The following is a 335850-nucleotide window of genomic DNA, read 5'->3' as shown; positions in this document are numbered from 1 at the left end:
GTCTCCGTACGCCTCTTCGACACGGAGGCCGAGCAGCAGCAGGCGATGTGGAAGGGCACGCGCCGCCTCATCCTGCGCAACATCCCCGTGAATCCGGCCAAGTTCGCCTCGGACAAGCTGACCAACGCCCAGAAGATCGCCCTGTCCGCCAATCCGCACGGCTCCATCCAGGCGCTCTTCGCGGACTGCGCGATGGCGGCGGCGGACAAGCTCATCGGTGACTTCGGCGGCCCCGCCTGGGACGAGGAGTCGTACCGCAAGCTGTACGAGAAGGTGCGCGCCGAGATCGTCGACACGACGGTCCGCACGGTCGGCCAGGTCCAGCAGGTCCTCGCCGCCTGGCAGGCCTGTGAGCGTCGCCTGAAGTCGACGAAGAGCCCGACGCTCCTGGCCAACCTCACGGACGTCCGCGCGCAGTTGGACGCCCTCGTCGGCCCCGGCTTCGTCACGGCCACCGGCATCCGCCGCCTCGCGGACCTGATGCGCTACATGACGGCCGCCGACCGGCGCCTCCAGCAGATGCCGACGAACGTCCAGCGGGACACCTCGCGCATGGAGAAGGTCCACGAGATGCAGGACGAGTACGCCTGGCTCCTGGAACAGCTCCCGCAGGGCCGCCCCGTCCCCCGGGAGGTCCTGGACATCCGCTGGATGCTGGAGGAGCTCCGGGTCAGCTATTTCGCGCACGCGCTCGGCACGGCGTACCCCGTCTCGGACAAGCGGATCGTGAAGGCGATCGACGCGGCCGCGCCGTGATCACCCGGCCACCCTGGGTGAGTTCGACCGCCGGGCCTGCGCTGCTGTAGAGTCCTGTCTCGCAGCGCAACGCAGCAATCGGCGCAGCAAAGCAAGGTCCTGTGGAGCAGTTTGGAGTGCTCGCCACCCTGTCAAGGTGGAGGCCGCGGGTTCAAATCCCGTCAGGACCGCAGTAAATGAAGGGCCGCATCCGCAAGGGTGCGGCCCTTCTTCGTGTGGCAACGAGCGGGGCCGCATCCGCGCAGGTGCGGCCCTTCTTGCGTGGCCGCTCGCGTGCCCCCGACCGCGGCCCGTTGTGGCGGCGGCATCTTGACTGCGTCACATTCCACCGGTACCCCGGACACCAGGGAGCCGCGGGAGGCTCCCCAGGAGGTGACGCATGTCCGCTTCTCCGGCGTCCGCGCGGCACGAGACGCGCGCCTTGCTGCGCGCGCACCTCGCGGCGGCCACCAGGTACCGCCATGTGACCCGGCACTGCCCGATCTGCCACCGGCTGCTGAGGCTCGCCCTGGAGCCCTCTCAGCGGGCCCCCGACGAGCACGAGGCCCCCGAGGCGGTTTTCGTGCGCGAGAGCCCCGCAGCCGCCCGTACCGAGCCGACGGAGTCCGCCGGGCCGCCCGGGGACGAAAGTCCCCCCAACGCATGACCAAAGCCGACGCGCGGGCAGCCTCCCCGGTGGGAGGCTGAGACTCGAAGGCCATCGAATGCCGCCGCGGCCCCTCTAGCGCAGGGGTGTCGTGCGCAACAAGATTCACGACGTGTGACGGGTGTCACCGAACAAGTTTCAGGAACCCCGGAACTTACACCCTCCCTACAACCAGCCAATTTAATATGTGCAATTGCACCACCTCCAGGACGCTCCCCCGGCACCCTTCTCAGGGACCCCCAGAGACCAACAAGGGCGCTCAGATCCCCGCCCACCAGCGCGTCCTCGGCGCACAAAAAAGATCGCGCTGGACCCGGCGGAGTCCAGCGCGATCGAACGACGCACCCAAGTGAGCAAGGCGTGGGTCCCGTTGGGGCAGGACCCTCGTCGCGTGTAGCCATATGTCGGACGTACGGCCAGGTTGGGGGACCCGGCAGCAGTGGTGCTCTTCGCCCGAGTTGTGCGGGTTACTGCTGGTTAAGCGGTACTTCAGGCCTCGCTGCGCTGCTGCGGAATACCCGCGAGCAGTGCGCGGACCTCAGCCTCGCGGTAACGGCGGTGTCCGCCGAGCGTGCGAATCGACGTGAGCTTGCCAGCCTTCGCCCAGCGCGTGACCGTCTTCGGGTCGACGCGGAACATCGTGGCGACCTCAGCCGGGGTCAGCAGCGGCTCGGCATCAGGGGTGCGAGCGGTCATGAGCGGCCTCCTCGGGAGAACCGAACCTTCTCGGTTCATTCCTCTAAATTCTGCACCTTGACCCGCGTTGCCCGAAATGGCGGACGCGAGTCGAGTCGGTTATAGGACGAACGGCTTGTCCTCGGCACTACAACTACACCATCCGTCCAGCCGCGTCGGCCAAACCGATGGAATTGCCCTCCCAGGTGTTCATCACCGACGGAAGCCGATGGACCATGCCATAGCGGACAGTCACGGCACAGTGACGATCAGTCACAGAGCGATCAGGAGTCAACAGACCCCCCATAGAGTGCAATGCCGAGCATTCCGCCCATACTTGGGCGGAAGGAGCCCTCCCCGGACTCCTTGTCCTATTTTGGCACGAGGAGGGGTGATGGGCGCAAGGGTGCAGTTAGTGCGGTCCGTCACGCTTGAGGCAAAGGCCCGGATCGGGACCTACGTCCTGACACCCGGGCGACCAGAGACCTCAGTTCGCGAACTGAAGGTCCCGAACCGCCCGCCATCGCTCCACGAGCCTTGCATACGCCTCGCCGGCCACCTCGCCGTCGCCGATGCGCAGCGCCTCGATCCCCTCGGCGACGTCCGCCGCCGAGTGGTCCTCGTCGAGCTCGTCGGCGGAGACCGCGTGCACGAGCCCGCCGTAGTCGAGCTCGACCAGGGAGCGGGGGTGGAACTCCTCCAGCCACCGGCCGACGTCCACGAGCCCCTCGATGATCGGCCCCTCGTCCAACGCGTCCCGCAGCGCCCGCAGCCCGCGCGCGACCCGGCGCCGGGCCTGCACCATCGGGGTGCGGTAGCGGAGCGCGGGCGACGCACCCCTCTCATGGCTGCGCTCCTCGTCGGCGACGAGCACGAACCAGTGCAGCGGCACCTGCCACGTCGACGTACGGATCCAGGGGCGCGCGTCGGGGTTCCGCGCCAGCCACCGCTCGTAGTCCGCGGTGGTCTGGCGGCGCAGCACCGGGGGGAGCACCGCGTCCAGGACGGGCGCGGGCAGCTGGCCCGCCAGCTCCTCCATCGCCTGCCAGCCGCGCAGCCGGGTCCGCCACGGGCAGACGCACAGCACCCCGTCGACCTCGACCACGAAGGCGTCGCCGCTCTCGTGCACCGGCACGGGCACCGGGGGCGTGGGCACCAGGTCGGCCAGTGAACGGCGGAGTTCGTCCTGGCAGGAGGGCAGGTCGGGGCGGCGGGCATAGCGCGCCCAGTGGTCGCGCTCCGGCTCGGGGAAGGCGGCCAACGGCTCGTAGACACGCAGGTAGGACGCGTACGGGACCGTCACCGAAGACACCTTGGGCACGGCTCCTCTCTCCCCCGCGGACGCGCCGGAAAACGTGATCCTCGGCACCGGGAGGTCAAGGCCGGTGGACAGCCTCTAGTCTCATGCCCATCGGGCCCCCGCCACCCGTACGGGAGCCCGCCCAACCGCCGCACTTGACCGGGAGTCACCACAGTGACCGAAGCAGACAACGGCGTCCTGCACACCCTGTTCCACTCGGACCAGGGAGGCCACGAGCAAGTAGTGCTCTGCCAGGACCGCGCCAGCGGCCTCAAGGCCGTCATCGCCATCCACAGCACCGCCCTGGGCCCCGCCCTCGGCGGCACCCGCTTCTACCCGTACGCGACCGAGGAAGAGGCCGTCGCCGACGTCCTGAACCTGTCGCGCGGGATGTCGTACAAGAACGCCATGGCCGGGCTCGACCACGGCGGCGGCAAAGCCGTGATCATCGGCGACCCTGACCGGATCAAGAGCGAGGAGCTGCTCCTCGCCTTCGGCCGCTGCGTCGCCTCGCTCGGCGGCCGCTACGTGACGGCCTGCGACGTCGGTACGTACGTCGCCGACATGGACGTCGTCGCACGCGAGTGCCGCTGGACCACCGGACGCTCCCCCGAGAACGGCGGCGCGGGGGACTCCTCGGTGCTCACCGCCTTCGGTGTCTTCCAGGGCATGCGGGCCAGCGCCGAGCACCTGTGGGGCGATGCCTCGCTGCGCGGGCGCAAGGTCGGCGTCGCGGGCGTCGGCAAGGTGGGCCACCACCTGGTCGAGCACCTCCTGGAGGACGGCGCCGAGGTCGTGATCACGGACGTGCGCGAGGAGTCGGTCAACCGGATCGTCCACAAGCACCCGTCGGTGACGGCGGTGGCCGACACCGAGGCGCTCATCCGCACCGAGGGCCTGGACATCTACGCGCCCTGTGCGCTCGGCGGCGCGCTGAACGACGACTCCGTGCCGGTCCTCACCGCGAAGGTGGTGTGCGGCGCCGCGAACAACCAGCTCGCACACCCGGGGGTGGAGAAGGACCTCGCCGACCGGTCGATCCTCTATGCGCCGGACTACGTGGTGAACGCGGGCGGGGTGATCCAGGTCGCCGACGAGCTCCACGGCTTCGACTTCGACCGGTGCAAGGCGAAGGCGACGAAGATCTTCGACACCACGCTCGCAATATTCGCTCGCGCAAAGGAAGACGGCATCCCGCCGGCCGCGGCGGCCGACAGGATCGCCGAACAGCGCATGTCCGACGCGCGCTGAAACAAACCGGAATCTGACGTTCCGGCGTTGTGTGACGCTTTGACAGGGCCCCGTCGACGTACACGAGAGACAAGACTCACCCCCGTCGGCGGGTCGCCCGCCAAGAAGAGGTTAAAATCGCAGTTGACCAGCGAGGACGGGGCTCCTCGAGGGTTGTGCGCCGAGGCGCGTCCTGCGGGCGACGTACCGTATGGCCGCAGGAGCAGGTACCGTGGAAGCCCTACGGACCGGTCTCTCCGAGGAGAGCCCGTTCCCGATCATGAACGCGTGTCAAGACTCTGGGGCCACCGAGCCCCATATCCGAGGGGGTCGAGCCATGGGGCGCGGCCGGGCAAAGGCCAAGCAGACGAAGGTCGCCCGCCAGCTGAAGTACAGCAGCGGCGGGACTGACCTGTCGCGTCTGGCCAATGAGCTGGGCGCTTCGACTTCGCAACAGCCGCCGAATGGCGAGCCGTTCGAGGACGACGACGAGGAAGAAGACGACCCGTACGCCCAGTACGCGGATCTGTATAACGACGACGAGGACGAGGACTCCGACGAGTCCGGTCCGTCGTCTCAGCGCCGCGGCGCTTGACCTCGTTGTATATGCAGCATTTGTTGCCTACGCAGTATTCGCAGTTCTCATAGCAACTGCACTTCACCCGGTCCGGGGTGGTCACCACACCGGACCGGGTTTTGTGCTGCCCTGAGGACGGCTGCACCGGCCTACTTGGCGTAGTCGCCGATCATGGCGGCGCCCGTCGTGTGCTCGCCGCGGTCCGTGATCTCGCCCGCGACCCAGGCGTCGAGGCCGCGGTCCGCGAGGGTGGTGAGCGCCGCGTCCGCCGACTCCTCGGGGACGATCGCGATCATTCCGACGCCCATGTTCAGCGTCTTCTCCAGCTCCAGGCGCTCGACCTGGCCGACCTGGCCGACCACGTCGAAGACCGGGCCCGGCGTCCACGTCTCGCGGTCGACGATCGCGTGCAGGCCGTCCGGGATCACCCGGGCGAGGTTGGCCGCGAGGCCGCCCCCGGTGACGTGGCTGAAGGCGTGGACGTCCGTGGTGCGGGTGAGCGCCAGGCAGTCCAGGGAGTAGATCTTGGTGGGCTCCAGGAGCTCCTCGCCGAGCGTGCGGCCGAACTCCTCGACCCGGCGGTCCAGGGCCCAGCCCGCGCGGTCGAAGACCACGTGCCGGACGAGCGAGTACCCGTTCGAGTGAAGACCCGAGGACGCCATGGCGATGACCGCGTCCCCCTTACGGATGCGATCCGAGCCGAGCAGGCGGTCGGCCTCGACCGCTCCCGTGCCCGCGCCCGCGACGTCGAAGTCGTCCGGGCCGAGCAGACCCGGGTGCTCCGCGGTCTCGCCGCCGACGAGCGAGCAGCCCGCGAGGACACAGCCCTCGGCGATGCCCTTCACGATGGCGGCGACGCGCTCGGGGTGGACCTTGCCGACGCAGATGTAGTCGGTCATGAAGAGCGGCTCGGCGCCGCACACGACGATGTCGTCCATGACCATCGCGACGAGGTCGTGGCCGATGGTGTCGTAGACGCCCATCTGGCGGGCGATGTCGACCTTCGTGCCGACGCCGTCGGTCGCGGAGGCCAGCAGCGGGCGCTCGAAGCGCTTGAGCGCCGAGGCGTCGAAGAGTCCGGCGAAGCCGCCGAGACCGCCGAGGCCCGCGACCTCAGGACGCTGGGTCTTCTTGACCCACTCCTTCATGAGCTCGACGGCGCGGTCGCCCGCTTCGATGTCTACGCCGGCGGCCGCGTAGCTGGCACCAGTGGTCTCAGGCATGGTGATTGAGAGCTTTCGTGTCGTTACTACGGTGGCTTACGGGCGACGGATCGCGTCGGCCGCTGCCGTGGCGGCAGGGCCTGCCGCCAGCTCCGTCTCCAGAAGCTGCTTGCCGAGCAGCTCGGGGTCGGGCAGGTCCATCGGGTACACGCCGTCGAAGCAGGCGCGGCAGAGGTCCGGCTTGTCGATGGTCGTGGCCTCGATCATGCCGTCGATGGAGATGTACGAGAGCGAGTCGGCGCCCATCGAGGTGGCGATCTCGTCGATCGTCATGCCGTTGGCGATGAGCTCCGCGCGGGTCGCGAAGTCGATGCCGAAGAAGCAGGGCCACTTCACGGGCGGCGAGGAGATCCGGATGTGGATCTCGGCCGCTCCGGCCTCGCGGAGCATCTTGACCAGGGCGCGCTGGGTGTTGCCGCGGACGATCGAGTCGTCGACGACGACCAGACGCTTGCCCTTGATGACTTCCTTGAGCGGGTTCAGCTTGAGACGGATGCCGAGCTGGCGGATCGTCTGCGAGGGCTGGATGAAGGTCCGGCCGACGTAGGCGTTCTTGACCAGACCGGCGCCGAAGGGGATGCCGGAGGCTTCCGCGTAACCGATCGCGGCGGGCGTTCCTGACTCCGGCGTCGCTATGACGAGATCGGCGTCGACCGGAGCTTCCTTGGCGAGTTTCCTGCCCATCTCGACACGCGAGAGGTAGACGTTCCGCCCGGCGATGTCCGTGTCGGGGCGCGCCAGATAGACGTACTCGAAGACACAGCCCTTGGGCTTCGCTTCCGCGAATCGTGACGTTCGCAGTCCGTTCTCGTCGACCGCGATGAACTCGCCGGGCTCGACCTCGCGGACGAAGCTGGCACCGCAGATGTCGAGCGCCGCGGACTCCGAGGCGACGACCCAGCCACGCTCCAGGCGGCCGAGGACCAGCGGGCGGATGCCCTGCGGGTCGCGGGCCGCGTACAGCGTGTGCTCGTTCATGAAGACGAGGGAGAAGGCGCCCTGCACGTCCGGGAGGACCTTGGTGGCCGCTTCCTCGATCGTCAGCGGCTTGCCGTCGTCGTCCACCTGGCCCGCGAGGAGAGCCGTCACCAGGTCGGTGTCGTTGGTCGCCGCGACCTGGGTCGCGCGGCCGTTCTCCTTGGGCAGGGCGGCGACCAGCTCGGCGAGCTGGGCCGTGTTGACGAGGTTGCCGTTGTGCCCGAGCGCGATGGAGCCGTGCGCGGTGGCACGGAACGTCGGCTGGGCGTTCTCCCATACGGAGGCCCCGGTGGTCGAGTAGCGGGCGTGACCGACCGCGATATGACCCTGGAGCGAGCTGAGAGAGGTTTCGTCGAAGACCTGGGAAACGAGGCCCATGTCCTTGAAGACGAGGATCTGGGAGCCGTTGCTGACCGCGATTCCCGCGGATTCCTGGCCCCGATGCTGGAGGGCATAGAGCCCGAAGTACGTGAGCTTTGCGACCTCTTCGCCCGGAGCCCAGACACCGAAGACGCCACAAGCGTCCTGGGGGCCTTTCTCGCCGGGGAGCAGATCGTGATTGAGTCGACCGTCACCACGTGGCACGGCATCGAGTGTAGGCGAGATCGACCACTGGTCCGAATTGGGGATACGGGCCCCGCACGGAGCGTAGTCGTGGCCCCGGTGCGCACGTGGAGTACGAAGCCCTTGTGAACAGGTGCGCGGGAGCGTTGACAGGGGTGGGCGGGGGCCGTGAAGCTCCTGGCCCATGCCCCTGCAGCCCCTAGGCGACCGGTCGGTCGCCCTTGTGGAGCGCCGCCACGTCGACCTGGTCCGTGTCGCGAGCGCCATCTGTCGCAGCGCTGCCTGAACTCACTCTCCGTCGACTCATTTCTTCCGACTCCGGGTAGCGCCGCCTGCCGTGCCGCGCCCCGTTCAGGAGCGCAGCCATGCCCACACCCCCGTACGAAAAGTCTGCCTTGTCCCGACGTGCCTTCGGAGGTGCCGTGGGAGCCGGTGCCGCCGCCGCGGTGGGCGTCCCCGCCGCCGAGGCCGGGGAGCGGCCGTTCCGCGCGGCCCCGCGCCGGAGCGGACGACGGCCGAACATCCTCTTCATCCTCGGCGACGACCTCGGCTGGGCCGACCTCTCGTCCTACGGATCGCCGCACATCAAGACCCCGCACCTGGACCGCCTGGCCCGCCAGGGCGTGCGCTTCACCGACGCCTACTCCGGGTCCGCGACCTGCTCGCCGACCCGCTTCAGCCTGTACACGGGGCGCTACCCCGGGCGTACGAAGGGCGGGCTCGCGGAGCCGATAGCGGACAAGTCCGTGGGCCTTGCCCCGACGCATCCCACGCTGGCGTCGCTGCTGAAGGGCGCCGGATACGCGACCGCGCTCATCGGCAAGTGGCACTGCGGCTACCTGCCGGAGTACTCACCCACGAAGTCGGGCTGGGACGAGTTCTTCGGGAACTTCGGCGGGGCGCTGGAGTACTACTCGAAGCTGGGGCTCGCCGGGGAGTACGACCTCTTCGAGGGCGGGGTCCGGGAGGGCGACGCCGAGTACAAGGACCTGCGCTATTACACGCGGATCCTGACCGAGCGGGCGAGCGAGTACGTGGGGCGGGACCACGGGGAAAAGCCGTGGCTGCTCAACCTGAACTTCACCACCCCGCACTGGCCGTGGATAGCGGACGGCGACGAGGAGCAGAGCGCCGAGATCGTACGGAGGATCAAGGCGGGCGAGAAGGGTGCGCTCCAGCACCGGGACGGCGGCTCCGTCGAGAAGTACAAGGAGCTGGTCGAGGACCTGGACCGGTCCGTCGGGGAGGTGCTTCGCGCGCTGAAGAAGTCCGGCCAGGAACGGGACACCCTCGTGTTCTTCGCGTCCGACAACGGCGGCGAGCGCTTCTCGTACAACTGGCCGCTGTCCGGCAACAAGGGCTCGCTGCAGGAGGGCGGCATCCGCGTGCCGACCATCGTGCGGTGGCCCGCCCGGCTCGACGGCGGGCAGGTCAGCGACGAGCCCGTCTACACGCCGGACTGGACGGCGACCCTCCTGGAGGTCGCCGGGGCCCGCCCGGACCCGGCGCACCCCCTGGACGGCACGAGCCTGGCCCCCTACCTGCTGCGGGGCGAGAGGATCGCCGAGCGCGAGCTGTTCTGGCGGGTGCGCGGGGAGCGTGCGCTGCGGCGCGGGGACTGGAAGTACTACCGGGGCAAGGACGGCAAGGACCACCTGTACGACCTCGCGGAGGACCGGCGCGAACAGGCGGACCGGGCCGCCTCGGAACCGCGTCTCCTCGCGGAGCTGCGGCGGGCGTGGGAGCGGACGGACGAGGAGCTGCTGCCCTATCCCAAGCCCTAGCCCCAGCCTTTTTAGCCCTTGTCCTTGTCCTTGCCCTTCGCGGCGTTCGCGGCATTCGCGTTGATCACGGTGCCGTCGTCCGCGGTGAGCTTCAGCGTGTCCTGCCGCACCTCGTAACGCGCCTTGCCGCCGAAGAGCTTGAGCAGCTTGCGCTCGGTGGTCATCGCGTCGCCCGGGCACATCTTCCGGGTGGTCGCGGGCGCGCCGAAGGTGATCCGGCCGTCCTTCGCCTCGGCCTTGGCGGTGACGTCGTTGCAGCCGAGGTTGCCGCGGACCTTGCCGTCGTCGCCGAAGGTGAGATGGACCTTGCCCGACACCGCCTTGGGCAGGGTCGCGGCCGTCCTGCCGTCGCCGATGCCGTTCACCGTCCACTTGGTGCCGGTGAGCGGGGCGTCGGGCTCGGCGGGCTGCGAGGTGAAGTCCACGCGGTCTCCCTTGGCCGTGGTGAGGGTCATGCGGTCGCCGTCCACCTTCGCGGTGAACTTGCCCGCGCCGAGGGCGCGCGTGAAGTCCTCCTCGAACTTCATGCGGCCGCTGCCCTCGCAGGCCATCCTCGTCGTCTGCGTCTTGCCGAAGTCCACGGTGTCGCCCTTGATCGACACGGTCGTACCTGCCTGGTTGCAGCCGTAGCTGCCGCCGGCCCGCCCGTCCTTGCCGATCTTGAGGTAGGCGCCCTCCGGGGCGGCGTGCTTCTTGCCGCCCACGGTGAGGCTCTCGACGTTCCACCGGACACCGGTGAGAGCCTGCTCGCTCGCCACGGAACGCCCGCCGGAGCCGCCGTCGGAGTTGCCTTCGGAACCGGCTCCCGACTCGGTGCCGCATGCCGTGAGCAGCAGCCCCGCGGAGGCCAGCGCGGTCAGGGTGAGGGTCAGTCGCTGCGTGTGCATGGCAATGTGACGGGACAAGTGGGGGTCCCGGTTCCATCACGCCATGATCGGCAGCAGCTCCGAGAGGTCCGCCCGCTCGCCGCTGGCGCTGACCTGCGCCGCGTCGACTGCCGCCGCCCACCGCGTCCGGCCGGTCGCGAGGCGGATCCAGGTGAGCGGGTCGGTCTCGACGACGTTGGGCGGGGTGCCGCGGGTGTGCCGGGGGCCTTCGACGCACTGCACGACGGCGTACGGCGGGATCCGCACCTCCGTCGACGCGCCCGGTGCCTTCACGGCGAGGGCGTCCGCGAGCAGCCGGGCACAGGCGGCCAGGGCCTGGCGGTCGTACGGGACGTCCAGGCCCGGCACCGCGTCGTTCAAGTCGTCGGTGTGGACGGTCAGTTCGACGGTGCGGGTGACCAGGAAGTCGCCGAGGGTCATGGCGCCGAAGCGCGACGGCACGAGGCGTTCGTCGGGCGCGGCGGCCAAGGACTCCTCGATGCCGGTGAGCGTGCGCGTGAACAGCTCGTCGAGGTCCGCGCCCGCCACCTCCGCGAGGGCGCGGGTGTCCTCGTCGACCTGCGCGGCCGCCGTGACCGTGGCGAACGGCCACTCCATGAGCGGCACTTCGTGCTTCTCCGGTTCCGGCAGGCCGAGGTAGCGGTGGACGGTGCCGAGGACCATCGCGAGGTGCGCCGACAGTTCGCGCACGGTCCAGCCGCCGAGCCGGGTCGGGCGGGTGAGCTGCTCGGGCGTGAGGGTGCGCACCGCCTCGCGTACGTTGCCGAACTGGGCGAGGACGGCGGTGCGGGTCTTGGCGGAGTCGTACGAGCGCGTGCGCTTCTTGGCCGGTGGCATGGTGCCGAGCCTAAGCGTTTGCGGGGTACCCCTGAAGTCCCTTTTCCACCAGGTCGAAGGCGCGCTCGGCGAGGGCCGCGCAGTCGTCGGCCATCTCCTCCACGGTGTCGCCCGCGACGAGCCTGCGGTGGTTCTCCAGGATCACCGCGCCCCGCGCGGCGACGAGTTGGTGGGCGGCGACCCCGGCGAGCAGCCGGTCCCCCGTCTCCTCGGCGAGCACCTCGGCGAGGAGCTCGACGCTGCGCATCTGGAAGGTCAGCATCCGGCGGGCGAGGGCGGGGGTGTCGCTGATGAGCTGCCGCATCTGGAGCAGCCGGTGGTCGCCGGAGAGGCCGATCGAGGGGTCGCGCTCGGCGACCTTGACGAGGAACTGGCGGCGGAGCGCGTCGACCGCGCTCTCGCCGGGCTCGCGCTCGCGCACCGCGTCGGCGGCATCGGAGACGTGGTCCTCCATCGGGCCGAGGAGGACGTCCTCCTTGGTGCCGAAGTAGTTGAAGACGGTCATCTTCGAGACGTCGGCGGCGGCCGCGATCTCCGCGACGGAGACCTTGTCGTAGCCACGCTCCAGGAACAGGTCGAGCGCGCTGCGCCAGATCCGCATCGCGGTCTGCCGCTTCTTGCGCTCGCGCAGCCCCAGTGGTTGCTCAGCCACGTCTGCTTCAGCCCCAGCCATGACCGCACTGTACCAGGATGAAATTTTAACCGCGAGTATTTTTACTCCCGACCAAAATATTGACTCAGTACATTTTCTTGGGTCATGGTGGCGCCATGCCCAAGACCCTCACGACCACCGGCACCCCAGGAACCCCAGAAACCCCCGGCGCCTCCACCCCCACCGGCACCCGCCCCCGGCAAGGCATCGCCTTCGCCCTCTGCCTCGCCACGATCGTCCTGGCCGTCCTGGACATGCAGATCGTGTCGGCCGCCACCGTGCCGATCGTCCGCGACCTCGACCCGGCCCACGGCGTCGACAAGATCCCCTGGCTGGTCAGTGCCTATGCGCTGGCGGGCGCCGCGATGCTGCCGCTCTACGGCAAGCTCTGCGACGTACTCGGCGCCAAGCGCGTCTTCGTCGCCGCCGTCACCGTCTTCCTGATCGGCTCCGCGCTCTGCGGCCTCGCCCAGTCCATGGGGCAGCTCATCGCGGCCCGCGCGGTGCAGGGCATCGGGGGCGGCGGCCTGATGAGCATCACGATGGTGGTGCTCGCCCAGCTCAAGGGGCCGGGTGGGAAGTCCTCCAGGGCCGGTGGCTTCGGGGGCATCGTCGCGGGCGGCGGCATGGCGCTCGGCCCCTGGATCGGCGGTCTGCTCGCCGACCACGCGAGCTGGCGCTGGATCTTCTACGTCAACCTGCCGATCGGCGTCGCGGTCCTCGTCGCCGCCGCCTTCGTGCTGAAACTCCCGCGGGAGCCCGCGGCGCGGCGCGCCATCGACTACCCGGGCGCCGCCCTCGCCGCCGCCTTCTCCGTGGCGCTGCTCCTGGTCACCGACTGGGGCGGCAAGGAGTACGCCTGGACCTCACCGGTCGTCCTGAGCCTGCTCGCGACGGTCGCCGCCGCCCTCGCGCTCTTCGTGTGGCGCCAGTCCACGGCCGCCGAACCGGTGCTCCCGCTCTCCCTGTTCAGGGTGCCCGAGCTGCGCCGGAGCTTCGCGATCCAGGGGCTGACGGGCGCCGCCATGATGTGCGTGATCTATTACGTGCTCGTCTATCTGCAGGTCGCCCGAGGCCTCTCCAGTTCGTCGGCCGGGCTCTACCTGCTCCCCATGGCGGCCGGGATGACCGCGGTGGGGCTGCTCTCGGGCCGCCTCGCCGCACGCGGCTGGTCCGCGCGGACCTTCACCATCGGCGGGACGGTCACCACGGCCGCCGCCTTCGGGCTCCTCGCGACGGTCGGCCCCGACACCTCGCTCTGGCTGATCCGGGCCGGACTCCTGCTCGCCGGGGCCGGGTTCGGTCAGCTCGTCGGGCAGCTGATCCAGCTCGCGCAGGACGCGGCGCCGCGCCACCAGCTGGGCGTCGCGACCACGGCGGTCCGCTTCTTCCAGACCCTCGGCAACGCGGTGGGCACGGCCCTGTTCGGTGCGATCCTGCTCCGCCTGTACGCGGCGGACGGCCCCGGCGGCGACGTGAGCGCCATCCCCGGTCTCACCGGAAGTGCACACGCCGCCGCCGTGCGGGCCTACGTCGACGCCACAGACGTGGTGTTCCTGTGCGGAGCGGGGATCATGCTGCTCGGGACGGTGCTTGCGCTGCGGCTTCCCCGGCCGCCGCGCCGACCGTGAACTTCTCGCCGTTCGCGGGCACCCCGACGCCGTGCCAGCTGAACGGGACGCCCCTGGCCGTGTCCAGGTCGGGCCCGTCCATCAGCTGGAAGTGCACGTGCGGTTCGGTGGAGTTGCCGGAGTTGCCGCAGTTGCCGAGGTGCTGACCGGCGAGGACCTTGTCCCCCGCCCGCACGGCGAGCGAGCCCTGCTGGACGTGCGCGTATGCGGCGTACGTCCCCTCGCCGAGGTCGAGGATGACGTGGTTGCCGACGATCCGGCGGGCACCGCCCAGCGACCTGACGAAGCCCTCGACGACGAACAGATAGAGGACTCCGGCCAGGGAGCCGCGGCTGAGGTGGTCCCGCTGGCCGTCCTCCGCGTGCACGACGGTCGCGTCCGCGACGGCCAGCAGCGGGGCCCCGAAGGCGGGGAAGGCCCGGTTGCCCCGCGCCACGGGCCAGAGCCAGGCGAAGGCGGGGCGCGCGGGCCCCGCCGCCGGTTCGGCCACGATGTCGATGGCGTACGCCTGCCCGTAGCCGCGCGTGCCGTGGCTCGGCACCTTGTCGGCGGGGCTGTTCAGGGCAGACCAGCGGCCGGTGACCGGCGGGGCGACCTCGACGGCGGCAGGCGGCTCCGAGACCTTGGCCTCGCGGCGCGCGTCGGCACTCAGCGCATAGCTGATGACGAACACCCCGACGGCGGCGACGAAGCCCAGCCAGCGGGGATAGGGCGGGTCCACGGTGAAGATGATCACCAGATGGGCGGCGACGAACAGCAGCAGCAGGCGCTGCAGCAGAACGGCGGTCTTGCGCTGACGTACGGACACGACTTCCCCCTCGTACGAAAAACGGTCAGGTCACGGGACGCGCGGCCGTGAGCACCACGAGCAGCGGCACCACCCGTCCGGCAGGGACTTCGTAGCGTCCGCGCTCCGCGCTGTGCAGCCAGCCCGCGCCGGTCAGTTGGCGCAGGTGGTGGTAGATCTGGCCGGTCGTGCCGACGTCGTCGAGCGCGGCCAGCTCCGCGGCCGTGCGCAGGCCGCCGAGGATCTCCCGCAGCAGCCGCAGCCGCACGGGATTGCCGAGCGCGGCGAACGACTCGGCCGTCTCCGACCAGTCGCCCTCGAAGACCGCCTCGGTCAGCAGGCCGTACTGCCACTCGTACCGATGTCCCGTCGGCACCCGCACCGCCCCGGTGAACAGGACGGCGCCGTCCGCGCCGTCCGCCACCGGATGCCGTGCCTTCAGCGCGTCGAGGGCCCAGAAGTCGCCCTCTCCCACGGCGGGCGCGGGCGGCCCCGCGCTCTCCAGCTCCGCCATGCGCCGTTCGAGCTCGGCGACGCGCTCCTCCAGATCCATGATGGTGAGATTACGTAATTACGTAAACACGTGCAAGCCTGCTGCCGCACTGGCACCCGGGAACGCCGAAGCCCCCGCCCGGACCAGGTCCGAACGGGGGCTTCGACGGCGAATCGTCAGGCGAAGAGGCCCGGGATCGTCTCCTCGTGCGCCGTGCGCAGCTCGCTCAGCGGCAGCTGGAACTCGCCCTGCACGTCGATCACCGCATCCGCATCGGACTCGGTGCCGTCGACGACACCGATGCGGCGGACGGGCAGACCCCGCGCCCCGCACATGTCGGTGAAGCGCAGCTCCTCGCTCCGCGGCACCGAGACGACCGCGCGCCCCGCCGACTCGGAGAAGAGGAAGGTGAACGCGTCGAGGCCCTCCGGGACGACGAGGCGCGCGCCCTTGCCGCCGCGCAGGCACGACTCGGTGACGGCCTGCACGAGACCGCCGTCCGACAGGTCGTGCGCGGCGTCGATCATGCCGTCGCGCGAGGCCGAGATGAGGATCTCGGCGAGCAGCTTCTCGCGCGCCAGGTCGACCTTGGGCGGCAGCCCGCCGAGGTGGCCGTGGACCACCTGCGACCAGGCCGAACCGCCGAACTCCTCGTGCGTATCGCCGAGCAGGTAGAGGAGCTGGCCCTCTTCCTTGAAGGCGATCGGCGTGCGCCGGGCGACGTCGTCGATCACACCGAGGACGGCGACGACCGGCGTCGGGTGGATCGCCGCCTCACCGGTCTGGTTGTAGAGCGAGACGTTGCCGCCGGTGACCGGGGTGCCCAGCTCCAGGCAGCCGTCCGCGAGGCCGCGGATGGCCTCGGCGAACTGCCACATGACGTCCGGGTCCTCGGGCGAGCCGAAGTTCAGGCAGTCCGAGATGGCGAGCGGCTTGGCGCCGGACGCGGCGACGTTGCGGTACGACTCGGCGAGGGCGAGCTGTGCGCCCGTGTACGGGTCGAGCTTCGCGAACCGGCCGTTGCCGTCGGTGGCGATGGCGACGCCGAGGCCCGTCTCCTCGTTGATCCGGATCATTCCGGAGTCCTCGGGCTGCGCGAGCACGGTGTTGCCCTGCACGAAGCGGTCGTACTGGTCGGTGACCCAGGACTTCGCGGCCTGGTTCGGGGCGGCGACCAGCTTGAGGACCTGCTCGCGCAGTTCGGCCGAGTCGGCCGGGCGGGCGAGCTTGTTCGCGTCGTCGGCCTGGAGGGCGTCCTGCCAGGACGGGCGGGCGTACGGACGCTCGTAGACCGGGCCGTCGTGCGCGACCGTGCGCGGGTCGACGTCGACGATCTTCTCGCCGTGCCAGAAGATCTCCAGGCGGTCGCCGTCGGTGACCTCGCCGACGACGGTGGCGATGACGTCCCACTTCTCGCAGATCGCGAGGAAGCGGTCGACCTTGCCGGGCTCGACCACGGCGCACATGCGCTCCTGCGACTCACTCATGAGGATCTCCTCAGGGGTGAGCGTGGAGTCGCGCAGCGGCACGTCGTCCAGCTCGACGCGCATGCCGCCCGAGCCGTTGGACGCCAGCTCGCTGGTGGCGCAGGAGAGCCCGGCGGCGCCGAGGTCCTGGATGCCGACGACGAGCTTCTCGGCGAAGGCCTCCAGGGTGCACTCGATGAGGAGCTTCTCCTGGAAGGGGTCGCCGACCTGCACGGCGGGACGCTTCGACGGCTTGGTGTCGTCGAAGGTCTCGGAGGCCAGGATCGAGGCGCCGCCGATGCCGTCGCCGCCCGTGCGGGCGCCGTACAGGATGACCTTGTTGCCGGGGCCCGACGCCTTCGCGAGGTGGATGTCCTCGTGCCGCATCACGCCGATCGCACCGGCGTTGACCAGCGGGTTGCCCTGGTAGCAGGCGTCGAAGACGAGCTCGCCGCCGATGTTGGGCAGGCCCAGGCAGTTGCCGTAGCCCCCGATGCCCGCGACGACTCCGGGGAGCACGCGCTTGGTGTCGGGGTGGTTGGCGTCGCCCATCCGCAGCGGGTCCACGACCGCGACCGGGCGGGCGCCCATCGCGATGATGTCGCGGACGATGCCGCCGACGCCGGTGGCCGCGCCCTGGTAGGGCTCGACGTAGGAGGGGTGGTTGTGCGACTCGACCTTGAAGGTGACCGCGTAGCCCTGGCCGACGTCGACCACACCGGCGTTCTCGCCGATGCCGACGAGCATCGCGTCGTTCTCGGGGACCTTCTCGCCGAACTGCTTCAGGTGGATCTTGCTGCTCTTGTACGAGCAGTGCTCGGACCACATGACGGAGTACATGGCGAGCTCGGCGCCGGTCGGGCGGCGGCCGAGGATCTCGCGGACGCGCTCGTACTCGTCTTCCTTCAGGCCCAGTTCGGCCCAGGGCAGCTTGACGTCGGGGGTCTCTGCCGCGTGCTTGACGGTGTCCAGAGTCATGCGTTGACCAGCTTCTTCAGGATCGAGGTGAAGAATCCGAGACCGTCCGTACGGCCGGTGCCGATGAGCGGCTCCACGGCGTGCTCGGGGTGCGGCATGAGGCCGACGACGTTGCCCGCCTCGTTGGTGATGCCGGCGATGTCACGGAGCGAGCCGTTGGGGTTGCCGTCGAGGTAGCGGAAGGCGACGCGGCCCTCGGCCTCCAGCATGTCCAGCGTCCGCTCGTCGGCGGTGTACTGCCCGTCGATGTTCTTGAGCGGGATCAGGATCTCCTGGCCTGCCGTGTAGTCGGCGGTCCAGGCGGTCGACGCGTTCTCCACCCGCAGCTTCTGCTCGCGGCAGATGAAGTGCAGGTGGTTGTTGCGCAGCATCGCGCCGGGCAGGAGGTGCGTCTCGGTGAGCACCTGGAAGCCGTTGCAGATGCCGAGCACCGGCATTCCGGCCTTCGCCTGCTCGATGACGGACTCCATCACCGGGGAGAAACGCGAGATGGCACCGGCCCGCAGATAGTCGCCGTAGGAGAAGCCGCCGGGCAGCACCACGGCGTCGACCTGCTTGAGGTCCTTGTCCTTGTGCCACAGCGGCACGGCTTCGGCGCCCGCCACACGGACGGCGCGCTGGGTGTCGCGGTCGTCGAGGGTTCCCGGGAAAGTGACGACTCCAATTCGAGCAGTCACTTCGCGGCCTCCTCGGCCTTCTGCGTCTTCTGGTCTTCTTCGACCTTTACGACGAAGTCTTCGATCACGGTGTTGGCGAGGAAGGTTTCCGCCAACTCGTGGATACGGGCGAGGGCCGCGTCGTCGACCGGCCCGTCGACCTCGAGTTCGAAGCGCTTTCCCTGACGGACGTCGGAGATGCCCTGGAAACCGAGGCGCGGCAGTGCACGCTGCACCGCCTGGCCCTGGGGGTCGAGGATCTCCGGCTTGAGCATGACGTCGACTACGACGCGTGCCACTGGCACTCCCGGTGTGTGGTGCTGGCGGTGTGCTGCTTGCTAGGTGCTGAGCAGGTTCCTTCAGACTACCGGCACAAAAATTCTACTCGCGTAGATTCGTAGCAACCTACGAGATGACGGTCACGTTCCGGTGCCCAAACAGGTTTCGAACCGAGAACCTTCACGATGAATCCATGAAAGATCACGCATCGTCATTGGAACCTGACACGCGGAGGTATTAGGACAGGCTTCACAATGCAATGCTGGGCACTGTACAAAGGAATTGGCAATAGTCGATACTTTGCCGAAAACATCCGTGCAGTCGGCATCACCGCATGTCAACGCGGTAGAGCCGCGCGAAGGGACCGATATTCGTGGCGCAACGTGTCGTGGTCACTCTCTTTGACGACATCGACGGCGGGGAAGCGGCGGAAACGGTCGCGTTCGGTCTTGACGGCAAGTCGTACGAGATCGACCTCAATCAAACCAATGCCGAGAAACTGCGCGGGGCACTTGCCCCGTACCTGGAGGCGGCCCGCAAGCGGTCCCGGTCCGGGCTCGCGTTCCGGCACACCGCGATCTCCCCCGACCCGTCGGCGGTCCGCGCCTGGGCACGCTCGCACCAGATGAACGTCCCGCCGCGCGGCCGCATCCCCAAGAAGGTCTACGAGGCCTTCGAGGCGGCCAACTGAAACAGCAGGTCCACGCCCCTCGGGACAACCGACTTGCGCTGCACCCCCGCTGGTCAGCTAGAGTCTGGAGCACGCCGAGGGGCGAGGCCGAAAGGCCGGGCCTCACGGAGTCTTGCGGGTGTAGTTCAGTAGTAGAACATCCCCCTTCCAGGGGGAAGGCGCAGTGTGCAATTCCTGTCACCCGCTCTGCATCGCTCACGGACCGGTCCGCCGGTTGCGGTAAGCTGATGCACGCGCCGATCAGTGAGAGCTGGTCGGAGGCAATGCGAACGTAGCTCAGTTGGTAGAGCGCAACCTTGCCAAGGTTGAGGTCGCGAGTTCGAACCTCGTCGTTCGCTCCATGTGAGAAGGCCCCGGTCGATTTCGACCGGGGCCTTCTTCGTGTTCCTCAGCCGTGCCGAGCCACATCTGACATTTGTCATGCGGGCCGGTGACAGCGCGCACTGCCGACGCCTCCCGGGCCGGGAGACGCTCGATCCATGACTGACCAAGTGATCGACGTGACCGACCTGCGGCGCGTGTACGGGGGCGGTTTCGAGGCGGTACGCGGAATCTCCTTCGCCGTGGGACGCGGCGAACTGTTCGCGCTCCTCGGCACCAACGGCGCCGGCAAGACGTCCACCCTCGAACTCCTGGAAGGACTCGCCGCACCGGCCGCGGGGCGGGTGCGCGTGCTCGGGCACGACCCGTACGCCGAACGCGGCAAGGTACGGCCCCGTATCGGCGTCATGCTGCAGGAGGGCGGATTCCCCGCGGAGTTGACCGTCGAGGAGACCGCCCGGATGTGGGCGGGCTGCACCAGCGGTGCCATGCCCCTCGGCGAGGCCCTGGAGGCCGTCGGGCTCGGCAAGCGGGCCGCTGTCCGCGTGAAGCAGCTGTCGGGCGGCGAGAAGCGCAGGCTCGACCTCGCCATGGCGCTCCTCGGCCGCCCCGAGGTGCTCTTCCTCGACGAACCCACCACCGGCCTCGACGCCGAAGGCCGCCGCGAGACCTGGAAGTTGGTGCGGAACCTGCGTGACAACGGCACGACCGTGCTGCTCACCACCCACTACCTGGAAGAGGCCGAGGCGCTCGCCGACCGCCTCGCGATCCTCCACGAGGGCCGGATCGCCGCCGAGGGACGCGTCAGCGACGTGGTGGCGAGCCAGCCCTCGCACATCTCCTTCGAACTGCCCGACGGCTACTTCGTCGGCGACCTGCCGCCGCTCGGCGAACTGGGTGTGAGCGGCCACGAGACCGTGGGCAAGCAGGTCAGGCTGCGGACGAACGAACTGCAACGCGCCGCGACCGGACTGCTGTTGTGGGCCAGGGACGCACGGGTCGAGCTCACCGGACTCGACGTACGGGCGGCCTCCCTGGAAGAAGCGTTCCTGCGGATCGCGCGGGCCGCGGAGAGCGGCACGGACGAGGCGGCCACGCGGAACGCGGGCAGGAAGAGCAAGGAGATGGCGGTATGAGCACGATGGGCACCATGGCCATGACGACCCCCGCGGGGCGCATGCGGGCGCTCGCGCGCGCCGAGATGACGCTCCTCGGGCGGAGCAAGGGGACGCTGTTCGCGGCGCTGTTCGTGCCGCTGGTGATCCCGTTCAGCATGCGGCAGGCCGCCGACGGCATGGATCTGAAGGGCACCGGGCTCGACGTCGGCACGGTCGTGCTGCCGAGCGCCCTCGGCTTCTCCCTGCTCTTCGCCGTGTACTCCGCACTGACCGCCGTCTACGCGGCCCGGCGCGAGGAGCTCGTGCTCAAGCGGCTGCGCACCGGCGAGCTGCGCGACCCCGAGATCCTGGCGGGCGCCGCGCTGCCCTCGCTCCTCATCGGGATCGTGCAGTCCCTCGTCCTCGCCGTGGGCTGCGCGGTGCTCCTCGACGCGGGGGCGCCGAGCGCGCCGCACCTCGTCGTCCTCGGCATCGCCGCGGGCCTCGTGATGTTCGCCGCGCTGGCGGCCGTCACCGGAAGCTTCAGCAGGTCCACCGAGTCCGCGCAGGTCATGAGCATGCCGCTGATCTTCGTGTCGATGATCGGCTCCGGGCTCTTCATCCCGCTGGAGGTCATGCCCGACAAGCTCGCCTCGGTCTGCCAGCTGCTCCCCCTCTCGCCCGTCATCGAGCTGATCCGCGGCGGCTGGGCAGGCAACCTCTCGGCCGGCGACGCGCTCGGCGCCATCGCCACTGCGGTGGCCTGGACCGTGCTGTCGGTGTTTGCTGTACGGCGGTGGTTCCGCTGGGAGCCCCGGCATTGAGGGAATTGAGGGAGGCGACGGACGTGGTCGGCCGGATTCGGGCCTGGCAGCAGAGCTGGCACGGGCGCAGCAAGATCGAGAAGGTCGAGTTCCAGTCCACCGTGACGTGGCACCTGCTGCCGTGGATCTTCTTCCTCAGCTGGCTCTCGGTACCGCTCGGCCTGAGCCTGCGCCACGACCTCGCCCCGCAGCTCTTCGGCTGGACGCTGATCGTGGTGGCCGCCGCGCAGTGCCTGCAGGTCAACCGCTCACTGCGCCGGTCGGTCGACCACTATCTGCGGCGGGCCCCCCTGCCGAGCCGCGACCTGGTGGTGGCGGGTGTCCTCATGAGCGCCACGATGGGGCTCACCGTGGGCCTCCAGGCGGTGGACGGCGCGCCCTCGGGGATGCTGGGCCTCACCGCCCTGTTCGTGCCGATGCCGTTCGCCCAGTCGCTCGCCTTCTCCGCCACCATCCGGGGCTATGCGGTCCGCATGGCGCTGGTCGTCGCCGCGTCCGTCATCGCCTTCGCCCTCGCCGGGGCACGCGGCGGTGAGCTCGCCGCCATCGGCTTCGTCATCGCCTTCGCGGGCTTCCTCGCGCTGATCTCCACGCGCTGCGGGGCCTGGACGCTCTCCGTGATGCTGGAGGCCGACCGGGCCCGCGAGGTCGAGGCGCGGCTCGCGGTCGCCGAGGAGCGGCTGCGGTTCGGGCGTGACCTGCACGACGTGATGGGGCGCAACCTCGCCGTCATCGCGCTCAAGAGCGAGCTCGCGGTGCAGCTCTCGCGCCGGGGCCGCCCGGAGGCCGTGGACCAGATGGTCGAGGTGCAGCGGATCGCGCAGGAGTCGCAGCGGGAGGTCCGTGAGGTCGTACGGGGATACCGCGAGGTCGACCTCAAGGTGGAACTCGCCGGTGCACAGGGCGTGTTGGAGGCGGCCGGGATCGACTGCCGGGTCATCGGGTCCGGGGTGGCGCTGCCCGCCTCGGTGCAGTCGGCCCTCGGGTGGGTCGTGCGGGAGGCGGCGACGAATGTGCTGCGGCACGGGGACGCGGGGCGGTGCGACATCGCTCTCGCGGTGAGTGAGGGGCGGGCGACGTTGACCGTGGAGAACGACGGGGTGCCCGAGGTGGCGCCCGCGGGGCGTGGCTCCGGGCTCGCGGGGCTGCGGGAGCGGCTGGCCGAGGTGGGCGGGACGCTGGACTCCGTCTCCGGCGACGGGGTCTTCCGGCTCGCGGTGCAGGTGCCGCTGCCGCCTTCGCCGGGCCCGGCTCCGTCGGGGCGGCAGCAGGAGCGGGCGGGGCAGGGGCACGGTCCGGAGCAGGGGAACGGTCCGGAGCGGGAGCAGGAGCGGGAGGCGGCGGCGTGAGTCTTCGTGTGTTGCTGGCCGACGACGAGCACCTCATCCGGGGTGCGCTGGCCGCGCTGCTCGCCCTGGAGGACGACCTCGTCGTCGTCGCCGAGGCCGCGTCAGGGCCCGAGGCGCTCGCCATGGCACGGGCCCACCGCCCGGATGTCGCCGTCCTCGACCTGGAGATGCCGGGCGCCGACGGTGTGAGTGTGGCCACATCCCTGCGCGACGAACTCCCGGACTGCCGGACCATGATCGTGACGAGTCATGGCAGACCCGGACATCTGAAACGGGCCCTCGCGGTGGGGGTGCGGGGCTTCGTGCCGAAGACCGTGAGCGCCCAGCAGCTCGCCGAGATCATCCGCACCGTGCACTCCGGAAACCGTTACGTGGACCCGGAGTTGGCCGCCGACGCGATCTCCGCGGGGGACTCGCCGCTGACCGCGCGCGAGGCCGAGGTGCTCGAACTCGCCGCCGACGGGGCGCCCGTCGCGGAGATCGCCGAGCGCGCCGCGCTCTCCCAGGGAACCGTCCGCAACTACCTCTCCTCGGCGGCCACCAAAATCGGCGCCGAGAACCGTCATGCCGCAGTGCGTCTCGCACGCGAGCGAGGTTGGGTATAGTTGGCATCGCGCTTCGGCGCAGCGCGGACGTAGCTCAGTTGGTAGAGCGCAACCTTGCCAAGGTTGAGGTCGCCAGTTCGAACCTGGTCGTCCGCTCCATATGAAAGGCCCCGGTCCTGTGGACCGGGGCCTTCTTCATGTGCCGCACTACCAAGCAGTGCCGGTCAGCCGCTCGTACGCCTCGATGTACTTGGCGCGGGTGGCGTCCACCACGTCCTGCGGCAGCGCGGGCGGCGGCTGCTCGCTCCTGCGGTCCCAGCCTGAGGCCTCCGACGTCAGCCAGTTCCGCACGAACTGCTTGTCGTACGACGGCTGGGCGTGGCCCGGCTCCCACTGGTCCGCGGGCCAGAAGCGCGAGGAGTCCGGGGTCAGCACCTCGTCGGCGAGGATCAGGTCCGCCCCGTCGAAGCCGAACTCGAACTTCGTGTCGGCGAGGATCAGGCCGCGCTCGCGTGCGACGTCGAGGGCCCGGCCGTAGACGGCGAGGGTCGTCTGACGCAGCTGGGCGGCGGTCTCCGCGCCGACCTGGCGGGCGACCTCCTCGTACGACACGTTCTCGTCGTGCTCGCCGACCGCGGCCTTCGCAGCGGGCGTGAAGATCGGCGCGGGCAGCTCCGAGCCGTCGACCAGGCCCTCGGGCAGGGCGAGGCCGCAGACGGTGCGCGAGTCGTTGTACTCCAGGAGGCCCGAGCCCGTCAGATAGCCGCGGGCCACGCACTCGACCGGGACCATCTCCAGGGACTTGCAGACGAGCGTGCGGCCCTCCCAGTCGGCGGGCGCGCCCTGCGGCACCTCCGCGGAGATGACGTGGTTCGGCACGATGTCCGCGAGCTGGTCGAACCACCACAGGGAGAGCTGGGTGAGGACGCGGCCCTTGTCGGGGATCTCCGAGGGCAGCACCCAGTCATAGGCGGAGAGCCGGTCGCTGGCGACCATGACGAGCTCGCCCGCCTCGTTCTGGTACAGCTCGCGCACCTTGCCGGTGTGGAGGTGGACCAGGCCCGGCACCTCAAGGGGCTCGGGCTTTTCTACGAATCCGGACACGGTTCCCTCCCGTGGTTCTGGCCAAGTGAGGTCGATTCTCCCGTATGGGAAGTGTGGTTTTGGCCAGGGGTTGAGTGGGGCTGCGCGGCGGGGCGGGTGCGAAGCGGTCAGTCACGCTTGCAGATGCGGTCCAGGAGATTGGCCGTGGCGCGTTGGATGCGGGTGTCCACGTGGCCGGGGCGGTCGAGCGCCGGGGACCAGGCGAAGGTGCCGGACGCGAAGACCAGGGCGCCGGACGGGGCGCGGTAGAGCGACGACTCCTGGTGGCGGACCACGCCCTCGGTGTCCTCGTACGGGGAGTGGGCGAGCAGGATGCGGCCCTGGTGCTCGGGGAGCGCGGTCCGTGGGAAGTAGCGGTCGGCCTCGCCCGCGACCAGCCCTTCGATCTCGTCGCCGTCGTGCGCCCCGGTGGCCTCCCACAGCCAGTGGTCGGCGTTGCGGACGACGAGGGGCCGGGGCTCGGGGACCCGGCCCGCGTACTGGATGCCGAGGAGCTGCTGCTCGGCCGCCTTGCCGCCGTCCCGCTCGCGCCACAGGGCCGGTTTGCCGGGGCCCCGGCGCTTGCGGCAGGTCAGGAGGCGGTCCTCGACGCCGGATGCGGAGGGGCTCAACTCCACCTGCCAGTACATGGTGTTGGCGGAGAGGAAGACCAGCGATGTGCCGTTGTCGCGGGCGTGCTCCGTGGTGCGGCGCATGCTCGGCGACCAGTACTCGTCGTGCCCGGGGAAGACCAGGCCTCGGTACCGGGTGGGGTCGATGCGGCCTGCGTGCAGGTCGCGGGCGTCCGCGTACGCCAAGTCGTAGCCGTAGCGCTCGGCCCAGCGGATGAAGTCGTAGGCGTGGCCCACGTGCAGGGGGAGGCCCGCGCCCGCGTACGGCCGGTCGAAGGAGACCGTCACGGCGGCCTCGCTCTCACCGAGCAGGCTGCCCTCTTCGTCCCACGCGTGGTAGAGGCTGGCGCCCGTGCGGCCGTCCTCGGGGTAGAGGTTGTACGCCTGCCAGGTGACGTCCGGCAGGAGCAGCAGGAGGTCGGCGGGGTGGTCGTCACGGACCGTGAAGGGGACGTGCGAGCGGTACCCGTCGGCGGTGGTCAGGACCGCCACGTACGCCCCGACGCTCCAGTAGCTCGGGATCTGCAGGCGCCAGGAGAGCCACCAGTGGTGACAGGAGACCGTGCGGTCCGCGGTCAGCGGGGCGGGCTGGACGATGCCGGACAGCCGGGGGCTCGTGGTGATCTTGCTGGCGCCGTCCCCGCCGTAGTGCCCGATGCGGTAGATGTCGACGCTGAACTGCTGGGGCGGGTCGACGGTGACGTGGAAGTCGATCGCCTCGCCCGGGGCGGCCGCGCCGGTGGAGGTGAAACCCTTGATCTGGCAGTGCACGTCGTCGGCGGTGAGCGGGCCGCCGGTGCGCGGCGCGGGGATGTCCGCGGCGCCGGGGGCGGGGGCGTGGTCGATGTACCAGGGCACGACGCGGCCGGTGTCGTCGAAGTAGTGCTCGGCCCCGCGCAGCCAGGGCAGCGGGCCCTGGCCGAAAGGGTCCGACACGGCGTGCGCCAGCGCGCCCGATTCCCAGCGGCGGATCGGCTCTGACCTCATCTGTGCCCCTCCCTCGCTCCCCCGAGCCTGCGGCGCCTGTGGTGCATACGGTCCGGCGGCCGCTCCCAGCACATCACATTACGCACGCACCCCGTCACCGTTCGTCGCGAATTGGCATGAACGGAGCGTGATGCTCCGGGTGGGCTGGCGGGCGGGGTGGCGCCGGGGTGGCGGGCGGGTAGCGCTCACACGGTGCCGACCTGCGCCTTCGGACCCGCCCCTGGGGGCGCGGCGGCGTGCGGCGGGGCGCGTCGGGGTGGAGTGGGGGGTGGGGTGGAGGGGGTGGGCCGGGGTGGGCGGGGGTTGGGGGGTGGGGAGGTGCGTGGGGTGGAGCGTGGGGTGGGCTGCTGTGGCGGACCGGGCGTGGGGCGGGGAGGGGCGTGGGGTGCGGTGGGAGGCGGACCGGGCGTGGGGTGCGGTGCTGTGCGGTGCTGTGGAGGGGGCCCGAGCGTGGGGCGTAGGGCGGGGTGCGGCGGAGGGCGGGGTGGGGCGGGAGGCGGACCGGGCGTGGGGGCGGGGCGGGGTGCGGCGGGAGGCGGACCGGTGTCTGAGTCCGACGCTGCGTGGGACGGGTCAGTGCCTGTGTCCGACGCTGCGTGGGACGGGTCAGCGCCTGCGTCGGACCGGCGCCTGAGTTCGACCGGGCGGCCCGGGCCGGAGCGTGTGGTCAGACCCGGTGGGCGGGACCAGTGTCCGAGGCCGGACCGGGCAGACCGGACCACCACCCGAAGCCACACCCGGCAGACCAGACCACCACCCGAAGCCACACCCGGCGCACGGGACAGCGGCCGAGGTCAGACCAGGCGGACCGGTTTTTCCGCGCGGATGCCCAGGCGGGTGAGCCAGTCCCGCAGGGGGGACGGGTCGCCGTCCTCCACGAGGCTCATGACGCGCGGCGTGAGGTCCACCGCCCGCTCGCCGCCGACCAGCAAGGCGGGACCGTCGAGCCAGTCGAGGCCAGGGGCCGCACCCGCGGTGTCCACGGCCGCGCAGCACACCATCGCCGTGACGTGGTCGGCGAGCAGCTCGCGGCCGGTGCGGGGCGGCTGCATCGGGAAGAGCGGCAGTGCGCCGTCGTCCCAGAGTGCTTCGTCCGGGCCCTGTCCCGTGGGGGCGGCGGGGCGCGGGGGCGCCGCGGCCTCCTCGCGGGCGAGCTCGGCGGTGAGGCCCGCGGCGAGCATGCCGCCGCGGCTCTCCGTGTCGGCCTCGTCGGCTCCCTCGTCGATCTCGGGGAAGAGGGTTGCGGCGCGCTCGGGGACGTCCAGGGCGTCTACGGGATCGAGCGGGGCGTCCGCGTCATCCGGGGCGTCCGCGCCGTCCGGGTCGTCACCCTCCGTGATGCCCGGGGTGACCGTCGTGAGGTGGTCCAGGACGCGGTCGAGGGTCGGCCCGTCGGGGTCGGAGGCGGTCGGGTCGGCGGAGAGGCCGACGCCCAGGGAGTCCAGGACGCGGTGCAGCCGGGCGGCGTCCATGCGCCACTTCCGGTCGACGACCTCGTCGGGATACTCCTGCCAGGCCACCGGCGCCCAGTCCGGTCCCGCCTCCGCGGGGCCGCCGTGGAAGAGGCGGGCGGCGAGCAGCGAAGCCGCCTCGTCCACCGAACCGGGCTCCTCCAGAAGGTCACAGGCGGGGCGCTCGCCGAGGCGCGAGGCGAAGCCTTCCGCCAGGCGGTCCCTGCGGGAGAGCTCCGTGAGCGCGGAGACCACGCCCGCGTCGAGCCGGGAGGGCCAGCGGCCCATGCGCCAGGCGGGCAGGGCTACGCGGGTGAGGAGCCGGTCCCAGCCCGCGTACGCAAGGCCGACCTGCTCCTGGGCGACGATCCGCACGCCGTAGTCCACGGTCTGGGCGCGCTCCGCGGCCGCCGCGGCGACGCCGCGCTCCATCTCGGCGGCATGGACCCGGCAGTGGCGCAGCAGGAGCCGGGCGACCCGGCCGATGCCGCCGAGCACCACGCGGGCCAGCGGGCCGCGACCTGGGGCCGAGGCGACCGCGACCGCGGCGTCGAGGCCGCGCACGAAGCGCCGGGCGGCGGCTATGTCGGGGTGCGCCGAGGGGCCCGTACCCGCCACGACGGGCGCGAGGACCGCGCGCAGCTCGCCGACGCGCATCCACCACAGGAACGGGGAGCCGATGACGAGGACAGGAGCGACGGAGGCCTCGCCTCCACCGGCTCCGGAAGCTCCAGTGGCACCGCGGGCCGCGGCTCCGGCTCCGGACGCCTGCGCCCGGTCCTGCCGCGCGGGCGGCCCGTGCGCGGGGTGGGTGCGGTCCTCCAGCCAACTGTCGCAGTCCGGGGTGAGCGCTATCGCCGAGGGCGCGGGCACGTCCAGGCGGTCGGCGAGGTCGCGCACCAGGCGGTACAGGTCGGGGGCCGACTCCTCGGCGATCGGGACGGTGGGGCTCAGGGCGGGCCTGGCCCGCGCGACGACCAGGCCGACCGCGGCGGCGCCGAGCAGGACGAGCACGGCGACGACGGTCACGGCCCAGCTCGCGGCGTACCAACTCGCGCCGCTCGCATGGCCCGTGGCCCCGGCCGCGAACAGCACGACGGCGACGGCCGCGGGCAGCAGGGCGACGGCCAGCGCTCTGCTGCGCAGCCGCAGCACCGCGAGGGCCCGGGAACGCGCAGCCTGCGCGCCCACCTCCACACCCGTACCTGGCACGACCGATGTCACCCCCTGCTGGCTACTGTTCGGCCGTCGGCCTGGACCGGCGGCACACATCAACGGTGCTGCTGTTGCTCACTCCCCCACTGTGGCACCCGCCGCCGACATCGCAATGCCGGTGGTCTGTTTGGCTCTGGGCGCCTTGAACGCTTTCGCCGCACCCTAGTTGGGGCGCCGGTCGTCGTCAGCCGGATGGGCGACCGGTCACTCGATGGAATGGCTTTGGCTAAAGCTGGATGCCAAAAAAGCCCCGGATCCAGTGTCAGATCCGGGGCCCTATGTGATCGGGTGTGGCCGAAAGTCACGCGGAAGCCGCGTGGGTCACGCCTCCGCGGCGGCCTTCGCCGCGATGTCCGTGCGGTGTTGGGACCCGTCGAGGCGGATCCGGGACAGCGCGGCGTACGCACGCTCGCGTGCCTCGGTGAGGCCCGCGCCGGTCGCCGTCACGGAGAGCACGCGGCCGCCCGCGCTGACGACGGCGTCACCGTCGCGCCTCGTTCCGGCGTGCAGGACGTACGCATCCGGGGCATCCTGCGCCGAGACCTCGTCCAGTCCTTCGATGGGGTCTCCCGTACGCGGCGTGCCCGGGTAGTTGTGCGAGGCGACGACCACGGTCACCGCGGCGTCGTCGCTCCAGCGCAGCGGGGGCAGGTCGGCGAGGTTGCCGGTCGCCGCGGCCATCAGGAGCCCGGCGAGCGGGGTCTCCAGGCGGGCGAGGACGACCTGGGTCTCGGGGTCGCCGAAGCGGGCGTTGAACTCGATGACGCGCACGCCGCGGCTCGTGATCGCCAGGCCCGCGTAGAGCAGCCCCGCGAACGGGGTGCCGCGGCGCCGCAGCTCGTCCACGGTCGGCTGGAGCACGCTCTCCATGACCTCGTCGACCAGCTTCGGGTCGGCCCATGGGAGGGGCGAGTACGCGCCCATGCCGCCGGTGTTCGGGCCCTCGTCGCCGTCGAGCGCGCGCTTGAAGTCCTGGGCGGGCTGGAGCGGGACGACCGTCTCGCCGTCGGTGATCGCGAAGAGGGAGACCTCGGGGCCGTCCAGGAACTCCTCGATGACGACGCGGTCGCAGGCGAGGGCGTGCGCGCGGGCCACGTCGACGTCATCCGTGACGACGACGCCCTTGCCCGCGGCGAGCCCGTCGTCCTTGACGACGTACGGCGCCCCGAAGGCGTCGAGCGCCTCGTCGATCTCCGCGGGGGTGGTGCAGACGTACGACCGGGCCGTCGGCACGCTCGCGCCCGCCATCACGTCCTTGGCGAACGCCTTGGAGCCCTCCAGCTGCGCGGCCTCCTCGGAGGGGCCGAAGCAGGGGATGCCCGCCGCGCGCACGGCGTCGGCGACGCCCGCGACGAGGGGGGCCTCCGGGCCCACGATGACGAGCCCCGCGCCCAGCTGCCGGGCGAGGCCTGCCACGGCGGCGCCGTCGAGGGCGTCGACCGGGTGCAGCTCGGCCACTTCTGCGATGCCGGCGTTGCCGGGGGCGCAGTGCAGCTCGGAGACGTCGGGGTCGAGGGACAGAGAGCGGCACAGGGCGTGTTCGCGGGCACCACTGCCGATGACGAGGACCTTCACGGTGGTCAGCCTAGCCCGCGGGGCGGGGTGCGTTTGTACGGGCCGCCTAGTCCGGCCCCGAACCCCGTCGTACGTTCCTCCAGCCCAGGCCCCCGGAGGGCGGGTGCACCCCTCTCCTCCCGCCTCCCCCGTTCCCGGCGGCGAGCCGGTCCCGAACCTGCCCCGTTTCCGGCTGCGGGCCGGTCCCGAACCTGCCCCGCCGCTCCGCGGCGGCCACCTCCCACCCACCCACCCGTGCGCCCTGCGCCGTCCGGCGGGAGTAGGAGCGGAGAGGGGTGGCTGCCCGGCGCCGAGGGACGGGTGGGGCGAGGCGCCCTCACCGTCCGGCGGGTGGGCGGGGTGGGTGGGGGAGCTTCGGGCGGCCTGTGGGAGTCGGGGTGGGTGGGAAGTCGTTCGTCGGTGGGCTGGCCCAGGCGTAAGACGAGGTCAGGGGGAGCTCCAGGGGGCCCACCCTGGCCTGGGTCTTGTGGGTGTTATTCGTTCGGGTATTCGTCCACCACCGTCGCGCCCAGTTCGCGGACGATCAGGTCGTGGCCGGAGAGGGCTGATTCCACCAGGTCCGGGTCGTCGTCCTCGGGGGTGTCGTCCTCGGGGGACACGTGTTCCGGGGCCGGGGGGGCGGGAGTGGGGGCCGGGGTGGGCTCCGGGGGCGGTGGGGGTGGTGAGTACGCGGCCGCGGGGGGCGGTGACGGCTGCTGCGGGGGTGCGGCGGGGCGGTGGGCCGCCGGGGAGCCGCCGCCGAAGTTTCCGGCGGCGGGCGGGGGCGCGGAGCCGCCGGACGGGTCGACGATCGCCTCGACCTTCCACTGCACGCCGAACTGCTCGGACATCGCCTGCCGCAGCACGTCCTCGCTGCCGCTGCTCGCGAAGTTGTCCCGCGCGCCCGCGTTGACGAAGCCGATCTGCAGGGTCGTCCCGTCGAATCCGGCCACCTGCGCGTTCTGGCTGAGCAGGATCCAGGTGAAGCGGCGGCGGTTCTTCACCGCCTCCAGGATGTTCGGCCACAGGGTGCGCGGGTCGGGTCCGCCCGCAGGTGCCGCCGCCATCGGCGCGGGCGCCGGGGAGGCCGCCGGGGCCGGAGCCTGCGGGGCGGAGGCGGGCGGTGCGGCGGGGGCGCCGCCGCCCGTGGACGCCGCCGTCGGCCAGCCGCCCGGGCGGGGCGCCGACGACGGCTGGGCGGGAGCCACCGGTGCCGCCGGGCCGCTGCCCGGCGCGGAGGCGGTCGGCCAGCCACCGGGACGCCGCTCCTCCTCAGGGGCGGCGGCCGCGGGGGCCTGCGGCTGCGCGGCGGGGGGCGGGGTGGCAGGAGCCGACGGTGGTGTCGGGGCCGGGGCCGGGGCACTCGGCTCCGGAGCAGGGGCAGGAGCAGAGGGCTGGGCGGCCTGGGGTGCGCCCGGGCCCGCCCCCCGTACCGCCGCACGCGCCGCCGCAGGGCCGCCGCCAGGAGGCACGGGCGGCCCCTGCGGGACCTGGGGGGACTGCGCGGGCCCGCCCCCGGGCATGGGCACCCCGGGCTGCTGCACGCCCGCGTGGGCCTCGGGCCCGGGAACGTACCCCATCGCGGGGCCGGGGCCCTGGCCGCCGGGCACGAAGTTCCCTCCGCGCTCCAGGCGTTCGAGGCGGGCCATGACCGAGCGCGCGTCGTCGTACGCCGCGGGGAGCAGCACGCGTGCGCAGATCAGCTCGAGCTGGAGCCGCGGGGACGTGGCGCCGCGCATCTCCGTCAGGCCCTCGTTCACGAGGTCCGCCGCGCGGCTGAGCTCGGCGCCGCCGAAGACACCGGCCTGCGCCTGCATCCGCTCGACGACGTCCGCCGGGGCGTCGATGAGCCCCTTCTCGGCGGCGTCCGGCACGGCGGCGAGGATCACGAGGTCCCGCAGCCGCTCCAGGAGGTCCGCGACGAAGCGGCGCGGGTCGTTGCCGCCCTCGATGACGCGGTCCACGACCTCGAACGCCGCCGCCCCGTCCCCGGAGGCGAAGGCCTCGATGACGGAGTCGAGCAGCGAGCCGTCCGTGTACCCGAGGAGGGAGGTCGCCATGGCATACGTCACACCGTCCTCGCGCGCACCGGCGAGGAGCTGGTCCATGACGGACATGGAGTCACGCACGGAACCGGCACCGGCCCGCACGACCAGCGGGAACACACCGTCCTCGACGGCCATGTCCTCGCGGCCGCAGACCTCGGCGAGATAGTCCCGGAGGGTGCCCGGGGGCACCAGCCGGAACGGGTAGTGGTGCGTGCGCGACCGGATCGTGCCGATGACCTTCTCGGGCTCGGTCGTCGCGAAGATGAACTTGAGGTGCTCCGGGGGCTCCTCGACCACCTTCAGGAGGGCGTTGAAGCCCGCCGAGGTGACCATGTGGGCCTCATCGATGATGTAGATCTTGTACCGACTCGACGCGGGGCCGAAGAAGGCCTTCTCGCGCAGGTCGCGGGCGTCGTCGACACCACCGTGCGACGCGGCGTCGATCTCGATGACGTCGATCGAGCCCGGCCCGTTCCTCGCCAGGTCGAGGCAGGACTGGCACTCGCCGCAGGGCGTGGGAGTGGGACCCTGCTCACAGTTGAGACAGCGGGCCAGGATGCGCGCGCTGGTCGTCTTGCCGCAGCCGCGCGGGCCACTGAACAGGTAGGCATGGTTGACCCGGTTGTTCCGCAGCGCCTGCTGCAGCGGGTCGGTCACATGCTCCTGCCCGATGACCTCGGCGAACGACTCCGGGCGATAGCGGCGGTACAAGGCGAGAGACGACACGTGTACGAGGTTATAGGCGACCACTGACAACCTGGACCGCCCCAACGCAAAGCGCCCCCCACGCACCCGCCAGAGCCAACCTACCCTTGCTGCCTTCCGGCCCTGGGGGAGTTCAGTCAGATAGCGCCACGTGAGGGGCTGGCCCCCACACTAGCGGATCCCCGGGGCCGGAAGCGACGCCGGGAGGAACCGTTCCGACCTCGGGAGCCCGCCGAGCGGATCGTGTTCGCGAGCACTCCCCAACGTCTTGTATTGTTTGCCGCGGAGGATTCGCCTAGTGGCCTAGGGCGCACGCTTGGAAAGCGTGTTGGGGGCAACCCCTCACGAGTTCGAATCTCGTATCCTCCGCACCCGCCCAACTGGGCAAACGAAGGCCCCGACCGGTTCGCCGGTCGGGGCCTTCGTCGTTCTCCGTCTCGGTTTCCGTCTCAGTCGGATTTTTCTTCCGTGCTGGAGCTGGGGGCAGGCGAGGCCCAGAGCGCGTCTCCCACCTGTTGGGCGACCTTGCGGAGCATGGCCCCCGTCACGTGCATGTACCGGGCGCGCATCCGTGCCGCTCCCCCGGGCTCCCAACCCATGATCGAGTCGATCACGACGTCCGGGACGCCGAGGATCAAGAGCACGGTCGCCGCGGTGTGGCGGGCGTCATGGAGACGTCCGTCCCGCACGCCAGCATCCCGAAGCAGTCGCTTCCAGACGTGGAAGTCAGTGTTCGGGCTCAGGGGCCCGCCAGTCGGTGAGGCGAACACGTACCCCTTGCGCTCCCAGTCGGCGCCCGTCTCGATCCGTTCCCGCTCCTGGGCCTCTTGGTGCTGGCGGAGAATCTTGATCAGCGGATCGGGCAGACCGATCGTGCGCCGTCCCGCACGGGACTTCGTCGACTTGTACTCGCGCCGCGTCTGCTCCCGCTTGGGGCAGTAGCCCGCCTTCCTCCCACACGGATCGTTACCGCAGCCGTGCGCGTACTTGGGACGCAGCCGGTTCTTGCGGATGCGGACGTACCCCGTGTCGAGGTCGGTGTCCTCCCAGTGCAGCCCAAGCGCCTCCCCTTGCCGAAGACCGAGTGCCAAGGCCACGACCCAACGCGCGCTGTTGCGGAGCTTGGCCGCCTCCAGGAGGAGACTCTGTGCCTCCTCGATCGTGTACGGCTCGATGTCCTCCTCTTCGAGGCGAGGAGCCTTGGCGATCTCAGCCGCATTGGTGACGATGTGCCCGCGCCGTACGGCCTCACCGAGGGCGACGCGGATCGTCCGGTGGACATGGTGGGCCGTACCGGCCGAGCTCCCGGCGCTCTGCATCTTCCGGTAGAAGCGTTCGAGGTGCTCGGGCTCCAGGCGGTCGAGCTTGTGAGCGCCCAGGCCCGGAACGAGGTGGACGCGTACGTCGACCTCGTACCCGTCGTACGTGTTCTCGGAGACGTACGGCTTGGCGATGTTCTCGACCCAGTGTTCAAGCCAGCTCTGGAGAGTCCAGCCCTTGCCCGGCTTACGCAGCTTCCGGTCATCGCGCGCCCGCTCCATCTCGCGGACGGCCTTGGTCACTTCGGCCTTCGTCTTCCGCTCGATGTGGCGGCGGTCGGGCTTGCCGTCATCGCGGACGCCGACCGTCACCCGACCGTGCCACTTGCCGTCCTTGCCGAGGTAAATGGATGAGGCCCCGTTGGGCTGACGCGTGCGCTTCGTCTCTGCCATGTCGTCCCCCTCAGGCGGCTTCGGCGGCACGGTGCCGCAGCTTGGCCACGTAGGCGGGCAGTGCGTCGATCGGAACCCTCCGCAGCCGTCCGACGGTCACCGATTCGATCTCTCCGGCCAAGACGAGCCGGAAGGCAGTCGTACGCCCGATGCGCAGTCGCCGAGCAGCCTCCTCGACGGTCAGCAGGACCAAGGCGGAATCGATCGTCTCCAGGACGGTGCCGGTGGACCTGGACTCAGTCACGGGTCGGTTCTCCTTCCGTACCCAGAGCGGGTGCGATGGTTTCGGCAAGCCAGGCTTCGGCGTCGGTCAGGCCTGTTCCGGCGTAGACCCAGTGGGCGAGGACGAGGGTCGTGGGCACCACATACGGATTTTCGTATGTCACTGCGGCTCGGGCTGCCGTCCAGTCGGCCCGCGCGCTACGGAGAGCTCCGAGCGTGGTCGAGTAGCGGCGGGACTTCGTCGAGAAGTGGCCGCGGAAGCCGAGCATGTGGGCCCAGGCGCGAAGGCGGAGCTCCGCCAAGTCCTTGCGGGCGCCGAGAGCCCAGGCGGTACGGATGAGCTGCTTGGCGTGCTCGCTGATGTCGAGCTGGGCCAGTTCGGCGAGGAACCTCAGCGGGCGGTCGAGAGCGCCCGTCGCGGTCTCCGCGCCCTTGGTGGCGTACTTCGCGATGTACGCGGCGACGGCCCTGTCGGTCAGCTCTTGGCCACCATCGAAGTCGGCACTGCGGATGGTGCGCACGTCGAGTTGGCGGCCGAAGGAGAAGGAGTGTGGGCGACCGTCGATGACGGGACCGTCCACGCGCACGCTGGCAGCGGCGGTCTCGATAGCGTCGGTGAGCAGGTCAGCCGTGGCCCACGCCGGAGGCGGGGTGTCTCCGCCCTCGGGACCGTCGATCCGGATCACGGCGTGGAAGTGGACGGCCCCACGCTTTTGGTACTCCGCGACCTTGGCGAAGGACACCCGCGCGTGCTCGCGGAACGCGCGCTGAGAGAGGCCAGCTCGCTTGGCGACCTCCCGGCGCAGGGAGATCGAGAAGCGCCGCCACAGGGCCCCGGCATGGGCGTTCCAGAGCACGGCCGCCTCGTAGTCGTATGTCGACGGGTTGAGCGGAGTGCCGAGTACGTCGTCGTCCTGGTCGTGGAGGAGCCCGCACCGGCAGCGACGGACCGAGCCGCCAGCAGCGGACGGGCGGTTGTGGACCGGGCCGAAGCTCGGCGCGGTGAAGGTGGCGAAGACGCGGGGGTGTGCGGCGACGCGTTCCGGGGTGCCCTTGCCGCCCCGGAGGCCCGAGGTGATCAGGTGGAAGGTGTCGCGCCGGTACACCTCGGCGCAGGCCGGGCAGCGGGTCGTACGGCGGTTGTTGCAGCGGGTGAGGAGCTGCCCGGCCGGGAGGGACGACGAGTCGAGGTGGTGGAGGACGTTGCCGATCTCGCCGGTTCGGGTGTTCACGTCGTACTCGGTGCGGTGGCCGTCGAGGCGGATCGGGTTCGCGCAGCCGCCGAGGCCGGAGAGCTGGCGGAGGAGGGCGGGCATGGTGCCGAGCGAGGCCAGCTCACCGAGTTCGCGAAGTGGAGGCGGCGGCTGGGTGGCGCGCGTGAAGATGGTGGTTCTCCTTCTGGCTTCGGGCAGGAGGGGTTGGGCCCCCGGGGTGGCGGATGCTTGGCGGTATCGAGGCCGCCCCGGGGGCCTGTGAGGTATCCGGCGGATCAGCGCCGACGCTGGTCTCGGAGCATCGAGCGCAGGACCACGGCAGCGACGGCCACAGAGATCGCCGCGACGGCGACGGCAGCCAGGAGCGCGGTCAGGACGACTCCCCCGACGAGCACGGCCACGACGGCGCCGGTGCTGATGGAGATCTGGGGAGCGGGGCGGCGGGCGGGCGCCGGTTCGGTCGGGGTGTGGACGTAGGCCGACGGCGGAGACGGGTTCTCGGGGTACTTGGGCAGGAACACGACGGACCTCTCCTCATCTACTCGTCTAGTCATGTGAGCCGTTGACGATGTCGACGCCGGACCGTGTGCCGGAGTCGATGGCGGGTGCCATGAAGGTGCGCGAGAGCAGGAAGCCGAACAGGGCGATCACGACGACGACCCAGGTACGGACGCCGAGGAACTTGACCGCTCCCCAAGCGAAGAAGCCGAGGACGAGGACGAGCGGCAGGCTGACGGTCACGGGGTCGGGTCCTTTCAGCGCACAGGGCAGTGGTGGGTGCGGGCGGCCAGTTCGGCGGCGGCGCGACTGTCGTAGTCGGTGGAGAAGCCGCAGCCGGGTGCGGTGCAGGCGGCGGTGTGCTGATTGCGGCCCCGGTCGCTGTGCGAGGTGCCGACCTGGACGGGACCGATGCGGACGATGGAGCGGAACCGGCGCTTGGCGGTCATGTGGTTCTCCTCTCAGAGGTGGGTGTCCTAGAGGTGGGTGGCGATGGCTTCGGCCATGGGCACGGGGACGCCAAGCCGGGTGCGAAGGGTCGGGATGTCGATGGGTGAGCCGGTACGGGTGTGGTGCTCGGCGGCCACCTTGCGGGCGTGGTCGACCAGTGCGGGCGGGACGGATACCGCTGCCGGGGCGGGCTCGACGGCGGGGAGGGCGGGCGGCTCGGACGACGGTTCGGCGGCGGCCTCTTGGACGGCGACGTCCTCGGAAGACGAGGGCTCTTGCGGCTCGTGCGGGGCCGAGTGAGCGAGCAGGGTTCCGCCGAGGAAGGCGACCGCGGGCCAGCCCGCGACGAGGATGCGGAGCCAGGCAGGCACAGCATCCATGTCGAGGAGTCCGGCGGTGGCGACGTTCGCGCCGAGCGATGCCGTGAGCGCGATGACGAACCAGCACCAGCCCGCAGTCTTCGCTTCGCCGGTACGCAGCCGACGCCAGGCGGCGACGAGCAGGAGGTCGACCGATACGGGGTAGGCCCAGGCTTTCCAGCCGTCCTGTCCGGCCGCCGAGGCGATGTCGTGGAGGTGGGCGAAGGACAGCGCGGCCGCGATGACCGCTTGGACGAGCACGGCGTCGACACGGGCCAGTTGGGCGCGCATGCGGTGACTCCTTCCGGTTCCGGGTTCGGGCATGGGAGGGGTAGGGACGTGGCGCGAGGCGGTCACGCCGACCGAGCAGCAGGGGCGTGGGACGTGGGCGTCCTAGTCGGCCAGCGGACGCGGCCGGACGACGGGAGCAGGCGTGCCGGATACAGGCCGTGCGGGGACGGTCGGCCGGAAGCGCTTCAGCGCGGGCAGGTCGGGGACCAGATCTGCCGACCGGTGGCAGGTCTCGGCGGCATCGCCGAGGGAGAGATACGGCGTACGGATGCGGGACCAGCCCCCGGAGGAGTCACCGGCGACAGCGAGGCCAGGTGACTCGGGAGCGATGGCGCAGGCTGCGGAGACCGCTTCGGGGGCGATGTCGCCGAGGGCCATCTTCGCGGAGGCTTCGTCGTTGACGCGGTGGCAGACGCGGCCGGTCAACTGGGCCCGCAGCATGGTCGCCCCCTTGCCCAGCTCGGCACCGAAGCGCTGGCCACAGACCTCCAGGTAGATCCCGGCGGCCCGGCCGAGCTGTGCGAGCCGGATGAGCTGGGTGACCATCTCATCCCGTCGTTCCTCGTCCCTCTTGGTCGCGACGAGGAAGAGCTCGGCGACCTCGTCGACGAACAGCACCACAGGGACGGGGCGTTCGCGATCAGGTAGCCCCCAGACGTCAGAGGTGATCTCTTCGGCCGGTGTGCCCGATGCGACCCCCTGCCGGGCTTTGATCAGGTCGTACCGGTCATCCATTTCCTTGATGAGGACGGGCAGGAGTTCGGCGGCCTGTTCGGGGTCGGTGGCGAGGGCCGAGAGCCTCGGTGCGAACGGCGCCAGCTCCACGCCGCGCTTGCAGTCGATACCGACCACGGCGACGGCTTGCGGGGCGAGCCCGGTGATGAGGTGCCGCAGGTACATGGACTTGCCAGACAGGGTTGCGCCGAGGGTGAGTTGGTGCGGGACGGCGCGGTAGTCGCGTACGAAGGGAGTGGCATCCTCGCGTAGGGCCACCGGCACCTTGAGGAGTCCCGCCCCGGCCGCCTTGCGCGGCATCCGCACCCGCCGCAGCACGTCGAAGCCGATGAGCCGCAGCTCGACCACGCCGGGCTTGACCGCCCTGACGTACACGGCGTGCACTCCCCATGCGTGACGGAGTCGTTCGGTCGAGGCTGCGATGTCCTGTGTTTCCTGTCCCGGAGCGAGCCTCAGGCGTAACCGCAGCCCGGTCGACGTCGGCCGAATGCCCCTCATGCGCGGCGGCACGGGACGGACCTCCCGACCAGTGGCCTTGAGCGCCAGCAGCCGGAATCGGGTGGGAGCCGTGGTCAGGCCACAGGCCTCCATGACCGAGCCGTACGAGCCGAGAAGTCGGGCCGTGGATATGGGAAACCCGAACGTGGACCAGTGCAGGCGAGGGTGCCGGGCCCGGATGTAGGCGACACCGGCACCGAGTGCGGCGACGGGACCACCCACCTCCAGGAGCGTCGCGAGCGCGCTCATCAGGCCGCGGCCTGCGCCGGGTTCGGGAAGGCGGCCGGAGTGACGGCGGCGGCGCGGTACGCGATGCCATGCCGCTGCTGACCGTTGAAGACGCTTTCCCAGGGGCGGGCCAGCAACCCAGGCAGCGAGATCGGGGCGCCGAGCACCAGTTCCTCGGCGACACCGCTCTCGGGAATGGTGACCTTCATCAGGGAGGACTCGCCGTCTTCGATGTACACGACGCCGATCGTCATCAGGGCTTCGCCGGTCTTGGCGTCCTTGGCTAGCTCGCCGGTCTGCCGGTCGCGGACCTTGGGTTCAGGGGCTTCGGTGAGCAGGATCGTCGCGGCCGAGGTCTCAACACGGATGGTGCGCAAGACGGACTTCCCATCTACTCGTCTATACAAGATGCGTCACGCCAACCCGTTCTCCGGGAGCGTGGCCATCACCTTGCCACACAACTTGCCAACTCGTCTATACGAGTAGGCCTGTTGGAGCATACGAGTCCGAGGGTGAGTCGGCCTCGCGCACCAGCCGTCAGGTGGCGGGGAGTTGGTACGACAGGACGTACGCGTCCGCCGCCATGACGGTGTCGCAGACCTCGACGGCCCGTCCCTCCGTGTCGTACGCGGTGCGGATCAGGCTGATGACCGGCACACCGGAGGCCAGCCGCAGCGTGCGCACTTCGGCGGGCGAGGGCATCCGGGCGCGGATCTCTTCCTCGAAGTGGTCGAGGTGGTGGCCGAGTTCTTCGAGGCGGGCGTAGATGCCGCCAGGTCCGGGGTTGGGCTCGGCGATCTGCGTACCCCGCGCGATGTCGAGCGGAAGGTAGGAGGTGGCGAACTCGACCGGGCGGCCGTCGAGGAGGTACCGGCGCCGACGGGCGAGCACGCGCCGCACCGAGCCGAGCCGGGTGGAGATGTCCTGACCGGCCTTCTCCTCCTTCACCTCCAGACTGTCCACCTGCGGGTGGCTACCGGCGGCGTCGGCCTCGACGATGAAGGCAGACTTGCCCTGCTCGCGGTGGCGGCGGGCGAACCGGTCGGAGGCGAGCCGTCGCACGGGAGGCCGCGGGCGTACGAACACACCCTTGCCGTGCTCGGCGTGGACCAGGCCCTCGCCCTGCAACACGGAGAAGGAGTTCCGGACGGTCATCCGGGATACGCCGTAGTGCTCGACGAGTTCGGCCTCCGAGGGCAGCTTCTCGCTCTCCTTGAATCGCCCACGGTCGATGGCCTCGCGCAGCTGGTCGGCGATCTGCCGAAAGACCGCACGATCACTCGTGGGATCGATATCGCCGAGCAGGCTCGGGAGTGACGTCACGTGTACTCCTTTAGGTATCTAGACGAGTGGGCGAGTGTTGTTGCTACGGTGGAGAGCCTAGCCATCCGAAAGGCCTCCGAGAGGGTCGAGGACCGTGAGCACTGACCGTCCGCACTCCGTGAGCGTTGCCGGAGTCATCGTCGACGACCAGGGCCGGGCCCTTCTGATCAAGCGCCGCGACAACGGCAAGTGGGAACCCCCGGGCGGCATCCTCGAACGCGAGGAAACCATCCCCGAGGCCCTGCAACGCGAGGTCCTCGAAGAGACCGGAATCAAGATCGTGCTTCCGGCGACCCTCACCGGCATCTACAAGAACATGACGGGCTTGATCGTCTCCATGGTCTTCCGCTGCGAGGCCGCCGACGGTACGCCCACCACCGGCGACGAGACCCGAGCTCTGCGCTGGGCGACCCGCGAAGAAGTCACCGAACTCGCCGACGAGGCCTACGCGATCCGCGTCCTGGACGCACTCGACGCCACTTCCCCGCCAGCGATCCGCGCCCATGACGGCGTGAAACTCGTCTAGCTCGAACCCGCTGCACATGGCGGCCTACCAGCACGAAGGAACTTGTATGCACGAGTATACGAGCACCGCCCGAGTCTGGGGCCTCACTTGCCCAGGTTTCCCTGAAGAGGTCAGCAGAGCCCGCCGCTGGACCCGTGACATCCTGCGCGGATCGCCGCTGGCGGAGGACGCGGAACTGATCGTGAGCGAGCTGAGCGCGAACGCGATCCTGCACACGGCGAGTGGCCGGCCAGCAGGCAGCTTCCATCTGGCGCTGGCGGTCTCCGCCCAGGTCATCGCGCTGTCGATCACTGATGGCGGGGACGCGGAGACAGCCCCGAAGGCCAAGCACCCCGACGAGGAGGCGACTCACGGGCGGGGTCTGGGCATGGTCAGCGCGCTGGCCCACCGGGTGGTGGTGCGGAACAGCAACGGCGGCCACACGGTGACGGCCGAGCTCTTCACGGACTCACGACCTCCAGGTGGACACCCATGCTGAACCCCGACGTAGGCGCCGCCGAACTCCACTGCGGCTTCTGGTGCGAGTGCCGGGCGGAAGACCTCACGACTCCGGACCACCCGACGGTGACCACAGCCTTCGGCGCCTACTCGGCAGCCCAGGCGGACGGCTGGCTCCCCACAGCGCTCCACGTCATCACGAAGGAACTCACCCCGAACGCCCCCACGGACACATGGGACTGGCTCTACGAAAGCCGCATCGACACCAGACGAGCACTCCTCAACGCCGAACCCCGCACGCTCACGGTGACCTACGCAGGCATCCGCGTGACGTGGACGATCCGCCCAGTGCTCTTCTTACCTCTCGCAGACGACCAGAAGCCTGAACTCATGCCAGGCGGGGCCCACTTAGCCTCGAAACCCCACCGGCCCGACTGAGTTACAACTTTCTCTACTGGTTCAAGGCGGCTCGCTCCGCTCCCCGCGCGCGGCCCGGCTCCCCGGGCCGCCGCTCCTGTCTCCGCCCCGCTCCGGCCCGGTCCACCAGGCCGCGCGACATGAGCTAGCAGCCAACTGACCTCAGAGAAGGGGTACATCGTGGCTGGGGCGGTCGGCTACACGGCTTTAGGCAGCCACTTTGGGGCGAGCCTCTAAGATCATGGCCCCAACGTCGTGCTTTACGGGCAGGTCCACAGACTGCCCGACTCGCGATGAGCTTACGGGGCCATGATCACTCGCCCCAAAGCAGCTCCAGCCCAAAGCCGCTCCACCGACCTGGAGCGCTACCCGAGCCTCAGAATGGAGTTTCGTCGATTCCCTTAAGCTCGGTCAGAAAGTTGTCAAGCGCGACATCGGTATTAAGCACCCGCCTACGCACCGCCTCATACAGTTCACCTAGGGAATAACTGCGCCGGTCCCAATCACCGTCCATGTCCCGCTCAGAGCTGATCGTTTCGAATGGCTGCCCTTGCGAGTCAAATAGGGTTAGATGAAATGGATGCAGGCCGTCATTATCTTCACTGGAAATTGATGCAGAATACCCAGGAAGGGAAACGGTGTACGTGGATTTATTCCAGGGGTCATCCGTCTGCCAATCCAGCTTCCGACTCCTTGTCAAGCGCAACAGCATCTTGACGATCTGATCAACCTTCTCGACAGGATCGATGCTAGTCACCGCTACCCCCTCCCATCTGGATTCCATAGCTGGCAGCCAATGCCCCCAACTCCCCTGTCACCTTACCTATGGCAGAAAGCGCCTGCTTGGTAGCTGCAACAATATCGACACTTTGCGAATCGATCAGTTTGGCTTTGGCGGATCTAGCGGCTGTGACAGACGCCTGGAGGGCCGAGAGGACCTCTACTTCATCTGCCGTCGACGAGGAAAGAAATCCTCGTGCTTGTCCGGCCTGCCATCTCCAAGTCGACAGCCAAGAGAGTGCGAGATCAGTCGACTTGTCACGCACAGCCCTCTCTAGCTCTTCTTCAACTCTCTGCATTTGAGGTATGAGAACGAGTAGCGATGCACGACTAATGTTGTCAGTTGCCTCTCGCGCGGCATCCCGAGCCGCCTCAGCGGCCGTCTTCGCCTGACGCGACTGCCAAATTGTCACTCCGAATCCAACCACTGCAAAGGGAATGCTCGTAACAGTTGCTGCAACATCAATCGACGAGAAAAGAGACATCCGGCCCCCGGGCAGCTGAACGGCTGTGATCACGCATCAACGGGCCATGGCCGCTCGCCAAGTTGAGGTGACTGGAACGAGTCTACTGACCTGTGACGTAACCGCTGCGCCGTTCCCTGATCTTCCCGATGCACTGGGATATGGCCGAGGAGGGCTCCAGTACGCGGCGCCCCTCGCAGACTCCATCGGGCTGGTCTGCTGGCGGAGGCACGCTTCCGTCTCAGTCTCCGTCTCATTCACCGCCGTTCACCGCCGTTCAGGGCAGGACGAAGGTCGGTAGCCGCTCTCACGACCGGGCGCCCATGAACGCAGGTGAACGGACCCGTTCAGAGCCCTCGGAACCACCACCACAGTTGGAAAGCGTGTTGGGGGCAACCCCTCACGAGTTCGAATCTCGTATCCTCCGCACCCGCCCGCAAGGGCAGACGAAGGCCCCCACCGGTTCGCCGGTGGGGGCCTTCGCCGTTCTCCGACTCAGTTTCCGTCTCAGTCGGAATTTTCTTCCGTGATGGAGCCGGGGGCAGGCGGGGCCCAGAGCGCGTCTCCCACTTGTTGGGCGACCTTGCGGAGCAAGGTCGCCGTCACGTGCATGTACCGGGCGCGCATCCGTGCCGCTGCGGCGGCCCGGTGCGTTTGCCGAGCTGGGCTACGGCCTCTTCCTGCTGCTCGCCTTCGCGAGTTCGCGGGAGATGGCGTGTTCGTCCTGTCCGCGCACGGCGTGCTCCAGACTGTGGTCGTCGCGCTGCGAGAACCGCTCGCCCTTGGCGAAGTCGTCCTCGCTCAGCACCTGGCCGCACCACTCCCCTCGCCCCGCCACATGGTCGTCGAACGGCACGGCCGCGCCCTCGCCGAGGACAATCCACTGGTCGGCGTCCCAGCGCAGGGCGAGGACGTAGGTGTGACCGGTCTCCAGCCGGGGCGCCTCCGGGGCGGTGCCCTTGACCCGTTTGCCGTTGCGGTACACCGACCAGCCCGGGGCGGTCATGTCGAACTCGGTGCCCAGCTCATGCCGAGGGGTGGCAGCGGACCACAGCACCTTCTCCTTCCGGAACGTCACCGCCCGGTCGACGGTGTACCGCACCGCCGGCTTGGCTGCGTCCTGCCTGTTGCCCTCCCGCTCGGAGGCCGGCACCGCCACCACCACGTGGTCCGCGCCCGCTTTCCAGTCCGCCGCGGTCTGGGAGGGGTAGGGGTCGTCGGCCGCGCCGCAGCCCACCACAGTGCGCATCCCCTCCTGGCCGATCAGCACACCCGCGGTGATACCGACCGCGGCCAACACGGCCACAGCGGGTCTGCCAGACAACAGGGGACGGACCGTGAACCTCAACTCAACTCCCGTTCTCGAACAGCATCGGGCCATTCAGTGGCTACACATGCATTGATCACATTCCTCGCCGGTTGGTTCCGAGCGAGCTGCCACGGGGGGGGCGAACTGCGTAGACGAGGCAGCGCGGGGAAGCAGGAGGCGGGCGCCTGACGGCAACGATCGGGCCCGACAAGGGCCTTGGCGAACAGCCCGTGTGCGGATCGCAGCAGGGCGGAGCGGCCCCGCATCTGTGTAGCGCTGCAGCTTCGCCCCGAGTTCCTCACTCGCCCGCAAGGGCAGACGAAGGCCCCCACCGGTTCGCCGGTGGGGGCCTTCGTCGTTCTCCGACTCAGCTCGGCTCGGCTCAGCTCGGCTCGGCTCGGCGCGGCTCGGCGCGGCTCAGTTCAGCTCACGCTCCGGGCGGCGCTCGCCCAACGCGTCCTCCAGGGTCGGGGCCGGGCGGAAGCGTGCGGTGAGGCCCAGGATGCGCAGCATTCGCAGGATGAAGGGGTGGGGGCAGACCAGGAGCAGGTCGCCGCTATGTTCCTCCAGGCGGCTGCGGGCGCGGCTGAGCAGGGCCAGGCCGGAGCAGTCGAAGAAGGTGACCGGCGTGAGGTCGATGACGATCAGCGTCTCGTGCGGCGTGGTCGCCGCATCCAGGACCGGCAGGATCGTCAGCGCCGCCGCGATGTCGATCTCACCGTGGAACTCGATGACCGTGTGGCCGTCGGCCCGGTAGATGCGCAGATGCCCGGCAGGGGGCGGAACGCCGTGGTTCATGGCGGCATCCTCACTGCGAACGGCCCACCTCCCGGGGGCCGGATGGTCGGGTGGGACGGGGAGCCACCGGGGTCCGGGGTGACGACATGGAGAGCGCGGAGAGAGCAGAGGGAGCGGAGGGTGCAGAGGGAGCGGAGGGTGCAGAGGTGCGGAGGGTGCAGAGGTGCGGAGGGTGCAGAGGTGCGGAGGGTGCAGAGGGTGCAGAGGGTGCGGAGAGCGGAGGGTGCAGAGGGGGTTGGGGAGAAGGGGAACCTGGTTCTCCGGGGGTGAGGCCGGAGAAAAAGGTTCTTACCGAGTGAGATGCCCCGATCGGGGTGATGTCCAACATAGCGCCTTGACAGAGTCTGGGAACCAAGTCGGCGCGCACAACGCCGAGTTGAGGTTGCCGGAGCCCGGGGAGGACGCAATGGCCCAGACGGTGCGGATCGAGGCACTGCCCCACGCCCGGAACTACGACGCCCGGCGGGCGGTGCCGGTGGAGTCGCTGTTCTCGCTGACGTTGGAGACGCGGCGCATCGCGGGCAGCTACCAGGCCGTGGGCGATGCGGCCTGCGCGGTCCTGGCGACGGCCGGTGTCCCTGCCTGGCTGGTCAAACGCATGGGGGACGCGACCCGCGTGGCCGCGCACTACGTCATCGGGCACAGCACCGCGGCGAGTTATCGGCTCCAGGTGACGGTCGACAGCAGCAGCATCGGCATCGCGGTCACCGACTACGACGACCGGGCAGGGGCGGCCGGGGCGCCCGCCTGGCTGCAGGTGGGGCGTGACAACACCCTTCAGGCGCCCGGACTGCCGCCCGGCACCGACGCGCTCAACGGCGACCCGGGCGCGGGCGCCACGGACGGGCTGCGCCTGCACCGCACCCCGGACGGCCACGTCCGGCTGGGCTGCCGGACCTCCTGGTACGGCCCGTCCGGGTACGGCACATCCGAGAACGGCACGTCCGGCAGGTGAGCCGCGGCTTTGCGTCCCGCGCCTCGTTCGGCGAGGTGGCAACCACCCCTGCGGGGTGATCCCGTCCCGTGCCGGGTCGGCCGACCCTGGGCGGATTCGGCGGGAGGACACCCATGACGGCGACCGAGCGCGGCGGTGCGGGGCGGATCGGGCGGCTGGCCTCGGCGGTTCAGGGCGTGCCCGGGGTCCGCGCGGTCACGACGTACCGGCGTGAGTGGCTGACGAAGGACATCGTCGCGGGGATCGTGCTCACCACGCTCCTCGTGCCGCAGGGCATGGCGTACGCCGAACTCGCCGGGCTGCCCGCCATCACCGGGCTCTACACGTCCATCCTGTGTCTGCTCGGCTATGCGGTGTGCGGGCCCTCGCGGATCCTGGTGCTCGGGCCCGACTCCTCGCTCGGTCCGATGATCGCGGCGACGGTGCTGCCGCTCGTCGCCGCCGACGGCGATCCCGACCGTGCCGTCGCCCTGGCGTCGATGCTGTCGCTCATGGTCGCGGCCATCATGATCCTCGCGTCGATGGCGCGCCTCGGTTACGTCGCCGAGCTGATCTCCAAGCCCACGATGATCGGCTACATGAACGGCCTGGCCGTCACCATCCTGATCGGCCAGCTGCCGAAGCTCCTCGGGTTCAAGGTGGATGCCGACGGGCTGATCGACGAGTGCGCGGCCGTGGCCGAGGGGCTCGCGGACGGGAAGGCGGTCGCCTCGGCCGTCGCGATCGGGTGCGGCGGGATCGTACTGATCCTGGCGCTGCAGCGGTGGCTGCCGCGGGTGCCCGCCGTGCTCGTCATGGTGGTCCTGGCGATCGGCACGGTGGTCGTGTTCGATCTGGGGGAGCATGGAGTCGCCCTCGTCGGTGTGCTGCCTGAGGGCTTTCCGCCGTTGACGCTGCCGCACGTCACGTCCGACGACTTCGGTCCGCTGCTCGCCGGTGCCCTGGGCATCGCCGTCGTCTCCCTCGCCGACACGATCTCCAACGCGTCGGCGTTCGCGTCCCGTACGGGTCAGGAAGTGCGCGGCAACCAGGAGATGGCGGGCGTGGGCGCGGCGAACCTGGCCGCCGGGCTCTTCCAGGGCTTTCCGGTCAGTACGAGCGGGTCGCGTACGGCGGTGGCGGAGCGGGCCGGGGCGCGTACCCAGCTGACCGGTGTGGTCGGGGCGGCGCTGATCGTGCTGATGCTCGTCCTGGTGCCGGGGCTGTTCCGGCATCTGCCCCAGCCCGCGCTGGCGGCCGTCGTCATCACCGCGTCGCTCTCGCTGGCCGACGTCCCGGGCACGGTGCGGCTGTGGCGGCAGCGCAGGATCGAGTTCCTGCTGTGCGTCGCGGCGTTCCTCGGGGTCGCGCTGATCGGTGTGCTGCAGGGGATCGCGGTGGCCGTGGGGCTGTCCGTGCTGAACGTCTTCCGTCGGGTCTGGTGGCCGTACGGGACGGTGCTCGGCCGGGTCGAGGGCCTCCCGGGCTATCACGACGTCCGCTCCTACCCCGATGCCGAGCAGATTCCCGGTCTTGTCATCTACCGCTTCGACGCCCCGTTGATCTTCGCCAACGCCAAGACCTTCCGCGACGAGGTGACGCGGCTCTCGCGGTCGGATCCGGCGCCGGTCTGGATCGTGATCGCGGCCGAGCCGATGACCGACGTGGACACCACCGCGGCCGACGTACTGGAGGCGCTCGACGAGTCCCTCAACGCCCGCGGAGTGCATCTCGTCTTCGCGGAGCTGAAGGACCCGGTACGACGCAAGATCGAGCGGTACGAGCTGACGCGCACCATCGACGCGCGGCATCTGTTCCCCACTCTGGAGGCCGCCGTCGCCGCGTTCCGAGACCGGTGACGACCGGTGACGGCGCCGCTCCTCCATGGGCAGTTACATGGGCAGTGCCTGGTGCTTGGCACGGGTGTACTCCGCCTCCGTGAGCGCCCCGCTCCGGTGCAGCTCCGCGAGCCGCTCCAGCTCCCCCGCACTGGCGACCGCCGACGACCCCGCGGGGTGGTTGCCGAAGGCCGACATCCGGGTGGCCTGGTTGCGCCGCCCCATCCCGGAGCCCTGGGAGATGACGTAGAGGAGCACGCCGAGCAGGGGCAGGACGAGCACGAGCAGCAGCCACAGGGCCTTGCGCACGCCGTTGAGGTCTTCGTTGCGGAAGATGTCCACGACGATGTGGATCACGATGGCGAACCACATCACCCACAAGAAGAAGAAAAGCATGGTGAGGAAGACGTCAAACACCGGGTAGTCGTCCACGGCAACCCTTCCGTCGGTCCGATGGGGACCACCTTCGGCGGCGCCGCCCGGGGCCGTATCACCCATGCAGGGCGAACCGGCCGGGTGTCGCCCGTAGTGGGCGACGTGCCGGGGCCCGCGCGGCGCCAGAGTGGTCAGGAGAGGGCTTGGCGTCACAGCTGCGAGGGGGCACCGTCATGCTGACCGCCGTGCGCGCCCGGCCGCTGGCGGCCCGTGTCGTCCGGCAGCTCGCGGCCGTGAACATCCTGGATCTCGCCACCCGGCTCGCGGCGCAGACCTTCCTCGCCGCGCTGCCGATGCTCATCGCGGTCGCGTCCTTCTGCCCGCCCGGCTGGCGGCACGAACTCCGCAGGTCGATGGGGTCCTTGTTCGGTTCGGGCGGCGCCCAGGCTGCAATGCTCGACGAGGTGTACGCGGGCGAGCCGCAGGCCATGCACAGCTGGGGAGCGGTGAGCGTGCTCGTCGCGCTGCTGTCCGCCACCGCCCTGTCCAGGGCCCTGCAGCGGCTCTGCGAACGCTGCTGGCACCTGCCGCCGTCGGGCGTGCGGATCCTGCTCTGGCGCTGGGGTCTCTGGCTCTTCGTCTGGCTGACCGCCCTGTTCTTCCAGGGCCTGATGCACGACGGGTTCGGCGCGGGTCCGGTCCTGGGCATTCCGCTGCAGGCCGTCGGTGCGGTGCTGATGTGGTGGTGGACGCAGCATCTGCTGCTCGCCGGGCGCGTGCCGTGGCGCCCGCTGCTGCCGGGCGCCCTGCTGGCCGGGGCGGGTGTGGTCGGGTTCTCTCAAGTCGCCACGTTGTGGCTGCCCATGGCGCTGCAGCGCAGTGTGGAGCGGTACGGGCCGCTCGGCTCGGTCTTCACGCTCCTGTCGTGGCTGATCCTCTTCTTCACGATCGTCGCGCTGGGCATCGCCCTCGGCCAGGTTTTCGCCCAGGAGGAGCCGGTGCGGCGCGTGCTGCGGATCCCGGCGGTGCCGTCGGACGGTGTCACGCCGACGGCGCCGACGACGCCGCCAACGTCGACGACACAGTGACCCGGCCGCGGACCACCGCGTCGGCCAAGGCACGGTGGTCGCGCTCGTTCTGGTCCGCGTAGCGCTCGGCGAACTCCGCGAGGGCACGGTCGAACCGGTCGGAGGCGCCCAGGTACGCCGCTATGGCGATGCGGTCCCCGGAGCGGGCGTGGGCGCGTGCCAGGGTCGCCCCGGCCAGCCGCCCGAACATCCGCATGACCTTCGGCGTCATGCCCTCGGCCTTGGGGATGGCCTTCCAGTCGCGCAACTGCCGGATGTAGAAGTCCCGTTCCCGCCCGTCGAGGCCGGACACCCGCTCCCAGCCGAGGAACATGTCGCTGGTGGCCTGCATCAGGCGCTGCCCGGACACGACGCGTTCCCCCTGGTTCGCATAGGCGCTGGCCTCGCAGTACGGCGCGAGCGACGACTCCTCGGCCTCCTTGGCCTGGAGGAACAGCGGGTCGCCGGTGTCCCGCCCGAGGAGCAGGAGCACCCAGCAGCGGGTGCCGACACTGCCGACGCCGACCACCTTGCGGGCCATGTCGACCACCCGGTACTGCGCGAGGAGCGCGCGCCGGTCGGCGGAGAGCGTCAGGCTGTAGCGGGTGACCAGCTCCCTCAACTGCTGCTCAAGCTCGGACCGTTCGACCTCCGGGAGGAGATCGGAGAGCGGCATCACGAGCGGTGCGTCGGGCGCGATCCGCAGGTCGTCCCCGACCCGGTGGACGAGCTTGTCCAGGGACTGGAGGTGGTCGCGGCCCTTGGCCTTGGCGAGGGTGCGCGACAGCCGGCGCTGGGCGCGGGGGCGCAGCTCCCCGGCGAGCCTGCGGTACAGGTCGTCGGCGTCGATCCGGGCGTACCAGACATCGAGGTGGCGCATGCGGGCGAAGCCGCGCATCGCCTCCCGGTAGGAGCGCACCGTGTCGCGGACCACGCGGGCCCGCTCCGGTGTGCTGAAGCCGTTGGCGCGGCCCGCGATGACGAGGCTGGCCGACAGCCGCTTGACGTCCCACTCCCAGGGTCCTGGCAGCGTCTCGTCGAAGTCGTTGACGTCGAACATGAGGTGGCGCTCCGGCGAGGCCAGCAGCCGGAAGTTCAGCATGTGCGCGTCTCCGCACAGCTGGGTGACGATGCCGCTCGACGCCGTCGTCGCCAGGTCCATCGCCATCAGGGCGGCGGCTCCCCGGTAGAAGCGGAACGGCGATTCGAGCATCCGCCCGTACCTGATCGGCACCAACTCCTGGAGCCTGCGCGCCGACTGACGCTCAATCACCTCGACCGGGTCGGGCCGGTCCGGTGCCGGGGCGAATTCGGCGTGGGCGGAGCGCGGCACCGTGGTCCGTGCGGTCCTGCCGCGCGCGGCGCACTCCTGCGGGGTGGGCTGTACGTGCCGGCCCTCGGTCATGGCCCGCCCCTCTCTGACACGGCCGATACTGGGGACGGCACCGATCCTCGGTCCAGTGCTCCGCCCCGGCGTCACCCCGCAGGTGTGAGGTGGTGCCCGTCCGCGCCCTGCACCGTGGCGCCATGAATCCGACGCTGGCGCAGCGCCGTTGGCTGGCGCGTGCGTCCTTGGCATCGATCCTCGTCGCGGGGCTGGCCCTGGGTGTGTTCGCCGGTGCGCGGACCATCGGGCTCCTTGCCGTCGGCCTCGTCGGCCTGGTGCTCGTGGCGGCCGGACTGTGGTGGAGCCTGGCCAAGGAGGGCACCCTGCGGGTGCTTGCCGTGGTGCTGACGCTCGGGGCGCCCGTGTGGGTTCTCGTCGCGTACACCCGCGCCCATCTGACCTGGGTCGCCGTCCTGGCGGTCGCCCTGTGGCTGGTGGCGGTCGCCACGGGCCGTGCGGCGCTCGTACGGGGCGAGGGTCCCGCCCCGATGCCCGAGCATCCGGCGCCGCCCGTGCGCCGCCCCGTACTGATCATGAATCCGCGGTCGGGCGGCGGGAAGGTCCGCCGGTTCGAACTGCGGGAGCGTGCGCAGGGTCTCGGCGCCGAGGTGCTGCTCCTGGAGTGGCGCGACGGGAGCGACGTGGCCGACATGGCCCGCAAGGCCGCGGCCGAGGGCGCCGACCTGCTCGGGGTCGCGGGCGGCGACGGGACGCAGGCGCAGGTCGCCGAGGTCGCCGCCGCGCTCGGCCTGCCCTTCCTGGTGATCCCGGCAGGCACCCGCAACCACTTCGCCCTCGACCTGGGTCTTGACCGGGACGATCCGTCGAAGGCGCTCGACGCGCTGCGCGACGGCGTGGAGCTGCACGTCGACCTCGGCAGCGCGGGCGGTCTCCCCTTCGTCAACAACGTCTCGTTCGGCGCCTATGCCGAGGTCGTGGCGAGCCCCGCGTACCGGGACGACAAGACGCGTACGGCGCTGCGGCTGCTGCCCGACATGCTGGCGGGCCACGAAGGGCCACGGCTCTCGGCGCGCGCCGGTCACACGGAGTTCGTCGAGCCGCAGGCCCTGCTCGTCAGCAACAACCCTTACGGGACAGGGGACATCGCGGGTCTCGGCCGCAGGTCCCGGATGGACGGCGGGGAGCTGGGCTGTGTCGGGGTCAGGGTGACGAGCGCCGCCCAGGCCGCCGGGCTGCTGCGCGGACGGCGTGCCGCCGGTCTCGTACGGGCGACGGCTGCGCACGTGGTGGTCGACGCCGACCAGGAACGGATCCAGGTCGGCGTCGACGGCGAGGCCGTGTCGCTGCGGGTCCCCGTGCACTGCGAGGTGCGGCCGCTGGCGCTGCGGGTGCTCGTGCCGCGCCACCGGCCGGGCGTGCGCCGGGAGCGCCCGATGCTCGACTGGCGGCACGTCGGCAGGCTGGCGCTGGGGCGCGGTCAGCGCCGTTGAGCGTCGTTGAAGCACAGCGGAAGCGCCGTCGAGCACCGCGGCGCCTCACCGGGACGGCTCGTCCACGCCCAGGAGCTTGTCGGACACGGGACGCGCGTACCGGACCAGGGACCAGATCACCAGCACGTCCAGCGCGATCATGACGACGCACCACACCGGGTAGAACGGCACGAAGAAGAAGCACTCCAGGGCGCTCAGCGCCGCGACCACGACACCCACGGCCCGCGACCACAGGTGCCCGCTGAGCAGGGTGAGCGCGGCGGCCAGGACGATCATGCCCATGATCAGGTGGAGCCAGCCCCAGGCCGTGACGTCGAGTGCGTAGGGGTAGTCGTCCAGCTCCACGAAGAACGCGTCGTCGATGATCGCCGCGAACCCCGCGATGGCGTGATAGCTGCCGACGATCGTCAGTACGCACACGGAGAACACCACGGTGGTGACCGCGAGCCGCCCTGCGGCGGGCTCCTCGGGCCGGGCCTGTTCAGCCATGACCGCTCCCTCCCCTTCCGGTGGGGTTGGAGCGTCGCCCCGCCCGCCCCCGAGCGGTTCACCCACGGCAGGCGAGATGCGGGGCCGGTCGCGAACACAGTCACCTGGCCGGGGTGAGGCCGCCCGTGGCAGGCCCGGAAGAATGGCCGCACGGGCAGGAACCGCAGGAGGTGATGCCATGGGCACCGCTCAGCCGGGCGCGGGCTCCGGGCGATCCGAACCGCTCCCCGAGGGCGGCAGGTTCGAGATCCGGGTGCGCGGCACACTCGGCGAAGGCCTCCGGTCGGCCTTCACCGAACTCACGGTCACGCTGCGTCCCGCAGAGACCGTCATGTACGGGGGCGGTATCGACCAGAGTGCGCTGTACGGCATTCTCGACCGCATCCAGGCGTTGGGGCTCGAACTCCTGGAGGTACGCGGTCTGCCCCCGCCCACTAGGGCCGAAAAGCCTTCTGGATAGGCGGTCCGGACCCTTCCCGAAGCCGCGGAGAACGGTCACGTTGGGTATGTGCTGCCTGCCTGCAGGAAGGTGCGGACATGCCCGCGGTGACAGCGTTCCCCCATCCCGTGGTCCACGACGGCCGGGCGCCGACGGTACGGCCGTCGGCCCTGGGCCGCAGGGCCCGGCTGCGCAGGGCCCTGTGTGCGTCCCGGCACGCTTCGGGCGGCACGGACGCCGTCGAGACCGCCTGCCTCGTGTGGCTGGCCGGGGTGCTCGTCGAGATCGCCGCGACGGCCGGAGACGCACGCACCGCGATGGTGCTGGTGGACGAGGCGTCGGCGACCCTGGCGGCACTGCCCGGAGCAGCACCCCCCGCCTCGCCCCCCGCCTCGCCCTCCACCTCGCCCCCCGCCTCGCTCCGCACCGCGCCCTTGGCCCAGCCGCTCACCGTGCCGCTCACGCGACGTGAACTCGTCGTGCTGCGGGCGCTGCAGGAGAACGTGCCGTTGCGCGGGATCGCCGACAACCTGCACGTCTCCCTCAACACCGTCCGGAGCCAGACCCGCTCCGTGTACCGCAAACTCGGCGTGGGTTCCCGCGCCCAGGCGCTGCACCGGGCACGCGAACTGGGCCTCCTCTGATGCCTGTCAGAGCAGCTGGAGTTCCCGCGCCCGCCGGACCGCCGCCGATCGGCGGGACACGGAGAGCTTGCGGTAGACGCTCTTCAGGTGGGTCTTCACCGTGTTGACCGAGAGATAGAGGTCCTCCGCGATCTCCTCGGTGGTCATCATCTGCGACAGCCGCCCCAGCACGTCCTCCTCCCGCGCGGTGAGCCGTTCGACCGGGGCGTCGGCCGTGCCGTGGCCGCCGTCGGCGGGGGCGGTGTGGTGCGTCCTGGCACGGGGCGTGTCGAGCGTGGCCGCGCAGGCCCGCACCAGGGGCTGGCGCAGCGTCGGCGGCAGCCACGGGCCGACGGTGCCCACGAGTGACTCGGGCGCCGCGGGCAACCCCTGCTCGGCGATGTTGACCAGCCGTCCGACCAGCGTCGCGACCCCCGTGGTGAAGGGGTCGGGCAGCGCGTGGAGCGCGGCCCGCACGTGCCCCAACTCGCAGCGTGCCACTGCCGGTTCGCCGCGTGCGAGGCCGACCCATGCGCGTACGACAAGGAGCGTGGCGTTGGAGCTGTCCCGCGCGGTCCAGGTGGGCAGGGGCGGCCGGGTCGCGAGCGTGGCGAACTCACCGGCCGCCCGGAAGCGTCCGCGGAGCGCTTCGAGCAGGGCGAGCTCCACCAGGCAGCCCCGGCGCAGGGCGCCGTTCTCGGTGGCCCCCGCGGCCTTGAGGCCGCTCGTGAGGAGGGGCTCGGCCCCCTTCAGGTCACCCGCGCGCAACTCCGCGCGGCCCAGCACGAACAGCGTCAGCGCCTTGATCTCCGGCCGCTCGGCCAGCGGGTGCACGGGCAGCCGTGCGCACAGCGCCTTGGCCTCGGCGGCCGCGGCCCGCGCGGCGCCGAGGTCCCTGGAGTGCTCCGCCGCCATCCGGATCACCGCATGGGTGAGCCGGCACCTGAGCGCCCGGTCGCCCCCGCCGTCCGGCAGCCGGTCGATGAGCCGGGCCGCCTCCTCCAGCGTGCCCGCGACCGCTTCGGCGTCCGCGTGCTGCACGGCGGCGGCGACGAGCACGGGTTCGGGCTCGTCCGTCCGCACCTCCGCGGGGGCCCACGGGCCCAGAATGTCCGGCAGCCGCGTCGCCGTGAGGCCCAGGAGCTGTCCGATCCCGAGCTGTTCGACCACCAGACGGCTGGCGTAGTACCAGTCGTCCGCCGCGAGGGCGTGGCCCACCGCCGCCGCGAGGCACCCGTGTTCGGCCAGCCAGGCGGCGGCCCGCCGGTGCACACCGGCGACGCTGCCCGGCAGCTCGTGCTGGAGCCTCAGCTGGAGCACGTCGGCGAACATCCGGTGGCAGCGGAACCACCCCTGCCCCAGGGGCTGCAGGAAGGAGTTCTGCCGTACGAGCGTGGCGAAGTACCGCCCCGCCGCGGCCCCGGCGACCTCGTTGGCCAGCTCCGCGTTCACGTGCTCCAGGACGCTGGTCGTCAGCAGCAGATGGCGCATCTCCGGGGACTGCGCGTCGAGCACCTCCTCGACCAGGTACGTCACGATCGCCTCGTCGTCGCCCGCGAACCGGGCGATGAACTGGTCGGGATGGAGCTGTCCCTGCATCGACATCGCGGCAAGGCGGATGCCCGCCGCCCAGCCCGCGGTGCGCCGCCGCAGCGCCCGGACCACGTGGCGGGCGACGTCCAGGCCGTGCTGGGAGAGCAGGGACGCGGTCTCCGCGTCGGTGAACGCCAGGTCGGCGGTGCGCAGTTCGGTGAGTTCGCGGGAGAGCCGGTAGCGGTGCAGGTGCAGCGGCGGGTCCCGGCGCGAGAACACGACCACGCGCAGCATGGACGAGGTGTGTCTCAGGAGGCTGACGACGCCCTCGGCCACCGGTGAGCCCGGCTCCGGCTGGAAGTCGTCGAGCACCAGCACGACCGGTGTCCCGCGCAGTGCGAGTTGCGCGGCCAGGCGTGCGACGAGCAGTTCATTGACGGGCACGTCGTCGAACTCGGGAAGCTCCACTCCGGCGTCGTACAGCGCGGCGAGGATCCGCGGCCAGAACACGTCCGGCCGCTCCTCGCGCCCCTCGCACCGCACACAGGCCACGGGACCGGGTGCGCGGCCGGTGTGCAGCCACTCCGTGGCGAGTGCGGACTTACCCGCACCCACCGGCCCCACGACAACGGTGAGCGGCCCGAGCACACCGCGCGAGAGCCTCTCGGCGAGCCGGGGGCGTGGCACGAGCCACCCGGGCAGGTCGGGCAGGGCCGTGCGGGGCTCGGGCACGGCCGTGCGAGGTTCCGGCACGGTTGCTTCGGGTGCGAAGACGCTTTCGTCAAGCAGTTCCCCCAGGCGTTCGTCCATCGACGGCACCTCCCCCTCGGGTCGGGTGGTGCTGGGAAGACGAGTCTGGGACCGGCAGGTGGAACGGCACCCTCAGGGGGTGCCATCTCACCCGGGTGAAATTCCGTGCGCCCGGCGCGTGCCCGTTCTCCTGCAGGAGAACGGGCACGGCGCCGGACACCGGGCTCACTTGGCCTGGAGCGCCTCGATGAGTTCCTCCTCACGGTCCTTGGTGAGAGAGGTACGCAGGACGACGGGGTTGAAGGGGCGTAGCGCCTCTCGTACCCGGTCCGGCGTGGAGCGGCGGACGAGCGCGAAGACCGCGGCCTTGCCGGGCTCCAGCGTGTTCGCGACCTCCTTCACGAAGGCGTCGTTCACCCCGATGTCGGAGAGCTTTCCGGCGACCGCGCCCGTGGCGGCGCCGACCGCGGCACCGAACACCGGCATCAGGAAGAGCAGGCCGAACAGCGTCCCCCACAGGGCCCCGCCCGCCGCACCGGCCCCGGTGAGGCTGTAGCTCTGGCGCACATGGACCTTGCCGTCCATGGTCCGCCAGGCGAGTGCGGCGTCCTCCAGGTCGAGCAGTTCCTGGCGCGACAGCTCCTTGCTGAGCCGCAGGACCGCTTCGGCCTTGTCCTTGTCCGTGAAGCCGAGCACGACTAGATCGGCCATCATTTCCTCCTGATCCTGGTCTTGTTCTTGTTCCTGTTCTCCGGTTCTTTCGCGGACGTCTCCGCTTCTTCCGCGGACGTCTCCGGTGCGTGCGCCGTGTGGTCCCGGGAGGAGACGGGATCGCCCCGCTGGTCCGCCGCGGCGACGAGCTCCGCCGCGATGGGCAGGAGCGCCTCCTCGGTGAGGAACCCCTCGGCCACGGGGACGCCACCGGCATTGCGGATGGCGGCCCTCAGGTACTTCGCCCACACGTGCTCGAAGAGGATGAACGCCGCGGCGGTGCCCGGCTCCAGTTCCTGGGCCGTCTCCCTGATCTCGGCACGGGTGAGACCGAAGGCGTTGCCTTCGGACACGGACGGAGCGAGCTCTTCCGCCCCCCGCATGCTCTCGCGGGGGATGCCGAGCAGCGCGGCGACGGTGTCGCCCATGTCCTCGGCCTGGTAGTCGAGGGCGATCAGCCGTCCGTCGATCTCCTTCTGCACGAAGAGCATGTCGAGCACGCGGATCTGCCCGTTCGACTCCAGGATGATCAACTCTTCGATGACCCGGCCCTCGAACTTGGCGGAGGGACCGAACTCGACCGTCAGCAGTTGTATGGGCCCGATGGTGCCCATCGAGACTCCCTTCCTCGAAAATCGACGGTTCGCTCTCATCAGGCCGCGCCGGGCCCCGCCCCACGTCACCCATCACAGGTGAAGGTCGCGCCGCGCCCCTGCCCGACAGTGGGCGCCGGAGGTGCGACGCCATGGCCCACGAAGAAGCTGCGGACGACCGCACGACCACCACCGCCCCCGGTGCCGATGAGGAACTGGCGCGGCTGCGCGCGGAGGTCGCGGACCTACGGGCCCGCGCCGGGACCCGCCGGAGCAGAACGGCCCGGCTCCTGGTGGTCCGGCGCGTGACCGCCGCCGTACTGATCGCGCTGGCGGCCGTCCTCACGGTGACCTCGGTCATCGGAGTGTGGGGCGCGCGCACGACGCTCAGCACCGACCGGTGGGTCGACACGGTGGAGGACCTGCCGAGCCACCCCGCGGTGAACAAGGCCGTGTCCGCCTACCTCACGGAGCAGGTCTTCGACCAGCTCGACGTGGAGCAGCGGCTCACGGAGACCCTGCCCGAACGGGCGTCGTTCCTCGCCGCGCCGGTGACCGGGGCGGTGCACGACTACGTGCGCACCTCGATCTCGAAACTGCTCGCCACCGACGAGTTCCAGAAACTGTGGAACGCCACCAACCGCTCCGCGCACGGGCGGATCGTCTCGATCCTGGAGGACCGCAACAAGAACGTGCGGGCCGAGGGCGACACGGTCACGCTCAATCTGCTCCCCATGGTCAACAACGTCCTCAACACCCTGGAGGACCGGCTCCCCACGCTCTTCGGCAAGCAGATCGACCTGCCGCGCATCACCTCCGGCGAGATACCGCCCGACCTGCACGCCCGCATCGAGAAGGCGCTGAACGTGTCGCTGCCGGACGACTTCGGTCAGGTGCGGCTCTACGACCGCCACGAGCTGGGCCAGGTGCAGGACGCCGTGCTGCTGTTCAAGCGGGCGGTGTGGGGTCTGGTCATCGCCGTACCCGTCCTGCTCGCCCTCGCGCTCTGGGTCTCCCCGAACCGGCGGCGCACCGTCCTCCAGTTCGGTCTGTGGCTGGTGGTGGCGGTCACCGTCCTGACCAGCGTGTTGCGGGCGGTGCGGGACCAGCTCCTGAACCAGGTGCAGCCGGGCGCCTACCGGGAGGGGGTGCGCGACGTGCTGTGGACCGTGTTCGAGCAGCTGCGCGAGCGTGGCGCCCAGCTCCTGTGGATCGGTGTCGCCATCGCGCTGATCGCCTATCTCGTCGGGCCGGGCAGGCTGCCCGTGTGGCTGCGCCGCACCGTCGCCAAGGGAGGCAGGGCCTTCGGCGGGTTCGTCGCGCGGACCGCGCACCGCGGCACGGGTGCGGGGGCGCGGCAGTGGATCCGCACCCACGCCGATGTGCTGCGGGTCGGCGGGCTCGTCGTGGCGGCCCTGGTCGCCCTGCTGCTCGCCTCGTGGACGGCGCTGCTCGTGGTGGCGCTGCTGCTGTTCGCGTACGAGGCGGGGATCACCCTGCTCGCCCGTGGCGAGGCCCGGCCGAGCGAGGCCGAAACCGGCAAGGATGCCTCACCCACCGCAGGTGAGGCCGGGGACGGGCCCGCCACGGAGACTGACGCTGCCCAGGTCACCTCGCCGCAGGGAGGGAACCCATGAGCACACGCACGAGCACCGGGCAGATCGGTCCGCAGGGCGACGAGGAAGGCCGGTCGCGGCTCTGGGGCCCCTACCTGAGCGAGCGCCAGTGGGGCACGGTCCGCGAGGACTACAGCGACAACGGTGACGCGTGGTCGTACTTCCCGCACGACCACGCCCGGTCCCGGGCCTACCGCTGGGGCGAGGACGGTCTCGGCGGCATCTGCGACGAGAAGCAGCGCCTCTGCTTCGCCCTCGCGCTGTGGAACGGCCGCGATCCCATCCTCAAGGAGCGCGCCTTCGGCCTCACCAACGGCGAGGGCAACCACGGCGAGGACGTCAAGGAGTACTACTTCTACCTCGACAGCACCCCGAGCCACTCCTACATGCGCTACCTGTACAAGTACCCGCAGGCCGAGTACCCCTACAACGACCTCGTGGGCACCAACCAGCAGCGCGGGCGCGGCGACTTCGAGTACGAACTCATGGACACCGGCCTCTTCGCCGACGACCGCTACTTCGACGTGAGCGTCGAGTACGCCAAGGCCGCCCACGACGACATCCTCGTCCGCGTCACCGTCGACAACCGCGGGCCCGACGAGGCCACCGTGCACGTGCTGCCGACCCTGTGGTTCCGCAACACCTGGTCGTGGTCCGAGAGCGCCGTGGGAGACGAGGGCGCAGGGGGCACCGACAAGCCCCGGATCAGTGTGGGCGGCAGCCCCCGCGGCACGGTGGCCGTCACCGCCGCGCACCACGAACTCGGCAGCTACGACCTGCGTTTCGGCGCCTCGGTGCCGCTCCTCTTCACCGAGAACGAGACCAACAACGAGCGGCTCTTCGGCTCGCCCAGCGCGTCCCCGTACGCCAAGGACGGCATCGGCCGCCATGTCGTGGACGGGGAGATCGAAGCCGTCAACCCGGCGCAGGAAGGCACCAAGGCGGCCGCCCACTGGACGCTCACCCTGCCCGCGGGCGGCTCGACGACCCTGCGGATGCGGCTCGCCCCCACCGGCTCGCAGCTCTCGCTCGACCGCGACTTCGACTCCGTCTTCGCCACGCGGATCGCCGAAGCGGACGCCTTCTACGACGGTCTCGCGCCGGAGAGCGCGGGCGACGACGAACGGCGCGTGATGCGGCAGGCGTTCGCCGGGATGCTGTGGAGCAAGCAGTACTACTACTTCGACCTGGAGACCTGGCTGGCCGAGCACGGCCTGGCCCCGTGGAGCCTGCCGCGGGGCGACACCCGCAACCGCGAGTGGTTCCACATGGTCAGCGACGACATCATCTCCATGCCGGACAAGTGGGAGTACCCCTGGTTCGCCGCCTGGGACCTGGCCTTCCACGCCATCGCCCTGTCGATGGTGGACGTCCGGTTCGCCAAGGAGCAGCTGGAGCTGCTCACCCGGGACGCCTATCTGCACCCCAACGGGCAACTGCCCGCGTACGAATGGAACTTCAGCGACGTCAACCCGCCGGTGCACGCCTGGGCCGCGTACTTCGTCTACACGATGGAGCAGGGCACCACGGGCCACGGCGACCGGGAGTTCCTGGAGCGCACCTTCCAGAAGCTCCTGACGAACTTCACCTGGTGGGTGAACCGCAAGGACCCGACCGAGCGCAACGTCTTCCAGGGCGGCTTCCTCGGCCTCGACAACATCGGCGTCTTCGACCGCAGCGCGCCCCTGCCGACCGGCGGCCAGCTCGAACAGGCCGACGGGACCGCATGGATGGCCCTGTACTGCCAGGCCATGCTGCAGATCGCCCTGGAACTCGTCGAGCACAACCCCGCGTACGAGGACCTGGTGCTGAAGTTCGTCGAGCACTATCTGTGGATCTCCGCCGCCATGGACCGCGTCGGCGACCTCGACGACGGGATGTGGGACGAGGAGGACGGCTTCTTCTACGACGTCCTGCGGCTGCCGGACGGCCAGGCGGTCCGGCTCAAGGTGCGCTCCATGGTCGGACTCCTTCCGCTGTGCGCGTCGACCGTCTTCCGGCCCTCCCAGCTCGCGAAGGTGTCCGGCCTTCGCGAGCGGCTGCACCGCTTCGCGACCCGCCACCCCTCGCTCTCCGCCACCCTCGCCACCGCCGCGGCAGGCTCGGCCGGCGGGCCGCGGCTGCTGTCGGTGATGGACGAGAAGAAGCTCCTCAGGGTGCTCGAACGCCTGCTGTCCGAGGACGAGTTCCTCGGCCCCCACGGCATCCGCGCGCTCTCCCGCCACCACGCCGAGCACCCCTACACCTTCTGGGTCGACGGCCAGCAGCACCAGGTCGGTTACGTGCCCGCCGAGTCCGACTCCGGGATGTTCGGCGGCAACTCCAACTGGCGCGGCCCCGTGTGGTTCCCGGTGAACGCCCTCGTCATCCGGGCCCTGCTCAACCTGTACGGCTTCTACGGCGAGGACCTCACCGTGGAGTGCCCCTCCGGCTCCGGGGTGCGGATGACCCTCTACGAAGTGGCCGAGGAAATCTCCCGCAGGCTCGGCTCGACGTTCCTGCGCGGCCCCGACGGGCGCAGGCCCGTCTACGGCGGCCAGGAGAAGTTCCAGAGCGACCCGCACTGGCGCGACCTGATCTCGTTCTACGAGTACTTCCACGGGGACAACGGCGCCGGGATCGGCGCCGCCCACCAGACCGGCTGGACCGGCCTCGTGGCCCCCCTGATGATGATCTTCGGGACCCTCCGGCCCCAGGACTTCCTGGCCGACCCCGGGGAGGAGACCTCATGACCGGGCTGCCCGCACAACCCGTCGTGCACGAAGTGAACACCCGCGTGTGGCTGCGCGAGCTCCAGCAGCGCACCGGCCCGCACACCGGCCTCGCCGACGTGCCCAAGGACGCCTGGGACCGGATCACCCCGCACGGCGTCGACGCCGTCTGGCTCATGGGGGTCTGGGAGCGGAGTCCGCAGGGCCGCTCCATCGCCCTGCGCGACGCGTCGCTGCGGGACGCCTTCGCCCGGGCGGTGCCGGACATCGCCGACGACGAGATCGCGGGGTCGCCCTACTGCATCCGCCGCTACGAGGCCGACGCGGCGCTCGGCGGCGCCGAGGGGCTCGCCGTGGCCCGCGCCGAGCTCGACCGCCGTGGCGTCGGGCTGCTCCTCGACTACGTGCCGAACCACGTCGCGCCCGACAGCCCCTGGGTGGCGGAGCACCCCGAGTACTTCGTGCGGGGCACGGCGGAGGACCTCCGGCGCGACCCCGCCGCGTTCCTCGGCACCGGGTCGGAGGTGTACGCGCGCGGCCGTGATCCCTTCTTCCCGCCGTGGCCGGACGTCGTACAGCTCGACGCCTTCGCGCCCGCGCTGCGTGCCGCCACCGCACAGGTCCTCAGCGACATCGGCGGTGTCTGCGACGGAGTGCGCTGCGACATGGCGATGCTGCTGATGAACGACGTCTTCGCCCGCACCTGGGGGCAGTACGCCGGGCCGCCGCCCCAGCAGGAGTTCTGGCCCACCGTGCTCGGCGAGGTCAGGCGCCGGCACCCCGGCATGGTCTTCGTCGCCGAGGCGTACTGGGACCTCGAATGGGCGCTGCAGCAGCAGGGGTTCGACTTCTGCTACGACAAGCGGCTCTACGACCGCATCGTGCACGAGGACGCGGAGTCCGTCCGGCAGCACCTGCAGGCGCCGGTGGACTACCAGCGCCGTCTCGTACGGTTCCTGGAGAACCACGACGAGCCGAGGGCCGCACGGACGCTGCCCGCGGACAAGGAGCGCGCGGCGGCCGTCACCATCGCGACGCTGCCCGGGGCGACGCTGTGGCACGAGGGCCAGTTCACCGGGCGCCGCACCCAGCTGCCCGTCTTCCTGGACCGGCGCCCCGACGAGGAGCCCGACACCGCGCTGCGCTCCTTCCACGAGCGGCTGCTCGCCGCCGTCCACAAGAGCGGGATGCGCGGCGGCAGTTGGCGTCCGCTCGACAGCGAGGGATGGCCCGACAACCCCAGCCACCGCTCGCTGCTCGCCTGGAGCTGGACCGGCGCCCACGGGCGGTTCGCCGTGGCCGTGAACCACTCCGGGCAGCCCGCGCAGGCCAGGATCCGGCTGCCCTGGCCCGAGCTTGGCGGCCGCGCCGTCCAGCTGACCGACCTCCTGGACGGCTCGCGCCACGAACGCTCCGGCGACGAGCTGCACGACCCCGGTCTCTACGTCGCCCTCGGGCCCTGGGGCACCCACGTGTTCGCCGTCACCGCCGACAGCGGCACCTGACCGGCGGCACCCATGGCCGACCACACCGCCCCGCCGGGGCCCACCACCACCGGACCGCGCCACGTCCTGCTCCCGCTGGCGCTCGCCCAGTTCATCTGCAGCTTCGCGGGCTCCAACATGAACGTGATGATCAACGACATCAGCGACGACCTGGACACCACCGTGCAGGGCGTCCAGACCGCCATCACGATCTTCCTCCTGGTGATGGCGGCGCTGATGATCCCGGGCGGCAAGCTCACCGAACGCTACGGCCGCAAGCGCTGCTTCCGGATGGGCCTTGCCGTGTACGGCGTCGGCGCGCTGCTCAGCGCATTCGCCCCCGGCCTCGGCGTGCTCATCATCGGCAACTCCATCCTGGAGGGCGTCGGTACGGCCCTGCTGATCCCGCCCGTGTACATCCTCGCCACGCTGCTCTTCACCGAGCTGACCTCGCGGGCCAAGGCCTTCGGCGCCATCATGGCGATGGGCGGCATCGGGGCGGCCGCGGGACCGCTGATCGGCGGCCTCATCACCACCGCGATCAGCTGGCGTGCGGCGTTCGTGTTCCAGGCCCTGATCGTCGGGTTCATCCTCGTGCTGAGCCGTCGCGTGCCCGACCCGCTGCCCGCTGATCCGACCGCGCCCTTCGACATCCGCGGCTCGGTGCTGAGCGCCGTCGGCCTCATCGTCCTGGTCACCGGCATCCTCGCCGTCGACGACAACGGCTGGCTGGCCGCCGGGCTCCTCGCAGCCGGGGCGCTGATCCTCCTGTGGTTCTTCCGCTCGGCGCGCGCCATGGAGGCGGCGGGCAAGGAACCGCTCCTGTCGGCGGACCTCTTCCGCAACCGCACCTCCAACCTGGGCCTGATCACCCAGCACGTGCAGTGGCTCGTCCTGATGGGGACGTCGTTCGTGGTCGCCGCGTATCTCCAGGTCGTCCGCGGCTACAACGCCATCGAGACCGGCGTGATCTTCACGGCGGCCACGGTGGGCCTGCTCGCCTCGTCCCTGGCCGCCGAACGCTTCGCCAAGCGCAGGGCCCAGCGGACGCTCATCATGGCCGGGTTCGTCCTCACCCTGGGCGGCGTCGTCGTGCTGCTCGCCATGAGCGGCGGCACCGCCAGCGCCTGGGCCTCAGCCCCCGGGCTGTTCCTCATCGGAGTGGGCCTCGGCGTGATGCTGACCCCGTCGGTCAACATCGTCCAGTCGAGCTTCGCCGAGGACGAGCAGGGCGAGATCTCCGGCCTGTCCCGCAGCGTCTCGAACCTGGGCTCCTCGGTGGGCACCGCCATCGCGGGCACCATCCTCGTGGCCGACCCGACCCACGCCTACGCCGCCGCGATGATCACCCTCGCCGCGCTGGGCCTGGTCGGGCTCGGCGCCGCGACGCTGCTGCCCGGCGGCACCGCCCCGAACGTAGCCACGACGCGGGCCGCCGGGGCGGGTTAGGGCCTCTGGCCCTAGGGCTCTTCTTCCGGCGGCTGGGTGCGAGTGCGAGCAGTGCTCCTGCGGTACGACGAGGCACCCGGACGGCTGGTGCGGTACGCGGAGACGCCCGGGTTGCGGGGCGTCCAGTCGTAGACCACCGTGCTCCGCACCACGAGGTCCTGGACGGACGCGCACCGGCGGCTCAGCGGAATCCACAGCAGGCCCGCCGGGAGGACGAGGCAGAGCGCGGCCCGCAGCACCGCGGGCACCACCCCGAGCAGCCGCCCCGAACGGGCGCTCCGCACCCGCAGGCCCATCACCTGGTCCCCCGCCGTGCGCCCGGTCGTGACCCAGCTGCCCGCCGCGTAGCCGAGGGCGATCGCGGTGCCGCAGGTGGCCGTGACCCAGGAGGGCGGGTCGAGGACTTCGAACGGTGGGCCGGTCACCACCAGGACGGCGGCGGACGCCCCCAGATGCAGGAGGACGCCGAGCAGTGTCACCACCAGCGCGTCGATTCCGGCGGCGAGGAGGCGCGAGACGAGTCCGGCCGCACGGCCCTGGGCCTGCCACGGCTCCCCCGGACCCGCCATCCCCCCGCCGCCGTTCACACCGGCCGTACGTACGGTGGCCGGGGCGCTCCGGCCCGCTCGTCGCCCGCGCGGCGAAGGAGCCGGTCGGCGAGCTGGCCGACCAGCCGGTCGGCCCGGATGCCGCGCTCCCGCACGGCCTCGACGGTCTCGCGCGTCATGCCGCTGCCCGCCTCCCTGGCGATGTGCTGCACATCGATCTCCGCCAGGACGTCGACGACCAGGGTGACGAGGTCGATCCGGGCGATCACGGCGTCGATGTCGAGGCGCCGCGCGATGGCGTCGACGTCGACCCGGTCCACGACCCGGTCCACGTCGACGCGCCGCACGACCCGGTTCACGTCGACGCGGGACACGATCCGGTCCACGTTGACGCGCTCCACGACCCGGTCCACGTCGACCCGCTCGACGACCCGGTCCACATCGACCCGGGACACCACGTCGTCGAGTTCGATGCGCCGCACGACGGCGGCGAGCACTTCCCGTACGACCGCGTCGAGACCGACGCCCGCGGCCCTGAGCACCATGCGCGGCACGATCAGCAGCGTGCCCACGATGTCGGGGCCTCTGTATGCGTTCACCACGACATCGCACCGGATCGCGGGGCCGCCGCCCTCCTCCCTGGCGGGTGATTTCACGCCGCCGCGGGTCCTTCGTGGCTCACATGGGTGCCCCGTACGCCTTGTGCGCCTCGCGATGGCCGTACGTGGCGAGGGACCAGATCACCAGGACGTCGAGCAGGATGATGAGGGCCGACCACACGGGGTGGTACGGCGTGAAGAAGAAGTGCTCCATCGCGCTCAGCCCCGCGATCACGATGCCGACGACACGGGCCCATGTGCGGCCGGAGAAGAGGCTCAGCGCCGCGGCGAGCACCACGACGCCGGTGAGCATCTCGACCCAGCCCCTGGTGTTGACGTCGAAGTCGTAGGAGTAATTGTTCTGCGTCTCGTAGTAGTTGTCGCTCAGGATCGCGGAGAGCCCCGCGATGACGTGGTACGAGCCGACGAGGCCCAGCACGCACGCGGCGAACACCACCCCGCCGAGGGTGACCACGTTGACGCGGTGCTCCGGTGCGGGCGGGGGTGCAGCGGGACCGGCCTGGCCCCGGGGGTACTGCTCAGCCATGTCGAACCTCCTCCTCGACGCATGACGGTGCGGAATCACGGTGCGGAATCACGATGCGGCTGCGCGTGCGGCCGTCGGCGGGCGGCGAGCTTGCCCAGCTCCCACAGGCCGAGGAGCGCGAGGGCGGGCAACAGGGCCCAGCCGAACTGGCCGACGCTCAGCGGTGTGGTGTCAAGGAGACGGTTGAAGACCTCCATCTGGGTCACGGCGACGGCGAGCGCGAACTCCCCGAGGAGCGTCCAGTTCAGCTGCTTGCTGTCGAAGGAGTCGGCGGTGAAGACCGTGCCCGTCTGGTTGCGGCATTCGAGGGCGGCGACCAGGAGACAGAGCGCGAACGTCGTGAAGGCGATGGAGTTGCCCACGGCCAGGCTGTCGTACCGCGACTCGCCGAGCTTGATCATGCTGAGCAGTCCGACGGTGAGGGCCGTCCCGACGAGCCCGACCGTGAGCATCAGGCCCGGGGTCATCACGGGTTCGCCGCGAGGGCGCGGGCGGCGGTTCATCAGGCCCGCGCTGACCCGGTCGAAGCCGAGGGCGAAGCCGAACGCCGCGTTGACGAAGAAGTGGATCCACAGCACCTGGGCGGGCGTGAAGGGCTCGCCGTCGGCGATGTCGAACAGCGTCGCGCCGAGGAACGTCAGCACGAAGGCGACGAGCAGCAAGAGCACGAACCGGATGTACTTGGTGAGGTTGTCGTAGATCTTGCGGCCCTGTTCGACCGCGTGGACGATCGTGGCGAAGTTGTCGTCGGCCAGGATCATGCGTCCGGCGTTCCTCGTGACCTCGGTGCCCGACCCCATGGCGATGCCGATGTCGGCGGCCTTGATGGCCGGGGCGTCGTTGACCCCGTCGCCGGTCATGGCGACGACGTCGCCCTTCTTCTTGAGGGTCTCGGCCAGCAGCACCTTGTGCTCGGGGGCCACGCGTCCGACGACGCCGATGTCGTCGATACGGGCCAGCCGCTCGCGCTCCGGCAGGGCCGCGAACTCGGCGCCGAGGATGGCCTCGCCCGGGATGCCGATCTGCTCGGCGACCGCGGCGCCCGTGATGACGTCGTCGCCGGTGACCATGCGGACCCGGATGTGGGCCGCCTGGGCCGCGGCCACGGCCTCACGGGACTCGGTGCGCGGCGGGTCGACCATGCCGACGAGGCTGGTCACCGTCAACTCCGTCATCAGGGACAGGAGATCGCCGTTGGGGGTGAACGCCGACGGGTCGAGGTCGCGGACCGCGGCGGCCATCACCCGGCGGCCCGCCCGCTCCATCCGCTCCAGCTCGTCCTGCGCCCGCTCGCTCAGGACCTTGTCGAAGGGGACGGCCGCGCCGTCCGCAAGGGCGGTCGTCGCGCGGGCCAGCACGGCCGGTGCCGCTCCCTTCACGAAGCAGCGCACCACCGTGCGCCCCTGCGCGTCCCGCGCCTCGTGGAAGGTCGCCATCAGCTTGTACGCGGGGTCGAACGGCAGCGTGGCGAGCCGGGGGAGACGGGCGCGCGTGGCGTCGACGTCGAGACCCGCCTTGTGCCCAAGGACGAGCAGGGCGCCCTCGGTGGGGTCGCCCACCACCTTGCCCTCCACCAGCGAGGCGTCGCTCGCGACGAGATACGGCAGGATCGCGCCCTCGATGCCGGCGGTCGTCCCCGCGGCGTGCTGGATCCCGCCTTCCAGGCCGTAGCCGGTGCCCGAGACGGTGTAGTGGTCGTAGGGATCGACGACCTCCACCACGGTCATCTGATTGAGCGTCAGCGTGCCGGTCTTGTCGGAGTTGATCGCCGAGGTGAAGCCCAGGGTCTCGACCGAGGGCAGATCCTTGACGATCGCGTGCCTGCGGGCGAGTTCGAGGCCGCCGAGGGAGAGGATCGTCTGCGTCACCGTGGGCAGCGCCTCGGGGACGGCGGCGATCGCCAGGGACACCGCGCTGATGAAGAGGGCGTCCCACGCATCGCCCCGCTCCCGGCCCAGGACGAACATCATGAACATCGTCAGGCCCGCGGCGCCCACGATCCACAGCGTCAGCCGGTTCAACTCACGGGTGAGGGGCGACTCTTCGCGGGGCGTGCTCGACAGCATCCCCGCGATCCGGCCCAGTTCGGTGCCGGACCCGACGGCGGTGACCACGAGGACGGCGCTGCCGTGCGTCACCGGGGTGTTCATGAACGCCATGTTGGTCAGGTCGGCGGGCGTCGGCTCGATGTCCGGCGACAGCCGCACCGGCGCGGCGTCCTTGGCGGCGGGCACGCTCTCCCCGGTCAGGGCGGACTCGTCGATCTGCAGGGCGTTCGCCCGGACGAGCCGTCCGTCGGCGGGGACCTCGTCCCCCGCGGTGAGGAGGACGACGTCCCCGACGACGATCTCCTCCGCCGGGATTCTGGCCTCGGTGCCGTCGCGCCGCACCCGCGCGGTGGCCTTCGTCATCGCCTTGAGGGCGTTCATGGCGCTCTCGGCCTTGCCCTCCTGACGTATGCCGATCACCGCGTTCAGCACGGTCAGGGCCGCGAGCACCACCGCGGTCCCCCACTCCTGGACGGCCAGGGACACCACCGCGGCGCCGACGAGAATGATCTGCATGTACGAGGTGTACTGCCCGAGGAAGCGGCGCCAGCCGGACGGCGGCTTCTCCTCCGGCAGCGCGTTGGGGCCGTCCTCGGCGAGCCGCGCGGCCACCTGCCGGGTGTCCAGGCCCGCCGCCGGGTCGACGCCGAGCTGCGCGGCGACCACGTCGGCGGAGTCCGCGTGCCAGGTGGTGGTCCTGGCAGCGGGCGGGCGGTGGCCGGGTGCGGGTGCAGGTGCCGTCATCGCTGCCGCCTCCCGTGGTTCCTGCCGCGCCGGTCGCCCTTGCCCCGCTTCTCGTGGTTGCCGCGGTTGCCGTGCTTCGGCCCCGCGGTGACCGACGCCGCGTACGGGTCGGGCGCCGCGCCCTCCGGGGCCTCGCTCTCCAACAGGACCTTCTCCCGCGCCAGTTCGCGTCGGCTCTTGTCGCCGATCTCCGGATAGCGCGGGTCGATGCCGATCAGGGTGTCGGCGAGGACCGCCGCCGCGCAGATGCGGCCGAACCACTTGCGGTCGGCCGGGATCACGTACCAAGGCGCCCAGGGGGTGCTCGTGGCGGCGAGCATCTCGGAGAACGCGGCCTGGTAGGCGTCCCAGAAGGTGCGCTCACGGGCGTCGGCCGCGGAGAACTTCCAGTTCCGCTCAGGGACGTCGATCCGCCGCAGGAAGCGGGTGCGCTGTTCTTCCTTGGACAGGTTGAGGAACAGCTTGACGACCCTGAAGCCGTTGTCGGTCAGATACCGCTCCCAGTCGTTGATCTCCCGGAAGCGCCGCCGCCAGACCGCCTTCTCCCCCTCGTCCGCCCCCGGTATCCGCTGCCGGGTGAGGAGCTCGGGGTGCACCCGCACCACCAGGACCTCCTCGTAGTGCGACCGGTTGAAGATGCCGATCTCCCCGCGCCGCGGCAGCCTGCACGCATAGCGCCAGAGGTAGTCGTGGCCGAGCTCCTCTGCCGAGGGCACCCGGAAGTTGTTCACGTGCACGCCCTGCGGGTTCACGCCGCTCATGACGTGCCGGATGGTGCCGTCCTTGCCCCCGGCGTCCAGCGCCTGGAGACAGACCAGCACCCCGTGCGTGCCCTGGGCGGCCAGGCGCCGCTGGTAGTCGGCGAGCAACTCGACGCCGACGCTCAGCAGTTCCTGGCCGGCCGCCTTGTTCTTGATCCCCGCCTTGTGAGCGGGGTCGAAGTCCTTGGCCAGGTTCACCTTCGCTCCGGGCTTGACCCGGAGCGGGGCGATGAACTCCGCGATCCGTCGGGCCTGCTTGTCCGACGTACGTTCCCGTCCGGCCTGCATGGCCCCTCCTGACGGATGGCAGGTCTCCTGCACTTACCGCGACTCCTGGATGTCGGCTAGACGTCCTCGCGGCGCACCACGCACAGCCCCCAGATGACGAAGCCGTTCACGGCGATCAGGGTCAGGGACCAGAAGGGGTAGTAAGGGATCGACAGGAAGTTGGCGATCATCAACAGCCCGGCGATGATGATGCCGAGGACCCGGGCCCACGCCATCGCCTGGAACAGACCGGCGCTGACGCCGATCGCGACGACACCGAGGATCAGGTGGATCCAGCCCCAGGTCGTCAGGTCGAACTGGAAGACGTAGTCGGGTGTCGAGAGGAACACCTTGTCCTCGAGGACGGCCATCAGGCCGCGGATGAATCCGAGGATGCCGGCGATCATCAGCATGACCGCCGCAAAGACGGTCAGCCCGGCGGCGGCCGCCTGCGCAGTGCTGCTCGAGCGGTGGTGCACAGGGGTCGAGGTGGCCATGACAGGACCTCCAAGCTCAGGGAGAGTGCCGGTTGCACCGTTGTGCTTCGAGTTTTCCCCCTGGCCGGAGCGCTGGTGGTCACCCTCCGGGGGTGATAGCGGAGTTACGCATCCCGCCCGCCACAGCAGAAAAGGGCCCCGGCCGCAGCTGCGGCCGGGGCCCTCGTGGTTCAACGCCTCACCTGCCCCCCTGCTGCCACAGGGTGATGGCCAGGGCGGTGCAGGAGGTGATCGCTGCCAGGGACGGCAGGGGCCAGCGGCTGCGCTCCAGGGCGTCCAGGCGGTCCTCGTGCTCCGAGAGGGTCTTGTCGGTCTGGTCGGCGCGCTGGAGCAGGAGGGCGAGATCGCCCCGGGTGGTGGCGAAACCGACGTCCACGGAACGGCGCAGCCGCTCCAGCTCCAGGGGGACGCTCCCCGTGTCAGCTCCCGCCATCGTCCGCCCCCTTCCTCCGCAGCCACGGGGGCAGCAGCGCCTCGACGGCCGGGACGGCCATCACGCGGCTCAGTGCCGTGGCGAAGGCCACGAGACCCGCGAGCACCGGGATGTCGGCGATCCCCGGGGCGGCCGCGAGCAACGGGACGGCGGCGATGAGGGTGAACAGGGCTTGTACGGCGGTGCGCAGGCCTCTGCGCGTGGCATCGGTCATGGTCGTCCTCCCAGGACTCGGGACCGGGGCTGGGACTGGGGCTGGGGGCTCGCGGTCAGGACCGCGGCACGCGCAGCCGGTCCCAGCTGGCCCGCCCCGGTATCCCGTCCGCGTCGCCGCCCCGGTAGCCGAGCTTGTGCTGCCAGGCGGCGTACGAGGCACGGTCGGCCTCGCTCCACACCGGCCCGGGCCCGACGGCGTACCGTCCGCAGCCCTCCTTGACCAGGCGGCGTCCGACCGCCGTGAACAGTTCGGCACGCCGCCCGATCGCGAAGAACGCGGCACCGGGGAACGCCTCGTACGCGGTGTCGTCGTCGCCCGGCGCGTCGGAGCCGAGGCGTTTGGCCACGCGGCCGCGCATCACCGGCATCGAGAAGGTCGGGTCGATCTTGCGGCGGGTCCACTCCTTGTGGCCGATGACGCTCGCCCCCGACCAGCCGTGCGCCCGGCACAGGGCGGCCGACAGACGCTCCACCGTGGCGAGCTGGGCGGCGGGGAAGGGGTCGCTGCCGTTGCCGAGGTTCTCGATCTCGAAGCCGTAGAAACGGGCGTTGCCGTCCACGGCGTCGGGACCAGGACGGGACGGCAGCACCTTCGACGCGCGGACCGCGTCGAGCACCGCCGCCGAGCCGTTGCCCGCGTGGTTGGTGCGGCCGTATCCGACGAGGTGGAGCGTGCCGTCCTTGGTGATCAGGCCGATGCAGAGCGGGCCCGGCAGATCGGGGGTGCCGCGGCGGCACAGCGCAAGGCTGTCGCGACCTGCGGTGTGGTGCAGCATGACGCCGTGCACCGGGCCCCAGGGGCCCTTGTGATTGCGGTTGTACGTCCTCCAGTTGCCGTGTTCTCTCATGCGGACGCCCTCGCCGCGCAGCGCGCGGACGAGGGCGTCGGGGGACAGAGGTGTGGCCATGGGGGCCTCCTCGGTGCGTCGGTTCTCAGATCATTGGTGTGATGGTGAGGAAGCGGTTGGCGAACGCCGTCGACGCGGCGGTCGTGCGGAAGGCGCCGGTCACCGTGTGGGCGGCGCCCGGGGTGAGCCCGGTGAGCGGGAACTGACTGCTCGCCGAGGTGGAGTTGGTGCCGCCCACGACGGCCGCACGGGTGTCGGCGGCGGCGCTGACCACCCTGGTGCCCTGCTTCACGGAGGCCGAGAAGTACGCCGTGCCCGCCGCGCTGTTGTTGACCCGCGCGCCGACCATCAGGAGCGCGATGCCGGACGGCGGGGCGATGAACGTGACGGCGAGGGGCTCGGTGGCGCCGGTCAGCGTCTCGACGTACGAGGTCGAGGCCGTCGTACCGCTCAGGGTGCTGAAGAAGGCGACCGGCCCCGGGTCCGTCGGGGCCCACTGCTTGGCGGCGGTGAAGTAGTAGTGGCGGCCCGGGTTGTTGAGCCAGGCGACCATCCCCGGAATCGGGTCGGTCACCTTCGCGTCGCGGGCCGCCGCGTCGGCGAACCGCAGCACGGTGCGGCCGTCGACGGCCTCGGCGAGGGACTGCAGGTGGACGGGGATGTCGGCGTTGTCGGCGGGCTGCGGGTAGGGCAGGCTGCCGAGGGGGGTGAGAGCGACCATGGGTTCGGATCCTCCTGGGGCGAGCGTGGTTGTCGGGTCAGCCGGCGAGGGGCGGCGGCAGCATTTCGCTCAGGTCCGTCCCCTCGTCGTCCGCGGCGACCAGGGGGTCGTCGATCTGGACGGGGCCGGGCGGGGGTTCGTACCCTTCGCCGAGCGTCTCTTCCTCGTTCACGATCACGTTCACGTTCACGCCGTGTCTCCCGTCGTCTCCAGGAGCGTCCGGTAGGTCATCGCCTTCGCGGTGAGGGCGCCGAGCGTCGCGTACTGCGCGGTGAGGCGCTGGTACGTCCGCTGCTTGCCGTAGGCGGGATCGACCGGGCCGTCGGGCACGAGGCCTGCGTCGGCGGGGGCGCCGTTGTAGGCGGTGCCGCGCAGGGTCAGGGTCTGCTGGGGCGCGGAGCCCGCGGCATGCGTGGTGCGCATGCCCACCACCCAGGCGAGCGTGTCGAGTTCGGCACCCGCGGTGTCGACCACCCGGACCACGTCGCCGAGCTGGATGCGCGGGTCGTGCAGGACCTCGACCTCGCCGAGGAGCGGCACGGGAAAGCGACCGGCGGTGAGCATGGCGTCCGCGAGGGAGTAGGCGGCCGCGGACGTCTGCACCCAGTCGGCGGAGGGTGCCGTGTACTGCTGGGTGCCGTAGTACTTCTGGCTGGTGGGGTTCCACCGGGCGTAGGAGCGCTGCTTGGGGTCGGCCGAGCGCTTGATCGGGACGATGCGCACGGAGGGCTTGCCGTCCTTGGTCACCGTCCACACGCTGGTCGTGCCGCGGTTGGAGAACCGTACGAAGTACGTCGGCCCTTCCCGCCAGCAGCTCACCGACACCCGGCCCTTGACCGCCGTCCCACCGGTCTTCGCGCTGCCGAAGCGCACCCGGTGGCCCTCCTTGACGTCGACGTCGTCGGAGACGACGAGCGGGCCGATGTCGTTCTCCTCCTCGGCCATCGCGTACTTCACGACGACCGCGGACTTCGGTTTGATCTCCCGCACCACCGTGTCGTCCACGGGTTCACCGGCCACGGCCTTGATGCCGTTCCAGTCCTGGTACGGCTGCTCGCAGTGGTTGCGGCAGGCGTCGATCTCCTCGGTGACGGTGAGCGAGGCGATGTCCCTGCGTGTGGTGACGGTCAGGTCGGGGACCGCGGGCACCTTGGCGAACCGCGAGGGGCCGCGCCAGCGGAAGACGCCCTGCTCATTGAATTCGGCCGTGGACATGCTGGCCCGGGCGATCTCGGTGATCGCGTCCCACTGGGAGCCGGACACCTTGGGGATGTCGTAGAGCGGCAGTTCCGGGGTGTCGAGGACGGCCCCCTTGGTCCACTGGCCGCGCTGCTCCCACTCCTCCTGCGGATAGGAGACGGTGTCCTGCCAGATCCGGTCGGTGACCTGGAGGCATTCGACGGCCATGTCGGTAGTCAGCTCGACCCGGTTCAGCTCCGAGATCGGCTGCCACGCGGCCTCGCCCACGAAGGTGTACTTCTCGCCCCCGTGGTACGAGCCGTCGGGCGCGGTGAGGCGTGGGTGCACGGTCGGCGAGACGACCGTCCCGGTCGACGTCGTGTCGACCATGAGGCTCAGGTGCCAGGCCCCGCGCAGCGTGGCCAGCTTGGGGAAGGTCTGCGTGGTCTGCAGTCCGGCGACCTTCTCGGTGCCCGACGCCATGGTCACGACGCCCGTGGCGATGTCGAAGGACGCCTTGATGGTCCCTGTCCTGGTGCCGCTCTGGTCGAACACCGCCGACAACTCGATCGTGTTGCCGCGCGCGAGGGCCGTGTTGACCCAGCACTCCAGCTGGAAGACCTTGCCGGGCAGGACGAACCGCGAGCGCGGCATCCACGACGCCTTCAGTCCGGCCGCCTTCGGCATCAGCGCGATGTCGAAGGGCGCGCCTTCCCGGATCCAGTCGTACTCCGCCGGGGCAGGCACGTCCTCGGGCTGGCCGTAGGTCGAGTTGAAGCCGCCGTGCAGCGAGGCGTAGAGCACCGTGAACGGCTTCTCGTCCGCCGTGTCGGCCTCGTCGACGAGCGGGGCGCGCGGCGGCGGGCAGCTGTGGATGCCGCCCTGGCGCAGGAGTTCGTCCACGCACCAGGTCGCGGTGGCGACCGGGCGACCGTGGTAGAAGCCGTGGTACGGCCGGGGCAGTGAGGCGGGGCCGCGCAGCCGCTCCGCCCCGTCCAGCGCCTCCACGGTCACGGTGTCGCTGCCGGAGGCGGCGGTGCGCGAGCGCACGGTGCCGCGGAAGGCGGGCACGGTACGGCCCGCCGCCCCCGCCGTGTGCACGACGGACTGACCGGGTCGCACGAGGTCGCCCGTGAAACGGTCGGCCCAGGCCGAGTAGAGGCGCGGCGCTGGGATGCCGTCCTTCCCGCCGAGCAGCAGCTCCAGTTGCGCGGACGAGCTGCCCGAGAAGGCCCGCATCGCCTCCGGCAGGTCCGTCGCGTACGCCCGCTCGATCTTCCACGACTGGACCTGCGGCCCGACCTCCTTGCCGCCGAGGCGGGTGGAGTGGGACGGCACGCGCTCGGGTGTGGCCAGGGCCCGGTCGAGGGCCTCGTCAGAGCGCTGCATCTCGGACCTCCACGAGGTCGAGGTTGACGTTCCGGTACGGCAGCCGGGCCGCGGGGACGTCTCCGTACGCGGTGACGACCATGGCCGGGCAGCCGTCGCCCAGGGCGTGCGCGACCGGCTCCTCGTCGAGGGTGAGGCAGCCGCCCGCGAGCCCGAACAGGCCGACGGCGCCGGGCCGTCCGACGGGCGTGGCGAAGGCGGCGCCCGCGGGGGCGGTGGCGGTGACGGAACGGCCGACGGCGTGGCTGCTGCTGAGGTACGTCCCGTCCGCCGCCTTCCAGTCCAGCTGGGCGGTGGCGACGGCCGGGTCCCAGCCGACGGGCAGCAGCCATGACACCCGCATGCCCGGCTCCACCGGCCACCCGGACCAGACCCCGTGGATCCACCCGACGGCGGCGGCCGCGTCCCGGCAGTCGACGGTGGTGATGCCGTCGGCGCCGCGGGCGAGCGCGATGTCACCGTTCATGGTGAACCAGTGGTCCCAGCCGCCGGGGATGTCCGACTGCCCGGCCGCCTGATAGGGGTCGAGCAGGTTGACGGTGGCGGGGTCGAGGACGACGAGGGGGCCGCGTCCGGTGCCGACGCGGCGGGCCAGCTGGGCGAGGTGCTGGGCGTCCGCGGGCTCCAGCCACTCGAAGGAGAGCTTGAAGCGGCGGATGGTGCGGGTGGGGGCGAAGGTCGTGACACGTCCTTCGAGCGCCTTGAACTCGGTGACGTTGAGCTCGGCGGTGCGGTCCCAGCTCTTCGCCGCCTGACGGATTTCACGGAGCCGGCCGGGGGCTCCGATCCACAGGTTCCTGGCCATGAACTCCTCCTGTTCTGTTGTGGCTTGCTGTGCCGTTGCGACTTGCCGGGGCTATCGGCGGGCGAGGGCGCGGCGGCCCGCGAAGACGGCGCGGGCGATGGTCTGCGAGTCGACGTCGACGTGGACGGGCCGGTCGGCGAGGCGCTCCATGGCCTCGGCGAGGCGGCGCAGGGCGACGGCGTTGCCGCCACCGGCGCTGATCATCCGCTCCAGCCTGGAGAGCGGGATGACGGCCTCGCTCTCGCCCGCCTCGCCGACGAGCGCGAGCGTGCCGCCGTTGCGGGCCTGGACGATGCCGCCCTGGGCAAGGTGCGGGACGGGCACGTGGAGCCGCGGGAACCCGAAGGACTTGCCGCCCCACTTGGGCACCCAGCTGGGGATGGAGATCTTGATCCCGGCGAGGACGTTGAACACGCCGTTCAGGGCGGTGGCGAGCCCCTTGATCGGCGTCAGGATCAGATTGCCCAACCCCTTGACCAGCGGCTTGACGAAGTCGACGGCGGCGCGGGTGCCGGTCTTGATGCCCTTCCAGGCGGCGTTCATACCGCGCTTGAGGGCGGCGGTGACCTTGTCCATCTTCACGAACTGGGTGATCAGCGGGGCGGCGAGCGTCATGATCAGCCCGAACGGGCTGCCCGCCATGGCGAGGTTGAGCCCCTTCTGCGCGGCGCTCGCCCCCTTGAGCCCCTTGCCCAGCTTGCCCATGGACTTGCCGCCCTTGTCGGCGTTCTTGCCCGCCTTGCCGACGGACTTGTCCACGGCGTCGGCCTGGCGCTTCACGTCACGCAGGGCGGTCTTGGCCTTGTTCGCGGCTCCGCGGAGCTTGTCGAGCGAACTCTTGAACTTGTCGGATTCCTTCTTCGCCTTCCCCAGGGACCCGTCGGCGCTACGGAGCCCGGAGTGCAGCTTCTTGACCGCGCTGCTGCTGCTGTTGGCGGACGTACGAAGCTTGCCGACGGCGGTCGCGGCGGACCCGGTGGACTTGCCGAGCTTGCCGACCGCGGTGGCGGCGGAACTCGTCGGCCTGCCCAGCTTGTTGACGGACCCCGCGGCGGATCCGGTGGACTTGCCCAGCTTGCCCACCTGGGTGGCCGCCTGACTGGCGGCGCCGCGCATGCGGCCGAGTTGGGTGGCCGCGGTTGCTATGGACTTGTTCAGTGCCATGTCTGTCTACCTGCTCCTCTGAATGTCTTCTCCTCGCTCGCCACGTCAGAAGCGGGCATTGAGCCGGTCGATCTCTGCCCTCAGCATCTGCACGTTGGCATTGGCCTGTTGCGACTCCCGCCTCAGTGAGCTGAGCTGACTGTCCCGAAGTCCATGGAGCTGGCTCCTCTGCTGACTGGCGGTCGCCCGGAGGTCGGAGAGGTCGGCTTTGCGGCGGAGCTTCAGATTGAGGTCGCGGGAGAGTTCGGTTATCCGCTGATCCACGCGGGTCATGTCCGACCGAATTCTGGTGATATCGGTCCTTGCCGTGGTGAGTTCGGACCGGAGCGACTCGGGGTCTCGGCGCGCGTTCCTGTCGCGGTTCTTCTCCCACTCCGCCTTCACGTCGAGCTCGGCACTCCACAGCTTCACACCGGTGCCGAGACCGGTGAACTCGGCCGAGACCCCGGTTGCCGCAGCGGTGGCACCGGCAACATCCGCCTTGGCGCCGCCGTATTCCAGCTTCGTCGAGAACGACTGGACCGACTCCTCCAGACCTGTAACTCTATCTACTAGAGACTTGCCCTCACTGTCACTCATGGCTTTACATCTCCTTGGAAAGGTTCAGTCATGTCTGCGAATACTGGTACTCAATTTTCCGGCCGCGGAATGTTCGAGTTCGATGTCCCCAAGCATCTGGCCGGGGGGAAATTCGTTGTCGAGGCACGATGCAGAATGCTCGGCCCCGGCTTTGAGATACACGGCGAGACCCATGAGGACGGCGTCACCAAGCACCAGCACATAGGCTTTGTGCACTGGGGTGCCACTATTCACCTGATGATTCCAGAACAGTACGGAAGACTGGTCGTCAAGGGCGCATCGAGTGACCGCAAAACCGGCCGCTGGAGCCTGGAATGCAAGAGCTTCTCGGAGCTCCCCGAATTCTCACCGGAGAACTCAGCCAGCGCATCGCGCATGTTTCTCGTCCGCGGTGGGGCAAGGTCCGCAGACGTGGAATTCGCGGGCCCAGGCTCCGTACGGCACTTCGATCTCGAAGGCGGCAAGGAACAGGAGCTCGTCAGTAACACCGGCAGCTTCCGCGGAACCGTCACGGTCCCCGGAGAGGGCGTGGTCGCGATCTCTCCGCCCTTCGGCGAATGGGGTCCGATGCAGAAGTGGAAACTCACCCTTCGCGGACGCTGACCCCACCGGCTCCCCGTCAGGAGAAGCCGTCAGGAGAAGCCGTCAGGAGAAGAAGGAGACCAGTTGCTCCGCCGACGGCATGGCGGGCTCGGCGTCAGGTGCCCGTTCCTCGGCGCGGTCCTCCGGAGGACGTGGCGTGCCGGGCCGTGGCAGTGGCTTCGGCGGGTCCAGGGGATCCGCATCCTCGTCCTGGTTGACCGTCGCGAACATCCAGTTCGCGTCGGCCAGTTGGTCCACCACGTGCGCCAGGAGATAGTCACCCACCGACCACTCCGCCGCCTCCCCCTCCGCCTCCCGCGCCACCGCCCCGTCCCGCGGCAGATGCCGGATCAGGACCGCGAGGCGGCGGGAGGACAGACGGCCGCGGTGCCAGTCCAGGAGGTCGAGGCCGTAGAAGCGGAGCAGGTCGGCCTCCAGAGCCTCGGCGTGTTCGTCGACGAACACGCCGAGGCTCAGCCTTCCCCCAGGCCGAGCCCGGTCTCCTTGCCGTACGCCTCCAGGATCGCCGCGATGTCCTGCATCGTGACCTCATGCCGCTCGAAGCGGGCGTACTGCGCCTCCCCGAGGAGGAGTTCGAGCAGGCCGTCCACATCGTTGTCGTCGAGGTCACGCAGTGCGCGCGCGGTGGCGCGGGTCAGTTCGGTCGGCAGCTCGAAGCTGTCCGAGTCGAGCTCGAAGGTCCAGGCCCGGCCGAGCGCTTCGAGGCGCTGGGCGCGGGCGGCATTGACGTTGAAGCCGGACACGGGTCTCTCCTTCGGCAAGGCGACGCCCGGCCATGCTGGGGGCACGGGCCGGGCGTCGCTGGGATCCTATGCGGTCGCGCGCAAGCGCAACCGGCGATTTTGCGCAATCAACCAACAGGGCAGGAGCGGGCCGGGGCGGGCCCGCTCCACCTACTAGTAGGACGTGGACAGTTCCTTCATGCGGAAGCTGGCCAGCGGCGCGGTGTCGTTCTTGGCGAGCGCCGTGAACGTCACGCCCAGCTTCACCGCACCGGTCCGGGTCAGACCGATCTCCTCGGTCTCGGTGACCTGCCCGCGCGGCACGACGAACCGGTAGATCGACGCACCGTCGGTGAACTCGATGCCCAGCGCCCGCTCGTCCGCCACCGGGGAGTTGGCGAGGTCGTACGTGAACTCCTTGAACTCGGGATCGGCCTGCGCGTCGAGCCCCGCCGGCGGGGTGGTCGTGGTGGTGGCCGGCTTGACCGCGCCACCGCCCATGAAGAAGGCCAGGGTCGCCTTGTTCAGCTGCATCAGCTGGAACTTCACCGTGAGGTCACGGTCGGAGTAGATGAACCGCGCCGGGCTCACCGACTGCCAGGTGTCGACCGGGTCGATCTTGTCCTTCTTGTTGAACTTGATGCCGTCCGTCGTGGTGTAACCGAGGTCGGTCCACTTCGCCGGGTCCCACGCGGTGGCGATGGTGGCCGGGGCCTCGGTCTCGACGGGCGCGATCAGCACGCGTCCGGTACCGGCGACGCGGATTTCCTTGCCGTTGTTGCCTGCCATGGGTACTCCTCAGATCTCAGTTGGTACGACGAAGGCCCCGCCGGATCGGCAGGGCCTGTGGTTCTGGTGCGTGGTGCGTGGTGCGTGCGGGGAGACGCGGGTGCTCACTCGGGGCGGATCGAGATCCGCACCGTCGACAGGTACCGGTTGCCCGCCGGGCGGTTGTAGTCGGGCAGCCAGCGCGGCCCGTCCGCCTCGGTGACGTCGGTGACGACGGCCCCGCCGTACGAGGTGCCGGCCAGTTCGAGCACACAGGCACGGGCGGCGAGGGAGATGCCGTGCGCGGTGGACTTGTCCGGGCCGTAGACCTCGAGGTCGAGCAGCGGCTGGTCGAGATGCCGGTCGTCGATCCACGCCCCGCCGACGCGGGAGACGAGGACGGCCTTCTGGGTGCCGTCGAACCCGGCGGGCGGCTTGTTGTCGACGACCGAACCGGCCAGCTCGGCCCGGTTCTTGAGGAAGTCGACGACGACGCGTTCCGCGTCGGGAAAGGTCAGGATGGACACATGGACACTCCCTGTCAGTCAGAAGGGACATGAGTGAGGGCAACACGAAGCGGCAGGTCCGCCGCCCCGGTGCGGGGCGCAGCTCTGCCGCTGCTTCAAGTGTGATCCAGGGTCCCGGATCCCGCAACTGATGCCGGAACAGCCCCTGTTGAGCCACTCCGGAACACGCGAAGGGCCCCGCACCACCCGGTGCGGGGCCCTCGTCCTCGTACGGCTATGTCTGCGGCCGCGCCGCCCCCACCCCTCGTACGAAGCGCTCGGCGGCGAACACGTCCTCCAGGCGGTACATCGAGCGCCGCCCCTGCCGCCCCGCGGCCTTCAGGTGGCCGAGCTGCACCCACTTGCGGATGGTCGCGGGCGAGACGTCGGCCTCGGTGGCGGCGAGGTCTCCCGAGATCAGCGGTGCGTTCATGCCGTCTCCTCCGCCTCGTCGAGCACGTGTCGGCAGGGCGGGTTCACACACATCGCGACGCCTCGCTCGGGAAAGGCCCGCAGCGAGACCGAGCCGCAGGCCGGGCACCGCCCCGGAAGCCGCACCAGCTGCTCGGGGTCCCCCAGGGCGCGTGCGCAGCGGTGGGCCATCCGGCGGGTCTCCTCCTCGACGTGGGCCGCCAGGTCGGGCATCTCCCGGAGCGCGTCGAGGAGTTCGGCGAGTCGGCCGAGGCGGACCGCCACCGGGGCGGCGGAGATGCGGCGCAGGCCGAGCCGGTCCCGCACGGCCTCCTCCAGTTCGACCACGCCGTCACCGATGTCGCGGAGGGCGTCGGAGACGTAGAGGCGTACGGGCGCGAGGGTGGACGCGGCCGGACCGCCGCCCCGTACCTCGCGGAACGTCCGTCCCGTGCCGGGCGCCAGCTCCGCCAGGAGCAAGGGGTACCGGCGGCGCAGCGAATCGATCCAGAGGGCCGCGCGCCCGACCGAGCCGCTCACCATGATGTCCCCACCGCTCATCACGAACTCCCCTTGGCCGACTTATTGGCCGACTTGCGCGGTTTGACCTCGCGGCCGTTGCGCCACAGGCGTCCCCCGCTGACCCCGTCGAACCAGGTGCGCGAGGGATCGACGATGGCTTCGCACTCGCGCCGGATCGGACACTGATTGCAGGCGCGCAATACCGGCGCCGCCTCGGCGGGGGTGCGAGTGAAGACGTACTGCTGGGGGAGATCCACGCAGGCAGCGTCCCGACGCCAGTCGGGAGCCTCGTCCGGGCTGGGCCCGGAGACTTGTGCGCCAGTAAAAGCGCTGTTCAGAGCAGGTGCGAGCAGATCTGGCCGATTGGGCATGCGCAACCCCTCCGCAGGTATGCGAACATTAGTTCGAACACGTCGATGCGTGATCAGAGTTCCACGCTGCGTGCGCATGCGCAACTAAAAACAGAGAGGCGTGAGGCAGGAAGGGACGTAAGGGGTGGCTGGAAATAACCGCTGCGACAACACCACGAAGGCGCCACGACGGCCCGCCGGGCGCACTCCGGCGCCCGCCTGCGCGGGATCTTCACAACAACGTGCGAGCGCGCACATATTTCGGTGCGCGCACGATCGGTACCCTCGCTCTGCGACGAGGGGAGAACGACGACATGGTGTCCAGCCCGCGGGCCAGTGCCCGCAGCGAACAGGGGTACCGACCCGGGAGCGACCACGAGCAGGGCCGGGAGAGTGGCCGAAACCGAGCGGACGAACTGGAGGAGTTCGCCGAGTGGATCGAGGGCGTGATGCGCGAGCGCGGCTACGACATCGACAGTCCGCGCGGCGGCGGCAAGTCGAAACTGGCGGACGACGCAGGTGTGCACCGGGCCGCCGTCAGCCGCCTCATCCAGCGGCAGAGCATGCCCGACCTGGAGACGATGCGACGCCTCGCGGCGGTGCTCGGAGTTCCGCTGCGGGACATGCTGATCCGCTCCGGCCGACTGTCCGAGAATGACCTGCCGATCGCGGCGGGGCGAGGCGGGGAGACCGATGCCCCCCGACTGCTGAGCCCCGAGGAAGCGGCCCGGAGAATGGGGGTGCCCCCAGAACTGCAGGCGGTCTTCGTGAGGGTCACGAAGGCGTTCCTGCCGCAGGTCGAGTAGCCGAACAGCAGGGGGCCGAACTTGCGCAGCCCGGGGGCACAGAGGGAGTGCGAACATGCCGACTGACGAAGCGGAGGGGCCGTCCGGGGGCGCACGGCGTCGCGGTGCGGGGCGCCATGACGTCGAGAGCGGAACGAGGGCGTCGGAGGAGCTCGCCTACCTCGTCGGCGCGCTGCTGATCGAACTCGGCTCGAAGATCCAGGAGGCCGGGATCGACGGCGTCCGGATACTCACCGAGGAGGAGGCGCAGCAGAGCCAGCTGCGCTGGTTCCGCGAGGGCTGGGCGGAACACGCCCGCGCGGCGGAACACGCCCGCCCGTCCGACGCCGACGCCGAGGCTCCGGCGGGCCACGTGGACGTGGAACCCCCATCGGCAGCTGCCGCATCCGCGAGGCTGCTCCGGTTCCCCTCGGACACGCCACGAGGCACGCACCCGCTCCCGATCGTGGGCAGGGACGAGGCCCGCGGCACACGGGACTTGATGGCGCACCGGCCGCGCAGGCGGCGGGAGCAGGACGACCCGAAGCACACCGGCCCCGACGAGTAGGCGGGCTCTCCTCCGCCGCACCGCCACCACCTGTCACGTATCCTCCGCATTCGCCCGTCCGGGCGAAGAATTCCGGGCGAAGAATCAGGAAGAGGATGGACGCCGGTGTCACTGGTCCCACGGGTCTCACTGGCCGCACTGGTGTCGCGCCTGGCCGGGTGGTGCCGGAACGCCGTGCTCCATGAGTGGCGGAACGTTGTCGCAGGCCCGTGCCGCAGGCTCTGGGAGCGCGGCCCCCTCGGCGTCTCGCTGGCCGTCCTCGCCAGCGTCGCCGTGATCGGCCTGCACGAGTTCCAGCAGACGACCGCCGGTGCCGGTGTGGTGCGTGTGCTCAGTGAGGTGCGGGCCGACCAGCCCGTCTGGCTGTCCCTGCTGCGCACGCCCGTCTCGCTCTTCGTGCCCGCGGTGGACCTGCCCGCGTGGGGCGGCCTGCCCCGCCTGTTCCTGGCGTTCGCACTCGCCGAGCTGCTCTTCGGGCGCGTACGCACGCTGGTGGTCGCGTACGCCGTCACGCTCGCCGGAACCCTCGGGGCGCGCGTGATGATCGCCCTCGGCCCCGACCGGCTCGGTCTCCCCGCGGAGGCCGCGCACACGGTGGACACGGGGGCCTCGGCGGCGATCGTCGGCCTCTTCGCCTTCACGGCCGTGACCCTGCGGTCGCCGCTGCTCTTCCTCGCCGCGGTCGTCCCGACGGTGGCCGGTTCGATCGCCGAGCCGAACCTCGCGGGCCGCGAGCACCTGGTCGCCGTCGCCGTGGCGATGATCCTCGCGATCGTCCTGCCCGGCCGGAAGGAAGGCCAGGCAGAATCGAAGGAAGCCGATCAGGCTGACCAAATCCACCAGATCCAGCAGATCCAGCAGATCCAGCAGATCCAGCAGATCCATCAGGAGGCCAGGCATGGCGGTTCTCGACGCGGGCGACCCACTGGCCGTCGCGGTGACCGGAGCGATCAGGACCGGTGACGTCCCGGCACTGCGCGAGTTGCTGGACGCGCACCCCGGGCTCGCCGTCACGGGCATCGAGCGGACCGGCGAGGCGGCGGGGACGCGCAGCCTGCTCCACATCGCAACGGACTGGCCGGGCCACTTCCCCGCCGGACCCGAGGTCATCGCGGTCCTGGTCACGGCCGGTGCCGACCCGGACGCCCGGTTCGTCGGCGCGCACCGGGAGACGCCCCTGCACTGGGCCGCGAGCAACGACGACGTCGCGGCGCTGGACGCGCTGATCGCGGCCGGTGCGGACATCGAGGCGACCGGGGCGGTCATCGGGGGCGGCACACCGCTGGCCGACGCGCGCGGCTTCGGGCAGTGGCGGGCGGCCCGGCGGCTCCTGGCACACGGGGCGCGGACGACCTTGCAGGACGCGGCGACGCTGGGCCTCGTCGACCGGGTCGCGTCCCTCGTCGAAGGCGGGGCGGAGGGGGCGGACCCGCCCGGCGCCGACGACATCACCAGCGCCTTCTGGGGCGCGTGCCACGGCGGACAGCAGGCGACCGCTCGCCTTCTCCTGGAGCGGGGCGCCGACCTCGACTGGATCGGATACGACGACCTGACGCCGCTGGACGTCGCCGTAGCGGCCGGAGCCGCCGAGGTCGCGGAATGGCTGCGCGCACAAGGCGCAAGGACGCACAGGGAGTTGGCGTAACGACCGCGCCGCGGTCCGCTCGCTGCTCGGCCGAGGGGTTACTCGGCGGGGGCCGCGTAACAGTGCAGGGCGACCCGCTGCCCCGGCCCCCACTCCTGCTCGACGATGCCGAGCAGCTGCCATCCCATGCGTTCGTAGAGCGCGGCCGCCGAGGCGTCGGTGGACACCACGTCAAGGACCGGATGCAGTCCGCGCGCCCGCGCCTCCCGCACGGCCCGCCCCATCAACAGGGCACCGATCCCGTGGCCGCGGGCGTCCGGCGCGACGAAGAGGCGGCTCACCACCGCGGCCGCGTCGGCTCCTTCGCCCCCCGCCCGCTCGCCCCAGAGCCCGGGCGCCTCGTCCCCCGCCCCTGGCCGGGACAGCCCCACGTGGCCGACGACCCGCCCGTCGAGCTCGGCCACCCAGGCCCCGAAGGCGTCGGCTCCTTCCAGCCAGCCGCCGGGCTCCCGCGGCCAGTTGACCGGATACCCGTCGGCTTTGTGGACGGCGGCGAGCACACCGACGCAGGCCTCCAGGTCACGCTGGCCGGAACGTTCCCGCAGCCGCAGGACGGGGTGGCCGTCTGCCGCGTCGGCGGCCCGGTCTCGTCTCATCGAATCATCGAATCACAGTGGCCGACCGAGCACGCCCCGCACGCCCAAGTAGACACTCCGACAACAGCGTTACCGTCCATACCTACCCACCCCACCCATCAGGCGAGCGCGACGAGCTCCCGATAGCCGGAGCTCCACAAATCCTCCTCTCCGTCAGGGAGGAGCAACACCCGATCCGGCCGCAGGGCGTCGATGGCGCCCTCGTCGTGCGTGACCATCACGATGGCTCCTGGATACGTCCCCACAGCACCCAGGACCTCACCCCTGGACGCCGGATCGAGGTTGTTGGTGGGCTCGTCGAGGAGCAGGACGTTCGCGCCGGAGTGGACGAGCCCGGCGAGCGCGAGCCGCGTCTTCTCGCCGCCCGAGAGGACCGAGGCGGGCTTGTCCGCGTCGTCGCCGCCGAACAGAAAGGCCCCCAGAACGCGCCGCACCTCGCCATCCGTCAGATGCGGGGCGGCGCCCGCGAGGTTCTCCCGGACGGTCAGCGCACCGTCCAGGGTGTCGTGCTCCTGAGCGAAGTACCCGAGCCGCAGCCCGCTCCCGGCAACCACCCGCCCCGTGTCCGGGAGTTCACGCCCGGCAAGCAGCCGCAGCAGCGTCGTCTTCCCGGCCCCGTTGAGACCGAGGACGACGAGCCGACTCCCCCGGTCGACGGCCAGATCGACACCGTCGAGCACGCGATGGGACCCGTACGCCTTGGCCAGCCGCACCGCGCCCAGCGGCATGCGGCCGCACGGCGCGGGCTCCGGCAGCCGGATCCGCGCGACCTTCTCGCTCCGCCGCACCGGCTCGGTCCCGGCGAGCATGCGTGCGGCGCGCCGGTCCATGTTCTTCGCGGCGGTGGCGGTGGCGACGTGGGAGCGCATCTTGTCGGCCTGGGCGCGCAGCGAGGCGGCCTTGCGCTCTGCGTTGGCACGCTCACGGGTACGCCGCCGCTCGTCGGCCGCGCGCTGGGCGCGGTAGGCCTGCCAGCCGGTGTTGTGGACGTCGATGGCGGTACGCAGCGCATCGACGTGCAGGACGCGGTTGACCGTATCGGCGAGGAGCCCGGTGTCGTGGCTGATGAGCACGACGCCGCCCGGATATCCGGCCAGGTAGGTGCGCAGCCACGCCACCGAGTCGGCGTCCAGGTGGTTGGTCGGCTCGTCGAGGAGCACGGTGTCGTGTCGCGCGAACAGGATCCGCGCGAGCTCGACGCGGCGCCGCTGGCCGCCCGACAGCTCGCCGACGGGCCGGTCCAGCACTCGCTCGGGCAGCCCGAGCCCAGCGGCGACCCGGGCGGCCTCCGCCTCCGCGGCGTACCCGCCGCACGCCTGGAAGCGGTCCTCCGCGCGGGCGTAGGCGGCCATGGCCCGCTCCTGCGCTGCCGGTCCCCCGGCTTCGGCCATGGCGGCCTCGGCGGTACGCAGCGCCGCGACGGCCTCGTCCAGGCCCCGCGCGGACAGGATGCGGTCGGTGACGGTGACGGCGGGGTCGGCGGCGCCGGGATCCTGGGCGAGATACCCGACGGAGCCCGTCCGGCTGACGTCGCCGTCGGCCGGGGCCTCCCGCCCCGCGAGGATCTTCATGAGACTGGTCTTGCCCGCGCCGTTGCGCCCGACCAGGCCGACGCGGTCGCCGGGGGCGATGTGGAAGGAGACGTGGGACAGCAGAAGGCGGGCGCCGACGCGCACGTCGACACCTCGAAGGGTGATCATTGGGTAACGCTCCGCAATAGCGAATGGACACACGGGTGACGTGAAGGCGTGTGTCCCAGCTAGGAAATGCGAGGCGTAGACATACCTCCGAGACTAACGCCGCACTCGCTCCCCCCGCACGCGATTTCCACCCCGACCGCAGACGTCCGCCTACTTCCCCTCCCCTGAGGCGGCGGCCTTCGCCGCGGCCTTCAGCTCCTGCTTGTGGGCGCGGACCTTGTGCAGGGAGTCCGGGCCGGTGATGTCCGCGACCGAGCGGTACGCCTTGGGGGCGCCGTAATCCCCCGCCGCCTCCCGCCAGCCCTTCGGCCTGACGTCCATCTGCTTGCCGAGCAGCGCCAGAAAGATCCGGGCCTTCTGCTCACCGAAGCCGGGCAGCGCGTGCAGCCGCCCGAAAAGCTCCTGCCCTGATGCGGCATCCCGCCACAGCGCGGTCGGGTCGCCCTCATAGTGGTCGACCAGGTACTGACAGAGCTGCTGGATCCGCTTGGCCATCGAGCCCGGGTAGCGGTGCACCGCGGGCTTGGCGGAGAGGAGCGCGGCGAACTCCTCGGGGTCGTACGCGGCGATCTCGTGGGCGTCCAGGTCGTCCGCCCCCAGGCGGGTGGCGATCGTGTACGGCCCCGCGAACGCCCACTCCATGGGGACCTGCTGGTCCAGAAGCATGCCGACCAGCGCGGCGAGCGGACTCCGCCCGAGCAGCGCGTCCGCGTCCGGCTCCTGAGCAAGATGAAGCTCCATACCCCGATAATCCCCCGCAGCCCACACCCCCGCAGCCCGAGCCCCGCAGGTGCCCTGCGCCGTCCGGCGGAGGTAGGAACCTCAAGCCCGCCGCTCCGCGGCGGATGTTCCCCACCCACCCACCCGTTTGCCCTGCGACGTCCAGCGGGGGTAGGGGCTGGGACTGTCCCGGCGTCGCCAGGGTGGGGGGTGGGCGGGAGGCCCCGTATGCGGCCAAGGGTGGGTGGGCGGGAGACCCTCCGCAGCAGCGGAGGTAGGGGCCGGGGCTTTCCCGGCGTCGCCAGGGTGGGTGGGAAACCCCGCAAGCGACCAAGGGGGTGGGGGGACTCTCCGCAGCAGCGGGGCAGGGGGCGAAGCCGCCCCGGCGTCGCCAGGGCAGGGGTGGGTGGGAGAGCCCGCGAGTGGCTGAGGGGACTGGGTGGGCGGGTGGGAGGCCCTTTGCAGCCGTCAGTAAGGCCAACGGCCCCGGGGCCCCTACCGGGCCGGGGCGTGAGTGGGCGGGTGGGGGGTGCTCAGGGGGCGAGGGGGCTGGGCGGGCGGGAGGCCTTTGCGGTCGTCGGCAAGTTCAGCGGTCGAGGAGGCCGTCCGCCTCCGCCGGGCCGCAGCCGCGTACGAGACGGGAGGGGACGTGGGGGTATGTGCGCACGGAGCACCGAGCCGACCGGGGCGGTCAGAAGGTCTTCAGGCGGGGCGTAGGGATGGCGAGTACGTACATGCCCCCGCGGCCCCGCACCCACAGACGGGCCACAGGCGCAGACGCGCCCACCGGGCGCACCAGCCCCCTAGCCCATGAGGGCGGCATCCGGGCCCGGTGCGATCGAGGAAGCGTCCGCCAGGGGACATGCCCTCCATGAGCGCCCCGCCCCCTCCACCACGCCGCCACCCCGCGTGGCCAAGGGCGCTGCTCACCCTCCTCCTGGTCCTCCTGGCCGCCCTCGCCCCGGCCCCCACCACCCCACCACCCCCCACCGCCCTCTCCACGGAGACCAGCAGCGAGACCCAGCACGACGTCACAGACACGGCCCTGCGCCTCCCCACCCGCCACGCCACCCGGCTGCCCACCGCACGGCCCCACGCCCCGGCACCGCCCCACCGCACCACGAACCCCACACCGGCCCCGCCCCACCTCCACCCCCACGTCCCCACCCCCCGCTCGGTGGTCCTGCGCTGCTGACAGGAGGGCAGAAGCAAACGCCCTCCACCCCACCAGCACGAGCAGAAGGACACCTCATGCCCATGGACCCCTACGCGGCCCTGCAAGCACTGCTCCGCGCAGAAGCAGTACGCGCGACGCCTCCCGAGGAACCCCGCCCGGCACCTCAGGCGCCTCTTGAGCACGACGACCACGCTCCCGAGCACCACCGTCGTCAACAGCCCAACGACGCCTGACCCAGCCGAAGGCGACGGCCGGCGCAGGACGAACCGCTCAAGGCGCCCCCGCCAGACTCAGCGCCTGCGCCGAGCCGTCCCGAACACGGACCGCGAGATCTCCCGCCCGATCTGCGTCCCCATGGACCGCAACAGGGACTTGAACATCCCGCTCCCTACGACTTGCTCCACCACAGACCCAGACCCAGACCCAGACCCAGACCCACCCCCGGCCGACTTGCCCCGAGCCGCACTCTCCGCCTCGGCCGCCGCCTCCGCCGCCTGCGCCCCCGCCACCCTCTCCGCCTCCCGCGCAGTCAACTTCTCGTACGCCGACTCCCGATCAACCGCCTCCGCGTACCGCGAATAAAGCACCGACGACCGCACGGCCTGCTCCAGCGCCCCCGCCTCCACCGGCCCCATCAGCGACTCCGGCGCCCGCAGCCGCGTCGCCGCGACCGGCGTGGGCGCGCCCTTCTCGCTGAGCACGGTGACCACGGCCTCACCCGTACCGATCCCGGTGAGGATCTCCTCCAGGTCGTACGCCGAATCGGGAAACGTCCGCACCGTCGCCTTCAGCGCCTTCTGGTCGTCGGGAGTGAACGCCCGCAGCGCGTGCTGGACGCGATTGCCGAGCTGCCCGAGCACGTCCGCGGGCACGTCCTTCGGCGTCTGCGTCACGAAGAAGACGCCGACGCCCTTCGAGCGGATCAGCCGCACGGTCTGCGTGATCGCCGCGAGGAACGCCTTGGAGGCCCCGTTGAAGAGCAGATGCGCCTCGTCGAAGAAGAAGACGAGCTTCGGCTTCTCGATGTCGCCCACTTCCGGCAGGTCGTTGTAGAGGTCGGCCAGCAACCACATCAGGAAGGTCGAGAAGAGCTGCGGCTTGTCCTGGACGGCGGGCAGTTCCAGGACCGACACAAGACCCCGCCCGTCCGGCGCCAGCCGCAGGAACTCGCTCGTGTCGAACTCGGGCTCTCCGAAGAAGTCGCCCATCCCCTGCGCCTCGAAGGCGGTGAGCGCCCGCAGGATGACCCCGGCCGTCACGGTCGAGAGCCCGCCGATGCCCTTGAGCTCCGGCTTGCCCTCGTCCGAGGTGAGGAAGGTGACGACCGCGCGGAGGTCCTTCAGGTCGACCAGTTCCAGCCCCTTCTGGTCGGCGTAGTGGAAGATCAGGCCGAGCGACTGCTCCTGGGTCTGGTTGAGCTGCAGCACTTTGGAGAGCAGCACGGGCCCGAAGCTGGTGATCGTCGCCCGGACCGGAATCCCCGTGCCGATGCCCCCGAGCGCGTAGAACTCGCTCGGAAACCCGGTGGCCTGCCACTCCTGCCCCACGTCCGCGGCCCGCTCGGCGACCTTGTCACCCGCCTCGCCGGGTACGGAGATCCCCGAGACGTCGCCCTTGATGTCCGCGAGGAAGACCGGGACGCCCTGCGCGGCGAGCTGCTCGGCGATGAGCTGCAGGGTCTTGGTCTTGCCCGTACCGGTGGCCCCGGCGACCAGCCCGTGCCGGTTGAGCATGGGCAGCGGGATGCGGATCTGCGCGTCGGCGAGGCACTCCCCGCCCCACAGCAGCGCACCGAGTTCGAGGGCGGGCCCGTCGAAGGCGTACCCGGCAGCGATCTCCACGGCTTCCCGAGGCAAACCAGCACCCACACCACCGTCCACCCCCGCGGAACCCTCGCCTCCGCCCGTCACCTCCACGCTCGGCGCAGACTCGTTCGGGCGGTTCACGCGGCCCGGCATGGACGGAATCGACTGGCTCTCGCTCACTTCGGCCCCTGTTCCCGGCTGACGTGTTCCCGGTTTGACCCGATTTAAGGCGTCATTTCCCAGGGTCGCACTCCGTCGCCATGGCTGCGCCCGGAGAGCCTTGCCCGGTAGGCTTTCCGTGTGATCTTCAAGCGCATCGGAAACGGCCGGCCGTACCCCGACCACGGCCGGGAAAGCACCCGGCAGTGGGCGGACGTCGCGCCGCGCCCGGTCCGCCTCGATCAGCTCGTGACGACCAAGGGCCAGCTCGACCTGGAGACCCTGCTCGCCGAGGACTCGACGTTCTACGGCGACCTCTTCGCGCACGTCGTGAAGTGGCAGGGCGACCTCTACCTCGAGGACGGCCTGCACCGCGCGGTCCGCGCCGCGCTCCAGCAGCGCCAGGTGCTGCACGCGCGCGTGCTCGAACTGGGCTGATCCAGGACCGCCGGGCCCACACGACCCACTCGACCCGCACACCCCACCCCACCCCACCCACCCGCACGGGCGACCCACACCGCACCGGCCATTCAGGCGACCCCACGTCCCGCATTGGCCCTTTCGGGTTGGACTGGGCCCCGGGTAATGATCATTTAGTAGGCATCGCCGTCCGGCCGCACTACGCTGCGCCCATGAGCATGCTCACTCCCCCCGGCATGGGCGGCAAGTACCGCATCACGGGGGACAAATATCCACGGATGCGCCGCCCGAGCGGTCGCCGCAGGATCGTGCTCGCGGTCATCGCGTCCGCCGCGGCCATCGGCCTGATCGGCTGGGGCACCCTGCAGCTCATCGACGTGTTCACGGGCGGCAGCAAGGCATCGGCCGCGGGCCACGCGTCCCAGGACTGCGACCGCAAACCGGCCGCCGCCTCCTCGGAGCCGGCGCGGAAGCCGAAATCGCTGCCCAAGCCGGGCCAGATCACCGTCAACGTCTTCAACGCCACGCCCCGCGGCGGCCTCGCCAAGAGCACCGCCGACGAGCTCAAGAAGCGCGGGTTCGCCATCGGCAAGGTCGGCAACGCGACGAAGACGTACGACAAGAAGGTCAAGGGCACCGGGCTGCTGCTCGGCGCCCCGTCGGCCGCGGACACCGCGATCCCGGTGCTCGGCACGCAGCTCGCCGGGGCCGAGCACCGGTCCGACGCCCGCAAGGGCGGCGAGGTCGACCTGGTCATCGGCAACCAGTTCAAGAATCTGGCCAAAAAAGAGGACGCCGACAAGGCCCTGGCCGCACTGGCCAAGCCCAAGCCGACGCCCACTCCGTCGGGCAAAGAGAACTGCTGACTACTCCGCGGTCCCGTACATCCGGTCACCCGCATCACCGAGCCCGGGCACGATGTACCCCTGCTCGTTGAGCCGCTCGTCGACCGAGGCCGTCACGACCGTCACCGGCGTGCCCGCCAGCTCGCGCTCCATGATCTCGACGCCCTCAGGGGCGGCGAGCAGCACCACGGCGGTCACGTCGTCGGCGCCGCGCTTGATGAGTTCCCGGATCGCCGCGACGAGCGTGCCGCCCGTGGCGAGCATCGGGTCCAGGACGTACACCTGACGCCCGGAGAGGTCCTCCGGCATGCGTGTCGCGTACGTGGAGGCCTCCAGGGTCTCCTCGTTGCGGATCATGCCGAGGAAGCCCACCTCGGCGGTCGGAAGCAGCCGCACCATGCCGTCGAGCATGCCGAGACCGGCGCGCAGGATCGGCACCACCAGCGGACGCGGGTACGACAGCTTCACGCCGGTCGTCCCCGTCACCGGGGTCTCGATGTCGACCTGCTCGGTGCGCACGTCCCGGGTGGCCTCGTACGCGAGCAGGGTGACCAGCTCGTCGGCGAGGCGCCGGAAGGTCGGGGAGTCGGTGCGCTTGTCGCGCAGCGTGGTGAGTTTGTGCGCCACCAGCGGGTGGTCGACGACGTGGATCCGCATGACATCAACAGTAACCGGGCCCGGGCCCCGCGCCTCTCGCTGGCATCAACACCGCCATCCGAGGGAAGGTGGTGACGTACGAACTGAGGTGGTGTGGCTATGACGGGGCACAGTCCGGAAGACGAGACCGACACCGAGCGCCGCAGGCGGCGCGCCCAGTTCCTGCGTGAACGCACCGAGGCCATCGAGCTCCGCGACCGCGTGAAGCCGCGCCGCGCCCGGGCGGCACGCATGCGGCAGCAGATGCGTATGCGCACGTTCCGCTGGTAGCCACCCGCGCCGCGACGAGCCCGGTGGCGGACCTGCCGAAGGCCACCACGAAGGCCGCCACGAGGACCACCTCGAAGGCCCCGGAAAAACGCGACGCGGAACACAGCGGCCGGAAGACCTCTCCTGACGGCGCCGTTTCTGCCACGATTCCGAATGGGCGGGGCTAGGTACCGCATCCCCGCTCCCCGACCTCGCCGGGGGGACCCCAAAACCGCCAACCGGCACTGCCTATGACCAGTGGGAGAGTCACGGTGTACTTCGCCGCACTGCTCGCGCGCACCGAAGACGGGTGGGAAGCGAGCGACACGGAGCTCGACGATGTGGAGACCCTGTCGGATCTGGCCGACCTGGCCCGTGAAGCCACGGCCGATTACGACGACGACACGGTGCTCGTCTTCATCGAACAGGAAGACGCGTGGTTCGGCGTCGTCCGCGTGGACGGTGAGGAGGACCCTCGTATCTATGTGTCCGACGCGGCCGCGGCCGCCCGCAGCTCGTACGGGGAGATCCTGCTCACCGACGAGATGCTCGGCCGGGACCCGGACGACGAAGGGGCGGACGACCTGGACGCCCTCGACCTCGATGGCACGGAGGACGGTGAACCCGAGGCCTCCGAAGCCGAGGCGGACCCGGACGCCGAAGCCGAAGCCGGTGCGTCGGGGGTGCCTTCCGGGCCGCTCGGCGACTCGGAGATCCTCGCCGACCTGGGCGTACCCGAGAAGGATCTGCTCGGCCTGGAGAGCGGCGACGCGCTCAGCGAGATCGCCGACATCCTCGGAGCGGCGGAGGTGCTCGAGACCGTCCGCTAGGTTCCCGGTGTGAACGACCGCACCGACATCAGCACCGATCCCGAAGCCGATCCCGATCCCGTACGCGACCGCTGGCGGGCGCCCATGCGGCTCGCTCTGGCCGAGGCCGAGCTCGCCGTCAGGGGCGGTGACGTACCCGTCGGCGCCGTCGTGCTGTCCCCGGACGGCACGACGGTGCTCGCGGTCGGGCACAACGAACGCGAGGCGGCCGCCGACCCCACCGCGCACGCGGAGGTGCTCGCGCTGCGCAGGGCCGCCGCCGAGCTGGGCGAGTGGCGGCTGACGGGCTGCACGCTCGTCGTGACGCTGGAGCCGTGCACCATGTGCGCCGGTGCGCTCGTGCAGTCCCGCGTGGACCGGGTCGTCTATGGAGCGCGCGACGAGAAGGCGGGCGCGGCGGGCTCGCTCTGGGACGTCGTCCGCGACAGAAGGCTCAACCACCGCCCCGAAGTCGTCCACGGTGTCCTCGCGGACGAGTGCGCCGCGCAGCTGACGGACTTCTTCCGCAACCGCTGACCCGAGCCGATTCAAGAAGCTGCCCAAACGGATTTCAGTCCACGGCCCACCTTGGGCTAGAGTTCCTCTCGGTAGCGTGTCCGAGCGGCCGAAGGAGCTCGCCTCGAAAGCGAGTGAAGGGTAACCCCCTTCCGTGGGTTCAAATCCCACCGCTACCGCTCTTGATACGAAGGGCCCGTCCTCAGGGACGGGCCCTTCGTCGTGCACTGGATAGAAGAAGCACGCATACAGAGAACCCCGGCGCCTGCACGGCACCGGGGTTCTCTCCCGTCAGGACGGGGGAAGCGGCATCGGGGGGACAATCCGCTCCCCCCGACGAGGACAGGCCCTCAAGTCAGCGCCGCCGTCAGGGGGGAAGCAGACGGCGCGGACCCCGCAGTAGGGCCGGTCCCTCGCCCCGCGGATTCCTGCCAGATCCGCTGGGGCTCATCACCAATCCTGCGCCCCGCACCCGTCTTTGAGCGCGGGCAAAGGGCCTCTGCTGCCGGGTCGTTGGTCCCTAAAAGCCCCGTGAGTACGGTCCGGGTTAGACTCGCCGCCGTCACAGGGGTCACACGGGGCACGGCAAGGGGAGGCCAGAGATCGTGGCAGTGCAGTGGAAGAAGCTCGGCCTTTTCGCGGTGGTCGTCTTCGTGCTCTACGTGATCATCACCGACCCGGCCAAGGCCGCGGACTACGTGCAGATAGGCTTCGAAGGCGTCTCGAGCGCCGCTCAGAGCATCGGCGACTTCATGACGTGGGTCGCCAACGGAGGCAAGGACTGAGCGGTCGCCCCGGCCGCCGAAGCCGCCAAGACCTCTCCAAGGAGTGCCCGTGATCCGCCATCTGGTCCTCTTCAAGCTCAACGACGGCGTGCAGCGCGACGAGCCGCGCGTGGTCGAGGGCGTCAAGGCCTTCCGCGCCCTCGGCGGGCAGATCCCGGAGCTCACGTTCTGGGAGTGCGACTGGAACATCACCGACCGCCCCATCGCGTACGACTTCGCCATCAACTCGGCGGTCGACGACGTGGATGCGCTGAAGCGGTACCTGGAGCACCCGGCCCACCAGGCGGGCGTCGCGCTGTGGCGCGAGTTCGCCACGTGGGTGATCGCCGACTACGAGTTCTGAGCCACCCGCCCCACCTGCTCCCCGAAGGGCCCCGCACCGCGAAGGTGCGGGGCCCTTCGCTCTCGTACGCCTCAACTTGCCTTCAACACGTAGTTATCAGGTGCTTGCACACAGTGCACATGTCTTGTGATGCTATGACCGCTTTTGACGGATGAGTTGACCGAGGTCGACCGCACGTCGACCGAGCTTGACTGTGCCTGACAGTGCCTGTCTGAGAAGGGGTGGCGTTGACCGTGCCGGCCAGTACTGCGCCCGAGGCTCCTCCCGCGGAGGCCCCCTCCGCGAAGGCTCCGCCCGCCACGACCCCGACCATGACCCCGCCACCCAAGACCGTGGGCACGGGAAGCACCCGCGGCGCCGACACCCGCGCCCTCACCCAGGTGCTCTTCGGCCAGCTCAAGGACCTTGAGCCGGGCAGCCGCGAGCACGGCCGGGTGCGCGGTGCGCTCATCGAGGCCAACCTGCCTCTCGTGCGGTACGCCGCCGCGCGCTTCCGCAGCCGCAACGAACCGATGGAGGACGTCGTCCAGGTCGGCACGATCGGCCTGATCAACGCCATCGACCGGTTCGACCCCGAGCGCGGCGTGCAGTTCCCGACCTTCGCGATGCCGACCGTCGTCGGGGAGATCAAGCGGTACTTCCGCGACAACGTCCGCACGGTCCACGTACCGCGGCGCCTGCACGAGCTGTGGGTGCAGGTGACCGGAGCGACCGAGGACCTCACCACCGCCTTCGGGCGCTCGCCGACCACCTCGGAGATCGCCGAGCGGCTGCGCATCACCGAGGACGAGGTGCTCGCCTGCATCGAGGCAGGGCGCTCGTACCACGCGACCTCGCTGGAAGCGGCCCAGGAGGGCGACGGACTGCCCGGCCTGCTCGACCGGCTCGGCTACGAGGACCCCGCACTCGACGGCGTCGAGCACCGCGACCTCGTACGCCACCTCCTGGTCCAACTGCCCGAGCGCGAGCAGCGGATCCTCCTCCTGCGCTACTACAGCAATCTGACGCAGTCACAGATCAGTGCCGAACTGGGCGTCTCCCAGATGCACGTGTCGCGATTGCTCGCCCGGAGCTTCGCACGCCTTCGGTCCGCAAATCGGATCGAGGCGTAACCGTATCGAGTGGAGTGCCGTCGGCGCTGTTCCCGACGGCACTCTTTGCTGAAAAGCCCCAGACCCCCTCTTTCCTGCACGGATGTCACCCTTGTTTGTCGACAAGTAACTACAGCGTGTTGCCGACATGTGACATTCTGCTGGAACCGCGTTTGCCGTAGCCCCACCTCCGGTATTCAGGTGGAGGCTGCGTTCCTCCGACGGGAGCGCTCGCCGCGACCGTCCGCGACCTCAAGGGGGTGGCATGTCCGCAGACCAGGGCAGCTCGAAGGTGCTCACGCTCACGCTCGTCAAGAGCCCGAGCGAATCCGCGCCCGACGCGCTTCAAAGCTCAACAGCCTCGGAAGCCATCGACACCAGGACCCTGTCCCGCTCCCTCTTCCTGCGGCTCGCCGCGCTCGACCAGGACAGCCCGGAGCGCATGTATGTGCGCGACACACTCATCGAACTCAACCTCCCGCTCGTGCGGTACGCGGCGGCACGCTTCCGCAGTCGCAACGAACCGATGGAGGACATCGTCCAGGTCGGCACGATCGGCCTGATCAAGGCCATCGACCGTTTCGACTGCGAACGCGGCGTGGAATTCCCGACGTTCGCGATGCCGACCGTCGTCGGGGAGATCAAGCGCTTCTTCCGGGACACCAGTTGGTCGGTGCGCGTGCCGCGCCGACTGCAGGAGCTGCGGCTCGCGCTCACGAAGACCAGCGACGAGCTCGCCCAGCGGCTCGACCGCTCACCGACCGTGCCCGAGCTCGCCGCCGCGCTCGGCGTCTCGGAGGAGGACGTCGTCGACGGCCTCGCGGTGGGGAACGCGTACACGGCCTCCTCACTCGACTCCCCGACCCCCGAGGACGACGGCGGCGAGGGCTCCCTCGCCGACCGCCTCGGGTACGAGGACACGGCGCTGGAGGGCGTGGAGTACCGCGAGTCCCTCAAGCCGCTGCTCGCCAAGCTGCCGCCGCGCGAGCGCCGCATCATCATGCTGCGCTTCTTCGCCAACATGACGCAGTCGCAGATCGGCGAGGAGGTCGGCATCTCCCAGATGCACGTCTCCCGGCTGCTGACCCGGACGCTCGCGCAGCTCCGCGAGGGGCTCATCTCGGACTGACGGCGCGGGCAGGCGACGCCGACGCACAGCCGCACGGTCGCGTGGCCGGTGTTGCTGACGGGGTTCCTAATTGACGACCCGTCAGCGACACTGGCGCGATGCGACGTGGCGTACGGAACGTGCTCGGTGCGAGTGCCGCCGCGCTCTGCCTCGGCGGGCTGCTGTCCGCCTGCGGCAACAGCGGCGGCGGCGGTTACGTGGCGACAGGCGCGGCCGGAGCCGCGCCCGAGCGGGCCCCCGGGAAGACCGTGGGGCCGAGCGGCGACGTGAAGCTGGTGCCGCTCGACAAGGGCGGCGACGGCGCGAGTCCCTCCGGCAAGGGCGACAGCGCTTCCGGGGCACCCTCGGGCGACTCGTCCTCCTCGGCCGCGTCGCGCGGCGCGGGCGGCTCGGAGGGGAAGTCGCCCGCCGCGGACGGGAGTTCCGGGTCCTCGGCGCCGTCCGGCGACGGCTCCTCTTCGGGCGACGGTCCGGACTCCGGGCGTACGGACGGCGGCTCAGGCAGCCCCTCGGCCCCCGGAACGGGCAGCCCGGGCACTCAGGACCCGAAGCCGGACCCGAAGCCGCCGAGCGGCCCCGCCGCACTCTCCGTCGGCGACCCCGAGCGGAAGCCCGCGGACAAACGCTGGTGCGAGAAAGTGACCGTCGCCTTCCGCAACACCGGCGGCTCACCGGTGCGTTCGGGCACGGTCACCTTCGGGACGCACATCATCGGCGCACTCGGCGTCGACTGGGCCACGATCGAGTCGACCGTGAAGCTCCCCGCGCCGCTCGCCCCCGGCCAGAAGAAGGAGAAAACCTGGCCGGTATGCGTCGACGCGTGGCGGGTTCCGCTCGGCATGCACGTGGAGACGCGGGACGTCGCGGTGAAGTGGCGGTAGCGGAGGGACTGCCGCCGGGGGCCGGTTTCGTCTGCGGCTGCGTCGTGGTCGCTCGCGCAGTTCCCCGCGCCCCTGACCAGAGCCCCGCTCGGCCCCACCAAAAGTCCAGGCCCACCCCGGACCACCTAGGGGCGCGGGGAACTGCGCGACCAGCCCCCACAGACCCGCAGACGAAGCCGCCCTCCGCGCAGCGAAACCGCTAGGCCAGCGCCAGCCAGGCCACGCCCGCCACGACGGCGATCGCGAGGATCACGCCGATGATCAGGCCCACGCGCGGGCCGGAAGAGGAAGCCGCCGCCTGCTGCTGGCGGCCCTGCGGCGCCTCGTCGACGAAGGCGCGGAACATCTGCGTGTTACCGGCGGGGTCGGGGTTGCCCTGATTGCCCTGGGGGTTGTGTGCCATGGAGCAGGACCCTAGCGAATCCACCGCCATCGGCCCAACCCCCTCTGGCCAGGGACTTTACAAGCGGGGTCCCAGAGCTTTGCCGACTCTTTAGTCCGCCCGCCCCGTTTTAGTTTGCCTGCGGCAACCAACTGCTTCTATCGTTGCCCTAAGCAACAAAAAATTGGAGGTGCCGTGGCCGCGCAGCGTCAGTACGAGGAGCTGGCCCGACAGCTCAGCGCCATCGGTGCCGTGAAGCGTGGTCTCGGACGGGGCCTGCCGCACGACTGCCCCGCCGGATCCGCCGCCGTACTCATTCTGCTCGACCGTCACGGTGCGATGCGGATGAGCAGGCTCGCGGAGCTGCTCGCCGTCGACACGTCGGTGACCAGCCGCCACGTCGCCCATGTCGCGGAGAAGGAGTGGATCGTCCGCGATCCCGACCCCGCCGACAAGCGCTCCCGGATCCTGCGGCTCACGCCCGAGGGCAAGGCCAAGGTGGACGAGCTCTCCGAGCTCTCCATCCGGACGCTCACCCACTACCTGCACGACTGGAGCGACGACGAGGTCGTCCAGCTCAGCACGTTGCTGGCGCGCCTGCGCGACAGCTTCGGGGACTGCCGGGCGGCTCCCGCCCGGCTGGCCCACGACGTGCAGACCACGTCCGGGACCACCCGTACACCCGCGTAAGAAAAGGAAGTCCATGGCAACAACCACACCAGCCGGTGTGCGGGGCAGCCACGCCAAGCACGGAGCTCACCACGGTCACAACGGTGAGAACGCTCCGATGACGCACCGGCAGATCATGGAAGCACTGTCCGGGCTGCTGCTCGGCATGTTCGTGGCGATCCTGTCGTCGACGATCGTCTCCAACGCCCTGCCCGAAATCATCGGCGACCTCGGCGGCGGCCAGTCCGCCTACACCTGGGTCGTCACCGCGTCGCTGCTCGCGATGACCGCGACGACGCCGCTGTGGGGCAAGCTCTCGGACCTCTTCAGCAAGAAGGCCCTGGTCCAGATAGCCCTGGTCATCTACGTCGGCGGCTCGGTCGTCGCCGGTCTCTCGCAGAGCGCAGGGATGCTGATCGCCTGCCGCGTTGTGCAGGGCATCGGCGTGGGCGGTCTCTCCGCCCTGGCGCAGATCGTCATGGCCGCGATGATCTCCCCGCGCGAGCGCGGGCGTTACTCCGGCTACCTCGGCGCGACCTTCGCCGTCGCCACCGTCGGCGGTCCGCTGCTCGGCGGTGTCATCACCGACACCTCGTGGCTCGGCTGGCGCTGGTGCTTCTACGTCGGCGTGCCCTTCGCGATCATCGCGCTCATCGTCCTGCAGAAGACCCTGAAGCTCCCCGTCGTCAAGCGTGACGTCAAGGTCGACTGGGCCGGTGCCTTCTTCATCAGCGCCGCCGTCTGCCTGCTGCTCGTCTGGGTCACCTTCGCCGGTGACAAGTACGACTGGATGTCGTGGCAGACCGGCGCCATGGTCGGCGGTTCGGTGCTGCTCGCGCTGATCTTCGTGTTCGTCGAGTCCAGGGCGGCCGAGCCGATCATCCCGCTGCGGCTCTTCCGCAACCCCACCATCACGCTCGCCTCGCTCGCCTCGCTCTTCGTGGGTGTCGCGATGTTCGCGGGCACGGTCTTCTTCAGCCAGTACTTCCAGCTGGCGCGGGGCGAGTCCCCGACGATGTCCGGCGTCATGACCATCCCGATGATCGGTGGTCTGTTCGTCTCCTCCACCGTGTCCGGTCAGGTCATCACCAAGACGGGCAAGTGGAAGGCCTGGCTGGTCGCGGGCGGTCTGCTGGTCACCGCGGGTCTCGGTCTGCTCGGCACCATCCGGTACGACACCGAGTACTGGCACATCGCGATCTTCATGGCCCTGATGGGTCTCGGCATCGGCATGATGATGCAGAACCTCGTGCTCTGCACGCAGAACCAGGTCGCTCCCGAGGACCTCGGCTCCGCCAGCTCCACCGTCACCTTCTTCCGCTCCCTCGGCGGTGCGATGGGTGTCTCGGCGCTCGGCGCGATCATGGCCACGCGGATCACCGACTACGTCAAGGACGGCATCACCGACCTCGGCCCCAAGGCCGCGGCGCAGTTCGGCCACGGCGGCACCGGTGGCGGCGGCATCCCGGACCTCGACAAGATCCCGGAGCCGTTCCGCACGGTCATGGAGAGCGCGTACGGACACGGCATCGCCGATGTCTTCCTCATCGCCGCTCCGATGGCGCTGATCGCCTTCCTGCTGACGCTGTTCATCAAGGAGGTCCCGCTGCGGACGTCGGGCGCCCTGGCCCAGGCCGCCGCGCAGACCGCGGACAGCCCGGCTCCGGCCGACACCGCGGTCGCGACCGACACCACGACCACCACGGCCGCCACCGCCGAGCAGCCCGTGCTCGCCTCCGTCGCCACGGGGGCCGAGACCGGCCCGGAGGGCACCCAGCGGCTCGCCGCCGTGGCGTCCGCCGCGCAGCCCGGCGCCGGTGAGCTGCCGCCGGTCACGGGTGGCATTCCGGTACGCGGCTTCGTCCGCGGCGCCGAGAGCGCGCCCGTCCCGCAGGCCGCCGTCACGCTGATCTCCCTCGGGGGACGGCAGCTCGGCCGCTCGGTCGCCCAGGGCGACGGCTCCTACGCCGTCGACGCCCCGGGTGCGGGTTCGTACGTGCTCATCGCGTCGGCCGACGGGTTCCAGCCGCAGGCCTCCACGGTCGTCGTGGGCGAGGACGCCCTCGCGTACGACATCCTGCTCAGCGGCACCAGCGGGCTCAGCGGTCTGGTGCGGGACGCGGACAGCAAGCTGCCCGTCGGCGGCGCGATGGTCATCGTGACCGACGTGCGCGGTGACGTCCTCGCCACCGGACTCTCCGGTGACCAGGGCGAGTTCACCTTCGCCGAGCTGGTCCCCGGCACCGTCACCATCGCGGTGAACGCCGCCGGACACCGGCCGCTCGCGCTCCCCGTCGAGGTCGGCGGCACCGGGGTCACCCGGGTCGAGGTCGAGCTCAACTCCGGCGCGCAGGTGCTCGGCACCGTGCGAGCGGGCGGCAAGGCCCTGAACGACGCCCGCGTCACCCTGGTGGACGCCGCGGGCAACGTCGTCGCCACCGCGACCACCGGGACGGACGGGGCGTACGCCTTCACCGACCTGGACAGCGGCGACTACACGGTCATCGCGACCGGCTACCCGCCGGTGGCCACGGGCCTGACGGTGGCCGGCAGCGGCATCGACGGCCACGACATCGAGCTCGCCCACCCGGGCGAGTGACCGGCCCCGGTCCGAGGCCGCGCCCCGAGCGGAGGCGCGGCCCCGGGCCGGTTGCGGAAAGGGCCCCCGGGCCGGCGGTGGCATTCATGGCAGGGGACGGCCAGTCACCGCCGGGCCGGGGGTCGTCTGCTTTGTTAAGCGTGAACTGAGCTTGGACTTTGGGGCTTTCCGCAGCGGAAGGCCCGGCAAGGAGTAAACGGGATGGCACTGAACGCTCGGATCCGGACGCGTGACGGATGGGCCGTGCCCCACGCCGTCGTCACGGTGACGGACATGACCGGGACGCAGGTACTGCGGGCCGACGCGGACGACGAAGGCGTCGTACGGGACGGGACCGCCCTCGCGGCCGGGCCCTACACCGTCATCGTCACCGCCGTCGGATACGCGCCCGTCGCGTCCACCGCGCTCGTCACGGCGAGCGGGCGGGCGGAGGTCGGCAACGTGGTCCTCGCCCGGCAGGGCGGCACCGAGCTGCCCCCGCCCGGCCCGTGGACCATCGACCCGGCCCACTCGACCGTGGGCGCGGTCGCCCAGCACCTCGGGATCACCAGCGTGCACGGGCGGTTCACCGAGTTCGGCGGCCGGATCGAGATCGCCGGGGCCACCGAGGACATCGAGAAGTCGCGGGTCGAGGCGGTCATCAGGTCGGCCTCGATCGACACGGGCAACGGCATGCGGGACGGGCACCTGAAGTCGGCGGACTTCCTGGACGTCGAGCAGTACCCGGAGATCACGTACCGGTCCAGCGGGCTGACGCCCGCGGGGACGGACCGGTGGACGGTCCACGGCGAGCTCGGCATGCACGGGGTCGTACGGCCGGTGGACCTGGACCTGAGCTACCTGGGGACCGGGGCGGACCCGTGGGGCGGCACGCGGGCGGCCTTCCGGGCCACGGCGGAGCTGCGGCGCGAGGACTTCGCGATGAACTACAACCAGGTGGTGCAGGCGGGCATCTCAGCGATCGGCACGACGCTGAAGGTGACGCTGGACATCCAGGCCGTGCAGGGAGAGGTCCTGCCGCAGGTTTAGGGGTTCTTGGCCAGGAGGGATTCGATGCCCGCGATCATCAGGTCCAGAGCGATCGTGAAGTCGCGGGCCCACATCTCCTCGACCGTGTCCCCGTCCCGCGCGGCCATCAGCTCGTCCGCACTCTCAAGCAGCCCGTGCGTGGCGAGCTCCTCGCGGACCGTGCCGACCGCCTCGCGGTAGTACGCCTCCTGGGTCATCCCCGCCTCCGCGCACCGCGCGCGATAGTGGCCCTCGATGGTCCCGAAGCCGTAGACGAACTGGAAGACCGCCGAGATCGCGCCGTTCTGCGTGTACGCGGGCAGCCCCGTGTTCCGTACCGCGTTCTGGATGGCGAGCGCGAAGGCCAGCCAGTTGGGGCCGATGTTGAGGAAGCGGCCGACCAGCGGTGACACCCAGGGGTGGCGGATCAGCGCCGCGCGGTACTCGTCGGCCAGGGCGCGGAGCTGGTCGCGCCACTCCTCGGGCGACGTCTCCGCGTCGGGGAGCCGCATCTCGCCGCAGACCGCGTCGAGGGCGAGCTCCAGGAGGTCGTCCTTGGTGTCCACGTACCAATAGACGGACATCGCCGTGACGTTCAGTTCACCGGCGAGCCTGCGCATGGAGAACTTGTCGAGGCCCTCCGCGTCCAGGAGCTGGACCGTGGCGCGTGTGATGCGGTCCCGGTCGAGGCCGCTCGGCTGGTCGACCTTGCGGCCGCCGCCGCGGGGCGCCTTGGCCTGCAGCCAGACACTCGTCCGCGCCGCGTTCTTCGTGCGGCCGGCTGCCTTCGCCATGGCGCACCTTCCTCGTCGGTCCTCGGGCCTGGAGAGGTTCTCGTCTCCGGGTGGTGGGGGAGGTGGATCATCGACCGATGATTAACAGGAGCCGGATGATCCGCCTCCCCCTGATGCTATGCCGCTGTCTTACCCACGGAGTCTGCCCGTTCCGCCCTGCGCAGCAACGCCGCCGCCAGGACACCTCCGACGAACACCGCCGCCGCGCCCACGAGCTGGCTCGTCTCCAGGCCGGAGGAGAACGCGTCGGCGATCCGTTCGCGTTCGCCCGTCGACTTCGCCGCGGCCATGGCGGCCGGGAACGACGCGGCGGAGACCGCGACGAGGGAGGCGAAGCGGGAGTTGAGCACCGCGCCGAGCACGGCGACGCCGAGGCCGTTGCCGAACTCCGCGAGCGTGCCGTTGATGCCCGCGCCCACGCCCGCCTTCTCCGGCGGGATGGCGCTCATGATGGCGTTGGCCATGGCGGGCATGGCGAGCGCGATGCCCGCGCCCATCACGATCAGGCCGAACAGCAGGCCGTTGTAGTTGTCGCCGCCCAGCAGCGCTATGGCCGCGAGGCCCGCCGCCAGCAGGCTCATGCCGGACGCGATCGTGACGGGCGTGCCCATCTTGGCGTGCAGCTTCGCGCCGACGCCCGCCAGGTTCAGGGCCACGATGGTCACCGCGAGCGGCGCCGTGCGCAGCCCCGCCTCCAACGGCTCGTACCCGAGCACGAACTGCAGGTGCTGGGTGAGGAGGAAGAGCGAGCCGCTCAGGCCGAAGGCGACCAGGATGGCGCCCGCCACGGCGCCGACGAAGCGCTGGTTGCGGAAGAAGTGCATGTCCAGCATGGGGTACGGAATGCGCAGCTCCCAGAACGCGAACGCACCGAGGACCAGCACGCCGATCGCCGCGGAGACCAGGACCTGGCCCGACGTCCAGCCGTGCTCGGGGCCGGAGATGATCGCGTAGACCACCGAGGCCATGCCGATCGTCGAGAGCAGCGCGCCGAGCAGGTCGGGGCGGTCGCCCTGCGGGTTCTTGGACTCCGGTACCAGCTTCAGGACCGCGACGAGGCCGAGCAGCGCCACGGGGATGTTGATCAGGAAGATCGAGCCCCACCAGAAGTGGTCGAGCATGAATCCGCCGAGCAGCGGACCTGCCGCGAACCCGAGGGAGTTGATGGTCGCCCAGAGGCCGATCGCCTTGACGCGCTCCGCGTCGTCGAAGATCTGCACGACCACCGCGAGCGTGGTGGTCATGAGGAGCGCGCCGCCGATGCCCATGCCCGCGCGGGCTGCGATGAGCTGTGTGGAGCTCTGTGCGAGGCCCGCGGCCAGCGAGCCGATGCCGAAGAGGGCGAGGCCCGCCGCGAGCATCTTCTTGCGGCCGTAGCGGTCGGCGGCGCTGCCCGCGGTGAGCAGCAGGCCGGACTGGACCAGCGAGTACGCGTTGATCATCCACTGGATGTCGGACGTGGACGCGTCCAGTTCCCGGGTGAGGGAGGGGATCGCGACGCTCAGGACGGTGTTGTCGAGCAGCACGGTGAGCTGGGCCAGGCAGATGACGCCGAGGATCAGCCAGCGCTGCGGGTGCCTCTGTGAGGCGGTGGGGGTCTCGGCAGTCGTTGCCGTCATTCAGCCCTCCCTTTCCGGGTTTCTGTTCTACGGTGTACGAGGCAAGCGTGCGACGTACACCGTAGAGCAGTTCCCGTACGCTGTACAAGGGATTTTGGCGGAACTACTTCTTCGGCTGTGTCAGGTCGTAGAACGTGGCGCTGCCCACCGTCACCTTCTTGTACGTGGACTGGACCCACGACGTGATCGAGGACGAGGTGCCGTTGCTGCCGCCGCCTCCGCCGCCCATGCCGCCCGCGATGAAGTAGTGGACCTTGCCGTCCGCCACGTACTTCTTGAACTGCGCGAGCGTCGGTGACGGGTCGCTGCCGTTGAAGCCGCCGATCGCCATCACCGGTTCGCCGGTGGCCAGTTGGTAGCTGGCGGCGTTCTGGGAGCCGATGGCCGCCGCGGCCCATGTGTAGTCGGCGGCGTCCGTCTCCAGGAGCTTCTTGGCCTTGGCGGAGACCTGGGCACCGTTCAGGAGGCCGCCCATGCCGCCCCCCTTGCCGCCGCGCATGCCGCCGCCCTGGGGGGCGGTGCCCTTCCCCTGCTGCCCGGGGGTGGTGCCGGGGCCGTTGCCCTGTCCCGTGCCACCAGGGACATTGCCCGGACCATTGCCCGGACCGTTGCCCGGAGGCTGTGCGGTGCCGCCGCCCGGCTGCCGCATCCCGCCACCGTCACCGCCCGGACCACCGGGGCCGCCCGGGCCGCCACCGCCCCGCGGCCCGCCCATGCCGCCCATGCCGCCCGCCGAAGCCGGACCCGCCGTCACGATCGAGCCCGTGTGCGCGCTGTCCACCGTCGACAAGGTGTACGCCACCGGGCCCGCCAGGGACGCCGCGAGGCCCAGGCCGACCGTGGCCAGCGCCAGACGGCGGCCGAGGCGGCCCACGGCCAGCAGGCCCACCGCCCCGACGAGGCCCCCGACGAGCACCGCCCAGCGCAGCCACGGCAGGTAGTCCGAGACCCTGCCCAGCAGCACGTACGCCCAGACCGCCGAGCCCGCGACCGTCACCCCGAGCGTCGCGCCCGCCCACCGCGAGGCGCGCTCCTCCCACAGGACCGTGGCGCCCATGCCGACGAGCGCGGCGATGTAGGGGGCCAGGGCCACCGTGTAGTACTGGTGGAAGATCCCCGCCATGAAGCTGAAGACCGCCGCGGTCGTCAGGAGCGAGGCGCCCCACGCCACGAACGCCGCCCGCGCGGTGTCCGTGCGGCGCGACTTGCGGGTGAGGACGAGGCCCGCCACGAGGAGGATCAGCGCGGCGGGCAGCAGCCAGGAGATCTGGCTGCCGATCTCGGAGTTGAACATCCGGCCGAGGCCGGTCTCGCCCCACTGACCGCCGCCGCCACCGCCACCACCGCCGCGGGGGCCGCCGCCGCCCACGCTGCCGGTCTCCTCGCCGTTGATGCGGCCGAGGCCGTTGTAGCCGAAGGTCAGCTCCAGGAAGGAGTTGTGCTGCGAGCCGCCGATGTAGGGGCGCGAGGACGCGGGCCACAGCTCGACGATCGCCACCCACCAGCCGCCCGCGACGAGCATCGCGCCCGCCGACGCCGCGAGCTGGCCGAAGCGCCTGCGCAGCCGCACCGGCGCGCACACCGCGTAGAGGACGGCGAGCGGCGGCAGGATCAGGAACGCCTGCAGCGTCTTGGTGAGGAAGGCGAGACCGACCGCGACGCCCGCCCACACCAGCCACTTGGTGCGGCCGTGCTCCAGGGCACGCAGGACGCAGTACACCGTGACCGTCATCAGGAGCGCGAGCAGCGCGTCCGGGTTGTTGAAGCGGAACATCAGCGCGGCGACGGGCGTCAGCGCGAGGACAGCGCCCGCGATCAGACCCGCGGCCGCGCTGAAGCGCCGCCGCACCGCCGCGTACAGCACGCCGACCGTGGCAACCCCCATCAGGACCTGGGGAACGAGCACCGCCCAGGAGTTGAGGCCGAAGAGGCGCACGGAGAGAGCCATCGGCCAGAGCGACGCCGGGGGCTTGTCGACGGTGATCGCGTTGCCCGCGTCGAGCGAGCCGAAGAAGAGGGCCTGCCAGCTCCGGCTGCCCGCCTGGACGGCCGCGGAGTAGAAGGAATTGGCGTAGCCGGACGCGCTGAGGTTCCAGAGGTAGAGGACCGCGGTGGCCAGCAGCAGGCCGAGGAGCGCGGGGCGCGCCCAGCGGGGGTCGTCGGGGCGGCCGCGCCACAGGCGGGCGGCCAGGGCGCCGGGACGCCGGTGCGCGGCCCCGTCCGGAGCCGCCCGAAGCGGCGCCGGTGTGGGGGAGGTGGTCGTCATCGTGCGTTCCTCGGGTCGGAGTTCTGGAAGTCGAGCGCGTGCGTGATGTCGTACGCGGGGACAGCGGCTGTGTCGGTACGGCGGTCCGGGAACACCCACGCCCGCAGCAGCAGGAACCGCAGCACCGTCGCCGCGAGGTTCGCCGCGATCAGGACCGCGAGCTCCGTGGAGTGCGCGGGGGCGCCCGATGCCGCGCCGAGCGCCGCGAGGGAGCCGCTGGTCAGGGCGAGGCCGATGCCGAAGACGACGAGGCCCTGCGCCTGGTGGCGGACCGCCCGGTCCCTGCCGCGCACCCCGAAGGTGAGCCTCCGGTTCGCCGCCGTGTTGGCCACCGCCGACACCAGGAGGGCGAGCGCGTTGGCCGCCTGCGACCCCGTGAACGTACGGAAGCCGCTGTAGAGGAGGAGGTAGAAGAGGGTCGAGAGGGCGCCGACCACGCAGAAGCCGACGAGCTGGCGGGCGAGGCCGCCGGGGACGCCGGTGAGCTGCCGGTCGCGCGGGTCGTCGCCGAAGGGGCGGACCAGCCGGTCCAGCGGCAGCGCGCCGACGGCGAGCGCGCGGCCCACCCGCCACACGCCCTTGAGGTCGTCCGTGGCCGTCCGCACCAGGTGGACCGTGGAGTCGGGATCGTCGACCCAGTCGACCGGCACCTCGTGGATGCGCAGCCCGGCGCGCTCGGCGAGGACGAGCATCTCGGTGTCGAAGAACCATCCCGTGTCCTCGACCAGCGGCAGCAGCACCCGCGCCACGTCGCCGCGGATCGCCTTGAACCCGCACTGGGCGTCGGAGAAGCGGGCGTGCAGGGAGCCGCGCAGGATGAGGTTGTACGCGCGGCTGATGAACTCCCGCTTGGGCCCGCGCACCACCCGCGAGCTGCGCGCGAGGCGCGAGCCGATCGCCAGGTCCGAGTGGCCGGAGATCAGCGGGGCGACCAGCGGGAGCAGCGCGTTCAGGTCGGTGGAGAGGTCGACGTCCATATAGGCGAGGACGGGTGCGTCGGAGGCGGACCAGACGGCGCGCAGCGCCCGGCCGCGGCCCTTCTGGTCGAGCCGGACGTGCCGGACCTCCCGCACGGAGCCGGTGAGTTCGGCGGCGACCTGTGGGGTGCGGTCCGTGGACGCGTTGTCCGCGACGGTGATGCGGAAGGGGTAGGGGAAGGTGCGGGTGAGGTGGTCGTGCAGGCGCAGGACGCACGGCCCGAGGTCCTTCTCCTCGTTGAAGACCGGGATCACGACGTCCAGGACGGGCACGTCGCGCCAGGTGGCGGGGAGGTGGTCCCGTGACGGCAGGACGTCCGAGGAAGAGTCGGTTCGCATGCGGCCGACACTCGCCAAGTGGTCTGTCAGGGCTGTGTGGTGAGCCTGTGGTGCGGCTGTGAGGTGGCGGACGGCGTGCTTCCGGCCGCCGGAGAAGCCGCCGGGGAGGCCGCCGGAGAAGCCGCCGGGAGCGCGACGACGAACACCGTGCGCCCCGGCACGCTCTCGACGGTGACCGTGCCGCCGTGCGCGGTCACGATGGCGCGGACGAGCGCGAGACCCAGGCCGGTGGAACCGGCCTGGCGCGACCGGGAGGCGTCCCCGCGGGCGAACCGTTCGAAGACGGCGGGCAGGAGACCGGCCGGAATGCCGGGGCCGTCGTCCTGGACCTCCAGGCGGACGCCGGGGCCGTCCCCGCGCACCCGGGCCGTGACCGTCGTGCCGGGTGGGGTGTGGGTGCGGGCGTTGGCGAGGAGGTTGACGACGACCTGGTGCAGGCGCGCGGTGTCGGCGCTGACCAGGGCGGGCTCGTCGGGGAGTTCGAGGCGCCAGTGGTGGTCGGGCCCGGCGGCCCGCGCGTCGCTGACGGCGTCGACGACGAGCGGTGCGAGATCAGTGCTCCGGTACGAGAGCGGCTGCTCCGCGTCGAGCCGCGCGAGCAGCAGCAGATCCTCGACGAGGCCGGTCATCCGCTCGGCCTCGGACTCGATCCTGCCGAGCGCGTGCCGGGTGTCGGGCCCGGTCGACTCACGTCCGCGGCGCGTCAGTTCGGCGTATCCGCGGATGGATGCGAGCGGCGTCCGCAGCTCGTGGCTGGCGTCCGCGACGAACTGGCGCACCCGTGTCTCGCTGCGCTGGCGCGCGTCCAGAGCGGAGTGGACGTGGTCGAGCATGCGGTTGAGCGCGGCGCCCACCTGCCCGACCTCCGTGCGCGGGTCGGCGTCGGGGGCGCGCTCGTGCAGGGCCACCTCGCCGCTGTGCAGGGGGAGCTCGGCGACCCGGGTGGCGGTGCTCGCGATCCTGCGCAGCGGGCGCAGCGCGACGCCGACCATGGCGGCCCCGGCGAGCGAGGCGGCGACGAGGCCCGCCGCGGTGACGCAGACCTCGACGACGATCAGCGTGTTGAGGGTGTTCTGCACCTTGGCGGTCGGCAGTCCGACGAGGAAGTCGCCCTTGTGCCCGCTCGTGTACTGCACGCGGTACTCGCCGAGCCCCGGGACGTCGACGTTGTGCGCCTGCCCGTCCCTCGGCACGTCGGCGAGCGCGGCCAGCTGCGCCGCGGCCAGCTCCGTCGCGTCCGGCACCGTGCCGCCGCCGTCGTCCTCCGTGCTGACGAGGGCGCGCCCGAGCGTGCCGTCCCGGCCCACCTCGGCGCCGACGGCCCCGATCTCCTGCGGGCCGTGCGTGACGAAGTCCAGCGGGTCGTCCCGCGTCCCGGGGCCGGGCCCCGGCGCGACGGCGGGCCCCGAAGCCCGCTGGGCGACCCCGCCGAGCGCCCCGTCCAACTGCTCGTACAGATGGGACTTGAGGGCGATGGTCGTCACCACGCCGATGACCGCACACACGACGGCGATCAGCGCGACGGCGGAGAGGACGAGCCGCGTGCGGAGGGTGAGTCTCACGAGGGGACGGGCACCGCGGACTTGATCAGGTATCCCGCCCCGCGCCGCGTGTGGATCATCGGCTCCCGGCCCGCGTCGAGCTTCCTGCGGAGGTACGAGATGTAGAGCTCGACGACGTTGGCCTGGCCGCCGAAGTCGTAGTTCCACACCCGGTCCAGGATCTGCGCCTTGCTGAGCACGCGCCGCGGATTGCGCATGAGGTAGCGCAGCAGCTCGAACTCGGTGGCGGTCAGGTGGATGGAGTCCCCGCCCCGCGTCACCTCGTGGCTGTCCTCGTCGAGGGTCAGGTCGCCCACGACCAGCGTCGACTCACTGCGCTTGTCGGCGGCGCCGGCCCGCCGGATGAGCCCGCGCAGCCGCGCCACCACCTCTTCCAGACTGAACGGCTTGGTGACGTAGTCGTCGCCGCCCGCGGTGAGCCCGGCTATGCGGTCCTCGACCGCGTCCTTCGCGGTCAGGAACAGCACGGGCACGTCCGGCATCTCCCTGCGCAGCCTGCCGAGCACGGAGAGCCCGTCCATGTCGGGCAGCATCATGTCGAGCACCACGGCGTCCGGCCGGAACGCGCGCGCGGCCCGCACCGCGCCCGCGCCGTCCCCCGCGCTGCGGATCTGCCAGCCCTCGTAGCGCAGGGCCATGGACAACAGCTCGGTGAGCGACACCTCGTCGTCCACGACGAGCACACGGACGGGGCTCCCGTCCGGCCTGAGCAGTTCGGTACGCGTCTGGGGCGTGGTCGTGGTCATGCACCACACCCTGCGCGGCGCCCCTGAGAGCACTCTTGCGCGAACCTGTGAATTCCCTGAGAAACCGCGGCCGGGACCGTCCTCCTACCGCACGCCGAACACCCCGGAGGCGTTCCCGTACAGCACCCCGCGCAGCCACGCGTCCCCGAGCCCCAGCCGCTCCAGGGACTCCAGCTGGTGGAGGTAGGTGTACGGGATGTTCGGGAAGTCGCTCCCCAGCAGCACCCGGTCCCCCAGGTCGGCGAGCCGCCCCAGTTCCGCCGCCGGGAACGGCATGAGCCGCTCGCTGAAGTCGGTGAAGGTCATGGTGGTGTCCAGGCGCACCTCGCCGTACCGCTCCGCGAGCGCGAAGAACTCGGCGTACTCGGGCATCCCCATGTGCGCCACCACGAGCCGCAGCCGCGGATGCCGCGCGAGGAGCCGCTCGATCGGCTCGGGCCCGGTGTGCTTGCCGGGCTCGGGCCCGGACCCGCAGTGCATCACGACGGGCACCCCGGCCTCGGCGAGAAGCCCCCAGACCGCTTCGAGCAACGGATCGTTGGGGTCGTATCCGCCCACCTGGACATGGGACTTGAAGACCCGCGCCCCCGCCTCGACGGCCTCCCGCACGTACCTGTCCACACCCGGCTCCGGGAAGAACGTCGCGGTGTGCAGACACCCGGGCGTGCGCCGCGCGAAGTCGGCGGACCACCCGTTCAGCCACTCCGCCATGCCCGCCTTGTGCGGATAGAGCATCGAGGTGAAGGCCCGCACCCCGAACTCCCCGAGCAGCGCGACCCGCCGCTCCTCCTCGTGCCGGTAGGTGATGGGCCACTCCACCGCGCCCGACGCCCCGTAGTTGTCGAAGTACGCCCACACCTTCCGCAGCACGCGGTCCGGCATGAAGTGCGTGTGTACGTCGATGAGCCCGGGAAGCCCGAGCCGCTCCCAGAAGCCCCGCACCGCAGCGGCCTCACCGATCCCACCGGTCCCGCTACTCCCGCTGCTCCCGCTACTCCCGCACAAACCCGTGGCTCCTCTCGACCTTGGCGACGTGCAAGACGTACTTCTCGTACCAGTCCTCGCGTCCGCGCCGCTGGGCCGCGCGGTGCTCCAGGTTGCTCCGCCAGACCTTGATGGACTCCTCGTCCCGGAAGTACGAGACGGTGATGCCGATGCCGCCCGGGGTGCGGGCCGACTCGGTGCCGAGGAACCCCGGCACGTCCGCGACCAGCTCGTCCATGCGGTCGGAGGTCTCCCCGTAGCCGTTGTCGTCCTCGGTGCGCACGGAGGTGAAGATGACGGAGTAATAAGGCGGTTCGAAGGGCCCGACAGGACCCGTGGCTAGATCACTCATGTCGCCACACTCGGGCTCCCACCGCACCGGCGTCCACCCCTCCGGGCGATCTCTTGCCCAACGGTCGAGCGGACTTGACCATTCGGTCAGAAAAGCCCGTCCTGCTCGGCACCGCCGCCCGCGGGCTCCACGGCAAGCACCGGCACGCTCACGCCCGCCCCCGCATCGGCCGCCACCAGCGCCCACCCCACGAGCACGCGCGTATCGACCACCAGGACGCCCCCGTCCGCGACCGCCAGCTGCAGATCGGGCCCCGCCGCGGCGACCAGCCGCCCCGCGACCGCCCCGCCGTCGACCAGCTCCCGCACCACCCCGTCCGCCACCGGGCCGCCGAGCGCGCCGAGCCCGAACGCCCCCGCATGGTCGACGGCCTCGAACGGCACCCGCTCCAGCGCCTCGGCCCACCCGTCGAGCGCCACGGCCCGCCCGTGAAGCCCCGCCAGCTCCCGCTCCCGCTCCGCCCACACCGGCAGCGCCCCGCGGACCCCGCGCTTGCGTGCGTACGGCACCCGGTCCGGCACCCCGAGCGCGGCCCGCAGCAGCTCCTCCGTACGCCGCGCCGCCATCAAAGGACCGCGCCCCAGCCAGCAGAACGCCACCGCCCCCTGCTCAAGGAGCCGCACGGCACCCCGCTGCTCCGCCGTGATCCCGACCTTGACCAGTCCGGCCCCGAACCACGCGAGATACACCCGGTACGTACGCGGATCGTCGGGCACCCCGTCCGCCGCCACCGAGAACGCCCGGTCGAGGCGCGCGCACTCCGGACAGCGCGCCTGCGTCGCCCGGCCCGGCACGACGGCCCGCAGCGGACACGGATTGCCCCGCGCACCCACGCACCGCCGCTCTCCGACGGCCCGGAACCCGATGTCCTGCCCGTACGCGAGGACGCTGCGCCGCCCGCCCTCCCACCGCAGCTCGGGCGTCCCGTCCGGCCACCCGAGCCCCGCGCAACGCCATTCCATTGAGCGGCTCCTCGTGCCGGGTGAGGGGGGGTGGTGCAGAAGAAAAAGCCAGAGGCCCTGTGGATTTCTCCACAGGGCCTCTGGTCTGCTGTGCACTCGGCAGGATTCGAACCTGCAACCTTCTGATCCGTAGTCAGATGCTCTATCCGTTAAGCTACGAGTGCTTGATTTTTCTTTTGTTCTCGTCTCCGCTTCCCGGCCCTTCGGCCCGTTCGCGGCGACAGGAAGAACATTACATGACTGCCGCCGCCATGTGAAATCCGTTGGTCGGACCCCTTGTGAGCTGCGAAAACACCGCCCAGGGGACCCATGACGCACCGAAGCCCCGGTCCACAAGGACCGGGGCTTCGGATCAAGCTGCGGAGGCGGAGGGATTTGAACCCTCGATGGGATTTAAGTCCCAAACCGCATTAGCAGTGCGGCGCCATAGACCGGACTAGGCGACGCCTCCAGCTTGCACACCTGCGCGAGCGCGGGGTGCGTGCAGATGATGACACAGCCAGGCGGTGTGTCACCAATCGCGGCACCAACGGTACTAGTCGCGCGGCCCGCAGGGCAAAGCGTTACTGCGCACCGCAACATCCCGGGGCGAACGGCGTTAGAGCGGTAGAGCCACCCGTCCCGCCGTACCCATGGAGCCCACATGCTGCGTCGTCTCGCCCTCACCGCCGTCGCCTCCGTCGCCGCGCTGTCCGCCGTGCCCGCCACCGCCCAGGCCACGGCGCTCACCGCGCCCCCCACCGACCGCCTCACCGTGACGGTCACCGGCTCGGGAGGCGCGGGCGACGGGACGTACGAACTGAACTGCCACCCGACCGGCGGGTCGCACCCGGACGCGGCGGCGGCGTGCAAGCGGCTCACCGAGGTCACCGTCTGGGGAACCGATCCTTTTGCGCCCGTGCCCAAGGACTCGATGTGCACGATGCAGTACGGCGGACCCGCCACCGCGCACGTCACGGGCGTCTGGCAGGGGCGCCCCGTGGACGCCACGTACGACCGCAGCAACGGCTGCGAGATCTCGCGGTGGGACGGTCTCGTGCCGGTGCTGCCCGCGACCTCCGCGTGACCAGGCAGTACTGAAAACTCACATCTTCTGCGTGCGACCTCCCTCTCATCCGGCGTCGCGCCCGCAACCACTCCCCGTAGACTCCCTCCCGTGACACGCCACGGGCCGGCGGGCAAGATGGCCCGAGCGAGTCGGCAAGCAGCGGTAACCAGGGAGGAAGCGTCGTCGTGAGCAGCAGGCCATCCCGAGGCGCTGCTCGCCTCGCAGCCATACTCGACGCGCTCCCTGATGCGCTGGTCCTCGTCAACGCCAACGGCACGGTCGTGAACGCCAACGCGATCGCGCTGGAAGCGTTCGAGACGCCCGGCACCGCGCTCGTGGGGCGCGGTCTGCTCGACCTGCTGCCGGAGTTCGACTCCCGGCTCATCCCCGGGTCCATGCGGCGCCCGGACACCATCGACGAGCGCGGGCGCACCAAGCCCACCCGGATGACCGCCCGGCGCACGGACGGCTTCGAGTTCCCCGTCGAGGTCACGAGCTCCCCGCTGGAGGACGGCAGGGACGCCTACGACCACCACGGATACACGGGCGACGAGCTGCTGATGCTCGTTGTACGCGACCTTTCGGGCACCGTGGACACCGAGGCCGAGCTGGCGCGTTCGCAGCGGCAGACCGAGATGATCCTGCGGGCCGCGGCCGAGGGCGTCGTCGGCACGGACACCGACGGACGCGTCGTCCTGGTCAACCCGGCCGCCGCCCAGATACTGGGCTTCAGGGCGAGCGACCTCGGCGGGCAGGAACTGCACCCGCTGGTCCTGCACTCGCGCGCCGACGGCGAGCCGTTCCCGTACGAGGAGTCCCCGCTCGCCGACACCCTGCGCTCCGGGCGCAAGCATCGGGTGCGCGGGCAGGTCCTGTGGTCCAAGAGCGGCGCCAGGGTGCCGGTCGACCTGACGACGTCGCCGGTGCGCGACGGTGACCAACTGGTCGGCGCGGTGATGACCTTCACCGACCGCAGGCCCTACGACGAGCTGGCCGAGAAGCACGAGGCCGTCCTGGAGCGGCACGCCGAGGAGATCCGCGCCGCCGCCGAGGAGCGCGCCGCCGAGATCAAGGCGGCCGAGGAGCAGCGGGCCGAGGAGCTCGCCGCCGAACAGGAGCGGTACGCGGCGCTGGCCGAGCGCGAGAAGGACCGCTTCGAAGAGCTCGCCGAACGCGAGAAGTCCCGGTACGAGACGCTGGCCGCGCGGCACGAGCAGCTGCTCGCCGTCCTCGGCTCGTCGCTGCGCGGGCCCCTGGACGAGCTGCGCCGCGAGCTGGCCGCGCTCGCCTCGGACGACGCCGGACAGCTGTGGCCCGAAGCCAACCAGGTCCTGCACCACCTGTCGGCCGGGTACGCCCGGATGACCACGCTCGTCGACAACGTCCTCGGCTACCAGCGGCTCGACGCGGGCGACGAACAGCTCTCCCGTACGCCGGTCATGCTCGACGCGGTCGTCGCCGCGGGCGTGGAGGGCGCGGTCGAGCTGATCGGGCCCGGCCGCGCCCAGTTCGCGGTGCACGCGCCGCCGATAGCGCTCGTGGTCGACGCGGAGCGGCTCGCCACCGCGGTCGCCCACCTCGTCGCGGACGTGGCGGGCATCGACGCGACCGGCAACGCGCGCGCGGGTGTCGAACCGGTGGTCGCCGGTGGCTATGTGGACTCGACCATCGTCGTCGCCGCGGCCCAGCGCGGCGAGGTCGTCCGCATCGAGGTGCGGGGGCCTTACGCCGGGGGGGACCCGGTGCACGAGCCGATCGTGCGGGGCATCGTGCGGGCACACGGAGGCGTGCTGCAGACGCATGAGGTGCCGGGCATGGGCGGCAGTGCGTATGTGCTTGAGGTGCCGATCGGGGCGGTGTCTCCGGAGGCCGGTCTTTCAGAGGCCGGTCTTTCAGAGGCTGGGCCTTCAGAGGCTGGGCCTTCAGAGGCTGCTCCTTCGGTTTCCGCCGTTCCTGCTCTCGGTGGGTCGGTCGTGGTGCCCGAGCAGGCGTCGGGTCCGGCGGGCGGCGGGCGTCGGCGGGCCCGGCGTTCCTCGGTGGACTCCTTCTTGGACAGTGCTGTTGCGGGAGCGGCGGACTCTTCGGGCGGTGCGTCGTCCGCGTCCGGTGGCGCGGAGACGGGCGAGGCCGGTGCTGGTGCCGGTTCCGGTGCTGGTGCCGGTGAGGGCGCTCCGCCGAGCGGTACGGGGCGGCGCAGGGGACGGCGTGCGGCGGAGGCCTCTCCGGAGAGCCTGGGCGGTGCCGTGGCCACGGATCTGGTCGGCCCGCGGGCGGGCGGTCCCGGTGTGACGGCGCAGGCTCCGGCTCCGGAGACGCCGGGTGGCGCTGCCAGTGGCGGGACGGGGCGGCGGCGCGGTCGGCCGAGTGCCGCCGAGGGTGCCGTGATGACGGCGGCGGAACACGCGGCCGGATCCGCCGCGTTGGGCGAGACGGTGCCGCCGCAGGGCGTGCCCGTCCCCGGCGGGGCGACGGAACGGCGTGCCCGGCGCGCCGGTGAGCAGCACGCGTTGCCTGCGCTGGCTTCGGGCCCGTCGGAGCCGTCCGGTGCCGCACCCGGCGCCGAGCTCGCCGCGGTGGAGGCCGGACACGGTGACGCCGCGCGGCCCGCGGGACGGCGTGCGCGGCGCGCGCTGGCCGCCGCCAAGGAGCGGGCCGAGGCGGAGGAGGCGAACAACGGACGCGTGTTCGCGCTGCCGCCCGCCGCGGCCGACCGCACCCCTGCGGAGGACGCCGCGGCCGCCCAGGGCCACGGCGCGACCGGCCGCGGGGACGACGACCACACCCCGCCGCAGCCGCACCCGACGCAGGCTCCGACGGGGCGCCGTTCCCGTCAGGCGGTTCCTGGGGCCGGGGAGCGGGCGGATCAGGCCGGGCAGGGCGAGCAGGTGGCTCCCCCGGCCGCCGAGTCCGGTCCGCTGCCCGCGCCGCAGCCGTGGCCCGAGGGCACCACGCCGCCCGGCGGCGTGCCCGCCCAGGGCACCCAGCACTCCGCCGGTACTCCGGCTCAGGGCGTCCCGACGCCGGGCAGAGGCGCCGCGCTCCCGCCCGAGCGCGGTGCGCAGGCACGGGCGGCCCAGCCGCTGCCCGCCGAGGCCGCGCCCGGCGACCCCAACTCGACGCAGGGGCGCGCGATCAGCGTGCGTACGCTCGGGCAGGGCGTGCCGTTCGGCCAGCAGATCGCCGAGCAGCAGGCCGCGCAGGGCGGCGGCGCCGCACCGGGCCAGGGTCAGGGCCAGGGCCAGGGTCGACAGCAGCAGCAACAACCGCCGCGGAACGCACGCATTCCGCAGTCCCCGCTGCCCCCACAAGCACCGCAGAACCCGCAGTCCCCGCAAACCCCGCAGACCCCGTCGGCTTCCCAGCCCGGGGAGACCGGTGCGCAGCAGCAGGCGTCACCGGCCGCCGCGGCGGGCCCGATGCCCGCACCGGAGGGCACCACCACCGGACAGCAGCAGTCGCAGCCCCAGTCCCAGTCCCAGACACTCGGTGGCTCCGGGCGTCGGCGCAGGCTGGCCACGCCGCCCGACCCCGCGGCCGACGAGCGTCCCGAGACCTCGGCGCGCCCGCACCCGCAGCCCCAGCCGCACACCCCGGCGCACCCCCAGTCCCGCATCGCGTCGGTCACCGAGGGCGCGGGCCGGTCGTACGCGATCGGCGCGCCGGACGAGGACGCCGACGAGGGCCCGGAGCCGCTCGACGGACCCGGCGGCGCCGTGGAGGTCGCGAACCGGCCGCAGCCCCAGCCGATGGACGACGAACTGCCGCCCGAGCCGCTGGACAACCCGCGCCGTCTCCTGGTGTGGCCCGCGCCGGACGTCACCACGCAGCAGGCGCTGAGCGACCGCGGCTACCGCCCGGTGATCGTGCATTCGCGCGAGGAGGTCGACGCACAGATCGCGGCGTTCCCCGCGGCGCTGTTCGTGGACCCGCTGACCGGGCCGATCACGCGCACGGCGCTGCAGTCGCTGCGCCAGGCGGCCGTGGCGGCCGAGGTGCCCGTCCTCGTGACGGCCGGGCTCGGCCAGGCGACGCGCGAGGCGGCGTACGGCGCCGATCCCGCCGTACTCCTGAAGGCCCTTGCGCCGCGCGACAGCGAGCAGCACCCCTCGCGCGTCCTGCTCATCGAGGAGCACGAGGAGATCGCGCTCGCCCTGACGGCCACGCTGGAGCGGCGCGGCATGCAGGTCGCACGGGCCGAGAGCGATGCGGACGCGGTGACTCTCGCGGCGCAGATGCGGCCGAACCTCGTGGTGATGGACCTGCTGCAGGTACGCCGCCGCAGGGCCGGGATCGTCGACTGGCTGCGCGCGAACGGCCAGTTGAACCGCACGCCGCTGGTCGTCTACACCGCGGCCGTCGACGAGACGGAGCTGCCGAAGCTCGCCGCGGGCGAGAGCGTCCTGTTCCTGGCGGAGCGCTCCACCAGCGAAGAGGTGCAGGGCCGGATCGTGGACCTGCTGGCGAAGATCGGCACGAACTAGCGGGTTCGGGCGGGTTCGGCGCGGCCAAGGTGGTCTCGGCCGGCTATGTCACGGCCGTGGTGTCCGTGCCGCTGTTCTGGCTGGGCGGCGGCGCGCTCTGGGCGCTGGGGGTGGACGGGCGTGTGCGCGGTCGCCGCCCTGTGGCTCGCGCTCGGCTGGGCGACAACGGCGGCACCGCGCCGTCCCGCAACCCCTATTCGTTGAAGACCCGGCTCTTCGCGATCTCTTTCCCGATGGAAAGCGTGTAGAGCTTCATCTGGTAGTCACCGACGTTGTTCACGTCGTTGGCGAATTTCCCGCAGTTGGCGTCGCCACCGTCAGTTGCGGAGTTGACGACGTACCAGTCACCCCCGATGGGCTTGTAGAACAACTTTCCCTTGACGCCGGACCCGTCGGCCCGGGTGTCGCAGACGTTGAAGGTATCGCCGTCATCGTGGAACCACATGACCCCCAGCCGGGCCGGGTCCTTGATCTCGATGTCCTCAAGGGCAAAAGCCGGGGAGGCGGAGAACAGGACCGCGGTGGTGACGGCCGCGGCAACTACACCGATTCGCTTGCCAAGTGATCTTTGCATAGCACGGGATCGTAGACAGGGAACGGCCACGACGATCATCACGAACCGATTCACATCCAACGACTTTTGAATCACGGCCCCATTTCACGCAGGGACATGAAGGGCTTTCTGGCCATGCGCAGTGATTGACGGCCAGATTTGCCCTTCGCCCGACCGCGCCCCATTTGGGACCCGCGTGACGCTCCGCCCTCAGACCTGCGTGACGTCCAACGCCCCCTCCGCGAAGCGCCCCCGCAACACCTTCTTGTCGAACTTCCCCACGCTCGTCTTCGGCACCTCTGCCACCACGGTCCACCGCTCCGGAAGCTGCCACCTGGCAATGCCGCTGGTGGCGAGGTGCTCGCGGAGAACGGGGAAGTCCGCCTCGACGCCCTCCCTGAGCACCACGGCGGCCAACGGCCGCTCGCCCCACTTCTCGTCCGGGACGGCCACGACGGCGGCCTCGGCCACGTCGGGGTGGGACATGAGGGCGTTCTCCAGCTCGACCGAGGAAATCCACTCACCGCCCGACTTGATGACGTCCTTCGCCCGGTCGGTCAGGGTGAGGAATCCATCCGGACTGATGACGCCGACATCGCCGGTCTTCAACCAGCCGTCCTCGCTGAACTTGTCCGAGGGCCGGGACGGTTCACCGTCCGGGCCGCCGAAATACGACCCCGCAATCCACGGACCGCGCACCTCGAGCTCACCGGCCGATTCACCGTCCCAGGAAAGCTCTTCCCCGCTCGGGCCGATGAGACGCCCCTCGACTCCGGCCGGGAAACGGCCCTGCGTGACCCGGTAGGCGAATTCCTCTTCGGAACCGGGCGCCGCCGAGGCGGGCGGCCTCGCCACCGTGCCCAGGGGCGAGGTCTCGGTCATTCCCCAAGCGTGGAACACCCGCATTCCGAGAGCGTCGAATGCCTTCATGAGGGCGGGTGGACAGGCCGAGCCGCCAATCGTCACCTGCGTCAGGGAACTGACGTCACGCGGCTTGGCGGTCAGTTCGGCCAGCAGGCCCTGCCAGATCGTCGGAACGGCCGCAGCATGCGTGGGCCGCCTGCTCTCGATCATCTCGGCGATCGGAGCGGGCTGGAGGAAGCGGTCCGGCATCAGCATGTTCACACCGGTCATGAACGCCGCGTGCGGCAGCCCCCAGGAGTTGCAGTGGAACTGCGGGACGATGACCAGCGAGAGGTCCGCGTCCGTCAGGCCCATGGACTCGGTCATGTTGACCTGCATGGAGTGCAGATAGATGGACCGGTGGGAGTACGCCACTCCCTTGGGCTCCCCGGTGGTGCCGGAGGTGTAGCAGAGGGAGGCCGCCCGCCGCTCGTCCAGGTCGGGCCAGGCGTAGGCGGTGGGGTGCCCCGCGATCAGTTCCTCGTACTCGTGCACCCGCACCCCGGAGGCCGCGGCCAGCGCCGTACGGGCCTCCTCCGTCATCGCCCCGGAAACGACCACGTGCTCGAGCCGGGGCAGCTTCGGGAGGAGCGGCACCAACAGCCCGACCAGCGAGCCGTTCACCAGGATCACCTTGTCGCCCGCGTGGTGCGCGATGTAGGCGAGCTGGTCGGCCGGAAGCCGGAGGTTCAGGGTGTGCAGGACCGCGCCCATGGACGGCACCGCGAAGTACGCCTCGACGTGCTCGGCGTTGTTCCACATCAGGGTTCCCGCGACTTCGCCCTCCGCGACGCCCAGCTCCCCGAGCGCGTGCGCGAGCTGAGCGGCACGCTCGCCGATCTCGCGGAAGCTACGACTCTGCGGGGCACCGTCGCCGGTCCAGGTCGTGACCTGTGACGTCCCGTGCACGGTCATGCCGTGCCGAAGGATCCGGGTGACGGTCAGCGGTACGTCCTGCATCGTGCTCAGCACGGCGTCCTCCTGGGGCGACATCGCCTACGCGGCAGTAAGGGCTGCGCTGATTCTGCGCGCATACCGCGCGGTATGTCACTAGTCCAGGGGATGATCGATCATCGGCCGCGTCCGTTCAGCGGACCGGCGTGAGCTCCGGGTCCTCGCGGAGCTTGCCCAGCGCACGCGACACCGCACTCTTGACGGTGCCCACGGACACCCCGAGCACCTCGGCGGTCTGGACCTCGCTCAGGTCCTCGTAATACCTGAGGACGACCATGGCCCGCTGCCGCGCAGGCAGCTTCATGATCGCGCGCCACATCGCGTCGCGGAGCACCTGCTGCTCGGCCGGATCCCCCGCCGGCGTCACCTCCGGCTCCGGCAACTCGTCGCACGCGAACTCGTCGACCTTCCGCTTCCGCCACTGCGACGTACGCGTGTTCAGCAGGGCCCGACGCACATAGCCGTCGAGCGCGCGGTGGTCCTCGATCCGGTCCCACGCCACATACGTCTTGGTGAGCGCGGTCTGCAGCAGGTCCTCGGCATCGCTCGGATTCGCGGTCAGCGAGCGGGCGGTGCGCAGCAGTACGGGCTGGCGGGCCCGTACGTAGGACGCGAACGACGGGTACGCGGAGGGCCCGGTGGCCCTCGTCGGACCCGCGCCCCGCGTCGCGGCCTTCGATGCGCTGGTGCACACGGTCACCATGGATGCGGTCATGGCTCCACGCTAGAAGCGCCCCCTACTTCCGCGGATCGGCCGCAGGTCCCGAAGCCGTGTCCGCCTCAGGTTGTACGAGTGGGGGTGGCCCCACCTCCTACAGGTGGAGGAGACGCAGTACCCCCCTGAGGGTTCACCCCCGAGAGCCACCCCGGCGCACCGCCCGCCCGAACGGCGCCCGGTCTAGCGGATGCGCGCCACGGGGGCGTGCATCAGATTGCGGTCGATCATCAGCGTGCGCCCGCCGTGGCGCTCCTTCACGTTCCCCGCGTACTGGTGGATACGCCGGGCCGGACGCCACGCCGCAGGGCTCAGGGCGGGCTCGCGGTACAGGTGGGGGTCGGTGTGCCAGCGCGCGAACCACATCACCGACGGCAGATCCCGTACGCCTGCCCGCCGTGCCGCCTCCATGTGCCGCACCCCCGAGTCGGCGCTGCTGTAGAAACCCGGAACGTAGCCGAGCCTGCGCACCTCGCGGTCCCAGGACCTGATGAAGGACAGCGTGGTGTGCGCGCACCGCTTCTTCCGGTAGGTGTACGCCTCCATGTCCAGGTAGAGCGGGCTGTGCCGCCGGACGCCGATCGTCTTGGCCGCGCGGACCGCGTCGCGCCCCTCCTTCGTCCCCTGCCGCCAGGGGTGCCGTCCCATGCGGACGTGCTTCTTGTTCTTGGCGGTGACGCACGGCGACTGCGACCCGACGTACACCGGGAGGACCCGCCAGCCCATCCGCTTCACCGCGCGCATCCAGCCGTGGTTCAGATGCGGCTGCCGCTTGCAGGCCCGGCCGCGGCCCGCGTAGTAGACGCCGACGGCGCGGTAGTCGGACCGGCGCCAGCGCCGCATGGTGTCGGTGGACTGGGTCGCGCAGGTGTCGAAGGCCCAGCCGCGGAAGGTCGACGTCCCGGCGGGCGCCCCGCCGGCGGGGCGGTCGGACGCGACACCCGGTGGCGACGCGGTCAGGTCCATGGTCAAGGCCGTCATCACGAGGACGAATCCAATGATCAACTTCCGGATACGCATACGGCGAGTGAAAGCCCACCGCCCCGCTCCGCGGCCGGGACACGCGCCGCGTTCAGCCGTCCGACCCCAGAATCAGCCCCGATGTGGGGACGCCCGTGCCCGCGGTCACCAGGGTGCGCGCGGCGCCCGGTATCTGGTTCACGGAGGTGCCGCGCACCTGACGGACCGCTTCCGCTATGCCGTTCATGCCGTGCAGGTAGGCCTCTCCCAGCTGCCCGCCGTGCGTGTTCAGGGGCAACTTCTCCGCGGCCACGAAGTCCGCGGCCTCCCCCGGCGCGCAGAACCCGAACTCCTCCAATTGCATCAACACGAACGGTGTGAAGTGGTCGTACAGGATCCCCACATCGATGTCCGAGGGGGCCAGCCCCGAGGTGCGCCACAACTGCTTCGCCACCACCCCCATTTCGGGCAGCCCCCGCAGGTCGTCGCGGTAGAAGCTGGTCATCTGCTCCTGCGCCCGGCCCGCCCCCTGGGCCGCCGCCGTGATCACTGCGGGCGGCTGCCGGAGGTCGCGGGCCCGCTCCGCGCTGGTGACGACGATCGCCTGGCCGCCGTCCGTCTCCTGACAGCAGTCCAGGAGCCGCAGGGGCTCGACGATCCAGCGGGACGCGGCATGGTCCTCCAGCGTGATCGGCTTCCCGTGGAAGTAGGCCGCGGGGTTGGTGGCCGCGTACTTCCGGTCCATGACGGCGACGTGCCCGAAGGCCTCCGGCGCCAGACCGTACGCATGGAGATAGCGCTGGGCGGCCATCGCCACCCAGGAGGCGGGTGTCAGCAGGCCGAAGGGGAGGGCCCAGCCGAGCGCGGCGCCCTCGGCGGACGGCTCCCGCTGCTGCACCCCGGAGCCGAATCTGCGCCCGGAGCGCTCGTTGAACGCGCGGTAGCAGACGACCACTTCGGCCACCCCGGTCGCCACCGCGAGGGCCGCCTGCTGGACGGTGGCGCAGGCCGCACCGCCGCCGTAGTGGATGCGGGAGAAGAAGGACAGCTCCCCGATACCGGCCGCCTGGGCGACCGTGATCTCCGGGCTCGTGTCCATGGTGAACGTGACCAGGCCGTCGACGTCGGCAGGGGTGAGCCCGGCGTCATCGAGCGCGGCGCCCACCGCCTCCACGGCCAGCTTGAGCTCGCTGCGCCCCGAGTCCTTGGAGAACTCCGTCGCTCCTATGCCGACGATCGCGGCCCTGCCCCCGAGGCTGTCGCGCGAACGGACACTCATGCGGCGCCTCCCTCGGGCACGGTCACCGTGACCGTGCCGTTGACGTGCTTGCCGATGCCGTTGGCACCGACGACCTTCACCACGGCCGTCGCACCCCCGGGCGCGGCCTCGACCTGCTCGACGGTGCCGGTCAACACCATCGTGTCCCCGGGGTAGTTCGGCGCACCGAGCCGTATCGCCACCTTGCGCAGCACGGCGGTGGGGCCGAAGTGGTCCGTGATGTACCGCCCGACCAGGCCGTTCGTCGTCAGGATGTTCATGAAGATGTCGGGGGAGCCCTTGGCCTGCGCGAGCTCCGCGTCGTGGTGCACGTCCTGGTAGTCGCGGGAGGCGAGGGCCCCGGCGACGATCAGCGTGCGGGTGATCGGGATCTCCAGCGGAGCCAGTTCCTCACCCGGCATCGTCCTCATACCGACTCTCCCTTTCACTCCGGCTCCCCCTGCGCGATCAACTCGCCCAACTCCTCCAGGACTTCGCTGCCACATCCCAGATACGCGTCCAGCTGCCGCCCCCACAGGAAGTGCCGGTGCACGGGATGGTCGAGGTCGGCCCCCATGCCGCCGTGCAGATGCTGGCCCGCGTGGACGACGCGCTTGCCCGCCTCCGACGCCCACCATGCGGCGGTGAGCGCGTGTGTGTCGTACGGCAGGCCGGTGTCACGGCGCCAGGCCGCTTCGTAGGCCGTGACGCGGATCGCCTCCGTATCCATATGGGAGTCGGCGGCCCGGAGTTGCACGCCCTGCTTCGCGGACAGGGGGCGGCCGAACTGCTCCCGCTCGTTCGTATGGGCCACCGCGCGGGCCAGCGATCCCGCGCACACCCCGGCCTGCAGCCCGGCGAAGGCCGTCCGCGCCCCGGCCCGCACGTCGTCGTACGCCCCGGGACCGCCCAGCCGCTCCCCCGGCGTGCGGTCGAGGACGAGCCTGCCCGCAGCCCAGGGCGCGGTCAGCTCGACCGGCTCCACGCGCGCGTCGGCGACCCGCACCAGCCACAGGGTGCGGTCGGCCGCCGCCACCAGGACGACCGTCGCGTCCCGCAGCCACGGCACCCACCCCACCGTGCCGCTCAGCGACCCGTCCGCGGACGCCGTCACTCCGCCCCGGGCAGGGAACGCCCCCGTCGCCACCGCGCTCCCCTGCCGGAGCGCGGGCAACAGCCGGTCCCGCTGGTCCGCCGTGCCGTGCGCGCCGACCGCCAGCACCCCGTACACACAGCTCGCCGCGAACGGCACCTGCGCCGTCACCCGCCCCTGCTCCTCCAGGAGGAGCACGAGACCGAGCAGCCCGACGTCGTCCACCGCACCCGGCAGCCCCGCCGCACACAGCGCCTTCCACAGCTCGGCGTCCGAACCGGTGCCCGCCGCCGCAAGCCGCTCCGGTGTGGCCAGGTCGCCGAAGATCTCCCCGGCGAGATCGCGCGCGGCCGCCTGCTCCTCCGTGGGTGTGAAGTCCATGTCAGCCCGCACCCCCCGCCACGCCTCGGAACACCGGTAGCTCCACCTCGGCGTCCACCCGCTGGAATTCGAGCCGGACCGGCATCCCTATCCGCACCTTGTCGTACGGCACCCCAATGATGTTGCTGACGATCCGCACGCCCTCCACCAGCTCGACGAGCCCCACGGCGTAGGGAGGGTCGAAGGCGGGGAAGGGCGGGTGGTGCATCACCACGTACGAATAGACCGTGCCCTCACCGCTCGCCTCGACCGTGTCCCACTCGGGCGAACCGCAGGCGTTGCAGCCCGGCAGCCAGGGGAAGCGGAGCGTGCCGCAGCCGCCGCAGCGCTGGATCAGGAGGCGGTGCCCGGAGACGCCCTCCCAGAACCCGGCGTTGTCGCGGTTGACCACCGGGCGGGGGCGCTTGCCCTTCGGTTTCCGCTTCGCCGGGGCGTACTTGAGGATGCGGAAGCGATGCGTCCCCGCGAGTGCGCCGCCCGCGCGGACGTCCATCCGGGTCGTGACGAAGTGGCCCGTACCCAGCTTGGTCGTCTTGCGCTCGGACACCGACTCGATCACCGCGTCGAAGGTGATCTCGTCGCCGGGCCGCAGCGCCCGCACGTACTCCTGCTCGCAGTCCGTGGCGACCACCGAGGTGTACCCCGCGCCGTCGAGCAGGGCGAACAACTCGTCGTGCGCCGAGGAGCGGCCGTCGTGACCGGAGAGGCCGCCCATCGTCCAGGCCTGCAGCATCGTCGGCGGCGCCACCGGATCCGCCCCCGCGTAGGCAGGATTGGTGTCGCCCATCGCCTCGCACCAGTGCCTGATCATGGGCGTGTTGACCGGATCCTTGCCGTGTCCCGCCGCCGCCGCGACCCTGCCCTCGAACGCCTGCAACTCCTCGTAGGCGATGTCCTTCACGGTCCCGTCGTACGCGATGTCCTGCACCTGCACCGTCTTGTCGTACGCGTTGCCCTTCACCGTCGTCCCCTCCGCATGCCGAGCCGCATCGTCGCGACGATCTCGCGCTGCACCTCGCTCACCCCGCCCCCGAACGTATTGATCTGCGCGGCCCTGTTCATCCGCTCCAGTTCGCCGTCCCCGAAACCGCCCGGCGACCCGGCCCGCACGAGCCCGCCTTCCCCCGCGATCTCCTGACACATTCGGTACGCCTCGACGGCCGATTCGGTTCCCATGAACTTCACGCCGCTCGCGTCTCCCGGCGCCAGTCGGCCCGCGCCCACATCCCCCACCAAACGCCAGTTGAGCAGGCGCGTTGCCGCCAGCCGCGCATGCACCTCGGCCAGTCTCGACCGCACCCACGGGGCGTCAATCCGGCGCTCACCCGTCACCGGATCGGGTGTGCGCGCGGAGTCGAGCACCGCCGCGTAGAAGTCCTCGGCCTGCATGCCGATGGCGGCGAGCGCCACGCGCTCGTGGTTGAGCTGGTTGGTGATGAGGCCCCAGCCTCCGTTCTCCTCGCCGACGAGGTTCGCGGCGGGCACGCGGATTCCGTCGTAGTACGTCGCCGTCGTCGTCAGCCCGCCCACCGTGTCGATGGGAGTCCAGGAGAAACCGGGCGCGTCGGTCGGGACGAGCACGATGGAGATGCCCTGGTGCTTGGGGGCGTCGGGGTCGGTGCGGCAGGCCAGCCAGATCCAGTCGGCGTTCTGCGCGTTCGAGGTGAAGATCTTCTGGCCGTCGATCAGCCAGTCGTCGCCGTCGCGCACGGCCCTGGTCCGCAGTGCTGCCAGGTCGGTACCGGCGGACGGTTCGCTGTAGCCGATCGCGAAGACGAGGTCGCCGCCGAGGATGCGGGGCAGGAAGGCTGCCTTCTGCTCTTCCGTCCCGTACTTCATGAGGGTCGGCCCGACGGTGTTCAGGGTGACCATCGAGACGGGCGCGCCCGCGCGGTAGGCCTCGTCGAAGAAGACGAACTGCTCGTCGGCGCCGCGCCCTTGGCCGCCGTACTCGACGGGCCAGCCGAGGCCCAGCATGCCGTCGGCGCCGATGCGGCGCAGCAGACGGCGCTGTCCCGGCACGTCCGCGCCGTCGGGCGGCCCGTCGGGCATCACGTCCCGGAAGTAGGTGCGCAGGTCGGCGCGGAGACGGCGTTGGCGTTCGGTGGGGGCGAGGTGCACGGGGGCGGCCTCTCCGGCTCGTACCGACAAGGGTTTCTGACTGTCCGTCAGATAGCGTGCCGGTGTCAAGAGATCGCCCGGAGCGGGCCCCGGCGAAGACCTATGGAGGCCCGGCCCAACATTCCGCCCCCGAACACACCTGTGCGGCGGCGCCGAAGCGCCGCCGCACAAGACGTCACACCCCACAACTCGCTCCCCTGGAAGCCGTCCCGATCGGCTCCCGGGGCTACCGGCTCACCAGAGCTGGGCGAAGTTGACCGCGACGTTCTCGTTCGACTGGTCGATCGCCGTGAACGCGGAGCCGTTCACCTGGGCGGTGTTGCTCTGGTTGGAGGCGCCGTTGCCGACGGCCTGCTGCTGCGTCGTGGACGAGTTCCCCGAGTTGTCGTGCCCGACGCCACTTCCGTTCACGGTCGCCACACCGGCGTTCGATCCGTTGTTCGCGAAGGCACCGTTGTCGGCCAGCGCGACGCCCGAGAAGAGCGCGGCAGCCAGCGGCACGGCAGCGGCGGCGGCGATGATGCGGGCGGTACGGATGCTTGCCATGTCTATTCCTCCAGAGCAGGAGGTACGCACCGGCCGAAACCGGGTGTACCAGAAGTACGGCTGTTCCCAAGGCAGTTGGCCGACCGCCTTGGAGTGCTGCACGACGTCGCGACTCCAGAGTTGCCCACCGAATCCCCGGCGAACCACCCCGGAAGCCCCGATTCCCTCGCAAGCGTGATGACAAGTCGATAAACCCGTCTCACGCCCCTTGGACCCCGCCCCGACCCTTCCCACCTGCTGTCGAGCCAGAGCACGAGCCAGGCGCCGCATGAGGCGAAGCGTTTTGGCAGCCCCGCCCGAAGACGTCGTACGCGGGGGCGCCGCCCCTCCGGAACGATCCATTCCGGCAGCGTTCCGACTCGCCCCCTCTTCCCTTCTTCGAACATGTGTACGAACATGAAGGCATGGCCACCACCGACCGCCATGCCACGACCCTCGCGCTCGCCCACGCCTTATCGGCCGCCGAGCGCGGGCTCGCGGTGATCCCGCTCTCGCGCTCCAAGCTCCCGGCCCTGCGCTCCCCCCACCACGCGGACCCCCACCCCGCCGCCCTCTGCCACGGCGAGTGCGGCCGCCTCGGGCACGGGGTGTACGACGCGTCGGCAGACCCGCTGCGCATCCGTGAACTCTTCGCCGCGGCCCCCTGGGCCACCGGGTACGGCATCGCCTGCGGGCTGCCGCCCCACCACCTGATCGGCATCGACCTGGACACCAAGTCCGGTACGGACGCCTCGGCGGCCCTGCGCGAACTGGCGCTGCGCCACCTCTTCACGATCCCCGCCACCGTCGTCGTGATCACGCCCAGCGGCGGCCGTCACGTCTGGCTGGCGGGCCCGCCCGACGCCGTGGTCCCCAACTCGGCGGGCCGACTCGCACCCGGCATCGACATCAGAGGCGCGGGTGGCTACCTGGTGGGCCCCGGTTCCCGCACCGAACACGGCGTCTACAGCACCGTGCCGGGCACGGCCCACCTGCCGCCCGCCCCCTGCCCGCCATCTCTGCTGCGCCTGCTCACACCCCCGCGGCGAACCCCCCACTACGAACACCCCCACGCACCCCACGCACCCCACCCCGCCGACCCACCGACCGCGGACCGCCCCGGCTCCGAGCCCTCGCACCAACGGGGCCACGGCCTGGTGCAGTTCGTGCTCGCGGCGCACGAGGGCCAGCGCAACACCCGCCTCTTCTGGGCCGCTTGCCGCGCCTACGAGAACGGCATGGGCGAAGCGCTGTCCCCCCGGCTCACGGACGCAGCCATCCGCGTCGGCCTCACGGAACACGAAGCCCGCTCGACGATCGCCTCAGCGGCACGCCTCACGGGTCACGCGTGATCCGGCCTCGACCTGCGCGGCCTCAGCACTTCTTCGCGGTCTTGACCTGCACCCACGGACGGCACTTGCCCTTGGCCACGGGGCCCTGCATCGGGACGTGCTTGTAGATGCGGTGGTTCTTGCACACCTGCACCTGAGAGAGATCGAGGCACGCATTGGGGTCGAACGTCATGGCCTGCGCCTCGTTGTGGTTACCCGGAAGGGCAACAAAGAGGGTGGCACTGAACAGCGCCGTCAGGACGGCCACGCAAGCCTTACGCATTTTCATTCTCCCGTTTCGTAATAACGAGCGCCAGATTTCCGACGCCGGGAGATCATGCGTTTCCCACAACGGCATGTCAAGAAGACTTAAACACCCCAACGAGCAAACGAAGAACCACCATGAACCAGGCAAACCACCCACTCAATACCGCGCTATAGCCCACATTTCAGACACACACATGTTTGCGCGACGGCTAATTCGAGCAGCCAGTTCCGAGGATATTCACCTTCACACACCCCGCCACGAACCTCGCACTCAGCGGGGGGCGGCTCGTTGCGGCTCGTCACTAAACAATGATCAACAACTCTCAACCAAGCCCAATACTAAGGCGGTTGAAATCAAATCCGAGAAGCGGCCCGACGGCGATGGCGGCGGTGGCGGTGGCAGGCGCCAGGTCGCGGACGCCGGTCGGCGTGACGGTGAGGGTGATCGGCTCACCGGTCGAGGCACAGCGCGAGCGCGGAAGCGGTCGAGCACCTGATCCACGGGCCAGTCCAGCAGCGCTGCGACGAGCTGTCCACTTTCAGGGTTTAGGGCTTCCTGGTTCCAGTGTTCCTCTTTTCGTGTGCTGAGGAGGTACGTAGCCTTTTATGTCGACCGTCTGAGTCTCTCTGCATGGGCTGGGGATACGTGGACACTGCAGGTCTGTTGCTGCTCGGCGCGGCAGGTGGAGCGGTACGTGGCATCGTGCACGCATACGACTGCATGTCCGAATGGCTCCTACGACGGCAGGAGTTCCGGCTCGCCGAGCAGCCTGAGGCCGAGGGAACGCCGCCCACATTCACTGCCTTCTACGACGTGGCGGGCGAGAGCATCGCAGCCGTCGTGCACATCACGATGGGAGCCGGGGTGGCGACGCTCATGGCGGCCTGGGGGCAGGTCAGTGGAGGCTTCGCGACATTCGCGGTCGGGGCGTCAGCGCCCTTGATCCTCGTCCAGCTGAAGCACACCCGGCTGGCGGAGGCCGTCATAGGCAACCCCAATGCACCGCAGGTCAGCCAGGCGCAGGACGCGGAGCCACCGGCGGCCGGGCCACCGAACGGACAGGCCGTCCCCCGGCGGCCCACCGCGGGCCCGAGGGGCACCGAATGACCGGGCCCACGCTCGGGCCCACGCTGCTCCGTCGTGCCGTCGCAGCCACGATCGGAATCGACCGGCGCACCAGCCGTACTCCCGCCACTCCGCCCGTTGCGCGGCGCCTCACGTTGACGCGCCGGGTCGCAGCCGCAGTCATCGGCGTCCGTGCATACCGCCTGCCGCCCACGGCAGCGAAGGCTCAGGCACTCGCACAGGACACGGAAGCGGGGAGTGCAGGCGGCTCACAGTCCGAGCGACTCCCGTTGGTGACTTTCGCCCCGGTGGCTCTCGGCGTGCCCGAAAGCCACCGGAGCGGGGATCGGCGGCCGGACCGGAAACGCGTCCGGGGCATGGACGGGATGCCGCGCCGTGGACTCGTCCTGATCGCGGCGGCCGCCGCAGGGGTCATTGCTTCTGGGGCATACCTCTACTTCGACGGCACACACGCGAATGGCGAGGGCCCAGCGAATCGGGTACCCCAGGCGACCTCGACGAGCACGCCGACGGGCGTGATACCGAGCAAATACCTCGGTACCTGGGAGAGCACGATTCAGAACGCTTCCGGCCCACACACCCGGAAGATGGTGATCCGGCAGGGCTACGTGGACGAGAGGGTCATGACCCTGACGTCGGTGGGGACGACGGAGGGCGGGGACAAATACCGCTGCGTTTTCAGCGCAAACCTCCGCTCCGTCACACCTGGCACCGTCCGGCTCGGCAGTTCGACGCTGATCGAATCGAAACCGCGCGCGATGTGCGTACCCGGCGAACCCTCGACGCTGACCTTGTCGGGCAAGGACAGGCTGCGGCGCACCAACAACGAAGAAATCGGCAAGACGACGACGTACGACCGCTCCGAGTAACGACGAACAGCCGCGCCCCCGCGTCACCGCGCGGCGGATTCCCTTGCCAACGGCCGAGGCAGGGAAGTTCCCGACCTGATCTCAATACGTACGTCATCGCTATCCTTTATGACATACGTCGAGTTCTCCCGGCTCCATCCAGTAGGCAGCAAGTAGTACCGGTGGTCGCGCTCGATCAGTAGTCGAAGGTTGGTGTATCGATAGCGGAAGTGTGTTCCTTTCCCCAGGTCTGTGACCCGAGGTCCCGGTGGGGCGAAGTTCAACTGCTCAGTGCTCAGCAGAATCACACTGACTCGGCGAACCAATTGCTGTGTGTCCTGGTGGGCATCCTTGCGGCCCAGGTCCGCAGCCACCAAGGCCGCTATCCAGATCAGGCAGAGACCGGCAATCATGAGGGACGCGGCGAACCTCCACACAGGTTCGCGCGGTTGGCCCGCAGGAATCGCCGAGCGGATGCGCCCCAGCAGTACCCCGGCCGCCACGAGCAGTGGAGCGACCCACGCGAAGGACTGAATCCAAGACCACAGCGCCATGAGCAGTGCTCCGGCGGCAACGAATGCATGGTGAGCTTTCGCTGTCATGTGCCCCAATTCCACTGCCTTGCGCAGGTGTCGCTCGGGAACCCGTAGACAACGCAACAGGCGCGGAATGGTCGGCAGTAGTAGCGCCACGGTCAGGATTTCGAAGACAGGCATGGTGGCGAGGCGGAGGCTGCGGATGACCAGTTCGTCGGGGCTGAACCCCATGGCGAAGTTGTCCAAATGGAAGTAACCGAAATACGCGTTGGTGTAGATGTAACCCGTGTACAGCATCAGCACGCCGATGAACGCCACGGTTCCCACAGCAGAGTTGAAGAGTTCCAGGTTGGGGCCACTGTCTCCCGCTGAAGGAGGCTCTGACGGATACCTGACGCGGGCAGGACGTACGCGGACATCGGCCGTCGTGTAGCGGCCGGCGCGGCGGTGCCGCAGCAGTCGGTTCGGCTCACGCGACGAGGCAGGAACACCGCCGAGCCGCCGGTTACGAAGGGCGCCCACTCTGCTAGCTATCGGGGCTGTTGCGTTGCTGGCTGTCCGGCGGCGGCGAACACTCGGCGCCGGGCGGTGGCGTCGGCGAGCACGGCTTGGGCGGCGGAGTCGACGGCGGCTCTCCGACGAGACCAGGGTCGGTGGTGTCGACGGGGCCGGGGTCCCACGGCTCCGGCTCCAGAGGCGGGATGCCGGGATCGCCGTTCTCGCCGTTGCCGTACTGGTCGGCAGTCGGCCCGAGAGGCGTACGGTCACCGTCGTTTTCCTGACCAGCGGCGGGGATGCCGTCCTGGCCGCCTGAAGAGCTTCCCGCTGCACCTCTGCCGACACCCGGCCTGCCTGGTTCGTACTGCCCGCCAGGAGTGCCATCTCGACTGGCCTGACCAGGAGTTCCTACTCCGGGCGCATCGGTCCCCTGCACCGAGGTGGCGCCTGTTGAGGCTCCGCCGGGCGGCTCACCCGAGAAGCCACACGCAGTGACTCCCCAACCTGTAATCGTCGCTAAGGCGAGTGCAGCGCCGCCCGTCACGATCCGAGATCCCTGCATCTGTGCCCCTGGCGCCCGCTGGCTCATCATGATGTGCAACCAGAGGCTCCCACCGCAGGCAGGTTGCGCGGATCTGTTGAGCCCGAACTACGAAGGTTGATGCACGAGAGCGCTACGTTCCACTGCTTACTGGAGCCCATGGGCGCTCAGGCTCCATCCCGGTCCACACCTGGCCCACACCTGGCCCACACCCACTGGCCCAAGCCACGACAGCCCCGGCCCAAGCCGAGACACCCGCCCACGAAAAAGGGTGCCCCTCAACGAGAGACACCCTTCTGACCAGCACACACGCTGATCCGCAAGCGGTGGGTGTGGGATTTGAACCCACGGTGGCTTGCACCACGACGGTTTTCAAGACCGTTCCCTTAGGCCGCTCGGGCAACCCACCCCGCGCCCTCCGCCGGAAACGGAACCGGACGGCGCGGGGACAAGACTAGCGGGTCAGCTGTCGCCCTTGCGCTGGCCCAGCGTCACGTCGGCCGTGTGCTCCTTGCCGTCGCGCTCGTACGTGATCTTGACCTTGTCGCCCGGCTTGTGGGTCCAGATCTGGCCGATCAGGGTCGGGCCGCTGTCGATCACCATGTCGTCCAGCTTCGTGATGACGTCGCCGGGCTTGAGGCCCGCCTTGGCCGCCGGGCCGTTCGGGGTGACCGGCTGCGAACCGCCCACGCCGTCCTTGGAGATCGTCGCGCCGTTCGTGCCCTCCTGCTGCAGGGAGACCGAGGCGCCGATGACGGGATAGACGGGCTGGCCGGTCCTGATCAGCTGCTGGGCGACCTGCTTGGCCTGGTTGACCGGGATCGCGAAGCCGAGGCCGATGGAGCCGGACTGGCCGCCGCCACCGAGGCCGCCGCCGCTCTCGGCGGGCTTGATCGCGGAGTTGATGCCGATGACCGCGCCACGGGAGTCGAGCAGCGGGCCGCCGGAGTTGCCGGGGTTGATGGAGGCGTCGGTCTGCAGGGCGCTCATGTACGAGCTCTTGCCGCTCTGCCCGCCGTCGCTGGACGTCACCGGGCGGTTCTTGGCGCTGACGATGCCGGTGGTGACGGTGTTCGACAGGCCGAAGGGGGCGCCGATCGCGATGGTCGAGTCGCCGACGGCCACGCGGTCGGAGTTGCCGAGCTTGAGCGGCTGCAGGCCGTCCGGGGCGTTCTTGAGCTTGATGACCGCCACGTCGTACCCCTCCGCGCGGCCGACGACCTCCGCGGCGTACTTCTTGCCGTTCGAGAACGTCACCTGGAGCTTGCCGCCCTCGGCGGCGGACGCCACGACGTGGTTGTTGGTGAGGATGTGGCCCTGTGTGTCGTAGACGAAGCCGGTGCCCGTGCCGCCCTCGCCGCCGCCGCTCTGCGCCTCGATGGTCACGACGCTGGGCAGTGCCTTGTTCGCGATGTCGGCGACCGAGCCGGGCGCGCGCTTCAGGTCGGCGGGCGTGTCGGGCGCGGAGACCGTGGTCGAGCTGGTGTCGCTGTCGTTGCGCTCGGCCGCCCAGTACCCGACGCCGCCGCCGATGCCGCCCGCGAGCAGGGCGGCCGCGAGCACCGCGGCGACCAGGCCGCCGCGCCGACCGCCGGGCTTCGGCTCCTGCGGGTGGTACGTGGCGCCCCAGCCCGAACCGGAACCGCCGTCCGTGGCGTACGACGGCATGGCGGGCGGCTGCGGGGGCGGCCAGTTCCCGGCGCCGGAACCCTGCGGAACGGAACCCTGGGGGACGGCGCCGTGCGGAACCGTGGCCTGCGGCGCGCCATAGGGAGCACCGTGCGGCGCACCCTCAGGAGTCCCCTGAGGCGCACCTACAGGCGCATGGCCCGGTGCCTGCTCGGGTGCCGGGGAGGGGGCGTGCGCGGGAGCGGAAGGCGCCGCCTCATGCCTCTGCGGCCCGGCAGGCCCGGCAGGCGCGGCGGGCGCGGCGGAGTCGGCAGAGTCGGCGGGAACAGCGGGAGCGTCCACCGGCGCAGGGGGCGCGGACGGGGCCTGTGGTACCTCGTTGCCCTCGTTCTCGGTGCTCACAGCTCTTCTCCTCGGTCCATGCTGTCGTTACGTGCGTTCTCGGTCACGGCCTGGCTGTGCAAACTGCGCTTCCGTCATCTGTGTCTGCAGTCAGCTTTTCCCATGGGCTGTCAGGGCACCATAAGCCGACGCTGTGTGTCCGGCGCCCCGGGAGGGCGTCTCCCGGCGAGCCTGCGGGTACCCGGTGATGGCACCATGACGCGGTGACCCTCGCACGACAGCACCAGATCCAGGTCGTCGCCCACCGCGGAGCCTCCGAGGATGCTCCCGAGCACACGCTGGCCGCCTACAAGAAGGCGGTCGAGGACGGTGCCGATGCCCTCGAATGCGATGTACGGCTCACCGCCGACGGCCACCTCGTGTGCGTCCACGACCGGCGCGTCAACCGTACGTCGAACGGCCGCGGAGCCGTCTCCGCCCTCGAACTGGCCGACCTCGCCGCCCTGGACTTCGGCTCCTGGAAGAAGCACCACGGCGAGGCCGAGGAAGGACCGGACTGGGAGTCCGCCACGGGTGAGTACACGGGAGAGGACACATCGGTCCTGACCCTGGAGCGACTTCTCGAGCTCGTGGCCGAAAGTAATGCATCGGGCCGCCGCGTGCGGCTCGCCATCGAGACCAAACACCCCACGCGCTGGGCGGGTCAGGTGGAGGAGCGCCTGCTCCTGCTGCTCAAGCGCTTCGGCCTGGACGCGCCCCCGGCCGAGGGCCCCTCGCCGGTACGCGTCATGAGCTTCTCGGCACGTTCACTGCACCGCGTCCGGGCCGCCTCGCCGACGCTGCCGACCGTTTACCTGATGCAATTCGTCTCGCCGCGCCACCGCGACGGCCGCCTCCCCGAAGGCGTACGCATCGCTGGTCCGGCCATGCGGATCCTGCGCAACCACCCCTCGTACGTGGCAAAGCTGAAGCGCGCGGGACACCAGGTGCACGTCTGGACCGTGAACGAGCCGGAGGACGTCGAACTCTGCGCCGAGCTGGGTGTCGACGCGATCATCACCAACCGCCCCAAGCAAGTTCTGTCCCAGCTGAACCAACTGGGACTCCACTAACTCCGGTCACAGGGTGTGCACCGGCGCGTTCGTTCCGTATTCGATCGTTACGAGTGCGTCACCGGACGGGGATTGGCCGGTTTCCGGTCCAGTCCATTGGGGCATCCACACCGTGGCGTGGGGCGAAGGAGGTCTCGGGGGTGGCGTTGGTGGTGGCACGGGAGGTGCCCACGTCGTCGAGCATGGCCGTACCCCATGGCCCTGCGGGCGTGGGGGAAGCAAGGCACCACATGCGCAATCAACTGCGCATGAGCGGGGTGTCCGATTCGGTCGTCGACGATGCCGTACTGATCCTGTCGGAATTGCTCAGCAACGCCTGCCGGCACGGCAGGCCACTGGGCCGAGGAATGGTCGGGGACGGCGACGTGCGCGTGGCGTGGCACGTCGACAAGTCGGGCCGGCTGACGGTCGAAGTGACGGACGGCGGCGGCCCGACCCGCCCGGTGCCCGCCACTCCGTCGGTGACGGCGCACGGCGGCCGCGGGCTCAACATCATCACGGCGCTCTCCGACGCCTGGGGCGTCCGCGACGACGTGCACGGCGAAGTCACCGTGTGGGCCATCGTGCAAGCGGGGCACCACCATGAGGATTTCGCTACGCGCGTCGCCGCGCCGTCGGCGACCGCGATATCCGAGCTCGCCCTCGTGGACCCGTTCGACGACCTGGACTGAATCCACGAACGGCTAGGCTCGCGCCCGTACGGAAGAGTGCAACAGAGCCGCAGCCGGGAGACAGCCAAGATGGCCAAGAAGCGCCCCCAGTCCAAGGGCAAGCAGCAGCCGCAGGTCAAGGACGGAGCCCGCGCCGGCGGCGCTGATGAGAACTATCCGGTCGTCGGCGCCCGCGAACCCTGCCCCTGCGGTTCGGGCCGCCGCTACAAGGCGTGTCACGGCCGGGCCGCCGCGCACGCGGTGACCGAGCTGGTGCAGCGCCCGTTCGAAGGCCTGCCCGGCGAATGCGACTGGATCGCGCTGCGCGAGCTGGTGCCCGCCGCCACGGTCGAGCTGCCCCTCAAGGACGGGCTGCCCGACGGCATTCCGTCGGTCTCCCTCGCCACCGTGCTGCCGATGGCCTGGCCCGCGCTGCGCCGCGACGACGGCTCGGTCCTGCTCGGTCTGCAGAACGACACCTCGTCCGGCGACATCAGCCGCGACCTGGCCGACACCCTGCAGCGCGCCCTGGAGGCCGAGCCGGGTACGCCGATCAAGGGCCGCCGCGCCCCGGCCGAGGGGCCGCGGCTGCAGGACCTGCTCGACCCCGAGGGCCGTTTCGAGCCGGTCGTGCACCCCGGCTTCGAGTTCTGGGTGCCGGACGCGGAGAACGCCACGCCGGAGGTGTCCGCCTCCCTCGAACGGGCGAACGACGCTGCCATCCCGACCGTGAAGCTGACCGGTGTGGACGCCGCGTACTGGTGCGAGACGCCGGAGAAGAACCACCTGCGCTGGGTCATGCCGCACCCCGAGGAGCAGCTCCTGGACGCGCTGGCCCGGCTGCACGCGGCCGGCACGTCGAGCCTCGGCGAGGGCACCCGTCTTGTCGGCTCCTTCCGTGCGCACGGTCTGACCGTGCCGGTGTGGGACCTGCCGAGCGGTGTCACGGCCGCGGACGTCGAGAAGCCCGCGGCGGAGTTCGCCGAGCGGCTCGCGGCGGCGCTCGCCTCGCAGGCCCCGCTGACCGCGGACGAGCGCCGGGCGCGCGGTGGCCTCACCAACCGCCAGGTCACGCTCAGCTGACCGCGTGACGGCACGGCGCACTCCGTCCGGCGGCACCTCACCGTCCACCTGCGTGCCGTGCCGTACCGACTGACGCACCAGTCAGTCGGTACGGCAGCGAACGGAATGCGTGACTCCAGTCACAACTCCCCGTAGCGGTAAGTAAATCCCTGTCCGGATAACTGGGATCGAATTTGCCAAGAGCCGATCTCTTGTTACCGTTCAGGTAGCCCGGTTGCTGGTGCATCCCCCGTCGCCAGCAACCGGGCCCTTTCATGCCCCGGGACCGGTTCGGGTCTCAACTGTCCTGCGGGGGCGCCGAGTTGCTGCCCGAGCGCAGCAGCAGACCGGCCGTCTCGCCCGCCGCGTACTCCGCCACTGCCGAGTACGCCGCCGCATCCCCCGCCGAGCGCTCGCGCGGGGTCTCGCACGCTGCGGGTTCGTCCTCCGCCGCCACCTCGCAGTGCATCTGCACGGTGCGCCCACCGGGGCCCATCAGGGTCAGAACGGCGGTCAGCTCCTCGCCGGTGGCATTGCGGTAATAGGTACGCGCCCAGGTGTCACGGCCCAGTCTGAGCACACAGGTCTGGGCCTCGATGCCGTCGGGCGAGGAGAGTTCGGGGCCGCACCGCGCGGCGGTGGCCGCGCCGGAATCCGCGACGGAATCCCCGACGGAAGAGGACTCGGCGCCGGACTCCGCCCCTGCGCGCGACTCCGAAGGGGCGTTCGAAAGGGCGGCTGAGGGGGAGGGGAGGGGCGACTTCGCGTCACCGTCGCCCACCGGCCCCGCGGACGCCCCGGCGAGCGGCAGGAGAACCGTGACGGCCGCGACGCCCAGAAGCATGATCAGGCGGGGTTGCATGAGCCGAACATAACGACAGTGGGCGCGCAGCCTGCTCGCCGCGCGCCCAATTCCCCTACAACTCGGGCGCGCTCACACCCGTACGAGTGAGGGCGTCGACGACGGCGTCCACGACCGCCTCGACGTCCGGCACCCAGGGAGCGGCCGAGCCGGGCAGCGGCGCGCGCTCCCAGCGGACCTGGCCCTGCCCGGTCCCGGACGGCGGCAGCGCGAGATAGCCGCCCTCGCCGTGGAAGCGCAGGGAGCCGGGCACATAGTCCTTCGCGTACAGGAGCTCGCCCAACTGGGCCATGGAGTAGGGCGCGACGAGGATGTGCACTCTGGCTTCGGTGGCGACCACCGGGCCGAGCCTGATGCCCGCCTCGTCGAGCGCGGCGAGGGCGCGCACGCCCGCTTCCGCGGGGAGACTGACGGCGCACGGGGCGCGGTCTCCGGTGGCGAGCACGATGGGTGCGCCGGGTCGGTTGTTCCACCACCAGCGGACCATCCGCTCGTCGGTGGTGGCGGCGAGGAGACCGGGGTCGAGGGGATGCGCGCCCGGTACCGCGCAGTCGGGGTCGGGGCAGGCGCACCGGCTGCCGTCGCGTCGGTCGAGACCGACTCCGGGCAGTACGGGCCACCGCCATGCGGTCGCGAAGGTCAGAGCAGCGCCGAGCTGGCCGGCGCTCCGGCCGGGCTTCCTTCCGATTCGCCAGGACAGGAGCCTGCGTCGCCTTCCGAGGATCTCGCGCATGAGCGCTCGTTCCTTTCCGTTGCACGCCGGCGTTAGCCGGGGAGACTGCGGGCCACATCACACCATGTGTGGATCACTTCGCTGTACGTACGAGCTGGCACATCTGCACCCAGCCTGCGGCATGGGGAACCACTCTGAACCGAGCGTTGACGTGGCGTGGGGTGGCGGCGCCTGGCGTTTGCCGTCCCGCGATATTGCTTGCCGCCTCCGCCACGGGAGGATGGGGCACGGTCGTCGTGAGTTAGGACGCCCGGGTCCTTCGACAGGTTCCGGATCGATCCCAACTGCCCCTGGCCATCACTGAGTACGTACCCAGCGCGACCACTGCAACGCTCTACCGAACAACGTCAGTCGATCCTAATATGCCCTAACCCTGCGCTGTTTTCAGCCATCTTTCCAAGATCCTTTAGAGTTTCCGGAATTCCCCCGAACACCATGAATCCCGGCAGGACAATGCTGGACATCCCCTCACCAGTGCGTGTACATCTGGAGACATAGCTAGCGGCGCATAATGACATGGGGGTTTGCAATGCTTTTGAGCATTACGCACCGGCCGGAAAGCCGTCAGCCATGAACGCCCCGCACCTCCCGAAAGTGGCCGGAATCGATTCCACTGTTCCGCCACCGGCACACACTGTCGCGCCCAGCGCGCAGACCGCACCCGCCTCGGAACACGCGGCGGGCGCCTTCGTTCCCAGCGCGCCCGGCGCCGTGATCCAGGACCGGCTCGCGGGCTGGGTCTCCGACCTCACGACGCTGCAGGAACTCACCGAGCGGCTCGCCCGCACGGCCACCCTGGACGAGGCCGTGCGCGAGTTCCTGCGCGCCGGCGCGTCCCTGGTGGGCGCCCGGCGCGGGCTCGCGGTCATCGAGCCCGCCGACGGCCTGGGCCCCGAGACCACCTTCGGCCTCGGCCTCGGCCGCGCCGAACTCGGGCACATCGAGACGGTGCCGCGCGGCGCCACCTCGTACGGCAGGATCCTGGACGCCGCCGAGGGCAGGCCCGGCACCGTGCCGGGCGAGATCGCGCAGCCCGACCTCCTCGCCGACGAGGGCCTCGACCCCCGCCACCGCGAAGTCGCCGCCGTCCTCGGCTACGCCGCGAGCTACGCCCTGCCCCTCGCCACCGAAGCGGCGGGCCGGATCGGCGCTGCCGTCTGGCTCTACGACGAGCCCGCCGAACCGGACGAGCGCCGACGCCACCTCGTCGGGCTCTACGCCCGCCAGGCCACCGAGCACGTGGCGCAGCTGCTCGTCCTGGAGCGCGCCCGCACGACCGAGGCCACCCTCCGCGAGGAGCTCATGCCCTCCCGGCTGCCCCGCGTCGCCGGAGTGCAGCTCGCCGCCCGGCACCGCACCGGACCGCGCGGCGGCGGCGACTGGCACGACGCGCTGCCGCTGCCGGACGCGGCGCTCGGCCTCGCGGTCGGCTCCGTCACCGGGTCGGGCCCCAGCGCCGTGGCCGCGATGGGCCGCCTGCGCGCCTCCCTGCGGGCGTACGCGGTGATGGAGGGCGAGGACCCCGTCGCCGTCCTCTCCGACCTGGAGCTGCTGCTGCGGCTGACCGAGCCCGCGCGGTCGGCGACGGCACTCTTCGCGTACTGCGAGCCCGCCCTGCGCAAGATCGTCCTCGCCGGTGCCGGGCACAGCCCGCCGCTGATCGTCGGGGAGCGGCGCACGGAGTTCGTGGAGACCTCCCTGTCCGCGCCGCTCGGCATGCTCGCCTGCTGGGAGGCGCCGAGCGTGGAGATCAGCCCGGAGCCCGGAGAAACGGTGCTTCTCTACACCGACGGGCTTCTGCACCGCACCGGCGACCCGATGGACCGGGCCTTCGCGCGGCTGCACTCGGCGGCGGCGAGCGTCCCCAAGGCCATCAGGGACGACCCCGGCGCGATCGCCGATCACGTGCTGCACACCGTCCTGCCGGACGGGCTCGACGCCGTGGACAGCGACGAGGACGTGGTGCTGCTGGCGGCCCGCTTCGAGTGAGCGTGGGGCACGCGCGCGTGGAGGGCTTCCGTGTGAGGCTCCGGGCACGCTGTGTAAGTGGCCTTCCGGCCCTGGGACCCCTTCCGTACGCCCGTACGATGGAGGACGGCCCAGTGTCGTACATAGGAGGCAGATCGTGTCGGAGGCGCTCAACCCGGAGACCCCGGAAGAGACCGAAGAAGAGCCGATCAAGCAGCGCAAGAACGGCCTGTACCCGGGCGTTTCCGATGAGCTTGCCGAGAGCATGAAGTCCGGCTGGGCCGACACCGAGCTGCACGACCTGCAGCCGATCGCGCAGGCCGAGCACACCGCGGCCCGCCGTGCCGCGCTCTCCGCGCGCTTCCCGGGCGAGCGTCTGGTGATCCCTGCCGGGAACCTGAAGACCCGCTCGAACGACACCGAGTACGCCTTCCGCGCCTCCGTCGAGTACGCCTACCTGTCCGGCAACCAGACCGAGGACGGCGTCCTGGTCCTGGAGCCGACCGCCACGGGTCACGACGCGACGATCTACCTGCTGCCCCGCTCCAACCGCGAGAACGGCGAGTTCTGGCTGGACGGCCAGGGCGAGCTCTGGGTCGGCCGCCGCCACTCCCTCACCGAGGCCGAGAAGCACTACGGCATCCCCGCTTCCGACGTGCGCGAGCTCGCCGACAAGCTGCGCGAGGCCACCGGCCCGGTCCGCGTCGTGCGCGGCTACGACGCCGGTATCGAGGCGGCCCTGACCGACAAGGTCACCGCCGAGCGCGACGAGGAGCTGCGCGTCTTCCTCTCCGAGGCCCGCCTGGTCAAGGACGAGTTCGAGATCGGCGAGCTGCAGAAGGCCTGCGACTCGACCGCCCGCGGCTTCGAGGACGTCGTGAAGGTCCTCGACAAGGCCGAGGCCACCAGCGAGCGCTACATCGAGGGCACGTTCTTCCTGCGCGCCCGCGTCGAGGGCAACGACATCGGCTACGGCTCGATCTGCGCCGCGGGCCCGCACGCCACCACCCTGCACTGGGTGCGCAACGACGGCGCCGTCCGCTCCGGCGAGCTGCTCCTGCTCGACGCCGGTGTGGAGACGCACTCGTACTACACCGCGGACATCACGCGGACGCTGCCGATCAACGGCCGCTTCAACGAGCTCCAGAAGAAGATCTACGACGCCGTGTACGAGGCCCAGGAGGCCGGTATCGCGGCGGTGCAGCCGGGCGGCAAGTTCCGCGACTTCCACGACGCCTCGCAGCGTGTGCTCGCCGAGAAGCTGGTCGAGTGGGGCCTCGTCGAGGGCCCCGTCGAGCGCGTCCTGGAGCTGGGCCTGCAGCGCCGCTGGACGCTGCACGGCACCGGCCACATGCTCGGCATGGACGTCCACGACTGCGCCGCCGCGCGCACCGAGGCGTACGTGGACGGCACGCTGGAGCCCGGCATGTGCCTGACGGTCGAGCCCGGCCTGTACTTCCAGGCGGACGACCTGACCGTGCCCGAGGAGTACCGCGGCATCGGCGTCCGGATCGAGGACGACATCCTCGTGACGGCGGACGGCAACAAGAACCTGTCGGCCGCGCTGCCGCGTACGTCCGATGACGTCGAGGCGTGGATGGCGCAGCTCAAGGGCTGAGCCGGAGCCGCATTCGACTCGTAGTACGGCGAAGGGCCGGTTCCCCCTGGCGGGGGACCGGCCCTTCGGCGTTCGATCGCCTCACCGCGCCGCCCGGCGGGGGAATCCCAGCGCCACCAGGGCCGTCAGGGCGATGCCCGCCGTGGCGACGAGGAGTGCGGCGCGCGTGCCGTCGGCCGTGGCCGCCGCCGAGGCGTCCTCGCCGAGGCCCGCGATGCCGACCAGGACCGCGAGCCCCACCGCGCCGCCGATCTGCTGGGCCGTGGATGCCATGCCCGATGCGATGCCCTGCTCGTGGCCCGCGATGCCCGCGGACGCGGCGCCGAACATCAGGGTGTAGCCCGCCCCCTGGCCGAGCCCGAGGATCAGGAAGCCGGGGACCAGTGCGGCGTACGAGCCTTCGGCGGACATCGCCGAGGCCACCAGGGCCGTGCCCGCCGCGCCCAGGGCCAGGGCGCCCGTCATGGCGGTGCGGGTGCCGAGGCGCGTGGTGATCCGGCCCGCGAGGAGCGAGCCCGCGGTGATCGCCACCATCGGGACGAGGTAGGCGAGGCCGGTGCGCAGGGCGCTGTAGCCGAGCACGTGTTGGAAGTAGAGCGTGAGGAAATAGGCGAGGCTGCCGATCGTCGCCATGAAGAGGAACGTCACTGCCATGCCGGTGCGCAGGCCACGGCCGCGCAGCAGCCGCAGCGGCATCAGGGGGTCGCGGGTGCGCGCCTCGACGAGGAGGAACGCGGCGAGCAGGGTCGCGCCCGCCACCGCCGGGAGGACGACGGTCGCCGACAGCCAGCCCGAATCGGGTCCCTGGACGAGGGCGAAGACGAGGCCGGTGACGCCGAGCGTCGAGGTCAGCGCGCCCGGCAGGTCGATGCGGCGGCCCGCGCGGGCGGCGGTGTCCGGGGCGATGAGGCGGACCGCGGCGACCACCGCGATCAGGGCCAGCGGCACGTTGACGTACAGGACCGAGCGCCAGCCGAGGAGCTCGGTGAGGACGCCGCCGAGCAGGGCGCCCACGATGAGGCCGCTGCCGCCCGCCGCGCCCCACACCGAGAAGGCGCGGTTGCGCTCGCGGCCCTCGGCGAAGAGCGTCCCGACGAGGGTGAGGGTCGCGGGGAAGAGGAACGCGCCGCCGATGCCCTGCACCGCGCGGGCCCCGATCAGCAGACCCGGACCGGTGGCTAGGGCGCCTGCGAGCGACGAGACCCCGTACAGGCTCAGGCCGAGCACGAACATCCGGCGCGGCCCGAACAGGTCGCAGGCGCGGCCGCCGAGGAGCAGGAAGCCGCCGAAGGCGACGGCGTACGCGCTGATGACCCACTGCAGGTGCTGCGCGGAGAAGCCGAGGCCGCTGCCTATCTGGGGCAGCGCCACATACACGATGTTGTAGTCGACGGAGATGATCAGTTGGGCGAAGGCGAGGAGGGCGAGGGTCGCGGCGCTCGCCGTGCGGCGAGCGGGGGCCGGGACGGCGGCCGGGCGCGGGCCGACCGCCGTCTCCATGGAGGTGGCCATCAGTGGGCCACCCGCTCGTCCTCGCCCGCGACCTTGGCGGTGCTCAGGGCGATGCGGTTCCAGGTGTTGATGGTGAAGATCAGGGCGAGGACGCGGGCCAGTTCGGCCTCGTCGAAGTGCCGAGTGGCCTCTACGTAGACGTCGTCCGGGATGCCGCCCTGCGACACGAGGGTGACCGACTCGGTCAGGGCGAGGGCAGCCTGCTCCTTCTCCGTGAAGAAGTTACGGGCCTCGCGCCACACGCCGATCATGTGCAGCCGCGCCTCGTCCTCGCCCGCCTTGCGGGCGTCGGAGGTGTGCATGTGGAGGCAGTACGCGCAGCCGTTGAGGAGCGAGGCGCGGATCTGGATGAGCTCCACCAGGGCCGGGTCGAGGCCGTCGCGGGCGGCGGCGTCGAAGCCGATGAGGGCCTTGAAGGCCTTGGGGGCGGCCTTGGCGAAGTTGAGGCGGGGGGCGGTGGTGGAGGCGGCGGTGGAGGCAGTGGAGGCGGCGGTGGCGGTCTGCGTGGCGTTCGTGTTGTTCGTCATGACTATGAATCTAGGCCCCTGAAAGACCTCGGGTAGGGTGCATTTTCATGCCGGAATCATGGGTCAATTTGGCAGAGCGCATCGGCAGTGACCTGCATGTGGACCTGTCAGGTCCCGGCAGCCGCCGCGCCGTTCTCATCCGTGCGCTGCGGGACGCCGTGCGCGAGGGCAGGCTCGCCCCTGGCACCCGTCTGCCGCCCTACCGCTCGCTCGCCGCCGACCTCGGCCTGGCGCGGAACACGGTCGCCGACGCCTATGCCGAACTGGTCGCCGAGGGCTGGCTGACGGCCCGGCAGGGCTCGGGGACGCGGGTGGCGGAGCGGGTGCGGCCGCCGAAGCGCCCGCGCAAGCCGAAACCCGCCCCCGCCCGCCCAGAGGCGCCCGCGTACAACCTGCGCCAGGGCACACCGGACGCCTCCTCCTTCCCCCGCGCCGCCTGGCTCGCGGCCGCGCGGCGGGGTCTGAACGCCGCGCCCAACGAGGCGTTCGGGCCCGGCGATCCGCGCGGCCGCGTGGAGCTGCGCCGGGCGCTCGCCGACTATCTGACGCGGGCCCGCGGGGTGCGCGCCGACCCCGAACGCATCGTGGTCTGCTCCGGGTTCGCGCACGCGCTGCGGCTGCTGTTCGCGGGAGCGCGCGGCGCGGGCGGCGGGGTGCTGCGCGGGCCGTTCGCCGTGGAGTCGTACGGGCTCGGGTTCCACCGCGAGATCCTGGCGGACTCGGGCGTACGGACCGTTCCTCTGGGCCTCGACGAACAGGGCACGCGCGTGGCGGAGTTGGCCGATGCGCCACGCGCGCGTGGTGTCCTGCTCACGCCCGCCCACCAGTTCCCGACCGGCGGTCCCCTGCACGCCACCCGGCGCGCGGCGGTCGTCGACTGGGCGCGCGGCAGCGGCGGCCTCGTCCTTGAGGACGACTACGACGGGGAGTTCCGTTACGACCGCGAGCCGGTCGGCGCCGTGCAGGGCCTGGACCCCGAACGGGTCGTCTATCTCGGCTCGGTCAGCAAGAGCCTGTCCCCCGCGGTGCGCATCGGCTGGATGGTCCTGCCCGAGCAGCTCGTCGACGGCGTCCTCGCGGCCAAGGGGGAGCGGGAGGCGTGGGCGAGCGTCCTCGACCAGCTCACGCTCGCCGACTTCATCGCCTCCGGACAGTACGACCGGCACATCCGCCGGATGCGGCAGCGCTACCGGCACCGCCGCGACCGCCTCGTCACCGCCCTCGCCGAGCGGGCCCCGCACATCACGGCCACCGGCATCGCGGCGGGCCTGCACGCGGTGCTGCGGCTGCCGCCGGGGACGGAGGCGTCCGTGGTCAAGGCGGCGGCCTGGCAGGGGATCGCGCTGGACGGCCTCGCGGCGTTCCGTCATCCGCGGGCGACGATGCCCGCGGGGGACGGGCTCGTCGTCGGTTACTCGACTCCTACGGAGCACGCGTACGGGGCGGCGCTGGAGGCGCTGCTGCGGGCGCTGCCGCCGTCCTCCTGAGAAATAAGCGCGGTCCAGTGATCGTTGAGGGCGATTGCCGTACCGGACGACACAGGGGGAAACGGGTCATGAGCAGCACGAACAGCACCGCGGGGACACGCGGCGACGACCGGATCAACGACGACGGGGTCGACAACGCCAGCCCCTTCAACCGCCGCGTCATCGAGGAGTTCCGCGCGAACGGGGGCCAGGTGGGCGGGCCCTTCGAGGGCGCGAGCCTCCTCCTTCTGACCACGCGCGGCGCGAAGAGCGGACTGCCGCGGACGACTCCGGCGGTCTATCTGCCGGACCCCCCGGCGGCGGCCCCGGACCCCGCGCGCGGCCGCCTGATCGTCTTCGCCTCCAACGGCGGCTCCGAGAAGGCCCCCGGCTGGTACCACAACCTCGTCAAGGACCCTTCGGTCGTCGTCGAGGTGGGCGGCGAGCGGTACGAGGCCCTGGCCACGCCCGTCGACGCGGGCGAGCACGACGAGCTGTGGCGCCGCCAGATCGAACGCGACCCGAACTTCGCGGAGTTCCGGGAGCGCGCCCCGCGCACGATTCCGGTGATCGCGCTGACCCGTGCGGGTCATACCTCCGGATGAGTCGTCGTGCCGCTCTGAAGACGAGCCCTCATGCCGTCAGCAGCGGCATCATCAGCGGCGCGTCCTCGCGCCACTTGAGGATCTTGTCGAAGCTGATCACCGCTCCGCCGCCCCTGCCCGGCTTGTTGCCGAGGTGGACGTGGTCGGCGAGTTCTTCGATCAGGCACAGGCCCCGGCCGTGTTCGTCCGTCTCCGTGGCGGCGGGCCGGGGCGCCGGACAGCCGTGCGACGTCCCGGGGAAGCCGGGCCCGGAGTCGGTCACCTCGATGCGGCACTTCTCGCCGTCCAGGTAGGCAGTGACCCGGTATCCGCCCGGCGTGCCCCCGGGCGCGCCCGCACCGCCGTGCTCGACGGCGTTGGCACACGCTTCGCTGAGGGCGACCGACAGGTCGTAGGAGACGTCCGGGTCCACGCCCGCGGTCTCCATCGCGCCGATCAGCAGACGGCGGGCGAGCGGGACGCTCGCGGCTTCGCGCCGCAAATGGAGAGACCACCAGATGCTCATGCTCCAGCCTCCTGGCTGCGGCTCGACATACCGATACCTATTGCCGCCCGCGCACCCGAATAAGCGCCCGATGGACGTGATGCCGCCCATACGGCGGATGCGCACCCGCCGCCACTCGGTGTAGGAGGGCGCGGCGAGGACGGCCGTGCGTGCCCCGTCCATGCCCGCCCATGCCCGCCCATGCCCCACCTATCACCTGGAACAGGACCTTCCGGACCTGCCGTGTGCCCGGGGTGGGCCCAGTGCGATGATGGCCCGGCCATGACTGCCCCCCATCAGCGCCAGCCGCGCGACGGAGCCGACCTCCGGCTGCTGAGGGCCGCGACGTTCGCCGCGGTCTGTGTCGTGCTGTCCGCCGGGGGCCATGTGCTCGCTTCCTGCGTCACCGTCCCGCTGTGGACGCTGGGCGCGGGCTTCGTCGCCGTCCTCGCGGTCGCGCTGCCGCTCGCCGGGCGGGCCCGCTCGCTGCCCGGCATCGCCGCGCTGCTGGCGGCCGGACAGCTAGGCCTGCACGCCCTGTTCGGCCTGGGCCAGCACGGCACGGCGTCGGCGACGACCGCCGTGAGCGGTGACGCGTCGCTGGTGGAGCGGGCCGCGCGCCTGGTCTGCGGGGCGGGCGCCGCGACGATCACGCCCACGCAGGCCCACCGGATCCTCACCACCGCCGGGCTCGGTCCCGGCGGAGCGGCCGGTTCCGGAACGGGTCGGTCCGCGGGACACCAGCACGGCAGCTCCGCCGCCTCGGCCGCGGACACCGCGCTGGACTCGATGACGACCGGCACGACGGGCAACGGCGGCATGGGGTCGATGGCCCACATGGGGCTCGTGCCCTCCCTGCCGATGCTCATCGCGCACGTCCTCGCGGCCCTCGCCGCGGGCTGGTTGCTCCGCCGCGGCGACATCGCGCTGCTCCGCCTCGTCCGGCTCGCCGACGGGGCGCACGGGGTCGCCGAAGGGGCTCTCGTACGTTCCCTGCGCTCGGCGCTCACGCTCGTACACGCCCTGCGGGCAGGTCTGCCGGGCGCGCCCGAGACGGCCGGACCGCGGGCTCCCCGCACCGCGCTGCTCGTACCGCCGAAGCCGCGCACGGTCGCGCTCGAAGACGCGGTGATCAGGCGCGGCCCTCCGGCCCGCGCCCACGACGTCGAACTCGCCGCCTGACGCGACACACTCCACACCGCAGTACGGAGAAGCACTCCACACCGCTGTACGGAGGGGTCGCTCGGCGCGCACGCGCGCGTGCCCGCACGGCCGCGCTCCCCCCTCGTATCCCGTACTTCGCATCCCGTACCCGGCACGGCGTCCCGCACCCCGGGCCGGTCACCACTGACGAAAGTGGAGTGTTCCTGTCATGAAGATGTCCCGTATCGCCGCCGTCGGCACCGTCGCCGCCTCCGCCGTTCTCGTGCTCTCGGCGCCCGCGTTCGCGCACGTCAGCGTCTCGCCGGAGGGCCAGGCCGCCAAGGGCGGTTACGCGACGGTCAACTTCAAGGTGCCCAACGAGCAGGACGACGCGTCGACCAACAAGGTCGAGGTCGCCTTCCCGAGCGACCACCCGCTCGCCTCCGTCATGACGCAGCCCGTCCCCGGCTGGACCGCGAAGGTCACCAAGACCAAGCTCGACAAGCCGCTGGAGATCCACGGCGAGAAGATCGACGAGGCCGTCTCCAAGGTCACCTGGACCGCCGACGGCAAGGGCATCCAGCCCGGCACCTTCCAGAAGTTCCCGGTCTCCATGGGCCAGCTGCCCGAGGACGCCGACGCGATCGTCTTCAAGGCGATCCAGACGTACGACAACAAGGACGTCGTCCGCTGGATCGAGCCGCAGCAGAAGGGCCAGGAGGAGCCGGAGCACCCGGCGCCCACCCTCGAACTGACCGCCGCGGAGGACGAGCACGGCGCCACGTCCGACACCGCGAAGGCCGACGACAAGGCCGATGAGTCCGGCAAGACCGAGAGCGCCTCGTCGGACTCCTCCGACAGCAGCGACACCACCGCGCGCGTCCTCGGCATCGTCGGCATCGTCGTCGGCGCCGCGGGCGTCGCGTTCGGCGTGCTCGCCGGCCGCCGCCGCGCCACGAGCTGAGCTGTCGGCTGAGCCCCCTCGGGGTGCACCGGCGCGGCACACGGCCGCCCCGGTGCACCCCGGCCCCCTCACATCTGGGACATTTTCGTATGCGCACGAAGAGCACCAACAAGAAGCTCGCCGCCGCCGCTCTGCTGGCCGTGGCCGCCCTCACCCTGACCGCCTGCGGCGGCAGCGACGACAAGAAGTCGGTCGCCGACGTCTCCGTGGAGTCCGACTCGGGCAAGGCCGCCACGGTCCTCGACAAGCCGTACAAGAAGCCGAACCTGGTCCTCAAGGACACCCACGGCAAGAAGTACGACCTGCGCGAGGAGACCAAGGGACAGCCCACGCTGATCTACTTCGGCTACACGCACTGCCCCGACGTCTGCCCGCTGACGATGAACAACATCGCGGTCGCCAAGAAGGCCCTGCCCAAGGCCGACCAGGACAAGCTCAAGGTCGTGTTCGTCACCACCGACCCCGAGCGCGACACCCCTGCCGAGCTCGGCAAGTGGCTCAAGGGCGTGGACGCCGACTTCGTCGGTCTGACCGGCGACTTCGCCACCATCCAGGCGGGCGCCCGCCAGCTCGCCATCAGCATCGAGCCGTCCAAGAAGGACAAGAACGGCAAGATCGTTTCGATGCACGGCACGCAGGTCCTCGCCTTCTCGCCGAAGAGCGACGCGGGATACGTCCTCTACGGAGAGGACGCCACCGCCGGCGACTACACCAAGGACCTCCCCAAGCTCCTCAAGGGACAGAACCCGTGAACCACCGCACCACCCAGCACCGCGCACTCGCAGGCGGGGCCATAGCGCTGGCCGCCGTCCTCACCCTCGCGGGCTGCAACGACGACTCGGACTCCGGCTCCGGGAACACCGCGAAGAAGCCCGAGATCAAGGTCAGCGGGGCCTACGTCCCCGAGCCCACCATGGACGACATGGCGGCGGGCTTCCTCACGCTGACGAACGACGGCGGCGCCGACAAGCTCACCTCCGCCACCAGCGACGCCGCGGGCTCCATCACGCTGCACAGCACCAAGGGCGGCGCGATGAAGGAGGAGAAGACCTTCGACGTACCGGCGAACGGCAAGCTCGCCTTCGTCAGCGGCGGCAACCACCTGATGCTGGAGAAGCTCAAGCACAAGCCGAAGAAGGGCGAGAAGGTCGCCCTGACGCTGCACTTCCAGAAGTCGGACCCGATCACGGTCGAGGTGCCGGTCAAGGAAGCGACGTACAGCCCGAAGCAGCACGGCGACGCCACCGCCTCGCACGACTCGAACGCCTCACACACGTCGCACAAGTCGCACTGAGGGACGGACCGTTGATGCAGACCATCGCTCCCCGCTCCAGGATCCCCGGCTTCGGGAGAGTTCCCCGGACCGGCACCGCTCCCCGCCTCTGGCGGCTCCTTCTGGTGCTCCTCGCCGCGACCGGCGTCTTCTTCGGCGGCGCCGCGCCCGCGTCCGCGCACGCCGCGCTGACCGGCAGCGACCCGAAGCAGGGAGCGGTGGTCGACCGGGCCCCCGACCAGGTGAAGCTCACCTTCTCGGAGAAGGTCGCCATGTCGGACGGCTCGGTGCGGGTGCTCGACCCGTCCGGCAAGCGCGTCGACACCAAGAAGACCACCGACCTGGGCTCCAACACGTACGGCGTGCGGCTCCGTCCCGGCCTGCCCGACGGCACCTTCACCGTCGCCTACCAAGTGGTGTCCGCCGACAGCCACCCGGTCGCGGGTGCCTTCACGTTCTCCATCGGCGCGCCCTCCGACACCAAGGTCGCGCTGCCCGACCAGGAGGCGGGCGGCGGCCTGGTCGGCGCGCTCTACGACATCGCGCGCTACTTCTCGTACGCCGGGTTCATCCTGCTCGTCGGCGGCGCCGCGTTCGTCCTGGGCTGCTGGCCGCGGGGCGCGGGGGCGCGGCCCGTGCAGCGGCTCGTGACGGCGGGCTGGGTCACGCTCACCGCCTCCACCCTTCTCCTGCTGCTCCTGCGGGCCCCCTACACGGACTCCGGAAAGCTCGCGGACGCCTTCGACATGGGCAAGCTCGGCGACGTCCTCAACACCAAGACGGGCGCCTCCCTGGTCTCCCGGCTGCTGCTGCTCGCCGCCGCCGCACTGTTCATCGCGGTGCTCTTCGGCGCGTACGTGAAGCGTGAGGGGCCCGGTCAGGCCGCCGAGAAGAAGGACCTCACCTTCGGGCTCGCCATCGGCGGCACCGTCGTGGCCCTCGGCATCGCGGCGACGTGGGCGATGGCCGAGCACGCCTCGACCGGCATCCAGTCCGGCATCGCGATGCCCGTCGACGTGCTGCACCTGCTGGCCGTCGCCACCTGGCTGGGCGGGCTCGCGGCGCTGCTCGTCGCGCTGTTCCGCACGACCGCGGTGGACGCCTCGGCCGTGCAGCGGTTCTCGACCGTGGCGTTCACCAGCGTCTGCGTGCTGGCCGCCACCGGCACCTACCAGGCGTGGCGGCAGGTCGGCTCGTGGTCGGCGCTGACCGGCACCTCGTACGGGCAGCTGCTCCTCGTCAAGATCGGCCTGGTCGCCGTCCTGGTGGGCGTCGCCTCCGTCTCGCGGCGGTGGACCGGGCGGATCGCCACCGAGGCGAGCGGTCCCGCCCCGGAGTCCGAGGCCGCAGTGGTCGTCGAGCAGCGCGCGAAGCAGACGTCGAAGAAACCCCAGAAGAAGCCGGTCACGGTGCCTGCCGCCGCCCAGGGCGCGGACGACACCGAGCGCTCCGCCCAACTGGCGCGCCAGCAGGCCGCCATGGACACCGCGCGCGACAAGCGCATCCGCGACGCCGATCCGCACCGCTCGGGCCTGCGCCGCTCGGTGCTCGCCGAGGCGGGCATCGCCGTCGTCCTGCTGGGCGTGACGACGTTCCTGACCACCACCGAGCCGGGCCGCACCGAGGAGGAGGCCGCCAAGGCCACATCCGCGGCGGCCGCGCAGCGCTCGGGCCCGCTCCAGCTCAAGGTGCCCTTCGACACGGGCGGCACCGACGGCAAGGGCACCGTGCAGCTGGACCTCGACCCCGGCCGCAGCGGCAGCAACACCCTGCACATGTATGTGAAGCGCCCCAACGGCAGCGCTTTCGACGTTCCCGAGGTGAAGGTCTCCTTCACCAACGAGTCCAAGGACGTCGGCCCGCTGCCCGTCGCCCCGGACCACATCGCCACCGGACACTGGAGCGCGAACGGCGTGCAGATCCCGATGGCAGGCAATTGGAAGATCGCGGTGACGGTGCGGACCTCCGACATCGACCAGATCACCGTGAAGAAGAACGCGCAGATCGGCTGAACGGAACAACCACCATGGCGGACAACGGGATTTCCAGGCGGCGGCTGATCGGTACCGCGGGCGCGACGGGCCTCGCACTCGGCGCGGCGGGCGGCGCCGTCGGATACGCGGCGGCGCCCTCGGACGCCGCCGCGGGCTCCGCAGGATCGTCGACGGCGGAGCTGGCCTCCCTGGGCGCCGATCGGGTGATGTTTCACGGGAAACATCAGCCCGGCATCACCACGCCGCTCCAGTCCCGTGGCCATCTGATCGCCTTCGACCTGGCGGCGGGCGCGGGCCGCAAGGAGACGGCGGCCCTGCTGCGCCGCTGGTCGGCGACGGCCGAGCGGCTGATGGCGGGCGAGCAGGCCGACGGCAGGGACACGGCCGTCGCCCGGGACGCGGGGCCGTCCTCGCTCTCCGTCACCTTCGGGTTCGGCGCTTCCTTCTTCTCCCGCACGGGCCTGGAGAAGCAGCGCCCGTCCGCTCTGGACCCGCTGCCCGACTTCTCGTCGGACCACCTCGACAAGGCGCGCAGCAACGGCGATCTGTGGGTGCAGATCGGCGCGAACGACCCGCTCGTCGCCTTCCATGCGCTGCGCGCGATCCAGCAGGAGGCGTCGGGGACCGCGCGGGTGCGCTGGCAGATGAACGGTTTCAACCGCTCGCCGGGCGCCACCGCGCGGCCGATGACGACCCGCAACCTGATGGGCCAGATCGACGGCACGAACAACCCGAAGCCGTCGGAGAAGGACTTCGACGAGCGGCTCTTCGTGCCCTCCGAAGGTGACCCGTCGTGGATGGCGGGCGGCTCCTACGTAGTCGTGCGCCGCATCCGGATGCTCCTCGACAACTGGGAGGAGCTCGGCACGAAGGCGCAGGAGGCGGTGATCGGGCGGCACAAGTCGGACGGCTCGCCGCTGACCGGCGGCACGGAGACGACCGAGCCGAAGCTCGACAAGACCGGCCCGGACGGCAAGGTCGTCATCGCCGCCAACGCGCACGCCCGCATCACCCGTCCCGACCAGAACGGCGGCGCCGCGATGCTGCGCCGCCCGTTCTCGTACCACGACGGCTTCGACGACAAGGGCGAGCCCGACGCGGGGCTGCTCTTCGTCTGCTGGCAGGCGGACCCGATGCGCGGCTTCGTGCCGGTGCAGCGCAAGCTCGACCGGGGGGACGCCCTGTCGGAGTTCATCCGGCACGAGGCGAGCGGCCTCTTCGCGGTGCCGGGCGGGGCGGGGAAGGGCGAGTACGTGGGGCAGCGGCTGCTGGAGGGGTAGGGGGCCCGCTGCTGGAGGGGTAGGGCGCCCGCTGTGGGCGGGCGCCGCTCCGTGAGACGCGTGAGCCGCGCCACGTCGGGCCCATTAGGGTGACGGTATGTCGGCGACGCGCTATACGTACCTGGGCCCCGAGGGCACTTTCACCGAGGCGGCTCTCCGTACGCTGCCCGAGGCGGCGGCCCGGGAGCTCGTCCCGATGGTCTCCGTACCGGCCACGCTGGACGCGGTCCGCAGCGGCGAGGCGGCGGCCGCGCTGGTGCCGATCGAGAACTCGGTCGAGGGCGGCGTCACCACCACCGTCGACGAGCTCGCCAAGGGCGACCCGTTGATGATCTACCGCGAGGTCGTCCTGCCGATCGCCTTCGCACTCCTCGTGCGGCCCGGCACGCAGCTCAAGGACATCAAGACGGTGACGGGCCACCCGGTGGCCCAGCCTCAGGTCCGCAACTGGCTGTCCACTCATCTGCCGGACGCCCTGTGGGAGTCGGCCGCCTCGAACGCGGACGGCGCCCGGCTGGTCCAGGAGGGCCGCTTCGACGCGGCCTTCGCGGGTGAGTTCGCGGCGGCCACGTACGGCCTGGAAGCGCTGGTCAGCGAGATCCACGACGCGGCGAACGCCGAGACCCGCTTCGTCCTGGTCGGCCGCCCGGCCCGCCCGGCCGCGCCGACGGGCGCCGACAAGACCTCCGTCGTCATCTGGCTGGGCGACGACCACCCCGGTGCGCTGCTCGAACTGCTCCAGGAATTCGCCGTGCGCGGCGTCAACCTCATGCGGATCGAATCGCGGCCCACGGGCCAGGGCATCGGCAATTACTGCTTCTCGGTGGACACCGAGGGGCACATCACGGACCGCCGCGTCGGTGAGGCCCTGATGGGGCTGAAGCGGATCTGCCCGCAGGTGCGGTTCCTCGGGTCGTATCCGCGGGCGGGGGTGGCCACGGAGGACGTCCGGCCGCTGCGGCCCGGCACGACGGACCGCGAGTTCATGGCGGCGTCGGACTGGCTCACGCGCTGCCAGGACGGCCGTTTCTAGCCAGGCCCTACGGTCCTACCTGCAGATTTACGTTATCCACAGAAGTTATCCACAGGTGTGCGTCTCGACCTGGGGACAAGTCGACAACGAAGCACGACATGGTCGACAAATCGGCCCACAGCGCCCAACTCCATCCACAGCCCTGCACGTCACCCCTCGTCCACTCTTTTCCATTGATCAACTCTTTGGGGCGAGGTATTTCCACTCGAAAGTGGGTGTGCGGGTGGTTTGGGAAGGGAATCCCTGGGTGCACGAAGGGCTATCGGAATGGGATGTTCCGGCATCCACAGATCTTTCGCACACCCTGTGGATAACCGTCCGGAGCCCCTGGTTCCTGTGGACAACCGCGGTGGACAAGCGGCCCAAGTCCCGCTCCGCACAAGGGGTTCGAGTCAAGGCCGCGGGTGCGCTCTGCCCCATTTCGGGGAATGGCGCCCTTTTTATTGACCGAAGACCGAGACGTGTGCGGCAAGGCTTTTCCGGCCGTATCGGCGCCATGCCGATCTTGATTCGGAGCACTGGACTCCGGAAATTCATATCCCGGCAAAACGGGCATACGGTACACAATGGAATATCGAGTCGTGGGCCGGAAGCGGGCGACGGTAGCCTTGAGGGGTGATTGACCTTCGCCTGCTCCGTGAGGACCCCGACCGTGTTCGCGCCTCCCAGCGCGCCCGTGGAGAGGACGTCGCGCTTGTCGACGCCCTGCTCTCCGCCGACGAGCGGCGCAGGTCCTCCGGCCTCCGCTTCGACGAGCTCCGCTCCGAGCAGAAGGCGCTCGGCAAGCTGATCCCCAAGGCCGCGGCCGAGGAGAAGCAGGAGCTCCTGAAGAAGGCGGGCGAGCTCTCCGCCGCCGTCAAGGCCGCGGACGCCGCCCAGGGCGAGGCCGACGACGAGACCAAGCGCCTCCTGCAGCAGCTGGGCAACCTCGTCCACCCGGACGTCCCGGTCGGCGGCGAGGAGGACTTCGTCGTCCTCGACACCATCGGCACCCCGCGCGACTTCGCCGCCGAGGGCTTCGAGCCCAAGGACCACCTGGAGCTCGGCGAGTCGCTCGGCGCCATCGACGTCGAGCGCGGCGCGAAGGTCTCCGGCTCGCGCTTCTACTACCTGACGGGTGTCGGCGCCCTGCTGGAGCTGGCCCTCGTCAACGCGGCGATCGCGCAGGCGACGGAGGCCGGGTTCATCCCGATGCTGACGCCGTCGCTGGTCCGCCCCCGCGCCATGGAGGGCACGGGCTTCCTCGGCCAGGCCGCGGAGAACGTGTACCACCTGGAGAAGGACGACTACTACCTGGTCGGCACCTCCGAGGTCGCGCTCGCGGCGTACCACATGGACGAGATCATCGAGGCCGACAAGCTCCCCCTGCGGTACGCGGGCTTCTCGCCCTGCTACCGCCGCGAGGCGGGTACGTACGGCAAGGACACCCGCGGCATCTTCCGCGTCCACCAGTTCGACAAGGTCGAGATGTTCTCGTACGTCGACCCGGCGGACGCGGAGAACGAGCACCAGCGTCTCCTGGAGTGGGAGAAGCAGTGGCTGACCGGCCTCGGTCTGCCCTTCCAGGTGATCGACGTGGCGACGGGCGACCTCGGCTCCTCGGCCTCCCGCAAGTTCGACTGCGAGGCGTGGATCCCCACCCAGGGCAAGTACCGCGAGCTGACCTCGGCCTCGAACTGCGACGGCTTCCAGGCCCGCCGCCTCTCGGTGCGCATGCGCGACGGCAAGAAGGTGCAGCCGCTCTCTACGCTGAACGGCACGCTGTGCGCCGTCCCGCGGACGATCGTGGCCATCCTGGAGAATCACCAGCAGGCCGACGGCTCCGTGGTGGTGCCCGAGGTCCTGCGTCCGTACCTCGGGGGTCGAGAGATTTTGGAGCCCATCGCCAAGTGAGCCACCCAGCTCCGGTCACGCCCTCCTTCCCGTACAAGCTGGTCGCGACCGACCTCGACGGGACGCTGCTGCGCCCCGACGACACGGTGTCCGAACGGACGCGCCACGCGCTCACCGCGGCCACCGCGGCGGGCGCGGCGCACATCGTCGTCACCGGCCGCGCGGTGCCCTGGACCCGGCACATCCTCGACGACCTCGGCTACGAGGGCATAGCGGTGTGCGGCCAGGGCGCGCAGGTGTACCACGCGGGGGAGCACCGCCTGCTCACCTCGGTGACGCTCGACCGCCAGCTGGCCGGTCTGGCGCTCGCCAAGATCGAGGCGGAGATCGGGCCGCTGGCGCTCGCGGCGAGCCGCGACGGCATCGACGGCGAGGTCCTGGTCGGCCCGGGGTACGCGGTCCAGGAAGGACCGCTGCCCGCGACGCCCTTCACGGACATCGCCGACCTGTGGGCGGCGCCGCTGAACAAGCTGTACATCCAGCACCCCGGCCTGGGCGACGACGCGCTCACCGACGTGGCGCGCAAGGTCGCGGGCGATCTGGTCGGCGTGACCATGGCGGGCGAGGGCATAGTCGAACTCCTGCCGCTCGGCCTCTCCAAGGCCACGGGCCTCTCGCTCGCGGCGCGCCGCCTCGGCGCGAAGGCCGTGGACACGATCGCCTTCGGCGACATGCCGAACGACATCCCGATGTTCGCCTGGGCCGCGCACGGCGTGGCCATGGCCAACGCCCATGAGGAGCTCAAGGCGGTCGCGGACGAGGTGACGACGTCGAACGAGGCGGACGGCATCGCGGTCGTGCTGGAGCGGTTGCTGGGCTGAGGCCTCCTCTGGGGGGGGCGGCCCGCGCAGGGATGCGGATTCTGCGCGCTCGAAGCGGCCGCCCCGGGCAGCTCCCCCGTGTGCGGGACTCCACGGAGCGAGTGACTGCTCCGGAGCCTTCCGCGGGCTGCCCTGATGGGAGCTCGACGGACCCGTACTGACGGTCGCGTCGGCTCCTCTCCCAGAAGGTGAGCGCCAGACGTTCCTGACGCGGTGACACCAACTACTGTGCCTGCGGCCCGACTTCACCGCCACCGAATAAAGGCCCGGGGGGCCTACCTCCGCCGCCACTTCCGGCGCCGCGCCCTGCTGAAGAACCACCCTGCCGGGGGCTCCTCGGACCGCCATGGCTGCGGCTCGGGCGCCCCGCTCCGCCGCCATCGCGCGCTCAGCATGCGCGCTCGCGCGGACGGCTCCGCCGTCTGCGCGGACCTCACGAAGTCCTCGTCCAGGACGGCGTCGTCCCAGTCCTCCACCGATGCCATCGCGGCACCTCCTCGCACCGGTGCGCCCGGTGACAACAGCGCACCCTCCCACCAGTGTGCTGGTGGGAGGGTGAAGGCGCGGTCAAGAGAGGTCGGTCACTCCTCGCCCGCCAGGGTCAGTGAGCGGAGCTTCTGGCCCGCGTACCACGTGGCTGCCGCCGTGACCGCGATCAGGAGGACCGTCGCGACCGGCAGGCCGACGTCCGAGGTGATCAGGTCGCCCTTGCCGACCTTCTGTGCCACGGCGAGGGACCACTGCTGCACGCTGAGGGTGCGCGCTCCGGAGACCAGCGATCCGAAGAGTGCCTCCCACACCAGTGCGTAGACGAGCCCGAAGACCACGGCGTGCCGGGTGATCGTGCCGAGGAGCAGGAAGATCGCGGCGTACGTGATGGAGGCGACGAGTGCCGCGATGGTGTAGGCGATGGCGATCTGCTGGCCGTTGCCGTTGAGGATCATGCCCGCGATGAAGGTGGGGATCGCGGAGAACGCCATGGTCACGGCGATGGCGACGATCAGCTTGGTGAAGATGATCGTGGGGCGCCTGACCGGCTTGGACAGCAGATAGACCACCGAGCCGTCGTCGATCTCCGGGCCGATGGCGCCCGTGCCCGCGATGACGCCGATGATCGGCACCATCGTGGCGAGCGCGAAGCCGCCGAGGACGTCGACGGCCACTTGGTCGTCGGCGCCGCTGAAGCCGCGCACCGCCGCGGAGATGGCGATCAGCAGGACGGGCAGGGCGAAGAGGATGAGTGCCCGGCGGCGGCCGAGCAGGGCCCGGTAGGTGAGCCGGGCGACAGTGGGGTTGTACACGATGGCTCCCTTCAGGCCGCGACGAGGTAGGAGAAGACCGACTCTAGGGACTCGTCGGAGGGCGAGACCGTGAGGAGCCGGATGCCGTGCTCCCGGGCGACCCGGGGCAGCAGCGCGGTGAACCGTGCGAAGTCGACCGCCTGGATGCGCAACGCGCCCTCCTTGAGGTCGACTTCGATGCCGGCCGTCGAGGGGTCGGCGATCAGCGCGGCGGCCAGGGCGCGGTCGTCGCTGGAGCGGATCAGATAGCGGTGGGGCCGGTCCGTCATCAGCCTGCGGATCCTGCGGAAGTCACCGCTCGCCGCGTGCCGCCCGGCGACGATCACCTCGATGTGCGAGGCCAGTTGCTCGACCTCTTCGAGGATGTGCGAGGAGAAGAGGACCGTGCGGCCCTGGTCCCCCATGGTGCGCAGGAGCTCCATCAGCTGCATGCGCTGGCGCGGGTCCATGCCGTTGAACGGCTCGTCGAGCAGCAGCACGGCCGGGTCGTGGACCAGGGCGGAGGCCATCTTCACGCGCTGGCGCATGCCCTTGGAGTACGTGGAGATCTTGCGGTCCTGCGCGTACTCCATCTCGACCGTGGCCAGCGCCTTCTTGGCGGCCCGCTCGTCGAGTCCGTGCAACTCCGCGTTGGCCACGACGAATTCGCGGCCAGTGAGGAAGTCGTACATGGCCTCGCGCTCGGGGACGATGCCGATGTTCTTGTAGATCTGTTCGTTCCGCCAGATCGGCTGGTCGTCGAGGGTGACGCTGCCCGTGGAGGGGGCGAGGAAGCCGCCCATCATGTTGATGAGGGTCGACTTGCCCGCGCCGTTCGGACCGAGGAGGCCCGTGACGCCCGGGCCGATGTTCATGGTGATGTCGTTGACCGCCACCACGTTCCCGAACCAGCGGGAGGTGTGGTCGATGTTGATCGTGCTCACAGCCCGACCTTTCGGTAGCGGCGCATCAGCGCGCCGTAGCAGCCCGCGATGAGGCCGAGGACGACGAGTACGTACACGACGCCCACGCCGGACGAGGGGCCTTCCCCTCCGGGGAAGGCGGAGGTCGCGCCGAGGAAGGCGGTCTGTACGCCGTCGATGAGCGTGATCGGCGAGAAGAGCCCGAGCCAGGTGATGGCGTCGGTGCTGCCCTGGTCGTAGGCGATGGCCTGGACGGTGGACACCGCTCCGTAGGTGATGGTCAGGACGGCGATGACGGCCGCGATGCCGAATCCGCGGCGGGGTGTGATCGCCGAGATGACCAGGGCGATGCCGGAGAAGAGCAGGGAGAGCAGCGCCACGGAGACGAGTCCCTGGGCGAATCCCGCGCTCTGGTCGGCGAAGTCGAGCTTGGCGAGCAGCGCCCCTACGTAGAGCACGAGGAGCGGGGCGGCCGTGAGGACGAAGAGCGCCGAGGTCATCGCGGTGAACTTCGCCAGGACGTAGTCACCGCGCTCGATGGGGCGGGAGAAGTAGAGCGGGACGGTCTTGAACCGCAGGTCGCGGGAGACGGTCTGCGGGGCCTGGGCGGCCAGGAAGAGGCTGATGACGGCCTGCATCACGATCGCGTAGCGCGTGTAGTCCAGGGGGAGGTCGTCGGCCTTGGTGGCCACGGCGACCGCCACCATGATCGCCGCGGGCAGGCACATCACCGCGAAGAGGATCATCGGCAGGACCTTGGACTTGGCGGAGCGTCCGAGGCCGTACGCGCCGCGCAGGCTCTGGGAGAAGAGCGAGCGGCGGGCATAGGCACGGCCGAGTCGCTGCCCGTCGTAGTTCCGGTACCCGATGTTGTGGATGCGGGTGGACTCAGGGGTGCGGGTGGCGTCAGGGGTGCGGGGGGAATCAGTGCTCATCGCGTCGGCCTCCTGTCTGCTGTGCGGCGGCCGCGGTGGCTGCCCAGGCGGCCGCGCGTTCGGAGACGGGCTCCTGGTGCGGCTCGTCCTTGAAGACCTCCGCGATGTGGTGCCTGCGCTGTTCCATCCGGACCAGGCCGAGGCCGAGGTCGGCGACGAGGTCGCGCACGAGGTCGTACGTCTCCTCGCCCTCGGCGGTGAGCAGGATCGTGTGGCCCGCGCCGGGGAGTTCGCCCCCGGTCTCCGTGTCGATGCCGCGCTCCTGAAGCGCGTCGCGCAGCGTGCGGGTGCCGTCGGGGTGGTCGTCGGTGTCCGTGACCTCGACGGCCAGGGTCGTGGTGGTCTGGGTGAAGTCGGTGGTGGAGCTGGACCGCAGGAGCTTGCCGCCGTCGATGACGACGACGTGGTCGCAGGTGCGCTCCAGCTCGCCGAGGAGGTGTGAGGTGACCAGGACGGAGATGCCGAAGTCGGTGTGGACGCGGCGGATCAGGCCGAGCATCTCGTCGCGTCCGACCGGGTCCAGGCCGTTCGTCGGCTCGTCCAGGAAGACCAGCTGGGGGTCGTGGACGAGCGCCTGGGCGAGCTTCACGCGCTGCTTCATGCCGGTCGAATAGCCGCCCATGGGGCGGTAACGCTCTTCGTAGAGCCCGACGTGGCGCAGGGTGTCCGCGGTGCGCTCGCGGGCCGCGGTGGGCGGGAGGCCGGACATGCGCGCCATGTGGACGACGAACTCGGTGGCCGAGACGTCGGGGGGCAGGCAGTCGTGCTCCGGCATGTACCCCACGCGCTCGCGGATCTCGCCGCCGCGGGTGGCGACGTCGAGTCCGAGCACGGCGGCCCGGCCCTCCGTGGCGGGGGACAGACCCAGCAGGATCTTGATCAGTGTGGACTTGCCGGCTCCATTGGCTCCGACGAGTCCGGTCACACCGGGCCCGATGTCCATGGAGAGCCGGTCAAGCGCGGTCACCCTCGGGAACCGCTTGCTCAGGCTTTCGGTCGCGATCACAGTCACGGTTCGACCGTAGTGGCGCACACCACACCGGGGCGTCAGACCAGGGGCTTGCCCTGCCCTCACTCTGGAGTATTACGGGCCCGTAGGGGTCGTCCGGAAGTCGCCCCTTGGGGGTTCTTCCGGACCTTGCCCGCAGGGTTGGGCAGAACTATTGACGTAGCCGCTGGGCATTGTCACATTCATCAGTGTCAAGTTACGACCGCGTACGGCGATGGACCGGACACGGGAAGACCGGACTCGGGACGGACGGTGGCATGACCTCAGCAGTGGCAGGCGAACTCTCCGCGGAACTGCGGGGGTTCAGAGAGGTACAGACCCTTGCGTACGCATGCGCGGAAGCAGTCGCGGCACAGCTCAAGCCGGGTGTGACGGAGCGCGAGGCGGCGCGGATGCAGCGCGAGTGGCTGCGCGAGCGGGGCGTGCGGGACTGGTTCCACCTGCCCTTCGCCTGGTTCGGGGACCGCACGGCGTTCGTGAACTTCCGGATACCGCTGCAGTTCTTCCCCACCAACCGCAGGCTGGAGCCGGGGATGCCGTTCATCCTCGACATGGCCCCGGTCTACAAGGGGTTCACGGCGGACATCGGCTATTCCGGCTGTCTCGGCCTCAACCCCGTGCACGACAAGCTCCTCGCCGATCTGGAGGCGCACCGCGAGCTGCTCCTGCGCGAGGTCCGCGAGCGCCGCCCGCTCCGCGAGATCTATGAGGACGTCGACCGCCTCATGGTCCGCCAGGGCTACGCGAACCGTCATAGGGCGTATCCGTTCGGCGTCATCGCGCACAAGATCGACCGGGTCAAGGAGCGCCGCCTGACCCCGCACCTCTTCGGGTTCGGCACACAGTCGCTGAAGGGCCTGGCGAGCGACGCCGTGCACGGCCACCGGGACGGCTGGTCACCGCTGTGGTCCCCGTACAAGTTCTCCGACCACCCGCCCCGGAAGGGGCTCTGGGCGGTCGAGCCGCACCTCGGATTCAGGGGTACGGGCGCGAAGTTCGAGGAGATCCTGGTCGTCACCGACTCCAAGGATCCCGAACAGAGCGCGTTCTGGCTGGACGACGATCTGCCGCATGTGCGGCGCTGGGCTGAGGAGAGGGCCGCCGCATGACGACCGGAGACACGACCGGAGACATCGCCGAGGGCACCGGCAAGGACACCGGCAGGGGCCTGCGGGACGCGCGCGAGCGCTGGGTGCGCACGGGCGGGGTGGAGCTGTGCGTCGCCGAGCTCGGCGACCCGGACCGGCCCACGGTCCTGCTGGTCCACGGCTACCCGGACTCCAAGGAGGTGTGGTCCGAGGTCGCCGAGCGCCTCGCCGACCACTTCCACGTCGTGTTGTACGACGTCCGGGGCCACGGCAGGTCCACCGCCCCGCAGCCGCTGCGCGGCGGCTTCACCCTGGAGAAGCTGACCGACGACTTCGTGGCGGTCATCGACACGGTCAGCCCGGACAAGCCGGTGCACGTGGTCGGGCACGACTGGGGCTCGGTGCAGTCCTGGGAGTTCGTCACGGTCAAGCGGACGGAGGGGCGCATCGCGTCCTTCACCTCGATGTCGGGGCCCTCGCTCGACCACTTCGGTCACTGGATCAAGCAGCGCATGTCCCGGCCGACCCCCCGCAAGGTCGGCCAACTGCTCGGCCAGGGCGCCAAGTCCTGGTACGTGTACATGCTGCACACCCCGGTCCTCCCCGAGCTCGCCTGGCGCGGGCCGCTCGGCAAGCAGTGGCCGAAGATCCTGCAGCGCGTGGAGAAGGTCCCCGCGGGCGACTATCCGACGGCGTCGCTGCCCCAGGACGCCGCGCACGGCGCCTGGCTCTACCGGGACAACGTCCGCGCGAGGCTGCGCAAGCCGCGCCCCGATGCGTACGCCCACGCGCCCGTGCAGCTCATCACGCCCTCCGGGGACATCTTCCTGTCCGAGCGGCTCTACGACGAGCTGGAGCTGTGGGCCCCGCAGCTGGTCCGCCGCACCCTGCCTGCCAAGCACTGGGTGCCGCGCACCAGGCCCGACCAGCTGTCGGCGTGGATCGGCGAGTTCATCACGGCGAACGAGGACGGTCTGCCCACCAAGGACAGCGCAGCCACCGGGAAGCACGCCGACCGGTTCGGCGGCCAGCTCGTCCTGGTCACCGGGGCGGGCAGCGGCATCGGGCGGGCCACCGCCTTCGCGTTCGCCGAGTCGGGCGCGCGCGTAGTGGCCGTCGACCGGGACGCGGAGAGCGCGGCCCGCACGGCGGAGATGTCCCGCCTGATAGGCGCCCCGGACGCCTGGGGCGAGGCCGTCGACGTCTCCGACGAGCAGGCGATGGAGAAGCTCGCCGCCCGCGTCGCCGCGGAGTACGGCGTGGTGGACGTCCTGGTGAACAACGCGGGCATCGGCCTCGCGGGCTCCTTCCTCGACACCACAGGCGAGGACTGGAAGAAGGTCCTCGACGTCAATCTGTGGGGTGTGATCCACGGCTGCAGGCTCTTCGGCAAGCAGATGGCCGAGCGCGGCCAGGGCGGTCACATCGTGAACACCGCGTCGGCGGCGGCGTACCAGCCTTCGAAGACCCTGCCCGCCTACAGCACCTCGAAGGCGGCGGTCCTGATGCTCAGCGAGTGCCTGCGCGCGGAGCTCGCGGACCAGGGCATCGGCGTCTCCGCGATCTGCCCGGGCTTCGTGAACACGAACATCACGACGACGTCCCGCTTCGTCGGCGTCGGGGCGGACGAGGAGAAGCGCCGCCAGAAGAAGTCCGCCCGGCTGTACGGCCTGCGGAACTACCCGCCGGAGAAGGTCGCCGACGCGATCCTGCACGCCGTCGTGAAGAACCAGGCGGTGGTCCCGGTCACCCCCGAGGCCCGCGGTGCCCGCTTCATGTCGCGCTTCAGCCCCAAGGCGCTGCGTGCGATAGCCCGATTGGAGCCGCCGTTGTGAGCAAGGAGAAGGATCCCGACACACGCGCCGAGGAGCACTACACGATCGTTCCGCGCCGGGTCTCGTTCGACTGGGACGGGACACCGCTGCACTGGATACCGGACGAGCCGACCGCCACCCACGTCATCAACGTCCTGCATCTGCTCCTCCCTGCGGGGGAGCGGTGGTTCGTGAAGGTCTTCAAGGAAGGCCTGCCGCTGATCACCGACCCGGTGCTGCGCGGGGACGTCAAGGGGTTCATGGGCCAGGAGGCCACGCACAGCGTGCAGCACGCGCACGTGCTGGACCACCTGGCCGCCCAGCGCCTCGACACCGCCGCCTTCACCCGGTACGTCGACTTCCTCTTCGAGCGGCTCCTCGGCGAGAGGCCGCCGCTGGGAGCGCCGGTGCCGACTCAGGAGTGGCTGCGTTTCCGGCTGTCGATCATCGCCGCCATCGAGCAGTTCACGGCGGTCCTGGGCAACTGGGTCCTGCACGCCGAGGGCCTCGACCGCGCGGGGTCCGACGAGGTGATGCTCGACCTGCTGCGCTGGCACGGCGCGGAGGAGGTCGAGCACCGCGCGGTCGCCTTCGACATGTTCCAGCACTGCGGCGGCCGGGGTCTGCCCCGGTATGCCCGCCGCATCGCGGGCATGACGGTCACGGCGCCGGTGATGCTGTACCTGTGGATGTGGGGCACCGCCTATCTGATCCGCAACGACCCCCAACTCGCGGGCCGCTTGCGGTACTCACTTGCCGAGCACAACAAGGCGGTCAAGAAGGGTCTGTTGCCGACCTGGCGCGAGCTCGGCACGGCGATACCCCGCTACCTGCGACGGTCGTACCATCCCTCACAGGAAGGCTCGTTGCGCAAGGCCGTCGAGTATCTGGCGCAGTCGCCCGCGGCGCGGGTGGCGGCGGGCGCGATCGGCCGGACGGCGACCGGCTAGGGGGCTGGGGCCCGGGCCGGTCCGCGGCGCAAGGCTTCGGCACGAGTCATCACGGAGGACGGGCAGCGTGGAGTACCGCATCGAGGACCTGGCGCACCACAGCGGTGCGACGGTCCGCACGATCCGCGCCTATCAGGACCGCGGGCTGCTGCCCCGCCCGGAGCGGCGCGGTCGGGCCAATGTGTACGGGGACGCGCACCTGGCGCGGCTGCGGCAGATCGCGGATCTGCTCGACCGTGGGTACACCCTGGCCTCCATCAAGGAGCTCCTGGAGGCCTGGGACGCCGGGCGCGGCCTGGGCGGGGTGCTCGGCCTTGCCGCCGAGGTCGACGGGCCGTGGACGGACGAGAAGGCGGACCGGATCACCCGCGCGGAGCTCGACGCGGCGTTCGGCGGCAATCCGGACGAGGCGGCGGTGGCCGACGCGGTCGCGCTCGGTGTGCTCGAACCGGTGCCGGGGCGTGCGGACGAATTTCTGGTGCCGAGCCCTCAAGAATTGTCGGTGGCAGTGGAGTTGTACGCCGCTGGGGTTCCGCTGTCGGCAATTTCGGGGCATTTGCGCGAGTTGAGGGGGCAGGTCGAGCACATAGCGTCCCGTTTCCTGGAGTTCACCACCGAGCACGTCTTCGCGCGCTATCTCGATCACCACCCGCCGACGGAGGCGGACGCGGCCGAGGCGGCGTCTCTCGTACGCAAGCTGCGACCGCTCGCCCAGCAGTCGGTCGACGCGGAACTGGCCCGCGCTATGCGCTTGTTCGCCACCCAGCACCTCCGTCAGCACCTGGAGTCGGGTGGGCACGCGCCTCTCGCGGAAGAGCCACAGAAGGTGGCACTGCCCGCCTCCACAATGCAGGCCGTACAGGCTCTGGTTGGCGATGCGAACGCGGCTGCGTTCATCGCGGCGGCCGCCGAACGGGAAGTACAGACAAGGACATTGGACGCACTTGCGGCAATTCCCCCCATAGATAGCTAAGTTGGCCAAATACCGCCTACCGCTTGAGAGTTGTCCACAGAATCGCGAACTAGCCTGTGGATAACTCGACTTGGCTGTGGATCAAACCTTTGAGCTGCTATTTCTCGATGAAATGCCGGTGGACGAAAATCGAGTGCGCGGAGAACGGAAGACCGAGACGCTGAAGACATGAAAGAAGGACCCGCCTCAGCGGACGAACAACGCACCGTGAAGGTGTCCAAATACCTGTCGAGGCATCTGCGCCACAGCCCGGACCGGATCGGACTCACCCTCGACGCGAACGGCTGGGTGGAGATCGACGCGCTCCTCGCCGCTGCCGCCGCTCACCGCTTCCCCGTCACACGGGCCGAGCTCGACCACGTGGTGGCCGTCAACGACAAGCAGCGCTTCGCCGTCGAGGACGGCCGGATCCGCGCCAGCCAGGGCCACTCCGTCGACGTCGACCTCGAGCTGCCCCCTGCGGCCCCGCCCGCGTACCTCTACCACGGCACCATCGCCGCCCGGCTGGCCGCGATCCGCGCCGAAGGCCTGCGCCCCATGAACCGGCACGCGGTGCATCTCTCGCCCGACCGCGGGACCGCGACACGCGTCGGTGCCCGCCGGGGACGGCCCGTCGTCCTGTCCGTCGACGCGGGCGCGATGCACCGCGAGGGACACGTCTTCCAGGTCAGCGCCAACGGCGTCTGGCTCACGGCCGCAGTCCCGCCCGGCTTCCTGCGGTTTCCCGGCCCGCGCTGATACCGGGGCCGCACTGATCCCGGGCCCGCGCTGATCCGGGCCCGTACTGGTCCTCCTCGTCCGGCGCCTCAGCCGAGCTGGGCCGTGGCCTCCGTGGCGATCTTCTCGAAGACCGCCTGGTCCGCGGCGAAGTCGGAGCCGGGGATCGGCCAGTGGACGGCGAGCTCGGTGAAGCCGAGCTCCTGGTGGCGTCCCGCGAAGTCCACGAAGGCGTCCAGCGACTCCAGCGGGCCGTTGCGGTCAGGGGTGAAACCCGTCAGAAGGATCTTGTCCAGTTCGGCCACGTCACGACCGGCCTCCGCGCACGCCTTGCCGAGCTTGTCGACCTGCCCCCGGATCGCCTCGCGGGACTGCTCGGGAGTGCCCGCCGCGAAGAGCTTCGGGTCCCCCGTGGTCACCCACGCCTGCCCGTGCCGGGCCGCGAGCCGCAGACCGCGCGGGCCGGTGGCCGCGACGGCGAAGGGCAGCCTCGGCCGCTGCGCACAGCCCGGGATGTTGCGCGCCTCACGCGCCGAGTAGAAGGTCCCCTCGTACGTCACCGAGTCCTCGGTCAGCAGCCGGTCGAGCAGCGGCACGAACTCCCCGAACCGGTCGGCGCGCTCGCGCGGGGTCCAGGGCTCCTCGTCGCCCTTCAGCAGCGTCGTGGCGTCGAAACCGTTGCCACCGGCACCGATGCCGAGCGTGATCCGGCCACCGGAGATGTCGTCCAGCGAGATGAGCTCCTTGGCGAGCGTCACCGGGTGCCGGAAGTTGGGCGACGTGACGAGCGTCCCGAGACGCAGCCGCTCGGTGGCCGTCGCGGCGGCCGTCAGCGTGGGCACCGCGCCGAACCACGGGCCGTCGCGGAACGTGCGCCAGGCCAGGTGGTCGTACGTGTACGCCGTGTGGAAACCGAGCTCCTCGGCACGCAGCCACTGATCGCGGCCGCCCTCGTTCCAGCGGCGTACGGGAAGAATCACGGTGCTCAGGCGCAGACTCATGTCTCAGAGCTTACGGCGGGTGGCTCGACACGCGAGAGCCGCGAGGTGCGCCCGCCCACTCAAATGTGCGCCCCAGCGCACGGCCGTGCAGGCATGTGCGGGACAATCGACAGCGTGACCTCAGCTACCCCAGGGCCCCAGACCCCGGCCTCCACCGCCCCCGCAGCCAGCAGCCAGGCCGCACCGCGGCCGCGGCCCCGGCTGATCGCGACGGACCTGGACGGCACGTTGCTGCGCGACGACAAGTCGGTCTCGGACCGCACCGTCGCCGCCCTCGCGGCCGCCGAGGCAGCGGGGATCGAGGTCTTCTTCGTGACCGGCCGCCCGGCCCGCTGGATGGACGTCGTCAGCGCCCACGTCCACGGTCACGGCCTCGCCATCTGCGGCAACGGCGCCGCGGTCGTCGACCTGCACGGCGGCCCCGGCACCCACAGCTTCGTCAAGATCCGCGAGCTGGCGCGGGAGCGCGCGCTAGACGTCGTCCGCAGGCTGCGCGCCGCCGCGCCCGGCACGTCCTTCGCGATCGAGCGGACCGGGGGACTGCACCACGAGGAGACGTACCCGCCGCTCCACATGGAGCCGGGCGAGAGCGTCGCGCCCGCCGAGAAGCTCCTCGCCGAGGCCCTCGCGGACTCCACGGGCGCCGAGCAGCCCGTCCTGAAGGTGCTCGCCTTCCACCCCGGTCTCGCGCCCGACGAGTTCCTGGTGCTCGCCCGCGCGGCCATCGGCGACCGCGCCACCGTCACCCGGTCGAGCCCCAGCGCCCTCCTGGAGATCAGCGGACCCGGCGTCTCCAAGGCGAGCACCCTGGAGCTGTGCTGCGCCGAGCGCGGCATCACCCCTGCGGAAGTCGTCGCCTTCGGAGACATGCCGAACGACATCGAGATGCTCGCCTGGGCGGGTACGTCGTACGCGATGGGCAACGCCCACCCGGACGTCATCGCCGCGGCCTCCGGACGCACGGTCGCCAACAACGAGGACGGCGTCGCGGTCGTGATCGAGCAGATACTGATCTAGAGCAGGCGCTCGACGACGGAGAGGTCACGCTTCACAGGCGATGCAGGGGTCACGCTTCACGGGCAGTGCAGAGCACGCGCTTCACAACGTGACGCCCCGCTCCGCCAGCCACTTCCGCGGGTCGACCCCCGACCCCAGGTAGGGCGTGAGCCGCGTCTCGAAGTGCAGGTGCGGGCCGGTCGAGTTGCCGGTCGTACCGGCCTGCCCGACCCACTGCCCCGCCCGCACCCGGTCCCCTTGGTCGACGGTGACGGCCGCAAGGTGCGCGTACTGCGTGAAGTACCCGCCCTTGTGCCGCACCACGACCTCGATGCCGAAGCCCCCGCCGCACGACACGCTCTCCACCCGCCCGGCGCCGACCGACCGCACGGGCGTCCCGATGCCGACCGCGAAGTCCTGCCCGGTGTGCCGGTGGGACCAGCGCTCACCCGCGCTGTCGAAGCCCGCCGAGAGCTCGTAGGACTCCACGGGCGTCACCCACGCGCGCGTGACGGGCGTCCTCTGCTGGTTCAGCCGCACGGCACCGCGGCACTGCCCCGCGGCGACCGACCGGTCGGCCTCGCCCTGGAGGGTCCACCGCGCCGTCTCCAGCTTCCGCTCGATGCCGCGCTTGAGCTCCCCCAGGCGTGCGTTGTGCCGGTCCAGGGAGCCTTTGGCGCGGTCCGCCCTGCGCTTGGCGACGGCCAGGCCCACTGCCGCCCGCCGGGTCTTGGTGACGGCGCTGTTGACGGCCAGGTCCGCCTGCAGCATGGCCTGCTTGCCGCGCATCAGGGCGTCCGGGCTGTCGGCCAGGAGCAGTTGCGCGGTGTAGGGCAGGCCGCCGCCGGTGCGGTACTGGTCGCGGGCCAGCCTGCCCAGGTCGCCGTGGAGCACCGCCATGTGGTGCCGCTCCTTCTTCAGGAGCCGGTCCAGTTTCCGGACCTTCACCTTCTGGACGCGGGCCGCCTGTCGCCCCTCTACGTAGCGTGCGGTCGCGGCGGACGCCTCTTCGTAGAGCCGTGCCACGTCGGCGCTCGCGCTCGGTCCCTCGGAGGACGCGGCGTGCGGCGCGGGCCAGAGCAGCGCGCACAGCAGCACCGGCACGCAGACGAACGGGTGCGGACGACGGCGGCTCAGAGACATGACACGGATCGTTGCCCGCCCCGGCGGTGCGGGTCCCGTCGGACTCGTGCACTCGGGGGGCGCGGTGCCCCGTACGGCCCAGACGCATACCGCCGAACAGGGCCTCCCCGCCGTGCCCGCCGCACACGCTCAGTACGGCGCCTCCCACACCACCTTCGTACCGCCGCCCTCCTCGCCGATGCCCGGCCCGTACCAGCTGTCGCCGCCCAGCGACTCGGCGCGCCGCTTGAGGTTCTTCAGGCCGCTGCGACGGCCGCCCTCCGCGATGCCCACGCCGTCGTCGGCGACGGTCAGGCGCACGCCGTGCTGCCCGTCGGGAAGGACCACGGTCGAGTCGACCACGACGTCGATGCGGGCGGCCTGCGCATGCCGGAAGGCGTTGGACAGCGCCTCCCGCAGCGCCGCGATGAGGTTCTTGCCCGTCAGTTCACCGACCACCGCGTCGACGGGACCCACGAAGTGGTGCGAGGGCTTGAAGCCCAGCGGGACGGCAGCCATGTTGATCTCGCGCAGGACGCGGGTGCGCAGCCCCGACGGCGCCTCGGCGGGCCCCTGCTGCAGCGCGAAGATCGCCGTGCGGATCTCCTGGATCGTCACGTCCAGCTCGTCGACGGCCCTGCCGACACCGACCTGCACCTCCGGCACGACCGACCTGCGCTGCGCGCTCTCCAGCATCATCCCGGTCGCGAACAGCCGCTGGATGACGAGGTCGTGCAGGTCCCTGGCGATCCGGTCGCGGTCCTCGTACACCGCGAGCCGCTCCCGGTCCCGCTGGGCCTCGGCCATCATCAGCGCGAGTGCGGCCTGCGAGGCGAACTGGGTGGCGAGGGTCCGCTCGGCCTCGCTGAAAGGACGTGCCCCACGCGCGCGGGGCGTCACCAGCGTGCCGAGGACCCGGCCGTCGCTCTGCAGCGGCAGCATCATGACGGGGCCGTAGGCGCGGGCGATCTCGGTCATGATGCGCGGGTCGGACGCCGCGTCGTCGATGAAGACCGCCTCTCCTTCGAGGAGGTCCGCGACGATGCGGCTCTCCGGAGGGACGATCACGCCCAGTGCCCCGTTGGGCTCGTCCGAGGAGACCGCGACGATCTCCATGCCGCCCTCGTCGTCGGGCAGCAGCACGATGCCCGCGGCCGAGTCCGAGAGGTGCCTGGCCTGCTCGGCGACGACCGAGAGCGCCTCCTCGGCGTCGCTGCCGGACAGCAGCGCGGTGGTGACCGCCACGGAGCCGTCGATCCACCGTTCACGCTGCTTGGCGGCCTCGTACAGGCGTGCGTTGCCGATGGCGATGCCCGCCTCCGTGGCGAGCACCCGGACCATGTGCACGTCGTAGTCGTTGAACTCCGCCCCGTCGCGCTTCTCGGTCAGATAGAGGTTTCCGAAGATCTCTCCCTGGACGCGGATGGGGACGCCGAGGAACGAGCGCATCGGCGGGTGGTGGGCCGGGAAGCCGCAGGAGCGCGGGTCGGCGGAGAGATCAGCGAGGCGCAGCGTCCGCGGCTGGTGGATGAGGGCGCCGAGCAGGCCCTTGTGGCCGTCCGGCAGGCGCCCGATCCGTTCCGCGGTCGCTCCGTCGATGCCGTGGTAGACGAAGTCGGAGAGGCCCTCGCCGTCCTCGTCGACGACGCCGATCGCCGCGTAGTGGGCGTCCGCGAGCTCGGCGGCGGTCTCGCAGATGCGGTCCAGGGTGATGTGCAGTTCGAGCCCGGTGCCGACCGACCGCATGGCTTCGAGCAGTTGCGGCACCCGTGACGTCAGCTCGGGCGAAAGACCTTGGAGGCTGCGGGTCGCCCGCGCCGCCGCCTCCACCGTGTCCGGTGAGCCGTCGGGGGGCGGGGAATCGGCGGAGGCCGAGGGTGCTGACATGCCTTTGAGCCTAGTAAGTCCTATTTACAGGGGAAAGTCGAAACCGCATACGCCTGGCCACCGTCGTCACCCGGCCACCAGCAGATCCGCCGCCCGCTCCACGTCCAGCATCCGCCGCAGCGGCCCCTCCTCCGCCGTCAGCTCCGCATACGTGCCGCGCTGCACCACCCGGCCCGCGTCCAGGACGAGCACCTCGTCCACGGCGTCGAGCCCGGCGAGCCGGTGCGTGATGAGCAGCGTCGTGCGCCCCTCGGTCGCGGCCAGCAGGTCTGCGGTCAGGGCGTCGGCGGTCGGCAGGTCGAGGTGTTCGGCGGGCTCGTCCAGTACGAGGACGGGGAAGTCGGCGAGCAGCGCGCGGGCCAGCGCGAGACGCTGCCGCTGTCCTCCGGAGAGCCGCGCCCCGTGCTCGCCGACGAGCGTGTCGAGACCGTCGGGCAGCGCGTAGGCCCAGCCGTCGAGCCGCGCCCGCTCCAGGGCGTCGCGCAGCTCCGCGTCCGTGGCGTCCTTCTTGGCGAGCAGCAGGTTCTCGCGCACCGAGCTGTCGAAGATGTGGGCGTCCTGGGCGCACAGCCCGACCATGCCGCGCACGGTGTCGCCGTCCAGCGCGGCCGCGTCGGTGCCGCCGAGCGTGTACGTCCCTTCCTGGGTGCCGAGGAACCGCAGCAGCACCTGCGCCAGCGTCGTCTTGCCGGATCCGGAGGGGCCGACCACGGCGATCCGCCGTCCCTGTTCCAGCGTGAGGCCGACGCCCGCGAGCGCGTCCCGGTCCTGCCCCTCGTGGCGTGCGCGCAGCCCCTCGACACGGAGCGGGAAGGGCGTCTGCGGCGCCTGAGCGGGCTCGGCGGGCTCGGGTACCGGCACGGGGGCGTCGAGGACCTCGTAGACGCGCTCAGCGCTCTTCCTGACCCGCTGGCGGTACTGCACGGCGAGCGGCAGCCCCAGCACCGCTTCGAAGGCGGCGAGCGGGGTGAGGACGACCGCGGCGAGGGCGACGCCGCCGAGCCGCCCGTCGTGGACTGCCTGCACGCCGACGAGCGCGGCCGCGGCCACGGTGAGCCCGGTGAAGAGGGCGCCGAGCCCGTCGCCGAGCGCGGTCGCGGTGGCGCCGCGGGAAGCGATGCGGGTCAGCTCGGCATCGGCCTCGCCCGCCTTGGCCGTACGCCGCTTCAGCGCGCCGGCGACAGTCAACTCGGCGGTTCCCGTGAGCAGATCGGCCACGCGCGTGGCGAGCACCCCGCGCGCGGGAGCCAGCTTCCGCTCCGCGCGACGGGCCACGGCGCCGCTCACCAGCGGCACGCCGACGCCCGCTGCGAGCAGTCCGGCGGCGAGCACGGCACCCGCCTCGGGCAGCAGCCAGGCGGTGAACCCGACGGCTCCGGCGCCGACGACGGCCGCCGCGGAGGCGGGGAGCAGCCAGCGCAGCCAGTAGTCCTGAAGGGCATCGACGTCGGCGACCAGCCGGGAGAGGAGGTCGCCGCGCCGGGCCCCGCGCAGGCCCGCCGGAGCGAGCCGCTCCAGGCGCCGGTAGACGGCGACCCGGGTGTCGGCGAGCATCCGCAGCACGGCGTCGTGCGAGACGAGGCGCTCGGCGTACCGGAAGACGGCGCGGCCGATGCCGAAGGCGCGGGTCGCCGTCACGGCGATCATCAGGTACATCACCGGGGGCTGCTCCGAGGCCCGCGAGATCAGCCACCCGGAGGTGGCCATGAGGCCGACGGCGCTGGCGAGCGCGAGGCTGCCCAGGAGCAGTGCGAGCGCCAGCTGACCGCGCCGTGCCTGCGCGGCGTCCCGGACCCTGGCCAGGACCCCGCCCCTCGACCGGGAGGCCGCCGGGTCCAGGGCCGGACCACTCACCGAACCGCTCAGCGGGCCACTCTCAGGACCACCGGCCACATCGTCTCCGCCGAGCACAACCGGATCCGTCCCCGGGCGCCGGGAGGTCTCAGCGGTGGCGGTGGCGGTGGCGTCCAGCCGTACGACGCGGTCGGCGACAGCCAGCAGCGCGGGCCGGTGCACGACCAGCAGCACGGTCCGCCCGACGGCCAGCCGCCGGACCGCCTCGACCACGCCCGCCTCGGTGCCGCCGTCCAGCGCCGCCGTCGGCTCGTCGAGCAGCACCACAGGCCGGTCCGCGAGGAACGCCCGGGCCAGCGCGAGCCGTTGCCGCTGCCCGGCGGACAGCCCGGCGCCGTCCTCCCCGAGGAGGGTCTCCGCCCCGGCGGGCAGCGCGTCCACGAACTCCAGGGCGCCCGCGTCCCGGAGGGCGTCCCGCACCTGCGCACCGTCTGCGTTGGGCCGCGCGAGCCGCACGTTCTCCGCGATGGTCCCGGCGAACAGGTGCGGCCGCTGCGGCACCCACGCGACCCGCTCGCGCCACCGCTCCGGCGAGACCTCCGCCAGGTCGACGCCCCCGACGCACACCCGCCCCTCGGCGGGCCGCACAAAGCCGAGCACCACGTTCAGAAGCGTCGACTTGCCCACCCCGCTGGGCCCGACGAGCGCCACGGTCTCCCCGGGTGCCACCTCGAAGGACGCCCCGGAGACGGCGTCGGACGACCGCCCCGGATACCGGACCGTCACGCCCTCCACGCTCAGGACACCCGAAGGCGCCGCCCCGGTCCCGGCGGCCGGCACCGGGGTCTCCAGGACCTCGAAGATCTCCTCGGCGGCCGAGAGCCCCTCCGCCGCCGCGTGGTACTGCGCACCGACCTGGCGCAGCGGCAGGTAGGCCTCGGGGGCGAGGACCAGGACGACGAGGCCGTCGTACAGCTCCATCTCGCCGTGCACGAGCCGCATGCCGATGGTCACCGCGACCAGCGCGACCGAGATCGTCGCGAGCAGTTCCAGGGCGAACGACGACAGGAAGGCGATGCGCAGCGTCCGCATCGTGGCCTGCCGGTACTCACCGGTGATCTTGCGGATCGACTCGGCCTGCGCCTTGGCGCGGCCGAACACCTTCAGGGTCGGGAGCCCCGCCACCACGTCCAGGAAGTGGCCCGACAGCCGCGAGAGGAGCCGCCATTGGCGGTCCATCCGGTTCTGCGTGGCCCAGCCGATCAGAATCATGAAGACCGGGATGAGCGGCAGCGTCACGACGATGATCGCCGCCGACACCCAGTCCTCGGTGACGATGCGGGCGAGCACCGCCACCGGCACCACCACCGCGAGCCCCAACTGCGGCAGATAGCGCGAGAAGTAGTCGTCGAGCGCGTCCACGCCGCGCGTCGCGAGCGAGACGAGCGAACCGGTCCGCTGACCGGTCAGCCACCCCGGCCCGAGCTCCCCCGCCCGTTCCAGGAGCCGCCCCCGCAGCTCCGACTTGACCGCCGCGCTCGCCCGGTGAGCGGCGAGCTCGGTCAGCCAGGAGACCAGCCCCCGCCCCGCCGCCACCACGGCGAGCAGCACCAGCGGTGTGCCCAAGTCACCTACGGAGCGGCCTTCCTGGAAGGCGCCCACCACGATCTCGGCGATGAGCATCGCCTGCCCGACGACCAGGCCCGCCCCGGCCACCCCAAGGACCACCACCGCAACGAGGAAGAAGCGAGTGGCGCGGGCGTACCGAAGCAGGCGCGGGTCGATCGGTTTCACGTGAAACACACCCTTCAACAGGCTTGGTGAACGGCCTCAGTGCGCGGCGTCAGCGATGTGCTGCGTGCCGATCCGCTTGCGGAACACCCAGTACGTCCACGACTGGTAGAGCAGCACGACCGGCGTCGCGACGCCCGCACACCAGGTCATGATCTTCAGCGTGTACGGACTGGACGAGGCGTTGGTGACCGTGAGGCTCCACTCCTCATTCAGCGACGAGGGCATGACGTTCGGGAAGAGCGTCAGGAAGAGCATCGCGACGGCCGCCGCGATCGTGATCCCCGACAGCGCGAACGACCAGCCCTCGCGCCCGATCTTGATCGCCGCGATGGCACCCACCAGGGCGACCACTGCCACGATCATCGCGACCAGGCTCTTGCCGTCGCCCTTGTCGGCCTGGGTCCAGATCATGAAGCCGAGCGCGAGGACGGCGGTGATCAGACCAAGGCCCAGCGCCGTCTTCCGCGCCCGCACCCGGATGTCGCCCACCGTCTTGAGCGAGGCGAACACCGCGCCGTGGAAGGTGAACAGCGTCAGGGTGACGAGCCCGCCGAGGATCGCGTACGGGTTGAGCAGGTCCCAGAAGTTGCCCACGTACTCCTTGTGGGCATCGATCTTCACGCCCCGCACGATGTTGCCGAACGCCACGCCCCACAGGACCGCCGGGATCAGCGAGGTCCAGAAGATCGCGTGTTCCCAGTTGGTCTGCCAGCGCTCCTCCGGCCGCTTGGCGCGGTACTCGAAGGCGACACCGCGCACGATCAGGCAGATCAGGATGATCAGCAGCGGCAGGTAGAAGCCGGAGAAGAGCGTCGCGTACCAGTCGGGGAAGGCGGCGAAGGTCGCGCCGCCCGCGGTGAGCAGCCACACTTCGTTGCCGTCCCAGACGGGACCGATGGTGTTGATGAGGACCCGCTTCTCGACCCGGTCACGGGCGAGCAGCTTGGTCAGAATGCCGATCCCGAAGTCGAAGCCCTCCAGGAAGAAGTAGCCGATCCACAGGACGGCGATCAGTACGAACCAGACGTCGTGAAGTTCCATGTCCTCGTCACTCCTTCCTTCAGTAAGAGAAGGCCATGGGCCGGTCGGAATCGGAGTCGGAGTCCGCGTCGGAGTCCTTGCCCGAGCCGGGGCCGCCGATCTTGGTGGGCGGGTTCAGGTCCGCCTCCGTCAGCTCGGGCGGGCCCTTCCTGACGTACTTGAGCAGCAGCTTCACCTCGATCACGGCGAGGATCGCGTAGATCAGCGTGAACCCGATCAGCGAGGTGAGCACCTCACCCTGCGAGACACCGGGCGAGACCGCGTCCCGGGTGCGCAGGACTCCGTAGACCACCCAGGGCTGCCGCCCCGTCTCGGTGAAGATCCAGCCCCAGGCGGTGCCGATGAGGGGGAAGATCAACGTCCACTGCGAGAGCTTCCACCACCAGTTGCCGAGCTTCGGCGCGAGCTCCTTGTTCTTGGTGAGCATCAGCTTGGGGATGTCGTCCGCACCGGTGCGGTGCTCGGGCGCGAGCCAGAACTTCTTCCGCGTCAGCCACAGGCCCGCGGTGCACAGCGCCATCGAGACCCCGCCGAAGCCGATCATCCAGCGGTACGACCAGTAGGCGGTGGGGATGTTGGGCCGGTAGTCACCGGGCCCGTACTTCTCCTGCGCCTGCTTGTTGAGGTCGTTGATGCCGGGGATCTCGGCGTTGAAGTTGTTCTTGGCGAGGAAGGACAGGACGCCGGGCACCTCTATGGCGACGTCGTTGTGGCCCTTGGCCACGTCTCCGTACGCGAAGAGCGAGAACGGCGCGGGCTTCTCGGTCTCCCACAGCGCCTCGGCGGCCGACATCTTCATCGGCTGCTGCTCGTACATCACCTTGCCGAGGGTGTCGGCGCTGACGACGGTGAGCAGGGTGCCGACGAAGGCGGTGACCAGGCCGAGTCGCATCGACATCCGCATGGTGCGGATGTGCTGCTTCTTGCGCAGGTGGAAGATGGCGATGCCGGTCATGAAGGCGCCGCCGACCAGGATGGCCGCCGAGATGACGTGGAAGAAGTTGACGAGTGTCGTCTCCTGGAAGAGCACCTTCGCGAAGTCGGTGAGCTCCGCGCGCTTGGTGCCGTCCCGCTCCACGATCTTGTAGCCGACCGGGTGCTGCATGAAGGCGTTGGCGGCGATGATGAAGTACGCCGACAGGACGGTGCCGATGGAAACGATCCAGATCGTCGCGCAGTGCAGCTTCTTCGGCAGCTTGTCCCAGCCGAAGATCCACAGGCCGATGAAGGTCGACTCGAAGAAGAAGGCGATCAGCGCCTCGAAGGCGAGCGGCGCCCCGAATACGTCACCGACGAAGCGGGAGTAGTCGGACCAGTTCATGCCGAACTGGAACTCCTGCACGATGCCGGTGACGACACCCATGGCGATATTGATCAGGAACAGCTTTCCCCAGAACTTCGTCGCTCTGAGGTAGTGCTCCTTGCCCGTCCGCACCCATGCCGTCTCGAGGATCGCCGTCAGGGCGGCGAGCGAGATCGTCAGGGGGACGAACAGAAAGTGGTAGACGGTCGTGATGCCGAACTGCCATCGCGCCAGGGTCTCCGGCGCTAGAGCCAGGTCCACTGCGTCAACTCCTTACTCGCCGTGGTCACAGCGGCAGTTTGCCCCTTTTATCCCACTGATCTCCGGAGGAACCGGGACACGCTTGTGAACGCGTTCACATTCACAAGCATTATGTCGTACTGACTGCCGGAACCCGAAGGGGGGGTCCCTTACCGACAGGAACGCGAAAGAAGGCCCCGGGGGGTCACCCGAGGCCTTCCTGGGACTTCAACGACGCCACCGCCCAAGGGGCGGGCTAGAGCTCCTTGCGGAAGGCCTCAGCCGCCTGCAGGAAGATGTCGTTGGCCTCGGTCTCGCCGATCGTGGCCCGCATCCCCTCACCCGCGAACGGCCGCACGACCACGCCGGCCTTCTCGCACGCCGCAGCGAAGTCGGTCGTACGGTCCCCCAGCCGCAGCCACACGAAGTTCGCCTGCGTCTCGGGCACCGTCCAGCCCTGCCCCCGCAGCGCCTCGACCACCCGCGTGCGCTCGCCGACCAGCGAACCGACCCGGCCCATCAGCTCGTCCTCGGCGCGCAGCGACGCCACCGCCGCGTCCTGCGCGAGCTGGCTCACACCGAAGGGCACCGCCGTCTTGCGCAGCGCGGCGGCCACCGGCTCATGGGCGACCGCGAAGCCGACGCGCAGGCCCGCGAGTCCGTACGCCTTCGAGAACGTACGCAGCACACAGACGTTCGGACGGTCGCGGTAGATCTCGATGCCGTCCGGCACCTCGGGGTCCCGGATGAACTCGCGGTACGCCTCGTCCAGGACGACCAGGACGTCGCTCGGCACCCGGTCGAGGAACCGCTCGAGCTCGGCCCTGCGGACCACGGTGCCCGTGGGGTTGTTGGGGTTGCAGACAAAGATGAGCCGGGTGCGGTCGGTGATGGCGTCAGCCATCGCGTCGAGGTCGTGCACCTCGCCGTCCGTCAGCGGCACCCGCACCGACGTGGCGCCGCTCACCTGCGTGATGATCGGGTACGCCTCGAAGGAGCGCCACGCGTAGATCACCTCGTCGCCCGGACCCGAGGTGGCCTGCAGCAGCTGCTGGGCGACCCCGACGGAACCGGTACCGGTGGCGATGTGCGAGACGGGCACCCCGAAGCGGTCGGCCAGCTCGCTCATCAGGGCCGTGCAGGCCATGTCGGGGTAGCGGTTGAAGGACCCGGCAGCGGCGAGCGCGCTCTCCATGACGCCGGGGAGCGGCGGATAGGGGTTCTCGTTGGAGGACAGCTTGTAGGCCGCCGGGCCGTCCGCCGCCGCGGGCTTCCCCGGCTTGTAGGTGGGGACCCCCTCAAGCTCGGCGCGCAGCCTCGGGTTCTTCTCGCTCACCGCAGTCCTCCTCGTGGCCAGTCACACTCTTGTCAGTCACACCAGTTCGAATACTGCTTACCTTATGAGGATTCGGCGCCGCTGCGAATGGGCTGCCGACATCGGCGTCCGGACTTCCGACATCGGCGTCCGAACTTCCCGCCTCCGCTCCCGCCGAAGGCGCGCGCAGAAGGGGGAGCGCCCCGTGCTCCCCCATGCGCCGGTGGCTCGCTCCGTGGCGCGCGTCCCTCGTGAAGGTGAGTTGAGACCTCTTCGAGACCTGGCACCTTTGGCAGGCCCGCGCGCGACGATCAGGGGCAGCTACCCATCGAACCGTTCAACTCCCTTGCATTCCAAGGCGATTGCCCCTCTTCTGCCATGCAGAAACGTGCCTGTCAACGAGTGAATATGCGCCCCTGCTACCCACCCTCATGAGCCCTACTATCGGCTCGCCATGACAGCAGCAGGGAAGCACCAGGTGAGCCGAGCGGAGACCGCACGCCGGGGTAACCGGCAGAGTCGAGCGGGCATCAGAGACGTCGCCGCCGCAGCCGGTGTCTCCATCACGACTGTCTCCGACGCCCTAAACGGCAAGGGTCGGCTGCCCGACGCCACCCGACGCCACGTCCGCGAAGTCGCAGAGCGGCTGGGCTATCGCCCGTCCGCAGCGGCCCGCACCCTCCGTACCGGCAAGTCCGGCCTCATCGGCCTGACCGTGACGACGTACGGGGATGAACCTTTCACCTTCACCGAGTTCGCCTACTTCGCCGAGATGGCCAGAGCCGCCACCTCGGCCGCCCTCGCCAGGGGATACGCCCTGGTCATCCTCCCCGCCACCTCCCGTCGCAGCCCCGTCGACGTGTGGTCCAACGTCGCACTCGACGGCACCGTGGTCGTCGATCCCTCGGACCACGACCCCGTGGTCAGCGAGCTGGTCCGACAGGGCCTGCCGGTGGTCTCCGACGGCCGCCCGGCAGGTTCCCTGCCGGTCACCGCCTGGGTCGACAACGACCACGAGGCCGCGGTCCTGGAGATCCTCGACCACCTGGCCGCCGCCGGCGCACGCCGGATCGGCCTACTCACCGGCACCACCACGGACACGTACACCCATCTGTCCACGACGGCCTATCTGCGCTGGTGCGAACGCGTCGGGCAGGACCCGGTCTACGAGTCCTATCCCGCGCACGACCCCTGCGCGGGCGCCGTCGCCGCCGACCGCCTGCTCGCCAGGCCCGACCGCCCCGACGCCGTCTACGGCCTCTTCGACCCCAACGGCACCGATCTGCTCGCCGCCGCCCGGCGGTACGGCCTGCGCGTCCCCGACGACCTGCTGCTGGTCTGCTGCAGCGAGTCGACGGTGTACGCCACCACGGAACCGCCCATCACCACGCTCTCGCTCAAGCCGCGGCGCATCGGCACAGCCGTCGTCCAGCTCCTCATCGACGCCATCGAGGGCCTCGATTCGGGGCGTCCCGTCGAGCAGGTGATACCGACCGAACTGATCGTGCGCACCTCGTCCGAGCGACGTCCGCCGCGCACGACGGTCAGCCCGCCCCGCTCGCCCGGCTCCGGCTGATCGCTCCCGTCCACACTCCCGGCCCGGGCAGAGGTCGGCATACTCCCCGCCACCAGCGGGGAAACCTCTGCCCAATTCGGGAGAAAAGCGCGGTGAACCGGGGTCCGGCACCGATTCACCACCCCTGGTGCACCACACAGCGGGAGCCGCATTCCTATGATGGGCGGACGACACCGCGGGCCGCTGCGACCAAGCAGTCCGATCTCGGTGCAGATGCGGCGCAATGGTGGTGGAGGGGTCGATGACTCAGGGGGCCGGTCAGGGACCCGATGTGCGGACGGCGACGCTTCGCGACTTCCGCGTACCCGCGTACGTCCATGAGACGACCGTTCCCGCTCCGGTGAGCCCAGGGACTCAGGGCGTGGCGCCGGACGAGGGGTACACCCCCACCCAGCGCGATCTGCCCGTCATCAACCGTGGCGACACCGTCCAGGTGCAGGTCATGCCGGAGCCCCCGCAGCCGCGGGTGAGCGAGGAGCACGGCCCCCTGTTCGTCGTCGGGGATGTGCACGGCTATCTGGACGAGCTCGTCGCGGCCCTCCAGGAGCAGGGCCTCATCGACGCCGAGGGCAACTGGTCCGCGGGCAATGCGCGCCTGTGGTTCCTCGGTGACTTCACCGACCGCGGGCCCGACGGCATCGGCGTCATCGACCTCGTGATGCGGCTGTCCGCGGAGGCCGCCGCCGCCGGCGGCTACTGCAAGGCCCTCATGGGCAACCACGAGCTGCTCCTGCTCGGCGCCAAGCGCTTCGGGGACACCCCGGTGAACTCCGGCGCGGGCACCGCCACCTTCCAGGCCGCCTGGCTCCTGAACGGCGGGCAGAAGACCGACATGGAGCGTCTGGAGGACCACCACCTGCAGTGGATGGCCCGCCTCGACGCGATGGAGGAGGCCGACGGCCACCTGCTCGTGCACTCCGACACAACCGCCTATCTGGATTACGGTGACTCGATCGAGGCGGTGAACGACACCATCCGCGAGACACTTACGCGCAACGACGCCGACGAATGCTGGGACCTCTTCCGCAAGTTCACCAAGCGCTTCGCGTTCCGCGACGAGTCCGGCCCCTCGGCCGTCCGCGAACTTCTCGACATGTACGGCGGCACACGCATCGTCCACGGTCACAGCCCCATCCCCTACCTCCTGGGGGACGTCGGCTCCGAGGACGAGTCGGACGGCGGCGGCCCGGTCATCGAGGGCCCGCACGTCTACGCCGACGGTCTGGCCATCGCCATGGACGGCGGAGTGACCATGGCCGGAAAGCTACTGGTCTGCCAACTCCCCCTGGGTATCTGAGCGTTCTCTGGGCAGGTGCCCCCCTACACGATCACGCTGGCCAGGGGGGCAATTTCCGGAAACCCCCTGTCACCGCGTGCCGTCACGGCTCTACCATCGGCTTATCCGTAGCAGGCTCCCCTCCGTTTCTGCCCAACGGCTCGTAGCCATGCGAGCCTCAGCCCTACGGAGCATCGGGGGATGCACATGAACAGCGCTCCACACCTGCTCAATGAGGACCGCCCCGAGTACGAGCGGATCCTCGATGAGGCGCTGCGCACCGCACCAGACCGTCCCGAACTCGCCGCAGTGGGCCAGCGGCTCAACACCGAACAACTGCGCACCATGGCCCTGAACGCGACAGCACTGATCACGGCCGCTGCCGCGACCGAGTACGCGCACTACGTGAAGGTTCGCGAGGAGTTGCGCGAACCTCGACCGACGTCCACTTCGATCCGCGAAGGGAGCGGACAGAGCGCCGCGGAGTCGGGTTCCGGCGGCGTCAGCCTCGCCACCACGATGGGCGAGGTAGCCGAGCCGGCAGCAGCGGGAGCCGGGGCGATCGCGGTCGTCGCGGTCCTCGCACCCGTCCTCGCGGGGACGGCCGCCGCGATCTTCCTGCTCGTCGGCTACATCCTGAAGATGCTCAACCCCGAGCCCGCCTTCGCGGACACCCTGCTCACCGCGGGATGGCTGTTCGGCGCGCTCACCGCCGGGGGCATCCTGGTCGCCGCGGGCGGTCTGCTCCTGACCGCCCTGCGCAACGGCTCCACCTCGCTCCAGGCAGATCTGCACGGCGAGCGGTACGAGGCGGTGTCCCGCGCCAGGGAAGCCTGGGGCCAGGCGCTCCTCGACCGGGGCATCGTGCCGTTCCTGCGCGAGGCCCTGACGGAGCCGGGCGGTGCATCCGCCGCCCGCACGCCGTCAGTGCACCCGAGCGGTTCGGCAGCCAACGGCCGCATGCCGCAACTCGGCTATCACCGGCCGGGATTCAGCAGCCCGGACGGCGGCCGGACGGGGCCGCGGCCGAGCTACTCGAGCCCCGACTTCTCCAGCCCCGACTTCGGCGGGCCCGACCACAAGCCGGAGTAGCGGATCGGCCGAACCGCAACGCTTCGGGGCTGCGACACCGCTTCGTGGCCCCGCCACCGACCGGGGGCGGGACCACGGAGCCTGAGTCACTGGGCCTCAGTCGGCGATCGGCAGATAGACCCGGTTGCCCGCGGCCGCGAACTCCTTGGACTTCTGCTCCATCCCCGCCTCGATGTCCTCGGAACCGAGGTCACCGCCGTGCTGGCGCCGGATGTCCTGCGAGATCTTCATCGAGCAGAACTTCGGCCCGCACATCGAGCAGAAGTGTGCCGTCTTCGCGGGCTCGGCCGGCAGGGTCTCGTCGTGGAACTCCCGTGCCGTGACCGGGTCGAGGGCCAGATTGAACTGGTCCTCCCAGCGGAACTCGAAGCGTGCGTCCGAGAGCGCATCGTCCCAGTCCTGTGCGCCCGGGTGCCCCTTGGCGAGGTCCGCCGCGTGCGCCGCGATCTTGTACGTGATGACACCCGTCTTCACGTCGTCGCGGTTGGGCAGGCCCAGGTGCTCCTTGGGCGTGACGTAGCAGAGCATGGCCGTGCCCCACCAGCCGATCATCGCGGCGCCGATGCCGGAGGTGATGTGGTCGTAGGCGGGCGCGATGTCCGTGGTGAGCGGGCCGAGCGTGTAGAACGGCGCCTCTTCGCAGATCTCCTGCTGGAGGTCGATGTTCTCCTTGATCTTGTGCATCGGGACGTGACCGGGGCCCTCGATCATCGTCTGTACGTTGTGACGCTTGGCGATCGTGTTGAGTTCCCCGAGCGTCCGCAACTCGGCGAACTGCGCCTCGTCGTTGGCGTCCGCGATCGATCCGGGCCGCAGACCGTCGCCGAGCGAGTACGTCACGTCGTACGCCGCGAGGATCTCGCAGAGGTCCTCGAAGTGCTCGTAGAGGAAGCTCTCCTTGTGGTGCGCGAGACACCAGGCGGCCATGATCGAGCCGCCGCGCGAGACGATGCCGGTCTTGCGGCGCGCGGTGAGCGGCACGTACGGGAGGCGCACTCCCGCGTGGACCGTCATGTAGTCCACGCCCTGCTCGGCCTGCTCGATGACCGTGTCCTTGTAGATCTCCCAGGTCAGCTCCTCGGCCTTGCCGTCGACCTTCTCCAGGGCCTGGTAGAGGGGGACGGTGCCGATCGGCACGGGGGAGTTGCGCAGGACCCACTCGCGGGTGGTGTGGATGTTGCGGCCCGTGGAGAGGTCCATGACCGTGTCGGCGCCCCACTGGGTCGCCCAGGTCATCTTGTCCACCTCCTCCTCGATGGAGGAGGTGACCGCGGAGTTGCCGATGTTGGCGTTCACCTTCACCAGGAACTTCTTGCCGATGATCATCGGCTCGATCTCCGGGTGGTTGACGTTGGCGGGAATCACCGCGCGGCCCGCGGCGACCTCTTCCCGCACGATCTCGGGGTCCATGCCCTCGCGGATCCCGATGAACTCCATCTCGGGCGTGATCTCGCCGCGCCTGGCGTACGCGAGCTGCGTCACCGCCTGGCCTTCGCGGCCACGCCGCGGCTGGCGGGGGCGGCCGGGGAAGACCGCGTCGAGGTTCTTGAGCCCGCCGCGGGGCGAGGTGTGCTTGATGCCGTCGTCCTCGGGACGCGGCGGTCGGCCCACATACTCCTCGGTGTCGCCGCGGGCGATGATCCAGTTCTCCCGCAGCGGCGCCAGGCCGCGGCGGACGTCGGTCTCCGCCGACGGGTCGGTGTACGGGCCCGAAGTGTCGTACAGGGTGACGGCCTTGCCATTGGTGAGGTGCACCTGGCGGACCGGCACACGCAGGTCGGGGCGCGAACCCTCGACATACGCCTTGTGCCAGCCGATGGACTTCCCGGCCTCGTCGCTCTGGTTCTGCGTCGAGGCAGGCGTGCGTGCGTCCGATGTGGTCATGAGACCTACTCCCTACGCCGGCATTACCCGGTAACAGGTTCGGCGGTCGACGCAGCGGCTTCCGTACGGTTCGTGCACATCTCGTGCCGATTCGTACGAAGGTCAGCGCCCTCTCAGCCCGGTGCTCCGAGCTCCCGCGATTGCAAAGGTGGCTCCACGCTAGCGTCATGTCGGGCGCGCTGAACAGAGGGCCCCTCCCGTTCTTGCGATGATCGGGCAGTGACCACCACAGAGCCGCCGCCCCCGCCGCCCTCGCAGCCGCCTGTTTCCGCGACGCCTCCGGAGGGGCACGGACACGGGCATTCCCACAGCCACGGCCCGGCCGCGCCGGTCTCGAAGCATCTGCGCAAGGTCATCGCCGCGGTACTGATTCCCTTCGCCACCGCGGTCGTCGTGGGCCTGATGGTGCTGTGGCCGGGTGGCACGCCGAGCCACGAACGCACCGGCGTCGGATTCGACCGGCAGACACAGTCGGCGAAGGTCACGAAGGTGCGGGAACTGCCCTGCAAGGACCTCAGCCCCTCGCAGACCCCGCCGAACGGTGACACCTCCACGGCCGAGGGCCAGTCCGCACAGTCCGCGGCGACGGGCACCTGCAAGAAGGCGACGGTCGAGGTGGCCAGCGGCGACGACAAGGGCCGCACCTTTACGGAGATCATCCAGCCGGACTCGCCGCGCCAACTGAAGCAGGGCCAGCAGGTGGTGGTCGCCTACGAGCCCAAGGCCCCCGAAGGCCTGCAGTACTCCGTCATCGATGTGAACCGCAAGATGCCGATGGCGCTGCTCGCCGGCATCTTCGCGCTCGCCGTCGTGGTCGTGGGCCGACTGCGCGGCGTGATGGCCCTGGTCGCACTCGCCATCAGCTTCATGGTGCTCACGTTCTTCATCCTCCCGGCGATCCTCCAGGGGTCGAATCCCCTGGTCGTGGCGGTGATCGGGGCGAGCGCCATCATGCTGATCGCGCTCTATCTCTGCCACGGCCTGACAGCCCGGACATCGGTCGCGGTACTCGGCACGCTCATCTCCCTCCTGCTCATCGGCCTGCTCGGCTCGCTCTTCATCGGCTGGGCCGCGCTGACCGGCAACACGGACGACAACACCGGCCTCATTCATGGCCTGTACCCGTCCATCGACATGAGCGGCCTGCTGCTCGCGGGCGTCATCATCGGCTCGCTCGGTGTCCTCGACGACGTGACGGTCACCCAGACCTCCGCCGTCTGGGAACTGCATCAGGCCAATCCGACGATGGGCTGGCGTGGCCTGTACCGCGCGGGCATCCGCATCGGCCGCGACCACATCGCCTCGGTCGTCAACACCCTCGTCCTCGCCTACGCGGGTGCCGCGCTGCCCCTGCTGCTGCTCTTCTCCATCGCGCAGTCCAGCGTGGGCACGGTGGCCAACAGCGAGTTGGTCGCCGAGGAGATCGTGCGCACCCTGATCGGCTCGATCGGCCTGGTCGCCTCCGTACCGGTGACGACGGCGCTGGCCGCCCTGGTCGTCTCGGCGGACCGCACCACCGGCTCCGGCTCCGCCACGGGGGCAGTCGTGGGCAGCCGCGACGGAGGCGGTGTGACCGGCGGCGGGGCGATCCGGGCGCCCCGCGGGGGGAAGGGGCGGCGCCGCAAGCGCTAGATCCCCAAATGCATCAAAATGCCATCAGCCTGCGCCTGTTGGCGTCATCGGCTCAACCCGCGTTCTGCTCTTCTCCGAGGATCCGGTCGAGCGCCTCGTCGAGATGGGTCTCGAAGTCGGCGAGCGCCCGCTCCTGCCCCAGCGGCACCAGCTTGTCCGTACGGTCGAGGAAGGCGAGCAGCGGAGGGATGCCCACCCTGAACCGCGCCTGATCGGCGCCGACCTGAAGCCTGATCAGGGCCTCGTCCAGCATCGCGGAGTCGGTGGGTTCGACGCGCACATCCCCGTCCCCGCACGGCCTGCCCACCCCGTCGACCAGCAGCTCCCGCCCGAAGGTCCAGGTCACCGGGGCGTCCCCCGGCAGATGGAACGTCAGCCGCACGGCATAGGGGTCCGCGAGCTCGTAGCGCAGCTCCACCGGGATGCGAAACGACAGCTCCTCGGAAACAAGGAAGCTCATCATGACCTCTGCCTGCACCGTCTCGCCCATCGCGCCCTACCCCGTCACTTGGCCCTCAAGTGGCCAGGAACCAGCTCCCTGACACATCTGGCATCTTGCTTAACGTGAGCACCAGATCACAAGGAGTGAGTTTTCAGATGCTGATAGAGAAGGCGAGTGTCCCTAGTAGCTTTCCGATCTCCCGCTGCAACTTTTCGGCCGCCGGCAGCAGTCGATCGGCTTGCGAGGAGGGTACGGAAATGGCCATGGTCGCCGCGGTGTCCCCGGCCATGATCGGGACAGCCGCGCAGAGCGTCCCGAGCGCGTACTCCTGGCGCTCCACGACGGGCCGCATGCGCTCTATCGCGTCGAGCCGCCGGATGAACGTGCGGTCGTCCCGGACCGAGTAGCGCGTGATCGACTGAACCGGGTAGCGGTCGAGGTGGTCCTGTCTTGCCTTGTCGTCGAGCTGGCCCAGCAGGCACTGGCCGATCGCGTGGGCATGTCCCGTCTCCCGGAAGTCCGCCCATTCCTCGACGGCGGGGTTGCCCGGGGTGTCCGCGACGGCCATGACTTCGATCTCCCCCTCCCGGTAGACGGCGAAGTACACGGGGACGCCGATGGTGTCGCGCCAGTGCGCCAGGGTCTCGTCGATCCTTGCGCGTCGGTTCTGCTGCGCTCCGCTGCTGCTCAGCCGCTCGGCTGCCTCGCCGAGCACGAACACGCCCTTGTCCCGGCGCAGATAGCCCTCGTGGGTCAGGGTGCGGAGCAGGTGGTACGCGGTGGGGAGCGCGATTCCCGCCTCCCGCGCCAACTGCTTTGCGGGCGCCCCGCTCTGGTGCGACGCGGCGGCTTCCAGCAGGCGCATCGCCCGCTGGACGGAACCGATGAGGGTCGGCCCGCCGACGGGGTCCGTGCCGGTGGCGGAGTCTGTGCCCGTGACAGAGTCCGTGCCGGTGGCGGTGGTGGGGTCCGTGCCGGCCGGTGATGTGGTGGCGTCGACCGGCGAGCTGGTGGTGTCGACCGGTGAGGTGCTGGTGTCGACCGCGGCCAAGGTTCACTCCCGAAGCGCGTGGAGGGCCCGCCCGTGCCCGGGTAGTGAGGGAAGAGCGGTACGCGTATGCCCGTCCGCGGGGATCGGCCCCCACGTCGGATTCCGGACTCTAATCCTCGGCCACCGTCCTACGGCGCCCCACCGGGAAACTTCCCCCGCCCGAGGGAACCCCCGGGAAGAATCACCAGTCGGTACGCGACGAGGACGAGCCGGATATGAACTTCCGTACGACATAGATGAGTCCGCCGACCAAGGCTACGAATAGGAGTGCCTTGAAGAGCAGGCCGACCACGAATCCGACCACGGTCGCTATCAAGCTGCCGAACACGACGAGTGCGACGACCGGCACGGCCACCCACTTCACCCACCACGGCATTCCCGCAAAGATCTCCTTGGTTGCCATCGTCCTTACCTCTCTCCGCTCTGCTTCTGAATCTCCGCAGGTTCCTGGCTTCTTGCATTCGATGCTAGGGCGCCGAAGGGCTCCGCGGGGGCCTCGGAGCCCTTGTCCTCCCCTGATCCGACCCTTAGGGAACCCCGAGGTCGGAGCCCTGAAGAGGTCAACCTGCGGAGGGAGATCAGGACTCCGGAGGAGAGAACACTACGAGCACCCGCAGGTCCTCGCTGATGTGGTGGAACTTGTGGGCGACACCGGCCGGCACATAGACCACGCTGCCCCGCGCCACCTGCGTCGTCTCCATGCCCACGGTGATCGCCGCGCGCCCGCTGACGACCATGTACACCTCGTCCTGCCCGTGCGGCTGCTGCGGGTCGGTGTCCCCGGCATTGAGCGCGTACAGCCCGACCGACATGTTCTTCTCGCGCAGGAACTGCAGATACGCGCCGTCGTTAGCGGCACGCTCCGCCTCCAGCTCGTCCAGCCGGAAAGCCTTCATCGCCGTCGTACACCCCTCGCTGATGACCGTGCTGCCACTGCGCGCCCTGCTGGTCGCGGGCCCAGGTGGGCCGACCGTTCCCGGCCCGTGTCTGCCACGATCAGACACATGAAGAATTTCGTAGTCAAGACGATCGCGAACGCCGCGGCCCTGGCCGTCGCCGTATGGCTGCTCGACAAGATCACCCTGACCGGCGACAGCACGGGCAAGAAGGTCGGCACGCTCATCGTCGTCGCCCTGCTCTTCGGGCTGGTGAACTTCCTGGTCAAGCCCGTGGTGAAGGTCCTCACCTTCCCCCTGTTCATCCTGACCCTCGGCCTGATCACCCTGGTGGTCAACGCCCTGATGCTGCTGCTCACCTCGTGGCTGGCCGACAAGTTCGACGTGAGCTTCCACGTCGAGGGGTTCTGGACCGCCGTTCTGGGTGGCCTGATCATCTCGGTCGTGTCGTGGGCCATGAACGTCGTCCTGCCCGACGACAACGACTGACCGAGCGGTCCGGGGCGTACCCGAGAATGGTGGAGGCGGCGAGCGAAGGCCTGCTCGGCGCTGTACGTGAAGCAGTGGAAAGGCGGGCGGCATGACGGAATCGGGACCCATAGGAAACAGCGGCGCCAACGGCGACGGCTCGGCCCGGCGCGGTGGCCCGCAGGAATCCCACGGCAGCGGTGCGGGTCTCGGCGACGGTACGCGGGCGGTCCGGGTCGGACTGCCCGAGCCGGTGAAACACGAGCCGACGCTGCCCGGTCCTGTCTTCGCCGCACACTTCCACCTGCCGGGCGACCCCACGGGCGGCTACGCCTACGGGCGCGACGACAACCCCACCTGGACGCATCTGGAGCGCGCCATCGGCGAGCTCGAGGCGCCGGACTCGGGTGCGGACGTCGAGACCCTGGTCTTCGCCTCCGGCATGGCCGCGATCTCGGCGGTCCTGTTCTCACAGCTGCGCGCCGGTGACGCGGTGGTCCTGCCGGACGACGGCTATCAGGTCCTGCCGCTGGTCCGCGAGCAGCTCACGGCGTACGGCATCGAGGTGCGCACCGCCCCGACGGGCGACGACGCCCAGCTCGACGTCCTGGACGGCGCCAAGCTGCTGTGGATCGAGACGCCGTCCAACCCCGGGCTCGACGTGTGCGACGTGCGGCGGCTCGCCGATGCGGCACACGCGCGTGGCGTGCTGGTGGCGGTCGACAACACCCTGGCGACACCGCTCGGCCAGCGCCCTCTCGAACTCGGCGCGGACTTCGCGGTGGCCAGCGGCACCAAGATGCTCACCGGCCACGGAGACATCCTCCTGGGGTACGTCGCCTGCCGTGACGCGGAGCTGACGGCGTCGGTGCGGCGCTGGCGCAAGATCGTCGGGGCGATCCCCGGGCCGATGGAGGCCTGGCTCGCGCATCGCTCGCTGGCCACGCTGCAGCTGCGTGCCGACCGGCAGAACGCGAATGCGCTGGCCCTCGCCGAGGCCCTGCGCGGCCGCGCCGAGGTGGCAGGACTGCGCTATCCCGGGCTGCCCGACGATCCCTCGTACAAGGTCGCCTCGCGGCAGATGCGCCGCTTCGGGTGCGTGCTCTCGTTCACGCTGCCGACGCGCGCACGTGCCGAGCGTTTCCTCGGAGCGCTGCGTCTGGTCGACGACGCGACCAGCTTCGGCAGCGTGCGGTCGACGGCCGAGCGCCGCGGGCGCTGGGGTGGCGACGCCGTTCCGGAGGGCTTCATCCGCTTCTCCGCGGGCGCCGAGGACCCCGACGACCTCGTGGCGGACGTGCTGCGTGCGCTGGACGAGGCGTCCGCTTCCGACGACTGACCGGCCCCGGGCGCTCGCTCCGGCGCCCCGGCTACGTACAACGAACGGTCCGAGCCTCCCCCCTCGTGGCTCGGACCGTTCCGGTTCCGCGCGCGAAGAACCGCGCGAACAAGGCTAGTTGACTCTGTGTCAGTGTCCAATCACAGTAGCGACAGAAAGCTATCGACATATTTATAGTTGGGCGCGCCCTGAGAACACGAAGGGGAGGCACGTCGCCATGGATCTGGCCCTGCTGCGCACCTTCGTGACGGTGCACCGGGCTGGCTCCTTCACCCGCGCGGCAGCTCTGCTCGGGCTCTCCCAGCCTGCCGTCACGTCCCAGATCCGCACGCTGGAGCGGCAGTTGGGAAGGCCCCTCTTCCTACGTCAGGCCCGCGGGGTGACCCCCACGACCATCGGCGACGAGCTCGCGCACAAGGCCGCACCCCATCTGGACGCCCTGGTGGAGATCGTCGAGACCGGTCTCGACGAGGACTCGTCGGTACGCACTCTCCACCTCGCGGGACCGCCGGAGTTCACCGCGGAGCGCGCACTGCCCGCACTCACCGCTCTGACCGACCAGGACGGCCACAGCCACGCCTTGCGTGCCTCGTTCGGCACCGCCGAGGAGACGCTGGAAGGGCTCGCCGCAGGCCACCACGACCTCGCCATCACCACGGTCAGGCCACGCGGCCCGCTGCTCACCGCGACACCGCTCTGCGACGAGGAGCACGTCCTGGTCGCGGGGGAGCGCTGGGCGGCCCGTGTGGGGGCCGACGGGCTGCATCACCGGGCAACGCTGCCGTTCGAGAATCTTCCGGTGGTCGAGGTCCACGAGTCGCTGCCGTTCGTCTCCCGCTACTGGGCCGCCGTCTTCGACGCCCGCCCCACGGCGTCGGGCGCCGTCATCGTGCCGGATCTGCGCGCCGTCCTCGCCTGCGCGACCGCGGGCGCGGGGCTCGCCGTCCTGCCCCGCTACCTGTGTGCCCCGGCCCTGGAGCGCGGCGACATCGTGGCTCTGCTCGACCCTGTGGTGCCCCCCTTGCGTACGTACTTCTTGGCAGTACGCACCGGAACACTCTCCATGCCGCACATTGCGCGGGCGCACGAGTGGCTTCTGCGCGCTGCGGTCGACTGGGCTTGATGGGGGGCCCGACTGGTTCACGATGTTTCACGTGGAACAGTCCGGGCCACATTTCCCCCATGACCGTCCGACCCGTGGTCAAGCGCACCGCACGCGCCGTCCTGCTGGACGGAGACGACCTGATCCTGATCAAGCGCAGCAAGCCGGGCGTCGATCCGTACTGGGTCACTCCGGGAGGCGGCGTGGAGCCGGAGGACGACTCCGTCGTCGACGCGCTCCATCGCGAGGTTCTCGAGGAACTGGGCGCCAAGATCACCGATGTCGTGCCCTGCTTCGTCGACACCGTCGAGCACATCGGCGAGGACGGCGGCGCGACCGGTGTGAAGGTGCAGCATTTCTTCGTCTGCCGCCTGGAGTCCATGGACACCGGCCTGCGGCACGGCCCCGAGATCGAGGAGCCGTGCGGCGAGTACGAGATCGTGCACGTGCCCTTCACGAGGGTCGGCATCGCCTCGGTCCATCTCGTACCGCTGTCCTTGCGGCACTATCTGGACGGCAACATCGAGGGCGTACGCGCGATGCACGCCCCTGACCTGGGCTGACGCCTCCGCCCCGAGCTGGGCGACCTCCACCGACCCGGAACAGGGCCTGCCTACTCCGACGCCACCAGTTCCTCGACGGCGTCGTGGCGGATCCGGCCCTCCGGGATACCGATGTCCCTCAAGGCGTCCACGCCGTTGCGGATCATGCCGGGCGGTCCCGAGAGGTACGCGTCGTACTCGTTCCACGGGCCGTACTCGCGCACGGCGTCCGGCAGCTGGGCCCGCTGGTCGACGACCGGCCGGACGGCGAGCCAGGGGTGGGACTGCTGCAGGCGCAGCATCGTGTCGATGTCGTACAGGTCGTGATCGGTGCGCGCTCCGTAGAAGACCTCCACGGGGCGTCGTCTGCCGTGTTCCGCGACGTCCTCGACGAGGGCCTTGATGGGCGCGATGCCCGTGCCGCCGCCCAGACAGAGCAGTCCGCTGTCGGTGGTGTGGTCGACGGTCATCGAACCGGTGGGCGGGCCGAGCCGCAGGATGTCACCGGGACGGGCGTGGTGCACCAGGGCGTTGGAGACCCACCCGGCGGGCACCGCCTTGACGTGGAAGGACAGCAGCCCGTCCGGGCGCGGGGCCGACGCGAAGGAGTAGTGCCGCCAGACGCGGGGCCACCAGGGGGTCTCCAGGCTGGTGTACTGCCCTGCGAGGAAGGGGTACGGCTGATCGGGCCGGACCGTGACGACAGCGATGTCAGAGGTCCTGAGGTCGTGCGAGACGACCTCGGCGAACCACCAGGCGGGGGCGCGCAGCTCGTCCTCGGCAGCCGCGTCGATCATGACCTGGGAGATCGTCGTGTACGTCCGGACCCAGGCGGCCTCGGTCTCCTGGTCCCAGATCGCGCTCGCGTACCGGCTCAGGGAGCCGATCAGGCACTCGCCGACGGCCGGATAGTGCTCGGGCTGGGTGCCGTACTTCCGGTGTCCGCGCCCGAGGTTCTTCAGGTACGAGACGAGGACGTCGGTGTGGTCGATGTGCTCGGCGGCGGTCAGCAGCGCCTTGAGGATCCGGTCGCGCTGGGTGTCCATCGCCACGGGGAACAAGGCGCGGAGGTCGGGGTGGCGGGTGAAGAGCAGCGCGTAGAAGTACGAGGTGACCTTGTCGGCGACGGGCGCTATTTCGGCCATCGTGCGCTGCACCAGCACGGCATCGGGGGAGGCCTTCTGTGCCGCCTTCGGCTGCTGGGCGGATATCGGGGGCGCTGTGGACTGCGCCTGAGGAGACACGGGCTGCGCCTGAGGAGGAACAGTCCGCTGCTCGGGCGGAACGGCCGGGGCGGCGGATATTCGCCTGTCCTGCGGTTCGGCGGCGGGCGGCGCGAAGGCGCCGGGAAGGGCCTCCGTGGCGGGCGGCGCGGAAGCGTCGGGCTGGTGCTGCTCCCCGTTCTCCGGCCCCTGTGGCGTCTTTCGCGGGGTGAACCAGCCGCCTCCGTCGCCGGAAGTGCTGTCATCCGCCGACGTGGTGGTCGGAGCGTCCATGCTGTGCCTCGCCTCGAACATCTCTCGGTCGGTCTGCGCACTCCCTGCCGGAAGCTGCTTGCTGTCCCCGCCCTGTGCCGTCCCCGCCCTGTCTCTGTCCCCGCGCTTTCCGCCTCGATGGCTGATATGGCCACATTGAACCTCGACCCCGGACCCTACGGACAAGTAGGTCGAGAATGTGACATTGGCCGCAGCTGCCTCATCGCAGCATCCCATTCCCCGCCGCCGCGTCGGCGGCATAACAAGAAGTACGGGTTCTTGATCTCTATGCCCCGTTAGGCTTCTTTTACCTGCGCGCCGCGCCCCCGGAGTGCGAAGAGACCCACCCGGCACGGACCTTGATCGACCATACCGGCAGCCGCCGGACGCACAAGGCCCTCTCCCCTTCGCCTTGAATTCAAGGGGCCTGCCTGCCAATTGCCTCAATTACCGGTCGTGCCGGACCAATTCGTACGCCTTACGCAGATCACGCCCGACATAGGAGTGCGTGGCCAGGCTCACCAGCCGTTGATCCGCATTGATCGCCACGGAAACGGGCACCGCGCCGAACAAGTCCAGGTCGGAAAGCGAGTCACCGTACGCGACGCAATCGTCCCTGCCCAGCCCGAACTCTTCACAGAGCCGGTCCGCGATCTTCACCTTGGCCGCCGCGTTGAGGATGCCCGTCGGATCGACGGGCTCGGTGAACGGCACGGCAGGGAAGACCGACCCGTGCGCGGCATGGGCGCCCCACCCGACGAGCCGCTCCACGAAGAACGACGGTGAGAGGGACACGACCGCGCAGTAGTCACCGCCCTCCCGGATCTCGGCCCAGGTCTCCTGGATGCCGTCGAGCCAGGGGGCGCCCTCGAAGGCCGCCGTCACTTGTGCCTCCGTGAGCTCCGCCCACAGGGCGTGCACTCGCGCCGCGTACTCGGGTGAGCCGAGGTGCCCTGCCACGAAGTCCCGCTCGAGTTCGGTGATCTCCGCGTCCAGACCGAGCTGCCGCGAGATCTCCACCGGAGCCGCCGTGCCGTGCAGCAGCGTCCCGTCCAGATCGAAGAGGTGTAGGCGTGCCATGTCCGCCGAGGCTAGTACCCACGGCTGCTTCTGCCGTCGGAAGCCCCCGTCTTCTCCCTCGGTGCCGTGTTTCACGTGAAACGAGCAGCTGAACCGTGGCCAAAAGCTACGTGCTTCTGCCCACAAACGGGTGGACGCCGAGGATGTACGTCAGACAGCCTGACCCGCGTGTCGACACCTTCCCTCTCCGCACCGCCCATCCGCCGACTGACCCCCCGCGATCTGCGGGCCTGCGCCGATCTGTCCGAGGACCGGGGCTGGCCGCGTGAAGAACACAAGTGGGGCCTGCTGCTGTCGGCCGGAACGGGCTACGGCATCGACGCCCCTGACGGCAACGGCCTCATGGGCGCCTACGTAGTGACCCAGTACGGCCCTTATGAGCGCCCCGGTCTCGCGGCGATCGGCATGGTCCTCGTAGCCGAGCGGTACGCCCGCCAGGGCCTCGGCCGCCGACTGATGCAGTACGCCATCGAGGAATCGGGCACCACCCCTCTGACCCTCCACGCGACCCCGAACGGCCGCCCCCTCTACGAGCAGCTCGGCTTCGAGGTGATCGGCCGGGCCGAGATGGTCAGGGGGCGCTTCGCTCCGGTGGGAGCACTGCCCGATGTCGCCACCCGGCCCGCCACCGCGGAGGACCTGACCGCCATCATCCGGCTCGACACCGAGGTCTTCGGCCACGACCGCATGCATGTGATCACCCGGCTCCCCGCCTTCACGGACCAGCTGCGGGTCGCGGTGGCCGACGGCAGGATCGTCGGCTACGCGGGCGCCTGGCCCAACATGGAGACACATGTCGTGGGCCCGCTCGTCGCACGGGACACCAAGACCGCGAAGGCCCTGATCGCCTCCCTCGGCGCCGGTACGGACCGACCGCTGCGCACCGACATCGACGTGCGGCATGAAGAGCTTCTGGCGTGGGTGAAGGAGAGCGGCCTGGAGTCCGTCGCATTCAACGCCGTGATGGCGTATGGAACGCCGGAGCTTCCCGGCGACTGGTCCCGCCGTTTCGCCCCGCTGACGGTCGCGGCGGGCTGATCCGGCAGTCGCCGCCGCCGGAAACTGCCGCGTCGACCACCGTCGGAAGCTGCCGCTTCGCAGAAAGGCCCGCCCCCGGAATCTCCGGGAGCGGGCCTTCTCGTATGCCTCTGACCTGCTACGCGAGGGCTTCGACGGCCGCCGTCGCGAAGCCGTGGTCCTGCTCGGGCGCACCGCCGCCGACACCGACCGCACCGATCAGACGGCCGTCACGGTGGACCGGAACCCCGCCCGCGATGAAGAGCAGGGGGCGGTCGAGCGCGGTGGGCAGGGTGTGGAAGAGGCCGCCGGGCTGGACCGCGTCGACGAGGTCGGCGGTCGGGGCGTTCAGCTGAAGGGCGGTGTACGCCTTGCGGGTGCTGGTCTCACCGGAGATCAGGACGGCCCGGTCGTCACGCCGGAAGGCGAGGAGGTGGCCGCCCGCGTCGAGGACGGTGACGCTGACCGTGACACCGGCTTCCTCGGCGGCGCGGCGGGCCGCGGTGACGAGGGCCTCGGCGTCGCCGATGGTCAGCGGGGCGACAGCGGTGGGGGTGGTGGTGCTCATGAGGGGTTTCTCCTTGCGGGGTGGTGCTTGGGGGTACGGAGGGGGATGGAGGGTCAGTAGTGGACAGGCGTCCGCTGCTCGACCGGTGCCGCGCTCGCCACGATCGGGCTGAGTGCTCCGGAGCGACGCTCCAGGGCGGCCGAGACGATGGCCAGGACGAGGGCGGAAGCGGCGAGCACCGCGCCGACCCAGTTGGGGGCGGTGTAGCCGAACCCGGCGGAGATGACGAGCCCTCCGAGCCAGGCCGACAGCGCGTTGCCCAGGTTGAAGGCGCCGATGTTGACCGCGGAGGCCAGCGTCGGGGCGCCCGAGGCGTAGTCCAGGACGCGCTTCTGCAGGGGCGGCACGGTCGCGAAGCCCAGCGCTCCGATCAGCAGCACGGTCACGGCGGCCGCGACCTTGTTGTGCGCGGTGAAGGTGAACAGGCCGAGCACCAAGGCGAGGGAGCCGAGCGTCACGTACAGCATCGGCATCAGCGCGCGGTCCGCGAGCCGTCCCGCGACGAGGTTGCCGCCGACCATGCCGAGTCCGAAGAGGACGAGCAGCCAGGTCACGGAGGAGTCCGCGTAGCCGGCGACGTCCGTCATCATCGGCGTGATGTAGGTGATGGCCGCGAAGACGCCGCCGAAGCCGAGGACCGTCATCGCCATGGCGAGCAGCACCTGTACGTTCCGGAAGGCCCCGATCTCGTCCCGCAGCCGTACGCCTTCGGGCTTGGGCAGGTCCGGCACGAGCTTGGCGATGCCGAACAGGCCGACCACACCGAGGGCGGCGACGATCACGAAGGTGATCCGCCAGCCGATGGCCTGGCCCACCAGCGTGCCGAGCGGAACGCCGACCACGTTGGCGACCGTGAGGCCGGAGAACATCATGGCGATGGCCCCGGCCTTCTTCTCGGGAGCGACCAGCTCGGCCGCGACGACCGAGCCGATGCCGAAGAAGGCGCCGTGCGCGAGAGAGGCGACGACACGGCCGGCCAGCATCACGCCGAAGACCGGGGCCACGGCGGAGAGCAGGTTGCCGACGACGAAGAGGCCCATCAGCAGCATCAGCATGCGCTTGCGCGGGATGCGGGTGCCGAGGGCGGTCATCAGCGGGGCGCCGAGCACGACGCCGAGGGCGTAGCCGGTCACGAGGAAGCCGGCCGTCGGGATGGAGACACCGAAGTCACCCGCGACCTCGGGAAGCAGCCCCATGATCACGAACTCGGTGGTTCCGATTCCGAAAGCCCCGATCGCGAGGGCCAGAAGCGCGAGAGGCATGGATCTACCTTCCAAACGGTTGCAGGTGCGCTTAACGTGCGTCCACAATAGTTGCAGACGCGGGCTATATGCAAGCGCTGGATATTGCACCGGGTGGACTACTCTGGGTGCAGCCGCTCCGGAACGGAGGAACAAGAGCCATGACAGCGACAGACCCCGCACTCACCGCGCTCGCCCAAGGCTGGTGCGCCCTCTCTTTGCTCCACGGGAAGATCGAGGCCCACGTAGAGCGCGCTCTCCAGGCCAAGCACGGCCTGAGCGTGCGGGAGTACGGGCTCCTGGACGTGCTCAACCGCCAGCACGACGGCGAAGGTGGCCACCTGCAGATGAAGCAGGTCGCCGACGCCGTGGTCCTGAGCCAGAGCGCGACCACACGCCTGGTGACCCGGCTGGAGGAGCGCGGGCTGCTGGCCCGCTATCTGTGCCCCACCGACCGCCGCGGCATCTACACCGACGTCAGCGAGACCGGCGCCGCGCTCCTCGCCGAGGCGCGTCCCACGAACGACGCCGCCCTGCGCGAGGCGCTCGACGAGGCCGCGCAGAACCCGGAGCTCGCGCCATTGGTCAATGCCGTCGAGACGCTGTGCGTGGCCGCGTAACCGCGCAGACCCATGGGCCGAGGCCTCCGCATAGGCTGCGGTCCATGGGAGATCTTGAAATACGCCCTGCTGTCGCCGCGGATCTGCCCGCCATCGTGGGCATGCTCGCCGATGACCCCTTGGGCGCGGCACGCGAGTCGCCGGACGACCTCACTCCGTACGTCACGGCGTTCGAGCGGCTGGCCGGTGACCCGAACCAGCATCTGGTCGTCGCCGTGCGCGAGGGACGCGTCGTCGGCACGCTCCAGCTCACGATCGTTCCGGGGCTCTCCCGGAAGGGCGCCACTCGCTCGATCATCGAGGGCGTACGCGTGCACGCCGACGAGCGCGGCAGCGGGCTCGGTACGCGGTTCATCGAATGGGCCGTTGCGGAATCCCGGCGCCAGAACTGCCAGTTGGTGCAGCTGACGTCCGATGCCACCCGTATCGACGCCCATCGCTTCTACGAGCGGCTCGGGTTCTCGGCGTCGCACCTGGGCTTCAAGTTGCAGCTCTGAAGCCACTCTTGGTTGCGGCGGCAGCGGCATCTGCACCGGCAGATGCGCCCGTTTCACGTGAAACAGGGCCTGTTTCACGTGAAACAGGCCCCGTCACCATGCATCGCGAGGAACCCCGAAAGACCAGGGGAACCAGAGAGGCAGAAGGCTAGAAGCCCCGCCACCCCTGCGCGTCCACCCCGCCCGGAATCGGCGCCCCCTCGTCGTACGGCTTGCGGGCGAAGACGAACGACCCCACATCGAGGTGGCTCACCGATCCGTCAGGCCGCCGTACCGCCTTCAACAGCTCCCCCGCGTAATACCCGTTGAGCCCCGTCCATGTGCCGTCACCGTTGGGCCGGAACTGAGCCGAGCGCCCCGCCCCGGACAACGGCCCCAGCTCCACCCCGCCATCGGCCGTCAGACGCAGCACGAGCACCTGAGTCCCCCAGTACCAGGGGCCCGCCAGCTCCAGCACCTTCTGGTCGACTTCGGGGAGCGGCCGCCACGGCTCCGGGATCCGGGGCTCGGCATCGGCCACGATCTTCACCAGATCCACGGCCAGCGCCGCCACCGGCGGCCCTGACGTGCAGTTGGCGAGCGCGACCGCGGCCAGACCGTCCGCCTCGCTCACCCACAGGGCGGCCAGGAAGCCCGGCAGCGAACCGCCGTGCCCCGCCAGGCTGCCCCTCTCCCACCGCAGCAGGTCCACTCCCAGGCCGTACGCCCTGTCCCATTCCCCGGTCGGCAGCGGCGCCGACGGCGTCCGCATCTCCCGTACGGAATCCGCACCGAGGACCCGGTCGTCGCCCTTGACCAGGAAGTGTCCAAAGCGCACCAGGTCCGCCGTCGTGGACCACAGCTGACCGGCCGGCGCCATCAGGCCCAGGTCCTCGACGGGCTCCGGCATCATCACGTCCGCCCACGGGTGCACGGCCCAGCCTCCGGCATGCGGAGCCTGGGGCTGCGCACTCGTACGGTTCAGCCCCAGCGGTTCGAGCACCTCGCGGTGCAGCACGTCCTCCCACGGAGCGCCCCGCAGCGCCTCCACCAGCGAACCCAGCAACGTATAGCCGGGGTTGGAGTAGTGGTGGCGCCTGCCGACAGGGTGCTTGAAGGGTTCCTCACCAAGGATGTCCGCGAGCTCCGGGCGAGTCGTTCCCGGAGTGCGCTCCCACCACTCTCCCGGCGTCTCGGCCGCCAGCCCACCGGTGTGCGCGAGGAGTTCGGCGATCGTCGCCTCCCCCGCGCCGGTTCCCGGCAGGTGCTTCTCCAGCGGGTCGCCGAGGTCAAGGACGCCCTCGTCACGCAGCCGCATCACCAGTACGGCGGTGAAGGTCTTGGTGATCGAGCCGATGCGGTACTGGACGTCCTCGTCCGGCTCGTGCCCGTCCACCATGCTGCGGCCACCGGCCCAAACCAGCTCACCGTCCCGGGCCACCGCAGCCACCAGTGAGGGGGACCGGCCCTCCGTCTGGGCGGTGGCGATTCGGTGCAGCAGGGCTCGGCGGGTGGAAGGGAGCAGCTCTTCACGGGGTGTTGTCATGGGACCAGTTCACCTGGGAGTCGCCCGTGCGTCGAGCGAATTCGACGGGCCTCGCCGACATGCCTCTCCGGGTCAGCACTCCCAAGGCTGTGAGCCCGCGCGCCGCCGGGTGGTGATGTTGATCCTGTTGAGCATGTTGGCCACGCCGATGGCGAGGACGATCGCCGCCAGCTCCCGCTCGGTGAAATGGTGCGCGGCCTCGCCCCAGATCGCGGCAGGCACCGGGTCGGGCCGGTCGGCGAGCCGGGTGGCGGCCTCCGCGAGGGCGAAGGCGGAGCGCTCCGCGGCCGTGAAGCAGGACGAGTGCCGCCAGCCTGCCACCGCCGAGCGCTGCTCCTCGGTGGCGCCCGCCGCGGCGGCACTGCGCGCGTTCCCGTCCACGCAGACGCTGCTTCCGTTGATCTGGCTCACGCGCAGCTGCACCAGCTCGATCGTCGCCTGGGACAGTCCCTGCTTCCTGGTGACCTGGGACAGGTTCAGCAAGGCCGTCATGGCCTCAGGGATGATCAAGGCGGGGTTCTGCATACGAGCCTGCATGAGTTTTCTCCTCAAGCGTCTGCCCGGCGCCGCTGTTGGCCGCAGTGGCGTCGTTGTGGTCCGTCATTGCACCGACGAATCGCGACGCGGAGATGTGAGCGTCCCCGGCGACCAGAGGCCGGCGGCCGTCCCGTCGCGCAGGTGCTGCTCGTAGGTGACGACCTTGCCGTGGACGACCTCCAGGCAGGCGTTGAGGTCGTCGATCTTCGCGCGTACGTCGCGCTCGTGCTCCTGGAGAAGCGCCAGGCGGTCCCGCTCGTTACCGGGCCCGGAGCGTACGAGCGCCGCGAACTTCTTGATCGTGGCGATCGGCATGCCCGAGACCCGAAGCCGCCCGCACAGCAGGAGCCAGTCCACGTCAGCCTGTTCGTAGCTGCGCCGCCCTCCGCCGGTCCGCGGGATCTCGCGCAGGAAGAGCCCTTCCCGCTCGAAGAACCGCAGCGCGTGCACGCTCAGGCCGGTTGCCTCGGCGACCTTCCCGATGGACAGGCCACTCGTGTTCCCCTCGGGCGCGGCGCCCGGATACTCGCTCATGACGCGACCGTACGTTGCTGGTCGAGCTGTCTCTTGACCTAGCGCACGCTCTAGGTTTTAGCGTCGCAGCCATGATCACCGAACAGCGGAAGCTCGGCACGGGCTTCGGCGCCCACAGCACGGCCGACGACGTTCTCGCAGGCATGCAACTGGCGGGCACCACGGCCCTTGTGACCGGTGGATACTCCGGCCTCGGGCTCGCGACGACCCGCGCCCTCGTCCGCGCGGGCGCGCACGTCGTCGTCCCCGCCCGCCGCCCCGAGACCGCCGAGCACGCCCTGCGCGGCCTGCCCAGGACCGAGGTGCACGCCCTCGACCTCGCGGACCTGGACAGCGTCCGCGTCTTCTCCGAACGCTTCCTCGACACCGGCCGCACGCTCGGCATCCTCATCAACGGCGCGGGCATGATGGCCTGCCCGGAGACACGCGTCGGCCCCGGCTGGGAGGCTCATTTCGCCGTCAACCACCTCGGGCACTTCGCACTGACCCACCGTCTGCGCCCGGCCTTCGCACCGGACGGGGCCCGCGTCGTGGCCGTCGCCTCCTCCGGACACTTCCTCTCCGGCATCCGCTGGACCGACCTCCACTTCCGCACCGGCTACGACCGGTGGCTGGCCTACGCCCAGTCCAAGACCGCCAACGCCCTCTTCTCGCTGCACCTGAACCACCTCGGCGCCGACCATGGCTTGCGCGCCTACGCCGTGCACCCCGGCAGCATCCTCACTCCGCTGCAGCGCCACATCCCGCGCGAGGAGTGGCTCGCGCAGGGCTGGGTGACTCCGGACGGGACGCCCGCCGTCGGCTTCAAGACCCCGGAGCAAGGCGCGGCAACGGCGGTGTGGGCGGCGACCTCGCCCCTGCTGGACGGCCGGGGAGGGGCGTACTGCCAGGACTGCGACATCGCCGGACCGGCCACCACCGACGACATGCTGATCGGCGGCGTCAAGCCCTGGGCCGTCGATCCCGACGCGGCGGCCCGGCTCTGGGACGTCTCCTGCGAGCTCACCGGGCTCAGCGCGTTCTGAGGTTCTGGCTCCGAGCAACATCCGAACGCTGCCGGAAGATGGACGCGTGCAGCTTCCCTACACCTACCGCGTGACCAAGTACGACCCGGCCGACCGCGACGCCCACGGTCACTACACCGGCGCCGAGGACAGCGTCAGCGACCACGGCGCGCAGGAGGCGGCCTACCTCCACGCGGTCCAGGCGTTCGCCGAGGAGGCCGGGATCGACCGGCTGTCCGTGCGCGAGCCGTCAGTCCCGTCCCTCGCGCACTTCGGCACCGGGCACCCTCCGGCCGACGCGGGGCACGGCTCGGGCAGCGTGGGGCTCGGCGCGCTCTTCCCGGCCGGTCCCGACGGCATCCACGACGGTTTCCACGACGGGGCGGAAGTACCGCTGGCCGTCGGGCTCGAGCTGACGCGTCTCATGCTGCGCGAGTCGGGTGCCTGGTGCCGACTGGAGTGGGAGGACGCGTTCGCCGTGCACGTGGGCTGGGACCAGTACCTCTATGTCGGCAGCGGTCGGCCCGTCGAAGGGGCCTTGGCCCGGACCCGCGCTCTGGGGCTGTTCCCGGAGCGCCTGGAAGCCTCTCCGTACGACGTGAAGACCGACGACGAGGGCATGGTCCGGCCGGGCGACGACGAGTTCTGGGACTGCGTGAGCTGGGCGGTCGCCACCGGCCGTGCCGGGCTCCTGGAAGAGACGTACATCGATGGCGTGACGCGCTGGCACCGACTCGCCCACCGAGCCGTCGAAGAGGTCCGCTCCCGGATCGCTCCTCGCGCCCGTCTCGCCGTGTGGCCCGGCCTGTCGTCCGACACCGCAGCGGTCCTCGACGGCCTCCCCGCGGACGGCTTGGTCGAAGGGGTCTGGCAGGACGGGGACGGCCTGATCCACAGCGCTGTCGTCGACGAGACCGAGTTCGAGCAGTTGGCCGACCGGATGTCCGGGGCCGACGCGGCGGCGCTCCTGTCCATGGACGCCGATGAGCGCGTCCCGTTGTTCACCGCCGTCGTGCCGGACAGCGACGGAGTGATCCGCGCCCGCTGGCGGACCGACCCCGCCCCCGGTGACCGCACGTACGCCTTCCTCAAGACGCTCCGCCGAGGTGACATCACCAGCGGCACGGTGGTCCACGTCGCCGACTTCGGTGTCACCTTCGTGGACATCGGCGGCAACGTCGGCATGGCCGACAGCTCCGATATGGCCGACAGCTCAGGCTTCAAGGCGATCATCAACATCCCCGAGCTGTCCTGGCGCCACCTCGACCACCCGTCCGAAGCCGTCTCCGTCGGCCAGCAGATCCGCGCCGAGATCCTCGACATCGACTTCGCGCGTGAACGCGTGTCCCTGTCCCTCAAGGCCCTCCACGAAGACCCGATGCCTCAGCTCCAGGCAATGATCGGTCGGACAGTAGTAGGCCCCGTCACCAAGATCGTGCCGTTCGGTGTCTTCGTACGCATCGAGGAGCGGGCGGACGGCTTCGAGGGGCTGGTGCACAACTCCGAACTGGAGGACGCGCCTTCGGACGGCCCTCAGCCCGGCATCGAGGTCGGCGCCATCCTCCGGGTCAAGATCCTCGACGTGGACCCGGCCCGGCGACTCATCACCCTCTCGCACCGCCGGGCCGCCCCGGAGGCGTGACCCCGGACGGGGTACGAACCCTCAGCTTGCGCCCTGCCTGCGTCATCGCCTGCAGTGCCTCGCGTGCGGTTACCTACTCCGGTGCCTGGAAGCCGCCGATCTCCTGCTCGAGCAGCTCGGCCAGCCGAAGCGGGGTGCGGTCCTCGAACATCGGGCCGATGAGCTGCACTCCCACGGGCAGACCTTCGGGGGACCGGCCCGTGGGGATGGCGGTGGCGGGCAGGCCGGGCATGGTGGCCAGACCGGCCCAGACGAGCTGGTCGAAGTACGGGTACTCGACGCCGTCGATGTCGATCCGGCGCTCTCTCGGATCGGGGTTGTGGTCGTGCGGGAACGCGGGAGTGGGCGTGATGGGGCACAGCACGGCGTCGAACTCCGCGAAGAGCTGCCGCCAGCCATGGCGGTGGACCTCACGACGGTTGTTCGCCTCCATCCAGTCACGGTGGCTGCACACCATGCCGCGCAGCAGCGCCGCATCGAGGCTCTGGTCGTCCGCGCTCAGTCCGGCGGCGTGCGCCCGCACCTGCTCGTACTCCTCGACGGGGAAACGTGCGACGGAACTCGAGAACAGCAACTGCCGGTAGAGCATGGCGGCTTCGGTCAGATCGGGCAGCAGCGGAGTGCGCCGTTCGACGTGGGCGCCGCCGTCGGCAAGCGCGTCGGCCACACGCCGCACGCCCGCCCGCACCGCGGAGCCGGTCGGAATGATCGGATGCTCGTCGAGGACCAGGACCCGGAAGTCGCCGAGCCGCTCGTGGCGCGCGGGCGGCAGCGTCAAGTCGTACGCCATACCGTGCGTCAGCGGATCCGGTCCGGCCATGACGTCGAGCAGGAGCGTGAGGTCGCGGGCGCTGCGCGCCATCGGCCCGACGACGGCGAGGTCGGGTTCGGTCGGCAACGCCGGTCCGGGCGGCGGGACCATACCGCGGGTCGCCGCCAGCCCGAGCGTCGGCTTGTGCGCGTAGACGCCGCAGAAGTGTGCGGGGGTGCGCAACGAACCGGCGATGTCGGAGCCGATGGACAGCGCGCCGAATCCGGACGCCAGGGCCGCCGCCGATCCGCCGGAGGATCCACCCGATGTGCGGCTGTGATCCCACGGGTTGTTGGTGGTGCCGTAGATCTCGTTGAAGCTCTGTATGTCCTGCAGCCCCAAGGGCACATTGGTCTTGCCGAGCACCACCGCACCTGCGGCCTTGAGCCGCGACACCTGCACCGCGTCCTCGGTCGGCATGAAGTCCCGATGTGCCGGCATGCCCCAATTCGTGGGCATACCGGCGATGTTGTAGGACTCCTTGACCGTCACCGGAATGCCGAGCAGCGGCCCGTCCTCACCGTCGGCGCGCGCCTGGTCGGCGCGGCGCGCGGCGTCCCGTGCACCGTCGAAGTCCGGCACACAGATGGCGTTGATCGGCTTGTCGTCCCGCTCGATACGGGCGATCGCCTCATCGGTCAGTTCTGCCGAGGTCACTTCACCGGCACGCAAGGCAGCCGTCATTTTCTCGGCCGTCAGAAAAATCTGCTCCATGAATCGGGGACCGTAACGGCACCTCGAGGAGGGCAGGAAATGCCGATTCGCACAAGCCGTTGATCAGGTCTGCGCCATGTCCACGAAGCGCGAGTAGTGGCCCTGGAAGGCAACGGTGATCGTCGCCGTGGGGCCGTTACGGTGCTTGCCCACGATGATGTCCGCCTCGCCCGCGCGCGGTGACTCCTTCTCGTACGCATCCTCGCGGTGCAGCAGGATCACCATGTCCGCGTCCTGCTCGATCGAGCCGGACTCACGCAGGTCGGAGACCATGGGCTTCTTGTCCGTGCGCTGCTCGGGGCCACGGTTCAGCTGCGAGAGCGCGATGACCGGCAGCTCCAGCTCCTTGGCCAGCAGCTTCAGGTTTCGCGACATGTCCGAGACCTCCTGCTGGCGGCTCTCGGACCGCTTGGATCCGCCGGACTGCATCAGCTGCAGGTAGTCGATGACGACGAGCTTCAGGTCGTTCCGCTGCTTGAGGCGGCGGCACTTGGCGCGGATCTCCATCATCGACAGGTTCGGGGAGTCGTCGATGTAGAGCGGGGCCGCGGAGACGTCCGGCATGCGCCGGGCGAGGCGCGTCCAGTCCTCGTCGGTCATCGTGCCGGAGCGCATGTGGTGCAGGGCCACGCGCGCCTCGGCGGACAGCAGACGCATGGCGATCTCGTTGCGCCCCATTTCGAGCGAGAAGATCACGCTCGGCATGTTGTGCTTGATCGAACAGGCCCGCGCGAAGTCGAGGGCCAGCGTCGACTTACCCATGGCGGGACGGGCCGCGATGATGATCATCTGGCCCGGGTGCAGGCCGTTGGTGAGCTGGTCGAGGTCGGTGAAGCCGGTCGGCACACCGGTCATCTCCCCCGACCGCGAGCCGATCGCCTCGATCTCGTCGAGAGCGCCCTCCATGATGTCGCCGAGCGGGAGGTAGTCCTCGGTGGTGCGCTGCTCGGTGACCGCGTAGATCTCGGCCTGGGCGCTGTTGACGATCTCGTCGACGTCGCCGTCGGCCGCGTATCCCATCTGCGTGATCTTCGTGCCGGCCTCCACGAGGCGGCGCAGCACCGCTCGCTCGTGGACGATCTCCGCGTAGTACTCCGCGTTCGCCGCGGTCGGGACCGTTTGGACCAGTGTGTGCAGATACGATGCGCCGCCGACCTTGGTGATCTCACCGCGCTTGGTGAGCTCGGCCGCCACGGTGATCGGGTCGGCCGGCTCGCCCTTCGCGTAGAGGTCGAGGATCGAGGCGTAGATCGTCTCGTGCGCCGGCCGGTAGAAGTCGTGGCCCTTGAGGACCTCGACGACATCGGCGATGGCGTCCTTGGAGAGCAACATGCCGCCGAGCACCGACTGCTCCGCGTCGAGATCCTGCGGGGGGACGCGCTCGAACGACGAACCCCCGCCGTCCCAACCGCCCTCGCGGCCGCGGTCGTGCTGTTCGTCACGGCCCCTGCCACCCTCGCGGCGCTGGCGGGAGACGGGCAGACGGTCACTGGGACCGCTGTCGGCCCAGGGGTCGTCCAAAGGCTCGGAGATACTCACCGGGCCACCTCCTCCCGTCCGCCGTGCGGACCTCGCCGTGCCCCTCTTTCCTACGGCACGACACTGACAAATAAGGGGGCCCAACTCCGGTTCTGACGCGTCGGTTTTTCGGTCTTTCCGAGGTCGTACGAAGAGGCGGGCGCCGGACCACGGTAGGCCTGTGGGCACCGTCAGCCAATCTGGTTATCCACAGGCGGTGTGGATGACGGGCCCGATGCTGTGGAGAACTCCGCCAAACCTGTGCACGGCCCGGTGGACAGCCCTGTGAACAAGCCCTCAGCGAGTTTGTGAAACACGCCCTGACCTGCGACTTTCCCATCCACCGGCTGTGCAGAAGAAAAACTTTCCCAGTCGGACCAAGATCCCCGCAAACGACGCGTGACGGCGCGCCCGACAGGAGATCGAGTAAGGGTCGTAATACCATTGCATCTCTTACCTGTGGAAGATTAGATTGGTGTCCATGACACAGGCTCCCGCGCCGCCCAAGGTCGCCCGGCGAAGGCACGACCGAGAGATCATCGCCCTCGCCGTTCCCGCGTTCGGCGCCCTGGTCGCCGAGCCCCTCTTCGTGCTGGCCGACAGCGCCATCGTCGGGCACCTCGGCACCGCCCAGCTGGCCGGTCTCGGCGTCGCCTCGGCGCTCCTCACCACCGCGGTGAGCATCTTCGTCTTCCTCGCCTACGCCACCACAGCCGCCGTCGCCCGGCGCGTGGGCGCCGGTGACCTCCAGGCCGCCATCCGGCAGGGCATGGACGGCATCTGGCTCGCACTGCTCCTCGGTGCCGCCGTCATTGCCGTCGTCCTGCCCACCGCACCCGCCCTCGTGGACCTCTTCGGCGCCTCCGACACCGCGGCTCCGTACGCCGTCACGTATCTGCGGATCTCCTCACTCGGCATCCCCGCCATGCTCGTCGTGCTCGCCTCCACCGGCGTGCTCCGCGGCCTGCAGGACACCAAGACTCCGCTGTACGTGGCGATCGGCGGCTTCGTCGCCAACGGTGTCCTCAACATCGGCCTGGTCTACGGCGCCGACCTCGGCATCGCCGGCTCCGCCTGGGGCACCGTCATCGCCCAGTGCGCCATGGCCGCCGTGTACCTCTTCGTCGTCGTACGCGGCGCCAAGCGGCATGGCGCCTCACTGCGCCCCGATGCCGCCGGGATCCGGGCCTGCGCACAAGCCGGTGCGCCGCTCCTGGTCCGCACGCTCTCGCTGCGCGCCATCCTGATGATCGCGACCGCCGTCGCCGCCCGCCTCGGCGACTCCGACGTGGCCGCCCACCAGATCGTTCTGTCCCTGTGGAGTTTGCTGGCCTTCGCGCTCGACGCCATCGCCATTGCCGGGCAGGCGATCATCGGACGCTACCTGGGCGCCAACGATCCGGAGGGCGCCCGCGCCGTCTGCCGCCGGATGGTTCAGTGGGGCGTCGTCTCGGGGGTCGTGCTCGGTCTGCTGGTCGTTCTCGCGCGGCCGGTGTTCATCCCGCTCTTCACCAGCGACGGCAGCGTCCAGGACGCGGCACTGCCCGCCCTCGTCGTGATCGCCCTCGCTCAGCCCATCTGCGGCATCGTCTTCGTGCTGGACGGCGTCCTGATGGGTGCGGGCGACGGACGGTACCTCGCCTGGGCGATGATCGTCACGTTGGCCGCCTTCACCCCCGTCGCCCTGCTCGTACCGACCCTCGGCGGTGGCCTGACCGCCCTGTGGGGAGCGATGACGCTGATGATGGCGGTGCGGATGCTGACCCTGTGGCTGCGCTCCCGCTCCGGCCACTGGATCGTCACGGGCGCCACGCGCTGACCGCTACGCAGCACCACTCGGTGAGCGTTTGACAGCACCACGCGCTGAGTATTTCGCGCTGTTTCACGTGAAACAGCGCGCCCTCCGCGCCGGACGTTCCACGAAGCACGTTGGGCCGCACCCCAAGGGGTACGGCCCAACGGTTGCTTCAGCTCTGCCAAGCGCAATGCTTAGGCAGAGACGACCTCGACGTTGACCTTCGCGGCAACCTCGGGGTGCAGACGCACGGACGTCGCGTGGGCGCCCAGCGTCTTGATCGGCGCGCCCAGCTCGACACGGCGCTTGTCGACCTTCGGACCACCGGCAGCCTCGATCGCCGAAGCGATGTCGGCCGGGGTGACAGAACCGAAGAGACGACCGGCGTCGCCGGAGCGAACGGCCAGACGGACCTTGACGCCCTCGAGCTGGGCCTTGATCTCGTTGGCCTGCTCGATGGTCGCGATCTCGTGGATCTTGCGCGCACGACGGATCTGCGCGACGTCCTTCTCGCCACCCTTGGTCCAGCGGATCGCAAAGTTCCGCGGGATCAGGTAGTTACGGGCGTAGCCGTCCTTGACGTCTACGACCTCGCCGGCGGCGCCGAGGCCGGAGACCTCGTGGGTGAGGATGATCTTCATTAGTCGGTCACCCTTCCCTTATCGCGCGGTGGACGTGTAGGGCAGCAGCGCCATCTCACGGCTGTTCTTAACGGCCGTGGCGACGTCACGCTGGTGCTGCGTGCAGTTGCCGGTCACGCGGCGGGCACGGATCTTGCCGCGGTCGGAAATGAACTTCCGCAGCATGTTCGTGTCCTTGTAGTCCACGTACGTGACCTTGTCCTTGCAGAAAGCGCAGACCTTCTTCTTAGGCTTGCGCACAGGCGGCTTCGCCATGGTGTTTCTCCTGTGTGATCAAGAAGTGTGGGTACGGCCCACCCCTCGGCCCGGGGGCCAAAGCCCTGAGGCTTAGAAGGGGGGCTCGTCCGAGTAGCCGCCACCGGAGCCGCCGGAGCTTCCGCCCCAGCCGCCACCGCCGCCGCCCTGCTGCTGGTTGCCACCAGCCGGAGCGCCGGTCGCCCAGGGGTCGTCGGCGGGAGCACCGCCACCGCCACCCTGCTGCTGACCGTTGCCGGAGCCACCGCTCCAGCCACCGCCCTGCTGGCCGCCGCCACTGCCGCCGCCGTAACCGCCCTGGCCGCCTCGACCGGTGGTCTTGGTGACCTTGGCCGTGGCGTTCTTCAGGCTGGCGCCGACTTCCTCGACGTCCAGCTCGTAGACCGTGCGCTTGATGCCCTCACGGTCCTCATAGGACCGCTGCTTCAGCCGGCCCTGCACGACGACGCGCATGCCTCGCTGGAGCGACTCCGCGACGTTCTCCGCCGCCTGACGCCAGACCGAGCAGGTGAGGAAGAGGCTTTCGCCGTCCTTCCACTCGTTCGTCTGGCGGTCGAAGGTGCGGGGGGTGGACGCGACACGGAACTTCGCGACCGCCGCACCGGAGGGGGTGAAGCGCAGCTCGGGGTCGTCGACAAGATTGCCGACGACCGTGATGACGGTCTCGCCTGCCATGGGGGAACCTCTCGGCGGGTTTGCTGCTGGCTGCTTGTTGCTGCTACTCGATTCCCGGGTGCTGCTGAGCTAAGAAGCTCAGTGCATCTCGGGACGGAGGACCTTGGTCCGGAGGACCGACTCGTTCAGGTTCATCTGTCGGTCGAGCTCCTTGACGACCGCAGGCTCGGCCTGCAGGTCGATGACCGAGTAGATGCCCTCGGGCTTCTTCTTGATCTCGTAGGACAGACGACGACGGCCCCAGGTGTCGACCTTCTCGACCTTTCCGTTGCCCTCACGGACGACAGAAAGGAAGTTCTCGATCAGCGGGGAGACAGCGCGCTCCTCGAGATCGGGGTCGAGGATGACCATCACTTCGTAGTGACGCATGTGGAACCCACCTCCTTTGGACTCAGCGGCCACGGTCGTTCCGTGGCAGGAGGGTCGTGATGCGTACGCAACGGTATCGGCAGCCACTGACAATCGACTCCCGCGAGCGGGGGCTCATGATGTGGCCTGGGCAGACACCGGTGCAGACGGTACACAGTACCCGCACCGAGGCTTCCGGTTGAAATCCGGCGGCGGGCGGGCAGAATCTGTACACATCGGGTGTCTATGGCGCTACGATGCGCCGCCTTCCGCAGGAGGTGCCTCTCATGGCACAGGTAATGCGACCGAACACCGCCACTTCTCTCTTCGCCACGGACGGCAAGCCTCATCCGCTCCAGGACACGCTGCTGGGCGTGACGCTGGTGCTCGGGGCGATCGCCTTCGTGACCGCGATGTTCCACAACCTCCATCTGATCAGCTCGTGGGCAGGCCTGATCGGGATCGCCACGGGTGCGTACGGCCAGTTCATCTCGGTGACGACGCGTGAGCGCTTCGGCCTGATCCTGGGTCTCGGAGCCTCGGCGGTCGGCTTCTTCCTGGGCATGGCACACGGCGGACTCTTCGGCGGAGTCGTCGGCTGACGGCCTCGCGGGACCCCGGTCGCACGAGCGGCCGGGGCCCTTAGTCCCGTACGCCCAGACGGGTCGCTCGCAGGGCGCAGTAGGCTTCGGCGCGAGAGCCGGAGCCCCTGTACCCATGGGGACACACCAGCCCGAGGAGCGCCCCGAATGAGTCTGACCCTGAGGACCATCAGTCGCGAGCAGCATCTGGCATATATCCAGACACTGCCGTCGGCGAGTCATTGCCAGGTCCCGGCATGGGCTGACGTGAAGAGCGAATGGCGCTCGGAGAACCTGGGCTGGTTCGACGACAGGACCGGTGAGCTGGTCGGTGCGGGCCTGGTGCTCTACCGGCAGCTGCCCAAGCTCAAGCGTTATCTCGCGTACCTGCCCGAGGGGCCTGTCATCAACTGGTACGCCCCGAACCTCGACGAGTGGCTGCAGCCGATGCTGGCGCATCTGAAGCAGCAGGGCGCCTTCTCCGTGAAGATGGGTCCGCCGGTCGTGATCCGTCGCTGGGACGCTCCGGCGATCAAGGCCGGCATCCAGAACCCCGACGTGAAGCGGCTGCGGGACACCGAGGCGACGTACATCGAGCCGCGGGCCTTCGAGGTCTCCGACCGGCTGCGCCGGATGGGCTGGCAGCAGGGCGAGGACGGCGGCGCCGGCTTCGGCGACGTGCAGCCCCGCTTCGTCTTCCAGGTGCCGCTGGCCAACCGCTCCCTGGACGAGGTCCAGAAGGGCTTCAACCAGCTGTGGCGGCGCAACATCAAGAAGGCCGAGAAGGCCGGCGTCGAGGTCGTCCAGGGCGGCTACCACGACCTGCCCGAGTGGCAGCGTCTCTACGAGATCACCGCGGTGCGCGACAAGTTCCGCCCGCGGCCGCTCGGCTACTTCCAGCAGATGTGGCAGGCCCTCAACTCCGAGGACCCCAACCGCATGCGGCTGTACTTCGCGCGGCACAACGGCGTGAACCTGTCGGCCGCGACGATGCTCGTCGTCGGCGGGCACGTCTGGTACTCCTACGGCGCATCGGACAACATCGGGCGCGAGGTCAGGCCCTCGAACGCGATGCAGTGGCGGATGCTCCGCGATGCATACGCCATGGGTGCCACGGTCTATGACCTGCGCGGCATCTCCGACTCGCTGGACGAGACGGACCACCTCTTCGGCCTGATCCAGTTCAAGGTCGGCACCGGCGGCGAAGCCGCCGAGTACATCGGCGAGTGGGACTTCCCGCTCAACAAGCTGCTGCACAAGGCGCTGGACATCTACATGTCGCGCCGCTGATCCCGCACAATTTCCTTCCATAACTCTGATACACCGCAGACACGAGAAAGGTTCCGGGATCCAGCCATGGCGCTCACGCTCTATGTCGACACCGCGCGCTGGCGGGCACACCAGAAGCACATGCTGGAGCAGTTCCCGGGCATCGTCCCGGTCTGCAAGGGCAACGGCTACGGCTTCGGGCATGAGCGCCTCGCCGAGGAAGCCACGCGCTTCGGCTCCGACGTGCTCGCCGTGGGCACCACCTACGAAGCCGCTCGCATCAAGGACTGGTTCAGCGGCGACCTGCTGGTCCTGACCCCGTTCCGGCGGGGCGAGGAGCCGGTGCCGCTGCCCGACCGCGTCATCCGCTCCGTGTCGTCGCTCGACGGCGTGCACGGCCTCGTGGGGGCCCGCGTCGTCATCGAGGTCATGTCCTCGATGAAGCGCCACGGCGTCAGCGAGCAGGAGCTTCCGCAGTTGCACGCCGCCATCGAGGACGTACGCCTCGAAGGCTTTGCGATCCACCTGCCGCTGGACCGCACCGATGGCTCGGACGCCGTCGAGGAGGTCATCGGCTGGATGGACCGCCTGCGCGCGGCCCGCCTGCCGCTGCACACCATGTTCGTCAGCCACCTCAAGGCCGGTGAACTGGCGCGTCTTCAGCAGCAGTTCCCGCAGACCCGCTTCCGTGCCCGTATCGGCACGAACCTCTGGCTGGGCGATCACGAGGCCACCGAGTACCGCGGCGCCGTCCTCGACGTCACCGCCGTCGCCAAGGGCGACCGCTTCGGCTACCGCCAGCAGAAGGCCGCTTCCGACGGCTGGCTGGTCGTGGTGGCCGGTGGCACCTCGCACGGTGTCGGCCTGGAGGCCCCGAAGGCGCTGCACGGCATGATGCCGCGGGCCAAGGGTGTGGCACGCGCGGGCCTCGCGACCGTCAACCGCAACCTCTCGCCCTTCGTCTGGGCGGGCAAGCAGCGCTGGTTCGCGGAGCCGCCGCACATGCAGGTCTCGATCCTCTTCGTGCCTTCGGACGCCCAGGAGCCGAAGGTCGGCGAGGAGTTGGTGGCCCACCTGCGGCACACCACCACGCAGTTCGACCGGATCCTCGACCGCTGAGGCGGATCGATCCAGCACGCGGAAGGGCCGGTACGAATCGTCGTACCGGCCCTTCCGCGTGTGCGAACGCTCCTCAGCCCGGCAGATCGGCCGCCGAACCCCACTTCACGGCGGGCGCCTCCGAGGTGTGCAGCGCGGTCCGCCTCGAACGGCCCGCGTTCCCCAGCACGAAGACGTCCCGCGCGCCGTCCAGGACGCCTCCTGACGGGTCGTCGTCCCCTGCGATCCGCACCACGTCCCGCTCCGGCATCAGGATGTCGCGCACGATCACGGCACACAGGTACAGCGTGCCCAACAGATGCACGACGATGGTGAGTTGGTATCCCTCGGTCGGCAGCCCCTTGTGGGCGTCTCCGCTCGTCGTGTACGCCAGGTAGAGCCAGATCCCGAGGAAGTACGCGACCTCGCACGCCTGCCAGATCAGGAAGTCGCGCCAGCGCGGCCGGGCGAGCGCGGCGAGGGGGATCAGCCACAGGACGTACTGCGGCGAGTAGACCTTGTTGGTGAGGACGAAGGCGGCGACCACCAGGAAGGCCAGCTGTGCGAAGCGCGGGCGGCGCGGGGCGGTGAGTCCGAGGGCACCGACTCCCAGACAGGCGAGGAGCATCAGCACGGCCGCCAGGGTGTTGACCGTGTCGGTGGTCAACGGGGAGTCCATCCGCTGGGAGAGGATCAGCCAGAAGGAGCCGAAGTCGACGCCGCGCTCCTGGCTGAACGTGTAGAACTTCGACCAGCCGTCGCTCGCGAGCAGTATCACCGGCAGGTTCACGACCAGCCAGGCGCCCACCGTGCCGAGCAGCGCGGTCCCGAACTCCCGCCATCTGCCCGCGCGCCAGCACAGGATCAGCAGCGGCCCGAGGATCAGTACGGGATACAGCTTGGCGGCCGTGGCGAGCCCGAGGAGCACACCGAAAGCGACGACACGTGCGCGTGACCACATCAGCATCGCGGCGGCCGTGAGGGCCACGGCGAGCAGGTCCCAGTTGATGGTGGCCGTCAGCGCGAAGGCCGGTGCGAGGGCGACGAGCAGCGCGTCCCAGGGGCGGCGCCGGTGGGTGCGTGCCACGCAGACGGCGACGACCGCGGTACAGGCCATCAGTATCCCGGCGTTGACCATCCAGTAGATCTTTTCCTGGTGCTGGATGGATCCGCTGCCGGGCGTCACCCAGGACGCCATCTCCATGAACACCCCGGTGAGGACGGGGTACTCGAGGTACTCCATGTCACCGGGGAGCCGGTCGAAGTACGGCACCAGGCCGTCGGCGAAACCGCGTCCCTGATAGAGGTGCGGGATGTCGGAGTAGCACGCATGCGTGTACTGCGAGCTGGCTCCGAAGAACCACGCGCCGTTGTAGCACGGCATCTTCTGGATCATCCCGAGCGCGAACATCCCGAGCGCGACGAGCGCGATGATGCGCACGGGAGTCCACCAGGAGGCAGCGAACAGCACTCTTCGGCCTACCGGGCCGCCGACCAGCTCACTACCGGCCCGGGCGACCTCGTCCTCCCTCGTGGGCCGTACCGGCTCCTGTTCCTGCTCCTGCGGGCTCACAGGCTCGTACGCGCTCGTGCGCGGCGTCTCTGCGCTGGGGTCTGCACTGGGCATGCCCGACATCCTGCCGTACGCGACTGGGAACGCGGAGAGGGCCGCCGCACCCATCGGTGCGACGGCCCTCGTTTCACGTGAAACATCCGTGGGGGAGCGGCTGCGGCGGCCTGCCGGAGCTCTCCGGCAGGATCGGCTCAGCCTGTCGGCCCGCCGAAGATGCCCCCTCCGTTGCCATTGCCATTGTTGCCTCCGCCGCCGGCCGGGTCTTCGGTAGCGGGTGGAGACTCCCCACCGGGGCCGCCGTCGACGCCGCCGTCGGCACCGCCGTTCTCCTGACCGCCGTTGTGGTTGCAATCCCAGTCGAACGGATCACAGCTCTCGCCGGGATCGGGACTCTCCGTCGGCGGCTTCGTGGTCTTGGTCTCCGTGGGCGTCGGCGACGTGGTCTTCTCCGGCTCCTCGGTCTTCGTCGGTGTCGGCGGCGGGGGCGGGGTCTCTCCGACGACCTTGCCGATCGGCCCGGGCACCGGGAAGTTCACGACGGACTTGCCCTTGAGCGCCTGCTCCATGTAGTCCTGCCAGATCTGCGCGGGGAACGAGGCGCCGTGGATCTTCTCCTCGCCACCCGTGCCGAACATCTCCAGGAACTCGCGCTTCTTGTTGGTCTCGTCGTCGTCGAGCCGGTACATGCTGACCGCCGTCGACAGCTGCGGGGTGTAGCCGACGAACCAGGCGGACTTGTTGCCGTCCGTCGTACCGGTCTTACCGGCCACCTGACGGCCGTTGAGCTGGGCGGAGGTACCCGTGCCCTTGTCCACGACGGTCCGCAGCACGTCGGTCACGTTGTCGGCGACCTCCGCGCTGTAGGCCTGCTTGGGCTGGTTCTCGTGGCGGAAGACCGTGTCGCCCTCGTGCTCGACCTCCTTCACCGAGTACGGCTCGTTCTGCTTGCCGCTCGCCGCGAAGGTGGAGTACGCCCCGGCCATCCGGATCGCGCTCGGCGACGAGGTGCCGAGTGAGAAGGACGGGTAGGTGGCGCCCGCCATGGAGCCGTCGTCCTTGAGACCGGCATCCATCGCGGACTGCTTCACCTTCTCCAGTCCGACGTCCATGCCGAGCTGCACGTAGGCCGAGTTGACCGACTCCCTCATCGCCTCACGGAGGTCGATCTGGAAGCTGGGACGGTTGTACGACTGGTTACCGTCGTTCTTCTGGTTCCACTGCTTGCCATCGCGGTCCGTCCAGACGTCACCGTTGTACTTCTGGATCTTCAGCTCGTTCTTGCCGCTGTAGAGGCTCTTCGGATTGACGATGGTGCGCTCGGCCTCGGTCTGCTCCTCCGGTCCTCCCGGATCGCGCACGCCGTACTTGAACGCGGCGGCCAGCACGAACGGCTTGTACGTCGAACCGACCTGGGCACCGGTCTGGTCGGCGTTGTTCGTGAAGTGCTTGGTCGCGTCCTCGCCGCCGTAGATGGCCTTGATCGCGCCGTCCTTCGGATCCACCGAGGCCCCGCCGAACTGAACGTGCGTGTCCTTCTCAGGCCGGACCTTCGGCTTGATCTTCTCCTTGCGGACCTTGTTCACCGACTTCTCGAGTTCCTTGACCTTCGTCTTGTCGAAGGTCGTGTGGATCTCGTAGCCGCCCTGCTGGAGCTGCTCGGCGGTGATGTTGGTGTTCCTGATGACGTACGCCTTGGCCAGGTCCACGAGGTAACCCGTCTGGCCTGCCAGGTCAATGTTCGACCGCGGGTTCTGCAGCTTCGGGAACTCCTGGTACTCGGCCCGCTGCTCGGCGGTCAGGCGGCCGTCCTTGACCTCTTCGTCCAGGATCCACTTCCAGCGCTTCTTGGCGCGGGCGGTGTTGTCCTGCTTGTTGGCCCCGGGGTCGATCTCCGGGTAACCGGCGGGGTCGTAGTACGTGGCGCCCTTCAGCACGGTCGCGAGGAACGCGCACTGGCTCGGGTCCAGCTCGCTGGCTTCCTTGTTGAAGTACGCCCGGGCGGCCGCCTGGATGCCGTAGGCCCCGCGTCCGTAATAAGCGGTGTTGAGGTAACCGGCCATGATGTCCTCCTTGGACACCGTCCGGCCGACCTTTATGGAGATGAAGAGCTCTTTGAACTTCCTGGTGAACGTCTGCGACTGATCGCCGAGTCGCGCGTTCTTCACGTACTGCTGGGTGATCGTGGAGCCACCCTGGGTCTGCCCGCCCTTGGCCATGTTGACCACGGCCCGGGTGATGCCCATCGGGTCGACGCCCTTGTCCTTCTCGAACGTCTTGTTCTCCGCCGACATGACGGCGAAGCGCATCTCCTTGGGGATGTCGTCGTAGTCGATGATCTGGCGGTTGCGCTCACCACCGGTCGCGACCATCTGCTTGCCGTCGGCCCAGTAGTAGACGTTGTTCTGGGCCTTGGCCGCCTTGTCGACCTCCGGCACCTCCACCAGGGCGTACGCGATGCCCGCGACCGCCATCAGGCCGCCGAGGAAGCCGAGGAACATGCCGGTGACCAGGCGCCACGACGGGACCCAGCGGCGCACGCCGTCCTTGCCCACGCGCGGGTAGTCGATGAACCGCTTCTTACGAGGCGGCTCGGCGCCGCGGCCCCTGCCACGGCCTGCCCCGCCCGGTCCACCGGGCCCACCGCCACCACGGCGGCCACCGCCACCACCGCCCGCTCGGCCGCCGCCGTCGGGCGCCCTGCGGCGTCCGCCACCGGCGCCGACCGAGCCGCTGCGCTGTGCGGCGCGTCGGGCCTCGGCCCTGCCGCCATAGGGGCGGTCCCCGTCGTCCGGGGTCCCGGAATCGGGTCCCGGCCCCCCGTAGGAGGAAGAAGGTGATCCTGTGTCGCCCCGCGGTGCCGCGCGACGACCCGACGGCGCCCCTGGGGTGCCGCGCCGGGCCGCGGCGCGTCCGCCGCCCTGCGGCTGCGGCGGTTTGCGACGGTGCTCGCTCATCGAACGATTACTCCTCGGGCAGGCGCAGTTGTCCACGCCTGGAAACGGCGGCTGGTTTCCGGTCCCCCCGAAGTGCGGATGCGCCCGTTCCTGAACGCGCCCGCACTACACCGGGGACGACGACGCTCCCTGACGTCACTTGGTTCCCGGCGGCATACATGGCGCACAGACTACGCACCGTCAAAACCCTCCTAGAGCCGAAGTTCACCCCAAATCAGGCAAGTTACTTCCTACGAATCGGTGATGTGACGCCGTTCACCGTGCCCCCTCTTGTATCAACCGGATCGCCGTTCTATCGTCTCGATGTATCGAGTCGATACATCAGCTCGGCATAAAGGCCGTACTGAGGGACCGTGGCAGACGGGAGGCGAAGATGAGCAGGCGCTCCGGCATCCTGGAATTCGCCGTGCTCGGTCTGCTTCGCGAATCCCCGATGCACGGCTATGAGCTGCGCAAACGACTCAATACGTCGCTGGGAGTGTTCCGCGCCTTCAGCTACGGGACGCTCTACCCCTGCCTCAAGACGCTGGTCGCCAACGGCTGGTTGATCGAGGAGTCGGGCAGCTCCCCCGAAGACGCCCTGGCAGCTCCACTCACAGGGCGTCGCGCCAAGATCGTCTATCGGTTGACGGCGGAAGGTAAGGAGCACTTCGAGGATCTGCTCTCGCAGACCGGCCCCGATGCGTACGAGGACGAGCACTTCGCCGCCCGCTTCGCCTTCTTCGGGCAGACCTCGCGAGACGTTCGGATGCGGGTGCTCGAGGGCCGCCGCAGCCGACTCGAAGAGCGCCTGGAGAAGATGCGCGCTTCCCTGGCCCGTACCCGGGAGCGCCTGGACGACTACACGCTTGAGCTGCAGCGGCACGGCATGGAGTCCGTGGAGCGCGAAGTGCGCTGGCTGAACGAGCTCATCGAGAGCGAGCGAGCAGGGCGGGACCAGCAACGGTCCGCCCCCGGCAGCTCCGCTCAGCAGAACAGCACATCTGGGGAGTCGGCGGACCTGCCCCGGCGGCGGGAGAACGACCCGCCGCCGGATCCGTCCGATGACCCCGCCAAGTGAGACCCAGCGTTCCGCCGGGTTTCATCCGGAATACCGAGATCACACAGGGAGCAACCGGAATGGGTTCGGTTCGCGTAGCCATCGTCGGCGTGGGCAACTGCGCCGCCTCGCTGGTCCAGGGCGTCGAGTACTACAAGGACGCAGACCCGGACACCAAGGTCCCGGGCCTGATGCACGTCCAGTTCGGCGACTACCACGTCGGTGACGTCGAGTTCGTCGCCGCGTTCGACGTCGACGCGAAGAAGGTCGGCCTCGACCTCTCGGACGCCATCGGCGCCAGCGAGAACAACACCATCAAGATCTGCGACGTGCCGAACTCGGGCGTGACCGTCCAGCGCGGCCACACCCACGACGGCCTGGGCAAGTACTACCGCCAGACCATCGAGGAGTCCTCCGAGGCCCCGGTCGACATCGTCCAGATCCTCAAGGACCGCAAGGTCGACGTCCTCGTCTGCTACCTGCCCGTCGGTTCCGAGGCCGCCGCGAAGTTCTACGCGCAGTGCGCCATCGACGCCAAGGTCGCCTTCGTCAACGCCCTCCCGGTCTTCATCGCCGGCACCAAGGAGTGGGCCGACAAGTTCACCGAGGCCGGTGTCCCGATCGTCGGCGACGACATCAAGTCGCAGGTCGGCGCCACCATCACGCACCGCGTGATGGCGAAGCTGTTCGAGGACCGCGGTGTCCGTCTTGAGCGCACCATGCAGCTCAACGTCGGCGGCAACATGGACTTCAAGAACATGCTCGAGCGCGACCGCCTCGAGTCGAAGAAGATCTCGAAGACGCAGGCCGTCACCTCGCAGATCCCGGACCGCGAGCTGGGCGAGAAGAACGTCCACATCGGCCCGTCGGACTACGTGGCGTGGCTCGACGACCGCAAGTGGGCGTACGTCCGCCTCGAGGGCCGTGCCTTCGGTGACGTCCCGCTGAACCTGGAGTACAAGCTCGAGGTCTGGGACTCCCCGAACTCGGCCGGTGTCATCATCGACGCCCTGCGCGCCGCGAAGATCGCCAAGGACCGCGGCATCGGCGGCCCGATCCTCTCCGCGTCGAGCTACTTCATGAAGTCCCCGCCGGTCCAGTACTTCGACGACGAGGCCTTCGCCAACGTCGAGAAGTTCATCAAGGGTGAGGTCGAGCGCTAAACAGCTCTCTCCTTGTTGCTTGTCGAGGGTCCCCGGGCATTCCGCCCGGGGACCCTCCTCGTATGTGAGGCTGTGATCCATGGCTGTCGTCGGTGACCTGCGGATACTGCTGCGGCTGCGGGACTTTCGACGGCTGCTCGGCGTACGGCTGATCTCCCAGGGGGCGGACGGCGTCTACCAGGTCGCGCTCGCGACGTACGTCGTCTTCTCCCCGGAGAAGCAGGCCTCGCCCGGGGCGATCGCTTCCGCCATGGCCGTGCTGCTCCTCCCTTACTCCCTGATCGGCCCCTTCGCCGGCGTTCTCCTGGACCGCTGGCAGCGCCGCCAGGTCTTCCTCTACGGCAACCTCCTGCGGGCCGCCCTGGCGTCCCTGACCGCCGTACTGATGCTGAGCAGCGTCCCCGACTGGCTCTTCTACGCCTCCGCCCTCTGTGTCACGGCCGTCAACCGTTTCGTCCTGGCGGGACTCTCGGCCGCGCTGCCCCGGGTGGTCGACGCCGACCGTCTGGTCGTCGCGAACTCCCTCTCGCCGACCGCGGGCACGTTGGCCGCGACGCTGGGCGGCGGCCTCGCCTTCGTGATCCGCATCGTGGCGTCGGACTCGGACGCGGCCGTGGTCCTGTGCGGCGCCGCCCTGTACCTCTGCGCGGCGCTCGCCTCGCTCCGCATGGCACGCGAACTGCTCGGCCCCGATCCGGACCTGGTGCAGCCACGGCTCGCGACCGCGCTGGCCGGAACGGCTCGCGGGCTGAAGGCGGGGGTGCGACACCTTGCGGAGCGCCCCGCGGCCGCCCGCGCGCTGGCCGCGATGACGGTGCTCCGGTTCTGCTACGGCGCACTGACCGTCATGGTCCTGATGCTGTGCCGGTACGCCTGGACGTCGACGGAGTCCGCCGGGCTGGCGCTGCTCGGGCTTGCCGTGGGGATCTCCGGCGCGGGGTTCTTCGTGGCGGCTCTGGTGACGCCTGCGGCGGTGGGGCGTCTTGGCCCGGGCGGCTGGATCGTCACCTGCGCGGCAACGGCAGCGCTCCTCGAACCCGCACTCGGCCTCCCCTTCGAACCCGCCCCTCTCCTCGTCGCCGCCTTCGTCCTCGGCCTGACCACCCAGGGCGCAAAAATCGCCACGGACACGGTGGTGCAGTCCTCGGTGGACGACGGCTTCCGCGGGCGGATCTTCTCGGTCTACGACGTGCTGTTCAACGTCGCTTTCGTGGGCGCGGCCGCGGTGGCGGCCCTGATGCTGCCCCCGGACGGGCGGTCGGTTCCGCTGGTCCTCGTGGTGGCTCTTCTCTACGCAGCAATTGCTGGGGCTATGGCCCGCTTTGACGCGCAATAAGTGTCACATCAGTGACACAGAGCCCCTCTGAACTTCAGAGATACCAGCGGACCCGGATAACTTACGGGCGTCGTATTCGCGCCATCGCGCTCTCGTTCGAGGGGGACCCCCAAAGTGACCACTCCGCCGCCCCAGGGCCAGACTCCGTACCCGCCCCAGGGCCAGAACCCCTACGGCCAGCCCCAGGGCCAGAACCCCTATGGGCAGCCCCAGGGCGGCGCTCCTTACGGCCAGCAGCCCCCGGCCCCTCCCTACCAGGGTCAGCCCGGCATGCCGCAGCAGCCGTACCCCGCTTTCGGCCAGGGCGGCCCTGTTCCCCCGCCGGCCCCCCGCCGCGGTGGTGGTGGCAAGAAGCTGTTCCTGCGCATCGGCGGCTTCATCCTGGTCGCGATTCTCATAGCCGTCGGCAAGTTTGCCCTCGGCAAGAGCGACGCCGAGTCCACCAGCGTCGGCAGCTGCATGCACAACAAGGGCACGCAGTTCTCGCCGGACCTGGAAGAGGTCGACTGCTCCTCGAGCGATTCCGAGTTCGAGGTCGTGGAGAAGTTCGACGACACCAGCGACAGCAACAAGTGCAAGGCCGTCAAGACCTCCGAGATCGCCTACTACCAGTCGGGCAAGGGCCACAACGTGGTGCTCTGCCTGAAGAAGACCAAGTAGGCGCAGCAGGAACGACCGAAGGGCGTTGTTTCACGGTTTCACGTGAAACAACGCCCTTCGGCGCATCTCGGGAGGGTGGTTGTTTCACGTGAAACAACCACCCTCCCGCCTCAGTTCTGCGCGGCCCACCACTCCTTGAGCGCCGCGGCAGCCGCGTCCCGCTCCATCGGCCCATTCTCGAGGCGCAGTTCCAGAAGGAACTTGTAGGCCTGGCCGATCACCGGGCCCGGTCCCACGTCCAGGACCTTCATGATGTCGTTGCCGTCCAGGTCGGGGCGGATCGAGTCCAGCTCCTCCTGTTCCTGGAGGCGGGCGATGCGCTCCTCCAGGCCGTCGTACGCACGCGACAGGGCGTTCGCCTTGCGCTTGTTGCGCGTGGTGCAGTCGGAGCGGGTCAGCTTGTGCAGACGCGCCAGGAGGGGGCCTGCGTCGCGTACGTAGCGACGTACGGCCGAGTCCGTCCACTCTCCCGTGCCGTAGCCGTGGAAGCGCAGGTGCAGCTCGACGAGGCGCGAAACGTCCTTCACGAGCTCGTTGGAGTACTTGAGCGCCGTCATGCGCTTCTTGACCATCTTGGCGCCGACCACCTCGTGGTGGTGGAAGGAGACGCGGCCGTCGCTCTCGAAGCGCCGCGTCTTCGGCTTGCCGATGTCGTGCAGCAGTGCCGCGAGCCGCAGCGTCAGGTCCGGGCCGCCCGTCTCCAGCGCCATCGCCTGCTCAAGGACGATCAGCGAGTGGTCGTACACGTCCTTGTGGCGGTGGTGCTCGTCACGCTCCAGACGCAGCGCGGGCAGCTCGGGGAGAACCCGATCGGCGAGGCCCGTCTCGACGAGGAGAGCGAGACCCTTGCGCGGATGTGCGGAAAGGAGCAGTTTGTTCAATTCGTCCCGTACGCGCTCCGCGGAGACGATGTCGATGCGCTCGGCCATCGCCTTCATCGCGGCGACGACGTCGGGGGCCACCTCGAAGTCCAGCTGCGCGGCGAACCGTGCGGCCCGCAGCATCCGCAGCGGGTCGTCGGAGAAGGAGTCCTCCGGGGTGCCAGGGGTGCGCAGGACACGCTCCGCGAGGTCGTCGAGCCCGCCGTGCGGGTCCACGAACTCCTTCTCCGGGAGCGCCACGGCCATCGCGTTCACGGTGAAGTCGCGACGCACGAGGTCTTCCTCGATCGAGTCGCCGTAGGACACCTCGGGCTTGCGCGAGGTCCTGTCGTACGCCTCAGAGCGGTAGGTGGTCACCTCGATCTGGTAGCCGTCCTTCTGGCTGCCGACCGTGCCGAAGGCGATCCCGACCTCCCACACCGCGTCGGCCCACGGCCGGACGATCTTCAGTACGTCCTCGGGGCGGGCGTCGGTCGTGAAGTCCAGGTCATTGCCGAGCCGGCCCAGCAGGGCGTCCCTGACCGAGCCGCCGACCAGGGCGAGAGAGAACCCGGCCTCCTGAAAACGGCGGGCGAGGTCGTCCGCGACAGGGGACACACGCAGCAGTTCACTGACCGCGCGGCTCTGCACCTGGCTCAGGGCGCTGGGATTGTCTTCATTGGCGTTCGGCACAACAGAAAAGGGTACGTGCCCCGGCCGCCCGCGGCCGACCCGATTCCCGCCCCGCCCCGCCCCGCAGGGGGGCGTGCAGCCGCTCCTGCCGCGTCTTCCGATCACGTGGAGCAGTCCGCGGCACTTCGCCACAGCGCGCATCGTTACCATGCGTGGACGCACAACCGACGACCACTGACGACGAGGGACGGGCGAACGCGTGGCCGAGGCGGCAGACTTTCCGGGGACGAGCCCCTCACCTGCCAGCCGGTGGCTGCGGCGCACCGCAGCACTGCTGGTGGGTACCCCATTGCTGGCCGGACTGCTGCAGGCACCGGCGGGCACTGTGGCGCACGCCACAGTGCCCAGCACGAAGGCGGAGGCCGCGCAGTCACGCGTGAAGGCCGACGCCACCGGATCCCGCACCGTCGACGTCTCCCTGGACTCGCTCACCCCCACCGCTCCCGGTGAGGGTGACACGCTCACCGTCTCGGGCACGGTCACCAACAACGGCAAGCAGACGGTGACCGGGGCGCAGGTCGGGCTCCGCGTCGGCTCGCCCCTCAACAGCCGCAGCGAGATCGACAACGCCGCCAAGCGCACGGGCTTCCAGCCGGGAGCCGACGGCACGGAGGTCGGCGGGAAGTACGTCGAGAAGATCGCCCGGCTCGCACCGGGCGTACGGCAGGACTTCAGCATCTCCGTGCCGGTCAAGGCGCTGTCCCTCGGCGTCGGGGGCGTCTACCAGCTGGGGGTCTCCCTCACCGGTCAGAGCGCCGCCCAGCCCTATCCCCAGGTGCTGGGCATCGAGCGGACCTTCCTGCCCTGGCAGCCCGACGCCACCGACACCAAGACGAAGACCACGTACCTGTGGCCGCTCACCACCGCCACGCACCTCACGGCGAAGACCGGGTCCGACGACCAGCAGACGCCCGTCTTCAAGAACGACGACCTCGCCGACGAGCTGGCCCCTGGCGGACGTCTGGAACAGCTCCTGTCCCTCGGCAGCCGGCTGAACGTCACGTGGGTCATCGATCCGGACCTGCTCGCCTCGGTCGAGGCGATGACGAAGAGCTACCGGATCGACAACCCGGACGGAAAGACCACCCGGGCGGGCAGGCAGCAGACGGTCGCCAATCAGTGGCTCAACGACCTCCAGGCCGCCGTCAAGGACAAGAAGATCGTCGCGCTCCCCTTCGCCGACCCCGACCTGGCCTCCCTCGCGCACACCGGCAAAGCGGTCGGTGGCTCCCTCGGCCACCTCAAGGAAGCCACCGACGCGGGCTACAAGGCGGTCACGACGATCCTCCAGGTGAAGCCGAGCACCGACTTCGCCTGGCCCGCCGAGGGAGCGATCGACCCGTCGATCGTCGACGTCGCCACCTCCGCCGGCGCCCACACGGTGATCACCCGCAGTGACAGCCTGCGCGAGACCAACGGCCTGCAGTACTCACCGACCGCGGCCCGGCCCATCGGTGGCGGCACCACCGCCGTGGTGACCGACGCACGGCTCTCCACGGCCTTCCAGGGGGACATGAGCGAGGCGGAGAACTCCACGCTCGCCGTCCAGGAGTTCCTCGCCCAGAGCCTGATGATCAACCTGCAGGACCCCGACAAGGGGCGGAGCATCGTCGTCGCTCCGCAGCGCATGCCCACGGCGAGCCAGGCGCAGACCATGGAGAAGGCGCTGAGCTCCCTCGCGGACGGAAAGTGGTCGCAGCCGCAGGACCTGGCCGCCGCGGCGAAGGCCAAGCCGGACCCGCAGGCCACCACCCGGGTGCCTTCGGCCGCCGCCTACCCCGCCGCACTGCGCAAGCAGGAGCTGCCGCGGAAGGCCTTCGAGAACATCCAGGCCACGCAGAACTCGCTCAACCGCTTCCAGGTGATCCTCACCGAGAAGGACCGCGTGGTCACCCCCTTCGGGAGGGCCATAGACCGTGAAATGGCGACGTCCTGGCGCGGTCACTCGGCGGAGGGGCAGGCCTATCGGGACAGCGTCTGGGCGTACCTGAAGGACCTCACCAGGCAGGTTTCCCTGATCCAGAGGTCCGACGCGAAGCTCTCCGGGCGCAGCGCGACCATCCCGGTCTCGGTCCAGAACAACCTGGTCCAGGGCGTCGACCATCTGGTCCTGCGCCTGTCCTCCAGGAACCCCACCCGACTGAAGATCGGCGACGGGCAGTTCGAAGAGAAGCCGATCAAGATCGCGGGCGGCCACTCCCAGTCCGTGAAGTTCACCACCACGGCCAACGCCAACGGTCCGGTCCCGGTGTACGCCCAGCTGTACACGGAGGACGGAGAGCCCTACGGCAATGCCGTGCGCTTCGAGGTCAACGTCACCGAGGTCACCCTCACGGTGATGCTGGTCATCGCCGGTGGACTCCTGCTGCTCGTCCTCGCCGGGTTCCGGATGTACACGCAGCGCAAGCGCGCGGCCCGAAAGCGCGCCCAGGAGGGACCGGACGAGGGGCCGGATCAGGGCGCGGACGAAGGCCCGGACAACGGCCCCGAGGGCGAATCCGGCGGTGAGCCCGGGACGGACGACCCCGAGCACCCGAGTGACCCGACACCGGACACCGCTCCGGAAAGCACCGACCCATCGGACACGGGTGAGAGAGTGGACCGTTGAGCGATGTCGTGGCCGGTGGGCCCGGGGACGATGAGGTGGGGTAACCATGAACGCGCCGTACGACGGTGACCGTGGCCAGGGCTCGGGCGGCTCCGCCTCGCCCGGGGGCCCGCCGCCCGGCTCCCCCGAGCACGGGCAGGTACCCCCACAGCCCGCGCCGGACATGTATCTCCAGGACGCCTACGACCAGGACCCCTACCGGGCACAGGACCTCTCCGCCCAGGACCCGGTGACCGAGGCGCTCTACGACCGCGCGGCGCACCCTCCGCCGCCGCCCGGCACCTACCAGCAGCAGCCGCCGCTCTACGCCCAGCCGCCCTCCTCGCAGCACGCCCCCGACCCGCGCATGTGGGCGCAGACCCCGGCTCCCGAGCCGGAGGGCCCGACCCGCCACCTCCCGTACGGCGACGACGCCCGCACGACCCAGTTCGTGGGCGTCGACGACCTGGTCACCCAGGCCGGTGAGGAGCACCACGAGCCCGACGCGTTCGCCCACCTCTTCCGGGACCAGCAGCCGGGCGGCTACCGCGGCCAGCAGGCAGGCCACCAGCAAGCCGCCTACCCGCAGGACGGCTACCAGCAAGAGGGATACCAGCAGGGCGGCCATCAGCAGGCCGGGTACCAGCAGGCGGGCCCCCAGCAGGCCGGATACCAACAGGCGGGCCCCCAACAGGCCGGATACCAGCAGGGTGGCTACCCGCAGGGTGCGTACCAGCAGGGCGGCTATCCCGAGAACGACGGCTACGCCCAGGGGAACGGCAATGGCTACCCCCAGGGCCACGGCTACCCCCAGAGCAACGACTACCAGCAGCCCGTCAACGGCGGATACCCGCCGGTCGAGCAGCCGGTCGTCCCGGGTCCCGCGGCCGCCCCGGTCGCCGCCCCCGCGCCCCCGGCCGCACCGGCGCCTGCCGCCAAGTCCGGCGGCCGCGCGTCCAGCCTGCTGAAGTCGAGCGCGCTCATGGCGGCAGGGACGATCGTCTCCCGCCTCACCGGCTTCCTGCGCACCCTGGTCATGGCCGCCGCGATCGGCGTCGGCACGCTCAACGACTCGTACCAGGTCGCCAACGTCCTGCCGACGATGATCTACGTCCTCGTCGGTGGCGGCGCCCTGAACGCGGTCTTCATCCCGCAGCTCGTCCGGGCCATGAAGAACGACGAAGACGAGGGCGAGGGCTACGCCAACCGGCTCCTGACCCTCGTGATGGTCCTGCTCGCGGCCGTCACCGTCATCTGTGTGGTCGCGGCACCCATGCTCATCCGCATGATGTCGCCGACGATCGCCGACAACCCCGCGAAGATGGACGTCGCGGTCACCTTCGCCCGGTACTGCATCCCCACGATGTTCTTCATGGGCCTGCACGTCGTGCTCGGCCAGGTCCTCAACGCCCGCGGCCGCTTCGGCGCGATGATGTGGACCCCGGTCCTCAACAACGTCGTGGTCATCGCGACGTTCGGCGCCTTCATCTGGGCCTTCGGCAGCTTCACCGACTCCGGCGTCAACGCGGGCAGCATCACGCCCGACGGCGTGCGGCTCCTCGGCCTCGGCACCCTGCTCGGCCTGACCGTGCAGGCGCTCTCGATGCTGCCGTACCTGCGCGAGGCGGGCTTCAAGCTGCGGCTCCGGTTCGACTGGCGTGGGCAGGGCCTCGGCAAGGCCGCGGGCCTCGCCAAGTGGACGTTCTTCTTCGTCCTCGCCAACCAGCTCGGCATGATCGTCGTGACCCAGCTGGCCACCAGCGCCGGCGCGACGGCCGAGGACCACGGCCACCCGGGCACCGGCATCACCGCGTACAACTACGCACTGCTGCTGTGGCAGATGCCGCAGGCCATCATCACGGTCTCCGTGATGACCGCGGTCCTGCCCCGCATCTCCCGCTCCGCGAACGACGACGACCCCGCTGCCGTCCGGGACGACATCTCGTACGGCCTGCGTACCTCCGCCGTGGCGATCGTGCCGTGTGCCTTCGCCTTCCTCGCCCTCGGCGTCCCCATGGCCACGCTGCTGTACGCGGGCTCGGGCGCAGGTGCGCAGAACATCGGCTACACCCTGATGGCGTTCGGCCTCGGCCTGATTCCGTACTCGGTCCAGTACGTCGTCCTGCGCGGCTTCTACGCGTACGAGGACACCCGCACGCCGTTCTACAACACCGTGATCGTTGCGGCCGTCAACGCGGCGGCCTCGGCCCTGTGCTTCTTCGTCCTGCCCGCCCGGTGGGCCGTCGTCGGCATGGCCGCCTCCTACGGCCTCGCCTACTCGGTGGGCGTCGGTATCGCCTGGCGGCGGCTGCGCGTGCGGCTGGGCGGCGATCTGGACGGCGCCCAGGTGGCACGCACCTACACCAGGCTCTTCGGCGCCTCGGTCCCGGCGGCCATCGTCGGTGGCGGCATCGGCTTCGCCATTCTGCAGGCGATGGGCACCGGCGCACTCAGCTCCTTCGTGGCGCTCGTGGCCGGCGGCGTCGCACTTCTCGGTGTCTTCTTCGTGGCCGCCCGAAAGATGCGGATTGCGGAGCTCAATTCCATGGTCGGCATGGTCCGTGGCCGTCTCGGCCGGTGAGATGAGCGGACCCGCACAACCATCGTCGGCCACCGTGTGTCGTGCATAGCGCCGGGTTGTGGGCACAATTGGCTTTGGCGTCTGACGGAGCGCAATGGATGGGGAGGCAGGAACGACGGTGGCAGAACGGAGCACGGCTGCCGTCGACGTGGCAGACAACAGTGGCGACGAGCCGCTGACCGCCAAGGCGGAGCAGGCCACGGCCGACGGGGTGGCCCAGACCCGGGAGCGGGACACGGCAGCAGACGAAGAGGCGGCGGAGACCGACAAGCCCATGAGCCGCGGGGCCTCCTCACCCCCAGAACTGCACAGTGGCCACAAGCTCGCCAGACGCTATCGACTCGAAGAGTGCGTCACCCGTCTGGACGGTTTCAGTAGCTGGCGTGCGGTCGACGAGAAGCTGCGCCGTGCCGTCGGCGTGCATCTCCTGCCCGCCGACCATCCGCGGGCCCGCTCGGTCCTCGCTGCGGCCCGTTCCTCGGCGCTGCTGGGCGACCCGCGCTTCGTGCAGGTCCTGGACGCCGTCGAGGAGAACGACCTCGTCTACGTCGTCCACGAGTGGCTTCCGGACGCCACGGAGCTCACCGCGCTCCTCGCCGCGAGCCCGCTCGAGGCCCACGACGCCTACCAACTGGTCAGCCAGGTCTCCCAGGCCATGGCAGCGGCCCACCGTGAGGGCCTCGCGCACCTGCGCCTGACGCCGGGCGCCGTGCTGCGTACGTCCACGGGCCAGTACCGCATCCGCGGCCTCGCCGTGAACGCCGCACTGCGCGGCATCAGCTCCGAGACCCCGCAGCGCACGGACACGGAGGCGATCGGCGCTCTCCTGTACGCCTCGCTGACCCAGCGCTGGCCGTACGAGGACGATGCGTACGGCCTCTCAGGGCTCCCCAAGGACATCGGCCTCATCGCACCCGACCAGGTGCGTGCGGGCGTCCACCGCGGCCTGTCGGAGCTCGCCATGCGCGCGCTCGTCAACGACGGCGCGACCGCTTCCCGCCAGGACCCTCCGTGCACGACGCCGGAGGAGCTGGTGAAGGCGATCGGTGAGATGCCCCGCATCCGCCCGCCGGAGCCGGTGTTCACCGCACCGCCCGAGTACCAGCGCACGACGTACCAGCAGGGCACGTACGGCCGCCCTGCGGCCCATCCCGGAGCCACCCAGCCCGTGCCGACCCCGCTGCCTCCGCTGCAGAGCCGCACCGGCAGGGTCCTCAAGTGGGGTGTCTCCGCACTGCTCATCGCCGCGCTGGGGCTCGGCAGCTGGCAGCTGGCGGATGCCCTGATGGACCGGGAGAACTCCGGGGACTCCGGTACGTCGCACACGAACGACGGTGGCGACAAGGGACAGCCGAAGCCCGCGAAGCCGATCCAGATCGAGAACGGCCAGGAGTTCGTCGTCGACGGCTATGCCCAGGACTCGTCGAAGGTCGGCAACACCTACGACAAGAACCCTTCCTCGCTCTGGCGCACGAAGACGTTCAAGGCCGGGCCGGCGCTCGCCCCGTTCAAGCCGGGTGTCGGTATCGTCTACGACCTCGGCTCGGCGCAGGACGTCTCCGAGGCGTCGATCGCCGTTCGGTACAGCGGCGAGCGGACCACAATCTCGCTGTATGCCACGGACTCACTGACGCCTTCGGCGGGCATCGAGTCCATGAAGAAGATCGGCACCGGCACCACGTCGGGCACCACCGTGAAGATCAAGGCCAAGAAGCCCGTGAAGTCGCAGTACGTGCTTCTCTGGATGACCGAAGTGCCTAACTCGCCTGTCGACGGGTACTACGGAGCTGGTTTCAAGCAAGCGATCACGGACGTGAAGCTCAAGGGCTGAGGAATCGGCCCGCCACGGCTCACTGGGGGAGGGGGTTCGACGGTGGACAGCACCGCGCACGGTGACATGAGCGATCAGGACCTCCTCGCCGCCCATGTCGCCGGTGACACGGACGCCTTCGGCGAGCTGGTGCGGCGCCATCGCGACCGGCTCTGGGCCGTGGCGCTGCGCACCCTCGGGGACCGCGAGGAGGCGGCCGACGCGGTGCAGGACGCCCTCGTCTCCGCCTATCGCGCGGCACACACCTTCCGCGGGCAGTCCGCCGTGACGACGTGGCTGCACCGGATCACCGTGAACGCCTGCCTCGACCGGGCGCGCAAGGCGGCCTCCCGCAAGACCTCCCCCATCGACGACACGGAGCGCCTCGAGCAGCTCCTGGAGCCGGAGGAGTCGGCCGCCGCTCCCGTCGAGCGGGGCGACCTCCACCGGGAGCTGGTGGAGGCTCTGGGCACCCTCCCGCACGATCAGCGCGCCGCTCTCGTCCTCGTCGACATGCAGGGCTATCCGGTGGCCGAGGCCGCCCGCGTCCTGGACGTACCCACCGGCACGGTGAAGAGCCGCTGCGCCCGCGGCAGAGCCAGACTGCTGCCGCTCCTCACCCATCTACGTACGGAGCCGCCTCCGGGCGACGGGGACCGCGGCGACGCGGGAAGCAGGAAACCCCGCTCAGGAAGGAACCGGACGCAGGGGACATCCGTCCCACCGGCAGCAAGGCCACGGGATACAGGACCAAGTGATTCAGCTGCCGTGAAGGGCGGAGGTGGGCGAGCGTGACAGACACGACCGACTCGGCCGGGCACCCGGACGTCGCTGAAATCTCGGATCTGACCGAGGGCCTGCTCTCCCCGTCGCGCACGGGTGACGTGCGACGGCACCTGGACGGCTGTGAGCTCTGCGCCGACGTCTACGCCTCCCTTGAGGAGATCCGCGGCATGCTCGGCACACTGCCCGGCCCCCCGCGCATGCCGGACGACGTCGCCGGACGCATCGACGCGGCGCTGGCGGCCGAAGCGCTGCTGAATTCCACCACGCTCGAAGGCCTTCATGCGGAGGACGAGGCATCCGAGCCCGTGTCCGTCGCCTCGTCTTCACCCGCTTCTTCGTCCGTCTCGGCTTCTCCCCCTTCCTCCTCCTCGCCCGCGGCGGCGCGTGTTTCACGTGAAACAACGTCCGCCCCTGCCTCCTCCGGGGCTGCCGACCGGCCTGCGGGCCATGCCCGTGCGGCCACCGGCCCGGGCCGCGGAAGCCGTCTGCGGGGCACGCGCCGACGCACCGCGGTGCTCGGCGCCGTCTTCACCGCAGCCGCGATCGGTCTCGGCTCCCTGTTGATCCAGACCATGGGCGGCGATTCCGGAGGGACGACGGAAACGGCCTCGGGGCGGAGCCCCGCGAGCTCGTTCTCTGGAGAGAAGATCGAGGGCCGCGTCGCCGATCTCCTCGAGAAGAACGCCCCCAACAAGACCGGCGGGAAGACGGACGCCTCGACGCCGTCCTTCGACACCCGCTCCAGCCCGGAGTCCCCCAAGAAGAACTCTCCGAAGACCGCGATCCAGGTAGAGGTACCGGACTGCATTCAGCGCGGTATCGGTGACAGGACTCCGCTCGCGGCCGAAGAGGGTTCGTACGAGGGCAAGCGCGCCTACCTCGTCGTGGTGCCCCACGACTCCGACACCACCAAGGTGTCCGCGTACGTCGTCGACGCCGCCTGTGTGGGCAAGTCCTCACCGCCCGCAGGCAAGGTCCTCATGACGCACGCCTACCCGCAGAGCTGACGCCTCGGTCTCTGCCCGAGACTCTTTCCGGGGCTCTTTCCTCGGGCTTTTTCCCGTGCCGGTCCACGGACACTCAACGCTGCGGCCAGCGGTCTTGTGGCGCATGGCACTCCTCACCCCGAAACGCTTCCGTGTGCTCGGACACTGAGGGGAATGCATGCCCCGTAGGATCCGTTGGGTGGGGTGAGAGCCATGAGACAGGCACCCACCAGCAGTACGCAGCAGTCCCCAGAGACGAGGAATCAAGCCGTGACCGACGTCCGTAACGTGATCATCATCGGCTCCGGGCCCGCCGGCTACACGGCGGCGCTCTACACCGCGCGCGCGTCGCTGAAGCCGCTGGTGTTCGAGGGCGCCGTCACCGCTGGCGGTGCGCTGATGAACACCACCGAGGTGGAGAACTTCCCGGGCTTCCAGGACGGTGTCATGGGCCCCGACCTCATGGACAACATGCGCGCCCAGGCCGAGCGCTTCGGCGCCGAGCTCGTGCCGGACGACATCGTCACCGTCGACCTCAGCGGTGAGATCAAGACCGTGACGGACACCGCGGGCACCGTGCACCGCGCCAAGGCCGTCATCGTCACGACCGGCTCCCAGCACCGCAAGCTCGGCCTGCCGAACGAGGACGCCCTCTCCGGACGCGGTGTCTCCTGGTGCGCCACCTGCGACGGCTTCTTCTTCAAGGACCAGGACATCGCCGTGATCGGCGGCGGCGACACCGCGATGGAGGAGGCCACCTTCCTCTCGCGCTTCGCCAAGTCCGTGACCATCGTGCACCGTCGCGACAGCCTGCGCGCCTCCAAGGCGATGCAGGAGCGCGCCTTCGCCGACCCGAAGATCAAGTTCATCTGGGACAGCGAGATCGCCGAGATCAAGGGCGAGCAGAAGCTCTCCGGTCTGGCGCTGCGCAACCTCAAGACGGGCGAGACGTCCGAGCTGCCGGTGACGGGTCTGTTCATCGCGATCGGCCACGACCCGCGCACGGAGCTCTTCAAGGGGCAGCTGGAGCTCGACGACGAGGGCTACCTGAAGGTCGACGCGCCCTCGACCCGGACGAACCTGACTGGTGTCTTCGGCGCCGGCGACGTCGTCGACCACACGTACCGCCAGGCGATCACGGCGGCCGGTACCGGCTGCTCCGCCGCTCTCGACGCCGAGCGCTTCCTCGCTGCCCTCACGGACAGCGAGACGGCGGCCGTCACCGTCTGACACCTCTTCCCCACCGCACCACCGAGTTAAAGGAGCCCTCCCGTGGCCGACCTTCAGAACGTGACCGACGACTCCTTCGAGGAGGTCGTCCTCAAGAGCGACAAGCCCGTACTGGTGGACTTCTGGGCTGCCTGGTGCGGCCCGTGCCGCCAGATCGCTCCCTCCCTCGAGGCGATCGCGAAGGAGCACGGCGACAAGATCCAGGTCGTCAAGCTCAACATCGACGAGAACCCCGGCACCGCCGCGAAGTACGGCGTCATGTCGATCCCGACCCTGAACGTCTACCAGGGTGGCGAGGTCGCCAAGACCATCGTCGGCGCCAAGCCGAAGGCTGCCATCGAGAAGGACCTGGCGGACTTCATCGCCGAGTAATCAGTGGCGATGTTTCACGTGAAACACGAATGGACCAGTCCCCGCGGGGGCTGGTCCATTCGCCGTTCAGGAGTCTGCTTCTCGACTCACAACGGCCGGAGCGCCGGTTCCTTCTGCACCGCTCCCAGCAGGCGGTCGAGCGCCAGCTCAACATCTTCCTTCCAGGAGAGCGTCGTACGCAGTTCCAGCCTCAGCCGCGGATAGGCAGGGTGCGGGCGGACCGTCTTGAAGCCCACCGCAAGGAGATGCTCCGCGGGCAGCACACACGCGGGCTTCGCCCACTTCGCGTCTCCGAAGGCCTCGATCGCCTTGAAGTTTCTGCGCAGCAGATCCTTCGCGACCGTCTGGACGATCACCCGGCCGAGCCCCTGCCCCTGGTAGCCCGGCATGATCCAGGCCGTCATCAGCTGGACCGCATCCGGTGACACGGGGCTCGTGGGAAAGGCCGTGGAGCGCGGAACATACGCCGGAGGGGCGTAGAGCACGAAGCCCACCGGAACGTCGTCCACGTAGACGACACGGCCGCAGGACCCCCACTCCAGCAGGACGGCGGAGATCCACGCCTCCTTCTCCAGCTCAGGAGTTCCGGCCTTTACCGCGGCCTGGCCGCTGACCGGGTCCAGCTCCCAGAAGACACATGCCCGGCAAGGCGTGGGGAGGTCCGGGAGATTGTCCAGTGTGAGCGGTACGAGCCGACGCCCCATGAAGGCGGTTCCTCACTTCCGTCGGCCGCCGCGCTGCGGGCGGCTGTCAGCGCGCTGCGTTCCCTGAGCAGGCTGCCGACGAAGCCGCCGACCGCTCCCAGCCCGAGGCCCGCGGTCATCAGTCCGGTGCGGCTCATCGTTCGCATGGCCCCCGCCTCCCCAATGAGGTGCCGTCAGGTGGATGCGCCATACCTGAACGCATCGTATCCACGATGAGATTGCATCGATACCGTAGGAAAGCAAAGAGCGGGCCGTGTTCCGGTACAGACCGGACACGACCCGCTCTCGCGGTGCTGACCTGTGCGAATCAGGCCTTGCCGTCCTCGGAGGCGTCGTCCGAGGTGTCTTCGGCCAGCCCGTTCTTCAGGACCGGTCCCTCTCCCGGAGCCAGCGTGCTGAGGATGCGCTCCAGGTCTTCCAGAGAGGCGAAGTCAACGACGATCTTCCCCTTCTTCTGGCCCAGATCCACCCTGACCCGCGTCTCGAACCGGTCCGAGAGCCGGGTCGCCAGCGTGCTCAGAGCGGGCGAGAGCCGGGCGCCGGCACGCGGCCCCTTGGCCTTCGGGGCACTCTGGGGCCGCGAACCCATGAGGGTCACGATCTCTTCGACAGCACGCACCGAGAGGCCCTCGGCCACGATCCGGTGCGCAAGCCGGTCCTGCTCCTCCGAGTCATCGACGGAGAGCAGCGCCCGGGCGTGACCGGCGGAGAGAACTCCGGCGGCGACCCTGCGCTGCACTGCAGGCGAGAGCTTCAGCAGTCGCAGCGTGTTGGAGACCTGCGGGCGGGACCGGCCGATGCGGTCCGCCAGCTGGTCGTGCGTGCAGTTGAAGTCCTTGAGCAACTGGTCGTAGGCCGCGGCCTCTTCCAGGGGATTCAGCTGAGCACGATGCAGGTTCTCGAGAAGCGCGTCCAGGAGGAGCTTCTCGTCGTCCGTGGCCCGCACGATGGCGGGAATACGCTCAAGCCCCGCCTCGCGGCAGGCCCGCCAACGCCGCTCGCCCATGATGAGCTCGTAGCGTGCGGGACCCAGCTGCCGCACGACGACCGGCTGGAGAAGGCCGACCTCCTTGATGGAGGTCACCAGCTCGGCGAGGGCGTCCTCGTCGAACACCACACGTGGCTGCTGCGGGTTCGGCGTGATGACGTCGAGCGGCAGCTCGGCGAAGTACGCGCCGGCCACGGTCTGGCTCTCCGGAGCCTCCACGGCCTGCTGGGGCGGCTCCACCGTTTCATGTGAAACAGGGCTCTGCGGGAGCGCCGTCACCTTCGCGGCGGCCACGCCTCGCTCGGCGGTCAGCACCGGCACTGCTGAGGGAGAGGTCGAGCCTCCTCCCACGCTCTGCGAGGGCTGCTTCTCCGTCGGGGCTGCAGGGATCAAGGCACCGAGGCCTCGACCCAGTCCTCTGCGTCGCTCGCTCACTGCATCCCCTCCGTCATGCTGTGCTGGTCGTTCTGAGCGCCCATGTGGGCGTGCTGGACGTCGTAGTGCACTCCGACCCCTCGCAGCGCGATCTCACGTGCCGCTTCGAAGTAGGAGAGGGCGCCGCTCGATCCCGGGTCGTAGGTGAGGACCGTCTGTCCGTAGCTCGGGGCTTCGGAGATGCGGACCGACCGCGGAATGCTCGTGCGCAGGACCTCGTCGCCGAAGTGGTTGCGCACCTCGTCCGCGACCTGCGAGGCGAGCCTGGTCCTGCCGTCGTACATGGTGAGAAGGATCGTCGACACATGCAGGTTCGGGTTGAGGTGGCCCCGCACCAGATCGACGTTGCGCAGGAGCTGTCCGAGTCCTTCCAGTGCGTAGTACTCGCACTGGATGGGGATCAGCACCTCCGCACCGGCCACCAACGCATTGACCGTCAGGAGGCCCAGCGACGGCGGACAGTCGATGAGGATGTAGTCCAGCGGCTGCTCGTACGCCTGGATCGCTCGCTGCAGTCGGCTCTCCCGTGCCACGAGTGACACGAGCTCGATCTCCGCACCGGCGAGATCGATGGTGGCCGGGGCGCAGAAGAGACCTTCGACGTCGACGACCGGCTGGACCACGTCGGAGAGCGGCTTACTCTCGACCAGCACGTCGTAGATGGACGGGACTTCGGCGTGGTGGTCGATACCGAGAGCGGTGGAGGCGTTGCCCTGTGGGTCGAGGTCGATCACCAGGACGCGGGCGCCGTGCAGCGCGAGTGAAGCGGCGAGATTGACGGTCGTCGTCGTCTTGCCCACTCCACCCTTCTGGTTGGCGACCACCATGACGCGGGTCTGCTCGGGGCGAGGCAGACCCTCGCCTGCGCGGCCGAGCGCTTCCACCGCCAGTTGGGCAGCACGACCGATGGGTGTGTCGTCCATCGGGGTCGGTGTTTCACGTGAAACATCCTCCCCCGCCGACTCGGTACGGGGACCGGGGACCGGATCGGTCATCGGTCCCGCGATGTTGGCGTCGGACCGCAAGGATTCACTCTCCTCGACATCAGGCTCGCAATGAACAGAGCCTCCCATGCTTTGAGGGTCGTGAACCAGCGAGGCCCGGGCTTCTGTGGACGAATCCACCTCTGTGGACAACTCCGTGCCCTTATCGAGGGAACCGAGTGGTCGGCGGTCGCGGGGTTCCGCAGCGCGGCCGCGACTGATGATGCCATGCAGCAGTGAGCGACGTTTCACGTGAAACACGATGCACGGCAGCCGGGGTGCCGCTGGTGCGACACCCCGGTATGGGTACGTTTGACTGCTTTTGTGGAGTACGGCTCGTCGTCAGGACGGATGAGTGAGGGCGGATCAGCGTCGGCGGATCGCGCGGCTCAGCGGCGGCGACGTGCGCGAGCGGCCTTGGCCCGCTTCGCCGCGAAGCGCACACCGCCAGGGCTCTCCCCGACCTCGACACGCACGACCGTGGACAGCGGGTCCACCACACCCTCACCGACGTGCAGCACGGACGTGTCCACCGCACCGAGCTTGCTCAGGGAGGCGCCTGCCGCCTTCACCTCTTCCTCGGCGGTGTCTCCCTTGAGGAGCAGCATCTCTCCGTACGGGCGGAGCAGCGGGACGCCCCAGGCCGCCAGGCGGTCCAGTGGTGCGACGGCGCGAGCAGTCACCACATGAACGGGCGGCAGCTTGCCGAGGACTTCCTCGGCACGACCCCGCACGACCGTCACATGGTCGAGGCCGAGCAGCTCCACGACCTCGGTGAGGAAGTTCGTGCGCCGCAGCAGCGGCTCCAGGAGCGTGATCTTCAGGTCCGGGCGGACCAGCGCCAGCGGGATACCCGGCAGCCCGGCACCGGAGCCGACATCGCACACCGTGACGTTCTCGGGCACGACCTCGGACAGCACGGCGCAGTTCAGCAGATGCCGCTCCCACAGCCGCGGCACTTCGCGAGGGCCGATCAGGCCTCGCTGGACTCCCGCGTCGGCCAGCAGTTCCGCGTACCGGACCGCGTCCGAGAAGCGATCACCGAATACCGTTCGGGCCTCTTCCGGCGCCGGGGGGAGCTCCGCTGCCTCCGTCACGGGGACCGTCCTTCCGTACCGCACTGGGGTGGCTGTCTATCAGGCTGACAAAGATCGGCCCCGCCTGCGAACAGACGGGGCCGGTTGACGCTGTGCCGATCAGGCAGGGAGCACGACGACGAAGCGCTGCGGCTCCTCGCCCTCGGACTCGCTGCGCAGACCGGCGGCCTTGACCGCGTCGTGCACGACCTTGCGCTCGAACGGCGTCATCGGCTTGAGCTTGGCCGGTTCACCGGAGCTCTTCACCTCGGCCGCGGCCTTGGCGCCCAGCTCCGAGAGCTCCTCGCGCTTCTTGGCGCGGTAGCCCGCGATGTCCAGCATCAAGCGGCTGCGGTCACCGGTCTCGCGGTGCACGGCCAGGCGCGTGAGCTCCTGGAGCGCCTCCAGGACCTCGCCGTCGCGGCCGACCAGCTTCTGCAGATCGCTGCCGCCGCTGTCGCTGATGATCGAGACAGCGGCACGGTCGGCCTCGACGTCCATGTCGATGTCGCCGTCGAGGTCGGCGATGTCGAGCAGACCCTCGAGGTAGTCCGCTGCGATCTCCCCCTCCTGCTCGAGGCGGGTCAGGGTGTCGCCGGCCTCAGCTGCGGCGGAGGTGGTGGTGCCTTCCGTCACTGGATGGGCTCCTTCTACTTCTTGGAGGACGGGTGCTTGGGCCGCTGCTGGCCCTTGCGCTGTCCCGACTTCGCTCGGCTGCGCTGACCGGAGCTGGGCTGGTTGCCCTGCTTGTTGCCGCCGGCCTGCTTGGTCTTGGGGGAGTCGTCCTCGGGCTCGGCCGCGGTCTTCTCCAGCGAGGGCTTCGCGTCGGAGGGCCCGTCCGCCGTGGTGTCGTCGGCGTCGCCCTGGGCGGCACCAGTCGCTCCCTGCGCGGTGCCGGACTGACGCTTGGCCTTGCTCTGGCGCTTGGGCTGCTGGCGCTTGGGGCCGCCTGCCGGGGTGCCGTCCTCGGTCTCGGTGAGGACGGTGGTGTCGCTCTCGGTCACGGTGCCGTCGGTCTGGGCCGCGAGGCCCGCCTTGGTCAGGCCGTTGATGAACTTCCGCTCGAACTCGTTGCGGTCCCGGCCCTTGGCGACGATCGCCTTGATGACGTTCGTGTTGCCGCGCCCGCTCACCTTCTTGTGGTGCGTGATCTGCTTCTGCAGGCGCTCCAGGAACGCGGCCTGGGCCTTGGAGCCCGGAGTCGGGTTCCTGCGGATCACGAACATCTGCTGGCCCATGGTCCACACGTTGGTGGTCAGCCAGTAGACGAGGACACCGACGGGGAAGTTGATACCGAAGACGGCGAACATGACCGGGAAGACGTACATCAGCATCTTCTGCTGCTGCATGAAGGGCGTCTTGACCGTGGTATCCACGTTCTTCGTCATCAGCTGGCGCTGCGTGAAGAACTGCGAGGCCGACATCAGGACGATCATGACCGCGGTGACGACCCGGACGTCCGTCAGGGTGGCGCCGAGGGAAGCGACCTTGTCGGCACCGTCGGTGAACTTCGCGGCCAGCGGGGCACCGACGATGTGCGCCTTACGCGCGCTCTCCAGGAGCTGATCGTCGATGACACCGATCGTCTTGCCCGTCGCGATGCCGTTCAGCACGTGGTACAGAGCAAAGAAGAACGGCGACTGCGCCAGGATGGGAAGGCACGAGGAGAGCGGGTTGGTACCCGACTCCTTGTACAGCTTCATCATCTCTTCGGACTGGCGCTGCTTGTCGCTCTTGTAGCGCTCCTGGATCTTCTTCATCTCGGGCTGCAGCGTCTGCATCGCCCGAGTCGCCTTGATCTGCTTCACGAAGAGCGGGATCAGACAGATCCGGATGAGGATCACCAGGGACACGATGGACAGGCCCCAGGCCCAGCCCGTGTCGGGACCGAAGATCTTCCCGTACACCGAGTGGAACTGGACGATGACCCACGAAACTGGTGTCGTGATAAAGCTGAAGAGACTGGCAATCGTGTCCACTAATCAGGCTCCTTGAGCATGGGACGGGGTCTCGGTCTCGGCGGCCGTGCCCGGGGGAAGATCCCCGGTCGGCTCGCCTGCGGCGGAGGGCCCGCCCTTGCGTTCGCGCCAGGAAGCGCGCAGCATCTCGTGCCACCGCGGACGCTTGCGCGGCGGAACATGGTCGACACCACCGAGCGACCACGGATTGCACCGCAGGATGCGCCAGGCCGTGAGCGCCGTTCCCTTGATCGCACCGTGCCGGTCGATGGCCAGGTAGCCGTATCGGGAACACGACGGGTAGTACTTGCACACTGGGCCCAGGAGTGGACTGATCGTCCACTGGTAGAGCTTGATCAGAGCCAGCAGCGGGTACTTCATCGCGCGCCCCCTCCCAGCAACCGCTGCAAGGCGGCGTCCAGGTCTCGGGCCAGCTGTGCATGGTCGGCGTCGCCCGCTCCGGGCAGCGCTCGTACTACTACCAGGCTACCGGGGGGCACCAGGGCCAGCCGGTCGCGCATGAGGTGACGGAGTCTGCGCTTCACGGCGTTGCGTATGACTGCTCCACCCACGGCCTTGCTGACGACGAAACCCGCACGTGTCGGGGGAGAGCTCTCCCCAGGCACGTGCGGGTCCGTTGCACCGCTACGTAGATGGACGACGAGAAGCGGGCGCCCGGCCCGGCGTCCTCGGCGTACCGCGGTCGCGAAGTCTTCGCGCCGCCTCAGCCGATGCTCGGTAGGCAGCACGACGTCATGACCTGACTGAGATCAGGCGGACAGGCTGGCGCGACCCTTGCCACGACGGTTCGCGAGAATCGCGCGGCCGGCACGGGTGCGCATCCGCAGGCGGAAGCCATGGGTCTTGGCGCGACGACGGTTGTTCGGCTGGAAGGTGCGCTTGCTCACTCGGGGGCTCCAGAAATGATTCGTTGGTGGCGGGACATCGCCTGGCTGTCACCGTGCGCCCACGAGAAGCTCGCGAATACGCACCGAGTGCACCGCTTCACAATCACAGATCGTGATCTTTGCCCATCGGAGGCAGGCGGCAGCAGCCATCGACAACTCGACCTGGTCACGGTACGCGGGGCTACGCCATCCGGTCAAACCGGCCGTCATGGAGAGACACTGTGCACAGCCTGTGGACAACAACTTGAACCGCACCCGTCGCCCTGACTACCGTGACTGGACTCCGATTCGTTCCCTTCCTTCACCCCATACCGAATTCCGTCCCATGAACCACACGTTCGTGGGACCCCGTGAGAGAGCGTGCCCTGTGGCTGACGTACCTGCCGATCTTGCCGCAGTGTGGCCACGAGTTCTGGAACATCTGCTGGGTGAGGGCCGCGGGCAGGGTGTCGAGGCGAAGGACGAGCGGTGGCTCCGGAGCTGCCAGCCCCTGGCGCTCGTCGCGGACACCGCGCTGCTGGCCGTTCCGAACGAGTTCGCCAAGGGCGTACTGGAAGGCCGTCTCGCGCCGGTGGTCAGCGAGTCCCTGAGCCGCGAGTGCGGCCGCCCGATCCGCATCGCCATCACGGTCGACGACTCCGTGGGCGAACCCGCGGGCCCGCCTGCGCCTCCGATGCAGCAGCAGCCCGCTCCGCAGCAGCCGCCCCACCAGCACCGCTACGACGAGCCCGAGCTGCCGCCCGGCTCCGGTCAGGGGCGCGACGCGTACGACAGCTATGGGCGCCGCTCCTCGGACGACCACCAGGACGGCTCCCGGCCCGGCCAGATGCCGACCGCACGCCCCGCCTACCCGGACTACCAGCGCCCGGCCCCCGGCGCCTGGCCGCAGCCCCAGGACGACTACGGCTGGCAGCAGCAGCGGCTCGGCTTCCCCGACCGCGACCCGTACGCGAACCCGGTCCAGCAGCCGCAGCACGACTACCGCTCGCAGCCGCCGCAGGAGCGCTCGCCGTACGAGCAGCAGCGCTCCGAGCCGCAGGACCGGCGCGAGCGTCATGACATGTCCGATCAGCACGGTGGTCCCAGGGGCGTCGGACACGGCGGCCACGGAGTGCACAGGGGCGGACCGGTGGGCCCCACCTCGTCGAGCGGCGCTCCCGGCCCGCTGGCCGCGCAGCCGGCGCCCGCTACGGGCCCGGGTGAGCCCACCGCGCGCCTCAACCCGAAGTACCTCTTCGACACCTTCGTCATCGGCGCGTCGAACCGTTTCGCCCACGCGGCCGCGGTCGCTGTCGCCGAGGCGCCCGCGAAGGCGTACAACCCGCTCTTCATCTACGGAGAGTCGGGTCTCGGCAAGACGCACCTGCTGCACGCGATCGGGCACTACGCCCGAAGCCTCTACCCCGGCACGCGCGTGCGGTACGTGAGCTCGGAGGAATTCACCAACGAGTTCATCAACTCCATCCGCGACGGCAAGGGCGACAGCTTCCGCAAGCGGTACCGCGAGATGGACATCCTGCTCGTCGACGACATCCAGTTCCTCGCGGACAAGGAGTCGACGCAGGAGGAGTTCTTCCACACCTTCAACACGCTCCACAACGCGAACAAGCAGATCGTGCTCTCCAGTGACCGGCCGCCCAAGCAGCTGGTCACGCTGGAGGACCGGCTGCGCAACCGCTTCGAGTGGGGACTGATCACCGACGTCCAGCCGCCCGAGCTGGAGACGCGTATCGCCATCCTTCGTAAGAAGGCGGTGCAGGAGCAGCTCAACGCTCCCCCGGAGGTGCTCGAGTTCATCGCGTCGCGCATCTCGCGGAACATCCGTGAGCTGGAGGGCGCGCTGATCCGGGTCACCGCCTTCGCCTCGCTCAATCGACAGCCTGTGGACCTGGGACTCACCGAGATCGTCCTCAAGGACCTGATCCCGGGCGGTGAGGACGCGTCTCCGGAGATCACCGCGCCGGCCATCATGGCGGCCACCGCCGACTACTTCGGCCTCACGGTGGACGATCTGTGCGGATCCTCGCGCAGCCGGGTGCTGGTGACGGCCCGGCAGATCGCCATGTACCTGTGCAGGGAGCTGACCGACCTCTCCCTGCCGAAGATCGGCGCGCAGTTCGGCGGCCGCGACCACACGACCGTCATGCATGCGGACCGCAAGATCCGCGCGCTGATGGCGGAGCGTCGCTCCATCTACAACCAGGTAACCGAGCTCACCAACCGCATCAAGAACGGCTGACAGCCTCCGCAGAACGTCGTTGAAGGCGCCCCAGGACTCCTCCTGGGGCGCTTTTTTCGTGTCGGCACGCGTGCGTGCGGTTCGCCGCTGTTCGATTTCCCCTGCTCAGGCGCCTGTTCTCCACAGATTGGGCGACTTTTTCCCTTCCACACCCTGGGGACTGGGAAGTTGTCCAGACACTGTCCACAGGGGAGGCTGCTGAGAGATCATCAGGCCAGGTCAGGTGACTGTGGATTCGTGGACGAAGACTGTCCACAGGCTGTGGAGAAAAATCTCGTCCACAGGCTGTGCATGAAGTTGTCCACCGGCGGCCCACAGGCTGCGGCTCGTTGTCCCCAGCTTTCTCCAGCTTCTCCACACGGCTGTCCACTGTTCGGCAACGCAACGCGCCCTCTCACTGGGTCGAGTGAAAGGCGTCACACCAAGGTGGTCGGTTGGCCTGTGGGGAAGCTGGGTAAAGCTGGGGACAGCGCTGGGGAGAAGTCGCCCCTGCCTGTGCATCGGGTGTGCAGAACTTTCGCCCGTCCACAGAAACACCCGGTTGTCCACCGGCTCCACCCACAGGGTCAGTGGATAAAAAACCGGGCCTGACCTGCGCTTTCGCGGTTATCCACGGTTTCCACAGCCCCTACTACTACTCCCAACTAGAGAGACCAGGGAAATGGTTTCGAAGTTGGGGCTGTGCACAACTCTCGCTCCGGAGCTCCGACACCGCTCGGCACGACTTGACCCCGACAGGCACCGACTGTCAGTGCGGTGCGTCAGACTGGTCCCCGGTGTCCTTCCCACGGCATGGCTGAGAGACACCGAGTCAGACGACGAGGGCCACAGGCCCAGCGGGCGAAAGCAGCCAGCAACAGCAGGAGGCGGCTTAGGTGAAGATCCGGGTTGAACGCGACGTACTCGCGGAGGCGGTGGCCTGGGCTGCGCGCAGCCTCCCGGCCCGGCCCCCGGCGCCTGTCCTCGCGGGCCTGCTGCTGAAGGCCGAGGAAGGCGCACTGAGCCTGTCGAGCTTCGACTACGAGGTCTCGGCACGCGTCTCGGTGGACGCGGAGATCGACGAAGAAGGCACGGTCCTCGTATCGGGCCGACTGCTCGCGGACATCTGCCGCGCCCTCCCCAACCGCCCGGTGGAGATCTCCACAGACGGTGTACGGGCGACGGTGGTCTGCGGCTCCTCGCGATTCACACTCCACACGCTTCCTGTGGAGGAGTACCCGGCGCTGCCGCAGATGCCGACCGCCACGGGCACCGTTCCCGGTGAGGTCTTCGCCTCCGCCGCCGCCCAGGTGGCCATCGCCGCGGGCCGCGACGACACGCTGCCCGTGCTCACCGGTGTGCGCATCGAGATCGAGGGCGACACGGTCACGCTGGCCTCCACCGACCGCTACCGCTTCGCGGTCCGCGAGTTCCTGTGGAAGCCGGAGAACCCCGAGGCGTCCGCGGTGGCCCTGGTGCCCGCCAAGACGCTCCTGGACACCGCCAAGGCGCTCACGAGCGGCGACACGGTCACCCTGGCGCTCTCCGGCTCCGGTGCGGGCGAGGGCCTGATCGGTTTCGAGGGTGCCGGTCGACGTACGACGACGCGTCTGCTCGAGGGCGACCTGCCGAAGTACAAGACGCTCTTCCCCACGGAGTTCAACTCGATCGCGGTCATCGAGACCGCCCCGTTCGTCGAGGCCGTGAAGCGCGTGGCCCTGGTGGCCGAGCGGAACACTCCGGTCCGGCTCAGCTTCGAGCAGGGCGTGCTGATCCTGGAGGCGGGCTCCAGCGACGACGCACAGGCTGTGGAGAGGGTCGACGCCCAGCTCGACGGCGACGACGTCTCGATCGCCTTCAACCCGACGTTCCTGCTCGACGGCCTCAGCGCGATCGATTCGCCGGTCGCCCAGTTGTCGTTCACGACGTCGACGAAGCCCGCTCTGCTGAGCGGCAGGCCGGCCCTGGACGCCGAGGCGGACGAGGCCTACAAGTACCTGATCATGCCCGTACGTCTGAGCGGCTGAGCCCACAGGTGTGTGCGTGCGTCCGGGCGTAGGCTCGGACGCAGGTACGAAAGTGCCGTAACGCCACCTCGCTAGTGAAGGAACCTCTGATGGAGCTCGGTCTCGTCGGCCTCGGCAAGATGGGCGGCAACATGCGCGAGCGCATCCGCCGCGCAGGTCACACCGTCATCGGATACGACCGCAACCCGGACCTCGCGGACGTCCCCAGCCTCGAAGCGCTCGTGGGCAAGCTCAAGGGCCCGCGCGTGGTGTGGGTGATGGTCCCGGCGGGGGCCGCGACCCAGGCCACCATCGACGAGCTGGGCGAGCTGCTGCAGCCCGGCGACATCGTCGTGGACGGCGGCAACTCCCGCTGGACGGACGACGAGAAGCACGCCGAGGAGCTGAAGGCCAAGGGCATCGGCTTCGTCGACTGCGGCGTCTCCGGCGGCGTCTGGGGCCTGCAGAACGGCTATGCGCTGATGTACGGCGGCGACAAGGACGACGTCGCCAAGGTGCAGCCCATCTTCGACGCGCTGAAGCCCGAGGGCGACTTCGGCTCGGTCCACGCGGGCAAGGTCGGCGCCGGCCACTTCGCGAAGATGGTCCACAACGGCATCGAGTACGCGATGATGCAGGCCTACGCCGAGGGCTGGGAGCTCCTGGAGAAGGTCGACTCGGTCACGGACGTCCGTGAGGTCTTCCGCTCCTGGCAGGAGGGCACGGTCATCCGTTCCTGGCTGCTCGACCTCGCGGTCAACGCCCTGGACGACGACGAGCACCTGGAGAAGCTGCGCGGCTTCGCGCAGGACTCCGGAGAGGGCCGGTGGACGGTCGAGGCCGCCATCGACAACGCCGTGCCGCTGCCCGCGATCACGGCCTCGCTCTTCGCGCGGTTCGCCTCGCGCCAGGACGACTCCCCGCAGATGAAGATGATCGCCGCGCTGCGCAACCAGTTCGGTGGCCACGCCGTGGAGTCCAAGAGCGCGAACTGATCCACAGCCTGTGTGCAACCCCAGCCGTTGTGCACAGGCCTCGCAGCAAGAGAAGTAGGCCGGGGGAGGTCGGCGCACACCATGCACGTCACGCATCTGTCGCTGGCCGACTTCCGCTCGTACGCCCGGGTCGAGGTGCCTCTCGACCCGGGCGTCACCGCGTTCGTGGGCCCGAACGGACAGGGCAAGACCAACCTCGTCGAAGCCGTCGGCTACCTCGCCACGCTCGGCAGCCACCGGGTCTCGTCGGACGCCCCACTGGTGCGCATGGGCGCCGAGCGCGCCGTCATCAGGGCCCAGGTGCGCCAGGGCGAGCGCCAGCAGCTGGTCGAGCTCGAGCTCAATCCCGGCAAGGCCAACCGCGCCCGCATCAACAGGTCCTCCCAGGTCAGGCCCCGTGACGTACTGGGGATCGTCCGTACGGTCCTGTTCGCGCCCGAGGACCTCGCGCTGATCAAGGGCGACCCCGGTGAGCGGCGCCGCTTCCTCGACGAGCTGATCACGGCGCGCTCCCCGCGCATGGCCGGCGTCCGCTCCGACTACGACCGGGTCCTGAAGCAGCGCAACACCCTCCTGAAGTCGGCCGCCCTCGCCCGGCGCCACGGCGGTCGCTCCATGGACCTGTCCACGCTCGACGTCTGGGACCAGCACCTCGCGCGCGTGGGGGCCGAGCTGCTCGCCCAGCGGCTCGACCTGATCTCGGCGCTGCAGCCGCTGGCCGACAAGGCGTACGAACAGCTGGCACCCGGCGGCGGACCGATCACGCTGGAGTACAAGCCGTCGGCGCCCGGCGACGGGCACACGCGCGAGGACCTCTACGAACAGCTGACCACCGCCCTCGAAGAGGCCCGCAAGCAGGAGATCGAGCGGGGCGTCACCCTGGTCGGCCCGCACCGTGACGACCTGGTGCTCAAGCTGGGCCAGCTCCCCGCGAAGGGTTACGCGAGCCACGGCGAGTCCTGGTCGTACGCCCTGGCGCTGCGCCTCGCCTCGTACGACCTGCTCAGGGCCGAGGGCAACGAGCCGGTGCTCGTCCTCGACGACGTCTTCGCGGAGCTGGACGCCCGCCGCAGGGAGCGGCTCGCGGAGCTGGTGGCCCCCGGCGAGCAGGTGCTCGTCACCGCCGCGGTGGACGACGACGTGCCGGGCGTGCTCACCGGCACGCGGTACAAGGTGGCGGACGGCGCGGTGGACCGCGTATGAGCCCCGGAGAGCCTGCCGAGGGCGCCTCCGCGGACGGATCCGCGGGCACCCCGAACACGCCCGCTCCCAAGACCCCCGAGCCCTCCGGCGTCGACCTCGCCAGGGTCGCCCTGCGGGCCGCGAAGGAACAGGCACGCGCGCGTGGCGATGCCGCCCAGCAGAAGAAGCAGGCCCGGCGCGGAGGTCTGCGGTCCGGCGCGCGCGCCGACGGACGCGACCCGCTGACGCTCGGCTCCGCGATCAACCGCCTGATCACCGAGCGCGGCTGGGAGACGCCCGCCGCGGTGGGCGGTGTGATGGGGCGCTGGCCGCAGATCGTCGGCGACGATCTGGCCAACCACTGCGTCCCCCAGCGGTACGACGAGGACGAGCGCGTCCTGACCGTGCAGTGCGACTCCACGGCCTGGGCCACCCAGCTGCGCCTCATGGCCCCACAGCTGGTCGCACGCCTCAACGAGGACCTGGGCCACGGCACCGTACGTCTCCTCAAAGTCCTCGGCCCCGGTGGTCCCGCGCGCCGCTTCGGACCCTTGCGCGCACCGGGCAGCACGGGCCCCGGGGACACCTACGGCTGAGGCGGTCCGCGGCGGTAGCTCGTGGTTGACACCTCGAAGCGCTGAGTGCCGCTGTGAGCCTCTTAGAGCCCCGGGCCGCATATGGGGAGTCGGTCGAGGCCGGTTCAGGACGGCACATGCGGACTCAGGTACCGGCAAACCCCCATCACTGTCGGCGCTACCGGTAGACTGGAAGCTAATCCCGCCCCACTTGTGGGACGCACCGAGCAACGCTGACTATCGCTGAACGACGCAGCCGCTCCGGCCACCGCCGGGTGCTTGGCTTGTGCTGTGCCAGAAAGGGCGCTTCGTGGCCGATTCCGGCAACCCCAACGAGAACCTTCCGTCCAACGAGGCCCTGGCAGGAACCGCCGAGGCCTCAGCCACGGCGTACGACGCCAGCGCAATCACCGTCCTCGAGGGTCTGGACGCGGTCCGCAAGCGACCTGGCATGTACATCGGCTCGACCGGTGAGCGTGGCCTGCACCACTTGGTGCAGGAGGTCGTCGACAACTCCGTCGACGAGGCCCTGGCCGGGTACGCGGACACGATCGACGTCACGGTCCTCGCCGACGGCGGCGTGCGCGTGATCGACAACGGCCGAGGCATCCCGGTCGGCATGCACCCCGTGGAGAAGAAGCCGGCCGTCGAGGTCGTGCTCACCGTGCTGCACGCGGGCGGCAAGTTCGGCGGCGGCGGCTACGCGGTCTCCGGTGGTCTGCACGGCGTCGGTGTCTCCGTGGTGAACGCGCTCTCCACCAAGCTCTCGGTCGAGATCAGGACCGACGGCTACCGCTGGACGCAGGACTACAAGAGCGGCGCCCCGACCGCGCCCCTGGAGCGGCACGAAGCCACCCAGGAGACCGGCACCTCGGTGACCTTCTGGGCCGACGCCGAAATCTTCGAGACCACGGTCTACTCCTTCGAGACGCTGGCACGGCGCTTCCAGGAGATGGCGTTCCTCAACAAGGGTTTGACGATCAAACTCACTGATGAGCGCGAGTCGGCGAAGGCGACGGCGGGTGCGGACTCGGCCGAGGCGACCGACGACGCGGCCCCCGAGGCCCGCACGGTGACGTACCACTACGAAGGCGGCATCGTCGACTTCGTGAAGTACCTCAACTCCCGCAAGGGCGAGGTCATTCACCCGACCGTCATCGACGTCGAGGCCGAGGACAAGGAGCGCATGCTCTCGGCCGAGATCGCGATGCAGTGGAACTCGCAGTACACCGAGGGTGTGTACTCCTTCGCGAACACCATCCACACGCACGAGGGCGGTACGCACGAAGAGGGCTTCAGGGCCGCGCTGACGGGCCTGGTCAACCGCTACGCGCGCGACAAGAAGCTGCTCCGCGAGAAGGACGACAACCTCACGGGTGAGGACATCCGCGAGGGTCTGACCGCGATCATCTCGGTGAAGCTGGGCGAGCCCCAGTTCGAGGGCCAGACCAAGACCAAGCTGGGCAACACGGAGGCGAAGACCTTCGTCCAGAAGGTCGTGCACGAGCACCTCACGGACTGGTTCGACCGGAACCCCAACGAGGCCGCGGACATCATCCGCAAGGGCATCCAGGCCGCCACGGCCCGTGTCGCCGCCCGCAAGGCGCGCGACCTGACCCGCCGCAAGGGCCTCCTGGAGACGGCGTCCCTGCCGGGCAAGCTCTCCGACTGCCAGTCGAGCGACCCGACGAAGTGCGAGATCTTCATCGTCGAGGGTGACTCCGCCGGTGGTTCGGCGAAGTCCGGCCGTGACCCGATGTACCAGGCGATCCTGCCCATCCGAGGCAAGATCCTGAACGTCGAGAAGGCGCGCGTCGACAAGATCCTGCACAACCAGGAAGTCCAGGCGCTGATCTCGGCCTTCGGCACGGGTGTGCACGAGGACTTCGACATCGAGAAGCTCCGCTATCACAAGATCATCCTGATGGCGGACGCCGACGTCGACGGTCAGCACATCAACACGCTGCTCCTGACGTTCCTGTTCCGCTTCATGCGGCCGCTGGTCGAGGCCGGGCACGTCTACCTGTCGCGCCCGCCGCTGTACAAGATCAAGTGGACGCGGGACGACTTCCAGTACGCGTACTCGGACCGCGAGCGCGACGCCCTGGTGGAGCTCGGCCGTCAGGCCGGAAAGCGCATCAAGGACGACTCGGTCCAGCGCTTCAAGGGTCTCGGCGAGATGAACGCCGAGGAGCTGCGCGTCACGACGATGGACCAGGAACACCGCGTGCTCGGCCAGGTCACCCTGGACGACGCGGCGCAGGCCGATGACCTCTTCTCGGTGCTGATGGGAGAGGACGTCGAGGCACGGCGCTCGTTCATTCAGCGCAATGCCAAGGACGTTCGCTTCCTCGACATCTGAGTCGGCCCGTACAAGCCGCACCTCGAAAGGACTTTGACCAGCAATGGCCGACGAGAACACCCCTGTGACGCCCGAAGAGGAACCCGTCGCTCCCGGCGTGGGCATGCGTGTCGAGCCCGTCGGGCTCGAGACGGAGATGCAGCGCTCCTACCTCGACTACGCGATGTCCGTCATCGTGTCCCGCGCGCTGCCCGACGTACGCGACGGCCTGAAGCCCGTGCACCGCCGCGTCCTGTATGCGATGTACGACGGCGGCTACCGCCCCGAGAAGGGCTTCTACAAGTGCGCCCGCGTCGTCGGCGACGTCATGGGCACGTACCACCCGCACGGTGACTCCTCCATCTACGACGCCCTGGTGCGACTCGCCCAGCCGTGGTCGATGCGGATGCCGCTGGTGGACTCCAACGGCAACTTCGGCTCCCCGGGCAACGACCCGGCCGCCGCCATGCGGTACACCGAGTGCAAGATGGCGCCGCTGGCCATGGAGATGGTCCGTGACATCGACGAGGACACCGTCGACTTCACGGACAACTACGACGGCCGCAACCAGGAGCCGACGGTCCTGCCGGCGCGCTTCCCGAACCTGCTGATCAACGGCTCGGCGGGCATCGCGGTCGGCATGGCCACCAACATCCCGCCGCACAACCTCCGCGAGGTCGCGGCGGGCGCGCAGTGGGCTCTCGAGCACCCCGAGGCCTCGCACGAGGAGCTCCTCGACGCCCTTATCGAGCGTATTAAGGGCCCCGATTTCCCGACCGGTGCCCTAGTAGTGGGCCGAAAGGGCATCGAGGAGGCGTACCGCACGGGCCGTGGCTCCATCACGATGCGCGCGGTCGTGGCGGTCGAGGAGATCCAGAACCGCCAGTGCCTGGTCGTCACCGAGCTCCCGTACCAGACCAACCCGGACAACCTCGCGCAGAAGATCGCCGACCTGGTCAAGGACGGCAGGGTCGGCGGCATCGCCGACGTCCGCGACGAGTCGTCCTCGCGCACCGGTCAGCGCCTCGTCATCGTCCTGAAGCGTGACGCGGTCGCCAAGGTCGTGCTGAACAACCTCTACAAGCACACCGATCTGCAGTCGAACTTCAGCGCCAACATGCTGGCCCTGGTCGACGGCGTGCCGCGCACCCTCTCGCTGGACGCGTTCATCCGGCACTGGGTGACGCACCAGGTCGAGGTCATCGTCCGGCGGACGAAGTTCCGGCTGCGCAAGGCCGAGGAGCGGGCGCACATCCTGCGTGGCCTCCTCAAGGCCCTGGACGCCATCGACGAGGTCATCGCACTCATCCGCGGCAGCCAGACCGTCGACATCGCGCGCGAGGGCCTGATGGGCCTCCTCTCGATCGACGAGATCCAGGCCAACGCCATCCTCGAGATGCAGCTGCGCCGCCTCGCGGCCCTGGAGCGCCAGAAGATCGTCGCGGAGCACGACGAACTCCAGACGAAGATCAACGAGTACAACGCGATCCTGGCCTCGCCCGAGAAGCAGCGCCAGATCATCAGCGACGAGCTCGCGGCGATCGTCGACAAGTTCGGCGAGGACCGCCGCTCCGCCCTGGTGCCCTTCGACGGCGACATGTCCATGGAGGACCTGATCGCCGAAGAGGACATCGTCGTCACCATCACGCGCGGTGGCTACATCAAGCGCACCAAGACCGAGGACTACCGCTCGCAGAAGCGCGGCGGCAAGGGCGTGCGTGGCACGAAGCTGAAGCAGGACGACATCGTCGACCACTTCTTCGTGTCGACGACGCACCACTGGCTGCTGTTCTTCACGAACAAGGGCCGCGTCTACCGCGCGAAGGCATACGAGCTGCCCGACGCCGGTCGCGAGGCCCGCGGCCAGCACGTCGCGAACCTGCTCGCCTTCCAGCCGGACGAGCAGATCGCCGAGATCCTCGCGATCCGTGACTACGAAGCGGTGCCCTACCTGGTGCTCGCCACCAAGGGCGGCCTCGTCAAGAAGACGCCCCTGAAGGACTACGACTCGCCCCGCTCGGGCGGTGTCATCGCCATCAACCTCCGTGAGACGGAGGCCGGTTCGGACGACGAGCTGATCGGCGCCGAGCTGGTCTCCTCCGAGGACGACCTGCTGCTCATCAGCAAGAAGGCCCAGTCGATCAGGTTCACCGCAACGGACGACGCGCTGCGCCCGATGGGCCGCGCCACTTCGGGCGTCAAGGGAATGAGTTTCCGCGACGGCGACGAACTGCTCTCGATGAATGTCGTTCGTCCAGGTACGTTCGTGTTCACCGCTACCGACGGTGGGTACGCAAAGCGAACCAACGTCGACGAGTACCGCGTTCAGGGTCGCGGTGGCCTGGGCATCAAGGCCGCCAAGATCGTGGAGGACCGCGGCGAGCTCGTCGGCGCCCTGGTGGTCGAGGAGACCGACGAGATCCTCGCCATCACGCTGTCCGGCGGTGTGATTCGTACGCGAGTCAACGAGGTCAGGGAGACGGGCCGTGACACCATGGGCGTCCAACTGATCAACCTGGGCAAGCGCGATGCCGTGGTCGGTATCGCACGTAACGCCGAGGCCGGGCGCGAGGCCGAGGAAGTCGACGGAGACATCATCGTCGACGAATCGGACGACGCGGAGCCGACCACCGGTACGGACGAGGGCGCAGACTCCTCGGCCGAGTAGCGCGAGGAGTGAGTCATCGTGAGCGGAGCCACGGGCGCCGGGGCTAAGCGGACCGGCACTACCGGCACGGACGGTGCTCGTGGCTCCGCCACTGATGAACACGACTCAGATGAGTCTCATGGATCCCAGGGGGGGACTGTGACGGACACCCGAGGGCCAGGGACTTCTGGTCAGGCTTCGGGCCAGTACGACACCTCGTACGCGGCGGGCAAGGGCAAGCAGGGAAGCGGGGCGCTGCCCGGGGAGCGGCAGCCTCAGCAGCAGTCTTCCCAGCCGTACCACCCGCCGCAGGCGTATCAGCAGGGCAGCCAGACGGGCTCGGTGCGCCGCCCGCGGACGGGGGCGCGCACGACCCCGCGCACCCGCAAGGCGCGCCTGCGCGTGGCCAAGGCCGACCCGTGGTCGGTGATGAAGGTCAGCTTCCTGCTCTCCATCGCGCTCGGCATCTGCACCATCGTCGCCGCGGCCGTCCTGTGGATGGTCATGGACGCGATGGGCGTCTTCTCCACGGTCGGCGGCACGATCTCCGAGGCGACGGGCTCGAACGAGTCCAACGGCTTCGACCTGCAGTCCTTCCTGTCGCTGCCGCGCGTTCTGATGTTCACGACGATCATCGCGGTCATCGACGTCGTCCTGGCGACCGCTCTGGCGACACTGGGCGCGTTCATCTACAACCTCTCCGCGGGCTTCGTGGGCGGCATCGAGCTGACCCTGGCCGAGGACGAATAGTCCCTGCTCCCCCGCGCGCGGGTATCGATTTTGGGACTGGCCCCCAGGTGCGCTAATCTTCAGAGGTCAGCGCGCGGGACACCGCAGCGCGGCGGGGCTATAGCTCAGTTGGTTAGAGCGCATCCCTGATAAGGATGAGGCCACAGGTTCAAATCCTGTTAGCCCCACAAGTACGGAACCCCCAACCGGTCACGGTTGGGGGTTTTGGCGTTTCTGGGGTGGTCCTCTGGGGTGGTCCTCTGGGCGCAGGGGGGGGCTATGGGCCTGTCTGTGGGACCGCATGTCTGAGCCGTGAGCCGTGAGCCGTGAGCCGTGAGCCGTGAGCCGTGAGCCGTGAGCCTTGCGGCGCGTGAGCCGTGACCGCTGCTCGTGCAAGAAGACCCCCGGCCTGTGGTGGCCGGGGGTCTTCTGAGATTCAGGAGGGCGTAGGCCCTGGGGATGAGCCCTGGGCTACGGCTCTGGGGCGAGGCCTGGCTCCTGCGCGGTGGCGTCAGTCTCGGCTTCGGTGTCCGTCGTGGGCAGGTGCCGGCAGCTGGGGGACGAGCCATGGGCCTCGGCACGGATGCGTTGCTTCATCGTCGGGGGCAAGGACCGTTCGTACGCCGCCGACCAGAGCGCCATCATCGGCGTGGGTGCGCACACCGTGGCGTTTCGTGCGTTCGTGGTCTCCTGTACCGCCGTGGCGGCCGTGGCCGTCGTGGTGAGCCCCATCGCGGCGAAGAGCGCGAGGAACGCGGTGACGATCGTGGTCCAGAGCTTCATGGCCTTGCTGCCGGTCATTGCCCCTCAATTCGGGTTGGGCGATTTGCGTACTTTCCTCATGATGTGTATGCGGAGCCGAGAGTGGGGGACCGACGCTCGCGTCGTGTCGATGTTCAGATGAACACCACCCGGATGGCCCCAAGGGCGCCAAGAAGGGGGCAAAGCGGCGAAAGTCACAGTGGATGGGTTCTGGGCCGGAGCTTCTGCATCCGTTTCTACTGCTGTATGCAGGGCGGGAGTTGAGGCCCAACCAGGTCACCGATCGATATCGCTCGGTGTGTATAGTCGGGCGCCAGAAGTCCCCTACGTCAAGGAAAGACGAGGTCGCGCGGTGAAGAAGCTTCTCCTGGTCGCACTGGCCGCCATCGGCGGGCTCCTCGTGTACCGCCAGATCCAGGCGGATCGCGCCGAGCAGGATCTGTGGACGGAGGCGACTGACTCCGTGCCCACGGGTTCGTGAGTACCGACACAGTCACTTCACAAGCCCCGGTCGCTTTTGCGGCCGGGGCTTTGTGCTGCCCGCGCCGCCCGGAAACCCTCGTGGTTCGCGCTCGTGAATGAATCGCTTGCGTATGCGAATACGGGGGCGTAGAGGCGGCGGCGGGACGAAGGTGTGGATGGCGCGGTTGCGCCGGTGACCTGCCTGTGGTGGTGTCCGCGCGGTGCCGGGCGGGCAGGACGGTCGGGACGGGTGGGACGGCTGGGTTCGCGGCGAGGGGTGACGCGTGATGGGGCGGCGGCTGAACGGGTGCCGGGGGACGGCGGGGCGGGGCCGCGGCCGAGCCGCTCCGGTGGCGTTGGTGGCCGCCGCGCTGTGCACGGTGGCAGTGCTTCCCGGGCAGGCAGGAGCCGCGGGGACGCCCGGCCCGTACGCGTTCGCCGAGGGGGCCGAGACGGTCGAGGGCGCGACGAGCAATGTCGAAGGACACCGTCTGACCCCCGGCAGGACGTACAAAAGCTCTCTCCCGCGCGTGGGACAGCGTTTCTACCGTCTGGAGCTCAAGGCCGAGGACAGCGCGTACGTCTCGGTGACGGCCATCCCCAAGGCCGACACCGCGGTCTCCTACGCCGACGGGATCGAGGTGTCGGTACAGGACTCCGACGGCAACAACTGCAGTCCCTTGGAGGCGGAAGAGGCGCGGTTCGGCTCCTCGCAGAGCCCGCGTCCCATCACGGCCACGGCGGCGCGCAGGGCCGGTCCCAACGAGAAGAGCTGTACCGGCGCCGGTACCTACTACGTACTCGTGGAGCGGACCAGGTCCTCTGCGACTGGCCGGTCGGCGGCCGCGCAGGAGGACTGGGACCTGGAACTCCACGTGGCGTCAGAACCCGCGCTGCGGGCGGAGGGTGAGACGACACCGCCGCGGGCGTGGGACTCCGCGACCCCTGTGCCGCCCTCGGGGGAGCGCAGGCCGCGCGAGGGCGGCACGAGCTTCAACGACGCGCGAGCGCTGGAGAAAGGGGTCTGGGGGGCCGGTATAGAGCCCGGGGAGACCCTCTTCTACCGCGTGCCGGTCGATTGGGGACAGCAGCTCTCTGTCGCTGCGGAGCTCGGCAGTTCGAGCGGGGGTGTGGGCAGCGGCGGCAGCGTTGGCGGCAGTGGCGTCGGCGTCGGCGCCGGTGGAGCAGGGGGCGGGACGGCGCGGACGCCGAGGACCGCTCGGGACACGGGGTACGTCTCGTCCGCGTTGGTCATGTCGGTGCACAACCCGGTGCGCGCCCAGGTCGAGGACTCCGACACCGCATACGACGGCAAGCAGAAGTCGACGGCCATGGACCCGCTGCCGCCGGTCGCGTACGAGAACCGCTTCGGCCTCACCGACGAGGTGGCCGCGATGAGGTTCGCCGGTTGGTACTACGTGTCGGTCCACCTCAGCCCCGATGTCGCGGAGAAGTTCGGCGAGGCCCCACTGGAACTGACGCTGCGAGTGGACGTCGACGGGTCGCCCCGACCGGGGCCCGCGTATGCGGGGTCGCCCCGGCCTGCGGACGACTTCGGCGTATCGGACCGGGATGCGGAGGCCGCGCAGAGGGGCGATACGGCGGAGGCGGGGAGCGGTGCCGGTGGGCAGGGTGACGGGCGTGCCGACGGGCGTGACGACGGGCTGATGGCGGTGGTCGCTGCCGGGGGAATCGGGACCGGAGTGGTGCTGCTCGCGATTCTCGGGGTGTGGACGCTGATTGCGCGGCGCAGGGCGGGGGCGGCGTTGGCTGCGGCGGCGGTGTCGGCGCCCGGGGGCGGGGCTGAGGGCGGGGCTGGCGGCGGAGCTGAGGGTGCGAGGGAGGCTGCGCGGTTCGGACCGCCGCCGGGGTGGTGAGTGGGGTGTGGTGGGCGGTGGGCGGTGGGCGGTGAGTGGGGCTGTGGGCCGGGGGCGTCGGAGCGGCCGGGGCCGGGGCAGCGTGGGGCTCGGCCGTCGGACGTCAGAGCTGTGTGAGCGCCCAGACGCCTATCGCGATGCAGGCCAGCGCCACGAGCAGCATCGGGACCGCCACCTTTGCGGGGGGTCCAGGACGCCGCGGCGGGGTGGGCAGGGGCGTGGCGTGGGCCTGGGGAATGGGGTGGTTCAGGGGTGGAACCTGGGCGGCTTGAGCGGTGTACGGATAAGTAGAAGCAGGAGCGGCGGCGGGGGTGACGGCGTGGGTGACGGCATGGGTGCGGCGTACTGAGGACGTCACGGCTTGTGCGGGGTCGCGGTGTGTGTACGGGGTGGGTGCATGGGGCGCGGGCGTAGGCGCAGGTGTGGGCGTGGGCGCGACTTGGTGGGAGGAGGGCACATACGTGGGGTCGGGCCCGGGTGCCCGCAGGGGCATCGGAGTGGGGGGAGTGGACGGTTGGGGAGGCTGCAGGGGAGGAGGCTGCGGGGGCGGGGTGTGCAGGGACTGCGGGGCGTGAGCGGGTTGTGGAGTGTGAGGGGGCTGCGGAGTGTGAGAGGGCTGCGAGGTCTGCGGCGGCGCGGGCTGTAGGGGCGGGGGCAGGTGGAAGCCGCCTGTGTGTGCCGGGACGGGCGGCAGCGGCGCCGGTGTTGATGTTGGTGCCGGACCTGGGTTCGGTGTGGGGGCGGTTCCCGGGGGCGTCGTCGGCGGTGGCGGCGGCATTGAGGGCGTGCCGGATGCCTCGGTCCCAGGAGCGGGGCGTGCGTGACGCGCGTGGCGGGGTGCGGAGCGCGGGCGCGATGTGGGGGCCAGGGAGCGTCCCGGGCTTGCGGGACCGGCGCGACCGGCGGTGTTGGTGAGACCAGTGGCGCCGTCGGGGCCGTCGGGGCCGTCGGGGCCAACGAGGTCGTCGGGGCCTTGAGGGCCGAACCCGGTGGGCAGCGGGGCGAGTTGATCGAAGATTTCGATGAGCTCGTCGTCCGGGACCGGCTCGGGCAGCATCTCCGCGGCCGAGGCCAGCGCCTTGCGCGCACCCGTGGCGGTACGGAAGCGCGTCTGTGGATCCGGCTGGAGAAGGGTGGCGATGACCTGCCAGAGGGGCTCGGGAACGCCCTGCGGGGCCCGTGGCGTGCCGTGGTCGGCGAAGTATTCGATCAGGGCCTTGGCGTCCGGCTTGGCGCCTTCCAGGAGGTACAGGGCGACCAGGCCGACGGCGAAGAGGTCGGCGGTGAAGTCCGGTTCGGCGCCCAGCATTTGTTCGGGGGCGAAGTAGCCGGGCGTGCCGACCACGTAGTCGGTCTCGGTCAGCCGGGGCTCGCCCTTCCGCATCGAGATGCCGAAGTCGGAGAGGCGCAGATGCGGGCGCCCGGCGCCGGTGGCTTCCAGCAGGATGTTGGCCGGTTTGATGTCACGGTGGACGACGCCTTCGGCGTGGACGGCCGCCAGACCGGAGAGGAGCTGGTCGAGGAGGGTGCAGACGAACGGGGGCGGCAGCGGGCCGTAGTCCCCGATCACGTGCGCCAGCGAGCCGCCGCCGACGAGGTCCATGGTGAACAGGACCTTGTCGTCGTCGGCGGCCCAGCTGGCGGGCGCGAGTACATGGGGGTGGTCGATCCGTAGCGCTTGTTCCCGGACGAATCTCAACAGTGCGTGTGCGTCGCTCTGTTGGAGGACCTTGGCGGCCACGTACCGATGCCGCCTGTGGTCCCAGGACCGCCAGACCGCCCCGACTCCCCCGTGTCCGATCGGGTCGACCAGTTCGTACCGGCCGGCGAACACCTCACCCATGGTCGCGCTCCGCTCCCCCTCCGGGCCGCGCGGCCCGGTCGACGGCTCAGCTCTGGTGCGCCTCGTAGTGGGCGACCGCGTCCGCGGTGCGCCCGGCGCCGTACACCCGGAGGAACTCTGCCAGTTCCGGGTGGGTCGGGGCGAGGGAGTCAGCGGCATCGATGATGTCACCGGCTGCCGCGACGGAGCGCAGCAGGGACTGGATCTCGCGCACCACGCGCTTGACCGTGGGCGCGCCAGAACTGGTTGCCGTCTGGGCGGTGTTGGTGAGGACGGAGCCGCCCTGGGACTTCTTGATCTCGTCCATGCGGTCGGTGGCCTCGGCGGCGCTGACGCTGCCGTCGGCGACCTGGCCCGCCAGTTCCTGGAGGAGCTGGACGCGCTGGACGACCGCGGGGTTGCCGATCTTGGCACGCTGACCGCTCATCAGCTGGGACAGCATCGGCGCGGACAGGCCGAGGACTCCGGCGAGGCGTGCCTGGTTCAGGCCCAGATCATCGATGAGGCGACGGAAGAGCGCCCCCAGCGGCTCCCCGTACCAATTCCGCTGGAGCTCTCGTGCTCTCGCGGTGGTGTCTTGCTGTGCGGCGTCCATTGCGTCTCCCCATCGCTTCCCCTAAGACCGCGGTTCGCTGCCGCGAACCACGTCGAGCATCTTACGGAGAGTGGTCGTGGACCGGGACCCCCAATCCTTTTGCGGGATCCGGGGGGTGACCCGGTACTCTGGTCTGCGATGCACGTCGGGACGTGATTGTTCCGGTTCGGCGTATGCGTCACGGGGCCTTAGCTCAGTTGGTAGAGCGCTGTCTTTGCATGGCAGATGTCAGGGGTTCGACTCCCCTAGGCTCCACAGGGTAAATGCCCTCCGACCTGCGGAAACGCAGGGATTCGGAGGGCATTTTTCTTGCTTGGGTTCTTGCTCGGGGGAGGCCCGTCCTTGGCGTACGCGGGCCGATGGTGCCGGGGGCCGGGGTTCTGCGCGATGGGTCAGTCGAGCCAGCAGGACTTCCGCATGAGGTCGCGGCCGCGCAGTTCGTTCGACTCCCGCCAGGTCTGGATGTGGCGGGGGACGATGCGGAACCAGCGGTACGGAGCGGTCTGCTTGCGGGGGTCGAAGCCGGTGCGTGCGGTGAATCGGTCGCCCTGCTCCTGTGGTGGTTCGTCGATGCCGAAGACCTGGACCTCGCCTTCGATCATGGTCACGTCCCGGGTGCTCCCCAGGGCCAGCCGGGCGGTGCCGGTGGCGGTCAGGTTTCTGCCGGTCGGGCTTTCGGCCGAGGTCGCCACCCACAGGGCTTCGCCGTCCCAGTCGAAGGAGAGCGGCACCAGGTACGGGGTGCCCTCGGCCGAGGCGCTGGCCACCCACACGTCGACGTCGTGGGCGAGCCGGTGCTCGGTGTCGTGGCGGCGCTGGGCGCGGGGGCGTGGGGCGGCGCTCATCGGTCCTGCAGGAGGCCGAGGACGTTGCCGTCGGGGTCGGTGACGGTGGCCACCAGGCGGCCGCCGCCGACGTCGTGCGCGGCTTCCGTCAGGGTGGCGCCCGCGGTGGTCAGCTCGGCCAGCTTTGCCTCGATGTCCGGCACGTGCCAGTAGGCCAGGGACGAGGTCAGGCCCTGCGGTCCGCCGGACGGCAGCAGTCCGATGTGCTGGCCCGCGACCTCGAATCCGACGTAGTAGGGCTCGTCGATCTGCGGGGGGACACCGAGCAGGGCGGTGTGCACGGCCTTGGCCCGCGCCAGGTCGGAGACGGGGTGCAGCACGGTCTTCAGTCCCGTCGTGGCAGGGCTCGGGGTGGCAGCGCTCAGGGTGGCAGTAGCCGGGGCGGGGGAAGTGGGCGTGGGGGTGCTGGGCATGGTTGCTCCTGTGGGCGGGGATGTCCGTCCGGGCGCTTGTTCTGCCGTCCCGGTCGCTGTTGGTCACAGCCTCGCCCGCAGGGGGCGGCGTGCGCCTCCGTGCTGACCACGGAACCCACCACGGAACCGGCACGGAGCCGCCACGGATAATGGCTCCGTGTCCACTCCAGCTGTCTCGGCCCGGGAATCCGAGGTGCTCGCGCTGCTCGGTGAGCACCTGAGCAACGCGGAGATCGCCGCGCGCCTGTTCATCTCCGTACGGACGGTCGAGTCCCACATCTCCTCGCTGCTGCGCAAGCTGGAGGCACCGGACCGGCGGGCGCTCTCCCGGCTGGCGCTTTCTCAGCGCGCGGCCGAAGTCTCCGGCGCCGCGCCGGTGCTCGCCGCTCCGGCCGCCCTTCCGGCACCGCTGACGGCGTTCGTCGGCCGGGTGCGGGAGCGAGGGGAGCTGGCCGAGCTCGTGAAGGCGCACCGGCAGGTCACCGCGGCCGGGCCGGGCGGGGTGGGCAAGACGCGGCTCGCTCTGGCGGTGGCGGCGGAGATCGCCGACGACTTCGCCGACGGGGTGTGGTTCGTCGACCTGTCCCCGGTCACCGATCCGGCACGGGTCGGGGCGGCCGTGGCGGCGGCGCTGGGGGTGGGTGAGCAGCCTGGTCGCGGTGTCGACGAAGCGGTGGTCGCGTCCCTCGCCGACCGGCAGGCGCTGCTGGTGCTGGACAACTGCGAGCAGATACGCGACGGGGTGGCGCCGTTCCTGGAGCGACTCCTGGTGGCCTGCCCGCGGTTGAAGGTGCTGGCGACGAGCCGGGCGCGGCTGATGGTGCCCTTCGAGCGGGTCCACCAGGTTCCGCCGCTGTCCTGGGCCGACGGGGGCGAGTCCGATGCCGTGACTCTGTTCATGGAGCGGGCGTCGGCGGCGGGCGCGGCGCCGGACCCCTCGCTGCGTGACCGGATCGCGGCCGTCTGTGAACGGCTCGACGGCATGGCCCTGGCGATCGAGCTGGCGGCGGCACGCTGGCCGACGCTCGGTCTCGACGGCCTCACAGCGGGCCTCTCCGACCAACTGCGTGTCCTGGCGGGCGGTTTCCGTGCCGAGGACCGGCACCGGTCGGTGCGGGCGGCGCTGGACTGGAGTCACGATCTTCTGGAGCCGCAGGACCGCGTGCTGCTGCGTCGGATCTCCGTGTTCGCCCTGCCCTTCACCGTCGAGGACGCCGTCGCCGTGGCCGCCTTCGCCCCGCTGGAACCGGCCGCGGTGGCCGACGGACTGGGCAGACTCGCCGAACAGTCCCTGCTCACCGCGGCGCCGTCAGCGGCGCGGCATGCGGCACATTCCGGTACCGGGATCCGGTACCGGGCGCTGGAGACCATCCGCCAGTACGGCACGGAACGGCTCGCCGATGCCATCGAGCTGTCGGACGTCCGGTCCCGCCATGTGGCGTGGTGCCTGAGCGGTGCGATCGAGCTGGCTGAACTCGGTGCCGACAGCGACGGCGGTGCCGATGGCGACGGCGACGGTGTGAACGCGCGTGCCCGGTTCGACGCGCTGGCGGATGACCTCCGCGCCGCTCTTGCCTGGGCCGCCGCCCAGCCCGAGCAGCAGGAACCTGCCCACCGCCTCGCCCTGTCGCTGGCCGGACTGGCCTTCACCCGCAACCTGCTCGGCGAGGCACAGCAGCGCTTCGAGCAGGCCGCGGCGCTCGCCGACACCCCTGCCGGGGCGGGAGCCCTCGCCGCCGCCACGGCCCTGCGGGAGGCCGCCGCGGTGGCCGGTTGCCGCAGGATCGGCGAGGACATGTTCCGCCTGCACCGCGCCGCCGCGCAGGCCGCCCGTCGGGCCGGTGACACGGCCGGTGCCGGGCGCGATCTGGCGGCGGCAGCCACCAACGCGTACCGCTTCTCCGCCACGTTCACTCGGCTCCCCGGCACGGACGAGGTGGCCGCCCTGCTTGCGGAGGCGCGAGAGCTGATCGGCGACAGCGACAGCGACAGCGACCTCGTCAGCGAGGCCGCCATGGCGCTGGCCGAGGCGGCGGTGACCGCGGACGCCTACGGCGCGGTACAGGGAGATGCCGACAACACCGCGCAGGAAACCGTCGGATACGCCGAGCGGGCCGTCGAGTTGGCCCGGCGCACGGGCGATCCGGTGGCCGAGTCCGCCGCCCTCGACGCGCTCTCCGGTGCCAGGAGCTGGGCCGGTGACTCCTTCGGCGCCGCGGCCGCGGCACGGCGCCGCATCGACATCCTGACCGCGGCACCGAGGGCCCACGCCCACGTCCACGCCCACAAGCCCGCCAGCACGCACGAACGAATCGACGCCCTCGCCATGGCCGCCGGGAACGCGCTCGGCACAGGAGACCTGCCGCAGGCCCTCCGGTGGAGCAGGCAGCTCGCCGACCACCCGCTGCTGGCCGAAGCGGGGCACCATGCCACGTCCTGGCTCCTGATCAGCGAGGCGTTCGCCGGTAACGCCGACGCCGTGCTCACGGGCAGCGTGCGGTTCCTCGACGCGTGGGAGCAGAGCGGGCGGCAGCGGTCGTTCGTGCTCGGCCCGGCCGCCGCATCGGTCGCGATGGTCCACGGTTTGCGCGGCGACCAGGACGCCCGGGCGAGCTGGCTCGCGATCGCCGACCGTGCGGGCCCCGTCCTGGAGCACCGCCATGGCTACGGAGCCGTCTTCGACGCGATGGTCCTGCTCCACGACGGGGATCCCGAGGCGGCGCTGGAGCGGGTCTCGCCCGAACCGGACGAGGTGTGGAAGTGGGTTTGCTGGGTCTGGCTGCACTGGTACGTGGCGCTGAGGGCGGAAGCGTCCGTGCTGGTCGGGCATCCGGACGCGCGGGAACGCATCGACGCCGCTCGGCGCATCGTCACCGGCAACCCGGTCGCCACCGCCCAGCTGGACCGGGCCGAGGCACGGCTGGACGCCGAAGCACGGCTGGACGGTGACCACGTCACACGGGATGCCCGGCAGTGATGTCACCGAGGTCGTGCAGGGTCAGCGGGGATTCACCCCCGACCGAACCCGAACCCGAACCCGAACCCGAACCCGAACCCGAACCCGAACTCGATCCCGAACCCGGGGCGTGGGCCGCGACCGGGTCGAGGAGGAACGCGACATGGTCGCCCCCGTCGCACCGGTCGTGGATGCGCCCGACGAACCAGGCGAGGGAGTCGGACAGCACGAGGGCCCCCTCCGGCCCCTCTTCCACGGCCAGCCCGGAGAACTTGTCGGTCCTGGCGCTGCAGAGAGACCCGAAACGCGCCGCGAGGTCGTGCCGGTGCCGAGGCAGCTGGTGCACCGCGAGCGTGGTCGCCGCGAGGGCGAGCCGGTAGGTGTGATTGGCCTTGGAGAGCCACACGGCGAACCGGACGGGCCGAATCGAGCACTGGCTCGCGTAGCCGACCAGGCAGCCCGCGCGCTGCCCGTCCGCCACGACGGTGACGACGTAGGCGGACGAGTCCGCGAGCCCGGTGAAAGCCGCGATGCCCTCGCCCACGTCGTCCACGGCATCCCCATTGGTTCGTTGTTTCACGTGAAACACCGTGGGGCGGGAGCCCGATCGGCCCCCGCCCCACGGCGTCGTTCCACTATCTGCGCGGCGTCGTCAGCCCCGCTTGTCCCGGTCGGCCGCTTCGGCCTCGGCCTCCGCCTGCTTGGCCTGCACCTCGGGGTCGAGGGCGGCCTGGCCGCTGCCGTCGACGGAGGTCAGCGGCGTGCTGGCCGGGACCTCCGTGGCCGCCGGCGGCTCGACCAGCCAGTCGGGGTTGGCCTGCTTGTCCCACCACTTCCACGCGGCCACCGCGCCACCCGCGACGATGCCGATGACCGCGAGGCGCTTGGCCAGGCGGCCCGCCCGGGCCCTGCGCTGGTGCTTGCGGGCCAGGCGCTGGATCTCCTTCGCCGAGACCTGACCGCGCAGCGCGGCGAGCGCCGCTGTCCCGCGGGACGTGGCCTCCTCGCGGACGGGCTGCGCGGCGGCGACCGCGTGCTCGATGCGGGGCCTGGAGTAGTCGGCGGCCTGGCGGGCAGCCTTGCGGGTGCGGACCGCGGCTTCGTGCGCGGCGTGGTCGACCTTCGGCGGCACGTGCGTGCGGGCCTGCTCGACACGGGGGGCTACGTGGGCGCTGTACTGGACACGGGCCTGATCGGCGGCCTGCTGGGCAGCCAGCGACACCTTGGGTGCGAGCCGTACGCGCGCTTCGTGGGCGTAGTGAGTGGCCCGGTCCTTGGCCGTGTCGGCGTAAGGTGCCACCGCGTCCGCGGCGTGACGCACGCTGTCCTTGGCCGAGCCGGTCGCGGCGCGCACGCTGTCGATGCGGGTCACGGGATCCTCCTCCTCGGTGGCGTATAGGTATGTCACCTTTCCACCCTTTCAGGGATCATGCCTTTCGGATCGCTCCGATGACATGCGAGGGCGGGCATCCGGGTCATGGAAGCTGACCCCGGCATCCTGAGTTCCATTTTCTGAGCGTTTCAGTCTCTGAACCAGGCAAAATCTCTGCAGCGGAGAGCTCTTGGCCGACAATGCCACGGATCCCTTCGGCGCGCGCCCACTCGGTGGCTACTCGTCCCAATCCGGTCCGTGCGAGGATCGGGGTGTCACAGAAGACAACGGAAGGCAGATCGTGGCTGAGCAGCTTTACGCCACCCTGAAGACCAATCAGGGCGACATTGAGGTCCGGCTTCTGCCGAATCACGCGCCCAAGACGGTCAAGAACTTTGTTGAGCTCGCTCAGGGCGAGCGCGAGTGGGTCCACCCCGCGACCGGCAAGAAGACCACGGACCGTCTGTACGACGGCACCGTCTTCCACCGGGTGATCAGCGGCTTCATGATCCAGGGCGGCGACCCGCTGGGCAACGGCACCGGTGGCCCGGGCTACGAGTTCGAGGACGAGTTCCACCCGGACCTCGCCTTCGACAAGCCCTACCTGCTGGCGATGGCCAACGCCGGTCCGGGCACCAACGGCTCGCAGTTCTTCGTGACTGTCTCGCCGACGGCGTGGCTGACCCGCAAGCACACGATCTTCGGCGAGGTCTCCAACGACGCCGGCAAGAAGGTCGTGGACGCCATCGGGGCGACGCAGACCAACCCGCGCACCGACCGTCCGGTCAACGACGTGGTCATCGAGTCCGTGGTCATCGAGACCCGCGACGCCTGACCTGCGCGTACCCACGCGTATCGCGAGGGAACCAAACCGCCCCGCCCATCCGTAAGGAAGGGCGGGGCGGCGCGTTGCCACGTGTGCCGTCACAGTGCCTTCGTACGGAGATTGAGGGGACCCCATGGACCAGGCGCCAGGCAGCCCGCAGGAGCCGCAGGGGGCGTCGGATGTGCCCGGCTGCTATCGGCATCCGGACTGTGAGACCGGCATCACCTGCACGCGCTGCGAGCGCCCCATCTGCCCCGAGTGCATGATCAGTGCCTCGGTCGGCTTCCAGTGCCCCGAGTGTGTCCGTGACGGCTCGGGCACCGGTCACGCGCCGACGGCCAACCAGCCGCGCACGGTCGCGGGCGGCACGATCGCCGCCGACCCCCGCCTGGTCACCAAGGTCCTGATCGGGATGAACCTCGCGCTGTTCCTCGTGCAGCTGACGGTCGGGGACAGCTTCACCGACCGGTTCGACCTGCTGGGCCGGGCCTATGTCCCGGAGTTCGGCTCGGTCGAGGGCGTCGCCGAGGGCCAGTGGTATCGCCTGGTGACGGCGATGTTCCTGCACAGCAGCTATATGCACATCGCGTTCAACATGCTCAGCCTGTGGTGGATCGGCGGCCCGCTCGAAGCCGCGCTCGGCCGCGCCCGCTACCTCGTGCTCTATGCGGCCTCGGGTCTTGCGGGCAGCGCGCTGACGTATCTGCTCGAAGAGCCGTTCAAGCCCTCCGTCGGGGCGTCCGGCGCCATCTTCGGCCTGTTCGGTGCGACCGCGATCCTGATGAAGCGGCTGAACTACGACATGCGGCCGGTCATCGCGCTGCTGGCGATCAACATGGTGATCACCTTCTGGTGGCCCAACATCGCCTGGCAGGCGCACGTCGGCGGGCTCGTCGGCGGTGTCATCGTCGGTTACGCGATGGTGCACGCGCCCCGCGAGCGGCGGAGCCTCATCCAGTACGGCAGCTGTGCACTGGTGCTCGTCGCGGCTGTGGTCATGGTCCTCGTGAGGACCGCCGAGCTCACCTGACGTACCGACGTTGTCCACAGCGTGTGCCGGATCTTGTGCATGCTGTGGGGAACAACCGTGCCCCCTGTCCCTGACCTGGGTTTCCCCAGCAAGGACAAGGGGCGGGCGGCGAACAGAGTTCCGGTCGGCCAGTCACACCGGCGTCAACCGGCCGAAGGTTATCCACAGATCTTCAGACCTTTTCCCCATGTGGATAGCGCTGTGGATAACTCAGGGCAAGGCTTGCGCTCGGCCGGAGGCCTACTTCCACTGGGTGGAGACGCCGAACCCCGCGGCGATGAAGCCGAAGCCCACCACGATGTTCCAGTTGCCCAGCGGGTCGATCGGCAGCTTTCCGTCCGTGACGTAGAAGACGACGATCCAGGCGAGGCCGATGAGGAACATCGCCAGCATCACCGGAGCCACCCAGCTGCGGTTGGTCAGCTTGATGGCCGTCGCCTTCTTGGAGGGCGGCGGCGTGTAGTCGTCTGCCTTCTTGCGGATACGTGACTTCGGCACGAGGGTCTCTCCTGTCGATGCGCTGCGTGGCCGCGCAGGTAACTGTTGGCTGGCGCCGGGCGGGGCGTTACGGGGAGCTGAACCCTCCCCCGGGCGTCCGTTAGCGTAGTGCTTCCGCGGCGCCTAAGGAGATAAGGGTACGTTGAGCAATTCTGCCGACTCCCACAAAGGTCCCGTTCGGCGCCCCCGCTGGCGTCCGGTTCGGGTGCTTACGGGTGCTGTTTTCGCCCTTGCCGGGCTGATCTTCTTCACCAGTTTCAACACGGCCAAGGGCACCAACATTCGCACCGATGCCTCCCTGCTGAAACTCTCCGACCTCATTCAGGAGCGCAGCCACAAGAACGGCGAGCTCGACGAGTCCAACGGCACCCTGCGCGACGACGTCGAGTCGCTCGCCCAGCGCGACAGCGGCGGCACCAAGGCGGACGACGCCCGGCTCAAGGCGCTGGAGGAGAACGCAGGCACCAAGAAGCTCGGCGGCAAGGCGGTCTCGGTCACCCTCGCCGACGCCCCGCCCAACGCCACCGCCAAGCTCCCCGGCTACCCCGAGCCCCAGCCCAACGACCTGGTCATCCACCAGCAGGACCTGCAGGCCGTGGTCAACGCCCTCTGGAAGGGCGGCGCCGAGGGGATCAAGGTCATGGACCAGCGACTGATCTCCACGAGCGCCGTGCGCTGCGTCGGCAACACCCTGATCCTTCAGGGCCGCGTCTACTCACCGCCGTACAAGGTGACCGCGGTCGGCGACCCCGACAAGCTCAAGAACGCCCTCGCGGCCTCCCCCGAGATCCAGAACTACATGCTGTACGTCAACGCGTACGGGCTCGGATGGAAAGTGGATGACGACGGGGCGGTGACTCTTCCCGGCTACTCGGGCACAGTGGATCTCCACTACGCGAAGCCCGTGGAGTAGCAGCCAGGGAGGGATCGTCCTGTGTCCGTGCGCGCGCTCGTCAGGACGTTCAGCGAACTGTGCATCACCGTCGGTACCTTGATCGTGCTCTTTGTCGTGTACGTCCTGTTCTGGACCGGTGTGAAGGCCGACAACGCCATGGACAGCCAGATCGACGAGCTGCAGGACCGGTGGGCGCAGGGGGCGGTCGCCGCGGGGACGGACGACAAGGGGACGGACGACAAGCCGACCGAGGCCTCGCCGGACGACTCGCTGGATGAACCCGCCCCCTACAAGGACGGCAAGGCCTTCGCGGTCATGTACATCCCGCGGTTCGGTTTCACGTGGAACAAGCCCGTGCTCCAGGGCACCGGCACCGACGTCCTCAAGAAGGGCCTCGGCCACTACGCCTCCACCGCCCGGCTCGGTCAGAAGGGCAACTTCTCCGTGGCGGGCCATCGCCGCACCTACGGCGACCCCTTCAAGGACTTCCCGAAGCTGCGCCCCGGCGACCCCGTCGTCCTGACCGACGGCGCGACCTGGTTCACGTACCGCATCGACAAGAAGCCCTACAAGACGCTCCCCGGCGACATCGACGTCATTGATCCCGTGCCGCGCAAATCCGGCTATGACGGCCCGGGGCGTTACCTCACCCTTACGACCTGTGAACCAGAGTGGGGCCACAGTCACCGGCTGATCGCCTGGGCACATCTGGACGCGACCCAGCCTGTGGAGGCAGGGAAACCGGAGGCACTGCGCCGTTAGTCTGGTGCGGTACGGCGAGGGGAGCCTGGCCGTACGCGACGGAAGGGACGGCATGTACGGCTGGATCTGGCGGCATCTGCCGGGAAACGCATGGGTGAGGGCGCTGATTTCCCTGGTGCTCGTCTTCGCGGTGGTCTATGTGCTGTTCCAGTACATCTTCCCGTGGGCGGAGCCGCTGCTGCCCTTCAACGACGTCACCGTGGACGGCCAGTGAGCGCCCCGGGCGGCCGCGGCCGCAGTCGCATTCTCGTCGTCGACAACTACGACAGCTTCGTCTTCAACCTCGTCCAGTACCTGTACCAGCTGGGTGCCGAGTGCGAGGTCCTGCGCAACGACGAGGTCGAGCTGCGGCACGCGCAGGACGGCTTCGACGGCGTGCTGCTCTCCCCGGGCCCCGGCACCCCGGAACAGGCGGGCGTGTGCGTCGAGATGGTGCGGCACTGCGCCGCCACCGGCGTGCCCGTCTTCGGCGTCTGCCTCGGCATGCAGTCCATGGCCGTGGCGTACGGCGGTGTGGTGGACCGCGCCCCCGAGCTTCTGCACGGCAAGACCTCGCTCGTCCGCCACGAGGGCAAGGGCGTCTTCGCGGGCCTGCCGTCCCCGTTCACCGCGACCCGCTACCACTCGCTGGCCGCCGAGCCCACCACCGTCCCGGCCGACCTGGAGGTCACCGCGCGCACGGAGGACGGCATCATCATGGGCCTGCGCCACCGTGAACTCGCGGTCGAGGGTGTCCAGTTCCATCCGGAGTCGGTGCTGACCGAGCACGGCCACCTCATGCTGGCCAACTGGCTGGTGGAGTGCGGCGACACCGGAGCCGTCGCCCGATCGAGCGGGCTGGCCCCGGTGGTGGGCAGGGCCACGGCGTGACGGACCTGCGCCCCGAGCGCGACTCCTCCGGAGCCCCGTACGACGCGAATGACGCGCACGGGGACGCCGGTGCGTTCGAGGCGGCGGTCGATCACCTGGCGGACCCCCTGACGGATCCGCTGCCGGGGCAGCACCCCTCGCCGTGGTTCCGCAGCGGCGCCGCGGAGCCGGAGCGGCAGGCGCCGACGGAGCAGCCACCGGCGGAGCCGCAGGAACAGGAGTGGTACGACCCCGAGGGGTACGCCCGCGACTGGTACGGGCAGGAGCAGCCGCAGCCCACGCACGGGCAGGAGCAGCCGCAGGCCCCCGAGCCCACGTACGAGCAGCTGTACGGCGCGTACGCCCCCGAACAGCCCGCTCCCGCGCAGCCCGTTGCCGAACATCCCACCCCCGCCTACGAGCCCGCGTCGGACGACGAGACGATGGGGCTGCTGACCGACGACACGCGGCGAATAGCCGAGCCGGAGCCCGATCGCCCCACCGAGGGCCGGGCCGCCCGCCGCAAGGCCGCCAAGAAGGGCGGCACGCCCTCCACGGAGTCCCGGCCGGGCGCCGCCCCCCTTTCGCGCGTGGAGGCCCGCCGCGCCGAGCGTGCCCGCAGACCGTCGCCGGGCGCGGTGATCAGCCGAGGGCTCGGCGAAGTCTTCATCACGGTCGGCGTACTGATGCTCCTCTTCGTCACGTACCAGCTCTGGTGGACGAACATCCGTGCCCACCAGCAGGCTGACGGTGCCGCCCGCGACCTCCAGGAGAGCTGGGCCAAGGGCAAGGGCAAGCCCGGCAGCTTCGAGCCGGGGCAGGGCTTCGCGATGCTGCACATTCCGCGCCTCGACGTCGTCGTGCCGGTCGCCGAGGGCATCGACAAGCAGCAGGTACTCGACCGCGGCATGGTCGGCCACTACAACGAGGGCGCCACCAAGACCGCGATGCCGGAGGCCAAGCAGGGCAACTTCGCGGTCGCGGGCCACCGCAATACGCATGGCGAACCGTTCCGGTACATCAACCGCCTGGAGCCGGGCGACCCGATCGTCGTAGAGACGCAGGACAAGTACTTCGTCTACAAGATGGCGAGCATCCTGCCGCAGACCTCGCCCGGCAACACGGGCGTGATCGGTCCCGTTCCGCCGGGTTCGGGCTTCACCAAACCCGGGCGGTACATCACACTGACCACCTGTACCCCGGAATTCACGAGTAAGTATCGAATGATCGTCTGGGGCAAGATGGTCGAGGAGCGACCGCGCGACAAGGGAAAACCGAGCGCGCTCGTGAACTAGAACGGTGAGAACGGGGCGGAACCAGTGGCAGCCACGACCGATGACGAGCAGCAGGCGGAGGCGCCCGCGCCGTCCCCCGCACCACGGCGCCGGGCCCGCGGCCCCATCGCCACGGCGGTCAGCGTCTTCGGTGAACTCCTCATCACCGCGGGCCTCGTGCTCGGCCTCTTCGTCGTCTACTCCCTGTGGTGGACGAACGTCATAGCGGACCGCGAGGCGCACAAGCAGGGCGACCGGGTGCGCGACCGCTGGGCGGGCGGCCCCGGCTCCATCGACACCAAGGACGGCATCGGCTTCCTGCACGTACCCGCGATGGGCAACGGCGAGGTGCTGGTCAAGGAGGGCACCAGCAGCAAGGTGCTCAACGACGGCGTCGCCGGTTACTACAAGGACCCGATCAAGTCGGCCCTTCCCGGGGACAAGGAAGGCAACTTCACGCTGGCCGCGCACCGCGACGGACACGGCGCGAAGTTCCACAAGATCGACAAGATCGGCAAGGGCGACGCGATCGTCTACGAGTCCCGGGACAAGTGGTACGTCTACAAGGTGTACGCGACGCTGCCCGAGACCTCGAAGTACAACGTGAAGGTCCTGAACCCCGTCCCCAAGGAATCGGGCGCGAAGAAGCCGGGCCGCTACATCACGCTGACGACCTGCACGCCCGTCTACACCTCCCGCTACCGGTACGTCGTGTGGGGCGAGCTGGAGCGCGTCGAGAAGGTCGACAACAAGCGGACGCCTCCGGCGGAGCTGAAGTAGTCCCACGGCGAACGGAGAAGCCCCGGTACCGCTGAGCGGTACCGGGGCTTCTCCATGTGGGTCACGCGGGGGTCAGTCCCACCAGTGGTTGCCGCCGCCCCCGTGGCCGTTGTTGCCGTCGGACAGGCCGCCGATGCCGCCGATGCCGCCGTCGTCACCGCCGCCACCGATGCCGTTGTCTCCGCCGCCGCCGCCCGCGGTGGTCAGGTTGACCGCCGAGCCGGGCTCGGCCTTCTCACCGGCGTTGGGCGTGGACAGGACCACGAGGGCGTCGTCGTCCTGCGGGCCCGTGATGGTGCCGACCGTCAGACCCGCGTCCTCGATGGCCTTGCGCGCGTCCTTCAGCTTCTGGCCGGTGAGGGGCGGAACCGTTGACTCCTCGGCCTTCTTGGCGACCTGGACGTTGACCGTGGAGCCGGGGTCGGCGGGCGTACCGGCCGCGGGCGTGGTCTTGATGACCTTGCCCTCCTCGACGTCCTCACTGGCCACGTCCTGGCGGACGGGAGTGAAGCCGTTGTCCGTGATCTGCTTCGCCGCGGCTTCGTAGTCGAGGCCGGTGACGTCCGGGACGGACTCCTGCTTCTTCTCCTTGGCAACGGTGAGCGTGATCTTCGCGCTCTTCTCCGCCTTGGTGTCGCCCTCGGGGTCCTGACGGATGACCTTGCCGGAGGTCCGGTCGGACTCCTCGGTGGCCTTCTCGATGTTCGTGAAGCCCTTGTCCTGGAGCTGCTTCTCGGCCTCGTCGTAGCTGAGGCCCTGCACGTCCGGGACGGTGATCTTGGGCGAGCCCGTCGAGACGGTCACCGTGATGGTGTCGCCCTTCTTGACGTCGGCGTCGACACCGGGGTCCTGGTCGCAGACCTCACCCTTCGGGAACTTGGCGCACCGCTTGCGCTCGCCGACCTCAAACTTCAGGCCGACGTTCGTGGCGGACCTCTTGGCCTCGTCCTCGGTCTCGCCGATGAGCTTCGGGGCCTTGATCGACCCGTCGCCCCCGCCGTCGCCGCCGAAGACGGACTTCCCGATGAGGATCGCGCCCACCAGGACCAGGATGCCCGCGAGGACGAGCAGCCACGTCGAGACGTTGCTCTTCTTCTGGCGGCGGCCGCGGCCCTCGTCGTAGCCGTAGCCCCCGTCGTCCGGGTTGACCGGCGGCAGCATGGACGTCTGGCCCCCGCCGTTCTGCTGGCGGAGCATCGCGGTCTGCTGGTCGTCCGGGCCGCCGTAGCCGACCGCGCCCATGGCGGCGGTGGCCGCGACGGGCTGGCCGTCGAGGCAGGCCTCGATGTCGGCACGCATCTCGTCGGCCGACTGGTAGCGGTAGTCCGGGTCCTTGGTGAGGGCCTTCAGGACGATGGCGTCCATCTCCGGCGTGATCTCGCCGTCGAAGACGCTCGGGGCCTGCGGCTCCTCACGTACGTGCTGATAGGCCACGGCGACCGGGGAGTCGCCCACGAAGGGCGGCCGGACCGTGAGCAGCTCGTAGAGGAGACAACCGGTGGAGTAGAGGTCCGAGCGGGCGTCGACCTGCTCGCCCTTGGCCTGCTCCGGCGAGAGGTACTGCGCCGTGCCGATCACCGCGGCGGTCTGCGTCATCGTCATGCCGGAGTCGCCCATGGCGCGGGCGATGCCGAAGTCCATGACCTTGACCTGGCCGTTCCGCGTCAGCATGACGTTCGCGGGCTTGATGTCGCGGTGCACGATGCCGTTGCGGTGCGAGTACTCCAGGGCCTGGAGGATGCCGATCGTCATCTCCATGGCCCGCTCCGGCAGCAGCTTGCGGCCGGAGTGCAGCAGCTCGCGCAGCGTGGAACCGTCGACGTACTCCATCACGATGTACGGGATGGAGACCCCGTCGACGTAGTCCTCGCCGGTGTCGTAGACCGCGACGATCGCCGGGTGGTTGAGCGAGGCGGCAGACTGGGCCTCACGGCGGAACCGGGCCTGGAACGACGGGTCGCGAGCGAGGTCCACACGCAGCGTCTTCACCGCCACGGTGCGGCCGAGCCGGGTGTCGTGCGCGAGGTAGACCTCCGCCATCCCACCGCGGCCGAGCACCTGGCCCAGCTCGTACCGGCCGCCGAGGCGACGCGGCTCTTCCATAGCTATTCCAGCCCTCTCCGTCGGTCCCGACCGCACCGTTGTGTGGTCCGGCGGTGTGCTGTCCGGGCATACGGTACCCGGCTCCACTTACGTGACCCGGCCGCGACCGTCACCCGATACCGGACCGGTACCGCAACGTGCACCGATGTGGAGGGCTCGTGACGGGGGTCACTTCTTGCTGTCGATGACTGCCTTCATCACGTCCTTGGCGATGGGCGCGGCGAGGCCGCCGCCGGAGATGTCCTGGCGGCTGGCGTCGCTGTCCTCGACCACCACGGCGACGGCGACCGGCGAGCCGGAGTCCGTCTTCGCGTACGAGATGAACCAGGCGTACGGGTTCTTGCTGTTCGCGACGCCGTGCTGGGCCGTACCCGTCTTGCCTCCGACAGTGACGCCGGGGATCTGGGCCATGGTTCCCGTGCCCGACTTGACGACCGTCTCCATCATTTCCTGGAGCTTCTGGGCGTTCTCCTTCGAGAGCGGCTCGCTCATCTCCTTGGGCGAGTGCTTCTCGACGACGTCGAGGTTGCGCGCCTGCAGCTCGCTGACCATGTACGGCTCCATGAGCGTGCCGTCGTTGGCGACCGCGGAGGCGACCATGGCCATCTGCAGGGGCGTCGTGGCGGTCTCGAACTGGCCGATGGAGGAGAGCGCGGTCTGCGGCCTGTCCATGTCCTCGGGGAAGTTCGAGGCGTTCGAGCGGACCGGGACGAACTGCTCCGAGTTGAAGCCGAACTTCTTGGCCGTCTCCAGCATCTTGTCCTTGCCGAGATCGGAGCCGATCTTGCCGAAGACCGTGTTGCAGGAGACCCGCAGCGCCTCACGGAGCGAGGCGTTCTTGCAGGGCAGGTTGCCCTCGTTCGGCAGCGGCTGCGTGGTGTTCGGCATCGTCCACGGAAGGGGCGAGTCCGTCTTCTCGTCGATGCTGTCGTACAGACCGTGCTCCAGGGCCGCCGCCGCCGTGACCACCTTGAAGGTGGAGCCGGGCGGGTAGGTCTCGCGCAGCGCGCGGTTGACCAGCGGCTTGTCCTTGCTCTTGTCGAGGTCGAGGAACTTCTGCGCCTCGGCGTTGGTGTTGCCCGCGAAGTCCCCCGGGTCGTACGAAGGAGTGGAGGCGAGCGCCAGGATCGCGCCCGTCGACGGGTCGATCGCGGCCACCGCGCCCTTGCCGCGGCCCTTCAGGCCGTCGTACGCGGCCTTCTGGGCGGCGCCGTTGAGGGTCGTGACGACATTGCCGCCCTCCTTCTTCTCGCCGGTCAGCATGTCGAGCGTGCGGCGGAAGAAGAGCCGGTCGTCGTTGCCGGTGAGGATGCCGTCGTCGATGTTCTCCAGCTGGTTGGCGCCTATGCGCTGCGAGGAGTAACCGGTGACGGGGGCCCACATGGGCCCGTCCTTCCAGGTGCGCTTGTACTTCAGGTCGCTGCCCGGGGTGGCCTTGGAGCCGGTGATGGGCTTGCCGTCGACGATGATGTCGCCGCGCGGCTGGGAGTAGCGCTCGATGGTGACGCGGCGGTTCTTCTCGTGCTTGGCCAGGGAGTCGGCCTGTACGTACTGGAGCCAGTTGTCCCGGGCGAGCAGGGCGAGGACGAGCAGCCCGCAGAAGATCGCGATCCGGCGCAGGGGCTTGTTCACGGTCGGACCACCTGGGTCATTTCGGCGTCGGGGTTCGGGGCGGGGGACGGAGCCGGACGGCGCGCGGTGTCGCTGATCCGGATCAGGATGCCGATGAGGGCCCAGTTGGCGATGACGGAGGAACCGCCGGACGCCAGGAAGGGCATCGTCATACCCGTCAGCGGGATCAGACCCATGACGCCGCCGGAGACGACGAACACCTGGATGGCGAAGGCTCCGGAGAGGCCGATCGCGAGGAGCTTGCCGAACGGGTCGCGGGCGGCGAGCGCCGTGCGGACGCCGCGCTCCACGATCAGGCCGTAGATGAGCAGGATCGCCATCACACCGGCCAGACCCATTTCCTCACCGAAGGTGGCGAGGACGAAGTCGGAGTTGGCGGCGAAGCCGATCAGGTCGGAGTTGCCCTGGCCGAGGCCGGTACCGAGCACGCCGCCGGAGCCGAACGCCATCAGGGACTGGGCGATCTGGTCACTGTTGTTCTGGATGACCGTGTCGGAGAACGGGTTCAGCCAGGCGTCCACACGCTGCTGCACATGGGGCTCGAACGTGGCCACGCCGACCGCGCCGACCGCCGACATCAGCAGACCGAACACGATCCAGCTGGTGCGCTCCGTGGCGACGTACAGCATCACGACGAACATGCCGAAGAACAGCAGCGACGTACCGAGGTCGGTCTCGAAGACCAGGATCAGGATGGACATCGCCCAGACCACCACGATCGGGCCGAGGTCGCGTCCGCGCGGGAGGTAGAGACCCATGAAGCGGCGGCTGGCCAGGGCGAGCGCGTCGCGCTTCACCATCAGGTACCCGGCGAAGAAGATCGCGATGACGATCTTCGCGAACTCGCCGGGCTGGATGGAGAAACTGCCGATGTGGATCCAGATCTTCGCGCCGAACACGTTCATGCCGAGGCCCGGCACGAGCGGCAGGAGCAGCAGTACCAGGGCGCCGACCATGGAGATGTACGTGTAGCGCTGCAGGACGCGGTGGTCCTTGAGCAGCAGCAGCACGCCCACGAAGAGCGCGACGCCGATCGCCGAGTACTGCAGCTGGCTCGGCGCGGCCTGGACGAAGTTGTCCCGCTGCTGGAGCTTCTCCGACTGGTCGAGCCGCCAGATGATCACCAGGCCGAGGCCGTTGAGCAGGGTCGCGAGCGGCAGGAGCAGCGGGTCGGCGTACGCGGCGAACTTGCGCACCACGATATGCCCGACGCCGGCCAGCAGGCCGAGCCCGAGGCCGTATCCGAGCATGCCCGTGGGCACCTTGCCGTCGAGCGCGAGGCCCACGTTCATGTAGGCGAACAGCGGGATGACGACGGCGAACGCGAGCAGCGCGAGCTCGGTGTTGCGCCTGCTCGGCGCCCCGATCGCGCCGATCGTCGACGTGTGTGTAGTACTACTGCTCATGGCGTGCAGAGGCCCCCAACGGCTGCTTACTGCTTACCGCACAGCGGGACCAGCTTCTGCTCATCCTCGGAGAGGCTGGGGCCGGGTGTGGGAGTCGGTGCGGTCTTGGACTTGTTCTTGTCGGTCGAGTTGTTCTTGTCGTTCTTGTTGGTCTTGTCGGTCCTGGCGTCCGTGCCGGGCGAGGTCGGGTCCGCGGTCGGCGCGGTGCGCAGGCCGGTCGTGCCGCCCGCTTCGCCCTCGCCGGTCTTGGCGTTGTTCTCGCGCTCGACCTCGCGGCGCTCCGCGTCCTTCTTGCAGGCGGTGGCCTGCAGGCCCAGCTCGTCGATCTTGCTCTTGGCCTCGTCGAGGCTGTCCTCGACGATGTTGGCCTCGACCTGCTTGCGCTGGTACGGCGGCAGGTACTTGAGTTCGACCTCGGGGTGGTCCTTCTCGACCTTCGACAGGCTGACCCACGCGAGGTCCTGGTCGATGCCGCGGTAGAGCGCGACGTGCTTGTCCTTCGTGCCCACGTAGTACTGGGTCTGTGTCCAGCGGTAGCCGCCGTAGAGGCCGCCGCCGATGACGGCGAGAGCGAGCACTCCGTAGAGCGATCTCTTGAGCCACTTGCGGCCGCCGCCGGGCTTCACGAAGTCCTCGTCGCCGTACGTCTCGAAGCTGCCCTCGGGGACGTAACCGACGGTGTCTCCGCTGCCGGGCGGGCCGAAGCCGCCCCCTCCCTGAGGAGCCTGCGGCGGCACCGGACGACCGAGGCCAGACGCACGGCCCGCGGGGGTCTGCATCGCGCCGTCGTCCTGCGACTGGAGCTGGTTCTCGGCGACCGCGCCGACGACCACGGGGGTGTCGGACAGCTGGCCCGCGAGGGTGTCGCCGCTGTCGATGTCCAGGACGTCGGCGACGATCACGGTGATGTTGTCGGGGCCACCGCCGCGCAGCGCGAGCTGAATGAGCTCCTGCACGGTCTCCTGGGGGCCCTGGTAGGACGCGAGGGCGTCCTCCATGGTCTGGTGCGAGACGACTCCGGAGAGGCCGTCCGAGCAGATCAAGTACCGATCGCCGGCGCGCACTTCGCGGATCGACAGATCGGGCTCCACGTGGTCACCGCTGCCCAGCGCGCGCATGAGGAGGGACCTCTGCGGGTGGGTGGTGGCCTCTTCCTCGGTGATGCGGCCCTCGTCGACGAGGCGCTGCACCCAGGTGTGGTCCTGAGTGATCTGCGTCAGGACGCCGTCCCGCAGGAGGTACGCGCGGGAGTCGCCCACATGCACGAGCCCGAGGCGCTGTCCCGTCCACAGGAGCGCGGTCAGGGTGGTCCCCATGCCCTCGAGCTGGGGGTCCTCCTCAACCATCATGCGCAGCTGGTCGTTGGCCCGCTGCACGGCGGTGCCCAGCGACGTCAGGATGTCCGAACCGGGGACGTCGTCGTCGAGCGTGACGAGCGTCGAGATGACCTCGGAGCTCGCCACCTCGCCCGCGGCCTGGCCCCCCATGCCGTCGGCAATGGCGAGGAGACGTGGGCCGGCGTAACCGGAGTCCTCGTTCCCCTCCCGGATCATGCCTTTGTGCGATCCGGCGGCGAAGCGCAAAGACAGACTCATGCGCACCTCGCCCGTCGGCTCCGGGTACATCCGCACGGTGCCCACCCTCCGGTCGGGAGCGCGCCGGCGTCCAGTGCCTGGACCGCCGTTTCGGCTCGCTCGCTCCGCTCGCGCTCTGTCATGACGTAGTACTACTTCCGCAGCTCGATGACGGTCTTGCCGATGCGGATCGGCGCGCCCAGCGGAACGGGCGTCGGGGTGGTGAGTCGGGTCCGGTCGAGATACGTGCCGTTGGTGGACCCGAGATCCTCGACGATCCACTGGCCGTCACGGTCCGGGTAGATCCTGGCATGCCTGCTGGAGGCGTAGTCGTCGTCCAGCACGATCGTGGAGTCGTGCGCACGGCCCAGCGTGATGGTCTGCCCCTGCAGCGCGACCGTCGTCCCGGCGAGGATGCCCTCGGAGACGACCAGCTTGCTGGGGGCGCCGCGCCGCTGGCGGCCACCGCCGCCCTGCTGCTGGCGCTGCTGTGGAGGTGCGGCCTGCTGTTGGCGGGCGGCCTGCTGGGGCCGCTCACGCCGGGAACCGCGCTGTGTGACGCGCGTTCCGAACAGGTCGCTGCGGATGACCTGGACGGCCACGATCACGAACAGCCACAGAACGGCCAGAAAACCTAGCCGCATGACCGTCAGGGTCAGCTCTGACATTGCCCCCGCTTCACCCTTCGGCTTGCCGATAAACGATGGTGGTTTGGCCCACGACGATCCGCGAGCCGTCGCGGAGCGTAGCGCGGGTGGTGTGCTGCCCGTCTACCACGATGCCGTTGGTAGACCCGAGATCCTGGATCGTCGAGGGCGTTCCGGTCCGGATCTCACAGTGCCGACGGGATACGCCGGGGTCGTCGATCCGCACATCGGCGTCGGTGCTGCGACCCAGCACCAGCGTCGGGCGGGAGATCTGATGGCGATTGCCGTTGATCTCGATCCAGCGCCGCACCTGGGCGCCCGGAAGTGGTCCGGCACCGGGGCCCGCGGGCCTGTTCGGAGCCGGGGACTGCCCGCTGGGGCGACCCGCGCCGGGCGGCGGCGCGGCGGGCATGGGAGGTGCGCCTCCGGGCGAACCGGAGGGCGGCTGCGGATAGCCGGCGGCGCCGGCCCCTCCGCCGCCACCTGCGCCGCGGCCGGAGGCCGCCGGGCCGCTGGGGCCCGCAGGGGCGCGCTCGGGCGCCTGGGAGCTGCTGGAGGCGAGGGTGCGGCTGCGCACGCGGTACAGGCCGGTGTCGAGATCCTCGGCCTTCTCCAGGTGGACCTTGATGGGGCCCATGAAGCTGTACCGCTGCTGCTTCGCGTAGTCACGCACCATGCCGGAGAGCTCGTCGCCCAGCTGGCCCGAGTACGGGCTCAGTCTCTCGAAGTCGGGGGCGCTGAGCTCCACGATGAAGTCGTTCGGGACGACGGTCCGCTCGCGGTTCCAGATCGTCGCGTTGTTGTCGCACTCCCGCTGGAGTGCGCCGGCGATCTCGACGGGCTGGACCTCGGACTTGAACACCTTGGCGAAGGTGCCGTTGACCAGACCTTCAAGTCGCTGCTCGAACTTCTTCAGGACTCCCATGGGGCACCTCCTCCGTCGTAGTCATCCTGGTACTGCTTACTGATCGTATCCACGCGCCGGGAAATCGGCTGGTTCCCCCTGTCCGCCCAGTCGACGAGTGTCGCCTCTCACAAGACATGCCCGCACCAGCGTCCAGGGATCCTCCCAGGACCCCTGACGGAGCCCTGATCCATGGCCCCGGAGCCCCTTACGGGCAGCCGCTCGGGACGTCCGCTCGAGCCTCCTTTTACAAGGGATCGTAGAGGGGGCCCAAAGCCAGTGTCCCGCACCTGGCTGTGGACCTCGGTGAGCTCGGCCGAGGAGGGGTGAATACGGGACCGCGGTGCCGGACGGGTCCGGTTCGGTCTGTGGGGCGGCTGGGGCCCACCCCGGGCCGGGGCAAGGCTTCTGGGCCAGGTGCCCACCGAATACGGATGTGAATCCACCTGCTGCAGCGTGCTAATCTTCTGGATGTCGGCAGGCGCTCGCACCACACAGTGAGAGACCCAAAGACAGCACCCATGCGCGGGTGGCGGAATAGGCAGACGCGCTGGATTCAGGTTCCAGTGCCCGAAAGGGCGTGGGGGTTCAACTCCCCCCTCGCGCACAACGAGGAAGCGGTCCTCCTCCGGACGAAAGTCTGGAAGGGGGCCGCTTCTTTTTGCGTGCACGCGTGCGTGTGCGGTTGTGGAGTCTGAGGTGGTGATGTATGTCACCGAAGTTATCCACAGGCTCTGACGGTGGTCGGCGAGCGGCGGTACCTTCGAGGCCGGATTCGTGGTTGGCCGATGGCCGACGGGGGGCGATGAGCATGGTGGAGCAGGGCGGGAAGATTCCCGGGCAGCGGAGTGAGCGGCTTCCGCGGGTGCCGGGGTTCGCCGGGTGGCCCGCGCAGGGGTCGCCCAAGGCGGAGGGCAAGGCGCTGCGGCAGCGGGTGCCCCGGGCCGCGCACGCGGAGTTCGAAGTGGATGGCGGGCGGCCCGATTCCGTGGCCGCCGTGGAGGCGTCCAACCGCAGCCGGATCCCCGAGCTCGCGCCGATCCGGGTCGGCAGGATGGCTGCCTCACCTTTCGCGTTCCTGCGGGGCTCCGCGGGACTCATGGCGTACGATCTCGCGCGCACCCCGCTCTCCGGCATCGGTGCGCAGATATGCGGTGACGCACATGCGGGGAACTTCGGGTTGTACGGGGACGCGCGTGGCGGTCTCGTCATCGATCTGAACGACTTCGACGAGACGGTGCACGGCCCCTGGGAGTGGGACCTCAAGCGCCTGGCCGCGTCCCTGGTGCTCGCGGGGCGCGAGGCGGGGGCGAGCGAGGACGCCTGCGAGGAGGCGGCCCTGGACGCCGTCGGGGCCTATCGCCGCACGATGCGGCTGCTGGCGAAGCTTCCGGCGCTTGACGCGTGGAACGCCATCGCGGACGAGCAGTTGGTCTCGCACACGGACGCGCGAGACCTCCTCGGCACCCTGGAGCGGGTCGCGGAGAAGGCGCGGAAGAACACGAGTGCCCGTTTCGCGGCGAAGTCGACGGAGCGAGCCGTGAGCGCGGACGGTGCCGATGGGCGCCGCTTCGTCGACGCTCCGCCCGTGCTGCGGCGCGTGCCGGACGCGGAGGCAGCCTCGGTGGCGGCGGCCCTCGGGGAGTACGTGGGCACGCTGACCGAGGACCGGCTGCCGCTGCTCGCGCGGTATGCGATCCAGGACGTGGCGTTCCGCGTCGTCGGCACGGGCAGCGTCGGCCTGCGGTCGTACGTGGTGCTGCTGCTCGACCACCGGGGCGAGCCGCTGGTGCTCCAGGTCAAGGAGGCGCGGCCCTCCGTGCTGCTGCCGCATCTGCCGGTGGCGGGCTTCAAGGCGCCGGAGACCGTGCACGAAGGGCACAGGGTGGTGCTCGGCCAGAAGCGGATGCAGGTCGTCAGCGACTTCCTGCTCGGGTGGACGACGGTCGAAGGACTGCCTTTCCAGGTGCGGCAGTTCAGGAACCGAAAGGGCAGCGTGGACCCGGCCGAGCTGGCCGCGGACCAGCTGGACGACTACGGCCGCATGACCGGCGCCCTGCTGGCCCGCGCGCACGCGCACAGTGCGGACCCGCGCCTCATAGCGGGGTACTGCGGGAAGAACGACGAGCTGGACGAGGCGATGGCGCGGTTCGCGTCGGCGTACGCGGACCGTACGGAAGCCGATCACGCGCTGCTGGTGCGGGCGGTCAAGGAAGGGCGGGTGGCGGCGGAGTCGGGGGTGTGACGGTGGAGGGATCGGGCACGGCGCGGGTGGGTTTCCTGGCTGGGGCCTTCTGTGGCCTAGGCTGGACGAGTGACGACCCCGGAAGCCGAGCCGACGCAGCCCGAGACTCCTGAGACTCCCCGCGAGGGAGGGCAGCAGTCGGGTTCCGAAGGGCGGCTCAAGGAGCAGCTGAAGGCGCGGCTCAGGGAGAGGTCCGAAGCGCGGTCGGGCGAGGGCGACGAGGGTCGGTCCGCCGAGGAGCCGCCCAAGGAACGCCCGGAGGAGCGGCTCGAGAGGGCCGTGCGCGCTGCCGAGCAGGCGTTGATCGAGTACGAGATCGCGCTGGAGACCTTCCGCGTGGAGGTGGAGAACTTCTCCCGCCTGCACCACCAGAAGCTCGGCCCGATGTACGCCCGCCTCGACGAGCTGGACGCGCAGATCGCCGAGGCCACCGCCGCCCGCACCGGGGACCCGGAGGACCGGCGCAAGGCCGAGGAGGCCCGGGCGCAGGTGATGCCGATGCCCGGCGTCGAGGAGCTGTTCCACGGCTGGATGGACAGTGAAGGGCTCTACCCCGAGGCCGCCGCGATGCTGACCGATCAGTCGGTGCGGCCGCCGCAGCGGGTGCGCCCCGGCGAAGAGGCCCGCAAGCTCTACCGCGAGCTGGCCCGCAAGGCGCATCCGGATCTGGCACAGGAGGAGGGCGAGCGGCAGCGGCGCGAGGAGTTCATCACGCGGGTCAACGCCGCGTACGCCCGCGGTGACGAGGCGATGCTGCGGGAGCTGTCGGAGGAGTGGGCCGCGGGCCCCGTCCCCGAGGAGCAGCGGCTCACCCGCAGCGAGGAGCTGTACGCCAGGCTCGAATGGCTCGCCCAGCGCAAGGAGCTCCTCACGGTCCTCGCCAAGGAGCTGGAGGAGAGCGCGATCGGCGGCATGCTGCGTCTCGCGCCCGACGACCCGGACACGCTGCTCGACGAGATCGCCGAGCAGTTGCTCGCGCAGGTCGGCGAGCGTGAGGCGGAGCTGGCGCGACTGCGCGACTGACGGCGCGGCCCTTCGGGTAGCGTCGGGGGCATGGTTTTCGGATCTCAGGTGCCCACGGTCGGCATCGACGACCTCACGAGCGGTGACTTTCTGCTGGACGTCCGGGAGGACGACGAGTGGCAGGCGGGGCATGCGGCGGACGCGCTGCACATCCCGATGAGTGAATTCGTTTCCCGGTACGGCGAGTTGACGGAGGCCGCGCCGCAGGACGGCAAGATCAATGTGATCTGCCGGTCCGGTGGACGCTCCGCCCAGGTCGCCATGTACCTCGGGCAGCAGGGCATCGAGGCGTTCAACGTCGCCGGTGGCATGGAGGCGTGGGCAGCCGCCGGGCGGCCCGTCGTCGACGACAAGGGCCAGCCGGGCGCCGTGATCTGACCGCAGTCCCCGTCGCCGCTCCGGTGGCGGTCTCAGCCGAGTGCGTGGGCGGCCAGCAGGTCGCCCAGAGCTTCCTCGTGCGCCGCCGCGGGGCCGAGGGAGAGCTCCAGCTGCTTGGCCCAGGCGTGATAGCGGTGCAGGGGGTAGTCGGTGTCGGCGCCGAAGCCGCCGTGCAGGTGCTGGGCGGTCTGCACGACCCTTCGTACGCCTTCCGATGCCCAGATCTTGGCGACGGCCACGTCTCCCGCCGCGGGCAGGGCGCCGTCCGCCCCGGTGCTCACGCGCCAGGCGGCCTGCCAGAGGGTGACCTCCATCGAACGCAGGTCGATGTAGCGATCGGCCGCCTGCACGGCCACGGCCTGGAACGTGGCCACGGGGTGGCCGAACTGCTCCCGCTTGCTGACGTATTCACTCGTCATGCGCAGGACGCCCTCGCCGAGCCCGAGCGCGAGCGCGCAGGTTCCGGTGGCGAGCAGGTCGCGCAGCCGCTCCCAGGCGCCGTCGGCGTCGATGACGTCGGTCGCGGCGATGCGCACGCCCTCCAGGCGGAGCTCGCCGAGGCGCTCGCCACTGGTGGAGATCTGCTCGGCGACGGCCAGACCTTCGTGGTCGCGGGGGACGAGCGCGAGGACGGTGTGGCCGTCGGGCGTGTGGGCGGGCACGGCCACGAGGTCCGCGTTCTGCACCCAGGGCACGCCTGTCTGGAGCCCGTCCAGGATCCAGTTGTCGCCGTCGCGCTGTGCGGTGACGGCCAGGTCGGCCGGGTCGTGGCCGGTGCGGCCGTTGGCGGCGACCGTCAGGACCAGGTCGCCGCGCGCGGCCGCGGGAAGGACCTTCCGCTTCAACTCGTCCCCGCCATGGGCCTGGACCGCGAGCGCGGCGGCGCCGGCCTCCAGGAGTGGGACCCGAGCGAGCACCCTCGCGGACTCGCGCAGCACCAGGCACAGGGCGATTGCGTCCAGACCCACGCCGCCGTGCTCCGGGGCGATGAGCACGCCCAGGAGGTCGGCGTCGGCGAGCCGGGACCACAGGGCGCGGTCGAAGTCCTCGGCGACGGCCCCGGGCGTGAGGGCGGGGCTCGGCACCCCGTCCGGCTTCACGGCCGCGAAGACTGCCTGCGCCGCCTCGACCACGGCCTGCTGTTCCTCGGTGAAGGTGAAGTCCACTGCCTGTCCTCCCACGCACCGGCCGACCGACGTATCCGTCGTCTTCTCCGCCTCTTCGTATCTGACGGAGCGTCAAGATAGAACAGGTTCTACGGGAAGGGAACAGGCAGGTGGGGTGTCAGCGGTCGAAGTCCAGCTCCACGGTGTCCGTGGCCGGACGGGACTGGCAGGCCAGCACATAACCGGCCTCCGTCTCCTCCGGCTCCAACGCGAAGTTCCGGTCCATCCGCACCTCGCCCGAGACGCAGAAGGCCCGGCAGGTGCCACATACCCCGCCCTTGCAGGCGTACGGAGCGTCGGCGCGGTTGCGCAGCACCGTTTCGAGGAGGGTCTCCCCGCTCCGCACGGGCCAGGTGCCCGAGCGGCCGTCCAGGGTCGCCGTCATCGTGCTGTGCGCGGGCGTGGATGCCGAGGGGACGGCGGGGACGGTGACGCCTCCGTCGTCCACGTGGAAGATCTCCTCGTGGACGCGGCGGCGGGGGACACCGAGGCCGCGCAGCGTCCGCTCCGCACCCTGCACCAGGCCGAACGGGCCGCAGAGGAACCAGCCCTCGATCTCCGACACCGGCAGCAGCGCGGGCAGGAGCTGGGAGAGCCGCTCCTCGTCGAGCCGCCCGGAGCCGAGACCCGCCTGCTGCTCCTCCCGGGAGAGCACGGTGACCAGCTGGAACCGGTCGGGCCAGCGGTCCTTCAGATCGGCGACCTCCTCCAGGAACATCGTCGACGCGGCGGAACGGTCGCTTCGGATGAGGCAGAAGTCCGCCTTCGGCTCGCGCTCCAGGAGCGTCGTGACGATGGAGAGCACCGGAGTGATGCCACTGCCGCCGACGATCGCCGCATAACGCCCCGGCGCCGGGTCCAGCGTGAACCGTCCGGCGGGCGTCATCACCTCCAGCTCGTCGCCCACGGCGACTTCCTTGAAGGCGTACGTGGAGAAGGCGCCGTCCTCGACGAGGCGCACCCCGACGCGCAGGGCCCGGGGCTCCTCCGGGGCGTCCAGGGGCGGGGCCGCGGAGCAGATCGAGTACGTACGCCGGATTTCCGTGCCGTCCGCGAAGCGGCGGATGGCGAGGTGCTGGCCCGGCGTGAAGCGGTACTCCTCGCGCAGCGGCGGGGGCACGTCGAACGTCAGCGTCACGGAGTCGTCGGTGAGCCGGTCGACCGCCGCTACCCGGAGCGGGTGGAAGCAGGCCATCACAACTCCTTGAAGTGGTCGAAGGGTTCACGGCAGGAGGCGCAGCGGCGCAGCGCCTTGCAGGCCGTGGAGGAGAAGCGGCTGAGCAGTTCGGTGTCGGTCGAGCCGCAGTGCGGGCAGCGGATCGACAGGCTCAGCGGAACCGGCCCGTCCGCCGAGTGGGAACGCGGGGGAGCTATGCCGAACTCGGCCAGCTTGCGGCGGCCTTCGGCACTGATGTCGTCGGTCGACCAGGCGGGGGAGAGGACCGTGCGCACCGCGACGTCGGCCACGCCGTGCTCGTGCAGGACCTGCTCGATGTCGGCGGACATGGCCTCTATCGCCGGGCAGCCCGTGTACGTCGGGGTCAGCTCGACGTCGACCTTGCCCGGGGCGAGGACCCGCACGCCGCGCACCACACCGAGCTCGGCCAATGTCAGCACGGGCAGCTCGGGGTCGGGCACCGAGCCCGCGAGGGCCAGGAGCTCCGCCTCCAGCGCGGTGGGCGAGGTCGTCACCATGACGCCCCCGGGTGGCTGCGGTGCAGGTGCTGCATCTCGGCGAGCATCCGGCCGAACGACTCGGTGTGCAGGCCTTCGCGCCCGGCGCCCGCCGTCCACGCGCCGGTCTGCGGGCCCTCCGGCACGGTCAGGGTCGCCCGCTCGATGACTGCCGTCACCGACGTGGTCCAACTCTGCCGCAGCGCCTGCCAGTCGGCGTCCAGCCCCGGCACCGGCTTGAACATCTCGCCGGTGAACCGCCACAGCGCGTCGATGCCGGTCTGCATCCGCGCGTGGCTCTCGTCCGTACCGTCGCCGAGCCGCAGGGTCCACTGCTCGGCGTGGTCCTGGTGGTAGGCCACCTCCTTGACGGCCTTTGCGGCCAAGGGGGCGAACTCGCCGTCTCCGGATGCCAACTCGCCGTACAACAGCGTCTGGTAGGTGGAGAAGTAGAGCTGGCGGGCGATGGTGTGGGCGAAGTCGCCGTTCGGCTGCTCGACCAGCTGGAGGTTGCGGAAGGAGCGCTCCTCGCGGAGGTACGCCAGCTCGTCCTCGTCGCCCGCCATGGAGAGCAGGAGGCGGGCCTGGCCGAGCAGGTCGAGGGCGATGTTCGCCAGGGCGACCTCCTCTTCGAGGACCGGGGCGTGTCCCGCCCACTCCCCCAGCCGGTGGGAGAGCACCAGCGCGTCGTCGCCGAGGGCTAGGGCGGGGAAGGCGGCCGGGGCGTCGGGCGAGGCCGGGGCCGGGGTGGTCACGGGTGCCTGGGCGGTCACAGGTGCTTCACCCCTTCCGGGATCTCGTAGAACGTCGGGTGGCGGTAGGGCTTGTCACCGGACGGTTCGAAGAAGGAGTCCTTCTCGTCCGGGGAGGAGGCGGTGATCTCGGTGGACGGCACGACCCAGATGGAGACGCCTTCGCTCCTGCGCGTGTACAGATCGCGGGCGTTGCGCAGGGCCATCTCCGCGTCCGGCGCGTGCAGGCTGCCCGCGTGGGTGTGGGAGAGCCCACGGCGGGAGCGGACGAACACCTCCCACAGCGGCCAGTCGGTCGAGCTGCTCATGCTGTCGCCTCTCCGTGCTGTGCGGGGTCGCCCTGCGTGCTGTGTGTGCCGTCCCCGGCGGGTGCGGCCGGGTGCTGCGTGGCCGTGTGCCGGGCGGCCGTCCGCTTCTGCTGCTTCCCCGCATACGCGGCCGCGGCCTCGCGGACCCAGGCGCCGTCCTCGTGGGCGCGGCGGCGCTGGGTGATGCGCTGGTCGTTGCAGGGGCCGTTGCCCTTGAGGACGTCCCAGAACTCGGTCCAGTCGATCGCGCCGAAGTCGTGGTGTCCCCGGGACTCGTTCCACACCAGGTCCGGGTCGGGGAGCGTCAGGCCGAGGGACTCCGCCTGCGGGACGCAGATGTCCACGAAGCGCTGGCGCAACTCGTCGTTCGAATGGCGCTTGATCTTCCACGTCATCGACTGCTCGGAGTGCGAGGACTCGTCGTCGGGCGGGCCGAACATCATCAGGGAGGGCCACCACCAGCGGTCCACCGCGTCCTGCGCCATGTCGTGCTGGGCCTGGGTGCCGCGGCTCAGGGCGAGCAACGACTCGTACCCCTGGCGCTGGTGGAAGGACTCCTCCTTGCAGACGCGGACCATCGCCCGCGCATACGGACCGTACGAACAGCGGCACAGGGGGACCTGGTTGGTGATCGCCGCGCCGTCCACGAGCCAGCCGATCGCACCTACGTCCGCCCAGGTCAGCGTGGGGTAGTTGAAGATCGACGAGTACTTCTGGCGGCCCGAGTGCAGCTTGTCGAGCAGCTCGTCGCGGCTGGTGCCGAGGGTTTCCGCGGCGCTGTACAGATACAGGCCGTGGCCCGCCTCGTCCTGCACCTTGGCCATGAGGATCGCCTTGCGCCGCAGGGAGGGGGCGCGAGTGATCCAATTGGCCTCCGGCTGCATGCCGATGATCTCGGAGTGCGCGTGCTGGGCGATCTGGCGGACCAGGGACGCGCGATAGGCGTCCGGCATCCAGTCGCGTGGCTCGATGCGCTCGTCGGCTGCGACCGCCGCGTCGAAGACGGCCAGGTGCTCCGCTGAGGACGCGGCCTCGTCCGGCTCCGTCCCCGCCGCCCGGTGTGCGGCTGCTGTCGCCATCTCGGTCCCCCTCGACCTTGAGCGAACCGCCCGACCGATCGTTCGGTTCGTTGAATTCAATGGTGCGGCCCTCGGCCATAAGGTGTCAACCCTGTGGATAACTTCACGGACGCTGTGCGCGGTGGGCGGGCCTGAGTACCGTTCCGGCGGCAGGGTTCGGTGCGGGAACGGGGAACGGGGCGGAATGGACGGGAACGACAAGGGCTCCGGTGGTGGGCCCGGCGGTCCTGGCGAGGTCGGCGGGCCGCCCGGGGCCGATGATCCTGCCGGGTCTGACGAGGCTGTCGGGCCTGACGATCCCGCCGGGTCCGACGAGCCCGGACCCGGGGATCCTGCATCCGGGGAGCCCGGACCTGAGGCGCTCGTACCCGAGGAGCCCGGACCCGAGGATCCCGGACCTGACGAGCCCGTACGCGAGGAGCCCGGACCCGAGGAGCGCGGCCCGGTGGCCGAGCGGGAAGCGCGGGTCGGGATCGCCGGGCTCAGGCTCGGCTACCAGATCGCCGCCGCGTGCGCCCTCGCAGTCGTCGCCGTGGCCGCCTGCGTCCACATCGGAATGTTGTTCCTCCATGTCGCGCCCTCGAACACGCTGACCAAGCAGCACGGGGACGTGGTCGACGAATGGATCTACCCCGAGTTCGAGCAGAACTGGAAGCTCTTCGCGCCCAACCCGCTCCAGCAGAACGTCGCGGTGCAGGCCCGTGCGGAGCTCCGGACCGCTGAAGGGGGTGTGCGGACCACGGAGTGGTACGGCCTCTCCGCCGCCGACGCCGCCTCCATCGACGGAAACCTGCTGCCCAGCCACACACAGCAGAACGAACTCCGCCGCGCCTGGGACTTCTACGTGGGCTCGCACGACTCGCAGAATCGTCCCGTCGGTCTGCGGGGCCAGCTCTCTGAGCACTACGTCCGCCGCATCGCGTACATGCGGCTCGACCGGGCAGAGCCGGGGCACAAGGGCGACGAGATCGCGCGCGTGCAGCTGCGCTCGAAGACCACGAACGTGCGGCCGCCGAAGTGGAGCGACGAGAAGGTCTCCCCCAAGCCGATCTACCGGGTGCTCCCCTGGTGGTCGGTGGGGTCCGAGGACCTGCCGCTCGCCGACGGGAAGGGCCGTACGGACACCGAAGGCCGAGCGGGCACCGAAGCCCGTGCGGACGCCGAAGGCCGTGTGGCCGCCGACGCGGAGAGGGCGGCCCGGTGAGTCGTATCGAACGCCCGCTGGTGCGAGGCATCAACAACGTCACGGGGTTCGCCCTCGGCCCGTACCAGACCGCGGTGGTCCGTATCGGGTTCGCCGCCACCTGGCTGTTCTTCCTGCTGCGCGAACTCCCCCACCGCCACGAGATGTACGGGCCCGACGGCCCCTGGAACTGGGACATGGCGCAGCAGCTCATCGCGAGCAACGGCGCCTTCACCGCTCTGATGTGGTCGGACGGGCACGTCTGGTTCGAGATCGTCTATGCGGTGGGGATCATCAGCAGCGTCCTGCTGCTGCTCGGGTGGCACACGCGCGCGATGTCCGTGCTCTTCATGATCGGTGTGCTGTCGCTCCAGAACCGCAGCATCTTCATGGGAGACGGCGGCGACAACGTCCTCCACTTGATGTCGACGTATCTGGTCTTCACGCGCTGCGGCCAGGTCTGGTCGCTGGACGCGCGCCGCGCGGCACGCGTACGCGGGCGTGCGCGCGTGGAGGACGGTGCGGCCGTGGGGGACGGGGCGGTCGGGCCCGCTCTGTGGTGGGTGTTCGGGCTGGGGCTGTCCGTCGTGACGTTCATGGGGGAGCTCAGCGGCGGGTGGCTGCTGCTCTTCTGGGGGCTGTGGCTGGTGCACGGCTTCTGGTGGGCCGTGGGGCGGCGGGCTCCGGAGAGTGAGCTGCGCAAGCTCCTCGACGTCGTGGCGAACCTCGCCCACAATGCGGGCCTGCTGGTGATCATGGTCGAGGCCTGTCTGATCTACGCGACCGCCGGTTGGTACAAGATCCAGGGGAGTCGCTGGCAGGACGGCACGGCCGTCTACTACCCGCTGAACCTCGACTACTTCTCCCCGTGGCCCGCCCTCTCCGAACTGCTCTCGTCCCACGGCATCATGGTGCTCCTGGTGACGTACGGAACGGTCGCCGTGCAGGTGGCCTTCCCCTTCACCCTCTTCAACCGCCGGGTCAAGAACGTCCTGCTCGTGGCCATGATCATCGAGCACTCCGTGATCGCGGTCGTCCTGGGTCTGCCGTTCTTCTCGCTCGCGATGATCGCGGCCGACGCGGTGTTCCTGCCGACGTCCTTCCTGCGGCGGCTCGGCGGGTGGGCGGCACGCGCGCGTGGCGGGGCGGTATCCCGTCTTCCGCTTCCCCGGCGCGGTGATGTGCCGGAACAGCGCGCCGTGAACGGGACGCTGGGAGCGCGGCGGGAGGAGAAGCGGGGCGAGAAGCGGGGCGAGGAACCCACCGAACCCGCGCGCGTAGGCTTCACGCCATGAACAGGGCGGACGGGGCGACGGGGATGGACGGGGTGGGCGGGGCGGACGCCGAAGGCGCCGTGCGCGTCTGGCGCGGGCTCGCCGATACGTCCGTGCTGCTCGACGGCTTCCATGCGATCAAGCACGCGCTGCGCTTCGGCGCGGAGGTGCCGGTCGTGCTCACCAGCGACCGGTCCGCCGTCCTGGCCCTCGCGGACGAGCTTGCGCCGGACGTGCGGGACGCCCTCGGCGGGCTCCTGACGGAGGTGCCGGACGAGCGGCTGCGCGCCCTCGTGCCGCGGCTGCACCCCACGGCCGTCGCCGCCCTTGCGGTACGTCCCTCTCGTGCGGCCAACCTCGAAGCACTGCGGAGGGCGTCGAGGTCCGCGCCGGTCGTCGTGCTCGACGACCCCCGCAACCTCGGCAACGCAGGGGCGGTGATCCGGCTCGCCGCGGGGTTCGGGGCGACCGGGGTCGTCACGACCGGCACGCTCGACCCCTGGCACCCCACGGTCGTGCGCGGCGGCGCGGGCCTGCACTTCGCGACCGCCGTGGAACGCATGGACGTGGCGGATCTCCCGCCGGGCCCGGTGTTCGCACTCGACGCGGAGGGCGAGGACATCAGGGGGCTGAAGCTCCCGGACGATGCCGTGCTCGCCTTCGGCTCCGAGCGCAGCGGTCTGTCGGCCGCGCTGCGGGACCGCGCGGACCACCTGGTGTCCCTGCCGATGCGCCCGCAGGTCTCCAGCTACAACCTGGCGACGAGCGTCGGCATGACGCTCTTCCACTGGTCGGCGGGCAGGCCCCCGGAGCCGGAGGCCTGAACCCGCCGCGGACGTCGAAGGTCAGGCGTCCTTGCGGATCTCCACCACGCGGAAGCGGTTGGCCACGAACGCGCCGTCGCACAGTGCGGCGTTCGCCGCGGGGTTGCCGCCCGAGCCGTGGAAGTCCGAGAACGCCGCCGTCTGGTTCACATAGACGCCGCCCGTGAGGTTCAGGGACAGCTGGGCGCACTCTTCGAGGCAGGTCTCCTCGACGGCGGCGGAGATCTCCTCCGACGTCGTGTACGCCCCGACGGTCATTGCTCCCTTGTCGCGCACCGTGCGGCGCAGCAGCTCCACCGCGTCCGCCGCCGAGTCGACGGCGACCGCGAAGGAGACCGGGCCGAAGCACTCGCTCAGATAGGCGGCCTCGGCGTCCGGCTTGGCGCCGTCCAGCTTGATGATCACCGGGGTGCGGACGACGGCGTCCGGGAAGTCCGGGTTGGCGATCTCCCGCGAGGCGAGGGCGACTTCGCCGAGGCCCGCGGCCGCTTCGAGGCGTGCCTTCACATCGGGGTTGACCAGTGCGCCGAGGACGCCGTTCGCCCGGGCGTCGTCGCCGAGCAGGCCGCTCACCGAGGCCGCGAGGTCCGAGACCACGTCGTCGTACGACTTCGCGCCTGCGTCGGTCTCGATGCCGTCGCGCGGGATCAGCAGGTTCTGCGGGGTGGTGCACATCTGGCCGCTGTACAGCGACAGGGAGAAGGCGAGGTTGGCCAGCATTCCCTTGTAGTTGTCCGTCGACTCGACGACGACGGTGTTGACCCCGGCCTTTTCCGTGTAGACCTGCGCCTGGCGGGCGTTGGTCTCCAGCCAGTCGCCGAAGGCCGTCGATCCGGTGTAGTCGATCAGCTTGATCTCGGGGCGGACGGCGAGCGTCTTGGCGATGCCCTCGCCGGGCCGCTCGACGGCCAGGCAGACGAGGTTCGCGTCGAAGCCCGCTTCGGCGAGGACCTCGCGGGCGATCCGCACCGTGAGCGCGAGGGGCAGGACCGCGCGCGGGTGGGGCTTGACCAGGACGGGGTTGCCGGTGGCGAGCGAGGCGAACAGGCCCGGATAGCCGTTCCACGTCGGGAAGGTGTTGCAGCCGATCATGAGCGAGATGCCGCGCGCGACGGGCGTGAACCGCTTGGTCAGCGCGATCGGGTCGCGCTTGCCCTGGGGCTTGGTCCACTCGGCCGCGTCGGGAGTGCGGGTCTGCTCCACATACGCATAGGCGACCGCTTCCAGGCCGCGGTCCTGGGCGTGCGGGCCGCCCGCCTGGAAGGCCATCATGAAGGCCTGGCCGCTGGTGTGCATGACCGCGTGCGCGAACTCGTGCGTGCGGGCGCTGATGCGCGACAGGATCTCCAGACAGACCGCCGCGCGCACCTCCGCGCCCGCGTCGCGCCAGGCGCGCATTCCGGCGCGCATGGCGGGCAGCAGGGTGTCGATGTCCGGGTGGGGATACGTGATCCCCAACTCCGGTCCGTACGGAGAGACTTCGCCGCCGACCCAGTCGTCCGTGCCGGGCTGGTCGAGGTTGAAGCGGGTGCCCTGGAGGGCGTCGAAGGCGGCCTTTCCTTCGGGCAGGCTCAGGCTGCCGCCCTCCCCGTACGCCTTGGGGTGCTCGGGGTGGGGGGACCAGTACGCACGCGTGCGGATGGTCTCCAGCGCCTGGTCGAGGGTGGGCCGGTGCTTGGCGATCAGCTGGTTCGCGGTGGGTTCGGCGGCCATGACGGGACCAACTCCTCCTCGGGCAGCTCTTCATCGAGCTGGCGAGCTGGGCAGGGACGGTGGGCAGGAACGCTCTGACAGGGCTAGAGTAACCGAACGATCGGTCGGGACAAGAGGGTCCGTCAAACCTGTGGACAACTTCTTGACGGCCACCCCCGAACCCTGCGGCCGACGGGCCGTGCGGGAGGATCGCGAACATGACAGCACTCGAGCTCAGCAGCGCCGTTGCCGTGGTCGGTACCGGAACCATGGGGCAGGGCATCGCCCAGGTCGCCCTGGTCGCGGGCCACCCCGTGCGGCTGTACGACGCGGCACCCGGCCGCGCGAAGGCAGCGGCCGACGCGATCGGTGCGCGCCTGGACCGGCTCGTCGAGAAGGGCAGGCTCACCGCCGAGGACCGCGCCGCGGCCGGTGCCCGGCTCGCCCCCGCCGAAAGCCTCGCGGAGCTCGCCGACTGCGGTCTCGTCGTCGAGGCCATCCTTGAGCAACTGGACGTCAAACAGCGGCTGTTCCAGGACCTCGAAGAGGTCGTCGCCGAGGACTGTCTGCTGGCCACCAACACCTCGTCCCTCTCCGTGACCGCCATCGCGGGCGCCCTGCGCGGTCCGGGACGCTTCGTCGGCCTGCACTTCTTCAACCCGGCGCCCCTGCTCCCCCTCGTCGAGGTCGTCAGCGGCTTCGCGACGGACGGGGCAGCGGCCACGCGCGCGTACGAGACGGCCAAGGCCTGGGGGAAGACCCCGGTGCGCTGTGCGGACACCCCCGGATTCATCGTCAACCGCATCGCACGGCCCTTCTACGCCGAGGCGCTGCGCCTGTACGAGGAGCGGGTCGCCGACCCCGCCACGATCGACGCCGTCCTGCGCGAGTGCGGCGGGTTCAAGATGGGGCCCTTCGAGCTCACCGACCTCATCGGCCAGGACGTCAACGAAGCCGTCACGCGCTCCGTGTGGGAGTCCTTCTTCCAGGACCCCAAGTTCACGCCGTCGCTGGCGCAGCGCCGCCTCGTCGAGTCGCGCCGCCTCGGGCGGAAGTCGGGGCAGGGCTGGTACGCGTACGGGGACGATGCCCCGCGCGCGGAGCCGCACACCGCGCCGCCCGCGAAGGCTCCGGAGTCCGTCGCCGTGCACGGCGACCTCTTCCCGGCGGATGCGCTGACCGGCCTCATGAGGGAGGCGGGCATCCGGGTCATTCGCGGCAAGGGCGTGCCCAGCTACCCGGGCTTCATCGAGCTCTCTGGCGGCGCCCAGCTCGCCCTGGCCGACGGCATGGCCGCCGACGCCGCGTCGGAGCCCACCATCCACTTCGACCTCGCGCTGGACTACCGCGCCGCGACCAGGGTCGCCCTCGCCCCTTCGAGCAGGGTGGACGAGCAGTCCCTGAAGGAGGCGATCGGCCTCTTCCAGGCGCTCGGCAAGAAGGTCAGCGTCATCGGGCACACCCCCGGGATGATCGTGGCCCGTACGGTGTGGATGCTCGTCGACTTCGCCCTGGACGCCGTCGGGCGCGAGGTCGCGGAGGCCGAAGACATCGACACCGCCTTGCGGCTCGGCGTCAACTACCCCGTCGGGCCCGTCGAATGGGGCCGCCGTCTCACCACGTACCGGGTGGCAGAGGCGCTCGACGCCCTGCACGACGAGTACCCCACCGGGCGATACGCGCCCTCCCAGGCACTGCGGCGCCAAGCCGTGCGAGAGGAGTACTCATGACCACCGCCCGGCGCGACACGTACACCCCGGAGACGCTCCTGAGCGTGGCCGTGCGGGTCTTCAACGAGCGCGGCTACGACGGCACGTCCATGGAGCACCTCTCCAAGGCGGCCGGCATCTCCAAGTCCTCGATCTACCACCACGTGGCGGGCAAGGAGGAGCTGCTGCGCCGCGCCGTGAGCCGGGCCCTGGACGGTCTCTTCGGGATCCTCGCCGAGGAGCACGCGCGCGTGGGCAGTGCGGTGGAGCGTCTCGAGTACGTGACGCGCCGCACCGTCGAGGTGCTGGTCGCCGAGCTGCCCTATGTGACGCTGCTGCTGCGGGTGCGCGGCAACACGGACACCGAGCGCTGGGCGATGGAGCGGCGCAGGGACTTCGACCAGCAAGTGGCGGCGCTGCTCAAGGAGGCCGTCGCGGACGGTGACCTGCGCTCCGACATCGAACTGCGGCTGGCGACCCGGCTGCTCTTCGGAATGATCAACTCCATCGTGGAGTGGTACCGGCCGGAGAGCCGGGGTGCTGCCAACGGCGAGCAGGTCGCCGACGCGGTCGTGCAGCTGGCCTTCGCGGGGCTGCGCACCGAGCGCTGAGTCCGGCCCCGGCCGCGCGCCGGGCGGCGCGGACCCGCCGGGCCGCAGGGATCCGCCGGGCCGCAGGGACCCGTCGGGTCAGTTCTCCGGCTCCATGTCGTCCTCCTCGAAGACCAGCAACGTACGCGTGCTGAGTACTTCGGGGATGGACTGCAGCCGGGTCAGCACCAGTTCGCGCAGCGCCCGGTTGTCCGGCGTGTGCACCAGGAGCAGTACGTCGAAGTCGCCGCTGACCAGCGCGATGTGGGACGCACCGGGAAGTGCGCGCAGATGCTCGCGCACCGTGCGCCAGGTGTTCTGGACGATCTTGAGCGTGATGTACGCGGATGCGCCCTGCCCGGCGCGTTCGTGGTTGATGCGCGCCCCGAAGCCCCGGATGACGCCGTCGTCGATGAGGCGGTTGATGCGTGCGTACGCGTTGGCCCGTGATACATGGACCCGTTCGGCCACGGAGCGTATCGACGCGCGACCGTCCGTGTGCAGGATCTGCAGGATGTCGCGGTCGATGGCGTCCAGCGGCCGGGGATCCGCGGTCCGGGGGTCCGGGACGCGCGGCTCCGGGATGCGGGACTCGGGGGCGCGCGGCTCCGGGCGGTCGCCGTCCGGCCCCTCGGCCATTCGTTCAGATGCCATGTCCCCCCGCCTCCCTACCATGGACGTACTGCATCTATCCCAGGCTGTGCAGAACCGTTTGTCCACAGCCTGGAGGTGCCTGTAGCCAAAATGTGCCGACGACCGAACAATCGGTAGGTGAGGCGCATCACGTCAGCGCGCCTCTTTTGCCGCTCCCACGAGGAGACCGCTTCCCACAGGAGGTGCCGTCATGACGGTCATGGAGCAGCGGGGCGCCTACCGGCCCAGCCCGCCCCCCGCTTGGCAGCCCAGGACCGACCCCGCGCCGCTGCTGCCGGACGCGGAGCCCTATCGCGTCCTCGGCACCGATGCCGCCGAGAAGGTCGACCCCGAGCTGCTGCGCCGGCTCTATGCAGAGCTGGTGCGCGGCCGCCGGTACAACACGCAGGCGACGGCACTGACGAAGCAGGGCAGGCTCGCGGTCTATCCGTCGAGCACCGGCCAGGAGGCGTGCGAGATCGCCGCCGCGCTCGCCCTCGAGGAGCGCGACTGGCTCTTCCCCAGTTACCGGGACACCCTCGCGGTCGTCGCCCGCGGCCTCGACCCCGCGAGCGCGCTGACGCTGCTGCGCGGCGACTGGCACACCGGGTACGACCCGCGCGAGCACCGCATAGCGCCCCTGAGCACCCCCCTTGCGACCCAGCTTCCGCACGCCGTGGGCCTCGCGCACGCGGCCCGGCTCAAGGGCGACGACGTCGTCGCGCTCGCCATGGTCGGCGACGGCGGCACCAGCGAGGGCGACTTCCACGAGGCGCTGAACTTCGCCGCGGTGTGGCAGGCCCCTGTGGTCTTCCTCGTGCAGAACAACGGCTTCGCGATCTCCGTGCCGCTCGCCAAGCAGACCGCGGCCCCCTCCCTCGCCCACAAGGCCGTGGGATACGGCATGCCGGGCCGCCTGGTGGACGGCAACGACGCGGCGGCGATGCACGAGGTGCTGGGCGAAGCGGTCGCCCGCGCGCGTGAGGGCGGCGGCCCGACCCTCGTCGAAGCCGTGACGTACCGCATGGAAGCCCACACGAACGCCGACGACGCCACGCGCTACCGGCAGGACACCGACGTCGACGCCTGGCGCGACCACGACCCGATCCTGCTCCTGGAGCAGGAGCTGACGGAGCGCGGACTCCTGGACGACGACATGAAGCGACGGGCGGGCGAGGACGCCGAGGCCATGGCCGCCGATCTGCGCGAGCACATGAACCAGGAGCCCGTGCTCGACCCCATGGACCTCTTCACGCACGTGTACGCCAAGCAGACCTCCCAACTCAGGGAGCAGGCGGCACAGTTGCGGGCCGAGCTCGAAGTGGCCTCGGAAGAGGCGGAGGAGGAAGCGCGATGACCACGGTCGCGGCGAAGCCGGTCACCAAACCGGCCACCATGGCGCAGGCGCTCGGGCGCGCGCTGCGGGACTCGATGGCCGAGGACCCGTCCGTCCACGTCCTCGGAGAGGACGTCGGAGCGCTCGGCGGTGTCTTCCGGGTCACCGACGGGCTCGCCAAGGAGTTCGGCGAGGACCGTTGCACCGACACGCCGCTGGCCGAGGCCGGGATCCTCGGCGCGGCGGTCGGCATGGCGATGTACGGGTTGCGGCCCGTTGTGGAGATGCAGTTCGACGCCTTCGCCTATCCCGCCTTCGAGCAGCTGATCTCGCACGTGGCGCGGATGCGGAACCGCACGCGCGGCGCGCTGCCGCTCCCCATCACCGTGCGCGTGCCCTACGGCGGCGGCATCGGCGGCGTCGAGCACCACAGCGACTCCTCCGAGGCGTACTACATCGCGACACCGGGCCTCCACGTCGTCACCCCGGCCACGGTCTCCGATGCCTACGGCCTGCTGAGGGCCTCCATCGCCTCCGACGACCCCGTCATCTTCCTGGAGCCGAAGCGGCTGTACTGGTCGAAGGCCGAGTGGAACCCGGACGCCCCGGCGACCGTTGAACCGATAGGCCGCGCGGCGGTGCGGCGTGCCGGGCGCAGCGCCACGCTCATCACGTACGGGCCGTCCGTGCCCGTCTGCCTGGAGGCGGCCGAGGCCGCCCGCGCCGAGGGCTGGGACCTCGAAGTGGTCGATCTGCGCTCCCTGGTGCCGTTCGACGACGAGACGGTCGCCGCGTCCGTGCGGCGGACCGGGCGGGCCGTCGTCGTCCATGAGTCGGGCGGCTTCGGCGGCCCCGGCGGCGAGATCGCCGCGCGGGTCACCGAGCGGTGCTTCCACCATCTGGAGGCGCCGGTGCTGCGGGTCGCGGGCTTCGACATCCCGTATCCGCCGCCGATGCTGGAGAAGCACCACCTCCCGGGCGTCGACCGGATCCTGGACGCGGTCGCGCGGCTGCAGTGGGAGGCGGACAGCTGATGGCTCAGGTCCTTGAATTCAAGCTGCCCGACCTCGGGGAAGGGCTGACGGAGGCGGAAGTCGTCCGCTGGCTCGTCGAGGTCGGCGACGTCGTGGCGGTGGACCAGCCGGTCGTCGAGGTCGAGACGGCCAAGGCGATGGTCGAGGTGCCGTGTCCCTACGGAGGCGTGGTCACGGCCCGCTTCGGTGAGGAAGGCACGGAACTGCCGGTGGGAGCGCCGCTGTTGACGGTCGCGGTGGGAGCGGAGCCCGGCGGGGCGGTTCCGGGCGGGGCGCCCGAGGAACCTGCCGAGCGGGCGCTGCAGACGGCCGCGGAGCACGCTGCCGCCGAGCAGGTCGCCGCGGAGTCCTCAGGGAACGTGCTGGTCGGGTACGGGACGGCTGCGGCGCCTGCGCGGCGGCGTCGGGTTCGGTCCGTGCGGGTCTCCGCCCCGGCGGCTCCCGCGCCCGCTCCCGTCCCGCCCGCTCCGGCTGCGCCCGCCGCGCCCGCTTCCGATGGGCCGGTTCCGGTGATCTCGCCCCTCGTGCGCAAGCTGGCGCGGGAGAACGACGTGGATCTGCGCAGCCTGGTGGGGTCCGGGCCGGACGGGCTGATCCTGCGGGCGGACGTCGAGTCCGCTGTCGAGGCGGGCCGGGCGGTGGCGCAGGCCGGGGCCTCCGACGAGGAACGCACGCGGGCGCGCAAGGCGGCCGTTCGGGAGGACGACGAGCTGATCCGCGCGGGGCGTCACGAAGCACGGCAGAGCGTGGCGGCCGGAGAGGAGCCGCGCAAGGCAGGCCTCTACTCCCGGCACCCGCTGACCGGACTCCGCGGCCTCGTCGCCGACAAGATGTCCCGCAGCCGCCGCGAGATACCGGAGGCGACCTGCTGGGTCGACGCCGACGCGACCGAGCTGCTGGCGACCCGCAAGGCCATGAACGACGCGATGTCGGAACGCGACGGCCAGAAGGTGTCGCTGCTCGCGCTCCTCGCACGCATCAGCGTGGCTGCCCTCACCCGCTTCCCGGCGCTCAACTCGGCCGTGGACATGGAGGCGCGTGAGGTGCGGCAGTTCGCCGACATCCACCTCGGCTTCGCCGCGCAGACCCCGCGCGGCCTGGTCGTCCCGGTGGTGCGGCACTCCCAGTCACGGGCGACCGACTCGATCAACGCGGAGCTGATACGGCTCACGGAGTCCGCGCGCGCGGGAACGCTCACGCCGGGGGAGCTCACCGGCGGCACCTTCACCCTCAACAACTACGGGGTGTTCGGGGTCGACGGCTCCACGCCGATCATCAACCACCCCGAGGCGGCCATGCTGGGAGTGGGCCGGATCGTGCCCAAGCCGTGGGTGCACCAGGGGGAGTTGGCGGTGCGGCACGTCGTGCAGTTGTCGCTCACCTTCGACCACCGGGTGTGCGACGGCGGTACGGCGGGCGGCTTCCTGCGGTACGTGGCGGACTGTGTCGAGCAGCCTGCGGTGCTGCTGCGGTCCGTGTGACGGGTTCCGGCATGAGGTGCGGGGCGGGGGCCGGGCCGCGGCCCGGGCGGGTCACGTGACGTAAGTCCCTTGCCCGTAGGGCCCTTCGCGGGGGTGTCAATGATCCTTCGTATGCCCATACTCGGGGTGTGACCACGAAAGAGGGCGGCCCGTACGACGCCGTCGTACTCGCCGGGGGCGGCGCCGCCCGGCTCGGCGGTGCGGACAAGCCGGGGGTGCGGGTCGGCGGCCGGACGCTGATCGACCGGGTGCTCGCGGCCTGCTCCGGCGCCGGGACGACCGTCGTGGTGGCCGCGCCACGGCCGACCGCGCGTCCCGTCGTATGGGCACGCGAGGAGCCCGCGGGCGGCGGCCCCCTGGCCGCGCTCGACGCGGGGCTCGCGCGCACGACGGCGGAGCGGGTGGTCGTGCTCTCCGCCGATCTGCCGTTCCTGGGCGAGCAGACGGTACGCCGACTCCTCGCCGCGCTCGCCGGGGGCGGGCCGGACGGGGTGGATGGGGTGGACGGCGCGGTCCTCACCGACCCCGACGGCCGTGACCAGCCACTTGTCGCCGCCTACCGCCGCGACGCGCTCCTGCGGGAGATCGCCGTGCTCGACGGGCGGGACGGCCGGGACGGCCAAGGGGGCGGCGGGCTCGCCGGGCTGCCCCTGCGCCGCCTCACCGGGCGGCTCGTCCTCACCAGGGTCGCCGACCCCCTCGCCGCTTTCGACTGCGACACCTGGGACGACATCGCCTCCGCCAGGGCCCGCATCAGGGAGCATGGCAACGTGTTGGATGAATGGATTTCCGCAGTCAAGGACGAGCTGGGCATCGAGCTCGACGTCGACACCGGCGCCCTCCTGGACCTCGCCCGTGACGCCGCGCACGGCGTCGCCAGGCCCGCGGCACCGCTGACCACGTTCCTCGTCGGGTACGCGGCGGCGCAGGCCGCGGCGCGCGGCGGAGCGGCGGGCGGTGCCGAGGCGGTGGCCGAGGCGACCCGCAAGGCCGCGGCCCTCGCGGCCCGCTGGGCGGACGAGGACCAGCAGGACGCGAAGCCCGGCTCCGCGGCCGGTACGCCTCCGGACGCCGGATGACCGGGCAGTCCGCGTCGGACGCCGAGCTCGACGAGGCGCTCGCCCTGGTGAACGGGCACCGCGACGCCCACGACGACCCCGCGCACCGGCCGACACCGGGCTCGACGCCGCCCCCGCCCCCCACGACGGCCTCGGCATCGACCCCGACCCCCGCCCAGGCATCCACCCCCGCCGCCCGCTCCGCCACCACGCACCCCGCGAAGCACCCCTCCACACCCCCCACCGCATCCCCCGACGGCGCCCCCGCCAGGGAAAAGCACCGCGACACCACGCCCTGGCCCGACGCCCGCGCCCGTGCGCAGCGGGCCGCCTCCGGGCCCGGCACCGAGCCCGTCGGCGTACCGCTGCACCGCGCCCTCGGCCTGATCCTCGCCGCGCCGCTCGCCGCCCTCACGGACCTGCCGTCCTTCGACACCTCCGCGATGGACGGCTGGGTCGTCGCGGGCCCAGGACCCTGGGACGTCCGGGCCGACGGGATCCTTGCCGGACATGCCCGGCCGGACGCGCTCTCCGACGGGGAGGCGGTCCGCATCGCGACCGGTGCCCGTGTCCCGCAGGACGCCACCGCGGTGCTGCGCAGCGAGCACGGCAGGACCGACGACAAGGGCAGACTGCACGCCCTGCGCGACGTGGTCACCGGCCAGGACATCCGTCCGCGCGGCCAGGAGTGCCGCTCCGGCGACCACCTCCTGCCTGCCGGAGCCCTGGTGACCCCTGCCGTGCTCGGGCTGGCCGCGGCCGCCGGGTACGACACGTTGCCGGTGTTCCGCAGGCCCCGCGCCGAAGTCCTCGTCCTGGGCGACGAGTTGCTGACGGAAGGCCTCCCGCGCGAGGGGCTCATCCGTGACGCGCTCGGCCCGATGCTGCCGCCGTGGCTGCACGCGCTGGGCGCCGAGGTGATCGCCGTCCGGCGGCTCGGTGACGACGCCGACGCCCTCCACGACGCGATCACGGCCTCCGCCGCCGACCTGATCGTCACGACGGGCGGCACCGCGTCGGGCCCGGTCGACCACGTCCACCCCACCCTGCGCCGGATCGGCGCCGAACTGCTCGTGGACGGCGTCGCGGTGCGCCCCGGGCACCCCATGCTGCTGGCCCGCATCCGGCCTGGCCGGTACCTCGTCGGCCTGCCCGGCAATCCGCTCGCCGCGGTGTCCGGCCTGCTCACGCTGGCCGAGCCCCTGCTGCGTACGCTCTCGGGCCGCGCGGCAGGCTGCGGCGGGCCCGCCACGTACACCGCTCCCCTGCGCGACGGCGTTCAGGGGCACCCGCACGACACCCGTCTCGTCCCCGTCGCCCTGCGCGCCGAGCGGGCCGTGCCGCTGCACTTCAACGGCCCGGCGATGCTGCGCGGGATCGCGGCCGCCGACGGGCTCGCCGTCGTGCCGCCCGGCGGGGCGCGGGAGGGCAGGGAACTGGAGGTTCTGGACCTGCCGTGGGCGGTTCCTGAGGTGGGCACCGGAACGGGCGCGGGCGCGGCTTTGTACGGTGGTCCGATGGACGGGGGCCAGGCCGAGGAGCAAGCAGGTTTCGCGGCCGGAGCGGGAACTGGAGTTGGAGCCGGAATCGGCGCTGGAGCCGGAGCCGGGCCCGAGGTGGGGGCTGGGCCCGGGGATGGGGCAGTCGTAGACGGCGAGGAGCGTTTCACGTGAAACTTCCCGGGCATGACGCCATCGCGCGTCACCCCGAAGAGCAGCACACGACACACCGCATCAAACTGCCGCAGCGCAAGGTCGAACGCCCGTTGCGCCAGGTCACCCGCCGTCTCGCGATGGCACTGCTGGTGCTCGCTCTGACGACCTTCCTCGTCTGGATCGACCGCGAGGGTTACCACGACAACTCGGACAACGGGGTCGACTTCCTCGACGCCGCGTACTACGCGACGGTCACGCTCTCCACCACCGGGTACGGCGACATCGTCCCGTACAGCGACAGCGCCCGGCTCACCAACATCCTTATGATCACGCCGCTGCGCGTGCTCTTCCTGATCATCCTGGTCGGCACGACCCTCGAAGTGCTCACGGAACGGACGCGTGAGGAATGGCGTCTGTCCCGCTGGAGGTCCAACTTGCGTGAACACACTGTCGTCGTCGGCTTCGGCACGAAGGGTCGCTCCGCGATCCAGACGGTCTGCGCGACCGGCCTGAAGCCGGAGCAGATCGTGGTGGTCGACCCCAGCGCGAAGGTCGTCGAGGCAGCCACGGCGGAGGGGTTCGCGGGCGTCATCGGCGACGCGACGCGCAGCGACGTGCTGCTCCGCGCCGAGGTGCAGCGGGCCCGCCAGATCATCATCGCGACGCAGCGCGACGACACGGCGGTCCTGGTCGCCCTCACCGCCCGGCAGCTGAACCGCGGGGCGAAGATCGTGGCCGCGGTCCGCGAGGAGGAGAACGCGCCGCTGCTCCGCCAGTCCGGTGCCGACGCCGTGATCACCAGCGCCAGCGCGGCGGGCCGACTGCTCGGTCTCTCCGTGCTGAGCCCGAGCGCGGGCATGGTCATGGAGGACCTGATCCAGCAGGGCAGCGGTCTCGACCTCGTCGAACGCCCGGTGATAAAGGCCGAGGTGGGGTTGAACGTACGGGAGACGGACGACTTGGTGGTGAGTGTCGTGCGCGGGCACCGCGTGCTCGGATACGACGATCCGGCCGTCGGGAAGCTGGAGTTGACGGACCGTCTGATCACGATCGTCCGGGCGTCCCCTGGCACGACGGTCGCCCCGGACATCAAGCCGCTGCGCCCGAACTGAGACGGCGCGGGCCCGCGGACGGCTCCCTCGCACGGACCCGCGGCCCGCTCCCGGACCCGGACCCGCTCCCGGACCCGCGGCACACTCCCGGACCCGCGCCCACTCCCGGACCCGCTCCCGCGCCCGGCCCTTCACGGCGTACGCGAGTAGCCTCGCCAGCATGTATGCGATCACGATCCCCGAACCCGGTGGCCCCGAAGCCCTCGTCTGGGCCGAGGTCCCCGATCCCGTGCCCGGCGAGGGCGAGGTGCTGGTCGAGGTCGCGGCCAGTGCCGTGAACCGCGCCGATCTGCTGCAGCGGCAGGGCTTCTACAACCCGCCGCCCGGCGCCTCCCCGTACCCCGGTCTTGAGTGCTCGGGCCGGATCACCGCGCTCGGCACCGGCGTCTCCGGCTGGTCGGTCGGCGACGAGGTGTGTGCGCTGCTCTCCGGCGGCGGCTACGCGGAGCAGGTCGTCGTCCCGGCCGGTCAGCTGCTGCCCGTGCCCGACGGCGTCGACCTCGTCACGGCGGCCGCGCTGCCCGAGGTCACCTCGACCGTGTGGTCGAACGTCTTCATGATCGCCCACCTCAGGCCCGGCGAGACGCTGCTCGCGCATGGCGGTTCGAGCGGCATCGGCACCATGGCGATCCAGCTCGCCAAGGCCGTCGGCGCGAAGGTCGCCGTCACGGCGGGCAGCAAGGAGAAGCTGGCGTTCTGCGGCGAGTTGGGGGCCGACATCCTCATCAACTACCGCGAGCAGGACTTCGTCGAGGAGATCGAGCGCGCGACGGACGGGTCCGGCGCGGACGTCATCCTCGACAACATGGGTGCGAAGTACCTCGACCGCAATGTGCGCGCCCTCGCCGTCAACGGCCGTCTCGCGATCATCGGCATGCAGGGCGGCGCCAAGGGCGAGCTGAACATCGGCGCGCTGCTCACGAAGCGGGCCGCCGTCACCGCCACATCGCTGCGCGGCCGCCCTGCCGCGGAGAAGGCGTCGATCGTGGCGGCGGTGCGGGAGCACGTCTGGCCGCTGATCGGCGGGGGCCATGTGCGGCCCGTCGTGGACCGCACGGTGCCGATGCACGACGCGGCGGCGGCGCACCGGGTCCTGGAGGAGAGCAGCCACATCGGCAAGGTGCTGCTCACGCGCTAGCCGGACGGGCGGTTCCCCGCGCCCCTCGGGGCGCGGGCCCCCCAGCCTGCCCCTCCCTGACCGAGATGCCGGAAGTGTCGCCCCATGTGACGCTGGTGCCGTGAAGGCTTCCTGGGCGGGCCGTCGCGCGACCCGAGCGGTCGCTGCCGTGGTCGCGGGCGTGATCACGCTGGTGGGCGCGGCGCTCCTCGCGGTCCTGGCGGCGGGCGTACCCGCCCTCGCCGCGTACGCCACCGAATCCGCCTCCGGACCAGCTGTCGGGAGCACCGTGACGACCGTCGACGAGACCTCGCGCGCCGGGAGCTCCGCGGGCGAGGGCCGCGAACGGCCCGGCGGGGCCCAGCCGCCCATCCTGGACCCGCCGCCCGTGCCCTACACGCCGCCCCCGGCCACCCCGCCCCCGCGGCACCCGAGGCCGACCCCCGCCGTGCACCGGGACACCGCCTCCGACCTCACCGAACGGACGCCGGTCGGCCCCGTGCTCCCCAACCTCCGCGTCCTCCCGCTCGGCGGCGGCCTGGTCCTCATCGGCCTCGGGCTCGGCTTCCTGGGGCTGCGGCTGCGCCGCGGCTGAGGGTGGATCAGCCGCGATCGGGGGCACCACCGATGTGTGAAGTACGGGTGCGAGAGAATGGCGGCATGGAGATGCCGAGGAACGAACGGTCGCCGGAGAGCCCCCAGGTCCTGGTCGTGGGCCAGGACGGAATGGCTCTCGGTGGCGGCGGAGACGATGAATCCCGCGAGGTCCCGGTGACGGAGATGGTCGAACAGCCGGCCAAGGTGATGCGCATCGGCAGCATGATCAAGCAGCTGCTCGAGGAGGTGCGCGCGGCTCCTCTCGACGAGGCGAGCCGGGTCCGCCTCAAGGAGATCCACGCCAGCTCGGTCAAGGAACTCGAGGACGGCCTCGCCCCCGAGCTGGTCGAGGAGCTGGAGCGGCTCTCCCTGCCCTTCACCGAGGAGGCGACGCCGAGCGACGCGGAGCTGCGGATCGCGCAGGCCCAGCTGGTCGGCTGGCTGGAGGGCCTCTTCCACGGGATCCAGACGACGCTGTTCGCGCAGCAGATGGCGGCGCGGGCCCAGCTGGAGCAGATGCGCCGGGCGCTGCCGCCGGGCGTGGGCGGCGGCGAGGAGGAGGAAGAGGGCGGCGGCATCGCGGGCCGCTCGGGAGGCCCTTACCTGTAGCCCGCCGGTGTAATCCGACGGTGCAACCCGCCGAGAACCCGCAAGACGCAGAGGGGCCCGGTACGCGGAATGCGTACCGGGCCCCTCTGCGTCTACGTAAAAAGACCAGCGAAGACTAGGCCACTAGGCCGGATTGCCCGACGAGACGTCGAACTGGAGCTCAAGACCCTTCGGGTCGACCTCCGTGCCTTCCTTCGGGGTCTGCCGCATGACCGTGTCCTCGCCGTAGGCGTTCTCGTCGACCTTGCGCTTGTCGAAGCTCCAGCCCGCCGACTGCAGGCAGGAAAGGACCGACTTCCAGTCCTTGAAGGTGAAGTCGGGGACCTTGATCTTGTCCTCGTCGTTGTACCCCACCTCGGGGTCCGTGCACTTCTCGGTTTCCATCGTCATGGTGCGGTTGGGGCCCTTGTGACCCGCCACCGGCTGCTTCGACTTGTCGCCGGTGGCTTCCTTGTCACCGTCGCCGCCGCTCATCGTCAGGGCGGTGATCAGGCCGCCGATCGCGATGAGCGCGACGACGATCGAGCCGACGATCACCGGCATGTTCCGCTTGCCGCCGCCGGAGCCGCCCGCGCCGCCCGAGCTGGTCGGGGCCGTCGCCGTGGCGGGCTGCGGCGCGAGGTTGTACGGCGGCGGGGTGTGCGCGCCCTGCTGCGGGGCGTACGCGTTGACGGGCGGCGGGGTCTGGTAGCCGCCCTGCTGCGGGTAGCCGTAACCCGGCGTGGGGGCCGGGGTGGCGGGGCCGTACGAACCCGGCTGGTACGGCGTCTGGACGGAGCCGCTCTGCGGCATCGACGTGTCGACCGGCGGGAAGACCGCGGCGCCGACGCCCGCACCGCTCGTCGTCTGCGCGCCCGGCACGATGCTGGGGGCCGAGGCCTGGAAGGACTGGGCGACGCGCAGGCACTCGTCGCGCATGGCCTCGGCGGTCGGGAAGCGCTCGTTCGGGTTCTTCTTCAGCGCCCGGGCGACGATCGCGTCGACCGCGGGCGGCAGGGAACGGTTGATCGAGGAGGGAGCGACCGGCTCCTCCTGGACGTGCGCGTACGCGATGGCAAGCGGCGAGTCCGCCTCGAACGGCAGCCGCCCGGTGGTCAGCTGGAAGAGCATGATGCCGACCGAGTACAGGTCGGAGCGGGCGTCGACGCCGCGGCCCAGGGCCTGTTCCGGGGAGAGGTACTGCGGGGTGCCGACGACCATGCCGGTCTGGGTCATGGAGGTGACGCCGGACTGCATGGCGCGGGCGATGCCGAAGTCCATGACCTTCACGACGTTGCGCTTGGTCATCATTACGTTGCCGGGCTTGATGTCGCGGTGGACCAGGCCCATCTCGTGGCTGATCTCCAGGGCCGCGAGCACATCGGCGGTGATCTTCAGCGCCTGGTCGCTCGGCATCGCGCCGAACTGGGTGACGGACGCGTCGAGCACGGAGCCGAGCGGCTTGCCCTCGACGTACTCCATGACGATGTACGGCATCGTCGCGCCGTCGAGGTCGTCCTCGCCGGTGTCGAAGACGGACACGATGTTCGTGTGCGTGAGCTTCGCCACCGACTGGGCCTCGCGGCGGAAGCGCTCGCGGAAGGACTGTTCGCGACCGAGTTCGGTGTGCAGTGTCTTGATTGCGACATGACGGTCGAGCACGGTGTCGTAGGCGAGGTGCACCGACGCCATGCCGCCCTCGCCCAGCAGATCACGCAGTTGGTAGCGGCCACCGGCCAGCGAACGCCCCGCATACCGCCCCTGTGCGCCGTCCTGGCTGCTCATCTCGTGCGTCCCCCATTGGCGCGGTTGCCGGACGGCTCCGCGGCTGGTGATCGATTACCGCTATTCCAGGCCAAGTCTGCCCCAGGACGATGACGCGTCAAGCTCGGTGCCCGTTCCGTGACCGTACGCGCAAGAAGCGTCTCGGAAGCGTTACAAGTTTGCGCACGGGACCCCCGGACCGCTTTGATGTCCGGTCCACGCCGGACCGGCGGGTGTCACGAAGGCTGTAGCGTGGCCGACTGAGTACCCCGTATCGCGACGTACTCGGCACCAAGTACCACGACCAGAAACGACGGCGAGGACTGATGGCACAGACGCAGCGCGCTCAGGGCCCGTCCGACCCCGAGGCGACTGGCGGCGGTATGTCAGACGCGCCTGAATTGTGGGGCAACGGCGGGCTCGTCGGTGACGGCCGGTACCGGCTGACCCACAGACTCGGCCGGGGCGGCATGGCCGAGGTTTTCGCGGCCGAGGACGTACGTCTCGGCCGCACCGTCGCGGTCAAGCTGCTCCGCTCCGACCTCGCTGAGGACCCGGTCTCCAAGGCGCGTTTCACGCGTGAGGCACAGTCCGTCGCGGGGCTCAATCACCACGCTGTGGTCGCGGTGTACGACTCCGGTGAAGACGTCGTCGGGCCGAACGTCGTCCCGTACATCGTCATGGAGATCGTCGAGGGCCGGACGATCCGCGATCTGCTGATCAACGCGGAAGCGCCGGGTCCTGAGCAGGCGCTCATCATCGTGTCGGGCGTCCTCGAAGCCCTGGCCTACTCGCACCAGCACGGCATCGTGCACCGCGACATCAAGCCCGCGAACGTGATCATCACCAACGCCGGTGCGGTGAAGGTGATGGACTTCGGCATCGCCCGCGCCCTGCACGGCGCGCAGTCGACGATGACGCAGACCGGCATGGTCATGGGCACGCCCCAGTACCTCTCGCCCGAGCAGGCGCTCGGCAAGGCGGTCGACCACCGCTCCGACCTGTACGCGACCGGCTGTCTCCTCTACGAACTCCTCGCGCTGCGGCCCCCGTTCACCGGTGAGACGCCGCTCTCCGTGGTCTACCAGCACGTCCAGGACCAGGCCGTGCCGCCGTCCGAGGTCTCGGACGCGGCGCCGCCGGAGCTGGACGGGCTCGTCATGCGCTCCCTCGCCAAGGACCCGGACGACCGGTTCCAGACCGCCGAGGAGATGCGCGGCCTCATTCAGTACGGGCTGCAGATGCTCAACGAGCAGGGCAGCCACACGGGGACCTGGAACACCGGGCCCGTGGCGATGCACGAGGGCGGCAACACCCCGGCCATGGGCGTCGCGGGCACCACCGCGATGGCGCACCCGGACTCCGGCACCGCGCAGATCCCGGGCCCCATGCTGCGTCCGCCGGGCGACGACGGCGGCTTCGACGGCGGGCACCACGGCGGCAAGAGCGGCCGCGGCAAGATGTGGATCGTCGCCGTGCTGGCGATCATCGCCATCGCGGTGGGTGTGGCGGTCGCACTGAACGCGGGCGACAAGAAGGAAAAGAAGGACCCGCCGAAGCCTCCCGAGACGAAGCAGTCGCAGTCGAAGGAGCCGAGCAAGAGCGCGGACGAGGAGACCTCCGACGAGACGTCGGACCCGGACACGGGCACCGGCGGCGAGACGGACTACACCGAGCCGACGAACCGGCCGACGGATCCGACGTACCCGACGTCGCGTCCGACGACGCCCACCGGGGATCCGTCCACGCCCACCGGGGATCCGTCCACGCCCACCGGGGATCCGACCGAGCCCACCAAGGACCCGACCGAGCCGACGGGCGACCCGACCGACCCCGAAGGCGACGACGAGGGCGCGGGCAACGGCGGCAACCAGGGCGAAGGGGTCTGAGACAGGCTCTCGCCCGCCGCCTCGGCCCGCCGGCCGGTCCCGCCGCCGGACGGTCTACAGGATGTGCTGGAGCTGCCGGTCGCGGCCGGTGTACAGCCGGTGGACCGTGCTGAACTGCGGCTCTATCCGCAGGTAGACCGGGTCGAAGAGCTCGCCGTCCACATAGTGCGGGGTGGGCCCGAAGAGTTCGAGCTCGGCATTGGTCGGCTCGACCCGGTCGCAGACGCCGACGAACTGGACGGTCCACTGGCCGTCCTTCGCGCTCGCCACGTTGAGGTTGTCCGCGCCGTACGCGACGACGCTGCCGACGCAGGCCTCGTGGTAGCCGTATCCCTTGTGCATGCGCAGCAGGACCTTGCCGTCCACCACGATGTGCCGGGCCGCAGCGAGGAAGGGCAGCGCGCGCATGCTGGTCGCCACGCGGCCGTAGTCGGTGCGGCGGAGCAGTTCGAAGGCGAGCTGTTCGTCGGTGGGCATGACCCCACCTTGGTTCATGGACAGGGTGTCGGAAAAGGGGATCCCGCCCCCTTAAACCGAGGACGTAAGTCCCTCAACCGGTGACGGCCCCTTGCCGTCGCGTCAGTGCTGCCGCTCCGCCTGCATGCGCGCCACGTACGCCGCGGCCTGGGAGCGGCGCTCCATGCCCAGCTTGGACAGCAGGCTGGAGACGTAGTTCTTGATCGTCTTCTCGGCGAGGTGCAGTCGCTCGCCGATCACGCGGTTGGTCAGGCCCTCGCCGATCAGGTCGAGGATCTTCCGCTCCTGATCGGTGAGGTTGGCCAGGCGGTCGTCGCCCTTGGGGTTGTTGCCGTCGCGCAGCCGCTCCAGGACCCGGGCCGTGGCGACGGGGTCGAGCAGGGACTTGCCCGCGGCCACGTCCCGCACGGCGGAGAGCAGCTCATTGCCGCGGATGGCCTTGAGGACATAACCGGAGGCACCGGCCATGATCGCGTCGAAAAGGGCCTCGTCGTCGGCGAACGAGGTGAGCATCAGGCATTTGATGTCCTCGTTCTGCGAACGGATCTCGCGGCACACCTCGACACCGCTGCCGTCCGGCAGGCGCACATCGAGCACCGCCACGTCGGGCCGCGTCGCCGGGATCCTGACCAGGGCGTCTGCCGCGGTGCCGGCCTCGCCGACCACCTCGATGTCGGACTCCACGGACAGCAGCTCATGGACTCCACGGCGGACCACTTCATGGTCGTCGAGGAGAAAAACCGTAATTTTTCCGTCTTCGCGCACGGAGCCAGTCTCACACACGATCTCTTTGAGTGCCCGTGCGGAACCCTTCCCGTCCCCGGGGTGGCCGGGATAACGTGCCGGTGTTCCGGCCCCCTGCCAGGCTGTGATCAGTGCTGTGACCAGGAAGTGTTCCCGGTTCTCTCGATTTACTCGGAAATCCGAGCAGTCGACCGACAGGCAATTTACTTGGAAATCCAAGCAAATTCGCAGGTCAGATGGGGTTTCACAGAAATGGGAAGCACTGGGTAACGTGCTTTGTGCAGGGCGCTCGCCGGGGCACCTGTCACGCCTGTTCCCGGCTGAGACGCACCCACCCCGTGCGCGGGCACGGACCAGGCGAGCCGCACTGGTTTTCCCGGTAATCCCGGGGGCCGGACCGACGGAGGAGCACACGTGACCGTGGAGAGCACCGCCGCGCGCAAACAACCGCGCCGCAGCAGTACCGGCGGCGGCAAGCGCGCAAGCGCCAAGAAGCCCGCGCCGCAGAAAAGCACCGAGCCCGAGCTCATTCAGCTGCTGACGCCCGAGGGCAAGCGGGTCAAGGACGCGAAGAACGCGGTGTACGACGCGTACGTCGCCGACATCACGGCGGAGGAGCTGCGCGCCCTCTACCGCGACATGGTCCTCACCCGCCGCTTCGACGCAGAGGCCACCGCCCTGCAGCGCCAGGGCGAGCTGGGCCTGTGGGCGTCGCTGCTCGGCCAGGAGGCCGCTCAGATCGGCTCGGGCCGCGCCACCCGCGACGACGACTACGTCTTCCCCACCTACCGTGAGCACGGCGTCGCCTGGTGCCGCGGGGTGGACCCGACGAACCTGCTCGGCATGTTCCGCGGTGTGAACAACGGCGGCTGGGACCCGAACAGCAACAACTTCCACCTGTACACGATCGTCATCGGCTCGCAGACCCTGCACGCCACCGGCTACGCGATGGGCGTGGCCAAGGACGGCGCGGACTCGGCCGTGATCGCGTACTTCGGAGACGGCGCCTCCAGCCAGGGCGACGTCGCCGAATCGTTCACCTTCTCCGCGGTCTACAACGCCCCGGTCGTGTTCTTCTGCCAGAACAACCAGTGGGCGATCTCCGAGCCCACCGAGAAGCAGACCCGCGTGCCGCTCTACCAGCGCGCGCAGGGCTTCGGCTTCCCGGGCGTCCGGGTCGACGGCAACGACGTGCTCGCCGTGCTCGCCGTCACCAAGTGGGCGCTGGAGCGGGCGCGTACGGGCGAGGGCCCCGCGCTCATCGAGGCGTTCACGTACCGCATGGGTGCGCACACCACCTCCGACGACCCGACCAAGTACCGCAACGACGACGAGCGGGCGGCCTGGGAGGTCAAGGACCCGATCCTGCGGCTGCGGGCGTACCTGGAGTCCGAAGGTCACGCGGATGAGGGATTTTTCGCGGAACTCGACGACGAGAGCGAAGCGTTGGGCAAGCGAGTACGAGAGGTGGTGCGGGCGATGCCGGATCCGGATCTGATGGCGATCTTCGAGAATGTCTACGCCGACGGGCACGCCCTCGTGGACGAGGAGCGCGCCCAGTTCGCCGCCTACCAGGCGTCGTTCGCGGACGCCCCCGCCGCCGGGGAGGTCAAGTAACCATGGCTGTCCAGAAACTGCCCATCGCCAAGGCGATCAACGAATCGCTGCGCACGGCGCTGGAGAACGACCCCAAGGTCCTCATCATGGGTGAGGACGTCGGCAAGCTCGGCGGCGTCTTCCGGGTGACCGACGGACTGCAGAAGGACTTCGGCGAGGAGCGGGTCATCGACACCCCGCTCGCCGAGTCGGGCATCGTCGGCACGGCCATCGGCCTCGCCCTGCGGGGGTACCGCCCCGTGGTGGAGATCCAGTTCGACGGCTTCGTCTTCCCCGCGTACGACCAGATCGTCACGCAGCTCGCGAAGATGCACGCCCGCGCGCTCGGCAAGATCAAGATGCCGGTCGTCATCCGCATTCCGTACGGCGGCGGCATCGGCGCCGTCGAGCACCACAGCGAGTCGCCCGAGACGCTGTTCGCGCACGTCGCGGGCCTCAAGGTGGTCTCTCCTTCGAACTCGGCCGATGCCTACTGGATGATGCAGCAGGCCATCCAGAGCGACGACCCGGTGATCTTCTTCGAGCCGAAGCGGCGTTACTGGGACAAGGGCGAGGTCGACAAGGACGCGATCCCCGGTCCCCTGCACAAGGCCGTCGTCGCCCGCGAGGGCAGCGACCTCACGCTCGCCGCGTACGGCCCGATGGTGAAGGTCTGTCTGGAGGCGGCCGCGGCCGCCGCGGAAGAGGGCAAGTCCCTGGAGGTCGTCGACCTGCGCTCGATGTCGCCGGTCGACTTCGACTCCGTGCAGACCTCCGTGGAGAAGACGCGGCGCCTCGTCGTCGTCCATGAGGCCCCGGTCTTCCTGGGCACGGGCGCGGAGATCGCGGCGCGCATCACCGAGCGGTGCTTCTACCACCTGGAGGCGCCCGTGCTGCGGGTCGGCGGCTATCACGCGCCGTACCCGCCCGCGCGCCTCGAGGAGGAGTACCTGCCGGGCCTCGACCGGGTGCTCGACGCCGTCGACCGCTCGCTGGCGTACTGAGGGAGAGGGTCGTGACGACGATGACAGACACTGCTCTTGCCGAGTTCAAGATGCCGGACGTGGGCGAGGGGCTCACCGAGGCCGAGATCCTCAAGTGGTACGTACAGCCCGGTGACACGGTCACCGACGGCCAGGTCGTGTGCGAGGTCGAGACGGCCAAGGCGGCCGTCGAGCTGCCCATTCCGTTCAACGGCGTCGTGCGTGAGCTCCGGTTCCCGGAGGGCACCACGGTCGACGTCGGCCAGGTGATCATCGCCGTGGACGTGTCGGGCGGTGCGAGCGCGGGTGCCCCGGCGCCCTCGCCGGAGGCGGCGCCCGAGCCGGTCACGGTGCCGGAACCGGCGACGGCTCCCGAGGCCGAGGCCGAGCCCGAGGCCCCCCAGGGCCGCAAGCCCGTGCTCGTCGGTTACGGGGTGGCCGAGTCCTCCACCAAGCGACGGGCCAGGAAGACCGCCCCGACGGAGGCGCCCGCCGCCCAGCCGGTGTCACAGCCGGTGCCGCAGTCGGTGCCGGAGCCGGTGGCCCCGCAGACCCAGTCCCTGAACGGGCACAACGGCGCCCGGCCGCTCGCCAAGCCGCCGGTCCGCAAGCTCGCCAAGGACCTCGGCGTGGACCTCGCGACGGTCACGCCGTCCGGTCCCGACGGGATCATCACCCGCGAGGACGTGCACGCGGCGGTGGCCCCGGCCCCGGCCGCCGCACCGGCCCCGCAGGTGACCGAGGCGCCCGCCCCCGCGGCGCCCGCGCCCGCCCCCGTGGTGAGCACGGATGCCCGCGAGACCCGCATCCCGGTCAAGGGCGTCCGCAAGGTCACCGCGCAGGCGATGGTCGGCTCGGCGTTCACGGCGCCGCACGTCACGGAGTTCGTGACGATCGACGTGACGCGGACGATGAAGTTGGTCGAGGAGCTCAAGCGAGACGCCGACAAGTACGGCTTTGAGGGGCTGCGGGTCAATCCGCTGCTGCTCATCTCCAAGGCCCTGCTCGTGGCGATCAAGCGGAACCCCGACGTCAACGCGGCCTGGGACGAGGCGAACCAGGAGATCGTCCAGAAGCACTACGTGAACCTGGGCATCGCCGCGGCCACCCCGCGCGGTCTCATCGTGCCGAACATCAAGGACGCGCACGCCAAGACCCTGCCCGAACTGGCCGGGGCGCTCGGCGAGTTGGTGTCCACGGCCCGTGCGGGCAAGACCTCGCCCGGTGCCATGCAGGGCGGCACGGTCACGATCACGAACGTCGGCGTCTTCGGCGTCGACACGGGCACGCCGATCCTGAACCCCGGCGAGTCCGCGATCCTCGCGGTCGGCGCGATCAAGCTCCAGCCGTGGGTCCACAAGGGCAAGGTCAAGCCCCGCCAGGTGACGACGCTGGCGCTGTCCTTCGACCACCGCCTGGTGGACGGGGAGTTGGGCTCGAAGGTGCTCGCCGATGTGGCGGCCATCCTGGAGCAGCCCAAGCGGCTCATGACCTGGGCGTAAGCACGGATACGAGATACGAGAAGGGCCCCGCCGCGACGACGCGGCGGGGCCCTTCTCGTACCGGCTGTCTCGTACCGGCTGTGTCGCTACGCGACCTTGAAGCCGTAGTCCATGAGCTTCTTCGCGTCCGCGGTGCGGTTGTTCAGCGAGGAAGAGGTCAGGACCGTACCGATGACCGTCTTGCCGTTGCGGGTCGCCGCGAAGACGAGGCAGTACTTCGCCTCGGGGCCGGAGCCCGTCTTCACGCCGATGGCGCCGCGGTAGGAGCCGAGGAGCGTGTTCGTGTTCGTCCACGACATGTTGCGGTAGCCACCGGACTTCGTGGTGACCTTCTGCTTCGTCGACTTCGTCTTCACGACCGTGCGGAACGTGGAGTACTTCATCGCGTTGCTGGCGAGCTTCGTCAGGTCGCGCGGCGTCGAGTAGTTCGCGCCGTGCCCGATGCCGTCGAACGAGTCGAAGTGCGTGTTCCGCAGGCCGAGCGTCTTGGCGGTCGAGTTCATCTGGCCGATGAAGTTCTTCACGCGCTTGGCGCGGGTCGTGCCCTTGCCGAACTTGTCCGCGAGCGCGTACGCCGCGTCGCAGCCGGACGGCAGCATCAGCCCGTACAGGAGCTGGCGGACGGTGACCTTGTCGCCGACGATCAGGCGGGCCGACGAGGCGTAGTTGTTGCGGACGATGTAGTCGCTGTAGGCCTTGTCGACCTTGACCTTCGAGTCCAGATTGAGGTTCCGCTGGCCGAGGACCACGCGCGCCGTCATGATCTTCGTCGTCGAGCCGGTGGAACGGCGGGTGTCGGCGGCCTTGGTGAAGAGGCTCTTCCCCGTCCCGTTGTTCATCACATAGCCGCCCTTGGCGACGATGGACGGCTTCGGCGGTGCGGCCGCGTGGGCCGGAGTGGTGAGGGCGCCGCCGGCGAGCATCGCGCTCGCGGTGACGAGGACGGCCGATACGCGACGTACGCCCTTGATGCCGGTATTCAAGTCAAATGCTCCAAATGCCCCTGGGCTGCGGCTGCATGAGGGTGCCGCTCACTCAATAGACGAACGAGAGGGGCGGATGGATGCGCAGTGATGTCAGGGAATTTCCACCCGGCCGTACGGCACCAGGTGCCCGCCGTGCCCGCCATGTGGACAGTGATACCTCTGTATACCTGTTGTATCTATGCTGTGCGCATGCCAGCCACCGCTCTCGCCGCCGCCAAGCGGCCCCCCGCCGCCGAGCGCGTCTACGCGCACGTCAAGCAAGCCGTCCTGGAACGCCGTTACGAGGGCGGCACGCTCCTCACGGAGGGCGAGCTCGCGGAGGCCGTGGGGGTGTCCCGCACCCCGGTGCGCGAGGCGCTCCTGAAGCTGGAGGTGGAGGGGCTGCTGCGGCTCTACCCGAAGAAGGGCGCCCTCGTGCTGCCCGTCTCCGCCCAGGAGATCGCGGACGTCGTCGAGACGCGGCTGCTCGTCGAGACGCACTCGGTGCGCAAGGCGGTCCCCGCGCCCGCGGGCCTGATCGGCCGCCTGGAGGAGCTCCTGGACCGGCAGCGCGCGCAGGCCGCCGCCGGGGACCTCGCGGAGGCCGCGGTCACCGACCGCTGCTTCCACGCGGAGATCGTGCGCAGCGGCGGCAACGAGATCCTCTCCCGCCTCTACGACCAGCTCAGGGACCGGCAGTTGCGGATGGGTGTCGCCGTGATGCACTCCCACCCCGACCGGATCGCGAAGACCCTCGCCGAGCACGAGGAGATCCTCGACGCGCTGCGCCGCGGCGACGCCGACGCGGCGGTCGCCGTGGTCACCCGGCACGTCGGCTGGTTCCAGAACCTGGCGCGGGGCGAAGTCCGATGAGCTCAGCCACCGCACCGGTCTCCCTGCCCGGCGATCCCCCCGGCGGGAAGAAGGCCGTCCTCGTCTGGTCGATCGGCGTCGCCGTCTACTTCGTCGCCGTCATCTTCCGGACCTCGCTCGGCGTCGCGGGGCTCGACGCCGCGGACCGCTTCCACGTCAACGCGTCGGCGCTTTCGACCTTCTCCATACTCCAACTGCTCGTCTACGCGGGCATGCAGATACCCGTCGGCCTGATGGTCGACCGGCTCGGCACCAAGAAGGTGCTGACCATCGGAGTCATCCTCTTCACGATCGGGCAGCTCGGCTTCGCGTTCTCGCCCTCGTACGGAATGGCGCTCGTCTCCCGCGCCCTGCTGGGCTGCGGTGACGCGCTGACCTTCATCAGCGTCCTGCGGCTCGGCACCCGCTGGTTCCCGGCCCGGCGCGGCCCGATGGTCGCCCAGCTCGCGGGCCTCGTCGGCATGGCGGGCAACCTCGTCTCGACGCTCGTCCTGGCCCGGCTCCTGCACTCCGTCGGCTGGACCGCCGCCTTCGCGGGCAGCGCGCTGTGCGGTGTCGTCGTACTCGTCCTCATGACGCTGTTCCTGAAGGACCACCCCGAGGGGCACGAGCCGGAGCCCGCGCAGCACAGCGGAGCGGCCTTCGTGCGCAAGCAGATCGCGCTGTCCTGGCGGGAGCCCGGCACCCGGCTCGGGCTGTGGGTGCACTTCACGACGCAGTTCCCCGCGATGGTGTTCCTGCTGCTGTGGGGGCTGCCGTTCCTCGTCGAGGCGCAGGGCCTGTCCCGGGCGACGGCCGGTGAACTGCTCACGCTCGTCGTGCTGTCCAACATGGTCATCGGCCTCGTCTACGGCCAGATCGTGGCCCGGCACCACGCCGCCCGCCTCCCGCTGGCGCTCGGCACCATCGGGACGACGGCGGCGGCCTGGGCGACCACGCTCGCCTATCCCGGGGACCACGCCCCGATGTGGCTGCTGATCGTCCTGTGTGCGGTCCTCGGCGCCTGCGGGCCCGCCTCCATGATCGGCTTCGACTTCGCGCGGCCCGCCAACCCGCCGGAGCGGCAGGGCACGGCGTCCGGCATCACCAACATGGGCGGCTTCGTCGCCTCCATGACGACGCTGCTCGCGATCGGTGTGCTGCTCGACGCGACCGGCGACAACTACCGCATCGCCTTCTCCGCCGTCTTCGTCCTGGAGGCCGTCGGGCTCGTCCAGATCCTGCGGCTCAAGTCACGGGCGGTGCGAAGGGAGCGGGAGCAGCTCGTCGCCAGCCGCGTCGAGGCCGTGCACGTCCCTGCCTGAAGCGGGCGCGCCCTCATCCGTCAGCAGGGTCGGGGAGTCACCGCGGGGTCAGGGAGTCACCGCGAAGTCCCGCAGGATCGCGTCCGCCAGGTCGTGGTCGCCCTCGATCTTGACGCGGTCCGCCACGGACGCGTACGTCACGCGGCCGCAGGCGAGCTTGAAGTACGTCTCCCAGTCGAGGCCGAGGGTGGCGAGCGGGCCCAGCGAGGGCGCGTTGTCCACGGTGCCCCTGCCGTCGCCGTCGATCCGGACCGTGCGCAGGAACTCGACGGGACCGCTCACGTCGAAGACGACCGCCGAGTTGGCGGGGGCGCCCGCCTTCTCGCCGACGACCTTCGGGAGGCCCTGGAGGAGCAGGTCCCGGGTGACGTAGGCTCCGGGGGAGTCGAGGTGGCCGGGCTTGCGCAGCGTCGTGCGGAGGTCCTGCTCGTGCACCCACACGTCGAAGGCCCGCAGCCGCATGGCCAGTTCGAGGGTCTGCTCGGAGCCGAGGGGGCCGCGGATCTTGGTGGAGGGTTCCCGCGACTCGTTCCGCAGCTGCCGGGAGCGGCGGATGATCGTGTACTCCAGCTCGGAGGTCATCTCCGGCGCGGTGTGGTGGCGCCGCACGTCGACCTGCATCTCCATGTACCGCTGGCTCTCGTTCTGCACGTGGTACAGATCGCGGGGCAGGGTGTGGATCGGGCGGGGATCGCCCAGCATCTCGCAGTCCAGGCCTATGACATGGGAGATGATGTCGCGCACCGACCAGCCGGGGCAGGGGGTGGCCCAGTTCCACTCCCCCTCGGCGAGCGGCGACACCAGCTCGGATATCGCTTCGACGGAATGTGTCCAGGCATCGGCGTAGGTTTGCAGGCTGGGATGGAGACTCACGGGACCCCTTGCGGTTGTGCGCGGGCGGTGGGTGTCTGAGACGTTAAGTTACGCTGCCCGCAGGCACCCCGGCAGTGCTTTCGTGTGACGATCGTAGGCCCGTGTTGACGGCTCGAATGCCAGGACGGTGGTAGTGTGCGCGCCTCCCTCATCCAGATCGCCGTAGACGAGGACGAACCGGTCAATTCCCGTCGGTCGCGGGTTGCTTCACTGGTAGGTGAAGTGAGTGCGCGGGACGGATCGGATCTGGTCGTTCTCCCCGAACTGTGGACGACGGGCGCCTTCGCGTACGAGTCCTTCGCGGCCGAGGCGGAGCCCTTGGAGGGCCCGACGTACGAGGCCATGTCGAAGGCCGCGAGCGAGGCGGGCGTCTGGCTGCACGCGGGCTCGATCCCTGAGCGAGACCCAGATGGGCCGCTCTACAACACTTCGCTCGTCTTCTCCCCGGCCGGTGAGCTCGTCGCCGCCTACCGGAAGATCCACCGCTTCGGCTTCGACAAGGGCGAGGCCGTGATGATGGCGGCCGGTTCCGAGCTGGCGACGGTGCGTACGCCGGACACCACGCTCGGCCTCGCGACCTGCTACGACCTGCGCTTCCCCGAGCTCTTCCGGGGGCTCGTCGACGCGGGCGCCGAGATGTTCGTGGTGCCCGCGGGGTGGCCCGCGCGGCGCCGGGAGCACTGGCTCCTGTTCGCGCGGGCGCGGGCCGTCGAGGACCAGGTGTACGTGCTTGCGTGCGGCACCGGCGGTTCGCACGCGGGGGTTCCGCAGGCCGGGCACAGTGTCGTGGTCGACCCTTGGGGCGAGGTGCTCGCGGAGGCGGGTGACGGTGAGGAGGTCCTCACGGTCGACCTCGATCCCGGGAAGGTCGCGGCCACGCGGGAGCAGTTCCCGGCCCTGAAGGACCGGCTTCTCGGGCAGGCCCCGCCACGGGGTGCCAGGGGCGCCTAGCGGCGGGGTTTTTCCTGCCGGGTTCGCGGCTGCGGGTTCGTGGTGGCTGGTCGCGCAGTTCCCCGCGCCCCTAAAACGCGGCTCCGCCGCGATCGCTTGAACGCGGCTTCGCTGCGATTGCTTGAACGGGGCTTCGCCGCGTCCTCGGGGGCGGGCCTGGATCAGTCCTCCTCCCGCTCCTTCTCCGCCAGCCGGATCACGCAGACCGCGACGGCGAGGAGGAGCGCGGGGTCGGCGTCCTCGCGCGTGATCTGCAGGCCGTACGTCTCGCGCACGTGGAACCAGCGGCGCGAGATGTCGGCCAGCAGCTCGCCGTCGTACTCGATGGCGAACTCGCGGTCGAGGATCTTGCCGCTGACGTCCAGCTCGGTGCCGTCGACCAGCGTGACGCGGTAGTGGTTGCGCAGCAGCGACAGGCGTTTGCGCTTCACCTTGGCGAGCGGCTCGCCCTCCCGCTCGATGACCATCGTGTCGCGCAGGGCGAGCATCTTGGCGTGGATGTCGATGAGGACCCTGCCCTGCATGTCCTTCAGCTCGAAGGTGTCGCGCAGGCGCATGGCCTTGCCGTCGACGAGGAAGACCTTGCGGCCCTGGTCGTCCTCGATCCAGTAGTCGTCACCGATGCCGAGCATGCGGTCGCGTACGAGAAGTCTCATGGCGCATGACTACCCCGAAGCGCCGCACTTCGGACACCGTCAGTAGCCGCGGCGCTGCTGTTCCGGCTCGACGACCGTGGTCTGCGCGACCGGCGGGGCCATCCGACGGCGTTTGGCGATGCTGGTGAAGACGGCGACACCGATGAGCCCCACGGCCATCATGATGACTCCGGCGACGGTGAGGTTGAGCCCCTCCATCTCCCAGTCGGTCGCGAACGTGAGGATGGCACCCACGGCGATCAGAAGTATGCATCCGCCGAGGCCCATGAGGACCGCCTCCCTGCGTAGTGGCTACGAAGCCTCCGAGTACCCGGAGGCTCCGTACCCACACAGGTATGCGGACCTCAGCCCTCCAGGAACGCCACCAGCGCGTTGGCCAGCATGTGCGGGTCGTCGGCGCCGCACAGCTCGCGCACGCTGTGCATGGACAGGATCGCGACGCCGATGTCGACGGTCTTGATGCCGTGCCGCGCCGCGGTGATCGGGCCGATCGTCGTGCCGCACGGCATCGCGTTGTTGGAGACGAACGACTGGAAGGGGACGCCCGCCTTCTCGCACGCGGCGGCGAACACCGCGCGGCCCGAACCGTCGGTGGCGTAACGGTTGTTCACGTTGACCTTGAGGATCGGCCCGCCGTTGGCGCGCGGGTGGTGCGTCGGGTCGTGCCGCTCCGCGTAGTTGGGGTGCACGGCGTGACCGGTGTCGCTGGAGAGACAGACGGTCCCCGCGAACGCCCGCGCCTTGTCCTCGTACGAACCCCCGCGCGCGAACACGGACCGCTCCAGGACGCTGCCGAGCAGCGGGCCGTCGGCGCCGGTGTCGGACTGCGAGCCGTTCTCCTCGTGGTCGAAGGCGGCGAGCACGGGGATGTACGCGAGGTTCTCCTGGGCGGAGACGGCCGCGAGGGCCGCCGTCGCGGAGTGCACGGACAGCAGGTTGTCCATGCGGGGGCCCGCGACCAGTTCGCGGTCGCGGCCGAGGAAGGCCGGTGCCTCGATGGCGTACGTCATGAGGTCCCAGCCGGTGACGTCGCCCTCGGCGAGCCCGGTCTCGTCCTCCAGGAAGCCGATGAGGTCGCCCTCGTGGACGTCGTTGCCGAGCCCCCAGATGGGCTGCATGTGCTTCTGCTTGTCGAGCTTGAGCCCGTCGGTGTGCACGGACCGGTCCATGTGGATGGCCAGTTGGGGCACGCGCAGCAGCGGCCGGTCGATGTTCACGAGCCGCGTGGTGCCGTCGCGCAGCGTGAGGCGTCCGGCGAGGCCGAGGTCGCGGTCGAGCCAGGAGTTGAGCAGCGGCCCGCCGTAGATCTCGACGGCGACCTGCCGCCAGCCGTGGGAGCCCGCGTCGGGCTGCGGCTTCACGCGCAGGTTGGGGGAGTCGGTGTGGGCGCCGACGATGCGGAAGGGGGTGTGCGCGGACGCGCCCTCCGGGACGTACCAGGCGATGATGGCGCCGCCGCGCAGCACGTACTTGCCGCCGGTCGTGCCGTCCCAGGAGTCGGTCTCCTCGACCTGCCGGAACCCGGCCTTCTCCAGCCGCTCGGCGGCGCTCGCCACGGCGTGGTACGGCGAGGGGCTCGCCGCGAGGAAGGTCATGAGGTCTTCGGTGTGGCCGCGGTCGAAGGGGCCGGAGGGTGTGCGCATGCCAGCCAGCCTAATGCGGCGGCTGTCCGGGTGGCGGGGGTCCTCAGAGGCGGTGGTACTCGGTGAGGTCGAGGTCGATCGTAAACGGCACGGCGAGCTTCAGGCGGTCGTGGTGGATGCCCGTGGGTGCGTAGGTGCCGGTGTGCGGGTCGAGTTCGTAGGTGTGGACGGCGGGCCGCTTGTTCTCGTCCATCCGGACCAGCCAGTAGTGCCGGATGCCCGCTGCCGCGTACTTGCGGGGCTTGGTGTCCTGGTCGCGGTCCTCGGAGTCGGGCGAGACGACTTCGACGGCGAGCAGAACGTCTTCGGCCTGATAGCGGGTCTGGCAGTCGTCGGCGTCGGCTTCCGCGGTCACGACCACGAGGTCGGGCTCAGGTGCCTGCTTGCGGCCGAGGACGACGGCCATTTCGCGGCGGACGCGTAGATGCTCGGGGAGGGCCGTCCGTACGCCGTTCACCAAGAGATCAATCGCCAGCGTATGGAACTTTCGCTGCGGACTCACGAAAACCAGGCTCCCGTCGATCAGTTCTGTGTGCGGCGGGAGGTCGAGGCTGAAGAAGTCGTCCGTGGTGTAGCCGTCCTGCGGCGGCATCGGCCATGCCGAGCCGTCGGACTGGAGCGCGTGGAGCGCGTCGGTGCGGGGCTCAGCGGTCATGGTTCCTCCCATGGACGGGATTCTCGGCCGTTCCGTCAGCGTACCCAGGGCATACGACAATGCCGCCACCCGAAAGAATCAGGTGGCGGCATCGCGCTGACGTGCGAAAGAAGCCCGTGCGGATCCGCGGACTAGAACGCCGCCTCGTCCAGCTCCATCAGGTCCAGCTCGACGCCCTCGGCGAGCTTGCGCTCGTGGCCGACGGCCGGGAGGACGTTCGTGGCGAAGAACTTCGCTGCGGCGATCTTGCCCTGGTAGAAGGCCACGTCCTTCGCGGAGGCGGTCTCCAGCTTTTCGGCGGCGACCGCGGCACCGCGGAGGAGGAGGTAGCCGACGACCACGTCGCCCGACGCCATCAGGAGGCGCGTGGTGTTCAGGCCCACCTTGTAGATGGCCTTCACGTCCTGCTCGGTGGCCGCGAGGTCGGTCAGCATGACGCCGACGATGGCCTCCAGCTCGACCGCGGCCTTGGCCAGCTCCTCGCGGGCGCCGGCCAGCTGCTCGCCGCCCGTGCCGACCGCGAGGAACTTCTTGATCTCCTCGGCGAGGCCGTTCAGCGCGGCGCCCTGGTTGCGGACGATCTTCCGGAAGAAGTAGTCCTGGCCCTGGATCGCGGTGGTGCCCTCGTAGAGGGTGTCGATCTTGGCGTCCCGGATGTACTGCTCGATCGGGTACTCCTGGAGGTACCCCGAGCCGCCGAACGTCTGGAGCGACTGCGCCAGCTGCTCGTACGACTTCTCCGAGCCGTAGCCCTTCACGATGGGCAGGAGCAGGTCGTTGAGGGCGTGCAGCTGCGACGCGTCCTCGCCCGCGGCCTCCTTGACCTGGATGTCGTCCTGGACGGCCGCGGTGTGCAGGACCAGGGCGCGCATGCCCTCCGCGTACGCCTTCTGCGTCATCAGGGAGCGGCGCACGTCGGGGTGGTGGGTGATCGTCACCTTCGGCGCGGCCTTGTCCATGAACTGGGCCAGGTCGGGGCCCTGGACGCGCTCCTTGGCGTACTCCAGCGCGTTCAGGTAGCCCGTCGAGAGCGCCGCGATGGCCTTCGTGCCGACCATCATGCGGGCGAACTCGATGATGCGGAACATCTGGCGGATGCCGTCGTGCTTGTCGCCGATCAGCCAGCCCTTGGCGGGGTGCTGGTCGCCGAACGTCATCTCGCAGGTGTTGGAGGCCTTGAGGCCCATCTTGTGCTCGACGTTCGTGGCGTACGCGCCGTTGCGCTCGCCCAGCTCGCCGGTCTCCCAGTCGAACTCGTACTTCGGGACGAGGAAGAGCGAGAGGCCCTTGGTGCCGGGGCCGTGGCCCTCGGGGCGGGCGAGGACGTAGTGGAGGATGTTCTCCGACATGTCGTGCTCGCCGGACGTGATGAAGCGCTTCACGCCCTCGATGTGCCAGGAGCCGTCCTCCTGCTGCACGGCCTTGGTGCGGCCCGCGCCCACGTCCGAACCGGCGTCCGGCTCGGTCAGGACCATCGTCGAGCCCCACTGCTTCTCGACGGCGATCGCGGCGACCTTCTTCTGCGCCTCGTTGCCCTCCTCGAAGAGGATGCCCGCGAACGCGGGACCGGAGGAGTACATCCACACGGCCGGGTTCGCGCCGAGCAGCAGCTCCGCGTAACCCCAGATCAGGGAGCGCGGGGAGGTCGTGCCGCCGATCTCCTCGGGCAGGCCGAGGCGCCAGTACTCGGAGTCCATGAAGGCCTGGTAGCTCTTCTTGAACGTCGCGGGCACCGGGGCGGTGTTGGTGGCGGGGTCGAAGACCGGCGGGTTGCGGTCCGCGTCCTCGTACGACTCGGCGAGCTCGTTCTCCGCGAGGCGGCGCAGCTCGTCGAGGATGCTCTTGGCGGTGTCGACGTCCATCTCCGCGAACGGGCCGGTGCCGTACAGCTTGTCGCGGCCGAGCACCTCGAAGAGGTTGAACTCGATGTCGCGGAGATTCGACTTGTAGTGGCCCATGGCGAAGGCTCCGTAAGCAGAAAAGGGATGAGTACCAGCAAGTAGTCATGATGATGCTACCCGTCGGTAATAAGAAGCAACCCCTAACCGCCCATCTGTGACTCAGTACGCTTACGCGCATGTACGGCTACGACCAGAATCCCGGCGCCCAGCAGCAGTACGCCCCGCCGGGCGCGCAGCCGCCGCCGCAGCAGATGCAGGGCATGCCCGGCGGTGGCTACGGCCAGCAGCCTCCGCTCTATCCCGAGCCCTCGCCGCCGTCCCTCGCGGACGCGGTGCGCGCCTTCACGACGGGGTCGATGTCCGCCGAGGACTTCCAGCAGGCCTTCGCCACGTCGAAGGTCTACTGCCCGCGCGGTGACAACCCCGGCTTCCTCGCGCTGCACAACACCCAGCAGCCCGTGATCCCGATGTTCACCTCCCTCAAGGAGCTGCGCCGGTACGCGGGCAAGGACTCCAAGTACTTCGTGATCACCGGCGCGGAGGTCATCGACCTGCTCCCGACGGGGTACGGCTTCGTCCTGGACATGGAGGGCGAGCACCGCATGGTCTTCGACGCGAAGGCCGTGGAGCAGATGGTCGACTTCGCGATGCGTCGTATGTACGGCTGATCCTTTCTGGCCCCTGGGCCTTTGGCGGTGCTCTGCTGCTCGGCCTTCGGCCTTGCGGGGCCGGTGCGGTCTTCGGCTGCGGGGCCGTTGTGGCTGGTCGCGCAGTTCCCCGCGCCCCCAAGCGACACCCCCAGGGGTGCCCCTGGGGGTGTCGCTTGTAGTTCGTAGATCGTTTCTGGCCGCTCATGGAGCCCGGAGGGAATTCCCTCCGGGCTTCACTCGTTCCAGGTGGCAGGAAGTTCTACGTTCAACTAAAGTGAGTGCACAGGAGGTACCGACCATGCCTGCAGTGACTGTCGAGAACCCGCTGACCCTGCCCCGAGTGGTGGCGCAGGCCGATGCGACGCCGCGCCCCGTGCTCGCCGTGACCACGGCGCCGAGCGGATTCGAGGGCGAGGGCTTCCCGGTGCGCCGGGCCTTCGCGGGAATCAATTACAAGCACCTCGACCCGTTCATCATGATGGATCAGATGGGCGAGGTGGAGTACGAGGCGGGCGAGCCGAAGGGCACCCCCTGGCACCCCCACCGTGGCTTCGAGACGGTCACGTACCTGATCGACGGCACCTTCGTCCACCAGGACTCCAACGGTGGCGGCGGCACCATCAGGAACGGCGACACCCAGTGGATGACGGCGGGCAGCGGCCTGCTGCACATCGAGGCGCCGCCCGAGTCCCTCGTCATGTCCGGCGGCCTCTTCCACGGCCTCCAGCTGTGGGTGAACCTGCCCGCCAAGGACAAGATGATGGACCCCCGCTACCAGGACATCCGCGGCGGCCAGGTCCAGCTGCTCTCCACCCCCGACGGCGGCGCGCTGCTCCGCGTCATCGCCGGTGAGCTGGACGGGCACGAGGGCCCCGGCATCACGCACACGCCGATCACGATGATCCACGCGACCGTGCGGCCCGGCGCCGAGGTGACGCTGCCCTGGCGCGAGGACTTCAACGGCCTCGCGTACGTCCTCGCCGGACGCGGCAGCGTCGGCACCGAGCGGCGCCCCGTGCACATGGGGCAGACCGCGGTCTTCGGCGCCGGGTCCTCGCTGACCGTCCGGGCGGACGAGCGGCAGGACGCGCACGCCCCCGACCTGGAGATCGTGCTGCTCGGCGGGCAGCCGATCCGGGAGCCGATGGCGCACTACGGCCCGTTCGTGATGAACAGTCAGGCCGAGCTGCAGCAGGCCTTCGAGGACTTCCAGAAGGGCCTGCTCGGCACGGTCCCCGCCGTGCACGGCATGTAGGCGGTACGGGGTCGGCAGGCAGCCGTACATAACGTGCGGGGAGCCTGCCCCCGTGTTCGGGTAGGAGGGGTGAGCACTCTCCTGCCCGAGCCCGCGCGCCGCGTCGCCGCCTGGTGCGTCGTCGCCCTCCTCGTCACCGGCGTGGCCGCCGTGGGGGTCTGGCTCTGCGTCACCTTCAAGACAGCGGTGACCCCGGTCCTCCTCGCGCTCCTCGGCACCGCGCTCCTCGGACCGCTGTACCGGCGCCTGCTCAGGATGAAGGTGCAGCGCTCCCTGGCGGCGGGCCTCACCTGTGCGGCGGTCGTCGCCGTCGTCGGCGGTGCCACGTACATCGTGGTCAATGCGCTGATCGACAGCGGCGACCAGATCATCGCCTCGCTCAAGCAGTCCGCCGAGGACCTGTCGAAGTACTTCGGGGCGGCCGGGACCTCGCTCGACGACATGGCGTCCAACGCCAAGGAACTCTTCGGCAAGTTCGGCGGAACCGCCGCGTCCGGAGTGATCAGCGGCCTCAGCACCGTCGGCGAGATGATGGCGATGGCCGTCCTCGCCCTGCTGCTCGTCTTCTTCTTCCTGCGCGACTCCGAGCGCGCCATGGGCACCCTGCGCCAGCTCGCCCCCGGCGACAGCGCCGACTCCATCGAGGCCATGGCCCGCCGCGCCTTCGAGGCCATCGAGGGCTTCATGCGCGGGACCACGATCATCGCGTTCATCGACGCCCTGTGCATCACCGTCGGCCTGCTGATCCTCGGCGTCCCCGGCGCCTGGGGCCTGGGCGCCCTGGTCTTCGTCGGCGCCTACATCCCCTACCTCGGCGCGTTCCTGTCCGGCGCGGTCGCCATCCTGGTCGCCCTCGCGGACCGGGGCTTCGCCATCGCGCTCTGGGCGCTCGGCGTGGTCCTCGCCGTGCAGGTCCTCGAAGGCCACATCCTCCAGCCCATGATCCAGAGCAGGACCGTGCAGATGCACCCGGCGGTGGTGATGCTGGCAATCACCGCGGGGGCCTCGGTCGCCGGAATCCTCGGGATGCTGCTCGCGGTGCCGCTGACGGCGGCCGCGTTCGGCATCGTCTCGGAGCTGCGGTCGCGCTACGCGGGCACGTCAGGCACGTCTGGTACATCCGGTACATCCGGTACATCCGGTACATCGGGCAGATCCGGCAGGTCGTCCACGTCCACGACCACGTCCACGACCGCGGCCCCACCGGCCCCGGGCGACCCCGCGTCCTCGTAGAGCTCGAACCAGATGCTCTTGCCGTCGCCGCGCGGATCCACGCCCCACGCCCCGGCGAGCAGCTCCATCAGGACCAGGCCGCGCCCCGACGAGGCGAGCTCGCCCGGGTGGCGCCGGTGCGGCAGGTCGTCGCTGCCGTCGGCGACCTCGGCCCGCAGCCGCCGCGCCCCGGGCTCGCCGGTCACCTCGGCGACCATCAGGGCGTCGCCGTCCGTGTGCACGAGGACGTTCGTGAGCATCTCGGAGACCATCAGGACCGCCGAGTCGACCTGGTCGTCGTCCGCCCAGTCGTGCAGCAGGTCCCGCAGGTGGCTGCGGGCCCCCGCGATGCGCTCCGGCTCGGCCTGGGCGACGGTCAGGACCGTGCGGCGGGCGTCCGCGTGCTGCTCGGAGCGGCCCGTCCTGCTCAGCAGCAGCACCGCTATGTCGTCCTCGCGGCGGTCCGCGAGCGGGCCCGTGGTGTGGTGCGAGGAGGGCCCGTGCACGGCCTGCACGAGCGCGTCGGCGAGCTGCTCCAGGCTGTCGGGCTCGCCCTCGCCCGCGTACTCCTCCAACGTCGTCCTGATCCGCGCCCAGCCGCTGTCCAGGTCGTGGCCGCCGGTCTCGATGAGGCCGTCGGTGCAGATCAGCATGGTCTCCCCGGCCTCCAGGACGAGCCGGGTCGTGGGGTAGTCGGCGTCCGGGTCGATGCCGAGCGGCAGGCCGCCCGCGGTGGGCCGCAGCAGGACCGTTCCGTCGGCCATCCTTATCGCGGGCTCAGGGTGGCCCGCGCGGGCCATCTCCAGGACGCCGGTCGCCGGGTCGGCCTCCACGTACAGGCAGGTCGCGAAGCGCGGGTCGTACTCGATGGCCTCGTCGGGGCCCGTGCCGCTCGACCCGTAGGTGATGGACTCGGTGATCCCGGAGAGGAAGCGGGTGGCGCGGGACAGGACCGCGTCGGGGCGGTGCCCTTCGGAGGCGTACGCGCGCAGGGCGATCCGCAGCTGGCCCATCAGGCCCGCGGCCCGCACGTCGTGCCCCTGCACGTCGCCGATGACGAAGGCGATGCGGCCGCTGGGCAGCGGAATCATGTCGTACCAGTCGCCGCCGACCTGCAGACCGCCGCCGGTCGGCACATAGCGGGCGGCCACGCTCATCCCGGGGATCTGCGGCCCGAGCATCGGCAGCATCGAGCGCTGCAGGCCCTCCGTCAGCTCCCGCTCGGACTCCGCGACCCCGGCCCGCGAGAGGGCCTGCGCCAGCATCCGCGCCACCGTCGTCAGGACGGAGCGCTCGTCGGGCGTGAACGAGACCGGATACGTGAAGGCGGCCATCCACGTGCCCATCGTGCGCCCCGCGACCGTCAGCGGCAGGAACGCCCACGACTGCCGCTCGAAGCGGCTGGCCAGCGGCCAGGAGGCGGGATAGCGCCTGCGGTAGTCCTCCGGCGTGGACAGATAGACGGCCCGGCCGGTGCGCACCACCTCCGCGGCCGGATAGTCGGTGTCCAGGGGCATCGCGGAGAAGGGGCCGTCGTCGCCGGGCTGGTGGCCGTGGTGCCCGATGATCGTCAGCCGCTCGCCCTCCACCCCGAAGACCGCGAGGCCGTCCGGCGAGAACCCCGGCATGGAGAGCCCTCCGGCGACCCTGAGGACCTCCTCCGTGGACCGCGCCTCGGCGAGCGCCCGCCCCGCGTCCAGCAGGAACGCCTCGCGGGAGCGGCGCCAGTCGCCGGTGACCGGGGTGCGGGCGGCGGACCCGGGCGTGGGGTCCGTGACCTCTTGCAGGGTGCCGATCAGCTCGTACGCCTCGGTCGTCCCGTGCAGCACGGGCTTGGAGCGGCTGCGCACGATGCGCAGGACCCGCCGCCCCGTCTCGTCCATGATCCGCAGCCGGGCCTCCGCGAGGGTGCCCTCGGCGACGGCGAGCTGGACGGTTCCGTAGATCTCGTTCCAGTCGACCGGGTGAAAACGGGAGCGCACCCCGGCCTCGGTCAGGGTCTGGGCGCGGGCGGGCAGACCGAGGAGCCGGGCCGCCTCGGCGTCGAGCGTGACGGTCCCGGATGTGTTGTCCCAGCGCCACAGCCCGGTCGCGATGGCGGCCAGGACGTCCCGTACGGGAGGCAGGGAGTCGTCCCCTGCCTGTAGCAGGGGATCGTCGGTGCGCATTGACCCACTTTAGGAAGATGTACAGGCGAGCCGCCACCGAGCCCCGTCGTTCCGGGCCCTCCGGCGGGTGGCTCCGACGGATATCCGGAAACCGATCTTCGACCGGACGGTAGCCTTGTGAGACATCTATCTAGCAGGTCGCCAGCACACGTGCTGCACTGCTGTCCCGCTCGACCCCGATCCCGAAGGCTGGATGAACGACGATGCACCGGTACAGGTCCCACACCTGCGGCGAGCTCCGCGCCTCTGACGTCGGCACCGACGTCCGGCTGAGCGGCTGGCTGCACAATCGCCGAGACCTGGGCGGCATTCTGTTCATCGATCTCCGCGATCACTACGGCATCACGCAGCTGGTGGCCCGCCCGGGCACCAAGGCCGCCGAGGTCCTGGACAAGCTGTCCAAGGAGACGGTCGTCCGCGTCGACGGCAAGGTCGTCTCGCGCGGCACGGACAACGTGAACCCGGAGCTGCCCACCGGCGAGGTCGAGATCGAGGCCTCCGAGGTCGAGGTGCTCGGCGCGGCGGGCCCGCTGCCCTTCACGATCAACGCCGAGGACGGCGTGAACGAGGAGCGCCGCCTGGAGTACCGCTTCCTGGACCTGCGCCGCGAGCGCATGCACCGCAACATCATGCTGCGCAGCGCGGTGATCGCCTCGATCCGTTCGAAGATGGTGGCCCTCGGCTTCAACGAGATGGCGACGCCGATCCTCACCGCGACCTCCCCCGAGGGCGCGCGTGACTTCGTGGTCCCGTCCCGGCTGAACCCCGGCAAGTTCTACGCGCTCCCGCAGGCGCCGCAGCAGTTCAAGCAGCTGCTGATGATCTCGGGCTTCGACCGCTACTTCCAGATCGCGCCCTGCTTCCGCGACGAGGACGCCCGCGCGGACCGCTCGCCCGGCGAGTTCTACCAGCTCGACGTCGAGATGAGCTTCGTGGAGCAGGAAGACGTCTTCCGCCCCATCGAGAAGCTGATGACCGAGCTCTTCACGGAGTTCGGCGGCGGCCGCGAGGTCACCTCGCCGTTCCCGCGCATCCCGTTCCGCGAGTCGATGCTGAAGTACGGCAACGACAAGCCCGATCTGCGCGCCAAGCTCGAACTGACCGACATCACGGACATCTTCGAGGGCTCCGAGTTCAAGGCGTTCGCGGGCAAGCACGTGCGTGCCCTGCCGGTGCCGGACACGGCGTCGCAGTCGCGCAAGTTCTTCGACGGCCTCGGTGACTACGCGGTCGAGCAGGGCGCGAAGGGCCTGGCCTGGGTGCGTGTCGCCGAGGACGGTTCGCTGACGGGCCCGATCGCCAAGTTCTTGACCGAGGCGAACGTCGAGGAGCTCACCAAGCGCCTCGGCCTCGAAGCCGGTCACGCCGTGTTCTTCGGCGCGGGCGAGTTCGACGAGGTCTCCAAGATCATGTCGGCCGTGCGCGTCGAGGCCGCCAAGCGCGCCGGGCACTTCGAAGAGGGCGTCTTCCGCTTCTGCTGGATCGTCGACTTCCCGATGTACGAGAAGGACGAGGACACCGGGAAGATCGACTTCTCCCACAACCCCTTCTCGATGCCCCAGGGCGGCATGAAGGACCTGGAGGAGAAGGACCCGCTGGACATCCTGGCCTGGCAGTACGACATCGTCTGCAACGGCATCGAGCTCTCCTCCGGCGCGATCCGCAACCACGAGCCCGACGTCATGCTGAAGGCCTTCGAGATCGCGGGTTACGACGCGGAGACCGTCGAGCACGAGTTCAAGGGCATGCTGAAGGCCTTCCGCCTCGGCGCCCCGCCGCACGGTGGCATCGCCCCGGGCGTCGACCGCATCGTGATGCTCCTCGCCGACGAGCCGAACATCCGCGAGACGATCTCCTTCCCGCTCAACGGCAACGCGCAGGACCTGATGATGGGCGCGCCGACGGAGCTGGACGAGTCGCGTCTGCGCGAGCTGAACATCTCGCTGCGCAAGCCCGCGGCGCAGTAGTAGCCGCCACGGCCTGAGAAGGGCCCCGGAACCGTTCGGTTCCGGGGCCCTTCTTCCGTTCCGGGGCAACCCGATCGCCGCGCCACCGCGTTCCAGGGTTGTGGGAGACCGAACGGAACGACGGTGGGGGAGCGATGCGGGGCGACTTCGAGGAGTTCGTCGCCGCCGCGGGACCCCGGCTGCTGCGCGTGGCCTGGCTGCTGACGGGCGACGCGCATCTCGCCGAGGACCTGCTCCAGACGGCACTGGCCAAGGTCTGGCCCAAGTGGCACAGGATCGCGGGCGAACACCCGGAGGCGTACGTCAGGAAGGTGCTCGTCACCACGCACACCTCCTGGTGGCGGCGGCACTGGCGGGGCGAGGTCCCGCACGGCGAACTCCCGGAGCGTCCGGGGTCCTTCGACACGTACGAGGGCGTGGACCTGGAGCAGTCCCTCGCGGTCGCGGTGCGGGCGCTCCCGGCGCGGCAGCGGGCCGTGGTGGTGCTGCGGTACTTCGAGGATCTGAGCGTGGCGGAGACCGCGGGCATCCTCGGCTGCGCGCCGGGCACGGTCAAGAGCCAGGCCGCGAAGGCCCTGCGCACGCTGCGCGAGGTGCTTCCGGCCGCGGTGGGGGGCCGCTGTGACTGACGGGCGGCACGACACTGATGACGCTGCC

General features: G+C 70.2%; 313 protein-coding genes, 12 tRNA genes, 1 other RNA gene, 1 pseudogene and 1 riboswitch. Of the genes and pseudogenes, 157 read left to right on the top strand and 170 right to left on the bottom strand.

Annotated elements, in window-relative coordinates; all coding sequences use genetic code 11:
• The 3 genes from ABZV77_RS26590 to ABZV77_RS26580 form a co-directional block, all read left to right on the top strand.
• The coding region (locus ABZV77_RS26590) for a DUF3418 domain-containing protein (protein WP_356261572.1) at positions 1–756 on the top strand (756 nt) is incomplete at its 5' end.
• Positions 757–851: 95 nt separating this feature from the next.
• Positions 852–926: transfer RNA gene (locus ABZV77_RS26585), tRNA-Asp, on the top strand.
• 209 nt (positions 927–1135) lie between these two features.
• Positions 1136–1402: a DUF6274 family protein gene (locus ABZV77_RS26580; protein ID WP_356261569.1), complete on the top strand. Its 267-nt coding sequence runs from the start codon at positions 1136–1138 to the stop codon at positions 1400–1402.
• 489 nt (positions 1403–1891) lie between these two features.
• On the opposite strand, the gene bldC is transcribed toward ABZV77_RS26580, so the two are convergent.
• The gene (gene bldC, locus ABZV77_RS26575; protein ID WP_003949541.1) at positions 1892–2098 is read right to left on the bottom strand and encodes a developmental transcriptional regulator BldC; all 207 of its coding nucleotides are present in this window, start codon (positions 2096–2098) and stop codon (positions 1892–1894) included.
• A 466-nt stretch (positions 2099–2564) separates the two neighbouring features.
• Complete coding sequence (locus ABZV77_RS26570) at positions 2565–3398, bottom strand: hypothetical protein (protein WP_356261567.1); 834 nt, start codon at positions 3396–3398, stop codon at positions 2565–2567.
• Between the two features lie 153 nt (positions 3399–3551).
• Between ABZV77_RS26570 and ABZV77_RS26565 the strand changes: the two genes are divergently transcribed.
• Complete coding sequence (locus ABZV77_RS26565; protein WP_356261565.1) at positions 3552–4628, top strand: Glu/Leu/Phe/Val dehydrogenase dimerization domain-containing protein; 1077 nt, start codon at positions 3552–3554, stop codon at positions 4626–4628.
• 316 nt (positions 4629–4944) lie between these two features.
• A complete protein-coding gene (locus ABZV77_RS26560; RefSeq protein WP_356261562.1) occupies positions 4945–5202 on the top strand; it encodes a DUF3073 domain-containing protein in 258 nt (85 codons plus the stop codon).
• Positions 5203–5333: 131 nt separating this feature from the next.
• Here ABZV77_RS26560 and purM read toward each other — a convergent pair whose 3' ends face one another.
• Together purM and purF are read right to left on the bottom strand one after the other, a co-directional pair.
• A complete protein-coding gene (gene purM, locus ABZV77_RS26555; RefSeq protein WP_356261560.1) occupies positions 5334–6407 on the bottom strand; it encodes a phosphoribosylformylglycinamidine cyclo-ligase in 1074 nt (357 codons plus the stop codon).
• 36 nt (positions 6408–6443) lie between these two features.
• On the bottom strand, positions 6444–7970 hold the full coding sequence (gene purF / locus ABZV77_RS26550) for an amidophosphoribosyltransferase (RefSeq protein WP_356261557.1): 1527 nt from the start codon (positions 7968–7970) through the stop codon (positions 6444–6446).
• Between the two features lie 163 nt (positions 7971–8133).
• Between purF and ABZV77_RS26545 the strand changes: the two genes are divergently transcribed.
• Together ABZV77_RS26545 and ABZV77_RS26540 are read left to right on the top strand one after the other, a co-directional pair.
• Complete coding sequence (locus ABZV77_RS26545) at positions 8134–8235, top strand: putative leader peptide (protein ID WP_356261555.1); 102 nt, start codon at positions 8134–8136, stop codon at positions 8233–8235.
• Positions 8236–8314: 79 nt separating this feature from the next.
• The gene (locus ABZV77_RS26540; RefSeq protein WP_356261552.1) at positions 8315–9733 is read left to right on the top strand and encodes a sulfatase-like hydrolase/transferase; all 1419 of its coding nucleotides are present in this window, start codon (positions 8315–8317) and stop codon (positions 9731–9733) included.
• Between the two features lie 11 nt (positions 9734–9744).
• On the opposite strand, the gene ABZV77_RS26535 is transcribed toward ABZV77_RS26540, so the two are convergent.
• From ABZV77_RS26535 to ABZV77_RS26525, 3 genes are read right to left on the bottom strand one after another with little or no spacing between them, the layout of a single operon-like run.
• Positions 9745–10620, bottom strand: coding sequence for an META domain-containing protein (locus tag ABZV77_RS26535; RefSeq protein ID WP_356261549.1), 876 nt, complete (start codon positions 10618–10620; stop codon positions 9745–9747).
• A gap of 36 nt (positions 10621–10656) precedes the next feature.
• Complete coding sequence (locus ABZV77_RS26530; protein ID WP_356261547.1) at positions 10657–11457, bottom strand: sterol carrier family protein; 801 nt, start codon at positions 11455–11457, stop codon at positions 10657–10659.
• A gap of 10 nt (positions 11458–11467) precedes the next feature.
• Entirely contained in the window at positions 11468–12130 is a 663-nt protein-coding gene (locus ABZV77_RS26525) for a TetR/AcrR family transcriptional regulator (protein WP_356261544.1), read from the bottom strand.
• 95 nt (positions 12131–12225) lie between these two features.
• Between ABZV77_RS26525 and ABZV77_RS26520 the strand changes: the two genes are divergently transcribed.
• Positions 12226–13740 (top strand): MFS transporter, encoded by a 1515-nt coding sequence (locus ABZV77_RS26520; protein ID WP_356261542.1) that lies wholly within the window; start codon positions 12226–12228, stop codon positions 13738–13740.
• Here the strand turns inward: ABZV77_RS26520 and ABZV77_RS26515 are convergent.
• The 5 genes from ABZV77_RS26515 to purS form a co-directional block, all read right to left on the bottom strand.
• Positions 13682–14548, bottom strand: coding sequence for a M23 family metallopeptidase (locus ABZV77_RS26515; protein WP_356261540.1), 867 nt, complete (start codon positions 14546–14548; stop codon positions 13682–13684). The genes ABZV77_RS26520 and ABZV77_RS26515 overlap by 59 nt on opposite strands.
• A gap of 25 nt (positions 14549–14573) precedes the next feature.
• Positions 14574–15080: a helix-turn-helix domain-containing protein gene (locus ABZV77_RS26510; RefSeq protein ID WP_356261537.1), complete on the bottom strand. Its 507-nt coding sequence runs from the start codon at positions 15078–15080 to the stop codon at positions 14574–14576.
• 116 nt (positions 15081–15196) lie between these two features.
• Positions 15197–17464: a phosphoribosylformylglycinamidine synthase subunit PurL gene (purL, locus tag ABZV77_RS26505; RefSeq protein ID WP_356261535.1), complete on the bottom strand. Its 2268-nt coding sequence runs from the start codon at positions 17462–17464 to the stop codon at positions 15197–15199.
• The gene (purQ, locus tag ABZV77_RS26500) at positions 17461–18141 is read right to left on the bottom strand and encodes a phosphoribosylformylglycinamidine synthase subunit PurQ (protein WP_055568379.1); all 681 of its coding nucleotides are present in this window, start codon (positions 18139–18141) and stop codon (positions 17461–17463) included. The genes purL and purQ overlap by 4 nt, the downstream gene beginning before the upstream one ends.
• On the bottom strand, positions 18138–18419 hold the full coding sequence (gene purS / locus ABZV77_RS26495; protein WP_356261532.1) for a phosphoribosylformylglycinamidine synthase subunit PurS: 282 nt from the start codon (positions 18417–18419) through the stop codon (positions 18138–18140). Before purS ends, purQ begins: the two co-directional genes overlap by 4 nt.
• Before the next feature lie 353 nt (positions 18420–18772).
• Between purS and ABZV77_RS26490 the strand changes: the two genes are divergently transcribed.
• From ABZV77_RS26490 to ABZV77_RS26455, 8 genes are all read left to right on the top strand, one after another.
• Positions 18773–19090 carry an Lsr2 family protein gene (locus tag ABZV77_RS26490; protein WP_356261529.1) on the top strand — a complete coding sequence of 106 codons (318 nt, stop codon included), beginning with the start codon at positions 18773–18775 and terminating at the stop codon, positions 19088–19090.
• Between the two features lie 114 nt (positions 19091–19204).
• A tRNA-Gly gene (locus tag ABZV77_RS26485) sits at positions 19205–19276 on the top strand.
• Between the two features lie 79 nt (positions 19277–19355).
• Positions 19356–19431: transfer RNA gene (locus ABZV77_RS26480), tRNA-Gly, on the top strand.
• A 138-nt stretch (positions 19432–19569) separates the two neighbouring features.
• Positions 19570–20547, top strand: a complete 978-nt coding sequence (locus ABZV77_RS26475) for an ABC transporter ATP-binding protein (protein ID WP_356261527.1) — start codon at positions 19570–19572, stop codon at positions 20545–20547.
• Complete coding sequence (locus tag ABZV77_RS26470; protein ID WP_356261525.1) at positions 20544–21332, top strand: ABC transporter permease; 789 nt, start codon at positions 20544–20546, stop codon at positions 21330–21332. The genes ABZV77_RS26475 and ABZV77_RS26470 overlap by 4 nt, the downstream gene beginning before the upstream one ends.
• 23 nt (positions 21333–21355) lie before the next feature.
• On the top strand, positions 21356–22681 hold the full coding sequence (locus tag ABZV77_RS26465) for a histidine kinase (protein WP_356261523.1): 1326 nt from the start codon (positions 21356–21358) through the stop codon (positions 22679–22681).
• Positions 22678–23286 (top strand): response regulator transcription factor, encoded by a 609-nt coding sequence (locus ABZV77_RS26460; RefSeq protein WP_356261521.1) that lies wholly within the window; start codon positions 22678–22680, stop codon positions 23284–23286. The genes ABZV77_RS26465 and ABZV77_RS26460 overlap by 4 nt, the downstream gene beginning before the upstream one ends.
• A 23-nt stretch (positions 23287–23309) precedes the next feature.
• Positions 23310–23385: transfer RNA gene (locus ABZV77_RS26455), tRNA-Gly, on the top strand.
• A 48-nt stretch (positions 23386–23433) separates the two neighbouring features.
• Here the strand turns inward: ABZV77_RS26455 and ABZV77_RS26450 are convergent.
• The 6 genes from ABZV77_RS26450 to ffs all read right to left on the bottom strand — a co-directional run bounded on the left by ABZV77_RS26450 (position 23434) and on the right by ffs (position 33065).
• Positions 23434–24330 carry a phosphoribosylaminoimidazolesuccinocarboxamide synthase gene (locus ABZV77_RS26450; protein WP_356261518.1) on the bottom strand — a complete coding sequence of 299 codons (897 nt, stop codon included), beginning with the start codon at positions 24328–24330 and terminating at the stop codon, positions 23434–23436.
• Between the two features lie 107 nt (positions 24331–24437).
• Positions 24438–25928: a N,N-dimethylformamidase beta subunit family domain-containing protein gene (locus tag ABZV77_RS26445; RefSeq protein WP_356261515.1), complete on the bottom strand. Its 1491-nt coding sequence runs from the start codon at positions 25926–25928 to the stop codon at positions 24438–24440.
• Positions 25929–26722: 794 nt separating this feature from the next.
• On the bottom strand, positions 26723–28591 hold the full coding sequence (locus ABZV77_RS26440) for a hypothetical protein (protein WP_356261512.1): 1869 nt from the start codon (positions 28589–28591) through the stop codon (positions 26723–26725).
• Between the two features lie 324 nt (positions 28592–28915).
• Positions 28916–30169, bottom strand: coding sequence for a phosphoribosylamine--glycine ligase (purD, locus tag ABZV77_RS26435; RefSeq protein ID WP_356261509.1), 1254 nt, complete (start codon positions 30167–30169; stop codon positions 28916–28918).
• A 473-nt stretch (positions 30170–30642) separates the two neighbouring features.
• Positions 30643–32922, bottom strand: coding sequence for a DNA polymerase III subunit gamma and tau (locus ABZV77_RS26430; protein ID WP_356261507.1), 2280 nt, complete (start codon positions 32920–32922; stop codon positions 30643–30645).
• Between the two features lie 44 nt (positions 32923–32966).
• Positions 32967–33065: signal recognition particle sRNA small type (ffs, locus tag ABZV77_RS26425), an RNA gene on the bottom strand.
• A 120-nt stretch (positions 33066–33185) separates the two neighbouring features.
• Here ffs and ABZV77_RS26420 point away from each other — a divergent pair.
• Positions 33186–33270 (top strand) — tRNA-Ser (locus ABZV77_RS26420).
• 80 nt (positions 33271–33350) lie between these two features.
• Here ABZV77_RS26420 and ABZV77_RS26415 read toward each other — a convergent pair.
• The 10 genes from ABZV77_RS26415 to ABZV77_RS26370 all read right to left on the bottom strand — a co-directional run bounded on the left by ABZV77_RS26415 (position 33351) and on the right by ABZV77_RS26370 (position 40431).
• Positions 33351–34613: a tyrosine-type recombinase/integrase gene (locus tag ABZV77_RS26415; RefSeq protein WP_356261504.1), complete on the bottom strand. Its 1263-nt coding sequence runs from the start codon at positions 34611–34613 to the stop codon at positions 33351–33353.
• A 10-nt stretch (positions 34614–34623) separates the two neighbouring features.
• On the bottom strand, positions 34624–34857 hold the full coding sequence (locus tag ABZV77_RS26410; RefSeq protein WP_356261502.1) for an excisionase family DNA-binding protein: 234 nt from the start codon (positions 34855–34857) through the stop codon (positions 34624–34626).
• On the bottom strand, positions 34850–36151 hold the full coding sequence (locus ABZV77_RS26405; protein ID WP_356261499.1) for a replication initiator: 1302 nt from the start codon (positions 36149–36151) through the stop codon (positions 34850–34852). Before ABZV77_RS26405 ends, ABZV77_RS26410 begins: the two co-directional genes overlap by 8 nt.
• 173 nt (positions 36152–36324) lie before the next feature.
• The gene (locus ABZV77_RS26400) at positions 36325–36570 is read right to left on the bottom strand and encodes a SpdD protein (protein WP_356261496.1); all 246 of its coding nucleotides are present in this window, start codon (positions 36568–36570) and stop codon (positions 36325–36327) included.
• Positions 36571–36595: 25 nt separating this feature from the next.
• Positions 36596–36790 carry a hypothetical protein gene (locus ABZV77_RS26395; RefSeq protein ID WP_356261493.1) on the bottom strand — a complete coding sequence of 65 codons (195 nt, stop codon included), beginning with the start codon at positions 36788–36790 and terminating at the stop codon, positions 36596–36598.
• A 14-nt stretch (positions 36791–36804) separates the two neighbouring features.
• Positions 36805–36996 carry a mobile element transfer protein gene (locus ABZV77_RS26390; RefSeq protein ID WP_356261490.1) on the bottom strand — a complete coding sequence of 64 codons (192 nt, stop codon included), beginning with the start codon at positions 36994–36996 and terminating at the stop codon, positions 36805–36807.
• Between the two features lie 27 nt (positions 36997–37023).
• Positions 37024–37647, bottom strand: coding sequence for a DUF2637 domain-containing protein (locus tag ABZV77_RS26385; RefSeq protein WP_356261488.1), 624 nt, complete (start codon positions 37645–37647; stop codon positions 37024–37026).
• Positions 37648–37749: 102 nt separating this feature from the next.
• Positions 37750–39129: an FtsK/SpoIIIE domain-containing protein gene (locus tag ABZV77_RS26380; RefSeq protein ID WP_356261485.1), complete on the bottom strand. Its 1380-nt coding sequence runs from the start codon at positions 39127–39129 to the stop codon at positions 37750–37752.
• Positions 39129–39485, bottom strand: a complete 357-nt coding sequence (locus tag ABZV77_RS26375) for a hypothetical protein (protein WP_356261482.1) — start codon at positions 39483–39485, stop codon at positions 39129–39131. The genes ABZV77_RS26380 and ABZV77_RS26375 overlap by 1 nt, the downstream gene beginning before the upstream one ends.
• A gap of 160 nt (positions 39486–39645) precedes the next feature.
• A complete protein-coding gene (locus tag ABZV77_RS26370) occupies positions 39646–40431 on the bottom strand; it encodes a GntR family transcriptional regulator (RefSeq protein WP_356261479.1) in 786 nt (261 codons plus the stop codon).
• Positions 40432–40549: 118 nt separating this feature from the next.
• Between ABZV77_RS26370 and ABZV77_RS26365 the strand changes: the two genes are divergently transcribed.
• The 3 genes from ABZV77_RS26365 to ABZV77_RS26355 are packed head-to-tail and all read left to right on the top strand — an operon-like array spanning position 40550 to position 41833.
• Complete coding sequence (locus tag ABZV77_RS26365) at positions 40550–40957, top strand: NUDIX domain-containing protein (RefSeq protein WP_356261638.1); 408 nt, start codon at positions 40550–40552, stop codon at positions 40955–40957.
• Positions 40958–41003: 46 nt separating this feature from the next.
• Positions 41004–41435: an ATP-binding protein gene (locus tag ABZV77_RS26360; protein ID WP_356261476.1), complete on the top strand. Its 432-nt coding sequence runs from the start codon at positions 41004–41006 to the stop codon at positions 41433–41435.
• Positions 41429–41833 (top strand): hypothetical protein, encoded by a 405-nt coding sequence (locus ABZV77_RS26355; RefSeq protein WP_356261474.1) that lies wholly within the window; start codon positions 41429–41431, stop codon positions 41831–41833. Before ABZV77_RS26360 ends, ABZV77_RS26355 begins: the two co-directional genes overlap by 7 nt.
• A gap of 355 nt (positions 41834–42188) precedes the next feature.
• On the opposite strand, the gene ABZV77_RS26350 is transcribed toward ABZV77_RS26355, so the two are convergent.
• The 3 genes from ABZV77_RS26350 to ABZV77_RS26340 all read right to left on the bottom strand — a co-directional run bounded on the left by ABZV77_RS26350 (position 42189) and on the right by ABZV77_RS26340 (position 45163).
• Positions 42189–42569, bottom strand: coding sequence for a hypothetical protein (locus tag ABZV77_RS26350; RefSeq protein ID WP_356261471.1), 381 nt, complete (start codon positions 42567–42569; stop codon positions 42189–42191).
• A gap of 1154 nt (positions 42570–43723) precedes the next feature.
• Entirely contained in the window at positions 43724–44305 is a 582-nt protein-coding gene (locus tag ABZV77_RS26345; RefSeq protein ID WP_356261468.1) for a hypothetical protein, read from the bottom strand.
• Positions 44306–44782: 477 nt separating this feature from the next.
• Positions 44783–45163, bottom strand: a complete 381-nt coding sequence (locus ABZV77_RS26340; RefSeq protein WP_356261467.1) for an STAS domain-containing protein — start codon at positions 45161–45163, stop codon at positions 44783–44785.
• A 406-nt stretch (positions 45164–45569) separates the two neighbouring features.
• On the opposite strand from ABZV77_RS26340, the gene ABZV77_RS26335 reads away from it, so the two are divergent.
• Both ABZV77_RS26335 and sulP read left to right on the top strand, forming a co-directional pair.
• Positions 45570–46118, top strand: coding sequence for a hypothetical protein (locus ABZV77_RS26335; protein WP_356261464.1), 549 nt, complete (start codon positions 45570–45572; stop codon positions 46116–46118).
• Positions 46119–46231: 113 nt separating this feature from the next.
• Complete coding sequence (sulP, locus tag ABZV77_RS26330; RefSeq protein ID WP_356261461.1) at positions 46232–47956, top strand: sulfate permease; 1725 nt, start codon at positions 46232–46234, stop codon at positions 47954–47956.
• A gap of 33 nt (positions 47957–47989) precedes the next feature.
• Here sulP and ABZV77_RS26325 read toward each other — a convergent pair whose 3' ends face one another.
• Positions 47990–48367: an SHOCT domain-containing protein gene (locus ABZV77_RS26325; protein WP_356261458.1), complete on the bottom strand. Its 378-nt coding sequence runs from the start codon at positions 48365–48367 to the stop codon at positions 47990–47992.
• A gap of 146 nt (positions 48368–48513) precedes the next feature.
• Here ABZV77_RS26325 and ABZV77_RS26320 point away from each other — a divergent pair, with 146 nt between their 5' ends.
• On the top strand, positions 48514–49398 hold the full coding sequence (locus ABZV77_RS26320; protein ID WP_356261456.1) for a YhjD/YihY/BrkB family envelope integrity protein: 885 nt from the start codon (positions 48514–48516) through the stop codon (positions 49396–49398).
• Here ABZV77_RS26320 and ABZV77_RS26315 read toward each other — a convergent pair.
• The gene (locus tag ABZV77_RS26315; protein WP_356261453.1) at positions 49352–50782 is read right to left on the bottom strand and encodes a DUF2252 domain-containing protein; all 1431 of its coding nucleotides are present in this window, start codon (positions 50780–50782) and stop codon (positions 49352–49354) included. The two genes, ABZV77_RS26320 and ABZV77_RS26315, sit on opposite strands and share 47 nt — an antisense overlap.
• A gap of 122 nt (positions 50783–50904) precedes the next feature.
• On the opposite strand from ABZV77_RS26315, the gene ABZV77_RS26310 reads away from it, so the two are divergent.
• The gene (locus ABZV77_RS26310; protein WP_356261450.1) at positions 50905–52215 is read left to right on the top strand and encodes a diacylglycerol kinase family protein; all 1311 of its coding nucleotides are present in this window, start codon (positions 50905–50907) and stop codon (positions 52213–52215) included.
• A 45-nt stretch (positions 52216–52260) separates the two neighbouring features.
• Here ABZV77_RS26310 and ABZV77_RS26305 read toward each other — a convergent pair whose 3' ends face one another.
• Positions 52261–52704, bottom strand: a complete 444-nt coding sequence (locus ABZV77_RS26305) for a hypothetical protein (RefSeq protein WP_356261447.1) — start codon at positions 52702–52704, stop codon at positions 52261–52263.
• 178 nt (positions 52705–52882) lie between these two features.
• On the opposite strand from ABZV77_RS26305, the gene ABZV77_RS26300 reads away from it, so the two are divergent.
• Positions 52883–53164 carry a hypothetical protein gene (locus ABZV77_RS26300; RefSeq protein ID WP_055565477.1) on the top strand — a complete coding sequence of 94 codons (282 nt, stop codon included), beginning with the start codon at positions 52883–52885 and terminating at the stop codon, positions 53162–53164.
• Positions 53165–53241: 77 nt separating this feature from the next.
• Positions 53242–53787, top strand: coding sequence for a LuxR C-terminal-related transcriptional regulator (locus ABZV77_RS26295; RefSeq protein WP_356261444.1), 546 nt, complete (start codon positions 53242–53244; stop codon positions 53785–53787).
• A 6-nt stretch (positions 53788–53793) separates the two neighbouring features.
• On the opposite strand, the gene ABZV77_RS26290 is transcribed toward ABZV77_RS26295, so the two are convergent.
• The 3 genes from ABZV77_RS26290 to ABZV77_RS26280 all read right to left on the bottom strand — a co-directional run bounded on the left by ABZV77_RS26290 (position 53794) and on the right by ABZV77_RS26280 (position 57374).
• Positions 53794–56109: a LuxR C-terminal-related transcriptional regulator gene (locus tag ABZV77_RS26290; RefSeq protein WP_356261442.1), complete on the bottom strand. Its 2316-nt coding sequence runs from the start codon at positions 56107–56109 to the stop codon at positions 53794–53796.
• A gap of 165 nt (positions 56110–56274) precedes the next feature.
• A complete protein-coding gene (locus ABZV77_RS26285) occupies positions 56275–56760 on the bottom strand; it encodes a DUF1269 domain-containing protein (RefSeq protein ID WP_356261439.1) in 486 nt (161 codons plus the stop codon).
• Positions 56760–57374: a DUF1269 domain-containing protein gene (locus tag ABZV77_RS26280; protein ID WP_356261437.1), complete on the bottom strand. Its 615-nt coding sequence runs from the start codon at positions 57372–57374 to the stop codon at positions 56760–56762. The genes ABZV77_RS26285 and ABZV77_RS26280 overlap by 1 nt, the downstream gene beginning before the upstream one ends.
• Positions 57375–57505: 131 nt before the next feature.
• On the opposite strand from ABZV77_RS26280, the gene ABZV77_RS26275 reads away from it, so the two are divergent.
• From ABZV77_RS26275 to ABZV77_RS26260, 4 genes are read left to right on the top strand one after another with little or no spacing between them, the layout of a single operon-like run.
• Positions 57506–58990, top strand: a complete 1485-nt coding sequence (locus ABZV77_RS26275) for a hypothetical protein (protein ID WP_356261434.1) — start codon at positions 57506–57508, stop codon at positions 58988–58990.
• Complete coding sequence (locus ABZV77_RS26270) at positions 58987–61701, top strand: glucosidase (protein ID WP_356261431.1); 2715 nt, start codon at positions 58987–58989, stop codon at positions 61699–61701. Before ABZV77_RS26275 ends, ABZV77_RS26270 begins: the two co-directional genes overlap by 4 nt.
• On the top strand, positions 61698–63185 hold the full coding sequence (locus ABZV77_RS26265; protein ID WP_356261428.1) for an alpha-amylase: 1488 nt from the start codon (positions 61698–61700) through the stop codon (positions 63183–63185). The genes ABZV77_RS26270 and ABZV77_RS26265 overlap by 4 nt, the downstream gene beginning before the upstream one ends.
• A 12-nt stretch (positions 63186–63197) precedes the next feature.
• Complete coding sequence (locus ABZV77_RS26260) at positions 63198–64613, top strand: MFS transporter (RefSeq protein WP_356261425.1); 1416 nt, start codon at positions 63198–63200, stop codon at positions 64611–64613.
• Between the two features lie 11 nt (positions 64614–64624).
• Here ABZV77_RS26260 and ABZV77_RS26255 read toward each other — a convergent pair whose 3' ends face one another.
• From ABZV77_RS26255 to ABZV77_RS26185, 15 genes are all read right to left on the bottom strand, one after another.
• A complete protein-coding gene (locus ABZV77_RS26255; protein ID WP_356261422.1) occupies positions 64625–65182 on the bottom strand; it encodes an RDD family protein in 558 nt (185 codons plus the stop codon).
• A gap of 14 nt (positions 65183–65196) precedes the next feature.
• Positions 65197–65760, bottom strand: coding sequence for a hypothetical protein (locus ABZV77_RS26250; protein WP_356261420.1), 564 nt, complete (start codon positions 65758–65760; stop codon positions 65197–65199).
• Between the two features lie 79 nt (positions 65761–65839).
• Positions 65840–66307, bottom strand: a complete 468-nt coding sequence (locus ABZV77_RS26245; protein ID WP_356261418.1) for a hypothetical protein — start codon at positions 66305–66307, stop codon at positions 65840–65842.
• Between the two features lie 35 nt (positions 66308–66342).
• The gene (locus tag ABZV77_RS26240) at positions 66343–69099 is read right to left on the bottom strand and encodes an HAD-IC family P-type ATPase (RefSeq protein WP_356261416.1); all 2757 of its coding nucleotides are present in this window, start codon (positions 69097–69099) and stop codon (positions 66343–66345) included.
• Positions 69096–70148 (bottom strand): polyphosphate kinase 2 family protein, encoded by a 1053-nt coding sequence (locus tag ABZV77_RS26235; RefSeq protein ID WP_356261414.1) that lies wholly within the window; start codon positions 70146–70148, stop codon positions 69096–69098. Before ABZV77_RS26235 ends, ABZV77_RS26240 begins: the two co-directional genes overlap by 4 nt.
• Positions 70149–70204: 56 nt before the next feature.
• Positions 70205–70624 carry a hypothetical protein gene (locus ABZV77_RS26230; RefSeq protein ID WP_356261411.1) on the bottom strand — a complete coding sequence of 140 codons (420 nt, stop codon included), beginning with the start codon at positions 70622–70624 and terminating at the stop codon, positions 70205–70207.
• Positions 70625–70802: 178 nt separating this feature from the next.
• Positions 70803–71057 (bottom strand): hypothetical protein, encoded by a 255-nt coding sequence (locus tag ABZV77_RS26225; RefSeq protein WP_356261409.1) that lies wholly within the window; start codon positions 71055–71057, stop codon positions 70803–70805.
• Positions 71044–71271, bottom strand: coding sequence for a hypothetical protein (locus ABZV77_RS26220; protein WP_356261407.1), 228 nt, complete (start codon positions 71269–71271; stop codon positions 71044–71046). Before ABZV77_RS26220 ends, ABZV77_RS26225 begins: the two co-directional genes overlap by 14 nt.
• A 55-nt stretch (positions 71272–71326) precedes the next feature.
• Complete coding sequence (locus ABZV77_RS26215; protein WP_356261404.1) at positions 71327–72181, bottom strand: peptidoglycan-binding protein; 855 nt, start codon at positions 72179–72181, stop codon at positions 71327–71329.
• A 25-nt stretch (positions 72182–72206) separates the two neighbouring features.
• Complete coding sequence (locus tag ABZV77_RS26210; RefSeq protein WP_356261402.1) at positions 72207–72842, bottom strand: hypothetical protein; 636 nt, start codon at positions 72840–72842, stop codon at positions 72207–72209.
• 37 nt (positions 72843–72879) lie between these two features.
• On the bottom strand, positions 72880–73032 hold the full coding sequence (locus tag ABZV77_RS26205) for a hypothetical protein (protein ID WP_356261400.1): 153 nt from the start codon (positions 73030–73032) through the stop codon (positions 72880–72882).
• Positions 73029–75410, bottom strand: coding sequence for a hypothetical protein (locus ABZV77_RS26200; protein ID WP_356261398.1), 2382 nt, complete (start codon positions 75408–75410; stop codon positions 73029–73031). The genes ABZV77_RS26205 and ABZV77_RS26200 overlap by 4 nt, the downstream gene beginning before the upstream one ends.
• Positions 75397–76215: a hypothetical protein gene (locus ABZV77_RS26195; RefSeq protein WP_356261395.1), complete on the bottom strand. Its 819-nt coding sequence runs from the start codon at positions 76213–76215 to the stop codon at positions 75397–75399. The genes ABZV77_RS26200 and ABZV77_RS26195 overlap by 14 nt, the downstream gene beginning before the upstream one ends.
• Before the next feature lie 51 nt (positions 76216–76266).
• Entirely contained in the window at positions 76267–77379 is a 1113-nt protein-coding gene (locus tag ABZV77_RS26190; RefSeq protein ID WP_356261394.1) for a hypothetical protein, read from the bottom strand.
• Between the two features lie 45 nt (positions 77380–77424).
• Positions 77425–77958, bottom strand: coding sequence for a hypothetical protein (locus tag ABZV77_RS26185; RefSeq protein WP_356261392.1), 534 nt, complete (start codon positions 77956–77958; stop codon positions 77425–77427).
• Positions 77959–77988: 30 nt separating this feature from the next.
• Between ABZV77_RS26185 and ABZV77_RS26180 the strand changes: the two genes are divergently transcribed.
• Positions 77989–78561, top strand: a complete 573-nt coding sequence (locus tag ABZV77_RS26180; protein WP_356261390.1) for a hypothetical protein — start codon at positions 77989–77991, stop codon at positions 78559–78561.
• A gap of 42 nt (positions 78562–78603) precedes the next feature.
• Here ABZV77_RS26180 and ABZV77_RS26175 read toward each other — a convergent pair whose 3' ends face one another.
• From ABZV77_RS26175 to ABZV77_RS26145, 7 genes are all read right to left on the bottom strand, one after another.
• A complete protein-coding gene (locus ABZV77_RS26175; protein ID WP_356261387.1) occupies positions 78604–79005 on the bottom strand; it encodes a hypothetical protein in 402 nt (133 codons plus the stop codon).
• Positions 79006–79013: 8 nt separating this feature from the next.
• Positions 79014–79304, bottom strand: coding sequence for a hypothetical protein (locus tag ABZV77_RS26170; protein ID WP_306335136.1), 291 nt, complete (start codon positions 79302–79304; stop codon positions 79014–79016).
• A 153-nt stretch (positions 79305–79457) separates the two neighbouring features.
• On the bottom strand, positions 79458–80072 hold the full coding sequence (locus ABZV77_RS26165) for a phage tail protein (protein WP_356261384.1): 615 nt from the start codon (positions 80070–80072) through the stop codon (positions 79458–79460).
• A 104-nt stretch (positions 80073–80176) separates the two neighbouring features.
• Positions 80177–80578 carry a hypothetical protein gene (locus ABZV77_RS26160; RefSeq protein WP_356261383.1) on the bottom strand — a complete coding sequence of 134 codons (402 nt, stop codon included), beginning with the start codon at positions 80576–80578 and terminating at the stop codon, positions 80177–80179.
• A 214-nt stretch (positions 80579–80792) separates the two neighbouring features.
• The gene (locus ABZV77_RS26155) at positions 80793–80990 is read right to left on the bottom strand and encodes a helix-turn-helix domain-containing protein (RefSeq protein WP_356261380.1); all 198 of its coding nucleotides are present in this window, start codon (positions 80988–80990) and stop codon (positions 80793–80795) included.
• Complete coding sequence (locus tag ABZV77_RS26150) at positions 80987–81529, bottom strand: hypothetical protein (protein ID WP_356261379.1); 543 nt, start codon at positions 81527–81529, stop codon at positions 80987–80989. Before ABZV77_RS26150 ends, ABZV77_RS26155 begins: the two co-directional genes overlap by 4 nt.
• Positions 81529–81747, bottom strand: a complete 219-nt coding sequence (locus ABZV77_RS26145) for a hypothetical protein (RefSeq protein ID WP_356261377.1) — start codon at positions 81745–81747, stop codon at positions 81529–81531. The genes ABZV77_RS26150 and ABZV77_RS26145 overlap by 1 nt, the downstream gene beginning before the upstream one ends.
• A gap of 542 nt (positions 81748–82289) precedes the next feature.
• Here ABZV77_RS26145 and ABZV77_RS26140 point away from each other — a divergent pair.
• The 4 genes from ABZV77_RS26140 to ABZV77_RS26125 all read left to right on the top strand — a co-directional run bounded on the left by ABZV77_RS26140 (position 82290) and on the right by ABZV77_RS26125 (position 84838).
• Positions 82290–82646 carry a transcriptional regulator gene (locus ABZV77_RS26140; protein WP_055565485.1) on the top strand — a complete coding sequence of 119 codons (357 nt, stop codon included), beginning with the start codon at positions 82290–82292 and terminating at the stop codon, positions 82644–82646.
• 55 nt (positions 82647–82701) lie between these two features.
• Positions 82702–83193, top strand: a complete 492-nt coding sequence (locus tag ABZV77_RS26135; protein WP_356261374.1) for a hypothetical protein — start codon at positions 82702–82704, stop codon at positions 83191–83193.
• A 105-nt stretch (positions 83194–83298) separates the two neighbouring features.
• Positions 83299–84156: a hypothetical protein gene (locus tag ABZV77_RS26130; RefSeq protein WP_356261371.1), complete on the top strand. Its 858-nt coding sequence runs from the start codon at positions 83299–83301 to the stop codon at positions 84154–84156.
• The gene (locus ABZV77_RS26125) at positions 84092–84838 is read left to right on the top strand and encodes an ankyrin repeat domain-containing protein (RefSeq protein WP_356261368.1); all 747 of its coding nucleotides are present in this window, start codon (positions 84092–84094) and stop codon (positions 84836–84838) included. Before ABZV77_RS26130 ends, ABZV77_RS26125 begins: the two co-directional genes overlap by 65 nt.
• 38 nt (positions 84839–84876) lie before the next feature.
• Here the strand turns inward: ABZV77_RS26125 and ABZV77_RS26120 are convergent, their stop codons facing one another.
• From ABZV77_RS26120 to ABZV77_RS26110, 3 genes are all read right to left on the bottom strand, one after another.
• A complete protein-coding gene (locus ABZV77_RS26120) occupies positions 84877–85434 on the bottom strand; it encodes a GNAT family N-acetyltransferase (protein WP_356261365.1) in 558 nt (185 codons plus the stop codon).
• Positions 85435–85532: 98 nt separating this feature from the next.
• Entirely contained in the window at positions 85533–87134 is a 1602-nt protein-coding gene (locus tag ABZV77_RS26115; RefSeq protein WP_356261362.1) for an ABC-F family ATP-binding cassette domain-containing protein, read from the bottom strand.
• Positions 87135–87284: 150 nt separating this feature from the next.
• The gene (locus tag ABZV77_RS26110) at positions 87285–87875 is read right to left on the bottom strand and encodes an HhH-GPD-type base excision DNA repair protein (protein WP_356261360.1); all 591 of its coding nucleotides are present in this window, start codon (positions 87873–87875) and stop codon (positions 87285–87287) included.
• Between the two features lie 850 nt (positions 87876–88725).
• On the opposite strand from ABZV77_RS26110, the gene ABZV77_RS26105 reads away from it, so the two are divergent.
• Together ABZV77_RS26105 and ABZV77_RS26100 are read left to right on the top strand one after the other, a co-directional pair.
• Positions 88726–89049, top strand: a complete 324-nt coding sequence (locus ABZV77_RS26105; RefSeq protein WP_356261357.1) for a hypothetical protein — start codon at positions 88726–88728, stop codon at positions 89047–89049.
• A gap of 56 nt (positions 89050–89105) precedes the next feature.
• Positions 89106–89264 carry a hypothetical protein gene (locus ABZV77_RS26100; protein ID WP_356261356.1) on the top strand — a complete coding sequence of 53 codons (159 nt, stop codon included), beginning with the start codon at positions 89106–89108 and terminating at the stop codon, positions 89262–89264.
• Positions 89265–89321: 57 nt separating this feature from the next.
• On the opposite strand, the gene ABZV77_RS26095 is transcribed toward ABZV77_RS26100, so the two are convergent.
• On the bottom strand, positions 89322–90872 hold the full coding sequence (locus tag ABZV77_RS26095) for a helicase HerA-like domain-containing protein (protein WP_356261353.1): 1551 nt from the start codon (positions 90870–90872) through the stop codon (positions 89322–89324).
• 264 nt (positions 90873–91136) lie between these two features.
• On the opposite strand from ABZV77_RS26095, the gene ABZV77_RS26090 reads away from it, so the two are divergent.
• Together ABZV77_RS26090 and ABZV77_RS26085 are read left to right on the top strand one after the other, a co-directional pair.
• Positions 91137–91433: a type II toxin-antitoxin system VapB family antitoxin gene (locus ABZV77_RS26090; protein WP_003955420.1), complete on the top strand. Its 297-nt coding sequence runs from the start codon at positions 91137–91139 to the stop codon at positions 91431–91433.
• Positions 91434–91627: 194 nt separating this feature from the next.
• A complete protein-coding gene (locus ABZV77_RS26085) occupies positions 91628–92281 on the top strand; it encodes a LytR C-terminal domain-containing protein (RefSeq protein WP_356261350.1) in 654 nt (217 codons plus the stop codon).
• Here the strand turns inward: ABZV77_RS26085 and upp are convergent, their stop codons facing one another.
• A complete protein-coding gene (gene upp, locus ABZV77_RS26080) occupies positions 92282–92917 on the bottom strand; it encodes a uracil phosphoribosyltransferase (protein ID WP_356261347.1) in 636 nt (211 codons plus the stop codon). It abuts the gene before it with no gap.
• Positions 92918–93016: 99 nt separating this feature from the next.
• Between upp and ABZV77_RS26075 the strand changes: the two genes are divergently transcribed.
• From ABZV77_RS26075 to ABZV77_RS26035, 9 genes are all read left to right on the top strand, one after another.
• Complete coding sequence (locus ABZV77_RS26075; RefSeq protein ID WP_167355623.1) at positions 93017–93187, top strand: hypothetical protein; 171 nt, start codon at positions 93017–93019, stop codon at positions 93185–93187.
• A 251-nt stretch (positions 93188–93438) separates the two neighbouring features.
• Positions 93439–93996 carry a hypothetical protein gene (locus ABZV77_RS26070; RefSeq protein WP_356261634.1) on the top strand — a complete coding sequence of 186 codons (558 nt, stop codon included), beginning with the start codon at positions 93439–93441 and terminating at the stop codon, positions 93994–93996.
• Between the two features lie 84 nt (positions 93997–94080).
• Positions 94081–94512 (top strand): tRNA adenosine(34) deaminase TadA, encoded by a 432-nt coding sequence (tadA, locus tag ABZV77_RS26065; protein WP_356261631.1) that lies wholly within the window; start codon positions 94081–94083, stop codon positions 94510–94512.
• 70 nt (positions 94513–94582) lie between these two features.
• A tRNA-Ser gene (locus tag ABZV77_RS26060) sits at positions 94583–94670 on the top strand.
• Positions 94671–95096: 426 nt separating this feature from the next.
• Positions 95097–95276 (top strand): hypothetical protein, encoded by a 180-nt coding sequence (locus tag ABZV77_RS26055; RefSeq protein ID WP_356261344.1) that lies wholly within the window; start codon positions 95097–95099, stop codon positions 95274–95276.
• A gap of 49 nt (positions 95277–95325) precedes the next feature.
• Positions 95326–95619 (top strand): Dabb family protein, encoded by a 294-nt coding sequence (locus ABZV77_RS26050; protein ID WP_356261341.1) that lies wholly within the window; start codon positions 95326–95328, stop codon positions 95617–95619.
• Positions 95620–95852: 233 nt separating this feature from the next.
• On the top strand, positions 95853–96731 hold the full coding sequence (locus ABZV77_RS26045; RefSeq protein ID WP_356261338.1) for an RNA polymerase sigma factor SigF: 879 nt from the start codon (positions 95853–95855) through the stop codon (positions 96729–96731).
• Positions 96732–96975: 244 nt separating this feature from the next.
• Entirely contained in the window at positions 96976–97839 is an 864-nt protein-coding gene (locus tag ABZV77_RS26040) for an RNA polymerase sigma factor SigF (protein WP_356261335.1), read from the top strand.
• A gap of 98 nt (positions 97840–97937) precedes the next feature.
• Positions 97938–98720 carry a hypothetical protein gene (locus ABZV77_RS26035; protein WP_356261333.1) on the top strand — a complete coding sequence of 261 codons (783 nt, stop codon included), beginning with the start codon at positions 97938–97940 and terminating at the stop codon, positions 98718–98720.
• A 199-nt stretch (positions 98721–98919) separates the two neighbouring features.
• On the opposite strand, the gene ABZV77_RS26030 is transcribed toward ABZV77_RS26035, so the two are convergent.
• Positions 98920–99123 (bottom strand): hypothetical protein, encoded by a 204-nt coding sequence (locus tag ABZV77_RS26030; RefSeq protein ID WP_356261330.1) that lies wholly within the window; start codon positions 99121–99123, stop codon positions 98920–98922.
• Between the two features lie 174 nt (positions 99124–99297).
• Here ABZV77_RS26030 and ABZV77_RS26025 point away from each other — a divergent pair, with 174 nt between their 5' ends.
• The 3 genes from ABZV77_RS26025 to ABZV77_RS26015 all read left to right on the top strand — a co-directional run bounded on the left by ABZV77_RS26025 (position 99298) and on the right by ABZV77_RS26015 (position 103399).
• Positions 99298–99792 carry a MarR family transcriptional regulator gene (locus tag ABZV77_RS26025; protein WP_356261327.1) on the top strand — a complete coding sequence of 165 codons (495 nt, stop codon included), beginning with the start codon at positions 99298–99300 and terminating at the stop codon, positions 99790–99792.
• A 13-nt stretch (positions 99793–99805) separates the two neighbouring features.
• The gene (locus ABZV77_RS26020; RefSeq protein ID WP_356261326.1) at positions 99806–102370 is read left to right on the top strand and encodes an MFS transporter; all 2565 of its coding nucleotides are present in this window, start codon (positions 99806–99808) and stop codon (positions 102368–102370) included.
• Positions 102371–102571: 201 nt separating this feature from the next.
• A complete protein-coding gene (locus ABZV77_RS26015; protein WP_356261323.1) occupies positions 102572–103399 on the top strand; it encodes a YceI family protein in 828 nt (275 codons plus the stop codon).
• Here ABZV77_RS26015 and ABZV77_RS26010 read toward each other — a convergent pair.
• The 11 genes from ABZV77_RS26010 to ABZV77_RS25960 form a co-directional block, all read right to left on the bottom strand.
• The gene (locus ABZV77_RS26010) at positions 103396–104172 is read right to left on the bottom strand and encodes a TetR/AcrR family transcriptional regulator (protein ID WP_356261320.1); all 777 of its coding nucleotides are present in this window, start codon (positions 104170–104172) and stop codon (positions 103396–103398) included. The two genes, ABZV77_RS26015 and ABZV77_RS26010, sit on opposite strands and share 4 nt — an antisense overlap.
• Positions 104173–104288: 116 nt before the next feature.
• Positions 104289–105791, bottom strand: coding sequence for a DHA2 family efflux MFS transporter permease subunit (locus ABZV77_RS26005; protein ID WP_356261317.1), 1503 nt, complete (start codon positions 105789–105791; stop codon positions 104289–104291).
• 103 nt (positions 105792–105894) lie between these two features.
• Complete coding sequence (locus ABZV77_RS26000) at positions 105895–108057, bottom strand: glycosyltransferase family 39 protein (protein WP_356261314.1); 2163 nt, start codon at positions 108055–108057, stop codon at positions 105895–105897.
• Positions 108054–109373, bottom strand: coding sequence for a bifunctional glycosyltransferase family 2/GtrA family protein (locus ABZV77_RS25995; RefSeq protein WP_356261311.1), 1320 nt, complete (start codon positions 109371–109373; stop codon positions 108054–108056). The genes ABZV77_RS26000 and ABZV77_RS25995 overlap by 4 nt, the downstream gene beginning before the upstream one ends.
• 26 nt (positions 109374–109399) lie before the next feature.
• On the bottom strand, positions 109400–110935 hold the full coding sequence (locus ABZV77_RS25990) for a HAMP domain-containing sensor histidine kinase (RefSeq protein WP_356261308.1): 1536 nt from the start codon (positions 110933–110935) through the stop codon (positions 109400–109402).
• On the bottom strand, positions 110932–111681 hold the full coding sequence (locus ABZV77_RS25985) for a response regulator transcription factor (RefSeq protein WP_356261305.1): 750 nt from the start codon (positions 111679–111681) through the stop codon (positions 110932–110934). Before ABZV77_RS25985 ends, ABZV77_RS25990 begins: the two co-directional genes overlap by 4 nt.
• Positions 111682–111765: 84 nt before the next feature.
• The gene (locus ABZV77_RS25980; protein WP_356261629.1) at positions 111766–112641 is read right to left on the bottom strand and encodes an amidohydrolase family protein; all 876 of its coding nucleotides are present in this window, start codon (positions 112639–112641) and stop codon (positions 111766–111768) included.
• Positions 112642–112672: 31 nt separating this feature from the next.
• Entirely contained in the window at positions 112673–113017 is a 345-nt protein-coding gene (locus tag ABZV77_RS25975) for an antibiotic biosynthesis monooxygenase (protein WP_356261302.1), read from the bottom strand.
• Between the two features lie 86 nt (positions 113018–113103).
• Positions 113104–113979: a DUF2797 domain-containing protein gene (locus ABZV77_RS25970; protein WP_356261299.1), complete on the bottom strand. Its 876-nt coding sequence runs from the start codon at positions 113977–113979 to the stop codon at positions 113104–113106.
• Between the two features lie 91 nt (positions 113980–114070).
• Positions 114071–114143, bottom strand: a tRNA-Arg gene (locus tag ABZV77_RS25965).
• Between the two features lie 196 nt (positions 114144–114339).
• Positions 114340–114430, bottom strand: a tRNA-Ser gene (locus ABZV77_RS25960).
• A 192-nt stretch (positions 114431–114622) separates the two neighbouring features.
• Between ABZV77_RS25960 and ABZV77_RS25955 the strand changes: the two genes are divergently transcribed.
• On the top strand, positions 114623–115045 hold the full coding sequence (locus ABZV77_RS25955; RefSeq protein WP_356261297.1) for an SSI family serine proteinase inhibitor: 423 nt from the start codon (positions 114623–114625) through the stop codon (positions 115043–115045).
• Positions 115046–115212: 167 nt separating this feature from the next.
• Positions 115213–119508, top strand: a complete 4296-nt coding sequence (locus ABZV77_RS25950) for a PAS domain-containing protein (RefSeq protein WP_356261294.1) — start codon at positions 115213–115215, stop codon at positions 119506–119508.
• 193 nt (positions 119509–119701) lie between these two features.
• On the opposite strand, the gene ABZV77_RS25945 is transcribed toward ABZV77_RS25950, so the two are convergent.
• The 10 genes from ABZV77_RS25945 to ABZV77_RS25900 all read right to left on the bottom strand — a co-directional run bounded on the left by ABZV77_RS25945 (position 119702) and on the right by ABZV77_RS25900 (position 128992).
• Positions 119702–120124, bottom strand: a complete 423-nt coding sequence (locus tag ABZV77_RS25945) for a hypothetical protein (RefSeq protein WP_356261291.1) — start codon at positions 120122–120124, stop codon at positions 119702–119704.
• A 147-nt stretch (positions 120125–120271) separates the two neighbouring features.
• A complete protein-coding gene (locus ABZV77_RS25940; RefSeq protein WP_356261289.1) occupies positions 120272–121957 on the bottom strand; it encodes a long-chain fatty acid--CoA ligase in 1686 nt (561 codons plus the stop codon).
• 94 nt (positions 121958–122051) lie between these two features.
• Positions 122052–122621, bottom strand: coding sequence for a SigE family RNA polymerase sigma factor (locus ABZV77_RS25935; protein WP_356261626.1), 570 nt, complete (start codon positions 122619–122621; stop codon positions 122052–122054).
• A gap of 195 nt (positions 122622–122816) precedes the next feature.
• Positions 122817–123653: a DUF1906 domain-containing protein gene (locus ABZV77_RS25930; protein WP_356261286.1), complete on the bottom strand. Its 837-nt coding sequence runs from the start codon at positions 123651–123653 to the stop codon at positions 122817–122819.
• A 52-nt stretch (positions 123654–123705) separates the two neighbouring features.
• Positions 123706–124872 (bottom strand): lipid-transfer protein, encoded by a 1167-nt coding sequence (locus ABZV77_RS25925; RefSeq protein WP_356261284.1) that lies wholly within the window; start codon positions 124870–124872, stop codon positions 123706–123708.
• A complete protein-coding gene (locus tag ABZV77_RS25920) occupies positions 124869–125282 on the bottom strand; it encodes a MaoC family dehydratase (RefSeq protein ID WP_356261281.1) in 414 nt (137 codons plus the stop codon). The genes ABZV77_RS25925 and ABZV77_RS25920 overlap by 4 nt, the downstream gene beginning before the upstream one ends.
• A gap of 14 nt (positions 125283–125296) precedes the next feature.
• Positions 125297–126325, bottom strand: coding sequence for an acyl-CoA dehydrogenase family protein (locus ABZV77_RS25915; RefSeq protein ID WP_356261278.1), 1029 nt, complete (start codon positions 126323–126325; stop codon positions 125297–125299).
• A 1-nt stretch (position 126326) separates the two neighbouring features.
• Positions 126327–127244, bottom strand: coding sequence for a bifunctional MaoC family dehydratase N-terminal/OB-fold nucleic acid binding domain-containing protein (locus tag ABZV77_RS25910; protein WP_356261623.1), 918 nt, complete (start codon positions 127242–127244; stop codon positions 126327–126329).
• 38 nt (positions 127245–127282) lie between these two features.
• Positions 127283–128446, bottom strand: a complete 1164-nt coding sequence (locus ABZV77_RS25905; RefSeq protein WP_356261620.1) for an acyl-CoA dehydrogenase family protein — start codon at positions 128444–128446, stop codon at positions 127283–127285.
• A gap of 234 nt (positions 128447–128680) precedes the next feature.
• The gene (locus tag ABZV77_RS25900; protein ID WP_356261275.1) at positions 128681–128992 is read right to left on the bottom strand and encodes a hypothetical protein; all 312 of its coding nucleotides are present in this window, start codon (positions 128990–128992) and stop codon (positions 128681–128683) included.
• Between the two features lie 404 nt (positions 128993–129396).
• Here ABZV77_RS25900 and ABZV77_RS25895 point away from each other — a divergent pair, with 404 nt between their 5' ends.
• The gene (locus ABZV77_RS25895; protein WP_356261272.1) at positions 129397–130323 is read left to right on the top strand and encodes a bifunctional DNA primase/polymerase; all 927 of its coding nucleotides are present in this window, start codon (positions 129397–129399) and stop codon (positions 130321–130323) included.
• 22 nt (positions 130324–130345) lie between these two features.
• On the opposite strand, the gene ABZV77_RS25890 is transcribed toward ABZV77_RS25895, so the two are convergent.
• Positions 130346–130585: a hypothetical protein gene (locus ABZV77_RS25890; protein WP_356261270.1), complete on the bottom strand. Its 240-nt coding sequence runs from the start codon at positions 130583–130585 to the stop codon at positions 130346–130348.
• A gap of 630 nt (positions 130586–131215) precedes the next feature.
• Between ABZV77_RS25890 and ABZV77_RS25885 the strand changes: the two genes are divergently transcribed.
• Positions 131216–131677, top strand: a complete 462-nt coding sequence (locus ABZV77_RS25885; protein WP_356261268.1) for a hypothetical protein — start codon at positions 131216–131218, stop codon at positions 131675–131677.
• Positions 131678–132012: 335 nt separating this feature from the next.
• The gene (locus ABZV77_RS25880; protein ID WP_356261266.1) at positions 132013–132525 is read left to right on the top strand and encodes a serine-threonine protein kinase; all 513 of its coding nucleotides are present in this window, start codon (positions 132013–132015) and stop codon (positions 132523–132525) included.
• Positions 132526–132548: 23 nt separating this feature from the next.
• On the opposite strand, the gene ABZV77_RS25875 is transcribed toward ABZV77_RS25880, so the two are convergent.
• The 3 genes from ABZV77_RS25875 to ABZV77_RS25865 all read right to left on the bottom strand — a co-directional run bounded on the left by ABZV77_RS25875 (position 132549) and on the right by ABZV77_RS25865 (position 136110).
• Positions 132549–133358, bottom strand: coding sequence for a hypothetical protein (locus tag ABZV77_RS25875; protein WP_356261264.1), 810 nt, complete (start codon positions 133356–133358; stop codon positions 132549–132551).
• A gap of 1045 nt (positions 133359–134403) precedes the next feature.
• Positions 134404–134488: transfer RNA gene (locus ABZV77_RS25870), tRNA-Ser, on the bottom strand.
• Between the two features lie 53 nt (positions 134489–134541).
• Positions 134542–136110: a trypsin-like peptidase domain-containing protein gene (locus ABZV77_RS25865; protein WP_356261262.1), complete on the bottom strand. Its 1569-nt coding sequence runs from the start codon at positions 136108–136110 to the stop codon at positions 134542–134544.
• Between the two features lie 203 nt (positions 136111–136313).
• Here ABZV77_RS25865 and ABZV77_RS25860 point away from each other — a divergent pair, with 203 nt between their 5' ends.
• From ABZV77_RS25860 to ABZV77_RS25850, 3 genes are all read left to right on the top strand, one after another.
• Complete coding sequence (locus ABZV77_RS25860; RefSeq protein ID WP_356261260.1) at positions 136314–137162, top strand: glycerophosphodiester phosphodiesterase; 849 nt, start codon at positions 136314–136316, stop codon at positions 137160–137162.
• Positions 137163–137215: 53 nt separating this feature from the next.
• Positions 137216–137833, top strand: a complete 618-nt coding sequence (locus ABZV77_RS25855; protein WP_356261257.1) for an ATP-binding protein — start codon at positions 137216–137218, stop codon at positions 137831–137833.
• A gap of 69 nt (positions 137834–137902) precedes the next feature.
• A complete protein-coding gene (locus ABZV77_RS25850) occupies positions 137903–138895 on the top strand; it encodes a DUF5926 family protein (RefSeq protein ID WP_356261255.1) in 993 nt (330 codons plus the stop codon).
• A gap of 277 nt (positions 138896–139172) precedes the next feature.
• On the opposite strand, the gene ABZV77_RS25845 is transcribed toward ABZV77_RS25850, so the two are convergent.
• Positions 139173–139736 carry a hypothetical protein gene (locus ABZV77_RS25845; protein WP_356261254.1) on the bottom strand — a complete coding sequence of 188 codons (564 nt, stop codon included), beginning with the start codon at positions 139734–139736 and terminating at the stop codon, positions 139173–139175.
• A 55-nt stretch (positions 139737–139791) separates the two neighbouring features.
• Complete coding sequence (locus ABZV77_RS25840) at positions 139792–140469, bottom strand: bifunctional DNA primase/polymerase (RefSeq protein ID WP_356261252.1); 678 nt, start codon at positions 140467–140469, stop codon at positions 139792–139794.
• A gap of 516 nt (positions 140470–140985) precedes the next feature.
• Here ABZV77_RS25840 and ABZV77_RS25835 point away from each other — a divergent pair.
• Together ABZV77_RS25835 and ABZV77_RS25830 are read left to right on the top strand one after the other, a co-directional pair.
• Positions 140986–142458, top strand: a complete 1473-nt coding sequence (locus tag ABZV77_RS25835) for a PP2C family protein-serine/threonine phosphatase (protein WP_356261249.1) — start codon at positions 140986–140988, stop codon at positions 142456–142458.
• 136 nt (positions 142459–142594) lie between these two features.
• Positions 142595–144055 carry an aminopeptidase P family protein gene (locus ABZV77_RS25830; RefSeq protein WP_356261247.1) on the top strand — a complete coding sequence of 487 codons (1461 nt, stop codon included), beginning with the start codon at positions 142595–142597 and terminating at the stop codon, positions 144053–144055.
• An 81-nt stretch (positions 144056–144136) separates the two neighbouring features.
• Here the strand turns inward: ABZV77_RS25830 and ABZV77_RS25825 are convergent, their stop codons facing one another.
• Together ABZV77_RS25825 and ABZV77_RS25820 are read right to left on the bottom strand one after the other, a co-directional pair.
• Positions 144137–145567 (bottom strand): MFS transporter, encoded by a 1431-nt coding sequence (locus ABZV77_RS25825; RefSeq protein ID WP_356261244.1) that lies wholly within the window; start codon positions 145565–145567, stop codon positions 144137–144139.
• Complete coding sequence (locus tag ABZV77_RS25820) at positions 145567–146094, bottom strand: carboxymuconolactone decarboxylase family protein (RefSeq protein WP_356261242.1); 528 nt, start codon at positions 146092–146094, stop codon at positions 145567–145569. Before ABZV77_RS25820 ends, ABZV77_RS25825 begins: the two co-directional genes overlap by 1 nt.
• 47 nt (positions 146095–146141) lie before the next feature.
• Between ABZV77_RS25820 and ABZV77_RS25815 the strand changes: the two genes are divergently transcribed.
• Positions 146142–147581, top strand: coding sequence for a PLP-dependent aminotransferase family protein (locus tag ABZV77_RS25815; protein ID WP_356261239.1), 1440 nt, complete (start codon positions 146142–146144; stop codon positions 147579–147581).
• A 68-nt stretch (positions 147582–147649) separates the two neighbouring features.
• Positions 147650–148165, top strand: coding sequence for a nitroreductase/quinone reductase family protein (locus ABZV77_RS25810; RefSeq protein WP_356261237.1), 516 nt, complete (start codon positions 147650–147652; stop codon positions 148163–148165).
• 28 nt (positions 148166–148193) lie between these two features.
• Here ABZV77_RS25810 and ABZV77_RS25805 read toward each other — a convergent pair whose 3' ends face one another.
• Positions 148194–148670 (bottom strand): ATP-binding protein, encoded by a 477-nt coding sequence (locus ABZV77_RS25805; protein WP_356261234.1) that lies wholly within the window; start codon positions 148668–148670, stop codon positions 148194–148196.
• Between the two features lie 261 nt (positions 148671–148931).
• On the opposite strand from ABZV77_RS25805, the gene ABZV77_RS25800 reads away from it, so the two are divergent.
• The 9 genes from ABZV77_RS25800 to ABZV77_RS25760 all read left to right on the top strand — a co-directional run bounded on the left by ABZV77_RS25800 (position 148932) and on the right by ABZV77_RS25760 (position 159050).
• Positions 148932–149831 (top strand): hypothetical protein, encoded by a 900-nt coding sequence (locus tag ABZV77_RS25800; protein ID WP_356261232.1) that lies wholly within the window; start codon positions 148932–148934, stop codon positions 149829–149831.
• A gap of 190 nt (positions 149832–150021) precedes the next feature.
• The gene (locus ABZV77_RS25795; RefSeq protein WP_356261229.1) at positions 150022–150756 is read left to right on the top strand and encodes a YcnI family protein; all 735 of its coding nucleotides are present in this window, start codon (positions 150022–150024) and stop codon (positions 150754–150756) included.
• An 89-nt stretch (positions 150757–150845) separates the two neighbouring features.
• Positions 150846–151508 carry an SCO family protein gene (locus ABZV77_RS25790; protein WP_356261227.1) on the top strand — a complete coding sequence of 221 codons (663 nt, stop codon included), beginning with the start codon at positions 150846–150848 and terminating at the stop codon, positions 151506–151508.
• The gene (locus ABZV77_RS25785) at positions 151505–152050 is read left to right on the top strand and encodes a copper chaperone PCu(A)C (protein ID WP_356261224.1); all 546 of its coding nucleotides are present in this window, start codon (positions 151505–151507) and stop codon (positions 152048–152050) included. The genes ABZV77_RS25790 and ABZV77_RS25785 overlap by 4 nt, the downstream gene beginning before the upstream one ends.
• Positions 152051–152064: 14 nt before the next feature.
• Complete coding sequence (locus tag ABZV77_RS25780; protein ID WP_356261222.1) at positions 152065–154041, top strand: copper resistance protein CopC; 1977 nt, start codon at positions 152065–152067, stop codon at positions 154039–154041.
• 14 nt (positions 154042–154055) lie between these two features.
• Positions 154056–155303 carry an iron uptake transporter deferrochelatase/peroxidase subunit gene (efeB, locus tag ABZV77_RS25775; RefSeq protein WP_356261220.1) on the top strand — a complete coding sequence of 416 codons (1248 nt, stop codon included), beginning with the start codon at positions 154056–154058 and terminating at the stop codon, positions 155301–155303.
• Positions 155304–155400: 97 nt separating this feature from the next.
• Positions 155401–156336 (top strand): prephenate dehydratase, encoded by a 936-nt coding sequence (gene pheA, locus ABZV77_RS25770; protein WP_356261218.1) that lies wholly within the window; start codon positions 155401–155403, stop codon positions 156334–156336.
• A 615-nt stretch (positions 156337–156951) separates the two neighbouring features.
• Entirely contained in the window at positions 156952–158229 is a 1278-nt protein-coding gene (gene serS, locus ABZV77_RS25765; protein WP_356261216.1) for a serine--tRNA ligase, read from the top strand.
• Entirely contained in the window at positions 158226–159050 is an 825-nt protein-coding gene (locus ABZV77_RS25760; RefSeq protein ID WP_356261214.1) for an HAD family hydrolase, read from the top strand. The genes serS and ABZV77_RS25760 overlap by 4 nt, the downstream gene beginning before the upstream one ends.
• Before the next feature lie 275 nt (positions 159051–159325).
• On the opposite strand, the gene ABZV77_RS25755 is transcribed toward ABZV77_RS25760, so the two are convergent.
• From ABZV77_RS25755 to ABZV77_RS25735, 5 genes are all read right to left on the bottom strand, one after another.
• Positions 159326–159535 (bottom strand): hypothetical protein, encoded by a 210-nt coding sequence (locus ABZV77_RS25755; RefSeq protein ID WP_356261211.1) that lies wholly within the window; start codon positions 159533–159535, stop codon positions 159326–159328.
• A 96-nt stretch (positions 159536–159631) separates the two neighbouring features.
• A complete protein-coding gene (locus ABZV77_RS25750) occupies positions 159632–160351 on the bottom strand; it encodes an ABC transporter permease subunit (RefSeq protein WP_356261208.1) in 720 nt (239 codons plus the stop codon).
• 11 nt (positions 160352–160362) lie between these two features.
• Positions 160363–161274 carry an ABC transporter ATP-binding protein gene (locus tag ABZV77_RS25745; RefSeq protein ID WP_356261205.1) on the bottom strand — a complete coding sequence of 304 codons (912 nt, stop codon included), beginning with the start codon at positions 161272–161274 and terminating at the stop codon, positions 160363–160365.
• A complete protein-coding gene (locus tag ABZV77_RS25740; RefSeq protein ID WP_356261202.1) occupies positions 161271–162188 on the bottom strand; it encodes an ABC transporter permease subunit in 918 nt (305 codons plus the stop codon). The genes ABZV77_RS25745 and ABZV77_RS25740 overlap by 4 nt, the downstream gene beginning before the upstream one ends.
• Positions 162178–163194 carry an ABC transporter ATP-binding protein gene (locus ABZV77_RS25735; RefSeq protein WP_356261617.1) on the bottom strand — a complete coding sequence of 339 codons (1017 nt, stop codon included), beginning with the start codon at positions 163192–163194 and terminating at the stop codon, positions 162178–162180. Before ABZV77_RS25735 ends, ABZV77_RS25740 begins: the two co-directional genes overlap by 11 nt.
• A gap of 260 nt (positions 163195–163454) precedes the next feature.
• Here ABZV77_RS25735 and ABZV77_RS25730 point away from each other — a divergent pair, with 260 nt between their 5' ends.
• The 5 genes from ABZV77_RS25730 (at position 163455) to ABZV77_RS25710 (ending at position 168760) form a co-directional block, all read left to right on the top strand.
• The gene (locus ABZV77_RS25730; RefSeq protein WP_356261199.1) at positions 163455–164306 is read left to right on the top strand and encodes a M24 family metallopeptidase; all 852 of its coding nucleotides are present in this window, start codon (positions 163455–163457) and stop codon (positions 164304–164306) included.
• Positions 164303–166120: an SDR family oxidoreductase gene (locus ABZV77_RS25725; RefSeq protein ID WP_356261196.1), complete on the top strand. Its 1818-nt coding sequence runs from the start codon at positions 164303–164305 to the stop codon at positions 166118–166120. The genes ABZV77_RS25730 and ABZV77_RS25725 overlap by 4 nt, the downstream gene beginning before the upstream one ends.
• Positions 166117–167049, top strand: a complete 933-nt coding sequence (locus ABZV77_RS25720) for a metal-dependent hydrolase (RefSeq protein WP_356261193.1) — start codon at positions 166117–166119, stop codon at positions 167047–167049. Before ABZV77_RS25725 ends, ABZV77_RS25720 begins: the two co-directional genes overlap by 4 nt.
• A 67-nt stretch (positions 167050–167116) precedes the next feature.
• Entirely contained in the window at positions 167117–168022 is a 906-nt protein-coding gene (locus tag ABZV77_RS25715; protein ID WP_356261190.1) for a MerR family transcriptional regulator, read from the top strand.
• A 168-nt stretch (positions 168023–168190) separates the two neighbouring features.
• Complete coding sequence (locus tag ABZV77_RS25710; protein ID WP_356261187.1) at positions 168191–168760, top strand: RNA 2'-phosphotransferase; 570 nt, start codon at positions 168191–168193, stop codon at positions 168758–168760.
• A 68-nt stretch (positions 168761–168828) separates the two neighbouring features.
• On the opposite strand, the gene ABZV77_RS25705 is transcribed toward ABZV77_RS25710, so the two are convergent.
• On the bottom strand, positions 168829–169740 hold the full coding sequence (locus ABZV77_RS25705; protein WP_356261184.1) for an LLM class flavin-dependent oxidoreductase: 912 nt from the start codon (positions 169738–169740) through the stop codon (positions 168829–168831).
• Between the two features lie 114 nt (positions 169741–169854).
• On the opposite strand from ABZV77_RS25705, the gene ABZV77_RS25700 reads away from it, so the two are divergent.
• Positions 169855–170757 (top strand): Cof-type HAD-IIB family hydrolase, encoded by a 903-nt coding sequence (locus tag ABZV77_RS25700; RefSeq protein ID WP_356261181.1) that lies wholly within the window; start codon positions 169855–169857, stop codon positions 170755–170757.
• 81 nt (positions 170758–170838) lie between these two features.
• Here the strand turns inward: ABZV77_RS25700 and ABZV77_RS25695 are convergent, their stop codons facing one another.
• From ABZV77_RS25695 to hisC, 6 genes are all read right to left on the bottom strand, one after another.
• A complete protein-coding gene (locus tag ABZV77_RS25695; protein ID WP_356261178.1) occupies positions 170839–171879 on the bottom strand; it encodes a M23 family metallopeptidase in 1041 nt (346 codons plus the stop codon).
• A 129-nt stretch (positions 171880–172008) separates the two neighbouring features.
• Complete coding sequence (locus ABZV77_RS25690) at positions 172009–173745, bottom strand: GAF domain-containing protein (RefSeq protein ID WP_356261175.1); 1737 nt, start codon at positions 173743–173745, stop codon at positions 172009–172011.
• 66 nt (positions 173746–173811) lie between these two features.
• Complete coding sequence (gene cydD, locus ABZV77_RS25685; RefSeq protein WP_356261172.1) at positions 173812–177333, bottom strand: thiol reductant ABC exporter subunit CydD; 3522 nt, start codon at positions 177331–177333, stop codon at positions 173812–173814.
• Positions 177334–177369: 36 nt separating this feature from the next.
• The gene (cydB, locus tag ABZV77_RS25680; protein WP_356261169.1) at positions 177370–178374 is read right to left on the bottom strand and encodes a cytochrome d ubiquinol oxidase subunit II; all 1005 of its coding nucleotides are present in this window, start codon (positions 178372–178374) and stop codon (positions 177370–177372) included.
• Between the two features lie 19 nt (positions 178375–178393).
• Positions 178394–179938 (bottom strand): cytochrome ubiquinol oxidase subunit I, encoded by a 1545-nt coding sequence (locus ABZV77_RS25675; RefSeq protein WP_356261166.1) that lies wholly within the window; start codon positions 179936–179938, stop codon positions 178394–178396.
• 235 nt (positions 179939–180173) lie between these two features.
• A complete protein-coding gene (gene hisC, locus ABZV77_RS25670; protein ID WP_356261163.1) occupies positions 180174–181253 on the bottom strand; it encodes a histidinol-phosphate transaminase in 1080 nt (359 codons plus the stop codon).
• Between the two features lie 433 nt (positions 181254–181686).
• Here hisC and ABZV77_RS25665 point away from each other — a divergent pair, with 433 nt between their 5' ends.
• From ABZV77_RS25665 to ABZV77_RS25655, 3 genes are all read left to right on the top strand, one after another.
• Entirely contained in the window at positions 181687–182808 is a 1122-nt protein-coding gene (locus ABZV77_RS25665) for a LacI family DNA-binding transcriptional regulator (RefSeq protein ID WP_055565761.1), read from the top strand.
• Positions 182809–183049: 241 nt separating this feature from the next.
• Positions 183050–184105 (top strand): metallophosphoesterase, encoded by a 1056-nt coding sequence (locus ABZV77_RS25660; protein ID WP_356261160.1) that lies wholly within the window; start codon positions 183050–183052, stop codon positions 184103–184105.
• A gap of 180 nt (positions 184106–184285) precedes the next feature.
• Positions 184286–185176 carry a hypothetical protein gene (locus ABZV77_RS25655; RefSeq protein WP_356261157.1) on the top strand — a complete coding sequence of 297 codons (891 nt, stop codon included), beginning with the start codon at positions 184286–184288 and terminating at the stop codon, positions 185174–185176.
• A 96-nt stretch (positions 185177–185272) separates the two neighbouring features.
• Here the strand turns inward: ABZV77_RS25655 and thiC are convergent, their stop codons facing one another.
• Positions 185273–187060, bottom strand: coding sequence for a phosphomethylpyrimidine synthase ThiC (thiC, locus tag ABZV77_RS25650; protein WP_356261154.1), 1788 nt, complete (start codon positions 187058–187060; stop codon positions 185273–185275).
• Positions 187053–187208: riboswitch (TPP riboswitch) on the bottom strand. It overlaps the preceding gene by 8 nt.
• Positions 187209–187279: 71 nt before the next feature.
• Here thiC and ABZV77_RS25645 point away from each other — a divergent pair.
• Positions 187280–188692, top strand: a complete 1413-nt coding sequence (locus tag ABZV77_RS25645; RefSeq protein ID WP_356261151.1) for a YibE/F family protein — start codon at positions 187280–187282, stop codon at positions 188690–188692.
• Positions 188693–188744: 52 nt separating this feature from the next.
• Here ABZV77_RS25645 and ABZV77_RS25640 read toward each other — a convergent pair whose 3' ends face one another.
• The 4 genes from ABZV77_RS25640 to ABZV77_RS25625 form a co-directional block, all read right to left on the bottom strand.
• Complete coding sequence (locus ABZV77_RS25640) at positions 188745–189182, bottom strand: SsgA family sporulation/cell division regulator (RefSeq protein ID WP_356261148.1); 438 nt, start codon at positions 189180–189182, stop codon at positions 188745–188747.
• Positions 189183–189285: 103 nt separating this feature from the next.
• Entirely contained in the window at positions 189286–190020 is a 735-nt protein-coding gene (locus ABZV77_RS25635) for a helix-turn-helix domain-containing protein (RefSeq protein WP_356261614.1), read from the bottom strand.
• A 346-nt stretch (positions 190021–190366) separates the two neighbouring features.
• A complete protein-coding gene (locus ABZV77_RS25630) occupies positions 190367–190588 on the bottom strand; it encodes a DUF5326 family protein (RefSeq protein WP_356261145.1) in 222 nt (73 codons plus the stop codon).
• A gap of 175 nt (positions 190589–190763) precedes the next feature.
• Complete coding sequence (locus ABZV77_RS25625) at positions 190764–191081, bottom strand: cupin domain-containing protein (protein ID WP_356261142.1); 318 nt, start codon at positions 191079–191081, stop codon at positions 190764–190766.
• Positions 191082–191189: 108 nt separating this feature from the next.
• On the opposite strand from ABZV77_RS25625, the gene ABZV77_RS25620 reads away from it, so the two are divergent.
• The 4 genes from ABZV77_RS25620 to ABZV77_RS25605 all read left to right on the top strand — a co-directional run bounded on the left by ABZV77_RS25620 (position 191190) and on the right by ABZV77_RS25605 (position 194553).
• The gene (locus ABZV77_RS25620) at positions 191190–191570 is read left to right on the top strand and encodes a phage holin family protein (RefSeq protein WP_356261139.1); all 381 of its coding nucleotides are present in this window, start codon (positions 191190–191192) and stop codon (positions 191568–191570) included.
• Between the two features lie 91 nt (positions 191571–191661).
• On the top strand, positions 191662–192888 hold the full coding sequence (locus tag ABZV77_RS25615) for a cystathionine gamma-lyase (protein WP_356261136.1): 1227 nt from the start codon (positions 191662–191664) through the stop codon (positions 192886–192888).
• 217 nt (positions 192889–193105) lie between these two features.
• Positions 193106–194011, top strand: a complete 906-nt coding sequence (locus tag ABZV77_RS25610) for a LysR family transcriptional regulator (protein ID WP_356261133.1) — start codon at positions 193106–193108, stop codon at positions 194009–194011.
• Between the two features lie 59 nt (positions 194012–194070).
• Entirely contained in the window at positions 194071–194553 is a 483-nt protein-coding gene (locus tag ABZV77_RS25605; RefSeq protein ID WP_356261130.1) for an NUDIX hydrolase, read from the top strand.
• 50 nt (positions 194554–194603) lie between these two features.
• Here ABZV77_RS25605 and ABZV77_RS25600 read toward each other — a convergent pair whose 3' ends face one another.
• Both ABZV77_RS25600 and ABZV77_RS25595 read right to left on the bottom strand, forming a co-directional pair.
• Entirely contained in the window at positions 194604–196028 is a 1425-nt protein-coding gene (locus ABZV77_RS25600; protein ID WP_356261127.1) for a globin domain-containing protein, read from the bottom strand.
• Positions 196029–196454: 426 nt separating this feature from the next.
• Positions 196455–197087 (bottom strand): HAD-IB family phosphatase, encoded by a 633-nt coding sequence (locus ABZV77_RS25595; protein ID WP_356261124.1) that lies wholly within the window; start codon positions 197085–197087, stop codon positions 196455–196457.
• A gap of 168 nt (positions 197088–197255) precedes the next feature.
• Between ABZV77_RS25595 and ABZV77_RS25590 the strand changes: the two genes are divergently transcribed.
• Positions 197256–198125, top strand: coding sequence for a GNAT family N-acetyltransferase (locus ABZV77_RS25590; protein ID WP_356261122.1), 870 nt, complete (start codon positions 197256–197258; stop codon positions 198123–198125).
• 118 nt (positions 198126–198243) lie between these two features.
• Here the strand turns inward: ABZV77_RS25590 and ABZV77_RS25585 are convergent, their stop codons facing one another.
• Positions 198244–198672, bottom strand: coding sequence for a heme-binding protein (locus tag ABZV77_RS25585; RefSeq protein ID WP_356261120.1), 429 nt, complete (start codon positions 198670–198672; stop codon positions 198244–198246).
• A gap of 53 nt (positions 198673–198725) precedes the next feature.
• A complete protein-coding gene (locus ABZV77_RS25580) occupies positions 198726–199934 on the bottom strand; it encodes an MFS transporter (RefSeq protein ID WP_356261118.1) in 1209 nt (402 codons plus the stop codon).
• Between the two features lie 140 nt (positions 199935–200074).
• Here ABZV77_RS25580 and ABZV77_RS25575 point away from each other — a divergent pair, with 140 nt between their 5' ends.
• Positions 200075–200533: a MarR family transcriptional regulator gene (locus ABZV77_RS25575; protein WP_356261116.1), complete on the top strand. Its 459-nt coding sequence runs from the start codon at positions 200075–200077 to the stop codon at positions 200531–200533.
• A gap of 44 nt (positions 200534–200577) precedes the next feature.
• Complete coding sequence (locus tag ABZV77_RS25570; RefSeq protein ID WP_356261114.1) at positions 200578–201030, top strand: GNAT family N-acetyltransferase; 453 nt, start codon at positions 200578–200580, stop codon at positions 201028–201030.
• 148 nt (positions 201031–201178) lie between these two features.
• On the opposite strand, the gene ABZV77_RS25565 is transcribed toward ABZV77_RS25570, so the two are convergent.
• The 3 genes from ABZV77_RS25565 to ABZV77_RS25555 form a co-directional block, all read right to left on the bottom strand.
• Positions 201179–202555, bottom strand: a complete 1377-nt coding sequence (locus ABZV77_RS25565) for a serine hydrolase domain-containing protein (protein WP_356261112.1) — start codon at positions 202553–202555, stop codon at positions 201179–201181.
• Positions 202556–202627: 72 nt separating this feature from the next.
• Entirely contained in the window at positions 202628–203092 is a 465-nt protein-coding gene (locus ABZV77_RS25560) for a carboxymuconolactone decarboxylase family protein (protein WP_356261109.1), read from the bottom strand.
• A 63-nt stretch (positions 203093–203155) separates the two neighbouring features.
• On the bottom strand, positions 203156–203626 hold the full coding sequence (locus ABZV77_RS25555) for a MerR family transcriptional regulator (protein WP_356261107.1): 471 nt from the start codon (positions 203624–203626) through the stop codon (positions 203156–203158).
• Positions 203627–203697: 71 nt separating this feature from the next.
• Here ABZV77_RS25555 and ABZV77_RS25550 point away from each other — a divergent pair, with 71 nt between their 5' ends.
• The gene (locus ABZV77_RS25550) at positions 203698–204651 is read left to right on the top strand and encodes an SDR family NAD(P)-dependent oxidoreductase (RefSeq protein ID WP_356261105.1); all 954 of its coding nucleotides are present in this window, start codon (positions 203698–203700) and stop codon (positions 204649–204651) included.
• Positions 204652–204697: 46 nt separating this feature from the next.
• Positions 204698–206272, top strand: coding sequence for a S1 RNA-binding domain-containing protein (locus ABZV77_RS25545; protein ID WP_356261103.1), 1575 nt, complete (start codon positions 204698–204700; stop codon positions 206270–206272).
• 73 nt (positions 206273–206345) lie between these two features.
• Here the strand turns inward: ABZV77_RS25545 and ABZV77_RS25540 are convergent, their stop codons facing one another.
• Positions 206346–207797, bottom strand: coding sequence for an amidase (locus ABZV77_RS25540; protein ID WP_356261100.1), 1452 nt, complete (start codon positions 207795–207797; stop codon positions 206346–206348).
• Positions 207798–207860: 63 nt separating this feature from the next.
• Positions 207861–209336: a replicative DNA helicase gene (gene dnaB / locus ABZV77_RS25535; protein ID WP_055565785.1), complete on the bottom strand. Its 1476-nt coding sequence runs from the start codon at positions 209334–209336 to the stop codon at positions 207861–207863.
• A gap of 460 nt (positions 209337–209796) precedes the next feature.
• Between dnaB and ABZV77_RS25530 the strand changes: the two genes are divergently transcribed.
• Positions 209797–211134, top strand: a complete 1338-nt coding sequence (locus ABZV77_RS25530) for an MATE family efflux transporter (RefSeq protein ID WP_356261098.1) — start codon at positions 209797–209799, stop codon at positions 211132–211134.
• 170 nt (positions 211135–211304) lie between these two features.
• On the opposite strand, the gene rplI is transcribed toward ABZV77_RS25530, so the two are convergent.
• The 4 genes from rplI to rpsF all read right to left on the bottom strand — a co-directional run bounded on the left by rplI (position 211305) and on the right by rpsF (position 213050).
• A complete protein-coding gene (rplI, locus tag ABZV77_RS25525; protein ID WP_268772296.1) occupies positions 211305–211751 on the bottom strand; it encodes a 50S ribosomal protein L9 in 447 nt (148 codons plus the stop codon).
• Positions 211752–211769: 18 nt separating this feature from the next.
• The gene (rpsR, locus tag ABZV77_RS25520; protein WP_003949403.1) at positions 211770–212006 is read right to left on the bottom strand and encodes a 30S ribosomal protein S18; all 237 of its coding nucleotides are present in this window, start codon (positions 212004–212006) and stop codon (positions 211770–211772) included.
• A 72-nt stretch (positions 212007–212078) separates the two neighbouring features.
• Positions 212079–212681 carry a single-stranded DNA-binding protein gene (locus tag ABZV77_RS25515; RefSeq protein ID WP_356261096.1) on the bottom strand — a complete coding sequence of 201 codons (603 nt, stop codon included), beginning with the start codon at positions 212679–212681 and terminating at the stop codon, positions 212079–212081.
• Between the two features lie 78 nt (positions 212682–212759).
• The gene (rpsF, locus tag ABZV77_RS25510; RefSeq protein WP_016644628.1) at positions 212760–213050 is read right to left on the bottom strand and encodes a 30S ribosomal protein S6; all 291 of its coding nucleotides are present in this window, start codon (positions 213048–213050) and stop codon (positions 212760–212762) included.
• A gap of 266 nt (positions 213051–213316) precedes the next feature.
• Here rpsF and ABZV77_RS25505 point away from each other — a divergent pair, with 266 nt between their 5' ends.
• The 3 genes from ABZV77_RS25505 (at position 213317) to ABZV77_RS25495 (ending at position 215998) form a co-directional block, all read left to right on the top strand.
• Positions 213317–213631, top strand: a complete 315-nt coding sequence (locus ABZV77_RS25505) for a hypothetical protein (protein WP_055565789.1) — start codon at positions 213317–213319, stop codon at positions 213629–213631.
• A 147-nt stretch (positions 213632–213778) separates the two neighbouring features.
• The gene (locus tag ABZV77_RS25500) at positions 213779–214900 is read left to right on the top strand and encodes a peptidoglycan bridge formation glycyltransferase FemA/FemB family protein (protein ID WP_055565790.1); all 1122 of its coding nucleotides are present in this window, start codon (positions 213779–213781) and stop codon (positions 214898–214900) included.
• Positions 214901–214966: 66 nt separating this feature from the next.
• Positions 214967–215998, top strand: coding sequence for an alanine racemase (locus ABZV77_RS25495; protein WP_356261092.1), 1032 nt, complete (start codon positions 214967–214969; stop codon positions 215996–215998).
• Between the two features lie 73 nt (positions 215999–216071).
• Here ABZV77_RS25495 and ABZV77_RS25490 read toward each other — a convergent pair whose 3' ends face one another.
• Entirely contained in the window at positions 216072–217613 is a 1542-nt protein-coding gene (locus ABZV77_RS25490; RefSeq protein WP_356261611.1) for a glycosyltransferase 87 family protein, read from the bottom strand.
• 128 nt (positions 217614–217741) lie between these two features.
• On the bottom strand, positions 217742–220504 hold the full coding sequence (locus tag ABZV77_RS25485; protein WP_356261090.1) for a transglycosylase domain-containing protein: 2763 nt from the start codon (positions 220502–220504) through the stop codon (positions 217742–217744).
• Between the two features lie 373 nt (positions 220505–220877).
• On the opposite strand from ABZV77_RS25485, the gene ABZV77_RS25480 reads away from it, so the two are divergent.
• From ABZV77_RS25480 to ABZV77_RS25465, 4 genes are all read left to right on the top strand, one after another.
• Entirely contained in the window at positions 220878–221564 is a 687-nt protein-coding gene (locus ABZV77_RS25480) for a helix-turn-helix transcriptional regulator (RefSeq protein ID WP_356261088.1), read from the top strand.
• A 59-nt stretch (positions 221565–221623) separates the two neighbouring features.
• A complete protein-coding gene (locus ABZV77_RS25475; RefSeq protein ID WP_356261085.1) occupies positions 221624–222706 on the top strand; it encodes an inositol-3-phosphate synthase in 1083 nt (360 codons plus the stop codon).
• A gap of 79 nt (positions 222707–222785) precedes the next feature.
• Positions 222786–224042, top strand: a complete 1257-nt coding sequence (locus tag ABZV77_RS25470) for an MFS transporter (RefSeq protein WP_356261082.1) — start codon at positions 222786–222788, stop codon at positions 224040–224042.
• A 114-nt stretch (positions 224043–224156) separates the two neighbouring features.
• Positions 224157–224702, top strand: coding sequence for a hypothetical protein (locus ABZV77_RS25465; RefSeq protein WP_356261080.1), 546 nt, complete (start codon positions 224157–224159; stop codon positions 224700–224702).
• A 110-nt stretch (positions 224703–224812) separates the two neighbouring features.
• Here ABZV77_RS25465 and ABZV77_RS25460 read toward each other — a convergent pair whose 3' ends face one another.
• Positions 224813–226255: a CCA tRNA nucleotidyltransferase gene (locus tag ABZV77_RS25460; protein ID WP_356261078.1), complete on the bottom strand. Its 1443-nt coding sequence runs from the start codon at positions 226253–226255 to the stop codon at positions 224813–224815.
• A 199-nt stretch (positions 226256–226454) separates the two neighbouring features.
• Between ABZV77_RS25460 and ABZV77_RS25455 the strand changes: the two genes are divergently transcribed.
• The 7 genes from ABZV77_RS25455 to trxA all read left to right on the top strand — a co-directional run bounded on the left by ABZV77_RS25455 (position 226455) and on the right by trxA (position 236607).
• On the top strand, positions 226455–228863 hold the full coding sequence (locus tag ABZV77_RS25455; protein WP_356261075.1) for a DUF6049 family protein: 2409 nt from the start codon (positions 226455–226457) through the stop codon (positions 228861–228863).
• A gap of 46 nt (positions 228864–228909) precedes the next feature.
• Entirely contained in the window at positions 228910–231423 is a 2514-nt protein-coding gene (gene murJ, locus ABZV77_RS25450) for a murein biosynthesis integral membrane protein MurJ (RefSeq protein WP_356261072.1), read from the top strand.
• A 118-nt stretch (positions 231424–231541) separates the two neighbouring features.
• Complete coding sequence (locus ABZV77_RS25445; protein ID WP_356261069.1) at positions 231542–233254, top strand: protein kinase family protein; 1713 nt, start codon at positions 231542–231544, stop codon at positions 233252–233254.
• 42 nt (positions 233255–233296) lie between these two features.
• A complete protein-coding gene (gene sigM, locus ABZV77_RS25440; protein WP_356261066.1) occupies positions 233297–234028 on the top strand; it encodes an RNA polymerase sigma factor SigM in 732 nt (243 codons plus the stop codon).
• Entirely contained in the window at positions 234025–235026 is a 1002-nt protein-coding gene (locus tag ABZV77_RS25435) for a hypothetical protein (RefSeq protein ID WP_356261064.1), read from the top strand. Before sigM ends, ABZV77_RS25435 begins: the two co-directional genes overlap by 4 nt.
• A gap of 249 nt (positions 235027–235275) precedes the next feature.
• Complete coding sequence (trxB, locus tag ABZV77_RS25430; RefSeq protein ID WP_356261061.1) at positions 235276–236235, top strand: thioredoxin-disulfide reductase; 960 nt, start codon at positions 235276–235278, stop codon at positions 236233–236235.
• A gap of 42 nt (positions 236236–236277) precedes the next feature.
• The gene (gene trxA, locus ABZV77_RS25425) at positions 236278–236607 is read left to right on the top strand and encodes a thioredoxin (protein WP_150217426.1); all 330 of its coding nucleotides are present in this window, start codon (positions 236278–236280) and stop codon (positions 236605–236607) included.
• An 86-nt stretch (positions 236608–236693) separates the two neighbouring features.
• Here trxA and ABZV77_RS25420 read toward each other — a convergent pair whose 3' ends face one another.
• The 9 genes from ABZV77_RS25420 to rpmH form a co-directional block, all read right to left on the bottom strand.
• The gene (locus tag ABZV77_RS25420) at positions 236694–237311 is read right to left on the bottom strand and encodes a GNAT family N-acetyltransferase (protein WP_356261057.1); all 618 of its coding nucleotides are present in this window, start codon (positions 237309–237311) and stop codon (positions 236694–236696) included.
• Positions 237312–237618: 307 nt separating this feature from the next.
• Entirely contained in the window at positions 237619–238734 is a 1116-nt protein-coding gene (locus ABZV77_RS25415; RefSeq protein WP_356261054.1) for a ParB/RepB/Spo0J family partition protein, read from the bottom strand.
• On the bottom strand, positions 238731–239807 hold the full coding sequence (locus tag ABZV77_RS25410; protein ID WP_356261051.1) for a ParA family protein: 1077 nt from the start codon (positions 239805–239807) through the stop codon (positions 238731–238733). The genes ABZV77_RS25415 and ABZV77_RS25410 overlap by 4 nt, the downstream gene beginning before the upstream one ends.
• A 299-nt stretch (positions 239808–240106) precedes the next feature.
• Entirely contained in the window at positions 240107–240814 is a 708-nt protein-coding gene (gene rsmG, locus ABZV77_RS25405) for a 16S rRNA (guanine(527)-N(7))-methyltransferase RsmG (protein ID WP_356261048.1), read from the bottom strand.
• Between the two features lie 99 nt (positions 240815–240913).
• Positions 240914–241429, bottom strand: coding sequence for a R3H domain-containing nucleic acid-binding protein (locus tag ABZV77_RS25400; RefSeq protein ID WP_356261046.1), 516 nt, complete (start codon positions 241427–241429; stop codon positions 240914–240916).
• A 14-nt stretch (positions 241430–241443) separates the two neighbouring features.
• On the bottom strand, positions 241444–242772 hold the full coding sequence (yidC, locus tag ABZV77_RS25395; RefSeq protein ID WP_356261043.1) for a membrane protein insertase YidC: 1329 nt from the start codon (positions 242770–242772) through the stop codon (positions 241444–241446).
• A gap of 3 nt (positions 242773–242775) precedes the next feature.
• Positions 242776–243132 (bottom strand): membrane protein insertion efficiency factor YidD, encoded by a 357-nt coding sequence (gene yidD / locus ABZV77_RS25390; protein ID WP_356261040.1) that lies wholly within the window; start codon positions 243130–243132, stop codon positions 242776–242778.
• Complete coding sequence (gene rnpA / locus ABZV77_RS25385; RefSeq protein ID WP_356261037.1) at positions 243129–243500, bottom strand: ribonuclease P protein component; 372 nt, start codon at positions 243498–243500, stop codon at positions 243129–243131. Before rnpA ends, yidD begins: the two co-directional genes overlap by 4 nt.
• 21 nt (positions 243501–243521) lie before the next feature.
• A complete protein-coding gene (rpmH, locus tag ABZV77_RS25380) occupies positions 243522–243659 on the bottom strand; it encodes a 50S ribosomal protein L34 (RefSeq protein ID WP_006381191.1) in 138 nt (45 codons plus the stop codon).
• A gap of 367 nt (positions 243660–244026) precedes the next feature.
• Here rpmH and dnaA point away from each other — a divergent pair, with 367 nt between their 5' ends.
• The 9 genes from dnaA (at position 244027) to ABZV77_RS25335 (ending at position 256540) form a co-directional block, all read left to right on the top strand.
• Complete coding sequence (gene dnaA / locus ABZV77_RS25375; protein WP_356261034.1) at positions 244027–245898, top strand: chromosomal replication initiator protein DnaA; 1872 nt, start codon at positions 244027–244029, stop codon at positions 245896–245898.
• An 875-nt stretch (positions 245899–246773) separates the two neighbouring features.
• Positions 246774–247904: a DNA polymerase III subunit beta gene (gene dnaN / locus ABZV77_RS25370; RefSeq protein ID WP_356261031.1), complete on the top strand. Its 1131-nt coding sequence runs from the start codon at positions 246774–246776 to the stop codon at positions 247902–247904.
• Positions 247905–247993: 89 nt separating this feature from the next.
• Positions 247994–248878, top strand: coding sequence for a phosphogluconate dehydrogenase (NAD(+)-dependent, decarboxylating) (gene gnd / locus ABZV77_RS25365; RefSeq protein WP_356261028.1), 885 nt, complete (start codon positions 247994–247996; stop codon positions 248876–248878).
• Positions 248879–248959: 81 nt separating this feature from the next.
• On the top strand, positions 248960–250081 hold the full coding sequence (gene recF / locus ABZV77_RS25360) for a DNA replication/repair protein RecF (protein ID WP_356261026.1): 1122 nt from the start codon (positions 248960–248962) through the stop codon (positions 250079–250081).
• Positions 250078–250656, top strand: a complete 579-nt coding sequence (locus tag ABZV77_RS25355; protein ID WP_356261023.1) for a DciA family protein — start codon at positions 250078–250080, stop codon at positions 250654–250656. Before recF ends, ABZV77_RS25355 begins: the two co-directional genes overlap by 4 nt.
• A 265-nt stretch (positions 250657–250921) precedes the next feature.
• Complete coding sequence (gene gyrB, locus ABZV77_RS25350; protein ID WP_356261020.1) at positions 250922–252997, top strand: DNA topoisomerase (ATP-hydrolyzing) subunit B; 2076 nt, start codon at positions 250922–250924, stop codon at positions 252995–252997.
• Between the two features lie 43 nt (positions 252998–253040).
• Positions 253041–255644, top strand: a complete 2604-nt coding sequence (gene gyrA / locus ABZV77_RS25345; protein ID WP_356261017.1) for a DNA gyrase subunit A — start codon at positions 253041–253043, stop codon at positions 255642–255644.
• A gap of 18 nt (positions 255645–255662) precedes the next feature.
• Positions 255663–256373: a DUF3566 domain-containing protein gene (locus tag ABZV77_RS25340; RefSeq protein ID WP_356261014.1), complete on the top strand. Its 711-nt coding sequence runs from the start codon at positions 255663–255665 to the stop codon at positions 256371–256373.
• Between the two features lie 93 nt (positions 256374–256466).
• Positions 256467–256540: transfer RNA gene (locus tag ABZV77_RS25335), tRNA-Ile, on the top strand.
• 283 nt (positions 256541–256823) lie between these two features.
• Here the strand turns inward: ABZV77_RS25335 and ABZV77_RS25330 are convergent.
• Positions 256824–257153, bottom strand: a complete 330-nt coding sequence (locus ABZV77_RS25330) for a DUF6344 domain-containing protein (protein ID WP_356261011.1) — start codon at positions 257151–257153, stop codon at positions 256824–256826.
• A 313-nt stretch (positions 257154–257466) separates the two neighbouring features.
• On the opposite strand from ABZV77_RS25330, the gene ABZV77_RS25325 reads away from it, so the two are divergent.
• Positions 257467–257595: a DLW-39 family protein gene (locus ABZV77_RS25325; protein ID WP_003999697.1), complete on the top strand. Its 129-nt coding sequence runs from the start codon at positions 257467–257469 to the stop codon at positions 257593–257595.
• A gap of 361 nt (positions 257596–257956) precedes the next feature.
• Positions 257957–259453, top strand: coding sequence for a hypothetical protein (locus ABZV77_RS25320; protein ID WP_356261008.1), 1497 nt, complete (start codon positions 257957–257959; stop codon positions 259451–259453).
• A 103-nt stretch (positions 259454–259556) separates the two neighbouring features.
• On the opposite strand, the gene ABZV77_RS25315 is transcribed toward ABZV77_RS25320, so the two are convergent.
• Positions 259557–261296, bottom strand: a complete 1740-nt coding sequence (locus ABZV77_RS25315) for a serine/threonine-protein kinase (RefSeq protein WP_356261006.1) — start codon at positions 261294–261296, stop codon at positions 259557–259559.
• Between the two features lie 46 nt (positions 261297–261342).
• Positions 261343–261891, bottom strand: coding sequence for a hypothetical protein (locus ABZV77_RS25310; protein WP_055527494.1), 549 nt, complete (start codon positions 261889–261891; stop codon positions 261343–261345).
• Between the two features lie 182 nt (positions 261892–262073).
• Here ABZV77_RS25310 and ABZV77_RS25305 point away from each other — a divergent pair.
• Positions 262074–262146, top strand: a tRNA-Ala gene (locus ABZV77_RS25305).
• Between the two features lie 137 nt (positions 262147–262283).
• Here the strand turns inward: ABZV77_RS25305 and ABZV77_RS25300 are convergent.
• Together ABZV77_RS25300 and ABZV77_RS25295 are read right to left on the bottom strand one after the other, a co-directional pair.
• Entirely contained in the window at positions 262284–262736 is a 453-nt protein-coding gene (locus ABZV77_RS25300) for a pyridoxamine 5'-phosphate oxidase family protein (protein WP_356261003.1), read from the bottom strand.
• The gene (locus ABZV77_RS25295) at positions 262733–263149 is read right to left on the bottom strand and encodes a VOC family protein (RefSeq protein WP_356261000.1); all 417 of its coding nucleotides are present in this window, start codon (positions 263147–263149) and stop codon (positions 262733–262735) included. The genes ABZV77_RS25300 and ABZV77_RS25295 overlap by 4 nt, the downstream gene beginning before the upstream one ends.
• 157 nt (positions 263150–263306) lie before the next feature.
• Here ABZV77_RS25295 and ABZV77_RS25290 point away from each other — a divergent pair, with 157 nt between their 5' ends.
• Positions 263307–266126: a LuxR C-terminal-related transcriptional regulator gene (locus ABZV77_RS25290; protein ID WP_356260997.1), complete on the top strand. Its 2820-nt coding sequence runs from the start codon at positions 263307–263309 to the stop codon at positions 266124–266126.
• Here the strand turns inward: ABZV77_RS25290 and ABZV77_RS25285 are convergent.
• Together ABZV77_RS25285 and ABZV77_RS25280 are read right to left on the bottom strand one after the other, a co-directional pair.
• A complete protein-coding gene (locus ABZV77_RS25285) occupies positions 266104–266685 on the bottom strand; it encodes a flavin reductase family protein (protein WP_356260994.1) in 582 nt (193 codons plus the stop codon). The two genes, ABZV77_RS25290 and ABZV77_RS25285, sit on opposite strands and share 23 nt — an antisense overlap.
• A gap of 72 nt (positions 266686–266757) precedes the next feature.
• Positions 266758–267477 (bottom strand): DUF5324 family protein, encoded by a 720-nt coding sequence (locus ABZV77_RS25280; RefSeq protein ID WP_356260991.1) that lies wholly within the window; start codon positions 267475–267477, stop codon positions 266758–266760.
• Between the two features lie 301 nt (positions 267478–267778).
• Here ABZV77_RS25280 and ABZV77_RS25275 point away from each other — a divergent pair, with 301 nt between their 5' ends.
• Complete coding sequence (locus tag ABZV77_RS25275; protein WP_356260988.1) at positions 267779–268312, top strand: peptidylprolyl isomerase; 534 nt, start codon at positions 267779–267781, stop codon at positions 268310–268312.
• Between the two features lie 124 nt (positions 268313–268436).
• Positions 268437–269333, top strand: a complete 897-nt coding sequence (locus tag ABZV77_RS25270) for a rhomboid family intramembrane serine protease (protein ID WP_356260985.1) — start codon at positions 268437–268439, stop codon at positions 269331–269333.
• A gap of 240 nt (positions 269334–269573) precedes the next feature.
• On the opposite strand, the gene crgA is transcribed toward ABZV77_RS25270, so the two are convergent.
• Positions 269574–269831, bottom strand: coding sequence for a cell division protein CrgA (gene crgA, locus ABZV77_RS25265; protein WP_356260983.1), 258 nt, complete (start codon positions 269829–269831; stop codon positions 269574–269576).
• Positions 269832–269973: 142 nt separating this feature from the next.
• On the opposite strand from crgA, the gene ABZV77_RS25260 reads away from it, so the two are divergent.
• From ABZV77_RS25260 to ABZV77_RS25235, 6 genes are read left to right on the top strand one after another with little or no spacing between them, the layout of a single operon-like run.
• Positions 269974–270744: a DUF881 domain-containing protein gene (locus ABZV77_RS25260; protein ID WP_356260980.1), complete on the top strand. Its 771-nt coding sequence runs from the start codon at positions 269974–269976 to the stop codon at positions 270742–270744.
• Positions 270745–270771: 27 nt separating this feature from the next.
• Positions 270772–271488 (top strand): class E sortase, encoded by a 717-nt coding sequence (locus tag ABZV77_RS25255; RefSeq protein WP_356261608.1) that lies wholly within the window; start codon positions 270772–270774, stop codon positions 271486–271488.
• Between the two features lie 4 nt (positions 271489–271492).
• Positions 271493–271702, top strand: a complete 210-nt coding sequence (locus tag ABZV77_RS25250; protein WP_356261641.1) for a hypothetical protein — start codon at positions 271493–271495, stop codon at positions 271700–271702.
• A complete protein-coding gene (locus tag ABZV77_RS25245) occupies positions 271699–272358 on the top strand; it encodes an aminodeoxychorismate/anthranilate synthase component II (protein WP_356260978.1) in 660 nt (219 codons plus the stop codon). Before ABZV77_RS25250 ends, ABZV77_RS25245 begins: the two co-directional genes overlap by 4 nt.
• Positions 272355–273632: a class E sortase gene (locus ABZV77_RS25240; protein ID WP_356260975.1), complete on the top strand. Its 1278-nt coding sequence runs from the start codon at positions 272355–272357 to the stop codon at positions 273630–273632. The genes ABZV77_RS25245 and ABZV77_RS25240 overlap by 4 nt, the downstream gene beginning before the upstream one ends.
• Positions 273633–273656: 24 nt before the next feature.
• A complete protein-coding gene (locus tag ABZV77_RS25235; RefSeq protein WP_356260972.1) occupies positions 273657–274391 on the top strand; it encodes a class E sortase in 735 nt (244 codons plus the stop codon).
• A 72-nt stretch (positions 274392–274463) separates the two neighbouring features.
• On the opposite strand, the gene pknB is transcribed toward ABZV77_RS25235, so the two are convergent.
• From pknB to ABZV77_RS25205, 6 genes are all read right to left on the bottom strand, one after another.
• Positions 274464–276494, bottom strand: a complete 2031-nt coding sequence (gene pknB / locus ABZV77_RS25230; protein WP_356260969.1) for a Stk1 family PASTA domain-containing Ser/Thr kinase — start codon at positions 276492–276494, stop codon at positions 274464–274466.
• A gap of 168 nt (positions 276495–276662) precedes the next feature.
• Positions 276663–278126, bottom strand: coding sequence for a penicillin-binding protein 2 (locus tag ABZV77_RS25225; RefSeq protein WP_356260966.1), 1464 nt, complete (start codon positions 278124–278126; stop codon positions 276663–276665).
• Positions 278123–279532 (bottom strand): FtsW/RodA/SpoVE family cell cycle protein, encoded by a 1410-nt coding sequence (locus tag ABZV77_RS25220; RefSeq protein ID WP_356260964.1) that lies wholly within the window; start codon positions 279530–279532, stop codon positions 278123–278125. Before ABZV77_RS25220 ends, ABZV77_RS25225 begins: the two co-directional genes overlap by 4 nt.
• A gap of 26 nt (positions 279533–279558) precedes the next feature.
• Positions 279559–281127, bottom strand: a complete 1569-nt coding sequence (locus ABZV77_RS25215; protein WP_356260961.1) for a Stp1/IreP family PP2C-type Ser/Thr phosphatase — start codon at positions 281125–281127, stop codon at positions 279559–279561.
• Between the two features lie 131 nt (positions 281128–281258).
• A complete protein-coding gene (locus ABZV77_RS25210; RefSeq protein ID WP_055563971.1) occupies positions 281259–281774 on the bottom strand; it encodes an FHA domain-containing protein in 516 nt (171 codons plus the stop codon).
• A gap of 10 nt (positions 281775–281784) precedes the next feature.
• Positions 281785–282678 carry a DUF3662 and FHA domain-containing protein gene (locus ABZV77_RS25205; RefSeq protein ID WP_356260958.1) on the bottom strand — a complete coding sequence of 298 codons (894 nt, stop codon included), beginning with the start codon at positions 282676–282678 and terminating at the stop codon, positions 281785–281787.
• Between the two features lie 502 nt (positions 282679–283180).
• Between ABZV77_RS25205 and ABZV77_RS25200 the strand changes: the two genes are divergently transcribed.
• From ABZV77_RS25200 to ABZV77_RS25185, 4 genes are all read left to right on the top strand, one after another.
• Positions 283181–283264 (top strand) — tRNA-Leu (locus ABZV77_RS25200).
• A 198-nt stretch (positions 283265–283462) separates the two neighbouring features.
• Complete coding sequence (locus tag ABZV77_RS25195) at positions 283463–284902, top strand: DUF2252 domain-containing protein (protein ID WP_356260956.1); 1440 nt, start codon at positions 283463–283465, stop codon at positions 284900–284902.
• 69 nt (positions 284903–284971) lie between these two features.
• Positions 284972–285925 carry a hypothetical protein gene (locus ABZV77_RS25190; protein WP_356260954.1) on the top strand — a complete coding sequence of 318 codons (954 nt, stop codon included), beginning with the start codon at positions 284972–284974 and terminating at the stop codon, positions 285923–285925.
• Positions 285926–285973: 48 nt separating this feature from the next.
• Positions 285974–286303, top strand: a complete 330-nt coding sequence (locus tag ABZV77_RS25185; RefSeq protein WP_356261605.1) for a rhodanese-like domain-containing protein — start codon at positions 285974–285976, stop codon at positions 286301–286303.
• Positions 286304–286335: 32 nt separating this feature from the next.
• Here the strand turns inward: ABZV77_RS25185 and ABZV77_RS25180 are convergent, their stop codons facing one another.
• The 6 genes from ABZV77_RS25180 to paaA all read right to left on the bottom strand — a co-directional run bounded on the left by ABZV77_RS25180 (position 286336) and on the right by paaA (position 291282).
• Positions 286336–287469: an acyl-CoA dehydrogenase family protein gene (locus ABZV77_RS25180; RefSeq protein ID WP_356260951.1), complete on the bottom strand. Its 1134-nt coding sequence runs from the start codon at positions 287467–287469 to the stop codon at positions 286336–286338.
• 118 nt (positions 287470–287587) lie between these two features.
• Positions 287588–288664: a 2Fe-2S iron-sulfur cluster-binding protein gene (locus ABZV77_RS25175; protein WP_356260949.1), complete on the bottom strand. Its 1077-nt coding sequence runs from the start codon at positions 288662–288664 to the stop codon at positions 287588–287590.
• Positions 288664–289164, bottom strand: a complete 501-nt coding sequence (paaD, locus tag ABZV77_RS25170; RefSeq protein WP_356260947.1) for a 1,2-phenylacetyl-CoA epoxidase subunit PaaD — start codon at positions 289162–289164, stop codon at positions 288664–288666. The genes ABZV77_RS25175 and paaD overlap by 1 nt, the downstream gene beginning before the upstream one ends.
• A complete protein-coding gene (paaC, locus tag ABZV77_RS25165) occupies positions 289158–289898 on the bottom strand; it encodes a 1,2-phenylacetyl-CoA epoxidase subunit PaaC (RefSeq protein WP_356261602.1) in 741 nt (246 codons plus the stop codon). The genes paaD and paaC overlap by 7 nt, the downstream gene beginning before the upstream one ends.
• Before the next feature lie 14 nt (positions 289899–289912).
• Positions 289913–290203, bottom strand: coding sequence for a 1,2-phenylacetyl-CoA epoxidase subunit PaaB (gene paaB, locus ABZV77_RS25160; RefSeq protein ID WP_328888047.1), 291 nt, complete (start codon positions 290201–290203; stop codon positions 289913–289915).
• Positions 290200–291282, bottom strand: coding sequence for a 1,2-phenylacetyl-CoA epoxidase subunit PaaA (paaA, locus tag ABZV77_RS25155; RefSeq protein WP_356260944.1), 1083 nt, complete (start codon positions 291280–291282; stop codon positions 290200–290202). The genes paaB and paaA overlap by 4 nt, the downstream gene beginning before the upstream one ends.
• Positions 291283–291466: 184 nt before the next feature.
• Between paaA and ABZV77_RS25150 the strand changes: the two genes are divergently transcribed.
• From ABZV77_RS25150 to ABZV77_RS25140, 3 genes are read left to right on the top strand one after another with little or no spacing between them, the layout of a single operon-like run.
• Positions 291467–292486 carry a DUF5819 family protein gene (locus tag ABZV77_RS25150; protein ID WP_356260942.1) on the top strand — a complete coding sequence of 340 codons (1020 nt, stop codon included), beginning with the start codon at positions 291467–291469 and terminating at the stop codon, positions 292484–292486.
• Positions 292483–293760 (top strand): HTTM domain-containing protein, encoded by a 1278-nt coding sequence (locus ABZV77_RS25145; protein WP_356260939.1) that lies wholly within the window; start codon positions 292483–292485, stop codon positions 293758–293760. The genes ABZV77_RS25150 and ABZV77_RS25145 overlap by 4 nt, the downstream gene beginning before the upstream one ends.
• Before the next feature lie 23 nt (positions 293761–293783).
• Positions 293784–294563 carry a TrmH family RNA methyltransferase gene (locus tag ABZV77_RS25140; protein ID WP_356261599.1) on the top strand — a complete coding sequence of 260 codons (780 nt, stop codon included), beginning with the start codon at positions 293784–293786 and terminating at the stop codon, positions 294561–294563.
• Between the two features lie 21 nt (positions 294564–294584).
• Here the strand turns inward: ABZV77_RS25140 and paaN are convergent, their stop codons facing one another.
• Positions 294585–296276 (bottom strand): phenylacetic acid degradation protein PaaN, encoded by a 1692-nt coding sequence (gene paaN / locus ABZV77_RS25135; protein ID WP_356260938.1) that lies wholly within the window; start codon positions 296274–296276, stop codon positions 294585–294587.
• 197 nt (positions 296277–296473) lie between these two features.
• Between paaN and ABZV77_RS25130 the strand changes: the two genes are divergently transcribed.
• Together ABZV77_RS25130 and ABZV77_RS25125 are read left to right on the top strand one after the other, a co-directional pair.
• Positions 296474–297985, top strand: a complete 1512-nt coding sequence (locus ABZV77_RS25130) for a 3-hydroxyacyl-CoA dehydrogenase (RefSeq protein WP_356260935.1) — start codon at positions 296474–296476, stop codon at positions 297983–297985.
• A complete protein-coding gene (locus ABZV77_RS25125) occupies positions 297982–298575 on the top strand; it encodes a TetR/AcrR family transcriptional regulator (RefSeq protein ID WP_356260933.1) in 594 nt (197 codons plus the stop codon). The genes ABZV77_RS25130 and ABZV77_RS25125 overlap by 4 nt, the downstream gene beginning before the upstream one ends.
• Positions 298576–298653: 78 nt before the next feature.
• Here the strand turns inward: ABZV77_RS25125 and ABZV77_RS25120 are convergent, their stop codons facing one another.
• Entirely contained in the window at positions 298654–299208 is a 555-nt protein-coding gene (locus ABZV77_RS25120) for an Lrp/AsnC family transcriptional regulator (protein ID WP_356260931.1), read from the bottom strand.
• 190 nt (positions 299209–299398) lie between these two features.
• On the opposite strand from ABZV77_RS25120, the gene pdhA (ABZV77_RS25115) reads away from it, so the two are divergent.
• From pdhA (ABZV77_RS25115) to ABZV77_RS25075, 9 genes are all read left to right on the top strand, one after another.
• Positions 299399–300544, top strand: coding sequence for a pyruvate dehydrogenase (acetyl-transferring) E1 component subunit alpha (pdhA, locus tag ABZV77_RS25115; RefSeq protein ID WP_356260928.1), 1146 nt, complete (start codon positions 299399–299401; stop codon positions 300542–300544).
• A complete protein-coding gene (locus ABZV77_RS25110; protein WP_356260926.1) occupies positions 300541–301557 on the top strand; it encodes an alpha-ketoacid dehydrogenase subunit beta in 1017 nt (338 codons plus the stop codon). The genes pdhA (ABZV77_RS25115) and ABZV77_RS25110 overlap by 4 nt, the downstream gene beginning before the upstream one ends.
• Positions 301557–303038, top strand: coding sequence for a dihydrolipoamide acetyltransferase family protein (locus ABZV77_RS25105; RefSeq protein WP_356260924.1), 1482 nt, complete (start codon positions 301557–301559; stop codon positions 303036–303038). The genes ABZV77_RS25110 and ABZV77_RS25105 overlap by 1 nt, the downstream gene beginning before the upstream one ends.
• A 128-nt stretch (positions 303039–303166) precedes the next feature.
• Complete coding sequence (locus ABZV77_RS25100; protein WP_356260923.1) at positions 303167–304117, top strand: NTP transferase domain-containing protein; 951 nt, start codon at positions 303167–303169, stop codon at positions 304115–304117.
• Positions 304114–305769 (top strand): molybdopterin molybdotransferase MoeA, encoded by a 1656-nt coding sequence (locus tag ABZV77_RS25095; RefSeq protein ID WP_356260920.1) that lies wholly within the window; start codon positions 304114–304116, stop codon positions 305767–305769. Before ABZV77_RS25100 ends, ABZV77_RS25095 begins: the two co-directional genes overlap by 4 nt.
• Positions 305766–306863 (top strand): potassium channel family protein, encoded by a 1098-nt coding sequence (locus tag ABZV77_RS25090; protein ID WP_356260918.1) that lies wholly within the window; start codon positions 305766–305768, stop codon positions 306861–306863. Before ABZV77_RS25095 ends, ABZV77_RS25090 begins: the two co-directional genes overlap by 4 nt.
• A 160-nt stretch (positions 306864–307023) precedes the next feature.
• Positions 307024–308001, top strand: a complete 978-nt coding sequence (locus ABZV77_RS25085; RefSeq protein ID WP_356260915.1) for an NAD(P)H-quinone oxidoreductase — start codon at positions 307024–307026, stop codon at positions 307999–308001.
• Positions 308002–308101: 100 nt separating this feature from the next.
• Entirely contained in the window at positions 308102–308575 is a 474-nt protein-coding gene (locus tag ABZV77_RS25080; protein WP_356260912.1) for a hypothetical protein, read from the top strand.
• Between the two features lie 65 nt (positions 308576–308640).
• The gene (locus ABZV77_RS25075) at positions 308641–309186 is read left to right on the top strand and encodes a bacterial proteasome activator family protein (RefSeq protein WP_356260910.1); all 546 of its coding nucleotides are present in this window, start codon (positions 308641–308643) and stop codon (positions 309184–309186) included.
• A gap of 123 nt (positions 309187–309309) precedes the next feature.
• Here the strand turns inward: ABZV77_RS25075 and ABZV77_RS25070 are convergent, their stop codons facing one another.
• The gene (locus ABZV77_RS25070; protein ID WP_356260907.1) at positions 309310–310950 is read right to left on the bottom strand and encodes a protein kinase; all 1641 of its coding nucleotides are present in this window, start codon (positions 310948–310950) and stop codon (positions 309310–309312) included.
• A gap of 305 nt (positions 310951–311255) precedes the next feature.
• Here ABZV77_RS25070 and ABZV77_RS25065 point away from each other — a divergent pair, with 305 nt between their 5' ends.
• Positions 311256–312818, top strand: coding sequence for a protein kinase (locus tag ABZV77_RS25065; RefSeq protein WP_356260904.1), 1563 nt, complete (start codon positions 311256–311258; stop codon positions 312816–312818).
• 54 nt (positions 312819–312872) lie between these two features.
• Here ABZV77_RS25065 and ABZV77_RS25060 read toward each other — a convergent pair whose 3' ends face one another.
• Entirely contained in the window at positions 312873–313295 is a 423-nt protein-coding gene (locus ABZV77_RS25060; protein WP_356260901.1) for a pyridoxamine 5'-phosphate oxidase family protein, read from the bottom strand.
• 102 nt (positions 313296–313397) lie between these two features.
• Complete coding sequence (locus ABZV77_RS25055; RefSeq protein ID WP_356260899.1) at positions 313398–314060, bottom strand: response regulator transcription factor; 663 nt, start codon at positions 314058–314060, stop codon at positions 313398–313400.
• A gap of 393 nt (positions 314061–314453) precedes the next feature.
• Here ABZV77_RS25055 and pdhA (ABZV77_RS25050) point away from each other — a divergent pair, with 393 nt between their 5' ends.
• From pdhA (ABZV77_RS25050) to ABZV77_RS25040, 3 genes are read left to right on the top strand one after another with little or no spacing between them, the layout of a single operon-like run.
• Positions 314454–315656 (top strand): pyruvate dehydrogenase (acetyl-transferring) E1 component subunit alpha, encoded by a 1203-nt coding sequence (gene pdhA, locus ABZV77_RS25050; protein ID WP_356260896.1) that lies wholly within the window; start codon positions 314454–314456, stop codon positions 315654–315656.
• A gap of 2 nt (positions 315657–315658) precedes the next feature.
• On the top strand, positions 315659–316639 hold the full coding sequence (locus ABZV77_RS25045) for an alpha-ketoacid dehydrogenase subunit beta (RefSeq protein ID WP_356260893.1): 981 nt from the start codon (positions 315659–315661) through the stop codon (positions 316637–316639).
• Positions 316640–316659: 20 nt separating this feature from the next.
• Positions 316660–318120, top strand: a complete 1461-nt coding sequence (locus ABZV77_RS25040; RefSeq protein WP_356261596.1) for a dihydrolipoamide acetyltransferase family protein — start codon at positions 316660–316662, stop codon at positions 318118–318120.
• An 86-nt stretch (positions 318121–318206) separates the two neighbouring features.
• Here the strand turns inward: ABZV77_RS25040 and ABZV77_RS25035 are convergent, their stop codons facing one another.
• The gene (locus ABZV77_RS25035) at positions 318207–319103 is read right to left on the bottom strand and encodes a D-alanyl-D-alanine carboxypeptidase (RefSeq protein ID WP_356260890.1); all 897 of its coding nucleotides are present in this window, start codon (positions 319101–319103) and stop codon (positions 318207–318209) included.
• Between the two features lie 192 nt (positions 319104–319295).
• Between ABZV77_RS25035 and ABZV77_RS25030 the strand changes: the two genes are divergently transcribed.
• Positions 319296–319958, top strand: a complete 663-nt coding sequence (locus ABZV77_RS25030; protein WP_356260887.1) for a GntR family transcriptional regulator — start codon at positions 319296–319298, stop codon at positions 319956–319958.
• The gene (locus ABZV77_RS25025) at positions 319955–321262 is read left to right on the top strand and encodes an MFS transporter (RefSeq protein ID WP_356260884.1); all 1308 of its coding nucleotides are present in this window, start codon (positions 319955–319957) and stop codon (positions 321260–321262) included. The genes ABZV77_RS25030 and ABZV77_RS25025 overlap by 4 nt, the downstream gene beginning before the upstream one ends.
• 48 nt (positions 321263–321310) lie before the next feature.
• Here ABZV77_RS25025 and ABZV77_RS25020 read toward each other — a convergent pair whose 3' ends face one another.
• Positions 321311–322135 (bottom strand): maleylpyruvate isomerase family mycothiol-dependent enzyme, encoded by an 825-nt coding sequence (locus ABZV77_RS25020; RefSeq protein ID WP_356260881.1) that lies wholly within the window; start codon positions 322133–322135, stop codon positions 321311–321313.
• Positions 322136–322270: 135 nt separating this feature from the next.
• Here ABZV77_RS25020 and ABZV77_RS25015 point away from each other — a divergent pair, with 135 nt between their 5' ends.
• Positions 322271–323086, top strand: coding sequence for a carbon-nitrogen family hydrolase (locus tag ABZV77_RS25015; RefSeq protein WP_356260878.1), 816 nt, complete (start codon positions 322271–322273; stop codon positions 323084–323086).
• A 161-nt stretch (positions 323087–323247) separates the two neighbouring features.
• On the opposite strand, the gene ABZV77_RS25010 is transcribed toward ABZV77_RS25015, so the two are convergent.
• From ABZV77_RS25010 to ABZV77_RS24990, 5 genes are all read right to left on the bottom strand, one after another.
• Entirely contained in the window at positions 323248–323742 is a 495-nt protein-coding gene (locus ABZV77_RS25010) for an LURP-one-related family protein (RefSeq protein WP_356260875.1), read from the bottom strand.
• Between the two features lie 39 nt (positions 323743–323781).
• Positions 323782–324009: a DUF6458 family protein gene (locus ABZV77_RS25005; protein WP_356260872.1), complete on the bottom strand. Its 228-nt coding sequence runs from the start codon at positions 324007–324009 to the stop codon at positions 323782–323784.
• Between the two features lie 77 nt (positions 324010–324086).
• A complete protein-coding gene (locus ABZV77_RS25000) occupies positions 324087–325385 on the bottom strand; it encodes a M18 family aminopeptidase (RefSeq protein ID WP_356260869.1) in 1299 nt (432 codons plus the stop codon).
• Between the two features lie 43 nt (positions 325386–325428).
• A complete protein-coding gene (locus ABZV77_RS24995; protein WP_356260866.1) occupies positions 325429–326052 on the bottom strand; it encodes a Uma2 family endonuclease in 624 nt (207 codons plus the stop codon).
• 119 nt (positions 326053–326171) lie between these two features.
• Positions 326172–327998, bottom strand: coding sequence for an acyl-CoA dehydrogenase (locus ABZV77_RS24990; RefSeq protein WP_356260863.1), 1827 nt, complete (start codon positions 327996–327998; stop codon positions 326172–326174).
• Between the two features lie 119 nt (positions 327999–328117).
• Here ABZV77_RS24990 and ABZV77_RS24985 point away from each other — a divergent pair, with 119 nt between their 5' ends.
• The 3 genes from ABZV77_RS24985 to ABZV77_RS24975 all read left to right on the top strand — a co-directional run bounded on the left by ABZV77_RS24985 (position 328118) and on the right by ABZV77_RS24975 (position 331079).
• A complete protein-coding gene (locus ABZV77_RS24985; protein WP_055563227.1) occupies positions 328118–328609 on the top strand; it encodes an SseB family protein in 492 nt (163 codons plus the stop codon).
• A gap of 280 nt (positions 328610–328889) precedes the next feature.
• A complete protein-coding gene (locus tag ABZV77_RS24980; protein WP_356260860.1) occupies positions 328890–329846 on the top strand; it encodes a pirin family protein in 957 nt (318 codons plus the stop codon).
• A gap of 69 nt (positions 329847–329915) precedes the next feature.
• Positions 329916–331079 carry an AI-2E family transporter gene (locus ABZV77_RS24975; RefSeq protein ID WP_356260857.1) on the top strand — a complete coding sequence of 388 codons (1164 nt, stop codon included), beginning with the start codon at positions 329916–329918 and terminating at the stop codon, positions 331077–331079.
• Here the strand turns inward: ABZV77_RS24975 and ABZV77_RS24970 are convergent.
• Positions 331073–333226 (bottom strand): annotated as a pseudogene (locus ABZV77_RS24970) (SpoIIE family protein phosphatase); the annotation flags it as partial. The gene ABZV77_RS24975 and the pseudogene ABZV77_RS24970 sit on opposite strands and share 7 nt — an antisense overlap.
• Positions 333227–333429: 203 nt before the next feature.
• On the opposite strand from ABZV77_RS24970, the gene aspS reads away from it, so the two are divergent.
• Together aspS and ABZV77_RS24960 are read left to right on the top strand one after the other, a co-directional pair.
• Positions 333430–335193 (top strand): aspartate--tRNA ligase, encoded by a 1764-nt coding sequence (gene aspS, locus ABZV77_RS24965; RefSeq protein WP_356260854.1) that lies wholly within the window; start codon positions 333430–333432, stop codon positions 335191–335193.
• A 134-nt stretch (positions 335194–335327) separates the two neighbouring features.
• Positions 335328–335822 (top strand): SigE family RNA polymerase sigma factor, encoded by a 495-nt coding sequence (locus ABZV77_RS24960; RefSeq protein ID WP_356260851.1) that lies wholly within the window; start codon positions 335328–335330, stop codon positions 335820–335822.
• The last annotated feature ends 28 nt before the right edge of the window (positions 335823–335850 follow it).

This window comes from Streptomyces sp. NPDC004732, from assembly GCF_040609235.1.
GTDB lineage: Bacteria > Actinomycetota > Actinomycetes > Streptomycetales > Streptomycetaceae > Streptomyces.
The sequence above is the reverse complement of the archived record's forward strand: the minus strand, read 5'-3'. Positions and strand labels throughout refer to the sequence as shown.

Excerpts from the sequence above, each read along its gene's own strand:
- ABZV77_RS26580 (WP_356261569.1), top strand. The coding sequence starts at position 1,136 with ATGTCCGCTTCTCCGGCGTCCGCGCGGCACGAGACGCGCGCCTTGCTG.
- bldC (WP_003949541.1), bottom strand. The coding sequence starts at position 2,098 with ATGACCGCTCGCACCCCTGATGCCGAGCCGCTGCTGACCCCGGCTGAG.
- ABZV77_RS26560 (WP_356261562.1), top strand. The coding sequence starts at position 4,945 with ATGGGGCGCGGCCGGGCAAAGGCCAAGCAGACGAAGGTCGCCCGCCAG.
- purM (WP_356261560.1), bottom strand. The coding sequence starts at position 6,407 with ATGCCTGAGACCACTGGTGCCAGCTACGCGGCCGCCGGCGTAGACATC.
- ABZV77_RS26545 (WP_356261555.1), top strand. The coding sequence starts at position 8,134 with ATGCCCCTGCAGCCCCTAGGCGACCGGTCGGTCGCCCTTGTGGAGCGC.
- ABZV77_RS26540 (WP_356261552.1), top strand. The coding sequence starts at position 8,315 with ATGCCCACACCCCCGTACGAAAAGTCTGCCTTGTCCCGACGTGCCTTC.
- ABZV77_RS26535 (WP_356261549.1), bottom strand. The coding sequence starts at position 10,620 with ATGCACACGCAGCGACTGACCCTCACCCTGACCGCGCTGGCCTCCGCG.
- ABZV77_RS26530 (WP_356261547.1), bottom strand. The coding sequence starts at position 11,457 with ATGCCACCGGCCAAGAAGCGCACGCGCTCGTACGACTCCGCCAAGACC.
- ABZV77_RS26525 (WP_356261544.1), bottom strand. The coding sequence starts at position 12,130 with ATGGCTGGGGCTGAAGCAGACGTGGCTGAGCAACCACTGGGGCTGCGC.
- ABZV77_RS26520 (WP_356261542.1), top strand. The coding sequence starts at position 12,226 with ATGCCCAAGACCCTCACGACCACCGGCACCCCAGGAACCCCAGAAACC.
- ABZV77_RS26510 (WP_356261537.1), bottom strand. The coding sequence starts at position 15,080 with ATGGATCTGGAGGAGCGCGTCGCCGAGCTCGAACGGCGCATGGCGGAG.
- purL (WP_356261535.1), bottom strand. The coding sequence starts at position 17,464 with ATGACTCTGGACACCGTCAAGCACGCGGCAGAGACCCCCGACGTCAAG.
- ABZV77_RS26475 (WP_356261527.1), top strand. The coding sequence starts at position 19,570 with ATGACTGACCAAGTGATCGACGTGACCGACCTGCGGCGCGTGTACGGG.
- ABZV77_RS26470 (WP_356261525.1), top strand. The coding sequence starts at position 20,544 with ATGAGCACGATGGGCACCATGGCCATGACGACCCCCGCGGGGCGCATG.
- ABZV77_RS26445 (WP_356261515.1), bottom strand. The coding sequence starts at position 25,928 with ATGAGGTCAGAGCCGATCCGCCGCTGGGAATCGGGCGCGCTGGCGCAC.
- ABZV77_RS26415 (WP_356261504.1), bottom strand. The coding sequence starts at position 34,613 with ATGGCAGAGACGAAGCGCACGCGTCAGCCCAACGGGGCCTCATCCATT.
- ABZV77_RS26405 (WP_356261499.1), bottom strand. The coding sequence starts at position 36,151 with ATGCCCGCCCTCCTCCGCCAGCTCTCCGGCCTCGGCGGCTGCGCGAAC.
- ABZV77_RS26390 (WP_356261490.1), bottom strand. The coding sequence starts at position 36,996 with ATGACCGCCAAGCGCCGGTTCCGCTCCATCGTCCGCATCGGTCCCGTC.
- ABZV77_RS26385 (WP_356261488.1), bottom strand. The coding sequence starts at position 37,647 with ATGCGCGCCCAACTGGCCCGTGTCGACGCCGTGCTCGTCCAAGCGGTC.
- ABZV77_RS26380 (WP_356261485.1), bottom strand. The coding sequence starts at position 39,129 with ATGAGCGCGCTCGCGACGCTCCTGGAGGTGGGTGGTCCCGTCGCCGCA.
- ABZV77_RS26360 (WP_356261476.1), top strand. The coding sequence starts at position 41,004 with ATGCACGAGTATACGAGCACCGCCCGAGTCTGGGGCCTCACTTGCCCA.
- ABZV77_RS26355 (WP_356261474.1), top strand. The coding sequence starts at position 41,429 with ATGCTGAACCCCGACGTAGGCGCCGCCGAACTCCACTGCGGCTTCTGG.
- ABZV77_RS26345 (WP_356261468.1), bottom strand. The coding sequence starts at position 44,305 with ATGCGCACTGTGGTGGGCTGCGGCGCGGCCGACGACCCCTACCCCTCC.
- ABZV77_RS26340 (WP_356261467.1), bottom strand. The coding sequence starts at position 45,163 with ATGAACCACGGCGTTCCGCCCCCTGCCGGGCATCTGCGCATCTACCGG.
- ABZV77_RS26335 (WP_356261464.1), top strand. The coding sequence starts at position 45,570 with ATGGCCCAGACGGTGCGGATCGAGGCACTGCCCCACGCCCGGAACTAC.
- sulP (WP_356261461.1), top strand. The coding sequence starts at position 46,232 with ATGACGGCGACCGAGCGCGGCGGTGCGGGGCGGATCGGGCGGCTGGCC.
- ABZV77_RS26315 (WP_356261453.1), bottom strand. The coding sequence starts at position 50,782 with ATGACCGAGGGCCGGCACGTACAGCCCACCCCGCAGGAGTGCGCCGCG.
- ABZV77_RS26310 (WP_356261450.1), top strand. The coding sequence starts at position 50,905 with ATGAATCCGACGCTGGCGCAGCGCCGTTGGCTGGCGCGTGCGTCCTTG.
- ABZV77_RS26305 (WP_356261447.1), bottom strand. The coding sequence starts at position 52,704 with ATGGCTGAACAGGCCCGGCCCGAGGAGCCCGCCGCAGGGCGGCTCGCG.
- ABZV77_RS26300 (WP_055565477.1), top strand. The coding sequence starts at position 52,883 with ATGGGCACCGCTCAGCCGGGCGCGGGCTCCGGGCGATCCGAACCGCTC.
- ABZV77_RS26295 (WP_356261444.1), top strand. The coding sequence starts at position 53,242 with ATGCCCGCGGTGACAGCGTTCCCCCATCCCGTGGTCCACGACGGCCGG.
- ABZV77_RS26290 (WP_356261442.1), bottom strand. The coding sequence starts at position 56,109 with ATGGACGAACGCCTGGGGGAACTGCTTGACGAAAGCGTCTTCGCACCC.
- ABZV77_RS26285 (WP_356261439.1), bottom strand. The coding sequence starts at position 56,760 with ATGGCCGATCTAGTCGTGCTCGGCTTCACGGACAAGGACAAGGCCGAA.
- ABZV77_RS26280 (WP_356261437.1), bottom strand. The coding sequence starts at position 57,374 with ATGGGCACCATCGGGCCCATACAACTGCTGACGGTCGAGTTCGGTCCC.
- ABZV77_RS26275 (WP_356261434.1), top strand. The coding sequence starts at position 57,506 with ATGGCCCACGAAGAAGCTGCGGACGACCGCACGACCACCACCGCCCCC.
- ABZV77_RS26270 (WP_356261431.1), top strand. The coding sequence starts at position 58,987 with ATGAGCACACGCACGAGCACCGGGCAGATCGGTCCGCAGGGCGACGAG.
- ABZV77_RS26265 (WP_356261428.1), top strand. The coding sequence starts at position 61,698 with ATGACCGGGCTGCCCGCACAACCCGTCGTGCACGAAGTGAACACCCGC.
- ABZV77_RS26260 (WP_356261425.1), top strand. The coding sequence starts at position 63,198 with ATGGCCGACCACACCGCCCCGCCGGGGCCCACCACCACCGGACCGCGC.
- ABZV77_RS26255 (WP_356261422.1), bottom strand. The coding sequence starts at position 65,182 with ATGGCGGGTCCGGGGGAGCCGTGGCAGGCCCAGGGCCGTGCGGCCGGA.
- ABZV77_RS26245 (WP_356261418.1), bottom strand. The coding sequence starts at position 66,307 with ATGGCTGAGCAGTACCCCCGGGGCCAGGCCGGTCCCGCTGCACCCCCG.
- ABZV77_RS26240 (WP_356261416.1), bottom strand. The coding sequence starts at position 69,099 with ATGACGGCACCTGCACCCGCACCCGGCCACCGCCCGCCCGCTGCCAGG.
- ABZV77_RS26235 (WP_356261414.1), bottom strand. The coding sequence starts at position 70,148 with ATGCAGGCCGGACGGGAACGTACGTCGGACAAGCAGGCCCGACGGATC.
- ABZV77_RS26230 (WP_356261411.1), bottom strand. The coding sequence starts at position 70,624 with ATGGCCACCTCGACCCCTGTGCACCACCGCTCGAGCAGCACTGCGCAG.
- ABZV77_RS26225 (WP_356261409.1), bottom strand. The coding sequence starts at position 71,057 with ATGGCGGGAGCTGACACGGGGAGCGTCCCCCTGGAGCTGGAGCGGCTG.
- ABZV77_RS26220 (WP_356261407.1), bottom strand. The coding sequence starts at position 71,271 with ATGACCGATGCCACGCGCAGAGGCCTGCGCACCGCCGTACAAGCCCTG.
- ABZV77_RS26215 (WP_356261404.1), bottom strand. The coding sequence starts at position 72,181 with ATGGCCACACCTCTGTCCCCCGACGCCCTCGTCCGCGCGCTGCGCGGC.
- ABZV77_RS26210 (WP_356261402.1), bottom strand. The coding sequence starts at position 72,842 with ATGGTCGCTCTCACCCCCCTCGGCAGCCTGCCCTACCCGCAGCCCGCC.
- ABZV77_RS26200 (WP_356261398.1), bottom strand. The coding sequence starts at position 75,410 with ATGCAGCGCTCTGACGAGGCCCTCGACCGGGCCCTGGCCACACCCGAG.
- ABZV77_RS26195 (WP_356261395.1), bottom strand. The coding sequence starts at position 76,215 with ATGGCCAGGAACCTGTGGATCGGAGCCCCCGGCCGGCTCCGTGAAATC.
- ABZV77_RS26190 (WP_356261394.1), bottom strand. The coding sequence starts at position 77,379 with ATGGCACTGAACAAGTCCATAGCAACCGCGGCCACCCAACTCGGCCGC.
- ABZV77_RS26185 (WP_356261392.1), bottom strand. The coding sequence starts at position 77,958 with ATGAGTGACAGTGAGGGCAAGTCTCTAGTAGATAGAGTTACAGGTCTG.
- ABZV77_RS26180 (WP_356261390.1), top strand. The coding sequence starts at position 77,989 with ATGTCTGCGAATACTGGTACTCAATTTTCCGGCCGCGGAATGTTCGAG.
- ABZV77_RS26165 (WP_356261384.1), bottom strand. The coding sequence starts at position 80,072 with ATGGCAGGCAACAACGGCAAGGAAATCCGCGTCGCCGGTACCGGACGC.
- ABZV77_RS26155 (WP_356261380.1), bottom strand. The coding sequence starts at position 80,990 with ATGAACGCACCGCTGATCTCGGGAGACCTCGCCGCCACCGAGGCCGAC.
- ABZV77_RS26150 (WP_356261379.1), bottom strand. The coding sequence starts at position 81,529 with ATGAGCGGTGGGGACATCATGGTGAGCGGCTCGGTCGGGCGCGCGGCC.
- ABZV77_RS26140 (WP_055565485.1), top strand. The coding sequence starts at position 82,290 with ATGCGCGAGCGCGGCTACGACATCGACAGTCCGCGCGGCGGCGGCAAG.
- ABZV77_RS26135 (WP_356261374.1), top strand. The coding sequence starts at position 82,702 with ATGCCGACTGACGAAGCGGAGGGGCCGTCCGGGGGCGCACGGCGTCGC.
- ABZV77_RS26125 (WP_356261368.1), top strand. The coding sequence starts at position 84,092 with ATGGCGGTTCTCGACGCGGGCGACCCACTGGCCGTCGCGGTGACCGGA.
- ABZV77_RS26120 (WP_356261365.1), bottom strand. The coding sequence starts at position 85,434 with ATGAGACGAGACCGGGCCGCCGACGCGGCAGACGGCCACCCCGTCCTG.
- ABZV77_RS26115 (WP_356261362.1), bottom strand. The coding sequence starts at position 87,134 with ATGATCACCCTTCGAGGTGTCGACGTGCGCGTCGGCGCCCGCCTTCTG.
- ABZV77_RS26110 (WP_356261360.1), bottom strand. The coding sequence starts at position 87,875 with ATGGAGCTTCATCTTGCTCAGGAGCCGGACGCGGACGCGCTGCTCGGG.
- ABZV77_RS26105 (WP_356261357.1), top strand. The coding sequence starts at position 88,726 with ATGAGCGCCCCGCCCCCTCCACCACGCCGCCACCCCGCGTGGCCAAGG.
- ABZV77_RS26100 (WP_356261356.1), top strand. The coding sequence starts at position 89,106 with ATGCCCATGGACCCCTACGCGGCCCTGCAAGCACTGCTCCGCGCAGAA.
- ABZV77_RS26085 (WP_356261350.1), top strand. The coding sequence starts at position 91,628 with ATGAGCATGCTCACTCCCCCCGGCATGGGCGGCAAGTACCGCATCACG.
- upp (WP_356261347.1), bottom strand. The coding sequence starts at position 92,917 with ATGCGGATCCACGTCGTCGACCACCCGCTGGTGGCGCACAAACTCACC.
- ABZV77_RS26075 (WP_167355623.1), top strand. The coding sequence starts at position 93,017 with ATGACGGGGCACAGTCCGGAAGACGAGACCGACACCGAGCGCCGCAGG.
- tadA (WP_356261631.1), top strand. The coding sequence starts at position 94,081 with ATGCGGCTCGCTCTGGCCGAGGCCGAGCTCGCCGTCAGGGGCGGTGAC.
- ABZV77_RS26040 (WP_356261335.1), top strand. The coding sequence starts at position 96,976 with ATGTCCGCAGACCAGGGCAGCTCGAAGGTGCTCACGCTCACGCTCGTC.
- ABZV77_RS26035 (WP_356261333.1), top strand. The coding sequence starts at position 97,938 with ATGCGACGTGGCGTACGGAACGTGCTCGGTGCGAGTGCCGCCGCGCTC.
- ABZV77_RS26030 (WP_356261330.1), bottom strand. The coding sequence starts at position 99,123 with ATGGCACACAACCCCCAGGGCAATCAGGGCAACCCCGACCCCGCCGGT.
- ABZV77_RS26020 (WP_356261326.1), top strand. The coding sequence starts at position 99,806 with ATGGCAACAACCACACCAGCCGGTGTGCGGGGCAGCCACGCCAAGCAC.
- ABZV77_RS26015 (WP_356261323.1), top strand. The coding sequence starts at position 102,572 with ATGGCACTGAACGCTCGGATCCGGACGCGTGACGGATGGGCCGTGCCC.
- ABZV77_RS26010 (WP_356261320.1), bottom strand. The coding sequence starts at position 104,172 with ATGGCGAAGGCAGCCGGCCGCACGAAGAACGCGGCGCGGACGAGTGTC.
- ABZV77_RS26005 (WP_356261317.1), bottom strand. The coding sequence starts at position 105,791 with ATGACGGCAACGACTGCCGAGACCCCCACCGCCTCACAGAGGCACCCG.
- ABZV77_RS26000 (WP_356261314.1), bottom strand. The coding sequence starts at position 108,057 with ATGACGACCACCTCCCCCACACCGGCGCCGCTTCGGGCGGCTCCGGAC.
- ABZV77_RS25995 (WP_356261311.1), bottom strand. The coding sequence starts at position 109,373 with ATGCGAACCGACTCTTCCTCGGACGTCCTGCCGTCACGGGACCACCTC.
- ABZV77_RS25985 (WP_356261305.1), bottom strand. The coding sequence starts at position 111,681 with ATGACCACGACCACGCCCCAGACGCGTACCGAACTGCTCAGGCCGGAC.
- ABZV77_RS25975 (WP_356261302.1), bottom strand. The coding sequence starts at position 113,017 with ATGAGTGATCTAGCCACGGGTCCTGTCGGGCCCTTCGAACCGCCTTAT.
- ABZV77_RS25970 (WP_356261299.1), bottom strand. The coding sequence starts at position 113,979 with ATGGAATGGCGTTGCGCGGGGCTCGGGTGGCCGGACGGGACGCCCGAG.
- ABZV77_RS25955 (WP_356261297.1), top strand. The coding sequence starts at position 114,623 with ATGCTGCGTCGTCTCGCCCTCACCGCCGTCGCCTCCGTCGCCGCGCTG.
- ABZV77_RS25940 (WP_356261289.1), bottom strand. The coding sequence starts at position 121,957 with ATGTCGCCCCAGGAGGACGCCGTGCTGAGCACGATGCAGGACGTACCG.
- ABZV77_RS25935 (WP_356261626.1), bottom strand. The coding sequence starts at position 122,621 with ATGGTGACCGTGTGCACCAGCGCATCGAAGGCCGCGACGCGGGGCGCG.
- ABZV77_RS25930 (WP_356261286.1), bottom strand. The coding sequence starts at position 123,653 with ATGCGTATCCGGAAGTTGATCATTGGATTCGTCCTCGTGATGACGGCC.
- ABZV77_RS25925 (WP_356261284.1), bottom strand. The coding sequence starts at position 124,872 with ATGAGTGTCCGTTCGCGCGACAGCCTCGGGGGCAGGGCCGCGATCGTC.
- ABZV77_RS25920 (WP_356261281.1), bottom strand. The coding sequence starts at position 125,282 with ATGAGGACGATGCCGGGTGAGGAACTGGCTCCGCTGGAGATCCCGATC.
- ABZV77_RS25915 (WP_356261278.1), bottom strand. The coding sequence starts at position 126,325 with ATGGACTTCACACCCACGGAGGAGCAGGCGGCCGCGCGCGATCTCGCC.
- ABZV77_RS25900 (WP_356261275.1), bottom strand. The coding sequence starts at position 128,992 with ATGGCAAGCATCCGTACCGCCCGCATCATCGCCGCCGCCGCTGCCGTG.
- ABZV77_RS25895 (WP_356261272.1), top strand. The coding sequence starts at position 129,397 with ATGGCCACCACCGACCGCCATGCCACGACCCTCGCGCTCGCCCACGCC.
- ABZV77_RS25890 (WP_356261270.1), bottom strand. The coding sequence starts at position 130,585 with ATGCGTAAGGCTTGCGTGGCCGTCCTGACGGCGCTGTTCAGTGCCACC.
- ABZV77_RS25880 (WP_356261266.1), top strand. The coding sequence starts at position 132,013 with ATGGACGGGATGCCGCGCCGTGGACTCGTCCTGATCGCGGCGGCCGCC.
- ABZV77_RS25850 (WP_356261255.1), top strand. The coding sequence starts at position 137,903 with ATGGCCAAGAAGCGCCCCCAGTCCAAGGGCAAGCAGCAGCCGCAGGTC.
- ABZV77_RS25845 (WP_356261254.1), bottom strand. The coding sequence starts at position 139,736 with ATGCAACCCCGCCTGATCATGCTTCTGGGCGTCGCGGCCGTCACGGTT.
- ABZV77_RS25840 (WP_356261252.1), bottom strand. The coding sequence starts at position 140,469 with ATGCGCGAGATCCTCGGAAGGCGACGCAGGCTCCTGTCCTGGCGAATC.
- ABZV77_RS25835 (WP_356261249.1), top strand. The coding sequence starts at position 140,986 with ATGGGGGTTTGCAATGCTTTTGAGCATTACGCACCGGCCGGAAAGCCG.
- ABZV77_RS25825 (WP_356261244.1), bottom strand. The coding sequence starts at position 145,567 with ATGGCCACCTCCATGGAGACGGCGGTCGGCCCGCGCCCGGCCGCCGTC.
- ABZV77_RS25820 (WP_356261242.1), bottom strand. The coding sequence starts at position 146,094 with ATGACGAACAACACGAACGCCACGCAGACCGCCACCGCCGCCTCCACT.
- ABZV77_RS25815 (WP_356261239.1), top strand. The coding sequence starts at position 146,142 with ATGCCGGAATCATGGGTCAATTTGGCAGAGCGCATCGGCAGTGACCTG.
- ABZV77_RS25810 (WP_356261237.1), top strand. The coding sequence starts at position 147,650 with ATGAGCAGCACGAACAGCACCGCGGGGACACGCGGCGACGACCGGATC.
- ABZV77_RS25805 (WP_356261234.1), bottom strand. The coding sequence starts at position 148,670 with ATGAGCATCTGGTGGTCTCTCCATTTGCGGCGCGAAGCCGCGAGCGTC.
- ABZV77_RS25800 (WP_356261232.1), top strand. The coding sequence starts at position 148,932 with ATGACTGCCCCCCATCAGCGCCAGCCGCGCGACGGAGCCGACCTCCGG.
- ABZV77_RS25795 (WP_356261229.1), top strand. The coding sequence starts at position 150,022 with ATGAAGATGTCCCGTATCGCCGCCGTCGGCACCGTCGCCGCCTCCGCC.
- ABZV77_RS25790 (WP_356261227.1), top strand. The coding sequence starts at position 150,846 with ATGCGCACGAAGAGCACCAACAAGAAGCTCGCCGCCGCCGCTCTGCTG.
- ABZV77_RS25780 (WP_356261222.1), top strand. The coding sequence starts at position 152,065 with ATGCAGACCATCGCTCCCCGCTCCAGGATCCCCGGCTTCGGGAGAGTT.
- efeB (WP_356261220.1), top strand. The coding sequence starts at position 154,056 with ATGGCGGACAACGGGATTTCCAGGCGGCGGCTGATCGGTACCGCGGGC.
- pheA (WP_356261218.1), top strand. The coding sequence starts at position 155,401 with ATGTCGGCGACGCGCTATACGTACCTGGGCCCCGAGGGCACTTTCACC.
- ABZV77_RS25755 (WP_356261211.1), bottom strand. The coding sequence starts at position 159,535 with ATGGCATCGGTGGAGGACTGGGACGACGCCGTCCTGGACGAGGACTTC.
- ABZV77_RS25740 (WP_356261202.1), bottom strand. The coding sequence starts at position 162,188 with ATGAGCACTGATTCCCCCCGCACCCCTGACGCCACCCGCACCCCTGAG.
- ABZV77_RS25730 (WP_356261199.1), top strand. The coding sequence starts at position 163,455 with ATGACCTCAGCAGTGGCAGGCGAACTCTCCGCGGAACTGCGGGGGTTC.
- ABZV77_RS25725 (WP_356261196.1), top strand. The coding sequence starts at position 164,303 with ATGACGACCGGAGACACGACCGGAGACATCGCCGAGGGCACCGGCAAG.
- ABZV77_RS25710 (WP_356261187.1), top strand. The coding sequence starts at position 168,191 with ATGAAAGAAGGACCCGCCTCAGCGGACGAACAACGCACCGTGAAGGTG.
- ABZV77_RS25705 (WP_356261184.1), bottom strand. The coding sequence starts at position 169,740 with ATGAGTCTGCGCCTGAGCACCGTGATTCTTCCCGTACGCCGCTGGAAC.
- ABZV77_RS25695 (WP_356261178.1), bottom strand. The coding sequence starts at position 171,879 with ATGTCTCTGAGCCGCCGTCGTCCGCACCCGTTCGTCTGCGTGCCGGTG.
- ABZV77_RS25690 (WP_356261175.1), bottom strand. The coding sequence starts at position 173,745 with ATGTCAGCACCCTCGGCCTCCGCCGATTCCCCGCCCCCCGACGGCTCA.
- cydB (WP_356261169.1), bottom strand. The coding sequence starts at position 178,374 with ATGGAACTTCACGACGTCTGGTTCGTACTGATCGCCGTCCTGTGGATC.
- ABZV77_RS25665 (WP_055565761.1), top strand. The coding sequence starts at position 181,687 with ATGACAGCAGCAGGGAAGCACCAGGTGAGCCGAGCGGAGACCGCACGC.
- ABZV77_RS25660 (WP_356261160.1), top strand. The coding sequence starts at position 183,050 with ATGACTCAGGGGGCCGGTCAGGGACCCGATGTGCGGACGGCGACGCTT.
- ABZV77_RS25655 (WP_356261157.1), top strand. The coding sequence starts at position 184,286 with ATGCACATGAACAGCGCTCCACACCTGCTCAATGAGGACCGCCCCGAG.
- thiC (WP_356261154.1), bottom strand. The coding sequence starts at position 187,060 with ATGACCACATCGGACGCACGCACGCCTGCCTCGACGCAGAACCAGAGC.
- ABZV77_RS25640 (WP_356261148.1), bottom strand. The coding sequence starts at position 189,182 with ATGGGCGAGACGGTGCAGGCAGAGGTCATGATGAGCTTCCTTGTTTCC.
- ABZV77_RS25630 (WP_356261145.1), bottom strand. The coding sequence starts at position 190,588 with ATGGCAACCAAGGAGATCTTTGCGGGAATGCCGTGGTGGGTGAAGTGG.
- ABZV77_RS25625 (WP_356261142.1), bottom strand. The coding sequence starts at position 191,081 with ATGAAGGCTTTCCGGCTGGACGAGCTGGAGGCGGAGCGTGCCGCTAAC.
- ABZV77_RS25620 (WP_356261139.1), top strand. The coding sequence starts at position 191,190 with ATGAAGAATTTCGTAGTCAAGACGATCGCGAACGCCGCGGCCCTGGCC.
- ABZV77_RS25615 (WP_356261136.1), top strand. The coding sequence starts at position 191,662 with ATGACGGAATCGGGACCCATAGGAAACAGCGGCGCCAACGGCGACGGC.
- ABZV77_RS25610 (WP_356261133.1), top strand. The coding sequence starts at position 193,106 with ATGGATCTGGCCCTGCTGCGCACCTTCGTGACGGTGCACCGGGCTGGC.
- ABZV77_RS25605 (WP_356261130.1), top strand. The coding sequence starts at position 194,071 with ATGACCGTCCGACCCGTGGTCAAGCGCACCGCACGCGCCGTCCTGCTG.
- ABZV77_RS25600 (WP_356261127.1), bottom strand. The coding sequence starts at position 196,028 with ATGGACGCTCCGACCACCACGTCGGCGGATGACAGCACTTCCGGCGAC.
- ABZV77_RS25595 (WP_356261124.1), bottom strand. The coding sequence starts at position 197,087 with ATGGCACGCCTACACCTCTTCGATCTGGACGGGACGCTGCTGCACGGC.
- ABZV77_RS25585 (WP_356261120.1), bottom strand. The coding sequence starts at position 198,672 with ATGAGCACCACCACCCCCACCGCTGTCGCCCCGCTGACCATCGGCGAC.
- ABZV77_RS25580 (WP_356261118.1), bottom strand. The coding sequence starts at position 199,934 with ATGCCTCTCGCGCTTCTGGCCCTCGCGATCGGGGCTTTCGGAATCGGA.
- ABZV77_RS25575 (WP_356261116.1), top strand. The coding sequence starts at position 200,075 with ATGACAGCGACAGACCCCGCACTCACCGCGCTCGCCCAAGGCTGGTGC.
- ABZV77_RS25570 (WP_356261114.1), top strand. The coding sequence starts at position 200,578 with ATGGGAGATCTTGAAATACGCCCTGCTGTCGCCGCGGATCTGCCCGCC.
- ABZV77_RS25565 (WP_356261112.1), bottom strand. The coding sequence starts at position 202,555 with ATGACAACACCCCGTGAAGAGCTGCTCCCTTCCACCCGCCGAGCCCTG.
- ABZV77_RS25560 (WP_356261109.1), bottom strand. The coding sequence starts at position 203,092 with ATGCAGGCTCGTATGCAGAACCCCGCCTTGATCATCCCTGAGGCCATG.
- ABZV77_RS25555 (WP_356261107.1), bottom strand. The coding sequence starts at position 203,626 with ATGAGCGAGTATCCGGGCGCCGCGCCCGAGGGGAACACGAGTGGCCTG.
- ABZV77_RS25550 (WP_356261105.1), top strand. The coding sequence starts at position 203,698 with ATGATCACCGAACAGCGGAAGCTCGGCACGGGCTTCGGCGCCCACAGC.
- ABZV77_RS25540 (WP_356261100.1), bottom strand. The coding sequence starts at position 207,797 with ATGGAGCAGATTTTTCTGACGGCCGAGAAAATGACGGCTGCCTTGCGT.
- ABZV77_RS25530 (WP_356261098.1), top strand. The coding sequence starts at position 209,797 with ATGACACAGGCTCCCGCGCCGCCCAAGGTCGCCCGGCGAAGGCACGAC.
- rplI (WP_268772296.1), bottom strand. The coding sequence starts at position 211,751 with ATGAAGATCATCCTCACCCACGAGGTCTCCGGCCTCGGCGCCGCCGGC.
- rpsR (WP_003949403.1), bottom strand. The coding sequence starts at position 212,006 with ATGGCGAAGCCGCCTGTGCGCAAGCCTAAGAAGAAGGTCTGCGCTTTC.
- ABZV77_RS25515 (WP_356261096.1), bottom strand. The coding sequence starts at position 212,681 with ATGGCAGGCGAGACCGTCATCACGGTCGTCGGCAATCTTGTCGACGAC.
- rpsF (WP_016644628.1), bottom strand. The coding sequence starts at position 213,050 with ATGCGTCACTACGAAGTGATGGTCATCCTCGACCCCGATCTCGAGGAG.
- ABZV77_RS25505 (WP_055565789.1), top strand. The coding sequence starts at position 213,317 with ATGGCACAGGTAATGCGACCGAACACCGCCACTTCTCTCTTCGCCACG.
- ABZV77_RS25500 (WP_055565790.1), top strand. The coding sequence starts at position 213,779 with ATGAGTCTGACCCTGAGGACCATCAGTCGCGAGCAGCATCTGGCATAT.
- ABZV77_RS25495 (WP_356261092.1), top strand. The coding sequence starts at position 214,967 with ATGGCGCTCACGCTCTATGTCGACACCGCGCGCTGGCGGGCACACCAG.
- ABZV77_RS25490 (WP_356261611.1), bottom strand. The coding sequence starts at position 217,613 with ATGTCGGGCATGCCCAGTGCAGACCCCAGCGCAGAGACGCCGCGCACG.
- ABZV77_RS25485 (WP_356261090.1), bottom strand. The coding sequence starts at position 220,504 with ATGAGCGAGCACCGTCGCAAACCGCCGCAGCCGCAGGGCGGCGGACGC.
- ABZV77_RS25480 (WP_356261088.1), top strand. The coding sequence starts at position 220,878 with ATGAGCAGGCGCTCCGGCATCCTGGAATTCGCCGTGCTCGGTCTGCTT.
- ABZV77_RS25475 (WP_356261085.1), top strand. The coding sequence starts at position 221,624 with ATGGGTTCGGTTCGCGTAGCCATCGTCGGCGTGGGCAACTGCGCCGCC.
- ABZV77_RS25470 (WP_356261082.1), top strand. The coding sequence starts at position 222,786 with ATGGCTGTCGTCGGTGACCTGCGGATACTGCTGCGGCTGCGGGACTTT.
- murJ (WP_356261072.1), top strand. The coding sequence starts at position 228,910 with ATGAACGCGCCGTACGACGGTGACCGTGGCCAGGGCTCGGGCGGCTCC.
- ABZV77_RS25420 (WP_356261057.1), bottom strand. The coding sequence starts at position 237,311 with ATGGGGCGTCGGCTCGTACCGCTCACACTGGACAATCTCCCGGACCTC.
- ABZV77_RS25410 (WP_356261051.1), bottom strand. The coding sequence starts at position 239,807 with ATGGGAGGCTCTGTTCATTGCGAGCCTGATGTCGAGGAGAGTGAATCC.
- yidD (WP_356261040.1), bottom strand. The coding sequence starts at position 243,132 with ATGAAGTACCCGCTGCTGGCTCTGATCAAGCTCTACCAGTGGACGATC.
- gnd (WP_356261028.1), top strand. The coding sequence starts at position 247,994 with ATGGAGCTCGGTCTCGTCGGCCTCGGCAAGATGGGCGGCAACATGCGC.
- recF (WP_356261026.1), top strand. The coding sequence starts at position 248,960 with ATGCACGTCACGCATCTGTCGCTGGCCGACTTCCGCTCGTACGCCCGG.
- ABZV77_RS25355 (WP_356261023.1), top strand. The coding sequence starts at position 250,078 with ATGAGCCCCGGAGAGCCTGCCGAGGGCGCCTCCGCGGACGGATCCGCG.
- gyrA (WP_356261017.1), top strand. The coding sequence starts at position 253,041 with ATGGCCGACGAGAACACCCCTGTGACGCCCGAAGAGGAACCCGTCGCT.
- ABZV77_RS25330 (WP_356261011.1), bottom strand. The coding sequence starts at position 257,153 with ATGACCGGCAGCAAGGCCATGAAGCTCTGGACCACGATCGTCACCGCG.
- ABZV77_RS25315 (WP_356261006.1), bottom strand. The coding sequence starts at position 261,296 with ATGGGTGAGGTGTTCGCCGGCCGGTACGAACTGGTCGACCCGATCGGA.
- ABZV77_RS25310 (WP_055527494.1), bottom strand. The coding sequence starts at position 261,891 with ATGGACGCCGCACAGCAAGACACCACCGCGAGAGCACGAGAGCTCCAG.
- ABZV77_RS25300 (WP_356261003.1), bottom strand. The coding sequence starts at position 262,736 with ATGAGCGCCGCCCCACGCCCCCGCGCCCAGCGCCGCCACGACACCGAG.
- ABZV77_RS25295 (WP_356261000.1), bottom strand. The coding sequence starts at position 263,149 with ATGCCCAGCACCCCCACGCCCACTTCCCCCGCCCCGGCTACTGCCACC.
- ABZV77_RS25270 (WP_356260985.1), top strand. The coding sequence starts at position 268,437 with ATGGACCAGGCGCCAGGCAGCCCGCAGGAGCCGCAGGGGGCGTCGGAT.
- pknB (WP_356260969.1), bottom strand. The coding sequence starts at position 276,494 with ATGGAAGAGCCGCGTCGCCTCGGCGGCCGGTACGAGCTGGGCCAGGTG.
- ABZV77_RS25220 (WP_356260964.1), bottom strand. The coding sequence starts at position 279,532 with ATGAGCAGTAGTACTACACACACGTCGACGATCGGCGCGATCGGGGCG.
- ABZV77_RS25215 (WP_356260961.1), bottom strand. The coding sequence starts at position 281,127 with ATGAGTCTGTCTTTGCGCTTCGCCGCCGGATCGCACAAAGGCATGATC.
- ABZV77_RS25210 (WP_055563971.1), bottom strand. The coding sequence starts at position 281,774 with ATGTCAGAGCTGACCCTGACGGTCATGCGGCTAGGTTTTCTGGCCGTT.
- ABZV77_RS25205 (WP_356260958.1), bottom strand. The coding sequence starts at position 282,678 with ATGGGAGTCCTGAAGAAGTTCGAGCAGCGACTTGAAGGTCTGGTCAAC.
- ABZV77_RS25195 (WP_356260956.1), top strand. The coding sequence starts at position 283,463 with ATGAGCATGGTGGAGCAGGGCGGGAAGATTCCCGGGCAGCGGAGTGAG.
- ABZV77_RS25175 (WP_356260949.1), bottom strand. The coding sequence starts at position 288,664 with ATGGCCTGCTTCCACCCGCTCCGGGTAGCGGCGGTCGACCGGCTCACC.
- paaD (WP_356260947.1), bottom strand. The coding sequence starts at position 289,164 with ATGGTGACGACCTCGCCCACCGCGCTGGAGGCGGAGCTCCTGGCCCTC.
- paaB (WP_328888047.1), bottom strand. The coding sequence starts at position 290,203 with ATGAGCAGCTCGACCGACTGGCCGCTGTGGGAGGTGTTCGTCCGCTCC.
- paaA (WP_356260944.1), bottom strand. The coding sequence starts at position 291,282 with ATGGCGACAGCAGCCGCACACCGGGCGGCGGGGACGGAGCCGGACGAG.
- ABZV77_RS25150 (WP_356260942.1), top strand. The coding sequence starts at position 291,467 with ATGGACGGGAACGACAAGGGCTCCGGTGGTGGGCCCGGCGGTCCTGGC.
- ABZV77_RS25140 (WP_356261599.1), top strand. The coding sequence starts at position 293,784 with ATGGACGGGGTGGGCGGGGCGGACGCCGAAGGCGCCGTGCGCGTCTGG.
- paaN (WP_356260938.1), bottom strand. The coding sequence starts at position 296,276 with ATGGCCGCCGAACCCACCGCGAACCAGCTGATCGCCAAGCACCGGCCC.
- ABZV77_RS25130 (WP_356260935.1), top strand. The coding sequence starts at position 296,474 with ATGACAGCACTCGAGCTCAGCAGCGCCGTTGCCGTGGTCGGTACCGGA.
- ABZV77_RS25125 (WP_356260933.1), top strand. The coding sequence starts at position 297,982 with ATGACCACCGCCCGGCGCGACACGTACACCCCGGAGACGCTCCTGAGC.
- ABZV77_RS25120 (WP_356260931.1), bottom strand. The coding sequence starts at position 299,208 with ATGGCATCTGAACGAATGGCCGAGGGGCCGGACGGCGACCGCCCGGAG.
- pdhA (WP_356260928.1), top strand. The coding sequence starts at position 299,399 with ATGACGGTCATGGAGCAGCGGGGCGCCTACCGGCCCAGCCCGCCCCCC.
- ABZV77_RS25110 (WP_356260926.1), top strand. The coding sequence starts at position 300,541 with ATGACCACGGTCGCGGCGAAGCCGGTCACCAAACCGGCCACCATGGCG.
- ABZV77_RS25105 (WP_356260924.1), top strand. The coding sequence starts at position 301,557 with ATGGCTCAGGTCCTTGAATTCAAGCTGCCCGACCTCGGGGAAGGGCTG.
- ABZV77_RS25095 (WP_356260920.1), top strand. The coding sequence starts at position 304,114 with ATGACCGGGCAGTCCGCGTCGGACGCCGAGCTCGACGAGGCGCTCGCC.
- ABZV77_RS25085 (WP_356260915.1), top strand. The coding sequence starts at position 307,024 with ATGTATGCGATCACGATCCCCGAACCCGGTGGCCCCGAAGCCCTCGTC.
- ABZV77_RS25075 (WP_356260910.1), top strand. The coding sequence starts at position 308,641 with ATGGAGATGCCGAGGAACGAACGGTCGCCGGAGAGCCCCCAGGTCCTG.
- ABZV77_RS25070 (WP_356260907.1), bottom strand. The coding sequence starts at position 310,950 with ATGAGCAGCCAGGACGGCGCACAGGGGCGGTATGCGGGGCGTTCGCTG.
- ABZV77_RS25065 (WP_356260904.1), top strand. The coding sequence starts at position 311,256 with ATGGCACAGACGCAGCGCGCTCAGGGCCCGTCCGACCCCGAGGCGACT.
- ABZV77_RS25060 (WP_356260901.1), bottom strand. The coding sequence starts at position 313,295 with ATGCCCACCGACGAACAGCTCGCCTTCGAACTGCTCCGCCGCACCGAC.
- ABZV77_RS25045 (WP_356260893.1), top strand. The coding sequence starts at position 315,659 with ATGGCTGTCCAGAAACTGCCCATCGCCAAGGCGATCAACGAATCGCTG.
- ABZV77_RS25040 (WP_356261596.1), top strand. The coding sequence starts at position 316,660 with ATGACAGACACTGCTCTTGCCGAGTTCAAGATGCCGGACGTGGGCGAG.
- ABZV77_RS25030 (WP_356260887.1), top strand. The coding sequence starts at position 319,296 with ATGCCAGCCACCGCTCTCGCCGCCGCCAAGCGGCCCCCCGCCGCCGAG.
- ABZV77_RS25025 (WP_356260884.1), top strand. The coding sequence starts at position 319,955 with ATGAGCTCAGCCACCGCACCGGTCTCCCTGCCCGGCGATCCCCCCGGC.
- ABZV77_RS25010 (WP_356260875.1), bottom strand. The coding sequence starts at position 323,742 with ATGAGACTTCTCGTACGCGACCGCATGCTCGGCATCGGTGACGACTAC.
- ABZV77_RS25005 (WP_356260872.1), bottom strand. The coding sequence starts at position 324,009 with ATGGGCCTCGGCGGATGCATACTTCTGATCGCCGTGGGTGCCATCCTC.
- ABZV77_RS25000 (WP_356260869.1), bottom strand. The coding sequence starts at position 325,385 with ATGCGCACACCCTCCGGCCCCTTCGACCGCGGCCACACCGAAGACCTC.
- ABZV77_RS24995 (WP_356260866.1), bottom strand. The coding sequence starts at position 326,052 with ATGGGAGGAACCATGACCGCTGAGCCCCGCACCGACGCGCTCCACGCG.
- ABZV77_RS24990 (WP_356260863.1), bottom strand. The coding sequence starts at position 327,998 with ATGGGCCACTACAAGTCGAATCTCCGCGACATCGAGTTCAACCTCTTC.
- ABZV77_RS24985 (WP_055563227.1), top strand. The coding sequence starts at position 328,118 with ATGTACGGCTACGACCAGAATCCCGGCGCCCAGCAGCAGTACGCCCCG.
- ABZV77_RS24980 (WP_356260860.1), top strand. The coding sequence starts at position 328,890 with ATGCCTGCAGTGACTGTCGAGAACCCGCTGACCCTGCCCCGAGTGGTG.
- aspS (WP_356260854.1), top strand. The coding sequence starts at position 333,430 with ATGCACCGGTACAGGTCCCACACCTGCGGCGAGCTCCGCGCCTCTGAC.
- ABZV77_RS24960 (WP_356260851.1), top strand. The coding sequence starts at position 335,328 with ATGCGGGGCGACTTCGAGGAGTTCGTCGCCGCCGCGGGACCCCGGCTG.